This is a genomic window from Desulfonema magnum, from assembly GCF_017377395.1.
Lineage (GTDB): Bacteria > Desulfobacterota > Desulfobacteria > Desulfobacterales > 4be13 > Desulfonema_C > Desulfonema_C magnum.
The window spans coordinates 2,076,176-2,537,548 of sequence record NZ_CP061800.1; the positions used below are offsets into that span (position 1 = coordinate 2,076,176).

Annotated in this window: 368 protein-coding genes, 3 tRNA genes and 5 pseudogenes (1 of these 376 running past the window's edge); 180 read left to right on the forward strand and 196 right to left on the reverse strand. The window is 45.1% G+C overall.

The genetic code is table 11. The features are described 5' to 3' along the window. Window positions 1-639, forward strand: the 3' portion of a protein-coding gene (locus tag dnm_RS08360; RefSeq protein WP_207682215.1) for a hypothetical protein. The gene continues 249 nt to the left of window position 1, outside the view; 639 of the gene's 888 nt are visible here — the last part of the coding sequence; its start codon lies off the left edge, out of view; it ends in the stop codon at window positions 637-639. Between the two features lie 9 nt (window positions 640-648). Here the strand turns inward: dnm_RS08360 and dnm_RS08365 are convergent, their stop codons facing one another. Beyond that, window positions 649-1,203 (reverse strand): NUDIX hydrolase, encoded by a 555-nt coding sequence (locus dnm_RS08365; RefSeq protein WP_207682216.1) that lies wholly within the window; start codon window positions 1,201-1,203, stop codon window positions 649-651. 178 nt (window positions 1,204-1,381) lie between these two features. Continuing rightward, on the reverse strand, window positions 1,382-3,208 hold the full coding sequence (locus tag dnm_RS08370) for a methyl-accepting chemotaxis protein (protein ID WP_207682217.1): 1,827 nt from the start codon (window positions 3,206-3,208) through the stop codon (window positions 1,382-1,384). Between the two features lie 1,297 nt (window positions 3,209-4,505). On the opposite strand from dnm_RS08370, the gene dnm_RS08375 reads away from it, so the two are divergent. Next, on the forward strand, window positions 4,506-5,888 hold the full coding sequence (locus dnm_RS08375) for a SpoIIE family protein phosphatase (RefSeq protein ID WP_207682218.1): 1,383 nt from the start codon (window positions 4,506-4,508) through the stop codon (window positions 5,886-5,888). Between the two features lie 78 nt (window positions 5,889-5,966). Next, the gene (locus dnm_RS08380; RefSeq protein WP_207682219.1) at window positions 5,967-7,331 is read left to right on the forward strand and encodes a SpoIIE family protein phosphatase; all 1,365 of its coding nucleotides are present in this window, start codon (window positions 5,967-5,969) and stop codon (window positions 7,329-7,331) included. Window positions 7,332-7,416: 85 nt separating this feature from the next. On the opposite strand, the gene dnm_RS08385 is transcribed toward dnm_RS08380, so the two are convergent. From dnm_RS08385 to dnm_RS08460, 16 genes are all read right to left on the reverse strand, one after another. Continuing rightward, window positions 7,417-9,555 carry a UvrD-helicase domain-containing protein gene (locus dnm_RS08385; RefSeq protein ID WP_207682220.1) on the reverse strand — a complete coding sequence of 713 codons (2,139 nt, stop codon included), beginning with the start codon at window positions 9,553-9,555 and terminating at the stop codon, window positions 7,417-7,419. Window positions 9,556-10,362: 807 nt separating this feature from the next. Further along, window positions 10,363-12,297 (reverse strand): hypothetical protein, encoded by a 1,935-nt coding sequence (locus tag dnm_RS08390; RefSeq protein WP_207682221.1) that lies wholly within the window; start codon window positions 12,295-12,297, stop codon window positions 10,363-10,365. 225 nt (window positions 12,298-12,522) lie between these two features. Continuing rightward, window positions 12,523-14,925 carry a DUF8727 domain-containing protein gene (locus dnm_RS08395; RefSeq protein WP_207682222.1) on the reverse strand — a complete coding sequence of 801 codons (2,403 nt, stop codon included), beginning with the start codon at window positions 14,923-14,925 and terminating at the stop codon, window positions 12,523-12,525. 136 nt (window positions 14,926-15,061) lie between these two features. Further along, a complete protein-coding gene (locus tag dnm_RS08400) occupies window positions 15,062-15,754 on the reverse strand; it encodes a response regulator (protein WP_207682223.1) in 693 nt (230 codons plus the stop codon). 1,796 nt (window positions 15,755-17,550) lie between these two features. After that, window positions 17,551-17,877, reverse strand: coding sequence for a hypothetical protein (locus dnm_RS08405; protein WP_207682224.1), 327 nt, complete (start codon window positions 17,875-17,877; stop codon window positions 17,551-17,553). Window positions 17,878-18,018: 141 nt separating this feature from the next. Further along, entirely contained in the window at window positions 18,019-19,347 is a 1,329-nt protein-coding gene (locus tag dnm_RS08410; protein ID WP_207682225.1) for a sigma-54 interaction domain-containing protein, read from the reverse strand. A gap of 88 nt (window positions 19,348-19,435) precedes the next feature. Beyond that, window positions 19,436-20,671, reverse strand: coding sequence for a type II secretion system F family protein (locus dnm_RS08415; RefSeq protein WP_207682226.1), 1,236 nt, complete (start codon window positions 20,669-20,671; stop codon window positions 19,436-19,438). Between the two features lie 397 nt (window positions 20,672-21,068). Next, window positions 21,069-22,811 (reverse strand): GspE/PulE family protein, encoded by a 1,743-nt coding sequence (locus dnm_RS08420; protein ID WP_246556257.1) that lies wholly within the window; start codon window positions 22,809-22,811, stop codon window positions 21,069-21,071. A gap of 144 nt (window positions 22,812-22,955) precedes the next feature. Then, window positions 22,956-24,614: an AAA family ATPase gene (locus tag dnm_RS08425; RefSeq protein WP_207682227.1), complete on the reverse strand. Its 1,659-nt coding sequence runs from the start codon at window positions 24,612-24,614 to the stop codon at window positions 22,956-22,958. Between the two features lie 32 nt (window positions 24,615-24,646). Then, entirely contained in the window at window positions 24,647-29,368 is a 4,722-nt protein-coding gene (locus dnm_RS08430) for an Ig-like domain-containing protein (protein ID WP_207682228.1), read from the reverse strand. A gap of 398 nt (window positions 29,369-29,766) precedes the next feature. Further along, complete coding sequence (locus dnm_RS08435; protein WP_207682229.1) at window positions 29,767-30,192, reverse strand: DNA methyltransferase; 426 nt, start codon at window positions 30,190-30,192, stop codon at window positions 29,767-29,769. Window positions 30,193-30,232: 40 nt separating this feature from the next. Beyond that, window positions 30,233-32,032, reverse strand: a complete 1,800-nt coding sequence (locus tag dnm_RS08440; RefSeq protein WP_207682230.1) for a methyl-accepting chemotaxis protein — start codon at window positions 32,030-32,032, stop codon at window positions 30,233-30,235. 51 nt (window positions 32,033-32,083) lie between these two features. After that, window positions 32,084-33,085: an ABC transporter substrate-binding protein gene (locus dnm_RS08445; protein ID WP_207682231.1), complete on the reverse strand. Its 1,002-nt coding sequence runs from the start codon at window positions 33,083-33,085 to the stop codon at window positions 32,084-32,086. Between the two features lie 66 nt (window positions 33,086-33,151). Then, complete coding sequence (locus dnm_RS08450; protein WP_207682232.1) at window positions 33,152-34,156, reverse strand: ABC transporter substrate-binding protein; 1,005 nt, start codon at window positions 34,154-34,156, stop codon at window positions 33,152-33,154. A 376-nt stretch (window positions 34,157-34,532) separates the two neighbouring features. Beyond that, window positions 34,533-35,687 carry a metallophosphoesterase gene (locus tag dnm_RS08455; protein WP_207682233.1) on the reverse strand — a complete coding sequence of 385 codons (1,155 nt, stop codon included), beginning with the start codon at window positions 35,685-35,687 and terminating at the stop codon, window positions 34,533-34,535. Window positions 35,688-36,096: 409 nt separating this feature from the next. Then, window positions 36,097-37,224, reverse strand: coding sequence for a glycosyltransferase family protein (locus tag dnm_RS08460; protein ID WP_207682234.1), 1,128 nt, complete (start codon window positions 37,222-37,224; stop codon window positions 36,097-36,099). A gap of 1,546 nt (window positions 37,225-38,770) precedes the next feature. On the opposite strand from dnm_RS08460, the gene dnm_RS08465 reads away from it, so the two are divergent. The 5 genes from dnm_RS08465 (at window position 38,771) to dnm_RS08485 (ending at window position 41,797) form a co-directional block, all read left to right on the forward strand. Beyond that, window positions 38,771-39,190: a roadblock/LC7 domain-containing protein gene (locus dnm_RS08465; RefSeq protein ID WP_246556260.1), complete on the forward strand. Its 420-nt coding sequence runs from the start codon at window positions 38,771-38,773 to the stop codon at window positions 39,188-39,190. 83 nt (window positions 39,191-39,273) lie between these two features. Beyond that, window positions 39,274-39,879 (forward strand): GTP-binding protein, encoded by a 606-nt coding sequence (locus tag dnm_RS08470; RefSeq protein WP_207682236.1) that lies wholly within the window; start codon window positions 39,274-39,276, stop codon window positions 39,877-39,879. Window positions 39,880-39,891: 12 nt separating this feature from the next. Further along, on the forward strand, window positions 39,892-40,311 hold the full coding sequence (locus dnm_RS08475) for a roadblock/LC7 domain-containing protein (protein ID WP_207682237.1): 420 nt from the start codon (window positions 39,892-39,894) through the stop codon (window positions 40,309-40,311). Between the two features lie 79 nt (window positions 40,312-40,390). Beyond that, window positions 40,391-41,209, forward strand: a complete 819-nt coding sequence (locus dnm_RS08480; protein WP_207682238.1) for a hypothetical protein — start codon at window positions 40,391-40,393, stop codon at window positions 41,207-41,209. Window positions 41,210-41,320: 111 nt separating this feature from the next. Then, window positions 41,321-41,797, forward strand: coding sequence for an FHA domain-containing protein (locus tag dnm_RS08485; RefSeq protein ID WP_207682239.1), 477 nt, complete (start codon window positions 41,321-41,323; stop codon window positions 41,795-41,797). Between the two features lie 187 nt (window positions 41,798-41,984). Here the strand turns inward: dnm_RS08485 and dnm_RS08490 are convergent, their stop codons facing one another. Together dnm_RS08490 and fusA are read right to left on the reverse strand one after the other, a co-directional pair. Continuing rightward, on the reverse strand, window positions 41,985-42,797 hold the full coding sequence (locus dnm_RS08490; RefSeq protein ID WP_246556262.1) for a P-loop NTPase family protein: 813 nt from the start codon (window positions 42,795-42,797) through the stop codon (window positions 41,985-41,987). A gap of 35 nt (window positions 42,798-42,832) precedes the next feature. Beyond that, the gene (gene fusA / locus dnm_RS08495) at window positions 42,833-44,917 is read right to left on the reverse strand and encodes an elongation factor G (protein WP_207682240.1); all 2,085 of its coding nucleotides are present in this window, start codon (window positions 44,915-44,917) and stop codon (window positions 42,833-42,835) included. 1,055 nt (window positions 44,918-45,972) lie between these two features. On the opposite strand from fusA, the gene dnm_RS08500 reads away from it, so the two are divergent. The 6 genes from dnm_RS08500 (at window position 45,973) to cpaB (ending at window position 49,566) form a co-directional block, all read left to right on the forward strand. Continuing rightward, window positions 45,973-46,275, forward strand: coding sequence for a hypothetical protein (locus dnm_RS08500; protein ID WP_207682241.1), 303 nt, complete (start codon window positions 45,973-45,975; stop codon window positions 46,273-46,275). 576 nt (window positions 46,276-46,851) lie between these two features. Continuing rightward, window positions 46,852-47,055 carry a Flp family type IVb pilin gene (locus dnm_RS08505; protein WP_207682242.1) on the forward strand — a complete coding sequence of 68 codons (204 nt, stop codon included), beginning with the start codon at window positions 46,852-46,854 and terminating at the stop codon, window positions 47,053-47,055. 6 nt (window positions 47,056-47,061) lie between these two features. Beyond that, the gene (locus dnm_RS08510; protein WP_207682243.1) at window positions 47,062-47,568 is read left to right on the forward strand and encodes an A24 family peptidase; all 507 of its coding nucleotides are present in this window, start codon (window positions 47,062-47,064) and stop codon (window positions 47,566-47,568) included. Next, on the forward strand, window positions 47,568-47,993 hold the full coding sequence (locus dnm_RS08515; protein WP_207682244.1) for a TadE/TadG family type IV pilus assembly protein: 426 nt from the start codon (window positions 47,568-47,570) through the stop codon (window positions 47,991-47,993). Before dnm_RS08510 ends, dnm_RS08515 begins: the two co-directional genes overlap by 1 nt. 309 nt (window positions 47,994-48,302) lie before the next feature. Further along, on the forward strand, window positions 48,303-48,620 hold the full coding sequence (locus tag dnm_RS08520) for an RcpC/CpaB family pilus assembly protein (protein ID WP_207682245.1): 318 nt from the start codon (window positions 48,303-48,305) through the stop codon (window positions 48,618-48,620). A gap of 151 nt (window positions 48,621-48,771) precedes the next feature. Next, window positions 48,772-49,566, forward strand: coding sequence for an RcpC/CpaB family pilus assembly protein (cpaB, locus tag dnm_RS08525; RefSeq protein ID WP_207682246.1), 795 nt, complete (start codon window positions 48,772-48,774; stop codon window positions 49,564-49,566). Window positions 49,567-49,635: 69 nt separating this feature from the next. Here the strand turns inward: cpaB and dnm_RS08530 are convergent, their stop codons facing one another. Continuing rightward, window positions 49,636-50,385 carry an IS1 family transposase gene (locus dnm_RS08530; RefSeq protein ID WP_207679241.1) on the reverse strand — a complete coding sequence of 250 codons (750 nt, stop codon included), beginning with the start codon at window positions 50,383-50,385 and terminating at the stop codon, window positions 49,636-49,638. Between the two features lie 133 nt (window positions 50,386-50,518). On the opposite strand from dnm_RS08530, the gene dnm_RS08535 reads away from it, so the two are divergent. The 3 genes from dnm_RS08535 to dnm_RS08545 are packed head-to-tail and all read left to right on the forward strand — an operon-like array spanning window position 50,519 to window position 53,635. Continuing rightward, on the forward strand, window positions 50,519-51,556 hold the full coding sequence (locus dnm_RS08535) for an RcpC/CpaB family pilus assembly protein (RefSeq protein ID WP_207682247.1): 1,038 nt from the start codon (window positions 50,519-50,521) through the stop codon (window positions 51,554-51,556). Next, a complete protein-coding gene (locus dnm_RS08540) occupies window positions 51,553-53,052 on the forward strand; it encodes a type II and III secretion system protein family protein (protein ID WP_207682248.1) in 1,500 nt (499 codons plus the stop codon). The genes dnm_RS08535 and dnm_RS08540 overlap by 4 nt, the downstream gene beginning before the upstream one ends. Beyond that, the gene (locus dnm_RS08545; protein ID WP_207682249.1) at window positions 53,042-53,635 is read left to right on the forward strand and encodes a hypothetical protein; all 594 of its coding nucleotides are present in this window, start codon (window positions 53,042-53,044) and stop codon (window positions 53,633-53,635) included. Before dnm_RS08540 ends, dnm_RS08545 begins: the two co-directional genes overlap by 11 nt. Before the next feature lie 125 nt (window positions 53,636-53,760). Here dnm_RS08545 and dnm_RS08550 read toward each other — a convergent pair whose 3' ends face one another. Both dnm_RS08550 and dnm_RS08555 read right to left on the reverse strand, forming a co-directional pair. Beyond that, window positions 53,761-54,135: a hypothetical protein gene (locus dnm_RS08550; protein ID WP_207682250.1), complete on the reverse strand. Its 375-nt coding sequence runs from the start codon at window positions 54,133-54,135 to the stop codon at window positions 53,761-53,763. 120 nt (window positions 54,136-54,255) lie between these two features. Continuing rightward, the gene (locus dnm_RS08555; protein WP_207682251.1) at window positions 54,256-54,873 is read right to left on the reverse strand and encodes a hypothetical protein; all 618 of its coding nucleotides are present in this window, start codon (window positions 54,871-54,873) and stop codon (window positions 54,256-54,258) included. Window positions 54,874-55,382: 509 nt separating this feature from the next. On the opposite strand from dnm_RS08555, the gene dnm_RS08560 reads away from it, so the two are divergent. After that, window positions 55,383-55,583 (forward strand): hypothetical protein, encoded by a 201-nt coding sequence (locus tag dnm_RS08560; protein ID WP_207682252.1) that lies wholly within the window; start codon window positions 55,383-55,385, stop codon window positions 55,581-55,583. Between the two features lie 154 nt (window positions 55,584-55,737). Here dnm_RS08560 and dnm_RS08565 read toward each other — a convergent pair whose 3' ends face one another. Beyond that, window positions 55,738-56,586 (reverse strand): hypothetical protein, encoded by an 849-nt coding sequence (locus dnm_RS08565; protein ID WP_207682253.1) that lies wholly within the window; start codon window positions 56,584-56,586, stop codon window positions 55,738-55,740. Between the two features lie 473 nt (window positions 56,587-57,059). After that, window positions 57,060-57,194, reverse strand: a complete 135-nt coding sequence (locus dnm_RS31215; protein ID WP_276571865.1) for a hypothetical protein — start codon at window positions 57,192-57,194, stop codon at window positions 57,060-57,062. A 269-nt stretch (window positions 57,195-57,463) separates the two neighbouring features. Here dnm_RS31215 and dnm_RS08570 point away from each other — a divergent pair, with 269 nt between their 5' ends. The 10 genes and pseudogenes from dnm_RS08570 to dnm_RS08610 all read left to right on the forward strand — a co-directional run bounded on the left by dnm_RS08570 (window position 57,464) and on the right by dnm_RS08610 (window position 62,724). Beyond that, a complete protein-coding gene (locus tag dnm_RS08570) occupies window positions 57,464-58,939 on the forward strand; it encodes an IS4 family transposase (protein WP_207679109.1) in 1,476 nt (491 codons plus the stop codon). 172 nt (window positions 58,940-59,111) lie between these two features. Further along, window positions 59,112-59,303 (forward strand): hypothetical protein, encoded by a 192-nt coding sequence (locus dnm_RS08575; protein WP_207682254.1) that lies wholly within the window; start codon window positions 59,112-59,114, stop codon window positions 59,301-59,303. Then, window positions 59,239-59,649: an OmpA family protein gene (locus dnm_RS08580; protein WP_207682255.1), complete on the forward strand. Its 411-nt coding sequence runs from the start codon at window positions 59,239-59,241 to the stop codon at window positions 59,647-59,649. The genes dnm_RS08575 and dnm_RS08580 overlap by 65 nt, the downstream gene beginning before the upstream one ends. A 194-nt stretch (window positions 59,650-59,843) precedes the next feature. Further along, on the forward strand, window positions 59,844-60,134 hold the full coding sequence (locus dnm_RS08585) for a helix-turn-helix domain-containing protein (RefSeq protein WP_207682256.1): 291 nt from the start codon (window positions 59,844-59,846) through the stop codon (window positions 60,132-60,134). After that, window positions 60,134-60,553 (forward strand): type II toxin-antitoxin system VapC family toxin, encoded by a 420-nt coding sequence (locus dnm_RS08590; RefSeq protein ID WP_207682257.1) that lies wholly within the window; start codon window positions 60,134-60,136, stop codon window positions 60,551-60,553. Before dnm_RS08585 ends, dnm_RS08590 begins: the two co-directional genes overlap by 1 nt. A 453-nt stretch (window positions 60,554-61,006) precedes the next feature. Further along, window positions 61,007-61,156: pseudogene (locus tag dnm_RS31580) on the forward strand (formylglycine-generating enzyme family protein); the annotation flags it as partial. Between the two features lie 40 nt (window positions 61,157-61,196). Further along, window positions 61,197-61,334 (forward strand): hypothetical protein, encoded by a 138-nt coding sequence (locus tag dnm_RS30825; protein WP_246556264.1) that lies wholly within the window; start codon window positions 61,197-61,199, stop codon window positions 61,332-61,334. A 328-nt stretch (window positions 61,335-61,662) separates the two neighbouring features. After that, complete coding sequence (locus dnm_RS08600; RefSeq protein WP_207682259.1) at window positions 61,663-61,863, forward strand: type II toxin-antitoxin system VapB family antitoxin; 201 nt, start codon at window positions 61,663-61,665, stop codon at window positions 61,861-61,863. Then, window positions 61,860-62,279, forward strand: coding sequence for a type II toxin-antitoxin system VapC family toxin (gene vapC, locus dnm_RS08605; protein WP_207682260.1), 420 nt, complete (start codon window positions 61,860-61,862; stop codon window positions 62,277-62,279). Before dnm_RS08600 ends, vapC begins: the two co-directional genes overlap by 4 nt. A 103-nt stretch (window positions 62,280-62,382) precedes the next feature. After that, window positions 62,383-62,724 carry a YheU family protein gene (locus dnm_RS08610; RefSeq protein WP_353740333.1) on the forward strand — a complete coding sequence of 114 codons (342 nt, stop codon included), beginning with the start codon at window positions 62,383-62,385 and terminating at the stop codon, window positions 62,722-62,724. Window positions 62,725-62,763: 39 nt separating this feature from the next. Here dnm_RS08610 and dnm_RS08615 read toward each other — a convergent pair whose 3' ends face one another. Together dnm_RS08615 and dnm_RS08620 are read right to left on the reverse strand one after the other, a co-directional pair. Beyond that, window positions 62,764-63,573 (reverse strand): TP0624 family protein, encoded by an 810-nt coding sequence (locus dnm_RS08615; protein ID WP_207682261.1) that lies wholly within the window; start codon window positions 63,571-63,573, stop codon window positions 62,764-62,766. A 33-nt stretch (window positions 63,574-63,606) separates the two neighbouring features. After that, a complete protein-coding gene (locus tag dnm_RS08620) occupies window positions 63,607-65,538 on the reverse strand; it encodes a DUF294 nucleotidyltransferase-like domain-containing protein (RefSeq protein ID WP_207682262.1) in 1,932 nt (643 codons plus the stop codon). A gap of 1,876 nt (window positions 65,539-67,414) precedes the next feature. Here dnm_RS08620 and dnm_RS08625 point away from each other — a divergent pair. From dnm_RS08625 to dnm_RS08685, 13 genes are all read left to right on the forward strand, one after another. Beyond that, a complete protein-coding gene (locus dnm_RS08625) occupies window positions 67,415-68,341 on the forward strand; it encodes a M23 family metallopeptidase (protein WP_207682263.1) in 927 nt (308 codons plus the stop codon). 1,318 nt (window positions 68,342-69,659) lie between these two features. After that, window positions 69,660-72,275 (forward strand): preprotein translocase subunit SecA, encoded by a 2,616-nt coding sequence (gene secA, locus dnm_RS08630; protein WP_276571866.1) that lies wholly within the window; start codon window positions 69,660-69,662, stop codon window positions 72,273-72,275. A gap of 288 nt (window positions 72,276-72,563) precedes the next feature. Next, window positions 72,564-72,872 (forward strand): ATP-dependent Clp protease adapter ClpS, encoded by a 309-nt coding sequence (clpS, locus tag dnm_RS08635; RefSeq protein ID WP_207682264.1) that lies wholly within the window; start codon window positions 72,564-72,566, stop codon window positions 72,870-72,872. Between the two features lie 3 nt (window positions 72,873-72,875). Beyond that, the gene (gene clpA / locus dnm_RS08640; protein WP_207682265.1) at window positions 72,876-75,125 is read left to right on the forward strand and encodes an ATP-dependent Clp protease ATP-binding subunit ClpA; all 2,250 of its coding nucleotides are present in this window, start codon (window positions 72,876-72,878) and stop codon (window positions 75,123-75,125) included. Window positions 75,126-75,473: 348 nt separating this feature from the next. After that, complete coding sequence (locus dnm_RS08645; RefSeq protein WP_207682266.1) at window positions 75,474-75,791, forward strand: hypothetical protein; 318 nt, start codon at window positions 75,474-75,476, stop codon at window positions 75,789-75,791. A 525-nt stretch (window positions 75,792-76,316) separates the two neighbouring features. Further along, complete coding sequence (locus tag dnm_RS08650) at window positions 76,317-76,541, forward strand: addiction module protein (protein ID WP_207682267.1); 225 nt, start codon at window positions 76,317-76,319, stop codon at window positions 76,539-76,541. Then, a complete protein-coding gene (locus tag dnm_RS08655) occupies window positions 76,538-76,831 on the forward strand; it encodes a type II toxin-antitoxin system RelE/ParE family toxin (protein WP_207682268.1) in 294 nt (97 codons plus the stop codon). The genes dnm_RS08650 and dnm_RS08655 overlap by 4 nt, the downstream gene beginning before the upstream one ends. After that, window positions 76,828-77,055 carry a hypothetical protein gene (locus tag dnm_RS08660; protein WP_207682269.1) on the forward strand — a complete coding sequence of 76 codons (228 nt, stop codon included), beginning with the start codon at window positions 76,828-76,830 and terminating at the stop codon, window positions 77,053-77,055. The genes dnm_RS08655 and dnm_RS08660 overlap by 4 nt, the downstream gene beginning before the upstream one ends. A 32-nt stretch (window positions 77,056-77,087) precedes the next feature. Beyond that, window positions 77,088-77,561 (forward strand): 6,7-dimethyl-8-ribityllumazine synthase, encoded by a 474-nt coding sequence (ribH, locus tag dnm_RS08665; protein ID WP_207682270.1) that lies wholly within the window; start codon window positions 77,088-77,090, stop codon window positions 77,559-77,561. Window positions 77,562-77,566: 5 nt separating this feature from the next. Continuing rightward, a complete protein-coding gene (gene nusB / locus dnm_RS08670) occupies window positions 77,567-78,097 on the forward strand; it encodes a transcription antitermination factor NusB (protein WP_207682271.1) in 531 nt (176 codons plus the stop codon). A 55-nt stretch (window positions 78,098-78,152) separates the two neighbouring features. Beyond that, entirely contained in the window at window positions 78,153-79,529 is a 1,377-nt protein-coding gene (locus dnm_RS08675; protein ID WP_207682272.1) for a TrpB-like pyridoxal phosphate-dependent enzyme, read from the forward strand. Between the two features lie 76 nt (window positions 79,530-79,605). Further along, window positions 79,606-79,875 carry a hypothetical protein gene (locus dnm_RS08680; protein ID WP_207682273.1) on the forward strand — a complete coding sequence of 90 codons (270 nt, stop codon included), beginning with the start codon at window positions 79,606-79,608 and terminating at the stop codon, window positions 79,873-79,875. A 194-nt stretch (window positions 79,876-80,069) separates the two neighbouring features. Beyond that, a complete protein-coding gene (locus dnm_RS08685) occupies window positions 80,070-80,690 on the forward strand; it encodes an MBL fold metallo-hydrolase (protein ID WP_207682274.1) in 621 nt (206 codons plus the stop codon). Window positions 80,691-81,042: 352 nt separating this feature from the next. On the opposite strand, the gene dnm_RS08690 is transcribed toward dnm_RS08685, so the two are convergent. The 18 genes from dnm_RS08690 to dnm_RS08770 all read right to left on the reverse strand — a co-directional run bounded on the left by dnm_RS08690 (window position 81,043) and on the right by dnm_RS08770 (window position 107,295). Continuing rightward, window positions 81,043-82,806 (reverse strand): B12-binding domain-containing radical SAM protein, encoded by a 1,764-nt coding sequence (locus dnm_RS08690; RefSeq protein ID WP_207682275.1) that lies wholly within the window; start codon window positions 82,804-82,806, stop codon window positions 81,043-81,045. A gap of 472 nt (window positions 82,807-83,278) precedes the next feature. After that, window positions 83,279-86,296, reverse strand: coding sequence for a methyl-accepting chemotaxis protein (locus dnm_RS08695; RefSeq protein WP_207682276.1), 3,018 nt, complete (start codon window positions 86,294-86,296; stop codon window positions 83,279-83,281). Window positions 86,297-86,428: 132 nt separating this feature from the next. Beyond that, a complete protein-coding gene (locus tag dnm_RS08700; RefSeq protein ID WP_207682277.1) occupies window positions 86,429-86,794 on the reverse strand; it encodes a response regulator in 366 nt (121 codons plus the stop codon). Then, window positions 86,787-86,918 carry a hypothetical protein gene (locus dnm_RS31220; RefSeq protein ID WP_276571867.1) on the reverse strand — a complete coding sequence of 44 codons (132 nt, stop codon included), beginning with the start codon at window positions 86,916-86,918 and terminating at the stop codon, window positions 86,787-86,789. The genes dnm_RS08700 and dnm_RS31220 overlap by 8 nt, the downstream gene beginning before the upstream one ends. After that, a complete protein-coding gene (locus tag dnm_RS08705) occupies window positions 86,915-88,219 on the reverse strand; it encodes a M16 family metallopeptidase (RefSeq protein ID WP_207682278.1) in 1,305 nt (434 codons plus the stop codon). Before dnm_RS08705 ends, dnm_RS31220 begins: the two co-directional genes overlap by 4 nt. Before the next feature lie 158 nt (window positions 88,220-88,377). Then, entirely contained in the window at window positions 88,378-89,028 is a 651-nt protein-coding gene (locus dnm_RS08710) for a chemotaxis protein CheW (protein ID WP_276571868.1), read from the reverse strand. Beyond that, window positions 89,015-89,767 (reverse strand): chemotaxis protein CheW, encoded by a 753-nt coding sequence (locus dnm_RS08715; protein WP_207682280.1) that lies wholly within the window; start codon window positions 89,765-89,767, stop codon window positions 89,015-89,017. The genes dnm_RS08710 and dnm_RS08715 overlap by 14 nt, the downstream gene beginning before the upstream one ends. 37 nt (window positions 89,768-89,804) lie before the next feature. Then, a complete protein-coding gene (locus dnm_RS30830; RefSeq protein WP_246556265.1) occupies window positions 89,805-90,257 on the reverse strand; it encodes an SEC-C metal-binding domain-containing protein in 453 nt (150 codons plus the stop codon). A gap of 285 nt (window positions 90,258-90,542) precedes the next feature. Further along, window positions 90,543-93,770 carry a hybrid sensor histidine kinase/response regulator gene (locus dnm_RS08725; RefSeq protein ID WP_207682281.1) on the reverse strand — a complete coding sequence of 1,076 codons (3,228 nt, stop codon included), beginning with the start codon at window positions 93,768-93,770 and terminating at the stop codon, window positions 90,543-90,545. 752 nt (window positions 93,771-94,522) lie between these two features. After that, window positions 94,523-95,116 carry a chemotaxis protein CheW gene (locus dnm_RS08730; RefSeq protein WP_207682282.1) on the reverse strand — a complete coding sequence of 198 codons (594 nt, stop codon included), beginning with the start codon at window positions 95,114-95,116 and terminating at the stop codon, window positions 94,523-94,525. An 86-nt stretch (window positions 95,117-95,202) separates the two neighbouring features. Beyond that, a complete protein-coding gene (locus tag dnm_RS08735; protein WP_207682283.1) occupies window positions 95,203-95,568 on the reverse strand; it encodes a response regulator in 366 nt (121 codons plus the stop codon). Next, window positions 95,555-96,007 (reverse strand): hypothetical protein, encoded by a 453-nt coding sequence (locus dnm_RS08740; RefSeq protein WP_207682284.1) that lies wholly within the window; start codon window positions 96,005-96,007, stop codon window positions 95,555-95,557. The genes dnm_RS08735 and dnm_RS08740 overlap by 14 nt, the downstream gene beginning before the upstream one ends. Window positions 96,008-96,180: 173 nt before the next feature. Continuing rightward, window positions 96,181-97,884, reverse strand: coding sequence for a response regulator (locus dnm_RS08745; protein WP_207682285.1), 1,704 nt, complete (start codon window positions 97,882-97,884; stop codon window positions 96,181-96,183). A 954-nt stretch (window positions 97,885-98,838) separates the two neighbouring features. Further along, window positions 98,839-98,994, reverse strand: coding sequence for a hypothetical protein (locus tag dnm_RS08750; RefSeq protein WP_207682286.1), 156 nt, complete (start codon window positions 98,992-98,994; stop codon window positions 98,839-98,841). A 1,924-nt stretch (window positions 98,995-100,918) separates the two neighbouring features. Beyond that, the gene (locus dnm_RS08755; protein ID WP_207682287.1) at window positions 100,919-102,058 is read right to left on the reverse strand and encodes a hypothetical protein; all 1,140 of its coding nucleotides are present in this window, start codon (window positions 102,056-102,058) and stop codon (window positions 100,919-100,921) included. 454 nt (window positions 102,059-102,512) lie between these two features. Further along, the gene (locus dnm_RS08760) at window positions 102,513-103,769 is read right to left on the reverse strand and encodes an IS110 family RNA-guided transposase (protein ID WP_207677974.1); all 1,257 of its coding nucleotides are present in this window, start codon (window positions 103,767-103,769) and stop codon (window positions 102,513-102,515) included. A 506-nt stretch (window positions 103,770-104,275) separates the two neighbouring features. Continuing rightward, entirely contained in the window at window positions 104,276-105,532 is a 1,257-nt protein-coding gene (locus dnm_RS08765; protein WP_207677974.1) for an IS110 family RNA-guided transposase, read from the reverse strand. A gap of 506 nt (window positions 105,533-106,038) precedes the next feature. Next, window positions 106,039-107,295 (reverse strand): IS110 family RNA-guided transposase, encoded by a 1,257-nt coding sequence (locus dnm_RS08770; RefSeq protein WP_207677974.1) that lies wholly within the window; start codon window positions 107,293-107,295, stop codon window positions 106,039-106,041. A gap of 293 nt (window positions 107,296-107,588) precedes the next feature. Between dnm_RS08770 and dnm_RS08775 the strand changes: the two genes are divergently transcribed. Continuing rightward, complete coding sequence (locus tag dnm_RS08775) at window positions 107,589-107,810, forward strand: hypothetical protein (RefSeq protein WP_207682288.1); 222 nt, start codon at window positions 107,589-107,591, stop codon at window positions 107,808-107,810. Window positions 107,811-108,054: 244 nt separating this feature from the next. Here dnm_RS08775 and hflX read toward each other — a convergent pair whose 3' ends face one another. Continuing rightward, entirely contained in the window at window positions 108,055-109,692 is a 1,638-nt protein-coding gene (gene hflX, locus dnm_RS08780; RefSeq protein WP_207682289.1) for a GTPase HflX, read from the reverse strand. A gap of 105 nt (window positions 109,693-109,797) precedes the next feature. Between hflX and dnm_RS08785 the strand changes: the two genes are divergently transcribed. Continuing rightward, a complete protein-coding gene (locus dnm_RS08785) occupies window positions 109,798-109,968 on the forward strand; it encodes a hypothetical protein (RefSeq protein WP_207682290.1) in 171 nt (56 codons plus the stop codon). A 34-nt stretch (window positions 109,969-110,002) separates the two neighbouring features. On the opposite strand, the gene dnm_RS08790 is transcribed toward dnm_RS08785, so the two are convergent. From dnm_RS08790 to dnm_RS08835, 10 genes are all read right to left on the reverse strand, one after another. Then, window positions 110,003-110,452, reverse strand: a complete 450-nt coding sequence (locus dnm_RS08790) for a DUF29 domain-containing protein (protein WP_207682291.1) — start codon at window positions 110,450-110,452, stop codon at window positions 110,003-110,005. A gap of 191 nt (window positions 110,453-110,643) precedes the next feature. Next, window positions 110,644-111,378, reverse strand: a complete 735-nt coding sequence (locus tag dnm_RS08795; RefSeq protein ID WP_207682292.1) for an ATP-binding protein — start codon at window positions 111,376-111,378, stop codon at window positions 110,644-110,646. 67 nt (window positions 111,379-111,445) lie between these two features. Beyond that, window positions 111,446-114,298 carry a replicative DNA helicase gene (gene dnaB, locus dnm_RS08800; RefSeq protein ID WP_207682293.1) on the reverse strand — a complete coding sequence of 951 codons (2,853 nt, stop codon included), beginning with the start codon at window positions 114,296-114,298 and terminating at the stop codon, window positions 111,446-111,448. A gap of 312 nt (window positions 114,299-114,610) precedes the next feature. Next, window positions 114,611-115,054: a 50S ribosomal protein L9 gene (rplI, locus tag dnm_RS08805; protein ID WP_207682294.1), complete on the reverse strand. Its 444-nt coding sequence runs from the start codon at window positions 115,052-115,054 to the stop codon at window positions 114,611-114,613. 28 nt (window positions 115,055-115,082) lie between these two features. After that, on the reverse strand, window positions 115,083-116,036 hold the full coding sequence (locus dnm_RS08810; RefSeq protein WP_207682295.1) for a DUF2232 domain-containing protein: 954 nt from the start codon (window positions 116,034-116,036) through the stop codon (window positions 115,083-115,085). A gap of 171 nt (window positions 116,037-116,207) precedes the next feature. Then, window positions 116,208-116,477: a 30S ribosomal protein S18 gene (rpsR, locus tag dnm_RS08815; RefSeq protein WP_207682296.1), complete on the reverse strand. Its 270-nt coding sequence runs from the start codon at window positions 116,475-116,477 to the stop codon at window positions 116,208-116,210. 46 nt (window positions 116,478-116,523) lie between these two features. Further along, window positions 116,524-116,997, reverse strand: a complete 474-nt coding sequence (rpsF, locus tag dnm_RS08820; RefSeq protein ID WP_207682297.1) for a 30S ribosomal protein S6 — start codon at window positions 116,995-116,997, stop codon at window positions 116,524-116,526. Window positions 116,998-117,590: 593 nt separating this feature from the next. Next, a complete protein-coding gene (locus tag dnm_RS08825) occupies window positions 117,591-118,289 on the reverse strand; it encodes a NikL family nickel/cobalt ECF transporter subunit (RefSeq protein WP_207682298.1) in 699 nt (232 codons plus the stop codon). Further along, the gene (cbiM, locus tag dnm_RS08830; RefSeq protein WP_207682299.1) at window positions 118,282-118,947 is read right to left on the reverse strand and encodes a cobalt transporter CbiM; all 666 of its coding nucleotides are present in this window, start codon (window positions 118,945-118,947) and stop codon (window positions 118,282-118,284) included. The genes dnm_RS08825 and cbiM overlap by 8 nt, the downstream gene beginning before the upstream one ends. 460 nt (window positions 118,948-119,407) lie before the next feature. Beyond that, complete coding sequence (locus dnm_RS08835) at window positions 119,408-120,163, reverse strand: DUF4198 domain-containing protein (RefSeq protein WP_435051589.1); 756 nt, start codon at window positions 120,161-120,163, stop codon at window positions 119,408-119,410. Between the two features lie 362 nt (window positions 120,164-120,525). Here dnm_RS08835 and dnm_RS08840 point away from each other — a divergent pair, with 362 nt between their 5' ends. The 5 genes from dnm_RS08840 (at window position 120,526) to dnm_RS08860 (ending at window position 125,777) form a co-directional block, all read left to right on the forward strand. Next, window positions 120,526-121,254, forward strand: a complete 729-nt coding sequence (locus dnm_RS08840) for an RDD family protein (protein WP_207682301.1) — start codon at window positions 120,526-120,528, stop codon at window positions 121,252-121,254. Window positions 121,255-121,570: 316 nt separating this feature from the next. Then, window positions 121,571-122,134 (forward strand): hypothetical protein, encoded by a 564-nt coding sequence (locus dnm_RS08845; protein WP_207682302.1) that lies wholly within the window; start codon window positions 121,571-121,573, stop codon window positions 122,132-122,134. A 4-nt stretch (window positions 122,135-122,138) separates the two neighbouring features. Beyond that, window positions 122,139-123,101 (forward strand): hypothetical protein, encoded by a 963-nt coding sequence (locus dnm_RS08850; protein WP_207682303.1) that lies wholly within the window; start codon window positions 122,139-122,141, stop codon window positions 123,099-123,101. Continuing rightward, the gene (locus tag dnm_RS08855) at window positions 123,098-123,424 is read left to right on the forward strand and encodes a hypothetical protein (RefSeq protein WP_207682304.1); all 327 of its coding nucleotides are present in this window, start codon (window positions 123,098-123,100) and stop codon (window positions 123,422-123,424) included. Before dnm_RS08850 ends, dnm_RS08855 begins: the two co-directional genes overlap by 4 nt. 805 nt (window positions 123,425-124,229) lie before the next feature. Beyond that, on the forward strand, window positions 124,230-125,777 hold the full coding sequence (locus tag dnm_RS08860) for a benzoate-CoA ligase family protein (protein WP_207682305.1): 1,548 nt from the start codon (window positions 124,230-124,232) through the stop codon (window positions 125,775-125,777). Between the two features lie 126 nt (window positions 125,778-125,903). Here dnm_RS08860 and pilQ read toward each other — a convergent pair whose 3' ends face one another. The 5 genes from pilQ to dnm_RS08885 form a co-directional block, all read right to left on the reverse strand. Beyond that, window positions 125,904-127,613 (reverse strand): type IV pilus secretin PilQ, encoded by a 1,710-nt coding sequence (gene pilQ, locus dnm_RS08865; protein WP_207682306.1) that lies wholly within the window; start codon window positions 127,611-127,613, stop codon window positions 125,904-125,906. A 3-nt stretch (window positions 127,614-127,616) separates the two neighbouring features. Continuing rightward, on the reverse strand, window positions 127,617-128,114 hold the full coding sequence (locus dnm_RS08870; protein ID WP_207682307.1) for a hypothetical protein: 498 nt from the start codon (window positions 128,112-128,114) through the stop codon (window positions 127,617-127,619). Window positions 128,115-128,252: 138 nt separating this feature from the next. Next, a complete protein-coding gene (locus tag dnm_RS08875; protein WP_207682308.1) occupies window positions 128,253-128,690 on the reverse strand; it encodes a hypothetical protein in 438 nt (145 codons plus the stop codon). A 323-nt stretch (window positions 128,691-129,013) separates the two neighbouring features. Continuing rightward, window positions 129,014-130,987: a type IV pilus biogenesis protein PilM gene (locus dnm_RS08880; RefSeq protein WP_207682309.1), complete on the reverse strand. Its 1,974-nt coding sequence runs from the start codon at window positions 130,985-130,987 to the stop codon at window positions 129,014-129,016. Between the two features lie 50 nt (window positions 130,988-131,037). Next, entirely contained in the window at window positions 131,038-134,358 is a 3,321-nt protein-coding gene (locus dnm_RS08885) for a hybrid sensor histidine kinase/response regulator (RefSeq protein WP_207682310.1), read from the reverse strand. A 1,452-nt stretch (window positions 134,359-135,810) separates the two neighbouring features. On the opposite strand from dnm_RS08885, the gene dnm_RS08890 reads away from it, so the two are divergent. Continuing rightward, window positions 135,811-137,085, forward strand: a complete 1,275-nt coding sequence (locus tag dnm_RS08890) for an AAA family ATPase (RefSeq protein ID WP_207682311.1) — start codon at window positions 135,811-135,813, stop codon at window positions 137,083-137,085. A 364-nt stretch (window positions 137,086-137,449) separates the two neighbouring features. On the opposite strand, the gene dnm_RS08895 is transcribed toward dnm_RS08890, so the two are convergent. The 8 genes and pseudogenes from dnm_RS08895 to dnm_RS30835 form a co-directional block, all read right to left on the reverse strand. Beyond that, complete coding sequence (locus dnm_RS08895; protein WP_207682312.1) at window positions 137,450-138,796, reverse strand: hypothetical protein; 1,347 nt, start codon at window positions 138,794-138,796, stop codon at window positions 137,450-137,452. A gap of 119 nt (window positions 138,797-138,915) precedes the next feature. After that, window positions 138,916-139,287, reverse strand: a complete 372-nt coding sequence (locus dnm_RS08900; RefSeq protein ID WP_207682313.1) for a hypothetical protein — start codon at window positions 139,285-139,287, stop codon at window positions 138,916-138,918. Window positions 139,288-139,796: 509 nt separating this feature from the next. Further along, window positions 139,797-141,104 carry a (Fe-S)-binding protein gene (locus dnm_RS08905; protein WP_207682314.1) on the reverse strand — a complete coding sequence of 436 codons (1,308 nt, stop codon included), beginning with the start codon at window positions 141,102-141,104 and terminating at the stop codon, window positions 139,797-139,799. A 37-nt stretch (window positions 141,105-141,141) separates the two neighbouring features. Then, a complete protein-coding gene (locus tag dnm_RS08910) occupies window positions 141,142-141,630 on the reverse strand; it encodes a hypothetical protein (RefSeq protein ID WP_207682315.1) in 489 nt (162 codons plus the stop codon). 1,159 nt (window positions 141,631-142,789) lie between these two features. Continuing rightward, window positions 142,790-143,833: an electron transfer flavoprotein subunit alpha/FixB family protein gene (locus dnm_RS08915; RefSeq protein WP_207682316.1), complete on the reverse strand. Its 1,044-nt coding sequence runs from the start codon at window positions 143,831-143,833 to the stop codon at window positions 142,790-142,792. Between the two features lie 748 nt (window positions 143,834-144,581). Further along, a complete protein-coding gene (locus tag dnm_RS08920) occupies window positions 144,582-145,418 on the reverse strand; it encodes an electron transfer flavoprotein subunit beta/FixA family protein (protein ID WP_207682317.1) in 837 nt (278 codons plus the stop codon). Window positions 145,419-145,778: 360 nt separating this feature from the next. Further along, window positions 145,779-147,116 carry an NAD(P)/FAD-dependent oxidoreductase gene (locus tag dnm_RS08925; RefSeq protein WP_207682318.1) on the reverse strand — a complete coding sequence of 446 codons (1,338 nt, stop codon included), beginning with the start codon at window positions 147,114-147,116 and terminating at the stop codon, window positions 145,779-145,781. Window positions 147,117-147,338: 222 nt separating this feature from the next. Continuing rightward, a pseudogene (locus dnm_RS30835) lies at window positions 147,339-148,109 on the reverse strand (TonB-dependent receptor plug domain-containing protein). A gap of 145 nt (window positions 148,110-148,254) precedes the next feature. Between dnm_RS30835 and dnm_RS08940 the strand changes: the two are divergent. Continuing rightward, window positions 148,255-150,060: a carboxypeptidase-like regulatory domain-containing protein gene (locus tag dnm_RS08940; RefSeq protein WP_207682321.1), complete on the forward strand. Its 1,806-nt coding sequence runs from the start codon at window positions 148,255-148,257 to the stop codon at window positions 150,058-150,060. On the opposite strand, the gene dnm_RS08945 is transcribed toward dnm_RS08940, so the two are convergent. Further along, a complete protein-coding gene (locus dnm_RS08945) occupies window positions 150,061-151,536 on the reverse strand; it encodes an IS4 family transposase (RefSeq protein WP_207679109.1) in 1,476 nt (491 codons plus the stop codon). 509 nt (window positions 151,537-152,045) lie between these two features. On the opposite strand from dnm_RS08945, the gene dnm_RS08950 reads away from it, so the two are divergent. Next, window positions 152,046-153,554, forward strand: a complete 1,509-nt coding sequence (locus tag dnm_RS08950; protein ID WP_207678190.1) for an ISKra4 family transposase — start codon at window positions 152,046-152,048, stop codon at window positions 153,552-153,554. 12 nt (window positions 153,555-153,566) lie between these two features. Here the strand turns inward: dnm_RS08950 and dnm_RS08955 are convergent, their stop codons facing one another. The 7 genes from dnm_RS08955 to dnm_RS08985 form a co-directional block, all read right to left on the reverse strand. Continuing rightward, window positions 153,567-154,379: a DUF4384 domain-containing protein gene (locus dnm_RS08955; protein WP_207682322.1), complete on the reverse strand. Its 813-nt coding sequence runs from the start codon at window positions 154,377-154,379 to the stop codon at window positions 153,567-153,569. A 384-nt stretch (window positions 154,380-154,763) separates the two neighbouring features. Beyond that, on the reverse strand, window positions 154,764-155,033 hold the full coding sequence (locus dnm_RS08960; protein ID WP_207682323.1) for a hypothetical protein: 270 nt from the start codon (window positions 155,031-155,033) through the stop codon (window positions 154,764-154,766). A 263-nt stretch (window positions 155,034-155,296) separates the two neighbouring features. Further along, entirely contained in the window at window positions 155,297-157,252 is a 1,956-nt protein-coding gene (locus tag dnm_RS08965; protein WP_207682324.1) for an acetoacetate--CoA ligase, read from the reverse strand. A gap of 163 nt (window positions 157,253-157,415) precedes the next feature. Then, window positions 157,416-157,988: an alpha/beta fold hydrolase gene (locus dnm_RS08970; RefSeq protein WP_207683633.1), complete on the reverse strand. Its 573-nt coding sequence runs from the start codon at window positions 157,986-157,988 to the stop codon at window positions 157,416-157,418. Next, complete coding sequence (locus tag dnm_RS31225) at window positions 157,985-158,209, reverse strand: alpha/beta fold hydrolase (RefSeq protein ID WP_207682325.1); 225 nt, start codon at window positions 158,207-158,209, stop codon at window positions 157,985-157,987. Before dnm_RS31225 ends, dnm_RS08970 begins: the two co-directional genes overlap by 4 nt. Window positions 158,210-158,421: 212 nt before the next feature. After that, window positions 158,422-159,447, reverse strand: coding sequence for a potassium channel family protein (locus dnm_RS08980; RefSeq protein ID WP_207682326.1), 1,026 nt, complete (start codon window positions 159,445-159,447; stop codon window positions 158,422-158,424). A gap of 47 nt (window positions 159,448-159,494) precedes the next feature. Further along, a complete protein-coding gene (locus dnm_RS08985; RefSeq protein ID WP_207682327.1) occupies window positions 159,495-161,120 on the reverse strand; it encodes a methyl-accepting chemotaxis protein in 1,626 nt (541 codons plus the stop codon). Between the two features lie 450 nt (window positions 161,121-161,570). Here dnm_RS08985 and dnm_RS08990 point away from each other — a divergent pair, with 450 nt between their 5' ends. Then, on the forward strand, window positions 161,571-162,545 hold the full coding sequence (locus tag dnm_RS08990) for a KpsF/GutQ family sugar-phosphate isomerase (protein ID WP_207682328.1): 975 nt from the start codon (window positions 161,571-161,573) through the stop codon (window positions 162,543-162,545). 21 nt (window positions 162,546-162,566) lie between these two features. Here the strand turns inward: dnm_RS08990 and dnm_RS08995 are convergent, their stop codons facing one another. Beyond that, window positions 162,567-163,307 carry a thioesterase II family protein gene (locus dnm_RS08995; protein WP_207682329.1) on the reverse strand — a complete coding sequence of 247 codons (741 nt, stop codon included), beginning with the start codon at window positions 163,305-163,307 and terminating at the stop codon, window positions 162,567-162,569. A 352-nt stretch (window positions 163,308-163,659) separates the two neighbouring features. On the opposite strand from dnm_RS08995, the gene dnm_RS09000 reads away from it, so the two are divergent. The 18 genes and pseudogenes from dnm_RS09000 (at window position 163,660) to dnm_RS09085 (ending at window position 187,163) form a co-directional block, all read left to right on the forward strand. Beyond that, window positions 163,660-164,229 (forward strand): hypothetical protein, encoded by a 570-nt coding sequence (locus tag dnm_RS09000; protein WP_207682330.1) that lies wholly within the window; start codon window positions 163,660-163,662, stop codon window positions 164,227-164,229. Between the two features lie 713 nt (window positions 164,230-164,942). Further along, window positions 164,943-165,476, forward strand: coding sequence for a bifunctional adenosylcobinamide kinase/adenosylcobinamide-phosphate guanylyltransferase (gene cobU, locus dnm_RS09005; RefSeq protein WP_207682331.1), 534 nt, complete (start codon window positions 164,943-164,945; stop codon window positions 165,474-165,476). 221 nt (window positions 165,477-165,697) lie between these two features. Then, on the forward strand, window positions 165,698-166,087 hold the full coding sequence (locus tag dnm_RS09010; RefSeq protein WP_207682332.1) for a response regulator: 390 nt from the start codon (window positions 165,698-165,700) through the stop codon (window positions 166,085-166,087). Beyond that, on the forward strand, window positions 166,084-166,731 hold the full coding sequence (locus dnm_RS09015; protein ID WP_207682333.1) for a hypothetical protein: 648 nt from the start codon (window positions 166,084-166,086) through the stop codon (window positions 166,729-166,731). Before dnm_RS09010 ends, dnm_RS09015 begins: the two co-directional genes overlap by 4 nt. Window positions 166,732-166,751: 20 nt before the next feature. Continuing rightward, the gene (locus tag dnm_RS09020) at window positions 166,752-167,633 is read left to right on the forward strand and encodes a GGDEF domain-containing protein (protein WP_207682334.1); all 882 of its coding nucleotides are present in this window, start codon (window positions 166,752-166,754) and stop codon (window positions 167,631-167,633) included. A gap of 137 nt (window positions 167,634-167,770) precedes the next feature. After that, the gene (locus dnm_RS09025; protein WP_246556266.1) at window positions 167,771-168,556 is read left to right on the forward strand and encodes an adenosylcobinamide-GDP ribazoletransferase; all 786 of its coding nucleotides are present in this window, start codon (window positions 167,771-167,773) and stop codon (window positions 168,554-168,556) included. Continuing rightward, window positions 168,553-169,638 carry a pyridoxal phosphate-dependent aminotransferase gene (locus dnm_RS09030; protein ID WP_207682335.1) on the forward strand — a complete coding sequence of 362 codons (1,086 nt, stop codon included), beginning with the start codon at window positions 168,553-168,555 and terminating at the stop codon, window positions 169,636-169,638. Before dnm_RS09025 ends, dnm_RS09030 begins: the two co-directional genes overlap by 4 nt. A 133-nt stretch (window positions 169,639-169,771) precedes the next feature. Beyond that, a pseudogene (locus tag dnm_RS31835) lies at window positions 169,772-169,879 on the forward strand (hypothetical protein); the annotation flags it as partial. Between the two features lie 119 nt (window positions 169,880-169,998). Next, window positions 169,999-171,801, forward strand: a complete 1,803-nt coding sequence (locus tag dnm_RS09040; protein WP_246556268.1) for a KamA family radical SAM protein — start codon at window positions 169,999-170,001, stop codon at window positions 171,799-171,801. A 414-nt stretch (window positions 171,802-172,215) separates the two neighbouring features. Next, the gene (locus dnm_RS09045; RefSeq protein WP_207682336.1) at window positions 172,216-173,481 is read left to right on the forward strand and encodes a metallophosphoesterase family protein; all 1,266 of its coding nucleotides are present in this window, start codon (window positions 172,216-172,218) and stop codon (window positions 173,479-173,481) included. Beyond that, a complete protein-coding gene (locus dnm_RS09050; RefSeq protein WP_207682337.1) occupies window positions 173,478-176,966 on the forward strand; it encodes a YhaN family protein in 3,489 nt (1,162 codons plus the stop codon). The genes dnm_RS09045 and dnm_RS09050 overlap by 4 nt, the downstream gene beginning before the upstream one ends. A gap of 1,216 nt (window positions 176,967-178,182) precedes the next feature. Further along, complete coding sequence (locus dnm_RS09055; RefSeq protein WP_207682338.1) at window positions 178,183-180,747, forward strand: methyl-accepting chemotaxis protein; 2,565 nt, start codon at window positions 178,183-178,185, stop codon at window positions 180,745-180,747. Window positions 180,748-180,863: 116 nt separating this feature from the next. Next, on the forward strand, window positions 180,864-182,717 hold the full coding sequence (locus tag dnm_RS09060) for an ABC transporter ATP-binding protein (RefSeq protein WP_207682339.1): 1,854 nt from the start codon (window positions 180,864-180,866) through the stop codon (window positions 182,715-182,717). Window positions 182,718-182,839: 122 nt separating this feature from the next. After that, entirely contained in the window at window positions 182,840-184,876 is a 2,037-nt protein-coding gene (locus dnm_RS09065; RefSeq protein WP_207682340.1) for an ABC transporter ATP-binding protein, read from the forward strand. An 84-nt stretch (window positions 184,877-184,960) separates the two neighbouring features. After that, complete coding sequence (locus dnm_RS09070; protein ID WP_207682341.1) at window positions 184,961-185,848, forward strand: Rpn family recombination-promoting nuclease/putative transposase; 888 nt, start codon at window positions 184,961-184,963, stop codon at window positions 185,846-185,848. Further along, window positions 185,829-186,131: a hypothetical protein gene (locus tag dnm_RS09075; protein ID WP_207682342.1), complete on the forward strand. Its 303-nt coding sequence runs from the start codon at window positions 185,829-185,831 to the stop codon at window positions 186,129-186,131. The genes dnm_RS09070 and dnm_RS09075 overlap by 20 nt, the downstream gene beginning before the upstream one ends. After that, complete coding sequence (locus dnm_RS09080; RefSeq protein WP_207682343.1) at window positions 186,112-186,303, forward strand: hypothetical protein; 192 nt, start codon at window positions 186,112-186,114, stop codon at window positions 186,301-186,303. The genes dnm_RS09075 and dnm_RS09080 overlap by 20 nt, the downstream gene beginning before the upstream one ends. Then, window positions 186,300-187,163: an Rpn family recombination-promoting nuclease/putative transposase gene (locus dnm_RS09085; RefSeq protein ID WP_207682344.1), complete on the forward strand. Its 864-nt coding sequence runs from the start codon at window positions 186,300-186,302 to the stop codon at window positions 187,161-187,163. The genes dnm_RS09080 and dnm_RS09085 overlap by 4 nt, the downstream gene beginning before the upstream one ends. 57 nt (window positions 187,164-187,220) lie before the next feature. On the opposite strand, the gene dnm_RS09090 is transcribed toward dnm_RS09085, so the two are convergent. Next, window positions 187,221-187,463 (reverse strand): hypothetical protein, encoded by a 243-nt coding sequence (locus dnm_RS09090; protein WP_207682345.1) that lies wholly within the window; start codon window positions 187,461-187,463, stop codon window positions 187,221-187,223. Window positions 187,464-188,458: 995 nt separating this feature from the next. Continuing rightward, window positions 188,459-190,780, reverse strand: coding sequence for an Lcl domain-containing protein (locus dnm_RS09095; protein WP_207682346.1), 2,322 nt, complete (start codon window positions 190,778-190,780; stop codon window positions 188,459-188,461). Between the two features lie 588 nt (window positions 190,781-191,368). Between dnm_RS09095 and dnm_RS09100 the strand changes: the two genes are divergently transcribed. After that, window positions 191,369-192,961, forward strand: coding sequence for an AAA-like domain-containing protein (locus tag dnm_RS09100; protein ID WP_207682347.1), 1,593 nt, complete (start codon window positions 191,369-191,371; stop codon window positions 192,959-192,961). Window positions 192,962-192,970: 9 nt separating this feature from the next. Here the strand turns inward: dnm_RS09100 and dnm_RS09105 are convergent, their stop codons facing one another. Beyond that, window positions 192,971-195,130, reverse strand: coding sequence for an Ig-like domain-containing protein (locus dnm_RS09105; RefSeq protein ID WP_246556349.1), 2,160 nt, complete (start codon window positions 195,128-195,130; stop codon window positions 192,971-192,973). A 31-nt stretch (window positions 195,131-195,161) separates the two neighbouring features. Between dnm_RS09105 and dnm_RS09110 the strand changes: the two genes are divergently transcribed. The 4 genes from dnm_RS09110 to dnm_RS09125 all read left to right on the forward strand — a co-directional run bounded on the left by dnm_RS09110 (window position 195,162) and on the right by dnm_RS09125 (window position 199,587). Then, window positions 195,162-196,961, forward strand: a complete 1,800-nt coding sequence (locus tag dnm_RS09110; protein ID WP_207682349.1) for a hypothetical protein — start codon at window positions 195,162-195,164, stop codon at window positions 196,959-196,961. A gap of 405 nt (window positions 196,962-197,366) precedes the next feature. Beyond that, the gene (locus dnm_RS09115; RefSeq protein ID WP_207682350.1) at window positions 197,367-198,407 is read left to right on the forward strand and encodes an LVIVD repeat-containing protein; all 1,041 of its coding nucleotides are present in this window, start codon (window positions 197,367-197,369) and stop codon (window positions 198,405-198,407) included. Continuing rightward, window positions 198,404-199,159 (forward strand): cohesin domain-containing protein, encoded by a 756-nt coding sequence (locus dnm_RS09120; RefSeq protein WP_207682351.1) that lies wholly within the window; start codon window positions 198,404-198,406, stop codon window positions 199,157-199,159. The genes dnm_RS09115 and dnm_RS09120 overlap by 4 nt, the downstream gene beginning before the upstream one ends. A gap of 17 nt (window positions 199,160-199,176) precedes the next feature. After that, window positions 199,177-199,587 (forward strand): cohesin domain-containing protein, encoded by a 411-nt coding sequence (locus dnm_RS09125; protein WP_207682352.1) that lies wholly within the window; start codon window positions 199,177-199,179, stop codon window positions 199,585-199,587. A gap of 467 nt (window positions 199,588-200,054) precedes the next feature. Here the strand turns inward: dnm_RS09125 and dnm_RS09130 are convergent. Next, a protein-coding gene (locus dnm_RS09130) for an IS630 family transposase (protein ID WP_207680784.1) occupies window positions 200,055-201,160 on the reverse strand; the annotation gives its coding sequence in 2 pieces (ribosomal slippage) (window positions 200,055-200,740 and window positions 200,740-201,160; 1,107 coding nt in all). A gap of 40 nt (window positions 201,161-201,200) precedes the next feature. Here dnm_RS09130 and dnm_RS09135 point away from each other — a divergent pair. Further along, entirely contained in the window at window positions 201,201-201,380 is a 180-nt protein-coding gene (locus dnm_RS09135) for a hypothetical protein (protein WP_207682353.1), read from the forward strand. Between the two features lie 125 nt (window positions 201,381-201,505). On the opposite strand, the gene dnm_RS09140 is transcribed toward dnm_RS09135, so the two are convergent. The 3 genes from dnm_RS09140 to dnm_RS09150 form a co-directional block, all read right to left on the reverse strand. After that, window positions 201,506-202,426, reverse strand: a complete 921-nt coding sequence (locus dnm_RS09140) for an ABC transporter substrate-binding protein (protein ID WP_246556269.1) — start codon at window positions 202,424-202,426, stop codon at window positions 201,506-201,508. Window positions 202,427-202,497: 71 nt separating this feature from the next. Next, window positions 202,498-203,235 (reverse strand): ABC transporter permease, encoded by a 738-nt coding sequence (locus tag dnm_RS09145; RefSeq protein ID WP_207682354.1) that lies wholly within the window; start codon window positions 203,233-203,235, stop codon window positions 202,498-202,500. Beyond that, window positions 203,232-203,777: a CBS domain-containing protein gene (locus dnm_RS09150; RefSeq protein ID WP_207682355.1), complete on the reverse strand. Its 546-nt coding sequence runs from the start codon at window positions 203,775-203,777 to the stop codon at window positions 203,232-203,234. The genes dnm_RS09145 and dnm_RS09150 overlap by 4 nt, the downstream gene beginning before the upstream one ends. A gap of 740 nt (window positions 203,778-204,517) precedes the next feature. On the opposite strand from dnm_RS09150, the gene hemB reads away from it, so the two are divergent. Next, a complete protein-coding gene (gene hemB, locus dnm_RS09155; protein WP_207682356.1) occupies window positions 204,518-205,501 on the forward strand; it encodes a porphobilinogen synthase in 984 nt (327 codons plus the stop codon). Window positions 205,502-205,691: 190 nt separating this feature from the next. Here the strand turns inward: hemB and dnm_RS09160 are convergent, their stop codons facing one another. The 3 genes from dnm_RS09160 to dnm_RS09170 form a co-directional block, all read right to left on the reverse strand. After that, a complete protein-coding gene (locus dnm_RS09160; RefSeq protein ID WP_207682357.1) occupies window positions 205,692-206,546 on the reverse strand; it encodes a glycine betaine ABC transporter substrate-binding protein in 855 nt (284 codons plus the stop codon). A 123-nt stretch (window positions 206,547-206,669) separates the two neighbouring features. Next, the gene (locus dnm_RS09165; RefSeq protein ID WP_207682358.1) at window positions 206,670-207,503 is read right to left on the reverse strand and encodes an ABC transporter permease; all 834 of its coding nucleotides are present in this window, start codon (window positions 207,501-207,503) and stop codon (window positions 206,670-206,672) included. After that, entirely contained in the window at window positions 207,503-208,690 is a 1,188-nt protein-coding gene (locus dnm_RS09170) for a quaternary amine ABC transporter ATP-binding protein (protein WP_207682359.1), read from the reverse strand. The genes dnm_RS09165 and dnm_RS09170 overlap by 1 nt, the downstream gene beginning before the upstream one ends. Window positions 208,691-209,947: 1,257 nt before the next feature. Here dnm_RS09170 and dnm_RS09175 point away from each other — a divergent pair. After that, on the forward strand, window positions 209,948-211,531 hold the full coding sequence (locus tag dnm_RS09175) for a tetratricopeptide repeat protein (RefSeq protein ID WP_207682360.1): 1,584 nt from the start codon (window positions 209,948-209,950) through the stop codon (window positions 211,529-211,531). Window positions 211,532-211,625: 94 nt separating this feature from the next. Here the strand turns inward: dnm_RS09175 and dnm_RS09180 are convergent, their stop codons facing one another. Beyond that, on the reverse strand, window positions 211,626-213,548 hold the full coding sequence (locus dnm_RS09180) for a zf-HC2 domain-containing protein (RefSeq protein ID WP_207682361.1): 1,923 nt from the start codon (window positions 213,546-213,548) through the stop codon (window positions 211,626-211,628). Window positions 213,549-214,755: 1,207 nt separating this feature from the next. Here dnm_RS09180 and dnm_RS09185 point away from each other — a divergent pair. From dnm_RS09185 to dnm_RS09230, 10 genes and pseudogenes are all read left to right on the forward strand, one after another. Beyond that, the gene (locus dnm_RS09185) at window positions 214,756-215,913 is read left to right on the forward strand and encodes a pyridoxal phosphate-dependent aminotransferase (RefSeq protein ID WP_207682362.1); all 1,158 of its coding nucleotides are present in this window, start codon (window positions 214,756-214,758) and stop codon (window positions 215,911-215,913) included. A 419-nt stretch (window positions 215,914-216,332) separates the two neighbouring features. Beyond that, window positions 216,333-216,929: a ribosome biogenesis GTP-binding protein YihA/YsxC gene (gene yihA, locus dnm_RS09190; RefSeq protein ID WP_207682363.1), complete on the forward strand. Its 597-nt coding sequence runs from the start codon at window positions 216,333-216,335 to the stop codon at window positions 216,927-216,929. A 111-nt stretch (window positions 216,930-217,040) separates the two neighbouring features. After that, complete coding sequence (locus dnm_RS09195) at window positions 217,041-218,096, forward strand: NAD(P)/FAD-dependent oxidoreductase (protein ID WP_207682364.1); 1,056 nt, start codon at window positions 217,041-217,043, stop codon at window positions 218,094-218,096. A gap of 227 nt (window positions 218,097-218,323) precedes the next feature. Beyond that, a complete protein-coding gene (locus dnm_RS09200) occupies window positions 218,324-218,884 on the forward strand; it encodes a Uma2 family endonuclease (protein WP_207682365.1) in 561 nt (186 codons plus the stop codon). Window positions 218,885-219,022: 138 nt separating this feature from the next. After that, entirely contained in the window at window positions 219,023-219,283 is a 261-nt protein-coding gene (locus tag dnm_RS30845) for a PBPRA1643 family SWIM/SEC-C metal-binding motif protein (RefSeq protein WP_246556271.1), read from the forward strand. Between the two features lie 165 nt (window positions 219,284-219,448). After that, the gene (locus dnm_RS09210) at window positions 219,449-220,666 is read left to right on the forward strand and encodes a trimethylamine methyltransferase family protein (protein WP_246556272.1); all 1,218 of its coding nucleotides are present in this window, start codon (window positions 219,449-219,451) and stop codon (window positions 220,664-220,666) included. Window positions 220,667-220,999: 333 nt separating this feature from the next. Then, a pseudogene (locus tag dnm_RS09215) lies at window positions 221,000-221,614 on the forward strand (IS1 family transposase); the annotation flags it as partial. A gap of 250 nt (window positions 221,615-221,864) precedes the next feature. Continuing rightward, complete coding sequence (locus dnm_RS09220; RefSeq protein ID WP_207679484.1) at window positions 221,865-223,193, forward strand: hypothetical protein; 1,329 nt, start codon at window positions 221,865-221,867, stop codon at window positions 223,191-223,193. Then, a pseudogene (locus dnm_RS09225) lies at window positions 223,193-223,348 on the forward strand (IS1 family transposase); the annotation flags it as partial. The gene dnm_RS09220 and the pseudogene dnm_RS09225, both read left to right, overlap by 1 nt. Window positions 223,349-223,722: 374 nt before the next feature. Continuing rightward, window positions 223,723-223,968: an ABC transporter permease family protein gene (locus tag dnm_RS09230; protein ID WP_207682367.1), complete on the forward strand. Its 246-nt coding sequence runs from the start codon at window positions 223,723-223,725 to the stop codon at window positions 223,966-223,968. 104 nt (window positions 223,969-224,072) lie between these two features. On the opposite strand, the gene dnm_RS09235 is transcribed toward dnm_RS09230, so the two are convergent. From dnm_RS09235 to dnm_RS09355, 25 genes are all read right to left on the reverse strand, one after another. Beyond that, entirely contained in the window at window positions 224,073-224,819 is a 747-nt protein-coding gene (locus tag dnm_RS09235; RefSeq protein WP_207682368.1) for an HD-GYP domain-containing protein, read from the reverse strand. 18 nt (window positions 224,820-224,837) lie between these two features. Continuing rightward, window positions 224,838-225,161 carry a hypothetical protein gene (locus tag dnm_RS09240; RefSeq protein ID WP_207682369.1) on the reverse strand — a complete coding sequence of 108 codons (324 nt, stop codon included), beginning with the start codon at window positions 225,159-225,161 and terminating at the stop codon, window positions 224,838-224,840. A 108-nt stretch (window positions 225,162-225,269) separates the two neighbouring features. Then, window positions 225,270-225,626: a hypothetical protein gene (locus dnm_RS09245; protein ID WP_207682370.1), complete on the reverse strand. Its 357-nt coding sequence runs from the start codon at window positions 225,624-225,626 to the stop codon at window positions 225,270-225,272. A 72-nt stretch (window positions 225,627-225,698) separates the two neighbouring features. Further along, window positions 225,699-226,877, reverse strand: a complete 1,179-nt coding sequence (locus dnm_RS09250; RefSeq protein ID WP_207682371.1) for a DUF2325 domain-containing protein — start codon at window positions 226,875-226,877, stop codon at window positions 225,699-225,701. Window positions 226,878-227,034: 157 nt separating this feature from the next. Further along, window positions 227,035-227,424, reverse strand: coding sequence for a hypothetical protein (locus dnm_RS09255; RefSeq protein ID WP_207682372.1), 390 nt, complete (start codon window positions 227,422-227,424; stop codon window positions 227,035-227,037). Window positions 227,425-227,426: 2 nt separating this feature from the next. After that, on the reverse strand, window positions 227,427-228,437 hold the full coding sequence (locus dnm_RS09260) for a GGDEF domain-containing protein (RefSeq protein WP_207682373.1): 1,011 nt from the start codon (window positions 228,435-228,437) through the stop codon (window positions 227,427-227,429). Window positions 228,438-228,782: 345 nt separating this feature from the next. After that, window positions 228,783-229,514, reverse strand: coding sequence for a ferrous iron transport protein A (locus dnm_RS09265; RefSeq protein WP_207682374.1), 732 nt, complete (start codon window positions 229,512-229,514; stop codon window positions 228,783-228,785). Then, on the reverse strand, window positions 229,499-231,628 hold the full coding sequence (locus tag dnm_RS09270) for a heavy metal translocating P-type ATPase (RefSeq protein WP_207682375.1): 2,130 nt from the start codon (window positions 231,626-231,628) through the stop codon (window positions 229,499-229,501). Before dnm_RS09270 ends, dnm_RS09265 begins: the two co-directional genes overlap by 16 nt. Before the next feature lie 9 nt (window positions 231,629-231,637). Then, window positions 231,638-231,847: a hypothetical protein gene (locus dnm_RS09275; protein ID WP_207682376.1), complete on the reverse strand. Its 210-nt coding sequence runs from the start codon at window positions 231,845-231,847 to the stop codon at window positions 231,638-231,640. A gap of 171 nt (window positions 231,848-232,018) precedes the next feature. Then, the gene (locus dnm_RS09280) at window positions 232,019-232,267 is read right to left on the reverse strand and encodes a hypothetical protein (protein WP_207682377.1); all 249 of its coding nucleotides are present in this window, start codon (window positions 232,265-232,267) and stop codon (window positions 232,019-232,021) included. A 49-nt stretch (window positions 232,268-232,316) separates the two neighbouring features. Beyond that, entirely contained in the window at window positions 232,317-233,954 is a 1,638-nt protein-coding gene (locus dnm_RS09285) for a hypothetical protein (protein WP_207678195.1), read from the reverse strand. Between the two features lie 152 nt (window positions 233,955-234,106). After that, on the reverse strand, window positions 234,107-234,328 hold the full coding sequence (locus dnm_RS09290) for a hypothetical protein (protein WP_207682378.1): 222 nt from the start codon (window positions 234,326-234,328) through the stop codon (window positions 234,107-234,109). Between the two features lie 22 nt (window positions 234,329-234,350). Continuing rightward, window positions 234,351-234,701 (reverse strand): magnetosome protein MamC family protein, encoded by a 351-nt coding sequence (locus dnm_RS09295; protein WP_207682379.1) that lies wholly within the window; start codon window positions 234,699-234,701, stop codon window positions 234,351-234,353. Between the two features lie 149 nt (window positions 234,702-234,850). Next, a complete protein-coding gene (locus dnm_RS09300) occupies window positions 234,851-236,389 on the reverse strand; it encodes a hypothetical protein (RefSeq protein ID WP_207682380.1) in 1,539 nt (512 codons plus the stop codon). Between the two features lie 74 nt (window positions 236,390-236,463). Next, on the reverse strand, window positions 236,464-236,706 hold the full coding sequence (locus tag dnm_RS09305; RefSeq protein WP_207682381.1) for a FeoA family protein: 243 nt from the start codon (window positions 236,704-236,706) through the stop codon (window positions 236,464-236,466). Further along, window positions 236,699-238,537 (reverse strand): methyl-accepting chemotaxis protein, encoded by a 1,839-nt coding sequence (locus tag dnm_RS09310; protein WP_207682382.1) that lies wholly within the window; start codon window positions 238,535-238,537, stop codon window positions 236,699-236,701. The genes dnm_RS09305 and dnm_RS09310 overlap by 8 nt, the downstream gene beginning before the upstream one ends. Continuing rightward, window positions 238,537-239,430: a substrate-binding domain-containing protein gene (locus dnm_RS09315; RefSeq protein ID WP_276571869.1), complete on the reverse strand. Its 894-nt coding sequence runs from the start codon at window positions 239,428-239,430 to the stop codon at window positions 238,537-238,539. Before dnm_RS09315 ends, dnm_RS09310 begins: the two co-directional genes overlap by 1 nt. 18 nt (window positions 239,431-239,448) lie before the next feature. Next, window positions 239,449-241,692, reverse strand: a complete 2,244-nt coding sequence (locus tag dnm_RS09320) for a heavy metal translocating P-type ATPase (RefSeq protein ID WP_207682384.1) — start codon at window positions 241,690-241,692, stop codon at window positions 239,449-239,451. Between the two features lie 241 nt (window positions 241,693-241,933). Next, window positions 241,934-242,539, reverse strand: coding sequence for a class I SAM-dependent methyltransferase (locus dnm_RS09325; protein WP_207682385.1), 606 nt, complete (start codon window positions 242,537-242,539; stop codon window positions 241,934-241,936). A 183-nt stretch (window positions 242,540-242,722) separates the two neighbouring features. Next, window positions 242,723-243,748, reverse strand: a complete 1,026-nt coding sequence (locus dnm_RS09330; protein ID WP_207682386.1) for a methyltransferase — start codon at window positions 243,746-243,748, stop codon at window positions 242,723-242,725. A 96-nt stretch (window positions 243,749-243,844) separates the two neighbouring features. Beyond that, window positions 243,845-245,878: a sirohydrochlorin chelatase gene (locus tag dnm_RS09335; RefSeq protein WP_207682387.1), complete on the reverse strand. Its 2,034-nt coding sequence runs from the start codon at window positions 245,876-245,878 to the stop codon at window positions 243,845-243,847. Window positions 245,879-246,021: 143 nt separating this feature from the next. After that, window positions 246,022-246,369 (reverse strand): hypothetical protein, encoded by a 348-nt coding sequence (locus tag dnm_RS09340; protein ID WP_207682388.1) that lies wholly within the window; start codon window positions 246,367-246,369, stop codon window positions 246,022-246,024. Continuing rightward, a complete protein-coding gene (locus dnm_RS09345) occupies window positions 246,366-246,542 on the reverse strand; it encodes a FeoB-associated Cys-rich membrane protein (RefSeq protein ID WP_207682389.1) in 177 nt (58 codons plus the stop codon). The genes dnm_RS09340 and dnm_RS09345 overlap by 4 nt, the downstream gene beginning before the upstream one ends. A gap of 40 nt (window positions 246,543-246,582) precedes the next feature. Continuing rightward, window positions 246,583-248,793, reverse strand: coding sequence for a ferrous iron transport protein B (gene feoB / locus dnm_RS09350; RefSeq protein WP_207682390.1), 2,211 nt, complete (start codon window positions 248,791-248,793; stop codon window positions 246,583-246,585). A 2-nt stretch (window positions 248,794-248,795) separates the two neighbouring features. After that, window positions 248,796-249,029: a FeoA family protein gene (locus dnm_RS09355; RefSeq protein ID WP_207682391.1), complete on the reverse strand. Its 234-nt coding sequence runs from the start codon at window positions 249,027-249,029 to the stop codon at window positions 248,796-248,798. Between the two features lie 1,124 nt (window positions 249,030-250,153). Between dnm_RS09355 and dnm_RS09360 the strand changes: the two genes are divergently transcribed. The 19 genes from dnm_RS09360 (at window position 250,154) to dnm_RS09450 (ending at window position 263,352) form a co-directional block, all read left to right on the forward strand. Continuing rightward, window positions 250,154-250,297, forward strand: a complete 144-nt coding sequence (locus dnm_RS09360) for a hypothetical protein (protein WP_207682392.1) — start codon at window positions 250,154-250,156, stop codon at window positions 250,295-250,297. 830 nt (window positions 250,298-251,127) lie between these two features. Further along, window positions 251,128-251,367 (forward strand): DUF4160 domain-containing protein, encoded by a 240-nt coding sequence (locus dnm_RS09365; protein WP_207682393.1) that lies wholly within the window; start codon window positions 251,128-251,130, stop codon window positions 251,365-251,367. Between the two features lie 6 nt (window positions 251,368-251,373). After that, window positions 251,374-251,661 carry a DUF2442 domain-containing protein gene (locus tag dnm_RS09370; protein WP_207682394.1) on the forward strand — a complete coding sequence of 96 codons (288 nt, stop codon included), beginning with the start codon at window positions 251,374-251,376 and terminating at the stop codon, window positions 251,659-251,661. A gap of 483 nt (window positions 251,662-252,144) precedes the next feature. After that, window positions 252,145-252,414, forward strand: coding sequence for a type II toxin-antitoxin system HicB family antitoxin (locus dnm_RS09375; RefSeq protein ID WP_207682395.1), 270 nt, complete (start codon window positions 252,145-252,147; stop codon window positions 252,412-252,414). Next, on the forward strand, window positions 252,414-252,644 hold the full coding sequence (locus dnm_RS09380) for a type II toxin-antitoxin system HicA family toxin (protein WP_207682396.1): 231 nt from the start codon (window positions 252,414-252,416) through the stop codon (window positions 252,642-252,644). The genes dnm_RS09375 and dnm_RS09380 overlap by 1 nt, the downstream gene beginning before the upstream one ends. Before the next feature lie 157 nt (window positions 252,645-252,801). After that, window positions 252,802-257,583, forward strand: coding sequence for a C25 family cysteine peptidase (locus dnm_RS09385; RefSeq protein ID WP_207682397.1), 4,782 nt, complete (start codon window positions 252,802-252,804; stop codon window positions 257,581-257,583). A gap of 430 nt (window positions 257,584-258,013) precedes the next feature. Next, window positions 258,014-258,250, forward strand: coding sequence for a DUF4160 domain-containing protein (locus tag dnm_RS09390; RefSeq protein ID WP_207682398.1), 237 nt, complete (start codon window positions 258,014-258,016; stop codon window positions 258,248-258,250). Beyond that, on the forward strand, window positions 258,231-258,530 hold the full coding sequence (locus dnm_RS09395; protein WP_207682399.1) for a DUF2442 domain-containing protein: 300 nt from the start codon (window positions 258,231-258,233) through the stop codon (window positions 258,528-258,530). Before dnm_RS09390 ends, dnm_RS09395 begins: the two co-directional genes overlap by 20 nt. A gap of 155 nt (window positions 258,531-258,685) precedes the next feature. Further along, on the forward strand, window positions 258,686-259,066 hold the full coding sequence (locus dnm_RS09400; protein WP_276571870.1) for an HYD1 signature containing ADP-ribosyltransferase family protein: 381 nt from the start codon (window positions 258,686-258,688) through the stop codon (window positions 259,064-259,066). An 18-nt stretch (window positions 259,067-259,084) separates the two neighbouring features. Then, window positions 259,085-259,336, forward strand: a complete 252-nt coding sequence (locus tag dnm_RS09405) for a BTB/POZ domain-containing protein (RefSeq protein WP_207682401.1) — start codon at window positions 259,085-259,087, stop codon at window positions 259,334-259,336. Between the two features lie 12 nt (window positions 259,337-259,348). After that, window positions 259,349-259,777 carry a hypothetical protein gene (locus dnm_RS09410; RefSeq protein ID WP_207682402.1) on the forward strand — a complete coding sequence of 143 codons (429 nt, stop codon included), beginning with the start codon at window positions 259,349-259,351 and terminating at the stop codon, window positions 259,775-259,777. Continuing rightward, a complete protein-coding gene (locus tag dnm_RS09415) occupies window positions 259,774-260,199 on the forward strand; it encodes an HNH endonuclease (protein ID WP_207682403.1) in 426 nt (141 codons plus the stop codon). Before dnm_RS09410 ends, dnm_RS09415 begins: the two co-directional genes overlap by 4 nt. Continuing rightward, entirely contained in the window at window positions 260,192-260,428 is a 237-nt protein-coding gene (locus dnm_RS09420; RefSeq protein WP_207682404.1) for a hypothetical protein, read from the forward strand. The genes dnm_RS09415 and dnm_RS09420 overlap by 8 nt, the downstream gene beginning before the upstream one ends. Window positions 260,429-260,480: 52 nt before the next feature. Further along, complete coding sequence (locus dnm_RS09425) at window positions 260,481-260,765, forward strand: BrnT family toxin (RefSeq protein WP_207682405.1); 285 nt, start codon at window positions 260,481-260,483, stop codon at window positions 260,763-260,765. A 506-nt stretch (window positions 260,766-261,271) separates the two neighbouring features. Next, window positions 261,272-261,475, forward strand: coding sequence for a type II toxin-antitoxin system HicB family antitoxin (locus dnm_RS09430; RefSeq protein ID WP_207682406.1), 204 nt, complete (start codon window positions 261,272-261,274; stop codon window positions 261,473-261,475). A gap of 61 nt (window positions 261,476-261,536) precedes the next feature. After that, window positions 261,537-261,764 carry a hypothetical protein gene (locus dnm_RS09435; protein ID WP_207682407.1) on the forward strand — a complete coding sequence of 76 codons (228 nt, stop codon included), beginning with the start codon at window positions 261,537-261,539 and terminating at the stop codon, window positions 261,762-261,764. Between the two features lie 109 nt (window positions 261,765-261,873). Beyond that, a complete protein-coding gene (gene relB, locus dnm_RS09440; protein ID WP_246556277.1) occupies window positions 261,874-262,278 on the forward strand; it encodes a type II toxin-antitoxin system RelB family anti-toxin in 405 nt (134 codons plus the stop codon). Between the two features lie 283 nt (window positions 262,279-262,561). Continuing rightward, a complete protein-coding gene (locus dnm_RS09445; protein WP_207682408.1) occupies window positions 262,562-263,170 on the forward strand; it encodes a hypothetical protein in 609 nt (202 codons plus the stop codon). Next, window positions 263,167-263,352 (forward strand): hypothetical protein, encoded by a 186-nt coding sequence (locus dnm_RS09450; protein ID WP_207682409.1) that lies wholly within the window; start codon window positions 263,167-263,169, stop codon window positions 263,350-263,352. Before dnm_RS09445 ends, dnm_RS09450 begins: the two co-directional genes overlap by 4 nt. Window positions 263,353-263,550: 198 nt before the next feature. Here the strand turns inward: dnm_RS09450 and dnm_RS09455 are convergent, their stop codons facing one another. The 4 genes from dnm_RS09455 to era all read right to left on the reverse strand — a co-directional run bounded on the left by dnm_RS09455 (window position 263,551) and on the right by era (window position 270,573). Further along, window positions 263,551-266,988 (reverse strand): UvrD-helicase domain-containing protein, encoded by a 3,438-nt coding sequence (locus tag dnm_RS09455; protein WP_207682410.1) that lies wholly within the window; start codon window positions 266,986-266,988, stop codon window positions 263,551-263,553. 407 nt (window positions 266,989-267,395) lie between these two features. Beyond that, window positions 267,396-267,743, reverse strand: coding sequence for a hypothetical protein (locus dnm_RS09460; RefSeq protein WP_207682411.1), 348 nt, complete (start codon window positions 267,741-267,743; stop codon window positions 267,396-267,398). A 519-nt stretch (window positions 267,744-268,262) separates the two neighbouring features. Beyond that, window positions 268,263-268,931, reverse strand: coding sequence for a very short patch repair endonuclease (locus tag dnm_RS09465; protein ID WP_207682412.1), 669 nt, complete (start codon window positions 268,929-268,931; stop codon window positions 268,263-268,265). Window positions 268,932-269,670: 739 nt separating this feature from the next. After that, entirely contained in the window at window positions 269,671-270,573 is a 903-nt protein-coding gene (era, locus tag dnm_RS09470; RefSeq protein ID WP_207682413.1) for a GTPase Era, read from the reverse strand. 998 nt (window positions 270,574-271,571) lie between these two features. On the opposite strand from era, the gene dnm_RS09475 reads away from it, so the two are divergent. Further along, the gene (locus dnm_RS09475; RefSeq protein ID WP_207682414.1) at window positions 271,572-272,849 is read left to right on the forward strand and encodes a multiheme c-type cytochrome; all 1,278 of its coding nucleotides are present in this window, start codon (window positions 271,572-271,574) and stop codon (window positions 272,847-272,849) included. Between the two features lie 361 nt (window positions 272,850-273,210). Here the strand turns inward: dnm_RS09475 and dnm_RS09480 are convergent, their stop codons facing one another. Beyond that, complete coding sequence (locus tag dnm_RS09480) at window positions 273,211-273,552, reverse strand: hypothetical protein (RefSeq protein WP_207682415.1); 342 nt, start codon at window positions 273,550-273,552, stop codon at window positions 273,211-273,213. Between the two features lie 87 nt (window positions 273,553-273,639). Between dnm_RS09480 and tpiA the strand changes: the two genes are divergently transcribed. From tpiA to dnm_RS09505, 5 genes are all read left to right on the forward strand, one after another. Next, complete coding sequence (tpiA, locus tag dnm_RS09485; RefSeq protein WP_207682416.1) at window positions 273,640-274,395, forward strand: triose-phosphate isomerase; 756 nt, start codon at window positions 273,640-273,642, stop codon at window positions 274,393-274,395. Between the two features lie 16 nt (window positions 274,396-274,411). Then, complete coding sequence (gene secG, locus dnm_RS09490) at window positions 274,412-274,777, forward strand: preprotein translocase subunit SecG (RefSeq protein WP_207682417.1); 366 nt, start codon at window positions 274,412-274,414, stop codon at window positions 274,775-274,777. A 21-nt stretch (window positions 274,778-274,798) separates the two neighbouring features. Continuing rightward, window positions 274,799-274,885: transfer RNA gene (locus dnm_RS09495), tRNA-Leu, on the forward strand. Between the two features lie 494 nt (window positions 274,886-275,379). After that, window positions 275,380-275,901 carry a hypothetical protein gene (locus tag dnm_RS09500; protein WP_207682418.1) on the forward strand — a complete coding sequence of 174 codons (522 nt, stop codon included), beginning with the start codon at window positions 275,380-275,382 and terminating at the stop codon, window positions 275,899-275,901. Between the two features lie 204 nt (window positions 275,902-276,105). Continuing rightward, window positions 276,106-276,348 (forward strand): hypothetical protein, encoded by a 243-nt coding sequence (locus dnm_RS09505; RefSeq protein ID WP_207682419.1) that lies wholly within the window; start codon window positions 276,106-276,108, stop codon window positions 276,346-276,348. A 160-nt stretch (window positions 276,349-276,508) separates the two neighbouring features. On the opposite strand, the gene dnm_RS09510 is transcribed toward dnm_RS09505, so the two are convergent. After that, window positions 276,509-276,796, reverse strand: a complete 288-nt coding sequence (locus dnm_RS09510; RefSeq protein WP_207682420.1) for a chemotaxis protein CheW — start codon at window positions 276,794-276,796, stop codon at window positions 276,509-276,511. 510 nt (window positions 276,797-277,306) lie between these two features. Here dnm_RS09510 and dnm_RS09515 point away from each other — a divergent pair. After that, a complete protein-coding gene (locus dnm_RS09515; RefSeq protein WP_207682421.1) occupies window positions 277,307-278,926 on the forward strand; it encodes an OmpA family protein in 1,620 nt (539 codons plus the stop codon). A 121-nt stretch (window positions 278,927-279,047) separates the two neighbouring features. On the opposite strand, the gene dnm_RS09520 is transcribed toward dnm_RS09515, so the two are convergent. From dnm_RS09520 to dnm_RS09530, 4 genes are read right to left on the reverse strand one after another with little or no spacing between them, the layout of a single operon-like run. After that, window positions 279,048-281,099: an SUMF1/EgtB/PvdO family nonheme iron enzyme gene (locus dnm_RS09520; protein ID WP_207682422.1), complete on the reverse strand. Its 2,052-nt coding sequence runs from the start codon at window positions 281,097-281,099 to the stop codon at window positions 279,048-279,050. Beyond that, window positions 281,072-282,757, reverse strand: a complete 1,686-nt coding sequence (gene maoP, locus dnm_RS09525; RefSeq protein ID WP_207682423.1) for a DUF413 domain-containing protein — start codon at window positions 282,755-282,757, stop codon at window positions 281,072-281,074. The genes dnm_RS09520 and maoP overlap by 28 nt, the downstream gene beginning before the upstream one ends. A 1-nt stretch (window position 282,758) precedes the next feature. Continuing rightward, entirely contained in the window at window positions 282,759-282,884 is a 126-nt protein-coding gene (locus dnm_RS31230) for a hypothetical protein (protein ID WP_276571871.1), read from the reverse strand. Continuing rightward, window positions 282,881-283,057: a hypothetical protein gene (locus dnm_RS09530; RefSeq protein ID WP_207682424.1), complete on the reverse strand. Its 177-nt coding sequence runs from the start codon at window positions 283,055-283,057 to the stop codon at window positions 282,881-282,883. The genes dnm_RS31230 and dnm_RS09530 overlap by 4 nt, the downstream gene beginning before the upstream one ends. 956 nt (window positions 283,058-284,013) lie before the next feature. Here dnm_RS09530 and dnm_RS09535 point away from each other — a divergent pair. The 9 genes from dnm_RS09535 (at window position 284,014) to dnm_RS09575 (ending at window position 291,133) form a co-directional block, all read left to right on the forward strand. Continuing rightward, window positions 284,014-284,841, forward strand: a complete 828-nt coding sequence (locus dnm_RS09535; RefSeq protein ID WP_207682425.1) for a DUF3276 family protein — start codon at window positions 284,014-284,016, stop codon at window positions 284,839-284,841. A gap of 174 nt (window positions 284,842-285,015) precedes the next feature. After that, entirely contained in the window at window positions 285,016-286,479 is a 1,464-nt protein-coding gene (locus dnm_RS09540) for a catalase (RefSeq protein ID WP_207682426.1), read from the forward strand. Between the two features lie 112 nt (window positions 286,480-286,591). Beyond that, complete coding sequence (locus dnm_RS09545) at window positions 286,592-287,371, forward strand: hypothetical protein (RefSeq protein WP_207682427.1); 780 nt, start codon at window positions 286,592-286,594, stop codon at window positions 287,369-287,371. A 47-nt stretch (window positions 287,372-287,418) separates the two neighbouring features. Continuing rightward, window positions 287,419-288,045 (forward strand): class I SAM-dependent methyltransferase, encoded by a 627-nt coding sequence (locus dnm_RS09550; protein WP_207682428.1) that lies wholly within the window; start codon window positions 287,419-287,421, stop codon window positions 288,043-288,045. A gap of 21 nt (window positions 288,046-288,066) precedes the next feature. Next, window positions 288,067-288,726 carry a Uma2 family endonuclease gene (locus dnm_RS09555; protein WP_207682429.1) on the forward strand — a complete coding sequence of 220 codons (660 nt, stop codon included), beginning with the start codon at window positions 288,067-288,069 and terminating at the stop codon, window positions 288,724-288,726. A 37-nt stretch (window positions 288,727-288,763) separates the two neighbouring features. Further along, window positions 288,764-288,979 (forward strand): type II toxin-antitoxin system HicB family antitoxin, encoded by a 216-nt coding sequence (locus dnm_RS09560; RefSeq protein ID WP_207682430.1) that lies wholly within the window; start codon window positions 288,764-288,766, stop codon window positions 288,977-288,979. Next, on the forward strand, window positions 288,976-289,170 hold the full coding sequence (locus tag dnm_RS31590) for a type II toxin-antitoxin system HicA family toxin (protein ID WP_207682431.1): 195 nt from the start codon (window positions 288,976-288,978) through the stop codon (window positions 289,168-289,170). The genes dnm_RS09560 and dnm_RS31590 overlap by 4 nt, the downstream gene beginning before the upstream one ends. Before the next feature lie 167 nt (window positions 289,171-289,337). Continuing rightward, on the forward strand, window positions 289,338-290,597 hold the full coding sequence (aroA, locus tag dnm_RS09570; RefSeq protein ID WP_207682432.1) for a 3-phosphoshikimate 1-carboxyvinyltransferase: 1,260 nt from the start codon (window positions 289,338-289,340) through the stop codon (window positions 290,595-290,597). Window positions 290,598-290,611: 14 nt separating this feature from the next. Beyond that, the gene (locus dnm_RS09575) at window positions 290,612-291,133 is read left to right on the forward strand and encodes a shikimate kinase (protein ID WP_207682433.1); all 522 of its coding nucleotides are present in this window, start codon (window positions 290,612-290,614) and stop codon (window positions 291,131-291,133) included. Between the two features lie 25 nt (window positions 291,134-291,158). Here the strand turns inward: dnm_RS09575 and dnm_RS09580 are convergent, their stop codons facing one another. Next, a complete protein-coding gene (locus dnm_RS09580) occupies window positions 291,159-291,359 on the reverse strand; it encodes a hypothetical protein (protein WP_207682434.1) in 201 nt (66 codons plus the stop codon). 980 nt (window positions 291,360-292,339) lie between these two features. On the opposite strand from dnm_RS09580, the gene dnm_RS09585 reads away from it, so the two are divergent. Further along, window positions 292,340-292,795 carry a Uma2 family endonuclease gene (locus tag dnm_RS09585; RefSeq protein WP_246556278.1) on the forward strand — a complete coding sequence of 152 codons (456 nt, stop codon included), beginning with the start codon at window positions 292,340-292,342 and terminating at the stop codon, window positions 292,793-292,795. On the opposite strand, the gene dnm_RS09590 is transcribed toward dnm_RS09585, so the two are convergent. Continuing rightward, window positions 292,716-292,982 carry a hypothetical protein gene (locus tag dnm_RS09590; protein WP_207682436.1) on the reverse strand — a complete coding sequence of 89 codons (267 nt, stop codon included), beginning with the start codon at window positions 292,980-292,982 and terminating at the stop codon, window positions 292,716-292,718. The genes dnm_RS09585 and dnm_RS09590 overlap by 80 nt on opposite strands. A 24-nt stretch (window positions 292,983-293,006) precedes the next feature. Between dnm_RS09590 and aroC the strand changes: the two genes are divergently transcribed. The 7 genes from aroC to dnm_RS09625 all read left to right on the forward strand — a co-directional run bounded on the left by aroC (window position 293,007) and on the right by dnm_RS09625 (window position 299,933). Further along, the gene (aroC, locus tag dnm_RS09595; protein WP_207682437.1) at window positions 293,007-294,077 is read left to right on the forward strand and encodes a chorismate synthase; all 1,071 of its coding nucleotides are present in this window, start codon (window positions 293,007-293,009) and stop codon (window positions 294,075-294,077) included. 13 nt (window positions 294,078-294,090) lie between these two features. After that, on the forward strand, window positions 294,091-295,224 hold the full coding sequence (locus tag dnm_RS09600; protein ID WP_207682438.1) for a pyridoxal phosphate-dependent aminotransferase: 1,134 nt from the start codon (window positions 294,091-294,093) through the stop codon (window positions 295,222-295,224). Continuing rightward, on the forward strand, window positions 295,221-295,967 hold the full coding sequence (locus dnm_RS09605) for a prephenate dehydrogenase/arogenate dehydrogenase family protein (RefSeq protein ID WP_207682439.1): 747 nt from the start codon (window positions 295,221-295,223) through the stop codon (window positions 295,965-295,967). The genes dnm_RS09600 and dnm_RS09605 overlap by 4 nt, the downstream gene beginning before the upstream one ends. Next, the gene (pheA, locus tag dnm_RS09610; RefSeq protein WP_207682440.1) at window positions 295,964-296,791 is read left to right on the forward strand and encodes a prephenate dehydratase; all 828 of its coding nucleotides are present in this window, start codon (window positions 295,964-295,966) and stop codon (window positions 296,789-296,791) included. The genes dnm_RS09605 and pheA overlap by 4 nt, the downstream gene beginning before the upstream one ends. Before the next feature lie 34 nt (window positions 296,792-296,825). Further along, a complete protein-coding gene (locus tag dnm_RS09615) occupies window positions 296,826-299,315 on the forward strand; it encodes a BsuBI/PstI family type II restriction endonuclease (protein WP_207682441.1) in 2,490 nt (829 codons plus the stop codon). 151 nt (window positions 299,316-299,466) lie between these two features. After that, window positions 299,467-299,706: a hypothetical protein gene (locus dnm_RS09620; protein WP_207682442.1), complete on the forward strand. Its 240-nt coding sequence runs from the start codon at window positions 299,467-299,469 to the stop codon at window positions 299,704-299,706. A gap of 8 nt (window positions 299,707-299,714) precedes the next feature. Beyond that, window positions 299,715-299,933: a hypothetical protein gene (locus dnm_RS09625; RefSeq protein ID WP_207682443.1), complete on the forward strand. Its 219-nt coding sequence runs from the start codon at window positions 299,715-299,717 to the stop codon at window positions 299,931-299,933. 138 nt (window positions 299,934-300,071) lie between these two features. Here dnm_RS09625 and mutY read toward each other — a convergent pair whose 3' ends face one another. Together mutY and dnm_RS09635 are read right to left on the reverse strand one after the other, a co-directional pair. Further along, on the reverse strand, window positions 300,072-301,187 hold the full coding sequence (mutY, locus tag dnm_RS09630) for an A/G-specific adenine glycosylase (RefSeq protein ID WP_207682444.1): 1,116 nt from the start codon (window positions 301,185-301,187) through the stop codon (window positions 300,072-300,074). Between the two features lie 150 nt (window positions 301,188-301,337). Next, window positions 301,338-301,520: a hypothetical protein gene (locus dnm_RS09635; protein ID WP_207682445.1), complete on the reverse strand. Its 183-nt coding sequence runs from the start codon at window positions 301,518-301,520 to the stop codon at window positions 301,338-301,340. A gap of 321 nt (window positions 301,521-301,841) precedes the next feature. Between dnm_RS09635 and dnm_RS09640 the strand changes: the two genes are divergently transcribed. The 3 genes from dnm_RS09640 (at window position 301,842) to dnm_RS09650 (ending at window position 305,132) form a co-directional block, all read left to right on the forward strand. After that, the gene (locus dnm_RS09640) at window positions 301,842-302,336 is read left to right on the forward strand and encodes an FmdB family zinc ribbon protein (protein WP_207682446.1); all 495 of its coding nucleotides are present in this window, start codon (window positions 301,842-301,844) and stop codon (window positions 302,334-302,336) included. Window positions 302,337-302,741: 405 nt separating this feature from the next. Next, window positions 302,742-303,263, forward strand: coding sequence for an O-acetyl-ADP-ribose deacetylase (locus dnm_RS09645; RefSeq protein ID WP_207682447.1), 522 nt, complete (start codon window positions 302,742-302,744; stop codon window positions 303,261-303,263). A 1,416-nt stretch (window positions 303,264-304,679) separates the two neighbouring features. Next, window positions 304,680-305,132, forward strand: coding sequence for a MarR family winged helix-turn-helix transcriptional regulator (locus tag dnm_RS09650; protein ID WP_207682448.1), 453 nt, complete (start codon window positions 304,680-304,682; stop codon window positions 305,130-305,132). A gap of 338 nt (window positions 305,133-305,470) precedes the next feature. On the opposite strand, the gene dnm_RS09655 is transcribed toward dnm_RS09650, so the two are convergent. The 14 genes from dnm_RS09655 to dnm_RS09720 all read right to left on the reverse strand — a co-directional run bounded on the left by dnm_RS09655 (window position 305,471) and on the right by dnm_RS09720 (window position 322,802). Continuing rightward, window positions 305,471-305,986 (reverse strand): universal stress protein, encoded by a 516-nt coding sequence (locus dnm_RS09655; RefSeq protein WP_207682449.1) that lies wholly within the window; start codon window positions 305,984-305,986, stop codon window positions 305,471-305,473. Window positions 305,987-306,360: 374 nt separating this feature from the next. Beyond that, entirely contained in the window at window positions 306,361-307,119 is a 759-nt protein-coding gene (locus tag dnm_RS09660; RefSeq protein WP_207682450.1) for a DUF262 domain-containing protein, read from the reverse strand. A gap of 224 nt (window positions 307,120-307,343) precedes the next feature. Next, entirely contained in the window at window positions 307,344-308,636 is a 1,293-nt protein-coding gene (locus dnm_RS09665; RefSeq protein WP_207682451.1) for a TRAP transporter large permease, read from the reverse strand. A gap of 6 nt (window positions 308,637-308,642) precedes the next feature. Continuing rightward, window positions 308,643-309,125: a TRAP transporter small permease gene (locus tag dnm_RS09670; RefSeq protein WP_207682452.1), complete on the reverse strand. Its 483-nt coding sequence runs from the start codon at window positions 309,123-309,125 to the stop codon at window positions 308,643-308,645. Between the two features lie 155 nt (window positions 309,126-309,280). Continuing rightward, window positions 309,281-310,276, reverse strand: coding sequence for a TRAP transporter substrate-binding protein (locus dnm_RS09675; protein WP_207682453.1), 996 nt, complete (start codon window positions 310,274-310,276; stop codon window positions 309,281-309,283). Window positions 310,277-310,375: 99 nt separating this feature from the next. Further along, window positions 310,376-311,935, reverse strand: coding sequence for a long-chain-fatty-acid--CoA ligase (locus dnm_RS09680; RefSeq protein WP_207682454.1), 1,560 nt, complete (start codon window positions 311,933-311,935; stop codon window positions 310,376-310,378). A 509-nt stretch (window positions 311,936-312,444) separates the two neighbouring features. Next, a complete protein-coding gene (locus dnm_RS09685; protein ID WP_207682455.1) occupies window positions 312,445-312,612 on the reverse strand; it encodes a hypothetical protein in 168 nt (55 codons plus the stop codon). A 115-nt stretch (window positions 312,613-312,727) separates the two neighbouring features. Next, window positions 312,728-314,998 (reverse strand): xanthine dehydrogenase family protein molybdopterin-binding subunit, encoded by a 2,271-nt coding sequence (locus dnm_RS09690; RefSeq protein WP_207682456.1) that lies wholly within the window; start codon window positions 314,996-314,998, stop codon window positions 312,728-312,730. A 24-nt stretch (window positions 314,999-315,022) separates the two neighbouring features. Then, a complete protein-coding gene (locus dnm_RS09695; protein WP_207682457.1) occupies window positions 315,023-315,892 on the reverse strand; it encodes an FAD binding domain-containing protein in 870 nt (289 codons plus the stop codon). Further along, the gene (locus dnm_RS09700; RefSeq protein WP_207682458.1) at window positions 315,889-316,383 is read right to left on the reverse strand and encodes a (2Fe-2S)-binding protein; all 495 of its coding nucleotides are present in this window, start codon (window positions 316,381-316,383) and stop codon (window positions 315,889-315,891) included. The genes dnm_RS09695 and dnm_RS09700 overlap by 4 nt, the downstream gene beginning before the upstream one ends. Window positions 316,384-317,121: 738 nt before the next feature. Then, window positions 317,122-318,267 (reverse strand): acyl-CoA dehydrogenase family protein, encoded by a 1,146-nt coding sequence (locus dnm_RS09705; RefSeq protein ID WP_207682459.1) that lies wholly within the window; start codon window positions 318,265-318,267, stop codon window positions 317,122-317,124. A 106-nt stretch (window positions 318,268-318,373) separates the two neighbouring features. Beyond that, window positions 318,374-319,993, reverse strand: coding sequence for an FAD-binding oxidoreductase (locus dnm_RS09710; RefSeq protein ID WP_207682460.1), 1,620 nt, complete (start codon window positions 319,991-319,993; stop codon window positions 318,374-318,376). 18 nt (window positions 319,994-320,011) lie between these two features. Then, window positions 320,012-321,334 carry a (Fe-S)-binding protein gene (locus dnm_RS09715; RefSeq protein WP_207682461.1) on the reverse strand — a complete coding sequence of 441 codons (1,323 nt, stop codon included), beginning with the start codon at window positions 321,332-321,334 and terminating at the stop codon, window positions 320,012-320,014. Between the two features lie 13 nt (window positions 321,335-321,347). After that, window positions 321,348-322,802, reverse strand: a complete 1,455-nt coding sequence (locus tag dnm_RS09720; RefSeq protein ID WP_207682462.1) for an FAD-binding oxidoreductase — start codon at window positions 322,800-322,802, stop codon at window positions 321,348-321,350. Window positions 322,803-323,653: 851 nt separating this feature from the next. Here dnm_RS09720 and hsdR point away from each other — a divergent pair. The 9 genes from hsdR to dnm_RS09760 all read left to right on the forward strand — a co-directional run bounded on the left by hsdR (window position 323,654) and on the right by dnm_RS09760 (window position 331,453). Then, on the forward strand, window positions 323,654-326,032 hold the full coding sequence (hsdR, locus tag dnm_RS09725) for an EcoAI/FtnUII family type I restriction enzme subunit R (RefSeq protein WP_207682463.1): 2,379 nt from the start codon (window positions 323,654-323,656) through the stop codon (window positions 326,030-326,032). 7 nt (window positions 326,033-326,039) lie between these two features. After that, entirely contained in the window at window positions 326,040-327,740 is a 1,701-nt protein-coding gene (locus dnm_RS09730) for a class I SAM-dependent DNA methyltransferase (RefSeq protein ID WP_207682464.1), read from the forward strand. 11 nt (window positions 327,741-327,751) lie between these two features. Beyond that, window positions 327,752-329,341: a restriction endonuclease subunit S gene (locus tag dnm_RS09735; RefSeq protein WP_207682465.1), complete on the forward strand. Its 1,590-nt coding sequence runs from the start codon at window positions 327,752-327,754 to the stop codon at window positions 329,339-329,341. Between the two features lie 234 nt (window positions 329,342-329,575). Further along, window positions 329,576-329,710 (forward strand): hypothetical protein, encoded by a 135-nt coding sequence (locus tag dnm_RS31235; RefSeq protein ID WP_276571872.1) that lies wholly within the window; start codon window positions 329,576-329,578, stop codon window positions 329,708-329,710. Beyond that, window positions 329,664-330,005, forward strand: a complete 342-nt coding sequence (locus tag dnm_RS09740; protein ID WP_207682466.1) for a toxin-antitoxin system TumE family protein — start codon at window positions 329,664-329,666, stop codon at window positions 330,003-330,005. Before dnm_RS31235 ends, dnm_RS09740 begins: the two co-directional genes overlap by 47 nt. A gap of 288 nt (window positions 330,006-330,293) precedes the next feature. Next, a complete protein-coding gene (locus dnm_RS09745) occupies window positions 330,294-330,548 on the forward strand; it encodes a type II toxin-antitoxin system HicA family toxin (RefSeq protein ID WP_207682467.1) in 255 nt (84 codons plus the stop codon). Beyond that, window positions 330,545-330,760, forward strand: a complete 216-nt coding sequence (locus tag dnm_RS09750; protein ID WP_246556279.1) for a type II toxin-antitoxin system HicB family antitoxin — start codon at window positions 330,545-330,547, stop codon at window positions 330,758-330,760. The genes dnm_RS09745 and dnm_RS09750 overlap by 4 nt, the downstream gene beginning before the upstream one ends. Window positions 330,761-330,803: 43 nt before the next feature. Beyond that, on the forward strand, window positions 330,804-331,163 hold the full coding sequence (locus tag dnm_RS09755; protein ID WP_207682468.1) for an AAA family ATPase: 360 nt from the start codon (window positions 330,804-330,806) through the stop codon (window positions 331,161-331,163). Window positions 331,164-331,312: 149 nt separating this feature from the next. After that, a complete protein-coding gene (locus tag dnm_RS09760; RefSeq protein ID WP_207682469.1) occupies window positions 331,313-331,453 on the forward strand; it encodes a hypothetical protein in 141 nt (46 codons plus the stop codon). A 243-nt stretch (window positions 331,454-331,696) separates the two neighbouring features. Here the strand turns inward: dnm_RS09760 and dnm_RS09765 are convergent, their stop codons facing one another. The 3 genes from dnm_RS09765 to dnm_RS09775 form a co-directional block, all read right to left on the reverse strand. After that, window positions 331,697-333,271 (reverse strand): DUF3369 domain-containing protein, encoded by a 1,575-nt coding sequence (locus tag dnm_RS09765; protein WP_207682470.1) that lies wholly within the window; start codon window positions 333,269-333,271, stop codon window positions 331,697-331,699. Next, complete coding sequence (locus dnm_RS09770; RefSeq protein WP_207682471.1) at window positions 333,252-335,396, reverse strand: ATP-binding protein; 2,145 nt, start codon at window positions 335,394-335,396, stop codon at window positions 333,252-333,254. Before dnm_RS09770 ends, dnm_RS09765 begins: the two co-directional genes overlap by 20 nt. Before the next feature lie 529 nt (window positions 335,397-335,925). Then, complete coding sequence (locus tag dnm_RS09775) at window positions 335,926-338,157, reverse strand: hypothetical protein (protein WP_207682472.1); 2,232 nt, start codon at window positions 338,155-338,157, stop codon at window positions 335,926-335,928. A gap of 248 nt (window positions 338,158-338,405) precedes the next feature. On the opposite strand from dnm_RS09775, the gene dnm_RS09780 reads away from it, so the two are divergent. The 4 genes from dnm_RS09780 (at window position 338,406) to dnm_RS09795 (ending at window position 340,876) form a co-directional block, all read left to right on the forward strand. Then, the gene (locus dnm_RS09780; RefSeq protein WP_207682473.1) at window positions 338,406-338,807 is read left to right on the forward strand and encodes a GatB/YqeY domain-containing protein; all 402 of its coding nucleotides are present in this window, start codon (window positions 338,406-338,408) and stop codon (window positions 338,805-338,807) included. Between the two features lie 402 nt (window positions 338,808-339,209). Beyond that, window positions 339,210-339,725, forward strand: a complete 516-nt coding sequence (locus dnm_RS09785; RefSeq protein WP_207682474.1) for a metallophosphoesterase — start codon at window positions 339,210-339,212, stop codon at window positions 339,723-339,725. A gap of 73 nt (window positions 339,726-339,798) precedes the next feature. Further along, the gene (locus dnm_RS09790; RefSeq protein WP_207682475.1) at window positions 339,799-340,473 is read left to right on the forward strand and encodes a PDZ domain-containing protein; all 675 of its coding nucleotides are present in this window, start codon (window positions 339,799-339,801) and stop codon (window positions 340,471-340,473) included. Between the two features lie 46 nt (window positions 340,474-340,519). Continuing rightward, entirely contained in the window at window positions 340,520-340,876 is a 357-nt protein-coding gene (locus dnm_RS09795) for a hypothetical protein (protein ID WP_207682476.1), read from the forward strand. A 473-nt stretch (window positions 340,877-341,349) separates the two neighbouring features. Here the strand turns inward: dnm_RS09795 and dnm_RS09800 are convergent. The 3 genes from dnm_RS09800 to dnm_RS09810 form a co-directional block, all read right to left on the reverse strand. Next, window positions 341,350-341,425: transfer RNA gene (locus dnm_RS09800), tRNA-Glu, on the reverse strand. A 544-nt stretch (window positions 341,426-341,969) separates the two neighbouring features. Beyond that, on the reverse strand, window positions 341,970-343,253 hold the full coding sequence (locus dnm_RS09805; RefSeq protein WP_207682477.1) for an NYN domain-containing protein: 1,284 nt from the start codon (window positions 343,251-343,253) through the stop codon (window positions 341,970-341,972). A gap of 328 nt (window positions 343,254-343,581) precedes the next feature. Then, on the reverse strand, window positions 343,582-343,935 hold the full coding sequence (locus tag dnm_RS09810; RefSeq protein ID WP_207682478.1) for a DRTGG domain-containing protein: 354 nt from the start codon (window positions 343,933-343,935) through the stop codon (window positions 343,582-343,584). A 463-nt stretch (window positions 343,936-344,398) separates the two neighbouring features. Here dnm_RS09810 and mobA point away from each other — a divergent pair, with 463 nt between their 5' ends. From mobA to dnm_RS09835, 5 genes are all read left to right on the forward strand, one after another. Then, a complete protein-coding gene (gene mobA, locus dnm_RS09815) occupies window positions 344,399-345,031 on the forward strand; it encodes a molybdenum cofactor guanylyltransferase (RefSeq protein ID WP_207682479.1) in 633 nt (210 codons plus the stop codon). A gap of 25 nt (window positions 345,032-345,056) precedes the next feature. Then, the gene (locus tag dnm_RS09820; RefSeq protein WP_207682480.1) at window positions 345,057-345,416 is read left to right on the forward strand and encodes a molybdenum cofactor biosynthesis protein MoaE; all 360 of its coding nucleotides are present in this window, start codon (window positions 345,057-345,059) and stop codon (window positions 345,414-345,416) included. Window positions 345,417-345,868: 452 nt separating this feature from the next. Then, on the forward strand, window positions 345,869-346,099 hold the full coding sequence (locus dnm_RS09825) for a YgiT-type zinc finger protein (protein WP_207682481.1): 231 nt from the start codon (window positions 345,869-345,871) through the stop codon (window positions 346,097-346,099). 53 nt (window positions 346,100-346,152) lie between these two features. Then, entirely contained in the window at window positions 346,153-346,779 is a 627-nt protein-coding gene (locus dnm_RS09830) for a DUF1007 family protein (RefSeq protein ID WP_207682482.1), read from the forward strand. Beyond that, window positions 346,772-347,671, forward strand: a complete 900-nt coding sequence (locus tag dnm_RS09835; protein ID WP_207682483.1) for a nickel/cobalt transporter — start codon at window positions 346,772-346,774, stop codon at window positions 347,669-347,671. The genes dnm_RS09830 and dnm_RS09835 overlap by 8 nt, the downstream gene beginning before the upstream one ends. Before the next feature lie 541 nt (window positions 347,672-348,212). Here dnm_RS09835 and dnm_RS09840 read toward each other — a convergent pair. From dnm_RS09840 to dnm_RS09855, 4 genes are all read right to left on the reverse strand, one after another. Then, window positions 348,213-349,043, reverse strand: a complete 831-nt coding sequence (locus dnm_RS09840) for a substrate-binding periplasmic protein (RefSeq protein ID WP_207682484.1) — start codon at window positions 349,041-349,043, stop codon at window positions 348,213-348,215. Between the two features lie 176 nt (window positions 349,044-349,219). Then, the gene (locus dnm_RS09845) at window positions 349,220-351,019 is read right to left on the reverse strand and encodes an ATP-binding cassette domain-containing protein (RefSeq protein WP_207682485.1); all 1,800 of its coding nucleotides are present in this window, start codon (window positions 351,017-351,019) and stop codon (window positions 349,220-349,222) included. 14 nt (window positions 351,020-351,033) lie between these two features. Continuing rightward, window positions 351,034-351,459, reverse strand: coding sequence for an alternative ribosome rescue aminoacyl-tRNA hydrolase ArfB (arfB, locus tag dnm_RS09850; RefSeq protein WP_207682486.1), 426 nt, complete (start codon window positions 351,457-351,459; stop codon window positions 351,034-351,036). Between the two features lie 4 nt (window positions 351,460-351,463). After that, complete coding sequence (locus tag dnm_RS09855) at window positions 351,464-353,557, reverse strand: MATE family efflux transporter (RefSeq protein ID WP_246556280.1); 2,094 nt, start codon at window positions 353,555-353,557, stop codon at window positions 351,464-351,466. Here dnm_RS09855 and dnm_RS09860 point away from each other — a divergent pair. After that, window positions 353,540-355,312 (forward strand): AAA family ATPase, encoded by a 1,773-nt coding sequence (locus tag dnm_RS09860; protein ID WP_207682487.1) that lies wholly within the window; start codon window positions 353,540-353,542, stop codon window positions 355,310-355,312. The genes dnm_RS09855 and dnm_RS09860 overlap by 18 nt on opposite strands. A gap of 52 nt (window positions 355,313-355,364) precedes the next feature. Here the strand turns inward: dnm_RS09860 and purN are convergent, their stop codons facing one another. The 3 genes from purN to dnm_RS09875 all read right to left on the reverse strand — a co-directional run bounded on the left by purN (window position 355,365) and on the right by dnm_RS09875 (window position 362,097). Then, window positions 355,365-356,171: a phosphoribosylglycinamide formyltransferase gene (gene purN / locus dnm_RS09865; RefSeq protein ID WP_207682488.1), complete on the reverse strand. Its 807-nt coding sequence runs from the start codon at window positions 356,169-356,171 to the stop codon at window positions 355,365-355,367. 30 nt (window positions 356,172-356,201) lie between these two features. Continuing rightward, window positions 356,202-361,532 (reverse strand): PKD domain-containing protein, encoded by a 5,331-nt coding sequence (locus dnm_RS09870; RefSeq protein WP_207682489.1) that lies wholly within the window; start codon window positions 361,530-361,532, stop codon window positions 356,202-356,204. Between the two features lie 205 nt (window positions 361,533-361,737). Beyond that, complete coding sequence (locus tag dnm_RS09875; protein ID WP_207682490.1) at window positions 361,738-362,097, reverse strand: sulfite exporter TauE/SafE family protein; 360 nt, start codon at window positions 362,095-362,097, stop codon at window positions 361,738-361,740. Between the two features lie 265 nt (window positions 362,098-362,362). Here dnm_RS09875 and dnm_RS09880 point away from each other — a divergent pair, with 265 nt between their 5' ends. Then, window positions 362,363-362,788: an archease gene (locus tag dnm_RS09880; protein ID WP_207682491.1), complete on the forward strand. Its 426-nt coding sequence runs from the start codon at window positions 362,363-362,365 to the stop codon at window positions 362,786-362,788. A gap of 403 nt (window positions 362,789-363,191) precedes the next feature. Beyond that, window positions 363,192-367,916 carry a protein kinase domain-containing protein gene (locus tag dnm_RS09885; protein ID WP_207682492.1) on the forward strand — a complete coding sequence of 1,575 codons (4,725 nt, stop codon included), beginning with the start codon at window positions 363,192-363,194 and terminating at the stop codon, window positions 367,914-367,916. Between the two features lie 209 nt (window positions 367,917-368,125). Here the strand turns inward: dnm_RS09885 and dnm_RS09890 are convergent, their stop codons facing one another. The 6 genes from dnm_RS09890 to dnm_RS09915 form a co-directional block, all read right to left on the reverse strand. Then, a complete protein-coding gene (locus tag dnm_RS09890; protein ID WP_207682493.1) occupies window positions 368,126-370,480 on the reverse strand; it encodes a DUF3141 domain-containing protein in 2,355 nt (784 codons plus the stop codon). 656 nt (window positions 370,481-371,136) lie between these two features. Next, a complete protein-coding gene (locus dnm_RS09895) occupies window positions 371,137-372,861 on the reverse strand; it encodes a thiamine pyrophosphate-binding protein (RefSeq protein WP_207682494.1) in 1,725 nt (574 codons plus the stop codon). A gap of 125 nt (window positions 372,862-372,986) precedes the next feature. Further along, complete coding sequence (locus dnm_RS09900) at window positions 372,987-374,534, reverse strand: ISKra4 family transposase (RefSeq protein ID WP_207679586.1); 1,548 nt, start codon at window positions 374,532-374,534, stop codon at window positions 372,987-372,989. A 240-nt stretch (window positions 374,535-374,774) separates the two neighbouring features. Then, complete coding sequence (locus dnm_RS09905) at window positions 374,775-375,473, reverse strand: SDR family NAD(P)-dependent oxidoreductase (protein WP_207682495.1); 699 nt, start codon at window positions 375,471-375,473, stop codon at window positions 374,775-374,777. Between the two features lie 36 nt (window positions 375,474-375,509). Then, window positions 375,510-376,523 carry a 3-oxoacyl-ACP synthase III family protein gene (locus dnm_RS09910; protein WP_207682496.1) on the reverse strand — a complete coding sequence of 338 codons (1,014 nt, stop codon included), beginning with the start codon at window positions 376,521-376,523 and terminating at the stop codon, window positions 375,510-375,512. A gap of 44 nt (window positions 376,524-376,567) precedes the next feature. Then, entirely contained in the window at window positions 376,568-378,610 is a 2,043-nt protein-coding gene (locus dnm_RS09915; RefSeq protein ID WP_207682497.1) for a TonB-dependent receptor plug domain-containing protein, read from the reverse strand. 701 nt (window positions 378,611-379,311) lie between these two features. Between dnm_RS09915 and dnm_RS09920 the strand changes: the two genes are divergently transcribed. Next, window positions 379,312-380,397 carry a transposase gene (locus dnm_RS09920; RefSeq protein ID WP_207682498.1) on the forward strand — a complete coding sequence of 362 codons (1,086 nt, stop codon included), beginning with the start codon at window positions 379,312-379,314 and terminating at the stop codon, window positions 380,395-380,397. A gap of 286 nt (window positions 380,398-380,683) precedes the next feature. Further along, window positions 380,684-380,905: a hypothetical protein gene (locus tag dnm_RS09925; RefSeq protein ID WP_207682499.1), complete on the forward strand. Its 222-nt coding sequence runs from the start codon at window positions 380,684-380,686 to the stop codon at window positions 380,903-380,905. Window positions 380,906-380,915: 10 nt separating this feature from the next. On the opposite strand, the gene dnm_RS09930 is transcribed toward dnm_RS09925, so the two are convergent. From dnm_RS09930 to dnm_RS09940, 3 genes are all read right to left on the reverse strand, one after another. Next, a complete protein-coding gene (locus tag dnm_RS09930) occupies window positions 380,916-384,527 on the reverse strand; it encodes a SpoIIE family protein phosphatase (protein WP_207682500.1) in 3,612 nt (1,203 codons plus the stop codon). A 171-nt stretch (window positions 384,528-384,698) separates the two neighbouring features. Then, complete coding sequence (locus dnm_RS09935; RefSeq protein WP_207682501.1) at window positions 384,699-385,121, reverse strand: TonB-dependent receptor; 423 nt, start codon at window positions 385,119-385,121, stop codon at window positions 384,699-384,701. A gap of 256 nt (window positions 385,122-385,377) precedes the next feature. Continuing rightward, the gene (locus dnm_RS09940) at window positions 385,378-385,722 is read right to left on the reverse strand and encodes a beta-ketoacyl-[acyl-carrier-protein] synthase family protein (protein WP_207682502.1); all 345 of its coding nucleotides are present in this window, start codon (window positions 385,720-385,722) and stop codon (window positions 385,378-385,380) included. A gap of 1,203 nt (window positions 385,723-386,925) precedes the next feature. Here dnm_RS09940 and dnm_RS09945 point away from each other — a divergent pair. Next, a complete protein-coding gene (locus dnm_RS09945) occupies window positions 386,926-387,696 on the forward strand; it encodes a transporter substrate-binding domain-containing protein (RefSeq protein WP_207682503.1) in 771 nt (256 codons plus the stop codon). A gap of 72 nt (window positions 387,697-387,768) precedes the next feature. After that, on the forward strand, window positions 387,769-389,280 hold the full coding sequence (locus dnm_RS09950; RefSeq protein ID WP_207682504.1) for a methyl-accepting chemotaxis protein: 1,512 nt from the start codon (window positions 387,769-387,771) through the stop codon (window positions 389,278-389,280). A 173-nt stretch (window positions 389,281-389,453) separates the two neighbouring features. On the opposite strand, the gene dnm_RS09955 is transcribed toward dnm_RS09950, so the two are convergent. From dnm_RS09955 to dnm_RS09985, 7 genes are all read right to left on the reverse strand, one after another. Then, window positions 389,454-390,479 carry an ABC transporter substrate-binding protein gene (locus dnm_RS09955; protein WP_207682505.1) on the reverse strand — a complete coding sequence of 342 codons (1,026 nt, stop codon included), beginning with the start codon at window positions 390,477-390,479 and terminating at the stop codon, window positions 389,454-389,456. A gap of 308 nt (window positions 390,480-390,787) precedes the next feature. Continuing rightward, window positions 390,788-391,723, reverse strand: coding sequence for an ABC transporter substrate-binding protein (locus tag dnm_RS09960; RefSeq protein WP_207682506.1), 936 nt, complete (start codon window positions 391,721-391,723; stop codon window positions 390,788-390,790). Between the two features lie 26 nt (window positions 391,724-391,749). Further along, the gene (locus tag dnm_RS09965) at window positions 391,750-392,508 is read right to left on the reverse strand and encodes a PhnD/SsuA/transferrin family substrate-binding protein (protein ID WP_207682507.1); all 759 of its coding nucleotides are present in this window, start codon (window positions 392,506-392,508) and stop codon (window positions 391,750-391,752) included. Further along, complete coding sequence (locus dnm_RS09970) at window positions 392,505-393,614, reverse strand: chemotaxis protein CheW (protein ID WP_207682508.1); 1,110 nt, start codon at window positions 393,612-393,614, stop codon at window positions 392,505-392,507. The genes dnm_RS09965 and dnm_RS09970 overlap by 4 nt, the downstream gene beginning before the upstream one ends. Before the next feature lie 109 nt (window positions 393,615-393,723). Then, a complete protein-coding gene (locus dnm_RS09975; protein ID WP_207682509.1) occupies window positions 393,724-395,028 on the reverse strand; it encodes a two-component system sensor histidine kinase NtrB in 1,305 nt (434 codons plus the stop codon). Between the two features lie 201 nt (window positions 395,029-395,229). Further along, window positions 395,230-395,580 (reverse strand): slr1659 superfamily regulator, encoded by a 351-nt coding sequence (locus dnm_RS09980; RefSeq protein ID WP_207682510.1) that lies wholly within the window; start codon window positions 395,578-395,580, stop codon window positions 395,230-395,232. Between the two features lie 139 nt (window positions 395,581-395,719). Continuing rightward, window positions 395,720-396,310, reverse strand: a complete 591-nt coding sequence (locus dnm_RS09985; RefSeq protein WP_207682511.1) for a slr1658 superfamily regulator — start codon at window positions 396,308-396,310, stop codon at window positions 395,720-395,722. Window positions 396,311-396,559: 249 nt separating this feature from the next. On the opposite strand from dnm_RS09985, the gene dnm_RS09990 reads away from it, so the two are divergent. Beyond that, the gene (locus dnm_RS09990; RefSeq protein WP_207679109.1) at window positions 396,560-398,035 is read left to right on the forward strand and encodes an IS4 family transposase; all 1,476 of its coding nucleotides are present in this window, start codon (window positions 396,560-396,562) and stop codon (window positions 398,033-398,035) included. A gap of 102 nt (window positions 398,036-398,137) precedes the next feature. On the opposite strand, the gene dnm_RS09995 is transcribed toward dnm_RS09990, so the two are convergent. The 6 genes from dnm_RS09995 to dnm_RS10020 all read right to left on the reverse strand — a co-directional run bounded on the left by dnm_RS09995 (window position 398,138) and on the right by dnm_RS10020 (window position 404,464). Then, entirely contained in the window at window positions 398,138-399,721 is a 1,584-nt protein-coding gene (locus dnm_RS09995; protein ID WP_207682512.1) for a PP2C family protein-serine/threonine phosphatase, read from the reverse strand. 1,025 nt (window positions 399,722-400,746) lie between these two features. Then, window positions 400,747-401,316: an endonuclease dU gene (locus dnm_RS10000; protein WP_207682513.1), complete on the reverse strand. Its 570-nt coding sequence runs from the start codon at window positions 401,314-401,316 to the stop codon at window positions 400,747-400,749. Window positions 401,317-401,656: 340 nt separating this feature from the next. Further along, window positions 401,657-402,202, reverse strand: coding sequence for a 2-oxoacid:acceptor oxidoreductase family protein (locus tag dnm_RS10005; RefSeq protein WP_207682514.1), 546 nt, complete (start codon window positions 402,200-402,202; stop codon window positions 401,657-401,659). A 2-nt stretch (window positions 402,203-402,204) separates the two neighbouring features. Next, complete coding sequence (locus dnm_RS10010) at window positions 402,205-403,008, reverse strand: 2-oxoacid:ferredoxin oxidoreductase subunit beta (protein WP_207682515.1); 804 nt, start codon at window positions 403,006-403,008, stop codon at window positions 402,205-402,207. A gap of 3 nt (window positions 403,009-403,011) precedes the next feature. After that, window positions 403,012-404,160, reverse strand: coding sequence for a 2-oxoacid:acceptor oxidoreductase subunit alpha (locus dnm_RS10015; RefSeq protein ID WP_207682516.1), 1,149 nt, complete (start codon window positions 404,158-404,160; stop codon window positions 403,012-403,014). Window positions 404,161-404,215: 55 nt separating this feature from the next. Beyond that, window positions 404,216-404,464, reverse strand: coding sequence for a 4Fe-4S dicluster domain-containing protein (locus tag dnm_RS10020; protein WP_207682517.1), 249 nt, complete (start codon window positions 404,462-404,464; stop codon window positions 404,216-404,218). Between the two features lie 575 nt (window positions 404,465-405,039). Between dnm_RS10020 and dnm_RS10025 the strand changes: the two genes are divergently transcribed. After that, a complete protein-coding gene (locus dnm_RS10025) occupies window positions 405,040-405,870 on the forward strand; it encodes a CheR family methyltransferase (protein WP_207682518.1) in 831 nt (276 codons plus the stop codon). A 35-nt stretch (window positions 405,871-405,905) separates the two neighbouring features. Here the strand turns inward: dnm_RS10025 and dnm_RS10030 are convergent, their stop codons facing one another. Continuing rightward, the gene (locus dnm_RS10030) at window positions 405,906-406,139 is read right to left on the reverse strand and encodes a hypothetical protein (protein WP_207682519.1); all 234 of its coding nucleotides are present in this window, start codon (window positions 406,137-406,139) and stop codon (window positions 405,906-405,908) included. 385 nt (window positions 406,140-406,524) lie between these two features. Here dnm_RS10030 and dnm_RS10035 point away from each other — a divergent pair, with 385 nt between their 5' ends. The 7 genes from dnm_RS10035 to dnm_RS10065 all read left to right on the forward strand — a co-directional run bounded on the left by dnm_RS10035 (window position 406,525) and on the right by dnm_RS10065 (window position 420,943). Continuing rightward, entirely contained in the window at window positions 406,525-410,343 is a 3,819-nt protein-coding gene (locus tag dnm_RS10035; protein WP_207682520.1) for a response regulator, read from the forward strand. A 1-nt stretch (window position 410,344) separates the two neighbouring features. Further along, window positions 410,345-411,670, forward strand: coding sequence for an HDOD domain-containing protein (locus tag dnm_RS10040; protein WP_207682521.1), 1,326 nt, complete (start codon window positions 410,345-410,347; stop codon window positions 411,668-411,670). 259 nt (window positions 411,671-411,929) lie between these two features. Beyond that, window positions 411,930-413,918 carry an ATP-binding response regulator gene (locus tag dnm_RS10045; RefSeq protein WP_207682522.1) on the forward strand — a complete coding sequence of 663 codons (1,989 nt, stop codon included), beginning with the start codon at window positions 411,930-411,932 and terminating at the stop codon, window positions 413,916-413,918. 409 nt (window positions 413,919-414,327) lie between these two features. Continuing rightward, window positions 414,328-416,247, forward strand: a complete 1,920-nt coding sequence (locus dnm_RS10050) for an ATP-binding protein (RefSeq protein ID WP_207682523.1) — start codon at window positions 414,328-414,330, stop codon at window positions 416,245-416,247. Next, the gene (locus dnm_RS10055; RefSeq protein WP_207682524.1) at window positions 416,228-417,919 is read left to right on the forward strand and encodes a response regulator; all 1,692 of its coding nucleotides are present in this window, start codon (window positions 416,228-416,230) and stop codon (window positions 417,917-417,919) included. Before dnm_RS10050 ends, dnm_RS10055 begins: the two co-directional genes overlap by 20 nt. 3 nt (window positions 417,920-417,922) lie before the next feature. After that, entirely contained in the window at window positions 417,923-420,412 is a 2,490-nt protein-coding gene (locus dnm_RS10060; protein ID WP_207682525.1) for a response regulator, read from the forward strand. A 132-nt stretch (window positions 420,413-420,544) separates the two neighbouring features. Next, window positions 420,545-420,943: a response regulator gene (locus tag dnm_RS10065; RefSeq protein ID WP_207682526.1), complete on the forward strand. Its 399-nt coding sequence runs from the start codon at window positions 420,545-420,547 to the stop codon at window positions 420,941-420,943. 323 nt (window positions 420,944-421,266) lie between these two features. Here the strand turns inward: dnm_RS10065 and dnm_RS10070 are convergent, their stop codons facing one another. Further along, window positions 421,267-421,512, reverse strand: coding sequence for a P-loop NTPase family protein (locus dnm_RS10070; protein ID WP_207682527.1), 246 nt, complete (start codon window positions 421,510-421,512; stop codon window positions 421,267-421,269). Window positions 421,513-421,962: 450 nt separating this feature from the next. Between dnm_RS10070 and rsgA the strand changes: the two genes are divergently transcribed. Beyond that, window positions 421,963-423,030 carry a ribosome small subunit-dependent GTPase A gene (gene rsgA / locus dnm_RS10075; RefSeq protein WP_207682528.1) on the forward strand — a complete coding sequence of 356 codons (1,068 nt, stop codon included), beginning with the start codon at window positions 421,963-421,965 and terminating at the stop codon, window positions 423,028-423,030. Window positions 423,031-423,042: 12 nt separating this feature from the next. On the opposite strand, the gene dnm_RS10080 is transcribed toward rsgA, so the two are convergent. The 4 genes from dnm_RS10080 to dnm_RS10095 all read right to left on the reverse strand — a co-directional run bounded on the left by dnm_RS10080 (window position 423,043) and on the right by dnm_RS10095 (window position 425,956). Beyond that, window positions 423,043-423,118, reverse strand: a tRNA-Arg gene (locus tag dnm_RS10080). A 91-nt stretch (window positions 423,119-423,209) separates the two neighbouring features. Beyond that, window positions 423,210-424,502, reverse strand: coding sequence for a bifunctional folylpolyglutamate synthase/dihydrofolate synthase (locus tag dnm_RS10085; protein WP_246556281.1), 1,293 nt, complete (start codon window positions 424,500-424,502; stop codon window positions 423,210-423,212). 154 nt (window positions 424,503-424,656) lie between these two features. Next, window positions 424,657-424,866: a 30S ribosomal protein S21 gene (rpsU, locus tag dnm_RS10090; protein WP_207682529.1), complete on the reverse strand. Its 210-nt coding sequence runs from the start codon at window positions 424,864-424,866 to the stop codon at window positions 424,657-424,659. Window positions 424,867-425,293: 427 nt separating this feature from the next. After that, on the reverse strand, window positions 425,294-425,956 hold the full coding sequence (locus dnm_RS10095) for an adenylate kinase (protein WP_207682530.1): 663 nt from the start codon (window positions 425,954-425,956) through the stop codon (window positions 425,294-425,296). Window positions 425,957-426,424: 468 nt separating this feature from the next. Here dnm_RS10095 and dnm_RS10100 point away from each other — a divergent pair, with 468 nt between their 5' ends. Then, the gene (locus dnm_RS10100) at window positions 426,425-430,705 is read left to right on the forward strand and encodes a methyl-accepting chemotaxis protein (RefSeq protein ID WP_207682531.1); all 4,281 of its coding nucleotides are present in this window, start codon (window positions 426,425-426,427) and stop codon (window positions 430,703-430,705) included. A 2,907-nt stretch (window positions 430,706-433,612) separates the two neighbouring features. Here dnm_RS10100 and dnm_RS10105 read toward each other — a convergent pair. The 13 genes from dnm_RS10105 to dnm_RS10165 all read right to left on the reverse strand — a co-directional run bounded on the left by dnm_RS10105 (window position 433,613) and on the right by dnm_RS10165 (window position 453,832). Next, window positions 433,613-434,812: a DUF1986 domain-containing protein gene (locus dnm_RS10105; protein ID WP_207682532.1), complete on the reverse strand. Its 1,200-nt coding sequence runs from the start codon at window positions 434,810-434,812 to the stop codon at window positions 433,613-433,615. A gap of 1,036 nt (window positions 434,813-435,848) precedes the next feature. Beyond that, entirely contained in the window at window positions 435,849-436,361 is a 513-nt protein-coding gene (locus tag dnm_RS10110; protein ID WP_207682533.1) for a chemotaxis protein CheW, read from the reverse strand. Window positions 436,362-437,866: 1,505 nt separating this feature from the next. Next, window positions 437,867-441,166 (reverse strand): hybrid sensor histidine kinase/response regulator, encoded by a 3,300-nt coding sequence (locus dnm_RS10115; RefSeq protein WP_207682534.1) that lies wholly within the window; start codon window positions 441,164-441,166, stop codon window positions 437,867-437,869. Between the two features lie 43 nt (window positions 441,167-441,209). Then, complete coding sequence (locus tag dnm_RS10120; protein ID WP_207682535.1) at window positions 441,210-441,392, reverse strand: hypothetical protein; 183 nt, start codon at window positions 441,390-441,392, stop codon at window positions 441,210-441,212. 444 nt (window positions 441,393-441,836) lie between these two features. Then, window positions 441,837-442,769: an ABC transporter substrate-binding protein gene (locus dnm_RS10125; RefSeq protein ID WP_207682536.1), complete on the reverse strand. Its 933-nt coding sequence runs from the start codon at window positions 442,767-442,769 to the stop codon at window positions 441,837-441,839. Window positions 442,770-442,816: 47 nt separating this feature from the next. Next, window positions 442,817-443,380: a hypothetical protein gene (locus dnm_RS10130; RefSeq protein WP_207682537.1), complete on the reverse strand. Its 564-nt coding sequence runs from the start codon at window positions 443,378-443,380 to the stop codon at window positions 442,817-442,819. Between the two features lie 83 nt (window positions 443,381-443,463). Continuing rightward, entirely contained in the window at window positions 443,464-445,011 is a 1,548-nt protein-coding gene (locus dnm_RS10135) for an ISKra4 family transposase (RefSeq protein WP_207679586.1), read from the reverse strand. 107 nt (window positions 445,012-445,118) lie between these two features. Next, a complete protein-coding gene (locus dnm_RS10140; protein ID WP_207682538.1) occupies window positions 445,119-445,412 on the reverse strand; it encodes a hypothetical protein in 294 nt (97 codons plus the stop codon). A 281-nt stretch (window positions 445,413-445,693) separates the two neighbouring features. Beyond that, window positions 445,694-447,898: a TonB-dependent receptor plug domain-containing protein gene (locus dnm_RS10145; RefSeq protein WP_207682539.1), complete on the reverse strand. Its 2,205-nt coding sequence runs from the start codon at window positions 447,896-447,898 to the stop codon at window positions 445,694-445,696. A 113-nt stretch (window positions 447,899-448,011) separates the two neighbouring features. Further along, window positions 448,012-448,926 (reverse strand): ABC transporter substrate-binding protein, encoded by a 915-nt coding sequence (locus dnm_RS10150; RefSeq protein WP_207682540.1) that lies wholly within the window; start codon window positions 448,924-448,926, stop codon window positions 448,012-448,014. A 70-nt stretch (window positions 448,927-448,996) separates the two neighbouring features. Beyond that, on the reverse strand, window positions 448,997-451,066 hold the full coding sequence (locus tag dnm_RS10155) for a TonB-dependent receptor plug domain-containing protein (RefSeq protein ID WP_207682541.1): 2,070 nt from the start codon (window positions 451,064-451,066) through the stop codon (window positions 448,997-448,999). A gap of 339 nt (window positions 451,067-451,405) precedes the next feature. Further along, on the reverse strand, window positions 451,406-452,581 hold the full coding sequence (locus tag dnm_RS10160; protein WP_207682542.1) for an ABC transporter substrate-binding protein: 1,176 nt from the start codon (window positions 452,579-452,581) through the stop codon (window positions 451,406-451,408). 501 nt (window positions 452,582-453,082) lie between these two features. Then, window positions 453,083-453,832, reverse strand: coding sequence for an outer membrane lipoprotein-sorting protein (locus tag dnm_RS10165; protein ID WP_207682543.1), 750 nt, complete (start codon window positions 453,830-453,832; stop codon window positions 453,083-453,085). Between the two features lie 1,649 nt (window positions 453,833-455,481). On the opposite strand from dnm_RS10165, the gene dnm_RS10170 reads away from it, so the two are divergent. From dnm_RS10170 to dnm_RS10215, 10 genes are all read left to right on the forward strand, one after another. Beyond that, window positions 455,482-455,661, forward strand: a complete 180-nt coding sequence (locus dnm_RS10170) for a hypothetical protein (protein WP_207682544.1) — start codon at window positions 455,482-455,484, stop codon at window positions 455,659-455,661. Continuing rightward, window positions 455,651-456,595, forward strand: a complete 945-nt coding sequence (locus tag dnm_RS10175; RefSeq protein WP_207682545.1) for a hypothetical protein — start codon at window positions 455,651-455,653, stop codon at window positions 456,593-456,595. Before dnm_RS10170 ends, dnm_RS10175 begins: the two co-directional genes overlap by 11 nt. A gap of 852 nt (window positions 456,596-457,447) precedes the next feature. Beyond that, window positions 457,448-457,822: a HEPN domain-containing protein gene (locus dnm_RS10180; protein WP_207682546.1), complete on the forward strand. Its 375-nt coding sequence runs from the start codon at window positions 457,448-457,450 to the stop codon at window positions 457,820-457,822. Beyond that, window positions 457,819-458,079: a hypothetical protein gene (locus tag dnm_RS10185; protein ID WP_207682547.1), complete on the forward strand. Its 261-nt coding sequence runs from the start codon at window positions 457,819-457,821 to the stop codon at window positions 458,077-458,079. Before dnm_RS10180 ends, dnm_RS10185 begins: the two co-directional genes overlap by 4 nt. A 732-nt stretch (window positions 458,080-458,811) precedes the next feature. After that, window positions 458,812-459,024 carry an AbrB/MazE/SpoVT family DNA-binding domain-containing protein gene (locus dnm_RS10190; RefSeq protein WP_207682548.1) on the forward strand — a complete coding sequence of 71 codons (213 nt, stop codon included), beginning with the start codon at window positions 458,812-458,814 and terminating at the stop codon, window positions 459,022-459,024. Continuing rightward, the gene (locus dnm_RS10195; RefSeq protein WP_207682549.1) at window positions 459,021-459,434 is read left to right on the forward strand and encodes a type II toxin-antitoxin system VapC family toxin; all 414 of its coding nucleotides are present in this window, start codon (window positions 459,021-459,023) and stop codon (window positions 459,432-459,434) included. The genes dnm_RS10190 and dnm_RS10195 overlap by 4 nt, the downstream gene beginning before the upstream one ends. A gap of 186 nt (window positions 459,435-459,620) precedes the next feature. Next, window positions 459,621-459,914, forward strand: coding sequence for an addiction module antidote protein (locus dnm_RS10200; RefSeq protein WP_207682550.1), 294 nt, complete (start codon window positions 459,621-459,623; stop codon window positions 459,912-459,914). Between the two features lie 363 nt (window positions 459,915-460,277). Next, a complete protein-coding gene (locus dnm_RS10205; protein WP_207682551.1) occupies window positions 460,278-460,454 on the forward strand; it encodes a hypothetical protein in 177 nt (58 codons plus the stop codon). A gap of 152 nt (window positions 460,455-460,606) precedes the next feature. After that, complete coding sequence (locus tag dnm_RS10210; protein WP_207682552.1) at window positions 460,607-460,876, forward strand: hypothetical protein; 270 nt, start codon at window positions 460,607-460,609, stop codon at window positions 460,874-460,876. Further along, the gene (locus dnm_RS10215) at window positions 460,845-461,222 is read left to right on the forward strand and encodes a helix-turn-helix domain-containing protein (RefSeq protein WP_207682553.1); all 378 of its coding nucleotides are present in this window, start codon (window positions 460,845-460,847) and stop codon (window positions 461,220-461,222) included. The genes dnm_RS10210 and dnm_RS10215 overlap by 32 nt, the downstream gene beginning before the upstream one ends. Window positions 461,223-461,373 lie beyond the last annotated feature (151 nt).

Here is a 461,373-nt window from a genome sequence, read left to right on the forward strand (position 1 = left end):
AAAAAACCGTCCGGTGAAATATTTCACTGTGTGCTTATGCAAAAATACAATTTTTGCACTCCGGATATAAAAAAACCGTCCGGTGAAATATTTCACTGTGTGCTTATGCAAAAATACAATTTTTGCACTCCGGATATAAAAAAACCGTCCGGTGAAATATTTCACTGTGTGCTTATGCAAAAATACAATTTTTGCACTCCGGATATAAAAAAACCGTCCGGTGAAATATTTCACTGTGTGCTTATGCAAAAATACAATTTTTGCACTCCGGATATAAAAAAACCGTCCGGTGAAATATTTCACTGTGTGCTTATGCAAAAATACAATTTTTGCACTCCGGATATAAAAAAACCGTCCGGTGAAATATTTCACTGTGTGCTTATGCAAAAATACAATTTTTGCACTCCGGATATAAAAAAACCGTCCGGTGAAATATTTCACTGTGTGCTTATGCAAAAATACAATTTTTGCACTCCGGATATAAAAAAACCGTCCGGTGAAATATTTCACTGTGTGCTTATGCAAAAATACAATTTTTGCACTCCGGATATAAAAAAACCGTCCGGTGAAATATTTCACTGTGTGCTTATGCAAAAATACAATTTTTGCACTCCGGATATAAAAAAAACCGTCCGGTGAAATATTTCACTATGAAAATTTTCCCTGATATTCCATATAAAACCGATAAAATGCGGCCAGGACCAGGGCGTGAGTAATTTCTCTGTCCCGGATGAGACGGGGAATATCAGCAAGGGGCCGCAACACCACTTCAATATCTTCTTTTTCATCCTGATGCTGCCGGCCTGCAAGCACAACATCCTTTGCGACAAAGCTGTAACACTCATTGTTCTGTATGGCAGGATTGGGATAAACACTTCCGAGACATATTACCTCTGATGCCTGATATCCCGTTTCTTCAGAAAGTTCCCGGATTGCCGCCGCTTCAGGAGTCTCATTTTTGTCAACAAGCCCCCCTGGAATTTCCAGCGTGATGTCTCTTGTCCCATGGCGGTACTGCCGAACCAGGACAACTTCGTTTTGTGAGGTGATGGGAATAATATTCACCCATGAGGATGATTCTAAAATGAAAAAATTGTGTTCTTTTCCTGTACGGGGCGAAATAGCGGTGTCTGTTCTGAGGTTGAAAACTTTATAAGATTTATCTGTTTTGGCGGAAGTCACTTTCCACGGTTTCAGGGACATTCTGTGTTTCTCCTTTTAATATGTCACAATTTAAATTTTTACAATTTCAGAAAGTTCGACAGGAATGTAGGGTGGGTGGAGCGAAGCACAACCCACCGCACAAGGTGGGTTGCGCTTCGCTCCACCCACCCTACGTTTTTGTATCGGGTATATTATTTATGTCAAGTTTCTTAATATGTCATAATTTAAACTTTTTTACAATTTCCGAAAGTTCGACAGCCATCTGCGAAAGTTTTTTTGACGAGAGATCAGTCTTGGACGTATCCTCGGCAGTGCTTTTTGAGGCCATGCTGATATCCTGAATATTCCTTGAAATATCCTGCACTCCGCCTGCCGCATCAGATGAAGACTTGGCCACATTTCGCGTGCCTCTTGCCAGTTCATCAACATTTTGTGCCACATTTTTCGCCATCTCTGATGTCTCATTCGTTGATTTGGCAATCTCTCCCACTAAAATTGCAGATTCATTTGCATTCTTCGCAACATTTTTTACGATCACTGCATTATTTGACACAGATTTTGAGATTTCATTTGCCGTGACAGTCTGTTCCTCGACCGATGATGCGATCATTTCATTGATCGCTGTAATCTCATTTATTATTTTGCCGATGTCTTCCATGGCTTTTACAGCTTCATCAGTACGCTTTTGGATATGCTCTATCTGATCTGAAATCTCATCTGTGGCGTTTGCGGATTGTCGGGCCAGCTCCTTGACTTCGCTCGCAACCACGCCAAAACCTTTGCCCGCGTCTCCTGCGCCGGCTGCTTCAATGGTGGCATTTAAGGCCAGCATGTTTGTCTGATCTGCAATATCTTTAATGATTCGAATAATCTTTCCAATCTGCTTTGATGCTGCCACCAGCGCGCTCATTTTTACATGAACCTCACGGGTACGCTGATTCGCGTTCTGGGATATGCGGCTCGCCTGGGCTGTATTCTTTGCAATCTCGTTCAACGATGCTGTCATTTCTTCCAATGATGTTGCAAATTGGTTTATTTCAAGGGACATATCTTCACCTGATTCCGCCACCTGCTTTACATTGTCAGCGGTTTTCCGGGCCAGACCCGATACCTGAGTGAATGCCGACGACATTTCCTCTGTCATTGAGGCAATGTTTGAGACTGAAACGCTTGACTGTTCGGCTGTCGAGGCCATAGAATCAACATTTGCGGACACCTCTCTTGACGCGGATGCCACGGTTTCCGCCTTTGCGTTCATTTCTTTGACAGAAAAGGCCATTTGTGTGGAAAGCAATGCCAGTTCTTCAGATGACATTGACAGCTTATTCGTATTCTGAGCAATCTGTGAAATAATTATCCGGAGTTTTTCAATAAAGAGGTTAAAACAGTCAGCCAGGACTCCGATCTCATCTTTTGTTTTTATCTCAAGCCGCCGGGTCAGATCGCCTTCTCCTTCAGCAATATCTTTTAACCCTCTGATAACTTCGGATACAGGCTTTACAAGGTAAAATTTCAGGACAACGGAAAGAATTGCCACGAGGCAAAAACTCATCACACTAATTTTGATGAGAATATCAATGGTCAGATTTTTAAGGAGTTCTTCTATAAACCGGGTGGTAAAATAAATATCAACCACACCAAGAAGTTCTCCCTCATACATAATATCTTCGTTTTTAACAATAAAATCACCGGAAATTTTCCCGTCACATTCAATGATTTTCCAGTTTTTATCTCTCTTCCTGGCAAATAAAACTGTCTGTTTCTCAGCGTCCCTGATAACAACGGCATACAGGCTTTTTTCCATGGCCTCCAGTTCAATGAGTTTTGGAATGATTTTTTTATCCATAAACCAGAGGGGCCTTTGCAGACTGCTTGCCAGACGTTTTGAAATGGGAACCGTCATCTCGTCAAAATATGATTTCAATCGCCTGCTTTCATTGATGTAATCATAAACACTGAAACTGGTGGCAACGCATATTGAGGCTAAGATCACGATCAGAGAAATTGTGCCCATTTTTCGTTTAACGATTGTCTGATATTTCATAATTTCTCCCCTTTTATCTTACCTGTTTTTTTGTTTTCCAAAAATGGCATATTGGGAAACTATGAATCTTTATACCTGCACATTGTTTTATGAAAATAGAAAAAATAAGAAGAAGTTAATATGATAGGAGATTTAGCTAAGGGGTTTTCCAAAAAATAAAAATACCTGAAACTCGATAATCAACTTTTTTGTCCGAATCAGGTCAGAAAACTTGGTCATGGAGTGAATCAGATAAGTACCTGAGCAAAAGTTTTTTATATTTGTCCGGGAAGAACCCGGCTTTTTTCCCGGAATGACCCGCCGTCCGTGAAGGAAAAACCCGAGTTTCTCCGCAGTTCGCAGAAAAAAAGATACTGATTATAACGGATTCAGGGGAGGCTCCGATTTCGGGAGGCTGCGCGCGACCTTCCGTTTTCGCAGAAAGCCGGACGGACATTCCCGGAAAACGTCGGTTTCCGGGAAAACAAATATCCTGAATTTCCGGTTCCCGGAACCCCGTGACGGACAGATTTTCCATTCTGACATATAGTCATTTCAGGATGTTGTGCCCTTTCCTAAATCCGTTATAATCAGAAAAGATATATAAAAAACTTTTGCACAGGTACTTATGTTATATTCTGAATTCCCTGAATACGTTTGCATCATTTTTCGTTACGATCTGATACCATGCTGACAAAAGCAGTGTTCAATATAAATCAGCAGTTACAATAAATTAAATTTATAATAAATACATTGCGATCCGAAGCCTGTCAAGAGATTTATGAACAGAGCGGTGGTAAATACTGCTTGAATTAAGATAAAAAAATATGATACTTATCCGATGCATTGGGGAATTTCCCCTTTTCTGAATGTTCTTGATGCAAAGAAGGGACGTTATTCTGTCTTGTCACGGACTCCTGCTTTGATATGAAAATGCATCCGGATTCCCATGTTTGAACATGACATTCGGGATTTTCATGTTTCATTATGGCTGACAGGGTCACAGCTGTTCCCGAACAGGGCATTTCAGGGCTTCGGCCGGGAGCCTGTGGGTCAATGCTGCTGGCTCAGGCAGTTCCGAAAGGATCCGGAGTGCAAAAATTTTATTTTTGCGCCTGCGAAAAAGCATTTTTCGCATTCCGGAGAAATTAGTTCTGACCGGGTAGAATTTTCCTACCCGTGAATACTCTCTTTACCCCATTGACGGGTCTTTGTGACTTATGAAATAAATTATCAGGATATATAAAATAGGATATAAATATAACTTATTGAAATTATTTTATAGTTTGGTGCGTTTGGTGACAGGAGCTGCTTAAATATGGAAAAAAAAATCATAATAAATCATCATGAGGTAAATTCAGGTGACTCGGAGCTGCCTTCCGCCAATTCCGAAATCAGGGTTTTGCTTGTTGATGACCAGGCGTTTATCGGAAAAATCATCGGCCGGATGCTGGAACCTGAGAATGATATTATTTTTCATTATTTCCAGAGCGCTCGTGAGGCACTCAAGATGACAGATAGTATTTCCCCTACGGTTATCCTTCAGGACCTGGTTATGATTGAAATTGACGGATTACACATGGTGTCTTATTTTCGTGCCAAAAGAAAAACGCGCCATACGCCTCTGATTGTCCTGTCCGGTCATGAAGACCCTAAGATCAAAGCAGAAGCCTTTGCGCTCGGCGCAAATGACTACATTGTCAAACCGCCGGACAAAATTGAACTCATCGCCCGTATTCGCTATCATTCTCAGGCTTATATAAACAGACTGCAAAGAGATGAGGCCCACCGAAGGGTAAAAGAACAAAGTATCAAACTCAGAAATACGAATGAACAGCTCCGGGAGCAAATCGCGGAACGTAAACGAGTTGAAGAGGCTCTGCGTGAAAGCAAGAAAAAAGCTGAAACAGAACGGGAAGCTGCCGAATCCGCCAACAAAAAAGTGATGGACAGTATTCGTTACGCCCAGATGATACAGAGTTCCCTGTTGCCGAACCCCGATAATATCAGAAATTTTCTTACTGACAGCTTTTTCATCTGGATGCCCAGAGATATTGTGGGCGGTGATTTTATATTTACGGATTATTTTGAAGACGGTTTTATTATTGCGGTCGTTGACTGCACCGGGCACGGTGTTCCCGGGGCATTTATGACCATGATCGCCTCTTTTGGCCTGAGAAAGATCATAAGAGATGAGGGCTGGCGTGATCCGGCTCAGATTCTGAAGCGTCTGAATTTCTTTGTTCAGACAACACTTCAGCAGGATACGGATTATGCCCTTTCCGATGACGGCCTGGATGCCGCTATTTGTTTCGTAAAATCTGATGAAGCCATGATGACCTTTGCGGGGGCAAAACTGCCGGTGATTTATGTGTGTGAGAAGCAATTAACGCTTGTAAAAGGTGACGGACAGAGCGTCGGTTATAAAAAATCTGATTTAAGATTCAATTTCACCAATCACAGAATAGACATCAGGAGAGGCATGTGCTTTTATATGTTCAGTGACGGATATGTGGATCAGCTCGGGGAAAAAACTGACCGTCGGTTCGGAACCAGGCGATTCAAAAATCTTCTACAGGAAAACGCGCACTTACCTTTTGAGATGCAGCGGAAAATACTTCTTCAGGCATTTAAAGAATATAAAGGCAGAAATGAAATACAGGATGATGTGACGGTGCTGGGGTTCGGGTTCGGGAGTTAATCAGTTTTTGTTTTGTTCCCGCCACAGGGTTTCTGAACGAAGCCAGGGGACGCAGACTTGAAAAATAAGGAAATTGGAATGAATGGTCATAACTCAGATCTGCCTGAATCGGATTTATCTTCCGCCAGTTCCGGTATCAGGGTCTTACTTGTTGATGATCAGGCGTTTATCGGAAAAATGCTTGGTCGTATGCTGGAATCCGAAGAAGATATTGAGCTTCATCATTTCCAAAGTGCGAGAGAAGCCCTGAAAATGGCGGATGAAATTTCTCCGACAGTTATCCTCCAGGATTTGGTCATGCCTGAAATTGACGGCCTGAACATGGTGCATTATTTTCGCGTAAAAAAGCATACACAACACACCCCCCTGATTGTTCTGTCGGCCCAGGAAAACCCTCAGGTGAAAGCAGAAGCTTTTGCCCTCGGCGCAAATGACTATATGGTCAAACCCCCGGACAAAATTGAACTCATCGCACGCATCCGCTATCATTCTCAGGCATATATGAACAGGCTGCAAAGAGATGATGCCCACAGACGACTGGAGGAACAGACGATCAAACTCACCCAGACCAATGAGCAGCTCCTTGAGCAAATTGCCGAACGTAGGCGGATCGAATCAGCTTTGCGTGAAAGCAAGAAAAAAGTCGAAAAAGAGCGGGAAGCCGCGGAATCCGCCAACAAAAAAGTGATGGACAGCATCCGGTATGCCAAAATGATACAAAGTTCTCTGCTGCCGAATCCGGATAATATTAAAACCTTTCTCTCTGAGAGTTTTTTTATCTGGATGCCCAGAGATATTGTGGGCGGCGATTTTATATTTACTGATATCTTTGAACAAGGATTTATCATTGCGGTGCTTGATTGCACAGGTCACGGGGTTCCGGGCGCGTTTATGACCATGATTGCTTCTTTCGGACTGAAAAAAATCATCAGCGGAGAAGGCTGGCATGATCCGGCTCAGATTCTGAAACGTCTGAGTTTCCTGGTCAAAACCACACTTCAGCAGGATACAGACTACGCGCTTTCCGATGACGGTCTGGATGCCGCGGTCTGCTTTGTGGAACCCGATGAATCCCGGCTGACTTTTGCCGGTGCGAAACTGCCTCTGATCTGTAATTATGACGGAGAAGTGAAAGTCATCAAAGGCGACAGAAAAAGCATTGGCTATAAAAAATCCAGTTTGAAATTCAACTTTACAAATCACACGATCAGTATTAATAAAGGCATGTCTTTTTATATGTTCAGCGACGGATTTGTGGATCAGCTGGGCGGGCAGAGAGAACGCCGGTTCGGCACCCGGCGACTTGCCAACCTGATACGGAAAAACACACATTTACCGTTTGACACGCAGCGGGACATACTTATTCAGGCTTTCAACACATGGCAGGAATACGGTGAAAATGAAAGACAGGATGATGTCACCGTGGTAGGCTTCGGATTTTAACATTTAACAGAATGTCCTGCTTCGGATATTCGAGAAACACAAAGGCCAAGATAATCACAGCACGATCTGATATTAATAGAAATTCTCAATTCTCAATTCCATAAGCCATAGGCCGATGCCCGATGATCCACAGCCGGTCAGTGGCCCGGGTGATCACCACATGGAGAAGCATTCGGCTTTCCCGATTATCCCGATATTGTGCGGCTTCGGGATTGATCACAAGAATTCCTGAGAATTCCAATCCTTTGACCTGATGGGCATTTGTGACGATGATCCCCGGTTGAAATGAAAAATTGTCTCTTTCATGACGGCGCAGATGTTTCAGCCCGAGATGTTTCAAATCCTCAGCGATCTGATTTGCATCTGATTTGTAACGGCATACAACCCCGATTAATGCATTGGGACGGGCTTTAAGATAGTCTCTCAGTATCTTATTCGCGTGTTGCACGGTGTCTTCATAATTTCGGGTGCGAAGAATTTCCACGGGATCGCCGTCACGGAGAACCGTCATGGAGGGCTTCTCTTTCAGTATATGCCAAGCCAGTTCCATAATCTGACGGGTGGCGCGAAATCCCACTTTCAGGGTATCCGCACACACGTTTCTGTTTCCTGTCCGTTCCTGAAGCTCCCGGATAAAACCGGTAAACCCTTTGGCGTTCTCAAAAGAGACATCTCCTTTGATTTTTTGCGCCATATCCCCGCAGATTGTCACCGATTGTTCCTTGTCCGCGGCATAAAGAAGCGTGGCCAGTTCCACCTCGCTCAGGTCCTGAGCTTCATCTGCCATAATGTGAGCATAATTGGGACGGGCAGCCTGCACACCTTTCCGCTGCATGAGCCAGAGCAGAATCCCGGTATCAGCAAAGTCAATTTGTTTTTTATCACGAAGCCGGGTCTGCCATGTCACAAGCTGTTTAACAATGCCACTGGTTTTCCAGGATTTCGATTCTGCCACGATTTCATCCAAAAGCGCGGAATCAGTCAGGGCCGCATAAAGGTCTGCTTCGTGTTCCTCAAACCGGTGTATCAATCTCATTCTGAGCCGGTCCCGGGACTCCGGCTGAACACCTTCATAAAAAACAGGATGACTCTTCAGCATTTGAAAAAATTGCTCAAACTGATTCGCAGACCTCAGCAGCGTTTTAATCTTTTTAATATTCGGGTCCTTGTTTTTTCTCAGTTGCTCTATGAACCAGCCGCGGGATTTCCATAACAGATTTTTCAGATAACGATCCACCAGGGTAAGGGCGACAGCATGTTTTTTGAACCGTGTCACTCCGGGAGGCGGCGTTTGGGAACTATAGGTGACGCGGGTATTTGAAGCGCGAAACAATATTGATGCCCAACGGTGATAGGTTTCAATAAGCACGCCTTTTCCCACCCCCATTTCAGGGAGTGTCCTGGAAATATATCGCTGTAAAGAACGGTTGAACATCACCACCAAAATGCGATCCGGTCTGAACCGTGCAGGATTCTGATAAGCAAGATAAGCCACACGGTGCAGTCCCACCGTGGTTTTGCCGCTCCCTGCCCCGCCCTGGAGCAAAATCGTATTTGCTTCAGGCTGTGTAATGGTTCGGAACTGTTCGCGGCTGATCAGCGCGGCAATTTCCGGAAGCCGATGATCCGCAGATGCCTCTTTGTGAGATACGGATATCCCTGAGTTTTCTGCCTTTTCCCATATGCCGTTCGGGCCGCGTACCAGCAGGCAGCCATTTTCCGCAATTTTTCGGAGTTCCCCGTTGGTGGTATCGAGCTTTCGTTTACATTGTATTATCCCCGAACGTTCCCGATTCTGAATGCTCTCCTCATATTCCTCGCCAGTATCATATTCATAGTAAAGCCGGGAAATCGGGGCCTCCCGCCAGTCAATCACCAAGACCTGGCTGTTGCTGTCGAAAAAGGAACAGGACCCCATGCAATAACTGAGCCCCCCCAGATCATCGTCCTCCAATTCCATAATGGCAAAATAGGGGCAGCGAAGGACTCCGGATTCCTGATAGTGACGCATTCCGCGACGCTCACGGGCAGAGGCAATTCGTTCATTAATCTCCTGCTTTTCCTTCCAATCATTTGTCTCAAGCTTCTGCTGTTTGAGTTTTGATATTTCGAAGTCTATATTCTGCCGATCTTCCTGCTCCTCTGCCAGTGTCCTTTTCATCTTTCCGAGAATATCCTGTATTCGGCATTCTTCCTGCGTGATGATTTCTCTGAATTGTTCCATGATCAAAATTTTCCTTAAATATTATGGATTGTTATCTTTAATATCCTTATCTCCTGAGCTTGTGGAAATCAGAACACTTTTTCATCTGATCCGGTGTCAATCTGAGCGGAGGAAAATTACAATTCAGGAGAATTTTATCCAATCTCATACAACATTTTAAGCTTCTGATCCATAGAAAAAATGGTTGGGCGGGAAACTTTTTCTTAGGCCTGAATTTTTTCTGATTATAAGTACCTAACCATAAGTTTTCGATATTTGCCCGGGGAAGAAACCTGGGTGTGTCCCACCCTTTACACAAGGACAGGTTTTATGTGTGAAAGGCGGGACCCATCCGGTTTTTTTGCCACGAAGGCACGAAGACACAAAGTCTCACGAAGTCTCTTTGCGGTTCCTCTGTGTCTTTGTGGCTGATTTTTTCGGATAAAAGGCGGGACCCACCCGTTTTTTCTGCCGCGAAGACACGAAGTCTGACGAACTCTCTTTGTGGTTCCTTTGTGTCTTTGTGTCTTTGTGGCTAATTTTTTCGGATAAAAGGCGGGACACGCCCGTTTTTTCTGCAGCGAAGACACGAAGTCTGACGAAGTCTCTTTGTGGTTCCTTTGTGTCTTTGTGTCTTTGTGGCTAATTTTTTCGGATAAAAGGGGGGAGACAGGTGTCTCTCCCCCGAGGAGACGCTGAAACGAAAAATCTCCGCCCGGAAAAAAAACGGAACAAGACATCCGCAAAAAGAGCGTGAGAACAAGTGTGACAAGCGCGGGGGCTGGTGTGACAAGTGCGGAAGCGAGTCAGATGAGTCCGGAAAATCCGTTACGTCTGCAACTCCTGCTCTGCCAGTGCCACAATCCGCCCGATTAATCTTGAAATATCCCAAGTTGACGCGGGATCAACCTCTGCCGCGCCCAGGGCGGGAATGACAGCATTATTTCCGAACAAATCATAAGCATTTGTATAAAAGGACCGAACCGCTTCGCTTTCCGGTCCCTTGTCCGTGTCTTTGGGATGAAGGAGATACAGAGAAATCACAGGCGAAAAACCGCCCTGCCTTCTGCTGATGCCATGGACATAGCGCATGACCAGAAGCGGAAGTTTTTCAAAAAAGACAATATCAGCCGGAGAATACTTTGCATCAAAAATTGCCAGGATACTGTTCTTCCCGCTCGGATCCGGCCGGTCCTGATTCATTGAAATTTCAAAAATATAATCCGGCACCCGTTTGGAGTTGAACCGGGTTCTTTTCCCTTTTTTCCTGTAGGTGTCCCATATCCAGCCTTCCACATTCAGATAAGGCTCTTCCCGGGCAGCTTTATACCTCGGCGACCATATTTCTTTTTCATAATACAATATCAGGCTCATGCCGCTTTTTTGGAATTCATATTTATGTTTCGGCATACTGTCCTGATACACCATCTCCTGCGTTTTTGCATCAGGAATATCTTTTCGCTGAAATCCCAGTTTTTCAAGGCCGTCAATCAGCTTATACAGGCAGAAATACTCATAAAGCTCATCTATGGAGCGAACCCCCACCAGGGCTTCCTCATCAGACCAGTCAGCCGTGCCCATCTGATACCACCTGATGATCTTTTCAAATAAAATGCGATAATGAATATTTGCCTTTACCCACGGGGTCAGGGACGGCATTCCCACGAGAAGCCTTCTCACCGGAATTTTTTCATCAAGCACCCGCATCAGGTAATTGCATTTTTTCATGAGCTGATCACATTTTGCCTTGCGTCCTTTGAACAGCGCACCCACGGAACTTTTTATCTCATTGGAAAAGCTGACATATCTGTTGTTGGACCCGTTCCGATAGGAAGGGGTTTCAAAAGGTTCTCCGCTTCTTACCGGCCCGGATGATGTCTGAGATTCCAGGCGGTCACATTCTTTTCGGATTTCCAGCAAAAGGGTTTTTATACTGTTTAAATAGCTGTGCAGAACCTGATTCTCATACACATTGCTGTCCTCAACCAGCTCGTTGACCTCCAGACGGTTCACAGTATATGGGCGATTATCAATGATCGCGACCGCCTCGTTAAAATCCGGAACAGGGATGAGAATATCCAAATGTGAAAGCAGCCATTCCGAAGTGTTTGCCTCGAAATAATGATCCGGCCTCGGCATATGCACCACCCGTTTCGGGACAAGGCGGGTGCAATGTTTTCCAAGGAGGATGGGAAGCTGTTTTTCAAACAGGCTCAGTCCCTCTTCCACTTCCTTTAAAAAACTTGTTACCCTTTTCCTCCCCTTAGTCTGCTCCGCTGCCACCTGGGTCACGCTGAAACTTGCACCGGCCAGATCATCCACGCGGGATGAGAGATATTTAATCATTTCTCTAAGGCGGTCCGCAGTGATTTTTTTGGCTTTGACCTCAAACGGTGCCAGTTCAATCCACTGTTGTTCCCCCCCCTGTTTGCGCATCTCAATATCTAACTGACAGGACCCGAAGCAATTCAGAAAAAACGCCTGATAGCGATTTGTTCCTCTGGATTCAGGATGCCATATATAAATAATTTTGTTATCCAGTGTTCTGGAATATGAAGGCGGCTTAGGCAGGTCCGAAATCCAGAGAATCGGGTTTTGCATGTGACCTGGCGCGATAAGCTTAAAGGAAATTTCCTCATCCTCAAGAATCCACGGAAATGTGTTCTCTGTCATTCTGTCAAGCAGGGGGATTTCAATACGCTCCCCCTGCCTTCCGCCGGATAGCACGTTAATATAAAATCTGAAATCTTGTTGATCATCCATAATTTTTCTGAGGTTCGGGCCGGGGTTTCTGAACTGAGCCGTCTGAAAATGCCATTTTTTGTCATTATTTTTTATCCGATTTTCTCCGCTCCTTTTCCCGCTCCCTTTGACAGGCTCAGGGAGTGGGAACAGCGTGCCCTGAACCTGTCGAAGGGCAATCAAAGCGGACAAATAAAAATAGGTGATTCAGACGGCCTGACTCTGAACAAACCCGAGGCGTTGTGATTAACTAAAGAATGAATACGAATTATGCGTTTGTTTGCCGGCCTCGATAATACGATGTAAAAGCTTGCTTGAACGGTAAAGCGAGTTGTTCGTGGTAATTTCCTGAAGCTTTTCAAGTCGTTTGCTGAATCCCGTGCCATATCCCTCTATCAGCGGGAGGATATACTGGGCCACGGCAAAATCAATGGCCTGTTCATCCACAAGAATATCTCTGGCAACTGCGCAATATCGTCTTATTGAATAATATTTCCGAGGGCTGATCACGACCACAGGCGCGCCTTCGAAATCCGCTGTCTCTGTTTGTAATATTTCAATGATTTCTTTAATGATATCCCCCTCTTTACTGGCAAAATCCTCTTCCTCGGACCCTCCGAAAAAATCCTTCATCCTTTCAAATGATAATGCTGAATCCGGCTTCATCCGGTCGCTGTTAATGGGATTGGAATATTCATAGCTCGGTTCAAGTTTGATCACCGGAACCCGGTCAATGAGGCGGGGAGATAATCGTTCTGTGGTATTGTCATTATTAACAGTTCCGATAAAGCGGATGCAGGGTGAGATATGAAGAAATCTTTGGTTATTGGAACATCCTGTGTCAAGGTTCCTGTCTCCTTCCGGATCACACATGCCGAGAAAATCCGCCCAGTAATGCTCAATGGGAGACAGGTTGGCCTCATCCAACAATACCCATCGTGGAAAATCAGGCAGTTTGCTCTCTGCCTGGGTGACATAGAGAAAATCGTACAGACCGGTTCTTGCTTTCTGATACTGACCGCGCAGCGGATTGAAATATCCCAGGATATCCCGCTGGGAGGTCCATCCCCGGGATACGGGAATTTTCAGCAGATTGTCATTGTTTCCCAATGCCTCTCCGAGATAATGGACGATAGATGTCTTTCCGATCCCGGGAGGACCCGCCAGAATCGTAAGAAAACTTTGCTGAATACATATCATCAGGTTTGCGATTTCATCAAAGGAATAATTGCGGCCGCATTGTTCTGCAAGGTAATCATGAATTTTATCTAAAAACTCTTTTCTGGTTCCGTTAAAGGCTTTATGTCTTATATATGAGGCTATGGGTTTTGTCACTTCCGGTTCCCGGATATAATTCCCGTTAAGCAGATCCAGATAGGTCTTAATTTCAGTGAGCCGTTCTTCGATATCCTCTGATTTCAGTTTTTTTATTTCCGTTTCGATCTTTTTCTTGTTCAGCTTTAGGAATGTGATCTGTTCATCCAGTTCTTCAATTTGAATGAGCTGACCGATTCTCTCCTCTATGGCACGAAGCTCTTCGGTCCGTTCCTGTTCATAGCGTGTTTTCTCTTCCTTTTTTTTCTTGCTCAGTTCGTCAATTTCCCTGTAGAGCTGATCCTTCTTGGCATTAAGAAAATAAAGTTCTCTTTTAATTTTGGCTGCTTCTTTTTCTGCTTTGTCCTCAATATGTTTCAGATGATCCTTAAAGAATTTGTCTTTATTATCTTCAAGATACTGTTCAACGATTCTTTTTCCCTCGGTTTCATTGGTTAAAAAATTATTAATCAGAGCAGCCTGCTGGGTCCCGGCCTCGAAAATTTCCGGAATTAATTTTATGAGCCTGTCCCGGCGTTCCGTATCCATGCCGGTCAGATTTTTCAGACTCTTAATCGCCTCAAGCCATTCCGTGGCTGTTTTTCGGTTCAGCCTGGCACTGCTTGATCTGAGAAAATATTTGTTCCCCCATGTAATTAATCTGTCATCGGCAATATAATCACACTGATCATACTCAACGGTCTTTAAAAAATTGGTGTTAAAAAGATAAGTCACGGGGGGCAAAGAAATATAATTCTTAAAATCATCAAATTTTATGATAATTTTATTGGCATTTTCCGCTTTAACCTTAAATACATGATCCGGTTTCAGCCCCAATAAGGGGGACTGGGCAGCGCTCAGTCGGATCCCCTCGTCATCCTTTGCCCATTCAAACGGTCCGAAAAGATATGTGCCGTCATTAATAAAAACAGATCGGTTCGGCAGCGGGCCGATAAAATTCACATAAGGCTTTTCCACCGAGGGAAGTTCCTCTTCAATAATCGGACACATTTCAAACCGTTTTAATGCCTCCGCGTCCGACCCTCTCATCCAATATTTTTCAAGATAATCATTTTCTATATATGCCTCATTCTCATCTGCGCTGTATCTGTTGACCCGAAAAAACTCATAATCCGCAAATCGTCTGTCTATGGCTTCATATTCGCTTGATACCCATATGCGTCCGTTATTGGGAAAATCATAGCGGTCTGCTGACATATAATTGCTGTTTTCCAGTTCATATGCGATGGGAATCACAAACCCCCCGCTGGATGAAATTGGCCGATCTTTTAACGCCAATAATGGCTTAAAATCATTATTTTTTATTCTGTCCATGTGTCATTCCCTTTTTTTATATAAAAAATTATAACATCCGGAGTCTGAAACTCATTTTTCGGAAATTACAACCTCCGAAGTCTGAAACTCATAACCCCCGCGCCTGACATCTTACTCAGAACTGATTCATCAGTCATCACTCTCCTTCCGCAGCCTTGTTAATATCAATAATTTTAGTACTTTGTATATACTCACGCGTTTCATACCTGGTAATCCGCATAAGTTTTTTTGTAATTTTTCCCATCTTATCTATCTGAGTTTTAATAATCTTAATATATTCATACCTGGGATCCTCTTCTGACAAGTCATCTATTAACAACTGAGAAAAGCCTAAAATGGATTGCATGGGCTGGTTCAGTTCATGACAGACTGCCCCTGCCATTTCAAGCACACCTTCAAGTTTCTCTTCCTCCAAAAGTTTTTTGGTCAGTTCCTGCTGTGTCAGCGCGGATTTGATTCTTGCCAGCAATTCAATTTTATTCACCGGCTTACGCACATAGTCCGTGCCGCCGGATTCAAAAGCTTCTTTTAGTGTGTCATCATCTGTATTAGCCGTGATGAAAATTATCGGAATATCCTTTGTGTAAGGATGTTGTCTCAAAATTTTGCAAACCTCGTATCCGTCCATTTCAGGCATCATGATATCCAGCAGGATCAGGTCAGGAACCCCGTACAATTCTGTCCTTGATGTTGCAATCTCAAGTGCCTCGGGACCATTGGTGGCAACGCTGATTTCATAATCATCTGTTAATATTTCCACCAGCACTCTGATATTTGCGGGCGCGTCATCAACAATAAGTATATTTTTTTTTGCCAGGTTATCGTTCATTTTTTATGCTCTCCGATAAAATGCCCGGTTATCCTGTACTTCAGACCAGGTATTTTCTGTGCTGTTTGAAATCAACTTTGTTTATCAGGCTACTGATTATTCTGTTTTACTTCAGATTCAAACATAGACTGCCTGAATGCCTTTCGCGACCGCCGGAGACATACCTTTTTGTCCACGGGTTGCGTTGCATAATAATTTTGTAAGCCTAGATAAGTACCTAACCATAAGTTTTCGATATTTGCCCGGAAAAGAAACCCGGCTTTTTTCCCGGAATGACCCGCGGCCTGTGACGGAAAAAGCCGGGTTTCTCCCCTGTTCGCGGAAAAAAAGATGTATAAAAAACTTTTGCTCAGGCACTCACTTTGAAACAAGAGGCTTCTGAGGGAATTGAATCATGCGTTTGTTTGCACATTCCTATATTTATCATTATAGCAACTTCTCAAAGCAGCTTCAACTGATTCTTTTTCATTATTACTCAGTAGGTCGAAAAATTTTCGGGCTGTCGCGGGACAGACACGGCGAACGGGGGAGAAACCCCATATGCATCAGGCTAAGATTACAACCTACTGTTTTTATTAACTCTGATTTTGCCGGACGGGGTTTGCAACCCCGTCCGGAATATTTTCCGGATCGCCGCCCGCAAACGTTTCGGACGGGGTTGCAAACCCCGTCCGGCAGCCGTCCCGCATTCTTAGCCTGATGCATATGGGGAGAAACCCGGCTTTTTGCGGCGGGGAGAGTCTTCTGACCCGGGAAAAAGCCGGGTTTATCTGCCATATCGCACACAGTCCGGAAACTTTTCGATCTACTATTACTCAGTGATCAACTTTTTTGAGTTGCTTTCGAAAACGGCCTGTCACTCCTGCAAAAGCAGAAATCCGCTGCCTGTGGCGTCAAACTTCCCTTTTTCAAAAAATTCAAAATATAACCTTATCAATAGTTCGGACAATTTTCGCAAATCAGCGGTGTGTAAAGCTGTAACATGTTGAAATTAAAGGATTTGAATTTTCAGCCTCGAAATTTACAAATTCTGTAAAAACAATAGGTTATAAAAACTGTCCGAACTATTGACCTTATGAAAATCCGGATTAAAAAAGACAATAAATTCAGTCAACAAAAAAAATTTGAACATCAAATGAAACATTTTAAACAAAATTGCCGATCAAAATAAGCCTGACTGTGTTGAAAAAGCAGGTCTGCCGGCTTTATAATCTGTAAAATTGATTCCTTTAGGTATCAGAATATTATAATCTGTCATACAACAGACCTGATCAGAAATAAAAATCCGCGGCCGAAACCCGAAAAACAGAGTGCCAAACTTACAGTTTGGCCCGGCATGTCCTGGCCGGCGGGTATCCGCAATACTGTTGACTTAAATATAAGCGGGTATTCCGATATTTTCTTCGGAGTGCGAAAAATGCTTTTTCGCAGGCGCAAAAATATAATTTTTGCACTCCGGATCCGTTCGGAATTGCCTAAGTCAAAAGCATTGGCGGGTATCCGGGAGAATACAGCAGCTCGAAAATTTTCAGGAAAAGCCCCCTGAAAGGGCTGTTTGTCAAAACCCGGGCCAAAGATCCGGATACGTTGTTTTCTAAAAATAGCGTACAATATTATAAACAAGATACAGATTCAATAGAAAAAATATCTATGTTAATCGAAGTGTGGGAAATTATTTATCTGATGACTGGCAGCAAATCGAAAACCTTTCAGAGAAAGCCCTGAAACTCGATAATCAAGTTTTTCTCTGTCATTCATGCTTTCGCAGGAATGACAAACTTTTTGTTTGAATCAGGTCAAAAATTTGTCGGGAGAAGTTTGCAAGCCCGTCTGAGATGTCCGCGGGTCCCTGACCATAACTGTTTCAGACGGGTGGTAAATCCTACAAAGTCCTGCCCGGCTATCTCAGACTGATGCATATGGGACTGAAGCTTCGGCAATATTCGCAATACTGTTGACTCAGGCGTAAGCAGGTTTTCCGGTATTCTCTCCGGAGTGCGAAAAATGCTTTTTCGCAGGCGCAAAAATAAAATTTTCGCAGGCGCAAAAATAAAATTTTCGCAGGCGCAAAAATAAAATTTTTGCACTCCGGATCCGTTCGGAATTGCCTGGTTCAGCAGCATTGGGCAATATTCGGGGCGGGGATGTTTGTTGTTGCGGAAAAAGGAAAGCATATTGAATAAAATCATAAAAAAAAGCAGTTAGCCGTTCCCGGGTATTAAAATTGCAAATAACTGCCAAGCCGCGGGAGTTAAAAAACAGCATCAGGATTTTTTAAAACTTTTTGGGTCAATATTATATTTCCCTATTCTGTGGGCCAGTTTCCTCGGGCTGATCCCCAGGAGCTTGGCCGCATTGACCTGAAATCCGCCTCCTTTGCGCAAGGCTTCAATGATCAGATTTTTTTCAATTTCTTCCAGTTTTTCATCTATGGACAATAATTCCTTCAAGGGGGCAATCGTCTGATTTGTTAAGCTTTTCTTAACATTTTCAGGCAGATGTTCCGCCTGAATGGCATCTTCCTCACACATGACCGTGGCCCGTTCCACAGCATTTTGGAGTTCCCGAACATTTCCCGGCCATGCATGCGCCATGAGTAATTGAGAGGCCACCGGTGAAACTTTGGCAGGCTCAGGCACATTTTTTTGAAGAAAATGATCTGTCAGCACCAAAATATCTTCCTTTCTTTCTCTTAACGAAGGGAGTCGGACAGGAAAGACATTAAGCCGGTGATAAAGGTCCTCCCTGAATGTTCCTTCCTCTACCATTTGTGTAATATCCTTGTTTGTTGCGGCGATGAATCGTATGTCAACTTTGATAGAATGCAGTCCGCCCACGCGCTCAAATTCCCCTTCCTGAAGCACACGAAGGAGTTTTGCCTGGGTTTTCAGGGGCATATCACCGATTTCATCCAAAAAGAAAGTCCCTTTGTTTGCCAATTCAAACTTTCCTGGTTTTTTGGCAATCGCGCCGGTAAACGCGCCTTTTTCATGACCAAAAAGTTCGCTTTCCCAAAGCTCATCCGGTACAGCCGTACAATTGAGGGCGATAAACGGCTTGTCTTTACGAAGACTGTTTTCATAAATACCTGTGGCAATCAGCTCTTTTCCGGTTCCGCTTTCTCCGAGAATCAGCACCGTCGTGTCAGTGGGAGCAACTTTCATGACCTGGCTTAACACCCCCCGCATGGCCTTACTGTCAGCAATAATATCCGGAAAATATTTCCGAACCTCCACCATCGTAAGCACATCTGTAACCTGTTCAAAAACCTGGGTGAACTCCTTAATCTTGTCTGTTGATTTTTTTTTCTTATTTTCTTCCGGTTTCCTATCGGAAAGAACTCTGAGCTGTTTTGTCTCTTCTATAAATTTTTCCACAGGTCTTAAAATAATCCAGAGAATAAGCAAAGTACACGCGTAGGTAATACCGCCAATAATAATCGCAAGCCAGAAAGCAGGTGTGCCCGGATCCAAATGATGCTCCATACAATATTCAGTCAGACGAAAGGACATAACAGACGCCAGGATAGCAAAACCGCCAAAAATCACCGGAATAATAATATAAAGACTTATATGATAATGTTTCTGCGTCATATTGGAAACTTGAAACTTGAAACTTGAAACTTGAAACTTGAAATTCGGACTTTATCCAGTTTCCAGTTTCCAGTTTCAAGTTTCAAAATTATTTCACCATTCTTGTCATATCCCACATGGGTAAAAATATTGCCAGCGCAAAAAAGCCCACGACTGCGGCCATACCAACCGTCATAAAAGGAGCGATGAGTTCGGAAATTCTTTTCATGGCATACTCCACTTCTGTATCGTAATGCTCTGTAATTTCATTCAGCATTTCATCAAGGTTTCCGGACTCTTCTCCGATGGCAACCATATTGACAACCATGGGGGTAAAATATTTGGCAGACTTGAGAGGAGCGGAAATGGTACTCCCTGTTTCAATTTTTTCTCTTATTCGATTAAATTCACGGGAGACTGCCGCATTGCCGATGGTTCCGGACAGGATCGTCATGGAATCAAGAATTGGCACGCCGCTGGACTGAAGTATGGCAAAAATACTGGCAAACCGCGACATGGTCGCCTTTATAAAAAGAAGGCCAAGCACGGGGGTTTTCATCAGAGAAAAATCCCTCGCGTATTTCCCCGGTTCTGTCCTGATAAAAGAGATCAGCATTGCCCCCCCTGCGACCACGCCAATAAGAATGAAATACCAGTAGCCAGATAAAAACTCGTACATAAGAATACATATCTGAGTGGGCAGAGGAAGGGCTATGCCTGCTCTGACAAATATATTAACATATGTGGGAATAACAAAGGTCAGCATCACAAAAAAAGCAATCCCCAGAAAAATACTTACAATGACAGGGTATTGAAGAGCAGCCTTGATATCTGATTTTATCTTGTGTTCATGTTCCATGATATAGGTCAGGCGATCCAGAACCTTGGGAAGTTCGCCGCTGGCTTCCCCGGCCTGAACCACGCTGCAATACAAAGGAGAAAATATTTTCGGGTGCTTTCTGAATGCGCCGTTAAGACTTAATCCGTCCTGAATATCCCGGGACATAAAACCGACAACCTTTTTCAGTTTCCGATTCTCTGTCTGATTCTCCATTACTTGTAATAGATTTAGCATGGGAACCCCTGCCCGGATCATGGTTCTGAACTGTTTGGTAAAAAGAATCAGTTCCCATGCCTTAATTTGAACCAATTTCTCTCCTATGGTCCATTGGCCGGTTTCAGATGATTTTGCCCCGGACTTGTCCTCTTTTATCTTTTTTACTTTGGAGGGTATATGGCCGCGGGCAGCTAATACATTGCTCGCCATTTCGGCTGATTCAGCTTCCAGCAACCCGGATATTTTATTTCCGGTTTCATCTATGGCCTGGTATGAGAATTTTGGCATATTTCCTCCTCTTATTTGAAATTCTTTTTCCCGGGGCTTTACCCCGGGCGATATAAGTACCTAACCATAAATTTTTGGTAGTCCTGCACAAGTAGTGATGAATGGGATTCAGTGTCCCGATAATCGGGGGAGTGAACGGGATTCATCACTACCTTTGCAGGACTACCAAATTTTTAATATCTGCCCGGGGAAGAAACCCGGCTTTTTTTCCGGAATGATGCGTCTCGGGTAAAGGAAAAAGCCGGGTTTCTCCGCCGCTCGCGGAAAAAAATGTATAAAAAACTTTTGATCGGGTACTTAACTACGCGCTTTCAGAGCTTTCTCCAAATGTTTTCGATCTGGTGATAATCTTCTCTCTGTGCCATTCAGATGACTTTCATGGCCCACGGATAACTGTTCACGTCATAATTGCCGATGCAGCCTCATCCATTGTTGTTATTCCTTTTAATATTTTTTCAGTGACATTTTCCTTTAATGATTTGAATTTTCCGGCTGCTTTGGCAGCCCGTGTGATTTCATGTGCGGGCCTGTTTTCTATGATCATATTCTGAATCATTTCATCAATAACCAGAACCTCGAACACGCCTATTCTGCCCTTATAGCCCGTATTCATGCAATTGAAACACCCTTTTGCCTGCATGAAATCAGAGCCTCCTCTGCCCTCCGAATCAGTATCCCGGAATAACCTGGAAACATTTTCCAGTCCCCAATATTTTAAAGAAGCAGAAGGCGGATCATAAGGCTGTTTGCAATACGGACAAACCTTTCTGACCAGACGCTGGGCAATTGACAGCAACAATACAGAAGAAATAAGAAACGGCTCTATGCCCATGTCAACAAAGCGGGTGATGGTTCCTGCCGCATCATTGGTATGAATGGTGCTGAGAACCCTGTGACCGGTAAGGGCTGACTGAACAGCAATGGTGGCTGTCTCAGGGTCCCGGATTTCTCCAACCATAATAACATCCGGGTCCTGGCGCAATATTGACCGTATTCCGCTGGCAAAGGTCATGCCCGCCTTCCGATTTAACTGGGTCTGCCGTATCTTTTCAATTCGGTATTCCACAGGATCCTCCAGCGTAATAATATTGATATCCGGCTGATTGATCTTCTTGAGAACTGAATACAACGTGGTTGTTTTGCCGCTTCCTGTGGGACCGGTACTCAGAATCATGCCATAGGGCTTGGTTATCGTGGATTCGATTTTGTCTCTGTCTTCCTCGGCCATGCCAAGCTGCTCAAGCGCATAAATTCCCGTGCTTGTATCAAGGATACGCAGCACCAGATTCTCCCCGTAGATGGTGGGAATGATGGATGCCCTGACATTGATCTCTTTGTTATTCATCCGGGCTGTGAATCTTCCGTCCTGGGGGATTCTGGATACAGAAATATCCATATTCGCGAGAATCTTAAACCTGGAAACAATAGGCAAAATCATACTCTTGGGAGGTGCCGGCACATCACGAAGCTTGCCATCCACACGGAACCGGACCTGGACAGAATCCTTCTCAGGGCTGATATGCACATCACTGGCCCCCTCATTTACAGCCTGAGAAAGAATGGCATTTACGAGACGAACAGTTCCCGACTCCTCAGCCATTCCCTGGAGGGATTTTACTTCCACATCTTCAGTCGCCAGCAATTTTTCCATATCCTCATCACCGCTATTGTAGTGCATTGCTTCCATATCTCCCAAGACCCCGCCGATCCCGGATTCAGCACCGTAAATATTCGTGATCAGAAAATTCAGCTGCTGTTCAGTGCAAATTACGGCTTCAACTTCAATATCGGTATATGCTTCAATGGCATCCAGCGCATTGATATTCATGGGATCCGTCATAGCCATAATAAGGAGACTGCCGTTTTTTTTCAGCGGGGCAGCCTGATAATTCTGAGCCATATCAATGGGAAGAATTTCAGAAAGATTCACATTAATGGGATATTTATCCGGACGGTATTTTTTCACCCCTAACTGCTCTGAGATGATGTTCAGCATCTGAGGATCGCTGACAAGGCCTTCCTGGACAAGAAACTCTCCCAATTTCATATTTGTCTTTTTCTGATTTATCAGTGCTTTTTCAAGGTCTTCATTATTCAGGAGACCGATATCCACCAACATTTCTCCCAATCTTTTCTTCAATGTTTTCCTCCGCTTTGAGAGTGGGAATACCCAGATTTCCTGGCATGTAGGGTGGGTGGAGCGAAGCGCAACCCACCGTTTGTCAGATGCCGGTGGGTTGCGCTTCGCTCCACTCACCCTACATTTTCTATATTTTTGGGTATTTTATTTTTTGGAAAATCCCTTAAAAGGATCAGCAAAAAACACAGTCTCCTTCTCAAAAGATAAGACATTTTTTCCGTCAGGAAATACCGACACGCTCAACCGGTTCAGCCTGTTGCGGGCTGATATTTTATCAGAAAAATATTCTGTAAGGATCAATGAAAATTTCAACCCGTTGTGTTTATGCCAATAAGGGATTAAACGGACGGAAGGAATATCCCTCGAATTTCGATTATCAGAAAGATATGCCCTGAGCAATTGAAATGCCGTTTCAAGATTATCTGCCTCTGCTATTTCCACCCAATATCCTTTAAAAGAATTTCGGAGTTCAGGCTTTGAATCCTGAATTTTAACAGGTATTGCCGGGAAAGAGATGACATCGCCAATTGCAAGACGATTCGGATTCTTTATATGAAGGTTTGCCCGTATCACAGCTTTCTGATACTCAGGGATCAACGTGCTGTAAACCATTCTGATTAACTTCCCCAACGTCTCTCCCTTTTTTACAATGATTTTCCCCAATAGTAAAGGCATTTCAGATGGTAACTTTCCATTTTCCAGTTTTGGCCTCCGAGTTTTCAGTTCCGAGTTTCCAGTTTCCAGTTTCCAGTTTCCAGTTTCCAGTTCTGAGTTTCCAGCTTCAGGTTCCGAGTTTTCAGTTTCCAGTTCCGAGTTTTCAGTTTTCAGTTCCGAGTTTTCAGTTTTCAGTTTCCAGTCTCCAGTTTCAATAACAGCCGCCACGATCAGCCCGAAAAGCAGACAGAAAACGACACGACTAAAACCAAATTTGAAAAACCCGGCTTTTCGGTGCGAGTCTGGCAATCCCCTTTTCACACATGAACAAACCATGGGCCAGTCAGCCACGGATCGGTTCTGAATAATCATCGTCAGGACGATTCGATGGCACAGGTTGATTATTTTCCGAGGATATCCCCGGGTTGCCCGGTATATTGCCCAAAAAGCCGAATAAGTAAAAAGCCCGGGCAGTTGCACAGCACCGCCTGACTGCTGAACCCGGAACTGAATCATCTGTCTTGTATCTTTGAAGTTCAGAGGCCCCAAAAAATGATAAAGATCAATTCGGTCTGCAAAATTGGCTTTTTCCCTGAGTATCTCCCTAAATTCTTTCTGTGCAAAAATGACGATCTGTAACAGCTTGTATTCATTGGTCTCATAATTAAGGAATTCACGAAGGATTTCAATACAGAACTCGGGAAGTTTCTGCCCCTCGTCAATGATCATGATGATGGTTTTCTTTTCATCCACCCCCTTACGAAAAAGATACTGTTTTATGATCTCTTTTAAGTGCCAGTCATCAGGAATGTCGCCTGAAAGAGACGAATTAAAATGTTCGGACTCATTTTTTTCAAACATTCCGGTGACTGTGATAAGAAATTCCGAGGAATCGCTGAAATAAGGATCAAGGATGAGATGAGTTTCAACATCTTCATCATTGGCAAACTTGCGGATAAGCTGGCGGCAAAGTGTTGTTTTTCCGGTTCCCACCTCACCAATAATCACATTTAAACCTCTGCGCAGACGGAGCGATATTTCCAGTTTTTGGAGACATGACAGATGCTGCTGGGAATGAAAAAAAAATTCCGGATCAGGTGAGTTGGAAAAAGGTTCCTTATCCAGATTAAGGATTTTAAAATAATCCATCCCTTCCTCACAATAAATCGAGTTTCAAATTCTCAATTCTCAATTATAATAATTTTTTTTGGATCGCTGCTGACAGATTCAGCGGTTGCTGTAACGTCAACCTCGCCCGAGAAATCTCTTGCTGTGAAAATGGCTTTTGCCTTACCTTTATCTGAAGTTGTCGCCGTACTGGTAATAAACGCCAGAGCAGGATTATCCAATGTGAAGCTGATCTCAACACCGGACAGGGGATGCCCGCTCGCGTCATATGCGGTCGCATAAATCTTCGCTGTCTCTCCCGGATAAACCGAATCCCGGGCCGCGGTCACATTTATCATGGCGACCGCAGGCCGCGCGGGTGCCTCCGTGATCTCAATATCGGCAGAGCCGGAAACATCTCCCGAAACAGCGATGACCTCTGCGAGTCCGGGCTGATCAGATGCCTCAAACACGGCCGTTGCCACTCCAGCGTATGTTGTCACCGAGGCCGGAGACATTTTTCCATACACGCCGTTTTCAGTCTCAAATGTCACTGCTGTACCGTCAGGAACCGGATGTCCGGCCGCGTTCACCACCTCGGCCGTGACCGAGGAAGTGCCGAGAACAGGAATGCTTGCGGGGGACGCCTTTACACGAATTTCATCCGGGGCGGACTCATCAAGAATAACCACCCGCACCGGAGGATCACCGCTCACGAATTCCGAATTCGCGGTAATTTCCACCTCCCCCGGATGCTCTCTTGCGGTCAGAACGGCAGTCGCCACACCGCGGGCCGATGTCGTCGCCGTCCCGGTAATAAACGCCAATGCGGGATCATTCACTGCGAACGTAATCTCAACACCGGAGAGGGGATGCCCGCTCGTATCATACGCAGCCGCATAAATCTCGGCTGTCTCTCCCGGATAAACCGAATCCCGGGCCGCGGTCACATTTATCATGGCGGCCGCAGGGGGTGCGGGTGCCTCCGTGATCTCGATATCGGCAGAGCCGGAAACATCTCCCGCACCCGCGATGACCTTTGCGAATCCGGGCTGATCAGATGCCTCAAACACGGCCGTTGCCGCTCCCGCGTATGTTGTCACCGAGGCCGGAGACATTTTTCCGTAAACGCCGCTGTCCGTCCCAAACGTCACTTCTGTGCCGTCGGGAACCGGATTTCCGGCCGCGTTCAGCACCTCGGCCGTCACCAAGGAAGCGGCGAGAACAGGAATGCTTCCGGGGGATGCCTTTACACGAATTTCATCCGGGGCGGACGCATCAAGAATAACCACCCGCGCCGGAGGATCACTGCTCACGGATTCCGATGCCGCGGTAATTTCCACCTCCCCCGGATAATCTCTTGCGGTCAGAATGACGGTCGCCACACCGTCCGCCGATGTTGTTGCCGTCCGGGTAACAGACGCTAATGCGGGATCATTCAGCGTGAACATGATCCCGACACCGGAGAGGGGATGCCCGCTCGCATCATACGCGGCCGCATAAATTTCGGCTGTCTCTCCCGGATAAACCGAATCCGGGCTCACGGTCACATTTATCATGGCGGCCGCAGGCTGTGCAGGCATCTCCGTGATCTCGATATCGGCAGAGCCGGAAACATCTCCCGCACCCGCGATGATCTTTGCGAATCCGGGCTGATCAGACGCCTCAAACACGGCCGTTGCCAGTCCCGCGTATGTTGTCACCGAGGCCGGAGACATTTTTCCATACACTTTGTTGTCAGTCCCAAACGTCACTTCTGTGCCGTCAGGAACCGGATTTCCGGCCGCGTTCAGCACCTCGGCCGTGACCGAGGAAGTGGCGAGAACAGAAATGCTTCCGGGGGATGCCTTTACACGAATTTCATCCGGGGCGGACTCATCAAGAATAACCACCCGCGCCGGAGGATCACCGCTCACGGATTCCGATGTCGCGGTAATTTTCACCTCCCCCGGATAATCTCTTGCGGTCAGAATGGCAGTCGCCACACCGTCCGCCGATGTTGTTGCCGTCCGGGTAACAGACGCTAATGCGGGATCATCCAGTGCGAACGTGATCCCGACACCGGAGAGGGGATGCCCGCTCGCATCATACGCGGCCGCATAAATTTCGGTTGTCTCCCCCGGATAAACTGAATCCCTGGCCACGGTCACATTTATCATGGCGGCCACAGGCTGTGCAGGCATCTCCGTGATCTCGATATCTGCCGAGCCGGAAATGTCTCCCGAACCAGCGATGATCTTTACGAATCCGGGCTGATCAGACGCCTCAAACATGGCCGTTGCCAGTCCCGCGTATGTTGTCACCGAGGCCGGAGAAATTTTTCCGTAAACGCCGCTGTCAGTCTCAAATGTCACTTTTGTGCCGTCAGGGACACGATTTCCTGCCGGGTTCAGCACCTCGGCCGTCACCGCGGACATGCCGAGAACAGGAATGCTTCCGGGGGATGCCTTTACACGAATTTCATCCGGGGCGGACGCATCAAGAATAACCACCCGCGCCGGAGGATCACTGCTCACGGATTCCGATGTCGCGGTAATTTCCACCTCCCCCGGGTAATCTCTTGCAGTCAGGAGGACGGTTGCCACACCGCGGGCCGATGTTGTCGCCGTCCCGATCATAAACGCCAATGCAGGATCATTCAATGTAAAGATAACCTCAGCGTCAGATATGGGGTTTCCGCTTTCATCATATACACCGGCATAAATCTCTGTCGTGTCCCCGGGAAGGAGCAAATCCGAAACAGCCCTCACATCCACGGCCGCGGGAATAATTGTATCATTCTCCGGTTTCCGATTCCAGCCAATCTGAATTGAACTTTCAGATGACCTTGTGAGGTTGTCGCTTACCTTCCAACTGACCTGCACCGTAATCGTGGCCTTTTCATCCGGGGTAGCGTCACCAGGTTTGTCATCATGAATCGTAAACACATACTCAGTCAGTGCGAGATGGTCAGCCAGATTTGTGCTGATGCCACTGTCCTCATATTGTTTGGATATTTCGCCGGACAATATGCCGGCATCGGTTTTGATCGTGACCTCGGAGCCACGGGTCAACTGATTCAGATTTGGATCGCAGACAACTACCCTGATTTCCCGGGAATCGCCATCTTCTATGGCCAGGTTCTCAGCACCTTTTTCAAAATAGATGACCGGAGTACCTGTGAGCAAAATCTGAAAATTTTCAAATATGTACTTGTTTGCGTCCCACTCGCCATTTTTTGCATCCCAGAATCCGTCGCCTCCCGAATCAAACCATAGCTCCTCAGGATGGCCAGTTCCCTGCCTGTCATACCCGTCATCGTCATTATAATCACAAAACGGATCCTCATGCGTGTCCGTAAAAATTTCCCCGGGATCACAGACACCGTTGCCATTGCTGTCATCAAAATGCTCCTCGCCCTTTGTGTAAACAAGAACAGAACACAGGCCGTCTCTCGGATTGGCGTCTTTTGGATCATATCCGTAAATCGTTTGTAAATAGTCCTGTAATTCAAGTTCCCAGGGAAACGGCATCACATCCTCGGCACTCCCTCCCTGGGTGCGGACGCTTACCCGGGCCAGACCGTTTTCATCTGAGACCCCTTCGCTGCTGTTCACCGCGAGACCCCGCTCCGAGGCAAAAAAGACCGAAGTTCCTTTTAAAACATTATAGTTGCCAAAACGATCCGCCAGACAGACCGAGATTTCTGCTGTTATATTATTGTATTCAAGTCCTGCAAGATTCAGCTGGGAAGAGGCCACACTGAGACGTTTTGCAGAAGGAACACCTCCGCCAATGGAAATCATCGGGGATTGCGTTGTCATCAGCATACCTGAAACATCTGTCGCGGCAGTGAGAATCACAGGACCTGCCACATAGCCGCTGTGAAGCGTGACCTCGGCAATGCCCTCCTCATCTGTGAAAACCTCGGCTTCATCAGCAGGCCCGTCAGCCCCGGCCCTGATATATTCATCTCCGTTCGGACCGGTCATGGTGATCCGCACATTCACATTATTCAGCGGATTATTTTTACCGTCTTTTACAATGAATCTGACAACACATGTCTCATTTTCCCCGCGGCCCCGGACTGCTATCATCTGAGGTTCGGCTGAAAGGAATTCTATGACTGCCGCAGGAGGCGGTTCAATGACAATATCCGTTGCTTTGGAAATCGTTCCCGAACTCACACTGATGGTCACTGTCCCGGACTGGTCAGCCGCTTCAAAAATAGCAGTGACCATACCGTTATGTGTCATCATTGAAGCACGCGAAATGCTTCCGAGGAGATTGTCCTGGACCTCAAAAACAACTTCTGTGCCGTCGGGGACCGGATATCCGTCAGCGTCTGATATCTGGGCTGTGACTGCGGAAGTTTCATGAATAATGACACGCGAAGGATTTGCTTTTAAATCAATTTGATTTGGCGCAAATTCATCAAGAATGATGATTTTATCGGAAAGATCGTGGCTCACGGTTCCCGCTGTGGCTATCACTCCGATTTCACCCGGGTAATTTCTTGCTGTCAGAATGGCCTCGGCCATGCCATTATCCGATGTTGTCACGGTATCAGTAATAGATGCCAATGTCGGATCATCAAGCGTCAGGGTGACCTGAACACCTGACAGGGATCTCCCGCTTGTATCATACACAACAACCCTGACAGGTGTTGTCTCTCCCGGATAAATTGAAAATGAGTCTGCTGTCACATCTATGGCCCCGGGCGTCGTGATCCGGCTTTCCTCAGCAGGCCCCCCGCAGGAAAGGAAAAAGAGACAAACACAGATCATCACCGCACTGACAGAAAAATTGCTTCTCATTTTTAAACTCCGGCATCCTTTTGTTCTCAAGCCCTGATATCCTCTTATTTCCAATTCTCCGGCATCCTCTCGCCGGATCCCTTTGTTCTCAGTCTCAGACTCAGCAGATCGAAAAGTCTTGGGGCTGTGCGGGACCGCTGAGAAATTCCGCACACGGTTAGGGAATTCGAAATAAATAATATACCCGATACAAAAAAATTTCTACATTTCCGGGTATTTTATTTTTGGGGAAATCCCTTAATCAAAAAATTATCCGGAGTGCCAAACTTGCAGTTTGGCACTCCGGAGGGATAAATTGTTATGACATGACGCACCCAGAAAGCACAAAGCGTATCTGTCTGAGACTTGAAACGAACGTACTCGGTTTTATACAACAAACGGATTTTTTTACCCGCGGTTTATTCCAATTTATGGAAATAATTGTCGAGCTTCTCCAAATCTATGGGTCTGAGTGTCTCCCGCACAATCCAGAAAGACACAGGATTGAGATCACAGCCGATAACCTTTGCTCCAAGGCGATTGGCTTCCGCCAGCGTTGTGCCGCCGCCCATGAAAGGATCGAGGATTATTATAATATCTTCCAGGTTATGGCTTTTGAAATAGTGGCTGTACGGAGACAAAGACCCGCCGTTTGTGATAAAAAGCATGTCTGCCGAGTTTGTCGCCAAAAGGATAACTGAGCGAAACAAAGCCCCGGGACGACGCGCCCACCATTTATGCAGAGAGTAAACCGGACGATAATAGTGGCGTTTGCCTGTTTCATCCTGAGCCAATTTGCTAATGGTTTCTTCGGTGTATGAATCTGTGAATTTTTTATTATGCATAAGTCTGAAAGAACTTTATGAAGCACACCAAGGGAATATGTCAAGAGAAAATAAAAGCATTTTTGCCCGCAAGGGCTGACAGTTCCCGGACAAATCCGTTCATATAACCGGCATGGGCATTCATTTCCTCGGAAGTGCCAGCCATCTCTTCAGCATTCGCGGCGCTCACCTGCACGGCCTTATCCATTTCAGACATGGATATGCTGATATGGGTGATCCCCCGGGCCTGTTCATTTGAACCTGCGGCAACATCAGCGATCAGTTGGCCGATTTCATGGAAATTTTTTTTCACTCTGGCAAAGGTCTCATTGACCACTGAGACCATATTTGAGCTGTCAGCCACCTTGCTGATTGTGGTTTCGATAATGACGGAAGTATTTTTCGCAGCGTCTGTCGTTCGCATGGCAAGATTTCGAACCTCATCCGCGACCACTGCAAATCCTGCCCCGGCCTCCCCTGCCCGGGTCGCCTCCACAGCCGCATTCAGTGCCAGAAGATTGGTCTGAGAAGCAATTTCATCAATCACCTTTATAATCTTCCGTATCTCTTCACTGGCCCGGAATATTTCTTCCATGGAAAGCGTCAGTTGTTTCACAGAATGATCGGCCGCGCTGACATCCTCTGCGGAATTTTTGATAATGTCATTTGCATGATCAGCATGTTCCGCGTTTTGTCGGGTCGTTGCGTCCATTTCTTCCATGGTTGCGGATGTTTCTTCCAAAGAAGCGGCCTGCTCAGAAGCATTTTGGGCAAGCTGCTGACTCGAGGATAATATCTCCCCGGAACCGACAGACACCCTTTGAGACATATTTTCAAGTCCTTTGATGAGACGCTGTAAGGATTGGGTAACGGATCTGCTCAGAAAGGAAGAAAAAATAATGATGAACATTGCCATGAGAAGACTTATGAAAATTCCTTTTGTTATTCCCAAAGAGATTTTTTCTGTAAAAATTCTCACCCCTTCCTCAGTGGCTTGTGCGAATTCTTTGTCAATTTCTCCCATCAGGGTCATCAGATGTTCTTTTTCGTGAGCGGTCTGGTTCAGCCTTGTCTGAAATTCTTCGAGAGCCTCATGAAACTTTATTATTGTCTTCCTGTATGTGCCGGCATCCCCGATGAGTTGTTTGCCATAGGTGGCAATATCCGAATCATAGCCTGTCAGGGTTCGAAATCCCAACTGAAGCTCCTTTAATAATACAAGCAGAGGATGGCTTTCTTCCTTTATTGATAACTGGTGACAATCCATACCCCGTTCGGTAAACTGAATATCCAGCCGGAGGAGCATTTCGTGATATCCGGCGATTGCAAAAGGAAGTCGCTCCAGGACAGAAATATCCTGTCCTTCCATCATGTAATCTACAATTTTCTCGGAAATTGTTTTCTCCATCGAGGTTAAGCTGCTGTCAATTTTCTGATTGATGGCTTTTATTTCCTTCCGGGTATGGTTTACGGCCGCACATTGGTCGAGAAGTCTTTGCATTTTATCTGTAAATTGGTTCAGGGATTCTTTTAGCCGAGCATCTGTTCCCCTTGCTGAAAGCTCGGCTGCCCTGGTGACAAGATATTGGCCTTCAGTTTTCAAAAGTTCCTCTTTTCCGTAGAAAGCAGCGATCAGAAAATTGGTGTCCGCGATCAGCTCCCCGAGTTCTCTTCCTGTCTGTGCATTTCCAATGATTTGATTCAGTTTGACGGTAAATACTCCGGTCATGTCCTTTTTTATATAACGGAATGAAATAAAAACAGTGAGTGCGACGGAGATAAAGGTAATACAAATCATAAAATTTACTAAAAAGAGTTTGGCAGGAATGCTTTTATAAGAGAGCGCGGCCAGTCTTTTCATATTTTCTCCTTAAAGAGACCGGATGCTGTTGAAAAATCCGGCCTCTGAATTCTATTCTTCTGTTTTTATCAATTCGACCTGCTGTAATGCCATCGGAGCTGGCCTGATTCCGAGTGCTTTCATGGTTGTCACATTGATGACAGCTTTTCCCTTGTGATTTTGGATAATCGGAAGCTGGGACAGCCGTGTGCCTTCCATCGCCTTCAATAGCATTTCGCCGGCCAGAATACCTTGTTCCTGGGTGACCTTGATAATAGCACACAACACACCAAGCTTTACAGGCTTCATATTTGCACAGAGTGTTGGTTTGTTATAAAGCTTCAATAATTTCGGTATAATCACTTCTGGCGTGAGCGGCGTGCCGTTTTCATCAGGAAGACCGCCCATGTTATCTATGAACAGAGCATCATATCGGGTTTTAAAATCTTTTGCGACGGAGATAGCTTCCTGAAGTGTTCCGGGGAGTTCAAACTCGGATTTTTCAACAGGATAACTATCTGATTTACTATTAAAATATTTCAAAAAAGCTCTTGATGTGGGATTATCTTTCATCATAAATCCGATACTTTTCACCGAGGGTACAAGCTGCTTCAGAAATGAGAGGGATTCAATGAGATGGGAACGTTCTAAGACACCTGTGACATTTGACGCGGGATATCCATATTTTTCAGGGGCTTCATTGACACCGCAAAAAATAATCGGTGTGCTGACCTTGTTTTTCAAGTACGGAACAACGAACATAGACTGGGCATTATCATCCGATGCGATCACTCCGCGGGGTCGCATTTTTTGATACAGTTTGTAAGCCTCCAGGGCTTTTTCTTCCCCTTTTTCAAAATGATTTTTTGTGTCCATGTAAAAATATGTGATGTCACATTTGTCCCTGAGAGCCCTATCTATTCCTTCTTTAATATCTTTGCTCCAATAAAAATCTTCATGATAGCTCATCACCACCAGCACCTTGAACAAGGCGGCCTGACTCACTGCGGGAAACAATCCGAAAACACAAGAAATGACTAACAGAGCAAGATCATACAATTTTCCTCTCAGCATAACAACCCCCTTTTTTAAATTTCAGACTTCCGAAGTCTTTAAGACTTCGGAAGGTTTTGCTGTTTATTACTTTTCTGTTGTTACCAATTCTGCGATATGCAATACCCCGGGTCTGGGTCTGATTCCCAATGCATTCATAACCGTCACGTTAATTATTGGTTTTCCTTTATGATTTCGGGTGATCGGAATTTCAGAGACAGGTGTTCCCTGCATTGCTTTCAGTAAAAGCTTTGCCGCAGTTTCGCCCTGTTCCTGACCGGTTTGGATAAGTGCGCACAACAGCCCGTGTTTTAAGTAACTTAAAGTCGTCGTGAAGGTGGGTTTTCCAAAAGCTTTTGCCACAATTGGCATAATCTCTTTATCTGTCAGAGGTCTGCCATTCTCATCGGTGATTCCCTCCATTGTTTCCATAAACAAAGCATCACACTGCGTTTTCATTACTTTTGTCATTGCCAGAGCTTCTTTTAAGGTCTTCGGTAAGTTGAAGGCAGCAGATTTTGCAGTATAATGATCTTTTTCTTTCCTAATTTGTTCCATATCCGCCCTCCCCGTAGAACTGTCTTTTGTGATATATCCGATAGTTTTGACGGAGGGAACAAGTTGCTGACCAAATGCAATTGTTTCAGCAATGTGATACCGTTCCAATACCCCTGACACATTTGAAGCCGGATATCCGTATCTTTCAGGTTCTGAATTAACCCCGCAGAATATCACAGGTGTCCTGACCTTATCCTTCAGATACGGAAGCACAAACATGGACTGGGCATTGTCGTCCGCGGCAATCACCCCGTCAGGCTGAAACGCCTGATAAAGCATATAAGCCTTTTTTGCTTTCTCAGGCCCGTCTGCCAAATTCGTTTTCGTATCCATGTAAAAATATTTTATTTCACAGTCGCTTTCCAGCACAGAATCTGTTCCTGCCTTAATATCTCCGGTCCATGCAAATGTTTCCTCATAGCTCATCACCACCAGGACCTTGAATTTGTCAGCAGCCTGACCCGGCCGGGCAAATAAACTGCAAATACAAAAGATAAGCAGCACCATAAAACCATACAATTTTTCTTTCAGCATAACAATCTCCTTTTTTTAATTTCAGACTTCCGAAGTTTTAAAAATTGCGGAACCCTCTGTTTATTATTACTTTTCCGTTTTCACAAATTCGGCGATGGCAGTGTTTCAGTTCCAGATATAAACCCTTTAATACCCTGAATTCGTTGGCAAAACTATGAACGTATCCCGAATTTTCAGTCATTTCCGATCTGCTGAAACAAAAGCACAGACTTTGCTACATTCATTTGTTGAAAAAATAAAGATCAAATTTGATATCACTATGAAATAATTAGTAAAAAATTTAATTATCAGGTGGCGGAATTGAATTTTCAAAAAAGATGCTTTATAAAAAAAGCCAGTCTTTTTTATAAGCACTGGCCTGACAAAACCATGACGCTCAGTTCTGTGAATCAGATGCAAAGTCGGAAAGGGGAGGAAGTTTATGTTTTAATTCAATAACAGTAATCTCAGGCGGGGATAATATTCGTATCTGAGGTCCCCAGGTTCCTGTGCCCCGATTGGTGTAAAGCCCGGAGCCTTTCCCGATATTGTAATATCCTTCCAGGAAAGGAAAGGGTACAGATACGATGAAACCAAAGGGGAAAATCTGTCCGCCGTGAGTATGGCCTGAAAGCTGCAAATCAAAAAGTCCGACAGTTTCTTCCGAAACCAGCGGACGATGCTTGAGAAAAAGTGTGAACAAGCCGTTTTGTACGGATGAAAGCAGCCTTTTTTCCTGTTTTTTTCTGGGGATACGAGAATCATCAACTCCCACGATATTGATAAGAGACGGGATGGTCTTTGCTTCCCCCCGCAATACTGTAAAACCGGATTTTTCTGTAAATTCAACAGAATAATCAACCCCTGTGTAATACTCATGATTTCCTGTCACCGCATATTTTCCATATCTCGGACGAATTTGCCTGAACAAATCCGTGAGTTCAGGCAGATGACTGATTTTGCCATCAACAAGGTCCCCCGTGCATACCAGAATATCCGGTTTCAGGGATTGCACTTTATCGCTGATGACTTTGACGCGTTTGCCACGTACCAGCAACCCTAAGTGAACATCTGAAATTTGGACAATTCTGAGGTGGTCAGTTCCGGCTGGCAATTTATCTGTCATAATATACAATCGTTCAATTCTTATATCCCGGGCCTCAATTGAGCCATATATGCACAGAGCGGTTACAACTCCGAGCAGGATAAGCGGTGGAATTTTTCCGGAAAGCAAAGGAAACTTTAACGAGGTAAAACGATTGATTCCCCATGAAATACCATCAAAAATTTCCATGACAAGGGTTCCGACAAAAGCAAGAAAAATAAATCCCATCCAATAAAACCCGACAAACGCCATCATTCGGGCCGGAAGGTCATGTCCCACTTCCTCAACAAGACGACAGTTGATCGGCATCAGAATCATCAGAAACAAAAATAAAAACGACAGCCATTGCACAAGCCGTCCGTCAGGCAAAAGAACTTTGATTCTGAAAAAAAACAACATGTGCATCAGACTGTAAATTGAAAGAAAAACAATAAGAAATTTTATCATGGCAAATTCAAAGCGTCAGGTGTTAAGTGTCAGGTGTCAGGAAGAATCACAAAACTTTCGTGGTTTGTTGTGACCGGCAGGTCATGCCCGTTTATATAAAAAAGATGTTAGGCGATTTTCAGAAATAAATATAAACCAGTTTCAGACCATGCCACATGCCCGTGGCCTGAAGCATATGGGTTTGTAATCTCGTCCGACAATTTAAAAGTTAATAAAAAATAATTTGTTACAATCTTAGCCTGATACTATGGGCTTCACCCCGGGCTGTAATAAATCGCTCTTTCAGGGCTTTTTCTGAAAATTTTCGATCCGTTGGCCGGTCGGAGAGGTGCCGAATTGTATCCTCTTTTCTTTCAGGGCTTTTTCTGAAAATTTTCGATCCGTTGAATGTTGCTGAATATGATAAATATCAGAGCAATTCATAAATAAAGTGCGCTGCCTGTTCTGCTCCGTCAGGGCAGTCTCTTTGTACCCGCGGCAGGGAAAAAAGGTCTTCCACCCGGGACAGCCAACGGCCATCCTGAAATTCCGCTCCCTCAATCCGAAAACCGGTCATTTCTTTTTTAATAAATTCAACTAAAATTTCCGATTCAGGAAAGGAAGGGCGTGAAATATAACCAAATGGAATTCCTGCATAAAAGACTTCTGCAAGGGTGCTGTAGCCAACCTTACCTATGAGCGCGTCACAGGCATTGATCAGATCCGGATGAAAAAAATCCGAATTATAGGGCAAAAAAACCAAATTGTCATGAATCTCAACAGACTGAGCGCCCCCCGGAATCACAAAATGTATGGTGCGCTTATCTGTCAGTTTCTTCCATTTCCCCACAGAAGACCGGAAATCAGGGGGAGATGAAGCTGAAACGCCTCCCATAGTGACCATCACCATTTTATGATTATCCGGAATTCCCAGTTTTTTACGAATCCGGGGTCTCGGGGTTCTGATTTTTCGACTGACTGGCAAAGTTGTCAAATTGGCCTCGTGACGGCAGCATACCGGTTCAGCCTGAATATGGTAATCGGATGCATTAAAAAGACTATGCAGATATTTAATATGCTTATCTGCCTGTACATTGTACGCTGTATATCCCTTATAAATCCAATCCCAGGTGAAATTTTCAATCAGTAACGAAGGAATACCGGCCAGCCGGGCCACTGCAATGCCCATTGGCGCGATATCACAAATAATGAGCTTACAGTTCAGCCTGCTGATGCCCCGGGCCAGATCAGCAATTTGGGAATCATCAAACGGCAGAAACGCATTCAGGGACTGCACAGTACGGTCAAAATCTTCGCACATCGGGTTTTCTTGAACAAGTCCGATATCTGTTAATAAAGAATGGTAGGCAAAGGGCCCGGAAACTGAATTTCGAAAAAACCACCGCGGCACCCGGGTAAAAATTTCAAATCGGACAGACGCGTCAATTTTTTGTATGGCAGCCATCACAGCGGCCGCCCGGGCCGCATGACCAAACCCATGGGGTGAAATAAAGCAGGCAACCCCGTTTCTGACTGACTTTTGAGGAGATAGTGACATTTTTCAGCAAAAATAATGAAAAGTGTGTGACAAAGCAATGCCGTTCGGCACGATTTTTGCATATAATTTATAACTGACTGAATTCATACATTCGGAAAACTGAATTTCCGAAATGTCTGCCGGGCGATTTTTGGAAACAGTTTTTCCAACATACGGAAATGCCGGTCATTCCGGTCCGGCTCCGCAAAAATCATGCCGAACGATATTGGTGACAAAGACAAAATATTATCAGAGCCGGTCCCCTGTTTTTGTCCTGAAGCAAAAACCTTCTGTTGTTTCACCAAGGGACAGTCTGTCTCAGAATTTTTTTAGATATAACCTGTTATTAATATATCTGATTTTACTTCCATACTGATAAGCGGGAAACTTCAGAGTTTCAAAATTCAAAAAAATTAAAAAGGAAAAAAATTCTTATGTAGCATTGAAAAGCTTGCAAAGCAAGCCCCTGACCTGCTATAAATTTCAGAAAATGTTTTTAAAAGTGGAAATCAGCCGAAAAACCAGGAAAAATTCCGGCGATGACGTTCGCTCCGAACCAGTTCACAGAGAACTGACGGCTCCTGATTTTTTTGTTCAGCCTTTGTATTGTTTACAAATTTCAGAAAAAGCGACACATTATTTTTTATAAACAGGCCCTTGCCATAAAATTTTTCAAAAATTCAGTTCCCGGGGTCCCCGATATTTCCGGAATAAACAGTTTTTATGGATAATTCAGGTTAAATGTCGTATATTACGAAGCTGGTGACGGATACCTGATGGGTAACTATTGACATGCCTTTTCACGATTGGTATTAATGAAATTGATGTAACGATAACTTTTCTGATTTTATAAAAATATTTTGACACATTATTTGGATTTCGATAAAGAAAGCGTATGTTTTCACTGCAAATGAATGTATAGTGATGGATGAAGGGTATCTGCCTGAACGTTTTTTCGATTTTCTTCCTTTTGACATAGGAAAAATAATGAAATATAATATTCCGTAGTTCGGACAGTTTTTACAAATCAGGGGGATGTAAGGCTGTGACAGATTGAAAGAATAGGATTCTAAGCACTATTTCTGAAATATGTGCATCCTTTGAAAACAATAGGTTACAGATGTCCGAACCATTGAATACTGAAACACGGTCGAAAATAATCGCGGGACAGGTCAAGTACAATGCCGCCAGAAAACTCATATTCCGGGGGGCCGGACGGTGTGATGTGTTGCAGGTTCCATGTTTGTGCGAAAAAAAAATATCCTTTCCCTAAAAAATCTTCAGGAAAACTTGGCTGTTTATCAAAAAATATTTTTAAGGAATCTTCTTTACAAAACAAAAAGGATGTCAGAAAGGAAGGGGGCAGCTTCGCTCTTTGGAAACACTGGGAAAAAACTTGGCAGTCCGTTTAAGCCGCTGTTCCCGGTGACCAGCGTTCTGAACTGAGAAAACGCGTCCCGACCTTGAAAATAATTGATATCCGCAACCATGGCTTCCTTAGAAAATAAACTAAACAGGATTTCTCTTGTTCTCATCCGGGAACATGAGAAAAGAGGAGGATAAACAATTGGCTTACGAGGACAATATCTCTTTTACGGATTACAGTCTGGGTCAGGAAGAATTGGAAAGGATAGAGAATGTTCTGGAAGAAGACCTGATCAGAAGCGGTGTCCACAGTGTTTTGCTTATAGATATGGCCGGCAATATCATTGCCCAGCGTGATAACGGGGATTGTGACCATGATCTGTATTCACTGGCAGCGCTTGCTTCTGCAAATTTTGCAGCAGTGGATACCATGGCCAAGATCGTGGGTGAGGAAGAATTTTCATTGCTTTTTCATAAGGGAGAAAATGAAAACATACATTTTAGCAAAGTAAATGTCGAGTTCTTACTCATAACCATATTCGGAAAAGAAGTGTCGCTGGGGTTGCTGCGCCTGAAAGTCGCGGAAGCGGTTCAGAAAATAAATGATATGTGGAACCGGTAACAAGTGCGTTGTTTCGGTTTTTTCTTTTATATTCAGTATGTTGTTGCCATCAACTAACATATTGTAGTGAGGAGGGATCTGTTTTGGCATTTGTCAATATGAAGAACAAAGAGGTTCAGGCTAAAATCGTTTATTACGGTCCTGGCAGGGGGGGGAAAACAACCAACTTGGAATATATTTACAGTAAATTCAGAGAACGGATCAAGTCGGACATGGTCAGTATAAAAACTCACGGGGACCGGACACTTTTTTTCGATTTTCTTCCCTTTGACATTGGAAAGATAATGGGATACGATGTGAAAATACAGTTGTACACGGTTCCGGGGCAGGTAAAATATGATGCCACCAGACGCCTTGTGCTGAAGGGAGTTGACGGCATGGTATTTGTCGCTGACTCTCAGATTGAACAAAGGAAGAAAAATATTCTCTCTCTCAAAAATCTTCAGGAAAATCTGGCGAGCTATAAAAAAAGCATTTTCAAAGTGCCGCTGGTTTTGCAATATAACAAAAGGGACCTTGAAAAAGGCGGGGTTTCCCTTTTGCCTATGGAAACACTTGAAAAAGACCTCAACAGCCAACTGAAAGTTCCGTCTTTTCCTGCCAGTGCCGTAACCGGGGAGAATGTCGTTCCGACTATGAAGAAAATCATATCCTTAACGATGACTTCCTTGCAAAATGTAATGAAATAGGAGGATAAACAATTGGGTTCCAATTACGATGATAATGTCTCTTTTACAGATTACACTTTGGGGCAGGAGCAGCTGGAAAGGATAGAACATATTTTGACAGAAGACCTGATCAAAAGTGGTGTCCACAGTGCCTTGCTTATTGATATGGCAGGCAATATTATTGCAAAATGTGACAATGGAAATTGCGAGCATGACTTATATTCGTTAGCCGCCCTTGCATCGGCAAATTTTGCAGCAGTGGATACCATGGCCAAGATCGTGGGTGAGGAAGAATTTTCATTACTCTTTCATAAAGGGGAAAGTGAGAGCATACATTTCAGCAAGGTAAATATCGAGTTTTTACTCATTACCATCTTTGGCAAGGAAGTATCCCTGGGTCTCCTGCGGCTGAAGGTCGCAGAGGCCGTTGAAAAAATAAATAATGTGTGGTAAGTGACAACACCTGGTTTGGCTCGGCATCACGTCAGGTCAAACAGGTTTTTCAGATGCACAGAAACAGGAGGATAAACAATTGGGCTCCAATAAAGATGGCACCATTACTGCTGAGGTAGATGGCCGCCTTGATGACCTCTTCGGTGATGAGGACGGGCAGGATGAAAAATTTGTGGATAAAAGCACTGAGACAGAGCAGCGCGCTGGTGATCTTGTTGGGGAAATTGCACAGGGCAGTGATTCGGAAAGCGAAGATATTATTCATGCTGAAGACCCGTTGATCAAGGACCTGAAGTCTGTTATCCTGTCACTTGAATGGGAAATAAGCGATCAGGTGATGCAGAAGCTGGGAGAAGAAATTGAGAATTTAAAAGAAGCATGTAAGGCAGATAAGATTGTGCTTGCATTCCTTCAGCTGCTTGACTCTCTCGGCAAATATGTTCAGAAAAAACAGGCAGAAGCTCATCCTGATTCCATCAGCCTGCTGAATTCTGTTTATGAGAACCTGGAAACAGTGATGGTCTCCCCGGGACTGAGCGAGGCATCTAAGAAAAAGATGCTTGTCACCGAGGTCAACAAATATAAAAAATTAAAAGAACATATCATCTCTGACAAAGCTGCTTCCAGGAAAACAGAACAAGAAAAAATGAGGAGAAAAAGAGCGGCACATGAGCCTGATGGATCAGATGAAAGCCCTGTCGCCTCAGCAGGTGAAATCTCCTCCTTTCCGTCCGCAGAACCGGATGCAGTGAATGTCGAAAGCGATGATTCGATTGCCCCGTCAGGCATGACCTCTGATCAGGATATTGCTTACCTCCTGAGAGAGATACACAACACAATCAGATCTGAGTTCAGAGCGTTGAGAGAAGAGTTGAGATTATGGAGAGAGAGCCGTTAAACAGAGCTGGTTTTTGCCATAATGTGAAAATATTGAACAATGTGTTCCCAAACAGCGGCGTTTGGGAACAAGGGAAAAAAGAGGAAAAATTCTGATACGGAGATTCAACGGATGCTTGTCTTTTGTGAGGAGTGCGGGGCAAGAAATGAGGTAGATACAGGGAAAACCGGAGGGAAGCCCCCCCGATGCGATCAGTGCGATACACCACTCAAATTTTCTCTTTCCCATGTTTCACCTGTCCAGAAACCTGATGACTCACCCATTTTACATCTGCTGGAGTTACGATTTCATGATCATATCATTGAAATCAGCCAGGCGCGCCCCACTGTTACCATGGGACGCCAGCGTCATAATGATTTGGTGGTTCAGGACAACCGTGTTTCCCGGTCCCATGCTCGGTTCGAGTATCGCGGGGGACAGTTTGTGCTGATTGACCAGAGTACAAACGGCACCTATGTCTTTGTCAAAGGGAAAAAGGGCATGAACCTCAAACAGGATGAATTGCCAGTGGAGGGCAGCGGAGTCATCGGGCTCGGACGGAAAGTCACACCTGATTCGCCACAGGCAATTCATTTTACCGTCATTTAACTAAATGAGAACTGAATCGGACGCGTGTCCCCCTTATCCTTAAATTAACTGTTGTTGTGAAAATGGACATGAAAACAGGGCTGATTTTTTGACAGTTTTTAGAACCAATGTCCATTTTTTCAAAAAATGTGTCAGTATCTCAGTACGATCAAAAACATATTGATTTTTTCCATTTCTAACTTATTTCTCAATCTTTTGACTTATCTTTTATCAGCATTGTCGAAGGATCCAGGAACAAAGCAGGATCATCAGAAGAGGAGTGGCGGCCTTTTAATGCTTTCAGATAGATATCCTTCCCCTCGGGGCTGAGTTGAATTGCCACTTCAAACAGATCTGCGATATTTAAAAGAGGGGCCGGCATTCCGTCAGGCCCCGGGGCTTCATGACGATGTGTGCGCACGGTGAACCAGATGCGCAGGGAATATCTTTCTGCCAGGGATTTAAGATCCGTGAGAGACGCTCTTACGGTTTCATCAAACGGAAGCCCGTCAATCAGGATTATCTGAGGCATGAAGATATTCTGTTCTGTCAGTTCAGCGAGCCTTTCTTCAAGTTTCGGCACACTGAAACTGTCAACATTGAATGTCATGACAAGCCGGTACGGAAGGATGGCTTCCCATATCTGATCTATCTGCTGAACATGATACTGAGTTGCGATGTTCCGAAAAACTTCTTCATACCACAGACACACTTTTTTTACCGGGTCCTCAAGGCTGATATGGAGGACATTTTTGCTTTGCAGCAGGCTGTCCAGAGCCAATTGTACAAGAATTGCTGTTTTACCTAAACCGGCACGTGCAAGAACCGCACCGAATCCTCCTGCGGGGAGGATATCTTCGGTTTCATGCCCCATGAGCCTCATGGGATTTCGGAAGATAAGGTCCTGTTTCAGCATGTTAAAACTCCTTTCTTTAAGATAAATGATCTGATTGCTGGTTGCTTGCTGACGTTTGCCGGATACGGGTTCATAATTATTCTCAAGTCTTCTGATTATGCCCAATATTTTCCTCCAACTCGCGTTTAACTCGTCAACTTTTATGCAACATTCTTTTTTTCTTCTGCGGCTTTTTTGATCAGTTCCTCTGCAATTGCTTTGGGAACCTGTTTGTATGTGGCAAACTCCATGGTAAACTGAGCCTTGCCCTGAGTTAATGATCTTAACACTGTGGAATAACCGAACATTTCCGCAAGAGGAACCTGGGCTTCAATCACAGACATAGGGCCTTCGTCCTGAGAGCCTACAATCATTCCCCGTCGCTGATTCAGAGAGCCCATGGCACCGCCTTGGAATTCTGTGGGGGTTTCAACCACGACTTTCATGATGGGTTCATGGATGACAGGTCTGGCTTTCCCGTATCCTTCTAAAAACGCCCCCCGGGCCGCGGCCTGAAACGCCATCTCAGAAGAGTCAACCGCATGGGATGCCCCGTCATTGATCACAATTTTGATGCCGGTGACAGGGAATTCCATTTTCGGGCCTTTTGCCAGGCAGTTTCTGAAACCCTTTTCACAGGCAGGGATAAACTGAGTGGGAATGGCACCGCCGGTAATCTTGCTTTCAAATACAAACTCCTCTTCGCTAATGGGTTCGATGTAACCGGCCACCCGGCCATACTGTCCTGAACCGCCGGTCTGTTTTTTATGGGTGTAATTGAATTCCGCAGTTCGGGTGATGGTTTCTCTGTAAGCCACCCGGGGAGCGCCGGTCGTCACCTCAGCATCGTATTCGCGGCGCATCCGCTCAATATAGACTTCAAGGTGGAGTTCCCCCATTCCTGAAATAATGGTATCCCCTGTCTCTTCACTGACAAAAGTCTTAAATGTCGGGTCTTCTTTGGAAAACCGGTTCAGGGCCTTGGACATGTTGATTTCAGCTTTATGGTCTTTGGGCGTAATGGCAAGGGAAATCACCGGTTCCGGCACATACATGGATGTCATGGTGAGATTGATTCCCGGAGAGACAAAAGTATCCCCGGAAGCGCAGTCAATGCCGAAAAGCGCGCCGATATATCCCGCGGCTATGTTGTCAATATCTTCCATCTGATTGGCATGCATACGGACCACTCTGCCAATTTTGACTTTTTTTCCTGTGCGGACATTGATCACCGTATCCCCTTTGGCAAGATTTCCCTGATATGCCCGTATATAAGTGAGCTGTCCATATTGCCCATCTTCCAGTTTGAAGGCAAGGGCAACCATCGGGTTTCCCGTATCCCCGGAAAGGATAACTTCAGATTCATCGTTATCAAGGTCCAGTGCGCGGTTCTCCACGTCCGCGGGACATGGCAGCAACGTGGTAACCGCATCAAGAAGCGGCTGAATCCCTTTGTTTTTATAGGCGGACCCCATAAAAACCGGTGTCATTTCACGGGTCAGCGTGCCTTTGCGTATGGCAGAAAGCAGCAGGTCTTCGGTGACCGCATCTTCAAGCGCGGCTTCCATAAGTTCGTCTGAGAACATGGAGGCAGCGTCAATCAGCTCTTCCCGTTTTTCCGTGGCTTCTGAGAGGAGATTTTCCGGTATGTCCTCAAACCGTATGTTTTCCCCGTTATCCCCGTCAAAATAAACAGCCTTCATGGTGATAAGGTCAACAACGCCTTTTAAATCAGCTTCGAGGCCGATGGGGATTTGCATGGCTACGGCATTGTGCCCCAGTTTTTCTCTGAGCTGGCTGATCACCCGGAAGGGGTTTGCACCGCTTCTGTCACATTTGTTGACAAAGGCCATGCAGGGGACTTTGTATCGCTTCATCTGCTGATCAACTGTAATGGACTGGGACTGAACACCGCCCACGGAGCAGAGGACAAGTACCGCGCCGTCAAGTACTCTTAAAGACCGCTCCACTTCTATTGTGAAGTCAACATGCCCCGGGGTGTCAATGATGTTGATCTCATGTCCCTGCCATTCGCAGAAAGTGGCGGCCGACGCAATGGTAATGCCGCGCTCTTTTTCAAGCTCCATGGAATCCATGGTCGCGCCCACCCCGTCTTTTCCCTTCACGTCGTGAATAGCATGGATGCGCTTGGTGTAATAAAGAATTCTTTCGGTCAGCGTGGTTTTGCCCGAATCAATATGCGCGCTGATGCCGATATTGCGGACTTTTCCAATGTCGTTTTTCATAATATATTTTCCTTTATTATATAGGAAGTTATAAAGTTGAAGATTAAGAACCGAGATTGCAATTTCCTAATCCCTAACTTTTAATTCTTTTGAAATATCAGTTTCTGTTTCATATAAACGGCCATGATCTGCCGGTCACAACGAACGATGAAAGTTTTGCAGTTTTTCCTAACACTTAACACCTAACACCTAACACCTGACACTTAACACTTTCATATAAACGGGCATGACCTGCCGGTCACAACGAATGATGAAAGTCTTGAAAATTTCCTAACACTTAACACCTAACACCTGACACTTTCATATAAAAATAAAAAAAATCCCTCATTTGGAAAATGCCAGTACCAAATGGGGATCTTTTGACAACAGGTCATATTTATTGAAATCCGACCTATGTATTGGGGAAAAATAGTTTTGTCAAGAACTTTTTTCATCAGAATCACATTTTTTTTCAGACAGCCCGGATTTCGAATAGCTGAAAAAAATTTGTATCACTCGATCATCAGGTTTTTCTCTGTCATCCAGGTTTTTTTTGTTATTCGAACCGGTTCAGAAAAATTGATTATCAAGTAAGTAACTGAGCAAAAATTTTTTTAGTTTATTATCTTCGGCAAATCGCCTGAAAAATGTCCTGCAAAACAGGACTATTCCTGTTTTGCAGGACAAAAATCTCATCCCATAAGATTTCTCCCTCACCCAGCAAAATAAATCCCAGGCCCTCAGATACGTTTTAAGCAAGCTTTATACTTTAAAATTTAAGGTCATAAAAAACATTATTAAAATTTAAATGCCAGTTGGAACGATTCTTGCTTATGCTTTAACCAACAAAAGAAACAGAAGCATTCAGCAGATCAAAAAAGTTCATAAGTACCTGAGCAAAAGTTTTTTATACAGCTTTTTTTCTGTGAGCGGCGAAGAAACCCGGGGTTTTCCTCTGTCGGAGAGGCATCATGCCGGAAAAAAGCCGGTTTTCCTCCCCGGACAGATATTAAAAACTTATGGTTAGGTACTTAGTTCCGCGTTCAGGCGGTGTGACACAGTCCGGAAAATATTTTTTGGCGGATATTTTTTTGCAAAAAACCGCTTCGCTCTATTTTTGCACTCCGGAAAATATTTTTTTGCAAAAAACCGCTTCGCTCTGTTTTTGCACTCCGGAAAATATTTTTTGGCGGATATTTTTTTGCAAAAAACCGCTTCGCTCTATTTTTGAACTCCGGAAAATATTTTTTGGCGGATATTTTTTTGCAAAAAACCGCTTCGCTCTATTTTTGCACTCCGGAAAATATTTTTTGCACTCCGGAAAATATTTTTTGCACTCCGGAAAATATTTTCCATATGCTGATATTATTAAAATCTGAGTGTCAGTTGGAACGATTCTTGCTTGTACTCTGACCGGAAAAACTCAGATGATAATTTTGGGCATAAAAACCAGAATCAGCAGATCCGAAAATTTCAGGGCCGTGAGCGGGCAAAAAAGGATAGCGTAGAAACCCGGGATTTTCCCGCGGGGAAAGGTGCCATATGCATCAGGCTAAGATCATAACTCATTGTTTTTATTAACTCGTGATCTGCCGGACGGGGTTTGCAACCCCGTCCGAAATATTTTCCGACCCCCGAAAACAAACGTTTCGGACGGGGTTGCAAACCCCGTCCGGCAGTCTTAGCCTGATGCATATGGGGAAAGGTGCCCCGTCCGGGAAACCCCAATACTGTTGACTTAAAAAGTTCCGGGCGGATCCGGAGTGCAAAAATTTTATTTTTGCAATTGCGAAAAAGCATTTTTCGCACTCCGGAAAGAAAACCGGAAAACCTGTTCAGCCTTAAGTCAACAGTATTGCCGGGAACCCCCGGGTTTCTCTGTCGTCCTGCATGCGGACCGGAACCTTTCCGATCTGCTGAGAATATTCTTCCACTCCGTCAGATAGGAAATTAAAATGAAAAAAATTATAAAAAAGCTTTGGCAGGATGAATCAGGCGTCACCGCCGTGGAATACGGCTTAATTGCCGGGGTGATGTCGGCATTGCTCGTAACTGTCTTAGGGCTGTTCGGAGATAATCTGAAAGAGCTGTTTGAGGCAATCGCAGATAAAATCAGTGAAACGACTGCACAGGTTTCAGGGAGCGCCCCTCAGGAATAGTAACAAATGGAATTTTTTCCTGCTTCTGCCTGTTTTGTCATACTCGCAATCGCGCTTTATACCGATATTAAACAGCGGAAGATACCGAATCTTCTCACACTGACAGCAGCGGTGAGCGGGATATTATTTCATTTCATCAATGGATCAGGCCAGGGGATTTCTTATGGTGCGGAAGGCTTGCTCCTGGGAACAGCCCTGCTTTTTATTCCTTTTTTAATGGGAGGAATGGGAGGCGGTGATGTAAAGCTTCTCGCAGCTTTGGGAAGCTGGCTGGGGCCTTCCGGGGTGCTGGATGTATTTTTTTATGGTGCTTTCACCGGAGCTGTTATCGCGCTTTTTATGATCATCAGAGCAGGCGGGCTGTCCCGCTTAAAAATAATTTGCATTGATATCCTGAACCTTATGTTCATTTCTCAGAAGCGCAGGCCGCCTTCCGAATCCGAAGGGTTTCCCTATACCACTGCCCTGGCAGCAGGTTTCCTGTTCTCTTTCATCAGAGGAAATTTTTTCTGATGGCTTTTCATCTTAAACCCGAGGATGAACAAGGGACATCTGCGCTTGAATTTGCGCTTGTCGCGCCCGTTCTTTTGCTGATCTTATTCGGCATTATTGAGTACGGATGGTATGTTACGCATTGGATTGTTCTCAACAATGCAGTTTCCGCGGGCGTCAGAGCCGGGATAAAAGCCAATGAATGGGAAGATGAGGACCCGGAGACCCTTGCCTTGTCTGCTGTTAAAGAGGCATGCTGGATAGTGCAGCTGAATGACCGAGATATTGATATTGAGATCATACCTTATGAAAAAGACAGCCCCAGGCGTCTGAAAGTCACAGTGGCTTCGCTTAAATACAAACCTGTCACCGGTTATCTCTCTGTGGTTTCCAATGCCATTATCCCTCAGCATTTGGCAGCAAAGGCGGTCATGGCGTTTCCTTAAATGTTCTCCTTTTATCTTTTCTGTGACCAGAGGAATGTCGGATAAGAAAAGAATAAAAAATCAAATTGTTATCTGACATCCCTGTTGTTTTGTTCCTGACAGATTTATTTGCATGAGAACAGCATTGATTTTAACGAATTTTGTGGTTTTATTTTATTTCAGTCAACAAAAGATTTCCTCTCGATACAGGGATTTGGTTTGAAAAGGATTTCCGTCAGAAGCGCTGGTTTCGGAGATAAAAGCTGTACGGCTGACAATCCTTAGCAAACTCAGTCCCTTTATATTTTTCATGCGGGTATAAAGGATTTTATGCGTAAATTTCGAGGAGTTATAGCACTGTTATTATCAGTATGTCTGGGGCTTTTGGCAGCTTATTCCATATCCGTATATCTGAATCCCGAACACAAGGAAGAGATTAAACAAGAAAAAAAATCGCCTGAAAAAAAGCCTCCGCCTCCGCCGTCGTCATCCCTTTCCGCTGAAATTCCTGAGGGAATGAGAGTGGTATCCATAAAGGTAAACGAAGTCTCAGGCGTATCAGACAAACTTGAAAAAGGAGACAGGGTGGATGTCATTGCGGTAAGCAATCTGACTGATGGAGGGAGCGGAACATATGCATCAGGCTAAGATTACAACCTACTGTTTTAATTAACTCTGATTTTGCCGGACGGGGTTTGCAACCCCGTCCGGAATATTTTCCGGATCGCCGCCCGCAAACGTTTCGGACGGGGTTGCAAACCCCGTCCGGCAGCCGTCCCTCATTCTTAGCCTGATGCATATGGGGAGCGGAAGGGTATCCAGAGTTATCCTGCAAAACATAGAACTTTTGGATATGAGCCTCATTGGAAAAGGGGGAAAAGGGGGTGGGAAGACAAAAGCCAAGAAATGGACGGTCTCTCTGCTGATAAGCCCGCAAGAGGCTCCTATGCTGTCTGTGTATGCTCAGACATCAGAACTCATGCTTTCTGCCAGAAATCCCGATGATAACGAACAGATTCAGGTGGAACCCATTGTTTTCAGTGCGGATACGGGTGAGGCGGGACTGAGGAAGCTCCCGGGAGATATCACCCGGAAGATTCCGCTGAATATGCGTGCGGTGTCTCTTCCTGTAGGGGCCGGAGCCGGAATATGCAAACTTTTTCGTCCCGGGGACAGGGTGGATGTTCTCGTCAAGTGCAACAAGGCGCTGTTGGCCATGGAGAGCCTTGATATGGGGGCAGAAGGAAAATCCCAAGGCCCCATGGTTCGGGAAACCACCAAAATAATTCTCCAGGATGTGGAAATCCTGGCCACGGAAAATACAGTCATGCCGGGACCGGATGTGGACAGACCCGTAAAAATGGTAACACTTCTTCTGACACCTGAAGATGCTGAAAAAGTGGTTCTTCTGAATGTAGCCAATGGTCGGATGGCCATAGCAAGTGTCACGCTGATTGCCAGAAACAGGGATGACAGAAGCAGATTTAAAACCGAGGGTCAGTTGTTAAGTGAAATTCTCAGCGGAAGAAAAGAATATCATAAGGTTCGTATTTTCAGAGGACGAAAAAGTTACCTGAGAAAATTTGCCAAATAATTAAATGTCCATGTCCAGGTTTCAAAATTTGGTAGTGTTCTAAATTTGGAGCTAGTCATTTTTTATTACTCATATTACTAGTCCGAATTCATATACATTGATGAACAGTCCGATGACGATATCATGCATCTTCTCCAATTTGGAGAAACAGATTGTTTTTCTCGCAAGACGTTTTATTCTCGTCCTCAGAGTCAGATGTTTCCTTTCTATTTTCTGAGTGTTTCTTTTACCTATCTCATGATTCGCAGGATTGAGATTTCGTTCATAAGCACCCCAATTGTCAGTATAAAACTTTACAATTCCGAAAGGTTCGAGGAGCCTTTTCAGTTCGAGGAAGACTTTGTCCTCATGCGTTCCGAAGGTATATGCGAGAACTTTTCCGGTTTTGTGATCAACGGCGTGCCAGAGCCACCTCTGATTCTCCTTTTTGCCCACGAAACTCCACATCTCATCCGCCTCAGCCTCCTCAACTTTCAATATGTCAACCTCAATATTTTCAGTATGTTCCAAAGTTTTAAGGAGTTCGGAATTCACCGAGTCGAGAAGAGTTTCCTTTTTTTTTAATTCGCTTATCACGGTGTCCGTGCTGATTTCCAGCACGCGGGCGATGTCCCGGATACCGCTGCCGCTGAGACTCATTTCAATAATTTTGTGCTTAATATCTGATTTTCTTCCGTTATATGTATAGTCGAGAAGAAAAGATTTTGCCTCGCAATTCTCATTCTGACACAGGTAACGCTGCTTTCCGTCATCTGTTTTTCCTCTTTTTTTCACTTTCTCACCTCCGCAAAGCGGACAGCGGACAGGAATCAGTGCCATCGAAATATTCCTCCGAAAATAGTTTTTTACTCCTGAATGACTACACTATAATAACACAGATTTCAGAAAAGTCCAGTTTTAGAACACCACCCAAAATTTCATCATATGGGGGGGATTTGTTTTTCTCGGACTGATGGTGTCTGATGTGGTTCCTGTCTGTTCAGATATCTCTGCCCCCGAAAGTATGACAACGGCAATACCGGACGCCCCGGGTGACAAAGCATTATTACCAGTTTCTCAGTTCCATCGCACATGTTCCATTCCCGAGGGAATGAGGGCGGTGAACATAAGGGTTTATGAAATTTCAGGAATATCCCGGAAACTCAGAAAAGGAGATTTGACAGACGTCATTGCTGTAAATTTTTTATCTGAAGGTGAGGGGAAAGTATCCAGAACGCTTTTACAGAAAGTTGAAATTTGGGACCGTGGAGATACAGAGGAAGAGGAAGATGAGGAAGAAGGTTTGTCAGAGGTCATTTCCCTGCTGGTGACTCCGGAACAGGCTGCTGTCATCGCCGCATGTTCGAAAACATCCCGGTTCAAAATCTTCGTAAGAAATCCCAAAGACATCAGGGAGACCAAGACAGCCCCGGCTGTGTTTACGCCTGAGTATGGTGCGGGCCTGTTCCGAAACCCTGAGGACGATATCTGTCAGAAGATTCCCATGAATATGCGTGCGGTCAGCGTTCCTGTGACCGATAAAGATGGAATTTGTTCGGTCCTCCGACGCGGAGACCGGGTGGATATTCTTTTCAATGTTGAGTCCTGTGTATTTAAAATGGCTTCCGGTGCCATAGATGATTACGAAACTGATGCGAAAGTTACTTTGGCAGGGAAACGGCACGGGGTCAAAACCGTTTTCCAAGACCTTGAGATTTTGGTTTCAGACAGAAATATCCTCCCGGGGCCTGATGCGGACATGCCTGTAAACTGGGTAACGGTTCTGGTAACCCCGAAAGAAGCTGAAGCACTGGGAGGAATTGTTCAGGGAGTGAGAGGTGCCGTGGTCAGCGGTATCATTATCAGCAGAAACAAAAATGACAGGACCCGGAAAACAGACGGTTTCAAACAGTTAATTCCCGATAAGTCCATGATAAAGAAAAGACAAAATATCCATAAGACGCTTATCTTAAATGGTGTCAAAAAAGTCAAAGTGGAAAAATTTTATTGAAAGATGAACGAATGCTTAATCGCTGTCAGTTGTTTATTGTTTTTATATTTCTAACCATCTGTGTTCCTAATGTTTTACATGCCTCTGTATGTGATGATTTTGCAGAGCCCAGCTGCACAATAGAAATCGAACCTCGCAAATCTTTTGTGAAAAAGACCGAGGAACGTGTGACCAGCATTTCCATCGGAGATGCCGCGCTTGCTGATGTGGAAATGATCACCCCCACGCAGATTCTTATTGTTGCAAAAAAAGAGATGGGGACCACCAACCTCATTATCTGGTACGGAGATGACCGGGCAGAAGTGTGTGAGGTCAATGTCCGCGTTGTCAGGAACCTTGTCAAAGAGATTCAGAAACAGCTTGAAGAGATCGTTCCCCGGGCAAGGGTCAAAGTGCGGAAAGGGAAGGCAGGAATTATTCTGGACGGCGAAGTTGAAAGCCAGGAGATGCTGGACCGGGTGCTGAAACTTAGCGGCACTTTTGGTGTGCCGTCACTGAATCTGATTACGCTGAGAGGTTCCCAACAGGTTCAGCTTGAAGTCCAGATCGCGGAAGTCTCCCGTTCCGCTGAAAAGCAGATGGGGCTGGGAGCCCTTGTCAACGGCCTTAAACTTAATGATCACTGGAACATCGGTATCATGCCCAACGGAACAGTCGCGGGACAGTCCTGGGGATTTTCAGAAGACTGGGAAACCGGGACAGCCCGGGAAACTGTTAATACTACAGTTGGGAAAATAACGGACAAAGCCCTCGAATCCGCCATCCAAATGAGTTCACCTTATGCATCCGCGTTTCAGCTGGCCCTTCATGCGGTTGAGGATAATACGCTTGGCATACTGAGTATATTAAAAGGACAGGGACTTGCCCGGATTCTCGCCAGTCCCACCCTTGTCACCATGAGCGGCCAGGAAGCCAGTTTTCTTGTGGGCGGAGAGTTTCCCATTCCCCTCTGGGGAGAGGGTCTGAGCATCCATTTTAAAAAATTCGGTGTGATGCTCAGATTCACGCCCACAGTGGTGGGAAAAGAAACCATTACCCTCCAGGTCAATCCTGAAGTGAGCAGTCCGGATTACTCACTCTCTATTTTTTCCGGAGGCGCTGCGGTTCCCGGGCTTAAAACCCGGCGGGGATCAACAACCCTGCAACTCAGAGACGGACAGACCTTTGTCATGGCCGGACTTCTCAAAGAAGAGGAACGCACGGTAATTAACAAAATTCCTTTTCTGGGGGATATTCCCATATTGGGAAGCCTGTTCACCAGCAAAGAGTTTCAGAAAGATGAAAGCGAGCTGGTTATCACGGTAACTCCCCGGCTTGTCAGGGCATTGAATCCCAATGAGGTGCCGGCACTTCCCGGCGAGCAAACGAGCGGAGAAATCAGTGACGTGGATTTTTTTCTTCTCAACCGGCTGGAAAAGGAAAAACAGCTTGCAAAAAATAATAATTTGGAAAATATTTCTCCGGCATTTGTCGGAGGCATGGGATTTGCCAGATAAGCACCTGTTTAAACTCGTAGCTCTCGTTCCCACGCTTCGCGTGGGAATGCAGTGCGGACGCTTCGCGTCACGAATCCGAATACCGTGCAGGACGCGAAGCGTCCGAAAGGCATTCCCACGCAAAGCATGGGAACGAGGAAAAGACATTCCCACGCAAAGCATGGGAACGAGGAATCTCGTAGCTCTCGTTCCCACGCAAAGCATGGGAACGAGGAAATACCGTGCAGGACGCGAAGCGTCTGCACTGCATTCCCACGCAAAGCATGGGAACGAGGAAATACCGTGCAGGACGCGAAGCGTCTGCACTGCATTCCCACGCAAAGCATGGGAACGAGGAAATACCGTGCAGACGCTTCGCGTCACGAATCCGAATACCATACAGGACGCGAAGCGTCCGAAAGGCATTCCCACGCAAAGCATGGGAACGAGGAAAAGACATTCCCACGCAAAGCATGGGAACGAGGAAATCCGAATACCGTGCAGGACGCGAAGCGTCCGAAAGGCATTCCCACGCAAAGCGTGGGTGTTAAAAACCTCGCAGGTCTCACAGTCTCAGCTCCGTGCTGAAGTAAATATTCGGTAAACCCCTGCCGCTCCCGCGAGATTGCCAAATCCCGCGGGACGGCGCTTCGGATTTATCAATCCGAACCGAGCCTGGGTGAACTCGACGGGTTTTTCCGAATACCTATGTGCTGAACGAGATAAGCTTTAGAAATTCAGCCAACTGGAGTCATTTGTTTCTTCCTTAAAAATTTCCGTGATCTCATCAGGTCCGCCGCTTCCCCAGCCAAAGTCCTGATCAACAAAAAGGCGGTTTCCAGTAGCGGTCGGATAATTTCCTCCGTCCGAAAGACTGCCGTCTCCGTCAAAGGCCATTGCTTTCTGCCACTGCCATCCGGAGTAATTCGTATCTGTGGATGCGATGTCCGTGGTGCTTGATGAATTAATCCGAACGATTTTTCCACAACCCTGAGAATCAAAGAATCCGTTAAAAGAGCCATAAACATTGCCATCAGCATCCGCTTCGAAATCATTGGGCCCGAGATCAGTACCACTCCAGTCCGGCGGATCAATAGTCGCCAAAACATCGCTGTTGTCGAATACATAGATGTTGTAGGTGCTGCCAGACAGACCGGTAACGAGGTCTCCGTCACCATTAAAAGCAAATCCGTTGGAGTATCCGCCAATTTCCGCGACCTTTTTCTAGGAACTGCCGTTTCTGATGAAAATCGCATGGGGATCACTCCAGGCATCGCTTGCTTTTCCGGCGAAGAATGGCGTCCATACATTCGCGGATGTCTCCAGCCATTCCACTTCCCATGCGGCCGGCTGATCATATTTATAGGTCACGTTGCTGAGAATGTTGTTCGGACTGTCTCCGCCATTTTTAGAAAAGTCGGCATCTACGGTATACCATGCCCCGTCACCTGAGTTGTCCGTATAAGAACACCATATCTCATTTTCGTCCGGATGCACTTTGACAGCCTGAGAATAAAGCGTGGAAGTACTTTCTTTTACCTGAATTGCTTCCACTTCGTTTCCTTCATAGTCAAAAATTCTGACATATATATGATACTTGCTGTCTGAGTATCCGTCCTCGCATTTGATAAAGCACGGAGTGTCATTCGTACCCACATAAGCCGTATCCAGTCCTCCGGAGTACTTCTTGCCAGTTACGCTGTCCATGAGGTAATCCTCGGCATCATAACCTGTTACCGTGTTGAGACGATCCGAGTTATCCGTACCCCACGCAGGCGTTACCAGAAAACAAAAACATGCAATGATCGCAACACAATGAAATCTGTTTTTCCAATTTTTCATAATACCAACTCTCCTTTTTAATGTTGCCCAATTTTTTGGGAATCTTGATGTTTAAAATTTACTGATCTTTGCCAGCCGGCTCCTTTTATGCCAAAAAGCAAAAAAATCATTGTGAAGTTTCCAAAGCCTCGAACTTCGGGTGTAATCAGAAGTGCCATGCGAAGCTCGTTTACAAAGATAACTACCTGAAATTAAATGCTTTAATTATCTGATATTTAAAAATCTGACATTTTTAATTACACCCTCTGAATTTGCCCGTCATAATTTACTCGGACACCTATGATGCGTTAATATTTTATACCTGCCCCATATATCCCCCCCCTTTCTTTAACTCAAGAATCAAGTATTTTGATCTGATCCGGCCAGGCAGTCTGTCATTCCCGCTTTCGCAGGAATGAGGAAAAAAACTTGATTATCGAGTTTAAATGACCCTCAAAAAATTTCCGACACGGATATTTTTATTTCAGCCATTTCATCATTCTGTTGTCTGAACTTGGAATTTACCGCGAATGGATCCTGTCAATGCCTTAATCCTTGAACCAGGGTCCAGACAGACATACACAGATGCAATATCAATGCCAAAAATAGGGGGAGAGGCATTTTTAAGGAGGAGTATAAAAAAAATATATAAATTAAAAAGGTTATCTGAAAATAAAAATAGAAATAAACTCCTGACCTGTCTTTTTCAAATCAGAAAAATTCCCAGTTGATAGGAAATTATCTTTTTTGATAAGACATGTTAAAATTTATCAATACATTTTATTATATAATACAGTTTATTAGACTTTTCCTATGACGCTGGACAAATTTTTATCTCATCGGACTGACTGTTTCTCAAAAAAATCGGATTTTCGGGGCAGGCAGTTATCCCTGGGAAAGTTTTCTTAAAATATAGACAGCTTCCTCGATTCCGATCTTCCCGTCAGAATTTACATCAGCGTCAGGATTCACCTCCGCACCCGAGGCATCTCCTGTGATCACTTTTAATGCCAGTATGAGGTCTTTCAGATCAATGATGACCTGGCTGTCGCGGGCATCAACATCGCCGATGATGAAATTTGTGTCGGCAGACACCTCGGAGATATTTCCGACCACGTCTCTGAATCGGACATATACGGTTTTATTACCTGCCCCTTTGCCCAGCATCCATTCTTTGGAATTTGTCATAGCTTCCCATTCGCCATCTGCTCCGCCGTAATTATTACTGATATATATCTCGGACGCGCCCTCTGCTTCCAGAGACAGGGTGACAAGCCGCTTTGAAATGCTTTCCGGCATTAAAACGCTTATCCCGGAAGGCGGAACCACATCAATGCGGTAAGGACCGGCACTTGCTGTCAGACCGATTTCCCCCTCCTCATCCACGGCAGCAATATGAAAATAATAGGCCACATCATCCGGCTCTGATTCAGCGTAATCATCACTGATGCCAATTTCTATTTTGACAGGAACAATACCGAGCGTATTCAGATCATCAAATGTATATTCCGCTTCTGTGTTAAACAGGGCATAGTAGCTGATATCAGCAGGGCTTCCCAAAGGCGGATCCCAAAGTGTCTTTATTTCGGAAATGCCGGAAGGTTGGTCAATATCATGTGTTACGGACGCCAGATTCCGGACAGTTCCGAGCTGCTGACCTGTTGCGGAGTTGGTATAACAAACGAAGAGTAATATAAAAAAAATAATATTTAATCTGTGTTTTCTGTGTTTCATTTTTCATCCTGAAAAAGAAACCGGGCCTTTCAGACCCGGTTTCCTGATTCTCATCAGATGGAAATCTCCCTTTGACTTCGGCGTGAGTTCACTCGGGGGATGCCGGGGGATTTTTTCAGTTGCTCCCCTGCGCCCTCTCGCAATACTGTTGACTTAAGGCTGAACAGGTTTTCCAGTACTCTTTCCGGAGTGCGAAAAATGCTTTTTCGCAATTGCAAAAATAAAATTTTTGCACTGAGGCTGAACAGGTTTTCCAGTACTCTTTCCGGAGTGCGAAAAATGCTTTTTCGCAATTGCAAAAATAAAATTTTTGCACTGAGGCTGAACAGGTTTTCCAGTACTCTTTCCGGAGTGCGAAAAATGCTTTTTCGCAATTGCAAAAATAAAATTTTTGCACTCCGGATCCGTCCGGAACTTCTTAGGTCAGCTGCATTGGTGGGTCCCTCAGGGGGATTTCCATCTGTTGATCCGATTTATTCATCCCATTCTTTGTCAAACAAGAATATTACAGGTGTGCCTGCCTCAATGCCTTGTGCATCCTTACGCTGACTCACGCCGATGCCTTTTTGCCCGCGGGCCCATAGCTGAGGCATATCTTTGCCAATCACTTTGAACTTCAGCTGATAGCGCTCATTCGGACTCAGACTGGTAATTTTGAACGCTCCGCTGTTATCCCATAGGTGTAAAGTTAAGGAACTGCTGAATTGTAAAAATATCCTTTTATAACATATGGTTGTTGTTTAAATAAAATGCAAGAAATGCCGTGTCGCAAATTACTTTTTCATTGCATCTCTCAGCACATGCTGATATTCCGGACTGTGTGAAAAAAACAAAATATCCGACAATCTCATAAGATCATATTTGGGAGGACTGTGCAATGATAAATAAACAGATTAAAATTGATGTCAGAACAGTTAAAAAGTTTTTCAAAAAAGGAAAGATCAGAAAAATAGCTGAAAAAACCGGTTTCATAAAGAGAAAACGGAAATTGGACGCATTCGAATTTTTCATATCGCTGACTTTCGGTTCGCTGACAACGACCACAATAACTCTGGGTGCCATAGCGGAAAATCTGTCCGAATGTATTTCAAGGGCGGGAATAAATGACCGTTTTAATCAGTATGCCATTGATTTTCTGACAGAAGTTTTTTCATTTTTTTTCAGAACGGCGACTGAAAACGGACATAATATCAATATTGACGTATTAAATCAGTTCGGCAGAGTGAATATTATTGACAGTTCGTCATGGGAGCTGCCCCCGGGCCTGAAATCCGCATTTCCGGGATATAACATTGCGGGTTGCAAAGTTCAGTTAATGTATGATTACAAAACCGGAGTGATTCAGCTGTTTGATATAAAAAAACAAACGTGTAACGATCAGAGTTATTCGAAGACACTGGGCGATCAGATCAGCGCGGATGATCTGCTTATTTTCGATCTGGGATATTCAATTGCGGACATGCTGAAAATAACTGATGACAAAGAAGCCTTTTTCATATCCCGTTTTAATTATTCCGGAATCGGTCTGTATATAAAGAAAGGGGAAGAATATGAGAGAATCGGAATCTCGGAGATATTGAAAAAGCTGAACGGCAATGAGACAATATTTGAATTCGAATGTTATACGGGAAACAAAGAGAAAAAGATAAAGATACGCTTTTTCGCAGTCAGAGTTCCGGAAGAAGTTGCAAACAAAAAACGGAGAAAAATGTGTCAGAATGCCAAAAAGAAAGGAAGAACCCCCAAGAAAGAATCACTGCGACTGTGTGAGTGGAACTTTATGATGACAAATATTCCTGCTGAGAAAACGGAGGATGTGAGAACCATCCTTGCATTTTATCCGATCAGATGGTCTGTGGAATTATTTTTCAAACAGTTTAAATCGGTATTGAACATTCATAAAACAGAAGTAAGAAACAATGAGGACAGGCTCAGGTGCGAAGTATTGGGAAAAGCGATAGTTGTGATGTTCATATCCTACTGTTATTCGAATGCCAGATCAGAGGCATGGCGGATACTCGGCGAAGAGGTAAGTATTGACAAGACAGTGAAATATTTCAGAAGAAACATAGCCGGTCTGACAGTGCTGCTTTCGGATTCTGCTGACAAAGCGGCAAAACATGTCAGGAAAATGATAGCAAAAATAACTGACACATGCCGGAAAGAGAGGCAGAAAAGCAGAAAAAACTCCCTTGATGTACTTATCGACGGAGCAGTTCTTGAAAACTATAAATATGTAAAGGTAAACCTCTCGGAACTCGGGCAGCCGGGTAAAGGCATGCCTCTGTCTTTCCGTCTTTTCAATCTGATAAATGTGAATTTATTTTTTGAAATCATACCGTTAGCAGGTTAGTTAAGTATCCTTAACTTTACACCTATGGGGATCAATCCCCCGTCTGATAGCCAAAGCAGCCTGAAGGCAGCTATAAACAGCCTGCTTCAGCAGGCTTGAGCTTTCAGCCCTGACATTTATGTCGGGGCGGTTGCTTCAAGTTTCAAATTACAAATTACAAGGGAGATAAATTATGAAAACATTGCTGTGTTATGTATTGTTTTTTATGGTAATTTTCGGTATGTCTGTGGAAAAGGCCGAAGCCGAGGAGCCGCTTCAGTTTCCCACCACCCGGAAGGATATTTCGGATGCGCTCAGTCGTGATCTGGGCAGTCCCAAGGAGCTTCAGTCCTGCCAAAAGTATCCCCTCGGAGATTGCCGATGACAAACCCAGGGTCGGCGCGCTGATTCAGTTCGACTTTGATTCTGATGCCGTCAGATCCGAATCATACCCGCTGCTGAGAGAATTCGGCGCGGCATTTCAGGAGGATTTGCCGGATGCCGTGTTTGTCGTTGAGGGACATGCGGACAGCAAAGGCACGGATGAATACAACATGGATCTGTCCCGGAGACGGGCCAGGGCCGTGAAGGCGTTCCTGACATCCGTGTTCCAGATTGAGGAAAGCCGTCTGAATGTCAGAGCGTATGGTGAGAGCCGTCCCATCGCATCCAACGACACGGAACACGGCAGAGCGCTGAACCGCAGGGTGGAGTTTGTCCGGGAGAAATAGATCATCCGGAGTGCCAAACTTACAGTTTGGCAAACGCACCGGAGTTTTGAGACATGAGATATGTTGCAAAAACTGTAGATTCGGCACTCCGGGGCGACAGCGTGGTAACGAGATAAACGAGATACTCACGGTTGCTGATGCGTTGCGAACTTCGGTTCTCACAATTAAACCTTAAAACTGAAAGGGTGAAAGATATGAGCCATATTCTGATAAAAAATGTTTTCACTTTAAAAGAGGTGGCCGAATATCTGCGTGTTCCCGAGGAAAAAATCGAAAGACAGGTGCTTCGGGGCAGAATTCCGGGCCGCAGAATCGAAGATGAATGGCGTTTTCTGAAGACTGCCATAGATGACTGGCTGCGAAGCCACGATGCAAGAATGATATTGCTGAATCAGGCGGGTGTGTTCTCAGATGACGAAACATTGGATGAGCTTCGTATGGCAATATATTCGAAGCGGGGGAGGCCGGAAGCGGAACTTTTCTGATGCACATCCTTGACACAGACACCCTTACACATTTACATGCGGGTCATCCGAATGTAATTGCAAATCTTAAAAAGCTCGATGATCCCGATGTGAGAATCACGGTGATTACCAAAATAGAACTGCTGCGCGGCCGTTTCGAATTTTTGCTGAAGGCATCTGATCGGAACCAGTTGGTAAGAGCTCAGAAATTACTTAACCGAACCGAGGAACTTCTTTCTCAGATTCCGGTGCTGATGATGGATGAAAAATCCGCAACACGATTTGAGGAACTGAAAAAGTTGAAAAAATTACATAAAATCGGCCGTGCTGATATTCTGATTGCCAGTATGACCCTCGCTCATCAGGCTGTGCTTGTAACCCGTAATGTTCGGCATTTTAAACATGTGCCTAATTTGGCACTTAAAAACTGGGTTGACTGAATTAATTTTTGTCTGCCCTGCAATTTCATTTCACTCATCTCGTTCCCATGCTTCGCGTCACTGCCATTAAGTTAAGCTTCCGGAGTGCGAAAATTATTTTTCGCATTCTTGCCGGAAACTCTTTTTGCCACCCCGGATGAGTCTTAACTTAATGGCAGTGACGCTTCGCGTGGGAATGCAGCCCGGACGCTTCGCGTCCCGTGACAAATTGGGGAACGAGACAACACGGAGATGAAGATGATTGATGGAGATAATAATGTCTTAGGCTGATACGAGACGTGAAGCGTCTCTGTTGCATTTCCGATTGCATGGTACGGAGGTAACAGTTGTGTTGACTATTCGGGTGGCTATGATGGGTGTTCCGGCTGGAGCGAAAGACAGTATCCCTGTGCGAATACATGCGGTATTCATACGGTTTCCCGGAAAGCACTGAATAATTGGGGTTTGTATGATATGATTGGCAATGTTTGGGAATGGTGTCAGGACTGGTACGGGGATTATCCGTCAGGTTCCGTCACCGACCCCCGGGGACCGTCCACAGGCTCGTACCGTGTCCTTCGGGGCGGCTGTTGGGACTACTGCGCCGGGTACTGCCGGTCGGCGCTTCGGAGCCGCTACTCGCCGGACCGCCGGAGCCTCATCCTTGGCTTCCGCCTTGCCCTCTCCCCAGCTCGCCAGGTTGGCGGATGCCGACCTGCCGACCCATGGACAGAATCCTGTCCCTTCTCCGGAAGGGCAAAAAGCAGACACCGTGACGGTGCTGGTAGTCCGGATCGGATGATCGGACCAAGGTTTCGGCACGGTTTTAAAAATCGCATAATGAAACGGGCTGATTATAACGGATTTAGGGGAGGCCAGTCAAGCCCCGTGGGGGTGGCATATTTGTAGCGAATATGCCGCCCCCACGGGGCCTGACCGGGTCCTGCAAACCTTGCCACAAATATGCCCCGCCCTTACAGGGCTTGGTCGGCCCTCCCCTAAATCCGTTATAATCAGTAAATATTTTGCTTGTAGTGAGTACATTATTCATGATAATTTTTTAAATATTTGTAACACACCGGAAAAATAAAGAATCAGAATTTTTATCATATGAAAGAGGAGGAAAAATTATGCTTACAGACATTCAAATCAATAATGAATTGCTTGAACAAGCCAAGTGCCTGGGAGGAGATCATACAGAATGCGAACTCATAAACAAGGCACTTGAGGAATATATCCGAAAACGAGAACGTATTAAAATATTAAAGTATTTCGGTAAATTTGATTTTGATCCGGAATATGATTATAAAGAGGAAAGAAGAAGACGATGATTTTGGTTGACACTTCAGTTTGGTCACTGGCATTCCGCAGACCAAAACATAATATGGGAATACCTTACGAAGTAAATACATTGCATAAGCTGATTGAAAATGATGACCTCCTCGCTCTGCCGGGTATTGTTCTTCAGGAATTACTTTCCGGCCTGCGTGAAGAGGCACAGTTTAATCGGCTGCGGAGGCTGCTGAAACCTTTTCCGGTCATTCTTGCGACACAGGATGATCACATCACTGCGGCCCGAATAGCCAATCTCTGTCGAAGCTCAGGCGTGGCAACATCTCCTACGGATTGCCTGATTGCTGCCATTGCAATCACTCGGAATGCGGAACTTTTTACCGCTGACAGGGATTTTGTTTACATGGCGGAACATTGTTCTTTAAGGCTCTTTTCAGAGGTTCATGCGGACTGAACTCATTATGATAATTTAATTTTCCTGAGTTCTGCGGTCTCCTGCTGATAATCCTTTCTCGTTCCCCGGCTCTGTTCAGACACGGTGTTACAGAAGACGAAATTTGGGAAGTGTTTCTCAATATACGATTATTGGTATCAATTCAAAGTATTACAGATTCCATATCCAGAACACGGATACTAACCAAACATCGGTGGGTAAAAAGAAAATGAGCAATCTTGTCATCATTCCTTATGATCAGCTAACTCCCGAGGCCCTGCAGGGACTCATTGAAGAATTTGTCACGCGGGAAGGAACAGAATATGGGGACAGGACATTTTCCCTGGAAGAAAAAGTCGCGCAGGTCAGAAGCCAGTTGAAAAGCGGGAAAGCGCTTATTACTTATGATGAGCGTAACCAGACCTGCAATATTGTATCTGAAAAGCAGATGAAAATAAGTACCTAACCTGTCCTGCGCGACTGACAATTGTCAAGTGAAAGCGGACTAATCCGCCACAATCATCACACGGCATTTTTTCAGCAAAGACCCGGCCGCTTTCAATCTGGCCGCATCCGAGTTGCTGATAATAATATCAGCGCGTGCGGGGCCTTCGGTTTTCAACCCTCTGACCGTGAGAGGCTTGCCTGTAACTCGATGATTTTTCGAAGCATTCTGGACACTTTTGGCATAACCGGCCATTCCCTGTTTTACAGCGCACTCCCGCGGGACAACGGATGTGCCATAGATTTCCTGACCGTTTTCATCCAGTATTTTCGGTGCCATGGCCGGCCTGATCCCAAGTCCTTTGGCATCAATAATCAGCCCTGTATAAACAGATTTTTCAGAAAGGGGAAAAGTGGCGTTGATAACAGGACCGTTGGAGACCGGGAGAACAAGCTCCGCCAACTTGCCGCGGAGGTTCATTTCCATCGTGACTTCCGCTGTCCCATCGGACAGATATTCCTGACGGATGATATGCGCGGCTTTGACAAGACCTGACACCTGAGACATCATTCTATCACCTAGCTCTCTGACCGCCTTACGGGAATCAATCCTGACCCCCCGGGTGACTTCAAGAAGGTGACGCAGGGCATCCGCTTTTGCAGCTCTTAAAGCCAGCGCCCGCGCCTGGGGTCTGCCAAAGAACCTTTGTGGCGGTGTACCGACCCCCGAGGCCGTAACAGTCCCTCTGGTCCAGTTGATACTGCCGTTTGCCTTGGTTTCCACAATATCGGATGAGTCATCACAATACCCGGAAATGGAAAACACCACCAAAAGCGGAATCGCCAAAAATAAAATTGAACTGTTTTTCATAATACCCCCTCCTTTCAAATTTCTCATGACACCTTAAAACCGTGTCAGATGGGTAACGCTGAACGTTTTATTTACAAGCTTTTGCAGGTGAGCCACACCTGACAGGGCATCTTTTAAAATCATTTTCTCCTTTTTTTTCAGACTGTAAGGATCAATGTAATTTTCCGGTTCTTCCCCCTGTTTTTGCTTTTTCATGTTTTCACATATCCTGAACATCATCAGGGTTTCAAAACTGGCACCAAAAAATTCAGCGTCTTCTGCTGAAATCACGCCTTGTTCTTCGAGTTGCTTCAGCCTGCCAAAAGTGGAGGGTTCGCTGATTTTATTTTTCAAAGCAAATATCCGTATGCTGTTTACAATATGCGCGGAACCGGATTTCTTGAGATCAATCTGATTTTTATGAGGGCCGCTTTTTTCCGTCACAAATGTCCCCAAAAAACTGATAGGGAGCTTGTACTGGGAATCATCCTTTGTTATCATATGCCGGGCGGTCAGACATGCCTCAGATGCCCTGAAAATTTCATCCCATAATTTCTCCGCCAGGGACATATTTCCCCAGATTGGTCTGTAATCTAAAAGAATTGTAAGCATTCTGATGTGTTCAGGATCATAGGACCGGCTCCGGTTCTGAATGGCCGATATCCACGCACTCAGGGACCTCCGCCATTTCGGATTTGTCGCCATGACATCTCCTTTGCATTTGACAAATCCGCATTTGCTGAAACCTTCAATGATGAGTTCCGAAAGTTTGGCAAAATACTTGTCAACCGCTTCCGTATTTTCTTCTTCAGGATCATTATAAACAATGGCATTGTCCTGGTCTGTTCTCAAAGTCTGCTCATAGCGTGCCCCGCTTCCCATGTTTATCCAGCAGTATTCAACAGGCGGAGGTCCCCAGCCTGTCAGCTTCATCTTTTCTTCTGACAGATAAATGACTCTGCGTGACAATCGCTCATGGAGTTCGGACATCACCTCAAATATCTCATGAACAGCCGTTTTTTCCGCTATCAGCGTATCCAAAATATTATCCGCCTCACGACTCAGGGAGGAAAGTCCTTTCAGGTCTGTCTGGGATTCGATATCCTGACTTAACAGGAGATTTCCGGTGCTGCGGCTTCGGATAAGGTCAATCATGGTGATGATGCCCACAAGGCTTTCTCTTTCTGTTACAATAAGATGTCTTGCGTTTCTTCTTATCATTGCGACAAGGGCCTGTCCTAAAAAAAATTCAGGACCGATTTTGACCAGATTGCTGTTCATAACCTTTTCCACGGTGCATTGAGAAACAGAATACATCTGGTTGGCGATAAGCTGTCTGACGAGATTTTTTTCTGTAAGGAGGCCCCGGGGTTTTTCCTCATTATCCAGCACAACCACGGCGCTGATATTTTTTTCATCCATGATTTTTGCAACATCCGTAACCGTGTCGCTTGTGCGACAGGTGATCACACGAGACGACATGATTTCGCTGACCCGCTTTTTGAAAAGAGGAGACTCAGCACAGGCATAAGTCTCATAGGTCTGTTCCGCCAATATCTCCTTATAAAGCATACGCATACGCTCGGCGAGCAGTGCGTTGAAGAAGCCGGAAAATTCCGGATAGGTATGGATCAGATGTTCCAAATCTTTTCTTTTAATCAGGCAGCAGGTCAGCTGCTCTTTCACCCTTGCAGAGCCAGGGTATCTCTGCCGGGATATCACAACCGTCTCACCGAAAAAATCATATGCGCGGCGAAGCGCGACAACGGTTTCAATACCCCTGTCGTTTGTCACCGTTATTTCAACAAGGCCCGATACAATGATAAATAAGCAGTCCAAACTGGGGCTGCCCTGTTTAAATATATATGTATTGGGATGATATTCTCTGACTTCAGTTTTGCGAGAAAGCCGCTCTAAAACATTTGTGTCTAGCATTTCAAAGGGATCGGCTTTCATGAGAATTTTCAGTATTTCTTTTCTGTCCATCACCATCTCCGGAATTGAGGAACGTTTTTCAGTGGTTGAAGACCTCCTAAGTTTTGAAAACTTTGGAAACCCGGTGTTGATTAACCCCCTGATTTTCTGTATCACTTTCTCTGTATTTTTATCAAGCGAAATCTCAGTGCTGAAGCATGAGTTTTTATTCAGCAGGCATTTTGGAGCAAAAATTGATAAAATTTGCCCCTGACAATAAATTCATATATTGAAATGATCTTCAGAGGTCATTAATGATGATTATATCGCGGAAAATTACTCTGTATGCACGCACTTCTCCCTCAGCTGTTAATATTTCATATGTTTCCGATGTGAGACTAAGCCAGCCGGAGCTGAAAATTTCTGCTGAACCGTTTTATAACCATATTAAGTACCTGATCAAAAGTTTTTTATACATATTTTTTTCTGTGAACGGCGGAGAAACCCGGCTTTTTCCTTTACGGGCGGCGGCTCATTCCGGAAAAAAAGCCGGGTTTCTTTCCCGTGCGAATATCGAAGACTTATGGTTAGGTACTTATGTTCTGACCGGGGGCCGGCTATTGTTTCCCGAATAAACTGAAGCGACTTTACCCATCATAATCATTGCGGTCAGGCATTACGGGTTTGAGAATGCAATTGATACTGGACTGATGAATGAACAACAACTTGCTGAACAATGGATAATTGCCTATGTTGAGTCTTTGGCACAAAAAAGAAGAGGTATGACACCTATAGATGAACCATGTTATGATTGGGTTGGAATATTATGTGAAAACCTTAACAAACTATGAAATCAAGCAGACTGCTTCATAATTCATTAAGCAAAAAACGTACCATAAGAAGCCTGTCTCTGACAATTGTATTCAAAAGCAGGATATGGCTACCTCTGAATACTCTCTTTGCCCCATTGACTTTTCCCTTTGTTTGCTATAATAAAAATTTTATTTAAAAATTTATCCATCTGATTCCGGGGGGTGTAATTAAAAGTGTTAGGTTTCAAAATTATTGGATAGCCACCGTATGTAATTTCAGATAGTTATATCTCTGAATGGGCTTCACCTGGGGTGATGAAAATGTCACAAACCGGGCTGACAATTGCGATCTCATTTTTATTCCGCAAATTTTTTATGACTTAAAAATCAGGCAGTTAAAAAATGAGGGGAATAAAAACGGGATCAGCTTTTTCAGAGCCTTGGAAACATTTTCATCACCCCAGGCTTCACCTAACACTTTTAATTACACCCCTTAAAAAAATAAAGTGTTATCTGATTCATATCCTCCAAATTGGAAAGGCCTGCAAAGTGAGTGGTGCATCCGGTTCAGTTCCCCGGATATCAGGACACTGAGTCTTATTCATCACTGCCTGTGCAGGACTGGCAAAAATATATCTGAATGCAAAAAAAATTTTGATCGGGTAACTTAACAAGCATATGATCTTGACAGCCCCATAAAATTTATGATAGAAATCTGTTTGTCGAATATCTCTATCTGAATATAACTTGCTGGAATTAATGCTTTTTTTATGTAAAAGTCCTGTCGTTTGCAAAACAGCAGCAGATCGGAAATTCCCCTCTCAGGGAAAATCCGGATCAGATGTCTCAGACTTTTCGATCTGTTGAATATAATTATGGAACATACTGGAAAATCCTTTTCAAAGGGGGGCAGAGGGAATTTTCATCTACTGACAATAGAAAAGGCGATTGGCCCGAAGGGGCAACCTATTTCAAGAATTGACGTTTGAATAAAAAACGCCGAGTTCACAGAATGTTTCAGGGCTGCATTCGGGCTGAGAGCAGAATGTCTGTTCAAACATCATTTTAAAAACATAGTGTGACTGATTGAAATCGTCTGAATTGTCAAAACCGATAAAAAAATAAAACTATTTGTTATGAGCGGAAAAATCACCTTTTTTATATTCGGTAAGAGCGGAGCTCCGGTAAAACAGTTAAGCGTTTCCAGAGCTTTTTTGTTTTTTCTGGGTTTCTTTGCAGTTTCCTTTACGGCTGCCGCGGGTTTTGGTGTTTATGATTATTATCATCTTAAAATGGCTTCATTTGACGCGCAGGATATTGAAAGCAACATTAAAAGCCATTTGGACGAAATCGTGCATCAGCGGAAACAGATTCAGACTTTTGCCGATGAAATTAACTCATTAAAGTCAGAACTGGTGGCACTGAACAATTTTGAAAACCAGATACGAATTATCGCGGGAATTGATAATTCAGATAAACAAAAAGGGCTTCTGGGAATTGGCGGCTCAATACCCGAAGACCTAAATCCTAAAATTGATCTCAAGGAAAAACACAACAGCCTTATGCGTGAGATGCATGACCAGGTAAAACAGCTTCATCTGGTTTCGAGTGTTCAGGAACAAGGATTTGAAACCCTTATGAAACACCTTGTTGATCAGGGCAATCTGCTGGCCCATACGCCCGCAATCCGTCCCACAAAGGGAATCGTAACCTCCCGATTCGGGAGCCGAAGATCCCCGTTTACCGGCAGGAGCGAATTCCATGAAGGATTGGACATCGCAAACCGGCATGGCACGTCTGTTGTTGCCTCGGCAGACGGTGTGGTGACATATGCGGCTCCAAAAGGTTTCTGGGGGAATATGATATTAATCAATCACGGTCATGGAATGGTTACGCGATACGCGCATCTCAGCAAAATATTGAAAAAATCCGGTGACAGAATAAAACGAGGAGATATTATAGGTAAAATTGGCACCACAGGACGAAGCACAGGGCCCCACCTCCACTATGAAGTCCACCTTAACGGAATACCGGTTAATCCTGAAAAATACATATTAAACTGATACCCGACAAAATAAATTTTGACAGGTAAGGACCTCCGAGGGTTCGGAAACCGCGGAGGTCTGATGTCCTGCTGACCTCTCAGAATTAATTTGATCGGGTATTAAATTGTTAAGTGGTTAAGGGATGATAACTCAATACATTTCCATTTCTGACCCCGCAGGACTGACAAATTCGCCGAGTGCGGGTTTGTCCGAACCGGGCCTGTGATTTGTTATTTGCGATTTGCCCTGACTTTCATTGTTTGTTGAGACCGGCGCGGACCATGATTATTTATATAAAAGTGTCAGGTGTTAAGTGTTAAGTGTTAGGAAAAAACTGTAAAACTTTCATCGTTCGTTGTGAGCGGACCGCTCATGGCCGTTTATATGAAAGTGACTAAAGTTAATAAAGTGACTGAAGTTAAAAGTTCTTTCATGTTTCGTTGTGAGCGGACCGCTCATGCCCGTTTATATGAAAGTGTCTGAAGTTAATAAAGTTAATAAAGTGACTGAAGTTAAAAGTTCTTTCATGTTTCGTTGTGAGCGGACCGGTCATGGCCGTTTATATGAAAGTGCCTGAAGTGACTAAAGTTAATAAAGTTAATAAAGTTAATAAAGTTAAAAGTTCTTTCATGTTTCGTTGTGAGCGGACCGCTCATGCCCGTTTATATGAAAGTCCGGAGTGCAAAAATTAAGCGAAGCGGTTTTTTGCAGAAACTTTCATGCCTCGTTGTGACCGGCAGGTCATGACCGTTTATATGAAAGTCCGGAGTGCAAAAATTAAGCGAAGCGGTTTTTTGCAGAAACTTTCATGCCTCGTTGTGACCGGCAGGTCATGACCGTTTATATGAAAAAGGTGTTAAGTGTTAGGTGTTAGGTGTTAGGAAAAATTACAAATTTTTCATGCCTCGTTGTGACCGGCAGGTCATGCCCGTTTATATGAAAGTCCGGAGTGCAAAAATTAAGCGAAGCGGTTTTTTGCAGAGACCTTCATGCCTCGTTGTGACCGGCAGGTCATGCCCGTTTATATGAAAGTGTCTGAAGTGAGCTAAAGTAACCAAAGTGCCTGAAGTTAAAAGTTTTTTCCTGTTTCGTTGTGAGCGGACCGCTCATGGCCGTTTATACGAAAGTGAGAAATTCTGAATTCACTTTCATATTGTATTATAAGCAAACCCTTCATAACCTTTTAAGTAATTGTTTAACGCTATATTTTTGTTCCAAAGATTCAAATACGCTGACACTCACACACCCGAACATCCAGACACCCGAACATTCTGTAACACCCAATCCTTCACTCTTCAATCTTCAATCCTCAATCCAAAAAAAGGAAGATTCTATAATGATGTTAAATTTTTTGACAAAAGTTTTCGGAAGTAAAAACGACCGGGAATTAAAAAAGCTACAGCCCCTTGTTGAAAGAATTAATGACCTGGAACCTGAAATACAGGCCATGAGCGATGATGAGCTGAAAAATCAGACCGTTTTATTCAAGGAACGTTTTGAAAAAGGCGAATCTCTTGATGATATGCTTCCGGAAGCCTTTGCAACAGTAAGGGAAGCCTCTGTCCGCACCCTGGGAATGCGGCATTTTGATGTCCAGCTCATCGGCGGGATGGTGCTTCATCAGGGAAAAATTTCAGAAATGAAGACCGGTGAGGGAAAAACCCTGGTCTCCACACTTCCTGCCTATCTGAATGCGATCACGGGCCGAGGAGTTCATATTATCACCGTAAATGACTACCTGGCAAAACGTGACACAAACTGGATGGGACAGATATACAATTTTCTCGGTCTTTCTGTGGGAACCATCGTCCATGGTCTGGATGATTATGAGCGTCTGGAGGAGTACAGCGCGGATATCACTTATGGTACAAATAATGAGTTCGGATTTGACTATTTAAGAGACAATATGAAATTTGACAGGGATTCCCTGGTTCAGCGCGAACTCAATTATGCCATTGTGGATGAGGTGGACAGCATACTCATTGATGAGGCAAGAACCCCGCTCATCATATCCGGCCCTGCTGAAAAATCCACTGATCTCTATTACCAGGTCAACAAACTCATTCCGCGTCTTGTCAAAGAAACAGACTATACCATAGATGAAAAGGCCCGGACTGTGGTGCTGACGGAAGAAGGGGTTGCCCACGCTGAAACCCGGCTCAAGGTTGACAATCTGTATGAACCGAAATATATTGAACTTTTACACCATATTAATCAGGCCCTGAAGGCCCACACGCTTTTCAAACGGGATGTTGACTATATTGTCAAAAACGGGGAAGTGATCATCGTGGATGAATTCACAGGGCGCCTGATGCCCGGGCGCCGATATAGTGAAGGTTTGCACCAGGCCCTTGAAGCAAAAGAGAATGTTAAAATAGAAAATGAAAACCAGACCCTTGCAACCATCACTTTTCAGAACTATTTTAGAATGTATGACAAACTTGCCGGTATGACAGGTACGGCAGACACGGAAGCTGCCGAATTCAAAAAAATCTATGATCTGGACGTTATCATTATTCCCACAAACAAGCCCATGAGCCGGACAGATTTCCCGGATGTGATCTATAAGACCAGAAGGGAAAAATTTGACGCTGCCATAGATGAAATTCAGGAATTGCATAAAAAGGGACAGCCGGTTCTGGTGGGTACAATTTCCATTGATGTTTCAGAGAGTCTGAGTAAAAAACTGTCCAAAAAAGGGATAAAACATTCTGTACTGAATGCAAAACATCACGAAAAAGAAGCAGAAATCATTTCCATGGCAGGCCGGAAAGGGGCGGTCACGATTTCAACCAACATGGCCGGCCGCGGGACAGATATTTTGCTGGGCGGCAACTGGGAGGCCGAAGTTGCCAGACTTGAGGATCCGGCTCCGGAGGAGATTGAGCAAATCAGGACACGCTGGGAAAAAGAACATGATGAGGTTGTGGCGGCCGGGGGGCTGCATATCATGGGCACCGAACGTCATGAATCCCGGCGAATTGACAATCAGCTCAGGGGACGTGCCGGAAGGCAGGGGGATCCCGGATCATCCCGTTTTTATCTCGCATTGGAAGATGATCTTCTCCGGATATTCGGGGGAGACCGCATTACCGGAATGATGGACATGATCGGAATGGAAGAAGGGGAACCCATTGAGCATAACTGGATAAGCAAAGCCATTGAAAATGCACAGGGAAAAGTTGAAGGACGCAATTTTGATATTCGGAAGCAATTGCTTGAATATGACGACGTGATGAATCAGCAGCGGGAAGTCATCTACGAGCAGCGCCGTGAAGCCCTGAGAGGTGAGGATTTAAAAAGTTCCATTGAAGATATGATCGCTGACAAAGCCGAAGAAATAGCCGAATTTTTTGCAGATGAAACCATCCTTCCTGAAGAATGGGATTGGAAGACGCTGAATGACGCGGTGTTTAAACAATTTAATTTCCGCTTGGAGATTGACAACGACACGCTGGATGGATTAAATAAAGATGGACTGGCTCAGTTTATTTCCGATACTGCCAATGAAAAATATGATGAAAAAGAAGCTGAGGCAGAGGCAGTTAATTTCAGAGAACTGGAACGAATTGTGATGCTGCAGACGGTTGACAGTCTGTGGAAAGACCATCTTCTGAGCATGGATCACCTGAAAGAAGGGATCGGACTGCGGGGGTATGCACAGCAGCAGCCGCTGATTGTTTATAAAAAAGAAGGCTTTGACATGTTTCAGAATATGATTTCCAGGATAAAGGAAGAGACCTTGGAAACGCTCTTCAGGATTCAAATAGAGACACCCGGAAAAGAAGAGATGTTTTCGTTTAGGCGGCCAAAGCAGGAACTTGTATTTTCAGCAGGGGAAGATATCGGAGACAGAAAAAAAGAACCGGTGAAACGGACAGAGAAAATTGGAAGAAATGACCCCTGTCCATGTGGCAGCGGAAAAAAATACAAAAAATGCTGCGGAAAATAGAGATACCGGGGGAACTCGGGGATTTTTCATGTAATGGCTCACGAGGTATGATGAAAAGATTTGCGACATCTGAATTTCCTAAGCTTCCAACTCGTCTGTGTTCTTTAAGTATAAAAAAAACTTGATTTATAGGAAGATCGTTAGTCGCAGGTTATTGCAACATGCTGAAATCATTTTTGCCGGAAACACACATAGAAAATATTCGAAATTAATGATTTCAATTGGTTATCAGAATGTTTTTCGATGTTTTGGGGGCGCTTGCGGCTGTCGGATAAGGGGATAAAAAAAATGGGTTCGTACACTCCCGAAGAAAAAGTATTTTCCGATGTCCTGGAGGACATCCAAGAACCTTCCATGTACAAAGTGCTGATCCACAATGACGACTACACCACCATGGAATTTGTCGTGGAGATTTTAATGTTTGTTTTCAACAAACCCTCTGACGAAGCAACACGGATTATGCTGAACGTTCATGAGCAAGGGGTCGGATTATGCGGTGTTTATACTTATGACGTGGCTGAAACCAAGGTGGAGACCGTTCACAGTCTTGCCCGGGAACACGGTTTTCCATTGAAATGTAGCATGGAGGAAGAATAGACAATGATTAGTAAAGAACTAAGCGTAACTCTCGGATTTGCGGTCCGGGAGGCTAAAAAAAGGCGCCACGACCATGTTTGCATCGAACACATATTGTTTGCCATTCTGCATGACAACGAGGGAATCGGAATTATCGAGGGTTGCGGGGGAAATGTCGGAAACCTGAAAAATGCCCTGGATAATTTTTTCAATGAACGGATGGAAAGTGTTCCTGATGGTCAGGAATATGTATTCCAACAGACAACGGGTTTTCAAAGGGTGATTCAGCGAGCTGTGAATCATGCGCGTTCTGCTGAAAAACAGGAAGTGAATGTGGGTGACATCCTGGCTTCCATTTTTGAGGAACAGGAGTGCTACGCATCTTATTTTCTGGGCCTGGAAGGTGTCACACGGCTTGATATTTTAAATTATGTTTCCCACGGTGTTTCATCTGATGGAAACATTTACAGGGAAGAACCTGATGGAACTGAAAAAACCACCCGTCAGGAACAGAAAAAGAAAAAGGTGGATCCGCTCAGGGCTTTTACCATTGACCTGATTGAACGAGCTGCCCGGGGAAAGCTTGACCCGCTGATCGGCCGCGAGCATGAACTGGAACGCACAGTTCAGGTGCTTTGCCGAAGGCGCAAAAACAATCCTGTGTTTGTGGGAGATCCCGGGGTGGGTAAGACCGCTATGGCAGAAGGTTTGGCAATGAAAGTGCAGAGCGGAAATGTTCCTGACCTGCTCAGAGGGGTTCGGATATTTTCCCTTGATCTGGGCGCGTTGCTGGCCGGTACGAAATTCCGGGGCGATTTTGAGCAGCGTCTGAAAGCAGTGATACAGGCTCTGAAAAAGATCAAGGATTCGATTTTGTTCATTGACGAAATTCATACCATTGTAGGAGCCGGGGCCACCAGCAGCGGTTCCATGGACGCGTCCAATATCATGAAACCTTCGCTTTCAACGGGCGAGCTTCGCTGTGTCGGCTCAACCACTTATGAGGAGTTTCAGAACCATTTTGAAAAAGACCGGGCCTTGTCCCGCCGGTTTGAAAAAATCGAAATTCCGGAACCCTCGGTTTCAGAAACCATTAAAATCTTAAAAGGACTGAAATCCTGTTATGAGGAACATCATGGCATTGTCTATACAGAACCTGCTCTGAAAGCGGCTGCGGAGCTGTCTGCCAAATATATTAATGACCGGTATCTTCCGGATAAAGCCATTGATGTGATTGATGAAACCGGGGCGTTTGTCCGGCTGACCGGAAATTCCCGACGAAAGAAGATTCATCCGTCTGATATTGAAAAAATTGTCGCCAAGATCGCTAAAATCCCCACGGTAAGCGTATCTGTTTCTGATAAAACAAAACTGGAAACCCTGGGAGACCGTCTCAGACAATTTGTTTTTGGTCAGGACAGTGCCATAAAATCGCTTGTCACAGCAATTAAGCGTTCCCGTGCAGGGCTTGGGACCCCGGGACGGCCCGTAGGCTCTTTTCTGTTCACCGGTCCCACCGGTGTGGGAAAGACCGAGGTGGCCCGGCAGATTTCCATGAATCTCGGGGTTGAGTTTTTGCGCTTTGATATGAGCGAATACATGGAAAAGCATTCTGTGGCCCGGCTGATCGGCGCGCCTCCCGGATATATCGGGTTTGACCAGGCCGGACTTCTGACAGACGGTATCCGAAAACATCCGCACTGTGTGCTGCTTCTTGATGAAATAGAAAAAGCCCATATGGATCTGTTTAATATCCTGCTTCAGGTGCTGGATTATGCAACCCTGACAGATAACAATGGGAAAAAGGCTGATTTCAGAAACGTCATTATCATTATGACCTCAAATGCCGGGGCAAGGGAGATGAGTTCCCAGTCCATCGGCTTCGGCATGTCCGGCGGATACGATGCCGAAGGCAAGGGAAAAAAGGCGATTGAATCCTTCTTCAGCCCGGAATTCAGGAATCGTCTGGACGGGATTGTCACTTTTAATGCGCTGACTGTGGAGATCATGGAGAGAATCGTGGATAAGTTCATTAAGGAACTGAATATTCAGCTTGCTGCGAAAAATGTATCTCTGACTATTTCTCCGGAATTACGGACATGGCTGGCGAAAAAAGGATATGAGCCGTGTTACGGCGCAAGGCCCCTTAACCGGTTAATACAGACGGAAATCAAAGACGCACTGGCCGATGAGATTCTCTTTGGAAAACTTGAAAAAGGCGGCAACGTTTTTGTTGATGTTAAGGATGACAAACTGACATTTGCTTATAACTAATAAATGCTCATGAAAAAGCCGGGTTTTTCGCCCCTGGTCATGAAAATGTTTTCAGATAAAAAACCCGGCTTTTCAAAATGTATTTTCACGGTAAAAAATTCGAGCTTGTCAGTTATTCTGTCCTCTCCCTCTCGTTCCCACGCTCTGCGTGGGAACGCATTTTTCAGACGTTTAGCGTCGCTATCTGCATACATCAATATTTAGCAGATTCGTATGATACATAACCAATCTTTTATCTGCATTTCGGGACGCTTTTCCCAAACCTGCCCCAGATGCTGAAAATTTTCAACATGATCCAAGTTATATTCTTCTTTAAATTCAATAAGTTTCTGTCAGAAAGGAAGATAAATGCCAGTTCAACATTCACTTTCAATATTTAATTCATTTAAAGAGGCAACCGACTTTGCAAAACGTAATCCCGGCATTACGATTGTTCGTAACACGTCAGGATATGGCCGGAAAGCAGTTGGACATCGAAAAAATACAAGTCAGCCAAATCAGACTGCGACGAATCGGGGTTATTTTGCTTCTCGCATGGCATATGCTTCATATGATGATTATGATGATTCTTTGGAAGAAATGAATTTAGTATTACATGATTTGTTATCTGACGCAGATGATTATTTCCAATCGAATGATGACGGATGGTTTTACCGTGATGATTAATGAATGAAACAGAGCTATTATAAGTGCAATATGACTGTAAATAACAGCAAAAGAAGTGGTTGTTTCCACCGAAGGCTGGCCAGATCACGTTTTCAAAGATGACTGCAAACTCATGTCCCTTGACGAACTGGAAGAAAGTTATTAATCAAAACAAAAGGCTTGATCAGCAAAACCGAAAATTAGAGCAGTTACAAAATAGAGTTGTTTCTAAATAAATAATGCCACAAAGACACAAAGGCGCGAAGGCTCATGAAGGGTCTTTGTGTCCCTTTGCGCCTTTGTGTCTTTGTGGCATTATGAGCCGCACGTCGCGTCATATGACAGCGGGCTGAGAGGCTTACTTATTTGGGAACAACTCTAATGAAAACGGGATGTTGAAAAAGCAGATTACGAATCTGCAAAGCGATGAATAACTAAGATAACTGAGGCATGATTCTCAGTCTTAAATCGGGTATCATATCATGCCTCCCTCTCTTGTTGAGGCCGAGGAAATCGTAATAAAAAATAAACAACAAGGATGATATCATGGATGCTGAGAAACTTATGTCTGCGGCAGAATCATTGCCGCTGGAATTAAAAACAGAACTCATAGAGAGACTTCTTGACAGCTTGAATCCGTCCCACAGGGAAATTGACGAACTATGGGCCGAGGAGGCTGAAAGAAGAGTTAAAGAACTGAGAACTGGCAAAGTGAAAGCGATTCCGGGGGAGGAAGTATTCAGAGAAATTCAGGAGATATTATCCAAATGAAATACGCTTTTCACCCTTCTGCCAAAATGGAACTGAATGAAGCAATACACTATTATGAGTCCTGCCGAATCGGGCTGGGAGCGGAATTTGCAAAAGAGATTCGTTCAACTGTCCGGCGGATTAATGAATTTCCTGAAGCATGGTCTCCGCTGACAGAAAATACAAGAAGATGTCTGACCAGACGATTTCCATACGGAGTGATATACCAGATTACAAATGATCAAATTCTGATTATTGCAGTGACACAACTGAACAGAAAACCGGATTATTGGAAAAGCAGAATACAGTGAAGGCGATATTGCGAATATCCCAATTTTTGGGAATGAGACTTCGCAGTGCCGTGGCCGGGCTGAGTTTTGCCGAGGAATCAGACAGATACGCCTACAGACGGAGAATGTATGTGCTGACACTGGTGGGAGACTCTCTTGTCAGAGCCAGAACCCGGCTTTTTTATGAGCGTTTCTTATATAAAATCCTTGTAGCGAAAATACAAAAAAATAAACATCTGCTTTAGGAGGATAACAAAAGCACAACTTGGAGAAAAAAATGCCAAAAATACTTGAAGGTAAGCTTGTTGCCGAGGGCAAGAAGTTCGGGCTTATTGCAAGCCGTTTTAATGATTTTATCACAGACAGGCTTGTGGGCGGAGCCATGGATGCGCTGGTGCGATCCGGTGCCAAAGACACGGATATTGAAATCGTCAAAGTCCCGGGTGCGTTTGAAATACCGCTGCTTGCAAAAAAGATGGCGAAAAAAGGCAAATATGATGCCATCATATGCCTTGGCGCTGTGATTCGCGGTTCAACATCCCATTATGATTATGTGTGTGCCGAAGCATCCAAAGGGATTGCCATGGTCAGCATTGAATCTGAAATTCCGGTCATTTTCGGAATTCTGACAACGGACACTATTGAACAGGCTATTGAGCGGGCCGGGACAAAGGCCGGAAACAAAGGATGGAGCGCGGCCATATCTGCCGTGGAAATGGCAAATTTAATTGAGGTTGTTGACCAGGGCTGATGATCATGGGAAGTTCCCGAACCAAATCACGAGAGCTTGCGCTGCAAGCACTCTTTTATATGGATATGCGTCAGAATTTCTCAACAGAGGCTTTGGAACGCTATTGTGAAAATTTTGCGCTGACTGAGACAGGCAATATAACAGAAGCATTGGAAGCATTGGAACTCTGTTCTGAAAAATTTACTTTGTCAGAAAAAATGCTTCCATTTTTTCTTGAATTGGTAAAAGGCATAATACCTGTCAATTCTGAAATTGACTCGGTCATTGAACGCTTTTCAAGTAACTGGAAAGTCAGCCGCATGTCCTGTGTTGACAGAAATGTTTTGCGGATATCAGTATATGAAATGCTTTTTCGCAAAGATATTCCGCCAAAAGTATCCATAAACGAGGCCATTAACATAGGGAAAAATTTCGGCACAGAAGAATCCGGCGCTTTTATAAACGGAATTCTTGACAGCATCCGTATTGCGCTGGAAAAAAATGAAATAGGCCATCTTCCCTTGAAAAGGCCCGGATTGAAACAAACAAACAGATAACACCGTCAGACACGGATAAAAATAAACGTAATAAATAAATTTTTAGGAGAATACGATGGAAGTCAGAAAGGTCTTTTTAACAGAAGATGAAATGCCCCGCCAATGGTATAATATTCTTGCGGATATCAAGATGAATCCGCCGCTGGGACCGGATGGGAAACCCATTAACCCTGAAGACCTCGCGCCGGTTTTTCCGATGAATCTGATTGAGCAGGAAATGAGTACCGAAAGATGGACTGATATTCCCGAAGATGTGCTGAATGTTTTAAGCATATGGCGTCCGTCCCCTTTGGTGAGAGCAATTTCTTTTGAAAAGGCACTTGACACGCCCGCGAAAATTTATTTCAAAAATGAAAGCGTCAGTCCTCCTGGAAGCCACAAGGCCAACACTGCCGTGCCTCAGGCCTATTACAACAAGGTTTTCGGTATCAAGCGGCTGACCACGGAAACCGGCGCGGGACAGTGGGGAAGCGCCCTGTCTTTTGCCTGCGGCCAGTTCGGAATAGAATGCAAGGTGTTTATGGTGAGGGTCAGTTTTGACCAGAAGCCCTATCGTAAATCCATGATGGAGGCCTGGGGCGGGAACTGTGTCGCAAGTCCCAGCACAGAAACCCAGACCGGTCGTGATGTTCTGAAAGAGTCCCCGGATACTCCCGGAAGTCTTGGCATTGCCATCAGTGAGGCCATTGAGCAGGCTGTCGGCGATGAAAGCGGCCAGACCCGCTACGCGCTGGGAAGTGTTTTAAATCATGTGATGCTACATCAGACCATCATCGGCCTTGAGGCCAAAAAGCAGATGGATAAAATCGGGGAATATCCTGATATTATCATCGGATGTGCCGGAGGGGGAAGCAATTTTGCAGGGCTGGCCTATCCTTATGTTTATGATAAGATAAATGGGAAAGATATTGCAATCTATCCTGTTGAACCGACCGCGTGCCCCACACTGACAAGAGCGCCGTTTGCTTATGATCACGGGGATTCTGCAAAATACACCCCGCTTCTCCCCATGCACAGCCTCGGACATACTTTTGTTCCCGCGCCGATCCATGCCGGAGGACTTCGATATCACGGGATGGCTCCTACGGTAAGCCAGTTGGCCGCGGAGGGGATCATTGAGCCTAAATCTGTTAATCAGTTGGCAGCATATGAGGCTGGTGTCCTTCTGGCCAGAACAGAGGGGATCATTCCTGCTCCGGAAACAAACCACGCATTGGCCTATGTTGTTGAAGAGGCAAGAAAAGCAAAGGAGGAGGGAAAGGAAAAAGTGATTCTTTTCACTTTTAGCGGACACGGCCTTATTGATCTTGCCGCATATGACAAATATTTCGCAGGTAAGCTTAATGACTATGTTTTAAGCGAGGAAGAAGAACATAAGTTTGAAACATGCTTTGAAAATAATCCAAAACCGGAACTTTTGAAAAGCTGTTGAGAGAATTGAGAATTGAGAATTGAGAACTGAGAATTCTGATGCAATGTTTTTCAATTGTCAATTGAAGGCAGATGAAATGGAAGAGAGCAAAGATCATCTTGAACAACGCTGTCCCCGCCTGGGCGGACCTGTGTCATTTCAATATTGCATGAGTTGCGGCGATGACGGGCTGCCGTGTTTTAAAATTTTTGACTGCTGGTGGGAATATTTTGATGTTGTTGCGTATTTAAAGAAGAAATTGTCCGATGATGCGTTCAGCAGGCTTGTAAATTCAAAGCCAAAACCAAAGGTGGCAAGTCTTATTGAACTGATTCAACAGGTAAAAAGATCGAAGATTAAAGATTAAACAGTGAAGATTGTGCGTTATGATTGGTAAAAAAAACTCTCGTTCCCAGGCTCTGCCTGGGAACGCATACCCCGAGGCTCTGCCTCGTGTATCATCGTCCGGCTGATGTGTTTTATGTAATGCCGCACGAGGCAGAGCCTCGGAGTAGTTGTGTATTCTGATCATCTGTTGCCAGTCTTTTGAAGGAGAATATTTTGATTATTAAAGTCTTAGAAGTCGGGCCGATTATGGCAAACTGTTATATCCTGGGTTGTGAAGAAACCAAAGAATGCGCGGTGATTGATCCGGGAGATGAAACCGACAGAATCCTGCTGGCCCTTGCGGAATCAGCGTTAAAGGTAAAGTATATTTTAAACACCCATGGTCATTTTGACCATGTGGGCGGCAACAAAAAGATGAAGGATGCGACCGGTGCCGATATCCTGATACATCCGCTTGACGCGCCCATGCTGAACAGCTTGTCAGCTTCTGCCGCGAACTGGGGATTTTCAGCAGATGATTCACCCGCGCCTGACCGGACCATAGAGGACGGTGATACTATTTCCTTTGGAAATATCACGTTAAAAGTGCTTCATACGCCGGGACATACTCCGGGCGGCGTTTCTTTTTATACCAACGGAAACATTTTTGCGGGAGATACGCTTTTCCAAGGTTCAATCGGACGCACAGATTTTCCGGGCGGAGATTATGAGACGCTGATATCCGGTGTAAGGAACAAACTTTTTGTTTTGGAAGATGATGTGAATGTTTTTCCCGGACACGGACCCGCCACCACCATTGGCAGGGAAAAGCGTTTTAATCCTTTCTTTCGTTAAACTGCGCACCGGCGTTGCTTCTGTCCGCTCGATGATCAAGTTTTCTGACCTGGTTCGGACAAAAAGCATGTCATTCCTGCGAAAGCAGGAATCCACCGACAACCGGAGAACAGCCAGGCCCCTGTTCTGTCATTCCTGCTTTCGCAGGAATGACAAAAAAACTTGATCATTGAGTTTCAGGATGCAATGGATTTCAGGCTAAAATGTGAGGAAGTGTCAGATCACTGAAGACACCGGAGATATTCGTTCCGGCAATAAATTGCCGGGCTTTTTTTAGGGTATCCCTCCGGGACTGAAATTAATCCCCAAGTTATCAAATGCTCTCTGCTGAATGTAATCCCGGACACTTGAATCATGATTTTGAAAGAACAGGCGAAGGCTCGCAGGAAACCCATTCAATTTCAGGAAGTTGCGATCTGATAACCTCGGACAGAGGCATATTCTTCTCCAGAGCAATGGCCGCGGCATTTTTCTCATAAAAACATTCAGGCTCATACGTCCAACCCTTTGCAAGCCGCCGATCTTCTTTCTTTAAAAGAATATAAATATATCTTCCGATCAGGGGAGCGATGAGCCTTGTTTTCCAGCCAAAAGCCCTGTAAATATCCCGGAGAAGAGAATCCAGCTTCTTTATAATGGCCTCATTTCCCTGATACCATTTTCGCATTGCCCAGGCAGCCCCCGCATAAGTTGTCCGAAGGGACCTGACTTCCCATTCAAACCGGTCCCGGATACACTTGTCAGGATGGTCCTTATACCTTTCCCAGCCTTTCAGCATGGTTCTGAACAACCGGGCAAGACTGGGACCGTTGACCTCGAAATCCCGGGTAAAGGCATTGATAAGAAATTGCTCTTCCTGGCCGTCATGAATATGCTTATGCCGAAAATTGAAGCGATACTGGCCGTGAGTGTCTGCCGGGGGAAATTCTGATTCAGGAAAAAGTGTCCCATCTTTTTTATGCTGCTCATACAACGGCGTGCCCGAATTCGGCGTGTATATCATAAACTGATGAAAATCCGTGTTGTGGCTGACGGCATACTCGATGACCCTGTCTATGTTTTCAGGCGTATGATTTTCCATGCCGATGATGGAGGAACCCAGCACCCGGATCCCATGAGACTGAAAAAACTTCACCAGGGAATGGGTGTCAACCCCCCGGAGTTTCTTATACTGACTCTCCTCACCTTCCATTCCCATCCATACCCAGGAGATTCCCATTCTTACAAGCTGCTCAATGTCATAAGACTGCAAGACCCGGGCAGAACTGAAAATCATCAGAGACCAGCTTTTGTTATTCTCCTCCATGAGTTCGAGCAGCCGGAGCGCTCTTTTCCGGTGAAGAAGAAAATTTTCGTCCATGGTAAAAAAAGACCGGACGTTAAGCTTTTTTTCCAACTGACACATCACATTAAAAAGCGCGTCACCGGTTTCATAAAAATTGATAAATTTGCCCTTCCCCCCGAACAAGGCCGAAGTGGAACAAAAATTACAGCCCACGGGACAGCCCACAGAAGGAAGCAGAATGGCCGCAGTGTTTCCGTTCCCGGGTTTGTCCGGAAGAGAATAGCCCATAATTCTGCCGCCAAACGCGGATTCCGCCAAAGGATGTCTTATGGGCGCATCCGCATCCTGTCCGAGAAACTTTCTGAACCATCTCACGCCTTCGCCTCTGACAATATGATCCGCGTCAATGATTTCATGAATATTGTCTTTATTGGTAACATGTCCGCCCACAAGAATCGTTGCATTTGGCTGATGTTTTCGGATAAGCTCACACATTTTTTTCACTTTGCCCACATTGGGAATGATTGAGCTGATCCCCACAATATCGTAAGAATTTTGCTCAAGCTCCGCGATAAAACGGTCAAGTGATGGAAAATCCAAAACCGTGCAGGGTGCGTCAATATTGGACTGAAGCATCAGCAGCCCAAAGGAACGATGAAACATGCGAAGAGAAAAAGGTCCCTGAACACGCGTGACCTGGTTATGATAAAGCTCCATGGGATTGATTTCCCGGCTTCCGTATTCATCGTTCTGAGCATAAGGCCCGAAAACGCCGGACAGTAAAACTTTGGCCCGGGTTCCGAGGGGATGAACCGATTGTGTTGTATTCATAGTACTTCTCCTATCTTTTTTTAGTGGTTTAGAATACGATGAATACAATTCTAATAGACACGGTTCGGGAAAGGCAAGCTTGTTCTTTGCTTTTACAAAAGTTTTACAAAGGGGGGGAGGGGGGCATATGCATCAGGCTAAGAATGCGGGACGGCTGCCGGACGGGGTTTGCAACCCCGTCCGAAACGTTTGCGGGCGGCGATCCGGAAAATATTCCGGACGGGGTTGCAAACCCCGTCCGGCAAAATCAGAGTTAATAAAAACAGTAGGTTGTAATCTTAGCCTGATGCATATGGGGGAGGGGCGAGAGGCGAGAGGCGAGAGGCGAGAGGAATTTTCCTGTTACTCGATGTTCAAGTTTTTTGTCATTCCAGCGAAAGCAGGAATCCGCAGCACGCGGAAACTTGATGTTCGTTGTTACTGTGAGATTTGGAAGAAACGAAGTTTTTTTTTAAAACTTCGTTTCTGTCCGCTATTTCAAGTCTTCCTCTTCTTCTTCCAGTTTAAAAACAGATACCGACTCATTCAACTTGTCGGACATTTCCGCAAGGCTTTTCATGGAGCTGGCTGTCTGCTGGCTTGCGGCTGAGGTCTGAGAACTGACTTTGCCCACGTCTTCCATTATGCCGGCAATGTTTTCCGAAGCTGCGGCCTGCTGTTTTGAAGCCATGGAAATAGACCGGATCAGGTCTCCGAGACGGGTTGTAACTGTCTCAATCTCCTGAAGCTTTTCATAAGCGCCGTCAGCCAGTTTGGAACCTTCGACAACTCGCTGGATACTCTCTTCCATACTGGTTCCGGCTTCGCTGATTTCACCTTGGATATTCTTTATCAGGGTGTCAATTTGTTTGGTCGCATTGGTGGAACGCTCGGCCAGTCGCTGCACCTCCTCTGCCACCACAGCGAAACCCCGCCCGGCATCGCCTGCCATGGCGGCCTGAATGGAAGCGTTCAGGGCAAGGATGGAGGTACGGTCCGCAATATCATTGATCAGCTGAACAATGTTTCCGATTTCCTGGGAACTCTCTCCCAGACGCTTGATTGCCCTGGCTGTCTCCTGCACATGATCCCGAATGGATTCCATGGCTCCGTTGGTATCCCGAACCGCCCTGGCTCCGTCCTTGGCATGTGCTGTCGAGTCTTCCGACACCACCGCACACTGACCCGCATTTTCAGCAACCTGCTGGATGGAAAGTGCCATTTCATTAATGGCCTCAATGGCTCCGGCCATCCGCGCCGCCTGCATCTCGCTTGTTTCAGCAAGATTTTCAGTTGAATCACTGACATATTTGGAAGTGGCGCTGACCTGAAGGGTGACATCTTTAACATTCCGAACCACATGACCGATCTGTTCTGCCATATCATTGAATGAATCGGCAATGGCACCGGTAAAATCCTCAGTCACCTCGGCCCGTTTGGTCAGATCCCCGTGAGCCAGTTCACTGATCTCCGTCAGAAGTTTCATAACCGAGGCCTGCATGGCATCACGTTCCTCGCTTGTCTGCACAAGCGAAACAAGATTATCAAGCATGGCGTTAAGAGAAAAAGCCATGGTTCCCAGCTCGTCCTGGGTGACAACAGGGGTACGAGCTTTAAAATTACCAATGCCGATTTCTCCGAAAAGTGCCATAATATGGTTCACCTGGGTGGTGAGACCCTCTGAAAGAATGAATGCGCCTGTTATTACTGTGACGGCAGCGCCCGCGAACAGGAAGATGCTGATCCACAGCATCCAAGTTACCGGTCTGTTCACTTCTGAATAGTCAAACTGGGCAATTACCGCCCATTTAATTCCTTTGGGGTTTACTTTGGAAGGCGGCGAAACTAGGATGGATGACCAGGCACTTAACACCTCCGTCCCCCGGTAGTCATAAATGATATCAATCCCTTTTTTTCCGTTCAGCGCATTTTTTGAGGCATCTGTGTCAACTTTCTGAGCGGGATTCATGACAGAATCCTTCAGAAAAGAAGAATTGCTGCGAAACATTTTGTCTGCCCCGACGAGATAGGTCTCGCCAGTTTCTCCCAGTCCTGTGCGATCCAGCATCACTTTGTTGATTTGCTCAATTGACAATTGCGCGGCCAGAATAACTTGCGCCTCACCATCGTCGCCGATCACGGGTATGGCAAGAAACGCCGCGGGTTCGTCCTTCCGGGGAGCATATTTTTTAAAGTCAGCCATTCCGAATGTTTTCTTTTCCAACACATCCGCCACCAGTCGGCCCAGATTGGAATCCTTATAGGGACCGGTCAGTATATTGCTTCGAAAATCCGGTCCTTTTTCAACACTGTAAAAAAGATAGCCATCCGGGTTGATCATATAAAGATCATGATAACCGTATCTTTCCTTATATTTTCTGAGAAAGTCCTTATCTTTGCCCTCTTCTTTGGGGACAAAGGCTTCGGTCACATCTGTCTCCGCCATCATGGCCCATGTGACCCCCCGGATGTTCACAGGCATCCAGGAAGACAACGCGTATTCCCCCCGGTAGTCAATGACAACCCCCTGACCGGATATGCCTGTCAGCGCCTCGGATACTTCCTTTGTGTCCACCACAAACGCCGGATTCATGACCGTACTCTCTTTTTCATAAAGGGAGTCAGAACGGAAGAGCCTGTCCTCACCGACCAGATATGTTTCGCCGGTTTCCCCCATGCCAGTACGTTCCTGCATGATAGCATTGATCTGATCAATGGAAACCTGAACCATGACCACACCCGTTATCTGATCTTTTTCTTTTATGGGTGCGGAAATAAAAGCAGCAGGCACCCCGCCTGTAGGTGTATGTTCTCCGAAATCCTGAAACGTAAGTCCTTTCAGTCCGTTTTGGAAAGCCTCTCCTGCGGGACCGTCCTTCAGCTCACCGGTTTTCAAATTCTGTCCCATATCCGATTCCTGAGCCACGGTATAAAGAATATCGCCCTGGGGAGAGACTAAAAACGTATCATAATACCCATAATTTTCAGTGAAATTGACAAGAAAAGCCCCATAAATCCGCTCCACATTCCGCCATTCTGATCCGCCAACGGATCCCGCGGCTTTTTTAAAGGCCGCCATAGTTTCAGCCATGAGAGGCATTCGGGAGAGAATATCCACATTTTTCAGACGCTCGCTAAAATAGTTCTCAATCAGCCCTTTTTTAAGCTGCTGTATGGATACAAGTTGTTTAAAAGCTTTGGAACGTAGGGTTTTTACTGATTCCATCAGGGCCTTCATGTCTTTATGGTGATCAGCAAAATGTTTTCTGATTGCATTGGCCTTGTTGCTTTCAAGAGTTTGCAAATTCTCGAAAGCCTTTTCCATCAGCGCTTTTTTTGAGTTATAATAAGCGAATCCTGCAAGGATAACAAGGGGAATAAGCCCCAGTATTATGAACCAGAACAATAACTTCTTACGAATGCTTTCTTTGATATTCCTGAATGCTCCCAGACTCGTCAGGTGTTTGAAAAATGCCTGTGTCCGGGTAAGAAAAATTTTTTTGCTTTCCATAAAAAAACTCCTTTTTTTAGTCTTCAGGAATCCGCTTTCAGTTTTCAGTCGGAACAGAAGTCCCGAGGCCGAAAACTGAAAGTCAAAAGCCAAAAGCTGATTCCTGAAGACTGATAAGTGACAGCAGATGTATCACAAAAATTTCGCGACATTGGCCAGCAGTTCGTTATTATCAAACGGTTTGGTCATATATTCATCCGCTCCCTGCTTCAGGCCCCAAAAGCGGTCGCTGTCCTGAGTTTTACTGGTCAGCATGATAATTTTGATATCCTGGGTGTCAGGAGAGGTTTTCAACTGCCGACACACCTGGAATCCGTTCTTTTTAGGCAGGATAATATCCAGAACCATGAGACGAGGATGTTCGGAAACGGCCTTTTCCAATGCTTCTTCCCCGTCAATGGCAGTGACAACTTTATACCCCTTGGTTTTCAGCAAGTCCTTAATCAGGCGCAAATTGGTAGGACTGTCCTCTACTATCAGAATTTTATCATCAGCCATCTTTTTCCTCCTCTGTAACTTGAAACTTGAAATTTGAAACTTGAAATTTGGACGGCAGCTTTTCATGTTTGCATATGTAACTGTTCCGAGTTTCGAGTTTCGAGTTTCGAATTTCAAATTTCAAATTTCGAATTTCAACAAATCTTTAATTGATGAAATGCTGTAATGGTCAGGGTTTCCCTCAGGCCCGACTACGGCAACAGCCCCCCGGGTGAGTGCATCTGTAAGCCCGTCATTAGCCAGATGCTGAAACGTCTGAATATCCACTGCGTCAATCTTCGTCAGAATTTCCTCAGCCGGGATGTGCCGCCCAAAATAGAATTCCTGGGTGGCCAGACGACTCATTCGGGTGTTGGTGTTTTCCGAGGCGATCATAAACTGTCCCCTGAGGTTCATTTTGGCTTTCCACAATTCTTCTTCGTCCGCGGGCTCCTCGCCGGAGATTAATTTCCACAGCTCAACCAAAGTCAGTCCCAGAACCTGCATGAGATATTCCGGTGTCGTGCTTCCTTCGATCATCAGAATTCCGTCATCACGATAGGCATGATACTCGGAGCTGATATTATAAACCAGCCCGCGTTCCTCACGCATACGGCGAAAAAGCCGGGAACTGATTCCGCTGCCCAGGATGTTATTCAGAACATACAGTCCATATCGCCCCGGATAAGTGTAAGGATGCGTACGGATTCCCACGGAAAAATAAGTCTGGGAAACTGGTATATGTTCCATGACTACCCCGTCCTGAAAGGCCAGTTTTTTATGCTGTCTGTCCGATGTCTCATCCTCTTTCACGGGGGGTAACATACGCCAGAAAGCATCCCGTACCTGGGCCACAAAATCCTCGTGCCGAACCTGACCCGCGGCAGCGATAATCAGACGGTCGGACAGATAATGTTCATGCACAAAATAAATCACATCTTCCCGTGTCAGGGTTCTGACGCTGTCCGGATGACCCGCCACCGACCGTCCGAGATGATGGCCGGACCATACAAAAGCCTTGAGAAGATCATGTACCCGCTCATCAGGTATGTCCCGTGCGGCGTCTGTCTCGCATAAGATAGCTCTTTTCTCCCGCTCCAGCGCCTCAGGCGGGAAGATCGAGTTGAGCAGAATATCACCCAGAAGGTCAAGGGCATAAGTACAATAATCATCCAGCACAGTGGCCGTATAGCAGGTGTAATCGCGGGTGGTAAAAGCACCTGTCTGTCCTCCTGCCGAATCTATCAGACGGGCAATTTGCATCGCGTTCCGGCTGCTGGTTCCCTGGAACATGGCATGTTCCGCCAAATGAGCGAGACCAGCTTGTTGTGGTGTTTCATCCCGGGGGCCAGCGTCTATCATGACCCCCACAGACACGGAGCGCACCGATTCCATTGTTTCTGTGATGATCCGTATGCCGTTCTCCAAAATTGTTTTTCTATACATAAAGATTTCCTAATTTTAAACTGGAGAAATTAAGTACCTAACCATAAGTTTTCAATATTTGCCCGGGAAGAAATCCGGGTTTTTTATCTGAAAATATTTTTATGACCGGGGGCGAAAAAACCGGCTTTTTCATGAGCGTTTATTTTGAGTCTGAAGCATTAGTGACCTTTGAAAATTTTTTCCATATGGGCTACGGTCAGATATCCTTCTTCCCATTCATAAACACCTCTTACCAGTTCCTTTTTAGGTATCCATTCGACAGAAGCCAAAGGGAGGGGGGTACATGAAATGGGAAGAGAAAGCATGCGGATGCCAGGCGCGACTCTGAGCATGATTCGCGCCCCGCCCTCATATTCCTCTGCGGGAAAGAAAGCATCCCTTTCTTCTTGCGTGAACGAAAAATTTTTTTTCCCCCCTGCTGTGGGAAGAATATCTCCGTGTGCCGAGGAAACTTTCTCATTTTTCTCATCATCCGTAAGGGAAAAAGAAGGGAGTATTCGAATGATTATCAGACGGGTGGAAAGCAGTCTGAAACCGCTTCCTGAAGTTGTGCTTTCCATTCCCATACATTCTTCCAGGGATATTACAGGCACAACTTGATCCCGCCATATGGTAATCCCTTCTATATAAGGCGATGAAAAGGGAACCGGATGCACGGAGGTGTTTTTTATGATATCTTCCACCTGGCGCACACTGAATAAGAAAAAGACTTGTCCGCAAGAAAGTTGCGACGGGGTCAGTGCAGGGAAAATGATGACTTTTTGTTCGAATTTTGAGTTATGAGTTCCAAAGGAATTATTTGTTTGCATTTTTCAGACTCTTTTCTGCCATCCTTTTTCTCAGGATTTCTCCCACCTTTCCTATTTCACAAGTAATGCTTTCCTCAAGAATCCGAGCGGATATACGCATGATCATATCTGAAATCGTCTCCTCATCGATCATCTGGGTCAGAAAGCTTTCCAGTTTTTCAGAATCAATATGTTGTTTAAAAAGGAGCTGAAGATCATTCTCTGCCAGTGGCGAAGGGGATTTGATATCAGCATCAGGACGGGTCTCCAATGAATCAGCTTCCATAAATTCACATTCCTCCTGAATGGAAGGCGGACGAAGCTCCGGACAAAGCGTTTCTGCATCCGGTGTTCTGTCTTCCATATTCAATGATTCAATTCCTTTCGGATTTAAAAGGAGAATGAGATGATTATTTTGTTTCAGGACACGTGGGAAACAATTCAGTGAAGGCCCCTTGAAAATAGGCGAAAGCCATTTTATCTGCTCATTACTGACCGAAACCACGCCATCCACATGATCCACTTTCAGCCCTAGGGAATATTCCTCATTGCCCACAATCATTATTTTTTTACTTCCCGGATGATGCGAAGATGAATCTTGTCCCAGCATAAGAGAAAGATCATATATCGGAATGTTTTCCCCTGCCCCTTGTTCCAGGAAACGCTTTGCTCTGTGTATGCTTTTGACAAGCGGTAAATCCAAACCAAATTGTCTGTTTCCTACCTGAAAAAGCAATAATTCCTTTTGTTCGTTTGTCATTTGTCATTTGAAATTTGAAATTTGAAATTTCAAGTTTTTATTTTCCGCAGCAATGCTTGTATTTTTTACCGCTTCCGCAAGGACAGGGTTCATTTCTGCCAACTTTCCGTGTGTTTATAACAGTAAGCTTCTTTCTGTCTGATATGTTAATTTTATTTAATCTTTCATCATATTCATCATCTTCTTCCTCATATTCCTCATCCTCATCCTCCTCCTCCTCATCATCATCATATTCATCGTCTTCATAATAATAGTGAGGAAATCTTCTTGGGTTGATTAGCAACTTAGCCATTGGTTCACCAACCAATAGGACGGAAATAATAAAAGCAAAAACAAACGTGGAACCCATGGAAAGCAGGGACGCTTGAAATAATGTCAATGGAACGATCAGAGAAAGGACATACCCACCTCCGATAAACAGTGCCGCGGAAATAATAATCACAAGGACTATCAGCACAGGAACAGCTAATATTTTGAGTAAAGTTGCCATAGGTTTCAGTTTCCTTTCAGACGATATAAGAAATTATAACATTTCTTGATTCTAAAAAATTTACAGTGATCAGTTTCCAGTTTCAAGCCTGATTATAACGGATTTTAGAGCCCCTTCGACAGGCTCAGGGGGCTATGATCCGACAGGCTCAGGGGGCTATGATCGTCCGTTGAGCTGTCCAAACGGGCATTCCTGGACTATGATCGTCCGTTGAGCTTGTCCAAACGGGCATTCCACTCTCTTCGGGGCGGGACCCGGCCTCCCCAAAATCCGTTATAGTCAGTTTCAAGCCTCCCGGCCTGTCAGTTTTAGGACAAGCTCAATAAATTCATTATCATTATAAGGTTTGATAACAAACCCTTTTACCCCCAGCGAGATGGCTTTATCCCGATGCTTTGCTGCTGTCCTTGATGTCAGCATAACAACCGGGATGTTCTCATAAGCAGGCTGAACCCTGATGACGCTGAGAAATTCATAGCCATTCATACGCGGCATCTCAATATCAAGCACAATCATATCCGGCCGGCTGTTTCTCAGCTTTTCCAGCGCGTCAATACCGTCTTTGGCAGTCACCACTTTCCATCCCTGATCTTTCATCAACCTGGAAACTACCTGTCTGATACTGACAGAATCATCCACCACCATGATCTCCGGTGGTTTTTCTGTCATAAGATTCTCCATCGAAGTCATGGTTTCGGCGGATATTTCCGTCATTTGCGTTTGCAGAATTTCTTCCACATTCAGTATGGGAACCACGCTCCCGTCCCCCAGAATGGTCACTCCGGACACGCCTTTTACATAACGAAGATGTGAGCCTGTACTTTTAATAACAATCTCCCGCTGACCTATCAGCGTGCCAATCACGATGACTCCCCGCCTGCCCCCGGACTCGGCTACCAGTACAAGCGGATGATCTGATCTCGTTGAAATGCCGAGCCCCCCCTCCGGTGTGTCATTATAAAACGATTTTTCCGCATCCTCTTTTACCATATTCAGAACACGGGTCAGGTAATAAAGCGGTAAAATTTCGTCACCGATCTTCACCACTTTTTCTATTTCGTGTGTGATGTTACGCGGGTCAATGCGAAGGATTTCCTTTATCTCATTCAGTGCCACGGCAAAGGTCTGTCCTCCGGCTGTGAATAATAATGCCTTGACCACTGCCAGTGTCAGGGGAATGCGAATCGTAAACTGTGTACCCTTGTCTTTCCACGAAGCGACTCTTATAACGCCTTTAAGTTCATTAATATTTTCTTTGACAACGTCCATTCCTATGCCGCGGCCTGATATTTCGCTGATTTTTTCACGAGTGGAGAATCCGGGTTGAAAGATGAGATTTGCCAGCTCATCTTCGGACATTTCATTTACGTTGTCTGACAGACCGGCTTTACGGGCAGCCATCCTGAGAGACTCATAATTCAGCCCTCCGCCGTCATCTGCAACGCGTATGACGACCTGGTTTCCCTCACGAAGGGCTGACAGTTTCACAGTTCCGAACAGAGGTTTTCCTAAATTCCGGCGAATTTCCGGAGATTCAATGCCATGATCCGAGGCATTCCTGACTATATGCATCAGAGGGTCTGTGATTTTTTCCCATATGACTCTGTCCAACTCAATATCCGCCCCTTCTATGATCAGCCTGATTTTTTTTCCCAGTTTGCCGGCAACTTCATGGACGGTCCGGCGCAGTTTGTTGGCGATGGTCTGCATGGGGGTCATGCGAACCCGCATCATTTTATTCTGGAGTTCACTGAGAATGACCCGATTCCGACTGAGATGACCGTCAAACTCGCTGTAAATATTCGCCAAGTTTGTGTTAATCGCCCCGACATCAATAACGGATTCATTGAGCGTGCGAATAATGAGGCTGAGTTCGGAATAGCGATCCAGTTCAAGGGTATCAAAGTCTCGGAACGCGGAATCCCGAAGTTCGGACCTCGGTGTCCGAAGGTGTTCCAGGGCCTTCACCTCATAACCGACTTCCATCTCTCTGGCGATATCTCTCAGCCGGTTACGGGATAATTCGAGTTCATTTATGGCATTCATGAAGCTGTCCATTTTTTGCTCAAATGCGCTTGAGACAATAATCAGCTCACCTGCGAGATTCACCAGATCATCCACTCGCTCCGTTACCACCCTCAGCGTTTTGGTTTGGTACGAAGGCATATCCGGCCCGATGTCATGTTCTGACACATCATCGAACAATTCATAACAGACAGGTGAGGGCTCGCCGCTTTCATCCCGGGCCACACCGGTCTCTTTCTCAGCCATCACTGTCAGATCATCTGTTTCTCCGACATCGGTATCAGGGGAATATAAACCGCTGTTCCCCATGATTTCCTGGTATTGCTCTTTTAACAACCGGGCTTTTGAAGCATGTGCATTCTGGGGCTGTGCAATAATACGCCCCAGCAGGTCCGCGGACTCTCCCAGCACAGACACAATTTCCGGGGTGATTTGTTCTGCTCTCTCATAAAGCCAGTCCAAAAGGTCCTCCGCATTGTGAGCAAACGCGGAAATATTCGGGATTCCGATCACGGCCGAGGCCCCTTTCAGCGTGTGTACAGAACGCCTGAGCTGACATATGGCCTCTTTCTGAGACGGCGATATGGTGACTGGCTCGATGATCTGAGATTCAAGGAGATTCAGAGACCGCTCCATATATTGAAAATGTTCCTCAGCTTCTTCATAAAAGCTGTCCAGCAGTTCAGGCAGGGGGTCATCCGGGGAGTGCCAGGTGACTTCCGAGCCAGTTTTTTCTTCTAAATTTTCAATACCTGCATCAGCCTCCGGAGCGGATTCCAAAAGGGCGATTAAAGCTTCTTCGTCCTCATACGGATCCGCCGGAAGATTCTCCTCCTCACCGAGGCCCACCTCAAATTCCTCACCGTACCACAATCTGGCTTCTTCATCTTCCCATGTCCCGGACCTGAATTCTTTTTCCAAATCCCATATGTCGTTGTCTTCCGGTTCTTCCTGTTCTCTGTCATCAGCCTGAGAAGGACTAAAAGATACCTCTGATACTTCTGTCCGGGCGTCCTCCTCGGGTTCGGTGCCTCCGCCCTCGCGCTCCGGAACAATTTCCAGAAGCTTCCTCAACGCATCTGCATCGCCGTCCGAGGGGAGCATTCGTATGCGTCTGAAAGCCAGGACAGTATCCCTGAGCATATTCTGCGCATCCACTCCTTTTTCGAGGAAATCATCACAATATGTCTGGAAATAATCAACCGTTCGAAACATTATCCGAAAGATTTCATCCGTGAAAGCAAGTTGCTCCGCGATAATATCGTCAAGCGCATCTTCCATCTGGCAGGCAATATGGCTTAATCCGTATATTCCCACCATTGCGGATGCTCCTTTTATCGTGTGAACCAGCCTGTAGGTCTCCTCAAGCACTTCACTCTGATCAGGTCTTTCCTCGAGGGTTTCTAATCCCTGTATCAGGGAAGGAATATAAGTTTTTACTTCTTCAATATATCCTTGCACAATCTCATCACAGGATGACCTGGGCATGAAAAACTCCTTTTTCAGATGTCGGTTGTCGGCTGTCAGCCGGCAGTCCTCAGTCTTGTGCGGTACAATAAGACACAATCTTCCCCGGACAAATATTATTTTAAATTGTAAGTACCCGATCAAAAATCTTTTATCAGTAGATCGAAAAATTTCCGGATTGTATGCGGGACAGCAAAGAAACCCGGCTTTTTTTTTCAGGACGGAACGCTCTCCCGCCGGAAAAAGCCGGGTTTCTCCCCATACGCATCAAGTTAAGGAGGTAACATACTGATTTTGTCAGATCAGACTGAATGGCAGCCGAAATGCAAAACCTTGATTTTCGGGAGTTCCGGAATCATAAAAATCCTTAGCCTGATGCATATGGGGTTTCTCCCCCGTCCGCCCTGTGACAGCCTGAAAACTTTTCGATCTACTGTTTATACATCTTTTTTTCTGTGAACGGCGGAGAAACCCGGCTTTCTCCCTCACGGGAGGCGGATCATTCCGGGGAAAAAAGCCGGGTTTCTTTCCCGGGCAAATATCGAAAACTTATGGTTAGGTACTTATCAGTCAGTAACAGTTAATCTCTCATAACTGATACGTGACAACTCATAACAAAGGGTTTTTTTCAAAAATAAAATACCCGAAATGCAGAGCGGCCGAGGCAAAGCCCTGCCGGATATTCTGTCCGCCTATCCGCGTAAGGCAGGCATTGCCGCACCTGCCCCGGAACCTGAATTCGGGTATTTTATTATGTGAAGTTCCCTAATTTCTTATTCTGTTCTGAAAGCAGTCATGCGGTCGGAAGACAAAAACTTATCTATGTCAAAAATATTTAACAAAATATCTTCGTTTTTTTCCGTCAGCACAATAACGTCTGAAATATAAGAAGAAATTTCTCCTTTTTCATAAGGGCTGTTCCGGGCGTTATCCATATCTTTCTGATTCACGGAAAAAATTCCCATAATTCTATCCACAATGATCCCTGCTTTCATGTTCTGATTATGTACAATGATGACTCTTTTGGATGTTTCGGACTGATGTTGAGATAATCTGAAAAAGGCTTTGAGATCAACAACTGAAATGATCTCTCCTCGTATATTGCTGACACCCAGAACCCAGTCCGGCAAATTGGGCAACGGTGAAATATCCGGTTGGTGACCAATGATTTCCAAAGCTCCGGAAAGCGGAAAAGCCAGCATAATGTCGTTTAAAAAAAATCTGAGGTACTGTTTGGCGTAAACGGGCACGGAGCTGCCAGACGCAGGTTCAGATTTCTCAGCAGCCTGGTCTGTCTTCATGTCAATTTCAGCAATCAGATCCTCCAGAGGGATAGCGGTCCGGTCTTGGATATCTTTTTTAACCATGTATAAAGATTTATCTCCTGGCATTTGGTGTTATTGGCTTCTGAGAAATGTTTGGCAGATACAGAACAATCCGGACAGTGTGCTTGTCATAACAGTTTGGCAACAGCACTCAGCAGTTCCTCGTTTTTAAAGGGTTTGGTGATATACGCGTCCGCGCCCTGTTTTTTTCCCCAGAATTCATCGCTTTCCTGATTTTTACTGGTACATAAGATCACCTTGATATTTTTCAGTTCAGGCGATGTTTTGATCTTTCTGCAAACCTTGAATCCGTTGAGCTTTGGCATGACCACATCCAAAACAGCCAATGCAGGTTTCTCAAATTCCACTTTTTGGAAAGCCTCTTCGCCATCTGCTGCTGTCACCACTTCATATCCCTGATTTATGAGGGGCGCACTGACCAGTTTCAAATGGGTGGGGCTGTCGTCGGCCACCAAGATTTTATTTTTTCCCATATGTCCTCCTCTTTGAAATTTGAAATTTGAAACTTGAAACTTGAAACTCGAAACTTGAAACTCGAAACTCGAAACTTGAAACTTGAAACTTGAAACTTGAAACTTGAAACTTGAAATTTGGATGTCCGGCGGATTTTCTTAGGGAAGTCCAATAAATACTGATTATAACGGATGTAGGGGAGGCCGACCAAACCCCGCAGGGGCGGCATATTTGTAGCAGCAGGTTTGCAGGTCCCCGCCAAACCCCGCAGGGGCGGCATATTTGTAGCAGCAGGTTTGCAGGTCCCCGCCAAACCCCGCAGGGGACGGTATATTTGTAGCATGCAAACATGCCGCCCCCGCGGGGCTTTCCCGGCCCGGCATGATAAACGGATGCTGCAAACATGCCGCCCCCACGGGGCTTTCCCGGCCCGGCATGATAAACGGATGCTACAAACATGCCGCCCCTACGGGGCTTTCCCGGCCTTCCCTAAATCCGTTATAATCAGAATAAATAATATTCCCGTGTTGGGAATATGGGGAAAATACAGCCGTATTTCAGGTATGTTATTTTTTGCAAATCCTTATGTGAATATATGACTCTTCCAAGTTTCAAGTTTCAAGTTTCGAGTTTCAAATATATTTTTCAATAGCCTCGACCAGTTTTTCCGGTTTAAAAGGTTTGGTCAGATAAGCGGTGGCACCGGCCCGTTTGCCTTTCCATTTACTGATCATGCCGTCTTTGCTTGTCAGCATAATCACGGGAATATTCTTAAACAATTCATTGTCTTTTATAATGGAAAGAATTTTGTATCCGTCCATTTTGGGCAAAATGATATCCAGCAATATCAGATTCGGGCTTTCCTCATTCAGCCGGCTTAAAGCTTCAAGGCCGTCCCTTGCTTCTATGATATCATATCCTTTCTGACCCAGTGTTATGGATATGACTTTCCTGGTGGTAGGGCTGTCCTCCACCACAAGAATTTTTTTCTTTTTAGTGTCTGTGTCAGAAGCAGAGGTTGCCTTTTTCCGGACAGGTTTCTCTTTTTCAAAAGTATCACTTGAAGATTGCAGGGCCATGTGGTTCAGCAGTCTGCGGAGCTGATCTGAAAAAATTTTCTTTTCCGGCGCCAGTTTGACGGTTTTATGAAACAGATTAAGTGTTTCTTCCCAGTGCCGAAGATTGAGGTGGGCAATGCTCAGATAGTAATAGGCATTGATATTTTTTTCTCTCCCAATAACTCTTGTATATCTTTCAACCGCCTTTTCCAGAATATCCTGATTTGCCTCACCTAAACATGTAAAGAACTGATTGTGTATTAGTAAATGCGCTTTGCAATAGTGGCATCGGAGGGATTTCATTTCTATCAGGGACCAGCAGAAGGGACAGCGTCGTACATGACGCGCTTTTATTTTTTTCTTGGAAAGATCGAATTTTTTTAAGTCTTCAAGAATTTCAGGGTGCTGAGGAGCAAACTTTGCGGCTCTTTTAAGAAATGCGTCTGCGGATTTCACAGAAAGCACGATACGGGAACACCATAGCCACCCCCTGAAGCTGCAAGGGTCTTTTTTTAAAAAATTCGCCATCATGGCCTGGGCCTCTTTAAAATGATGGCCTTCGGCCAGTCGGATGGCCTCTTCTAATTCATCATCATGGGGACGGGCAGATTCGTTTTTTTCGTCCTTTATTTTGGAAGCTTCAAGCAATATGGGCATGAGCGGTGTGTCAATGGTTCTTTCTTTCCTGCACATGCCCAATATCTCTATATGAGCGTCATTCCAGCAAAGCATTTCCACAGCAGCTTTTTCACTTTTTAAGTCATCAGTTTCCGCGTCAATCAGAACACCGTCGTCAAGATAAAGATAACCGACCCTGCTTTCCGATTTTATTCTGAGCGTAATACTCTTTTGTTCGACTTCAACGGCCTGGAGAAAATTAGCCAGAGTGAAACCATGAATAAATCCTTTGGAACTGGCAGCAAAGGTATCAGATATTTTTTTTCTTAACAAATTGATTTCAAATGGCTTTTCTATGAAATGCAAAATACCTTTCTGTTTGAGACGCTTTTCCAGTCCGGGGGTGTTGAATCCTGTCATCACGAGAATCGGAATATTCCGATGATCCCTGGTCATGTGAGACAGCAGCTCATACCCGTCCATTACAGGCATTTTAATGTCTGTTATAACAAAATCAATATTGGAACTATTAAGGATATCCAAAGCTTCCTGGCCGTTTGACGCAGTTATGACGTTGAATCCTTCCCCATAGGATATGAGGGCCTCTGTGGCGAGGCGAAGAATCATCTTATCATCATCTACTACCAATATCGTCTTCAAATTAGGATTCCCACTCGTATTCCGAATTTGCCTATGAATATGACAGCTTATTGATATACATACGAAAAATATCTGAAAAAGAAAAAAGCTGTTTCCTACAAAAGCTATATTGGCACAGCTTCAGAATATGCTTAATGTTGATGTTACAAATAATTAAGCCGTATCATACCAGGCCTGCTGAATCGGAATCGGCTATTTTCCAATTTGCTACTACTTTATCAAACAAGTTATTATGAGATTTTTCAGAAGATATCCGAGAGGTTTTCAAAACCCCGCTGATCTGCTATATCTGTTTTAATTGATTTAATAGTATATTATATAAATTTTGCATTAAAGAGTCAAGAGAATACAATGGTTATTACTCGATGATCAAGTTTTTTTTGTCATTCCTGCTTTCTGAAGGACAAACAGGTCTGCCGGATCGGATCAAAAAATTTGATTATCGAGTAATACGGACCCGAATATTTTGTGAAAACCACTTTGATTCAGGAACGAGAATGTATGAACTGGTACATTCTGATATAAATTTTAAAATCAGACAGATAAGGCAGGCTGTTTTTTTAGGTTCACCCTCATTTCTTAATCATTGGTATTTGGGAACATGTGCCCGTGATAATAACCCGGATGAAGTACCTAATCATAAGCTTTTCGATATTTGCCCGGGGAAGAAATCCCGTTTTTTTCACAGAATCAGTTTTTCCCGACGGCGGAGAAAAGCCGATTTTTTCCCTGCTCACGAAAAAAAATATATAAAAAATTTTTGCTCAGGTCTTTAAACTCGATGATCAGGTTTTTTTGCCCCGATTCGAAGGGAATGACAGAAAAAATTTGAACATCGGGTTAAATGAACAGATGAATTTCATAGATGAAAAAAGTGAAGGGATAGTGCGGCCGTTTATTCACCGGAATATCCCCTCTTCTCCGATTTTACAATAAGAACACATTAAAGTTTTTCTATTTTTTCATGAATTGATCAATGCCTTCTTCTTTCCAAACTTTCAGGGTTTTCTGATCTTTTGGTTTTATTTTAACCCCTATGGCATTGACCGGAACGTTAAATTTTTTCTGAATCTCTATCCAGTTCTTTTTTACAGCAACGTCTAAAGCCATGTTAAAATCCTCCTTTTTATAACACTTATTTTTTATATACTATTTTATATTGCAATTTGCATATCTTCATAGTGATATTTTTTATCATTCTGAAATTAAAAGGTTTTAAGGAAAATCTCAATGGAACCGGACATATATGTGCGGATAAATTTCGCCCCCGCAAGTACCGGAGATATAAATTAAGCTTTTGAAACAGATAATAAACGCTCATGAAAAAGCCGGGTTTTTCGCCCCTGGTCATGAAAATATTCTGATTATAACGGATTTAGGGGAGGGCCGATCAAGCCCTGTAAGGGCGGCATATTTGTAGCAGCAGGTTTGCAAGCCCCGGCCAAGCCCCGTAGGGGCGGCATATTCGCAGCATGATGAATGCTACAAATATGCCGCCCCCACGGGGCTTGGCCGGCCCGGCATGATGAATGCTACAAATATGCTGTCCCCACGGGGCTTGGCCGGCCTCCCCTAAATCCATTATAATCAGAAAATATTTTCAGACAAAAAACCCGGGTTTTCAAAATGTATTTTCACGGTAAAAAAATGAAAAAGATAAAAATCCGAAATCGCCCGGTTTTGGATTTTAAACACCATGTTTTTTCATTCTTCTAAAAAAAGACCTTCGGGAAAACTCCGATAAGGAAGCGGCCCCTGTTCTGGTCCGACGGGTCTTTTCTGATGCCATGATAATGAGTTTTATTCTAATATGTTGAAGTGTTATCTGAAAATTTAGCGATCTTTTTTTATATCAGAAATTTCCTGTTTTGAAAAGACAGAATTTTTATCCAAACGAGAATCATTGGGTAAGGTATCAGGTGAAATATTCATAACATCAAGGAATGTTATGATACTTGATCATCGGGTTATCAGACAAAATTCCCCATGTCATAAAGTGTCCGGCTAACGGGGGGCAGTGATATCAGGAAAGGGTTTTGAGGTTTTGGCAGGCTTGTCATATTATTGCTGCAATAAGAACCGGGAAGGGGATGCCTCGCCCGGTACACAGAACTGAGTCACAGGTCAGCACTGGGGTGATGAAAATGTCACAAACCGGGCTGACAATTGCGATCCCATTTTTATTCCGCAAATTTTTTATGAGTTAAAAATCAGGAAGTTAAAAAATGCGGGGAACAAAAACGGGATCAGCTTTTTCAGAGCCTTGTAAACATTTTCATCACCCCAGGTCAGCACCCTGTCGGATCTCCGGCGAGATGTCTCCGCACCTGGCGTATTCCCAGGGAATGACTCGGCAGCACCCTGATTTTTTATTGGTATCTGAGGAGACAGAGAGAACATAAGTACCTAACCATAAGTTTTCAATATTTGCCCGGGAAGAAACCCGGCTTTTTTTCCGGAATGATGCCTCTCCGACAAAGGAAAAAGCCGGGTTTCTCCGCCGCTCACAGAAAAAAAAGATGTATAAAAAATTTTTGCTCAGGTACTTATTTGCTGATTATAACGGAGTTAGGGGAGGCCGGTAAAGCCCCATATGCATCAGGCTAAGACTGCCGGACGGGGTTTGCAACCCCGTCCGAAACGTTTGTTTTCGGGGGTCGGAAAATATTTCGGACGGGGTTGCAAACCCCGTCCGGCAGATCACGGGTTAATAAAAACAATGAGTTACGATCTTAGCCTGATGCATATGCGGTAAAGCCCCGCGGGGGCGGCATATCTGTAGCAAATCATGCCGGGCAGGCAAAGCCCCGTAGGGGCGGCATATTTGTAGCAAATCATGCTGTGAATATGCCCCCCCTTTACGAGGCTTGCTCGGCCCTCCCCTAAATCCGTTATAATCAACATATTTTTTTTACCGTGAAAATACATTTTGAAAAGCCGGGTTTTTTATCTGAAAACATTTTCATAACCGAGGGCGAAAAACCCGGCTTTTTTATGAGCGTTTATTTGTTTGTCGCGGCTGATAACGGATTTTCTAAAAATTCAGTTCAATGTGTGCAAAAGCGGAAGGATGTGCCTGTCCCACCGCGCTTTCTTCCTTTCCAATGGGAATCTGGGCGGAAAATTTCACACGAATATCGTCTTCCGGGTTCCAGACAAACCACGGATTCATTATGACGGATGAGTCATTCGCATTGATAATATTGTAGAGTTCAATGGATGTCACATCCGCGATGGGATATTTGGCACCGACAAGCACATTGTCCCTTCCGATTGTATCCCGCTCATCGGAAAGATATCCCAGTCTGTCATTTAACGTATATTTATCTGGCGAAGTTTTTCCCTCGCCTTCCTGATAATACTCTAAAATCAGATATAATTCATTTTCAAAGGTGTAGTCAACACCGACAAGAAATTTAGAATGATCTTTTGCCAGGGTCTCATTAACGGACGGCTCTGTTTCATCATCAAGCGTGAGCCACGCGTGCCCTCCTTCCGCATGAATGCCTACGCCTGCAATTTTGCTCTTTAACCCCGCGGAAAGAAACCGCCATCTGACCGGTATTGTGGCATCTTCATCCGATACGGCCCCTGTCATCAGTCTTTCATAGTCGGTTCGTTTTTGTTTTATTTCGCTATAATGGATTGCCATATCCAATATATTTATATGGGTTTTCATCCTGACCTGATATTTGCTGTCCTTATGTTTGAGATTTCCGCTTTCCTCGTTGCTGATTCCGGAGTAAGCAGTTGTAATTTCATGTTCTCCTCCGAAAGAATAGGACATATACGCGCTCTCAAAGCCATCAAGCCTGAATGCTGGTTCATGAGCCTTTGTGGGATTTAAAATATCATTGTAATTCCAAAGATAAAAATCACCATCACAGACTTTGGGCCAGCTAAAATGAAACATGGTATCCCCGGGGAAAAAAGAATCACAGATATCCCCCATCCAAATATCATTCCCATATGAATAATCTTCCGGATATGGCTGAGTCCCTGTATCCGAAAACGCATCATCTGATTTAATATGTTCAGATTTCAGAAATGACGTATCCGGAACGTTCCTGTTCATATCAAAGCCGATTTGTTCCGCGGCTGTATAAAACGGCAGACAGACAGCGATACCAGACATCATCATAAAAGCCGATATTATTATTTTCAAGCGTTTCATTTTATTTTCCATCACATCTGACTGGTATAAAAATGAGAAGAGAGAAATGCTGATTTCACTTTTATATGAAACTCTAATTAATAAGAAATAAATTTAGTTCGTTATCTGAATAAAATAATTGCCGAATACGGATATTCAGAGTAAAAAAACACTTGTCCCGTAGTCTCCGAACGACTTTTTAAAATATTTCCGCACTTCTTAAAAAATGAGGCCGGTCCTGAAAAAAAAGTTTTATATTCGTAGTCTCTTAAAAGAGCTGACATTTTGTTGTGCAGGTGACCGGCCGGTCATGTTTATATCGGGCTCGCGGCGCCATTTTTTCACCGACCTTAAAATGTGAAGTGCTTCAGTTTTATTTACATCAGGCTGTTATTATCCTTTCCTGTTAAAAAACGGATTCGGTATATTCTTCATATTCTTTACAGTTTTCAATTTATTTTAAGGTTATTCTCTGTTAAGCGGAAGCAACCAGGTCATATCCTAACTGTGCGGCCTGTTTTTTTAGTCTGTTTATCTTTTTTTCCTGATTTTTGCCGGAAAGATATCCTTTACCCAGATCCTCAAAAGATTCTCCGTATTTTATTATATGATAAATTCCCTTTGCTATGCTGTGAGCAACTGCGACAACAGCTTTTTTGGCTCCGCGCCGATATTTTATACGATAATATTTGTCCTTATAATATGAGTCCCTCTTCTTAATGGCAGACCATGCAATTTCAACCATGACTGTTTTAAAGGGATGATTTCGGACCGGGGACCTGCCGCTTTTACGCTTGCCGGCACTTTCATTATTTCCGGGACAAAGTCCTGCCCAGGAACAGAAAGCAGCCTCATTTCCGAATTCTTCCAGTGTGAATCCTATATGACTGAGCACTGACTGACCGGCCACTGTGTTAATCCCGTATACTTCGTCCAGACGATCCAAAACTTCCTGATGAGGCCTCATAAGCCTGGCAAGACGGGCAGTTACGGATTTAATATTCCGCTCCGTTGCCTCAATTGTATCCATAAGCAGTTTTAACTGAAAACGATGGTGATCTTCAAAAAAACCCTGAATACTGCGATGAAGTTCCGCACTTTTGGAACCGAGACTTCCTTTCGCACATTTTTCAATATTTTCAAGGCTTAAATCCGCATCTTCGTCACAAAGGAGACTGATCAGGTTACGTCCTGTCACTCCGAACAGATCGGTCACCACAGAACTGATTTTGATATTGGCGGTCTCGAACAGTTTATGAACACGCCTCTTGTAATCTCCGAGAGTCTGTGTGTAATTTTTCCGAAGCGTTGTCAGGTCACGCCATTGTCTCACTTCCTTTGCCGGAATAAAACTGCCTTTCACAAGCCCGTGGCGAAGGAGATTGGCAAGCCATCTGCTGTCCTCGGTATCCGTCTTTCTGCCGGGAACATTTTTTATATGGCGCGCATTTACCAGGACAACATCCAGATGTCCTTCAAGGATATTGTGAACCGGACGCCAATACACACTTGTACTTTCCATTGCAACTGTCGGACAATTATTGTCGGTCAGCCAGTCCCTTAAAAGGAAAAGGCTGTCTGTAAAAGTCGGGAATTCCCTCACTTCATATTGCGGCGAGCCAAGGGGATTCAGAGTAATAAGACATGCTGAAATAATATTCTTGTGAACGTCCAGTCCGCAACAAACGGGATGCATTACTGAAATAATCGGGGTGTCTGATTTTTTAGTCATAACCGTCCTTCCTGTTATAATTGTTGATAAATATTTATTCTGAGAGTAGTTATGACATTTTGAACCAAAAATCAAAAGTTTCATCCTTTGTTGTGTCCGCAGGACATGGGAGTTTATATGAAACTCTAATTAATAAGAAATAAATTTAGTTCGTTATCTGAATAAAATAATTGCCGAATACGGATATTCAGAGTAAAAAAACACTTGTCCCGTAGTCTCCGAACGACTTTTTAAAATATTTCCGCACTTCTTAAAAAATGAGGCCGGTCCTGAAAAAAAAGTTTTATATTCGTAGTCTCTTAAAAGAGCTGACATTTTGTTGTGCAGGTGACCGGCCGGTCATGTTTATATCGGGCTCGCGGCGCCATTTTTTCACCGACCTTAAAATGTGAAGTGCTTCAGTTTTATTTACATCAGGCTGTTATTATCCTTTCCTGTTAAAAAACGGATTCGGTATATTCTTCATATTCTTTACAGTTTTCAATTTATTTTAAGGTTATTCTCTGTTAAGCGGAAGCAACCAGGTCATATCCTAACTGTGCGGCCTGTTTTTTTAGTCTGTTTATCTTTTTTTCCTGATTTTTGCCGGAAAGATATCCTTTACCCAGATCCTCAAAAGATTCTCCGTATTTTATTATATGATAAATTCCCTTTGCTATGCTGTGAGCAACTGCGACAACAGCTTTTTTGGCTCCGCGCCGATATTTTATACGATAATATTTGTCCTTATAATATGAGTCCCTCTTCTTAATGGCAGACCATGCAATTTCAACCATGACTGTTTTAAAGGGATGATTTCGGACCGGGGACCTGCCGCTTTTACGCTTGCCGGCACTTTCATTATTTCCGGGACAAAGTCCTGCCCAGGAACAGAAAGCAGCCTCATTTCCGAATTCTTCCAGTGTGAATCCTATATGACTGAGCACTGACTGACCGGCCACTGTGTTAATCCCGTATACTTCGTCCAGACGATCCAAAACTTCCTGATGAGGCCTCATAAGCCTGGCAAGACGGGCAGTTACGGATTTAATATTCCGCTCCGTTGCCTCAATTGTATCCATAAGCAGTTTTAACTGAAAACGATGGTGATCTTCAAAAAAACCCTGAATACTGCGATGAAGTTCCGCACTTTTGGAACCGAGACTTCCTTTCGCACATTTTTCAATATTTTCAAGGCTTAAATCCGCATCTTCGTCACAAAGGAGACTGATCAGGTTACGTCCTGTCACTCCGAACAGATCGGTCACCACAGAACTGATTTTGATATTGGCGGTCTCGAACAGTTTATGAACACGCCTCTTGTAATCTCCGAGAGTCTGTGTGTAATTTTTCCGAAGCGTTGTCAGGTCACGCCATTGTCTCACTTCCTTTGCCGGAATAAAACTGCCTTTCACAAGCCCGTGGCGAAGGAGATTGGCAAGCCATCTGCTGTCCTCGGTATCCGTCTTTCTGCCGGGAACATTTTTTATATGGCGCGCATTTACCAGGACAACATCCAGATGTCCTTCAAGGATATTGTGAACCGGACGCCAATACACACTTGTACTTTCCATTGCAACTGTCGGACAATTATTGTCGGTCAGCCAGTCCCTTAAAAGGAAAAGGCTGTCTGTAAAAGTCGGGAATTCCCTCACTTCATATTGCGGCGAGCCAAGGGGATTCAGAGTAATAAGACATGCTGAAATAATATTCTTGTGAACGTCCAGTCCGCAACAAACGGGATGCATTACTGAAATAATCGGGGTGTCTGATTTTTTAGTCATAACCGTCCTTCCTGTTATAATTGTTGATAAATATTTATTCTGAGAGTAGTTATGACATTTTGAACCAAAAATCAAAAGTTTCATCCTTTGTTGTGTCCGCAGGACATGGGAGTTTATATGAAACTCTAATTAATAAGAAATAAATTTAGTTCGTTATCTGAATAAAATAATTGCCGAATACGGATATTCAGAGTAAAAAAACACTTGTCCCGTAGTCTCCGAACGACTTTTTAAAATATTTCCGCACTTCTTAAAAAATGAGGCCGGTCCTGAAAAAAAAGTTTTATATTCGTAGTCTCTTAAAAGAGCTGACATTTTGTTGTGCAGGTGACCGGCCGGTCATGTTTATATCGGGCTCGCGGCGCCATTTTTTCACCGACCTTAAAATGTGAAGTGCTTCAGTTTTATTTACATCAGGCTGTTATTATCCTTTCCTGTTAAAAAACGGATTCGGTATATTCTTCATATTCTTTACAGTTTTCAATTTATTTTAAGGTTATTCTCTGTTAAGCGGAAGCAACCAGGTCATATCCTAACTGTGCGGCCTGTTTTTTTAGTCTGTTTATCTTTTTTTCCTGATTTTTGCCGGAAAGATATCCTTTACCCAGATCCTCAAAAGATTCTCCGTATTTTATTATATGATAAATTCCCTTTGCTATGCTGTGAGCAACTGCGACAACAGCTTTTTTGGCTCCGCGCCGATATTTTATACGATAATATTTGTCCTTATAATATGAGTCCCTCTTCTTAATGGCAGACCATGCAATTTCAACCATGACTGTTTTAAAGGGATGATTTCGGACCGGGGACCTGCCGCTTTTACGCTTGCCGGCACTTTCATTATTTCCGGGACAAAGTCCTGCCCAGGAACAGAAAGCAGCCTCATTTCCGAATTCTTCCAGTGTGAATCCTATATGACTGAGCACTGACTGACCGGCCACTGTGTTAATCCCGTATACTTCGTCCAGACGATCCAAAACTTCCTGATGAGGCCTCATAAGCCTGGCAAGACGGGCAGTTACGGATTTAATATTCCGCTCCGTTGCCTCAATTGTATCCATAAGCAGTTTTAACTGAAAACGATGGTGATCTTCAAAAAAACCCTGAATACTGCGATGAAGTTCCGCACTTTTGGAACCGAGACTTCCTTTCGCACATTTTTCAATATTTTCAAGGCTTAAATCCGCATCTTCGTCACAAAGGAGACTGATCAGGTTACGTCCTGTCACTCCGAACAGATCGGTCACCACAGAACTGATTTTGATATTGGCGGTCTCGAACAGTTTATGAACACGCCTCTTGTAATCTCCGAGAGTCTGTGTGTAATTTTTCCGAAGCGTTGTCAGGTCACGCCATTGTCTCACTTCCTTTGCCGGAATAAAACTGCCTTTCACAAGCCCGTGGCGAAGGAGATTGGCAAGCCATCTGCTGTCCTCGGTATCCGTCTTTCTGCCGGGAACATTTTTTATATGGCGCGCATTTACCAGGACAACATCCAGATGTCCTTCAAGGATATTGTGAACCGGACGCCAATACACACTTGTACTTTCCATTGCAACTGTCGGACAATTATTGTCGGTCAGCCAGTCCCTTAAAAGGAAAAGGCTGTCTGTAAAAGTCGGGAATTCCCTCACTTCATATTGCGGCGAGCCAAGGGGATTCAGAGTAATAAGACATGCTGAAATAATATTCTTGTGAACGTCCAGTCCGCAACAAACGGGATGCATTACTGAAATAATCGGGGTGTCTGATTTTTTAGTCATAACCGTCCTTCCTGTTATAATTGTTGATAAATATTTATTCTGAGAGTAGTTATGACATTTTGAACCAAAAATCAAAAGTTTCATCCTTTGTTGTGTCCGCAGGACATGGGAGTTTATATGAAAAAGGTGTTAGGTGTTAAGTGTCAGGTGTTAGGTGTCAGGTGTTAGGTGTCAGGTGTTAAGTGTCAGGTGTTAGGTGTTAGGTGTTAGGTGTTAGGAAAAATTATAAATTTTTCGTGCTTTGTTGTGTCCGCAGGTCATGGGAGTTTATATGTTATTGTGAGTGCCAAGTTATGAGCGTTATAAAATTTTATACGCTCATCCGCTGTCTGCTTTTTTCAGGATATATTGTTCAGGAATTTGAGATCAGCTATGCTGAGTCAGAGGCAGATATCAATGAATTCTCTCTTCCTTACCGAAGGAGAAAATCCGATCTGACAAAAAGTATGGGAGCCATGAAAAGGAAGAGCGGAGAAGCAGAACAATATTGCATTTGTTCATATAACGCTTTTTAAAGATACAACATATTATATGGGAATGCAACCTGTATTTTTAAAATGAAAGAATGAAGATTAAGAAATGAAGTCTGAATTCATGTGTTTGGGAAGGCAGGAGGATAAAACTGAACAGTCAGCCGGCGGTTTTCAGCGTATGTCCGGGGAATGCCGGTCCCTGAGCTTGTCGAAGGGGGGAGCCGGCAGAAAAAAATAACCGTGGAAGCACCTGGCTGGCCGGTACCGATCACTGACAACTGACGGCTCATCTCTGATCAGGACGCTGAATCATTCCTTCCATTTTTTCAATAAGGGGAATCAGTGTTGATCTGTCCTTGGCTGAAATGGCAATTCCGTCAAGGCTTCTGATGAGCGGAGCAATGGCTTCTTTTTCAACCAAATCCTGTTTGTTGAGAACACATATGCCAGGTATGTCATTCAGATCCAGATCAGTCAGTATGCGTTCCACGGATCTGATCTGGGCCTCAAAACGGGGATTGCTGATGTCAACCACATGAAGCAGAAGGTCCGCACTTTCGAGTTCTTCCAAAGTGGCACGAAACGCAACCATCAGGTCCTTGGGCAGATCTTTGATGAATCCCACTGTATCTGTGATAATGACCTCTGTATCTCTTGGAAATCGGAGACGCCTGCTTGAAGGATCCAGCGTGGCAAACAGCCGGCTTTCAGCCAGCACGCTGCTTTTTGTAAGGGTGTTTAACAGCGTGGATTTTCCAGCATTGGTATATCCGATAATGGAAATCACCGGAAGCCCTTTTTTATCCCGCCGGGTTTTCTGCTGTTTTCGCTGTTTTCTGACAAGAGACAGGGCTTTTGTCAGGCGTGTGATCCGGTCCCGCACCCGTCTCCGGTTTATTTCCAGCTTTGTCTCACCGGGTCCCCGGCCCCCGATACCGCCGGTGAGACGGGACATGGCCGTGTTCTTGGTAATCAGACGCGGCAGCAGATATTTGAGCTGGGCAAGTTCAACCTGAAGCTTTCCTTCCCTGGTTTGCGCACGCTGGGCAAAAATATCTAAAATGAGCTGGGTCCTGTCAATGATCTTCATATCGGTCTGATCTGTGATGGAACGCATCTGGGAGGGATTCAGTTCCTGATCAAAGACAATAACCGTGGCCCCTTTCCGAAGCGCCAGAATCGCCAGTTCCTGAAGCTTCCCGCGACCGATCAGAAATCTGGAATCAACAGCTTTGCGTTGTTGCAGCACGGTTTCAACTACTGTAATGCCGCCGGATAAAACAAGCTCTTCAAGCTCTGCCAATGATTCCATGGCGATCCGCCGGGGCGCGGTGGTGACGCTGACAAGGAGCGCGCGCTCTTTGCCAGTATCCGCGTCATATAAAGCTCTGAGCTGGGCAAGTTCGTCTTCAATGGCCTGGATAAGCTCAAGACATCCGATATCCAACTGATTCGGAGACAGGGGCGGAAGGATTTCATAGGGCGTGTTTTGGGAACCTCCGGGCAGAATATGCCCCATATGAATCTGATGTGGAAGCCCCTCTCCGGTTATTGTGACGGCCGCCATGATGTCGAGCCTCAGAAAGGCAAGGTCAGTGAGGTCATCGCCGGTAAGGGGTTCATTGTTCAAATGGGTGTGAAGACATCTCAGCCCTTTGAGACGTCCCGGGGTGGTGGCCCGGTACTGGCTGATATCCGGAATGACAATCCGCTGATGATCCCCTGCAATGACATAGGCGATCTTGCCCATGCGGTCTATGAGAAGGCCGATTTGGCGGCGAATTTCATGAGAGAGCCGGGTCACGTCCCGGGCAAGTTCATAAGAAATAAGAAATTCCGGAGAAACACGGCGGCGATACAGATTTTCAAGCCTGCGGATATGGTTTGCCTTGAGTCCGCTGGTATTTCCAAAAACACGTTTCATAAAAATAATAACTCAGTTCTCGTTCCCAGGCTCTGCCTGGGAACGCATACCCGAGGCTCTGCCTCGTGTATCAACATCCGGCCGATGATTCAGGTGAATGATGCCATGCGAGGCTCTGCCTCGTATATCAACATCCGGCCGATGATTCAGGTGAATGATGCCATGCGAGGCTCTGCCTCGTGTATCAACGTCCGGCCGATGATTCAGGTGAATACGATGCTATGCGAGGCGGAGCCTCGGGGTATGCGTTCCCAGGCGGAGCCTGGGAACGAGTAATTTATTAAATTTTGGGAATGCTTTTGCCGTAAGTTCAGTCAGGATAAAAATTCTTATCCAGACCTTGTTCCAAAGAATACGGACAGATTTCGGGAAAATCAGCTTCGGGAATACCAGTTTCATTGGCAGCATATTCCACAGCGTCCGCATAAGCCCTTGTCAGTTTCTCATCAATCCCGTGTTTCAGGCTCGGACTGGTTTCCAGCAGTCCCCTTATCTGCTGCCTCTGTTCAATGATAGTTCCTTTCCAGCTTTTTGAACGGTACCTGGGTTCAAACTGCCATTTCAGCAAATGAGCGAACAATATCTTCAGCCGGCTGACCAGTTCCCGGTGCTGGCTTTTTCCCATGGTCTCCAATTCCTCCGCAATATTTTCCACATCAATTTCAGATAATTTCCCCTCTCTTAAAAGCCCCGCATTACGGTCAAGCCATGCACAGAAATCATGTTCATATATGTTTTGAGAAATTTCTGATGGGTTCATACGCATTCTCCTAATCCGTAATATACTGAAAATAAATGATAAGCGATAAACAGATCGTATGCTCCCGCACATTTTTGCCGGGCAGGATTTGCAACCCCGTCCGGGATGTTTTCCGGATCACCGCCGATAAAAATTTCGGACGGGGTTGCAAACCCCGTCCGGCAACATCGTCCGGCAAACTGATTGTATCTTCAGATGTTCTTTTCAGTTCGGTAATCCTTTCCAGTAAATTTTATTTCGGTTGCACAGCCTTTTATACGGCTTATAATCGCCTTGCCTAAGTCCTTTATACTCTCATCTTTTATCCAAAGTTTTTTCAGTTCGTTTATTGTGTGATTCGCTGTGAGTATTGTGGGGATGTTAAAACGATAACGGTAATCAATCAGTTCATATAGCTGGCCCATAGCCCCGGGAGATGCAAGCTTTTTGTCCAAGTCGTCAATCATGAGTATCCTGACTTCTCTTACGATTTTCCATTCATTTTCAATGAAGTTATTCTCATAAGATTGTTGCATTTTTGAGCAATATTCCGCCCATTGAATTGCAGCAGGTTCCCACAGGTGATCCACAGCGATCTGCCGGGTCAGGGCATATGCCATATGTGTTTTTCCCAGGCCGTTATCTCCGCATAAATAGAGCCAGTTTTTTTTATCCAGCTTAATATTTTCTCTGTATTTATCCAGTTGTTCCTCAATACCTATGTCTTTCCATGTTTTGAGTGTCATTGTTGCGTTAATGCCGGAACTGAATCCTCTTGCTTTGAGGGCGAATATTATATCCTGTTCTTTTGATATTCGTTTTTCTGATTTTTTCCGTTCCAAAATGCAACTGCATGTAACAGCGAATCTCCGTTCTTTCCCTCTGAATTTTTTATAAATGTATTGAATTGGTTTTCCACATCGTTCGCAGATTTTATTTGATTGCATATGGTTTCTCTTTACTGAAACAGGTTCTGTAAGGCTACTGAAAATTCCCCTGTCCTTCATATGCATATCATCCATCATACTCCGGAGCCGGGTTTTCAAACCGTGTATATTTATTGATGAAGGTCAGCGGCACCGTCCCCACAGGTCCGTTTCGCTGCTTGCTGATGATGAGTTCTGCTGTGCCTCTGTTGGGATTATTTTCATCTTTGTTATATATCTCATCTCTGTAGATAAAAGCAACCACATCCGCATCCTGCTCCAAGGACCCTGATTCCCTCAGATCTGAGAGCTGAGGTCGTTTGTCACCTCGTTCTTCGAGCTTTCTGTTTAGCTGGGAAAGGGCTATCACCGGCACTTCAAGCTCTTTGGCCAGCGACTTTAAGGATTTTGACATTTCTGCGATTTCAAGGTCCCTGCGCTCGGCCGAAGCACTGCTTTTCATAAGCTGCAAGTAGTCAATGATGATCAGCCCCAGCCCCTTGTCCATCTTGAGCCTGCGTGACTTGGCTCTGATTTCCATGCTTGAAACATTGGGAGAATCATCTATGTAAATGGGCAGATCGGTCAGAACTGTGGCAGCATCTGTGATATTTTCCCAGTCTTCCCTGCTGAAAAAACCGCTTCTTATGCGGGATGAATCCACCCTTGCATCGGAACAGAGCATGCGCATGGTCAGTTGCTCTTTTGACATCTCAAGTGAAAATACCGCCACCGCGACATTTGCCTTATCTGCCGCGTTCCTGGCAATATTCAGGGCAAGCGCGGTATTATGAACGCAGATATCGTTAGCCACAAAGTTGTGTGTGTCAGGAATCGTCAGATCATAGACCTGCTTTTCTCCCATTGACACGATGGAGACAATTTCATCCCAGTACACCTCACTCCGGGCCAATGCCTGCAAATCTTCATCCTTCAGCGCGTTTGCCAAAGCGGCAAGACGTTTTCTGGGCAGCGATCTTTTCCCGACATGAATGTTGGAATAGCCTGCAATTCCTGCGCGTTTGGCAAGTTGCGCCCAGGATTCACTGCCTTTGAGCTGTGTCAGTTGCTCCCAAATTTCTGCCGGAATCAGATCCGTGTTGGTTCTGTAAGGCTTTGAGGCAATAGCGGCCCTTACTTTTTCAAGGGCATCCTCTTTGCCAAATATCCCAATATCCCTGATGAAAACACGGATTGAATCAGCATCTGTGATGTCCAACTGCCAAGCAAAACGACGCTCACCTGCATACGCCATACTGCGTTTCTTTATTTTGGCAATAATTCCGAAACGCAGGAGCAAATGCTGTATCTGACGAATCAGTTTTTCGCTTACACTGCAATATCCCATCTGCGCCTGCCCGCTGCTCAGGACACTGGCCCAGCCATCTGTGGCAAACACGCGGTTCAGGAACAGGGCAAGCAACTCGCGGGGGAGCCTGAATATCGGCGAGGGGACAAATTTATCGTGCGAATTTTTCCCCTGAAGGCCCAGTTTTTCCAGCCATAAAACCAGCATGTTTTTACTGTTCTTGGCAACCGCGGAATAGCCATCAGGCATCAGTTGGGACAGATCAGTTTCCAAAAAGCTGCTGATAGTGTCCAGCAAGGCAAACGAGGGCGCATATTTGGCGTTCACCCAGCCGCTCACAGCAGATGGGGACGCACCGATGCCTTTTGCAAACTGTTTTTGGGATAAGCCTTTTCCTGCGATTTGTTCTCGCAGGAGATGTGAGAATAACATTCTGTTTTCTGTGAATTCAGGGGCAGAAGACACGCTGACATCAGGGGATCGGTTTGCACTTCTGCTCACGCGCGCCGTAATCCCGCCGAACGCTTCCGCAGCCTTGACAAAATCCGCCAGCATGCGAGGATGCTGGTTCGTGAATCTCGGACTGGCATTGGTCAGATTGCCGTCACCGATCAGATAGGCCAGCAGTTTAATTTCACATTCACGCATGGCTTCGGTGCCAAAAATATCCAGTTTTCTGGGTACAGCGATTTTATCCCCGGGTTTCAGTTCGGAAAGGGGCTTCCATCCCTGAATCGTCAGAAACGGATGGGGCAGGGTGGTTTCCACAAAACGCCCCAGGCGGGTGGTGACACGAAAAACCATTTTTTTATTGTCATCAACAAAGTCAGAGGGCTGTGTGGGACTGAATTTCCAGTTTTTGTTTAATGTCAGAAGCTCCGCGTGCTGACGCCGGCAGATGTCCGCTATGGTGGTGACACTGCCATCGGCCAAAAGGATTTCTGTGGAGGCTTCGCAGCATTTGCCCATGGACGGCCTTGCCGCAAGGATAATCAGGTCCGCAGGCTGGAGCCCCGCGGTCATCTCATCGAGTTTGCTGAAGCCCGTGGGAACCCCGGTCACCAGGGCTTTTCTTTCCTGACGTTCCTCAAGCGTGTCAATGGTGCCGTCAATGAGTTTGCCAATGGAATAAAACGCGGGATTAATTTTGTTTTCCGAGATTTCAAAAATGGAACGCTCTGCAAAGTCAATGATGTCGTCAATATTTCCCTGATCTTCAAAGCACCGCCCGGTAATGGCATTTGACTTTTCGATCAGCCGTCTTAAACACGCTTTGTCGTGGACGATTCTCGCATGGTGAGCCGCGTTTACAGAAATTGGGACACTGTCTATCAGCCATGCAAGATAGCTTTCTCCGCCGATTTTTTCCAGGTCGTCTTTTTCTCTCAGAACACCTAACACAGTGATAATGTCCACAGGACTGTCTTTTCTGAAAAGCTCCGCCATGGCTTCAAAAATTTTTTTATGCACAGAACTGTAAAAATCATCCGGGGAGAGGATTTCAATGATATCAAGCAGCATACTGCTGTCGCGCAGAACTGTGCTGAGTATGGACTGTTCAGCTTCTATGTGTTGCGGCGGCAGATGATGAAGGGAAGGGTCCTTAACGATTTGAAACTGGCTATGGGCCATCTGATCTGATTGAATATATTAAGGTTAGGAAAAAAAGGCACTGGTTCCGTTCAATGGGATTTTTCAGGGAAATTTATCGGATTTGTTTGAAAAAACAGTAGCTTGGCCAACTTTTGATCTGTTCATATAACCATCTGTTTTTACGAGCTTTCCCATTGAACGGAACCAGTGCCGAAAAAAACACTCAGAAACTAATGCCTTGTCAAGATTGAAATTATGAGTTGGTCTTTATATACGTCAGCTCCTAAAAACAAACTTGACAACGCACTAAGCTTTTTTCCAAAAAAAATTAGTTTCTGAGTCTCTTGGAAGTTATTCCGGTACGATTTCAACCGTAATTTCGGTTTCAACATCTTTGTAAATACGAATGGGGATTTTGAAAGTGCCGATGGTTTTGATAGGCTCAGTAAGTAAAACCATCTGCTTTTCAATCTTAATATCCTGAGTTTCAAGGGTATCAAGAATATCACGCAAAGACACGGAACCATAAAGACGGTCCTCCTGGCTGACCTTGGCAACGATCTTGCATGTAACCCCCTCAAGCCTTTTAGCCATTTCCTCAGCAAGTCCCTTTTCTTTGGCAATCTGGAGTTCAATTTTGAACTTTTCCTGTTCCAGTATTTTGCGATTTGCAGGCGTTGCTTTCAGGGCTTTGCTCTGGGGTAAAAGATAATTACGGGCATAACCATCCGCAACTGTCACCTCACTGCCGATAATGCCCAGTGAGTCTATTGTTTCTTTTAAAATTACTTTCATTTAAAAAACCTCCGCTAAGGAACAGCCTTTATTCCTTTTTTTGCGTTTCCAATTTTCTGAAGTCTGTCCACATATCAAAAAAACCAAGTCCGACAACAAGAAGCATCATTACCATCGGTTGCAGAATGACAAGGCTGTATAAAAAAAATCTGAGAACACGGGGGAACCGTTTTTTTTCAAAATAAAACGATACAATGGCCACCCCCTGAAAAAAATATATCACCATCAGAATAAGAAGGCCGCTCAGACCGAATATTTTAAAAAACGGGTCTGAAAACAAAAGCGTCAGTCCGCATCCGATAACGCCCCATACAAGAAATTCAGGCGCTTTCCATAAATTAAGAGAACCGAAATCAGGGTAAAAAAGATTCCTGCTTTTAAGCACGGGCCTGGCGACCAGCAGACTTATCCACGCCTCAAAAAGGGTTGACGCAATGATATAGGCGGGAATGAATCTTATGATAAAAAAATGAATGTCTTCCCGAATTCTTGAAATGGTATGGATGTTTTCTTCCGGTGCTTCCATGGTCCGAAGCAGTTCAATCATCAAATCAATGACTTTTGCTATATATTCCGATACCAGGGTGGCAATGTTTGTTCCGGATATATTATTATAAAGCAGCAGGCCGACACATCCTGCCAGCAGCACTGTGGCACACGCATACCCTACTGTTTTTTCAATCGAAATATCCAACTCAATCAGCTCACCCAGAACAAACCCCAACAATAGCAGCTTAACATAGAATAATATACCGAGAGATATCCCCCCGAACATCACAAGCATCACAATGGCTGACGCGACAGGGACGATGCTTCCGGTTTTTCTGCCGAGTTTTGAACGATAAAAAAGAATCGGCAAGGGGATGAACAGGGATAAAAAACTGAAGATCGGCATATAGGCTGATATTGCAAATATAAGGCTTGTGGTGGCAATACCAGTTAGGATATCCTTTGATACTTCCCCTTGAATTGTCTGCGGCACTTATCCTCTTCTCCCAAGTGTCAGGTGTTAAAGGACAGGTTTAAATAATTTTTTTCTTTAAGGTCAGAGACCTGCGAGGTTTGAAAAACCTCGCAGGTCTCTGGTCAGGGTTAAGCTATTCAAACCTCAGTTCTGATTATCAGGAAACACATCTGACACCTGATGACAAATCTATGATTCCATCGTACCCACATAGGGCAGAAGCGCAATTGTGCGGGCGCGCTTGATGGCCTGTGTCAGTGCGCGCTGATGTTTTGAACAGGTTCCGGATATACGTCTCGGAATGATCTTACCGCGCTCTGTTATAAAATACCTGAGTGTTTTTACATCTTTGTAATTAATTACCAGACTGCTGTCCGCACAAAAGCGGCAAACTTTACGTCGCTGGAATATTCTTTTCTTCTTAACATTGGATACCCGTCTTTGGGGGCGGAAAGCCATTTTACAACTCCTCTTTCTTATTTTTCTGGGTTTCTGTTATTTTTTCTTATGCTTTGGCTTCCGGTTCGGGCGCGTCAGCAGCTTCCGGTTCGGGCGTATCAGCAGCTTCCGGTTCGGGCGCATCAGCAGCTTCCGGTTCGGGCGTATCAGCGGCTTCCGGAGAAGCGTCCGACGGTGTTTCCTCGCTGGTTTCCGGTTCGGCCATTTCTTTCTTTAAACTTTCAACATCTACAGCGTCTTCAAGCAAAACTGTCATGTATTTCAAAGACCGGTCATCAATCCGGCAAATTCGTTCTATTTCAAGCACAAGGTCTCCGGTTCCGCAATAATCCAGACGAACATAATGACCCCGGGTCTTTTTCTTAATTTCATAAGCGAGCTTCTGGGTTCCCCATTCATCAAACATCACCAGAAACCCTTTCTGCTCAGAAATGAGTTCTTTTATTTTTTTAAAAAAGGGATCCCGATCTTCATTTGAAAGATCAGGATCGGTAATGAAAATCGTCTCATATCTTCTCATACAACAAATAACCTCCTTACGGATATAAAGCCCCGATGAAAAATCAGAGCAAGGACAGGGTAAAAGTATAGAATCATCAATGACTTACCCTCTCATGAAAGTACGGATTTATCCGCTTACCGAAACGAATAAATCCGCACTTGAAATAAAGCGATAAAAATCTGTGCATAAAAATAAACATGAATCAGCTCACCTGTATATACAGACAGACGGATTCACTAAAATTCTTTTTAATAGCATTACAGAAAGGGGGATGTCAAGATGATTTTAACAACAGGGAATCTGATTTGTTTTGCCAGACGGGGTTTTTCGCCCCGGACGGGGTTTCAGTTTTGCCTTTTTGCCGGACGGGGGTTGCAATCCATATGCATCAGGCTAAGACTGCCGGACGGGGTTTGCAACCCCGTCCGAAACGTTTGTTTTCGGGGGTCGGAAAATATTTCGGACGGGGTTGCAAACCCCGTCCGGCAGATCACGGATTAATAAAAACAATGAGTTACGATCTTAGCCTGATGCATATGGGGTTGCAATCCCGTCCGAAATATTTTCGGATCATCGTCAATAAATGTTCCGGCAATGAAAAATGCAATAAATCAGGGAGATTTTTTCCGACGACAATTAAAATAAGCGGCAACCCCCGCCAGACCGAAAATATAGCCGATACCTCCGAAAATATCCGTGACAGAGGGTTTCTGATCCTGTCGGAGTTCATTCAGCATTTTAATGACAGGTTTCAGTTTGTTATCAAGCGATTTTTCCATTGCCAATTGGATATCAGCCATCAGAACAGGGACTGGTGCTGATATGGCCTGAATCGCTTTTTCCGGCTCGTTTGCAACCGGTTTCGGAGAAGCAAAGGTTTCAGTTTCTTCGGCCTCTCCGATCTCTTCAAGGGGAATTATCCATTCTCCCCGGTGGCCCATTCCGGCCATGACAACAATCTTTAATGCCCTATTATCCGGAATCTTAAAGGAAAATTCTCCCTGATTATTTGTCTTTCCCTTAATAAATTGCCGGGTTTCCGAAGGATCAGAAACAATGACCTCCCCTCCTCTGACCTTTTTTCCGCCGCTGAATTTGCTCTCAACATATACCATGTCTCCTTCCACCCATGCAAAAACGGTTACTTTGTGGGCACTGGCAGAGACAGTAAAAAGAAGCAAAACTGCCATAAAAAAAATAAATAAATACATTTTTTTTATGGTGAAAAATTTTTGAAGCTCCTCTCTGATCCGGAGTGCGGGGAAAACTTTCAGAAGCTTTGAATTTCGGATATCATATTGGTTACTCATTTGCATTTGCGACTCCGGTAGGTTCGAATATTTTTTTTTCTCTGATTCGCGTTTCACTGAAATGCCGGGGCAACATATCCGGTTGAACTTTCTGTAAAAAACCTACGCAAAAAGCCGTAACAACTCCTTCAATAATCATCACAGGGATATGCGCGGCCAGTATCAGCCCGCAGACTTTCAGAAAATTTTCTTCTGTGAACATCAGGGCAAATGCAACGATCAGCCCGCTAATAAGCACGGAAAAAGCACCGCATGCAAATGCCGCTGAAAAGGCAATAACAGGTTTCTTTTTGAGCAGAGGCGCAAAAAACATATAACAAATCACAGCCGGTATGGCCATGATCACTGTGTTTACGCCGAGGGTGGTAATACCGCCAAACTGGAAAAACACGGCCTGAAGCATCAGGGCAATCAGAATGGCGGGAAACGCGGCCCATCCCAGCAAAAGCCCCACAATTCCGTTAAGAATAAGGTGGACACTGGAAGGGCCGATGGGAACGTGAATCAGCGAGGCCACGAAAAAAGAGGCTGAAAGGATACCGGTCTTGGCAATGCCGTCATAATCCAGCTTTTTCAGACCAACTGCCGTGCCTGCTGCGGCAATCGCCGCGCCTGAAAACAAAACAGGGGCAGATAAAATACCTTCGGAAATGTGCATCAGAAAACTCTCCTTAAAATTAAATGTGTTGGATGTTGGGTTTTGGCTGTTAGGTGTTAGGGTGTTAGGTGTTAGGATGTTAGGGTGTTAGGTGTTAGGTGTTAGGTGTTAAGGTGTTAGGAAAAATGCTCAAATTTAACGCTTAGTGATTAACAACTTAGGAATTTCCTAAAAAAATAATCTACCCGAAATGTAGGGTGGGTGGAGCGAAGCGAAACCCACCGTCTGCGCTTTCTGAGTTGCCCTTCGGCCCTTCGACAGGCTCAGGGGTCTGAAATTTCGTTCCCGTTCCCTGAGGCTGTCGAAGGAAACGGGAACGGGTAAAAAATAATAGCAAAAAGTGATATTTTTAGACAGCTTACCTAACACCTAACACCTAACACCTAACACCCTAACACCTAACACCTAACACCCTAACACCCTAACACCTAACACCTAACACCCCTAACACCTAACGATCTTATTTCATTTTCCAGTCCTGAAATTCCACCCAGATGACTGCACCAATTTCCACATCTTTATCCTCACCATCGTGTTTTATTTTATTATCTGATGTGTTCAGCGCTGCAAATCCCCACCATCCGGCTTTGGGTGAGGCATAGGTAAAGATGCCGTTTTGATCTGCCTTGATGGTCTGAGTGACCATATAATCTGTGGGAGCTTCTGATTTTCCGTCTGCGTTATAATATTCCACCTCTACTTCGGCATATGGAACAGGTTTGCCGTCAAGTTTGACAATTCCCTGGAAAATGTTTCCGGCATAAAGTCCGAAAGGTTTTGAAAGCGGTACGATTTCGGTTTTAAGGCCGATTTCAGCGTCCCATCCTTCATCATCTCCGAAAGCAGTGACCACAGTCTTTGTATAATGAACGATAAAACAGTCTTCCGCAGGTTCCCAGTAAGGTTTGGGTTCCATATAAAACATATATATTCCAGGGCGTTTTATCTTGTAATCTGCTTCCCATGCAGTATGATCCATGATCTTGGCATTTTTGAGCGTGCCCAGCAGGTCTTCCTTTTTGCCGTTAGCCATGACACCGAAAGCAGCGGGTTTTTCCAATTCCATTCCGATCAGTTCAAAAGGATGGGAAAAAGAAAGCTTCATATTTACAGTTTTGTTCTCTCCCTGCATGACCATGGAGTCAGAAGGAATCACCATGCCATAATGGGCAAATCCCGGAGCAACAGTCAGCAGAGCAAATACAATCAGGGTCATTGAAAAAATAGTTTTTTTCATAAAAATAAAATAACCTCCGTTTTACAAAAAAAACACGAACTCACCCTATCTTCATGATATGGATTACCTTTGTGGTCTGAGTTGTTGTGTTCAGGTGAAAAAGTTGTGTTCAGATGAAAAAAATGTTGTATTATGCAGGCTTCTGCTTGCGGATTGTGCGAGTTTATGTATATGAAAAGGGAATGGGTGTCAATGGTTAATTAAAAATTGAAAATTGGGAATTGAGAATGTTCCAAAATGCTCGCTTGGGATTGACAACTCCCGGGCATTCCAACGGATTTTCCAATCATACAGGAGCGATAATTATCAATTATCAATTTTTTGTAAAGCCGGAGGGAATTATGAAGTGGTATTATGCTGATAACGGAGAGCAAGTCGGCCCGGTGAGTGAGGAAGATTTTCAAAGGCTGACGAGGGAGAATAAAATCAGTTCCAAGACACTGGTATGGCATTCCGGTATGGCTGACTGGCAGGAATATGGCAAAGTCAGGGTGTCTGATGCTGAAACAGAGCTAAAAGCAAAAATAACGGGAAATTCCGGGGAATCGTTTTGTTCCGAATGCGCCAGGGCATTTCCCCGGGATGATATGATCCGTTACGGAGATTCCTGGGTGTGCTCGTCCTGCAAGCCCGCGTTTTTTCAAAAGTTGAAAGAGGGAATGAATGTCGGAAACGACATGAGATATGCAGGATTCTGGATCCGCTTTGGTGCCAAAATTATTGACGGAATCATTTTAGGTGTCCTTAACAGCTTTCTTTCCGACCTTGCACAGATTGCCGAATCGCCTTTTCTGCCGATCCATTTGTTTTTGCTTCAAATTATCATTGCCACTGCCTACACAACATGGCTTCTGGGCAAATTTGGTGCCACAATAGGAAAAATGGCCTGTAAGATAAAGGTGGTCACTGATGACGGTGGAAAAATAAGTTATGCCAGAGCGTTTGGGCGGTATTTTGCAGAGATTCTGAGCAGCATAATGTTACTGATTGGCTATATTATGGCCGCGTTTGATGAACAGAAACGAACCTTGCATGATCGGATATGTAACACCCGGGTGATCAGAAAATGAGATAAAATACAGATTCAGCAGATCGAAAAGTTTCCTGACTGTGTGCGGAACAGCAGAGAAACCCGGCTTTTTTCCCGGACAGGGGACCTCCCCTGCTGAAAAAAACCGGGTTTTTCCCCCGTCCGTCATGTCTGCTCTGTGACAGGCCGAAAACTTTTCGATCTGGCTGAGATTCAATCTCGTTCCCACGCAAAGCGCAAGAACGAGAAAAACGGGACGTAAGGCATGGAAACGAGGAACAGGGAATTTTCGATCTGCTGAGATTATCTGATATCCGGCATTCCGTGTCAGGATCATCAGGAAAGGAAGGGCTGTTTTGCTTAAATGCACCAAATGTATGGCCCCCCTTAAAGGGGAACTCTTTAACACTCCCGAAATGAGCCGATGTCCCTCCTGTGGCGTTCTGATAAAAGCCGATGTCTTTCCTGCTTTGTTCAGAGAGCTGCCCACGGGAAACTCCGGAGAAACCCTTCTGATGGATGATGAGGCAGCGTGTTTTTATCATCCCGGGAAAAAGGCGGTGGTTCCGTGTTCTGTCTGCGGCAGATTTTTGTGCGCTTTATGTGATATTGATTTCAATGGCAGGCATATATGTCCTTCCTGCCTTGAAACTGGCAAAAAAAAACGGAAGATCAGAAACCTTGAAAACCATCGGATGCTTTATGATAATATGGCGTTATATCTGGCTGTTATTCCCATGATGTTTATCTTCCCTACGATTCTTACTGCCCCGGCCGTGCTTTTTATAACTCTCCGTTATTGGAAAGCCCCTGCAAGTCTTATTCCGCGAACCAAAATTCGCTTTATAACAGCCTTTTTTCTTGCCGGATGCCAACTGCTCGGATGGGCCGTATTTTTTTATTCTTTGGCAACGCGTTAGCATAATGAAAAAACAAACAAAAGAATACAGACGCTTACCAGGTAAAAAAAGAGGCTTTTTCGGATATAATGTCCTTTACCTGGGGTCGGATCACCTGCTCTCTGTTTATTCAACAAGCTTCTCAGAAGATTATAAGCGGTTTTATTACAAGGATATTCAGGCCATTATTATCCGAAAAACCGCTATCGGAAAAATTTCAAATATAGTAGCATGCCTGAGTCTCGCAGGTTTTATCTTGCTTCTCTTTACCGAACCCCCTTTTTTTGATAAGATAATAGGAATAACAGGCGGTTTGTTCTTTTTATGCCTGCTGATCAACTGGCTGAAAGGGCCTACTTGTATATGTCACCTCCGGACAGCCGTGCAAATGGAAAAATTGCCGTCACTGCATCGGGTGAAAACAGCCCGGAAAGTCATAACGCTTTTAAGACCAAAAATTGAAGAAGTTCAGGGAATATTACCCCCCGAAGCATTAACGGAGAACATTCCGAAGCGTTTTCCGGATTCCCTGGCGGACAGGCCGGATAACTCGTTTTCAAGGCATGAACATGGAAAAGTGCATTATATTTTATTCTGCCTGCTGTTGGTCGTCGGGGTGGCAGATCTGACAGATTTGTTCTATAATCATCCGGCCATCAGTCTTTTGGTAAGCATCATAACCATGGCAATCTGTGTATGCGTCATTATTGCGTTGGTCAAACAGCATGGCAGTGATATGAAAAAAGCGGTTCAGGTCATGACATGGATAACCCTGGGCTATGCCTGTGCTGCTTTAATTTTCAGCTATGTTTTTTCCTTTGTCACCGCAATAAAACACCCGGGAATAATACATAATCACTGGGCAATACTCAAAATGATCTCTGCATTGTCGCCATTGGACAGTCCGTGGCTGACAGGTTACTATATCTTTTCCATATGCTGTGAGTTTATACTCGGCATTTCCGGACTTGTTCTGTTAAAAAAATGAAACTGACCCATCAGCGATGTGCCAATCATAGTTTCCGTGAGGCTGCGGCCCGATGTCCTGAATGCGGCCGTTATTTTTGCAGGGAATGCGTCACCGAACATGAAGACCGGGTCCTTTGCACCAATTGTCTGGAGAGACTGAAAACCCCGGAGCCTGCCCGGTCTTTTCGATTAAAAAAAATCTTCAGATTTATCCAGTTTTCACTCAGCCTGCTGGTGCTGTGGCTGTGTTTTTATTATCTGGGGCAAAGCCTGATTTCTCTGCCTGCCAAATTCCATGAAGGAACATTGTGGCAGATGTCGGCCAGAACCCTGCATGAATGATCACCCCTTCCTGGAAAATTCTGAGCCTCTTCTGACCAGATGAAAGAATCTTTCCCCCGCTGAAAAATTTTTTCTACTTTCTTCCCATCTCTGTTTTTGATCCGTAAAAAAACGCTAATATCCTGTCATAACTAAAATAATAAGTATTTTGATCCTAACACTTAACACTGGCACTTAAGGTTTGGCATTTTATTTTTCCCCATGGATTCTCCAAATTTCATTCATTTATTTTTAGCCGCTTAATTTTATATGGGTTTTTATGCACTTCTTTTTTTTAAAAAATAAATGAATAAAATCAATATATCAGCTTTAAATGTAACAAAGAAATCCTTGTCTTTTCAGCAGACCTTGTGAGAGATGGCACAAGGTTTGCATAAAAAACTAAGCAGTTCCAATTGGCAACAATGGAAACTCATGAGTTCAAGGCACTCGTAAAAAATGCATTACTCCGAAAAGACCCGCTGCCCCCTCAGGGAAAAATATTAGTAAATCATTTCTTCTTCTGAGGGACTTGAGGGAGGTGGGGAGAATGTGTCTTTAGCGGAGTCCTTTAATGAGGGGCATGAAGATCAGGGAACCTGATTTTCAAACTGAGGATCAGAAATACAATGTCATCCACAATCAGGGGGTGCGTGAAAATATTTTTCAAAATTTTATAAAAAAATATGTTGCAGATTAAAAACTCATAAATTCTCTACACTGTTCAGCTTAACTGACACAGGAAAAAAAATCGGTTTCTGTCAGAGATATTTTCTGAGAAGCCATACTGATTTTTATATACCAATGACAAAAAAGGAGATAACAAATGCAATTTGAATTGAAACTTCCGGAAATTTTTAACGCTGCTGATTATTTTGTGGACAGAAATATTCGGGAAGGCAGAGGTGAGAAAATCGCTGTTCTGTGCGAGGACCGTTCTCTGACATATTCGGAGATTCAAGAAAGGGTGAACCAATTCGGAAACGGACTTCGCTCTCTCGGCATAAGAATGGAAGATCGTGTTGCCCTGCTTCTGCCAGATACGGAAATTTATCCTCAGGCATTTTTCGGAGCAATCAAAATGGGGGCAGTTCCCATCTGCCTCAACACACTGATGCGGCCAAAAGATTATAAATATTTTCTGAATGACAGCAGAGCCCGTGTTCTGGTTGTTGATAATTCGCTTCTGAATTGCATTGATCCTGTTCGGGAGGACTTTAAATATGTAGAAAATATCATTGTCGTAAATGGTAAAGGCGCTGAAAATGATCTGGCCTTTTCCGAGATGATATCACAACAGCCTCCTGACCTTGAGCCTGCTCCCACCAGCCCTGACGATGCATGCTTCTGGCTTTACAGTTCTGGTTCCACCGGACAGCCCAAAGGAACGGTTCATCTGCATCATGACATGGTTTATGCTTCTGAGACTTATGGCAAGCAGGTTCTCAATATCCGGGAAAATGATATCTGTTTTTCAGCGGCAAAGCTTTTCTTTGCATATGGCCTGGGAAACGGGCTTTACTTTCCCTTCAGTGTGGGAGCCACAAGTGCCTATCTTCCCGGACGGCCGACTCCGGAGGCAGTTTTTGACATGATTCAGCAGTATCAGCCCACGATTTACTTCGGTGTCCCCACATTGTACGGATATCTCCTGGAACAAGAGGGGGAAATGAACGGTCTTCGCCTTTGTATCTCCGCAGGCGAGGCACTGACGCCTGAAATTTTCAAACGTTGGAAGGAACGTTTTGGTCTGGATATTATGGACGGTATCGGCTCAACTGAAATGGCTCACATTTATATTTCCAACAGAGCGGGAAAGGCGCGGCGCGGAAGCACCGGACAGATTGTTCCCGGATATGAGGCAAGAATTGTGGATGAGAATTTTCATGATGTTCCGGATGGAGACGTGGGAACCTTGCTGGTCAAAGGAGACAGCGCGGCCGCTTATTACTGGAACAAACATGACAAGACAAAAGAGACCATGATGGGCGCGTGGCTCAACACAGGAGACAAGTTTTATCGGGATGAGGAGGGCTTTTTTTATTATGTGGGGCGCACAAATGATATGCTGAAGGTCGGCGGAATATGGGTCTCTCCCATAGAAGTCGAGGCGTGTCTGATGGAGCATCCCGCTGTATTGGAATGCGGTGTGGTCGGGACCCCGGATGCGGAAAATCTGATTAAGCCAAAAGCGTTTGTCGTACTGAGGGAATCTTACAAGCCATCTCCCGAGCTTGAAAAAGAGATGAAAGCATATGTAAAAAAAGCACTGGCTCACTACAAATATCCGAGATGGATAGAGTTTGTTGATGAACTGCCAAAGACCGCCACAGGGAAGATCAAACGTTTTGAGCTGAAAAACGGAAACGCATAGATCGCTGTAATGGAAAATGTTCCTGAACCGCTCCCGGAGGATTGACAAATCCTCCGGAGATGCCCGGGATTTGTCAGTCCCGGGCGAGCATTTCGGGGCACTTTCCATTTACTGAATATATTTGTCTCATTCTGTTTCGTGTGTCAGGTGTCGCTCCCTGAGAATATGCGGTGTAATGAAGATTAAAACTTCTTCCATATTGTTCTGGCTTCCCTTTCCCTTGAAAAGATTGCCCAATAAGGGAATATCCTTTAAAACAGGGACTCCGGATTCACTATCGCTTGAAGTTTCCTTGCTAAGACCTCCGATTACCGTGGTCTGTCCGTCAAAGAGTATCACATTGGTTTCTGCGTTTTTGGTGATAATCGTAGGATTTCCCTGCACAGGTTTGCTAAAATCAAGCTCATCTTTATGGGTGCGGATACTCATTTTCAGAGTTTGCTCATCAATCACATGAGGCGTCACCTCCAGGCTGAGTACCGCTTTTTTAAATACAATATCGACCTCGCCATCTTCAACGGTCTGAAAAGGGACATCCTTACCGCTTTCAATGGTGGCGAGCTGATTGTCAAGAGTGGTGACAGAGGGGCTTGAGAGGATATTCAGTCTGCCTTGTTTCTGAAGCGCTGACAATTGTGCGGAAAGAAGGTATCTTCCCACCTTCTGAGCAACATAACCAATATTCAGCCCCACCCCCTCTTCAAGCGTACTTGGAAAATTGACAACGCTCCCGGACCCGGGACTGATCTCAGTGTCAGATCCTTCCACCTGCTGATTTGCATCAGGGGTAATCCAGTAGTTACTGTTTCCGTCGCTATGATGATATAAGCCGCCCCACTGTATGCCAAGCTCCATAGCAGTATCTTTGCTTGTTTCCACAATATGGGCCTCAATCAGGACCTGGAGAATGGGCCTGTCCAATGTCTCAATCAGAGCCGTCATTGTTTCAATATCACTTCGTGTGGCCTGGATAATCAGGGAACGGGTATGTTCATTCACAGCGACAGCCCCGCGCTTTTTTCCATCCTTATCTGCTGTAAGAAATTGCCTGAGATTTTCCTTCAGTTTATCAGCGTCCGCGAATTTGATACGAATAACCCTGGTGAGAAGCGGTTCGACCTGTTCAAACGCCCTTTTGCCGGATTCTTTTTTTTTATCAATCTCCAACAGTTTCAATTCTTTATCCATATCTTCCAATGCAATGATACGGATGATGTTTCCCTCCCGCGCGTAAGTAAGGCCATATGTGCGAAGAATACTGTAAAAGACCTCATTCCACGGTGACTCGCTAATATTGATATCAGCCTTGCCTGTGACATTTTCGCTGATGATAATATTCTGACCGGCAATTCTGGCCAGTGTGCGGAGCAGCACTGCAACATCAATCTTATTCATTTTCATGGATATTTTTTCAGTGGGAAACAGTTTTTCAGGCTCGGAAAACGATTCAAAACCGTTTTCTGAGTCTTTCTCCGAAACCACCTGCTCCGGCACCCGCATCTCCTTCAAATCTTCAGACGCGGGTCTGTCCGCTCTTTTTGGGGACGGCGCATCAGTTTTATCTTTTTCCAGTTTTTCAAAGGCAGAGGATTGCTTTAAATCGCTCTCTTCTCCTTGACCCGTAAAAGCAGGATTATGCCTTTCTGTGGCAGGAGAATATCCCTTTGACTTTTCAGCCATGGTTTTCCACGCGTCAAAAAGAATATTTTCTTCAGTGTGTTTTTCAACAGCGCATCCGAAAAGCAGCGTAACAGATAAAAAACAAAAAACAAACAGATAATATATTGTTTTCAAATGATAATTTTCAATCATATCCGATTCTTTCAGAATTTTCAATTTTCAATTCTCTTCTATCGGGATGATGATCTTCTCCTTACTTCCCTTTATTCCAATCTCTGTCTCAAGCGGAGAAATATTTCTTACAATACATTCTCCATGGCCTGCCAATGCTTCACCCACCTCATATTCCATACCATTAATGATGGCAAGAATCTTATTTCCCATTATCAGATATCCGGAATAAGTGAGGCTTAGTTCCCGGGCTAATTTTTCAGCCTTGACTACGGGCGGCTCGGATTCCACCGATAATCCGGACGCCAGGAAAGGGTCCTCTTTCCATTGACCTGCCGCCTGTTCCAAAATATAATTATCAAAATTTGAAAAATCCTTGTTCGCCAATTTTCCAGCCACCTCAAGCACAAACTTGTTCAGTTCCTCTGATTTCGTCTCCGAGTTCCCGACAGGGACCGGGGGGGAAGTCCGGGGAAAAAAGCTGTAAGCGCCATATACAACAGCCAATAACGCACATATAACAATTATTTTTTCTCGCGTAGACATATCAGTTGGGAGCTGTCAGCCATCAGTTGTCAGTATTTGGTTATCTGTTTCCAGTTATCATTAGTTATTTTAACTGGTTATTAAACTCATAATTGTCCGAAGATAACTTTTCACTGATAGCTGGTAACTGACAACTCATCATTGAATTTCCAGCCATATTTTAAGACTGATTTTATGAGTATCCCCTTCACTTTCCTGGTCTGCCTGGACCTGAATCTGTTCGATATGTGCCATATATGGTATTTTAAGTGTCTGAATCAAAAAATTGTATAAATTTAAAAATTTTCCTCTCATGGTAATTCTTATTATCAAATATTTTGAATTATCAGATAATAAATTTTCATCCGGTTGAATCGCCTCGATCCTGAAGTGATTCTTTTGAGCAATTTTTTGAAAAACAGATGAAATTTTATCTGTGTCATTTATTGTCGGTTTTATTTCAGCAACAGATCCGTCAGAGCTTGAAGGAGGAAGAAAAGGCCAGTCTTTTATCTGCTCTTTTAACCGCCTGTCTTTTTTCAACAGATCATTAAAAACAGGGAGGAGTATTTTATGTTCTTCAATTTTAGTTTCCATCCTCCTGATTTCAGAATCTATACTACTCAGCGTCGTTTGGCAGGGCCAGATCACCAGGAAGATAAAAGCGGAAATTCCTCCTCCGAATATCAGGAAGCATATGAGGTTTCGCGTCTGCAATATTCAAACCATATTTTAAAAGGTTTTTTCCCATCTGCTGACACTCGGTCATCAAGTTTTTTCTGTCATTCCGTTCGAAGACTCGACTGAACTCGCCAAAGTCTGAACTCACGCCCAAGTCTGCGAAAGCAGGAATGACAGCCCTTTGTCGAAATCAGCTCAGAAAACTTGACCATCGGGTGACAATGATTAAGGCTCGTTTTTCAAAGCTTCAGATGAGCAGTAAATTGGAGAACTTCCTGACTTTCAATGAATCCGACAGACCTGTTTTTGATCACGGGCTGATCAAATATCGGAGATTTTTTCAGCCCTGCCAGATAATTCGCCAATGAGCTTTCAAAAGTCCCGGCATCTCCCATTATGACACCGTTCAGGATCACGACCGGCTTCTCCTTAGCTGTTCTTTCCGCGCCCTCTTTGCCGGGTTCCGCAATTCTGCCAATATCTGCGGTAAAGTTGAGCAAACGGATATTGGAAGGGGTCAGCTTTGATAGTTCACTGATGATTGCCATCATCATGTATTTTTTGCTGTATGCTTTTAACGTCTGTCTTGTCCGCTTTATCTGAATTGCTTTTTTCAATATCAGATTTTTATCCATAAACGGACGGTATGTTTCCATCTGCAATTTAAGCCGGGTTAATCTGCTGGTTTTACTTACAGCAAGCATGTCCTGCCAGTAATATGTTCCGATACAGAGGAGCATTATAAAGAACAGGCAGGCATATATCGCGTGATTTATTCGCCGAATCTTTGCGAATTTTTCTTTTTCTTTATATGTAAAAATGAAATTAGGGGTAAATGAATTGCGAGAAAGGGCCATACCTGTTGCCGGAGCAAAAGCGGACCTTTCCGATGGCGATTCAGGGAGAGTTTTCTCTGCTGTTACCCGGATGAGATCAGGCACGCTGCTTTCCTGGACAGCGAAGGGGTCAGCAGGTTCTCCGGGGATATCCAGATAATCACAAATATAGTCAACACAACGCTGACGCATACTTATCTGGCCAGATATATAAATCTTCCCCACATCCTGATTATTAAAATTTGATCTGTAATAATTAATGGTTATTTCAGCCTGCCTGGCCACTCTTTTCAAAGGGGCCTTTATCATTTCAAATATATCTTCTTCCGGGATATCCGTCCATGTCCCTGTGAGGGGATTTGAAAACTTGGGGAGTGTGCTCATATCAGAAGACACATGAATAAATCTGAAAAATATTTCCCGGGTCTGTTCTGTTTCAATACGTGCCTTTGGCAGAGACCTGGCGTCCAGGGGGGTTTTAATATGCTGGGTCATGCTGCTGTCCTCTGTATCTGATAACATGGCAGAGGATTGAGAATGACCTTTGTTCATTTTTTGTTTAATGGCTTCAACCATGCTGTTCATACCCGCCTTAAAGCTGCGTGACAGCACAAGATTTCCATCTGAAAGAAAAATGTCGATGCGGGAGCGATTCATTCCGATATGAAGGATGCACACATTTTTATTATCTGTTTTAATCCACCGCACTTTAAAAAGATTCTGAAGGAAAAAAGGATGAACAGATATGCCTGTGAGCGGGAACCCGCTTTTAAGAAAAAGAGATTTTAATTCTTCAACATGCTGTCTGGGAACGGTATAGGCAATCACCTGTATTTTTTCAATTCCGTTTTCAACAGTGTTTCCCAGAACTTCAAAGTCAAATATTTTTTCTTTTTCGTCAAAGGCATTTTGTTTCTTATATGTCCAATAAACCGCGTTGGCAATTTCTTTTTTGGATACTTTGGGTATTTTTATATGGCGAATCTGAAAACCGGACGTGGAAACAGAACTCCAAATATCAGGATTTTTTTTGGGGGAATCACAAAAACGTTTTATCACTGCTTTTAAGTGATTCGGATCTGATTTAAACGGTATGGTCAGATAATCCAGCAATTCCTGTTTCTGGTCCGAAGCATGCCTGATTTTTATCAGTCTCAGTTCATCCGGACGAATTCCCACACCTATGGTAACTTGCTTTCTGCCAAAGGAAAGTACTTTCCTGAGACTGTCCCGGAAACCGGAGACCGGAGACCGGGAATCTGAAACCGGATTCTCCATGGCAGGTTTCTGAGTTTCGAGTCCCGAGTTTTCACCACTATGGCCGCGAATAAGATCAAGAAGCCTTTCAGTGGAAGATATTTCATCATGCTTATGCAAATTAACACTCCGCTCCGCTTTGAATTGAATTGAAAATTGAAAATTGGCTTTCAGTATTCAATTTTCATGATATACGCTTCCAAACGATAAAATGCTTTTTCAAGCTTTTCAATCGCCTCGGAGACACCTTCCGGGCTGCCTGATTTTCCGATTTTTTCCAGTTCAAGCGCAACGCCTGAAAGATTGTCAGCAGCCAGATTTGCGGAACCGCCTTTAATGGAGTGCGCCTCTCTCCCGAGCGTCTCATAATCTCCGTCGGCGATGGCCTGGCGCATGATTTCAATCTGAGACCTGACATTCTCCAAAAACTCCTCTGAGACCTCTTTCAAAAACGCTTTGTCATCCTCGAATTCCTCCAAAGCTCTTTCAAAATCCATGGGCGGCTCATCAGATTCTGAATCCGAAACATCATCTTCGGAAGAACTGGCTGTATTCTCTTTTATTTCAAAAGGGAGCGAAACTTCCTCGGCTTCCGAATAAGAAACATCCTCTTTGGAAGAACTGGCTGTATTCTCTTTTATTTCAGAAGGGAGCGAAACTTCCTCGGCTTCTGAATTGGGAACGCCAGCTTCCGAATCAGGTCCCCGGGACCCCATAGAAATTTCATCTGGCTGCGAACCTGATTTTGGTGAAGTCCATTTTGCCACCATCGCCAGAAGTTCTTTTCGTCTCAGGGGCTTGGTGATATAATCATCCATTCCCCCCTCGAGGCATTTCTCTTTATATCCTTTTATGGCGTGCGCGGTCATTGCCACAATGGGAACATGGGGTGCGGACTGCGGGTTGGCACGTTCAAGTTCTGCCTCCCGAATGGCCCGGGTTGCCTCAAAACCGTCCATTCCGGGCATCTGTATGTCCATCAGGATAAGGTCGTAATGCTGGCCATGATAGGCCTCCACTGCCTGGGAACCGTTCTCCGCCAGTTCAACCTGATATCCCGCGCCGTGCAGATGCCTTATGGCGACCTGCTGATTGGTCGGATAATCTTCAGCCAAAAGAATTCGGATCTCCTTTCTGTAGTCCTCGGTTACAGTCTTTTCCGTAACCAGTTCCGGGGCATCTCCTACCTCCTTTGTCACAGGAGTCCCCAGAACCGACTCAATAATCTCATAAAGTTCTCTTCGTCTGATGGGCTTTGTTAAATATCCTTCGATTCCCATATCTTCACAACGCCTGTCATCTCTGATGCCCACGACAGACGTGAGAAGAATGATCGGCAGTTTTTCCAACGCTTTTATAGCCTTTATCTTACGGGCCAGATCAAAACCGTCCATCTCAGGCATCTGGAAATCTGTCAATATCAGGCTGAAGGGCGTTTCTGACAGGATCGAATCCTTGAGAAGCGCCAAAGCCTCGCTGCCATCGGATGCTTCCGCTGGTTTGCAGCCCCATGACCTGAGATGTTCCAGCAGAACAAACCGGTTGGTCCGGTTGTCATCTACCACCAGCACTTTCAGATTACTCAGTTCAACCCCCTTCGTTTCCCGGACAGCTAATTTTTGCTGTGTCTGTTTGGCAAAAACAACAGTGAACCAGAATGTGCTTCCTTTATCCATCTCACTCTCAACACCGATTTTTCCCCCCATGAGTTCCGCGAGTTGTTTGGATATGGTGGTTCCCAGACCGGTTCCTCCGTAAGACCTCGTGGTTGAGCCGTCCACCTGGGTGAAACTGTCAAAAATTTTTTCCTGCTTGTCTTTCGGAATTCCTATACCCGTGTCCTTGACTGAAAAACGGAGTCTGAGTTTGTCTCCTAAATCTTCGATCAGCTCTCCTTTGACATAAACTTCCCCCTTATGCGTAAATTTCACGGAATTACCTGCAAGATTGATCAGTATCTGTCTCAGCCTGCCCGGATCACCGATAAGTTCATACGGAACATCCGGAGACAAAAATGTGATAAATTCAAGACCTTTTTCCTCTGCCCTGAGTGCGATGCTGTTCGCCATATCCTCAATCACAGTTCTCAGATCAAAAGGGATATCTTCAAGTATGAGCTTTCCGGCCTCTATTTTGGAGAAATCAAGAATATCATCAATAAGAAAACGCAGGGAATCTGCCTCGGTACAGATCGTGGTGATGATATCCTTCTGGTTGCTGTCAAGGCCCGTCTCCAGGGCCACTTCTGACATACCGATGATGCCGTGTATAGGTGTTCTTATTTCATGGCTCATGTTGGCCAGAAATTCACTTTTGGCCCGGTTGACCGCTTCGGCCTCTTTTCTGGCCTTGACCAGCTGCGCATAGACTTCTTCCAATATGTCCATCATATGGTTGAAATCAATACCCATATATTCAACTTCATCAAGATATTTACTTGCCATTTTTTCAGGCGGAATCTCCAAGCGGATACTTAAATCCCCCTCTCCCTTTGCCACCATACGCAGAGCAGCGATCAGGCGGTTGATTCTGTCAAAGACTCTCTTCAGCAAAAAGAAAATGGTAAGAGAAATGACCACGGACACAAAAAAGGGCAGCAGGTTGCTCACAAGCAGTTCGATCCGCTGTTTCAGAAATGGCTTTCTGTCAATGGCCACCATGAGTTCGCCAATGGTCCGGCCTTTATAATCTGTTATATTTTTTACAATGGTAAAATAGGATTTTTCCCCGTGGGAAAGGATTCCGTCCGTGGGATATGGTATGTCAGATTCTGTAAAACTGGTCAGTACCGGGTTATATTCCCTGTCATAGAAAATGATATTTGCTTCAGAAAGTCCTGCCATCTGAGCTGCCAGTTTTTTGTTTCCGTTGATAAGTTTTACCAGCACCATAAGGCCGAAAAGATCGCCGGTGTCATGCCGCAGATGAATAACAGATTTAAAGCCCAGAACAAGGCCGGTATCAGGCATGATTTCAAATCCGGGGAATTGCTGATACCGTAAAATGGCCGCGGGTATATTTTCTATGCCAACCCTTTCCCGGGTATCCCTGATCAGAGGAGTGTAAAAAGAAGGGTCCCCCACATCTGTTCTTGTCCGATTTGTTGTCAGCAGGGTGCCGTTTTTATCAAAAAAAAAGATCAGGTCAACCGCCTGCATATGGCCTTCGGCAATGGTGCAGATATTATCTGTTATGGAACTGAAGCTATTCGGATCTGAAAAGTCAGCAAAAGCCTGCCCCTGTTTTCTGATATCTCCTGAAATGCTCTTTAGTTTTTCCAGTACATAGTTCAAGGTGGAATCGGCAGCCTTGATTCGGGTATTTAACTCATTGGAAACACGCTGATCAGCGATTTTATTTTCCTCAAGCGTTGAATGGACAGCATTGCCGACGATGGCGAGAATAAGCAATGTAAACCACAGGATGATCCTGCGAATGATTGTTTTTCTTCTGGGGGTATTTTCTGATTGTGCAGGCTTATTTGGTTTCAAAGGGATCACTCCTTTCATATTTTCGCTTCTCGTTCCCACGCTCTGTGTGGGAATGCATTCCAGGACGCTCCGGGTCCCGTTACCGAACCTGAAATATTCAGACCAGAAACACTCCGAATTTTTTAAAAAAGATGTTTATACTCGATGTTCAAGTTTTTTTCTGTTGACTGAATTTATTGGTAATTTTGAAGCTGGAATCTTATATAGCAATCAATAAATTCAATAGGTTATGTTTTTAAAATTTTAAAACAGAATATTTGCATCAAATTTTTAAGTCCTTGAAAACCACTGTTTTTATATAGTCAAGCATAAAAAACTTGAATATCGAGTTATAATAACAGGACAGAGGGAATCTCCGCATTTTCGATTCCTTCTAAAATAACTTAACACTCGATAATCAAGCTTTTTTTGTCATTCCTGCGAAAGCAGGAATCCATTGTTCCCGGGTTCGCTGTATGGGCAAAAAACGGATTCCTGCCTTCGTAGAAATGACAGGGTTTCTGACCGGGTCGGATCAAAAAACTTGATTATCAAGTAACGGCCATGGTCTGTTTTAAACAATTAAACATTTAATCACTTAAAAGCAATTTAAATTTCAGGATCAGGGGCTAAATAATTTCGGATTTGATCTTTATTTGGGCCATATATCTGAACCATAATTTATAAGATTTATAAAATCAGGAGGTTGACAGATTTAGCTTGCTCTAAATCCGGGTTCGGACAATAATTTGATGAAATAGCTGAAACAAAAATCAATGCCCGAAACGAATTTTCATATTCGTTTCCCAAAGTTATAATAATTTCATATTTCTGATTATAACAGATTTTGGGGAGGCTGGTCCGCACCCTGAGCCTGGGGTGATGAAAATGTTTCCAAGACTCTGAAAAAGCTGATCCCATTTTTGTTCCCCGCATTTTTTAACTGGCTGATTTTTAAGTCATAAAAAAAATACGGAATAAAAATGGGATCGCAATTGTCAGCCCGGTTTGTGACATTTTCATCACCCCACCCTGAGCCTGTCGAAGGGGGTCTTCCCAAAATCCGTTATAATCAGTCATAGTTACTTTGCAAGCGAAGTGATTCTTTGCACTCCGGAAAAATTTTCGATCTGGTCATACTATCATCGTGATTTGTATATCATAATTAAAGGTATTTTGCTATGGGAAAAAATATGAAAAAATAATAAAGGCTCATGAAAAAACCGGGTTTTTCGCCCCCGGCCATGAAAGTATTTTCAGATAAAAAACCCGGCTTTTCACAATGTATTTTCACAGTAAAGAGCATCCTTTATTTGTCAGTTTGCACTCTGTTGTAAAACAATTTTGCAAATTGCTTCACAGGCCGGAAAAAATGTGAACTACTTTTCAGTGATTTGTGATTAGATCATCTGCTCCGACTTTCATGCGTTGTTGTGGTCGCAGGGGGATGATCATTTATATGGAGATATTGTTATGAAAATAAAAATTCCCGAGCTTTCCCTGGTTTTTCTGATAGGAACTTCCGGTTCCGGGAAATCAACATTTGCCCGGAAACACTTTAAGCCCACTGAAATTTTGTCATCTGATTTTTTTCGGGCCATGGTTTCCGATGATGAAAATGATCAGACAGTCACCCGGGAAGCCTTTGAAATTTTGCATTCCATTGCCGCGAAGCGTCTTGCAAAAGCCAGGCTGACGGTTGCAGATGCTACCAATGTTCAGCATGAGGCCCGCAGATCCCTTCTCGCACTTGCACATAAATATCACTTCCTGCCTGTGGCACTTGTGCTGAATCTGCCATTGAACATTTCTCTGGAACGGCACAGAAATCGTTCGGACCGGCATTTTGACGAAGCGATCATCCGGCAGCAATGGGAAAATTTGCAAAATTCTGTTCCCAGGCTGAAGACAGAGGGGTTTCGCAGAATTTATGTTATGGAAACGCCCGGGGAGATAAACAATGCACTGATCAGGCGGGAGCCTCTGCGGAGCAATAAAAAAAACGAACACGGGCCGTTTGATATTATTGGCGATATCCACGGATGCTTTGATGAACTGATGATTCTGATAAAAAAGCTGGGATATGAGATCAGGGAGAACCGTTCCTCAGGCAAAGAGGAATTCACCGTCACGCATCCCCGGGGAAGAAAGGTGATTTTCCTCGGGGACTTGGTTGACAGGGGCCCGAGAATTGTGCCGGTTCTGCATCTGGCGATGCTTATGACAAAAACAGGATCAGCCTTTTGCGTCCCTGGTAACCATGAGGACAGACTCATGCGAAAATTTTCAGGAAAGCATGTCATCGTCAGTCACGGGCTGGAACAGACTTTGGAACAAATGAAACAGGAACCGCCTGTGTTTCAGGAAAAGGTTCGGCGGTTCGTCAGGGGTCTTTCTGCTCATTATGTGTTTGACGATGGAAAATTAGTCGTGGCTCATGCGGGGATGAAAGCAGAGATGCAGGGGCGGGCTTCCGGCAGTGTCAGACATTTTGCATTTTTCGGGGAGACTTCCGGTGAGACAGATGTGTTCGGCCCGCGTGTTCATCACAACTGGGCGGCCAGGTACCGCGGGAAGGCCATGGTGGTTTATGGTCATACGCCGGTTCCGGAACCTGAATGGCTGAATAATACGATCAATATTGACACGGGATGCGTGTTTGGCGGAAAACTCACAGCACTCCGGTATCCTGAAAAAGAGATTGTGTCTGTTCCTGCAAAGCAGACGTATCAGGCACCTGAGGGTTGATATCAGATATTAGGGCCGGGCCATACTAACTAATTGTAAAATCATTAAATTTATTAAAATTACAGGCGTTTTCAGGGGCTATGCCGCATTTTTCACCATCAAAAGAGGCGTTATACAGATTTTAAGAAACAGATTATCCGGAGTGCGAAAACAGAGCAAAGCGGTTTTTCGCACACAACACGCCTTGATAACGACAAACATTTTTTTAAAAGCTATACTTAAAAAGCTGAAAAGCCTCCCGGAACCTTTCTGGTTTAAGGCTTGGTGACCGGTCCGACGCTGAACGTCTGTAACTCCTTTTTTGATGGTAAAAAGTACGATATAGCCCCTGAACATACCTATAATTTTAATGATTCTGCTGATTTTACAATTGGTTGGCGCTGCCCGACCCCCTTGACCCAACGCTTCCCCTGCTCCTGAAATGATGATCAAGTCTTATCAGACAGAGATTCACAGATTTGAAATCAGAAATAAGCTTTTTATAAGATGCTGAATACAAAGTTTTTTTCAGACGATCACATTCAATTTTATCTGATATGTTTTTCTCTATCTTTCTGAGAATTTCCCTGGATTTTTCGAGATGACAAACCCCATCTGAAAATTTATTCCGGGCATCTCTGATCTGACGGACATATTGTTCAGACACCGGCTCTGATAAAACCGTCTGTTCAGCTTCGGGATGCTTTTCAAAAAAGCTTATGGATTGCTCAATGGTCTTTAACCGGTCGCAGATATCCGTGAAAATCACAAAAATCGGAATACCGGTTGTAATGCCATGTTTCCAGCGACGTTCATAATCAGGGCGGATGGTTTTTTCATAAGGAGCGACTTCTTTTTTAAATGATTCGATCTGTGATTTTAACACAGATAAAGCAGTATTTCCGGAAGCCCGGGAATCAGATTGAATCGCTGTTTCAGAAGGTGTGAAATTTGTTTTACAGAGCTGATCTGAATCATGTCTGCTGCCTGACAAATAGTAAATCCAATCTGTAAAAAGCTGTTCTTCTCCGAGTTCAGGATGGGGACCCGAAAGAATCACCCTGCCCTTGCCATACTGACCCGCAATCATACCGGGTCGGCCCGACATTTTTTCATGAGATTTTCCCTGATACAAGATACCGTCAAATGTAAAACAGTTATCCATCTGTTTATATGTCGCAAGAACCGTGACATCAGGCCCGGTACGGGTGAACACCTGTCCCCAGTAATAAAACGGGCGTATCATATCAGGAGCATTTTTCATGGCAGGATGACATTCGGAATTCTGACCCTCCACTTTCATTTCAGGATAACCGTTTATCTGAACACCAAAAGGATATCCCTGCTCTGCTTTCATCAGGTCCGCGTCAAGAAGTCCGAGTTTGCAGCCAAATACATTTCCGCCGCAGGTTCCCAGATATCCCACACCTTTCTCCCGAATCAGCTGTTTCAGATGTTTCCTGCCTGTCAGAGAGATATGCCGCTTATACATGCCGCCCGAGGGAAAACATATCACATCCACATTATTCAGGGATTCGGCATCTTTTTCCGTGAAAAAACAGATGGGAATATTACGGCTTTCCAGCGGGTATGCATGCCACAAATATCCGGCCGTAACCCCCTTGCCGCAGTAAATACCGACAACCGGTGCGGCTGTCAGGGCAGACGATAAAACCATTAGCTGAACCATGACACACACCATTACAATTTCTATGTTTTTTAAAAGCCGCATGTTCAATGCTTTCCTCCTGTTTTGAAATTTCGCAGAAAATAGGAATTTTCCAAAAAATAATCTGCCCGAAATGTAGAAATGTAGGGTGGGTGGAGCGAAGCGGAACCCACCATCAGCGATTATTTTATCAGTGTCAGTTTATGTTTGGAACTCCGCCATTTTTTCAACTCATTGATTTGCTCAAGCAGGTCTCCGCATGTTGCTCTGAAATACCTGGCTCTTCCGAACTTATTCGGATGAAGATTTTCATAATAATACTCATAAAAGAGCGTTCCCTTCCCCATTTTTTTAAGTACGGCTGCCAATGAACACGCCATGGAAAAATACTCACTCACATCAACTAAATGCGTGAGAATATAATTGAGCTGATTTTTGATTTGATGATATTCTCCAGGATATTCACGAATGGCTTTTTCGGACATTATCAGACTTTTTAGCCGCCTTCGTCTCAGTTCGTCTAGGGTTAATCCCGATATATGTAACGGATGCATTTTTTTCTCCCCCCTGGATAAACATTAAGTTCAATAGAAATGAGGGCGTATCCTTTTCCCCGATTATGGAAAACAAAAGCTCCGGCTTTAAGAATAAAAATAAAATCAGAATGTTTTAATCAGACATTATCGGAAATAAGTAGCCAAACTTCCGGAGTACCAAACTTGCAGTTTGGCAATGTTTTTGGAATGTCCTGTTGAGACCTGCCCTGACAAGCGGCCTTGCCAAACTGCAAGTTTGGCACTCTTCTTGTTTCTGATCTTGCCAAACTGCAAGTTTGGCACTCCTTGTTTCTGGTTTCGGACACCGATTCTCAGTAGATCGAAAAGTTTCCGGGATGTGTGCGGGACAGCACAGAAACCCGGCTTTTTTCCCGGACAGGGCACCTCCCCCTCCGGAAAAAGCCGGGTTTCTCCCCGTCGGTCCTGTCTGCCCTGTGACGACCCGACAACTTTTCGATTTACCGATTCTTACTTCCGATAAAGTCTTTTGAATAACAACAAATATTCTATGCTTCTTGTGGAAGATTGACTTCCAATAAGTCCGGTCCCAAATAAGCCCGCTCATTTTCCCCAAGGATTCCGAGGGAAAGGGCAATCAATGTCCACAGATGAATGACATAATATTTTCCCTCAAAATGTTCTCCCAAATCATGGATCTGAGCATGACAGTTATGACAAGGTGTTACCACATAATCCGCGTTCGTAGCTTTAATCTGGTCAAATTTGAGTCTGCCGTATTGGTGCCGGGCATCAGTATATCCGGATTGAAGAAATCCGCCTCCCCCTCCGCAACAATAATTATTAGAACGATTGGGAAATATTTCCATAAAATTTTCTTCACCAATACATGCTTTTACCACAAAACGCAGATCTTCCGCAAGGGGGTCGCCAAAGCTTTTTCTCACTTGTTGGCAGGGATCCTGAACTGTAAACTTGATTTTTAAATCCTTGTTCCAATCCGAGTTGAGCTTTAATTTTCCTTCACGAACCCATTTGGCATAATACTGCACCATAGGGGCAATTTCCAGATCTGTTTCAATGCCGTGGCGTTTTTGTCCCATCCAGACAGAATAGGTGGAATGACCGCATTCTGTATTTAAATAAACCTTGCATCCTAAATCCATTGCAGATTGCAGCGTGGTTTGCGTCACCTTTTTCCAATTTTCATCATCTGCAAGAAACATGCAATAATTCTCACCGCCCCATCCGGTACAGCTATAGGTCCAGTCCGCGCCGACAAGATGAAGAATCTTCCACAAAGGAACCATTTCATCAGGCTCTGTTACCGGCTCACGGGAATTTTGGCTGAGAAAAAAATGGGCCCCTTTTTTATCTATCGGAGCTTTGAGGTTTTCCCATCCCGGCTGAGTGGTTTGTACTTCTTCAAGAACATCTTCCACCACAAAGCGAAAATCTTCTTCTGGTGTTCCCATTGCGCTGCAACTCTGATTTCTCAGTGCCATATCACATGAACCAAGAATGCCCCTGGGTCTTTTTTCTCTTGGCCAAAGTTGTCTGGCTTTATAGACTAAGCCGGGTATGTTAATATTCATGGGACAGACATATACACAACGTTCACACAGACTGCACATCCAGACCCAGGGATGTTCGGCAATCTCATCATCCAGACCCAGGGTGGCCATTCGTAAAAATTTTCTCGGGTCCATATTTTCCAGACCCGATGCAGGACATCCTGAGGCGCACGCGCCACAGGTCAGGCAAAGGCTCAGATGCCCCTGCTCCGGTAATATTTCCTTCACACTATCCATAAACGTACTTTTTCTTTCTTTACTAATTTTGATTTTTTCGGTCATAAATTTTCCTCCTGAAAGATTCAGCTTATAAAATAAATTATTCTCCGCATAGGCCGCTAAAGATGGCTCGAAGATGTTTTTCTTCGACAGGTTTAAAAAAATCTGCCTCTGTCTCATCAGGTTCTCTTTCAGAGTGTTGCCTTAGATGAAAATTCGCTCTGTTTTTTTTGATTAAAAAGGTCCGGGTCCGAGTTTTTGTAATTTCAGGCTGACAGCCTCGGTTGTTCTCTATCCAGCGATGACATTCGTCATGGGTTCCGATATACAGTAAAAACAAATGATCATTTTCTTTTACGGTAATGAGGCGATAGCCGTTGCCCAAATCATATTTTATGCAATTTTTCAGTCTGAACTCCCCGTTTTTGGTTAATATTCCAATGCGAAAACAAGGGACTCCCTGCATGAGTTTATCAATAATTTTATCGGCTTTTTTTGCCGCAATCGCACCTTTTTTTCCAGATTTGCGAAGCACATTTAATTGTTTGTCGAATTTCGGATATCGATGAACAAAGTGAATCAAATTCATTCCCCCCTTTTTTTGAAATCTTCTTAAACCAAATCTCTGCTGAAATGATCTCTTCTGAATACATATCAGATGGAGCTATCCGAGAGTGCTTGTAAGTATATCATGCTGACAGCCTGCCAGTCATAGCGACTTCAAGGTGTTATCGGTATTTTTTTGATTAAATTTTTAGAAATATCAGGTCTGACTTGGTCCGTCTGAATCACTTACTTTTATCTGCCCGCTTTTTGTGCCCCCTCCGACAGGCAAAAAACAGCAAAAAGTGATATTTTCAGACGGACCAGGTCTGACTCATATCTGATACCGCATGGATCAACTGGGTAATATGCCTAAAAAATAAGGCATTTTCAGAAAGAGAAAGATGAAGAGAAAGATGACGCGCTTTTTCAGCCTGCCCCAGTGCTACCAAACCCGGGTAGAATATTGAAAGCCCACTCATGTGAAACCAAAGCTGAAAAATGCAAACATGAAGATACACCTGATCGGAAATTTAATAAGAATAATCTTGAATATATCAACGCTTCAGGTTTGTCAATTTGATAATATCTATATTTATGATAACTATCATAGAAAATAGCTATTCATATTGCTGAGAGATTTTTTATTCTTACATGGGAAATTGTAAATAAAGCTGATATTAAAGCACTTCGGAAAATATGAGATAATAATATGAGGATAAACTTACTGTTTTTACTGAAAATTTTTAGGAAGGAGTTTTATGCGAAAGCTGATTTTAAAAATGTGACACAGAAGTATTGTGATACCGAATCCACGGTCAATGTTTTGAAGAGACACGCCTAGGTCATGGTATTCAGGGTTGTTAGGAAATATGTTATACGGACAGTATGGGAAAAACACGTCCGAGAACCTCGGGCATATCATTCAGCAGAAAGAATAAAACCCTTGGAAAAGATGTGAAAACTATCAGATGATCGGGAATTTTTCAGGATAATAAGGTTTGTAAAAACGGAGCGGACATGGATTTTTGGTGCTTATCGGGACTGCGGTCGGAGACAGTTTGATAAAAATCTTTTCGATATACTGATATTCAGCAGATCGAAAAAATTTGTAGTTCCGCGTTCAGAGGGTCTGTCTTATGAGTACAGGTATTTGTTTTTACAAAGATCGCCTGAACGCGGAACTACGAACATGACCTGAAATTTCAGTCTGTTTTAAGCTGCTGATATTGGCTGATTTGTTTGGTTTTATGTTTTTCCATTTCTCGCCCAGCATTGCCCCCGGAATGCTTACGGGCTTTTAAGACCTCTGTCAGACAGGGAATGATTTCAAACAAATCTCCTTTGATGCCGTAATCTGCTTTTGAGAAAATAGGGGCATGGGAATCTTTATTGATCGCCACCACGGTTTTGGAGCCTGCAATACCCGCAATATGCTGACTCGAACCGGAGATTCCGCAGGCAATATACAAATCAGGAGACACAGTAATTCCTGTCTGACCGATCTGGTCACTGACAGGACGCCAGCCCGCATCTATGGCTGACCGAGATGCTCCCACCGCACCGTTCAGGGTTTCTGCAAGCTGCTCCAGAACGGAAAAATCAGATCCGCCGACTCCCCTGCCGCCTGAAACCACGGCCCTTGCCTGACTCAGCGGAATTTTTTCAGTATTATTTTCTTGTCTGACAATTCTGAATTTTGTTTCAGGCACGGATATGTTCAGCTTCACAATTCGCCCTGCCCGTTTGGATTTGACAATGCTGAGAGATGAGGTTTGCATGGCGGCAATGACCGGTTTTCCATATAATTCGATTTTAGCTGAAATTTTACTGCCATACATGAATTTGGAGATTTCAAATCCCTTATCTGTCTTGCGAACAGCCATACATTCGGTTGCAACGGCTGCCCGGACCCGGGCCGCGAGTGTCGCTGAAAGTTCTTTACCTGCAAAACTGCTGTTCAGTAAGACAAGCAGGGGATTTTCCTGTGTAATAATGGCTGAAAGGGTATGGGTATAAACATCTGACACATACTGGTTCAGCTTCTCATCTTCCACAAGAATAATTTTGTCAGCACCATATTCTGCCAGTTCATTCAATGCTTTGGGTGTTATGCTTCCTAAAACGGCCACAGACAGACTGCATTTTATCTGTTCCGACAGCATATGTCCTGTGCTGAGAAGTTGGTATGTTGCGGTACTGAATTTATTGTTATCATGTTCCGCGATGACAAGCAGATTTTCTGACATTAGATTTTCTCCGCAAATTCTCTTAGAGCGTGTTTGAAAAGTAAAGAATATGAGTAATCATAAGTGGCTGTTGTTTGCCACGAAGCCACAAAGGCGCGAAGGTTCACGACGTTTATTTGTGTCACTTTGTGGCTGATTTTTTTGCCACGAAGACACAAAAGCACGAAGGTTCACGAAGTCTCTTTGTGTCACTTTGTGGCTGATTTTTTTGCCACGAAGACACAAAGGCACAAAGGTTCACGAAGTCTCTTTGTGTCACTTTGTTGCTGATTTTTTTGCCACGAAGACACAAAGGTGCGAAGGTTCACGAAGTTTCTTTGTGTCTCTTTGTGGCTGATTTTTTTGCCACGAAGACACAAAGGCACAAAGGTTCACGAAGTTTCTTTGTGTCACTTTGTGTCTTCGTGCCTTTGTGGCTGATTTTTTTTTGCCACAAAGGCACGAAGGTTCACGAAGTTTCTTTGTGTCACTTTGTGTCTTCGTGCCTTTGTGGCTGATTTTTTTTGCCACGAAGACACGAAGAAGCGAAGGTTCACGAAGTTTCTTTGTGTCACTTTGTGTCTTTGAGCCTTTGTGGCTGATAGGCTCTTAGGAAAATTTTTGTTCGTAGGTTCTGTCTGGGAACACATTCTCAGAGGCTTTTGCTTTGTGTGTCATTGTCCGACCGACGGATCATGTGAAGATGTCACGCAAGGCAGGCCCCCGGGAATGCGTTCCCGGACAGAACCTGGGAACAGGGGCTTTATTCTCAGATGACACCGGCTTCCTGCTGTAAAAGTTCCGCAAGCCGACGGGCTTTTTCCTCGGGGGAACTGCCGTCTGCCATTTTTAACGATCTTTTATTATCGCGCGGATTAAATGCCACAATTTTTGATAATGAGCAGGCAGACATGTCTTTATCCATACCGATGTCCGAGAGGCTGAGGATTGTGATTGTTTTGTTTTCCGCACGCTTTATACCCGGGACAGTTGTGTAGCGCGGGGAGTTCAGTCCGCTGGCAGCGGTGATCACCACCGGCAGCGGTGCTTCCACAATCATTCTTCCGTTTTCGGTTCTTTTATGACAACGGATAATATCTCCCCGGATTTCCTGTTTTACAACCATTGACAGGCAGGGAACAGAAAGCATTTCAGCAAGTGCCGGTCCCGCAAGAAAGCTGTTTCCGTCAACGGATCTGCTTCCGGCAAGGATAATGCTGAAAGGCATTTTTTTCAAAAACAGTGAAAAGACCTGAGCCACAAACACACTGTCGCGATAATCTCCGCTGAGATCATCAAGAATCAGCACCCCCTTATCTGCTCCCATTGCCAATGCTTGTCGGACAGTATCAACTGCAAATTCTTTCCCAAAAGACACGACAGTCACATTCCCGCCATGGGCCTCTCTGATTCGCAATGCCTCTTCCACAGCGATTTCATCATGGGGGTTTATAATCCATGTGCCGGTGTCTTCCGAACAGTTCCCAAAATTGGCTTCAATACGATTTGCCGCTGTTTCCGTTGCCAGAACCTGTTTGACTAATACAATAATCTCCAATATCTCACCTCCCTGAAAACCGTCTTTTAACGGGCATATCCACGACATCGGGGAAACCCCCGCTGAGGGGGCAGGGGAGCTTTTTCAGGTAGTGTTCTAAAAATGGAGCTAAACTTTATAACTCTCTGAATCAATTCTGTAAATATTGGGACAAGTCCAGTTTTAGAACACCACCCTTTTTCAGAAGTCCCATCACTGATCACTCAGAAAAAGTCTTCCCCCGCGCCCTCCTCAGGTCAATGGTGTTGACTTAAGAAGTTCCGGGCGGATCCGGAGTGCAAAAATTTTATTTTTGCAATTGCGAAAAAGCATTTTTCGCACTCCGGAGAAATTCACCTGCGCTTAAGCAACAGTATTGCCCCCTCAGGGAGAATTTTTGTTATCCCCGCTTTGCAACATGCTCTTTTTTTAACTCCAGGGAAACGGACTATGTGAAACCGGATGAAGTTCTCCGGTTTTGTACCGATCAAATCTGAACGGTTCCAAAAGGGATTGTTTTTTGCCCAGAACCTCTTTTGCCACAAGCTTGCCCACACCGATCATTTTATAACCATGATTTGAATCCGCAATCAGATAGCAGTTATCCAAAAAAGTATCAAAAACAGGGAAATTGTCAGGTGTGAAAGCCCCGAGCCCGCCGGAGGGTTCTTTTTTAAAATATCTGAACTGATCCTCATAGCGTTTCTGACAATGTGCCAGCGCCGAGGTCCACATATGGGCAAACTCAGGTCCCACAACATAATAAGGAGAATCAATGCCATACGGATCAACTGCCACATTTTCTTCATCAACAATATAAGGCGCGGCACCGCCCTGAATACCGACAAAATGAAAATCCGGTTTGTAATAAAGCCCCCACATTTTATCTGTGATCAGCGAACCATCCTCACTGGAAAACAGGGGCGCGTCCGTATCCACATGTATCACCGGCGGTTTGTTGCCATTGTTATCCATACCAAAGGACGGGTCCACCCCGAGGGTTCCTTCCTGAAGACAGTAATATGTCCACATTTTGACATCTTTATGAATCTTCCCCTCTCTGTCCTTGACATCAATTTTTTCCGGCAGATCCAACATATCCCAGAAAGATTTGGCCCAGGGACCGGGGCAGACAATCACATATTTACATTCAATATTCCCTTTATTGGTCTCCACAGCGGTGACAGCATTGTTCCCGGTTTTCAATCCGGTCACTTCCACGCCGCTGAAAATTCGGACGCCTTCTTTTTCCGCCTTTTCTGCCAACCGATACAGTGATTTGGTGTTATTGGCAAAACCGCCTTTTTTCTCATGTAGGACAGAAGTGATATTTTTTGCCTGCCAGTCATGAAATATGTTCTCCTTCATATACTTCATACATTCTTTTTCACCTTCGATGAAAACAGATGTATAGCCAATATCGTGCTGCCTTTTATAAATGGCATGCGCATCCGCATGCATTGGCTCGGGCGATATCTGCATATACCCCACGGGCCAAAATCCGTACTTCTCCGCATCTTCTTCCCAAATGGCCACACTGTGCGCCATTAATTCCTGCATGGCAGGCTGAAAATAGTTGTTACGAATAACGCCGCAGGCAATGCCCGAAGCACCGGCACCAATACCGGACTTGTCAACAACGATGATATCCTTTCCTGATGAAGATGACGTGGTGTTTTTCAGTTCCAGGGCCAAATGCCAGGCTGTGCTTAATCCGTGAATTCCCGTGCCAATAATTACATAATCACAATGTGTCGGAAATGACATATAAAAAAATTTCCTTTCTCTTTAAGTTCAAATATGGTTGCCGCGGGCATGGAAAGAAATAATAAACAGCCTGTTCAGCCGTATTTATTAAAAAACTTGCATATAAATATGAAGTGCCTTCCGTGCCTGCAACAACGGCAATAGTCCAAAAACCTGCGGAATTTTCAAAACCCCGCAGGTCTGAGTCTCAGATGCTTCACAAATTAAAATCCCATTCTGCTCCTATAATGGCATAAAGGCCCGGCTGCTCATATCCTGAGCCTTCTTCGGTTTTATCATCAAATAGGTTTTCGATTCTGCTGTAAAGACTGAGACCTTCCCGGATGCTGAATCTCCCTGCCAGATCCGAATATATTCTTCCATTTCAATATCCCCTTTCCAGCGCAATCCGGGGCCGGAATAATAGGGATGAATATTAAAGGAAAATCTGTCATGGGTATAGGAAATATCCAGATTGGCTTTGTTGCGGGCAATCTGAGGGGTTCGGAATTGTTCACTGTTTTTTTTGCTCCGGGATTCGCAATAGGTATAAGTTCCGCTTAAAATGAGGGTGTCTGTGATATGCCAGCCAAATGCAAACTCCGCTCCCTCAGTTTCTGCTTCATCCCGGTTTGTATAAGCTCCGGTTCCTTCCACTCCGGGCTGGCGGGGATATTCCCAGTCATAGACAATCACATTGTCCAGTTCAGAATATCAGTATGCTATATCAAAATCGAGTCTCTTGTCAAGCAGTTCCTGACGGATGCCGCGTTTCGCTGTCCGGCCTTCTTCCGGGTCCACATCAGGATTTCCGTATTTGGGATCAGACAAATTAAAAAATGTCGGCGTTCCGAAGCTGGTTTCGTAGTTGACAAAAAAGGCGTGCCTCCGGCTTGAAACGTATAAGTCGTGCCTGCCTTGCCAGTGGTTTCCTGCCCGTAAGCATCTTATCGGCAGCCCCCTGGAAAATACAAAGGCATCGTTAAACAGCAGATAGTCAGGGCGCATTCCCATTTTCCCGGTATATTATGCAACCGACTGATTTAACTGATCTGCCCTTAAAACGATTATAAAACTGAATCGTTATAAATCAGATAGTTACAGGGCTGACCGGGAAAATGGGAATGCGCCCGATAGTCATTGATATAACCCTTATGAAATGAAAAAAATAAATTATTCATTTTTCAGCGTTCTTTATCCCAATTATCTTATTTTTGATTATGAGGAAAAAAATACCTACAGCATCCGTGTCCGCACCACAGACCGGGACGGCGGTATTTATGAAAAGCAGCTGACCATCAGCATCAATAATCTCACGGAAGCGCCGGTCTTATCAGATGAGATCGGGACACCGATGCTTACGGAAATCGAAAAAGATTCCGAACCAAGCCAGGGGGACATTGTCGCAGATATCCTTAAAAACGGCGATGTCACATCAGCCCAGGGAAAAGCTTTGGAAGGCATTGGCATAACAGGCGCGGATAATACCAACGGAACATGGGAATATTCTGTTGATAACGGCGACACATGGGCCTGTGTTGCTGATACCGGGGGCCGTTATGTTGATATGTCCGCGGAATCCCTCTTACTCAGCAGTTCGGATCGGATCAGATTTGTACCTGATACCGGTTATGCAGGTACGGCCTCATTTGAGTTCCGGCCATGGAACATGAGCAGCGGCACCGCAGGTGAGACAGCAGACACCCGAAGCAATGGCGGCGTCACACCCTTTGGCACCGAGACTGTCAGAGCGCTTCTCAGGATACTTCAGGAGGAGGAACCCGGGGAAACTTATATCTGCGGACGGGTAACCGCGGAAGATACCGGAAAAGGGCTGGCACATTACCGGGCCGAAGTATGGTCGGGAGACATGATGGCAGGCGAGGCTGTGACAGATATGAGCGGATATTACAGTGTAACCATTCCGTCTGCTTCGGATTATGTGGTTTCAGTCTGGCCGGTTTCCGAACCAGGTGAGTATTATCATCAGTTCTACAACGGAAAAAACAGACAAAGTGAGGCCACGCGTGTCTCCGTCGGGGAAAGCGGTCTGAACAGCATTGATTTTGTATTGAAAAAAGCCTCCGGATGCGGAATCCGGGGAAGGGTGCATGACGGCCGGCACGGCATTGCCGGCATTCAGGTGAATGTGTTTTCCGAAAGCATTATGTCCGGCATGAGTACTTTCACCGATGAAGACGGCTTTTATGCATTCACAGATCTCAGATTCGCGGCAGATTACAGAGTCTCTGTCTGGTCTGATGAGTTCGGAACCGATGTTTACTACGCACTTCCCGAAGGTCAGCGGGCCGGATACGACATTCCTGCTTACAGTGTGTTGCTTATGAATCAGGCAACCCTTGTCCTTCCCGCGGCAAATCAGAGACAATACATTGATATTATATTGAATTTCTCAAAAAACACTTATGATTTTTTCTCCCCGGCCGAGGACGGACCGGAAGAAGACCCGGGCAGGGAACCCAGTGCTGTCACGGGCTATGTTGTTGATAGCGACGGGATACCGTTCAGAGATGTTCTCGTAAGCATCCATTCGGAATGTGCGAATACTGAGGATGCTGTAAAAACAGATGAAAACGGTTACTATGTCTTTGAAGGATTAGATACCTGCGGAGAGATAAATGACTATGTGATCACGGTGTATGCGGAAGACTGCCCGCCCCAGTGCAAAGGTCAGAAGCGCGCGGGCGACCAAGTAAATTTTATCTTTGAAAAAGACAAAAGCGACATCGTCAGCACCATGGGAGATTACACGTTAGGAATGATTCCGGAGGATGGCACTGTCACCGTGAGAACAGATGAGATCATCGGCAGAGTGACAGATTACAGGTTGGAACCGATTCCGGAAGGTGTCGTTGTTATCGTGAAAGTATTTAAAGAAAACAGCGGATTTCTGAAAAGAGTGAGGGCGGATAACAGCCATAGGTGTAAAGTTAAGGATACTTAACTAACCTGCTAACGGTATGATTTCAAAAAATAAATTCACATTTATCAGATTGAAAAGACGGAAAGACAGAGGCATGCCTTTACCCGGCTGCCCGAGTTCCGAGAGGTTTACCTTTACATATTTATAGTTTTCAAGAACTGCTCCGTCGATAAGTACATCAAGGGAGTTTTTTCTGCTTTTCTGCCTCTCTTTCCGGCATGTGTCAGTTATTTTTGCTATCATTTTCCTGACATGTTTTGCCGCTTTGTCAGCAGAATCCGAAAGCAGCACTGTCAGACCGGCTATGTTTCTTCTGAAATATTTCACTGTCTTGTCAATACTTACCTCTTCGCCGAGTATCCGCCATGCCTCTGATCTGGCATTCGAATAACAGTAGGATATGAACATCACAACTATCGCTTTTCCCAATACTTCGCACCTGAGCCTGTCCTCATTGTTTCTTACTTCTGTTTTATGAATGTTCAATACCGATTTAAACTGTTTGAAAAATAATTCCACAGACCATCTGATCGGATAAAATGCAAGGATGGTTCTCACATCCTCCGTTTTCTCAGCAGGAATATTTGTCATCATAAAGTTCCACTCACACAGTCGCAGTGATTCTTTCTTGGGGGTTCTTCCTTTCTTTTTGGCATTCTGACACATTTTTCTCCGTTTTTTGTTTGCAACTTCTTCCGGAACTCTGACTGCGAAAAAGCGTATCTTTATCTTTTTCTCTTTGTTTCCCGTATAACATTCGAATTCAAATATTGTCTCATTGCCGTTCAGCTTTTTCAATATCTCCGAGATTCCGATTCTCTCATATTCTTCCCCTTTCTTTATATACAGACCGATTCCGGAATAATTAAAACGGGATATGAAAAAGGCTTCTTTGTCATCAGTTATTTTCAGCATGTCCGCAATTGAATATCCCAGATCGAAAATAAGCAGATCATCCGCGCTGATCTGATCGCCCAGTGTCTTCGAATAACTCTGATCGTTACACGTTTGTTTTTTTATATCAAACAGCTGAATCACTCCGGTTTTGTAATCATACATTAACTGAACTTTGCAACCCGCAATGTTATATCCCGGAAATGCGGATTTCAGGCCCGGGGGCAGCTCCCATGACGAACTGTCAATAATATTCACTCTGCCGAACTGATTTAATACGTCAATATTGATATTATGTCCGTTTTCAGTCGCCGTTCTGAAAAAAAATGAAAAAACTTCTGTCAGAAAATCAATGGCATACTGATTAAAACGGTCATTTATTCCCGCCCTTGAAATACATTCGGACAGATTTTCCGCTATGGCACCCAGAGTTATTGTGGTCGTTGTCAGCGAACCGAAAGTCAGCGATATGAAAAATTCGAATGCGTCCAATTTCCGTTTTCTCTTTATGAAACCGGTTTTTTCAGCTATTTTTCTGATCTTTCCTTTTTTGAAAAACTTTTTAACTGTTCTGACATCAATTTTAATCTGTTTATTTATCATTGCACAGTCCTCCCAAATATGATCTTATGAGATTGTCGGATATTTTGTTTTTTTCACACAGTCCGGAATATCAGCATGTGCTGAGAGATGCAATGAAAAAGTAATTTGCGACACGGCATTTCTTGCATTTTATTTAAACAACAACCATATGTTATAAAAGGATATTTTTACAATTCAGCAGTTCCTTAACTTTACACCTATGGATTGATCCCCCGGCATGCCCCCCCGGCATGAATCCCCGGAATTTCATTTGTGTACAAAGGTGACAACATTCACACAATCCCCGCCCATTGAATTCAGATAGTTCAATATCGGAGAAGCCTCGCCGCTCTCAGAGTCCTCGCTTTCCAGTTTCGGATCCGGATTTTTCAAAGCCACATAAAGAATTTGGGTGTGGCTACTTTGGGACGACGAAGTATATGAATAATACTAATATATTGTCTTGACTTGCAGGCATATCATTGCTATGTTCCGTTGAGATAACTTTTTATGTATCTCATGGAATCGCTATGTTCAGGTCATATGTCAGAGAAGCATTTGTAAGTGCGGAAGAAAAATTTCTTCAGTTGACTGAACTGCTTGGCAGCAGTGAGGCAGGTAAAATGATGCTGAGTGAGGTTGAATCGACAATAAACGGTGAAGGTCGGGAACTGTTGCGACTTTTGCTGCAAGGTCATGTGGATGACCGGGGAATCTGTGACATCGGAAAATCCGTCGTCGGTTCGGACGGAGTTGTGAGAAGCCACAAAAGAATCAGAGAACGTGAGATAAAAACATTGTTCGGGGCAGTCAGAATAAGACGGATGGGATATTCTGTCCGTGGTGCGGACAGTCTGTTTCCGAAGGACGGTTTTCTGAACCTGCCGAAAATCTCCTATTCTTTCTGCTTGCAGAAGCTTATTACGGAAGAGGCGGTCAGAGGCTCTTTTGAGGAGGGCATGAAAAGTATCAGAAGGATGACAGGTATCACGATACCGAAACGTCAGGCTGAGAAAATTGTGTTGTCCGTGTCAGGTGATTTTCACAACTTTTATGAACAGAAAGAATATGATATGCGAAATATGCATGACTGTCCTTTGCTGATTCTGACCATGGACGGCAAAGGCATAGCTATGAGAAAGGAGTCGCTGAGGAAGGAGACAGAGAAAAGGGCGAAAGCGAATCGGCATGATATGAAACGAAGATTGTCTCCGGGAGAGAAAAAGAATTCCAAAAGAATGGCCGCTGTGGCCTCGGTTTACCTGACAGATCGGTTCGTGAGGTCCCCGGGAGATATTATCGGAGAATTGTCCGGGAAAACAGCCGGGACAGGGAAAAAACGTCCGAAGCCTTTTGAAAAAAGGGTATGGGCAAGTGCGGAACATTCCTTCGGAACAGTGGTCAGCGAGATGTTTGACGAGGCGGTGAGCAAAGACCCTTACAGAGAGAAGGAATGGGTCGCATTGGTTGACGGGGACAGGAAACAGATCATATATCTGTCCCGTGAGGCGGAAAAGCATGGGGTCGGAATAACGATAATCTGTGATTTTATCCATATGTTGGAATACTTGTGGGAGGCAGGCGGCACGTTTTTCACTGAGTATGAAAAACGTGAGGAATGGGTCAGAGAACGACTGGCAGGAGTGCTTCGGGGAAAGCCGGGTCTGACCGCTGGCGGAATGAGACGGTCGGCAACAAACAGAGGTCTGAATCAGAGTGAGAGGAAGGCTGTTGACAAATGCGCCCGTTATATTACAACTCTGGCATCCCATATGAGATATGACGAATACCTGAGGAAAGGCTATCCCATAGCCACGGGAGTCATAGAAGGCGCATGCCGATATCTTGTGAAGGACAGAATGGGCATCACAGGTGCCAGATGGGGTCTGAAAGGTGCCGAGGCCGTTTTGAAACTGCGTTCTCTGAAAGTCAGCGGAGAATTTGAGGATTATTGGAAATTTTATGAGAGACAGGAATTTAGCAGAAATCATTATGAAAAATATGCAGAACCTGAATTTTTAATGCATATTGTCACCTGATATTCCGTCGTCCTAAAGTAGCCACACCCAAAGAATTTTGCCAGTTCCGGTATGGTCGTCCAGACGGAAAGATTTGCTGTTTGAGGGAATAAAATAAGTTCTCCCGCGTTTCACCGCATTGAAATTGTTCACCTCGACCCCTCCGAACACCTTCATGGGAAAGAGCCGTTGCATCTGGCCGGTGTCGTCCGTGTTGAAAACATAAACATGCGCATCTTGCGGAGTTTTCAGGACGAGCTTGTACAAATCTCCCGAATACATCATGCCGCCCTGTCCGAGATTCTTAAAAATTCCGCCAGTTCTGCTTCTGGAAAGAATTTTCAGTTCCGTAGGAATCGTCTGATTGGAAACAGCCTGTCCCGAAGCTGATTCTCCCAAAACCTCCTGCTTTCCGGCAAATTTCACCTCAGTGACATTTCCTTTGGAAACATCTATCACGACCGTGCCGTCTTTGGCAAGAATAAGTGTCTGACCGTTTGTGAACACGGAAATCTCTTTCCCGTCCGTGATTTTGTAAATCCTGTCGCCCCATTTGTTCGGATTTCGGATGATCAGCAGCATGTCTTTCTTTTCCACGACCACATCTCTGATGCGGACAGGTCTTTCCTTTTCGGTGAGATCTGCCGAAGCCTCAAGACCGAAACAGCCCAGGGGAGTTGCAACAGATGAACTTCCCGAAAGTTCCACGCCGTCGCTTCCCACATGGAGGGTCAGCGGCAGAAACGGAAGCTTCCAGAACACGCCCACACCTTTGTCTCCCGCGGGTGCATGGCATGGATAAAAAACAAAAAAAATCGTCAGTACGACAAGCATAACATATCTCATTTACCCCTACCTCCCATTTCGTCACAACATCTATCTTATTTATTTACCTCATTACCTCGTTACCTCGTTACCACGCTTCGAGTGGGAATGCAGCCCGGACGCTTCGCGTCCAGTATAAACAGCCAGAACACAATTTGCAACAAAATAACCTGTCAGACACAAGCTCTCATAACCTGCTCATTGGAAAAACACATAAAGCTTCCCATCTTTCGGCCAAAACCTTGGCTCGCCACCAGCAAGATCAGGAAGTTGTCATTCTTTTTTTTCTCCTCGATCATTTTTCAGAGAGGTTTCAAGGTCATACGCCTGTATTCCATTCTGGCTGATGAAAATTGCCGGGAGGATCGGAAGGCACTGAATTCCATTCCAAAGGATCAGAGGTGTTCAGATGTCCGGTGTCCAACTCTGATGAAAATTGCCGGGAGGGTCGGGATGTGCCGGAACCCGTTCCAACGGGTCCGGAGGATTCGGATCTTCAGGATGGTTCATGTCCCATTCCGAATGAAACAGATCAGAATGAGGAGCGTCTGGCATGGAATGATTCTGAAAACCGGGATCATGATGCTGAAAATGCTCATGCGCATTCAGATCAGAATTGTGAGAATGGTTTCCAAACTCATCGTGAGAACTGTCGTCATCAAAAACAGGGTTCATGGCAATACCTCCTTTTGATAATAGACATTATTTGCCGGACGGAGTTTGCAACCCCGTCCGGAATGTTTTCGGATCACCGCTGATGAATGTTTCGGACGGGGTTGCAAACCCCGTCCGGCAGCCTCAGCCTGATGCGTATGGGTTGCAAACCCCATCCGACAAAAGAACAAAAAATTGGACGCGGGAAGAAACCCGGCTTTTTTATCCGGACGGGGCATCTTCACCTCTCGGAAAAACCCGGGTTTCTTTTTAAGGCAGATATGCTAATCTTCCTGAAGTTCTTTTATACTGGCATAATAATCCAGTATTTCCGGGTTCTTCAACGCGTCTTTGTTCAGCACGGGTTTTCCTTCAATCACCTTCTTAACCGCGAGCTCAACTTTTTTCATATTCAGGGTATAAAGAATATCCGGAACATCCAGGATTTTTGCGGGAACATGCCTGGGAGAGGCATTCACCCGGATGGTCTGTCTGATCTTGTTCATGAGTTCCTCTGTCAAGGCTTTTCCCTGCGCCATTTTGACAAACAGGATGACACGGACATCATTTTTCCAGGACTGACCCACAACAAGGCTGTCCTCGATCTCTTCCAATTGTTCCACTTGGCGGTAAATCTCGGCTGTTCCGATTCTCACGCCCCCGGGATTCAATGTCGCGTCCGAGCGTCCGTAAATGGTCACGCCGCCGTGATCATTCACCTCAATATAATCCCCGTGCCGCCAGATATTGGGATACACGTCAAAATATGCGGAATGATATTTTTTTCCCTCCGGATCATCCCAGAAATAGATCGGCATGGACGGAAAAGGCGCGCTGCACACCAGTTCGCCCTGCTGACCAGTGACAGGTTTTCCATTGTCGTCAAATGCCTCGACTTTCATGGCAAGTCCCCGGCACTGCAATTCGCCCGCGTAAACCGGCCCGATGGGGTTTCCCAGGGCAAAACAGCCGTTCAGATCGGTTCCGCCGGAAATGGAAGCCAACTGGAGGTCTTTTTTAATTTCCTCATAAACAAATTCAAACCCCTCAATGGAAAGGGGCGAACCCGTGGAAAGCAACGCCCTCAGAGGCGTAAGATCATATTCCTTGCCTGGTTTTACGCCCGCGTTCTGAAGGGCGGCCAGATAACCCGCGCTTGTCCCGAAAACCGTGATTTTCTCATCCTGCGCCATTTTCCACAGCGCGCCCGGCTCGGGATGAAACGGATTGCCGTCAAACAGAACCAGCGTGGCACCGACACCTAAGGAGCTGGTCAGCCAGTTCCACATCATCCAGCCGCAGGTGGTAAAATAAAAGATGGTATCCTCACGTTTCAAATCCGTGTGAAGGATGAGTTCCTTGAGCTGGTGAATGAGAATGCCGCCCGCACTTTGAACCATGCACTTGGGGAGTCCTGTTGTACCGGACGAATACATGATATACAGCGGATGATCAAAAGGCAGTTGCTCAAACTCAATCTCCAGGCCCGATTCGGAAGATTTGAAATCTTCGTAATGAACCGCGTGCGGGACGCTGCTGATATCCGCGTTTTGTTCAGTGTAAGGCACGACAACCACTTTTTCAACAGATGATATCTCTTTCAGGATATTCGAGATGCGTTCAAGGCAGTCGAGATTTTTTCCTTTAAAAGAATATCCGTTTGCCGTAAACAGAACTTTGGGCTTGATCTGTCCGAACCGATCCAGCACGCCTTTTACGCCGAAATCAGGAGAACATGAAGACCATGTCGCACCAATGCTTGTCGCGGCCAGCATCGCGATGATCGTCTCCGGCATGTTCGGCATAAACCCGACGATTCGGTCTCCTGCTTTCACGCCCATGTCTCTCAGAGATTTGGCGACCTTTGCCACCTCGTCGTAAAGTTCTGCGTATGTTATTTTCCTGGAAACCTGTTCCTCGCCCTTGAAAATCAGGGCGGTCTGATCATCTCTGTATCGGAGCAGATTTTCGGCAAAATTGAGCCGGGCACCTGAAAACCATTTTGCGCCGGGCATTTTGGTCACATCGTCAATCACCTCATCATAGGATTTTGAGGCTTTCACTTCAGCAAAATCCCACAGGGAGGCCCAGAAATCCGGGATATTTTCAACGGACCATTGATAAAAAGCACTGTACTCGGTAAAATTTTTACCGTATTTTTCATTGATGATGTTCATGAAACGATACATATTCGTGCGGTTGATTCGTTCTTCAGAAGGCTGCCATAATAGTTTTCCCATATTTCTCTCCCTTATTTAAAAATTGAGATTTTAAGACTGAACATCTTTATTACCATATTAAAAGTGTTAGGTGTTAGGTGTTAGGTGTTAGGAAAAATCCTGAAACTTTCATGCGTTGTTGTGAATCCCGCTTATGGCCGTTATCAGCATATTGCCCGGCAATTCACTGCTGAAGGTTTCTGAACAAAAACGATTTTATCTTTTCAGTGAATTCTTCGGGCTTCTCCAGTCCCATCATGTGGCCGCCCTCTTCGATAACTGACATTTCTGCTTCTGGTATGTGAGTGTAAAGATATTCGCTGTATTTCACAGGCGTAAGAGTGTCTGCCGCGCCGGAAATAATCAGTGTCGGAAAACGAATTTGGCCGATGTTTTCCATGATGTCAAACTGGTCACAGGCGAGATAATCGCCGTGGAACACTTCCGGCCTGTTTTTCAAAAAGTCTTCGATAGCGGCCTGAATCAGTGATGGCGAAGCAGACGGGCCAAAAGCATAATCACAGATAATGTTAATCGCGGATTTAAAACTTGTGTCTGAGACTGAGGGGAGGGGATCACATGAGAGTCCGTCAAGAATCGCAGGGGCAACACGCAGACGCGCGCCTGTTCCCACCAGAATAATGCGGGTAAGCCATTCCGGGGAACGGAGGGCCAGGCATTGGACAATTGCCCCGCCCAGGGAATGGCCCGCCAATGTGACATTACTCAGATTCAGGGCGGAAACAAATGCGTTTATAACATCCGCATAATCATCAACACGTTTACAGCCATCCCCCCGGACTGACCGTGCCCGGGAAGATCAATCGCGTAAACATTGGCCCGGGGGAGATTTCTCAATTTTTCAGGCCAATGCCTGTGGGTGCCGCCTGATCCGTGAATGAGCAGTAAATTATCATCACTTTTGGAATCACTGAAAGAGTAAAAAATATTCTCATTACTGATGTCTGCAAAAGGCATCAAACCTCCTTGTCCTCCCAAGTTTAAAAAAAATTCCGGAGTGCCAAACTTACAGTTTGGCAATTTTTTCAAGGCATGGAGACAGCGATATTTGCCAAACTGTAAGTTTGGCACTCCGGATAAAGACATGATGTTTAACATATCTGATTTGTTTGTGCAAGAAAAATGCCTGAACCTAAAATACAAGCTCCCGAATCGCAAATCCCAAATCCCTACAAGCATTCAGGCATAAGTTTTTCAGGAGACTGTTTGACAATTTCATTCATTCTTTTCAAATCTTCTTTTTTGCCGAGAGCGACAATAACATCTCCCCCTTCAAGCTTTTCCGAGGGCATGGGATTGAAGATCATATCGCCGGAGAGTTTTTTGATGGCCACGATAATCACCCCGAAATCCCTTCTCAGATTACTCTCGATGAGATTTTTTCCGATGAGATCGGAACCCGGACCCAGCTTGGCCTCTTCCATCATAAGCCCCAACTGGCTGTCTATGGTTGCAACATCTATAAAGTCAACCACCGTGGGTCTTTTCAATACCTGGGCCATTCTCCTCCCGCCGATGAGATAGGGAGCAACAACCCTGGACGCGCCTGCTCTGATCAGCTGACTCTCATGTTTGCCGTCAGATGTTCGGGAGAGGATGAAAATATCCTCTCGGAGTTTTTTCGCTGTAAGGATAATGAATACATTATTCGCATCAGATCGGACGGCCGTGACAAGGCCTCTGGCTTTCATTATGCCTGCTTTTTTCAATGCTTCTTCGGATGTGGCATCCATCTGAATACAAAGAAACCCTTTGCTCTCAATTTCTCCGACAGCTTCCGGCTCTTGTTCAATAACAACAAAATCAATCTTATCAGCATATAACTCATTACAAATGATCCTGCCAATCCGTCCGAATCCGCATATAATGAAATGATTTTTCAGTTTTGATATCTGTTTTTCCACTCTCATTCTCCAAAAACTTTGCTTTAATTCTCCTTCAATAAATGTCTTTACAATGACACCGATTGAATAGGCTCCGATGGAGATGCTTGTGCTGATAATGATGATGGTAACGGCTCTGCCGCCAATGGAGAGCGGTTTGATTTCAGAAAAGCCCACGGTGCTTATGGTGATGATGGTCATATAAAACGCATCAAAGATACACATGTCTTCAATAAAATAATAACTGATGGTGCCAAAGGCGACGATGCCGCTCAGTATCGCAAAGGAAATGTTTAATTTTCTAAAATCCATTTATTATTAATATTCCAGGAATATTCATGAGAAATCATTTAATCATTTTAAAAATCCTCGAAATCATCTTCATCCAGGGGAATAATTTGTCCGGGTCTTACTTCTTCGAAATGATGAGGCAATGACATATTCTCTTTTTTCTTCTCAATAAGTTTGGAAGAATGCTTTTGGTTCGCGGCCATGTCCCCGTATGCGTAAGGTTTATTTTTAATATTTCTCTTTATTCTGGTTCTGCCGGTAATTGCCAATAAATCATTTACAATTCCGTCGGTCTGCTCGGCATGGGCGCTCAGTTCCTCAGCATTGGCCGCATTTTTCTGAACCACTTCGTCCATCTCTGTCATTGCCTTGCTCACCTGTCTGATTCCATGATTTTGTTCCTCACAGGATACCGTAATCTCCGAAAGCAAATCCCCTACCTTTAGCGCACTTTCCGCAACTTTTTTAAACATTTTGTTTGCTTTTAAAATAAGCTCCGAGCCTTGTTTTACTTTTTGAAGGTTATTTTCAATCATGGCCGATGTGTGCCTGGCCGCTTCCGCAGATCGCATAGCCAGGCTTTTTACTTCATCAGCAACCACCGCGAAACCAACACCGGCTTCACCGGCTCTGGCAGCTTCAACTGCGGCGTTCAAAGCTAACAGTCTTGTTTGAAAAGCAATTTCGTCAATGGTTTTTATAACTTTGAATATCTCCCCCCCTGTTCCGGAAATTTCTCCCATGGAAATGGTCAGTTCATTCATTGATTGCTTTGCAGATGCGACGATCTGTATTGTTTCCTTCATAAGATCATTCGCATGATTGGCATTGTCCGCATTTTTTTGGGTCATGGAAGACATCTCCTCAAGAGAAGACGTTGATTCCTCTACGGAAGCTGCCTGATCAGAAGCTCCTCTTGCCAAAGACTGGCTAGCGGCGGCAATCTGACTGCCGCTGAAGCCGTCAACTATATCTTTTAACTTTTCAGATGTTTCATTTAGCTCATATTCACTAAATTTATTTAACCCTTTGAATACGTTTTTAATAGGTCCTGTGATCGAGCGAATTAAATATAATCCGAAAAACACTGCCAGCGCAACGCCTATCATACTGATGCCGATCATTCGGTTTCTTGCTGATATATAGTTTTTATCGGCCATCTGTTTATCCCGCTCCATGTGTTTTTCATTATTATGTACAATGGTGCGCATAATTATCTGAGCCTCATCAAGAAGTTTTCGTCCTTTGCCGAAAGCCAGTTTAAATGCCCGGAGCCTGCTGATAGAATCAAAGTTGCTCAATGAACACACTTCGTTACTGATTTTCATAAATTTATCTGATTTTTCGCTAAATTTATCAATAAGCTGCTTTGCTTCATCATCGGATAACTTATATAACTGTTTCTTTTTTTCTTGCATTTTTTTTTGGATTTCTTTATATAATTCAAAATATTTATCTATATCATTCTGCTCCCGGGACAAAAGTATATTTTTTTCAGTTCTGCTTATTTCCAGCAAATTATGATTGATTCTTGTTGCCAATTTGACTTTACATAATGAATTATCCACAATGTAGTTAAGTCTGTCATTCATCTGTTTTAAGCTGCTGATGCCCAGATAAGAGATAGCGACTGTTCCGATAAATATTAGAAACAGCATAAGGGTTAATTTCATGTTTAAGCTCAGTTTTTTCATAAAATATTTTTCCTTTTTTCACGGATTAAAGGGGATGCGGGATATTTTTTAAATTACTATTTATCAGAAATCTTTTTGCTGTCAAGCGAAACAGACCGAAGCAGATGTTCTGCTGATACTCGATGATCAAGTTTTTTGACCCGGTTCGAACAAAAAAACTTGAACATCGGGTGATAAGTGCCAGATCAGAAGTTTTTTCTATTACTTTTTTCTGCGAGCGTCTGAGAAACCCGGGTTTTTCCTTTATCGGAGACGCATCATTCCGGAAAAAAAAAAAATCCGGATTTCTTCCCCGGGCAGATATTAAAAATTTATGGTCAGGTACTTATCTGACATTTTTAAGCTTGACTTTTGTGATGATATTGCATAGCCAGAGGTCTGTCAGTTGCGGAATGGCCGTATGATATTATAATTGCTTATAAAAACAGACTAATGTGTTACTCAGACATAATGATAATAAAACAAGCTATTGAAGTCCTTGACATAGAAGCCAAAGGTATCCTGGAATTAAAAGAACGTATTGACAAGAATTTTGTCAAAATGGCGGAGATTATCTGCAATTCAACCGGCCGTTTGATTGTGGCCGGTATCGGCAAATCAGGAATTGTGGGTCGGAAAATCGTTGCCACATTAAACAGCACCGGCACACGGTCAATATTTTTACATCCGGTTGAAGCCATGCACGGAGACCTTGGCATAGTAGGGCAGGATGATGTCTTTCTTGCCCTTTCCAACAGCGGTGAAACTGATGAACTGAATATCCTTTTGCCAAGTATTCGCAGTGTGGGATGTAAAATCATAGCCTTTACAGGACGGGCTAATTCCACCCTGGCAACACACAGTGATATTGTGATTGATGTGGGGGTGAAAAAGGAAGCCTGTCCCCTGGGGCTTGCCCCCACCGCAAGCACCACCGCAATGCTCGCCATGGGTGACGCGCTTGCAGTGGTTCTTATTAATAAAAAACATTTCAAAAAAAGTGATTTCAAAAAAATCCATCCGGGAGGCGCACTGGGTCAGCGCCTTTCCGGGAGTGTGAAAGACATCATGCTGACGGGTGAGGAACTGCCTCTTGTTTTTGAAGGCACCACCATGGAAGAGGCGGTCAGAGAAATAGATCGTCCCGGGCTGGGAGTCACTTTTATATTAAAATCAGATAAAACCCTTTGCGGCATTATCACAGACGGTGATATCCGGCGGCTTATTGCAAGGAAAGAGCCGATTTTTGAGATGGCAGTGGAAGATGTCATGACGCAGAATCCGAAAACCGTTCACCCGGACTCCCCGGCTTATGATGCCCTGAATATTATGGAAGAATATGAAATTACAGTACTTCCTGTGACTAACCTTACAGGAAAAGTTCAGGGCGTTTTGCATCTGCATGACATATTGGGCAAAGGGGCGTTTAAATTTAATGGCACATAAGAAATTGAGAATTGAGAATTATCAATTCCTAATCCCCATCTCCAGCGTCTGAGAAATAATTCTGCCGATTTCAGGCAAGTGTTCAAAAATAAAAAAATGGCCCCCGGGAAATTGTTTTACAGATACGTCCCGGGTGGTCGTTTCTCTCCATTTCAAGGCTTCATCATAGGTTACTTTTTCGTTCAGCCCGATTAAAGCCGTGATCGGTATGTCCAAGGGGTCGGTCTTTTCGTACTTATATGTTTCAACAGCCTGAAAATCGGCTCTGAGGATGGGTTCAAAAAAATCCATCAGTTCTTTTTCCTGGAGAACCAGTTCAGGAATCCCTCCGTATTCTGCCACCTTATCAATAAATTCCGCCTTGGGAAGTAAATGAAAATTTCTGTCTTGTTTTTTAACGGAAGGCGCGGCCCGACCTGAAAGAAATAAATGAAATGGCAGGGTTGGAATGTTTTTTTCCACAATCTTTTTAGATAACAAATAGCTTATTGTCGCGCCCAGACTGTGACCATAAATGGCATAGGGTTCGTTCAGATCGTCTCTGATCTGATAAAATATATCGTCAGCCATTTTATGAATATCCGTAAGCAGCGGTTCTCGCATCCTTTTTCCGTGGCCCGGAAAATCAATGAAGCGAACCGTGATGAAGTCAGAAATATATTGTTCAAACTCCCTGTAGGCATAGGAACTGCCGCCTGCGAAAGGAAGGCAAAAGAGTTTTACTTTATGGTCTGCCAAATCAAAGTTTTCAGCCATTATCATTGAAAATCACCTCTTAGCATAACAAGTTAGACATATTCACTAAATCGAAAATCTTCTCCGGAGTGCAAAAATTAAGCGAAGCGATTTTTTGCATAACAACTTAAACATATTCACTAAATCTAAAATTTTTTTCCGGAGTGAAAAAAACCGCTTCGCTTAATTTTTGCACTCCGGAATTGTTTGCAAAAAACCGCTTCGCTTAATTTTTGCACTCCGGAATTGTTTGCAAAAAACCGCTTCGCTTAATTTTTGCACTCCGGAATTGTTTGCAAAAAACCGCTTCGCTTAATTTTTGCACTCCGGAATTGTTTGCAAAAAACCGCTTCGCTTAATTTTTGCACTCCGGAATTGTTTGCAAAAAACCGCTTCGCTTAATTTTTGCACTCCGGAATTGTTTGCAAAAAATCGCTTCGCTTTATTTTTGCACTCCGGATTTGTTTGCAAAAAACCGCTTCGCTTAATTTTTGCACTCCGGAATTGTTTGCAAAAAACCGCTTCGCTTTATTTTTGCACTCCGGAATTGTTTGCAAAAAATCGCTTCGCTTTATTTTTGCACTCCGGATTTGTTTGCAAAAAACCGCTTCGCTTTATTTTTGCACTCCGGATTTGTTTGCAAAAAACCGCTTCGCTTAATTTTTGCACTCCGGAATTGTTTGCAAAAAACCGCTTCGCTTTATTTTTGCACTCCGGAATTGTTTGCAAAAAACCGCTTCGCTTAATTTTTGCACTCCGGATTTGTTTGCAAAAAACCGCTTCGCTTAATTTTTGCACTCCGGAATTGTTTGCAAAAAACCGCTTCGCTTTATTTTTGCACTCCGGAATTGTTTGCAAAAAACCGCTTCGCTTTATTTTTGCACTCCGGAATTATGAAAATTTTCTATCTGCTGATATTGAATTAAAAATAAAATACTATTTTCCATAAGCTTCTCATCTGATCACCAAAATGTTAAATGACAAAAATCGCTTGGTCAACTTTTTTTTAAAAAAAAGGAGGGGGAGAAAACTGAGCAGGGGTTATTTTGATATGTGCTTCGGTATCCGAATCAGCTCCTCGTGGCCGGTGCTTTCGTCGCCGTTCGCGTCTGACCCGGCACAGATTTTGCCAGTTCCAGTTCCGATAAGCACCTATATAAACCGCACAGCGTCATTTATGTCAACAACGCCGTTCGCGTCGCTCGGAGGCCCTTCCGAGAATCCGGAAAACCGACCGGATCATAGCCCCGGCACTGCCCTCGGCATATTTGGTGTTTCCGGGAAGGGGAAGTGCGAACCTCCCCCGGGTTTCTTCCCCGTCCGCTGTGTCCGCCTTGTGACAGCCGGCAAAGTGTGGTGGGTTCCGCTTCGCTCCACCCACCCTACGTTTCTATAACACCTAACTTCCTGTTTTTATAGGTTCCTATATAATAAAAAAATACATCCTTGAAAATTCGGAGGCTCTATAGTATCTTATGATTTAAAAATTATCATGTCAGAACCTAATTTTATATCTGGGAGTTCATTTTTAGCCTTTTTGACCTTAGGCAATATCGGCAAAAGCTGCTTTGAATTTGAATAAATATCTTTGACACTCAGAACAATAACAGCCCCAAAGAACAGAACTCCCTATTTACAAATTTAATTTTCCGGAGCAACCTTTTGAAAAAAATCACATTTGTTATCGGCGGATGCCGGAGTGGCAAGAGCCGTCATGCCCTTGAACTGGCAGAAAACATTTCCCAGGACAAAAGAATTTTTATTGCAACATGCGTGCCTTATGATGATGAAATGAGGCAAAGGGTTTCAAATCATCAGAAAGAAAGAGGGGCAGACTGGTCCGTGGCCGAAGTTCCCATCCTTTTACCGGAAGCCATCATTGAAACCAGCCAAAAAAATAAAGTGATCCTTGTTGACTGCCTCACGCTGTGGATTACCAATCTTCTTTTGGAACCCGAGGCATCAGAAAAAATTGACCAATACATTGAAAACCTGACACAATCTCTTGAAAAAGCACAATGTCCTGTTATTCTGGTATCAAATGAAGTCGGAGCGGGCATTGTCCCTGAGAACAAACTGGCAAGAGCATTCAGGGATATTACGGGACAGGTCAACCAGACCGTGGCAGCATGTTCTGACAGCGTTATATGGATGGTGGCCGGGATTCCTGTGACAGTCAAACCTTTTCATTTTTAAAGCTTTATCATTTTGTTTGTTCATGGTAAACTTACATGTCAGACGCTGAGTTATGAACTAGGACAGATTAAGCCCAGTGATGCCCGTCTGTAACTTAACATCATAATATCTCAGAATATTATAATATGCTGCTTCGCTCTGTGTTCAGTCAGGGATAGATGTGGAATCAATGTTATATCATGATGAATGAAGCTCATTTTTATTCGATAAGGTAAAGGACTATGATTAAAAAAATATTGATTGTGGATGACTCTCCCATTGCCCGGAAAATGCTGAAAATGTGTATTCCAAAAGACAAAGAATATGAAATTTATGAAGCTGTTGACGGCCTGGAGAGTATAAATAAATACCAGGAGATTCTTCCTGATGTGACATTCATGGATCTCACAATGCCGGAGTTTGACGGCTATCAGGCCATTGCCGAAATCAGAAAAATTTCAGATGATGCCATCATTGTTGTCACCACTGCGGATGTTCAGCGAAAGTCTATCAGCAGGGTTATAGAACTGGGGGCGTTCCTTGTTCTGAAAAAACCTTTGAAACAGAAAAACGTTCAGGAAACATTGATAAAAGTCGAAAACGCCCTGGAAAATCGCTCCGGAGGAAAATGATGAATACTGACTCTTCCCACATATTTTCCGATGAAGAGAAAGATATTTTACAGGAAATAATGAATATCGCGTTTGGAAACGCAACGGCTGACCTCGGGGAAGTCATTGATATATATGTCGAACTCAGTGCCCCCAGCATTCAGATCTTAGGTATCGGGGATATACCGGATTATCTGACAGACAGGATGAAACTTCACCCTGAAACCAGCATTGTTGCGCAAAATTTCTGGGGAGATTTTAAAGGCTACGGAATACTGGTATTGCCGAACAGAACGGGAAGAAGTCTGATAGCGATTCTTGATGACGGGGAGCCAAATGACTTTGAAATGAAACCGATTGCGGGACAGGAAAGAGAAGTGCTGATGGAAGTGGGGAATATCCTGATCGGGGCCTGTGTCGGAAAAGTTTGCGAACTGCTGAACACATTTGTCACCTACACACCTCCCCAGGTCATCCATGAAAACAGTAATGAATACAGCTCGTTTGTTGACTCATTTGACCCGTCTCAGACAGCGATTCTTATGGAAACGGTATTCAGATTCAAGGCAATTGATATCAACGGATTATTATTGGTGATTACCAGTCAGGAAGCTATTGAATGGCTGCGAAAAGCCCTGTATGAGTTTATGGAACCTTACGAATGATTTTTGATCAGATATTCGATATGATTAATATCGGAATTATCATCATTGATAAAGAATTAAAGGTTTACAAATGGAACCGGTGGATGGAAATTCACAGCAAAATCCCCGCGGAAAAAATTACAGGTTTTCCGCTTTTTTCCTTCTTCCCGGACCTGAATAATCCCCGATTTCTACGGAATTTTAAGTCAGTGCTGACCTTTGGAAATTTTGCGTTTTTTTCGCAGAAATTACATCAGTACCTTTTCCCTTTTCAAGCCGCGAATTCGCTGGGATCAAATTTTAAATACATGCGTCAGAGCTGCACCATGGGCCCGTTGCGTGATGATAACAATGTTATCAGATATGCTTATATCATGGTGCAGGATGTCACTGATATTGCAGCGTATGAACAAAAACTTCTTGAAATGAGTATCAGGGACGGTCTTACCGGGGTGTATAACAGGAGGTATTTTGAAACCCGCCTTGAAGAAGAATTTGAAAGGCATAAAAGATATACCAGGCCGTTCAGCATTATTATGCAGGATATAGATCATTTTAAAAAAGTGAATGATACCTACGGTCATCCCTGCGGAGATTATATTTTAAAAGCATTTGCATCCATGATCGTTTCAAGTATCAGGAAAGTTGATATTTTTGCCCGTTACGGCGGGGAAGAATTCTGCTGTCTCCTTCCTGAAACCCGGCTTGATTCTGCCATGAAACTGGCGGAATTTCTCAGGAAAAAAATTGAGAGAAATATATTCATCTTCAATAACACAGAGATCAGAATTACAATCAGCCAGGGCATTGCCGAATTAAAAACAGAAATGGGGGCGGCAGAAGCTCTTTTAAGGGAAGCGGACCATGCCCTTTATGAAGCAAAAGAGAGCGGCCGTAACAAAGTTGTGAAAATGAAAGACTGATAACAGTCCTTTAACACTCGATAATCAAGTTTTTTTCTGTCATTCCGTTCGACTGAACTCACGCCGAAGCCTGCGAAAGCAGGAATGATAGGCTTTTTTTTCGAATCGGGTCAGAAAACCTGGTCATCGGATTAACAGTGATTAACAAATCACGAATCACAAATCACAAATTACGAATCACGAATTACAAATTACAAATGAAAAGACTCATATCAGCAATACAATTTCTGACCATTCTCCCCATAGGAAAGCCAGGGACATTTGATAAAAACATGATCGTATTTTTTCCTGTTATCGGCCTTATTCTGGGTATGATGCTTATGATCTTTGATCTGGCAGTGTCCCGATTATGGACAGCGCCGGTCGCGGCTGTACTTGACGTGATTTTCCTTGTCATTTTAACCGGGGCCCTTCATCTGGACGGCCTGGGAGATACGGCTGACGGTCTCTACGGAAACAGGCCAAAGGAAAAAGCCCTTGTTATCATGAAAGACAGCCGCATCGGTGCCATGGGACTTGTGGCTGTTGTCTGCGGGTTAGCTGTCAAATGGGGCGGCGTGATGAGCCTGGATGCTCACCGGTCTCTGCTGCTTTTTATTATACCGGCATATGCAAGAGGAGGAATGCTGTTCGGTTTCCGATTTCTTGAATACGGAAGACCTGACGGCGGAACCGGACATGCGTTTTTCGGAGAGACTTTAAAATTTTCCGCTTTCCGGGCATTGCTTATCCCTGTGTTTGTTTCGTTTTTCGCAGGAAGAAGAGGATTATGGCTGAATGTTGTTTTTTTCATTACAACCGTTTTAATCCTTTGGTTCTATAAAAAACGAATGGGATGTATCACTGGCGATATGCTCGGAGCAATGTGTGAAATCACTGAATCCATGCTGTTTTTAATGGTTTCAATCGGAGGCAGATTATGATAAACGGACACGGTGGCAATATTTATGAAACAGCCCAAAGACTGGGCTGTGAACCTTCTGATATTATTGACATGAGCAGCAATGTCAATCCCCTGGGACCTCCGCCCGGGCTGACGGACTTTCTTAAAGAAAAGATGAACGTAATAACAGCCCTGCCCCAGGCCGGTGCGGAAAAAGCAATATCCGCGTTTGCCAGGCGGTACAATGTCAGCCCGAATCTTGTTCTTTCGGGGAACGGAACGACCCAGCTTATCCATACTGTCCCCCAGGCCCTTGGAACCAGAAAGGCATGCATCCTCGCTCCCACATATTCGGATTACGGGGATGCCTGCGCCATGCACCATGTTCCTTGTGAATATCTGATTGCAGAAGCATCTTCGGATTTTAAGCATGATATGGGCCAGATTCAGAAGAAAACTGAGGGGGCTGACACGGTTTTTATCTGCAATCCCAACAACCCGACCGGCGTTCTCATTCCGGCTGATGAACTCAGATGGCTTTGCAGCACATATCCGAATAAGTATTTTATCATAGATGAATCTTATCTGCCCTTTGTCCATGAGGCTGATCATTACACCATGTTAAACTGCGGACTTCCCAATGTTGTTGTTTTAAATTCCATGTCAAAAATTTTCAGGGTTCCCGGATTAAGAATCGGATTTCTGGTCTCATCTGAAAAAATCATTAAAAAATTTATGCGGTATGCGCTTCCGTGGAGTGTCAACAGTCTGGCTCAGGCAGCAGTGATTTACATGATGGAGAAGCAGGCTGAAACAGATATGTTTGTTCAGAAGACAAGAATATTTCTTGAAACCCAAAGAAAACAAATTGGCAAAGCCTTTGAAAACGCCTCGGAAATAAAATTTTTTCCGAGCGTCACCTCTTTCATGCTTGCCAGATTGTCTGAAAATTTTATGGCGGATGAGATTTGCGCCCAATTATCGCAGGAAAGAATACTCATTAGAAATTGCGAAAATTTCAAAGGGCTTTCAAATCGCTTTATTCGAATTTCATTAAAAACACAGGAAATAAACAGCCGGCTTACAGAAAAGCTGGCAACAGCCCTTGTGTCTGTTCCATGAGACATGCGGATTGTCTGAGAATTTTCATAAGGCGTCAGGGAGCGTTTATGCCAACCATTTCTATCTTCTTCTGAATCATCATTAAGATGTTTTCAAAGAACATCCGCCGCCTCACTTTCATGCGGATCATCAGGAACAAACGGAAAATTTTGATTTTAAAGGAAATATGATCAAAGGTGAGCCGTCTGAAGACGTCACTTTTTGCCATTTTTTTGCCCGATGCCGTTCCCTCTCTCCCTGAACCTGCCGAAGGGGAGGGCAATCGGAGGTGGTACAGAAAGCGGACAAATAAAAACAGGGGATTGAGACGGCCCAGATCAAAGGTAATATTAACGATTTTGAACAGCTTTTAAAGGAGGTATGATGGAAAAAGAAAGAATTCGAAAAAGAATTGTCAGCATACTTGACAATGCGCCGGAATTAAAAGAGATTATGCTTTCGTCTGATTCCACAGATGTTAAAAGCAAAAAAATCAAATATTTTCTGTCAGATCTGCTTTTCGCAATATTTGAAGACGATCCTAAGATTCCGTCGCTTGAATGGATACTGACCCGCAATACCATCAAAATGTTCAGAAATATTTTAACGACGAGAAGCGAAAGGCTTGCGGGTTACAATTTTCTTGTGTACATAAATGATCTGTTGCATAAGGATGACCTTAAAGGTATTGAGAAACCCTCTCCTGGTTTTTTCGCCGAATTTGAACATCTTATAAGGGGTCTTGCCGGAAAAACAGGCGTTTATTCTGAAAAACCCCCTGCATTTCTGAAGTACGAAGGCGCCAAGGCATCAAAGCTGCGGTCTTCGGATTTGTCAAAAATGGCCAGAAGATCAGAAAAATTCATGACCCGCTACGCCTGCGGGCTGGATAAGCACGTGATGCGAAAGCGCAGCCTAAACAGAGCAAGGATATTAAAATACTTTGGTGCCACAGAGCTTGATTGGGGAAACTGGAAATGGCAGACTCGCCACATCATAAGAAATGCAGATACCCTGAACAATCTTATCCAGCTGACAGATGAGGAATATCAGGCCGTGAAACTTGCCCGGGAATATAAAATTCCCTTCGGCATCACGCCGTATTATGTCTCCCTGATGGACAAAGAACCGGGCGGCAAAAAGGATTATGCGGTGCGGGCCCAGGTGATTCCTCCCCTTCATTATGTGAAAAAAATGAAAGAAAACAGGGAAAGCGGAAATCGTTCAATGGACTTCATGCTTGAACATGACACTTCTCCCATTGAAGGGATTACCCGGCGGTATCCCAACATCGTCATCCTCAAACCCATTCTGACATGCCCTCAGATATGTGTCTATTGCCAGAGAAACTGGGAGATTGAGGATGTTTATTCAAAACATGCCGCCATATCAAAGGAAAAACTTGACGCGGCCATACAATGGATCGCAAACACGCCGGAGATCAGTGAGGTACTCGTCACCGGAGGCGACCCGCTGCTGCTTTCCAATGAAAGAATCGAAAATCTGCTTTCCAGGCTTTCACGCATCAGCCATGTGGAAAGAATCAGAATCGGCACACGAACACCGGTCACGCTTCCGCAGCGAATGACAGATTCACTGGTGCGGGGAATCAATCGCTTTCATCATCCCGGGAAAAGGGAAATTATCATCATTACGCATTATGAACACCCCTATGAAATCACGCCCCAGTCCATGGAAGCGGTGCAGAAATTTCGGAAATACGGCATTGAGGTCTATAATCAGCTGGTTTATACTTTTTACAATTCCAGGAAATTCGAAGCCTGTCTTCTTCGCCACAAGCTGCGGCTGATCGGTGTCACACCTTATTACACCTTTAACACCAAGGGCAAAGAAGAGACCGACAACTACCGCGTCCCCATCGCCAGATTAATCCAGGAACAGCATGAGGAAGCCCGTCTCATGCCCGGAACCGTGCGCACAGATGAGATTGTTTTCAATGTGCCGCGTCTTGGGAAAAACTACCTTCGCGCGTCGCAGCACCATGATGTTATCTCCATACTCCCTGACGGACGAAGGGTTTACGAGTTTCATCCCTGGGAGAAAAAATTCGTTCTCATGGATACTTATGTTTACACGGATGTCTCAATTTACGATTATCTCCAAAAATTAAAAGCTGCCGGAGAGAAAATTTCAGACTATAAAACTATCTGGTATTATTATTAAAAAATTGATAATTGATAATTGATAATTGATAATTGATAATCACCAGATCGAAAAGTTTCCGGACTGTGCGCGGTGCGGCAAAGAAACCCGGCTTTTTCCAGGACGGGGCGATCTCCCCATATGCATCAGGCTAAGACTGCCGGACGGGGTTTGCAACCCCGTCCGAAACGTTTGTTTTCGGGGGTCGGAAAATATTTCGGACGGGGTTGCAAACCCCGTCCGGCAGATCACGGGTTAATAAAAACAATGAGTTACGATCTTAGCCTGATGCATATGGGCGATCTCCCCGGCCGGAAAAAGCCGGGTTTCTCCCCTGTCCGCCGTGTCTGCCCTGTGATAGTCCGAAAACTTTTCGATCTACTGAGAATTGAGAATTGAGAATTCTCAATTCTCAATTAAAAAAAGGGAGCTGGTATGTTTAAATTTCTTCATGCTGCGGATATTCATTTGGACAGTCCTTTGCTGAAGCTTGAGCGCTATGAGGGGGCGCCGGTGGAAGCATTGCGCCAGGCCACACGGAGAGCGTTTGAAAATCTCGTGGGACTCGCCATTGCCGAGGAAGTTGACTTTGTCCTGATTTCCGGTGATCTCTATGATGGCGATTGGAAGGACTACAACACGGGGCTTTATTTTGTCTCGCAAATGTCAAAACTGCGGGAAGCGGATATTCCGGTTTATATTATCACCGGGAATCACGATGCTGCCAGCAGGATGACGAAAACGCTCCGACTTCCTGAGAATATTTATATGTTTCCCACGGATAAGCCGGATACGGTGCATCTTGAATCACTTGACGTGGCGATCCATGGCCAGGGCTTTCCCACCCGGGCCGTGAAAAAGGACTTGTCCGCCGCTTATCCGCCAACCCGTTCAGGCTGCTTCAATATCGGGATGCTGCACACTTGTGTGACCGGGCGGGAAGGACACGAACCGTATGCCCCTTCCACCATCGAGGGGCTGCGCGCCAAAGGCTATGATTATTGGGCATTGGGTCATGTTCATCAGCGGGAGGTGCTTTGGGAGGATCCCTTTATTGTATTTCCGGGAAATATCCAGGGAAGGCATATCCGGGAAACCGGCCCCCGGGGATGTATGATCGTCAATGTTGCCGGCGGAGAGCGTGCCAATGTTCTTTTTCATCCCCTTGATGTGATTCGCTGGACAAAGGTGGACATTGACGCGTCGCAGGTTGCCGATGCCTATGACGCTGTGAACAGTGTTTATGAGAGACTTTCGGATGTTCTGGAACAAAATGACGGGTTGCCCCTGGTTGCCCGGATCGAGGTATCGGGGCGGTCTGATGCGCATGGGGCACTTGCTGCGGCTCCGGAACGATGGACAAATGAGATTCGTTCCGCGGCTGTTGATCTGGGCGGAGATCATATCTGGGTTGAAAAAGTCCGGCTCCGCACCCAGTTTCCATTGGAAAACGAACCGGATGACATATCCGGGGGACCGATTGGAGAAATTCTTCGTTTTTTGGATGAAACCCGGGCCGACCCGGAGCAATTGCAATTGCTCGGCCAACCCTTGAACCGTCTGTGGAAAAAGCTGCCAAGAGAACTGAAAGAAGCTTCTGACGCAGTTTCTCCGGAAGATACGGAGTGGCTGAGTGAAATGCTTGATCAGGTTCGGCCCATGCTGCTCCGCCGCCTCATGTCAAAAGGAGATGACCAATGAAAATTCTTGAACTCGGTTTCCTTGCGTTTGGCCCGTTTACTGAAAAGCAGCTTGATTTCAGCAGCGGTCATGAAGGGCTTCATATTGTCTATGGTTCCAATGAGGCCGGAAAAACCTCTGCCCTGCGCGGACTTGGGCAAATGCTGTACGGTATTCCTCATATATGTTCGGATAATTTTATCCATCCGCATTCCAAAATACGCATCCGAGGTCTGGTCCGCCGAGATGACGGAACCCTGCTGGAGTTTATCCGTCGGAAAGGCAGGCTCAATACATTACGGGCAGCAGATGATGCCACGGTAATCGAGGAATCTCATTTGCGGAGTTTTTTAAGCGGTGTGGACGAGGGCTTCTTCAAAACCATGTTCGGCATTGATCATGCGAGTCTGGTTCAGGGCGGAGAGGAAATTATCCGGGGCGGCGGTGATATTGGTCAGATACTCTTTGCCGGGGGATCAGGAATATCTGATTTACGAAAAATTCAGAATGAACTCCGGGCCGAAGCTGAAAATTTATTCAAACCTTCGGCACAGAAACCTAAAATTAACAAAGCCATTTCAGATTTCAAGGAAAATCGGAAAGCCATTCGGGAAGCGGAATTATCGGTCCAGGAATGGGATCAGCATGACAAGGCATTGCGTCATGCCCTTGAAGAAAAAAAATCCGTTGACGCGGAACTCGAAAAAAAACTGAGCGACGCGCGTCGTCTGGAAAGGATCAGAGATGCCCTGCCGGTCATGGCCCGGCGAAAAGAGCTGCTGAACGACCTTGAAGTGTGCGCGGATGCGGTCATGCTGGATGACGATTTCAGCAAAAAGCGGCGCAAGGCATTCACCACGCTTGAGATTGTAAAAAATGAAGAAAAACAGGCGATTCACAACCTGGAAGACATTCGTCAGCTAATCGGAAATCTGGAGGTTCCGGATACGCTCATTGAAAAAGCGGATTTTATCGAAGATATGTATCAGAATCTCGGAAGCATCCGAAAGGCTGCAAAAGACCGCTTACGCCTTGTGGGAGAAAAAATCACCCGGGAATCGGACGCAAAAGATATCCTCCGCGGACTCCGGGGGGATATGACACTGGATCACGCGGATCAGATCCGTCTGGAAAAAGCAGAAAGTTTCAGAATACAGGAATTAGGCAGTGTTTATGAGAGGCTTAAAACCCGGGAGGAAAACACCCGGGAGGAAATTGCCAGGCTTTCCCTGATAAAGGAGCAAATAAAAGCCAAACTCTCCAAAATGGCCGCGCCTTTTGATACGGACGAACTCCGGAGTGTGATGGAAAAGGCCCGGCAGCACGGAGATTTGGAAGCCCATTATCAGAATCAGCGTCTTGAAATCCGAAAAGCCGAGGCGGACGCAAATGCCGGGTTGAAAAAGCTGAGGCTTTGGACAGGGACCCTTGAATCCCTTGAAAATCTGCCAGTTCCTTCGCCTGAAACCATTGAGAGATATGAACAGGGTCTGAGGGAGGCGGAAGATGCGGTCAAAAAGCAGCAGGCAGATATGGATGAACTTGAACATGCGCTCTTGGAAAACAAAGGTCGAATTGAGCAACTCCGTCTTGAACAGGAGGTTCCCACCGAGGCGGATTTGTATCAGGCCAGAGAAAAACGCGAACAAAGCTGGCAATTCATCCGTAAGGCAGATTTTCCGCTCCCAAATGATGTGGCGGAAACCTATGAATCAGAGGTTCAGCAGGCTGACACCATCGCAGACCGGCTCCGGCGTGAGGCAGACAAAGTTGTAAAAAAGGCCGGGCTTCTTGCGGAACGGGAAACCCTGAAAAATAAATTCATGCGCTCAAAAAAACAGGCAGAAAAAGCCGGGGAGGCGTTCAATGGATTAAAGAAAGAATGGCTGGACATATGGGAACCGCTTGGTATTTCTCCGAAATCACCGAGAGAAATGCGGGCATGGGTGCAAAAGCAGATGAATCTTGCCACTCAGGTGTCAGCCATTCGGGAACAACATATCAAAGCGGAGAATCTGAAAACGCAAATTGACACTTTTCGCAGGGAATTAATCAACTGCCTTGAAAAGCTTGATGAATTCACAGCAGGTGAGGAAGAGACACTGACCCATCTTCTTGAAAAAAGCAGACAGATCGCTGAACGCATGGATAAACTGCGGGCCTCGAGAGATAAATTTTCCAGCGAATTGGAACAGCGGGATGTTGAGCTGAGAGAACGCCAGACACGGGCTGAAAATATAAATGAGGAATTATCCCGTTGGCGATCTCAATGGGCCGGTGCTGTTGAAACGCTGGGACTGGATGCGGACGCCACCCCGGGCCAGGCAAATGCTGTGACAGATGATCTCAAGACCCTTTTTGTGAAACTCAAAGAGGCAAATCATTATCGTCTGCGGATTGAGGGGATTGACAGAGATGCCGCGGAGTTTGATGAAAAAGTGATGCAGTTTGCCGAACATGACGCGCCGGATTTATTAAAGCTTCCCACGGACCAAATTGTTACGGAACTGAATGCCCGGCTCACCCGCGCCAGGGCGGCAAAAACCCAGTGGCAAAATCTGGAAAAGCAGCGTCAGAAAGAGGAAAAACAGCTTCGGACAGCTAAAAATAAAATCGCCAAAATTCATGGCGAACTCACTGCGATGTGTGAGGAAGCCGGATGTGAGAGTTATGAGTCACTTCCTGCTGCTGAAGAACATTCCGCCCGCCGGAAGGAGATTCAGGTCAGACTTGAAGAAATGGAGAATGAACTTCGCAAACTGAGCGCGGGTGCGACCCTTGATCAGTTCATACAGGACGCACGGTCTGTTGATCCTGACAGTATTGATCCTCATACAGATCAGCTCCGGGAGGAGGCAGATATACTGGGCCAGAAAAAGTCCGAGATTGATCAGACCATCGGAAAAGAACAAAATGAGATCAGCAGAATGAACGGCAGCGCCCGGGCAGCGGAGCTGGCAGAGGAATCTCAGAGTATTCTGGCGGCTCTTGAAACTGATGTTGAGCAGTACGTCCGGTTCCGGCTTGCTTCAACTGTTCTGAATCAGGCCATTGAGCGATATCGTGAGAAGAGTCAGGGCCCGATTCTGACCCGTTCAAATGAGCTGTTCACTCATATGACCCTTGGCTCATTTGAGGGGCTTCGTCTTGATTTTAATGAAAAAGGAGACGCGGCCCTTGTGGGGGTCCGGCCCGGGGGCAGGGAGATTGTCAGTGTTGATGGCATGAGTGACGGAACCGCGGATCAGCTCTATCTTGCGGTTCGTATTGCCAGTCTTGAGGCGTATCTGGAAAAAAACGAGGCCATGCCGTTCATTGTTGATGACATCCTGATCAAATTTGATGATGAGCGGGCCATTGCCACCCTGGAGGTGCTTGCCCGATTGTCTGAGAAAACGCAGATTATCTTTTTTACCCATCATCGGCATTTGCTTGAACTGGCTGAGAAATGTGCGGATGACGGGGTTTTGTTTACACATAGCCTTTCAAATGGCGGTTCTCTGTAACTCGGGGCAATTTTTTGCCGGATGCTTTGCAGAATGCTGCCGGACGGCGTTTGCAACCTCGTCCGAACTGATTTATAAGTACCCGATCAAAAGTTTTTTATATATCTTTTTCTGATTATAACGGATTTTGGGGAGGCTCCGGCCGTGAATATGACAGCGGATAAAAAGGATGAAACGGATATGACTTTTCAGATCGGCTTCCCGCGGCGCCGGATTACGGGCTGCCTGCCGGGATAAGGGATAGGGCTTTCCGGATCGGAAACACCCTTCGGGGAACCGCTGTCATACCGGCCGGTACTATCCGTTTCATCCCCTGAATCCGTTGTCATATTGCCGGCCTCCCCTAAATCCGTTATAATCAGATCTTTTTTTCTGTGAACCGCGGAGAAACCCGGGTTTTTCCTTCACGGGAGGCGGATCATTCCGGGAAAAAACCCGGGTTTCTTTCTCTGGCAACTATCGAAAACTTATGGCTATGTACTTAATTTTGCCGGACAGGGTTTGTAACCCCGTCCGGCAAAATATCCTGTCAATCTGTAAGTTTGGCATTCCGAATAATCTTTTTGCTAAAAGCGGTATTATGAGTTTATATTGTCAGTTTAAGAGATATCTCATCCCTTTCCTTTTATCAGATCGAATTTCCTCCGTAACCTTTTTGAAAAGATTATCATCCGGCCGGGCAGGAGTATTGATTTTTGCTTAAAAACGTCCATTTTTTGAAAAATACCCGTGTCGCATTACCATATTTTTATAAATCTGAATGTCTTATAATTCTTGAATTTAAAGGTGTTAAACTTAAAATTTGAAAATGCCATATAAAATATATTGAAAGCAATCTGAAACTTCGTTAAAAGAAAAATTCAACACATATTCAGTAAATCGAAAAGTTTCCGGATTGTGTGCAGGACAGCAAAGAAACCCGGCTTTTTTTTCAGGACGGGATGCTCTCCCCCGGAAAAAGCCGGGTTTCTCCCATATGCATCAGGCTAAGATCGTAACTCATTGTTTTTATTAACCCGTGATCTGCCGGACGGGGTTTGCAACCCCGTCCGAAATATTTTCCGACCCCCGAAAACAAACGTTTCGGACGGGGTTGCAAACCCCGTCCGGCAGTCTTAGCCTGATGCATATGGGGTTTCTCCCCGTCCGCCCTGTGACAGCCTGAAAACTTTTCGATCTACTGATATTATCTGTATTCATAATTAAGGAGAATATTATGTTTAAAAACATGAAACTGGGATTCAAACTCACCATAGGATTCGGATTTGTGCTTGTTTTCACCGGAATTGTCGCGCTTGTGGGCATGCGTGGTTTTGACGATATCCGGGACAGAGTGAGCAAAGCCAAAGCTGTGGATGATATTGTCAAAGAACTTTTTGAAGCCATGGATAATGAGAAGGATTTTATCATAACAGGAGAGTTTTTTTATTCTGAAAATGTTCGTATGCAAATAAATAATATTTATGAACAGCTTAAAACAACAAACAAACTATTTCATCAAAAGATTAACAAAGATCAGATGGATCAGGTTGCATCGGAAGTTAAACTATATGAAAAAACATTTATTGAATATGTGAATCTGGCAAAAGAAAAAGACATTGCTATGAAGCACATGCAAGATAAAGCAAAGGAAGCGTTGGGCAAGTCCGAGGCCATTTGCCTGAATCTGCAAACCGAATTGGACAAGCTCGTAACAGATCACGCTGAAGTGATAAAAGACAAAAATCTCAAGCTTGATGATACCAACAAACTTGTTAATTACAGGCTGGAAGCAAAAGCTTACCGAAAGCTCATCACACACGGTGAAAAACAGTATTTAAAAGAATGGAACGCTGTGAACCAAAGAATTTCATTACTCACAGATGATATGAAGTCACGGTTCAAACAAGAGAAAAATATCCGTCAGGCCGACAGGTTGCTTGAAAATCACAGGAAATATCAGGAAGCAGTACTGAGATATCTCGATACCGAAAGTGATGCTGACAAAAAAAGGGTGAGTCAAACTGCCGAGTCTGCCACAAAAGAGATGAACGCAATCCTGACGAATCAGAAAGCCCAGCTTGCAGAGGCCCAGGCTGATTTTGAAGCGAAACTGAATAAAAAGTTTATAAAGGTGAATGATGCAAATCGGGTTGTACAATTCTTTCTTGTTTCCAGAAGGGATGAAAAAGAGTTCATTATTTCAAATGATATGACATACGCAGAAGCGGTAAAAGCTAATTTTGCCAAAACCCTTGATCTGGCACAAAACATTACATCTGAATTTAAATCTGATTTGAATATTAAGCAGGGTAACGCTCTGATCAGCGCACTTAAAGCGTATAAGGAGACTTTTGACAGTTTTGTTTCGCTCACTCGCAAACAATGGGAAGCCAATAAGAAAATGGCTGAAAACGCAGCTAAGACTCAGAAGGTCTGTAGGGAGGCATATCAGGATCAGGAAAGCAAAATGTCCAATGAGATTGCATTCTCCAAACAGCTAATTCTGGGCGGTCTGATTGCAGCCCTGCTTCTCGGTATCATAGCTTCTTTCCTCATCACTCGGAACATCACCGGGGCAATTGACTTGCTGCTTTTACATCTGAAAGAAGTCGCCAAAGGAGATTTGTCGAGAGACATCCCCGCAACTCTCCTTATCCTCAGGGAAGAAATGGGACAGATGGCAATCGCACTTCAGGATCTTGTGAACGCTCAGAGAAAGAAAGCACGCCTGGCTGAAGCTATTGCTGACGGAGATATTACCTTGGATGTGGAAGTTACCTTTCACAATGATTTGCTGGGCAAGGCTCTTGAAAAAATGACTTTCAGCCTGAGAAATCTTCTCTCCCAGGTGAATGAGGCTGCAACTCGTGTGGATTCAGGCGCAACCCAGGTGTCAGATTCCAGTCAGTCGCTTTCTCAGGGGACAGTTCAGCAGGCATCATCACTTGAAGAGGCCACCAGTTCCATGGTTGAAATCGAGTCCCAGACCCGGATGAACGCTGAAAACGCTTCTCAGGCGAACCAGCTTGCCGAGAAGTCATTGAAAGAAGCAAACCATGGCACAAAGGAAATGGCGAATATGGTGGCGGCAATGAATGAGATCAACGACTCCAGCCGAGCCATTGCCAAAATCATCAAAGTCAGCGATGAAATTGCCTTCCAAACTAACCTGCTGGCCCTGAACGCCGCAGTTGAAGCTGCACGGGCCGGACGTCATGGTAAAGGATTCGCCGTGGTTGCAGGGGAGGTTCGTAACCTCGCCAGCAGCAGTGCCAGAGCCGCGGGTGAGACATCCGAACTTATTGAAATTGCATTAAAAAAAGTTGAAAAAGGGAATGAGATCGCTGAAAAAACGGCCGATGCTCTGAACAAAATTGCCGTATCCGCCAGAAAAGTAGCTGTTCTGGTAAATGAAATTGCCGCGTTTTCCGAGGAACAGAGCCAGGGAATCGCCCAGGTGAATCAGGGCCTCGGACAAATCGAACAGATCACGCACCAAAATGCTGCAAATGCTGAAGAAACGGCTTCTGCTGCCCAGGAACTTGACCGACAGGCTTCAGATCTCCGGGAGATTCTCGGACAGTTTAAATTAAGCAAGGACCTTACAGGCCAGCAGATGTCTGCTCGGACATCCGATGCTCATCCGCTCTCCAAAATCTTAGCCAACGGACAGAATCCTGAAATAACGCGTCCCGAAAAATTGGAAAACATTCAGTCTTCGGAACTGAAACACAACGAAGACATAATTGATCCGAAGCACATCATTCCTTTTGACGAACATGAATTTGATGAGTTCTAGGGAAATAGCTGTGATTAGTGATTAGTGATTTGTTTTTTGTCTTTAGTTAGCTGTCACTTGACAAATTGCGGCGAATCACAAATCACAAATTACAAACCACAAATCACAAACCACAAATGAAATCTTTTAATTTATTAAAGCCTTATCTTGCGCAAAACCGTTTTTATCTTCTCACGGGTTTTGTCTGTCTGATCGCAGTTGATCTGTTCCAACTTTTTTTCCCCCGTGTTATCAAATGGGCTGTTGATGATCTTACTGCGTATAAGGCAGACTTGGCGGGTCTTTCCCTGTATGCCTTGTATCTGGTAGGTCTTGCCATTATGATTGGCCTGTTCCGATACGGATGGCTTCGTTGTTTTCTCGGAACAGCGAGGCAGGTGGAAGAGGAATTGCGTAACAGACTTTTTACGCATATTCAGACGCTTTCTGCTTCTTATTTTGATAAGACAAAGACCGGTGATCTCATGGCTCATGCCACCAATGATATGCAAAATATACGCATGTCCGTGGGGATTGGTATGGTGACAATTATAGACACTGCTTTTCTGGGAACTGCCGGTATTGGTTTCATGGCCTATATTAATGTCAGGCTGACCATGTTCGCGCTCATTCCCATGCCGTTTGTCATGCTGTGTTCGTGGTTTTTCAGAAAAAAAATGCACCGAATGTACGGAGAAGTTCAGGGCACATTTTCGGAACTGACCGAGGCCGTAAGAGAACGTTTTGCAGGCATCCGCATCATAAAGGCATATAACAGAGAAAAGGATTCGCTCGCCACAGTGGAGGAAATATCCGGGGAGTATGTGAACAAGAATCTGAAGCTCGCGAGAATCACCGGGTCTTTTTCTCCGCTGGTGACTTTTCTTTCAAACCTGAGCCTTGGCATTATCCTCTGGGTCGGAGGTCACCAAACCATTATGACAACCATAACACCGGGAGATTTTGTCGCATTCGGAAGTTATCTCGGATTGCTCACCTGGCCCATGATGGCAATCGGAACCATAACCAACATTGTTCAGCGAGGCAAGGCATCTCTCGACAGAATTAACGCCATTCTGGAAACCCGCCCCCAAGTTAATGACACCCCGGATGCAAAACCCATTCGGAGATTCAAAAATAATATTGTTTTTGAAAACGTCTCGTTTGGTTATGAAATTCGAGACTCGAGACTTGAAATTCGAGACTTGAAACTTGAAACTCGAGACTCGGAACTTGAGACTCGGAACTCGAAACTCGAGAGTAAAACTCAAGTTTCAAGTTTCAAGTTTCAAGTTTCAAGTTTCAAACTCCAATTGGAGCAGGGACAGACGCTGGGAATTATAGGGCCTCCGGGGGCTGGCAAAACAACGCTTTTAAATCTGTTGCCTCGGTTTTATGATGTGTCTCAGGGACGCATTCTGACAGATGGGACGGATATTCGCAAATTGAAACTCCGAGATGTAAGATCGCTGATTTCATTTATGCCCCAGGAGCCGTTTTTGTTTGCTTCCACTATTCGTGAGAATATCATTTTTGGTAATCCCGAGGCAAAAGAAGCGGATCTGATCAGAGCGGTGAAAGCGGCTGCCCTGCATGATACCATAAAATCTTTTCCAAATGGTTTTGAAACAGTTGTGGGAGAGAAAGGCGTGATTCTTTCCGGAGGACAGAAGCAGCGTATCGCGCTTGCCCGTGCTTTCATACGGCCATCTCCCATCCTGATTCTGGATGATCCCATCAGTCAGGTGGATATGGAAACCGCGAGCGATATTCTCAGTGTCATCCGTTCCATGACCGGTTTTCGGACAATTATCATTGTATCCCATCGGATTTCAGCGGTTCGGTTTGCGGATCATATCATCACATTAAAAAATGGCTGTATTGCGGAATCCGGAACACATGAACAACTGATGCAGGAGGAAAGCTACTACGCGAGAACATTTCACCTGCAACAAATAGAAGAGGAACTCGGTCTGTCTGTTCACGAATAAGAAAGAGGAGTGCGAAAATAAAATTTTCGCAATTTTTCGGCAGTAAAAGGGGTAATGCGAAAATTTCATTTTCGCACTCCTCGTTCTGAATGGCCGGGTATTTATCATACAAGAGGATTTAAATGCGTCACGATTTTGGATATTTTGAGGAAGAGAAGTTAGGTAAGGCATATGATATCAGGTTGTTAAAACGGATATATCCGTTTCTCAGACCTTATGCGCTTTTTCTTATCTGTTCTGTGGCACTGATTATCATCATCGGCCTGATTGATCTTTCCGTTCCCTACATTAGCAAAGTTGCAATAGATCGCTATATTGTGCCGAAACTGGAAACTGGAAACTGGAAACTGGAAACTGGAAACGCAACAATAAGATATTTAAGTATTAATAGTACCGATTCTGAAACCAAAGCTATTATCCGTAAATATTCAAACCTCTTCAGAACAGAGGAGAATTACGCACTGATTGCCTCTGACGACTTGTCAAAACTTGAGAAAGAGGACTTGGCGGTATTACGCAGACAAGATATTTCCGGAGTCACTCTTGCCGCTGCCATTTTTATTGTTGCCATATCTGTCAGTTTTGTTCTCAATTTTTTTCAGGTTATCATCGTGGAATATACAGGCCAGAAGGCCATGTATGATCTGCGGATGCGTCTTTTTTCGCATATCCAGAGCTTGGCAATTTCATTTTTTACCCGTAATTCCGTGGGACGGCTTGTGACGCGGGTCACCAATGATGTCCAAAATATGCAGGAAGTGTTTTCTTCCATGATTGTGCTGATTTTCAAGGACATCCTTCTGATTGTCGGCGTGATGATCATCCTCATCAGTATCAGTTGGAAACTGGCGATTGTTTCCTTTGCGGTGATCCCTTTTATCTTGTTCGCGTCCCTTTATTTCGCAGGACAGGCCAGAGAGGTGTTCCGGGTGCTGAAGGTAAAGGTTGCTGAGATAAACACACGTTTTTCAGAGACTATCGGCGGAATAAAGATTATTCAGCTCTTCAGGCAGGAAGAGAAAAATTACCGTGATTTTGAAGAACTGAACCATGGACACTATCTTGCAGGGCTGGATCAGGTTAAGATTTTTGCACGTTTTCTGAGATTCATGGGGTTCTTAGATGTGTTTGTCATTGCAGTGGTGGTTTTTTACGGAGGAACCAGCGTCCTGAGAGAGACTATCAGCCTGGGGGATCTGGTTGCTTTTCTTGCTTATATAAAGATGTTTTTCGGCCCTATTAAGGACATTGGCCAAAAATACAATGTCATGCAAAATGCCATGGCGTCGGCAGAAAGGATTTTTCTGATTCTGGACAGTGAGGAAAAACTGCCCGAGCTTGTGCCTTGTGTTCCTCATTCCCATGATCAGCCTCATCATGAAAAGGCTTCAGTTTTTAATCCTCTGCCTTCAAAAATAAGCAAGATTGAAATGGACGCTGTCTCATTTGCTTATCTGCCTGATGAAACCGTGCTGAATGAGATTTCGTTTAAAATACACGCGGGTGAGACCATCGCTGTTGTGGGTCCCACAGGCTCGGGCAAGACCACGCTGATTAATCTGATCATTCGGTTTTATGATCCCACATCCGGCCAGGTGCTTATCAATGGGAGAGATATAAGAGAATCAGAGATTTCCGCTTTAAGAGCAAACATGGCTCTGGTGACTCAGGATCCTTTTCTGTTTTCAGGGAGTATCAGAGATAACATCTTTCAAGGGAATTCTTTTCACTCCCGGGCCGGAGACTGGAAACAAGAAGAGACAGAGCGTATTTTAACCGCGTCAAATTGCAAATCTTTTATTGACAAATTACCAAAAGGGCTTGATACTGAACTTTCTGAAGGCGGTGCCTCAATTTCGAGCGGCGAACGCCAGCTCATTTCCATTGCAAGGGCCTTTGCCCGCAACCCTGATGTGATTATCCTTGACGAAGCAACCTCCTACATTGATTCGGAAACAGAAGCGAAAATCCAGGAAGCGCTTTTGAATCTCATGCAGAACAGAACATCCCTGATAGTTGCTCACCGCCTGTCAACCACCCGGAATGCAGATAAAATTATTGTGCTGAACAAGGGAGAGATCATTGAATCCGGAACCCACGAGGAACTGATGAAAAACAAGGGGTTTTATTTCAAACTGAATCTGTTGCAGCAGCAATAAATCAGGGGAGTATTCGGAAACCGCCGAAGTTTCAAAATCTGTAAAAAAGTCCCGAATCCATCTGTCATCAGGAGACTTAATCTTATGAAATTTTTACTGACCCCGAGGCTTGACTTTGTATTCAAAAAGCTTTTTACCCAGGATACGGAAATTCTGACGGATCTTGTCAACTGTGTGCTGGACCTGCCCGGTGACCGGCGGATTCTCTCCGTGGAAGTGAGGAATCCCGCCATTCTGCCGGAAGAGCTGACGAAAAAATTCATTATTCTGGATATCCGGGCGACCGACGATCAGAACAGGCACTATGATATCGAGATGCAGGTGCGGAGATACGCGTCCTATTCCAAACGGATTCTGTACTATCTGAGCAGGATGTATTCGGAACAGCTTGAATCCGGCGAGGATTACGAAACGTTGAGACCGGTCATCGGTATTCACTTTCTTGACTACACGGAATTTCCGAAGTATGAGAAAACATTTCATTTCCGCTTTGAGCTGAGAGACCGGAATCACCCTGCCCTCCGCCTGACAGAAGATATGTGCCTGCATCTTTTCGAGCTTCCCAAACTGAGGCGGATGACAGAGACGTGCGGGAACAAAAATCTGCTGGAATGGCTTCATTTTTTCAACCATGCCCATGAGGAGGGGGACAAAAAAATGAGAGAACATTACACCAACCCCAAGGTTCGGAAGGCGTTCGACGTGCTGGAAAAACTGAGTGCGGATGACATCACCCGCCAGCACGCGGAAATGAGGGAAAAAGCCCTGAAAGACGAGGTTTCCATGCTGGCCGCCGCTGAAAGGAAAGGTATGGAAAAAGGTGTAAAAGAAGGAATGGAGAAAAAAGGAAGAGAGACTGCCCGGAGCCTTATTGTCATGGGAAAACTGAGTCCGGATGAAATCGCACAGGTGACAGGACTGAGCCTGAATGAAGTGAGAGAACTGCGGGAAAATGAGGGAACATCACACTGATCCGAAAGTCCGAAAGACGTTCCGCATACCAGAAAAGCTGAATGCGGATGACATCACCCGCCAGCACGCGGAAATGAGGGAAAAAGCCCTGAAAGACGAGGTTTCCATGCTGGCCGCCGCTGAAAGGAAAGGTATGGAAAAAGGAATGGAGAAAAAAGGAAGAGAGACTGCCCGGAGCCTTGTTGCCATGGGAAAACTGAGCCTGGATGAAATCGCACAGGTGACAGGACTGAGCCTGAATGAAGTGAGAGAACTGCGGGAAAATGAGGGAACATCACACTGATCCGAAAGGCCGAAAGACGTTCCGCATACCAGAAAAGCCGAATGCGGATGACATCATCCGCCAGCACGCGGAAATGAGGGAGAAAGCCCTGAAAGACGAGGTTTCCATGCTGGCCGCCGCTGAAAGGAAAGGTATGGAGATACGTTCGTCATCAGGAGACATCATCTTATGAAATTTTTACTGACCCCGAGGCTTGACTTTGTATTCAAAAAGCTTTTTACCCAGGATACGGAAATTCTGACGGATCTTGTCAACTGTGTGCTGGACCTGCCCGGTGACCGGCAAATTCTCTCCGTGGAAGTGAGGAATCCCGCCATTCTGCCGGAAGAGCTGACGAAAAAATTCATTATTCTGGATATCCGGGCGACCGACGATCAGAACAGGCACTATGATATCGAGATGCAGGTGCGGAGATACGCGTCCTATTCCAAACGGATTCTGTACTATCTGAGCAGGATGTATTCGGAACAGCTTGAATCCGGCGAGGATTACGAAACGTTGAGACCGGTCATCGGTATTCACTTTCTTGACTACACGGAATTTCCGGAGTATGAGAAAACATTTCATTTCCGCTTTGAGCTGAGAGACCGGAATCATCCTGCCCTCCGCCTGACAGAAGATATGTGCCTGCATCTTTTCGAGCTTCCCAAACTGAGGCGGATGACAGAGACGTGCGGGAACAAAAATCTGCTGGAATGGCTTCATTTTTTCAACCATGCCCATGAGGAGGGGGACAAAAAAATGAGAGAACATTACACCAACCCCAAGGTTTGGAAGGCGTTCGACGTGCTGGAAAAACTGAGTGCGGATGACATCACCCGCCAGCACGCGGAAATGAGGGAAAAAGCCCTGAAAGACGAGGTTTCCATGCTGGCCGCCGCTGAAAGGAAAGGAATGGAGAAAAAAGGAAGAGAGACTGCCCGGAGCCTCATTGTCATGGGAAAGCTGAGTCCGGATGAAATCGCACAGGTGACAGGATTAAGCCTGAATGAAGTGAGAGAACTGCGGGAAAATGAGGGAACATCACACTGATCCGAAAGGCCGAAGGGCTTCCGTGTTGGAAAAACTGAGCGAGGACAACATAAGCCGTCAGCAGTCAAATGGCGGCGGGTTGTTCACAAAGGAACCGTCAGGCAAGGCGGATACCCTTGTCTGCGTGAATCCGCAGGTAAATATGACATCAGCGGGACAAACCGGCGTTCCTGAAATATCCCTGACAGTGCCGGTGATATGACAGACTTTTTCTGTTTCAGTGAAATTGGCGGTTATTTTATACCGGCCATGGCCCATGACTGATGAGGCCGATGTTCCGAAAACCAAGATGATGATCATAAAAAGATACTGATTATAACGGATTTAGGGGAGGGTCGACCAGACCCCGTAAGAGCGGCATATTTGCAGCGGCAGGTTTGCAGGCATCCCGACAAGCCCCGTAAGGGCGGCATATTTGCAGCGGCAGGTTCGCACGCCCCCGCGGGGCTTTGCCGGCCTGACATGATGAATGCTACAAATATGCCGCCCCCACGGGGCTTTGTCGGCCTCCCCTAAATCCGTTATAATCAGAAAAGATATATGATTTTTCTCATTATATTGATCCGTTATATAAGCAATTTCCATTGTCCCGAAATCAGAGTTCTGAAATCAGGCCGGGACCGGGAGATGAATATAAGTGCCTGTCCATAAATCCTGATTATAACGGATTTAGGGGAGGCTTCCCGGCGGCACTGTCATTCCGATTTCAACCCGGAACCCGCCGTTTATGCGGCAAAGGATTCAATGGTTCGGACAGTTTTTGCAGACAAATTTCACTGAGACAGAACTTATCCTTATGATATCATTTTTATTTTACAGGCCTGCCGTATTTATTCGCATGTCAGCTTCCGGGCTGACATGAAATAAAATGCGGCTCCGATCTGAAAAATTTCCTGCAAATTTTGTCATTTTTTTCAAAAGGAAAAACTTACAAAATTTGTAAGTTTTTGTATAACTGTCTTAAATTAACAGCAATAAAAACTTACAAAAAATGTAACTTTTCCGATTCCGGAAACAGGGCGGTTTTTACGGAATCCGCCGTTAAAAACTGTCCGAACCATTGCACGGGCACAGGCTTTTTAAAATTTTCCCCGGAATGACATGCGGGGAAAACGGCATCTTCCGGCATAATAATTTCAGGATGTTGTGCCCTCCCCTAAATCCGTTATAATCAGCATAAATCTTCGGACATGAGACCTCCGAGGTTTTTAAAACCTCGGAGGTCTCTGACAGATCAAAATTTTGGTCAGGTACTTAGCATAACCGGAGTCCCCAGGTGTTAAGCCCTGAACCCCTCACAACCCTGCTGACGTTCTGAGGATATAAACGATCTCCTCCAGACCGATTTTTCCGTCTTCGTTGATATCACCGCCGCACAGAGTCGTGTCCTCCGCCCCCATGCCCGCGATGACTCTCAGCCCCAGGATCGCATCTCCGATATCTGTGCTGCCATTGCCGTTATAGTCAACCAGGGGCGTCACTGTGACTGTTGTGGGAGATGACAAGGATATCAACCCGTCATCGTTTTTAGCGTAGAATATGATACTGTATTTTCCGTTGCAGGTGAAATCATTATAAACACCGGTAAAGACACTGTCTTTATCATCATCCGTAAGATCAAAGATCGGCAGGGTGATTTCCGGGGCTTTAAGGTCTTCTACCACAGCAGGCGGAGTGTAATCAGGCGGCCTGACCACAGCCCATACTTCAGCCTCTGTTGAAAGACCGGAAATTGTCACACTGAATTCCTGTGACGTATTAAAGTTTATCTCTCTGTTTTCAGGCTGCTCTGAAATAGTCGGAAAAGGCCCTGCTATCACAAAAAAAGAGCCTAATCGTTTTTCTGAGAGTGAATAGTCAGATTCCTCAGCCAAAACAGGATTCATGCGGCTGTAAGGGGGGCCGTTTTTTGTCAAGTTTTCTTTGGCGTCATGGAAACTATCAGCAAAAGTCTTACCGCCGTGAAGTTGGTTCATGAGGAAATGGGTAAAGGCGATACGTCCTTCGTGTCCCTGGTAAGCATCTTTTTCATCTGTGCAAGTGATGACCATGCGGTTCGGCCCGGACTTTGGCAAGCCATCTGTCAGCTCATCTACTAAGCTGCCGGATTTGCAGGCCTCTGTTATCACAACCACATCTCTGTTTGTGGCATTCTGAAAAGCCGTAAGCGCTTCATTCAGATCGCTTGCGTTGATGATCTCTCCTGGATAAACTTCAAGTGTGTTTATTCCGCCGTGACTGATTACCACGAGATAAAGAGGTCCTGGATTGCCTTGGTTCACAGCCCATGTTTTGATAGATTCGATGAGTTCATTCACAGTCGGTGTGTCATCGTTGACAATCAGGTCAGCAGTGCCGTCACCGTCAATGTCATGAAATGGCTCCGGATTGAAATAGTAAATGTCTTCTTTTCTGAACTCGCGGTCAAGAAATTCTGAATAAACCATGTCTGAGAGATACTGAGCAGAGTCATACATGGGGTCATGGGTATCTTTGCCGCCGCCGGCAACCAGAATCAGGTTGCCGGTCTCCGACACCCAGCCGCCCCGGACGGCCCGGACACGGAACGCATCTGATTTAATATAAGTGTTATCATTGCCGAGATCACAGGCCATCCCCCAGGCAGAATCCGGCTTATTGAGATATGTCGTGGCAGACCAATATACAGCGTTCTTTGTTATATCCGGGAAATATTCGGCATTGACAGCAGGGTCACTCTTGCTCAGGTCTGCTAGTGAGGCCAGTTCCTTGATTGTGGGAAGGCGCCACTCTTCAGAACCTCCAAGAGAAAGGTTTTCACAATAGGCCAGGGCATCTTTCCAAGTCATGGGTGATTCAGGCCCCTGTTTCTGCCATATCAGTTTAGTTTCGTTGTCTTTAACTGTTTCGTCATTATTCTCCAGAGGGTTTGGGTCCTCCCCTTCTCCTCCCCGGACGGCCCGGACATGGTATTCGGAAGACTTGCCCCGGCCGCTCTCCAGCCCGTACTCAAAATGGAGACACCAGGATTTGGCCGCGTCATTTGCGAGAGTGACGGAAGACCAGTACCCGGATGAGGCAGTCCCGGGGAAATAACCGGTATCTGTTGCCGGCATGTATTTCCCGTAATCCGCAATGGATCGGAGTTCCTCTCTGTCCGGCAGACGCCAGTCAGAATATCCCCCGAATTTTGCGGAATTCAGGGTATTGATAAAGTTCTCTGTATTTCCGGTCACACCGGGATCGCCGGAATTTCCGCCGTTTGTTTCAGAATTGCTGTTATACCAGGTGTATTCATTGTCCGCATCATGAGGATTGCCATAATCGGCTTTTTCGTCTTTTGCCTGCTTGACTTCCCAAATCAGCCCGGTCACATTGTCCCGCACCATGCTCCATTCCTCTGTGTCAGGTGCCAGGTCTTTTCCCTGGGCATCTAACTTGGTGTAAGAAGGCGGATTAATGAGATAGCTGGCATCCTGACCATAGAAATCTTTCCCGGACTGAGGGCGGGAGTTCATTTTCTGAGTGTCGTTGTACCACTCAGACTGTCCGGTGTCCGGAACAACGCCAGCTATGGCTGACATGGACAGTGACAGCATCAGAATTATGAAAAATAGTGTTTTTGTTGTTAGTTTCATTTTTTCTCCTTTTTGTTTCATTAAAATTTCCTGTAACAGACATTATCGGAAATAAGGGGTCAGCATCCGGAGTGCCAAACTTACAGTTTGGCGATGTCTCAGCTTGGCAATGTCTTATCCGGAGAGCTGTTCTTATTTCACAAATTAAATAATTTTTTAGCACATGGCGTATTGAAATGCAAATTATAAAAAAAGCAGGATTTCCCAAAAAACGATTTCTCTGCTGGACGGATATCTTATGGTATGATATGTTACATTTTTTTTACATCAGTACCTGAGCAAAAGTTTTTCATGCATCTTTTTTTCTGTGAGTGCCAGAGAAACCCGGGTTTTTCCTCCGCGGACGGCGGGTCATACCGTAAAAAAAGCCGGGTTTCTTCCCCGGACAAATATCGAAAACTTATGGTTAGGTACTTAATGTCATCATATCCGATTTGGCAGACCGCCAGACGCTCGTAAAAATGGAGAGCAGCGGATTTTTTGCGCTTCAGGACAGCAACAAAAAAAGCGTTCTCCTCCGTTTTTGAAGTTCTGCTGAGACGTTGACCAGTCGGAATACGCGGCTTTGTGCCGGAAAGGAGTGCATGTATGCGTCAATTTTCTTCTTACGGTCCTGTTGACACTGATCTGCATTATTATGCCCCCAGAAAGGACCTGACGGACAAGGCTTATATGCAGTTAAGAGGCAAAAATCCGAACAAGGGCGGTCATTACATCACGGTCTGGGCCCCTCGCCAGGCTGGCAAGACCTGGGTGATGCAGCAGGTTCTGAAAAAAATTAAGAAAAAAGGGGAGTTTGAGGTTGGCATCATCAGCATGCAGTCCGCAAAAACCCAAACCTCGGACCAGGGCGTTCTCAGGGTTTTTGTGAGAAAACTGGAAAAATGGTTTGACAGGAAACTGCCTGACACGGATTCATGGGAAAATCTGTCAGAACTGTTTGTGGGAGAACATTTTGAAAAACCTCTGATACTTATCATTGACGAATTTGACGCACTCCGGGAGAATTTTATAAACAAATTCGCAAATGAGTTCAGGGATATGTATATCAGCAGGCAGAACCAGGCGGACAGACCATCAGATAAGAAAAGCTGTCTCTTGCACGGACTCGCCCTTGTCGGCGTCAGAAGCGTTCTGGGCATTGAGAATGTTACAGGATCATCTTTTAATGTCCAGCGCACTATGCACATTCCCAACCTGACCTCCGGAGAGACAGAGGGGATCTTCACATGGTATGAGAGGGAAAGCGGACAGAAAATTGACGATAAAGTGATTGAGCAGATATTTTGTGAGACCCGGGGACAGCCGGGGCTGACCTGCTGGTTCGGGGAACTGCTCACGGAAAAATATAATAAGTATCTCTCGGACCCGATTTCAATGAGAAATTTTGAGATTGTCAGGGCTGCCGCGATCAAAGCGCTTCCCAACAACAATATTCTGAACATTATCAGCAAAGCAGACAGGGAACCATACAAGTCAGCGGTTCTGAATATGTTCAGAACCGCGAGGCGAACAGAATTCTCTTATGATGACAAAATACAGAATTCTCTTTATCTGAACGGCGTGATTGATTATGAGATTGAGAATGAGACCGACTATTTTGTCAGATTTGCCTGTCCCCTTGTCCAGAAAAGACTTTTCAACTATTTTGCGCGTGAGATGTTCGGATATGTGGGAAAAATTCATGAACCCTTTGAAGATCTGAGCGATACGCTTACCGAAAAAGGTCTCAATATCGGAAATCTCATGCGGCGTTTTCAGAACTACTTGAAAAAGAACCGGGAATGGCTGCTGAGAGACGCTCCGAGACGAAAGGACCTGAGGATATTTGAAGCGGTCTATCATTTCAGTCTGTACCGCTATCTCTGTGATTTCCTGGGAACGAGAGATGCCCGCGTCTGGCCTGAATTTCCAACGGGCAACGGGAAAATTGATATCATTATTGAATATGCGGGCCTGATTTACGCGCTGGAACTTAAATCTTATACAGACGAAAGGCAATATTACGAGGCACTGGATCAGGCTGCGCAGTACGGGAGGCAGCTCGGACTTTCGGAGGTTTCGCTGATTCTTTTCGTGGAATATGTTGATGATGCCAATCGTGAGAAATACGAAAACGCTTACACTGATAAAGATACCGGTGTCAGGGTGACACCGGTATTTGTTGAGACAGGGAGCTGACTTCAAGTTTCATTTCGAACCGGCGAGTTTTTTGAGAATACAGACAACCTCCTCCAGACCGATCTTTCCATCCCTGTTGATTTCTCCGTTGCATATGCTGATGTTATTTATACTGATTCCTGCCAGAGACCTCATAACCATAATCGCATCCCCTATGTCAGTGAGGCCGTTATTGTTATAGTCAATCACTGGCGGCACTGTGATGGTCGTGGGGGATGATACTGCGACCAGTCCGTCCGCGTTTCGTGCGTAAAATATAATTCTGTATTTTCCTTTACAGATAAAGTTCTCGTACTTGCCGGTAAAGACACCATCCAAAAAACCGTCTTTATCCTCATCCGTAAGCTCAACAGTCGGCAGAGTCACTTCCGGGGCTTTGAGATCCTCAACCAGCGCGGGGGGAGCGTAATTTGGCGGTTCTAACACGGCCCATACATTGGTCCGGCCCGAAATATCGGAAATGGTCGCGCTGAATTTCATGGTGGTCCCTGCATCAATTATACGATCCTCGGTTTTCTCGATAATTTCAGGGTACAGAGACGCAATCTGGAAACTACTGACCAGGTAGGTATCCTTGAGGATGATTCCATCCGGCTCCAATTTCGGATTCATCCGGCTGTACGGAGTACCGCAGTCTTTCAGTTGTTCCTTTGCCACATTGAAACTCTTACCAAAGGTTTCTCCGCTGTAAAGTCTGTCCATGAAGAACTGTGTAAAAGACATACGCCCCCTCAGTCCCAGATAAGCATCGTTCTCACCAGTACAGGTGATGATCATGCGGCCGGAGCCTTTATCCCCCGGACTTACGGCCAGATCATCTGTAAAACTCCCGGATTTGCACGCTTCAATCAGGACGACGACATCTCTGTCTGTATTCTTCTGAAATATTGAGAGCGAGTCGTTCAAAGGACCCGCAGTCATAAGCTGACCCGGATAAACCTCAAAAGTGTCAATTCCCCCATGATTGATCAGCACCAGATAGAGAGGGCCTGTGCTGGACTGCTCTGCTGCCCAGGTTTCGATGACCTGGTAAAGTTCATCCGCTGTGGGCGTGTCATCACTGACAATCGGGTCATCATAGCCATCATTATCAATGTCGTGGGATGGCTCAGGATTAAAGTAGCAGATATCTTTTTCTTCAAATCCCCTGCGGATAAATCTCAAATAGACTGTATCCGCAAGATACTGAGTGGATTCTTTCAAAGTATTGCTCTCATCAAGTCCGCCACCTGCCACAAGGATCAGATTGCCGTATGTCTGAACTGCGGGTTTCTCTTCTGTCCCGATTTTCAGACTGATCTCAGCGACCTGCCCTTCCGCGCTTGCATAAATAATCACATGGCCGTCAGATATGCCAGTAACGATGCCATTCTCATCCACACCAGCAATATGTTCATCAGATGATGACCACTCCGCGGCACTGACAGCCTCCTGGCTGGCATCGGAGTAAGTTCCCAGGGCATTCAGTTGCAGGGTTTCATCAATATTCACCTGATCCGAGTGAGCTGACACGCGGATATTGACAAGAACTCTCAGCGCGGTAAGGAGCGTTGTTTCAGTGGAGAGATGATAGAATGACGCGGGATCAATATCTTGTCCTGGTTCAATTTTAATATAATAATTCCCGGGTCCCAGGGTTCTTTCCAGGCCCACAGGTTCACCATCTGCTGATGTTTTTGAATATACCGGCGTTCCTTCTCCGTTGGTGATACTGACCTCATAATCGGCAGTTTCACTGTCCGAAGTGAAAGAGATGAGAACAGACATCTCCTCGGGCACAGAAAAGCCATAATAATCCACGTCTGAGTCAGAGTAAATTCTGCCCTGCCTAGGGTGAGAACTGTCCAGCGCGTTTGCAAAAACCAGGGTGTTATTGGATTCGATCTCCACCCGGGTGTTGTCAGATTCGTTTATCGTGATGGTATAAAAGGGCTGATATCCGCGATCTCCGGAATATTCTGTTTTAAGATAATAACACCCCGGGGTCAGCCCCACTTCAATGAATGCAGATAATGCATTTTTGGGACAAACCGTAGCGTCTATGGGATGCTGATCATCTTCCCGGTAAAGTGTGAGATGGTATTCAGTATCATTGCTCCGGGTCGTGAAATCAGCTTTTATGTAACAGGGAGTATTAAGAGAAAATAATATACTTCGCAATGCTTTCATCAAAGGCGAGGCCACAGATGGAAATGGAGATATGATCGGGTATGATATTGAGAATCCTTCCGGAATGATTGAAATCAACGGAGATGAAATCATATATGGGGATGAGACGGTCGCTTATAAGGTTGACATTGTTGATTTTAAAGCCGGAGATGATATGGCTGTCAGCGATACAGCGTCCCTGATTCTTCCCGGTCCTCCGAAGCCAGGACAATATAGCCTGAAGGTTTCCAATGGTAATGAGGAAGATATATTGAAGGGTGCTGTCACTTTCGGAGAGACCCCTCCGGAAAGACGAAAAGCCATTATTATCGCTGGCGGCGGAGACCCGAGTGATGATCTTTGGAACGCCACCGTGACTTGTGCGAATGAAGCCTATTTGGCTCTACTTTCCCAAGGCTATGTTGCTGACACCATATATTATCTCAATTCGGTGTCTGAGACCGACGCTGACGGTGACGGCAAGAAAGATGTTGATGCGGAAGCCACACTGGAAAATCTGGAGTATGCTATAAACACCTGGATCCGGCATCCTGAAAATCCTGAAAACACCACAGATGAACTTGTCATCTATATGGTCGGCAACGGTGGGATTGACGACAGCGGCGACAGCGGCTATTTTGAGATGAACACTGTGACAACAACGGATGAGAATAAGGGAAGGCTATATGCTACGAAGCTTGCCCAGTGGCTCAATGATTTGCAGCCTGATGCCGGAAGCAAAGAGCCAGACCCAGAGCCTTCTGTCACTCCGAAAAAAATTGTGGTGGTCTATGATGCGGACAGATCAGAAAGCTTTCTTTCCTCTGAAACGCTGTCAGTGCCCAAAAATGGAGAGCGTTATTTCATCACCAGCTCATCGGAAAATGAGCGCGCCTGGTTTCTCGAAAACGGAACATTTTCATTTTCATACCATTTCTGGGACTTTGTTGAGAGCAATGGATATCTGTGTAAAGCCTTCATACATGCCAGAGATATGATGGAAACAGATCAGATAGCGCAGATTGATACCAATACAGATGGAGAGGCAGATGAGATATACGAGAGAGGAATAGGGGAAAACAATACTATCATAACCATTAACGGAAACGAGATGGAGGAAAATATCCCCATCGGCAGAGGGCGTGTGGTTACATGTGTTGCTCCTGAAATAGAGGTTTGTGAAGACGACGGATTTCTGAAGATCACCGGACATGATTTGAAGCAACTTGAAGATGAAGGGATATCCCAGGAAACCATCAGTCAGTTGGGTAGTTTGAAAAATCGGGCATACAAAAATTCAGAGCAGTTCAAAAGTGATCTGAAAGAGACTGTCGGGGAACTGACAGATGAACTCAGTTCAATGATTCTGGAGCTTGCGAAAAAAGCTGAACCAATGATCCAAGTTGGTGATACCATGGCCTTCTGCACCAAAATTGTCAGTGATGCAAGTGATGTCGGAAAAATCGTGGCGAGGATTACCCTGCCTGAAAGTTCGCAGGTCACGTTCCGTCCTGCGGAAGAACTTGAAAGTGATGAGGATAATGTTATTTACACAGGAAAATATGAAAAATTCATCAGACCAGGGAAATACACCATCTCGTTTCAGGCAGCTCACATAAAAGATGAGTGTCCTCCGTCAGAGGTCAAAACCATCACTGTCAACTGCCTTCTCAAAGGGGATATCAGCAGGAATGACAGGATTGATCTGGCTGATGCGGTGCTGGCCCTGAGAATGACAGCAGCGACAGATCCCATTGAGATAGAGAACCCGTCAGAGATTGACGTAAACGGAGACGGAGAGATCGGGTTGGCGGAACTGATTTATATTCTCAAAGAGCTGACGCAAATGTAATCATAAGTTTTTCAATATTCTGATTATAACGGATTTTGGAGAGACCTGAAATATGACAGCGGATTGGAGGATCAAACGGATATTCTGTCAGTCCGTCTCATCCTCCGATCCGTTGTCATATTGCCTGAGACCGCAAAAAAAGCGATCAGAATCAGTCATACTGACCGGCCTCCCCTGAATCCGTTACAATCAGAAACTTGATTATCGAGTATCAGTAGATCGAAAACTTTTCGGGATAAAAGGAGTGCAAAAATGAAGCGAACGCGGAATTTTTGCAAAAATTCCGCGTTCGCTTCATTTTTGCACTCCTCGTAATTGATTTGGAAACAGTAGGTTATAAATTATTTTCGATCTACTGAGTATATAAAAACTTTTGCTCATGAGTTACAAAAAGGAGGCAATATCATGCAGTCCCCAAAAAATACTTATGTCATCACCCCGGTTATACTGAACATATTGATATGTTATCTCTTGCTTGCCCCCCTGGCCGTGTCTGCGGAACTGAAACTGGAATCAGTCTATCCCAACGCGGGTGTTCTGGACCAGAATATGACAGTGACACTCACCGGCACCGGGTTTGATGAAAACACAAGGGTTTCCATGCTGCCGGATGTGGGAAACAGGAAAGCCATTATCGGTACTGCGGATACCTCGGGAGGTGCCCGGGGCATTGCCATAGCAGACAGCACAGCATACATCGCAGATGGAAAGAACGGATTGCAGATATTTGACATCAGGAATCCGGAAACCCCTTCTCTCATAGAATCCGCGGACACCCCTGGAGAGGCGATTGATATTGCAGTGAGCAATGGCATGGCATATATTGCTGACGGAACTCACGGATTGCAGGTGATTGACCTGTCCGGCCCCTCGCTGATCAGTTCCCTGGATACCCCCGGATATGCCCAGGGCATCACCATAGCAGACACCACAGCATACATCGCAGACGGTGAAAAAGGCGTGCAGATCATAGATATCAGTGATCCGAAAAAACCTTCCCTGATCCGTTCTGTGGACACTCCCGGAGAAGCTTATGAAGTCGCTGTCAGAAATCAGACCGCTTATGTGGCGGATTATTATGGCGGCATCCAGGCCATCAACCTCGATGATGGCTCGGTCAGAACTGTGAATTCCCGGATAGATAAAGCTTGCGGCATTACCATCAGCGGAGATATCGCTTATGTGACTGATCATTTTAACGGATTGTATATCATAGATATGAATGATCCCTCCTCAATCCTCGGTTCTGTTGATACAAATGCCAATACCTATGCAGTATCTGTCGCTGATCAGAGTGTTTTTGTGGCGGACTATATGGGGGTAAAAGTGATTGACGTCAGCAATCCGTCCCATCCTGAAATCAGATGGATGGTGAAAACCCCGGGACCTGCCCTTGACATCCGGGTCATCGGAAAGAACGCATACACTGCCAACGGGATTCCATGATCAATGTCCTTGATCTGGGGATTTTTGCAGATCACTGGGGTGAAAGCTCATCACGCTCCTCCCGAAGTTCAGATTCGGACACTCCGGCAGGCTGCGCCCTGGATATGAATTATGCAACCAGCTATTATGACGACGAAATTTCGTCAAAAGATATTGATTCGACGGTCATTGCCGAAAAAGGTGCGGAAATAGTGGCAGCCGTGGTGGCCCAGAATGTCACTAATCTGGACACATATCAGCTACTGATCACTTTTGATCCGGACCGGATGATGTTTATTGAAGCTTATGAAGATTCGCCGGACGGGGAAGTGCAAAATTTTTTGAAAAAAAACAGCGGGGAGACCCTTGGATTTCAGGCTGTTGAACAAATTCCCGGAACAATCAATATTGCCAATGCATTGGCAGGAAGGGACACAGGTAAAGCACCTGACGGTTCCGGCATCATTGCCTTCCTGAAATTTAAAATTCTTGACAACGCTTCTAATAACTGGTTGAAGTTTCACAGTGTGAATTACCTGAATTCAGATGGTGTGGACAGGACGCCTGACAGCCTTATGGATGCGGTGGTAAATCCCATGTCATGTGATGATGATCTCGTCGGAACGGTAAGTCTGAAGGATGCGATCCTGATCTTGCAGACTTTGACGGGCCTGGAACAAGGCACTGGCATTTCTGATATCAATGGCGATGGTATCATTGGAATTGCTGATGTGGTTTCTATTTTAAGGGCTGTGGTCTGTGAGAACATGTAAACAGCCATGAGCGAAATATGAAACTCGGAGCAAATCACGAATCACAAATCACAAATTACAAATTACAAATTACAAATTACAAAATCATAAAGGAAAATATCATGCTGTGGAACAGATTGATTTCAATCATTTTCTGTGTACTTGTTTTTGGAGCAACAACTTCTCCTGTCTGGGCAGGCCAGAACGCGTCTGCGGGGTGTGCATTGGATATGAATATTGAAACCCGTGATTATGATGCGGGAATCAGTTCCAAAGATATTGAATCTGCGATCATGGCTGAACCTGGCGATGAAATACGGGTTGCGGTGGTTGTCCAGAATGTCAGCAATCTGACCTCCTATCAGGCTGTGGTGAATTTTGATCCTGCCCGCCTGAGCTTTATTGAAGGATATGATGATGATCCGTCCGTGGGAATAAATAATTTCTGATTATAACGGATTCGGGGGAGGCCCGCGAATATGACATCGGATTTAAGGATTTACCGGATATTCCGGGCCGGGACATCCGTCTCATCCTCCTGTCCGCTGTCATATTGCCCGATACCGCGGAAAAAACCCCGGGCCTCCCCAAAATCCGTTATAATCAGTATATTTTTAATTTGGGGAATTCTTTTTTGAGGATCGAGGATAAACAAGAATAAAAAGACCATTACCTGAATTGGCTTTATATCATCGGCTTTATTTCCGGTCATTTGAAGCTCCGCCCCGGTCATCAGTTCGAGCCTCAAATACAGAAACAGATAAGAAGCTGACCAAGTGCTTATGCGGATGTTAGGGAACTCGAAATAAATAATATACCCGATACAAAAAACGTAGGGTGGGTGGAGCGAAGCGCAACCCACCGCACAAGGTGGGTTGCGCTTCGCTCCACCCACCCTACTGCCTGACCGCATTAATTATGATGGGTAAAGTCGCTTCAGTTTGACTCGGGCATCTGTGTTCGTGAAACGCCATATGACTTTCGCGGATTTCTCATTCCGCTTTTTTTCCCAGGCGGAGATTTCTCTTTTCAGGGTTTCCGTATCGCCGATGCGCCTGTCAATACATTGGCCTGACAATACTGAAATTTCTATCTCCGCCATATTCAGCCAGCTGGCATGCTTCGGGGTATAATGAAATTCCAGCCGGCGGAGAATTCTCCGGGCTTCTCCGGGTTCGAACCGCTCATAAAGGGAGGAGGGAGTATGAGTATTGAGGTTGTCCATAACTATTCGGATTTTTACCGCATCCGGATAAAGTTCGTCTGTTATGAGTTTCATCATATCGGCGAAATCCATCTTTGTCCGCCGCTGTGTGACTATGACACGCCGCTGTCCGGCTGCCGGTTCGAGAATTATAAAAAGGTTCGCCGTCCCGTTCCGCTCGTACTCGTAATCATAGCGCAGAGGTTTTCCTGCCTCACGGGGCAGAGGAATTCTTGTTTCTCCGATCAGCTGACAAAGCTTCTCGTCAAAACATACGCAGGGGTATGCCGCATCATAAGGTTCCTCATAAAGATCGAGAACATCTTCCATACGGCAGACATATTCCGGTCCCACCTCCGGAATGCACCACTGCTTCTTCTGCCAGGGTTTTATGTCGTTTTTTTTAATGTTCGGAGAACTGTGTCGTCCGAAATCGATCCGACGACGCCGAGTTCGACGATCCGGTCCGCCAGAAGCTGCATCGTCCATTTGCTTCGCCCTTCCGGCGGATCGGAACACGCCTCGGCAATCAGAATCGCCTCCTGCCTGCCGTTAAGCAGGGGCTTTTTCCCCGGCCTCCGACGTTCGTTCAGGGCATTTTCAGAGCCGCCTTCCACGAAACGTCTCCGCGTGCGTTCCGCCGTCGAGACTCCGACATGGATATTCTCCGCTATTTCCCTGTCCGTCTTTCCCTCGTCGGCCAGAAGCAATATCTGCGCCCTTTTAAGTTTTCGGGCTCCGGTTTTGCCTTTGTTCGTCAGTTCGGACAGTTCTCCTCTTTCCTCATCGCTCAGATTTATTATATATTTTTTACCCATGGTTTCCTCCTTTTTTGAATTTTTAAAAGGAGATTATCATATGAAAAGCCACCTGTCAAATTCATTGCGGTCAGGCACTACATTTCCTTCCGAGTTTCGAGTTTCAAGTTTCAAGTTTCAAGTTTCAAGTTTCAAATTTTCTTCGGATACAAGAAAAATCCTGATTATAACGGAGTTAGGGGAGACCTGTGTCGGATATGACAGCGGATGGCAGGGATGAAACGGATATTATCCGTTTCATCCCTGCCATCCGCTGTCATATGCTGACGGACGGACATCCGTCCCATCCTTTTATTCGACACCATTTCCCGCCCTCCCCGAAATCCGTTATAATCAAAAAAATCTCTAAATCAGTCCTGCGCGCTTCAGCCAGTCTGTTGCCACATCTTTGACGTTTTTATGCTCAATATCAACCTGATAATTGAGGTCGCTCATGGCTTCTGTATTCAGCTTTTCACCCAGTTTCTTAAAAATGTCCTCCAGTTCAGGATATTTTTCAGCAATCTCCCTTTTCAGCACCGGAGCAGGATTGTAAACCGGGAAGTATTGCCTGTCATCTTCCAGTGCGACCAGATCAAATCCTTTGATGCGTCCGTCCGTTGCAAACCCCAGTCCCACATCTATCTGACCCTCTTTAAGGGCCTTATACAGAAGACCGGATTCCATTTTGACAATTTTGTTTTTGGGAAATTTGAATCCATATGCTCTTTGGAGATGCCGATAACCGTCCGGCCTTGCATAGAACTCCGCATTCACCCCAAACGCAATTTTATCCGGATTCGAATTCACATATTTTGCAAGATCAGAAAGGCTTTTGATCCCCAATTTTTCTGAAGCGGTACGCTGCATCATCAGGCAATAAGTGTTATTAAACGCCATGAAAGGAAGCCATGCCAGCCCGTTCTTTTCCAAGTCTTCCTGTTTTACGATCTCATAGCATTTCTGCGGATCTGTGATGGGTTTTTTGTGCTTTAAAATTGTCATCAGAGCCGTGCCAGTATATTCCATATACACATCTATCTGACGGTTTTCCAATGCTTTTCTTGCAACGGACGTTCCGCCCAGCCCGGTTTTGTCCGTACATTCAAAACCATTTTTCTCCAAAAGCACAATCATAATTTTGCCAAGAATCCGCTGCTCCGTAAACTCTTTGGACCCTATCACCAGTTTTTTAGATTCTGCAAAGCTTGCAGCAGGCGAAAGAATCATGATCGCCGCAACCGCCAAAAATACACATCCCACAATTGTTTTTGTTAATCGCTTCATCTTCCAAAACCTCCTTTGTTTGTTTGAAACTTGAAACTTGAAACTCGAAACTTGGATAAGCCGACTCGGGTTCAATCATACGTTAATCCCGGACTGACTATCCATTTTTCAATGTATCCGAAGACCCAGTTTATAAAAACGGCAAGTCCTGCTGTGGGCACTGCTCCTGCAAGCATGTAAGCCGGATCTACCATGGCGATTCCCGTAAAAATAAGGTCTCCGAAACCGCCGCCACCCACAAGAAAAGCCAGTGCGGCTGTTCCCACATTAATGACCATGGAAGTTCGGATCCCCGTGATAATAATGTACATGGCATTGGGAATCTCCACTTTAAAAAGGAGCTGAAGCGGTGTCATCCCCATGCCTCTCCCCGCTTCAAGCATCACCGGATCCACATTGGCAAGTCCCGCGACACTGTTCCGAATAATTGGAAGAAGCCCATAGATCACAAGGGCCAAGATGGCAGGGGTTTTGCCGATTCCCACATATGTCATGGCGATGGCAATCACCGCCAGAGAAGGAATGGTCTGGCAGATTCCGATAAGATTCAGTATCAGATCCCGATACCGCCGCATAAACCCTCTTGTCAAAAAAATTCCCAGGGGAACACCGATACTGATGGCAATGATGCTGGAAATCCCGACCAGATAACAATGCTCCAGAAAAAGCGACCATATTTCATCAGGATTCTCCTTGGCAAAGCTAAAAAATCCCAGGCTTTCACCAAAAGCGCCTGCTGCAAAAGCAAACAAAAAGCCAATCGTCGTCCAGATACGGCCTGATGTGCTGTTTTCTTTGTTCTCGCTCATAGGATACTCCCTTTGGCGGTAATTTTGCCCCAGTGTCCTCCTTGTTCATTATAGGTTTCACCGACAACAGAAACAAGGGTTTTGCTGTTTAATACGCCAACAAGCTTTCCTTTGTCATCCACCGCGACAACGATTCCCAAGTCATAGCTCAACATTTTGCTCAACGCGTCTTTAAGATTCTGATCCGGCTTCACCGTAAGCGTCATGGGATGGACGATATCCCGGATATTGCCGCGGTGGCCCCTAAGCAGATCAACATTCACATACCCCCCGAATTTATCGTCATGATCTGCCACCAAAAGAAAATTCAGATCATTTTCAAGCATGTGTTCCAATATTTTTTCGCTCGGGTCTTCATCATGACAATGAACCGGGTTGGTCAGCATGGCATCTCTGACTTTAAGAAGATCCAGGCGTTTGAGCGCACGGTCAGCCCCGACAAAATCTTTTACAAACTGATTTTTGGGTTGGGTCAGAAGTGTTTCCGGGGTGCTGAACTGGATCAGGCGTCCCTCGTCCAGAAGCGCAATTTTATCCCCCATCTTAATGGCCTCATGGATATCATGAGTAACAAAAACGGGTAGTGTTCTAAAACTGGACTTGAACCGATATTTCCTAAATTGATTCAAATGGTTAAGATTTTTAGCTCCAGTTTTGGAACACTACCAAAAAACCTTGAACTGCCTGTGTCCGCGGGGCAGACCAATGCTGAGATGAATCGTCATGAGAGGCAGAGCCTCTGAATAGCCGTTACGAGGCAGGAGCCTCGTAACGAGAAAAGCCTGATCTGTCCGTAGCTATGGGGCAGACCAATGCTGAGATGAATCGCCATAAGAGGCAGAGCCTCTGAATACCCGTTACGAGGCAGGAGCCTCGTAACGAGAAAAAAATTGTTTTACAGCCGGAAGCCACTCCTTTGGAATTTATCGGTCGCATAGTGGGTGTTATGCAGAAATACCGTCAGTGATGCGGTTCAGAGCCTGCCTGTCAACAACGTCCGTTAAAATGAGTATTTTTTTGCTTGACCAATGAAAAAAAATCTGTCATATTTTCTTCAAAAATAATCAAATCCTCTCTGTTCCTTTCGGACAACACCTCATAAATTCTCTCCATTTTCCATGACTTTCACATTCCTGCCTGATTTAACAATCCGAATGATTCTGGCCTTGTCAATTTTATTTTTGAATTTTAAAATAAAGGTTTTTCCTTTTCTTATCTGATTTCCCTGTACTTGTTATTTAAAAAATCCAGACCATGACAAAAAATAAGGAGCGATAAAAAAATGCTATTTCCAGATTACAGACCCAGACGTTTGCGACAAAACAAAGACTTTCGCCGTATGATACGCGAAACCGTACTTTCCGCAGATGATCTGATCCTTCCGCTGTTTGCCATTAACGGCAAAAATGTTAAAAATGCGATTCCGTCCATGCCCGGACATTACCAGTTGTCCCTGGACAATCTCGTTAAAACAGCAAAAGACGCGTATAATCTCAATATTCCGGCCGTGATGCTGTTCGGAATTCCTGATAAAAAAGATTCTCTTGGCACCGAAGCATATGCAAAAAACGGGATTGTCCAAAGAGCAGCCAGAGAGCTGAAAAACAAAATTCCTGATCTTGTGGTGATCACGGATGTCTGCTTATGCCAATACACAGACCACGGTCATTGCGGCGTTGTGGAAGGCAATATCATAGAGAATGACGCCAGTCTTGATCTGCTTGCGCGGACAGCACTTTCCCATGCAAAAGCGGGCGCGGATATGGTGGCGCCTTCTGATATGATGGACGGCCGTGTGACTGAAATTCGGAATGTTCTGGATGAAAACAGTCTGAGTCATGTCCCCATTATGTCGTATGCGGCCAAATACTGTTCTGCGTATTACGGGCCGTTCCGTGAGGCAGCCCACTCCGCTCCCCAGTTCGGAGACCGCAGAACGTATCAGATGGACCCGGCAAATGCGCTGGAAGCCATTCGGGAGGTGAGCATGGATGTGGAAGAAGGGGCAGATATTATAATGGTAAAACCCGCGCTCCCGTATCTTGATGTTATCTGCCGCGTCCGCCAGGAGATTGATCTGCCGGTTGCCGCTTACAATGTCAGCGGTGAATATGCCATGATAAAGGCTGCTGAAAAAATGGGATGGATAGACGGTAAAAAGGTGATGATGGAAACCCTTACCGGAATTAAACGGGCCGGTGCGGATATGATTCTGACGTATTTTGCGCTTGAGGCTGCAAAAGACTTGCTGAAGAAAGGTGAATAGCTAAGTTATTCTTTTCAGATTCCTCCGAATTTAGTGATAAATTTTTCCAAGTGAAAATCAGTTTGTCATTATCTGCTGATTTTTCTTCATATGCAAATTCAACATGCTATGAAGACAGACAGAATCCGCTGCCATGAATATCAGCAAAGCGTAAGATGTATCACTAGATTCGGAGGCATGCGGGGCGCGGCTATTTCAGCCAGGCATCCACTTTATCAGCATTCTCTCTGATCCACTTTTTGGCATTTTCGTAAGGGTCAGCACCTTTCTCGGTATTCCAGTCCTGAACCTGTCCGATTTCAGACAATGTCCAGTTAAAATTATCCAGGAACTTATACACTTCAGGCATCTCCTTATCCAGCCCTTTACGCACGATAGTGGCAATGTGTTCTGTCCCGCCATAAAGATTCTTGGGGTCTTTCAGATATTTGAGTTCCCATCTGGCAAATTTCCAATGCGGTGTCCATCCGGTGACCACCACCCACTGTTTGCTTTTAATTCGGTTTCCCAACTCAGCACACATGGTTGCACCGGAGCCTTCCATCAGCTTGAATTTATCCAGTTTATACGCTTTCAATGCTTTTTCTGTTGTACTCATGATCCCGGCACCGGGATCAATCCCGATGATTTTGCCATCGAATTTATCTGCATGCTCATTCAGCTGATCAATGGAGTCAATGGTCACATACTTAGGCACAACCAGTCCTACGCCCGCGCCTTTGAGGTTCGGCCCCAGATTAACGACCTTATCCTTGACCTTTTCCAGATAGTGACCGTGTGTTATCGGTAACCAGGCACAAGTCATGCCATCCACATCTCCGGTGCCAATGGCCTGCCACATGGCAGCCGCACTTACGGGAGTGATTTCCACATCATACCCCAGTTTTTCCTGCAACACGGCTTTGGTCACATTGGCGGTAGCCGTGGCACAAGACCATTCCACATACACCAGTTCAATTTTCTTTTTTTCCGCGGCAAAAGCGTTCGAAACGATTCCTGTAATCAGAAAACACCCTGCCAATACAATGATAAATAATTTTCTCATGTTGAATACCTCCTTTTTTTTGTGATTTGTGATTTGTGATTTGTGATTTGTCATTTGCTATTTGTCATTTGCAACTGACACCGGCACAATAACCCATCCCGAATCACCAATCACAAATTCCCATTATTCTTGTTTGCCCCCGACCCTTTGCATGATTCGGTCAAGGATGATAGCTACAATGACGATGCCAATGCCTGCTTCAAATCCTCTGCCAGGCTGCAACCGCTGAATTGCTTTCCAGACTTCGCCGCCAAGCCCTTTGGCCCCGATCATCGCGGCGATAACCACCATGGACAGCGCGAGCATGATGGTCTGGTTGATACCGGCCATAATGGTGGGCGTGGCAATGGGCAGTTGCAGTTTGAACAATTTTTGCCATTTTGTGCTGCCAAACGCATCGGCCGCCTCTACCAGTTCCTCTGGGACCTGTTTGATTCCCAGGCAGGTCAGGCGAATCGCCGGCGGTGTGGAAAACACGACCGTTGAAAAGATCGCTGCCACTGGTCCCAGTCCGAAAAAAGGGATGGCCGGAATAAGATAGACAAAAGCCGGCATGGTCTGCATGAAGTCCAGAATGGGCATAACGATTTTATAAAAAATATCGTTAAGCGCGGCCATGATTCCCAGAGGAACGCCTATGACGATAGCAAACATTGTTGAAATGAGGACCAGAGCAATGGTGTTTACCGTAGGCTCCCAAAGCCCCATATTCCAAATGAGGACCAGCCCGATAAGCGTGAAAGCAGCGATTCCCTCCTTTTTGCTGAAGAACCAGGCAAGACCTGCAAAGAAAAGGATGAGGAGCCAGGGCGGAAAAAACATCATAATATTTATCAGAATGGTGATGCCGCTTTCTGTCACATTGGAAAATGCCTTTGTGATAAATGAAAAATTATCCACTAAGAGATCAATTAAGGCTTCTATGGATTGTCCGATTGGTATTTTATATCCTTCCATTAGCTTACCCCTCTTTCCGCGAGTCCTGCCAGAAGAGACCCCTTGATGATGATCCCTACAAGTTTATTTTTTTCGTTCACCACGGCCAGGGGATAATTGTTATCTGCCAGAAGGGGAAACAGTTCGTTTGCCGGCGTGTCTGGTGCGACGCTGTCAAAATTTTCCGTCATAACATGCTCCAGGGTCTTATCTCCTCTTTTAAGAGCTTCTGCTGCATCCGCAGCCGTCACCATTCCTGCCAACTGACGGTCTTTGCGAACAAAGATGGAAGATATGCCGGCTGTTTTCATTTTTCGCAACGCGGATTTGGGCCCGTCAGTTTTGTAATAGGCCATTTCCGCGGGTTTCACCATTACCGATTCGGCTGTCAGCACTTTACTCATATCAACATCTTCAACAAACCTGACCACATAATCATTAGCCGGGCTGGTCAGTATCTCCTCAGCGGTTCCCTCCTGGACGATCACGCCATCTTTCATAAGGATGATTCTGTCACCCAGTCTGAGGGCCTCATCCAGATCATGGCTGATAAAAACGATGGTTTTTTGCATCTCTTCCTGCAACATTAAAAGTTCATCCTGCATATCCCTTCGAATAAGCGGGTCCAGTGCGCTGAACGCTTCATCCATGAGCATAATATCCGCATCAAGGGCCAGGGCCCGGGCCAGGCCCACACGCTGCTGCATTCCTCCGCTCAGTTGGGACGGATAGGAGGCTTCCCATCCTTTGAGGCCCACCTGCTCGATGGCCTGCATTCCCCGTTCCTTCCGTTCCTGAGGTTCTGTTTGTTGTATTTCAAGTCCGTATTCCACATTTTGTAAGACCGTTCTGTGGGGGAAAAGCGCAAAATTTTGGAACACCATTCCAAAATGTTTCTGCCTGAACACTCGTAATTCTTCCTCTGACAGTGCGGTCACATCTTCATTATCTACAAAAACTTTTCCGCTTGTTGGCTCAATCAGCCGGTTGATGCAGCGAACAAGCGTTGATTTGCCGCTCCCGGAAAGCCCCATAATCACCACAATCTCGCCCTCATCCACATAAAATGAAGCATTTGCCACTCCGACCCCGTGTTTTGTATTCTGCATGATTTCATCTTTGGTCTTTCCTTGTTCCAAAAGTCTGAGCGCTTTTTCCGGATGGGGACCAAAAATTTTGTATAAATTTTCAATACTAATTTTGTGCACACTTACCTCTTTGTTTTAATTATACTATTTCAATTTTAGTTTTTCCGGGCATGATTTTTGCATACAGCAGATATCAGACCGAACATACTCGTTTTTGTCCGAGAAAATACGCCTGAACTGTCTGAAATCTGTCTTCTATTTCTGGTGAAATTCTTATGCCTGAAAAAACTGAAATTCAGATCAGTATAAAAATAGTATGCTGGCGCACTGAGTTCCAAAATTCAGATATTCAGGAGAGACACGCCGCCGATATGGCAGTTGCTTCTCGGAATCAGTACCAGAAATATTCCTTCTCTAATTTAATTTCGATTCAATATATTTGTGATATCAGATATCAGAAAGGCTTTTTGATATAAAATATAATAATTTTAAAATATTAAAATCTAAATTGCAGAAATTATCCATTTTATTGTCATATGAGTGGCAATCAGCAGATCAAAATTTTATATCAATGGATAATTATTTATAATTATTTATAATTATATCTTATCAAATCTCATTTGAAGGGAAAAATTTCAATATTCTTAACTTTTTAATAATAGTTTCAACTCAATACTTTGTCAAGTGATATTCTGATACTCGATTATCAAGTTTTTTTGTCATTCCTGCTTTCGCAAGAATGACAGGGGGTTGGATCATTTCTGAAAACTTGATCATCGAGTATGACTGCGGATCAAAAAGCAGTGGATTCCTGCTTTCGCAGGAATGACAGGCATTTTGTGCGGACAGCATTGTCTGGCAGTGATCCGGTTCAGATTGAATATTATTCAGAATCACAAAAACGAAATTACAGCACACAGATATTTTTTTGATAACAGCTTTGACTTATCAGAAGAAAAGGTTTAAATTTATTATGAGGTGATTTAAATTTTACAACTTGGTTATATTCAGCAGATCGAAAGAATTCGCAGTACCTGACCGCAATAAATCTGACGGGTGACAGACCTCCGAGATTTTTAAAACCTGGGAGGTCTTCGGCAGCCCGAACCGTCATAATCAATGCAGGAGTAGGTTACACATATAGATTTTAAGAAATGTCCGTTAGTCCGGAGTGCCAAACTTGCAGTTTGGCAATCTTTCCTAAGCCCGAAAGCCGGACGCTTCTGCCAAACTGCAAGTTTGGCACTCCGGACAATTTTTTTCTTAACGCCTATAGTTTATTTATGAAACTGATTCAGAACAAGGTTTGTTTATATCTGACGCAAATGATGAGCATACGCAGCGCACATTAATCTGTGTGCTTCTGGCAGGATAGAAATGATAATAAAAATTGTATGTCCGAAATGTGAGACGATCCACCATATAGACAGCGCCCAAATTCCTGATAACGGAACCTATGGGCGATGCAGTAAGTGTCAAAACTCGTTTCTTATAAAGAAAGAAGTTCAAAAACCAGAACAGGTTACTGCTTCTGATAAAAAAAAACAAACAGGAGCAAAACAAACATCAGTAAAATCAGAAAAAGAAGGCAAAACCCAAAACGCATCTCAGCAGCATATTCTGAGAAAAGTGGAACGCGGGCAGGTTGCCGCAGCCATTTTCGACTTTTTTGTCATTGCCTTCCTGTTTCAGACCTTTGGTGCTTTCATCTGTGCTGCCGGGGGAACTCTGTTAGCAAAGGTGAAACTTCCCATAGGGCAAATTTTATCGTTTTTTTTGGTTTTTTTGTACCATCAGTTTTATGCAAAAGAAATCCTCTTCTGTTCAGCAGGGGAAAGAATGGCCGGATGCAGAATCATTGGAAACAGGAAAGAATGGACAAGCCCTTTTTCATGTTCCCGATGGCTTCTGTTTATCATCTTGTTTATGCTTCTGCTTTACCCCCTCAATGCTTTTGAGGCCATGGAACAGACAGGAGACTGGAAACTGATCCCCGTAATAGGAAGAACCGTCTTCGCGGGGATATTTATCGTTTCTGTCTGGCGAATTGCTCTCGGATATTTCAAATGGTCCGTTGCTGTTTGTTTACTTCTCAGCCTTCATATAGGCGCTGATATACTGACATATATGCCTGCCAGCGGGGAACTTGCTTTCATCACTATTGAGAACAACTTGTTTTCAATGAGTTTTCTGATCCTTGTGCTTCTGTTTTATGATAAAAACAAACTCCCGGATGAAGAGGACGCGGACGCGCTAATTACAGATGCTCAAAGAATGACACTGAAAAAGATTGCCACGGCTCTGGTTTTGCTTGTATTTATGATGTGCCTGTTGTTTAATGGGTGGAATATCTACTGGTATCATCAGGGCAACGCCCGGATGGACAGAGGCGATTCAGAGAGCGCTGTTGAGGCTTATACCAGAGCCTTAAAGCTGAAACCCCACGACACAGATGCCTATATAAAGCGGGGGAAGGCATGGAGCAAAAAAGGCAATTTTGACCAGGCGGTTGCGGATTTCACCACGGCCCTGGAATTAAAGCCGCATAATGCCTCTGTTTATGTGAAGCGGGGCAAGGCATGGTACGGAAAAGGTGATTTTGGCCGGGCCATTGCTGATTTCACCACGGCCCTGGAATTAAAGCCGCACAAAGCCGCTGTTTATGTGAACCGGGGCAGGGCATGGGACGGCAAAGGCCGCTCTGAACGGGCGATTGCTGATTTCACCAGAGCCTTGGATATAAATCCGTATGATGCTGACACTTATATGTATCGGGGAATTGTCTGGGACAAAAAAGGTGATTTTGATCAGGCGGTCAGTGATTTCAATAATGCCCTGTCAATAAATCCGTATGACCCTGATATTTACTACAACAGAGGGCTTACCTGGGAAAACAAAGGTGACTCGGAACGGGCTGAGGAAGATTTTAACAAATCAGAGCTGCTGCGTCAGACACGATAGCATTGCCATGTTCTTACAGGAGAACTGTCCCGCAAATGCCCTGTTTCGGGGTTCGCTCATATTTCAGGGAATTCTGCTTAAAACCGGCTCATACTTATCCCTGAAAAGAAGACCTTGCAATCTCGAGGGTAAATTCCCCCGGATTATCAGACCGGTCAAAAAGAATAATCATAAAAGAAAATACGTTTCCGGATTCAGGATCTGTGGTCGAATGATTATACCCGGAATGATTCAAAAGACGCTTTTTTATGGTATCTGAATCCAGTTCGGAAAGTTCCCCTTCAGAAAGAATATTACCAGAGTGAACCGGTGTTTGTGCAATAACCTCCCCTTTTACATATATTTTTCCTATCATATTTATAAAATCAGGGGTTCCGGAATCTTCATTTTTTATCTGGCCTGTTATCACAAAAAGCCTTCCGGCTTTGGAATTTTCCACAAATCTGCCCGTCACACTCTCTTTTATTACTGTTATTTTTTGAAGATTCGAAATTTCGGGCTTTAGCCGGTCTCCGCCAACATAAAAAATTTTCACAACCGCATCTCTGGCCGTACTGAGAAAGGAATGAATGCCCATGGTGCGGAGTCCGTAACCGATAATTCCGCCGAAAATAATCAGCCCCCCCAACAAGGTAAGAACCAGCATCCTGTTTTTTTTCCTGACAGGTTCAGCGCGTGTCTCAGCAAAATCAATAGGTTGAATATCTGGTGCCAAAAGCGATTCTTTATCATATTCATCTTCTGATTTTTCAAATCCGCCTGCCGGGATTCCCATGTCAAATATCTGAGTCATGTTTCCTGGTTCTTCGTCATGTTCTTCCTCTGGTTTTTCAAATTCGCCTGCCGGGATTCCCATGTCAAATATCTGAGTCATGTTTCCTGGTTCTTCGTCATATTCTTCCTCTGATTTTTCAAATTTGCCTGCCGGGATTCCCATGTCAAATATCTGAGTCATGTTTCCTGTTTCTTCGTCATATTCTTCCTCTGACATATCATGAGCTTTTTTCTTCTCCTCAGTCCCCGCATTTTCAAATACGCCTTTCATATCGGTTTCAGGGTCTTTTCCAAAAATATTATCTAACAGTTCAGTTACTTCGCTCTCAAAATTTTCAGAATCATATGTTGAAACGCCTTCTTTTTTTTCACCTTCACTTATCATTTCAGGTTCGGTGTCTTCTCCAAACAAAGCATCAAGTCGTTCATATGTTTCGGATTCAATAAGCGCGTCATAGCTTCTCAGATGAACATCAGCATCAGAATCTTCTCTGTTTTCCAAAAAGTTTTCTTCAATATCAGAATCCAAATTAAATTCAAAATTCTCTTCGTCAAGTTTTTCATCCGGGCTTAAATCCAAACCAAGGTCTTCCCCGTTTCCCAAAAAGTCTTCTTCAATATCAGACAGATCAGGTTCGTCATCCGGATTCAGACCAGGATCAAAAAATTCAGCGTCATTGTCTTTTCTGGTCTGAGGCACTAAATCCAAATCAGGCTCAAGATATTTTTGTGATTCAAAATCAAAGCCGTCTTCCTCCTTCTCATCATCATTATCACTGATATCAAATTCCGAATCCGCTTTGAGTATTTTATCCAAACTTGAAAAATCAGATGCTTCTGATTCATCAAATTCAGTTACAGAATCAGAGACTTCCGGAATTTCATCATCTTCAATATCTATATTTATATTCAAATCAGAAAGCAATGTTTTCAGCTTTTTTTCAGCTTCCTCCTCAGGCTGCGGTTCCTCTATCGGCTCAAGAATTTCATCAACAAGAGATGAAATTTCAATATGTTCATAAATTTTATCAGCAGAATCTTTCCATGTTTCAGCAGGTTCAGCGGAATCTGCTTCTTTTGACGCTTTTAGTGAGGAAAATTCTTTCCTGCACGCGTCGCATTTCAAAAGATGTTCCTCAAGACGTTTGGTTTTTCGGACATCTGTGACACCCTCAATATATTCGGACAGAAGCATTTTTACCTCGTTACATTCCATCTTTATACCATTTTCTTTGTTTTTCATTGTGTAGGAAATTATAAAATCAGGTAATAACTGCAAGAATGTCAGATAATAAAAGAAGATAAACAGTCATGAAAAATCGGATTTTTTCACCCCCGGGCGTGAAAATGTCATAAAAATAAAAAATCCGATTTTTTCAGAATGTATTTTCATGATAAAAAAACAATTTGTTATCGGAAATTCCTGTAGTTTTGTTAATAATATCAGCACCCGGCCGCAATGATTCCGACGGGTGACATGAGACCTCCGAAGTTTTGAAAACTCGGGAAGTCTTCCGCAGACTGACCTGTCATAATCAATGCGGTCAAATATAGCAGATGGAAAACCCCCTCTGACTTGGGCGTGAGATCACTCGGACGAGGGGGCAGGGGATGCGTTCTCGGTGATTTCCCTCTGCCCTCCCGGGAGATTTTTCCATTTACTGAGAATATACACGATTCAGGTTAAAGGACCGATACTTATTTTTGGGAAAATCCCTCATGGCATCCTGAATCTGCATGACTGAAAGCCAAAAATTGACGGCTGACAGATCAATTTGGATTAACTGTTGGAAATTGCAAATTTTTTTATTTTTAATTTTCAATTTTTTCCCCAAGCACTTATAATCAAACACCTTTGGGAAAATTCTGATAAATTGTTTCACAAGACCGGGAAACAGTCAATGGGGTGAATGCTGTATTCTATGGGGAAGAATTTCCTCCTTATCAGGAGATCAGAAATTTTTCACTCCGGATTTATGAAAATTTGTGATCTGCTGAGTATCAGGAAATCAAAAAATTTTGTAACCGCCTTGAAAGAGTGTGTTTATACATTCCGGGGCAGTGATCCGGATCCGTTGAGAAACGAACGCAAGAAAATTTCTTGACCTCTGGCTTGAAATTATGACAAAGTAATATTACTTAATGAATTTTTTTATTTTCTAGGAAATTATAAAATCAGAACAAAATTCCAAAGAAATCTGATAAAAAAGGAGATAAAATTCAATTTTTTATCTGGTTTCTCCGTAGTTTTGTCCTTCTGCAGAAAATAATAAAATCCGGTTCCGAACCACAGATTAACGCACATTTCACTGATTCCGCAGATTAAAAAAATCTGTGTTGGTCCCTTCATTCGTGTTTATCTGCGATTCACACATTTTTACTTTATTATTTACGCAAAGTTATGCAAAAGGTCTTCATAAAAAGAATAAAAAATTAAACAAGGTAATAAAATGATTTCAAGCCGAGTAAAAGACATTACCTCTTTCATTGTCATGGATGTCCTTGAAAAAGCCCATGAAATGGAACGCAACGGAGTCAGCATCATTCATCTGGAGGTGGGAGAACCTGATTTTGATATTCCCCTGTGTGTGAGAGAAGCCACATGCAAGGCGCTTGAAGACGGTCATACCCATTATACCCACAGTCTGGGCATGATTGAACTGAGGGAAGCCATCTGCGAATATTATCTTAAGACGTACAATGTAATGACAGAACCGGAGCAGATCGTGATCGGTTCAGGAACCTCGCCGGTCATGTTCAGTTTGTTTTCAGTACTTCTGGAAAAAGGGGACCAGGTCATTATTTCAGATCCCCATTACGCGTGCTATCCCAATTTTATAAAATTCATGGACGCGGAACCGGTGACAGTGCCTGTCTATGAAGAAGACGGATTTCAGTACAGACCCGAAGCAATTAAAGAAAAAATTACAGAAAAAACAAAAGGTGTGTTCATTAATTCCCCGTCAAACCCTACTGGAAACCTTCTCTCGGAAAACCGGATGCGGGCCATTGCTGATCTTACAGAACCGGGCAGGTCTTATGTTATTTCAGATGAAATTTATCACGGCCTGGTGTATGAGGGAAAAGAACATTCCATTCTGGAATTTACAGATAATGCCTTTGTACTCAACGGATTTTCAAAGCTTTACGCCATGACAGGACTCCGCCTGGGCTATCTCATTGCGCCCAGGGCGTTTATCCGGCCTATTCAGAAAATTCAGCAGAATTTTTTCATTTCTCCCAATTCAACAGTCCAGATCGCGGGGATTGCCGCGCTGAACAAAGCAGGGGAAGATGTCACGCGTATGAAGCAGACCTATGATAAGCGGCGACAATACATGATCCGCCGCCTCAAAGAAATGGGCTTTGGAATTACCGTGGAACCCACAGGAGCGTTTTATGTTTTTGTAAACGCCAAACATATTTCCAATGATTCTTATAAGCTTTCTTTTGATATTCTGGAAAAAGCCCGCGTGGGCGTGACGCCTGGCATTGATTTCGGGAAAAACGGTGAGGGATATCTTCGCTTTTCTTACGCAAACTCCCTGGAAAACATTGCAGAAGGAATGAATCGCTTAGAGCAGTATCTGAAAAATATTCAGGCATAAATACAGACTTATAAGAAAACATCTGTCGTTCAGGAGTGCCAAACTTACAGTTCGGCAATTTACAGCTGTAGGGTGGGTGGAGCGAAGCGGAACCCACCGGAAATTCTAAATGGTGGGTTCCGCTTCGCTCCACCCACCCTACAAAAATTGGAACCGCACAGGTCGCAATCGTTCCTGCACCCGGAAACCCGAAAACAAGGGGGGCTGCCAAACTGTAAGTTTGGCACTCCGGACAATTTGTCTCATGGTTCGCGTAGGAATGCAGTACGGATGCTTCACGTCCGGCTGTGACGGATTTCCGGACGCGAAGCATGTCCGAGCCATTCCGACACGAAGAATGGGAACAAGAATACGAGAATATTTTCATAATTTTTCCTGACACCTGACACTTAACACCTGACACTTAACACCTGACACCTATGATTATAAAATCCGCTGAATTTATTAAAAGCGCTGTTGAAGCGTCCCAATATCCTCCCGGAGATTTTCCGGAAATCGCTTTTTCCGGTCGCTCCAATGTGGGCAAGTCTTCGCTGATCAACACACTTGTAAACCGAAAACGCCTGGTCAAGACAAGTTCCACGCCAGGGCGAACCCAACTTATTAATTTTTTTCTGATAAATGAAATGATTTCCTTTGTCGATCTTCCGGGATACGGATACGCAAAGGTTCCCATGTCTGTTAAAAAAAAATGGGGTACTATGATTGAAACCTATCTTTCAACAAGAAGCGCGTTAAAAGGAGTGGTCCTGATCATGGACATACGCCGTACTCCCGGTTATGAGGAAATGAATTTCATTGACTGGCTTAATCAGTTTAATATCTCAAATATTCTGGTATTAACAAAGACAGATAAGCTCTCTAAGACAAAACAGATAAAACAGCATCTTTCCATAGCAAAGACACTTTCCGTAGATAAAAATGACCTGATTTTGTTTTCCGCGAAAACACGACGGGGAAAAGATGTTGTATGGGATACGATTGAAGGTCTTTTCACTTCTCCGGCGATTCCCTGATGAATTCACATGTGCTAATCTCATCGGCAGGGTGGGGTTCTGCCCCGCCAGTTTAAATCAGTCCGTTTTCCAATATCTTTAAAATTAAACAACCCTGAAACAGAGGTAACTATGCTGGAACATAAAGTTATTGTTATTGGCTCCGGTCCTGGCGGATCAGCGTGTGCAAAGGTTTTAAAAGAAGAGGCAATTGACGTTCTTGTGGTTGAAAAAGCCAAACTTCCCCGACATAAAACATGCTCAGGTGTTCTTTTCGGACAGACTCAGGTACTGCTGAAAAAATATTTTGGCACGCTTCCTCCGAAAGAAGTCTGCTGCAAACCTGAAGTCATAAAGGCATCTGATATTTTGGAATGGCACAAGGACGGAAGCTTTTCCGGCTATGTATGGGAGTTGGCCAAAGATGGAGAGGAGTTTCCCCGGGCCTATCAAAATATTTGGAGAAACAAATTTGATCACTGGCTTTTAAAAGAATCAGGGGCCGATTACAGGGATAATTGCCGATTCCGAGGCTATACGTCAGAGAATAACAAGATGAAAGTCGAAGTTTCCCTGCCTGACGGCGGAACAGAAGAACTGCTATGTTCCTATTTGGTCGGAGCAGATGGTTCCAATTCACGGGTAAGAACCCTGCTCGCGCCTGAGGGAGATGAACAAAGCAAAGAATGCGTTGCTTATTATGGTTATCATCGCTTTGAAGATCCGGGAGATTTAAAGGATGGTCACTGGTATGTGTTTATGGAACCGGATTTGGGAGATATCATCGCGTGTGTTCATCACAAAGATGATATGTTGGCGATGAGTGTCGGCGGTTTCAAGGGATGTGATCTTAAAAGATATATTAAAAATTTTGAACAGTTTTTGGCGGAAAAGTTTAACATTGTTTTTAAAGATAAGCAAAGAGAAGAGGGCTGCGTGTTGAAAATCGCTCCGCCTTATTTCGGAAGGGACAACGTGTTGCTTGTCGGAGATGCCGCGGGGCTGATGTATCTCAACGGTGAAGGGATCAGCGCGGCCATAGATTCAGGATACCGGGCAGGCAGGGCCATTGCCGGAGGAATTAAGAATGGGAGCGATCCCGTGGCTTCATATACAGAAAACGTGGCGGACATTGTGACGCATATGCAGTTGTGTATGGAAAACCTGCATTTTGTAGTACCCAAATAAATATTGCAGGAGGCATGTCCGCGACAGGCGCATTTAAGAGTTTGGAGGACTGAACTGTCGGGGAGTGCTAAAATGAAAATTCAGCACCGCCTTATACCCGCGGACCTTTGGAAAAATGGTGCTGAAATTTCATTTCAGCACTCCTCCCCCGACTTCCTCCCCCGATTTATGAATCCGCCCATCCGCGACATGCCTCCCTTTAGCTTATCATATTATAAGGTGCTTTTATGCCATCTCAGCCTGAGAATCTGTTATCTTCTGAGGAATATCTTGCCATTGAACGCAAAGCTGAATTTAAAAGTGAATATTTTGCAGGTGAAATGTTTGCTATGGCAGGAGCGAGCAGACAGCATAACCTCATTGTGGCAAATATTATCAGAGTGCTTGGCAACCAGTTGCTGGAGCGTCCCTGTAATGTATATCCCAGTGACATGCGGGTGAAAATAAATAAAATCGGCAAATATACATATCCTGATATTGCAGCAACATGCGGCCAGGAAATATTCGAAGACAGTGACACCTTACTTAATCCGCTGATGATTATTGAAGTATTATCAGACACCACAGAAGCCTATGACCGGGGTAAAAAGTTTGAACACTATCAATATATCAAATCTCTTTCCGAGTACATTCTGATAACGCAAACGCCGTACCGGGTTGAACAATATGTAAAGCAACGTGACGGGATGTGGACCTATTTTGAGTTTCGAGATGCGCATGATATCGTGCAAATTGAAAGTATTGAATGCGAGTTTTCTCTTAAAGAAGTGTATGCTAAAATTGTATGAGTGATTGAAACTGCCAGATGTCAGGAAAAATGCTGAAATGTTCATATTCCCCTTAAACCGCCAGGACATAGCTGTTAGCGAGAATGTGACGGCGGATAAAATTGACGAGTGATATTAAATTCAAAATACGGAGGAAAAATGGCAAAGCTGGGCACCAAAAAAAAGCCTGCCATCGTGCGGGTTCAGACAGAGGAAAGAGGAGCGGAAATCGCGTCCATATGTGAGAAACACGGATGGCATTACATCATCGGATTTGAGCCTGACAAACCCGAGGATACTTCGGATATTGACCGGCTTCTGAACCCTGTCACTCCCAAAAAGATTGAGAACAAAATCGGCCGTAATGATCCGTGTCCGTGCGGAAGCGGTAAGAAATATAAAAAATGCTGCGGAATCTGAATACTGAGTCAGACAGATGAAGGCGTGCGAAAATTACATTTTTTCATAATTCCTCGCACGTTTTCAGTGTCAGAAAGCAGCTATACATATCTTATTAACATATTGAAAAAGATGACATTGAGTAATGTAAAAAACATAAATCAAGGCAATAAAGAAGGAAAAGCTGTGAAGAACAAAGAACAAATAGAAAGATCAAAACATTTGCTGGGTGAAGATACCGTGAATATGCTGTTCCAGGTCCATGAGGATGCAATTTGGGTGCTGGAGGATTTGGGCGTCGGATGCAAGAATCCGGAAATACTGAAGCTTTTTGAGCGTTTTGAAGATGAAGGAGAAGCGATTGTTTTTGATGACCGGATATATATTACTTCCGATTTAGTTGAACGCTGCCTCAGGACCGTTCCGGGAACAGGGGATTTCTTCGTTCCCCGGAACAGCTTTTTCATCGGCGACGGGGCCTCATATATTTATGACGACATGGCAGGAAAAGGCGGGCTTTCCCCTTCTGCCGGACACGCAATTCGGATTGCCAAACTTGCCCAGATGAATCAGGCCGTGGCAGGTATGGGAAAGGGGGTAAGACTCCGGGATGACCTTTTGCAAATGAGTTTAATGGCCGAGCATTGCAGTAAGCCGCTCTGCCTGACAATAAATTCGGATGCCACCCTTGAAAAGGCAAAAGGAATCTATGCAAAAAAAAAAAACATCATGGCTGTGTTTCCCCTTACCCATTCTTCTTTGGAGGTTAATGAGGAACTTTCAGACTACTTTGTGAAAGTTGTAAAAGCCGGACTGCCGGTTTTTATCTCGGCAATGCCCCTGGCCGGGGTCACTGCCCCCTATTGTTATAATGGCGTACTCGCCATGGCCCACGCGGAAGTTCTTTTTGGGATTTGCACAGCCCAGTTAATTCGCCCGGGCATCACCTGTATTCATGCAGGAAATCCGACTATTTCCGATCCCCGAACCGAATTCAGACCTGATTATGGTCTGGTCAGCCATGATATAGCAAACATACTCATGGCGCATCTGAATCTCATGCTTGATATCCCCTCGTGTCAGAGTGCGGGAACCACATATGAGGAACATCCCACGGAACAGGCCATTGCAGATGTCCGGACAGGTCTGGCCCTGTGCCTGAAATACGGCGTCCATATGATTCGCCATTCCTTTGGCTGCCTCCGCGATTTTAATGATTTCTCTTTTGCCAAACTGGAAGCGGCCATGCGCATTTCAGGGGAAGTGAATCCGGACCAGGCTCCTGAAATTGAAATGCCGGTTTATGACCAAAGAGGAATGGAATCTGTCAGGAGAACCGGCCTCAGAGCGTACAACGATGACTCGCTCACCAAGGCGAACTTGGGAAAAATATTTGTCAATTAAAGCAGTTGTGATCTGACAAAAATTTCCCTGTTCCAAGGCTTCCGAAGTCTCTGAAACTTCGGAAGTCTGTTTTATAAGTACCCGATCAAAAGTTTTTTATACATCTTTTTTTCTGTGAACCGCGGAGAAACCCGGGTTTTTCCTTCACCGGAGGCGGATCATTCCGGGAAAAAAGCCGGGTTTCTTTCCCGGGCAGATATCGAAAACTTATGGTTAGGTACTTATCATACCGAAAAAATACGGGTGGTGTTCTAAAACTGGACTTTTCTGAAATCTGTGTTATTATAGTGTAGTCATTCAGGAGTAAAAAACTATTTTCGGAGGAATATTTCGATGGCACTGATTCCTGTCCGCTGTCCGCTTTGCGGAGGTGAGAAAGTGAAAAAAAGAGGAAAAACAGATGACGGAAAGCAGCGTTACCTGTGTCAGAATGAGAATTGCGAGGCAAAATTTTTTCTTCTCGACTATACATATAACGGAAGAAAATCAGATATTAAGCACAAAATTATTGAAATGAGTCTCAGCGGCAGCGGTATCCGGGACATCGCCCGCGTGCTGGAAATCAGCACGGACACCGTGATAAGCGAATTAAAAAAAAAGGAAACTCTTCTCGACTCGGTGAATTCCGAACTCCTTAAAACTTTGGAACATACTGAAAATATTGAGGTTGACATATTGAAAGTTGAGGAGGCTGAGGCGGATGAGATGTGGAGTTTCGTGGGCAAAAAGGAGAATCAGAGGTGGCTCTGGCACGCCGTTGATCACAAAACCGGAAAAGTTCTCGCATATACCTTCGGAACGCATGAGGACAAAGTCTTCCTCGAACTGAAAAGGCTCCTCGAACCTTTCGGAATTGTAAAGTTTTATACTGACAATTGGGGTGCTTATGAACGAAATCTCAATCCTGCGAATCATGAGATAGGTAAAAGAAACACTCAGAAAATAGAATTGACCTTTCCAGTATTGAAATTAACATGCTGTTTATATTGAGTTTACATAAATTAATCTCATGAAAATGCGTTTGAAACCAGCTTATATTTTAAGAATGCGAATCTGTAGTCAGACACTCGGATTTAAAATTTTTCTTGGCATACGACGGACTTCGTGATATACTGTACAAATATACGGTTCGGAAATATATGTCCGAGCCTCTGACCGCCCTGATTCCGGGTGCCGATATTATAAGGAGGTTCTTATTATGACAACGAAAACCGCTGAGGAACATTTTACCGAAGAAATGCTTCGTGCCGCCGAGGAGTTCGGAAAAATACTCCGCCCGTATTTCCGCCGGATGCCTGATGAGGATATGGAAACCCTTCTTCTCATCAGCATGGCGGTATTTCTCGGAGCGGACAATGTTTACCAGGTTATGCAGGTGCTCGGACTCCCGAAAACCGCCACCTATGACCGTGTTAAAAACGTCAGTGTTTACTGCTGGCGTAAGTTCCTGCAGAATCACCTTTACAGCATCGCTGTTCCTCTCCTGCGGGAGAGGCTCACCATGAGCGATGCCACAAAAAGCCGGGACGGACTGATTATGGCAGTCGATGACTCCGTGATTGCCCGTATTGCCACGGAACTCGGCTATGTATGGAAATGGTGGAGCGGCCAGCTTAAACGCGTGGCGAACGGGCAGAACGTGATCGCTCTGATTCTGGTAATCGGCGACATTATTCTCCCTCTCGACGTGCGGATAGTCTCCAAACAGGGCAGGGGGCTTAAAACCAAGCCTGAGATATATGAGGAGATGCTGAAAGCCGCCGAAGCAAAATTCGAAGCCGCGGGCATTGACATCAGCCGCCTCGGAACTACAGGTGATGCGGCATATTTTTCTCAGGATATCGCGGCATTCTGCCGCGGTGAATGTTCGGAAGAAGCCTCGTCCGAATCGGATGCGTCAGCTACAGACACCGGCCTTGCGAACGAAGATGCCGAATCGTCCGATCCCGCACTCTTACTGACTCTTACCGGAATTTTCCGCGGCAAGGACAACTACGTCTTTGAAATTGACGGAGAAATCCGGAAGGCCGGCCAGTGGCGGAAAAATTTCAAAGATCGTCTTACTCCCGGATGGGGAACAGACGGACAGCCGGTGTATCGAACCGAAGCAGTAAGCGAAACCTTCGGCGAGGTTATTCTCGTCTTCTATATTCCGAAGGGGAAACGGGCGGTCAGCTACCTTATTATAGCAGGACGACCTCTGCGTAGCAGCGAGGCACTGCATGCCTTCGCCTTCCATCATCGCATCGAAGAATTCCGGAAGCTCCTCAAAGACACTCTCGAACTGGGAGCAATGCATCTCCGAGATCGGAAGGGGGCTCATGCCTGCGTCGGCGTCAAAGTCATCGCATACCTCGTCGTCAATATGATGAAGCAGAATCTGAGGAAGCTCCGACGCTTCCGAAATGTGACCATTAACAAGTTAGTCAGACTCTGCCCGAAGTTCGTTGACGTCCGAAAAATTTTCAAAGAGCATTTTCAGAGTATTATTCCCAATAATCACACGTTGGATAAGGCTTTAGCGTGATTTCAGAAAGGTCAATAGAAAGGAAACATCTGACTCTGAGGACGAGAATAAAACGTCTTGCGAGAAAAACAATCTGTTTCTCCAAATTGGAGAAGATGCATGATATCGTCATCGGACTGTTCATCAATGTATATGAATTCGGACTAGTAATATGAGTAATAAAAAATGACTAGCTCCAAATTTAGAACACTACCAAAATACGATCCGACACCTGACCCTCAGAAAAATTCGATTACCCCTCTCTCAGACTGTTCAGCGAAAAGAACAGACGCGGCAAGTTTGACATATCAATTTAATTCGTGTAGAAAGGATTTGAAATTCGGAAATCTTTCTGTCACCGAGCGAAATTAAAAGAATTTTATCAAATAATATTCTGCTGTTATTTTTTGTATAAACGCATTATAATTCTTATCAGATCAAAAAAATCAGCAGAAAAAACCAAAGGGTTAAAAATTTTTCCATCAAAAATAAAATCCGTTCAGTTTCAAACTTGCTAAACATTTTAAGTTTTTGAATTGGGGAGACAATCATGGACACCTATCGGTTTTTGATTCAAAACTGGCCTGAAACCCTTGAATTGGCATGGCAGCACACCTATATTGTCGCGATTGCTGTTTTTATCGCCATTCTTACCGGCATTCCCATTGGGATCTGGATCACATTCAACCGGAAAGCTGCGGATATTGTGCTTTATATTGCAGGAATCATTATGACCATCCCTTCTATCGCGCTTTTTGGCATCATGATTCCGGTAGTGTTCCAAAACTGGAGCTAAAAATCTTAACCATTTGAATCAATTTAGGAAATATCGGTTCAAGTCCAGTTTTAGAACACTACCGGTTTTTTCTCGTTACGAGGCTCCTGCCTCGTAACGGGTATTCAGAGGCTCTGCCTCTTATGGCGATTCATCTCAGCATTGGTCTGCCCCACAGATACAGACAGATCAAGGTTTTTTCCATTACAAACCATTTTTGAGAGCATCAGATCCTCATGTCCGAAAAAGGCAAAGTGAGCATCATTAGGAGACGGGTCAGAAGACTTGTAAAGAAAAAATTGCGGAGCCACCCGGTTGAAGCTGTTCACAATCAGAGGGCAGAACTGTGTCTCTTTATGACGGTTGATTTCTCTGACCGCATCATCGGAGGGCATCCCTTTTCTGTATGGCCGGTCCGAGGTCATCGCGTCAAATGCGTCCGCGACAGCGATAATTCTCGATTCCAGCGGAATTTTATCCCCCATAAGTCCCCGGGGATACCCTTTTCCATCAAACCGCTCATGATGATGCAGGACAATCTCCGAAATTTCCCGCAGCATAGGAATTCTGCTTAAAATATTGTATCCGATCCGGGAATGAGACTGTATTTCTTTCATTTCCGCGTTTGTCAGTTTTCCCGGTTTGTTGAGTACCGCGTCCGAAACCCCGATTTTACCGATGTCATGAAGATGGGCCGCGATATGGACCCGCTGATGCATATCCGCATCCAGTCCCATATCCTCGGAAATGCGTTCGGAATATTCGGCTACCCTGAAGGAATGTTCCAGCGTATAGGGGTCTCTCGCATCCAGTGTGGTGATAACAACGTCAATCAGTTCGTGAAGGCTGACCGTCAGAGGTAACAATAGCATCTCCTTTCTTGTCGTTTTTTAGCGGGCAGAGGAAAGAAGAATCTTATTCTTCTCCCCTTTGCATAGGTGTTTGTTTTCAGCAATGACCTTTCTCATCGCCCCTCTTCTCAGATATTTCCCGAAACGCTGAGAGAGTATCTCCAAACGTCTGAAGCAATTCGGACACAGATAAACAAAACTTCTGCTTTTCGAGCACAGACAAACAAAGGCATTGACTTCATAAAGCTCCGCATAAGGGATTCTCTTCCCGCATTGTTTGCATGAAACGGTCTGACACTTGATATTATCCTCATAAAAAGCCTGATCCGGCTCCGTTGTTATAAAAGCCTGGTACATCATCATTTTTCTCCTTTTCCTGTTTTCATCCCTCCGGAGTGCAAAAAACCGCTTCGCTTAATTTTTGCACTCCGGAAAAGAGTTTCTTTCGGTTAAAACAAAATATAACATGCCTCACATAATACTGCAACGGCTCATGGATCTGCCTCTGTCAGAATAACGTCGCTTCATGTCTTCATTGGAAAACGACTTTTTGCGAAAGCCTCTTATCTCCGGCCCTTTTTCATTTTCAAAAGTGATCTTATCCGCGGGTATGATATTGGTGTTGATCAGGCTTTCAAAGACCGCACTGCCAAACGGAAAAACCTCTCCGATCTTCTCCGCATTGACAATCACCTCCCTGGTTCCCTTGTTTTTGAGCATGATCGTGTTCGCCAGTTCCCACGCGGAACTGCCGTCAAAATCACCGCTGAGTTCAATGTGAAGACTTCCGTTGACATGATGGGATTTTATTTTGAAATTTGCGCTCATATCCGGCTCCTTTGGATTTAGGTGTTTAGCTGTTTAAATATTGACACAGGCCAACAACGAAAAATGAAACATTCAGTTCTTCACACTCTCCGCGACATCGAACAATGCGCCTGAGATGGCGCTCAGGCTTGAACTCGGAAGCATTCTGACTGTTTTGTTATGCTTTCTGCAAAGCTTTTTCACCTTCAGCGCTGCCCCGTGACTGTTACAATCCACCGGACAGATAATCAGGTCCGAGCGTCTGACTCTGACCTCCAGATTTTCCTTTCCGTTTCTCATGTAGCCGTCATGATAATCAAACTCACCGCCGGCAGATTCGATAAGATGCCTGTACAGATGTTTTATCCGGGTGATGCCGCCCACAATAAGAATCCGTTTGGCGCAAATTCGGAATCTGGGACATTCCTCATTGCACCCGTCTTCACAACGGATAAAACCGGAGAGTTGGGAGATCAGCCCGCTCATTTCATTCGCCAGGCCATGGTTTGCTGTTTTCATATCAGATATCTGAGTTCGAAGTCTTTGGTTCTCCAGTTCCAGCCGCATGGTCCGATCCGATACTGCTTTATCCGCCTCTCTGACCTTTTCCCTCAGCGCGATATTCTCCGCTTCCAAATCTCGGACCCGCTTTTCTTTTAAAACCCGGTCCTGTGAGAAAGAATTCCGCTTCTCTGTAAAACATCGCATGTCATGTAACGCGTCTTTCAGGTTTGAATTTTCTTTTTTGGCTTTTTTATGACTTTCTTTTTCCCGATTCAGAAGCCTTGCCAATTTCTCATTGGCTTTCTGTTGCAAAGTGAGGTCACGCCGTGCCTGCATAACTTCTGCCAGATGGGCATGAGACAGCATATGAATCTCACCGAATATCTCCTTGAGATGTTCCTCTGACAGATTTTTTCTGATCGCGGCCACATAGAAGGGGCCATCCAAATCGCCTTGCCTGAAAGCATTACGCCATTCTTCCATGAACTGGTCCGCATCCAGATCAAAAAGACTTGAAACGCTGTTCTGATATTTATGCCTGAGATACCTTTCGACTTTCAGAGACACCCGGTTCTCTTTGTTCATATGCTCCATAATAATTCTGTGAAGCTCATAGGATGTCAGCCTTTTGGTCTGATAACCGAGTTTTTTGATCAGCTTTCTGTGTTCCGCAATACTGAGACACGCGCCAATGACAGGGCATTTGAAATGGGGATGAATCTCCCATATAAAATTTGGCCGTACTTCTTCGTTTTTAAAGGATTTCATTGGACAACCCTCCGTGTTCGGTGTCAGATGTTATGAAGAAGAAAGGTGAACATTCTGAACATCTGATATGTAACACCCAACACTCAATTTTGTTCAAACGTATAAATTTTGGTGAGCCTAAAATTATTGACAAAAAAATATACTTCTGTCAGATGCTTCAATAATGACAGAGATGTCTCAGTTCTTCAAAAGGTTCTTCGTCAAGAAACCTCAGTCCCCTTCTTTTTATATCGTTTTGGATCATATCCTCGGTAAAAAGGGTGATGACGACATTCATAACACACAGCGCATAATACTCAGACTGAAACAGGCTGATTTTATACAACTGCCTGACTTTTTCCTTTCCCTTAAATTTCTCGGAACGCAAATCCACATTTTTTCCCATGCCCCTGACTTTGTTCAGGGCGCTGGCGATGACTCTCCGTATCTGCTTCGAAGTTCTTCTTTTTCTCCTCGTAGCCGGATCATTGACTCTCAGTTTATAGGTGTTCACTGTATGTGCTCCGATACGCCAGTTGCTTTGGACTCTTTTTCCAACCTTTGCCATTTTCACCTCCGGTTTGCAAGCTTAAATTCCTTCTCAGACGCTGGTTTTCCAAGTTCCTCCAATTTTGTTTCCAAACATTGGTTTGGCAACGTAATAACTTGTTTTGTCTGAGCATCATTTACAATGATTTTTTTTCTGCCAGTATTTTTGGACTGATAGACAGCATCGTCAGCGGCTTTGATGAGCGTTCGGATATCCTTCTCAATATTGCCATGCCCGCAGATGAATTCAGCAACGCCGATACTGAGCGTTGAATCTCCGAGCGCGCCTTTTTTATATCTGCACCATATGCGGGCTGCGATCTCAAGGACTTTTTCCAAACAGGTTTCCGACACAATGACGCCGAATTCATCTCCGCCATAGCGAAAAGGAAAATCCGTTCCTTTTCGGGTGGAATCCATAAGAATCCTTCCCAGCCTGATCAGCAATTCGTCACCAGCCTGATGACCAAATTTATCATTGATTTGCTTAAATTCATCCACATCAATGAGGATCAGGAAAAAAGCATGGCCGGACTCTCTCGCATTTTCGGCAAGTTCCTTTATTTTTGCATCAAAACACCGCCTGTTATATAAATGCGTTAACGAATCTTTTAGCGACAAATCTTTGAATTCCGCTCCTGTTTTTTCACTTGCAAGTAGCTGAGAGCGTAAGAAATTCGAACGGTTTGAAATGACTCTGAGCATCCAGTTCATATTTCGCTTGAGTTGTATCATTTCCGATTCTTCTTCTTCCTCATTCGGGAGATCGAAAAAAAAATCATATTTTCCCATCCTGATGCGTTGACAAAACCCGTTCATCTCCCTGATTTCCCTGAGTACGATAACATATGCCAGGGCATTCGCCAGCGGAATCACCAGACCCACGGAAACCGACAATCCTAAAGAAGTATAACAGATCAGTTTTGAAATCTGCCCTGTTTCAAGCAAATAAAGCGTAAATATTTCTGGTATAATAAGGATAAAAAACAGCATAATGGCGATTTTATGTTTCACGCATAAACGAGAGAGCATATCTGAGCTTATCAACCTCCCTTTGAGCATATTCGCCGAGGAGTGCTGAAATGAAATTTTAGCACCACCTCACGCTCTCAGTCCTTTGAGAAATGTGCGAAAATTTCATTTCAGCACTTCTCTTTCAATTCATGAATACGCTCCTTATTACTCGATGTTCAAGTTCTTTTCTGTCATTCCGTTCGACTGAGTTCACGCCGAAGCCTGCGAAAGCAGGACCCCACAGTTCCCGGAACGCTTGCATCTGCCCAAAACGGATTCCTGCTTTCCTATAAATAACACGTTTTTTGTTCGAATCGGATCCAAAAACTTAATCATCGAGTTATTATCTCCGGGTGTTCAGGATTATCCGGGTGTTTGTTCTGACACCCGAACAAAAACTTTCCGGCCTTCCTGTTCCTGCAAGAAGAGCCGAAGTCCGTCCGAACTGGAGATAATGAGAGGATTCTGCCGGGTCATAAAAAGAGACTTGGCCTGCTCCACCCCCTCCAGCATCAGCGTCTTACCGGGAGTGATCCCCTGAAGGGTAAGGCTTTTCTTAATTCTCTGTCCTCCCAGGATATCTGTGACTTCAAATTTCTCTTTGACACCGGCAGACGCAAATTGCAAATATTTTTCCCCCATGCGTCCCCATATTTTGGCAGCCATGCCTTCGTTCAGGCGAATCCGCTTTTCCTCTTCCACGAGGGTGATATATTCCATGGGCGGAATTTTTCGGACAAAGGTAATTTCATCATTTTCTCTGACGCCGAGAGTCTTCAGAGTTTTTTCCAGAGAGCCGCCGCAGGTGACACCTTCTATATGACCACTCTCCCCTGGTTTCAGTTCAACCAGGGGAAGCTTACGTCCGTCATCCAGATGCGCCACGATTCGGGAGGCCATGCCGCCGCCCAGAATAAATTCTCCCCCGGGACCGCGAACTCTGACAGGCTGAATCAATACCTCTTCGTCCAGACGCGTCAAGCTGCTTCCCTCAAAAAGTCCCATCCGTCTGAGACGCATCTCCATACTGAGGTCTTCCACTTTCACAAGAATCAAAGTTCTGCCCAAAGGCGCATCAATTAAGGATGTGTACATGCTTGTTCTCCTTCTTCAAAACATTGCGGAGGCTTTTTTCCGGCCATGGCCGCGTATCCGAGTATGCCCACAGTGTTCATATTATGCAGGAGCGCGGCCGCTGCCGGCGGAAGTACACCGCACATTGCCAGCAGCAGAAAGATCGAATTGAATCCCACGGCCGATGTAAAACAGTTTTGGATAATTTCAAGGCTGTTGTCTGCTATTTCTTTGGCAGCCACCAGCGTGTTCAGGTCTTCTTTTAAAAGAACAACCTGGGCTGATTCCCTGGCCAGATCCGCTCCTCCGGGCATGCATATCCCCACATCTGCTGTGACAAGCGCGGGCGCGTCGTTTACGCCGTCCCCTGCAAAAGCCAGAACATGACCTGCCTCCCTGAGTTCCCGAACAATCTCAGCCTTGTCTTCCGGTTTGAGCTCCCAATGCACCTTATCCACCGCATCCAGACGGGCTGCCAAAGCCCGGGCCGTGTCCCTGTGGTCCCCGGTGAGAATCACAATTTTCTGAATACCATGATGTTTTAACTGGCGAAGCACTTCAGGGGCTTCGGGTCTTAATTCGTCCTGTAACGCGATCACGCCTTCCAGAACATCTCCCCTGGCAACATAAAGCAGACTTTTCCCCTGCCCCCGAATCTCCCGGGCCAGGCTGTCGGCCGCGGAACAGTCAATCCCTTCATCCTCCGCGATGAAATGATGGCTTCCCACAAGTACCCGCTCGCCCTCGACGTAAGCTGAGACGCCATGGGCGACAATAAAGTCAACCTGACTGAGCGACAGCATTTCCAGATTCCGTTCTCTGGCGGCTTTTACCACTGCTTTGGCAACAGGATGGGCATAATGTTCCTCGGCTGCCGCAGCCAGTGCGAGCAGTTCATCCTCGCTCATATTTTCCAGAGGGAAGATATCCGTGACGATCAGAATCCCCCGGGTCAGGGTTCCTGTTTTGTCAAACACAAGCGTATCCACACGGGACAGGGCATCCAGTGCATGAGAACCTTTGATAAGGACACCGCAATGCGCTGCACTGAACATGGACATCTTAACGGCCACAGGCGTTGACAGCTTGACCGCACATGAATAATCCACCGTAAGCACGGACGCGGCCCGACGGATATCCCGGGTCAGGAGCCACGAGGCCAGTCCCAGACCAAAGGTTACCGGAACCAGTTTATCTGCCAGAATGTCGCTCTGTTTCTGGGTTTTTGATTTAAATCTCAGCGAATTCTCCAAAAATCGGCTGATTCTGGCGGTGGTGGTTTCCTGCCCCACCTGTCTGGCGCTGATTTTAATCCGTCCCTCTGATACAAGGGAACCGGACAGCACCTCATCTCCGGGCTGAACATGAATCGGAACGGATTCGCCAGTAATGGAACTCTGATTGACCAGTGCCTCCCCGCCGCTCACTTCGCCGTCCACCGGTATCATTTCACCTGAGCCGCAGATTACCAGATCGCCGATTGTGATCTCATCTGCACTCACTTTGACTTCCTGGCCGTCTCGCTCCACCCAGACTTCCTCTGACTGGGGACGAAGCAGACTTCTCAGCAGCGCGTTGGTTTTTTCCTCGGAAAGCTGTTCCAGATATCCTCCGAGTGCCAGAAGAAAAACAATGATATTCGCGGTAAAGTAGTCTTTTCGCAAAAGGGAAAATCCGACTGCCGCAGCGTCCAGCGTTTCAACTCGGATGCCCTCGGTCAGCGATGTGGTGATCCCCTGGGTGAGCGTAGGCAAAGCAAGCCCCCAGCTTAAAGGCGGTCTGAACGGTCTGGGAAGTGCGGGTGTTAAAAACGCTAAAATTCCGTTAATTGCCACGCTCAGAGAATCTGTGACAGGTTCTCTGTGAATATCGGCCTGAAATGTTTCATGAGGAATATTTTCAAGGCAGGCCAGAATCAGCTCTCTGTTCTGCATATTGCCGTCATATCGCACAGCAATACAGGCTGCTTTAAGATTAAACCGCACTGCCTCCACCCCGGGAACATTCAGAAGCACGGCTTCCAGATAAACCGGATCAAACGCGGGATCATGCAGAACAGAGATACGAATCCTCAGACGATACGGCAGTTCATGAAGAATACGAATTCTGTTCTCTCTTTGTTTACAAACAGTCATCTGGTTTCTCTATCTTCTTTTAGGTTGATAAAGACTGTAATGCCAGTAGGAAAAACCCACCAGCGCCAGACCTGAAACAATATGCAGCGTCCGGTTCTCCTGGCCTCTGAACCCCGTATAGACAAGCGTACCCATGGATAATGCCATGCCAACTTTTGCAATGGAGCGTTTGTCTTCAGTCGGTGTTTTCTTCTTCTCCACCTCCGTGATTTTTTTCATATTTCCTCCTGTGAAACTTGAAACTTGAAACTTGAAATTTGAAACTTGAAACTTGGGATTTAAAACTTGGGATCCGGGAGTCCTGCGAATTTTCATGGATGCCTATGTAACTGTTCCAAGTTTCAAGTTTCAAGTTTCCAGTTTCCAGTTTCCAGTTTCCAGTTTCCAATATTACTCTTTCTGACTCATCTCGGACTTGATATCCTTGATCTGTTCTTTTACTTCTTCGACACCACCCTGGACCACGGACATGAGATTGACCGTGCCGCGCACAATAGCCCGCTGAATAGTGGAGTTGGTGAGCAGGAAAGTAAGCCCCGCGCCTACAAAAAAGCCTTTGAGATAGCAGGGGTCGGAAAAGTTAAAGTATGCTGAAAACACGCTCTGCTGATTATCATAAGGTGGGGCGTCTAAATTCACTCCGATTTCTTGACTGCTTTTTGGACCATCCCTCTGACCTAAAAAAACTTTATCCGCATGCCGCCTCTGAAATCTTAATTTCCGGGAGCGATTCAGCTCGATTTTCCAACTCGGTCAGGGGGCCGGTTATTTTTTTACAATTACTTGAAATATTTATATTTATAATTTTTTTTGCTCGTTTTTCGGACTCCGGAATAAACTCAGAATTTTCTGCTGTTTTATCCGAGAGTATTTCAAGACTGCCAGGGTTTGCCAGGATTTTACGACGTTGTTTGGTTAAAGAAAATAAAGACTCTGAAAATTCTTGTTGCTCTCTGAGACTGATATTCATGACTCTTCGGGCATCTTCTCTGGTCAGTTCACCACACATGGCGGGCATGCGCAGAGCTATGCGATTGGCGTCTTTTATCTCTCCGGTTCCATGTTGCTTTGAAACTGCGAACAGAGACTCTATATTATCAGAAGTTATTGGCATTCCTATATTTTCTAATTTAAGCTCCTTGGCAATTATGATATGTTTGTCTAACCAATTAGTAAAACCTGTACGCACAGATGATCGCGGAGGAATGGCTTCAAGCAGCTTTTTACTTTCTTCATAAGTTTCCAGGTTAAGCCCCTTAGTTTTAAGTATTTTCTGGCATTCTGAAAGAGTACCTGAGTCGCGAAGAAAACATTCTATAAAATTTCTGCACCTCGGAATCTGATCAATGCCTGCTCGCAGCTTTGAAAGGACGGATCCCTTTGGGGCACGACCTCTCGGAGAATGTCTGAGCAACTGAGCCGCCCAATTCACCAGGCGGCGGAGGTTCATAAATCTTGATTTTGTTGAAACCTTCGGAGGTGCAAGACAGGCAAGAACAGTCTGTTTGAATTTTTTTGAAACTTTACCGACCGCAGAGATAAAGATATCAAACATCGGATGATTCTGATATTCATGTTTTAAAAGATTAGCGACAGTGTGTGATATATCGTCAATGCTGACACTGGGAAGGCCTTGTTCCGCCAAAAGCCTGGTAGCTTTGGCAAGGTCTGTTCCTCCGTCTTTGAGATATGCTACCGGCATTCCCCCGATACCGATAACTTTTTTCAAAAAATCAGCTATGGCCTCACCAGTCCAGGATACTGCTACTGAAACAGCAACGCAGTTTACATCTTTAAGAGTAGGAGCGGTTTCATTCAAATCATGATGGTTAGCATTCAATGACAGCAAAGTAAGAATTTTACCTTTTCCTAAGGCAATACTGATATCTATTATATAAACAAAGCCGTTGGAAAACGGATTGCTGTTAATTTCAGCCCCGCGCAGCGGGACGGCATTTCGGAGTCTTGCTACGGATAATCGGGTGACCCAGTTAATAATTGTCTGAACACATGGGACTTTTGTTATTCCCAAGTAATCAGCAAGAACTCTGAGAACTCTCGGTACCGCTCGGAAACTTATATGAGCAACTATAAAAAGCTTCAAACAAATATAGATAAGTTCTTCTTTGTTGTGAACAGGCTGAGTATTTTTCTGACGTTCTTTTTCCAGTTGTTTTCTGGCTTCATCGGCATCTTTCTTGTATTTATCACGCTCTTTTTTAATACGGCGCTTTTCTTTTTCATGATAACGTGCATTCTTGCCACGTTCAATCGCTTTTTTCTTCCAGTTATCTCTGCTTTTTATCAATTTGGACTTTGAACTCATAATAATCCTCGTAATTTTATTAATATTGACATAATAGTATGGTAAATATGTTAAAATAACAATCAAACTATATATTATCAAGATGAATCTATAATTGATTACATGAAGAGGTCCAAATTGTAGTTAAAAAAATTAAGCCAAAAAGGCTGTTTTTAGACGCCCCAATCATAAGGTACTGCCATGGCGTTTTGAGAGGGCGGATAGCCATATTCGTAACCTTCGCTGTATTGGTAATAATTCTGGTCGTGCTGAGGATAATAAGCATATTGGCCTGCTGTATTGTATGCCTGAGCCTGTGGATCGCCGGAAGTGCAGCTATAATATGACTGAGGCTGAGTCGTCGCCTGATGATATGGGGGAAATGGTTTACTCATTTTTCTCTCCTTTCCAAGAAAATTATTTTTTATCAGATTCAGTTATCGCATCCCAGAAATATTTTGTGCCGGTTGCCACAACTACCAGTCCCAGCAGAGAAAGCAGTCCTCTGTTTGTTCCGAAACTGCCGACCACCGCGGTGGCTGTAGCGGTCGCCACGCCCGCACCGGCTGCTTCCTTGATGACATTGCCCATGGCCTCCTGGCGGTTTATCTCTCCTGATTTGACCTGGCGGATATTTCGGGCTGCCGCGCCGGTTCCGCCCACAATAGCGCCAACACCGCCCATGGTGAGGGCCGCGTGCGGGACATAACTGGTGGTTGCTACCCGTGTGTTTGCCACAGCGGTTGCGGGATATGCATGGTAAGACATAGATTTATCTCCTTATAGATAATTTCAATATTAAAAAAACGGGTAAAGCATATGCCCTGACATTAATATCAGGGCTGATAGCAGAAGCCTGCTAAAGCAGGCTGTTTCATATTTTGCTTTCATATTCGGAGGAAGATTGATGCCGGGCATCAGTCTTCTTGTATTTTTCCTTCGGTACTCGGGACATCTTTATCTTTTCGGAATGTGCCCACAATGCTGCCCATGGTTCCGAAAATAGCATTTTTCACGGCGCTGTTGGTCAGCAGCAGGGTAGCAGCAACGCCGATAGCCGCGCCTTTCCAGAACTGGGTATCACAGGTTTCCAGAAAATTCATTACCCGATAAATATCAGGTGTTCCGTTGGCAAAATCGTTGACAAGTCCCATCAGCTGGCCATATTGATTCTGGTCATGCTTGAAATGTCGGGGACCGCCGCCGCAACTTTGAGACGTTTGGCCCGATGCGAAATCATATTGTCCGGGAAAATTCGATCCGCTTCCATTTCCCGGCACAGGGCCTGTATGAACGCCCGGCATCGGACCGCCATAAGCGGGCTGGGAAGAAGCCGACTGGCTTTCACCGCAACTGCAAGAACCTCCCGAACTCGGTCCCGGTCCCTGGGACGGCCCGGGGAAAGCCTGTCCCGGAGGAAAGGCGGGGCCTGTATGAACGCCCGGCATCGGACCCTGCGGACCCGGGGGCATCTGTCCCGGAGGAAAGACGGGGCCTGTATGAACGCCTGGCATCGGCCCTTGGGGTCCCGGAGGCATCTGTCCCGGAGGATAGACAGTACCTGTATGAACGCCTGGCATCGGCCCTTGGGGTCCCGGAGGCATCTGTCCCGGAGGATAGACAGTACCTGTATAAACGCCTGGCATCGGTCCTTGGGGTCCCGGAGGCATCTGTCCCGGAGGATAGACAGTACCTGTATGAACGCCTGGCATCGGTCCTTGGTGACCCGGAGGCATCTGTCCCGGAGGATAGACAGGGCCTGTATGAACGCCTGGCATCGGTCCTTGGGGCCCCGGAGGCATCTGTCCCGGATGATAGACAGGGCCTGTATGAACGCCTGGCATCGGTCCTTGGGGGGCCGGAGGCATCTGTCCCGGAGGAACCTGGCTGGTATTCGCTCCCGGCATCGGAGCATGGACAGCAGGCTGAGGAGAAACTGGCCGATATCCTTCGGCCGGACCCGAACCAGAAACAATATCAGCATGAGGTCCCTGGGAAGCGAATGAGGCCCTGCCATTTGAAGGTATCTGAGGATTATCAGTCTCACATCCGTCCGACCCGCAGGAACAACCAGAAACCTCTCCGCCTTCTTCGCACGGAGAATGGGCAGTTTCACAACCTGTTGTTACTTGTCCGCTAGCTTCGCAGGCACAACCTTGTTCTCCCCCCATGATCTGGAGAAAAGCGGCTGCTTCCTGGGGTGATATTCCCTGCCCCTCAATATAAGCCATCGCGTCCTGAGGCGATATTCCTTGTGCATGTATAAAGGCCATAAGATCAGGAGGAATCTGCATCTCTCCGCCACCATTTCCTTCCTTGCCCGTCTGTTTCTGAGCTTCATATGAAAAAGCCTGTTCGCTCTGAACAGGGCCTTTCTGAGCATTCTCCTGAGTTTCCGGGCAGTCCCGGGGCCCGGTCAGTGTGTTATCAGTTGCGCTTGCCGCATCTGGTCCCATTATTACATTCTCCTTTCTTTACTCTGATGCGAGGATTTTTTCAATCCCTACAAAATATCATCTTTTTAAATTTATCAGCGAACATTAATCTTGCAAGCCATCCCCCGACCTAACACCATCCGAACCCCATTCACTACGATGATGAGGGGATCACTTTTTATGACCTTCAGTTTTGCACCGGGTATCAGCCCCATTCCCGCAAGGCGGGATCGGAGTTTATGCCCGCCATCTATGGCAAAAACACGTACCTGTTTTCCAGCACTGACACCTGTTAACGATGTCATGGCTCTCCCTGATCGCCCATGCTGATTACTCATAACTCAGGTTCCTCAGTCTGATTCTTTTTCGTCGGTCATCTATATGAAGTTTATACGAAAAATATGGAAAAGCCGTAAGAGCATCTTCGTCATTTCTCGCAAAACCGTTCAGTTTGAACATACTTACCTTTTCTACCAGTTCCTCAGCCATCCGGGCATTGCGATAATTGACCTGTTCTATCTGAGCCATGGCCTGACATATCTGGTCAACCCCGAGGGCCTGTTCACCGGAAGAATTGGTAATTTCGCACACCAGATGATTGATCTGCTCGCTGCTTTCGGTCATCTGATCCAGTGCTTCGTTCATTTTTTGAACAAGGCCCGACGCGCTGTTCAGACTTTCCATCATGTTATTCATGAGATACATCGTATTTCTGGAAGCCTTGGCAGAACTTGACGCAAGTTTTCTCACTTCCTCAGCAACCACGGAAAATCCTGCTCCGCCTTCACCGGCTCTGGCAGCTTCAATGGAAGCATTCAGGGCCAGCAGATTGGTCTGAAATGCAATCTGATCAATGTTTTTTATGACTTTTTGGATTTCCCGACCGGATATGCTGATGGATTCCATGGAATCTGTCAACTGTGTTACGGGTTTGTCAAAGCAGAGAAATGTCCTCGCCTCCTCAATAATACGATCAGATGCCTGAATCAGTACGTTGGCCCGGTTTGCGTTTTCCATGTTCTGTTTCATCGTCACATCAATCTGATTCAGGGAAGCCGAAGTCTCTTCGATGTTTGCTGACTGCTCTGACACCCCGTCAGCTAAGACACGGGAGGTTCTGAGTATCCCTTTGATCATGGAACGCAAATTTGAAATCATACGATTCTGAATGGCCGCGAGTTCGCCGATCTCATCTTCCCGGGTCACATTCAGCGTCTGTGTCAGATCGCCGTTTGCAATGCGGTTGGAAAAATCCGACAACTGTTTCAGAGAATCAGATATTCTTTTGGAAAAAATCATTGCCGTGACACATGCCAGTATTCCGAAAATACCGCCTAACATAAAGGAAATCGTAACGATCTGTCTGTGAAGTTTTTGCACGTCTTTCTTGTCAACAAAACAGAAAAGAAAAAGATTTCGGCGTTCCGTATCTGTTTTGAAAGGTCTCACGGAAAGCACCCCGCGCTGATCTCCGATAACATAGTCATCAGAATTGTATTTCAGCTGATCCATCAGAGAAAAATTCAGATTCGTCAGAACGATTTTGTCCTCACAAGAGGACGCTCTGAGCCTGAAGCTGGTGTCCTTTCTTTCGATAATCGCAATGATCGAATGATAAGCAGCAATATGTTTAAGAAGCCGGGTATCAATATTTTTCTTTAAAACCAGTGTGCCAATAAATCTGCCGCCTCTCAGAACCTTGCCGTAAAAAACCATTTTCAACGGCTCTGTTTCAGTGCTGATTCGGGTGATGATCTGTTCTTCAGTTTCCCACGCACCATCAAAAGATAATATTTCCTCGGACGCGTTTTTCTCCGTACTTGCGGTCATGCGATGCTCGGAATTGTAAAAAGCGATTCCGTCAGATGCCACAATCTGTTCCTGCAAAACGAGTTTATCCCGGAGCGGAGCCGAATCTTTGGTAAATTTGGCGATTCTGATCAGTTCGGACAAGTTAGGATCGGAAATGATAAAATGCGTGAATTTCCGATACTGGTCCATGATCTGAGCGATATCCGATTCAATTTTACCAATGTCCCTGGCAATCCTCTCATTCTTCGTAACGAGCAGAACATCCTCCAGTTTTACATACAGGGCCGTCAGCATGGAAAAAATAATGACGCCGGACAGCAGAAGGATAAAAATAATCAGTTTGGGTCCTATCTTCATCAGAATCCGTGCCTCAGCCAGTCCATATTTAATCCGTTTTCAATCAGTTTTCTGCCCCGAGGGCCGCTCATAAACGAAAGATACGTCTGAACCGCCCGGGATGCATCTCTCCGGCTGACTAGGGAGATGCGGGCAAGAAAAGGATACTCGCCATTTTTTTCCGAATTTCTTGTGGGAAGCAGACCGTTAATCCTTAGCGGCTTGCAGTTGACATCGAAAAAGAAGCGGGGTGCCATGGTGATGGCCATGTCCAGCGCCGCGATCTTTTCAAACTGATTGTCCGTGATTTCAACATCCATCACTGCTTTTTTCAGGCGGGCATGATTTTTCTCAATCCCTGCGGCCGCGATGGTCTGATCAATGAGATAATCGTAATTCGCGCCGCATTTCTGCCTGTAAATGAGAATATCTTTGTCCTCACCGCCCACTGCTTTCCAGTTCTGAATCTGTCCAGCGAATATCTCCGCCACCTGCCTTGTGGTGAGGTCGTTCACCGGATTTTTCCGATGAACTGTCACAGCATATGCGAGGTTGTCCAGCTTGGTTTCCACAAGCCCTGCGGCTTTTTCCCCATGGGTGAGGGGTCTGTAAAGCGTTCCGATGTCCGCCGCACCCGAAAGAACCGACTCAGCGCCCTGATTCACGCCGGAGCAGTCGTCATTCATAACAAAAGCGTAATTTATCTCTTCACGGTAAGGATTGGGAAGATTTTTCTGATTCTCGGCTGTGGCGACCACACCGGCAAAGAGACACCGGGCAGTGACATTCAGTTTCAAGACCGGCGGATTGTCAGCAAAAATCACAGGAATATTTCCTGTCTGAAAAAGTCCCATCGCGCCAGCTGCTGCTGTTAATTTCAAAAATTGTCGTCTGGTACAGAATTGGCAATTCATCTTTTTCCTCTCAATGGCCTATGCAATTTTTTTCAGGGGAGTTAAATCAATAACCTCTGTATCTGCTGATTGTTTCTGAACAGGACAGGTCTCATCATTTGTCAGAAGCTGAGGTTCATAAAACAGCAACCGGCTTGAATTGGCGAGAATTCCCACGGTGTGGGTGATATGAATCAGCCCGGCCATTACCGGAGACAGGATACCCAGCGCGCCTAGAACCACGCCCACGATATTTGATCCGGTGGCGATCCAGAAATTCTGATGGACAACTTTCATGGTGGTGTGGCTTAACACCCGGACATAAATGATTCCTTTAAGATCGTCTTTTACCAGTGCGATATCCGCGGCTTCGATAGCGACCTCGGATCCGCCCGCGCCCATGGCCACGCCAATATCAGCCTCGGCCAGTGCCAGAGCATCGTTAATTCCGTCACCGACCATAAGGACTTTGTTTTTGTTTCCTTGGAGTTCGTTCACGATATCCGATTTATCTTCGGGCATCACCGAGTAATAACATTCGGCCATGTCCAGCTGGCGGGTCAGATCAAGGGCACTGCATCTCTCATCCCCTGTAATCATAACGACTTTTTCAATTCCGTCATCTCGGAGATGTTTCACCACCTTTTGAATATCGGGCCGGTTCTGGTTGGCAAATCCCATGACTCCCATAAGCGTTCTGTTTCTGCCTATAAATATGGTGGTGAGTCCCTGCATATTGAATTTCCGAAGGACCCGCGCGGCCGCGTCCGTATTCACGGAACTGTCGCTCATGAGTTTGCTGCTTCCGATCAATATCTCATCTCCCCATATTTCGGCCCGGACACCTTTGCCAAGTGTATAATCGCACACATCGTGGGGGATAGCCTTTATGCCTCGCTTCTCCGCTTCAATCTTGATGGCCAGCGCGACCGGATGGGAATTGTGCTTTTCCGCGGAATACGCCATCTGCAACAGCGCGTTATCTTCCATGTCTGAAAAATTCGCCAGTTTCACAAGTTCGGGTTCGTTGGTGGTCAGGGTTCCGGTTTTGTCAAAACAGACAATGTCCGCCCTGCCGGCCTCTTCGAGATAGCGACCGCCTTTGATCAGAATATGCCGTTTGGCCGCAGCGCTCAGGGCCGCGCTCACGGCTGTGGACGCGGACAGGATCGTGGCGCAGGGACAGGCCATTACCAGCATGACGGTAAATGCCCGCCACAAGCTCTGGGTGATCACCAGGGTCGTGAAGGTCGCGACAAAACCGACTTTGATCAGTTTTGCTGCCAACTCCTCGGCAACGCCTTCGATGGGGGCCTTGTTCTCCAGAGAATCCTCGACCATTTGTAAAATACGGGACAGATAGGTTTTGTCTCCGACTTTCCGGGCATGAACGTAAATCACCCCCTGGCGGACAAATGTACCGGCAAAGACGTCGTCTCCGCTTTTGCGGAGAATAAATTCCGAGCGACCATTAATGGGAGATTCATCTAATAATGCTTCTCCGTCAGTGACGATGCCGTCCACGGATATTTTTTCCCCGGTATGGACCACCACAATGTCCCCCGGTCTGACCTCATCCGCGGGAATCTCGACTTCGACGCCTTTCACGAGAATATAGGTGCTTTTCTCTGTAATCTGAAGAATATCCCGGATGGCCCGCCGGGAACGCTCGGTAATCCAGGCTTGGAGAAGTTCCGCGCCGCTGGTGATCCACAGGATTTCCAAAGCAGCGGTTGCCTCTCCCACAGCCACGGCCGCCACGATGCTTCCCCCGAGAAAACTTTCCAGGGTGAAACGTCTTTCTCTGAGGCTCTCAAGACCTTTCCGCATAAGCGGCAAAGCGGCAATGGTCGTAATGATTCCTAAGGGGCTGAATAAACTCTGGGCAAGCGGACGTTTCAGAATCACCTCTCTCACAAATACGACGCCTGTTAACACAGTCATGCCCACGAAACGCAGGAGTGCGGATTTCACAGATACTCCGCTGGTTTCAACCGGTCCGTCGGTGTTTTTTCGCGGGGCAATGCGATTTCCCCTTTGGTCCAAAGCTGTTCTGACTGTCTCCGTGATCACAGCCTTTGTAATCACATCGTGATGATAACGGATGATGAGGCTCGAAGCTGCGGGATTGCTTCTCACCCATGAAATCCCTTTCGTTTCTCTCAGACGCTCGGATAATTGTCTGACTGCGGTTTTTCTAAAGCAAACTGGACGGAGTTTGAAGCGTATCCGCCCCGGAATGGAATGTCTGATTTCAACGGCCTCTTGTTTTTTTATGATCATTTTCTTTGTCCAAGTTTTAAGTGTTAGGTGTTAGGTGTTAGGTGTTAAAAAAAACGACCTGTTATTTTTCCTTTTTCCTCATACCCGACCGCATTGATTATGACGGGTCGGACTGCCTAAAACTTCGGAGGTCTGTCACCCGTCAGATTTATTGTGATCATGTACTATAGGGATTTTGTATAAGAAGAGGACTAAATCCTCTTCTTCTATGAAATTCTTGTAGCGAAGAGCAGATATTTTTTTATAGTCCGGCCATGTAATCCCACCAGAAGGGACCTTTGGAATATTCTCCGCTTCTGATCTCGGACTTGCCGACGACCGTCATGGCTTCTTCCAATGTGAAGGCTGTCTTCAGCTTTCTGACAAAAAGCCCCAGCCAGATTCGTCTCAGATCAGTAATCATAATTTTCCCCCCGGGGGTTGCCAGTCGCTCGATCTCATTGAACATTGCCACGGGGTCATCAACAATATGCGCCATAAAGGTATTGACCACCACGTCAAAGGCATCTGTCTCAAAATCAAGCTCTTTCACATCACCTTTCACCAGAGTGATCTGATCCGCACAACCCGCCTGCTCAGTGAGCGACTGAGCCAGGTTCAGGAGCGGCTCTCCGAGGTCGGTTCCGATGATTTCCGCATCCGGAAATGTCTTTGCAAGCTGGATCGCCACTGCACCGAAACCGCATCCGGCATCCAGTATTTTGCCGCTTTTGAATCCTGAATCTTTCAGAATTCGGGCAAACCGCTTTCCAACTCGCTCAATATTCTTTGCATTACGTTTATAATAACTTTCTGCCCACTCCTGATCACTGAAGACCCGCGGGTGAAACAAATCCGCTTGTTCCATCTTTTCCTCCATACCCTAATGCAGTGATTTGCTAAAGATACTTTTATGTCCGCCATCATCGGCCAATCTCGGGCCATGGCGGAATATCAGTCTGACCTGATACAATATGGAGGACATATAAAAGAAGGTCAACAAAAAATGTATGGAAATAAGCTGAAAATACGATTTCGGATCAGCTTTTTGTCACCCTTTCCGGGCGATATCCATATCCATATCCCCCACAGGCGTTTTCAGCGTGCGGGAACGGACAGACCTGAACCCTGCGCGAATCATGGCATCTGCGATCTCGCCCTGCTCAAAACCGAAGTCCGTTCCGGTTTTCATTCCCGATCCGATATGACCCAGCATTGTATCGGGTCTGGTTCGCTCATGCGTCATGCCATCGGCAAAACTGATGAAAACACCGCCCGGGCGGATCGCGTCGTAAATTTTTTTGATCATCGCATCAATGTCATGTCTGACAAAATTAAGTGTCGCGCTTGCCCAGATCAGGTCATAATTCTGTCCGATGGAATCTTTCATGTAATCCCCGGCCATGGTCTCCATCCGATCTTCCAGCTCGTATTCTCTGATATATTTCTCAGCAACTTTGACCACCGCGGGCTGATCAAAAATAATGCCTTTCATCGAGGGATGCTCGCTTACAATAGCGATCCCGAAAATACCGGGACCGCCTCCCAAATCCAGCATTTTTTTGAAGGAAGGAAACTCCGGGAGCTGCCTGATGATTTTTGTTATGATCTGGCTTACGCCGCCCACAGCCCATCCCACGCCTGCCTCGGCCGCGACTGCCCAGAAGGATTCATCTGCCATATCTGCTGCTTCGGGAGAAATCGGAGACGGTCCCTGCCGGATCAGATCGTTAAGATTATCAAGAAAATCAATACTGCCTCGCTGGGTTGCTAAAAACAGAGGCTCCAGATATGCCAGCGCACATTCTCTCAAAAAAATCTGCGTCGCGGGGAGATTTCGGTAAAGACCGTTTTTTTTCTCCACCAAGTCAATCATCGCCAGGCTGTCCAGAAAACGCCTGGTGTTCTCCGCATGGGATCCGATTGCCTGAGCCACCCTGTCAGCAGATATGAATTCAGATAATTCATTAAAAATTTTCAGCTCAAGACCGGTCATCATCAGCTTGGTGCGAATTGGTGCGAGAAGTATCTGATAGAGCTTGCTAAAATCTTCATTTACTTCCGGTAGTCGCTTCATTTTTTATTTTCCTTATGTGAACGCATTTTTCTATTTTGCCGCGGGTAAAATTTTCTTTTGCCGGGCAGGCTTGCAAATCCCGTCCGGCAAATTTTGTTAATCAACTGGCGGAATGACTTCTTTCACCCTGTTCTCAATCAGCGTGGCTATGGCAGGATCAGGAAGCAAGGCTTTGTCCGCATAGCTATATTCCAGACCTTCCAATGCCTGAGGAATCTTTGTCTGAATAAAATATCCCCTGCTCAGCATAACAGGAACGACCAGGACATTTCCTTCTTCCTGAGCTGCTGATACCACATCCGCGACAGCAGGTTCGCCCATTGCCACAAAACCGTAGCGGGCATCTTTCAGTCCGAGTTTGTTTTTAACCTGTGAGGCCAGGGATGAGAAATTCTGATTCCATTTCTCCAGACATTCGGGAGAATCTCCGCCATGTCCGACCAGCACGGCAATCTCCTGTTCAGGCTGCTGAATGATATCCCCGAGGTGTCCGGCCAAAATGTCAGCCACGGCAGAATTGTCATCCAACGCAGGGGTGAGAATAATTTCCGTGTCCGTGTCTATGGGAATCAGTTCTTCTTCCTCATGTTCATCTTCATGTCCCGAATCTGCATCTTCCTCGGGCAAAGCATCTCTCAGACCGAGGACATATCTGATTTCTTCAATATGGTTGGAATAACTGCAAATAAAAAGAGGAACAGCAATGATTTTATTCACATTCTGCTGTTCAAGCGATTTCGCGGCTGTCCCGATATCCTGATCATGAAACTCCAGAAATCCCAGCGCTGTGGGATAAGGCAGTTCCACATCATCAACTGCTTCAGCTACAGCCTGATTCCATTCGGTTTCGTCAGACCCGTGTGCGATGACCATCACGCCAATGTTTTCGGAACTGTCAAGAGACGGCAGCATCATTGCAAATTCATCTGCCTCACCCAGCATATCATCTGCGATTGCCAAAGCTGGTGATCCGTCTGCAAAGGCCGTGGGCCACCACATGGGATCCGCATAATTGATCAGATTTTCAAAACTGCTGCTGCCATATCGAAGATGCCAGTGAGACAAATCGCCGTCATGAGAGTGGACTTTCGTGGCAATGAGATGTGCATATTCGGCGGCTCCTTCCGACACGGATTCAAATCTGTGCCACTCCACCTGATGTTCTCCCCACGGAACCGTGACTTTGCCCACAGGTTTGTATTCGCATGATACGTTGTGTGTGGCTCCGGATATGGCATCGGTTTTATAATAGGTGACGGTTTCCTTGTTTATCTCCATTGAGCCAAATTCTGACCGATACATCGAAGCCATGAAATCCTTTACGTCATCAGGTGTGTAACCTGTCGCAAGGTCGGCCACCGCGTCATACGCGGGTTCCATGGCAGGATCGTTTAAATACGAAGCGCCGCTGACCCATTTTCCCTTCCATCCGGCAAATACCGCCAGACTTTCCTCCAATTCCTCCGCAGACAGGGCAATCTCCTCAACTCTGAAGGCATGTTCGAGCGGTATTGGTTTCAGGTAATTGTCCATAGCGTCTGTTTTCACGGGCCTGAACGCGGAAATATCCGCATCGCCGCCTGTTTTGGCGGCTGTCCGTAACGTGAAAAAGTCCGGAGGAAAAAGTTTTGCCTGTGCAGATACCTTCCATGCGGTGTCTCCGTCCCGGGGGACAAAGTAGAAAACAGCATCCTCAGCAGTGAGATAATTATGTTCCGTGGCGTTCAGTTTTATCTTTACATCATAGTCTGCCCATCCCAAATTATCAACGAACAGCTCCTCTGCCCCGTCTGTGTTCCATTTGGTGACAATTCGGATATCTGCTTTGGAAATCCCCTCAGGATATAGGGCCGTAAAGCCTTCTGTTGCCATAAGTGCCTGAGCCGACCGAAACGCCAGCCTTTGGCAGAAACACTGCTTTGTACCGCCTTCGGGAAGCAGCTCTGTAAAATTTGTCTGACCTTCCCCATAAGTATAAGTGTTGACGACGCCATCAGCATCCACGATGGAAAGAGTGTTTGTATTTATCGTGAGAAGCCCTTTGTCATCATCATCCGAATCCCCATTACAGGCCACAAAAGCAATAAGACACAGAAGCAGTATTGCTGTAAAGCTTATTTTTTTAAACATTCTGTCTGATCCTTTCAACTGTGTTGAATTGTCTCGAAAAAAACCAGGTTTTTCCAGAAAACCTGGTTTCTCTGTTCTGATATTATTTTTTGCTTGAACTAAATATTTTAGGCTAACCAAACTTAAAAAACAAAAAAAACACGTTATTTTATAAAAAATCCTGTGATGTACGGAGCCGCTTTGACACCCAGGATAACAAAAACTGCGATCACCAGCGTTTCTATGCTGGCCCGGGTACTCACAGACTTCATAAAAAGGGCAGAGAGAAGATCGGTCATCACGCAAAAAGCAAGCGCTCCCCATACACCGAGTTTTCCAAACACCATCACCATCACCAAGATCATGGGAATCGCTATGACAGAGCCGTATAAGGCAGTATATATCAAAGGGAGTTGCGCATTTTTTGCAATAATATGAACCATACCTGCCATTCTCGGACAGATAATGAAGAATGACAATCCCATGGCCGCAACAAACATTTCTCTTGTCATTTGTATCTCCCTTGTCCTGAGAACTGATCGCATGATTCGCCAGCATCGCATGAGGAACAGCCAAAGGCGCAATTTTCACATTTTCCCGAACCCTCGGACAGCTTCCGAATATATCTCACCACATATGCGACAGCCCAGGCCACAATAAGAAAAACCAGTATTTTTTCCAACATTTTTTGCCTCCGATATCTGAATAGCGTGAGAAATGATGTCTCAGATCAGCGAGCCGATTTGAAAGACCAGTACGGACAGTCCGAACGCCAGTGCAGTATTAAAAATCATTGAGAACGCGCCCCATTTCCATGATCCGGCTTCTTTGGCAATACACACCACAGCGACAAAACAGGGTGCGTAAAAAACCGTAAAAATCATAAGGCTTATTGCCACCAAAGGATTCCAGTTTGGCGAAGCTGCGAGCCTTTGGGCCAGGGATGTGTATTCCTCCGGATCAACTTCTCCCAGAGAATAAGCAGTCCCCAGGGTGGACACCACCACTTCTTTGGCGGCAAATCCGCCCACCAGGGCAATATTGGTGCGCCAGTCAAATCCTGCCAGTTTTGTCACGCTTTCCAAAGCTGTTCCGATGCGGCCCGCGGCAGAGTATCTTAATGCGGTTTCTGATTCCTGTGCGTCAATTTCTGAGAGCTGCTGAGTCAATGCCAGAGCATCCAGTGAGAGCTGAGTATCCTGGTCCGCGAATTCAAGTTCCTGAACCACAGAACCCGAAACCGCCGCTTTGACTGCTTCCCGCTTTCCTTCAAACTTCTCCGTTTCTGACTCAGGCAGCCCGGGAAAGGTCATCATGGCCCACAACAGCACAGATATTCCCAGTATGATGGTTCCTGCTTTTTTAATGTACTGCCAGGTCAGCTCCCATGTATGAATCATCAGCCCCTTGAAGGTGGGCAGACGATATGGCGGAAGTTCCATGACAAAGGGCGTGGCTTCGCCTTTTATAATCGTGAGTCTCAGGATTTTTGCCACAATGAGCGCACCGCCCCAGGCAATGAGCGTCAGAATAAACATCATCATGGCTTCATTTTCACTGAAGAATGCGGCGATCAGCAGCGCGAACACCGGCAGTTTCGCACCGCAGTTCATAAACGGAGCCGTCAGCAATGTCGCGAGCCGTTCGCGAGGCGATCTCAGGGTCCGCGTAGCCATGACACCGGGAACTGCGCATCCTCCGGCAATACCGCCGGACACGATATAAGCCATGACCGAGCTGCCGTGAAGCCCGAACATTTTAAATACTCTGTCCAGCATGAATGCGACCCTGGCCAGATAGCCCGAGTCCTCCAGCAGGGCAATACCGAAAAACATGAACATAATCAGCGGTGCAAACCCCATCACACCGCCCACGCCGTCTATGATTCCCGAAACAATGAGGGACTGGAGAAGACCGTCCGGCAGATTCGCGGAGACTGTGTCTGCCAGCCATCCGAAAAAGTTCTCTGTCCAGCCCACCGGGGTTTCGCTGTAAGTAAATGTAAAATGATAAAGCCCCATCAGAATCAGCAGCATGATAATGGGTCCCATAAACCGGTTGGTAAGTACCCTGTCTATTTTATCAGAGACATAAAGTCTGTTTTTATCATATTTCTGGTGAAACACGTCGTCCTGCCTGAGCAGAGAGCTGATATAGCCGTAACGATAATCTGCGATCATGGCTTCAGGATAGGTATCCAGAGTGCGTTGCAGATGATGGGATATCTTTTCCACCTTTTTCTCAAGCCTGGCAGCCAGGGAAGGATTGGCTTCCTGTCCTTTTTTTAAAATCTGTTCGTCATTTTCCAGATACTTTATTGCAATCCAGCGGGACGGATAACACTCCGTCATAAAACGATTTTTCTCAATATCATCCTGCATCTGACGAATGACTCCGTCCAAATCTTGTCCGTAGGATATCTCCAGCGGTTCCTGTTTCTGCTTTGTCTTTGCAACCTCAGCAGCGCTGTCCATGAGTTCCTGCCTGCCCTGGCCGGTTCTGGCGATAACGGGAAGAACCGGAACGGCCAGCAGGTCAGAGAGTTTTTTCGTATCAATCTCTATTCCCCGATTTTTTGCCACATCCATCATATTCAGTGCGACACAGGAGGGGACCCCCAGTTCAAGCAGTTGGACTGTCAGATAAAGATTTCGCTCCAGATTGGACGCGTCCACGATATCAATGGTCACTTCCGGTTTTTCACTGACCAGGAAATCTCTGGCAACCACCTCCTCCTCAGAGTAGGCTGTGAGCGAATAGGTTCCGGGAAGGTCAACAATGTGCATTTTATACCCATTATAGGCATAAATGCCTTCCTTTTTATCCACAGTAACTCCCGGATAATTTCCCACATGCTGGCGAGATCCGGTCAGTCCGTTGAACAGCGTAGTTTTCCCGGAATTCGGGTTTCCCCCTAATGCGACAGTTGCTTCCATGCTTATGACACCTCCACTTCGATATGGTTTGCTTCGTTGTTTCTCAGCGTGAGTGTGAATCCTCTGACCCTCAGTGCCACAGGATCATACAGGGGCGCCCGTCCCTGAACCATAATTTCCGTTCCGGGAACAAGGCCCATGTCCCGGATACGTCTGCCCAGCTCGCCCCCCACTTTTACAGCAGATATGGTTCCCGACTGATTATCCTGCATATGTCGCATAGTTAACCGATTCATTTGTAAACCTCCTTGTTAATGATTTGTTCTCAATCTCAAAAAGACGGCTGATCATAGAGCTAAAGAGCATAGGTGTCAACAAAAAAAGTTCGTCTTGCCAAAAAAATGTTTGTCGTACAAAATTTTTTTTATGATTTCAAACTTTTTCTTGTCCCCATGATTCGGATGGGAATCCAGTGGGGACAGTTCGTATCCCGGTGTGCAAAGAAATGGCATGATTTGTCTCGTTTGTCTCGTTCCCATGGTTTGCGTGGGAATGCAGTACGGACACTTTGCGTCCTGGTGTGCAGGGAAGCCATAAGTACCTGTGCAAAAGTTTTTTATATATCTTTTTTTCTGCGAACAGCGGAGAAACCCGGCTTTTTCCTTCAGGGTCCCATAGGGAACACAGACTGAAAACAGCCCGGCAATCATCGTGAGGGCGAATGAATGCTGTCCGCGGGCAAGTATCCGAACCCTGATGAAAGGATTTGCCTGATTTCGGTTCGGTCCGCGTCACCGCTTCCGTAATGATTCAGAGGTTCGGAGCGGGACAGAAATCCTGGGAATCCTTTCATTGACAAAGTTTCCATTTGTGGGATAATTGAAAACAGCCTGGCGATTCATTGCCGGATTGAAATAAAAACGCTTTAAATTTTAACGGAGGCTTCTGTGTCAGACTTCAGATCATCGGATGCTGATCATGTTCTGTTCGGTCTGGGGCTGTGTGCCTGCCTGCTTTTCCTGCGGATTTTGCCGGGACAAGAAACTGCTGTTATCAGCGACCGAATTGTGACACTATAAATCAGGGAGGTTTTTATGCAACTGAATATTAAGTATCTGATCAGAAGTTCTTGTGTATTTTTTATAAATAAATCAGGGAGTGCGAAAATGAAGGCCCTGGCCGGAATTTTCGCATACTGCCGAAAGCGAAAATTCCGGCCAGGGCCTTCATTTCCGCACTCCTCCGGTCCGCATTCTTCCGGGCGGAAGTTCTTATAAATAAATATGGAAAAACTTATGGTCAGGTACTTACTATCGAGGTTTGGAAAAAAAAGAAATGGTTTATTGCCAAATGTCCCGAGCTGGATTTTATTTCCCAGGGAAAGACACGGGATGAGGCAGGGAAGAATCTTTTGGAGGTCATGGAAATACAATTCGAGGAAATGGCGGAGCTGGGGACTTTGGAAGATTGTCTGGCCGAATGCGGATATGAAAAAAGGACGGACATATTTGTTCCTCTGTATAAAAAAATCGTTTCGGAACAATACTCATTGCGGATTGCATGATGCCGAAAATTTCACCCACGGATTGGAAGACACAGACTTGGGCGTGAGCTGAATTCATTGATCTGATTAAATAATTTTTCCTGATTATAACGGATTTAGGGGAGGCTTCCCGGCGGCACTGTCATTCCGATTTCAACCCGGAACCCGCCGTTTATGCGGCAAAGGATTCAATGGTTCGGACAGTTTTTGCAGACAAATTTCACTGAGACAGAACTTATCCTTATGATATCATTTTTATTTTACAGGCCTGCCGTATTTATTCGCATGTCAGCTTCCGGGCTGACATGAAATAAAATGCGGCTCCGATCTGAAAAATTTCCTGCAAATTTTGTCATTTTTTTCAAAAGGAAAAACTTACAAAATTTGTAAGTTTTTGTATAACTGTCTTAAATTAACAGCAATAAAAACTTACAAAAAATGTAACTTTTCCGATTCCGGAAACAGGGCGGTTTTTACGGAATCCGCCGTTAAAAACTGTCCGAACCATTGCACGGGCACAGGCTTTTTAAAATTTTCCCCGGAATGACATGCGGGGAAAACGGCATCTTCCGGCATAATAATTTCAGGATGTTGTGCCCTCCCCTAAATCCGTTATAATCAGAATTTTTCTAAATCAGGAAACTGGCTTCTCGTCTTGCTGACAGTTTTTTAAGCCGATATACGCCGTCGCTAACGGCAGGTATGAAATGCGGTTCAGCAGGCCGGGCTGAGGAACGAAGCCCGATGCCGACGACCTGCTCTCATACCGACCTGACTATGAAAGTATCGGGTTTCCTTCCTCAGTCTGAACTGTATAACTTTTTTAAATAATATAAGGAGAATATATGATAATGCCGGTAATTAGCCGATCAATGTATTGGAATGATCATCTGCCGCCGCATTTTCACGCAAAATATGGCGAATATGAAATAACAGTGGGCATTACAAGCGGAGTGATCGAGGGAAAATTTCCAAAGCGGGCTTTGAAACTTGTGCCTGAATGGTATGATATGCATAAGGACGAACTGATGGAAAACTGGGAACTCTGCCGACAGCAGGAACCTGTAAAACCCATACAGCCCCTGGAGTAAAATATTATGATACTGCACGTTAAAAAGGCAAAATATTTCAGTGATTATAAGATAGAACTGTTTTTTAATGACGGACGCGGAGGTGTCGCGGACCTGAGCAATATTTTGCACGGAGTTTTCGAACCTCTCAGAGACAAGTCCCTGTTTTCACAGTTTAGGGTGGATGAGGAACTGGATACCGTCACATGGGCCAACGGTGCGGATATCGCACCTGAATATCTTTATTTTTTGGCTTTTAAAGATGAGCCTGATCTTCAGGAGCAGTTTAAAAAATGGGGATATGTCAAGGGCTGACCCGTCGCTCCGGCGGCTGCGGGTGAAGATTTTTAATTCCGTCATCTCAGGATCACAGGGAATCTGATCTGCTTCGACATGTGCCGCTGGTAAAGGCAGGTGTGAGAGTCGGAGAAGGGTCGGATTTTGTTCCTCAGCCTATTCTTGTGACTGGTAATTCACATTGTTTTTGTCCCGTCAGGGACGATATGAAAATAGCCCGGCAATTCATTGCCGGGTGAAGAAAACGCCAAGTTGTCAAGTCCCGTAGGGACGGCTGATAATAGGCCGGTAATTTATTACCGGCTAATCTATTACTGGTGAGAGATTGTTTTCCGACATGAAACATATTGCAAAAATGACGGAAATGACATATCAGTCTGGCTGTTCCCTTTTTAATTCGGTTAAAAACATCTGTCCACTTCTTTTCGTGCGGATTTTGCCGGGACAGAAACTGCCGTTGTCAGCGGCTGAATTGTGACACCATAAACCAGGGAGGTTTTTATGCAACTGAACATTACCATTGAGGTTTGGAAAAAAAAGAAATGGTTTGTCGCCAAATGTCCCGAACTGGATTTTATTTCCCAGGGAAAGACCCGGGATGAGGCAAGGAACAATCTTTTGGAGGTCATGGAAATACAATTCGAGGAAATGGCGGATATGGGGACTTTGGAAGACTATCTGGCCGAATGCGGATATGAAAGAAGGACGGACATGTTTGTCCCTCTGTATAAAAAAATCGTTTCGGAACAATACTCACTACGGATTGCATGATGCCAAAAATTTCACCCACAGACTGGAAGACGCAGATCCGGATATTTCAATTGCACGGATGTCAGTATAAGCGTAAGAAAGGATCGCATCACATACTCACCTGCCCGAATGCCATGCGGGCGGTTGTCATTCCGGAGTATGATGAGATTGATGCCGAGATCATCAGAAGCAATATGCGTACTGCGGGAATGAGCCGTGAAAGGTACTTTGAACTTCTTAGCCAGATTTAAGAGGATAAGTTGTCATGTCAGGCTCTTCTGAGCATGGACATTTGAAAACAACTTGGGAAATTCATTAACCACTTAAAATTGTAAAGGAGATTTTTGTGTCAGATGTCAGATTATTAAATCAACTCGTCCCTATGGGACTAAAAAACAGGAGTTAACTATGATTAAGGAAAGAACGAAATTTTCGGATTTGTTTGCAGTGTTGTTTGCAGCATTGTTTCTTGTAATTGTGTCAGCCGGATACACTTCCACAGCTTTGGCTGATCAGATCACCATTGACCTTCCCGATGTGGAGGTGAATGTCACCAAAGATGCCGACGGCTATGCCAGATTTTCTTTTTCTGATGACCGGATTCAGTTTATCAGCAAAACCGGAGAGCCTGCGATTCCGTATCTGATTGTCAAGGCGCTGCTTCCCCCGGGAGCGGATTTGTCAACGGCGGATGTGCAGATTGAAAGATCGGCTGTGAGTTCCGATGCGGTTCAGAGCGGCGAAACCTGGGAAGTGAAACCCACGCCGCCTCCTGCCACATGGGACGGGGAAAAGGTGATTGTTCTGGATGAGGAGCCGGATGATAATCCTTATGCGACAAGCATCCGATTTCCTTATGACATTGTGGGCACTGTCAGCAGCGGCACGATATGGGACAAAGGCATAGGCGAATGGCAGATTGTTGATATCCCGGTTGCCCTGTTTCATTACAATCCGGTAACAAAAGGGCTTTTTACCTTGGACAGCACTCATGCGGTCATCACTTTTGATCACAAACCTTACAAGCGTTCAGCGGCAAAACCTGTTGTCTCATCTCCCAGCCGGATTGAAGATCGTCTGAGGCAGATGGCTGTCAATTTTGACCAAATCGCTCCTGAATACCGAACCCTGAGCAGGGCGAGAAGTGCTGACAGGGACAAAACCGGCTATGTCATTATAACCACCCGTGCCATTGTAAACGATTCTGGTCAGCTTGATAATTTTGTGAGCCACAAGGAAACACGGGGATTTAATGTTCATGTCATGACCGAAGAAATGTGGGGCGGCGGCACTGGAGACACTGCGGCTGAAAATATCCGGGAATGGCTGAAAGATAATTATGTGAAGCTGAATATTGAATATGTGCTGCTCATCGGATATCCGAATCCGAGCACGGGGGATGTGCCGATGAAGATGCTTTGGCCCCGGAATAATGCAACAGGTAAGTATTCCGAATATAAGGAATCTCCTTCGGATTATTATTATGCCGATCTTACCGGAAACTGGGATTTGGACGGCGATGGTAAATATGGCGAAGGTGATAATGATTTCGGAGCAGGCGGTGTAGACAGAAACTATGAAGTTGTGGTGGGACGGATACCGTATTATGGAAACATGAATGATTTGGACAATATTCTGGCAAAGATTATCTCCTATCAGAATGAAACCAATCAGGATTGGCGGAAAAATGTTCTGCTTCCCATGAAACCGAGTGATGATAAAACTCCGGGCTATCATCTGGGCGAAGAGATTAAAAACAGTCTGATTGTTCCAATAGGATGGAATTACCATCGAGTTTATGAGGAGAACTATGGCCTTTCTCCTGCTCCTGAAACCGTTCCATGTAACGTGAACAACGTCACAAAAGCGTGGATTGCTGCACAGTTCGGGGCTGTTTTCTGGTTCACACATGGGGGGTACACTTTGGCATCTGATGTGATGGATATCTCCCGTGTCGCCGCTTTGGATGACAGCCATCCCGCCTTTACTTTTCAATGCTCATGCGAAAATTCACACCCAGAAGCGGACAATAATCTTTCTTATTCTCTGCTCAGAAACGGTGCAATTGCCACTGTCGGAGCTACTCGTGTTTCGTGGTATCATAGCGGACAAACTTATTTTTCTGGAACTACTACTAATTCAGGTATGACATATGAATACGCCGGAAGACTGATTAGCGATGAAATGAAAAGCTGTGGCTATGCCTTACACAATATGAAGCAAACGCTTATCCCTAACAGCACGACAAGCTGGATGAATTTTACAGTCTTCTGCCTTTATGGCGATCCTGAGGTCAGCCTGATTGACGCTGAAAATTCACCAATTCTTTCTGTTACACCAGCATCTCGAACAGTTTCTAAACGTAGCGGCACAACAACATTTAACGTTTCCAATAGCGGAAAAGGCACTATGGATTGGACAGCAGTATCCAATGTTTCATGGCTGACAATCAGGGGGAGTGCTGGAACAGATGATGGAACGCTTACCGTAGATTATGATCCTACGGAAACTGGCAGAACTGGAACCATTACGATAACAGCGAACGGGGCAAAAAATAGTCCCCAGATTGTGGAAATCAAACAAGAACAGCTTGATTGGCAGTTGTATGATGATTTTGACGAAGAAGTGCTTCAGGAAAATAAATGGACTAAATATGAAAGATTCCAGGATGATATAACGGACTGCTATGAGTTTGACAATGGCAGGCTGAAATTGATCATAAATAGTGAAGATTCGGCTGTTTGGCCTGATCCTCGCTATGATGAAAATGTAGAAAATTATACAAATGTTGGTATAAACAAGGTATTATATTTTAAAGATTTTCAATTACCCATAGGAATAAAGACGGATTTTAACATAGATGAATCAAGCATACTCGATGATGATGCAAATTCCCAGGCAATAGGAATTTGGTTTAATGGTGACAGCGGTGACAATTATATGGCCAGAATTGGCATTGATCAGTATGAGGGGTCTAGCTTTATTGTTTTTCATTGTTGCAAAAATTTAACATATACCCCGGCTGCAATACTCGAGGAAATCCCGACAGAAAGTTTTTTGGGTAAAAATATTACACTGTCAATTGAATTGGCAAATCATGGAACAAGCGGACTGATTGCAAACGCTTCTTATACAATTGACGGCCAGACACATAATTTTGAAGCATTTGATTTCATGAACCATGAAGAGATAAAAGATACGTTTCAAAATACTATCGGTGATAAAAATATTACTGTTCATCTTTCCAACGGGATGTGGTGCGCTAAAAATAAGCTTTCAGTTATCCCTGCTGAAGAAGATGAATTTGTTCAGGCTGTCAGGTCTTTATTCCAAGAAAAAGAGCTGATTTTGTATGTGGATAATGTCTATATCAAGGACAAGTCTATTCTCTCAGTTGTCCCTGATTTTGAAAATGTTTCGGCAATGGCTGGTTCAACAACATTTACCGTTAAAAATATTGGTACAGGTTTGATGAACTGGACAGCCATAGAAGATGTTTCATGGCTTTCTATCACTCCAACCTCTGAAACAAACGGTGATACCCTTACTGTCAACTATGATGCAAATTCTGGTGACGCAAGAACTGGAAAAATTATCGTTACTACAGGCGATGCAGAAAATAGCCCCAAAACCATCGAAATCAGACAATCCCGTAAAGAAGAGGGAACACATTTTACCCCTGTCTGGACAGGTAATCCTTACAATCGAATGAGTTTATGGGTGATCGGCGCCAAGATTAACGGCGTTCCTCTGTCTCAAGGAGATGAGATTGCAGTATTTGACGGAACCAAATGTGTAGGCTCGGGTATTGTCAGCAATGAAATCTCGAAAGAAGAGTTCCTGATCATTAAAACATCCCAAAATGACGGCTCTGACAACGGATTTACAGAGGGACATCCTATAAGTTTCCGATTTTGGGATACAAGTACAGGCACAGAAAAAACCGGGATAACCGCTCATTTCAAAGATATCACTGACGGAGACCCCATTGATATTGATCCGCCAAACTTTAAGGGCAACAAAGATTACGGAGTCAGCCTTGAAATCGGCGGTGGACAGCAAAGCATCGCCCTGAGCAAAGGCTGGAACATCATGTCATCTTATGTTGTCCCGGAAAGCACAGACATGCTGACCCTGGTTCAGCCGCTCATCAGTTCGGGATGCCTGGAAAAAATCATCAGCCAAAGCGGCGGAACCGTCATTCAGGTATTCGGACACTGGAAAAACACCATCGGAGACTATGATCCCGATGAAGGCTATAAGATAAAGCTCATCTGCGATACGGATTTTTCCCTCACAGGATTTTCCATGATGGCGAACAGCAACATGTATGCCGCATCACAAGGCATCTCGCTCTCCGAAGGCTGGAATATAGTTAGCTATCCCTTTGTTTCTCCGCAGGATGCCATGACAGTCGTTCAACCCCTCGTTGATTCCGATATGCTGGTGAAAGTGATTGACGAGGGCGGGAATAGTATTCTCAAAGTTTTCGGGAACTGGACAAACAACATCGGTAATTTTGAACCGGGCGAAGGCTACGAAATAAAAGTCACGGAGGAGACTTACCTGAGTATCAGCGAGCCTGCTTCATCCAGCCTTAGAGATGAAACCCCCGAACGCATCTTGCTCCGAAACGAAACCTCCCATTTCACACCGGTATGGACGGGAAATTCCTACAACAGGATGAATTTTTGGGTTGTGGGTGCAGAAGGGCTTGAATCCGGTGATGAAATCGCTGTATTTGACGGAGATAACTGTGTCGGTGTCAGCGTTATTGAGGGACAGATTTCCCAAAACAACCTTCTGACCATCATTACTTCGCAAGATGACGGTTCCGGCAACGGATTCACCGAAGACAATGAAATCCGTTTCCGATTCTGGGATGCGGGCGAAGGAACAGAAACCGAAGCGGAAGCTCCGGAGTTTCTGGACATTACCACAGGAAATCCCATTGACACGCCGACATTCAAGGGAAATGAGGATTACGGCATCACATGGGGTGCGGTAAAAAGCTACGGCGATATTGACACCAGCGGAGCCGTTGATCTGAAGGATGCGATTCTGGCTCTGGAAATTCTGGCAGGAACAAACACAAACGCCTCTGTCAACCTTGAGGAAGACGTGAACGATGATGAAAAGATAGGACTGGAAGAAGTTGTCTATATTTTGCGGATTGTTGCAAACAAGTAACAAATAACCATATCTCATCTGTGCGGAACCAGGGCTGCCCCGAAAAGCAAAGTTCCGTGGCTCCCTGTTCCGCACTTTATGCCACGACGGACAAAACTAAGACGGAGGAATTATCTTTTCATCTCGTTTCCATGCTTTGCGTGGAAATGCAACCGGGACGCTTCGCGTCCCGTAATTAATCCGAACCATGATTCAGATTGTCCGAACCCTGATTCACCTGATGAAAGGATTTACAGGATTTTCGCCCTGTCGGATTCACGGAAATCTTTTCGCTTGTCAGCAAGGCTGAAATCAGAAAGATCCCCGAATCCTTTAATCAGGGTTCGGACAATCAAACCATAAAAACGCAGATTAACGAACATCTCACGAATTTTGGGAATTGGCATTTATTTATGAAAACAAGCATGTTAAAAGTAAGAATTGGTAAAAAATGCCGACAGTTCTAAAGATTGGCCCGTTTCGGTTCCATTTTTATTCCGATGAGGGGAACGAACCGCCGCATATCCATGTGGCAACCCCCGACGGCGAATGCAAATTCTGGCTGGAACCTGTCAGGATCGCCAGAAACAAGGGAATTGCGCCTCATAATCTTCGGCGAATTGAAAAATTGGTCTTTCAAAATCTTAATCTTTTAAGGGAGAAATACAATGAGTTCCATAATCTCTGAAAAAGTAGTCAGTGCCGAGCCTGCGGCAATCAGAGCATGGTCGGAGGGCCGGACGATTTTTATCGAACTGACGGACGGACGTGTCATCGGTTTTCCAGCGGACCGCTTTCGCATTCTGAAAGAGGCGACAGACGAACAACTGAAGGAAGTCGCCCTGCGCCTGGACGGCTATGCGTTGCGATGGGAGTCTTTGGATGAGGATATCACAGTTCCCGGAATTGTTGCCGGAAATTTTCAGTTGCCTTACGATGCTGATGACATGGCGTTGAAGCGGGCATAGGCTTCGGACATCTGATATCCGGATTTTTTCGTTCCCATGAGAGTACCCGGCAATAAATTGCCGGGCTATTTTCTGCCGTCCCTCCGGAACTGAAAAAAACATATCAAATGAGAAAAGAACCTGATATTTCAATATGATTACGAGGCAGACACAATATGAACCCCGTAAAAATTATATCCGATCACATCTCCAACTTTTTGATTCTGCTTCACAATCCTGCGTTTCCGAAGACCGTGAGAGTTCGTCATTTTACAAACAGGAAGGGAATGGAATGTATAAAGGAAGCGGGGATTATAAGGGCCGGGGACCAGAACCGGGTTTTCACAGTCAGAGCCAGGGGAAAACCCGGAAGTCCGAGAGATGTGGAAAGACAGCTTGGTATAAGACGGGGAAGGGGGAATTATTATGTTGAATTTGACGCGTCGGCGGATGAGTTTGAAATTGTAAAAAACCTTCTTACCGGTTCCACAGAAACCGTTTTCAAGGGAGACGTTGTTCTGCGGGAAAGAAATCCTGAATTCAGAAGCAACAGATGACAAAAAAGGAAAATCAGAATGAGGATAAAAATCGAAACAGAGGAAATAGTCCGGGTTTACAGATTGCTTGAGGCTTTGAATGATTTTTTTCATCAGCCCCTGAATTTCGAGGACAAAGACACCGTCATGCGCTTTGCACAGAAAAATTATCCTGAAATCAGGGAATTGTATTATGACACGATATGGGAATGGCTGCCGGAGGATATTCGGGAGAAGATCAGAGATTCCGAAAATGAGGCCGACATATCTGAAAACCCGGCCCTTATATAAGGATAACCAGTCATGCCGCAGATAACACTCGCAATACCGGACAATCTTTACAACCATGTTCACCGACTGGCACAGACGGCCCGCGAACCTGTGGAAAAAATCCTGCTGACCGCACTTCACACGTCCCTGCCTTCTCTGGACGGTCTGCCAGATCAGATGATCAGGGAACTGACCGATTTGGAAAACAGGGATGCCGGCGAACTCAGGAAGGTGCTTTCGGAAACAGTGCCGCCGGATCAGCAGGAAATGCTCGAATCACTGCTGCATCGGAATCAGCTCGGCATCCTGAGCCCGGCTGAAAACAGACAACGGGCATCACTTCAGCGGGCAGCGGACATGGTGATGCTTCGCAAGGCCCGTGCCGCGGTTCTGCTGCGTTTCCGAGGTGAGCGTCTTCCCACACTGGCGGAACTGCGCCGGCGGACAATCGGAGAACAATGAAACCTTATCTGTCACCCCTGCTCAGGGAACAGATTGCCCGGCAGGGAAAATATCGTTGCGCCTGTTGCCTGGGGACAGAGGAACTGGCCGGCATGCCGATGACCGTTGATCATATTGTTCCTTCCGCGGCCGGAGGCCCTGACACAGAGGATAATTTATGCCTTGCGTGCCGCCGTTGCAACGAATTCAGGGGAACTCAGACTCATGCCTGTGATCCTGAATCCGATGAGACTGTGAGACTGTTCAACCCCCGTCAGCAGAAATGGAACGAACATTTTCAATGGTCTGAGGACGGCACGGAGATCGTCGGAAAGACAGCCTGCGGACGTGCGACCATAACTGCTCTCAGAATGAACAATCCTGAAATTATGGTTGCCAGAAGATTGTGGGTCAGCGTGGGCTGGTGGCCTCCTGATGACTGAAAAATACAGAATCGGCATTAACGGAGAAACGGATTTCACGGAGTTGGAGGTTGGAATAGCCCGACAATTCATTGCCAGCTGCGCCACGCAGGGGGAAACATCTGAGGAACTGCCTGAAAATTTCTGTGAGACTGTCGGGGGCTGTCTGTCCGTGGATGTCTCCGGAGGTTATCCGCTCTTTCAGAGAGATTACACAAAGAAAGGGTTTGAAAACTGTCGTGGAATTTGAATGGGACGAAGCCAGGAACAGGATTTCGGTTTAATCAAATATAGGAAAAAGTATGGATATCGGTTTCGTATGGGATGAGACAAAATATAAAGCTGTGATAAAAAAGCACAATGTCCGATTCTATGAGGTGGTTTCTGCTTTTGATGATCCGGAAGGATATGAGGTGTCGGATCCGGCCGGACATGAAGACCGTTGGCTGTGGGTTGGACAGACTCATCAGTATCGGGTGCTGACTGTTATCTGTACAGAGGAGGAACTGCCTCTGTATCGCATTGTCACAGCTTCTGACGCAGAAGGGAGGTGGCCGGATGAATACCGCAGAAGACAGGGAGTTTGATTATCAGGATTATATGAGAAAAAATCCTCCGGACATTTCGGAAATCCGAAGCGGGACAGATGCCCGGTAAGAGCGTCGTGAGACTGCGGGGAGAAAAGACACGGTTCACGTCAGCCGGGAGATACTTGAACAGTTCCGTCAGATTGCTCCGGGGGAATACGAGAGACTCATCAGTCAGATTTTGCAAAAATGGCTGGCTGACAGACAAAACGGATCAGTAAATAAGCCAAAATACAAAGCGCCTGAAACCATCATATCCGGATACGGCATACAGAATGCGGGGACTGCCGGCACAGTCGTATCCTGAGCAAGCTTCGGGCATTGCAAAGTTTCTGATCTCTGATTCGCCTGACCAAACATTCATGATCGGCACGATCAGTTGTCCGAACCCTGATTCACCTGATTAAAACATCTTGATTTTAAAGCAGATGTTCGGGTAAAATCATATGAATCCTTGTTATCAGATTTTGTCCGGAAACGGAAACATGCAAGGGAAAGGAAACACAATGAAACTAAAAGTCATCATTCATGAGGCGGAGGAGGGAGGATTCTGGGCGGAAGTTCCCGCCATTCCGGGCTGCGCCACGCAGGGGGAAACATTTGAGGAACTGCTTGAAAATCTTTATGAGGCTGTTGAGGGCTGTCTGTCCGTGGATGTCTCATCATTGGGAACAGACGAAAAAGACCGTATTATGGAGATTGCCGTATGAAATCCGTAACCGAATCTTTTAATCAGGGTTCGGACAGACAATAAAGCAGGGAGGCATCATAATGGAAACTCAGTTTGACAACATTGAAAGACAGGCCCTTCTTCTCCCGCCGGAAGCCAGGGAGATGCTTGCGGCACGGCTTCTGCACAGCCTTGACAATGAGCCTCTGAAAGTAAGGCAAAAGAAATCCGGTTCTGACTTCTGGGAGGAACTGACAGCATTACGTCAGATTATGAAAAAGGAGGGGATTGAAATTACTGATGCTGATTTTAAAGGTCTTCGCTTATGAACTGGAGCGGCAGGGGCTGAAAGATCGTATTGTTTCCATGCTGTGTGCAGGACAAAAAAAATGAACGGCAAAGAAATCTGGCTTTTTCCCCATCATCAGTCAGAATGAAATGCAGGTTATTGCTGATCCTGAAAACAGAATTGCTGAGATGAACGAGGAGAATAATCACTGGGGCGCACATACTGATCCTCAGATTATTACCCAAAACGGCAGACCCGCATTTGCCGTGATTCCCTGGGACGAATACCAGGAACTGATCCGTAATCAGGTTGAGCCGGATGAGGCTGATGTCTGGTTCCCGAACGAGGTGGTGAAGGCCAATGTCAGAGGAGAGAGTCTTATCAGAGCCTGGCGGGAATATTTCAAACTGACTCGGGCAGAACTGGCTGCCAAGGCGGGGATGACACAGTCGGATCTGGCAAGGCTGGAAAACGGTGATGCCAATCCGAACAAAGCTGAGTTGACAAAACTGGCCGAAGCCATAGGAATTGATATCGAACAACTCACAGATTGACAACTGATTAATTTTTCAAGGAGATACTTTGACGATTACCCCGTCCCGGCAATTCATTGCCGGTGGACGTTGAATCAATAAAGTAAATCCTGGGGAATACTCAGATTCGGAACACGAATACTTTGTCAGCTTTGATTTTATGAGTCGGACAGCTAAGAATTCCGATAAATTTCCATCTCTGCCCGGATTTCAAGTCACAATGTCAAACCTGACAAAGCACTGGCCAATATTTCAACCTGGCTCACATAATGTTAAGCAGACAAACTTATGCAGAGAAATTAAAATGATATCTCCCAAGCTGACAAACATTTTGGAAATCATTTCGGAAAACCTGACGCGGAGGAATATTCCCTTTGCTGTGATCGGTGCAATGGCCCTGGCTGCTTACGGCCTTCCAAGATATACGGCCGATGCGGATTTTCTCACCGAGAGCCGTTATCAGCCTAAGCTCCTTCTCTTAATGGAGAAACTGGGCTACACCTGCCGTCAGAAAACTGACACCTTTGCCCAGTTTGATTCGGAAATGGGCGTACTCGGATATGCTGATTTCATGTTTATCAGCAGTGAAAGCGGAAAGGATATGCTGAGGCGGCGTGTGGTTATCAGAGATGCGATGGCCAGGGCCTCTTATCCGGTCATTCAGCCCTCAGATTACATTATTCTGAAACTGATGGCCGTTGCAAATAATCCTGACCGGAGTCTCAAAGACGAGGCGGATATCCTGGAACTTCTGAAATTATACAGCAAAAATCTGATCTCAGAAATATTTGAGCCTTTAAACACGGAAAGAATCCGGGATTTTGCAGACAGATTCCGTCAAACAGAGCGTATTGAAAGATGCTTGAACACGGCCTTCAGAAAATCCCATAACACCGGTTGTCATACCTTATGAATAAATCAGACAAGACAGAAGAAAAACAGCGCATCATCACCGAGATGATTGACGCTTCCATAGCGCTGGCTCGGAAAATCGGGAAGCACTCCCTGACTGAAGGATGTAACTGCATTGCCTGCGTGACCCGGAGAAAACGCCTTTTAAAAGGTGAGGAGCCGGAATGGAAATACAGGCTTTAGGTCCGCCCATTCTGAAGTTTCAAATTTTATAAGTACATGGGCAAAAAACCGAGGTGCGGGGAAGAAACCCGGGGTTTTTTCCCGGGGATGATGCTCTCTCCTTCGCAGGAAAAAGCCGGGTTTCTCGGTAGCCCGTCTTTTCCGCACCTGCCGGGTTCATTGCCCACACCGCAAGTTTTTGTCCTGAACACAGATGACTCAGTTAAACAAATCCAACTGAACCTGGCGCTCCTTTTTCCTCTTTTTTGCCTGAATTTTTTCAAGGGTTATCAGTCGCTGTTCAATATCTGCCACAAACGGAGAAATCTCTCTCTGCACTGTTTTTCCATATACTGTGCGCTTTTTCACATGAGTGAGAAACAATCTGTCTTTGGCCCGGGTCATTGCCACATAAAAAAGCCTCCGCTCCTCATCAATGTCAATCTCCTCATCTTCTGAGCGTTTAAAAGGAAGATAATCCTTTTCGCATCCTGTAATGAAAACCACCGGAAACTCAAGCCCTTTGGCCGCGTGCATGGTCATCAGCGTGACTTTTTCCGCATTGAAATCGTAGGTATCCGTGTCATTGGTCTGAAGGACAATCATCTCAAAAAAGTCAGAAGTTCTCACGCCGAAAGCCTTTGCCGTACGAACAAGATCGTCAAATGCTTCTCCGGTTTTGACATTCTCTTTTATCATTGAAGAAATGCCGGTATTTTCAAAAAGAAACATCAGCTTTTCCTCAACCGACTTTTCCGCCATGTTTTTCTTAAATTCGGAAATCCTGTCAACAAAGGTGCAGAATTTACGCTGTCTGTTTGTGTCCATTTCCGGCAAAGGAAACCGCTTCACATTCGCCAATGCCTGGTCCAGAGTAAACGTATTCTGATAAAACCACGCCTTGAATATGTCGAATGTTTTTTTGCCAATACCCGAACCGGGCAAACTGACGATTTTTTGAAAATCACGGAGAATTCCCGCGTCTTCCGTAACCTTCAGAAAAGAAATCAGTTCGGCGATCCCCTTGCGATTGTACGCGTGTTCTCTGTTTGCAATCTGATGGGGAATACCCGCGTCTTTAAAAATATCTGAAATCACCTGACTCTGAGCATTGGTTCTGTATAGCACGGCAAAATCTGAAAATCCCCGGTCCGTTCTGATTCCGGTCTCCTCTGTCTTGCCAAAATCAATGGAATGAAATCCCATGCCGCCGATCATGTTCTCAATGGTTTTTCCCACCGCGACCGCTTCGGCCTTTTCTGTGGCAGCCTCGAGCACGGATAACGTCTGAATGCCTTTGATATTTGAATAGACACGGGTTCCGGACGGATTGATACTATGAGCTTTTATGATCTGATGCGACGCTTCAAGTATGGTTTCCGCGGACCGGTAGTTCCGGGTCAGGCGGATGACTTTGGTGTCCTGGTAGTCATTGACGAAGCGTTGAAAATACCGGACATCTGATCCCCGAAATCCGTAAATGGACTGGTCAGGATCACCAATCACACAAAGTTCTGTATCGCTCGGAGATAAGGCTTTTATGATGCGGTACTGTCCCTGATTCAGGTCCTGGTATTCGTCCGCAAAAATATATCGGAAACGGTTCTGATATGCTTCCCGAATTTTCTCATCTGATTCCAGAAGCTTTACCACATTCAGAATCAGATCATCATAATCATATCGGATTTCCTGTTCCAACAATGCCTGATACGTCTGATAAACCGTTTGCAAAAAGGCTGAATTTATCTCATGCTCCGGAAGGGCGACAAGAGAAAGATCATCCTGCGGTTCCAATATGTGCTGCTTGGCGGAGCTGATCATCTCTGACAGGGCATCCGGCTTTAATTCAACTGAAATTCCCCGTTCTTTAACCTGTCTTATGGCCTCCGAGACAAAGGCTTTTCGCTCGTCTTCGTCAATAATTGAATATTCGGTGTTGCCCTGTTCTTTTAATATCTGAAAGCATAAGGCATGAAACGTGGCAGCCAGCGGCAGCGGCTGGGAATCATCCAGCAGAGATTTCAGCCGGTCTTTCATTTCCTGAGCCGCCTTATTGGTGAATGTCACTGCAAGAATATTTTCAGCGGAAACATTTCTCTGTTTTATAAGATAGGCGATTCGGTGGGTAAGCGTCCGTGTCTTACCAGCCCCGGGACCGGCAATAATCAGTAACGGACTCCCCTCATGCTGAACAGCCTGGCGTTGTTCCTCATTCAGATCGCCCAATATATCAGGAGGCTTTTTTTCAAACACCGGCGTTTTTTCACACACCGCGGGCTGTTCATGCGTCAGATGATCCTTAACAGGCTTTTTTTTTACTTTGGGCTTTGCCGCTTTTTTTTTCTTTTTTACAGCCTTTGAAGCTCCTGTCACAAAAAGCGACTGCTGCCCCAAAAGTTTCTCTTTTTCCCGGGGGTCGAAAACTGTTATCTTTCCATATTCTCCGTCATATCCGGGGGAAATATGCACGTCTCCGGCCCGCATCCGTTTTATGGCTTCGCCCAGCAGGGGAATTCCCACTTTGTCAATATCATCTGCAGGGCAGGTTTGCAAGATATTCAACTCAGGTCCGAGGGTTTCAATGGCTGTCTGATAATGTGTGCCCACCTTTTTTGTTTTGGGACCCACGCTGAAAATCTCCGATAAGATTTCCGCCAGAGGAATAATATGATAAAAAGGAATGGCTTTTGGCGGCCTGATGCCCTCGGGCCTGTCCGCAAGTTCCTCAACCCGGTATAAAACCCCCACAGTCAGAGGCTTTCCGCACACCGGGCATATCCCCTTTTTTGCTATGGTTTCATCAGGCCGGAGACAGACATTGCATTTCCGATGGCCGTCAAAATGATATTTACCTTCTTCGGGATACATGTCAATGGTTCCGAGGCACTGGGCAGGATCGCCTGTTTTTAAGGCGGACCTTATCGCAGAATAAGAGCGTTCTGTATCAAATATATTGGCGTTCCGCCCCAGATTGGCCGGAGAATGTGCATCAGAATTGGACACGAGCGTCAGAGCGTCAAGCCCTGAAACTCGCCAGTTCATGGGCGCATCAGACGAAAGACCGGTCTCAGCGGCAAAAATCTCCGACACAAGTTCTTCAAAGCATTCCTCAAGCGAATCAAACCCTGATTTTGATCCCAGCACGGAGAACCACGGTGTCCATATATGTGCAGGGATGAGAAACGAGTCTTCTGAGCAGTCGAGAAGGATTTTGAAAAGTTCTTTTGCATCAAGCCCCAGGATGGGCCTTCCGTCTGATTTGATATTTCCGATAGCATCTAATTTTGAATTGAACCGCAACGCGGTCTCAATATTCGGCGCAAATATCAAATGATGATTTTTCCGGGTCTTATCGTTCTTTTTGTAAATATTGCTGATTTCGCATTGCAGAATAAACCGAACCTCCCCCCGGCACGACTGCGGAACCTGGGCATCGCATGTTTCAGCAATGTCGTGCCTGAGTTTGAAAAGACCGGTTTCAGCCGGAATGAGTTTTTCCTGTATCTCGCCAATCCACTCGGGATGCGTGAAATCTCCGGTTCCCACGAGAGTTATGCCCTTTAACTGGGCTGAAATGTATAAATTCTCAAGATCAAGATTTTTCGCGGTGGCTCTTGAAAATTTGGAATGAACATGCAAATCTGCTATGAATTTCATAAGTTATTTTATTATAGGTTAAATGGTTGATTAAATATTATAAGTACCTGAGCAGAAGTTTTTCATACATATTTTTTTCCGTGAACCGCGGAGAAACCCGGGTTTTTCCTTCACAGGCGGCGGCTCATTCCGGAAAAAAAGCCGGGTTTCTTTCCCGTGTGAATATCGAAAAGTTATGCGCGGAGAAACCCGGGTTTTTCCTTCACAGGCGGCGGCTCATTCCGGAAAAAAAGCCGGGTTTCTTTCCCGTGCGAATATCGAAAACTTATGGTTAGGTACTTACGAGTCACTAACGGGCGTATTGACGGGCGTGTTTACAACCTGATGGAGCAATTTTTCTGCTCTGCTTCCGCCAGATGGGCAAATCCGGAGGGTTCGGATTTGCCCATCCGAACTGAACGCAGAGGTCACAGACCATATTTTCTGACAACAGAGGCAGGCATTTCCAGAATTTCAGCGATTTCCTCGTCCGAATACCCGGCCTTTCTCAGACCCAGAACTGCTCCCTTTTCGTTCAACGCGGTTTTAGCCTTTATCTTTTCCGTTTTAGCCTTTATCTTTTCCGTTTCGGCCTTTATTTTTTCCGTTTCGGCCCTTATTTCTGCCTCAGCCTTTTTTCTCAGACGTATCTCAGTCATGAGTTTTTCTGTCTTTTCCCTGACCGCCCGCTCGGCTGACCGCTGATCTCTGAGCCATTCCTGATGCAGACGTTCCTGCTCTCTCAGCCTCTCGGCCTCTGTAAATTCTCCCAACATTTCATGAATCTCCCTTATAAGTACCTGAGCAAAAGTTTTTTATATACTTTTTTTCCGCGAGCGGCGGAGAAACCCGGCTTTTTCCTTTGTCGGAGAGGCATCATTCCGGAAAAAAAGCCGGGTTTCTTCCCCTGGCGGATATTAAAAACTTATGGTTAGGTACTTACTTTTTTTCCGCGAGCGGCGGAGAAACCCGGCTTTTTCCTTTATCCGAGACGCATCATTCCGAAAAAAAAAGCCGGGTTTCTTTCCCGTGTGAATATCGAAAAGCTGCTACAAATATGCCGCCCTTACAGGGCTTGGCAGGGGGCCCGCAAATCTGCTGCTACAAATATGCCGCCCTTACAGGGCTTGATCGCCCCTCTCCTAAATCCGTTATAATCAGAATTTTTTTATCCAATCCGGCCGGACAGCCTGTCATTCCTGCTTTCGCAGGAATGACAGACTTTCCGAATCAATCGGATCAAAAAACTTGAACATCGAGTAATAGCAACTGAAAATTTTCAAGATAATGTCTGATTAAATATTATCCGAACCAGGATCAGGAACACTGACAGTCCAAGTTTTCCGGCATTTCCTGCAAACTAATTCCGCATACTCCGGTCTTCGCTGTGAATTCGGCCGGAGCGAACCTGGCCCGCTGACTGAGAGAACACACACATCGGTACTTCCGCAGTCGCATGTCCACCAGGGGAATGAGGCAGTATTTGTATCCTGCGGTGATCCGTAGCCAGTGACGGCCTCCGAGACATTTGCAGGAACAGATATCGCATCTGTACGATATATCGCAGCCTCAGCGCCAAGAAGATTTTGTATCCGTCGAACAACCTCTTCCGTATCTTTCAGCTCATGTTCCCAGATACGGAGAACTTCCCAGTTATCTGAAATCAGCGCATCATCCGCGGCCATGTCTCTCAGGACATTTTTGCGAAGTTTGGTTTTCCAGAATTCCTGGCGGGTATTCGGGGCTGAGTAATGCATCGGACATCCGTGCCAGAAGCATCCGTCAACAAACACTGCAAGACGTGCCTTCACAAAAAGAATATCAGGACTCCCGGGCAGATCACTCCGAAGGCGATAGCGGCAGCCTGCGGCCCATAATGCCTGGCGCAGTCTGATCTCAGGTTTTGTGTCCCGGCTTCGGATACGGGCCATGTTTTCAGAGCGGGTTAATCGTCGTTTGGTCATGTTTTACCGTGAAAATACATTTTGAAAACCCGGGTTTTTTATCTGAAAATATTTTCATAACTGAGGGCGAAAAACCCGGGTTTTTCATGAGCGTTTATATCACTAATTGGTGGTCAGAATTAGGAAACTTTCCCAATACCGCCGGAAAATTCAGACCGTGGATATTCGGTCACGGTCTTACCCGTATCCATCTGGCATTTTGCAGCACAAGTCTTAGTATTAAATACAAAATAGCCACTTCCCGCACTCCGTGAGGAACCAAAAAAATTCGCATGATCAGTCAGTGAAGTCAATAAGTTTCTTAGGAGGAATTCTGACTCGCTTATCTTATACGCGGCCAGTATTTTGTGAATTTATTTTTTCTTCTTCAGGCTGTAAAATGCAAAATTTGTTCCGGAAACAAAGCAATAAGGAAATAACCTTATCAATTTTACTGACCATTCGTTTAATAAAAACAGACTTTTGTTAATTTTATATTACGCAAAAACGGACAGTTGTAATTATACCTATGTGATTTCGGAGTATTATCAATGATCTGTCCGAGTGACAAAGGAGCCTTTGCTGATTTTTCACCCGGTTTTTTGGGTGTGTCCCACCTTTTACACATCCGAAAAAATCAGCCACAAAGACACAAAGACACAAAGGAACCACAAAGAGACTTCGTGAGACTTTGTGCCTTCGTGGAAAAAACGGATGCGTCCCGCCTTTCACACATCCGAAAAAATCAGCCACAAAGTTATCAGTAACCAAATTTCCTCAGCGCCTTGGTGTCCTTGCTCCAGTTTTTCTGGACCCGGACAAAAAGTTTCAGAAACACTTTGGTTCCCACCATCCGCTCAATTTCTTTTCGTGCTTCCTCACCGATCTGTTTCAGCTTGCTCCCGCCTTTTCCGATGAGGATGCCTTTTTGCGAGTCCCGTTCCAAATGGATCGTGGCATGAATTTTTACAAGCTTCTTATCTTCGGAAAAAGAATCCACCGTCACTGCTGTTGAATAAGGGATTTCCTGGCCCGTAAAGCGAAACACCTTTTCCCGTATCATTTCCGCGGCAATAAACCGCTCCGGCATATCTGTGAGGGATTCTTCCGGGAAATAGGGCGGTCCGTCAGGCATCACTTTTTCCATCTCAAGGAGAAGTTCTTCAACCTGTTCCCCGTGCTTTGCAGAAATCGGAACCACCGCCTCAAATTCATACGCGTTTGTCCATTTATCTATGAGTGTCAGAATCTCAGGCTTTTTGATGAGGTCTGTTTTGTTAAGCGCAAGAATCACCGGTTTTTTTTGTGCTTTGAGTTTTTTTACCACAATGGCTTCCGAGACCGGATCAGGTGACGTCACATCGGCCATCAGCAAAATCAGGTCTGCTCCGCTGATGGACGAAAAAGCAACATCCACAATTCTGACATTCAGCTCATTTTTTGCACGATGAATTCCCGGAGTATCAAGAAAGACAAGCTGGGCAGCGGGTCTGTGAACAACCCCGAGGATACGGTCCCGGGTGGTCTGCGGTTTTTTGGAAGTAATGGAAATTTTTTCACCCAGCATCCGGTTTAACAGCGTGGATTTTCCCACGTTGGGCGCACCGGCAATGGCTACAAAACCGGATTTGAATCCGGGAAATCTGTTATTTATATTTTGCATAATTCAACTAAAAAAGAAACATCTTTTGACTGAAACATCCTGTCAGTCATGGTTACGGGTTAGCAAAAATTTTTTAACTTTTCGGCATCCTTCACAAAAGCTGAAAACGAGTTTACACTTTTTTCGGATTGTCAAACAATCTCAGTAGATCGAAAAGTTTTCAGGCTGTCACAGGACAGACGGGGGAGAAACCCGGCTTTTTCCGGCGGGAGAGCGTCCCGTCCTGAAAAAAAAGCCGGGTTTCTTTGCTGTCCCGCACACAATCCGGAAACTTTTCGATCTACTGAATCTTGCAAATTGTTTGACAGCAGCGTGTCAACTGTCAAATGAAAGATGCCAAATTTTCAGTAACTATTCGGCAAAATGCTTCGTTGCCCGGTTCGGATTGACAAATCCGAACTGCTGTAAGCAGAAACAGGATTCACTGAATATTTGCAATTATTAAACCTGAATTATTCATAAACCCGTCTTTGTCGCGTAAATAAAGGCATGGTGAAAAACTGAGTTTTTTAACGATTTTTTCGTATGTCCTTATTTATCAGACAGATATATTGATTTATCAAAAATTAATGAATAATCCGGGTTAAAAGGTTTTCCCAACAAACTGTTTTTATTAAAAAACAACATTGAGAAAAAGTCAATAAAAAACAAGATATTCCATCGGATTTAAGCGCAAGCTGAAAACAGAATCTCTTTAAATCCGAGATTTACTGTCCCCGCCTTTTTTCGCTGCAAGGATTTTGTAGAAGAAGAGGATGATAAGAAAGAGATTCTGAAAAAAATCCGATTTTTTTTATGACATTTTCATGCCCCGGGGGTGAAAAAATCCGATCTTTCATGACCGTTTCTTATACAAAATCCCTGTGGCGAAAAAGGATGAATCAGGCTTTGTTCTTGACAAAAGACGGAAATATTTGTTTATAGAAGATATTTATAAATAGCTGGGTTTTGTCCTTATGATTTGACCTGAAAATTTTTTTAAAAAAAAGAGGAAAAAGATGCTGAAAGCAAAAAGTGCAAGCCTATGTGTTACGGGGTTGGTTCTGTGGATGATTATGGGAGCTGGCACAGGGTTCGCGGCCCCATCCGAGTGTGAGACATGCCACGCGAAGATAAGCCCTTTGATGGTAAAAGACTTCAATCGGGGAGAAATGGCCGCCGAGCTGACCTGTATCAGTTGTCATGGTGAAGAACACAAAACCGAAAAAGACGTGGAAAAGGCAAAACTTCCCACAATCGCAACCTGCCAGGAATGCCATGAGGAACAGGCAGAACAATATCTTTCCGGCAAACATGCCCTGGGTCTTGTTGCCCTGGAAGCCATGCCTTTCACTCACATGCAGCCCAAAGCCTTTGTGGAAGGCCAAAAAGGATGCGGGGGATGTCATACACTGGGGCTGACCGATGAAAAAAAACGTCAGAGCGAAGGCCGCAAATATTATCGTTACGGCATGGACTGCCAGAACTGCCATACCCGTCACTCATTTTCCAAAGCCGAAGCGGCCGAACCCGAAGCCTGTATGACCTGTCATATGGGATTCGATCATGCACAGTGGGAAATGTGGTCCGGGTCAAAGCACGGCGTGACATATCTTATGAACCGTTCCGTTGATCCCAAAAATCGTGATCGTGCTCCCACATGCCAGACCTGTCATATGCCTGACGGAGATCACAGGGTTTTTTCCGCGTGGGGATTTTTAGCGGTACGTCTTCCTGAAGCAGATGAGGAATGGATGGGATATCGGGCTACGATCCTTAAAGGATTAGGCGTGCTTGATCCGGCCGGAAATCCCACCCCGCGGCTGGATGTGGTAAAAGCAGGAAAGGTGGCACGGCTGGACAAAGCGGAATTTGATGCTGAACGAAAACGTTTCACTGATATCTGCCAGAAATGCCATTCTCCGAATTTTGTAAAAGAGAACATGAAAAATGCGGACCAGATGATAAAGGAATCAGACAAACTGTTTGCCGAAGCCATTGAGATTGTAGCCGGACTTTATAAGGATAATATCATTAAAAAACGGGCAGATTATCCCGCATATCCCGACCTGCTGACGTTCTATGACGTATCCACCAAGGTGGAACAAGTGCTTTATCTGATGTTTATGGATCATCGGATGAAGGCTTTTCAGGGCAGTTTCCATATAAATCCGGATTATTCCACATGGTACGGATACGCCAACCTCAAAAAAGACCTGGTTGAAATAAAAGACCTGGCGCAAAAGATGAGAAGTGAGGCAAAGACCGAGACTGAGATGAAAAAGACAAAAAAATAGACAGAAGCACACAAGATTTTCCTGAATCTAAGTATCTGAAAGTGAAAGGACATTGGCCTGATGAAACGAAAAAAACATTGGGTCTGGCTCTTTCAGGAGATATCTGTTATTCGATAATCAAATAAAAGCAATCTGGGTGTGTTCCACCTTATTACGCATCCGAAAAAATCAGCCACAAAGACACAAAGACACGAAGGAATCACAAAGAGACTTCGTGAGACTTTCAATAGATCGAAAAGTCTCCGGATTGTGTGCGGGACAGCAAAGAAAACCGGCTTTTTTTCAGGACGGGACGCTCTCCCGCCGGAAAAAGCCGGGTTTCTCCCCCGTCCGCCCTGTGACAGCCTGAAAACTTTTCGATCTACTGACTTTGTGCCTTCGTGGCTTCGTGGCAAAAAAAATGGCCGGTTCCGCTTTTCACACATCCGAAAAGATCAGCCACAAAGCCACAAAGAGACTTCGTGAAACTTTGTGTCTTCGTGTCTTCGTGGCAAAAAAAATGGCCGGTTCCGCCACAAAGCCCCAAAGAGATTTCGTGAAACGTTGTGCCTTCGTGGCTTTGTGGCAAAAAAATGGCAGGTTCCGCTTTGCACACATCCGAAAAAATCAGCCACAAAGCCACAAAGGAATCACAGAGAGACTTCCTGAGACTTTGTGTCTTCGTGCCTTTGTGGTAAAAAAACGGGTGAGTCCCGCCTTTCACACATAAAACCTGTCCTTGTGTAAAAGGCGGGACACACCCGGCAATCTGCCAGATGGTAACTGTCAATTAAAAAAGAAAGGGGTATATATGGATAATCGTAAGCCGTTCATTGCAGGAAACTGGAAAATGTTCAAAACCGGTTCTGAAGCGATTAAGACCGCGGAGGAACTGGTAAAGCTTGTGGCAGATGTGACCGATACCGAGGTGATGATTGCCCCGCCGTTCACAGCGCTTTCGGCTGTATCGGATGTTGTAAAGGAAACAAATGTTTCCCTGGGAGCACAGAATTTTTTCTGGGAAAACGAGGGCGCATATACCGGTGAAATATCATCAGCCATGCTGCTGTCTGCCGGATGTAAATATGTTATCATTGGTCATTCTGAACGGCGCCAGTTTTTCGGTGAAACCGATGAAACAGTCAATAAAAAAATTAAAACTGCTATCTCTTCTAAATTATTACCTATTTTTTGTATCGGGGAGTCTGAAAAAGAAAGAATTTCGAAAGATACGTTTTCTATACTTGACAAACAGGTATCAAAAGGTTTAAAAGGACTTTTTTCGGATGAGCTGCAACATCTGGTGATTGCATATGAGCCGGTGTGGGCGATTGGAACAGGCAAAACAGCAACCCGGGAGCAGGCTCAGGAAGTTCATTTGTTCTTACGTTCTTTAATTGAAAAAAAATTTGGAAATTTGCTTGCAAAATCTCTCAGGATATTATATGGAGGGAGTGTCAAGCCGGATAACATTGCAGAACTGATGGCAATGCCTGATGTTGACGGCGCGCTGGTAGGCGGAGCGAGCCTGAATGCCGAAACGTTCGGCAAAATTGTCCATTTTTAAATAAGTAAAGAATTTTATGTCAATATTAGTCGTTGTTATACATGTTATTGTTTGTGTCGCGCTGATTATGATCGTGTTGTTGCAAACTGGAAAAGGGGCAGATATGGGTGCTGCTTTCGGAGGGGGAAGCGGTCAGACCCTTTTCGGAAGTACGGGTGCTTCAACTTTCCTAAGCAAAGCAACAACAGTGGTGGCTATTATGTTCATGGTAACTTCCCTGGGATTGGCTTATCTTTCCAGTCACAGAACCGGGAATTCTATCATGACAGATATAAAAGCTCCGATAGAGCAGCCGGTCACATCTGATAAAAGTGATCAGCCCGAGGCAACGCCTTCACAGCCGGCTGAACCGGTTCAGACCGAAGGAGAACCTCAGGGTTAACTTACATTAAATTCATATTGTGCCGAAGTGGTGGAACTTGGTAGACACGCTATCTTGAGGGGGTAGTGGGCGACGCCCGTGCCGGTTCGATTCCGGCCTTCGGCACCACATAATAAAAAATAAAAGGCGTAACTCTTCGGAGTTACGCCTTTTTTATTACTGCAAAAGTCCCATCAGGACGGCATATTTGCAACATAAGAGAGCGACGACAAACTCATGGCCCCGTCCCTGCGGGACCGGGAAACACGGGTGAATGTGATTTGCGACAAACAGCTTTTTCATAAGCGTTTCTTATCATCCTCTTCTTATACAAAATCCCTGTAGGGAAATGTAAGCGGGCTTTGCTTCATCTTTTTCCGGTCTTTTTTCCGATCCTTTTATTTTCACAGCCTGCTAAGAAAAACGGTTACAATTTTTGTAGGGTGGGTGGAGCGAAGCGCAACCCACCGTTTACTGAATTTCGGTGGGTTCCGCTTCGCTCCACCCACCCTACAGCTACTTTTTTCCGATCCTTTTATTTTCACAGCCTGCTAAGAAAAAATTTGACGGTCACTCAAATTACGCGATGTTGTCATTATTAAAGCGATGTTAAGGAGGTTCTGATGAGAAAAAAAGCAGAAAAAGAAATTCGAAAAGCAGTTTCAACGCTTGACAGCACAGACTGTCACAGAATAGACAGGGTAAGGGCCAGAACATCGCTGACCCGAAAAGTTTTTGATAAAACAATCCTGGATATGGCCAGAGTCGGCACGATTGAGCTGATCAGCAAAAACATCACAGAAGCAGATGACATTGAAATCGGAAACTTCATCAGGCAGGGAGATACCGTCCATGTCAGCTTTTGTTTTACAGATGGTACTGAAAAGGGAGCCAAACATCCGAAAGAACAGTCAGCAATAAGCAACAGACCGAAGATAACGGCGTTGAAATCAGAAAAAAAAGGAGCCGAATATCCAAAAGAGCAATCAAAAGAACAGAAATCTGAAACAGTGAATGTCACCTTACGGAAAATTGACCGTCCGACCTGGGAAGTGTTTCAATATTTATGTGAAGTCCGGGATGGAAAGAAACCTGAACAGAAACTGTTGGAAATGATAAAGGAGTTTAACCGACAGAAAATATAAAGAGCAAACAAAAAATATTCTGAAGAGCAGGGAAGGGTTTATTATCTTCAAAAAATCGCTTCTGCCAATACAGATGATCCGGACATCAATATTCGGGACTTTGGCAATTTATGTTCTGATTTGCCTTGTCGTCGGTGATGAAATAAAATCCAATAATGATTTCTGATGAAAAGAAATTTTAGCTTTAACAAGGGAAGGTGAAACATGAATGAAAAACAACCAGTATATATCAGAGAGTTATCATCCGAAGAAGAAGAACTCCTTGAAATCGGGAAAAAAATCCAGGACGCGGGGCAGGACCCGGTAAAAATACTGAACTATTATTTGGAAGCCCGGGGAACAGCGAAGAAAGCTGCGGATATCGGAAAGCAGGCGCAGAGCTTTTTGATGAAAAAATGGGAAGCTTTTGACAAAGCTTTTAAAGAGCATGATGACAAACCCAAATAAAAACAAAAATTCGTTAATCCGTGTGACCGGAAAAATTAGCCGCGGAAAAATAAAATTTTTTCCAGATATCCCTCATATCAAGCAGAAGTTTTAAACTGTTGCCGACTGTTGCCATTCCGAAAATAAAACGCATGTCCGTCTTTCCGTCAATTTTCGGTGTCTATTCAATGTCTTTTCCTTTAATGCCAAGAATTTCTTTGAAAGAATCCGTAGGAATCCCAAACGGTTGTTTTTCACTGTTGTCTTTAATTTTTAAAACAATAATGCATTTCTGATCTGTATAATCTGCGGCATCCAAACTTAATCTGAGCCTGATATCCGCAATGAGCATCACTTTGTCCCTGAAATTTGCCACTCGTTTGATAAAATCAGGCGCATGTTTGAAAAACTCAGGCCGATGCCTCCGAATATTTTTGCAAAAAAGGTGCTGGATATGGTTGCCAGACACAAACCAATCATTATTATCCCTTCATGGTGGCGGCTGTTCTGGCGGATTCACCGCCTGTTTCCCTCGTTTGGAATATCTCCTGGTCAGAAATTCTTTTCTTGACTGGTAAAAAAAGCTTGATGCGGCGCAAAAGAGTTAATATTAAATACGAAGAAACTTATGGGTATCTGAATCCCGGAACAAAAGGACAACTGAAAACTGTCCCGGCAGTTTATTGCCGGATTCAGATCAGCCTGTTGTGTTCCAAAGAAGGGGGATGTATTTACAAAGTGGCGCAGTGCAGCTTTGAGCGGAAAGTCCGATTCTACGAAAAAATACAGAAAACAGGCCGATAAAATGACAGTCATCTCCCCCGATGACAGATGATCAGGCAAAAATTGTGGCAAAAGACATGAGGGTTGTGATTTACAGTTATGCAGAGGATGTGGAGATGCTTTGAACCGGGGAGGCTGAACTTGAAAACCGCACCCTGAATCAAGGTCAACAATAATTTTTTATAATGAGGTTAATATGATAAGACAGATTATATTGTTCCTGATGGTAATTTTTTGTTTCTTTTTTGCTTCTTGTGTGAAAAAATGTCCAATATGTCCGATTCTCAGTCAGGAAATTGAAAAGGAACGTGAGGTTGCCGGAAAAGAACTGGCAGAATTTGAATCAGGTGTACGGTATCTGGCAAAAGACGTGCTTTATCAACTCTTCCGGGTTCCCTGTGATCCCGATAAAAGAGAAATAATTACACTAAAAGAATTCACCAATTTTGATTCTGAAAACAAGCGTGACACCAGAAAAATCATTGAATCTCTGATGGCAGAGGAATTCACAAAGGGAAACAGATTTACTGTTGCGCTAAGTGACAGCAGTATCCGGCCGGACTACATCCTGAGATGTGCGTTATCTTTTGAGGAATTTCAGGGAATGAGAAGACCCCGGCTGAATGTCTCAGTAACAGATACGGATCAGCTAATCATTGCTCAGGCAAATGTGCGGTTTTTATCCTTTGACTGCCCCGTTTCCGAGCTATCTGAAAAAACTCGCAAAGACCTGATGGAATTCAGACCGGGAATCCGCTATCTGGCAAGACAGATGCTCTGTCAGTTGCTTGAGGACTCCTTCAGCATGAGAAAAAAACTCATCCGGTTCGGAGAATTCAATAATCTTAATCCCAGCTACAGACTTAAAGCCGAAAACAATATTATGACATTCATAATTGAGGAACTCGGAGACAAGTTTCTTTTTGCATCAAAAGAAAGCGAAGAGCAGCCGGACTATATTGTGGAAGGGACCTTGTTTTTTGATCAGGAAACCGGTCATTCAGTCCCCCACTTACAAATCCGGGCCTTAGATACCGAAAGCAAGATCATCAGGGCAAAAGTCAGTGCGAGATTTCTGTCTTTTCCCAGTGATCAGAGCGCACTTGATAAACAACTGGCATTTGCGCACGAAGCTGACAAGGATGAGATAAGACGTTCGGAACTGAACCGGGGAGATGAAGTCCCTGACGAGTCTTTTCCTGATTTGGCGATAGAAAAATTTATTGACAAGGCAAACAATTTATTTCTGGAAGGAGAATATCAGAAAGCAATCTCTCTTTATGAACAGATATTAAGCGCGGTGGAATATGGCGGACAAAAATTTGAGAAATTATGCAACCTGTTATACACAGCATATTATCAGGAAAAAGAACTGGACAAATCCGGAAAATATCTCAGGGACCTGATTTCAGAAAAAGTGAAATCCGGCACAAAGATTCCCTTCAAGCCCCGGTTTAAACAAAATTCAGATGACTTCATCGAAACAGAAAGAGAAGAATATGAATTTATTCTGAAAACAATCGGCAAATATTTTAAAAACAATCCGGATATCTGTTTTGCTGTTTATGGTCACACCAGCATAACGGGCAGTGACAGAAGCAACTGTTTCTTATCAAAACTACGTGCAAAAAAAGTAGCTGACCTCCTGAATATCTCTCCGGAGCGATACAAAGTAATCGGCAGAGCCTCTGCAAACTGCAACATTTGCACAGGTGAAAACGAAGCAGACCGGAGGGTGGAATTCAAAATTCTGAAACCCGGGTATGAACCAGAGGAGGTCCTGCCCTGTATGAAATACTTAAAGCGGCAAAGATAAAATCAAGGAAGAATTCAGCAGCGGCTGGAAATATCCTGATAATTTGTTACCGGGCAGCTCCTGCTGAGTCAGCATATTCTGTCGGATATGCCTTTCTTTTTTTTCACTAAATTCCTAATTTTCAATCCAGATCTCTTACCACACGAAAACCAATGAATCTTTCCTTTGTCTCCGGGGGATAGAGCAGCCTGAGTTTTTTCACCTGCTCCCGTTCCTGAATGATCAGTATGCTCCGGGCACCGGTATTCCATGCCCCTCCTTTTAAAACACTGCCCTGATCAGGGTCTTTTACCCATTCCCATACGTTGCCCAGCATGTCGTACAATTTAAAATTATTAGGCTTGAAATTGCCCACGGGAGCCGTGCGGACATAATGATCATTGCAACTGATTTTCAACGCCACAGCATCAGCCTTCAGCGCGGTTTCATCGGCCACATTGGCATATTGGCACGCGTTATCAGGATTATCTCCCCAATAGTAAAGCGTTCTTCTGCCTCCGAGTGCGGCATATTCCCATTCCCGTGTAGTTGGCAGGCGATAGCGTCGGCCGGTTTCCCTGCTCAACCATTTTACATAGTTCCAGGCATCATGCCAGGACACATAAATTACTGGCATATTCCTGCCCAGCCATTTTTCATCAATAGGCAGTTCGGCTATTCTTTCAAGGAGAATCTGAGACCATTTTTTTCTGCTTTGTCTTTCGCAAAAGTCGTCATACGCGCCAAAAGTGATTTCATATTTGCTGATCCAGAATTTTCCCAAGTTGACCATGAGCGGCGAAAAAGGTTTGTCATATTTTTCATTCAGCGGCGGCGGAATTCTTTCTAATTTTCTTTTGAATCTTAACAATGCCATATGTCTGGGAAAAACCTTAAGACCTCTTTTCAAAAGTATTTCCGCCTCCCGTATTTTATCATCATCCATAGCCTGTTTTGCGAAAAATAAATATCGATCCGCGATATCCCTTATCCCGTGTTTTGCTGTCTGATTATCCGGGTCACTCCTCAGCACCTTCCGATATATCTCAAAAGCGTTTTTCCCGGGAGGCTTGGTCAGATAATTTTCATCTATATATTTCTGAGCTATCTCGAGCAGGGGAATAATTTCCGAGGGACCGAATTCTTTTGCCCCGATGTGGGTGAGGACCTGCTGGGCATCCTCGCTGCCCGGATATTTTTCTATCACGGCCTCAGCATAAACCCGGGCCTCATCATATTTTTTCTGTTTCACAGATGTTTTTGCTTTTTCAATTAACGCACCGATGATCAGCTGTTCAAGGCGATCCAAGGCCGCGTCCGCATCTGCTTCGGATTCAAGATGTTTTGCTGCTTCCTGGGCTTTTTTCTGATAATTCGTGGCTTGTTCCGGCGAGGCTTCTGAAAGGGCTTTGTTGGCAAGATCAGCATAGAGAAACACAGTATCTTTTAATATCTGCCGGGCACTCTGATTTTCCGGATCCGTATGTAGAATCGTCAATGCGTGGGATACCGCGTCATCATATTTTTTTCCCTCCAGTGCCTCAATTGCCTTTTCAATCAGCGTTTCTGTTTCTGATTTTTTCTCAAGTTCAAATGTAACTTCGGACAACTGGGTCGAATGAACCTGTATGAATTGGGATTGGATATGACCGTCAGCCCCCGCGCTGACATCTGCCTCACCGACCGGAATATCTTCACACAGCAGCGGCTGACTTCTGTTGGCTATTCCTTTGTATTCATTATTGACATAGACCTCCGCATCCTGGACATCCACAATGACCCGGATACTTCCGGTTTTCGGAGTCTGAGTAAAGGTGAACGTCACCGTGTCCGTGTCTGTCCTGTTATCACTGTCTGTAACACTGACAGCAATGGCCGCGTGTGCAGGGGGAACACCGTCCGCGGTGTCCGGAGGAATATAATAAACAATCTGACTTGTTGTGTCATCTCCTCTGAACTTGCCGCCTGACGGCGATGGCGGATCAATTTTCCATTGAAACTTGAAATGTTCCTTATTGGTCTGTGTCTGAGCTTCCATTCTTATTTGTTTTGAGGTCGGGATTTGTATCTCTCGTGTATCAGTGTCTGTCTCAAGCCTTACCTGTGGCTGGGCATACCCCCCTGTAAAAAGCAATAATATGCTGAACACACTAATGATAAATATTTTCAAAACCCGCTGATATGTCCCGTACATTTTGAATCATTCCTCCCTGAACCATATATGTCTTTACTGTGAGCAATCTGTAGCTCTGATTTTTCTGAACTGGTTTTATCAGACGCGGTTTTATAGTCAAGCATAAAAAAATCATGCCAGCGGACCCCCTTCAAATCTGCGGGCCATAAGATTGTTTCCCGCACACCTGACTGAGCGGACTGAATCTCAGGATAGCCATATTGAACTGGCTTCTGAGCAGCCTGAATTTTTTTGTATTTAAGATATGCCCTTTCATGAGAACTGCTCGGATGCCGCTGACCTTGACAGACCCATTGAAAATGTTTTTGTGCCTCTGTCCTCGGGATGCGACTGCCTTTGTCAAGAGACCGATAAAATTTATAATGTTTTCCAATAAGTTCTTTTTCTTTGCTTGTGAGTTGGTAATGAAGATGCCGCACGATGCTCCCCGTGTGAAACCGGCCGGTATTCTCCTGGTATGTTGTTTTTTTCCGGCCAAGGACAATGGGACTTTTCACCTTCCCGATGTGCTTACAGGTTTTACAGTATCTTCCGTTAATCCTTTGAATCGTCCGACAGCAATAAGGCCCGGGGCTGTCCAGCGCGTGACGGATTTTTGCCTCTGTCTCTTCAGGTGTATATTCCGGGTAAGGCTCGGAGAGCTTGTGAGAAAGCTGTCTGCCATCTTTGCATCTGGCCGCGATGGTGAGTAAAATATACCAGTCCGGCTCGGAAAGTGTTTTTGCGTCATCCCGGCAATGCGCGATAAAGGCGCATTCCTCTGCTACCCGCTGAAAATCAGACAGCGGATAGGCTGATTTCGGTGAATAGCCAGTATATTCTGCCAGTTGGGAATTTTCATCTCCAGTCAGCGTCTGACTCAGATTCCATTCGCTTATCAGATCATCTAAGACAGACACGGTATTTTTTTGAATTCCTGCCAGTATATCCCATTGATTTTTATAAGGCGTTATGAATCCCGAATCCGGATTTAAGAACAGCGTATGACCGTTTTTTGCCGCTTTTCCCTGGAAAGGCAGCGCAATGAGATTGCCAAAGCCTTTTCCTGAGAGCTTGTCCTGATTGGGAAACAGACGGTCAAAACTTGAAAGTTCCATGTTATCTTTTATGACTTCCGCTTCCTGAAGCAGCGCAAAAATCACAACCCGGGCTTTCCGGGCAGGCACAGGGCCTTCAAAAAAGATAAATGCGTGATACCCGGTTCCTGATTTTGATCTTAAAATATAACAGGGGATTTCCTGGAGCTGGCAGACTTCGTAAAACGCCCTGATGTCATGAAGGGGGGACAGATTTTTTTTATGATTATCAAAGTCAGCAGCGATAAAATAACAGGTATTATCTGAAAATAAAGGATAAACACCCAATATATGCTTTCCCATGAAATGATCATAAATAAGCGAGTCTGAAAGCGGCATATAGGCTTTATTTTCGCAGGCAGCGCAGGTGACTTTCATGCCTCGTTTCTGACATCTGAGGTATTGCCATTCATTTCTGCATATCGGTGAATAACCGCTCCTCCCGGTTTTGGCGGATATCCAGTGTCTGGGAACAACATCCTCACGTCCTTTGAAAATTTCCCGGAACAGTTTAATTTTATCAAATTTTGTCATCACTCTGACCATTTCCGAGGGGCGGTGAAGCATAGCTTTACCTGCCATTTTATTCAGTTATCCCTGTAGTCCACCACATCATCTCGTTCCCATGCTTTGCGTGGGAATGCAGAAAAGACGCTTCATCTCGTTCCCATGCTTTGCGTGGGAATGCAGAGGGGACGCTTCGCGTCATTTCGTTCCCATACACATCATCTCGTTCATCTCATTCCCATGCTTTAATCTCGTTCCCATGCTTTGCGTGGGAATGCAGAGGGGACGCTTCGCGTCATTTCTCGTTCCCATACACATCATCTCGTTAATCTCGTTCCCATGCTTTCCATGGGAACGAGGAGCCGAGGAACACAAGAAGCATCTGCTGACCCTATGTGTTATTACGACCCTGATGAAGAATTTTTCAAAGAACAAAATAAAAAACAGGTTCTCAACGCATGTTCTGCGTTAAAAAATATTGAAAATATTAATAGGTTATAAAATCAACCAGCATCAGACAATATGCCTGAATAACAGACCTTCCGGAACAGGCAGACGCGGAACCTTCGCACCGAGATTGAGGTCTTGTTCGAAATCATTGCCTGATAATCAGGAAAACAAAATACGGATCAAAGCAAAAAAATTCTGATCACCTGTCATCAGTGCCCGAGCAAATAAATTCTGAGGAGTGAAATTTGGAAAAACCGAACGCATGAAAATTATGCAGTACACCACTTTGAAAGTTCCTCCCCCCTGATAGCTTTGGCAACAGAGTTGTTCCTAAATAAATAATGCCACAAAGACACGAAGGCGCGAGGGCCTCACGAAGGGTTTTTGTGTGCCTTTGTGCTTTTGTGTCTCTGTGGCATTATGAGCTGCACGTCCGCGTCATATTTTACATCTCAGCAACCCGTCAGAACGTATTTGGTCAGGCACTGAATTCTAAACGTCAATGGCAGCGTCTGTGCTTTGGCCGAGGTTGGCGGAATTTTTTCTAATACGGTTTTTTCTTACCTTGAAACAGAATGCGGACTGTTTCAGTGGCTCTATCCGGAATTATCATACCTCGGTATGAACATGTGGAAAATGACAAAAGAGTACTACGACCATGCGAATTTTCGCATCCATTGCAGGGAAATGTTAAAATGCCCGCTGATCCAGTTTACTAAGTCGGAATATCAGACTCATCAGGTCAGAAACTTTCGGATAACGCCTTGAAAGGGCGATTTATTAAGGTTCGGGATGACACTGAAAAAAGTTTGTTCTTGACAAATGTTCTTCTGTTTCATATCACAAAGCTGCTTGAATGTATATAAAAATGGAAATAGCTTATGACAGAAGCTCATGTTGTGATTATTCTGACAGAACTGATTCTTTTGATAAGTATTCTGTGGCTTTGTAAGAAAAATCTCCGTGAAAAAAATACGCAGATAAAAGAGACTCCGGAAAAAGATTACGCGGATTATCTTCAGTCAAAACATTGGGAAGGACTTAGAAAAAAGGCGCTTGAACGGGCAGATTACAAATGTGAGCTGTGTAAGGGTTCCTATGCAGCTGTTCATCATATCAGATATCCCAAAAAATATCAGGGGGATCACCTTGACAACCTTCTCGTGGTTTGTGAAAAATGTCATGCAAAGTTGCACGGCATTCGTGATGAAACAGCATTTCAAAATTCCGAATCTCAGCATACTGCCAAAAAAATTCCTTTAAAAGCCAGTGAAAAGCTGTTTTCAGAAGAAGTGGTAAAAGGCAGTGGCTGTGCTTATTTTTTTGATGTTGAATATTCCCCTGCCGGAGAAAAACAATTGGTGATCACTGAGGACAGACCCTCAAAACAAAATACATTCGGAGATTACCGTATTTCCGTGACTGAAGCAAATCTGAATACTTTTGCAAGACAGATCAGAACGACATTCGAGATGATGACAACACAAAACGAACTGTATTCGGAGAAACTGCTGACATCTGATCGTACTTATTTTTTTGATGTGAAAATAGCGGTTAACGGACGAAAATATGTGGCAATAGCAGAATCCAAACGAATAGCCCCGGGATCTTTTGAGCGAAGCAGCATAACTGTTTTTGAAAATGTTATGCATCCGTTTGCCAGCGGTTTGGAAAACGCATTTAAGTTCCTGAATATCAGTTCATTTTGAAAAACGCTTTGTATTTTATTTTTTAAATAACGGAGAATAACAGGGATTTTCCATACAGAAAATTGCTGATTATGGGAAATCACAGATCAAGTGCATATAAACAGCAGGGTTCCGAATCCGGATATGACTCCATATCTGTCAATCGGAACACTGTACTGAAAAAGGAGGTTTCAAATGGCAGAAAAGAAGAAACTGACCAACAACGCGGGTGCCCCTGTAGCTGATAACCAGAATGTCATGACTGCCGGACCTCGCGGTCCTATGCTGCTACAGGATGTCTGGTATCTGGAAAAACTTGCCCATTTTGACCGGGAGGTGATCCCTGAACGACGTATGCACGCCAAAGGCTCCGGAGCTTACGGAACCTTTACTGTCACCCATGACATCACCCGTTATACCAAGGCTAAAATATTTTCCCAAGTGGGAAAGAAAACTGAACTTTTCACCCGTTTTTCCACGGTGGCCGGTGAGCGCGGTGCCGCGGACGCCGAGCGTGACATCCGGGGCTTTGCAGTCAAATTCTATACAGAGGAAGGGAACTGGGATCTGGTGGGCAACAACACACCTGTATTTTTTCTGCGTGATCCGCTCAAATTCCCGGATCTGAACCACGCGGTCAAGCGGGATCCCCGCACCAATATGCGCAGCGCCCGCAACAACTGGGATTTCTGGACATCCTTGCCGGAGGCACTCCACCAAGTCACCATTGTTATGAGCGACCGGGGCATTCCCAGTTCCTACCGCCATATGCACGGCTTTGGCAGTCACACCTTCAGTCTCATCAGCGCAAAAAACGAAAGATACTGGGTCAAATTTCATCTTCGTACACAGCAGGGGATCCAAAACCTGACCGATGAAGAGGCTGAGGCAGTCATTGGCAAGTGCAGGGAAAGCCACCAGCGTGATCTGTACGAAAGCATTGAACAGGGCAAATTTCCGCGATGGACCATGTTTATCCAGGTGATGCCGGAGAAAGACGCGGCCACCTGTCCTTACAATCCCTTTGATCTCACCAAGGTCTGGTTCCATAAGGACTACCCCCTGATTGAAGTGGGGGTGCTTGAACTGAACCGTAACCCGGAAAACTATTTTGCCGAGGTCGAACAGTCAGCTTTCAATCCGGCCAGCATCGTGCCGGGCATCGGTTTCTCACCGGACAAAATGTTGCAGGGACGTCTGTTTTCCTATGCGGATGCCCAGCGTTACCGGCTCGGCGTGAATCACCACCTGATTCCGGTCAATGCTTCCCGGTGTCCGTTTCACAGTTACCACCGTGACGGTTCCATGAGGGTTGACGGCAATTATGGCAGCACCCTGGGGTATGAGCCTAACAGTTACGGCGAATGGCAGCAGCAGCCGGATTTTGCCGAACCGCCCCTCAGTCTGGAAGGTGCGGCTGATCACTGGGATCATCGTGAGGATAAAGATTACTATTCCCAGCCCGGCCTGCTTTTTCGCCTGATGAGCCCTGAGCAGCAGTCACTCCTCTTTGCCAATACGGCCCGGGCTATCGGCGACGCGCCAAAAGAGATTCAGATCCGCCATATTGGCAACTGTCTGAAAGCGGATCCGGCTTATGGCAAAGGTGTAGCCGATGCACTTGGCATCCCGCTTAACGAAATCCCCAAAGAGACATAAAACCGTCATCAAACCGAACAGGGCGGGCAGGCATTGCCCACCCTGATTTACACATCCGAAAAAATCAGCCACAAAGACACAAAGTCACCACAAAGAGACTTTGTGAGACTTCGTGCCTTCGTGGCAAAAAAACGGATGTGTCCCCCCTTTTACACATCCGAAAAAATCAGCCACAAAGACACAAAGACACAAAGTCACCACAAAGAGACTTTGTGAGACTTCGTGCCTTCGTGCCTTCGTGGCAAAAAACGGATGTGTCCCCCCTTTTACACATCCGAAAAAATCAGCCACAAAGACACAAAGACACAAAGTCACCACAAAGAGACTTTGTGAGACTTCGTGCCTTCGTGCCTTCGTGGCAAAAAAACGGATGTGTCCCCCCTTTTACACATCCGAAAAAATCAGCCACAAAGACACAAAGACACCACAAAGAGACTTCGTGAGACTTTGCGCCTTCGTGCCTTCGTGGCAAAAAACGGATGTGTCCCCCCTTTTCCTAGTTCCGCCTTTAAGCGGTGTGACTCCGCCTAAAGGCAGAACTACAAACTTTATTCTTGAAAATCCAGTTAAGAAGTTCTTCAAAAACGTTATCCTCTCATCTCCCGGTGTTTATAATATTATTCAGCGCGGCCGCAACCGTTCAGAATGGGAAGCAGTCATGGTTTATATTTCTTATACAACACTGAGATATCCTGCCTGCATCTTTCAGCAACACTCCAATGTTGTTCTTCTCACGCATCAGCCTGAAAAACGCTTTGCAATTTTATTCATTTTATGCGATAAAAAAATATATGGAAACAAGGGAATACCTCTTTGGGTACTTAGGGAACATGAAATAAATAATATACCCGATACAAAAAATGGGTATTTTATTTTTGGGGAAATCCCTTAGTAATCCTGAGTGTTATGGCATAGAAATAAAAAACAAGGAGCATGGATATGAGTTTTTCAACATTTTTCTCAAAACAGGCCAGAAAACCGTCCGGAATATTCGGGCGATTTGTCGCATCCCGAATTTTCGACAAAAAAAATGTTGAAATGAATGATTTTATAAAGGAACTGATGACCATACAACAACATGATCATATTCTGGAAATTGGTTTTGGCACAGGAAATCTGATGAATGAGATAGCTGAACTCGCAAATCAGGGAATTGTTCAAGGGATTGATTTTTCAGATACAATGGTATCTGTGGCGCAAAAGAGAAACAGGAAACATATTGCCAGCGGCAGAGTCATCATCCGCCAGGGGGATTTTGATGAAATACCATATGATCATAACAAGTTTGACAAAATATGCAGCACAAATACAATATACTTCTGGCAGGACCCGGAAAAAACACTTCAAAAGATATTGAATCTTTTAAAGACCGGAGGGAAGCTGATGCTGGGTTTCCATAATAAGACACATCTGGAAAAAATGTCACTTAACTGGGATGTGTTTCGTGCTTATTCTCAGGATGATGTAAAGACGCTTTTAATAAATGCAGGTTTTACAGGCGGGGTTGATATCATGTCAAGAAAAGGAAAAGAAGCGGTTTCTTATTGTGCTGTGGCTGCGAAGTAAAATATGTAATGGGAGATTATCATGGAAATCATATTAAAACCAATTATCAGTTCTCCAAAGCTGGTCCTGTATCTTCGGGAATTGGAAAGCATTGTCGAGGCGGAAGACAAAAAGCGGCGATATTTTTATGAAGAAATTTCCGAAGACCAGAAAGCTGAGTTTATTAACGGAGAACTTGTGATGCATTCGCCCGCGAAACTGAGACATACCGTTGTTTGTAAATTTCTCTCGGAACTTCTCGACACTTATGTTCGAATACATGGCTTCGGCCATGTTGGCAGTGAAAAACTGCTTGTTTCATTGACCCGTAACGACTACGAACCTGATATTTGCTTTTTCTCCAAAGAAAAGTCGGCTGAATTTTTCCCGGATCAGATGAAATTCCCCGCACCCGATTTTATAGCGGAAATCCTTTCCCCGAGTACAGAGGAAAAAGACCGGGTTATAAAATTCACAGATTATGCAGCACACGGTGTGAGCGAATACTGGATCATTGACCCTGACAAGGAAATCGTGGAACAGTATGCTCTCAGAGGGGATGCTTACGAACTTTTGCTAAAAGTAAAACACGGAATTCTCCAAAGTCATGCAATCTCGGGCTTTGAAATTCCTGTCCGTGCGATCTTTGACGAAAAAGAAAACTTGGATATGCTGAGAAAGATTCTTTCAGAAAAGGAATAAAATTTACGGCAAAAAATTTTTAAATAAGGAGAATACTATGAAACGCCATTTCACAGCAGTTATCATTAAGAGCGGTGACTGGTTTGCCGGTACGGTAAAAGAATTATCCGGAGTTCATACTCAGGGTAAGACAATTGATGAAGTCAGGGAAAATCTGAAAGAGGCAATAACAATGGTAATTGAATCTAATATCAGGCATTTCACCGAAGCTTCAAAGGAATATATTGAAGAAGATATTGTGGTTAATTTGTGAAACGAAAAGATTTAATACGATATTTGTTATCAAAAGGTTGTGTCAGGGAACGAGAGGGAAGAAAGCATACATTGTTTTATAATCCGGAAACAAAGAGTTCTGGCACCGTTCCAAGACATAGGGAGATTAATAATTTTACAGTTCATGGCATATGCAAGGAACTTGGCATTCCGGTTGTAAGAATTCGATAACCTGTTAACCAATAAATAAAATAAGTACCTGATCATAAATTTTCGGATATAAGACCTTCGAGCTTTCTATTTTTAAAATTGTTTTTTCCGCACTTGAGAAATAGGCGTAATAAAAATAAAACCAACCATTCCTCGTGATTCAGCAACAGTTAGGAGTAATTCATTTTATGCTTGAAATAAAACCCCGAAACATAGCAAACGCCCAAATTACCGTGCCCGGGTCAAAGAGCTACACCCACAGAATTCTCATTGCCTCGGGCCTGTCTGACGGTCTGTGTACCATCGAAAACGCCCTGAAAAGCGAAGACACGCTTCTGACGCTGGGCGCATTAAAACATCTCGGTGTAAAAACAGATGTGAACGATAACAACATCACCATACACGGCACAAAAGGCATTCTCAGCCCTTGTGATACGCCGGTCTATCTCGGAAACTCCGGGACATCCGTGCGATTACTCACCGCGGTGGCTGCCCTCGGTAAAGGCACATACACCCTCACCGGCACAGAGCGCATGGCCGAGCGACCCATTCAGGACCTTTTGGACGCACTGCGTCAGATGGGCGTGTCAGCCTGTTCCGTGAATAATAACGGATGTCCTCCGCTCGAAATCACCGGAGGAGAAATAAAGGGCGGAAAGGTCGGATTAAAATGCAAAATCAGCAGTCAGTATCTTTCCGCGCTTCTCCTGATTGCGCCCTATACCCGGGAAGGGCTTGAAATCACTGTTACCGAAGGGCCTGTGTCCAAACCTTACATAGATATGACCGTGGATGTGATGAAGCAGCTTAATGTTGAATTGGCGCGGGACGGATACAATTTTTTTAACATACCCGGAAAACAGGTTTACAAAGCAGGGTCATATCTGGTAGAATCAGATTGTTCCAATGCCGGGTATTTCTGGGCAGCGGCCGCTGTGACCGGGGGAACAGTCAAAGTCAGAGGCATCAGCCGGGACTCACGTCAGGGAGATGTGCGTCTGACAGAGGTTTTTGAAACCATGGGCTGCAAAGTGGTTCAGGAAAAAGACGGACTTGTTGTTTCCGGCGGAAAACTTTCCGCAACAGAGGTGGACATGGCGGATATGCCGGATATGGTTCCCACGCTTGCCGTGGTCGCTGCTTTTGCAGAAGGAACCACAGTCATCAAAAACGTGGCGCATCTCAAGGCAAAAGAGAGTGACCGCCTGACTTCCGTGGCAACAGAACTTTCAAAAATGGGCATCCAGGCCACCTGCACAGACACCGGCCTGATCATCAGAGGCGGCAATCCGCACGGAGCCGAGATTGACACCTACAATGACCATCGCATCGCCATGTGTTTCGCTGTGGCAGGTCTCAGCGTTCCTGGTGTTTTTATTCGGGATGAGAAATGCGTTGAAAAATCCTTTCCAAATTTCTGGGAAGTATTTGAAGAATTAAAAAATTAATTGAGAATTGAGAATTGAATATTTTTTTGATTGGTTACAGATGTACGGGCAAAAGTTCTGTGGGAAAATCTCTTGCGGACAGGCTTGATCTGTCCTTTGCTGATTCAGATTCGGAAGTGGTAAGGGAACAGGGCATAAGTATTTCCGAAATGGTATCAAAACACGGGTGGGATTTTTTCCGTGAAAAAGAACGCGAAGCCATAAAGCGATTAAGTGCGGCAGATAAGCATGTGATTGCCACGGGAGGCGGCGTTGTTCTCAATCCTGAAAATGTAAAAGATATGAAAGAGAACGGCATTGTTGTGTGGTTAAAGGCGACTCCGGAGACAATTAAACAAAGAATTTTGCAGGATGAAAACACAGCCGATTTACGCCCCTCGCTGACATCAAAGGGATTTGTGGAAGAAATTCAGGAAATTCTGTCTGAACGAACCCCGCTTTATGAAAATACCATGGATTTTTACATTGACACAGACCATGTTGGTTTGAATGAGATATGCAGCTTTATTATCAGTAAATTACAACAAAAATCGTGATTCTGAGCAAACCTGACAGCACTTATTAGTCCGGAGTGCCAAACTTACAGTTTGGCAAAGACACTCCGAATAATCTGAAAAGTCCCGTAGGGGCGGCATATTTGTAGCATAAGAGAATTTGCCTCCTTTCCGAGTCCCGTAGGGACGGCATATCCGGCTTGGAAACACGGAGGGATGTCATTGCTACAAAGATGCCGTCCTCACGGGACTTGGGAACACGGGGCATATCATTCCTACAAATATGCCGTCCCCACGGGACTCACAAACACGGGGGGATCTCATTTGCTACAAATATGCCGTCCCTACGGGACTCACAAACACGGGGGGATCTCATTTGCTACAAATATGCCGTCCCTACGGGACTCGCAAACACGGGGGAATCTCATTTGCTACAAATATGCCGTCCCCACGGGACTCGCAAACACGGGGGAATCTCATTTGCTACAAATATGCCGTCCCTACGGGACTCGCAAACACGGGGGGATCTCATTTGCTACAAATATGCCGTCCCTACGGGACTCGCAAACACGGGGGAATCTCATTTGCTACAAATATGCCGTCCCTACGGGACTCGCAAACACGGGGGAATCTCATTTGCTACAAATATGCCGTCCCCACGGGACTCGCAAACACGGGGGAATCTCATTTGCTACAAATATGCCGTCCCTACGGGACTCGCAAACACGGGGGGATCTCATTTGCTACAAATATGCCGTCCCTACGGGACTCGCAAACACGGGGGAATCTCATTTGCTACAAATATGCCGTCCCTACGGGACTCGCAAACACGGGGGAATCTCATTTGCTACAAATATGCCGTCCCTACGGGACTCGCAAACACGGGGGGAATGTCATTGCTATAAATATGCCGTCCCTACGGGACTCGCAAACACGGGGGAATCTCATTTGCTACAAATATGCCGTCCTCACGGGACTCGCAAACACGGGGGAATGTCATTTGCTACAAATATGCCGTCCCCACGGGACTTTTCAAACGCCCTCTAAGGGGAAAAAACCGGGTTTGTTCCCGCTTCGCAGCCTTTTTGTCCTGTGTGCAGAATTTTTATAGAAAAGATGAAACCTATGGCAGCAAATACACTGTATAACCCAGAATCATCTGAAGCCCCGCCTCTGTTCAGCGGCGAAGAGCTGTTTGATATGGGCGACATTGGACGAACTGAGCTGGTTGGAGGAGAATTAATTCGTATGTCCCCTACAGGATATCCCCACGGTATTGCAGAAGCTAAAATCGCTCACACACTCAGTTTGTTTGTTGACCAGCATAAACTTGGTCATGTATTAGTTGGCGAAGTGGGGATTTATATCCGTCGTAATCCGGACACAATTCGAGGCGCTGATGTGATTTATATCTCGGCAGAACGTCTCTCGCAGGCGAAATCAAAAAGTTATCTTGATGTCGCGCCGGAGTTAGTAGTGGAAGTTCTCTCTCCCGGGGACAGATGGAGCGATGTCACTGACAAAATAGACGAATATTTCTCTATCGGCGTTCAGGTCGTATGGATTGCTGACCCCAGACAGAGGCAAATATTTGAGTATCGCTCTCCGACCCAGGTGAAACGTTTCAAGGCTGATGAAACATTATCAGGAGGAGACATCTTGCCCGGATTTGAGATTTCAGTAGCAACATTGTTTGAAACTTGAAACTTGAAACTTGAAACTTGAAACTTGAAACTTGAAACTCGAAACTTGAAACTCGAAACTTGAAACTCGAAACTTGAGACTCGAAACTTGAAACTCGAAACTTGAGACTCGAAACTTGAAACTCGAAACTTGAAACTCGAAACTTGAGACTCGAAACTTGAAACTTGAAACTTGAAACTCGGCTCAAGTTTTAATTTTCAGAGGAGAAATAATGCCAGGAAGTACCTTTGGAACACTATTTAAAATAACAACTTGGGGGGAATCTCATGGAAAAGGCGTCGGTGTTGTTGTTGACGGATGTCCGCCCGGTATTCCCCTTGATGAAGCCACAATTCAGGCCATGATGGATCGCAGAAAACCAGGCAGTTCGTCCGCAAGCACGAGCCGGAAAGAGCCGGACAAAGCCATCATCATGTCGGGCGTTTTCGAGGGAGTGACAACCGGAACCCCCATCATGATCATGATGCACAACAAGGATGCGAAATCCGACGCGTACAAGCCATATGCGGACCTTTTTCGTCCCGGGCACGGCGACATCACATATGAAGCCAAATACGGCATACGGGACTGGCGGGGCGGAGGACGCTCTTCCGCACGGGAAACCGCCGGAAGAGTGGCAGCAGGGGCCGTGGCAAAGGCCTTTTTGGACAGGAAAAATATCAGTGTTTCCGCATACACCACGGCTCTCGGAGGAATCAAAGCAGAGAAACGGGATTTGAATGTGATAAATGAAAACCCGTTTTATTGCCCGGATACGGACGCTGCGGAAGAAATGCAACAGCGGGTACTGGCGGTAAAAAACGAAGGGGATTCCCTGGGAGGAATCGTGGAGATTTTAGCCGCAGGTGTGCCAGCGGGATTGGGAGACCCCGTATTTGACAAGCTGGATGCGGAACTGGCAAAGTCGCTGATGAGTATCGGAGCGGTCAAAGGCGTTGAAATCGGGGCCGGTTTTGAAGCCGCGTCAAAAAAGGGGTCTGAAAATAATGATCCCATCACACCGGAAGGGTTTGCCACGAACAATTCAGGCGGTATTCTCGCGGGCATATCCAACGGAGACAATCTCCTCATGCGTGTGGCCGTAAAGCCGATTCCCTCCATTGCCATTGAACAGAATACCACTGACCGCCAGGGAAATCCCAGGACCATTTCCACAAAAGGGCGCCACGATATTTCCGCGATACCGAGAATTAATGTTGTCTGCGAGGCCATGGTCTGCCTTGTCCTTGCAGATCATTTGTTAAGGCAGAAAGCCATTTTATCCGTAAACAATGACCAATAAACAGTAAACACCAATGAAATTATCAGACAGAATCCAAAGTGTTGAAGAATCAGGAACCGTCAAATTCAGTTCGCTTCTCCAAAAGCTGCGCAAACAAGGCAAAGAGATTATCAGCTTTGCCATAGGCGAGCCTGAGTACGAAACCCCGGGGATCGTCATCGAATCCACGAAAAACGCGCTTGACAGGCATAAAACCAGATACGGTCCGGCCGAGGGCATGCCTGAACTGAGGCAGGAACTGGCAAAAACGTATGAGGGATATGATGCGGATAACATTATCGTATCCAACGGATCAAAACATTCCCTTTACCTCATATTCCAGGTCATTTGTGACCCGTGTGATGAAGTGATTATTCCGAGGCCCTGCTGGACCAGTTTTCCTCAGCAGGTGAGGCTTGCCGGAGGCAAACCGGTCTTTGCGGATACCAACAAAAGCCATCAGTTGGATTGTGAGGAAATTGAAAAGGCCATCACGCCAAAAACAAAAGCCATTCTTATCAATACACCGAACAATCCCACAGGGGCGGTTTATCCGAAAACGGACTTGGAGAAAATCGCCCGAATTTCATCCGAACATGATTTATATATTATTTCAGATGAAGCATATGATTTTTTTATTTATGACGGACTAAAAAACGAAAGTATTTTTGAGTTCAGGGAGATTCGTGACAGGGTTATCATTACAAAAAGTTTTTCCAAAAGCTATAACATGACAGGCTTCAGGGTCGGATATGTCGCTGCTCATAAAAACATTGTAAAGGCCATGTCCAAATGTCAGGGACATTGCACGGGGAATGTTTGCACATTTGCGCAGTATGGCGCGCTGGCTGCGCTTTCTCTTGACGGAGATGTTATTTCGCAGTGGCAAGCCGAACTGGAGAAGAAAAGAGATATTGCCTACGGATATGCGTCAAAATTATTCCATTGCATCAGACCTCAGGGAGCATTTTATCTCTTTCCTGATATATCGAACTATCTGAAAAACGGAGAAACCTCAGAAGACTTTGCCGCTGATCTGCTTGAAAAAACAGGGGTCGCTGTTGTTCCGGGAGAGGCATTCGGAATGGCCGGCCATGTCAGAATATGTTATGCGGTTCCTGAAAATATGCTGAGGAAAGGTTTTGAAAAGATTGCAGAGGCATTATGACCGGAAATATTAAAAAAATTGGCATCATCGGTTTCGGACGGTTCGGAAAGCTTATGACAGGATATCTTGCCCAGGATTTTGAAGTGTTTGTTTACAACAGAAGTGATAAAACATCCGAAATCCGTAAAATCGGGGCTTATCCCACATCGCTCGCGGAAGTCTGCGAACAGGATATGGTTATCCTCACGGTTCCGATCTCCATGATGAATGCGGTTCTCAAAGAGATTTCGCCACTGCTCAGGAAAGATGCGGTGGTCACGGATGTGTGTTCGGTAAAGGAATATCCTGTCAGATGGATGGAAGAACTTCTGCCTGAGACGGTCTCGATTCTGGCGACGCATCCCATGTTCGGTCCGGACAGTGCGGCAGATTCTCTTAGAAAAAGAAAAATTGTTTTATGCAGGAAAAGAATCGAAGACGCTCTGTACAATAAAATAAAATCCTATTTGTCTGCCAAAGGTCTCATTGTGATTGAAACAACACCCGAGGAGCATGACAGGCAGATCGCTGTCAGCCTTGCCCTGACGCATTTTATCGGAAGAACCCTGTCCGAATACGGGGCATCCGAACTTGATATTGACACAGAAGGCTATAAGCGGCTGCTGCATATACTGGGCGTTGTTGAACATGATACCTGGCAGTTGTTCGTGGATATGCACAAGTATAATCCCTATGCCAAAGGGGAGCGTATTGCCTTGACGGAGGCCATGAAAATTATTAATGAGAAATTGGAGGAAAAATGAAAATCGCTTTTCAGGGCATAAAAGGCGCGTACAGCGAGCTGGCCCTTTATGAACATTTTGGCAGAAATGCGGAATCCGTCGGCTTTGACAGTTTTGATGAGATGTTTGAAGCCGTGGCTGACGCGAGTGTTGATTTTGCTGTTGTACCTGTTGAGAATACCATTGCAGGAACCGTGGTTGAAAATTATGATCTGCTGCTTTCCCATGATATTTTTATTGTGGCGGAGATTTTTATGAAAATCCGCCACACGCTTCTTGCGAAAAAAGGCGTTGTTCTCAATGATATTAAGGAAGCCTATTCGCATCCGCACGCGCTTCGGCAGTGCAAAGAATTTCTCAGGACACACAACATAGAACCCATGCCTGTTTATGATACGGCAGGAGCGGCCGAGCGTGTTTCCCAATGGGACAGGAAGGATTGCGCGGCCATAGCGTCCGAGCTGTGTGCTGAAATTTACGGAATGGATATCCTGAGCAAAGATATTCAGACCAATAAAAGCAATACCACCCGTTTTTTTGTGATTATTAAAAAAGAGAATCTCACGGATGAAATTGTTCATGAAAAAACCACCATTGCGTTTAAGATTCAGCATTATCCCGGGGCGCTTGTGGATTGTCTCAAAACCTTCCAGGAAAATCGTCTGAATCTCACAAAACTCGAGTCAAGGCCCATTCCTGAAAACCCGTGGGAATATGTGTTTTATACTGATTTTGACGGCGGCATGGATTCCGAAGTTGTCAGACATACATTGGAGGAGCTGGAACAGCGTTCGCTCTTTATAAAAATTTTGGGGAGTTATCCCAAAGGAACGGATTGTTGGTAATATGTTCCATGTCTCAAATATCAATGAGGGCAGCTTGTCGGACAGAGTGGATTTTTACCGTCTGGACGCGAGCCGAAAGCTGAATCCCAAAATCCGGTCTGAAAAAGGTCAGTTTATGACGCCTGCCTTTGTCGCGCGTTTCATGGCGTCGCTTTTTAAAGAATCGGAAAACTCGGTGAGATTATTGGATCCCGGAGCTGGCATCGGAACGCTCACATCCGCATTTGTTGAAAAAATTTGTTCAGATGCCACGCATCCGGAAACTATAAATATTGTCGCGTATGAGTCAGACACCTTGCTGACTGAGTATCTGAACTTAACATTGACAACCTGCCGTCAGGAATGCGAAAGCGCAGACATAAAATTTTCAGACGAAATTTTACAGAAAGACTTTGTCAAAGCAGGCGTTGAGATAATGAATGACACACTGCCCTTTATGAATCAGGATCATCAGCGTTTCTCCCACGCAATTATCAATCCGCCCTATAAAAAGATACGAAGCAATTCCGAGCATCGCCGAAGACTCAGATCGGTCGGCATAGAAGCAGGTAATCTTTACACCGCGTTTCTTTCTTTAACAATTCATTTGCTGGAACCAGAGGGGGAGCTTGTTGCCATTGTCCCGCGCAGCTTTTGCAACGGCCCTTATTTCAAACCGTTCCGTAAATTGTTTGTGGAGAAAATGGCGATAACTCGCCTTCATGTATTTGAGGCTCGAAATGAAACATTTAAAGATGACGAAGTATTACAGGAGAATGTAATTTTTCATGCTGTAAAGGGAATGAGACCCGCTTCTGTTCTTATTTCCACCAGCAGCGGATCAGATTTTGATACAATGACTGTTCGGCGGGTAAATTATGAGAAGATCATCAGACCGGATGATTCGGATTTGGTCATTCATGTTGTCACAAGTGAAATGGATCAGAACGTTCTGGATCGTATGTCGCTGTTTAAAAACAAATTAGAAGATATTGATGTTGAAGTGTCAACAGGGCCGGTGGTTGACTTCAGGCTTAAAAAATACCTTCGGAATAATCCTCAGTCCGACACCGTCCCCCTGATCTACCCGATGCATATTTTTAATCATTTTATCATCTGGCCCAAAAAAGGAGGACGAAAACCCAATGCCATTTTAAATGAAGGTGATGCCCAAAAATGGCTCCTTCCCAATGGCTATTATACAGTGGTACGCCGTCTGTCTTCCAAAGAAGAACCGCGTCGAATTGTCGCGGCAGTTTATGATCTGAAAAAGGTAAGCGGTAAGGCTGTGGGTTTCGAGAATCATCTGAATATCTTTCATTCCAAGCGAAAAGGGTTGTCACCCGAGCTTGCAAAAGGTCTCGCTGTTTTCCTTAATTCAACGCTTGTGGATGAGTATTTTCGTCAGTTCAGCGGACATACCCAGGTAAATGCCAGTGATTTAAAGATGATAAAATATCCGCCCAGAGAAGTTTTGAAACGGCTGGGAAGTACTGTCGGTAAAATATTTCCGTCCCAGGATATTATTGACGAACTAATTAACACGGAAATTCAGAAGTTGACAAAAATGACCTCATCCGATCCGGTTAAAGCGAAAAAGAAGATTAAGGAAGCGATAACTATTCTTAAAGCATTAGGTTTTCCAAAACCTCAGCAAAATGAACGTTCTGCTCTGACTTTGCTGGCAATGTTAAATATCAGACCGGAGTGTTCCTGGGACGAAGCTTTGGTTCCGCTGATGGGAATTACGCCGATAATGTATTTTTGCCGGGATGAATACGGAAAAGAATATGCTCCGAATACCCGCGAAACCATTCGCAGACAAACCATTCACCAGTTTGTGGATGCAGGGTTGGCAATACCGAATCCTGACCAGCCGGACAGACCCATAAACAGTCCGAAATGGTGTTATCAGATTTCGCCTGAAGCGTATGCGTTAATCAGAACATATGGAACGCCTGAATGGAAAAATAAACTTTCTGTTTATCTCGATAAAAAGGGGAGTCTGTCAAAACGATACGCACGAGAACGCAAGATGCAGATGATCCCTGTAAAAATAGGTGAAAATCAGGAAATTCAACTTTCTCCGGGGAAGCACAGCAAACTCATCAAAGCGATTCTTTACGAATTTGCGCCGCGTTACGCTCCGGATAGCAACGTCGTATATATCGGCGATACCGCAGACAAATGGGGCTATTTTGATCAGGAATTACTTAAAACTCTCGGGGTGGAAGTTGATGCTCATGGAAAAATGCCTGACGTGGTTTTGTATTATGAGGAGAAAAACTGGATTTTGCTGATTGAAGCGGTGACCAGTCACGGACCTGTGGACAGTAAACGACATGATGAGCTGACAACGCTTTTTAAGGACTGCAAATCTGGCATCATTTATGTGACGGCTTTTCCCTCACGTTCGGAGATGGCGAAATATTTAGGTGATATTTCATGGGAAACCGAGGTGTGGATAGCAGATGCTCCCACTCATCTCATCCATTTTGACGGCGAGCGTTTTCTCGGGCCGTATAATTTGGAAAAGGGCAAATAATATCTGCGAGGTTTCGGAAACCTCACAGGTCTGATGCCGGATTCATACCTGAAAATTTATGTCCGGGTATTTATAAAAATTCTCGTTCCCAGGCTCCGCCTCACCGGGGAGCGAGTGAACAATTAACACCTGACGATTAACACTTAAAACTATGGGTGATGACTTTAAGTTACTCAGTGAGCCGTCGGCAACTCAAATTATTGCGGCGAATTTATCTGTTCGGATACATGCCAAACTGAAATCTCAGTATGGCGGACGCCGTTGGAGAGAACTCAAAGGTATTTCCTATGTTCGGTTTCCAAACGGAGAAATCCGAAAAGCAGAAGTTCATTGGTATGAAGCTCACGGAGTCGGACGCCGAAAAATGAAAGTGAAACGTATCTTGGAATGAGGGATAACATGAAATTTGCAATTTGCATACAAAGTAGCGGATATGATGATCTGGAAAGCTGGAAAATTTACCGTACTCTTCCGGATGAGAAAGCAGATCAGGTGGATTGTATTCGTGTGATTGACGAATCAGGCGAAGATTATCTTTATCCCGCGGCCAGATTTCTGATTGTGGAATTTTCTGAAGAGATACAGGAAAAATTATTAGGTTCAATTGAAGCAGCCTGATAAACACCTCCGTATCTCCGAGAAATCAGGTTATTTTGAATTCTGGAGGAGTGCCAAACTTACAGTTTGGCAAAAAGCCCCGGTTTGGGGGCAGAGAATTGCCAAACTGTAAGTTTGGCACTCCGGAGACAGGCCGAGTCAGTTTTTTAATAACGGGATAAATTTAAGATTGGCTTTGGGAAACGGATACTGCTCTGTTTCTTCTGTTGCTATCCATCGGAAATCCTCGGGGCCGTTTAATTTCACACGGCCTGAAACATAAGCACATCGAAACACATCCATGACAATCTTAAAATGGGTGTAGGCATGTCTCACACAGGTAAGATGCGATTCCACTTCAACCACAAGATTTGTCTCTTCCTTAATTTCTCTGATACAGGCCTGTTTCGCGTCCTCATTTTTTCTGACTTTTCCTCCTGGAAATTCCCATAATCCGCCCAGCAGTCCTTCAGGTTTTCGCCGGGTAATCAGCACCTGACCTTCTTTGTAAACAACCCCGGCTGCAATATGATATTCCGGCACAGGCTTGCCCGGGGTGCGCCTGGGATATTCATCTGTTTTTCGGGCCTGATGCGCCAGGCAGAAAGAGGGGAGCGGACATATATCGCACATCGGATGTTTTGGCTTGCAGATCATGGCTCCCAGTTCCATTATTGCCTGATTAAAGGTTCCGGGCATGTCTGAAGCAAGCAGCTTATCCGCGGTGCTTTTGAATAGTTTATGCGAAGCGGATTTATTCACAGGGGCATCAATTTGAAATAAACGGGCAAGCACCCGCTTGACATTACCATCTGCCGCGGCACAGGGATGCCCAAAGGCAATGCTCTGAACCGCAGACGCGATGTAGTCCCCCACGCCTGGTAATTTTTGAAATTCTCCCGGATCATCCGGAATTTTGCTGTTGTATTCTTTTACAACCACATTTGCCGCCCGGTGGAAATTTCGCGCACGTGCGTAATATCCCAGACCTTCCCACAGTTTGAGTACAGCCTGCAAGTCAGCCTGTGCCAGAGATGTTATGTCTGGAAAATGGCGAAGAAATTTTTCATAATAAGGCAAAACCGTTTTCACCTGAGTCTGCTGAAGCATGACCTCTGACACCCACACATGATAAGGATCATGTGTTTCACGCCAGGGCAGCTGGCGCTGATTTTTCATGTACCAGTGAACGAGATGTTCCTGAATATGTGGAATATTTTTTATCTTCAATGACGGATTCCAAGCTCCTTTCTTGCTGTGTTTGTCAAATATCATACCATTCTTCAGAGCATTCAGCCTTATTTATTCCTTGTTTCCACGCTTCGGCTTGGAAACGATCCGGCTATGGATGCCGTGTCTTTACGGCAAGCAGAAGCTGCCCCGAGAATCTGTTCCCAAACCGGAATCTGGGAACGAGAAAAAAATTCAGGTCTGCGATCCCGGATCCTCACGTTCAAGCCTGATATGCTCACCAATTTCTTTAAGGACAAAATATCGCTTTAAAGCACTGGCGATTTCTTCCTGTGAAGGTTTTTTGCTGGTGGTTTCTTTTATGAAATTCTCTATTATCTCCAATGCCTGTTTTATACATTCTTCAACTTCCGCCATGCTATTCCCCCTTTTGTATTTTGGTTATGATTTTAGTTTGAAGCAAATAAAATTTCAAGAAAAAATTTCAACTTTGAATGGTCAGCAGATCAAAGAATTCCCTTCTGAAGGGGAATTTCTGATTTGGACTTCTTAAACTTTTTCATCTGCTGATGGTTGACAAAAATCTGTTCACATTTTATGATTTTCGACAAATGGCCATGATCCCGCGGCCACAACAACACATGGAACATTGCAATATTTTTCCTGACACTTAACACTTAACACCTAACACTTAACACCTAACACCTAACACTTTCCCATAAAAAACAAGGAGTCACCATGCCAATATACGAATTTTACTGCGAGAACTGCAATACGATCTTTAATTTTTTTTCCAAAACAGCAGATACGACAAAAACCCCTGACTGTCCGAAATGTAAGACAACGCCCCTGGTAAGGCAGATGTCTTTGTTTTCAGTTACAGGAAAAGCAAAGGAAGACAGTGACACGGAGGAACTCCCTTTTGATGAGGGGAAAATGGAACAGGCCATGCAGATGCTGAACAGAGAGGCGGATAAAATAAACGAAGATGATCCCAGACAGGCTGCCGACCTTATGCGAAAGCTTTCTGATATGACGGGGCTGAAACTGGGCCAGGGCATGGATGAAGCCCTGAGACGGATGGAGAAGGGAGAAGATCCGGAACAGATAGAGGCTGAAATGGGTGATATTCTGGAACAGGAAGAACCGTTTTTATTATCGGAAAAAAGGGGAAAAAATACAACGTCAAAACACGCCGCGCCGTTCAGGGACGAAACTCTTTATGATCTTTAAAACTCAGGAGTTCAAAGTCTGAATTGTCAGCGTCAGCAGATCGAAAAGTTTTCGGACTGTGCGCGGTGCGGCAAAGAAACCCGGCTTTTTTTCCGGGACGGGGCGCTCTCCCCCGCGGAAAAAAGCCGGGTTTCTCCCCTGTCTCGCCGTGTCCGCCCCGTGACAGCCCGATCTGCCGGACGGGGTTTGCAACCCCGTCCGAAATATTTTCCGACCCCCGAAAACAAACGTTTCGGACGGGGTTGCAAACCCCGTCCGGCAGTCTTAGCCTGATGCATATGGGGTTTCTCCCCTGTCTCGCCGTGTCCGCCCCGTGACAGCCCGAAAACTTTTCGATCTGCTGAACGTATCTGATTCTGACAACTCAGGTGATGAACTTCGTCAAACAGAAAAAGGAGAGAGAAGATGAACAAGAAATTATGTGATCGTATGGAAGTTATGCAGGGAGATATAACAAAGCTTGACGTTGACGCCATCGTGAATGCGGCGAACAATTCGCTTCTGGGAGGGGGCGGTGTGGACGGGGCAATTCACAGGGCCGCAGGACCGGAGCTTCTCGCGGAATGCCGCACCATCGGAGGATGTCCTACCGGCGAGGCGAGAATAACCAAAGGCTATCGCCTGCCTGCCCAGTATATCATTCACACCGTGGGACCGGTCTGTAGCGGAAAGCCCCGGGACAGCAAGCTGCTGACTTTGTGTTATCAAAACAGCCTTCAGCTTGCTGTTGAAAACAATGTTTCCACCATTGCATTTCCGGCTGTCAGTTGCGGTGTTTACGGCTATCCCATAAAAGACGCGTGCAAAATTGCCGTGGATACCGCCGCCGCGTTTCTCAAAGAGAACCTGTCTGTGAAAAAAGTCATATTTATCCAATTCTCATCTGAAAACTATGATGTTTACATGGATTATCTTAACTCACTGTAAATCACCATATCTCCCTGTCACTGCCCCGTCTCCCCGTCTCCCCGCTGCAAAATCATTAGCCACAAAGACACGAAGACACAAAACTGACACAAATAAACTTCGTGAACCTTCGTGCCTTTGTGTCTTCGTGGCAAAAAAACTGAACTGTCATAAGAGACAATCATCATAATTCCCTGTCACTGCCCCGTCTCCCCGCTGCAAAATAATCCGCCACAAAGACACGAAGACACAAAGCTGACACAAATAAACTTCGTGAACCTTCGTGCCTTTGTGCCTTCGTGGCAAAAAATAAGAGACAATGATCATATCTCCCTGTCACTGCTCCTTCTGCCCGTCTCCCCGCTGCAAAATCATTAGCCACAAAGACACGAAGACACAAAGCTGACACAAATAAACTTCGTGAACCTTCGTGCCTTTGTGTCTTCGTGGCAAAAAATAAGAGACAATGATCATATCTCCCTGTCACTGCTCCTTCTGCCCGTCTCCCCGCTGCAAAATCATTAGCCACAAAGACACGAAGACACAAAGCTGACACAAATAAACTTCGTGAACCTTCGTGCCTTTGTGTCTTCGTGGCAAAAAATAAGAGACAATGATCATATCTCCCTGTCACTGCTCCTTCTGCCCGTCTCCCCGCTGCAAAATCATTAGCCACAAAGACACGAAGACACAAAGCTGACACAAATAAACTTCGTGAACCTTCGTGCCTTTGTGTCTTCGTGGCAAAAAATAAGAGACAATCATCATATCTCCCTGTCACTGCCCCGTCTCCCCGCTGCAAAATCATTAGCCACAAAGACACGAAGACACAAAGCTGACACAAATAAACTTCGTGAACCTTCGTGCCTTTGTGTCTTCGTGGCAAAAAATAAGAGACAATGATCATATCTCCCTGTCACTGCTCCTTCTGCCCGTCTCCCCGCTGCAAAATCATTAGCCACAAAGACACGAAGACACAAAGCTGACACAAATAAACTTCGTGAACCTTCGTGCCTTTGTGTCTTCGTGGCAAAAAAAATGAACTGTCCCTTTCCGGCTTTCCGGGCCGCATTCGGAATTGCTTTTCGGACACGCTCTGACAAAAAATTATCAGTAAATTCAGCCAGAAGAAAAAAAATGATCATTGAGTATAGGTTGTTAATTCGCTAAAACCATTTTTTTGAGTTTTAAAATAGTGAAAAAATTTTTGGCCGGGTACTTATGAATTCATCGAAATTGACTTATTGTGAAAATCAGGTTGCTCTGACCGGGTAACTGTGATATAAATGTGATAAATTTTTAGAAAGCCGGCATTGAAATAATTTTTTAGTGATGTTCCGTCTGCGTTGATAACGCTTGGTTTTTTTGAATTTTTTACAGAAGGAGGTGGGCGGATTTTTTTTCAACGTCATAAAATGAAGAGAAAGTTGAACGACCATGTCTGACAGCACTTACAGCAGCGATATGAGTATTGATGAGCGGGTAATGATGGCAATTGTGAGGGTGGCTGAACGCTTTAAAAAGGAAGCTTCTGCTATTTTAAAAAATTATGAGCTTACGTTTCCTCAATATAACGTGCTCAGGGTTTTAGATGCGTCAAAAGACGGCCAGAATACCATGAAGAATATCAACAGGATCATGTTGGTTTCAAGCGCGAACATGACAGGTATAACCAAACGATTGGAAAAAATCGGGTTTATAAATAGAAAGAATGTTCCGGAGGATGACCGCTTAAAATCTTTGGAACTCACAGAAAAAGGAAGACTTGTGCTGAGGCGTATTTCTGATAAAAAAGAGGATATTGTAAAAAAATACCTGGCAAAATATTCCAATGAGCAAAAATCTGAACTACTTGTAATGTTACGAGAAATCCTTTACCTGGAAAATTGAGGTTCAACGCCATAATAAACATCTCACCTGTTCGGACGCCTTTATGCCAAAGTTTCGTATGCTTAGGATACAGAAACCCCGCCTTGCCCGTGTTTTAACTATCTGAACAAAAATCAACAGATCGAAAATATAAGTACCTGAGCAAAAGTGCTTATACTTCTTTTTCAGTGAGTGGTAAAGAAACCCGGTTTTTTCTTAGGAGGCAAGTGAATTATTCGGGGAAAAATCCGAATTTCTTCCCACACTAAAATTTTTTTACATACAAGTTAAAAAATTTATGATTAAATATTAAAAAACCATGCTTTTTGTGTCTCTCTGTGACAAGAAGCGTGGTTTATCTAAGAAACATCCGGCGGCGGAGCAAGAAGCACAGGAACTCTGGTTTTATTCAGGACCACTTTTGCGACTCTTCCGATACCTCTCTTGCCAAGCAAGCCCTTATGTGATCCCATGACAATAAGATCGCAGTTATTCTCAGTAGCGACATTCAGTATCTCTTCCGTGACATTCCCCTTGCTCACGATGATGTTATGTGTGTTGAATTCACCTCCGTCCGTATCTGTGAAGCTGGGAAAATTCGCCAAAGCATCGCGAATGATATCATACTGCTTGCGTTTGCCGATGATAATATCTTTTGCTGTCATCAGATGTGCTTCCTGCATTTGCTGCCATTTCTCCTCGCCGAACAGATTCCTAAGTAGCTGATCTATATCAGTTCTGGATTCTTCCATCACATGAAGCATAATAATGCCTGCCCCATGGGCCATTGCCAGGGCCGCCGCATAGCAGAATGCATGGCGGGAGTTCTCGCTGAGGTCAGTCGTAAAAAGAATCTTTTTAATAACGGGAACCATAATAATAACACTCCTTTATTTTTTATATGAAGGTGTTAGGTGTCAGGTGTCAGGTGTTAGGAAAAACTGCAAAATTTTTCGACCTGTGCGGTTAAACATAACTATTTGAAATTTAAAAAATGTAGGGTGGGCGGAGCAAAGCGGAACCCACCGAAATTCAGTAAACGGTAGGTTCCGCTTTGCTCCGCCCACTTATTTTTTTATAGCGGCGGTATCAGGGGCATGAGCGTCATTCAGAAGCATTCGGAGTTCCGGTAATTCCTGACACTCCATGATCAAGTTTTTTGACCTGATTCAAACAAAACTAACTGTCATTCCTGCGAAAGCAGGAATCCACTTTTTGCCAGTGCCATATGCGGTGTCTGTCCTTTGTTTCAGAAATCTTCCTCAACCAGGTAGTCATAATTTTGGAAAGTTCTTGCGATCATGACATCCATTGAACTCAGCGCTTTTCCTTCCTGGTTTATACACTCGAAAATTTCCCGAACCGCAGGTATGTCAAATCCCCTGATATGGATGAAGGATAAATTGTAATTTGAAAAAACATGTGCCAGCTGTCTGACATTTTTTTCGATCATTGGGCAACATTGTGATTCATGGGCAACACGGTCCAAAATTTGGCTTTCGTGGTTAAGCATGTCACTGAGTCGTATAAGAAATACCGGATTGACGTTTCGCTTTCGCCGATTGAACTCATTGGCGAAAAAGAATGTTTTGTTCGTTGCATCAAAATACAAGGTGAAGTCAAAATCTTTTCTCGCCCCGAGTTTTCCTTCCTGTTCCCAAAGCGGCATCATCAAGGCCGTAGATCGCTGCTGTCCGTCCAGAATATAGACCCTCTTGTTCGATTTTCCGGAGGCTACTTTGTTATTTCCCAAAATAAATCCGCCGACTTTGCGGTGAATATTCAGACAAATGTCTGTTTCCCAACAGAGGATGCTGCCAATAGGATAGAACCGATAGATGCTCTCCCAGAGCTTGATAATACTATCCTTGTCCCACACAAATTCTCGTTGAAAAGACGGAATAAGGATTCTGTTCTCGGAAAGCATCGTTGTAAATTCAACAATTTTTTTTTCCTGAGCGCTGATATGGCGATTCATCATTTTAAAAAACCACGCGTTTCCTTTCATTCTACTACTTTATCAAGTTTGATTTTAGGAGTTGAACAGGCTTTGCTAAAATTTCATTTTAGCACTCCGGAGAATACCAACTCTGAACAGGCTTTGCTAAAATTTCATTTTAGCACTCCGGAGAATACCAACTCTGAACAGGCTTTGCTAAAATTTCATTTTAGCACTCCGGAGAATACCAACTCTGTATTTCAATCTTGACAACGCACTATTTTCCTGTGTCCTTACATGGTGCCGAGAAGCAAATCAGGCACCACCGTGGAAAGCCACGGCACAAAAGCGATGATAAACAACGCCGCGATGTAAATCATCAAAGGACTGTAAATGGCTCTGCTTACCTTGACAAAATCCAGACGGGTGATGGCCTGAACCGTGTAGAGAAGCAGACCCAGGGGCGGTGTGATATATCCGATACCAAGCCCCACGCAGAAAAGAAGACAGTAGTGAATGGGGTCTATGCCCATATGATTGGCAATGGGCATCATAATGGGTACCAAAATCATAATTGCCCCGATCTGATCCATGAAGGTTCCGACGATGAGCAGCACCACACATGTGAAAACAAGATACATCGAGGCATTGGGGATGTATTTCATGGATATTTCAAGCATTTGTTGGGGAATCTGCTGGAGAATGATGTATTCGGAGATGACCCCTGCCCCGGAAACAGTGATGACCAAAGCACCGCTCACAACACCCGAGGAAATCAGAAGCTCCTTTAAATCTTTCAATTTTACTGCCCGATAAATGAGCATCTCGACAATGAGGATCATAACACAGGAAACCACCGATGCCTCGGTGATGGTAAACGCACCTGAATAAATACCGCCGAAAAGCACCGCTATGATGAGAATTGCAAAAGTCGCTTCCTTACCAGCTATGATAAGTCCTTTAAAATCAAAATCTTCAAGGGCTTCTTTGCCCAGCCCCTTGCGGCGGGATTCCCACCAGGCATAAAGAGAAAGCATGAGCATGATAATCATTGCCGGCAAATATCCGGCAGCAAAAAGCCGTACAACAGATTCGCCAGCGGTGAGAGCGCAGACGATCATAATGATGCTGGGAGGAACAATGATGCCCAGAATAGAGGCAGCGGTGATCAGCCCTGCGGAGAAATCCTTGGGATATCGGTACTTGTCCATATAAGGAAACATGACACCGCCGATGGTGACCACAGTAGAAATGGCTGAACCGCTGATGGCACCGAACACACCTGCGGAAACAACGGCTGTGATGCCCAGTCCCCCTGGCAGCCAGGAAGCAAACTTCCATGCGAACTGCACCAGACGGGTGGCGGACTGCCCTCGTACCATGACCGCCCCCATAAGAATGAAAAAAGGAATGCAGAGCAAAGAGAAGTTGTCAATCTTTTTCAGCATGGTCTGGGCCACGAAGGTAAAATCCATACTGGTAAAAATCCATAAACCCAGTACTCCTGTGAGGTAGAGGCAGATATAGATAGGAATACGCAGCAGCAGCAAGGCAAACAGGATGAAGAGGATGATAATTGATTCCATTGCTTATTAATGCCCTTTCTGACGATGTTCGCGGATCACTTGATAAAGACATTCCACCGAGCGGATACCCATGATGACTCCGAAAAAGGGAAACATGGCAGCGATAACGCTCATAGGAATAAGAAGGATCGGCGTGACGGTTTCCATATCCCTCTCGATCAGCACGAAATTCCAACCCGAGTAGATGAAACTGATGCACACCCCGAATCGGATCAAATGCAGCAGAATATCCAACTGAAATTGCCAGTGGGGTAAAAAACCATAAATGGCATCCACTTTGAGTTCCATGTTGCTCTTGACAGAAGCACTGGCCCCCAGAAAAGTCATGAGCATAAACAAATAGGTGGACAGTTCATCCGGCCAGGTCAGAGGACGATGAAAAACATAGCGGGTGGTGATGCTGATGGTAAGTGAGATCAGGCTGACAGAGAAACAGATCAGAATGCCCCAGTTTTCCATATGATCCAAAATTGCAGAGACACGCTTCATAGCAAACTCCTTTATTGGAATTGAGAATTGAAGATTGAAAATTTACAAGCTGAAATTTATTCTCAGTTCTCAATAAAAGTCAGAGGTTGAAATTTATTCTCAATTCTCAATTTTCAATTCTTAATTTTCAATTTTCAATTCTCAATTTTCAATTTTCAATTCTCAATTTTGCCAGTGAAAGCTTTGATCTTATCCAGCCAGTCTTTACCAATCTCAGGCTCAAACTTGTCCCATACGGCTGCCTGGCTCGCCTTGAATTTACCTATCTCCTCCGGTGAGAGTTCAGTCACCGTAAGTCCTTTTGCTTTTAAGGCAGCATCAGCCTCCTGAGTCAGTTTCATACTGGCCTGCCGGGCTTTGGCGAGGTTTTTGGATATAATGTCAGACAAAGCATTCCGGATTCCCGGTTCCAAACCATTCCACCACTTGTCATTTACGATGAAAAAGAACAGACCCAGCATATGACGGGTGTGGGTGAAATTTTTGCAGACATCGGCCAAACGCATTCGAGTCACGTTCACGGTCTGGTCCGTGCCATCCACCACTCCCTGCTTGAGAGCAGGAAAAACATCTCCCCATGCCATGGGCAGCGGATTCATTCCCAGCGCCTTCCAAAAAGCCAGGGGATAACGGGCCTGAGTGGTACGCATTTTCATACCTTTCAATTTTTCCAACGTGTTAAACGGTTTGGTCGTCACGATGCCGTAAACGCCGAAATAGGCCATGTCAAGTACAAGGAGCTTCTTATCCTGAAGACAGGTGAAGAGTTCTTTACGGAGTTCCTGATTTTTCAGAAAACCCTCCCACTTGGCGTATGAATCCATGCAGTAAGCCAGCGTGCCGATGCCGAACTTGGGATTCAGTTCAGGCGCATAGTTGCCAGTCAGATAGCCGCCCTGAAGCGCACCCATTCGTACCTTTTTAACGATTTCAATCACGTTCCCCATTTGTCCGGAGTGGAAATATTTGGCATTGACCTTTCCTGCAAGTTTTTCATTTACTTCATCCTCAATCCATTTCCCGGACTCAGGTCCGGGTTCAACGAGGCTGATGAAGTGGGCAAACCTGAAATTCACAGGACCTGCCTGAACACTGAGCGCCCCCAGACAAAAAATCATCGCCAATGCAAAAGTCAACCTTGGTTTCTTCATTTCATCTCCTTTTGGGTTGCGGCGAGGCTAAGATTAATGACAAAGCCTGCGCCGGTTGTTGGGTGATTTGATTATTTGATTATATGATCACACTATTCATCAGACTTTACGATCCTGCTCTCTCCAGTAGTCATCCCGCAAGACCCGTTTCAGTATCTTACCTGCAGGACTTTTGGGCAGGGCCTCACGAAAGTCCACTGAACTGGGCTTCTTATAGCTGGCCAGGTTCTCTTTACAGAAAGCGATCAGCTCTTTGTCAGTGGCGGTCATCCCCTCTTTCAACACTACTATGGCCTTGACAGATTCTCCCCAGTGATTATCGGGAATGCCGATAACAGTTGCTTCCAGCACCGACGGATGCATGTAAAGGACCTCCTCCACCTCGCGAGGATATATATTTTTACCGCCGCTGATAATCATATCGTTTTTACGATCCACGATATAAATAAAGCCGTCCTCGTCCTGTTTGGCATAATCGCCGGTATGCAGCCAGCCGCCTCTCAGCAGCTTATTTGTTTCCTCGGGCAGATGCCAATACCCGGTGGTAACACACTCACCGCGAACCGTGAGTTCGCCAACTTCCCCGCGGGGAATCTCCTGGTCATTTTCATCCACCATGCGCGCTTCGAAATGCAGGGCGCTACGTCCGCAGGAAGCGAGCCGCTGCACCCCGATTTCAGTATCAACGATATGCTCTTCCGGAGGCAGCACCGTGGTCATCGGACCGGTTTCAGTCTGACCGAAAAACTGCATGAATCCGGTATTTTTAAAGCGTATGAGAGATTCTTTGAGCAAATTTACGGGCATGGGTGCGGCCGCGTAAAGGATCAGACGTAAGTCGCTCAGGTCGTACTTTTCAAAAGACTTTTCCTGAAGCAGTGTGTTGATCATGGTGGGGACAAACTGACACACGGTGATGCGATGGCGGGAAAGCAGTTCCAGTGCTTCGGCGGCTCTGAAACCGCCCTCCCGGCGGAGAACAATGGTATTGCCCCGCAGGATGTGACAGAAACGGTCTTCAAAGGTCACATGGTAAAAAGGAAACAGAAGCATGACCCGGTCATCCGGACGCAGACTCAGTTCGATTGCAGCCGCATGAGCGTTAAGGTAGTTATGACGATGGGTACGCATGACACCTTTGGGTTTTCCGGTGGTGCCGGAGGTCAGGAAGATGCTCATAAGATCATCATCTTTTACTTGCACATCCGGTTCATCCTCACTTTGTCCTTCAAACAGCAATTCGTAATTCTTATGCTGCGGCGAACTGACATCACCGATACAGATGCCCGTCTCCAATGAAGGAATCTCCCCCATTACTTTGTCCACAGTGTCGGCGAACTCAGCCTGGAAAAAGATGAACCGAGGCTCAATATATGTGAAGTCTCGATGTAATTCCTGCTCTCGCAGAAGATTGTTGAAGGGAACCATTACTCCCCCGATCTTAATGAGAGCAAGGTAAATTTCATAATACTCTATGCAGTTATGGGTAAGAACAGCCACCCTGTCCCCCTTTTGGAAAGACAAATCCAGCATTGCATGTGCCAGACGGTTGACCCGGCAGTTCAGCTGATCATAAGTGAGGGTTTTTTCCTCCATGATCAGGGCTGTCTTATCCGGCATACGGTGGGCGGTCATTCTCAACATATCTTTCATGGCCATGAATCATCTATCTCCTGATGTTGTTAAAAAGATTAAAGCATATTTTTCATTCCCGGATATCCGAGTCACTGTTGTTAAGTTCAGCCCTTTGAAAAGCACGCAATTGTAAATACTCTATATGTAATATCCTCCCAGCCCCTTTCAAATGGGGCTTTTTTTGCTTAACCTGATAGCAGTGAATTCAAATTAAAGAATGATTAATATTCATAAAAAAAAACATTTTTCCTGAAAAATTCAGTACTGTTCGGTATGATTTTGACATATAGCAGAGCAATAACCGTCTGAATTTAAATATTCAAAAGCCTCATATTCTGAAATATTCTCAGATGGCTTTCAGAAACAGTTTTTCCCAAATACGGATACGATGGTTATTCATGTCTGGTTACGCAAAAATCATGCCGAACGGTATTGGAAAAAAAACGCTTTTCCAGATTTTGTTTCAATTTCTAATGGGGAAATAAAAAGAAATTCCGATTGAGTTTCTTCTAACAACTAACCTATTTTAATTATTACTGATTATAAGGTAATGTCCAACTTATAAAATGCCACGAAGGCACAAAGGCACGAAGCCCCACGAAGATTTCTTTGTATGTCTTTGTGGCTAATTCCTCTAAAATGCCACGAAGACACAAAGGCACAAAGTCCCACGAAGATTTCTTTGTGTGTCTTTGTGGCATATTCTTAAATCCATTTATAAAATGCCACGAAGGCACAAAGGCACGACGTTTCACGAAGGTTTCTTTGTGTGCCTTTGTGGCTTCGTGTCTTTGTGGCTAAATCCTTCTTGCTTTGTTAATCTTTTTTTCCAGCGAGAATCTTCTCAGGCGTGATGGGAAGGTCTTTGCATCGGTATCCTGTCGCATGATGCACCGCATCCGCTATGGCAGGTGCCGTGGGGATTGCAAGCCCTTCACCAGCTTCCTTGGCTCCCATGGGCCCCTCCGGCTCGTAAGTCTCTATATGAGCCACCTCGCTTGGCGGCACATCCATGGCATTGGGCATTTTATAATCAAGGAAATTGGTATTCAGGGTTTTCCCGTCTTCCATCACAAACTGTTCTGAAAGCGCATAGCCCAGCCCCATCTGGATAGAGCCTTCAAGCTGTCCTTCCACGGCCATCTGATTGATCACCGTGCCGCAGTCATGCGCGGTCCAGAATTTCTTCACGCGGACAACTCCGGTATCCTTATCCACCTCCACCTCGGAAATCTGAGCACCGAAGCTGAACGCGGGTGTCACCAACCCTTTGTCTCTGGGAGTGTAATAACCGCGTTCCACAAGCGGTTCCCCGCGATTGGCTTTTTGTGCCATGGCCACAGCCTCTCCGAAAGGAATTCCCCGGTCCGGTCTGCTCTTTGGAAACACCATGCCATCTTTGCAGCCCAGTTCATGAATCACATTCAAATTCTGCCGTGCTGAAACCGCACCAAAAAGTTGGGCTTTGATTTTCTTTGCCGCGTCAAGCACAGCATTTCCGTTCATCATCGTCAGCCTGCTTCCCCATGCGCCCAGGTCCGCCTGCGGGGTTGTGGACGTATCCGCGGAAGTGATCCGGATATCTTCCATTTTAAGTCCGAGTTCTTCAGCGAGAATCTGTTTCAGGACAGTATCACAGCCCTGACCGATGTCCGCGGCCATGGTCAGCAGATGGGCAGTTCCGTCATCAAATACCCTTACTTCCGCGGCAGAAAAGGGAAACTGCGTATTAAACCAATTGAACACGCCGCCGGAGATAAAACTGTAACATCCGATGCCAATGCCCTGACCCGGTTTGGGTGAGTAACGCTTCTCTTTCCAGCCGCTCATTTCAGCCGCCTTCTGAAGCGCCTCGATAAAGCCGCAACTGGAGATGGTTGCCACATCCGGAATTTCATCTCCTGTGACCTGAGCATTTTTAATCCTCAGTTCTATGGGATCAATGCCCAGTTCTTCAGCAGCGATATTCATCTGGCTTTCTGTGGCAAAGAGCGACTGAGGTGCACCAAATCCCCGCATGGCACTGGCGGGCGGTTTGTTGGTGTAAACATGCTGACCCCAGAAGCGGTAATTCGGATAACGGTAAAGCATGGCTCCGAAAGTGCCGCACAAAAAGGTGGCGGTGGGACCCATGGCATTGTATCCGCCACCATCCAGATAGATTCTGAGATCTTTTCCGGTCAGGGTCCCATCCTTTTTAAAGCCTACCTTGGAATAGAGCTTCATAGCATGCCTTCGCCTGCCGGCGAGAAATTCCTCCTCACGGGTCATGGTGAATTTTACGGGTCTGCCTGTTTTCTTTGCGATAAAGGCAGCGCAAAATTCCCATGTCCGCAATTCCATTTTCCCGCCAAAGCCGCCGCCGACAAAAGGTTTGATCACCCGGACGTCATTTTCCCGCATGCCCATTGTCGAAGCCAGAAGACACTGAACAATATAAGGGACCTGAGTGGAGGTCCACAAGGTGATTCTTCCATCCAGATCGCACTGCGCCACTGCGGCACAAGGCTCAAGATAAGCCGGACTCACCGCGTGAACATTAAAAACATCCTCCCGGACATAATCTGATTCTGCAAAAGCCTTCTCGATATCTCCGTAATGAATCTTCCGGTTTACGCTGATATTGCCGGGACAGTAATCATGGAGAACCGGTGCTCCCTCTTTGATTGCCGAATCTATATCAAAAATACCGGGAAGTTCTTCGTAATCCACTTTGATCAGTTCAAGTGCTTCTTCCGCAGTATCCGCGTCCACCGCCGCAACCGCCGCGACTTCGTCCCCGATGAAACGCACCTTGTCAATCGCCAGCGGATACTCATCCTGCGTATCAGGAAACAAACGCCAGTTGCCGTATTTGATTTTCGGCGTGTCCTCTCCGGTAATGACGCATTTAACACCCGGAAGCGAAGCTGCCCGGCTGGTGTCTATGTTCAGGATGCGTGCATGGGGAAAAGGACTCCTTAATATCTTGCCATGAAGCATTCCCGGCAGCTTGATGTCATCTGTGTAAGTTGCCGTTCCTGTGGCTTTGGCCTTCCCGTCATTTCTCGGGACACTTTTTCCAACAATGCTGAAATCTTTTTTCATAGATTATCCTCCTCACCTCAACGATTATTCTGATGCCCTTTTGCGAGCTTGCGAAAGGACGCGTCGGGTCAGGACAGCTACCATTTTTTCCCGATAATCCGCACTTGCTCTGACATCCGTAATTGGCGTGGCTTCCGCTGATGCCTGAACTCCCGCCTGATCAATGAGATCATCGGTCAGTTCTTTCCCGCGAACAATTGTCTCTGCTTTGGGAACGCGTATGGGCGTGGGGCCGCAGGCACCGACAAATATCCGGGTATCCTCACAGACCTTTTCCTTCAATGTGACCATTGTGGCAACGCCCACGGCCGAGCAGTCAAGCTGACCTCTGGCAGAAAGGCTGATATAAGCGGTTCCCGAGTGGGGTGTCAGCCTGGGTACATGAACAGCCGTGACAATTTCAGCAGGTTCCAAAGCCGTCATGCCCGGACCTTTGAAGAACTGGTCCAATGGCACGGTGCGCTTTCCCGATGGTCCCTGAATATGAACCTCGGCTCCCATGGCAAGAAGAGTGGGGGCATTGTCTGCCGCGGGTGAGGCATTGCAGAGGTTTCCGATCACGGTTCCCATATTTCTGACCTGCACATTGGCGGTTCCCCGTGCGGCCTGGGCAACAGTGGGGTAGTACTTGAGAATGTCAGGATGTATTGCCACATCTGCCAAAAGGGCTGTCGCGCCGATGGTCAGCCCCTTGGTTTCATCAAATGCTATTGTATTGAGTCCGCTGATGCTTTTGAGTGAAATAATTGTCTTGAGCTTCAACCCTGCATGGCGCATTTTGATCAGCAGATCCGTCCCGCCGGCCATCACATGAGCATCCGGTTTGGATTGTAATAATGAAATGGCATCCGCGACAGTGGTGGGCGCGTAATAGTCAAAATGTGAGAGTCTCATGATGTTTTCCTTTCCGAAGCCTCTTTCATCTTTTGCCCGGCAGCCCCGACTGCTTCAATAATTTTCTTATATCCTGTACACCGGCAAAGATTTCCGGCCAAAGCCTCCCTGATCTCGTTATATGTAGGTGAGGGATTGTTATTCAGCAGATTCAAAGCGGTTAGCTCCATGCCCGGGGTGCAGAATCCGCACTGGATCGCACCCTTTTTAACAAATGATTCCTGAATGGGATGCAGTTCCTCGCCTGAAGGTGCCATTCCTTCGACGGTCATAATCTCTTTGCCTACCATTTCCACTGCTAAACTTAAACAGGAACTCACAGCCCGGCCGTCAACCATTACCGTACATGCACCGCAGTCTCCGGATCCGCACCCAAGTTTGACGCCTGTTAAGTTTATTTCTTCCCGAAGTACCTCATTCAGTGTCTGCCACGGATTAACCGCGACTGTATAAGATTCTCCGTTGACGTTCAGTTCGATAATTTGTTTCATATTTCGTTCCATGCTCCGTCAGATAAATCAGAGGGCAGGGAATCCGGTTTTTCCCTTTTCCCATGATGTTGCAAAATTCACCAGGGTCCCTCAGATGGTTTCAGGATATCAGCGGATCAAAAATTTGCACCAATCATCCATCCATCCGGAGTGCAAAAATTAAGCGTAGCGGTTTTTTGCACTGTATGTTTAAACAATTCTGGTGGAATGCAAAAAATCGCTTCGCTTAATTTTTGCACTCCGGAAGCTAAGAATGCAAAAAATCGCTTCGCTTAATTTTTGCACTCCGGAAGCTAAGGATGCAAAAAATCGCTTCGCTTAATTTTTGCACTCCGGAAATTGGGTGAAATGCAAAAAATCGCTTCGCTTAATTTTTGCACTCCGGAAGCTAAGAATGCAAAAAATCGCTTCGCTTAATTTTTGCACTCCGGAAGCTAAGGATGCAAAAAATCGCTTCGCTTAATTTTTGCACTCCGGAAGCTAAGAATGCAAAAAATCGCTTCGCTTAATTTTTGCACTCCGGAAGCTAAGAATGCAAAAAATCGCTTCGCTTAATTTTTGCACTCCGGAAATTGGGTGAAATGCAAAAAATCGCTTCGCTTAATTTTTGCACTCCGGAAGCTAAGGATGCAAAAAATCGCTTCGCTTAATTTTTGCACTCCGGAAGCTAAGGATGCAAAAAATCGCTTCGCTTAATTTTTGCACTCCGGAAAAGCTTTTGATCTGCTGAATCTGTCTTTAAAATCGGCCCAGGATTTTTCTCGCGATAATGACCTTTTCAACTTCTTTGCTGCCTTCGAAAATCTCCAGAACCTTCGCATTTCTCCAGTAGTGGGCAACGCCGTACTCTTCCAGAATTCCGTATCCGCCGTGGAGCTGGATTGCCTCATCAGCCACCTGAACCGCGACCTCAGCACAGTACCACTTTGCCATGGAACTGAGCCCGGGATCCGGCGTTCCGGAATCCAGCATTGATGCGGCGCGATAACAAACTGATCTTGCAACTTCGGTTTTGGTTGCCATTTCAGCAATTTTTCCCTGCACCAATTGGAGATTAGCCAGAGGTTTTCCAAATTGTGAGCGGTTGCGGACGTGACTTACAGCTTTGTCAAGCGCACCCTGTGCGGTCCCGACTGACAAAGCCGCAACCTGAACACGGGAGCGGTTAAAAAACTCCATAATATTGTAAAACCCCTGGCCTGCTTTACCCAAAAGATTTTCCTTTGGCACTCTGACATTTTTTAAAACCACGTCTCCGGTATTTGAGGCTCTTAAAGAGAGTTTGCCATGATAGGGAGTTGCCGAGTATCCGGCCCGATCGGTCTCCACAATGATTGTGCTGAATCGCTTATGCTTCTTGGGATTGTCAGGATCGGTCACGCATAGGACCACTATAAAATCCGCGAGGTTCGCATTCGTGATAAAGACCTTGCTTCCGTTTATCACATATTCGTCATTATCAAGAACAGCCGTTGTTGAAACAGCCGAGACATCGCTGCCAGCATCCGGCTCTGTGATCGCCATGCCCATTCTCATCTCACCGTTACAGATGGCAGGCAGATATTTCATTTTTTGTTCTTCGGAGCCAATCAACTGAATGAGCTGAGTTCCGAAAAAAGTGGATTCGATGGCATGGGCAATTCCCAGATCCACCCGGGCAAATTCCTCAACAATCACACACTGATCAAGGTAGCCCATTCCCAGTCCGTCATATTTTTCTTCTACGAACACCCCCAGAAACCCCAGTTCAGCGGCCTTCTGCCACAGCCGCTCATCAAAGGTCTCTTTTTTGTCCAACTCCAATGCGATATCTCTGAACTCGCCCTCTGCAAATTCCCTTGCCGCCTTTCGAGTTTCCACCTGTTCCCGGGTCAATGAATACATAAAACAATCCCTCATAAGGTACAAAGTTAAAAGTTAAAAGTTGAAAGCTAAAAGTTGAAAGCTAAAAGTCGAACTTTCAACTTTCAACTTTCAATTTTTTAACTTTCTAACTTTTATAGCCTCTTTTTTCCAAATCTTCCGGAGATTCCCAATCTTTCATGTTTTCCATCCACGGTGCCCGGTCCACAAAGATGTCATGAGACAGCGGCACTGGCGGATGAGACATCCATTTGGGATCGAACTCGTCTTTTACTTTCAGCAGATATTCATGATAGTTGGGTCCGTATTTGGGGCCAGTCAGATAAAGCGGCTGATGCGGTCCCAGCAGTGACGTATAGAAACGATTCTCAATGTTCATCTTGGATGTGTCAACATAGAACTGATCCACTGCATTGGTGTCATCGTCCAAATCCCAGTAAACCAGGAATTCAGAGTATCCCTGATGCCCCATTTCAAAGCTCTGGAACCATCCCGGATCACCATAATCAGGCATGAGCGGCGGTGTGTATTTCTTCTTCAGATCCGCATAAACCGGGCCGTGTTCGGGAGCCTGGGACATGGTTTCAATGACGTAATCCACGGACACATATCCGCCGCACATCAGCCACATGCCTGCGGAGTCGGCATTTTTGATCCAGGATTCATCCGAAGGTTTGGTACGGCGGGCAACGCCGCCCACTTCTTCCATAATATCCATCAGGACGCGCTCGTCATATTCCATCTGTTCCTCGGACGTGAAGCCGATGAGGAGGACACGCACAATATGAAAATTGGCAACGGTTTCCTCATTTTCCTTGCCCCAGATGTCCCAGAAATCCTCTTTGCATGTGGACTTGGCAATGGCTCGCCAGAAAAGGGGCACCTTGGTGACCGCGCCGCCAATCTCAGCATGACCGATTTCCTTCATTGCCTTGACCTGAGCCTCTTTGGAAGGAACAACAAAATTGATCCATTTGACTCTTTTCTCCGGCAGTGCCAGAGCCGTGTTCGGGGTGATACCCGTCGGCTCCAGACGTTCCGGCTGGAACGGCAGGGTTTTGATTGCCATGCGGGTTACAATTCCCAGACATCCGCGCAATCCTGTATAACCTCTCAGCAGTCCTCTCAGGTCAGGTCCGGGGCTTTCTCCCCAGAATGCATCATCGCCGCCCTGTGCCAGGGAACCCATTCTGAGTATTTCGCCGTCCGGCATGACCACCTCAGTTCCGAGAATACGACGATGCGGAAGGCCGATCCGGTGACTCAGCGGAGACCATCCGTCACCAATGAGGTTTGCAATGGCCGAAGCCTGCGCGCCGCCGCCGCCGATGACCACATAAGCCCCGTGACTCATACATTCTTCCTGAATCGGGGAATAGACCATCCCGGGACCCACTTCGACATAAAAATGCTTCTCATCCAAAATGAAATCATTCATCCGTTTGAGGTCAATGAGCAGCGCATCTTCCACATGGGGATGGGAGCGGGGTCCGTAAAATCCGGTGCTGTAAGGCACATAAGGAATATTGTGGCGGTAGCAGAGCTTCACAATTTTTTGAACTTCTTCGGTGCATGAGGGCATGATCACGCATCCGGGAATCTTTGTCATGACCCGTTCGTATCCCAGACCGTTTTCGTATCCACCAGGGCCGCTTCTGTAGCCTTCGCAGATCACCGGATCATCAGAGATATACTCAGGACCGACAATGTCCGACAACACGTTATAGTTTTCTTTGGATATTGCCATGATTTACCTCCTTCACGCCTAGCTTTCTATGGATGCACAGATGGCTTCTGCAATATCCATCACCTGTACATCATCGCCATGGGCCTTGATTGCCTGTGCGAAATTATTTTTACAATGAGGACAAGCGGTTACCAATGTCTCAACGCCAACATGTTTGATCTCTTCCAACCGGTGTTCGGCAGAGAATGTTGCCAGATCAGGAAAGGCTTCCCTGGTTCCCCGTCCCGCGCCGCAACAGAATGCGTTTTCCTTCATTCTGGGCAGTTCCACATAATTCACGCCCGGAACCGCTTTCAGAATATCCCGGGGCGGCTCATAGACACCGTTTGTTCCGCGTCTTCTCTCAAGTCTGGGTTCCACACATCCCATCCACTGCCGTTTTCCTTCATAAGGTGTCCAGGGTTCGCTCAGGCGGCTCAGACTACAGGCATCATGATAGGTCATCCGTGTATTCATGGCTTTGTTCATGTTCAACGCGCCGTCTTTGATCAGCTGATCCGCATATTCGGTCAGATGAAGCACCTTGAATCCCAGTTCGTCAGTGGAAATGTTCAGCAGCTTGGGATAATCCACCTTCCACATGCGGTAGCCTTCGGCACACGCGGTCACGAGGACTTTGGCACCGGTTTTTCTCATTTCGTCAACATTTCGCTGTGCCAGTGCTTTTGCCTCATCTATCATGCCCACAGAAAAAACCGTGTTGCCGCAGCACCATTCATCCGGCATCAGCATAAAGTCAACATTGGCGGCTTTGAAAATTTTTGCAACAGACTGTGCGATTTCCTTGTTTGTATAGGATGCCGCGCATCCGACAAAATAAAGCACTTCTGCTTTGTCAGCAGGCTTGACATCCGCAATCCAGTCTTTCCGCTTGTCATGCGGTGCGGCATAAGTATTGTGATTTTTGGCGATATTCTCAGCGGTCTTCTTGTGGGCCGGCATCGGACCCACACCGTCCTGCACGGCTTTTACTCTGAGGGATTCCAGGGACAGCTCGATTTCCAGGTCCAGATTTCGCTTACATCCCACATCGCATGCGCCGCACAACGTACACGCATATATGATTTCAAGGGCTTTCTCGTTCCAATCCAGCACGCCCTCGCCAAACGCATGGCCGATCCGCATTTTTCCATAAGCGCCGTAGCTGTCAAACTGATATTTTTCAGCACTGGGGCACCGTGTCATGAATTTCGCACCCGGCATATAGGTATGATCCACCCAGGTACAGCCTTTGCATTTGATGCAGCGGCTCATATCGTAAACGAAATTCTGAATGTCTGTAATATCCAGGCTGAATTCCGCTTTTGGCTTGTAATATCTTACATCTGATTCATTTGCCATTGTCTTCCCCTCCTTAAAAGCACAGGTTCCCTGGATTCATAATGTTATTCGGGTCAAATGTCTTCTTCAGCCGTTTGAGATGGCTGGCGTAGGACGTCGCCCTTTCATAAACAATGGGGGCCAGATCGCCATAAGGTCTTGTAAACACCGCGCCTTCGTTGATAAGCGCGACAGCAGCTTCCTTATAAAGCGCGCGAATGGCAGCCTTTTCTTCCGCATTGTCAGGATCATAGAAAAAGGTGAACTCAGGTTTGCATGCCCGGTTATGCTCAATGGGCTGAATATATAAGCCGATATCACGAATGGGGTAATCATGACGGCTGGCAATATCCTCGACCATGGCAACGAGACGTTTCGCGTGAAGCGGTCGTGTATGGAAAGAAAGCATCTGACACGCGCCCTTGACCTGGTTTCTCCAGTGGGGCTTGTCCGCAGGCCACGGCTCCCGAAGGATCTGCAATATTTTGCCGCCCAGTCCCGGAAATCCCGGAAGACTCTCTGTCAGTTTCATGTCTGAAAACTCATTTTTGATGACCTGAGCCAGAAAATTCTCCTCATAAGCGATCTTTTCTTCAGGTCGTCTCTTGAGTCCGCTGACCACCAGAATAAGTGTCCACGGCGGCAGGGAGGCTTTCAGTTTTTCAAAATTACCAGAGTCTTTGGCGATAATGGCAGCCAGATCAACATTGTTTAACAGCAGTACTTCCTGACCAATCCGGCGGGGCAGAATGCGGTACAGAAAATCTGTGGCATAGTCCAGATCCGTGATCGGTGCGAAAAGAACTTTGTCTATCTGAGGAATGGATTCTATTTTCAGGTTTGTCCATGTGACCACGCCCATGGTTCCCTGGGCGCACTGAAAAAAACGATAGAAATCAAGTCCGGGACCTGAGGGGTTGCCGCCTTTGGAGTGGGATTTGGGATATCCGTTCACACTTGCGGAACCCATTCTGAATATTTCGCCTGTGGGCCAGACAACTTCCATTGCCGCAAGGGGTTCACCATAATCATAAACCTGGTTGGTCGGTTCTTCGCGTTCCATAAAATCGGTAAGCGCGGAACGCTGGGCAGGCGGTGTCAGGGGCATGATGACTCTGTAGCCTTCTTTTTTCAGCTCCTGCGTGAGTTTCTCCCATGTGACACCGGTTTCAAATCTTACACGGCGGTTGTCAGGATCAATCTCCAGGATATTGTTCATTTTTTCCAGGTCCATGATAACGCCGCCTTCTTTGGGAATGGTAGCGCCATAAAAATGGACTTTGGAACTGCATGGGACCACCGGAATGCAGTTTTCATTGCAGAACTTGATGACTTGGGAAATTTGCTCTGAATCCCCGGGTTTGACGATATAATTCGGCGCACCGGCCGGCGTGTAGCTGTAATCGGTGGCATAAGCCTGCAATGTTGCAGGATCATCAAAGAAGGCGTCAGTTCCGACCACTTGGGACAATTTTTCTTTTACGTCCACGGTTGACCTCCATTTTGTATAAATTGCCTTGGAATAAGACTTCGTAAACTCTCAAAAAAAGATATTGACGATAAAATAAAAAGTTCCATCTGCGAAGTGTGTAACTCTTTCCGGAGAGACACGGACTGAGGTGCACACTGTTTTCAACTCGCTGATTAAGCTTTTATTTTCTCACGGGATTTAACCGTAAGGGGTAAAGAAACCCGGCTTCTTCAACAGGGAAGAATGAATGCCTTATTTTGAAAAAAACCCGAGCATCTTTCCCGTGTCACAGTTTTATTCTGCTGTACACAGCCCTATTATAAATAGATGGACTTTTTGATGGCTGGTTGTCCCATATATTGGATATCAGCTATATACCATTTATAAGAGACGACCTTTTTTACAAAATCATAATAGTTAATGCGTTAATAGTTAATGTATTAACGATTAATATATTAACTAAATGGGCTTGTCAAGAATATTTTTTGATTTTTTGACTTTTTTATTTCTGCTGTGAGAGGTTCGGTTTTGCCACTCCGAACCGAGCCGTTTTATACCGCACAAAATCGCTCGCGGTGGATTGGCAAATCCTCCGCATGCCCTAAAAGGTTCCGATTTGGCAATGCGAACCGAGCGGTTTATGCCTCTCCAAATCGCTCGCGGCGGATTGGCAAATCCTCCGCATGCCCTAAAAGGTTCCGATTTGGCAATGCGAACCGAGCGGTTTTGTTTTGCTCAGGGATGGTTGCATATCCATTATTGACAAATCTGTTTTCCCAGCGTATTCTCAATGTTACTGGGAGCGCACGTTCATCAAACAGGAACATGAGGGATATGTTTTTGAAATCAGCTATGCAACGGAAATAATCATGCAATCAAAAAAAGATTTGTCAGAAGCAGATATAAAAGCAAAATACATCACACCTGCAATAATAAATGCCGGGTGGAATGAACATTCTCAGATCAGGCGGGAGGTTTCTCTGACAGAGGGCAAGGTTTATGTCCGTGGAAAAATGTTTGCCCGGGGAAAGCAGAAACGGGCCGATTATGTGCTTTACTACAAACCCAATATCCCCATTGCCATCATCGAAGCAAAGGACAACACGCATTCGGTCCGCTCCGGCATACAGCAGGCTTTGGGTTACAGGGAACTGCTTGAGGATGTGCCATGTGTTTACAGTTCCAACGGAGACGCATTTTTTGAACATGATTTTACCGGTGCCCGCGGCAGGATTGAAAGGGAAATTCCATTAGATGAATTTCCATCTCCTGAACAACTGTGGGAACGCTATAAAATGCTGAACCGCATTGACGAGGAACAGACGCATGTCGCGGGGCAGGATTATTTTTATGACCGTTCGGGAAAGGAACCCCGGTATTACCAGCAGGTTGCCATCAACAGAATTGTGGAATCCGTGGCAAAGGGTGAAAAAAGAATATTGCTGGTGCTGGCAACCGGAACAGGGAAAACTTATGTCGCGTTTCAGACAATTTACCGGCTTTGGAAAAGCAAAATGAAAAAGCGGATTTTGTTCCTCGCGGACCGAAATGCCCTGATCAAACAGACAAAGACAGGCGATTTCAAACATTTTGGCGAAGCATTGCATGTGATCCGAAAAAAGAAAATTCATAAGTCTTATGAAATTTATCTGGCCCTGTATCAGGGCCTGACCGGTTATGACGAGAACAAAGACGCTTTTCGGAAATTTTCAAAAAATTTCTTTGATCTGATTGTGATTGACGAATGTCACAGGGGCAGCGCGGCTGCTGACAGCGCATGGCGTGAGATTTTGGATTATTTCAGTTCTGCAACCCATATCGGGCTGACTGCGACGCCAAAAGAGACCCGTGATATTTCAAATATTGATTATTTCGGGGATCCGATTTATACTTATTCATTAAGGCAGGGGATTGATGACGGTTTTTTGGCACCGTATCAGGTGCTGCGTATCGGACTGAATGTGGATTTGGAAGGCTGGCGCCCCGAGGCCGGAAAATGCGATGTGGACGGGAATCTGGTCGAGGATCGGGAATATAATGTCCGGGACTATGACAGAAACCTTGTGATTGAGGAACGCACTCAGCGGGTTGCTCAGAAAATATCTGAATATCTGAAAAAATCTGACCGGTTTGCAAAGACCATTGTGTTTTGTGTGGATATTGACCATGCAGAACGTATGGCTGAGGCGCTGAGAAATGAGAATCAGGATTTGGTCGCGAAGAATTCAAAATATGTCATGCAGATCACCGGAGACAATGAGGAGGGCAAACGGGAACTGGACAGCTTTCAGAACAGGGAATCAACATATCCGGTGCTTGTCACAACTTCCAAATTGCTGACCACGGGGGTTGATGTTCCCACGTGCAAACTCATTGTTTTGGATGCCAATATTAATTCCATGACGGAATTTAAACAGATTATCGGGCGCGGAACCCGCTTATCCCCTGATTTTGGGAAATTTTATTTCACCATTGCTGATTTCAGGGAAAATGCGAGAAACTTCGCTGATGATGATTTTGACGGGCCTCCGATTCAGGATCAGGAATTCGGGCAGGATGATGAGATGGATGTGCCTGCCCCTGATAATACAGACCAGGCTGATGATGACGATGTGGAAGAACCCGGGACTGAGTATTTCGATCCTGATAATGAACAGGGCGGCGGGGATATTGCCGAGGGTGTCAGACGAAAAATAACAGTAAATGGTGTTGAGGTCACGGTGCTGAATCAGCGGGTGCAATATTACGGGCCTGATGGCAGGCTGACCACCCAGTCGTTGGAGGATTATACGAAAACGAACATTCAGAACAATTATGCTTCGCTGGATCATTTCCTGATCAGATGGCAGGATGCGGATAAAAAACAGGCAATCATAGAAGAACTGGAAGCCCGGGGGGTTCTGCTGCCCGAACTTCAGGAACTGGTGGGAAAAGACCTTGATCCTTTTGATCTGATTTGTCATCTCGCGTTTGATATGCGGCCGCTTTCAAGAAAAGAGAGGGCCGAGAATGTGAAGAAGCGAAACTATTTTGCCAAATATGGTGAGAACGCCCGGAACGTGTTGGAAAATCTGTTGGAGAAATATGCGGATGAGGGCATTGAAAATATTGAGAGTTTGCAGGTGCTAAAACTTGATCCGTTAAACGCTTTTGGCACGCCCAGGGAGATTTTTGCTTTTTTCGGAGATAAGAAAAAATATATGGATGCGGTAAAGGATTTGGAACAGGAAATTTATAAGGCAGCGTGATTAAAAAATGAATATTTCATCAGTGATTAAAAATATCCGCAATATTATGCGGCAGGACAGAGGCGTGAATGGCGATGCCCAGCGTTTGGAGCAGATGGGCTGGATGCTGTTTTTGAAAATATTTGATGCCAAGGATGAAGATTTTGAGGATATGGATGAAACCGGGGAATATGTTTCTCCCATACCGAAGAAGTTTCAGTGGCGAAACTGGGCAGCCGATGATGAGGGCATCACGGGCGATGATCTGACGGATTTTATTGATCGTGAATTGTTCCCTGGTTTAAGTGAGCTGTCTGTTACCAAAGACAAAAGAGCGGGGCTGGTTCGGGATGTGTTTGGCGGAAACAACAATTATATGAAAAACGGTCATCTTTTTCGGGATGTGGTCAATGAGATGAACAAGATTGATTTTCATGCTGCAAAAGATCGCCAAGTGTTCGGGCAGGTGTATGAAAGCATTCTGAAGGAATTGCAATCCGCGGGGAGTTCAGGCGAGTTTTATACGCCCCGGGCAATTACGGAGTTTTTAACTGAAATGGTGAATCCCCGGCTGGGCGAGAAAGTGCTGGATCCGGCCTGCGGAACTGGCGGGTTTCTGACGGCCGCGATTGAACATATCCGTAAAAGCGGTGTGGATAATCTGAAACAAAGACAAAAGCTGCAAAATTCAGTGCATGGAATGGAACTCAAACCTTTGCCTCATATGCTTGCGGTGACCAATCTGATTCTCCATGATATTGAAGTGCCGGATATTGTTTATGAAGATGCGTTGCTGTGGAATCAGTCCCTCACGCATAAACAAAGGGTGGATGCGATTCTTGCCAATCCCCCGTTTGGCGGCAATGTGGATGATGAGACAGCTTCAACATTTCCTTTGTCATTTCGCACAAAAGAATCCGCGGACTTGTTTTTGGTGATGATGGTGAATTATCTGAAGCAGGGCGGACGGGCCGCCATTGTTCTGCCAGATGGCTCGCTGACCGGCGACGGTGTCAAAGCCCGTGTGCGTGAGATGTTGCTGAGACATTGTGACTTGCATACGATTATCCGTCTGCCCAATTCTGTGTTCAAGCCTTATGCCACGGTCGCGACAAATCTGCTGTTTTTTGAACGGAAAACCGGCCCGGGTCAGGAGCCTGACGAGTTTTCCACCAAAGCGATATGGTTTTATGAGCATTCTTTGCCGGAGGGCATGAAATCCTACTCAAAAACCAAACCGATAAAATTGTCGGAGTTTGACGGGGAACGGGAGTGGTGGAATAATCGGGAGGAGAACGGGAAAGCGTGGAAGGTCAGTATTGAGGCGATTATCGCCAGAGCCTGTGAAAATGCTGCCCCGCATTTTGAGAAAGAAACGGAACTGAAAAAAGATGCTCGTAAGATTAAGGGTAAAATCACCAGGCAAAAGGCTGATCTGAAAAAGCTTGATAAGAAGAAGGATGCGGCAAAGTTAAAACGTGGGCAGGCAAATGTCGGGAAATTGGAAAAGCAGTTGCAGGAGACCGAGGCAAAGGCTCGCACTGAAAAACAGACTGGCGACAGCATTTATTATGCTGCGTTTGATTTGGATTTTAAAAACCCCAATGGCGTGGAAGAAGATTTGGGAGATCCTGTAAAAATGCTTAAAAAATTAAACCGCATTGATATTGAAATGGGCGAACTGCAAGAAACAATTTTAAATGAACTGAGCCAGGCATTGAGCAACTAATGAATATTTTATTGAATAATTTTAAACAACTGACCACCACGCCCCAGAATGCGGAGCAGCTTAAAAAATTGGTGTTGCAATTGGCGGTGCAGGGCAAACTCACAGAGGAATGGCGCAAACAGCATCCTGATGTTGAGCCTGCAAGCGCATTGCTGGAACGCATCCGGACTGAAAAAGAGCGGTTGATAAAAGAGAAGAAAATTAAACGACAGAAGTCTTTGCCGGAAATTACGGAGGAGGAAAAGCCGTTTGAATTGCCGAAGGAGTGGGAGTGGTGTCGGTTGGGGAAATATGCCCTTAATCGAGATGGTGAACGAATCCCACTTTCTAAAAAAGACAGAGAATTAAGACAGGGTGAATATGATTATTATGGCGCATCTGGTGTAATTGATAAGATTGACGATTTTCTTTATGAAGGTGAATTTTTATTAATTGGTGAAGATGGAGCAAACTTGGTTGCACGTTCTACACCAATAGCATTTATTGCAAAAGGTAAATTCTGGGTAAACAATCATGCTCATATCCTTGAATGTATCAAAGAAACTTCAATTGCTTACTTGACAAGCTTTTTTAATGCAATTGATTTGAAACCTTTTATTACTGGTGGTTTTCAACCAAAGTTAAGTCAGGGAAACTTGAATAAAATTCCTATTGCAATTCCAAATTTTCTTGAACAAAAAGCCATCGTAGAAAAAGTAGAAAGCCTGTTTGCCAAAATAGACCGTTTGCACGAACTGGCGCAGAAAAAAGCCGAAACACGGCAAAAAGCCGCCAGTGCCGTGTTTGGTGGTATTAACAATGCAACAAACGAAGAAGATTTGCAGGCAACATGGCAATTGCTGAAAAAGAACTTTTCACAAGTCAGCCAAACCAGAGAGGGCGTAAAACAACTCCGCCAAAGCATTTTGCAACTGGCAGTGCAGGGCAGACTCACTGTCAACTGGCGCAAACAAAATCCTGATGTTGAGCCTGCAAGTGAATTGCTGGGACGCATCCGGGCCGAAAAAGAGCGGTTGATAAAAGAGAAGAAGATTAAACGCCAGAAGCCTTTGCCGGAAATTACGGAGGAGGAGAAGCTGTTTGATTTGCCTGTGGGGTGGGAATGGTGTCGGATAGGCAAACTATGTGATATGATTTATGGTTCAAGTCTGACAAAATCTCAATGTATTCCAAATGGTAAGTATCCGGTCTATGGTTCAAACGGAATTGTAGGCCACTATAATGAATATCTTACTGAAAAAAGAGCCATTATTGTTGGCAGAAAAGGTTCTTCAGGTGCATTAAATATTTCAGAATATCCAAGTTGGACAACAGATGTGGCGTATTACATTGAAGAATCTGATAATATTGATTTTACATTTTTCTATTATTTGCTAAAATCATTGAATCTTGAAAAAATGGGTAAAGGAATAAAACCTGGTCTGAACAGAAATGAATTTTATGAAGTGATTGCCGTTCTTCCCCCGCTCCCCGAACAACAAGCCATCGTAAAAAAAGTAAACCAGCTCATGTCATGGTGCGACGAACTGGAGAAGAAAATAGAAGAACGGGAAACCTTGCATGAAAAAATCATGCACGCGGTGGTGAAGCAGGCGATTTAGGCGCATAAAACTTATGCTCATTTCGCAAGATAACTCTGAAGCGCATCACATAAAAGAAGAAAGGAGTTAAAAATACTTACGATAACCATGAAAGCTGACAGACCCCGGGAGGCTGCGGGAATTTTAGAAGAGGCTCTTGAAAGGGAGACTCTGCGGCTGAGACACGGCCTGAATCTTGCATGAAACCGACTGAAAAAATTTGAAAAGAAATACAATGTCTCTTCGGAAACTTTTATGAACGAATGGGCTGCCGAAGATTTGGAAGGCGAGGATATGGAATATGTGGAATGGGCAGGAGAGTACCAGTTTTATGTAAAATTAAATGAACGGCTGCGTGTTCTGGAAGGCATCGAAAATATCAGTTCATAACTATCTCGCATTATTCCGAAGAGGAATAGAAAAGCTTGAAGATTACGGGTATGCGGAATCGTTGGAAATCAGAGAACAAATACGCCCGGATAAGCATTTGGATATAAAAGTGAAAGCGGTTCTTGTTGACAGATCGGTTCTGCACATTAAGGAATACATTGACACCAGATACAAGATAAACCGGCTGAGTTATGCGTATCATTATCAGAATGCGGACGGCGGGCTGATCTTCCGATACGATAACGCCATGCACTGGGATTCAGGGAACATAAGCACACGAAAGATGGTGAGGTAACCCATGCCCCTTTACCGGATTTATCTGATATCATTGATGAAATCATCGGATATTTGTAGGCTGGGGAGAATTTTTCGTTTTCATTCCTGTATAGAAATACAGCCGGGATGCTTTGCATCATAAGTACCCGATCAAAAGTTTTTTATACATCTTTTTTTTCTGTGAACAGCGGAGAAACCCGGCTTTTTCCGTCACGGGCGGCGGATCGTTCCTGTAAAAAAAGCCGGGTTTCTTCCTCGGACAAATATCGAAAACTTATGGTTAGGTAGTTAAATTGGAAATAACATAATGGGGAAATACGAAAAACTGATCTTTCAGATACTTCGGGGCACAAGTGATGCCAATATTTCATTTTCAGATTTGGTCAGCCTTCTGCAACACTTAGGATTTGAGTTGCGTATATCGGGCAGTCACCACATTTTTCGAAAGAAAGGCGTTGAGGAAAAGCCAAATTTGCAGAAAGACGGAAATAAGGCAAAACCATATCAGGTTAAACAGATCCGAAATATTATTTTGAAATACAGATTGGGAGTTGAAGAATGATAAACAAATATGAAATTATCATTTATTGGAGCGATGAGGACCGGTCATTTGTGGCAGAAGTTCCCGAGCTTCCCGGTTGCATGGCACACGGGGACACATATGATTCCGCATTGGCTAATATCAAAGATGCAATGAATCTGTGGATTGACACTGCCAAAGAATTTGATGATCCGATTCCGGTCCCCAAAGGTCGTCGTCTGGCTTTTGCATAGACGCTTCACCGAACAAATTAGGTGAAGAGGACAGAGGAATGTTATGATAAGTGAATATCAGATAACCAATTTCAAATCATTTGCCGGCCCTGCGACCATTCCGGTGAGGCCGGTCACGTTAATATTCGGCCCGAATTCATCAGGGAAGAGTTCGCTCCTGCAATCTGTTCTGATGCTCAAGCAGACCTTGGACGAAGCAGGAGAAGAAACACCGCTTCTGCCCAAAGGGAGCCTTGTTGACCTTGGAAATTTCAGAGAATTTGTCTATCGTCATGATGTTGCAAAAAACTTCTCTTTTAAAGTGAACATTCCACTCAGAAACAGCAATGAGAAAGACGAGATTCTGGGCAGCCTCGTCAGTTTTAACACCATATCACCTTTTCCCAGCAGGCCAATGATCTGACAGTCACAGAAATCAGCCTGTTTATCGGTGATAATTCTGATCCGGTTTTCACTTATGAACTCGGGCAACCGGATAAGGAGGCTGACAAAGGAGGAACCTTTTGTTTTCTCAGGAGCTATCATCACGTCGCCAAACTGAAAAACTTTAATGTGCGCCATGAATATTGGCAGAAATACCAAAGTCTTTTTGACAACACACCCATTGATGAGGATCATTTTAAATTAGACAATTATCTGACAGAATATGTGTATGATACTTTAAAAGAAGAATTCATTTCTCCGAACATCTGATTCTGCGCCTGCTCCGGCGTGTTCGTGAGACTACGGACGGAGAGCTTCCCGAAGGCATTCCTCCGATAGGGCCGGAAGACTGTCCGGTATGCTCACTGCTGAGAAAAATTACTGTCAGAGACACTCTCTCTGATTACCGGAAACTGTTTGCTCCCCCCTTTCTGACCAAAGACCCCAATGGTTTTTATAATCCAGAAGCTTGACAGACCAGAAACGGAGCGACATCCTGCATCCCATCCTTTTCTATCTGTCATCTGGATATGCATCATTAATGGCAAGAAATTCGTCTAAGTTCTCCAGAAATAAATCCACAAGGTGCGCGTCAAAATGTTTTCCCCGCTCTTCCTTAAAAAGCGCCAAAATACGATCAAGTTCCCAGGCTTTTTTATAAATCCGGTCATGAAACAGCGCGTCAAACACGTCTATAATTTCCACAATTCGGACAAACACATGGATATCATCTTTTTTCAGTCCCTGGGGATACCCGTTCCCATCGCACCGTTCATGATGCTGAAGGGCAATGAACGCCGCAGTTTTCATGATTCTTCTGTTTGAATTTTTGAGAATATTGTACCCGATAAGCGTATGGGTCTTTATCAGTTCAAATTCCTCTGATGTCAGACGGCCGGGCTTCAGCAAAACTGAATCCGGAATGCCGATCTTTCCGACATCGTGCATTGGCGCGGCCAGCCGCAGAATCTCCGCTTCCTCTTCATCAATGCCAGCTTTCAAGGCAAGGACGCGGGACATTTCCGCGACACGCAGGACATGATTGGCTGTTTCTTTTGAGCGGTTCTCAACCACCTCCCCCAATGTGGTGATAACCTCCTTCTGCGTATCAACGATCTCCTGATTAAGATAAATATTGTCAAGGGCGATGATGACATTGTGTGCGAATATCTGAATCAGGCGTTTGTCCAATTCATCCAGGTTATGAGGACTTTCCAGATAAATCAGGTTGTCCGAACCGATACTGCTCGAAAAATATCCTGTGTAGGCATTGTCAGAAAAAACACTTTGCTTTTGTTCAATGGCACATGTCAAATCCCGGGCAACTGCTTTCGGAACCGCTTTCAAAACAGGAGTACGAACATGCTCGCTGAATGATCCGATGGCCGAAATGATAATAAATTCTCCTTTTTCCTGAGTGGCGACAAAAGCTGATATCCGGGAGCGAAGCAAATCGTCATCAGGGTGCAGAATGGACGTCAGCCAAGTCAGCACACCGGCCGTGAACATTCGGAAGGACTGAGGTTTGAAGATATTCGCAGATGCCTCAATGATTTCCTCAAGCCCCTGCCGGTTCTTTTCAATGGTCTTCAAATCCCTGTATGAACGAATTGCGGTGGTGACACTGCTGAAAAGCTTTTTCGCGGTCAGTTCTGTTTTCTGTTTATAATCATTAATATCATATTCCGTGATCACTTTTCTTTCCGGGGCCTGACCCGGATGTCCTGTGCGAAGAATGATGCGAACAAAAGAATTTTTCAATTCCTTCCGAATGTATTCAACCACATCAAGGCCGGAATGTTCGGTTTCCATGACCACATCAAGCAGGATCACGGATGTGTCTGAATTCTCACGGATCAGTTTTTTTGCTTCTTCACCGGAATACGCACTCAGATAAGTCAGTTCCCTGTCTTCAAATGTAAAATCTTCAAGCGCCAGCCGGGTAATATCATGAATCTCCTCCTCGTCATCTACGATCATGAGCTTCCATGTTTCGCCATCTGTCACGGTAACTTTATCCGGAGTCTCCTCTGCAAAAAGAATATCATCATCATCAAAGAATGTCTCATTATTTTTTTGCGACATCATTCTCCTCCTCCAACTGGATTCTTATAAAAAAATCAGTCCCTTTTCCAGGAATACTTGAGCATTCGATTTGCCCGTTCAAGGTTTGTGTCACCAGGTTATACACGATGTGCATTCCCAGACCGGTTCCGCCCCTGGCCCGTTTGGTGGTGAAAAACGGATCAAATATTTTTCTGATATGTTCCTCATCCATGCCTTTTCCGTTGTCACTGTATCGGAAGTGAAGCATATCCTCTTGTTTTGACACGCTGATCTGAATATTTCCCTGTTCGATATCTTCAAAACCGTGAACCAGAGAATTCACCACCATGTTGGTGATAATTTGCATAAACACCCCCGGATAACTGTAAAGGAAAAGATCATCCGGACAGGCGACAGAGATGGTGTGTCCTGTCCGCTTATATCCCGGCCAGAGGCTTAACAGCACCTCATCTATATATTTTTTGAATCTGAACCGTCTTTTTTCCTCGACAGACTGATCCACCGCCACCTGTTTGAAGCTCTGGATCAGTTCAGAGGCTCTCTCCAGATTTGACAATATGGAGGTCGAGGACTGTCTGGCCATTTTAATGTATTTTTCCAAGTCTGAACGTTTGAGCTGACCTGATGAATAAGCCCGGGCCATCTCACTGGTTTTTTCCTCCAACAGAGAAGCCGCAGTCACACCGATGCCGACAGGGGTATTAATTTCATGGGCCACTCCTGCGACAAGATTACCCAGGGCAGCCATTTTGCCGGACTGAATCAGCTGATTCTGGGTTCTGTGCAGCTCTTCCAGCGATTCCCGTAATGCGAGATTGGCTTTTTGCAGTTCTCCGGTTCTTTCCTCCACCAGTCTGTCCAGATTATCAATCTGATTTTTGAGATTGAGCCGCATTTTATTGAAATTTTTCGCCAAAAGGACAATCTCAACAGACGCGTTTTTTTCAACCACAGGTTCGACTTCAAGGTCTCCGGAAGCGATTTTTATGGCCGCGTGAGAGAGCCGGGTTATGGGGTCGCTGAATTTACGGGATACAAAAATGACAACAGCAACAGCACTCAGCAGTGCGAACAAGGTGATGAAGATGGTCTGCTGTTCAATATTGCCGATACGCTTCTTAATTTCCAGGGAAGTTTTTCTTGCCTCAACTGCCCTTTCGTGAACCGCCCCTGCAAGGGATCTGACAACTAACGAGCTTTGGGAAATTTTTTCCCGCCATATGAGAACATGGAGATTCAGTATCCCTCCCAGCATTTTATGTGATACAATATGATAGTCCGCCAGCCGGGGATGAAAATCATCAAATATTGTTCCGATCATCGCGGGATCCGTATGAGCGAGAATAACTTTCTCTGAGTCGGTAAGAATAATCTGCCCATGAAAATCAGAGTCCGGAGTGATAATAAAACCGGTCAGTTGTCTGACTGTCATGACCAGTCTGAGATAACCCGAAGTGATTCTGTCACGCGGCGTGTTTTTCAGGGATTTGTGTCCGAGCGGACAGGTCAGAGACACGACCGATTCGGGCTGAAAATGATCAGAAACGGTTTCAAAGCAGATCATTGTATGAATAAACGGTTCTTTGTCATTCACCCGGGCCTGAAACCATTCAGCGCCGGATTTATCTTTCATTGTTTCGGAAAGGGGAGAGATGTCAGAATCCGGAGGAGGGATTTTCGGGACGGGTTCCGTAACCGCACACAGCAACTCCTGTCCTGCGGTGTCCAATATACTGATTTCCAAAAGGTTGTAATTCCTGATGACATTTGCAAACAAGGATTTCAACTGGACTGATATTTGTTTCCTCTCTTCTGTATCCGCCCTTATATAAGATTTTACCAAATCTGCGCCGGCAAGGGTTGTGGCAATTTTTTTCAAATTGGATACCTGAAGTTCAATATTCTGTCTGATATGGCGGCTGAAAAATCTGAAATCCAACAATGTCTTACTTTCAATAACTGAGCTGATCTTGTCCTCTGCAAGACTTACGGAGGATTGTAACTGTTCGATGCTTGCGGAGAGTTTTTCAGACTCTCTGAACATGGACCGGGAATTGTAAATTGCCAGATAGCCCGTGACAGCTATGGGAATGACAATCAGAGGGATAAAAAACATCAGAAGTTTTGAGCGGATATTCATTTGCATGGAAATCTTTTTTGCTCGCACAGGTAAAATTCAGCAGATTGAAAAGTTTCCGGACTGTGTGCGGGACTGCAAAGAAACCCGGCTTTTTTCCCGGACGGGGACCCTCCCCGTCCGGAAAAAGCCGGGTTTCTCCCACGTCCGTCGTGCCCGCTCTGTGACAGCCCGAAAATTTTTTGATCTGCTGAAATTAGCAATTTTTTTTGAAAAGCTCTGATTTTTTATATTTGTCAAAAGGTTAGAAAGCTTAATTCTTTCAAAAGAAGAAAAAAATCCTTACGATAAATATATATTATTATCCCAAATTGACAACTGATACAAGAAAAAAATCAGATGCTCCCCGGGATCAGAATCCTGAGTAATACATCTGCATGTCACAAAATTTGCTAATGTCACCGGTGAATTATAAGGGGCCAGGGGTCAGGGGCCAGGGGTCAGGGGCCAGGGGCCAGGGGTCAGGGGTCAGGGGCCAGGGGCCAGGGGTCAGGGGTCAGGGGCCAGGGGCCAGGGGTCAGGGGTCAATGCTGTTGACTTAATTAAGACTGAACAGGTTTTCCGGTGTTCTCTCCGGAGTGCGAAAAATGCTTTTTCGCAGGCGCAAAAATAAAATTTTTGCACTCCGGATCCGCCCGGAACTTTCTCCGGAGTGCGAAAAATGCTTTTTCGCAATTGCAAAAATAAAATTTTTGCACTCCGGATCCGCCCGGAATTTTCTCCGGAGTGCGAAAAATGCTTTTTCGCAGGCGCAAAAATAAAATTTTTGCACTCCGGATCCGCCCGGAACTTTCTCCGGAGTGCGAAAAATGCTTTTTCGCAATTGCAAAAATAAAATTTTTGCACTCCGGATCCGCCCGGAACTTTCTCCGGAGTGCGAAAAATGCTTTTTCGCAATTGCAAAAATAAAATTTTTGCACTCCGGATCCGCCCGGAACTTTCTCCGGAGTGCGAAAAATGCTTTTTCGCAATTGCAAAAATAAAATTTTTGCACTCCGGATCCGCCCGGAACTTTCTCCGGAGTGCGAAAAATGCTTTTTCGCAGGCGCAAAAATAAAATTTTTGCACTCCGGATCCGCCCGGAACTTTCTCCGGAGTGCGAAAAATGCTTTTTCGCAGGCGCAAAAATAAAATTTTTGCACTCCGGATCCGCCCGGAACTTTCTCCGGAGTGCGAAAAATGCTTTTTCGCAATTGCAAAAATAAAATTTTTGCACTCCGGATCCGCCCGGAACTTTCTCCGGAGTGCGAAAAATGCTTTTTCGCAATTGCAAAAATAAAATTTTTGCACTCCGGATCCGCCCGGAACTTTCTCCGGAGTGCGAAAAATGCTTTTTCGCAATTGCAAAAATAAAATTTTTGCACTCCGGATCCGCCCGGAACTTTCTCCGGAGTGCGAAAAATGCTTTTTCGCAATTGCAAAAATAAAATTTTTGCACTCCGGATCCGCCCGGAACTTTCTCCGGAGTGCGAAAAATGCTTTTTCGCAATTGCAAAAATAAAATTTTTGCACTCCGGATCCGCCCGGAACTTTCTCCGGAGTGCGAAAAATGCTTTTTCGCAATTGCAAAAATAAAATTTTTGCACTCCGGATCCGCCCGGAACTTTCTCCGGAGTGCGAAAAATGCTTTTTCGCAGGCGCAAAAATAAAATTTTTGCACTCCGGATCCGCCCGGAACTTTCTCCGGAGTGCGAAAAATGCTTTTTCGCAATTGCAAAAATAAAATTTTTGCACTCCGGATCCGCCCGGAACTTTCTCCGGAGTGCGAAAAATGCTTTTTCGCAATTGCAAAAATAAAATTTTTGCACTCCGGATCCGCCCGGAACTTTCTCCGGAGTGCGAAAAATGCTTTTTCGCAATTGCAAAAATAAAATTTTTGCACTCCGGATCCGCCCGGAACTTTCTCCGGAGTGCGAAAAATGCTTTTTCGCAATTGCAAAAATAAAATTTTTGCACTCCGGATCCGCCCGGAACTTTCTCCGGAGTGCGAAAAATGCTTTTTCGCAATTGCAAAAATAAAATTTTTGCACTCCGGATCCGCCCGGAACTTTCTCCGGAGTGCGAAAAATGCTTTTTCGCAATTGCAAAAATAAAATTTTTGCACTCCGGATCCGCCCGGAACTTTCTCCGGAGTGCGAAAAATGCTTTTTCGCAATTGCAAAAATAAAATTTTTGCACTCCGGATCCGCCCGGAACTTTCTCCGGAGTGCGAAAAATGCTTTTTCGCAATTGCAAAAATAAAATTTTTGCACTCCGGATCCGCCCGGAACTTTCTCCGGAGTGCGAAAAATGCTTTTTCGCAGGCGCAAAAATAAAATTTTTGCACTCCGGATCCGCCCGGAATTTTTTCCGGAGTGCGAAAAATGCTTTTTCGCAGGCGCAAAAATAAAATTTTTGCACTCCGGATCCGCCCGGAACTTTCTCCGGAGTGCGAAAAATGCTTTTTCGCAATTGCAAAAATAAAATTTTTGCACTCCGGATCCGCCCGGAACTTTCTCCGGAGTGCGAAAAATGCTTTTTCGCAGGCGCAAAAATAAAATTTTTGCACTCCGGATCCGCCCGGAATTTTTTCCGGAGTGCGAAAAATGCTTTTTCGCAGGCGCAAAAATAAAATTTTTGCACTCCGGATCCGCCCGGAACTTTCTCCGGAGTGCGAAAAATGCTTTTTCGCAATTGCAAAAATAAAATTTTTGCACTCCGGATCCGCCCGGAACTTTCTCCGGAGTGCGAAAAATGCTTTTTCGCAATTGCAAAAATAAAATTTTTGCACTCCGGATCCGCCCGGAACTTTCTCCGGAGTGCGAAAAATGCTTTTTCGCAATTGCAAAAATAAAATTTTTGCACTCCGGATCCGCCCGGAACTTTCTAAGATATGATTGTGCAAAGTGTTTCTTGACATTATGAGTGACAGGTATTATGTATCATTTTATTATTAATATGATACCAGTATTTTTGTATATTCAGTAATTTTGAAACGCTTCTGCGGGACTGAAACTGTCCTTAAAAGAAAGGAATAAAATGACACTTCAGGAACAAATTAAAAAGGATTTGACAGCTGCAATTAAAGAAAAAGATGAAGAAAAGAAAGCAACAATTCGCGTGATCATGGGAGAATTCGGAAGATCAGATAAAAAAGAAATTCCAGATGATGACGTTGTGAAGATTTTGAAAAAATTAGTTAAATCCGAAAAAGAAGTGCTGGAAAGAAAAGGGGATGCTGCCGGAGATTCCCAATTCATCAGAATTATAGAGAATTATTTGCCTAAGATGGCCGGGGAAGAAGAAATTGCAGACTGGATTAAAGAAAATGTTGATTTCTCAAAATTTAAAAATAAGATGCAGGCCATGGGGTTAATTATGAAGCATTTCGGTTCCGCGGCAGATGGTAATACTGTCAAAAGTGTCTTACAAAAATTTTAACTGCCAGCTACTGAAAATATCCTGTCCATGAATGCACAGAGCCAGATTTGCAAAATCTTCAAAATTTTCCCCTGCCCGTTTACAGGCGGGCAAAAAATATGAAAGATAAAAGTACGATCTGACCGCATTGAAATTGAATATGAGGGGTGAGAGAAATTCGAAAAACCCGAAATCATATGAACAACCCAGCAGAATCATCGCAGTCAGGTACGATGGCGAAACCAGATAAGAAATGCTCATAAAAAACCCGGGATTCTCACCCCCGGTCATAAAAATATGTGGTGAAAACAGACAAAAAAACCCGGCTTTTCCGAATGTATTTTCATGGTAAAGGTTTTTTTTCCTTTTCTTATCTGACTTCCCTGTACTTGTTGCCAGATTTTATCATATCCTAATACAATAATGAAAAATTCCGAACCTGAAAAACTTGTGGCGGTTATGAGTGACAGCCACGATAACATATGGAACATGCGTAAGGCTCTGGCTGTTATAAAAAAACGAAACGCAGCGATCATCATTCATTGCGGAGATTTTGTGGCACCTTTTATGTTAAAAGAACTGGAACAGGCTCAGATTCCCGTTCACGGTGTCTTTGGAAACAATGACGGAGAGCGGCATTTGTTAACTCAGTTTTCTCTTACAACCTTTTCCCATATCACCTTGCATGGGAGAATGGCCGGAGAGGTCGAACTGGACGGATTCAAAATCGGTTTTGCACATGAACCTGTCATCGCGGATGGCCTGCTTTATCGTAAGAAATACGATATGGTCTGCTTTGGTCATTCTCACACATACACGGAGGAGAGGATCGGGCAGACGCTTTTATTGAATCCGGGTGAAATCATGGGCAAAGACGGGAGACCTGGTTTTGCCCTGGTAAATATCGTAACCGGAAAATGTGAACACATACTCATCTGAACGGTCATAACCTGCCTGTTTGCAATGAAACATGAAACTCAGGGCAAATCACAAATGACTTTTATACAAATCTATGAGACTCATATTTAACGCTATCATATGGTTTTTAATTATTATTTTTCCGGAATCAGCATTATTTGCGGCTGATGCTTTTTTAATTGTCGAGCTTCAGGAGGGGAAAGCCCTGTTAGAAGCCCGGGAGATGCCTCTGGGTGAGGTGTTGGAAGAAATTCGTCAGAAATACCGGGTGAAAATACAAGGGCTGGAACACAGAGAGGATGCGTTAATCACCTTTTCTGCCGAAGGAGAGGCTCCGGAAGATGTGCTAAAGCGTTTGTTCACATATCTGGGGGAGGCAAATTACGCGTTTGAATTCTCTGATGTAAGATTAAACCGGGTCTCTGTGCTTCCGAAATCAAACGCTAAAGTTTCTTCATTTCCCACCAAAACCAATGAGAAAAAACCTCGGAGAAAATTCGCTAATGTTGTTCAGATAAAAAAGATAAATAAAAACTCCCAGGCCGAAGAATTGGGATTGCAGAAAAATGATCTTGTGATTGAGTATGATGGTGTGAAGATCACGAGCGCGCAGCAGCTTTCAAAAGAGGTCAAAAAGCGGTCTGAAGATCAGGTGGTTGAGATGACAATATTACGTGATCATGAGCCTGTGCGGTTTACTTTGAACGGAGGTCTTATTGGCATACATATTGTAACGGCAAAAATTCCGGAAGAAGCGTCTGAGTATTAGTATTTATAGTTATAGTTATATTTAAACATTTACAGAACGAGGCGATATGACTAAAAAAATATTGGAATGTTCACTTTCGTTTTTTCTGATAGCCTGTGGAATCAGTATGTTATTTGTTGTTTTTAATGCAAAACAGGCTTTTAATTCCTATTTGACAGCAATCGAAGAGCAAAAACAGGTTCAAACTAAGGTATTGCAATCAGCAGAAGCTGTAAAAGAAGTTTGTTTTGAACTGGGGATTCTGGCAGGTGCCAGGAGTTTGGAAGAGCAGAGATTAATTGAGCCGACTGATGCTAATGAGATAGTTAGCGAGTCAATTGATAATATAAACAAGCATTCAGAAAGATTGGCAAAAATTGTACGTCAAGTGAATAATAAAATACTGAGTAATCGGATAAGATAAGAGAGGGGGGGCTGAATCTGGATATACATCAATATTTACTTTATTGATTCAGATGGTTATAAATTTATATCCAGTTTTAGAACACTACCTTTTTTAAGGGGTGAATTTTTACGATATAAATTTTCAGAAATTAAATTTCGCCGCATAATTTCTCTGACCAATTAAAAAAATAACTGGAATTTAATTTTACTGAATCTCGATGATCAAGTTTTTTTGTCATTCTGTTCGACTGAACTCACGCCGAAGCCTGCGAAAGCAGGAGTCCACAGCTTCCGGAACCACGGCATCGGCCAAAAATGGATTCCTGCTTTCGCAGGAATGACAAGGGGTTTGTTCGAATCGGGTCAGAAAACCCGACCATCGAGTGAAAATTTTATTTCCTGAACATCTGTAAAAGGAATAAGTCAGGGGAAAAACCTGCCGTGTCAAAAACAAAAAAGGCTTATCAGAAGATAAGCCCTTAAAATCATTGTTGGTGATCCCACCGGGAATCGAACCCGGGCTTCCGGCGTGAGAGGCCGGCGTCCTAGACCGCTAGACGATGGGACCATAAACTTCCTGATCACGAAAAGTTATGAATTCAATACATAAGAAATATTGCTTTGTCAACAAAATATTTGACGCTGTAAATTTTTTTCTGGTTATGATGGATTTGAAAGGGGGCTTTGTTTTTTATCGGTTATGTCCAACACCTTGTTATATAAAGCATTAGATCGAAAACGCCGGCAATATAATCTTGGCTGATACTGGCAAATGTGTTGCATTTTCGTGTCAATTATAAAAAAAACTTCAGATCTGCTGAAAATAAGCTGTCCGACAATCAGCAGATGGAAAATTCACACGCTTCCCGTTCCGGACGACAGCCGGAACCAGGACGCGAAGCGTCCGCTCTGCATTCCCACGCAAAGCATGGGAACGAGATTGCTTTCTGCATTCCCAGGCAAAGCATCACTGCCATTAAGTTAAGACTCATCCGGGGTGGCAAAAAAAGTTTCCTGCAGGGATGCGAAAAATAATTTTCGCACTCCGGAAGCTTAACTTGATGGTAGTGACGCGAAGCATGGGAACGATATCTGCTTTTTTTCCCTGAATGCTAACTGCCCGATGAAATCAGAAAAATGTCATTGAACACATCCTCATCAATTTCCCCTAAAAGATTTATCAGTTTATTACGCATTTCTTCCTTTAACTTTTCGATCATTTTATCCGGATCATTAAGCTTTAAGGTAAATTTTTGTTCTGAAATCGGGGCTTCTTCAGGATTTCGTTCAAAGCAATTTGCCGAGACAAATGAAAACAAGGCGTGTTTAATGGATTTCTGCTCATAATTTAACAAATTATTATCAAGCATATCAAGAACATATCCTATGCTCTTATCCTGTGTTCTGTTCTGTGTCAGACGTTCTGCCACATGAACAAGGATGCTTTCCGAAGGAAGTCTGAATATGGGATGATCAATCAGCAACAACTGTCTGTATTTCTCTGTCGTATGGATATTCCCTTCTTCAATGGGTTCCAGTTTTGTAAAACCTGAAATCTCAGTAGCGCTACATGATATTCGGTACTCACTTGGTGCTTTGTAAACGACACAGAGCTTTGTGCCATTGCATATAAATCGCAGGAGATTTACATACTTGACAAAGCCTAATTTCAGATAATTAAATTCCGGCATACGATATACCAGGGCCTGTTTGACGATGGAAATATTCAGGCCTGTATTTCTGAGCAAATACTGACATTCCTTATCATTATAAAACCAGTTCAGAATTTTCTTAGATTCCGAGACCATCTGCTCCTTATTTTCAACCTTGACCGGACTTAACATTTTTGACATTTTGATGAGAATCGGATCCTTAAAATCACTTCCCCTGGAAATCTTTTCTTCCTCATCCATATCATCAGGATCATTAATCCATACAAAATCATCGCAAACCGCTTCAAGAATCCGATTGGCTGATTTTTTATATGCACATCCCACCACAATTTTGCCATATTCATGAAGCTTTTTGGCAAGAGATGCAAATCCCCCGTCACCGGACACGACCACGAACACCTCTATCGCCAGTTTGGTATGCGCCAGATCAATCGCGTCAATTGCCAACTGAATATCCGCTGCATTTTTCTGAACCCCTCTTGAAAAGCCGAATATTTGTATCGGATCTATACCTAATTCTACAATGTCTCCCTTCATCACATTTAATCTCGGATCGCTCCAATTCGCATAAGCTCTCTGAATGGCTACATTTCCAACCTTTTCGACCTTTTCTATGCTTTCATATATCTCTTTCAGTGAAATTCTGTCTATAAAACTTTGGCTGAAATTGTATCCTTTAAGCAAATTTTCTATGTCATACAACACGGCTGTATTGAATCTCATTGGTAAACTCCTTGATTAAGGCATCTGACATGGAAAGTTGTTTGTTCTTAATTAGTTGGCCGGGACAGGCGAAGGAGAATTTCCTCACCGACAAAAAAAAGCAAAAGAATCAGGAAATAGGAATTGAAAAATTTATAACTGGTTAACCTGAATCCTCAATTTCAGTAAAAGCAATGAATTGGGATTCACAGGCTTTTTCTTCAGGTCGTCTGCATTTTCAACAGCAAGGCTCCCCATACAGGCTAATCTGCGAATCTGTTTTGCTTCATCATCGGAGACAGCATACTTTCCCCTTTTAGCCGCACTGCCCCCCGGCGAAGCTTTTTTTCTATCTGGTTCCGTCCAGACCCGTCATTCCATGAGCATGCAGTCTGCCACAGGAAACGAACATGGAATACGCTGTTGATAAAAGAGAAATATCTTCATCCCTGGCCATCTCAATCACTTCCGGAGGGGGAATTTTATTCCGTACAAAAACCACAGCACCCACCCCGGACACTGCTGCTGTCCTGATCGCCTGTACAGTGGTCAGTCCTGTCAGAAACACACAATCATCCGCAAGCTTTGCCAAAATGTCACTCATTAAGTCGCTGGCACCGGCTGTAAAGAATTCCCTGTCCATCTGGTCTTTGCCTGTCAGAACGGATGCGTCAAGAATATCAACGATTTCAAATAGTTTCATTAAAAATACCATTTTTCTTTATATGGCTTAAAAACTGTTTCCGCCTTTGGTTTGTTTTGCTCGTCTTGAATTGACAAATTCAAGGTGTTTGTCCGGGTTTGCTAATCCGGCAGGGGCAGGTTAGCTGAAATGATGATCATGACCAAATTTTCTAAAGAATATTATAGAGGCGTTTATGTGTCAATGGAAAACACTGTCAGAACATGAATTGAACCTCCCTGAAGCGATTGCAGCTTTTAAACCAATGGTTCGGATATTTTTTATAACCTTTTTGTTTTTATAAAAATTCCTGATTTTAAAATCCCCCGGATACTCAGAATTATTCAGATAAATTCTTTGAAATTACCTTGATTTCAGATGATATTTTTTGTATCAGATAATTTTAAATTAATCAGAATATCGAAATTCGAAACAAGAGCGATAACGCGGCGGATTTCGAATTTCATTTAAAAAAGGGGTAGTAATGAAATTTCCATGTAGCGGCGTGATATTGGCCGGAGGATTAAACACACGTTTTTCAGGAATAAACAAAGCGTTTGTCCGTGTCGGGGGAATGCGCATTTTTGACCGTATATACAGCGTATTTAATGACCTGTTCGAAGAAACGATTCTTGTCACCAATGACCCGCTTCAGTATCTTGACTGGGATATTACGATCACAACAGATATTTTTCCTATCCGAAGCTCTCTGACAGGGATACATGCCGGGCTTCTTTGCGCAACAAATCCTTATGTGTTTTTTATTGCCTGTGACACACCTTTCCTGAAAAAAGAAATGGTTGAAACCCTCATTGATGAAATTGAACCGCGCTTTGATGTGGTCATACCGGAAACTTCGGCAGGATATCAGGCGCTTTGCGCGGTGTATTCAAAAAATTGCATTAACCCGGTGGAACAGCATCTTGTTCAGAAAAAGCTGAAGATTCAGGGCTTCTTCAAAAAAGTCCGCGTAAAAAAAGTTCCTGAAAACATTTTGCGGGAACATGATCCTGAACTGATATCTTTTTTTAATGTTAATACACCTGATGAACTGGCAAAAGCCGAAAAAATTATTGAACAGACCTGTGAAATTTCCAAAATTTCGCAGGCATCCTGATTCGTTACCCCGAAAGGAGATCATAATGAACCTTGCACACCTTATCGAAACTGTTAAAAAACATCCGGATTACGAAAAAGTGGGAATGATTTTGTGCCATAACGGCATTGTCCGGGGCACATCACGGGACGGCAGAAAAGTATCCGGTCTGAAAATTGCCGTGGATCATGAAAAACTGCAACAGATAATACAGGAGCATAAAAAAAGGCCCGGAATCGTTGAAATACTTGTGGAAATCGCCGGAGACAGAGAACTGTCTCTCGGAGATGATGTCATGTTTCTGGTGGTCGCGGGTGACATCCGGGACAATGTAATTCCGGCCATGCATGACACAATCAACGCCATTAAGACAACCGTGACGAAAAAGACAGAGTTTTTTGTGTGAATATTTTTTCAAAGAATCGGCCTATCGAAAAGTTTCCGGGCTGTGCGCGGGACTGCGGAGAAACCCGGCTTTTTTCCCCGGACCAAGTGTCCTCCCGCCGGAAAAAGCCGGGTTTTTTCCCCGGGTAAATATCGAAAAACTATGGTTACTCGATGATCAAGTTTTTTTCTGTCATTCCTGCTTTCGCAGGAATGACAGGCTGTTTGTCCGAATCGGGTCAAAAAAACTTGATCATCGAGTGGTTAGGTATTTATGGGACAACGATTTTAAAAAAAAAGATAAAATAATAGAGTTGTTCCCAAATAAGTAAGCTTCCCGGCTCACTGTCATTATGACGCGACGCGCGGCTCATGACACCACGAAGACACGAAGGCGCAAAGAGACACGAAGACCCTTCGTGAGCCTTCGCGCCTTCGTGTCTTTGTGGCATTATTTATTTAGGAACAACTCTAATGAACTGTGCAGCCTGTAATAATGAAATGATAAGGAAAAAAGGAAGCATTGACCTCAGAATCGGCGAAAAGCTGTATTTTGTGAGAAATGTCATGTATGAAGAATGTTCGGTATGCGGAGAAAAAATTCTTTCACCGGAAGTCAGTCAGCAACTGTTTGAAAAAATCAGAAACAAACAATTTGTTGAAGAGACTTTCAAATTTCCGGTATTGGATTGTGCATATGCTTAAAAAAAACAATGCGCCTCTTGATATGTTGCAGAACTTCTGTTAATAAAGATCACATGATGAAAATACAAAAACTCCGATTCAGACTGTTGGTGATCTTTTTTTTGGTTGTCGTGCCAGTAATCTTGCCTCGGACAGCACTTTCTCATCCCCATGTTTTCGTTGTCACCAGACTGGTGTCTGTGTTTGATGACGAAGGACTGGCAGGAATTCGCGTGAAATGGGGATTTGACGAAATGTTCAGCAGCATGATCGCGGGAGATTACGATCAGAACCACAATGGCAAACTGGAAAAACCGGAAATCGCTCTTATTAAGAAAGAAGCTTTTTCTTATCTGGCTGACCATGATTATTTCTGTTTCATCAGGATTGACGAAAAACCGTTCAAGGTCAAATATGTTCGTGAATTCTCGGCCTTTCTGAATGAAGGGAAACTATCTTATGAATTTTTCATTCCCTGTCATGTCAAATCCGGCAAAGCTTTCAGGAAAATCGCCATGTCGCTGTACGATCCCACTTATTACACCGCTGTGTTCTTTGCTGAAAATCAGCCAGTGAGCATTGAAAGCGGGTCAGGTTTTGAAATAAGCAGCACCATTGCCAAGAACCAGGAAACCTCCTATTACTACGATATGCTTCATCCCTGGGAATTAATATTAAACTTCCGATTAAAAAATGAGTAAAATAATTCTGCTTACGTTAATACTGTTATCATTGCCGAACGGGGCAGCTCCGGTAAACGCACAGAACCCTTTCACCTCCAAAGGCAAGTCTCCGCAAGTTTCCCCGGCTCCGAGTCTGCCCAATCCTTTTCTTGCCCGAATAGTGTTCTGGCAGCACCAACTGAATCAGGAAATGAGCAGTCTGGCAAGGGAGGCTAAAAAAACCGGAAATCTCAGACCGCTGTTGTTTCTGATAATCATTGCCTTTGCCTATGGCGTACTGCACGCAACCGGGCCGGGGCATGGAAAAGCCGTGGCCATGTCATACATGGCCTCGGGTAACCGAAAATTAGGCAGCGGTCTGCTGTTCGGTAATCTTGTTGCCTTTTTTCATGGACTGTCTGCCATATGCCTGGTGCTGATTCTGCATTTTATTATCCAAAAAGGAGTCACAGGTTCTTTTGAAAGCATAAGCCATAAGACACAGATTATCAGCTACAGCCTTATCGCACTTCTGGGAGCAGGGCTGCTGATCAGAAGTCTGATGTCGTGGTACCGGAGAAACAACGACCAGGACCAGGACAGTTGTTCTGAAGAAAGCCGGAAAGGGCCGGTGGTAATGGCGCTGATTCTGGGAATGGTTCCCTGTCCGGGGGTGGTTCTGGTGATGCTCTTTTCCCTTTCACTGAATATGCCCGGTCTGGGGGTGCTGCTTGCACTTTCTCTGACACTGGGCATGGCAGTGACCATTTCAGCGGTGGTTGTTGCGGCACTTGCCAGTAAGAATTTTGTCTTAGGATCATTAGAACGCAGACAAAGACTGACTCACACCATAGAACTCATCACAGAAACGACAACAGCACTGCTGGTGACTTCGCTGGGGCTGATTTTTCTTGCAGCAACCCTTGCTTAATTTTCAATTTCCTTTTAAGTACTTTTTATTCGAAAAAATCAGCCACAAAGACTCAAAGACACAAAGTAACCACAAAGACACTTCGTGATACTTCGTGCCTTCGTGGCAAAAAAAATGGCAGGTTCCGCTTTTTATACAAAAAAATCAGCCATAAAGACTCAAAGACACAAAGTAACCACAAAGACACTTCGTGATACTTCGTGCCTTCGTGGCAAAAAAAATGGCCGGTTCCGCTTTTTATCCAAAAAAATCAGCCATAAAGACTCAAAGACACAAAGTAACCACAAAGACACTTCGTGATACTTCGTGCCTTCGTGGCAAAAAAAATGGCCGGTTCCGCTTTTTATCCAAAAAAATCAGCCACTAAGCCACTTCATGCCTTCGTGCCTTCGTGGCAAAAAAATGGCCGGTTCCGCTTTTTACACATAAAACCTGTCCTTGTGTAAAAGGTGGGACATACCCTAAAAAATTTATGGTCTGGTATTTAATAAAGCCAGTACCTGAGTATAACGATTTTACAAATCGTTCCCGCAGACAGCTTTTATTTCCAATCCTTCAGCCCGTACTTGGCCATAATGGTGTCTATTTCGCCTTTAGCCCTCAGTTCTTTTATGCCCCTGGTAAACATATCCGCATACTTTTCGCCATTCTTATCCTTATAAAAAACCGGATAAGAATTGGCTGTCCCCTCATCAACAGGTACTTTGTCAATGGGAATGATTTTACCCATCAGCGTGTTTCCGGCCTTTTTTTCTTTATGGAGAAAATGTCTTGCCATAAATTCGTTTTCAACATAAAGATCAGTGTGTTTCTTCAGCAACATTTTCATATTTCGGCGCACCAGATTTTCCCCATACATTGCGCTCACACGGACTCCGGGCGGCGGATCGTTCACATACCGGGTCACTTCGAGACTGCAATAACTCCAGCCTTTGATCCCTCCCAGACTTATCTCCTTCAGTGATTCAATCCCTTCATATTTCCAAACACCTGCCAGTCGAGAATCCTTCAGCCCATAAAATTTATGGGTATATCGGCAGATTTCTGTTTCAGGAAATACAGCGATGTCCTTATTGATCGGATGAAGCTTTGTCGCAGCCAGCAAACCGTCAAACTGCCCTTTTTTATTAAATATCTTCAATGTCCGCGTCCAGGGCTGTATTTCAAAACTGACAGCATACCCATGTTTTTCAAATATGGCTCTGAAGATATCAAGAACAAATCCTTCGTGTCCATCTTCCTTATCAGATATACAGACATAAGGACAGAACTCTGTTGTGACCATATTAAGTTTCTGAGCACAGACATTGCCAGCTATAAGCAGCGTAAGCAATATAAAGAAAATAAAAAAACATCTTTTTCGAGTAAACATGAATTCTCCTTGAAAGTATAATACATGAGCAAGTAAGCGCAGGCGGTGGGTTCCGCTTCGCTGCACCCACCCTACATTTTTTGTATCAGGTATATTATTTATTTCGAATTCCTTTAGTTTTCAATTTTCAATTTTCAATTTTCAATTTTCAATTTTCAATTTTCAATTCTCAATTCTCAATTCTCCATCCCCTCCAAATGTTCCCATCGCTCATAGGCTTGTTCCAATTCTTTTTCCAATGTTTCCAATTTTTCCTTCGCATTTGCGACATTTTCTCCGTTTTGCTGGTAAAAGCCCGGATCAGCCATGATTTCATATAATTCCTGCTGTTCCGCTTCCATCTTCTCGATATGCAGGGGGAGATGCTCAAGCTCACGCTGTTCCTTAAACCCTAATTTATGAGGACGCCCGGGCGGTACTTTTGGCTTTTCCTGTTTAGGCGCAGCTTTTTTAATCTTCATGGGACTGTCCGGCTTGTGCTGGCGGAGCCAGTCATCATAGCCGCCCACATATTCGCTCACCTGCCCCTGCCCTTCAAACACCAGGGTGCTGGTCACGACATTGTTCAGAAACTCCCGGTCATGACTGACCAGAAGCAGCGTGCCTGAATAATCCAGCAACAGTTCTTCCAACAGTTCCAGGGTTTCCGCGTCCAGGTCATTGGTCGGCTCATCCAGAACCAGGACATTGGAGGGCTTGGTGAACAGCTTTGCCAGCAGCAGACGGTTCCGCTCGCCTCCGGAGAGTATCCGCACAGGACTGCGCGCCCGGTCCGGTGTGAACAGGAAATCTTTCAAATAACCAATAATATGCCGGGGATTTCCGTTGATGATGACTTTGTCATTTCCATCCCCCACATTTTCCTCCACTGTTTTGTCCTCATTCAGTTGGGAACGAAGCTGATCAAAATAGGCCACTTCCAAGCGGGTTCCGTGGCGGACATTCCCCTGCTGCGGAGAGAGATTGTCTAAAAGAATTTGGAGCAGCGTGGTTTTTCCCGAACCGTTCGGTCCGATAAAGCCCACTTTGTCTCCTCGCATAACAGTTGTTGAAAAATCGCGGATAATGGGCTGTTCCTCGTAATCATAACTCACATGCTTTGCCTCAATCACCAGTTTTCCGCTGCGTTCAGCTTCCTGGGCCTGCATACGGACATTGCCTGTGCGCTCAGTTCTCGCCCGGCGGATTTCACGCATTTTTTCCAATGCCCTGACTCGCCCCTCATTACGGGTTCGCCTCGCTTTCAGGCCGTTTCGACGCCATATTTCTTCTTTTGCCAGTTTTTTGTCAAACGCGGCCCGCTGATTTTCCTCGGTCTCTGTATCAGCCTGTTTTCGTTTCAGATATGTATCATAATCACAGGGCCAGCTTGTAAGGTTTCCCCGATCTAATTCAATGATACGGGTTGCCAGTTTTTTCAGGAGCATCCGGTCATGGGTGACAAAGAGCAGGGTTTTCACATGGCGTAACAAGAAATCCTCCATCCATATGATGGCGTCAATATCCAAATGGTTGGTGGGTTCGTCCAACAGCAATATCTCCGGGTCACAGGCCAATGCTCTGGCAAGCAGTACCCGGCGTTTAAGACCGGCTGAAAGCACTTCGAATTCAGCATCAGCATTTAATTTCATGCGCGACAACACCTGTTCCGCCTGTCGGTGTATCTCCCATTCTTCAGTATCCGGGATGTTATTCAGATTTTCCAATCCGCCGGCCACCACATCAAAAATCGTCGCCCCCGGTTGTGACGGAACCTCCTGGGCAAGATGTCCGATACGCAGACGCTGATGACGAATAATCTCACCCTGATCAGGAAGAACATCTTCACTGATGAGCTTCATCAGGGTGGATTTTCCGGCCCCGTTCCGGCCAAGAAGACACACCCGCTCACCGTGTTCAATTTGCAAATTTACTTTATCAAGCAATAAGGGGCCGCCAAAGGCCACACTCACATCTTTCATGCTTAACAGCGCCATAGATAATCTCTCTCCTACTCCTCAGAACGCGAAACACGTTGTCTCGTGCGTTTAATTTTGCTTCGATGGTGTTTGAATTCCAACCGGCGTTTCTTTGATGCATACGTCGGCTTTGTCTTGCGACGAACAGCCGGCTTTTTTGCGGCTTTGCGAATCAGTTCCGCGAGCCGGTCTGTGGCGTCCTGACGATTACGTTCCTGTTTGCGGAACCGCCTGGCATCTATGATCAGTATGCCGTCTTCAGTCATCCGCCTGCCTGCGAGACGAATCAGACGCTCCCGGATATCTTCGGGCAGGGAAGGGGAGTTTCGCACGTCAAAGCGGAGCTGCACGGCTGTTGCCACTTTGTTGACATTTTGCCCTCCGGGTCCCGAGGCGCGGATGAATTCCTCCTGAATTTCATTATCATTGATGGATATGTTTTGTGTAATTTTTATCATGGGTTCAGTTTAGTTCCCGGGATCCGGCTTCGGGTTCGCAAATTAAGGTTTCAACACGCCCCCCGGAACGCTCCGGCCGGAACTCGCATCCTGTGACTTTTTTCAAAAGCCGGCGGGTGTAAAAAAAAGTTATTACGGCCGCGCTCCAAGTGACTAAGAAGATGCCCCACCAGATGCCTGTTAATCCGAAATCAAGCACTTGTGTCAGAAAATAAAACACTGCAATGGGGGCGATAATCTGACGATACAGGCCAATATACACGGCAAACATGGGTTTTTTAATGCCCTGGAGAGCTGCCACGTTGATAAAGAGAACCACATAGGCGTAAAGCACCAGCGCGTCAATTCTCAGATAGGTTGCGCCGATTCGGATAACTGTATCATCATTGGTGAACAGGCTCATGAACTGCGTGGCAAAGACAAAGACAATAACGCTTCCGGTGACCATAAGCACAGCCCCGTATTTTAACGATGTGTTCAGGGTTTCGAATATGCGCTCATATAATTTCGCGCCGTTGTTCTGTGCTACAAGGGTCAGGGCAGAGATATTCAGCCCCAGCGTGGGCAGCAGAACGATTTGTTCCACACGCATCCCAATGCCATACGCGGCCACAGCCTCTTTTCCGAATTTGCTGATAAAAAAGGTAATCACAAAAACGCCAAGCGCAATGGTCATAATATTGAGACTGGCAGGAAATCCCTGACGGGCAATCTCTTTAAAGGGGGATAATTTGGGAAAAATATCCCTTAACTGTATATCTGAAATCAGGCCGGTCTGATACACCTTGATACCCAGATAAACGCAGCCTGTCAGCTGAATCAGCACGGTAGCCAGGGCAATACCCGCAATGCCCATGGGCGGGATGCCCAATCCCCCGAAAATGAACCAGGGGTCAAGAATGATATTCAGCACAAACCCGGCAAATAAGAAATTTCTATAGGATGTGGTGTCTCCTGCGGCTTTCAGGATGGCATTGAGCATATAAACCTGAATAAAAAAGAGTGCGCCTTTAAAAAGGATATCCATATAGATCAGGGAGATGTTTAAATATTCATCGGTCGCCCCGAGAATGGTGAACAAAAATGGCGAGATATAAAGACCGATAACGGTCAGCAGCACGGACATGAATACCCCGAAGGTAATGCCCTGAATTGCGAAGCGTCTGGCTTCTTCTCTGTTTTCTGCTCCCAGGGCTGTGCCGATCAGCGCGGTCGTGCCGGTTGATACTCCGCTTCCGATGGAAATAATAATAAAAAACACTGGCAGGGAAAGCGACATGGCCGCAAGTGTCTGGGTTGAAATTAATCCGCCAAAATAGGTGTCCACCACGTTATACATGGTGTTGAAAAAAAGACCGAAACTCGCAGGAATGGTGAGCTGGCGGATGAGTTTGGGAATGGGCTGAGTGGTTAGTTCGTTGTTGTTTTCCATAGTTTTTATTCCTTTTGATTGAAATTTAATCACTTTCTGAAGCCCTGCAAGCCTTAATTTTATCTTTCTCGTTTCTCGTTCCCACGCTTTGCGTGGAAACGAGAAAATGGCTGCCCCCTCTCCCGGATATTCTCCGGCCGGGACACGGGACGTGAAACGTCCCTCCTGCATTCCCACGCAAAGCGTGGGAACGAGAAAATGGCTGCCCCCTCTCCCGGATATTCTCCGGCCGGGACACGGGACGTGAAACGTCCCTCCTGCATTCCCACGCAAAGCGTGGGAACGAGAAAAGAACAATAACTGCCCGCTCTCCCGGATATTCTCCGGCCGGGACACGGGACGTGAAACGTCCCTCCTGCATTCCCACGCAAAGCGTGGGAACGAGAAAATGGCTGCCCGCTCTCCCGGATATTCTCCGGCCGGGACACGGGACGTGAAACGTCCCTCCTGCATTCCCACGCAAAGCATGGGAACGAGAAAAGAACAATAACTGCCTGCTCTCCCGGATATTCTCCGGCCGCAATACGGGACATCCTCGGATACCGAATACCTGAAAGCTGATGGCCGATGCCTCAGTTTAAATGATAACCTATAATTATCAATAAATTGGCTTCCATTTTTGTCTTGACTTGAAAGAGAATCGCGTATATGTCTGAACGCTGGCAACGATCTCTGTCAAAGAAAGGGTGGGACATGAAAAAACGAATATTATATGCAAATGCGAACTATGAGGAAATGGTGAGCAAAAATGGTTATTTTGTTGATAAAACCGAATATATAGATAAACTGGAATACATTGAAAATCCGGTCTTTCTTCGTCCCAGGCGGTTCGGCAAATCATTGTGGTGCCGAATTTTGGAATGTTATTACAATATAGGCCAGAAAGATGATTTTGAAAAACTTTTCGGGCAGACCCGGATCGGCAAAAATCCCACTCCCCTTCGTAATTCCTTTTTTGTGCTGCATCTTGATTTTTCTGTTATTGATCCGACAGGTTCGATAGCAGATATTGAAAAGAGCTTCAATCTTACCTGCAATACACATCTTCAAAGCCTCGTAAGGTCTTACTTCAAGTGGTTCCAGGGTAATGTTTCCGTTGATCCTGAAATTCAGGCACCAGCCAATTTGAGAAGCATTCTGAACACAATTTCTGATTTCAATCTGCCCAGGCTGTATATCATAATTGACGAATATGACAACTTTGCAAATCAGCTGATTGTTTCCCGCAAACACGATCTTTACCGGAAACTGACAGGAGACGACAGTTTTCTGAAGACCTTCTTTAAAACCCTGAAAGAAGGGCGCAAAACCGGTCTGATTTCCAATCTTTATATCACCGGGGTTCTGCCAGTCACCATTGATGATCTGGCATCCGGATTCAATGTTGCCACTTTCATCACCCTTGAACCGGAATTCGAATCCATGTTAGGCTTCACCCAGTCCGAGACGGACCGTCTGATGGACCAGATATGTCAGGATTACGGGATTGACCCTTCTGTTCGGAAAGAGGCGGATGATCTCATCCGGAATCATTATAATGGATACCATTTTGTGAATCCCGAAGGCGAAGCTGTTTACAATTCCACGATTCTTATGTATTTTCTGCATTATTTCACCCGTTACAAAGCAATTCCCAGACATCTGACCGATATGAACCTGAAAACAGACATATCCTGGGTCAGACTTCTGACCGGGGCAGATTCTCGGTATGCCGAGGAATTTGTGGATCAGCTCACAATTCACAATGCTGTCCGTTATGATGACAGGCTCCTGACACAAAAGTTCGACATGAGCCAGTTCTTTGAACGGGGCTATTTTCCGGTTTCATTTTTTTATCTGGGCATGCTGACCCGGAAGGATGATTTTTATCTGAAACTTCCGAATATGAACATGCGGCAGATATTTGCCGAGTATTTCAACGAATTACACCGTATAGATGTTTCGACAAAATACGCGGACATGATGCAGAATTTTGTGAACAGGCCTGACCTGCCCCGGCTGTTTGCGGATTACTGGGACTTATATATTTCCCAATTGCCCGAGGCTGTCTTTCAGAAGGTGAATGAAAATTTTTACCGGACCACTTTTTTCGAGCTATGCAGCCGATACCTTTCCAAATGGTTCATATGGAATCTGGAGCGTTCCTACCCCCGGGGAAAAACCGATCTGGAGTTTGTGGGGAAATATCATGAAAAATTCGCAGGAAAACGCATTGTCATCGAGTTCAAATATTATTCAAACGCGGAATTCAAAAAACGCCGGACTTCTGTTGAGAAGTTTGCCCTGCGGAAAAAAGATACACATCAGCTTGCGGGATATGTCCAAGGACTGAAAGAGGAGTATCCTGAGGCCGATATTTCGCAATATGTGATTTACTGTTTCGGTAATAAGGGCTTCCGGGTGTTTGAAATCGAATCATAATTTTTCCGAGTGTGTTCCGGTTTTATGAGTATGCGGGCGTTCCCTGAACACATTATCCTGCAATCCGGGGATCAATTTTCACCACAGTCCTCCGCATTTTTTTACCGTTTTCCAATATATGTGTCATCTCCACGACTTTCAAACGATCTTCCGCGAACATCTGAATGCATTCCGAGTAAAGTTCCCACTCCAGACTCAGCCCCTTTTTTTTAATGGTCTCAAGCGTGTCATGTTCCTGAATCTGAAATGTTTTCTGACCGATAATCGGCCCGGAGTCTTCACCGTAGTCAACAAAATGTACGGTACACCCGCCAATCTTGCATCCGTATCGGAACGTATCTCCGTATCCGTCAACACCGGGAAACGCGGGAAGCAGAGAAGGATGAATATTCATTATACGCAAGTTCCCGGGCACGGTATTGATTCTGTCTATAAAATAAGGTGTCAGGGTTCTCATAAAACCGGCCAGCACCAGAAGGTCAAAGGGATAAGCTTTCATATACTCAAGCAGTTTTGCCTCTGCAATCGCTCTGGTGATCATAAAGACTTTCATCTTTTCAGCGTCGAAATCCTCGGAAAAAAGAGATTGCTTTGAAATCAGATCGTTCATATCAAAATCGTCTGGCGGAATAATCTTTTCCGGAGCTTTTTTTATGCCTTCTATAATTGATTTATAATCTGCTGTAAATGTGGGGATTCCGTGTCTATGCCCTCTTTCAAGGCCAGAGGCGTTGGGATTATCTGATCCGATAAATACCACCTCTCCGTCTGTGTTTCCCGATTCACACGAATCAATAATTGCCTGGAGATTGGTCCCGCTCCCTGATATAAGTGTTCCGATACGAATCTTTTTGCTCATAAAAAAAACTCCTTCGCTTCTTTTGACTTCTCACTTTTGAAAAACGATTATTATCAAAATATAAACAACCTCTCGCAACCCTATTTTTTTATCCTCGTTCACATCGCCATCCATATTCACGACAGGTTTCAGTCCTATGAGAACCTTTATCGCCAAAATAGCGTCTTTAAGATCAATTTTGTAATCGCTGTTTATGTCACCGCGAACCCATTCATCTGCGCCGATATCCGGATTTGAATCCCGCGTGTTGCCGTCTGCGTCATCATCACAAAGATTATTACTCACTGGCACTCCCATGTCAATGGCGTCGGTTGCGCTCTTGGTCAGATGGATATCACCTTCTGCCGCGTCAACAAACAGCGAGAGCGGCGCGTCTGCCAGATTTCCTTCCAAATCCGCTTTTGCATCGTCTCTGGCTTGCAAATTATGGCTCACCAGATTGTTGGTAATATCCGCGTGTGTGTTCGAAAATCGCCATTCAAGGGATGCCAGCTTCGGCTCATCCGTGGAAACCAGGGTATTGTGCAGCACTCTGGTGCCACATGCCTGTTCAAGAGAGATATTGGATTCAAACCCTGTCTGAGAGGTACGCAATGCTTCCCGATTCTGAAAGATGAAGTTGTTACGGATAATCCCCTCGTAATGTCCCACATCAGTCACCCCCGCGCACGGATTATCATCATAAGTGCGCCAGTCGCCGCTCTGGTCCTGACCAAACTTCACCCCCCGGGCATTATCAGTTAACTTGTTACGTTCAACAAGAGTGCCGCGGCTTCCGTATAAAAAGTGAATTGCCGCATTCGGTGCCGTGCCTTGTTCGCACCAGAACCCTTCAATAATATTGTCCTGAATCTTCCACCCGCTGGCCTGGAGCGCATACACCCCTCCGGTACCGCAGTCATCATTAAATTCAATCACTTTTTCACGTCCCTCATCGGTCAGTTCAATGTGGCTGTTGGAAATCACGCCGTTATCAGGAAAATGCGTTGCTGTGCTGTTCTGGTTGATTTTGATGGCCTGCTGTCCCGAATCAATGATATGGACGTTGTCAATGAGCGTATTCTCCACATCCGCGTCCTCAGCCGCCATCACATGAATTGGGTGGTATTTGGCCCGTTTCAATGTCAGATCGGAGATGGTCACATCAGAGCCAACGACCTGGATAATCTCGGTGGTCACATATCCGCCATCCAAAATGACCTTATCTCTGTCGCCGCTCTTCGAGCGTATTGTAATGCCGGTGCCGGCGATTCTCATATAATCGCCGTTCAGATGATAAGTGCCGTCCTCGAGCAGAAACGTGGTGTCAGATCCTTCCTTATTAACTATCGAATAAAGTTCACCGACCTGTGACGGGTTGATATTGATGACGTTTCCCGGATCACTCACGGTAATATAATCTGTCTTTATCTCTGTATCATTTCCGGCGCTGTTCGCTGCCTTTAAAGAGACGGTGTATGTGCCGGAAGAAGTGTAAGTATAACTCGGGTTCTGCCGGGTTGAATCAGCAGTTCCGTCATTATCAAAATCCCATGCCCAGCTTGTGGAAGCGTTTGCGGACTGATCTGTGAAGCTCACACTGAGCGGAGCATCGCCCGCGGTTTTGTTTGCAGTAAATTGGGCATCAGGCTTTGACACAGACGCACTGTTGCCGACCCTGATAAAACCGGTTTTCGTTTCCGTATCGCTGCCGCCGTTATTTGTCACTTTCAGAGAAACCGTGTATGTTCCGTCAGCAGAATAAGTATGATTCGGGTTCTGCTGGGTTGAATCAACAGTTTCATCATTATCAAAATCCCATGCCCAGCTTGTGGGGGCGTTTGCGGACTGATCCGTGAAGCTCACAGTGAGCGGAGCATCGCCCGCGGTCGGCGCTGCTGTAAAATGGGCTGATGGCCCTGGCACAGAAGCTTCCCGGAGTCCCAGTTCTATTTTATCACAGATCAGGATTTCTTTTTTTCCGTAGTTCACATTCACATTCACAACCGAATAGGTTCCAGCGAGAGACGTGTTAAAATCAAAAACACTCTGTGCGGTTCCCCCGCCCGGAATGGTGACGGCATTCATTTCATACCATGTGCCAGCAGGGGGATAGCCGGCTCCCTGGCGGTTGTCGTCGTCAAAACTGATTTCCGGTGTAAAAGCCACTGAATTCCCTGAATTGTTATACCATGTCACCACAACCTGCTCACCGGAGACAAAGTCCCTGGCTGTTCCTTTCACGCCCTGGAAATCGTAGGACACACTTCCGGCAACCACAATGGTGGTTCCCCCGGGGCCAATAGCCCGATAATCTGTGTATTTGTCCTTTATGACTGTGTTCCACCCGGAAAGCCCGAAGGTATTGTCCGACTCTGTTTTACCAAAATCAATTAATGTCACAAACTCACCAGGAGGTGTCGGCGGATGTTCCTGCCCGCTGACCAGCTCAATTTTATCACAGAGCAGAATTTCCTTTTTTCCATAGTTCACATTCACATTCACAACCGAATAGGTTCCCGCGAGAGACGTGTTAAAATCAAAAACACTTTGTGCGGTTCCCCCGCCCGGAATGGTGACGGTATTCATTTCATACCATGTGCCCACAGGGGGATAGTCAGTTCCCTGGCGGTTCTCGTCGTCAAAACTGATTTCCGGCGTAAAGGTCACTGAATTCTCTGAATCGTTATACCATGTCACCACAACCTGCTCACCGGAGACAAATTCCCTGGCTGTTCCTTTCACGCCCTGGAAATCATAGGACACACTTCCGGCAACCACAATGGTCGTTCCCCCGGGGCCAATATCCCGATAGTCTGTGTAGTTGTCCTTGATGACCGTGTTCCACCCGGAAAGCCCGAAGGTGTTTTCTGACTCGCTCTTACCGAAATCCACAAGCACGACGGAGCTTCCGGGTTCCTGATATTGACAGGCAACAGTTTCACTTGCCGGATGACTCACCCCGCCCTCACACTGGCCCGTTTTTGTCCAGGTCCGGGTCAGGGTGCTGTTGCTCTGGCACTGACCATCTGTATATTGCCAGTCTGATTCGGTACATTCAGGGACGATTACGCCGCCGACCGCCTCAATATCAAGATAATTGAGTATGGTGTATTTATCAAAAATTCCCATAGCCATTGTAAGCTTGCCGTCTGAGACAGTGACTTCTTTTGTGCGGACAATATAAGAATCTGACGCTGTTGTGGCTTCGTCATCAATAAAACTGATATTTTCAATCTCTATTTTATGATGAAGATATTCCCTATTATCCCATCCCACAGACACCGTGACATCATAAGTGCCGTTGGGCAGATCAAACTCAAAAATGGCCGGTCTTCCCCAGTCAGAATAAATAATGCTCTTTTGGAGTTCATTCGGTCCGTTCGGCAAATACTGACTCATCCAATTCGCGTCATTCGGGCTGTACCAGCCATATCCCCTGGTTTCATCATAATCATCCCATCCGATTTTCATATAGGTTTTGCCGTTCACGACCAGCGGATTTGCTGTTGGTTCTCCATCCGGATTCTGAAAATTAATATAGTAGTTTCCAGGAGTACCCTGATTTCCAGACTGCGGATGAATATCAGGAATGGAAGAAATTTCACCTCCGTTTTTAAGCCCGATAAAACGCCTCAGATTATACATAAATTCGCTGTCCCGGGTATAACTCGTAAGCCCGGAGACAATTTTATCCACATGTGCGTCAGCAGTGTTTGTCTGATCAACCACCGGCTGTCCGTTTTTCAGCACATGCAAATATTCATAATCCTCAAGACTGTCCCGCATGAGTTCAAACCGGATCGAAGGCACAAACCGGTGATGGTTTGATCCATAGGATATGTTGTTGTTGGACACAGAAGGAGGGTAAAGCATGAAAAGATCGCCATTATGGTTGGCCGTCATGGGGTCTGTCCAGGGATTTTTACTCCAACTGTTCAGCGAATAATAGGCAATGCCGCGTATTCTGTATTTCCAGAGAAACCATCCGGTCAGCTTGCTTTCAATTCCCGGATGATCAAGGGTGATGGGATTGAAATACGGCGGTCTTGTGCCGTGAAGAAAATAAATCCATGTTTCCTCTCCGTAATTTTTTTCCCGATCATGAGACACGTCCGGTTCATACTGATTTAAAACCGGGAGCCAGATATCAATTTTTGAGCCGGTATAAGTTGAATGGTTATAAATTTCCGGCTTGGGTTCCTCAGACACCATGAGCTTCAAATTGGGTGCTGCTTTTTTCAGTTCCTGCGAATACCATGCGACCGCGTCATAATCTGCCTGATCCTGGGGTTCGTTGGCAAAATAGAAATAGGCTTTGTCAAGATATCCGAGTCCGCTCAGATAATTTTGCAATGACGTAATATATTGAAACCATTTCTGATTATACGCGGAACTGGGATTGTTTCCTGTGTACCAGTCACCGGGTCCTCTGGTCTGACCGCAAAATGTCGAAGGTCTCTGGTCGGCCGAAGCATCGTTATTCTGAAAAGTGGCTGCCATAAAAGACGGAAATCCGACACCGTTGTTTAAATGATTTCCATCAAGATATTTTTCCGCAGGTCCCTCAAATTGCCATTCAGGTTCGTCATCTGTCAATGTTCCGTTACAGTCATATGCCACATAATTGGAAGCGCCGCTGGTTGTGACGCCGCCCGGCCACAGCGGCGATTTCGGTGTGAGCCGGTGATCAATGAAAAACTGTTTCATTTTATCCACATACATCCAGTAATCATCACCAGTGACGGAAACACCGTATTTTGTAAGCACAGCATTATGATCAAAATTCATCTGGGATTTGACATGAAGTTCATCCGGGATGGCAAAATTGAACACATGCAGTTTTACAGGGATGCTTATGCCGCTGATTTGAACATTTGCAGTATAATCTCCTTTGGAAGCGGTTTTCGGTACATATACATTAAACCAGAAGGCTGTGTTCTGACCCGAGGCAAGGGTTACGGAATCCCCTTTCTCCACGGGCCATAACGGATCAGGATAATCCCCAGTTTTACCGAGGCTGTCCGTGGCCTGAGAAATATTGACGTATTTCACCTGATATATCTCAGTTGTGATGCCGGAACCAAACTCCCCGATGTTTATGGTGACGCTTCCTGATGATTTGGGTTTTACAACCACCAGAAACGGTTCAGATTCATTTTTTGCAGCATATGCCTTTACTTCCGATCCAATATCTTCGGGAAGGGCATCATTTTTAAACACACGCTCGCTGGGCGGTGTTGTCCAGAATTCATAATTTGAAGTGGATTGTGTCAGTTTATGGGTATAATTTTCCTGATCCTGTGCCATCGCGAATAAAGGCAAAAGCAGCAATACAAAGAAATTTACCGATATGACTTTTATTTTTAATTGATTTTTCATAACATCCCCTTCTTAAACGACTTTTCTAAAATTAAAGATATAAGTTGACCGGACAAAGATTGTATGCTTATTTTACACGGATGGTACTGGAATCTGACAATATACAATATCTTTTTACCGTGAAAATACATTTTGAAAAGCCGGGTTTTTTATCTGAAAACATTTTCATAACCGGGGGCAAAAAAACCGGCTTTTTTATGAGCGTTTATTTTTTGAAAAACAGGTATATTGCGAGGCCCAGAAGGATTAAAGAAAAAATTTTCTTGAAATTGGCAGTTGAAACATGCTCAACAAGGCGTGCGCCGATCTGCGCGCCTAAAATGCCGCCAATACCAAGCAGAATACCTGCCTTGTAGTCAATATTGGAAAATTTGTTGTGCGCGAACAGAGCAGAAACAGAGATGACCAGAATGGCAAGAAAAGAGGTTCCCACAGATTTTTGTGCGGTGTATCCCATGAAAAGCAGCAGGGGAACTAACAGAAAACCACCGCCTAACCCTGAAAATGCAGCACCGATTCCTACAAAGACTCCGAACACAATCATAATAACCATATTTGGGTTCATATTTGCAAACTCCGATTGCTTAATTATTAAAATAAACAGTTATAAAAAAATTTCATCCCTGCTGATAAAAAAGTTTTCTGAAAAAACCACGTTCCGGAGACAGGGATTTCCACAGTAAGAATTCGTATCTTCTTAAACTTTAATATTCATCTGATTTTATCAGGAACATAATCATATTCAATATGAAGAGGATACTGAAAAAAATTAATTGTGTGTTAAACACTACAAAGGGCTTAAAGTCAATCTTTTTTCAGGTGAGCTTATTATGGATAAGGATATAAAATACAATCTGATTGATCACACGGCTGATTTCGGAATGCATGTTTTTGGCTCTGATATGAAGGAGTTGTTTGGAAACGCGGCCCGTGCAATGTTTGATGTTATTACGGACATAAACAAGTTACAGGAGATGAATGAATATAAGATTCATGTATCAGGGGATGACTGGCCTGACCTTATGGTCAACTGGCTGAGGGAGATGTTATTCCTTTGGACAGGCAGGGAACTGCTGGTAAAAAAAATCTCTATCCTTTCTCTTTGTGAATATGAACTGACTGCGAGTGTAATGTGTGATCTTTATGATCCTGATACTCATTTTATAAAAAATGAGATAAAGGCAGTCACATATCATCAGATTGAGGTTTATCGCGCGGCGACAGGGTGGGAATCAAAAATAATTTTTGATGTTTAAAATTATAACTTTCCCCTTGGTTGGGTCAGTTGAACATAATTATTAAAAATCAGTCAGATACAGCTATGCCACAGCATGATAAGTTACGTCTCCGATATTTACAGCATAAAAAAAGTTTGATTATAAATATATTTGGTGATAAAGTTCAAAAAGAGTGTAATAATTCAGTATATCTGGCAGATGAGATCGGGGGGCAGGTGAATGCGCATTCAAGCTTCTGCTGATACAGTTCAAAGGATTAACTGCTTGCATTTTGGGCTATGTCCGAAAAATTCGAGTCTTCTCCCCTTTTCTTTAACGTCCCGGCTCCTTTCTTCAAATCCTCTTTACAAAAAAAGAGGCATTAAAGCATGCTAAGGTTGTTCTTGAACAAGCGATAAATATTAGTTAAGGGAAAATAATAATGAGCAAACTGTCTGGAAAAGATACTGGTGAAAAAAAGATTCACAAAGGTACAATTGGCACATCAAAAGAAAAATTCAGTATGAAACCGGAACCGAATATATACGGAGAAGAAGACGTCATATCAGAGGAAGAACTTGAACATCTCGGAATAAAAACTGAACCCGATGTGACCATGAAACCGGAAGCTCATCCGCATGAAAATATCATAACAGAGGAAGAACTTGAACACCTCGGATTGGATCCCGAACCCGATGTGGTCACGGAGCCGGAGCCGGAGTCTGAGTTGGATGAGAAAATCATATCTGAGGAGGACTTTGCAAATCTCGCATTGGATCCCGAACCCGACGTGATCTCAGAACCAAAAGCAGACTCTGATGAGAAAATCATATCTGAGGAGGACTTTGCAAATCTCGCATTGGATCCCGAACCCGACGTGATCTCAGAACCAAAAGCAGACTTTGATGAGAAAATCATATCTGAGGAGGACTTTGCAAATCTCACATTGGATCCCGAACCCGACGTGATCTCAGAACCCGAAGCAGACTCGGATGGAAAAATCATATCTGATGAGGAGTTTGCAAATCTCACATTGGATCCCGAACCCGACGTGATCTCAGAACCCGAAGCAGACTCGGATGGAAAAATCATATCTGATGAGGAGTTTGCAAGTCTCGCATTGGATCCCGAACCCGACGTGATCTCAGAACCCGAAGCAGACTCGGATGGAAAAATCATATCTGATGAGGAGTTTGCAAGTCTCGCATTGGATCCCGAACCCGACGTGATCTCAGAACCCGAAGCAGACTCGGATGGAAAAATCATATCTGATGAGGAGTTTGCAAGTCTCGCATTGGATCCCGAACCCGACGTGATCTCAGAACCCGAAGCAGACTCGGATGGAAAAATCATATCTGATGAGGAGTTTGCAAGTCTCGCATTGAATCCCGAACCCGACGTGATCTCAGAACCCGAAGCAGACGAGGATGGAAAAATCATATCTGATGAGGAGTTTGCAAGTCTCGCATTGGATCCCGAACCCGACGTGATCTCAGAACCAAAAGCAGACTCTGATGAGAAAATCATATCTGAGGAGGAGTTTACAAATCTAATATTAGAACCCGAACCCGATGTGACCTCAGAACCCGAAGCAGACGAGGATGAGAAAATCATATCTGAGGAGGAGTTTACAAATCTAATATTAGAGCCCGAATCCGACGTGATCTCAGAACCCGAAGCAGACTCGGATGGAAAAATCATATCTGATGAGGAGTTTGCAAGTCTCGCATTGGATCCCGAACCCGACGTGATCTCAGAACCCGAAGCAGACTCGGATGGAAAAATCATATCTGATGAGGAGTTTGCAAGTCTCGCATTGTATCCCGATCCCGACGTGATCTCAGAACCAAAAGCAGACTCTGATGAGGAGTTTACAAATCTAATATTAGAACCCGAACCCGATGATATTTCAGAACCCGAAGCGGACTCGGATGAGAAAATCATATCTGATGAGGAATTTGCAAAGCTGATATTCGAATCCGATCCTGACGTGACCTCAGAACCCGAAGCAGATTCGGAATCTGAGCCTGATTCGGAAGCTGGGTTGGATGAAAATATCATATCAATGGAAGAGCTTAAACAGCTCGGCATAAAAACTGAATCTCACGTGATCAAAGAACCGGAAGCAAAAGCCCCTCTCCATGAAAATATCATATCAGTGGAAGAACTTGAACAGCTCGGCATAAAAACTGAATCTCACATGATCAAAGAACCGGAAGCAAAAGCCTCTCCTCATGAAAATATCATATCAGTGGAAGAACTTGAACAGCTCGGCATAAAAACTGAATCTCACGTGATCAAAGAACCGGAAGCAAAAGCCTCTCCCCATGAAAATATCATATCAGTGGAAGAACTTGAACAGCTCGGCATAAAAACTGAATCTCATGTGACCTCTGACCCAGAACCCAAACTTGAATCTCATGGAGAAAATCGCGGCATATCAGAGGAGGATTTTGGACTACTCGGAATAAAAATTGAATCCGATGCTGTCACAGAAACAGAATCGGAAAATCTCCTGCATAAAAATATCACATCAGAGGAAGAATTTGAACAGATCGGATCAAAAGCTGAACCTGATGTTATCACAGAATCAGACCCGGGTCAGCATATCTATCAGGAAACAGTTGCCATCTCAAGAGAAGAACTCAGGGAACTCGGATTAAAAACAGAAGAGACTCTGAGTGCGGAAGACGATTTGACTACAGAACCGGACCCGGAGCAGAAAGCCTATCAGGAGACCGTCGCCATCTCAAAGGAGGAGCTTCGGGAACTCGGATTAAAGAAGGAAGCGAATCTGAAAGCGGAAGACGATTTGATTACAGAACCGGAACCCGAGCAGAAAGCCTGCCAGGAAGCGGAAGATGATTTGACTACAGAACCGGACCCGGAGCAGAAAGTCTATCAGGAAACCGTCGCCATCTCAAGGGAGGAGCTTCGGGAACTCGGATTAAAAAAGGAAGCGAATCTGAATGCGGAAGATGACTTGATTACAGAACCGGAGCCGGAGCAGAAAGTCTATCAGGAGACCGTCGCCATATCAAGGGAGGAGCTTCGGGAACTCGGATTAAAAAAGGAAGCGAATCTGAAAGCGGAAGATGACTTGATCACAGAGCCGGACCCGCAGCAGAAAGCCTATCAGGAAACAGTTGCCATCTCAAGGGAGGAGCTTCGGGAACTCGGATTAAAGGGAGAGCCGGAGCCTCAAGTCTGCGAAGATGATGCAGATATGGCGAAAGAAGAACCTGAAGAAAAATCAGAGCATGAACCTGAAGCCCGTGAAGACATCGAAGATGCTGAACACGCTGATATAAGAGAGGAATCCATACTTGAAGAAGCTTATGAGGAGGATTCAGATACGCATAAAGCTGCTTCGGAACTCATTGCTGAGGCCCATGAAGAGGAGGCAGATATACATGAAGACAAATCTGATGCAGGGCCGGAACCCGTTTCTGAGACCCATGAGAATGGTGCAGATACTCACAAAGACGAATCTGATGGGAAATCAGAATCTCAGCCTGAGATATTTAATGGAAACCTCACCATATCAAGAGGAGAACTCGGAATAAAGTCGGCAGGTGATTCCGAAGACTACAGCGCTTCGGAACTTGAAGATGAATTTTATCAGAAATCAGTGGCAAAAGATCACCGACATAATAAGTATAAATTTCAGAAAAAACTTGTTTCCGGGGGAATGGGGTCCATACTCAGGGTTTTAGATCAGGATTTGCATCGTACTTCCGCGATGAAAGTCATCTTACCCCGATTCAAAAGTAAGGAAGACACCCTCACGGATTTTATAACAGAGGCGAAAATTACCGGTCTGCTTGAGCATCCCAATATCATTCCTGTCCATGAACTGGGCCTGCTCAGGGATACGGGCCTTTTTTTCACAATGAAGCTGGCCCAGGGAGAAGCCTTAATTGATATTTTAGCTGAAATTCAGCAGGGAAATCCGAAATATGTTGAAAAATACAATACTTATTATCTTCTGAATATTTTCCGAAAAGTTTGCGACGCGGTCTCTTTTGCCCATTCCATGGACATCATTCACCGGGATATCAAGCCTCATAATATCATGGTGGGTGATTATGGAGAAGTGCTTCTCATGGATTGGGGAATCGCACAATTTGTGGGGGATTCGGAACAGGAAGAAGACACGATTCTCAGAGAAATTCGAAGGGATATTGACAAATTTTCAGAAGGAAAAGATGATATTATCAAAGGTTCTCCCACATATATGTCGCCGGAACAAATCAGCGGAGACCCTCGTCTTGTGGATAAAAAAAGCGATATTTTCCTTCTCGGTGCCACACTCTATCATATTTTCACTTTTCAAGCCCCTTATTCTGGCAAAGATATTTATGAAATCCTCCGTAAAGCTGAAACCGGCGACCTTGTTCCGCCCCAGATTCGAAACCCGGCCAGACAGATTCCCGAAGAAGTCTGCCGAATTATAATGAAGGCAATGGCACATAAAAGAGAGGATCGTTATCAGACGGTTGAGGATCTGACAAAAGATATAGATGATCTGATTTCGGGAAAATGGTCACGTCAGGAAAAGAAAGTCTTCAACGCAGGTGATATGCTCATGCGTGAAGGTGAGGCCGGAGATGAGGCTTACCTTATTTTAAGCGGCAAGGTTCAGGTGATTAAAGAAACAGGAGGGCATAAAATTGTGCTGGCAACACTGAAAGAAGGGGATATTATCGGGGAAATGTCTCTGATTTCAAGGGAAAAAGTGACTCGGTCCGCAAGCGTGGAGGCCCTGGAAGAGACCGAAGCCGCAGTACTGACAAAGCATGTCATTTCTCAGAATCTCAAAAAACTTCCGCCTTACATGGAAAAAATTGTCTCAACTTTAACCGACCGTCTTCGGGATGCCAACACAAAAATTCATCCGCACGCGTCAAGTGATTGTACTTATATTATCCTCAAACATCTTCGCATGATTTTCAGGGACAGGTCAGGAAAGAAAATAAAGAGATTAAAAATTCCGCTTGAGGAGCTTATTGAAGAAATTTCGTCTGACTTGGGAATTTCCAAGGAAAAAGTGGAAACTGTTATTTCTAAAGCAACAGATGTGAGTCTTCTTGGTAACAAAAAAGATAAGGTTTATGTGCCTGATATTAATGAACTGACCCATTTTACCAATCAGCAGAAAACATAACAGACACAGGAATTTCGTGATTTCCCAGGAATCGTCTGAACTCGGAACCCCAGCATTTTTCTGCCACGTCAGAGATATTCAATTATCAGCCAAGTACCTGAACAAAATTTTTTGCTATCAGAGACCTCCGAGGTTTCCGAAACCTCGGAGGTCTTTTTTTAGAGGATTTATATAAAAAAAGATGGTTAATATCTTAAATGTAAAGCCGCTTATGCTGCAATAATTGCTCCGCCTTTTGAAAGAAACGCCAGCATTTCTTTTGCTGTGGAAAGTCCCTCTTCAGGAAAAACCGATCTGCAAATTCGCAACACCTCTTCACGATCCTCGGGCGCGGGCAGCAAATCAGACAATGTCCTGACAGCCCAGTATTTATCTGTTTGCAGAATCCTGGCCTGTTTGCGAGCAATTCGTCTGAATGCCGGAGCTGTAATCCGCCTCAGACGCGAATGTTTCCGAGCTATTTCTTCAAACATTTGAAATTCATCACGATTCAGTCCGCCTTCGGCAGTGCTGATGCTCAGAATGACCCGAACCAGACCCTCTACAAATCCCCCTTCGGTCATTGCCCGCATCCACCGTGCCCGATCTGCCTTCTTGAATTCACGTCTGGCCCTCCGACTTTCAATTCTCTCCTTTATGCACATAGTTCCGTTTTTCCTCATTTCAGGAAAGAAATAATGCAAGGGAGAAAAGCGATCATAGAACATCTTGAACAGGGCTTCGTAACGTTGCGCCCGGCAGGTATTCAACAAGTCCAGTGTTTCTGAGATATGATAGGAGAATGCCTTCTCAATTTCCAGAAACGGATTATCAGGTGCCACAGGGCATCGGTAAGCCTGTACTATGGGAGCCAGTATCTCCAGACAGGAAAGGAAAGGGTTTATATCCGAAAATCCGAGACGTGTCACTCTCAGGGGATGAAGCAGCCTCAATCCGTCGGCAACTATGGGAGGGACCGCCATTTTCACAAAGGGGCTGACATATGTTTCATAAAGAGAGTAGTTTCTGTCCGAAACAGCCGCGGCCAGGGGAAAATTTTCCTCTTCTGTGAGCATCTCATCATTCAGTTCAAGAATATTTTCCAGTCTTCGTTCTTCAAAGCGAACCAGATATTCAGGAGGCGATTCCGGGGATGCCTGTTCTTTTTCAAAAACCATTTCATAAAGTCCCGGGGGAAGATATTCGATCATGTCATAGCTTCCGATGATTTCCTTGTGTTCCTTCTTGGCAACTTTGCCTGACACAAAAATTCCCAGATGACCGATACGCTTGTGAAGCACATACACGATAACCTGCTGCCGCCGTTTGATTTCTCCTGTGCTTTCCCATACATTGACAATCCAATTTAACGCCTGCTGGGTCGGCGTGATGTTATCTCCGTCTGAGCAAAACACCACCACCGGATCCTTTATGGCTCTCAGATCCAGAAGTTCGTCCTCATGCAGTCGAACCCCTCTTTTTTCCAGCTTGTTTCCGATAAAGAGATTATTGATAATGAAGACGATTTCTTCTTTGCTCAGGTGAAAGAAACCGTTCCACCATCGTTCAAACTGGAGATATCGTTCTCTTTCGGTATCAGCCATGGCATAAACATTGTACTGCTTTTTCCAAAAGGTATTGGACCAGTTCATCAGCTCAAAATTCAGCACCAGATTGGCACCGTCAAAAATGCCGGCACCGAGATCGCTCAGAAAGGCGTTGATCCAGGTGCCGCCCAGAATACCACCCAGATATCGCAGGGTATCCTTGCCTTCAATCCCGGCCCAGTAAGAGAGCGGAGATCCGTTCAGGACAATAGGTCCGGTGGTGCCCGGACGGTTCGCGCTTAACATGACCAATGCCCATCCGGCCTGACAGTTGCCGGTCACACTGGGTTTGGGGGACTTGGGATGTCGTCTGCCCACTTCCTCGATAAATTGGACCAGACTTTGTTCCATCGCCGCAATGGTCTGTCCCGGAACCGGAAATGTGCTGAAAAGGACAAAATAAACCGGATGCCCGGCTTTCAGAGCCATACCGATTTCCGAATCCCGTTTGCTGCCGCCAATGCCGGGGCCATGCCCGGCTCTGGGATCCACAATGATCACAGGCCGTTTGCCAGGGATAATCTTCGTATCCTCCGGCGGTATGATCCGGGCCAACTGATAGTTGGACGGAGGGACCAGTTCTTTTCCGTTCATAATAATTTCATAGTCAAAGATCAGGACCGGCGGCTGGTCATCTGCGGCATGATCCATGTAAACATTTCCGCGCTCACGCATAATATCCATAAAAAGAATGGATCGCTGTACCGCATCTGTCCAGTAGCTCAACGCGTCCATAAGACCAAACCACGGATCGGAAGCCTGTTCCTGATCGGTTTGATCCTGTTCACAAAGGATTCCGGAAAGACCTGCCCAGGGATTGAACACCCGGGGCAAGGCATTTTTACTGTTTTCATTCCAAATTGAAGGATAACAGAATCCTGCACGATCCGTCTGATCCTGATCATTTCTTTGGCCCTCATTCCAAATTGCAGAAAAATTTGTATAAGGATTGAACGCGTTAAAATTGAAGTATTGCATTATTAAACTTTCCTTTCCAATATAATTTGAGACACTCCGAGGTAAAATGGATTATGCCGCCACGCCGATGAGCGATAAAAAGGGATTCGGATGATCTGAATGAGAATACACCAAATCCTTTTGTCAGATTAAAAGTCTGATCTGTCCGAATTACCCGAAAATTGAAAGAATTCAAGCAGCTCTCTATTCAAAGATTATTCGGGAAATATTAGAAGTCTGTTAAAAATGTGTTCATCAGTCCGGATATCTGTAATTTTGGGATCTGATTTTGAAAGCATGGCTGTGTCATCCGTGTTCCTGTCCGGTTTTTCCGACATTTTTGTTGAATCTGATGCTTATATCTGGTAAAAAAGCATAGATTGAAAACCGGTCATCATCCGGAGTGCCAAACTTACAGTTTGGCAGAAACAAGTACCTGAGCAAAAGTTTTATTCTGAAAGCGTTCTGGGCTGAAGAAAAAAACAGACATGGCGCAAAAAATCATCAAAGCCGCCCCGGATACTGAGCTTTGCCCAGGGACGATTTGAAAAATCGTCCTACATACTTCGGCCCAAATCAGTCCCGGTTAGTTAAATGCAATCTGTGTAGGTTATTTGTTTAAAGCGAGGGATATGATGAATTGTTGATGAATTGAAATGATGAGGCATTGAAACGAATCAGTTTGGGAGCAGGTCTTCAAAGTTTTGCGCCACTGACCGGACACGGCTGCCCAGAGGCGGAGGAATCTCCTCGTCAATCCATACGTCTATGATCGCGGGACGGGATTCTGAAATTACTTCCTGTACCAGTTCCCGCGTGAGTTCTCCGGTCTTTTTCACACTCACGCCTTTGGCACCAAATCCTTCCGCTATTTTCGCAAAGTCAGGCCGTGCGAAGCGTGTGGGAATGCCTTCGGGAATGGGCGGATTCAGCATCTTTCTGCCGTGATGGATCATGCCGTACATGCCGTTGTTGAAAATGAGCCATATCACCGGAATGTTGTGGCTCACCGCGGTGGAAACTTCCATGCCGTGCATCATAAATCCGCCGTCCCCGCAGAGCGCGACCACGGGACGGTCTTTGAGTCCCAGCTTTGCCCCGGCGCACGCTGCCGTGGCATATCCCATGCCGCCGAATCCCATGGAAACGTAAAAGGAATAGGGTTTGTCCATCACCAGATGCTGGATGGCCCAAGCCATGACCGCACCGATTTCCACAAAATAAACCGTGTCTTTGGGAAAGCTTTTCTGGATGTCCGCAATCAGGGTTTCCGGATGATACCGGTCGTTTTTGGATTCCTGCCGGATTTGGGCTGCCGCGTGTTTGCCTTTGATCTGCGAGAGTTCGGAATGGTTTGCAATGTCTCTGAGAAAGGTTTCGTCCCGTTTTGCCCCGAGTTCCCGCCGCACCGCAAAAACGATTTCCTTCATCACGGTTTTCGCATCGCCCACCAGGCCCAGGGTCGTGGGATAGTTTTTGCCGATTTTTTCCACGTCCGCGTCTATATGGATGAGATCGTTGAACGGAATTTCTTCCCATCCTTCGGTGGTCATTTCGTTAAAACTGGTGCCCACTGCCACCAGCACGTCTATGTCCCCTTTGAAGATGTATTCCCTGGCGGCCGGGGAACCGGCAAATCCGAGGACACCCAGAGATAGCGGATGGGATTCGGGGAAAATGCCTTTTGCCTTGGGCGAGGTGGCAACAGGAATGTTGAGGAGCTGCGCCAGATCCATGAGTTTGTGCGCGCCCTGGGAAAGAACGACACCCCAGCCCGCGATGATGACGGGCTTTTTGGCATGGGCAAGCAGGAACGCGGCTCTTTCCACTTTTTTCCGGTCAAAGAGCCTTTCGTCGGTCAGGGGGGAACTGGGCATGATTTGGGGGATTTCCTTTTTCATCACGTTTACGGGCAGGCTGAGGTGAACGGGACCTCCGGGCACGGAGCGCGCCAGCCGCACTGCTTTTTCAATCATGTGCTGCACCCGGTATTTGCTCATTACCAGTCCGCTGTATTTGGTGATGGGTCTGAAGATGTTCACCATGTCAACCCCTTCGTCGCTGGATTCCTGAAATGCCTGGCGTCCGAAGGATTTCATGGCAACTTGTCCCGTGAGCGCGCAGACCGGGATGCGATCCACATAAGAGGTGGCAAGTCCGGTAACGAGATTGGTCGCGCCGGGGCCTGCGGTGGAGAAACAGGCTCCGAGTTTGCCGGTAACTCTGGCATAGCCGTCCGCCATGTACGCGGCACCGGCTTCGTGCCGGGTGACGATGGGGGTGATGTTTTTGTTTTTGTCAAGGGCTTTGCTCAGTTCTTCAATCGCCCCGCCGGGAATGCCGAAGATATATTCCACGCCGGCTTTTTCCAGGGTGTGAAGGATAAATTCGGCAGACTTCACGCCGGATCTGGGTTTCTGAGGGGGGACAGATGAATCTGCGGGAGCTTCCTGAGCTTCGCCGTTCCCGTTTCCAAGTTCATTGTTTTTTTCTTCAGGGGTGCTGATTTCATTTGGGTGCGGCTCTTTTAGGTCGACTTCCCTTCCACAAATTCCTTTGATGACAATTCGTCCAGAATGGCCGGGTCGGAATACTTTGAATAATGGTTTCTGTCAAATTCCTGAAGCTCATAAAATTTCCAATAATCATCAAAATCACCGCTTGATCTCAGTGATCGAAGCTTCAGCACCGCCTCCGCACCTTCCAGACTCCACCGGGCTCCGGTGATATCCATCCTGTCCCTGATCAGATGCCGGCAGGCGCCTTCGATCACACCTGTGGCAATCGGCAATCCCTCTCCGAGATACTCATTGTAACGCAGATACGGCGAATTTTTGAGAAGATAGTCGGCGCACACATCGACAGGTTTTCTCGAACTCCGTCTTATCTTCAGAAGGGTGGCGGACCTTCTCATCCCCCCGGCAACAAGACTGGCTCTGCCCCGCAATATTCCCAGAAGACGTTCTGAGACCCATTTTTCGGATGTCCTGCTTGCCTCATCATGAAAAACCCTCGCAGCTTTCCACAAATACTCGATGACGTGAATGATGTCCAGTATCACCACGGCGCTCACCGAAAATTTTTCGATCTGCCTGTTGACACTTTTCAACTGATGAGGATCCCCATCAACCAGACACACCCACTTTTTGCTGTTTGACGGGTCTCTTCTCAGAGCCTCCTCGAAAATCTCACGAATGACATCCTCCCGACTTTTCTCCAGACTTGCCCACACCCTCTTTGCCACGGGGCGGGGCCTTCCTTTTTTTTCCGATTCCGATTCCGGTGCGAATTCTCCTGCCACAGATTCGGGGGAGCGTACAAATCTCTCCATATGATAAACTGACGCGACAGTTGCCATGCGCTTACGATTTTTCTTTTCTCCCTTGGAGATTCTCTTATTCAGCTTTCTTCGGGCATTTTCAGCCTTTTTCCTTGTCTCCTCCCTCAGATCCTCCTTCCTGACAACTATTCCCTTGCCATCCGTTGTCAGAATCAGCAAAGGCAGTTTTTCCGCCTCCCCGGGCAGGAGGCTGCAAGTCTGCTCATAATACTCGTCAAAACACCGCACCGCCTTCCGGGACAGGTGTTCCGCCTGTCTTTTATGCATTCTCACTCCGGTCTGCCGTCTGATCGAATCTGTCGCTTCCGAAAAAGAACTTTTCGAGACTTCCAGGGCAAGTGCCTTTCTGATTCCGTAAGAATGGATGCCTTCGGGAAGATTCAGGACAGCATCCAGGGGAAACAGACTGCTCTTCCCGGGACGCGAATAACCTGTGCGTTTTATTCTCACCTTCCCGAACACTGTCATCACTGTCCTTTCCCGCAATATCTTATGAGTTCGTTCAATGCCATCGGAACCGGTCACGGATTTCCATACGTCATCTCCGCAAGCCCGGATTCTCAGATGATCTTCCATGAGTCTTCGCATCAGTTCGCGGCCTTCGCCGGACAAAAGATTTTCCAAATCACTGTGAGTCATAGAATGACTTTCAGGCAACTCCAGATGGCCGATGAGTTCCAGATATTTCTCTGTCGAGGCGGCGAAGGCAACTTCTGTTGTTGACAAGGACGACAATTATGATTTTCTTTCCTGTTTGCCATTTATCAGCATTTCCCTCATATGACTGTCCACTTTTCATACATAGCAAATAATACATAAAAAATCAAGGATAAAAATTTGTATCATTTATATATGATTGAATTTTCCACTCGACCTAAAAGAGCCGCACCCATTTCATTTTCAATGTTCATTTTCATGTCTCCTTTATATAAAAAAGTATTCAGACTTCCGAATATTCGGAAGTTTTTGCCAAAATCAGACTGCGGTTTCACCGCCGTCCACGACCCAGTTCGCTCCTGTAACATAAGGATTTTCCGCAATAGTAAGAATTACAGAAGCAATATCTTCAGGCGCGCCGATTCTTTTCAGAGGATTTGCCGACGCAATTTCTTCAACGGGAACTCCCAATCCCCGTAGCAGAGGCGTGTCAACTGATCCCGGCGAAACCGTATTAACTCGGATATCGGGAGCAAGTTCGACTGCCAGATTTCTGACTGCCGCTCTGATCCCTCCCTTTGCCGCAGCATAGAGATACCCGCCAGCAAACCCTTTTTTAGTGGCAATGGAAGAAACAAAGACAATATTTCCCTTTCTTTTGCGTAGTCCGGAAACAAGCGATTTGACCAGAAGGAGAGGACCGCGAAGATGCACATTCAGGAAATGAGCAAACAATTCTTCTGTAAAATCATCTATGCCTACAAATTGGGCAATCCCGGCGTTATTTACAAGAACATCCAATCCGCTTTCCAAGAAGTGGGAGGCAAGGAATTTGATACTTTCTATGTCTGTCATGTCAGCGATGATTGTCTTGACCCCAAGTTCTTCTCCTGCCTCTTGAGTCTTTTGCGGATTACGACCCGAAATAAGGACCTCATATTCTTTTTTCTTTAGCAATTTAGCTGTCGCATAGCCAATACCAGAATTGCCACCTGTAACCAATGCAATTTTTTTCATTAATATTCAAATCCTCCTTACCATTCATCCTCTTTGTTATTTGCCCCATCTCAGAACAGCCCCGCCATAATGAAAGCCTGCTCCGGGACCAAACATAACAACAAGGTCTCCCTCTTTTATCTTTCCCGAAACAACAGCTTCGTGAAGACATGATCCCATGGAAGCCGGCCCCATGTTACCATATTTTTCAATGGTGTCATGCGTTTTTTCAACAGGGATTCTCAGCGATTTATGCCATGCTTCGGTAAGAATCTTACTGGGTTGGTGCGTGATAAGGAAATCAATATCTTTTTCGGTATATCCGGCTTTTGCAAGAGCTTTCTTGGCAGCTTCCGGTGGCCTTACAGGACCTGATTTTGTTATTTCTTTCAGCCCCTGTTCTCCATGATCAAAGAAATAGTACAATTTTTCATTCGATGACTCCAGATAGCTGGCTCTATAATTTCGCATAAGTGAGCGAGGAAGTCGGAGATCAATACCTACTCCTCCAAAATAACGCCCCTCAGTTTCCAAGTGAACACTCAAAATGCCCTTCCCTTCACTAACTGGTTGAACAATAACAGCAACAGCACCGTCTCCCAGAAGCATACAACTCTTATCTGTATAATCAGCAGTCTTTGTCTGCATCGTCGCTACAACACATGCCACTGTATCGTACCGTCCCATTGCTATCAGTGACCATGCAATTTCCAGCTGGGAAATCAATGAGATACATGCTGTATCCACATTTATGGCGACAGCATTTGATGCTCCGCTTTTATACTGAAGGAGAGCGGCATTTCCAGGTGAAGCCTGATCATGAATATTGGGACCATCAAGTATAAGGTCTATGTCTTTAACACCGATTCCCGCATTTTCCACGGCTGCCAGCAGTGCCTTTGCCTCCATATCTGAAGACTTCTCTCCTTTTGCACAGATTCTCCGTTCCATTACACCCGCCTCGTCAAATATTTTGTTAAGTGACAAGAGGTTAAACTGTTTAAACCACTCATTACTTCTTATTTCTTCAGGCACATAAAGCCCTGTTCCCACAATTCCGGCTGATCTCATCTTGTTATCTCCTTTCTTGATTTTACAATTATTTGAAAAACAAACTAAAATCGGTACGTCACACTGAACAAAGCCGACAGCCCTTCTCTCGGATAATCATAAGGAATAAGTTTCTGCACTCCTGATAAATCCGGATCTTCATATTCCGCATCAAACAGATTGTGAAACGCGAGCTGAAGTTCAAGGTTTCTGAAGAAATTCTTTGCAGTCAATGCCAGATCAACAGTGGTATAAGCGTCCGAATCCTCTCTGGTATCCCCTTCGGGTCTGGGTCTTTCTCCTGTCCAAATCACATCCGTGTGTATTTCCAGATAGTTGCTGATACCGTAATTCGCACTAAAATTGATCCGGTGTGTCGGCACAAATGGCAGTTCTTTGTCAGTATCCTTATCTTTGGGATCCTGCCAGGTATAAGCCACTTTCCAGTAATCGGTCTGGTTATACCTGCCGTTCAGAACCACTTCGATGCCGCTGACTTCGGCTCCGCCGAGATTTGTGTATTTCGCGGGTGTGACAAATGTATCCACTGCAATCAGGTCATCTATGTCATTATGAAAATAATTCAGATTCATCATATACGAATCTCCGAACCTGTATCCGAGGCTGGCTTCATAAGTTTTTATTTTTTCAGGTTCGAGATTAGGATTGCCCACTGCGCTGGGATTGCTGTCATTATAAAGCTCAATAAAATTCGGTGCCCGGAAAGCCTGCCCGTAAAGCAGTTTCAGATCCGCATGTTCCAGAAAATTCCAGACAAGACCTGCCCTGGGGTTTGTGGTGCTTCCGAAATCATCGTAATTGTCATACCGTACACCCGCTGTAATACTTAGATTGTTACGGATCGCCCATTCATCCTGAACATAAACCGCCCAAACTTTCCGTGTTACGTCTTTGTTGAAATTCGCCCATGATGAAACATCCTGTAAAGAAGCGATCGGTTCGAATGTCCACGGATCGAAATTTAATCTCTGGCCCACATCATACTGTTTTATGTGTTCGTAATTAAATCCTACAATCAGATGGTTGCCTTTGAACAGATCGTAATCAAACTGGAATTCCCCTCCAAGCGTTCTGTTTTTCAGCCCGGGAGTTCCGACCCCCCCGTCGGGATAACCTGGAAATCCTTCAGGAAAAACTTCGAGTTTTGTTTCCTGTTTAAAATAATCGAAATAGGTTCGCAAAGACGCTGAAAATTTGTCTGTAAAAGCTCTTGAATACTCCAATTCTGCCCATGAATCTTTGGTTTTATAGGTATTATCATCAGTAAGAGCATTGGCAAAGCCGATATAACTGCCTTTATCCTGCTGTAAAAAATGTCCCTTGAATATCAGGTTTCCATAGGAAACTTTCAGTAAAGCTTCTGTCTTTTTAAGATACAGATCCGCATTTCCGGGTGTCATTGAAAACGGCGTGCCTGCAATGGTATCGGCTTTTATGATTACATCATCTCCGTCCGTATCTGAATAGTCAACACTTCCAAATACTTTTATATCTTTATCTTTGAATGATTTGCCGCCAATGAGGTTAATCTTTTTTGTATCGAAATTCCCTCCAGCAACTGTTACATCCGCGCCGTTCACATCATCGCCATCTTTTGTGATAACATTGATAACTCCCACAAACGCATTCGCACCGTAAAGAGCGGAACCGGGTCCTCTGATAATTTCAACCTGTTTCACTTTTTCGACGGAAAGATTGTCGAAGATATGAACCAGCGCACTTCCGTAATATGAATTATTTACCCGGTGACCATCAATCATCACCAGAATTTTTTCAGAATCTCTTGTTCTGATTCCTCTGACTTCAAACATCTGCCAACCGGTTTCATTTATCGAAACCCCGAATCCCGGCACGGTTTTCAGCACATCCGTCAGATTCCTCGCGCCCATGCTCCTGATTTCATCCCCCGTAATCACCGTCGCAATAGCCGGTGCCTGCCGCAGGGTTTTTTTGGTCTTTGTAGCCGTGGTCATCATCCGCTCCTCCAGGGCATAAAAGGCCAGCTCATCCTCAAATTTCGGGGTATTGTCGGCGGCACTCCCGCTCCCCGGGACCAGGCTCACCGTCATCATTATTACAAGCATCATCGTGCCTCCGCTTCGTAGCAAACCAGCTATCATCTTTCCCTCCTTGTATTAAATTTTCATGTCTCTGTGACACAGGCTTGTTAGAATATAATGAGAAAGCTGTCAGATTTTTGTTAAGAAAGAGAGGAACCCCGGATACTGGGGAAAGGAGTGCAAAAATGAAGCAAAGGCGGAATTTTTGCAAAGAGCGTCATCCCCGGTTTCCTTGGGCAGTTCCGAGGAACGGAGGAAAGGAGTGCGAAACTGAGGCAAAGGCGGAATTTTTGCAAAGAGCGTCATCCCCGGTTTCCTTGGGCAGTTCCGGGGAACGGAGGAAAGGAGTGCGAAACTGAGGCGAAGGCGGAATTTTTGCAAAGCGCCTCGGACGAAAAATCGGATTTCTTTTATAATTGGCCTGGTCAGACTCGCCCCATAAGCATCAAGCTAAAATGTGGAACAATTTTCCAAATTGTTCAAAAGCGGCACAATTTGAAAAATTGTGCTACGGCCGGGCACCCGGCCTGAGTTAATAAAATCAGAAACTAACCCTTTTGGCCTGATGCATATGAGACTCGCCCCCGTCTCCCTGCTGATTTTTTCTTGATTCCGACGCTGTTGTCTGTTAAAATAAATAAAAATTGAGCCACGGTGAAAACAAGGACCGAGAAAAATAAATGAAAACATTGCTTGATCCCAGACCTGACCTAATTTAGGAGCTGTGCATGGCCGGACACCACTCGCCGGAAGAAAAATCCGGCATATTGAGACAGTATTTTATCGGGAAAAGACCGATGGCGGACATTTGCGAAGAATACGGAATTCAGCCCGATGTTTTCAGACGCTGGGAAGAAAGCGTCTATGAGAACACAGATCTGATATTCAGAAAATCTTCCCATGACGGCATGGAATATTATCAGAATTACGACCTTGTCATCAACTGGCTTTCGGAAGCATTTCGCGGCCGGACCCTTGAAGTTCTGGGAATAAAAACTGGGAAAATCCGAAGGGTCTGTTCTTACAAGCCTGCGGAAATTTCTGTCAGCGCCGGCATACTGGATGTCGTATTTGAAGATTCCGCCGGAAAAGGGTATCATGTTGAAGAACAGCGAAATCTGACCGAAGATGACCTTTACAGGTTCGCGTCTCAGCATTTTTCGGCGGCAAAAGAATGGAGGGACAATATCACAGATATTATTCTGGCTTCGGGCAGACCCTACGCCGGCAGAAAGGAAATTCGCACCCTGACCGGAAAATATGCCCCTTTGATCATTGATCTGACAGAGCGGGACGGTCCCGCCCGTTTTGAAGAAATCCGGGAAGCCGTCAGCAGAGGAGACACATCGCTTTTAACGGAACTTGTATTTTTGCCTTTATACGGCGGGGAGAGGAAACCCCGGTTTGTCAGAAACGTGCTGCGATTCGGAATTGATCTGTGCAAAAAGGGCAAAATGCCGATTCTGCTTGTCGCGGCCGCACTGGTCATGGCGAACAAACAGATTGACAGATCAGTTTTTAACGAATTATGGGAGGAAATAAAAATGCTGGATGTTTTGAAATTTGCCCATGAAAGGGGAAAGGAAGAGGGAAAGCTGGAAAACGCCCGTGAAATGGTTTTAAGATTTCTTGAAGAATCCGTGGGCATTGTTCCGGCGTATATTTCTGATGAAATTATGTCCATCTCCCGCCCGGACATTCTGGTGAGGTTGGTGAAGCAGGCGACAACATGCAAGGAAATTGAGGAATTTGAAAAAATGCTGAAACTTGCGAACAGGAAACCCCGACCGGGTGTGGGGGGCAATGGGGTCTGACACACGGCGGATCTGACGGAGGTCCGTATGAGCTGGTTTCCGCCGCACTTTTTACAAAAAGCCATAAAGAAAACTTCGTGAACCTTTGTGTCTTCGTGGCAAAAAAAATAGCCACAAAGGCACGAAGACACAAAGGAACACAAAGAAAAAACAAAAAAACTTCGTGAGCCTTCGTGTCTTCGTGTCTTCGTGGCAAAAAAAATTATAGCCACAAAGGCACGAAGACACAAAGGAACACAAAGAAAAAACAAGAAAACTTCGTGAGCCTTCGTGTCTTCGTGTCTTCGTGGCAAAAAAAATTATAGCCACAAAGGCACGAAGACACAAAGGAACACAAAGAAAACTTCGTATTCTCGTTCTTGTTCCCACGCTTCTCGTTCTCGTTCCCACGCTCTGCGTGTCCGTTATTTTCCGCACCGCTCTTTTTTGCCCTGAAAAAGCCTTTATAGCCATGGTTTTACGCCCTTTTTCAAATCATATTCCTTTTAATATCGGTGGATTAGGTTGATAGCCCCCCGTTACACCCGTTTCATCACAAACAGGGTCACGTCATCCGTCTTCTCATAGGGTTTCAGGGCATTCATGATGTCCCTGTGAATCTCGGAGACAGATTTGTTGCCCGAACGCTTCACAACGGCCTCCAGACGCTCCTCCCCGAAAAAGGCTCCGTCCCCCGGCTCCCTGGCCTCGGTGATGCCGTCCGTGTAAAGCACCATGCAGTCGCCCGAGGCCATGTTCAGGCTGCTCACGGACAGCATTTCCGAAATGTCGGGTTCCATGCCGATCCACATCCCGTCCGTTCTCACCTTCTCAAGCGTGTCCGACTGTTTCCGCCAGATCAGGATGTCCTCGTGTAGCCCGGAAAAGAAAAAATCACCATTTTTCCCTGTTGCCAGAACCACAATGGTCATGTGCTTGGCTTCGTTCATCTTCTGAATGTTCAGGTAAATGGTCTTGTTGATGGCGGCCAGCAGCCGGGAAGGCTCCACATCCGGATTTTCAAGCAGCACCGTATGAATCGCGGTCTCAACCATCATCATCACCAGCCCCGAGGTCAGCCCGTGTCCCGACACATCGCCGACCACAATCCATTTGTAGCCTTCAACGGAGATGACATCGTAATAATCGCCGCCGACCTCCTCGGCAGGATCGCAGCTTGCGGCAATGTCATAGCCGGAGAGTTCCGGCTTTTCCGGCAGCAGAAGGGTCTGGATTTGCCGGGCAATCTCCATTTCCTTTAGCAGCAGGGCTTTTTCCTGTCTGACGGTCTGCTCGCGTTTGAGATATCGGATACGCTGTTGGTAAAACGCGCCCGCCAGCAGAATGATGCCCGCCCCGATCATTCCCATAAACCACCACGATCGGTAAAACGGGGGATGAATCGTGATATCCATGGTATAATGGGTATTGCTTTCGCTGTCTTTGATCCGAAAGGTGTAACTGCCTTCGGAGACATTTTTATATGGAATATACCGGCTGTTTCTGATGCATCTCCATCCGTTGTCATATCCTTCGAGCATATAACAGTAGTTTTTCTTTTCGAGAATCGAGTACTCCAGGGGGGCGGCCTCGAACAACAGGTTGTTTTCGTTGAATCTGAGATCTGCCGAGGTTCCTCGGCGGATGTCTTCAAGACTGAAGACCTGCGTGCCTTCGGCAATGTGCGGTTTCACAGACACATTCAGGGTGGCAGGTTTGTCGGTCCACACGCCGTCGTTGTTGGATCCTCTGATTTTCAGCACATACATGCCTTCCTGCAAACCGGAGTAGCGGCCGAATCGCCGGGTTCCCGCGTGGTACCATTCGTTGTCAAAGCCTTCCAGTTTGTATTGGTACTGATTCTTCTCCGGGATGGAGAAGTTGAGCGCGGCGTATTCAAACTCGAAAAAATTTTCTTTCCAGTCCAGGGTGATGCTGCCCAGCCGGTTGGGCACTTTCTGTTCCCCCCAATCTTTTACCTCTCCCCCCTGGGTCAGCCGGGTCAGTACCACCGGCGGGGGGGTGGTGTTGGTTACCAGCTTATCCGGATGGAAACGACTGAGTCCGTTGCCGCCGCCGAACCACAAACACCCGTCATCTGTCCTGAGCGCGGCCAGAGGGGCAAACATGTCGGCCTGCAAGCCGTCTGTCTCACGATATTGTCGCTCCACTTCTCCGGTTTCCGGATGAAAACAGCATAACCCTTCATTGGTACCTAACCAGAGGCGGCCCTGGTCATCCTCTAAAATGGCGTTCACATTCAGCGGCACGCCCTGCTCCGTGACATAGTGGGTAAAACGCTCTGTCTTTTTATCAAATTGATTCAACCCGCCGCCTTCGGTGCCAACCCATAATCTGCCGGAACGGTCAATATGAATCATCCGGGTTGCGTCCGAGGAGATGGCGGTCGGGTCATTTGCATCAGGCAGGTAATGGGTAAATCTTTCGGTGCGCGTGTCAAATCGGATGAGTCCGTTGGTCGTAAGATAACCGGAGGACATCCAGATGAGCCCCGAGTCATCGGGGTCCGCGAGGACTTCATAATAATAAGGTTTCAGGGCTGGACCTTTCTCAGGCGCTTTGGGATCAGGGGGGTAATAGGTGAATCTTTCACTCTTTTTGTCAAACCGGGCAAATCCCCCCACCCGTGTCCCCAGCCAGAGAATATTGGGATTCTGTGTATCTTCTACCATTTTGGTAAAACTGTCTGCCGGAGGCTGCGGGAGATAGCGATTGATGACCTGATCCGTGTCTTTATCAAATTGTACCAGGGGGCCGTTGTGAAAGGATATCCACATCATTCCCGCGGAATCTTGAAAGATGCCCAGAATTCCGCCTTCCGGAAGGGCCGTGGGATCATCAGGATGATGTTTCAAACGGGCAAAGCGGTCCCTGGACGGATTGTATGTCGTCATGCCTTTTGCCGTGCCAATCCAGACCAGCCCCTCACGATCCTGGTATAAGGCCGTGATGCTGTTGTTGATCAGACTGGCTGAATTTTCGGTTTGGGAACGGTACAGTGCAAAATTCTGAGCGTAGGGATCAATTTTGTCAATATGACCGGATGCCATGATTACCCAGAAGATTCCGGCCCGGTCTTCATAAATCTGATTCACCATATCGCTGGCGATGCTCATGGGGTCTTCCGGGGCATGGAGATACTGGCGAAATGTTTCCTGCTTTTTGTCAAAGAGGATCAACCCGCTCGGCCGGGACCATCCGCCCAGCCAGAGCCGCCCATAACCATCATCATAACAGATTGAGAGAACATCGGTCTGAATGCTGTCGGGATCATCGGGATTATGGCGGAAATGGGTAAATTTTCCGGTGCGGGTGTTGAATTTATCCAGCCCTTTGCCTTTACCAATCACCAGCCACAGAATGTCCGGATTCTCCTTATCCTGAAGCACATGTTTGATTACATTCCCGGCAACGGTGTTCTCATCCTCTGGATCATTGACAAAATGGGTAAAAGTTTCACGATCTTTTTCAAATCTGTCCAGCCCGCCTCCGTATGTGGCGATCCACAGGACATTGGGATCGCGGCGGTCCTCGATAAACCGCCACACCTCGGTAAAATTCACCGTATCAGGGTCGTCCGGGTCAGGTTCGTAGCGGGTAAATGTTTTGCCGGCCGCGTCGAATTTGTTGAGCCCGTTGCCTGTTCCGATCCAGAAAATATTGTGATCGCGCCCGTCCTGAAGAACATCATATGTGCCATTATTACCCAGGCTGGCCGGGTCGTCCGGATTATGAAGATAAACAGTGAAGGTCTCACTGGATTTGTCAAAGTGATGAAAGCCGCCGCTGGTGGCAATCCAGAAAATATCCGGGTTTTCCCGGTCTATTCTGAGACGATTGACTGTGCCATTGGCCATCAGCCCGGGTCCCACACCGTATTTTTTCAGTTCGTAGCCATCATAGCGAAAGAGTCCTTCGCCCTGTCCCCCGAACCACATATAGCCGTCATTGTCCTGAACAGTTGCCGGTCGGGCTTTCATGCCCAGATTCAGGACATGATCAAAGCGCAGATTGTGGATATCAATCTCTGGTTTCTGCACTGAATCACCTGCTGTGACTGAAACCGACAGCAGGATAAGGGATAGAAAAATAAATAATTTTACAACAAAGGATAATTTTTTAAGAATCATTTTTTTGTTTCCTGATTTTATCTTGATATTGCAGAGTTATGTTGGCGATGTGCTCTCAGATCAAGTATGAACCGAACATTTATTTTAATATCAGATAATTGTCTTGGTCAGACCCCATGCCTCGGCCTCATGTCTCCATCATTCATTAATATATCCTCCAAATTATGTCTGTTAAAAATGACATCGTATTTCTCCGTAAAAACTTCGACCTTCCATCGGGTAATCATCCGGAATGGAAGATGAGCTTGGCTCTTTGGCATCTTTATCAAACAAATTGCAGGCTTTTAAAGCGATATCCCAATGTTTTGCAATGTTTTTACGCTGTACGGCAATATCCACAAGGGCATAGTCGTCAATATCAGGTCGAGTATCATCCTCGGAGCGTTTCCGGTCACCGATCCAGTGAAACTGAGTATCCAACGAAGACTTCTTCGTCTTTGTGGCCGTGACCATCATCCGCTCCTCCAGGGCATAAAAATCCAGTTCATCCTCGAATGTCGGCGTTTCGGCGGCTCCTGTTCCCGGCATCAGGGGCACCGTCATCATTATTATCGCCATTGTCACTGGCATCATCGTGCCTCTGTTTCGCAGCAAAGCGATTATCAGTTTTTTCCTTCTTTTCTTATATCATATTCACAGCGTCGGAGACTTCCGCCTCCCGGAAAAATTTCGGAGTTCCGCCCCCGGGCCGCTTCCGTGGGACAAGAAAATTGCTCCGGCAAAAGGGGCCGTCCGGACGCGGCACTGCGAGCTTTCCTGAGAAAATTGTCCGGCCGGCAGGAAATCCCGAATGCGGCAGTGCGAACTTTCCTGCATGACGGAACAATGTCAGAATGCAATGAGGAAAATGTTAGTTTTTTGTTAAAAAACCGGGGATGAGACAGGGGGCGGGTCCGGCTCCGGAGTTATACCGCACCAACGCTGAATTATTCGGAGCCATCAGGTCATTAATTGCCGATCCGACAAGAATGAGTTCGACATCATCAATTGTTATCCCGGCATGTTCAACCGCATCCGGCAATGCCTTCACTTCCATGTCAGAAGACTTTTCCTTGCCTGCTATTCTTCTTTCAAGGATTCCTGATTTGTCAAATATGTCATCATAAGGAAGCAAATCAAATTGCCTGAAAAAATCATTCGTTCTGATTTCTTCCGGCAGATATGCCCCTGTGCCTGTAATTCCTGCTGCTCTCATTTTTCCTCCCTTTCAAAGTGTAACAGACAGAACGTTTAACAAAATTCAAAATATCAACACATAATTCAACGATTCGTTTCAATTTTTTTCAAGTTGTTTTTTCGGATGTGTCCCATCTTTTACACAAAACAGGTGTCCGCCTTCGGTCGGAATAAGGCCGCCACAGGCTGAATATCAGCTCATTATATTGAAAATGCTGATAAAAATGCTTTATGTCCGATACCTGTGAAATCCGGACATCCGGCAGACAGATATGTGACATCCGCCTCTGTCTAAAAGGTGGGACACACCCCTCTTTTTTGCCTTGAAAAAGCTGTTTTTACTTATTTTTATGAAAAAGCTGTGCCCCTGAATCCGTTTTAACAAAAAATTAATATTTTCCTCATTACATTCTAACAATATATTATTATTCACACTATTAGACAAAAGATTCATATATTTTGGGTAGTCCTGCAAAGGTAGTGATGAATCCCGTTCAGTCCCCCGATTATCAGAACACTGAATCTCATTCATCACTGCTTGTGCAGGACTACCTTAAATTAAAGGGTTATTGTCAAATTTTGTTTATATCCGATTTAATAATTTCAGAAGATTATGAATTTATTCGTTATTGTGATTCTCATCAGATACTGATAGGGCGACATAATTCATTAACAAATGGAAAGGTTTTGTTCCTTTCAGCGTCTCACTGAGAGCATGTTTGAAAAGTAATTCCGGGCTGTTTTTTGCCACGAAGACACGAAGGCTCACGAAGTCACTTTGTGCCTTTGTGGCGCTGAGAGCATGTTTGAAATGTAATTTTCCGTGTGTTTCGTGTGTTTCGCAGTTAAAAAAAATTGCCAGGCTCGTTTTCGGGGACATTTGTTATTTTTCAAACACGCTCTGAGGGAGTCACGAATGGTTTTCTCGCCTTTTTTCGTGCTACACGCGTTCTCCTTCTGCACTTGTTTAGGATATCTCAGAAGTTAGATATCTTGTTGATAGGCGACTGCCCATCTCTGATCACGCGTCAGCCTTGGCCCTGAGAAAAGGCAGCATTCCGGATTATCAGGAAGGCTCTCCGCTATTCAGAATCAGAATATGCAGGGGCCTGCTGTCCGGCCCCGCGATATCATCAAACAGGTGAATCTGGACAGCAATCTGCATGTTGCATATCACCATTATCATATCCCCTGGATGAGGTGGAGTGAAAGGAGTGTTTTTATGAAAAAAGTAGCGTGGTTCATACTGATATTGGTGCTATCTGCAAGTGTTCATCCAATTATGGCCGCTCCCGGAAGGTCCGAAAAAAGAGCCTTTATCGTTGGTGTTGACAATACAGAATATTATCCCATGTATGGCTATAAGAACGGCGAATATACCGGATATGCCAGAGAATTGCTGGACACGTTTGGTGAAGATTCCGGCTATTCTTTTCAATACAAATCCCTTCCGATTCTGCGCTTGTATAAAGACTTTTTGGTCAGTCAAACCGTTGATTTCAAATATCCGGACAACATACTCTGGAAAGCGGAATTGAAGAAAGGAAAGAATATCCGTTACAGCAGCGCTGTGGTGGATTATATTGACGGGGTCATGGTACTTCCTGAAAACAAAGGAAAAGGCATAAATGAATTTAAACGACTCGGGACAGTTCTCGGTTTTACTCCGTGGGAGTATCTTGATCATATCAAATCCGGAAAAATAAAAGAAGACCATGCCCGAACCTATGAGATCATGATCAGGAAAACATTGCGCAAAAGAGTTGACGGGGCATACAGTTGCGTGTCTGTCCTCAATTATCAGCTTGAAAAATTGCATCAGCCCGGTGCGTTGGTGTTTGATCCGTGTTTGCCGCATACCAAAAGCAGTTATTTGTTTTCTTCTGTCAAGTATCCACAGATCATTGAGCGGTTTTCAGTCTGGCTGATGAAGAGAAAGGCATTTGTGGATCAGCTGAAATCAAAATACAAGCTGGAATCGAATCTGAACTAAAATGGGGCCACCGGCCCGTGTACGAGAATCATCTTGCAAATTTCTATCCTGTTTATCATTCAGGAGGACAATATGAAAGATTGGCATAGCCAACTCAGTCTTCAAAAAAAAATAAGCATGATCATTTTTTCTGTCACTACTACGGTACTTGTCTTGTCCGCGTGTTTTGATTACATGAGTACAAAGTCGGAACTGATCCACGAATTAAACTGTTTTTCAGAAATGACGGCAAACCGTGTTTCAAAAGGAGTTGCCATGGCGCTATGGGGAATTGACAGGGCCTTTGTTGAAGATATCCTGAACGCGGAAATGATGGACAAACGGATCTACGCGATCCTTGTCAGAGAAACTGATTCCCTGTTTCAGGGAAAAAAGCGGGATGACCAATGGCATCTTATCGAATCTGATGAGAATATCAGCAGCAATTTTATCACTGAACAGAAAAACATCATTTATGAAGGAAATCAAGTGGGAAGCGTGAAGGTCTTTATCACGCGGCGGTTTATGCAGCAAACGCTGAGGAAAAATCTCATCCACACAGCCACGGCATATGCGGTGCTGAATCTGACATTGTTCACCGCACTTTTTTTCGGGATGAGATACTTTCTGCTCCGACCTGTCAACCGCATTGTCTGCGGTCTTGACGAATGCGCCCGTCGCGTCGCGTCCGCTGCAAAACAACTTTCCGCAAGCGCGTATTCGCTCTCTGAAAGCGCAGAAAAACAAGCTGCCTCAGTTCAGGATTCATCCGTATCTTTGGAACAAATGGCTGCTCTGAGTCAGAAAGCCTCAGGTCTCGCGACAGGTGCGGAAACGCTAATGAATGAAAATATCGAAAAATCAGGACACTCGCTAAAGTCACTGCTCGATCTGACTCAGGTCATGTCTCAAATTGAGGCAAACAGCGGAGAGATGACACAGATTGTCAAATCCATTGACGGGATCGCCTTCCAGACCAGCCTGCTTGCCCTGAATGCGGCCATCGAAGCATCAAGAGCCGGCGAATCTGGAAAAGGGTTTTCAGTGGTGGCTGAGGAGGTAAGGTCCTTGGCAATGCACACCGCGAAAGAAGCAAAGCATACGCAGAACCTTCTGGAAAACACGGCGAGACGGGTGATTCATGCAACGGCCGCGATAAAGCACATTAATATGGATTTTGAACGGGCCATCGAATCTGCTACTGTGATAGGGAAAAAAACAGACGCCATCACAGCGACGAACCGGGAACTGGCGACGGGGATCACACGAGTCACCCGGGCGGAGAATGAGATTGACGGCATGACTCAGCAGGTGGCCGCGGGATCTCAGGAGTCCGCGGCCGCGGCTGAGGAACTCTCAGCTCAGGCTGTTCTCATGAAAACCTATGTGGAAGAACTGCTGGCGACCGTGAGCGGAGAAACAGACAGAGATGTCAAATCCTCCTCGCCAACTTTATCGGTCCGGCAGGGACAATTCCTCAACCCGTTTGGATTACGGAATGTGGATGACGCGCTTACGGAACCTGCAACTATTGAAGCGGGTGAGATGAATTACGTAACATCAAAAGCAAAATACGATAAAAATGGTATGAACACATTACAATGACATGCTACAAATATGCTGCCCTTACAGGGCTTGATCAGCCCTCGCCTAAATCCGTTATAATCAGTCTTTTCCATATTGCTCTTTTTTTGCCCTGAAAAAGCTGTCATGGCTCTGTTATCATACCCTTTTAATATATATTCAGGTATAGTTGTTGTGGTCAGAGCCCATGCTTCCTACTCCGGATAAACCTTATCCACACTTTCATAGATGTTTTTATCCAGTTTGATGCCAAACAGAGACCTGGCTGCGTGTCTGTTAATGACCGTATAAGTCCCCACGGGGGATCTGATAGTTATATCCGAAGGCGGAACCCTGTCCTCGACTATCAGCCGGGCTATCATGGCAAGCTGGGATCCGAGACTCCGGTAATTGACAGATGCGGAGAAAAACGCGCCGGCACTCAGAAATGCCTCGGAAAATGCCAGCAGCGGTTTACGCTTTTTTTTTGAAAACTCCACCAGATCAAAAAAGGCACGGGTTCTGGTGTTGTATATTCTTGTATCTCCCAGCATCCATAAGCCGTCATATCTGTTCTCATATTTGGAAAGTTCGGTGCTTATACGGTCCGGCCTGCTCACAGGTATTTTTATAAGCCGCATGCCCATGTTTTCCGCTGAAACAGATGCTTCTTCAACAATCCGACCCGATACATCCGGATGGAATGGCACCCCCAGGGAGCGAACCTGGCCGGCCAGCATCCTGAACTGGACAAAAAGACTGGCCGGAGGGATTTCCATGGATATGCCGGTCACGTTCTTTCCTGAAAGCGCAGGATAACCCTTGTGGTTGATCACCATGGCAAAAATAACTGGAATTTTTTTTTCCACCTGAAGTGTGGTTTCCGCGGCCAGGGCCCCTAAACAGATAATAACAGACGGTTTTTCCTTTTTTAAAAACTGTCTGATCTTTTCAGCATCAATTTTACCGTCCACATCCAAAATGCAGAGACGGGCGTCCGTAAATTCCGTGCCAAACTCCGCCACGGCATGTGGATTCACTTTGTTCAGAGCCAGTGGACATTCGCTGGTGTCTGTAAATTCCATGAAAAAGCCTGTCGCTGTCTCCTCGGTCTGGGACGTGGATTTGCTTTTTATCAGTGCGTAAGTATCCCGGGCCTCTCCCTCTGAAACAGATGACAGGACGATCAGGATAAACCATATCAGTAGCTGGACATAAATTTTCAGGCCTAAATCTGACATCAGACCTGTGAGGTTTCCGAAACCTCGAAGGTTTTCGGGTATTGAAGAAGCTTTGTCTGAGTACTTAACCCGCCGATATTTCATTTTCATTACATCATACCTCCCGAGTGATATAGAATTTTTGGTAGTGTTCCAAAACTGGACTTGTCTCAATATTTACAGAATTGATTCAGAGAGTTATAAAGTTTAGCTCCATTTTTAGAACACTACCGAATTTTTAATATATTCAGCAAATCTGCGAACAGACAAATCCGCTGAAAATGACTGATATTTATCAATGCCAGAGGAGCTTTCGGGTTATTTCCATATTACTCCGGATAAACCTTATCCACCCTCTCATATATGGTTTTATCCAGGTCTTTGCCAAACAGCGACTTGGAAGCCTCTCTGTTTATGACCGTATAAGTGCCCACAGGCGGCTTCACAGGTATGCTTGCAGGTGGAACCTTGTCCACGACGATCCGGCGGGATATCATGGCGAGCTGGGAACCCAGACTTCCGTAATTGACAGACACGGAGAAAAACGCCCCGGCTTTGAGAAACGCGTCGGAAAAAGCCAGCAAAGGTTTGCGATTTTTTGTTGAAAATTTAACTAGATTAGAAAGAGCATGGGTCCTGATGCTGTATAATTTAACGTCTCCCAGCATCCATAATCCGTCATATGCATTTTCGTGTCTGGAAAGTTCAGCCGTCATACGTTTTGGTTCTTTTACAGGGATGGCTGTGAGCCTGATCCCCATCTTCTTTGCCGCATCCGATGCCTCTCTGACGATTTCAGCGGAGACATCCGGATGAAACGGCACACCCAGGGAGCGCACCCGGGGAGCCAGCATCCTGAACTGAATGAAAAGGCTGGCCGGCGGAATCTCCATTGAGACACCGGTGACATTCTTTTGTTTGAATTCAGAATAACTCCTGTAGTTGATCACCATTGCGAAAATAACAGGAATCTTTTTTTCCAGTTGAATCGTTGTTTCCGCAGCCAATGCCCCCAGACAGATAATCACGGAAGGTTTTTCCCGCTTTAAAAAATCTTTGAGCTTTGCTGGTTCATATTTCCCGTTCATATCCAAAACAGCGAAACGGGCATCCGGAAAGCTTCGGACAAAGCCCTCCGTGATCTCATTTGTCTGTATCATGGATTTGCTCTTTATCATTCCGTAAGTATCCTCCGCGGCCGTCTCCGAAACAGATGACAGACAGATCAGGACAAGCCATAACACATGCAGATACTTAAACTTCATCTCATACCTCCCGCGTGACATAATGATTATTCTCTGTCAAAACCCGTGACACCGAAAAATTCCAAAACAACAAGTCCGGAGCCTTCATACGTCATATTTTCAAACGCGTCTGTAAATTTTTCAATACGTTCACAATGAGGAAACGCGACGATTTTCGGGTATTCAATCGGATTCAGCTCCTTCAGAATATGCATATCCTGAACTGCATTAAAATTGATAGTTTTCAGCGTCTCAAAACTTTTTATGGTGACGATGGCCGCGTCCACCTGTTCAAAACCCAGGGCCATGATGGCGTCAATGTCCTTTGACACCGAAACCACCCGAATATCTTCAATTGAAAGTCCTTCAGGCAGCTGACGCTGAATATAGGGAAGCGAGGAAGCTCCCAGAGACACGGTTGCCAGACTCTTGTTAAGCAGTTGAGCCGGTTTTGTCAAAGATTTTGGAGTGATCAGTATCTTGTTAAATACTTTTGACCCCTCATAATGTCCTGACAGTATCACTTTCCATTCATAGGTATTCCGCATCAGGGTGTGATAGTAGGACGGAACAATCGCCACATCAGCATCAAACCGGCGCACGGAGTCAGTGAAGTCCTTTGAACTTGCAAAAAGATAGACCTCGGCATCAATTCCCCGGGACTTCAGGGTATGTTCGAGGGTCGTTCTGACTTTTCCCAGACGAGTAACCTTTGCTTCGGGATTAAATATAAAAACCGTCTTCGCACCGGATGTGTGGCACAGAAACGCCATCAGAAACATGCTGATTATCAGTTTTATTTTCATGTTGCACCTGACAATTCCCTTTTTCGGAGATGAGTTGAAGTGTCATTGGTGATGGTGCCGGAGCAAACATCCCGCAACTCCCTTTCCTCCCACAGATGGTTTATGTCGAGAAGGATTTTTGCCTTATCTCCGATGGTTGCTATTCCGGAAATGAACCGCACATCATCGGCAAAATATGTCGGTGTCGGCAGGATATGCTTTTGCCTTATACCCAGTACCTGCACAACTGAATCTACAATCATTCCGACCCTTGTTTCATTTTGGTTTCCGGTGACGTTTATGATAACAATGCAGGTACGATCTGTAAAATCAGCGGCTTCCACCCTCAGTCTGCGCCTGAGATCCGCAACCGGAATCACCCTGCCTCTGAGGTTAATAACACCTTTGATAAAATCCGGAAACCAGGGAACAGGTGTCAGCGCCATGACCGGAACGACTTCTTTAACTTCTGTCAGAAGAATCGCATATTCCTCATTTGCCAGCGTAAATACAAGATATTTTAGCTCTTTTTCTCTTGCTTTTTCTAATTCTTCCGTAAGGCTGCGGATTTTTTCTTCTGATGCTTTTCGTTCTGTCAAATCATAGATCACCGTCATCACACAATTCTCATTTGCGAAATTTATGGCCCGGGTAAACAAAGCCCCCCATAAGTAATCGCCGTCTGTTCGTTTCAGACGCACTTCAAAATTGTTCAGCCGCTCATTTTCATCCAAAAGATTGAAAAAAACCTGTTCGTCAGCAGGGTTTTCGTATAAATCTGAAATATTGTATCTGGAAAACGTTGCATGAGAAATACCGAATACCCGGCACAGATGTTCGTTGGCATACATGAAGCTTCCGTCCCTTATACGGATAATGACAACCGGCACGGGTATGGTTTCGCTGATCACTCGAATCTGTTGTTCGATTTCTTTTATGGACGCATCCACTCTCTCCAGGAGTTCCGACCCCACGCCATCAGCGTGTTCGTTTGCCATTTCCATCATGGCTTCCATATCAGCTTTTTCCTGATTCATGGCCGCGTTTTCCTGTCTCAGTCTCTCATTTTCTATTGCCAATAACCATAGCGTTTTCAATACAATATCTTTTTTCAAAGCCTTCAGCATTTGTTTTATCACCGCCTTTTGTTATTGTTTTTGAGGCAAAGGCCAAGCGGTCAGGGACGATATTCCTCAGCCGCGGTTCATGGGCTTTGCGCGGGAAAAGCGTTTCAAATTATTTCTCATCTGAAATGAGAGGAAAATAACAGTAAAATGCGGTGCCTTTGCCTGATTCGCTTTCAACCGTAACTGTCCCGCCATTCCGCTGAACAATGCCATGAACAATGGACAGCCCCATACCTGATCCCTGTCCCGGAGCTTTAGTTGTAAAAAAAGGTTCAAATATCCGGTCCATAATTTCCTTATCTATTCCGGGGCCGTTGTCTCTGACGGTCAGTCTTGCATAAGCCCTTGTTTTCAAAGGGAAAATCATTTTCTCCTGTTCTGTTTCCGGGTTTATGCTGATATTTTCGAGGATGATATCAATGGCCCCTCCTTCTTCCTCCATGGCATGGACGGCATTGGCACAGAGGTTCATGAGAATCTGATGGATATGGGTCGGATCACCGATAATAATGGGCATTGCCGTTTTAATGGATAAACATACGTTAATTTTCGAAGGTATCAGAGACTGTATCATCTGGGCTGCTTCTGAAACAACCGAGCTGATACGGAAAGGTTTTTTCTCCTCTTTTGTCTGGCGGCAGAAGGTCAGAATCTGCGTAATGAGCGAAGTTCCCCGGGTTGTGGCGGCAACTGCGTCCTTCAGATATTTTCCAACCGGGCTGTCATCTGTCAGCTTGGATTGTGCGAGTTGGAGGTTTCCTAAGATGATTGTCAGAATCCCATTGAAATCATGAGCAATACCGCCAGCAAAGGTGCCCATGGCCTCCATTTTTTGTACCTGGCGAAGCTGTCTTTCTAAGATGAGTTTTTCTTTTTCGGCCTGTTTACGCTCTGTCAGATCAAATACCACTGTGAGCAGACAATCCTTGCCTCTGAAGCTTACCGACTGGGAAAACAGCGACGCCCAGAACAGGGTACCGTCTGACTTCCTGAGTTTTACTTCAAAATTTTCAATCCGTCCCTGATCGGAGAGGCATGTCAGAAATCTCCGGCTTTCGTCAGGGTCATCATAAATATCCGGCAAATTATTGAGAGAAAAACCCTCGTGGCTTAATTTGAAAACTTTTTCCGCATAACTATTTGAAAATAAAATTGAACCGTTGTCTTTCCGGCTGATTACAAAGGGCACGGGTATGGTTTTGGAAATCACATGGAAAAGGCGATCTCCGGCCCGGACTTTTTCCAGGAGACATGCTTCTATTTCGTCCGAATGTCCCGTAACTGCTTCCAATATCAGTTTCAGGTCGTTCAGTTCGCTCCTGAGTTCCTCAACCTCTGATACCAGTATTTTCAATTGATTATTTTTATTTGTATAAATTTTTTTATGTCTCAGACTGATAACTTTTTTTTCCATTTTTTTTATCTCAATCTTACGTTTTTTCGAGCCGTCTCTGAAATCAGAAAAAGTCAAAGAAACAGAATTGTTCGTAAAAATCCGATTTCTTTGCTGAGAAACTTTTTTACCGTGAAAATACATTTTGAAAAGCCGGGTTTTTTTCTGAAAATATTTTTATGACCGGGGGCGAAAAAACCCGGCTTTTTCATGAGCGTTTATTTATTCAAATTGCAGGGCTAATCCCGTGGGCATAAGTCGTTCAAGTCCGATCATGGATCTTTCCTGCCAGGCTTTACTATTTGAACATTTCATGGTCAGGCATATCCCCCCCTTTTTTCTAAGCTTGATAATAAATCCGCCCAGCGTGGTGATTCCGGAACTGTTGAGAAATTCCAGCTCTCTTACATCTACTGTTATCTTTGCTGAGTGATTTTGCTTGACCACTTGGTCAAATAAATTTGCAATGTCCTTATAACCATCTTTTCCTCGGAGATTCAGCATTCCTTCACAAAAAATTGTGCTGGTCTCCGGATTGTATCCCACATGATACTTTTCTCCTTTAATCTGCATTGTTATTCTCCTTTTTCTGAGGGTGTGAATTTTATGTATTTAGTTTCTTTTTTTTACGCACATCGTATTTTTGATCCGTCTGGGTTCCACGTCCGGAAACAAGGTACGCGACAAGGATATGGAAGAAATAAGCGACGCTTCAGGCCAGAACCTTGCGGACAATCGGCATTCGGGCCAAAGCGGTTACAGACTGAATTCCCGCTTCTATGCCCTCAAATTTCCACGCAACTGATACGTTATAATCATTGATCAACGTCAGATAGCCAACGCCGGATTCATTGCTATCTTCGGACGCGTTTTTTTCCATTTGTTCCACAAATAATTGCTGCGTATTTTCTGTCAAAAGCTTGCGGATGAATGACTGAAACTCTTCCAATTCAGCAGGATTTACGCTGTTTGTTACATAAAATCGCAACTCGCTTTGATGTAAATACAAGCAAATTTCAATCATATAGTTAGGACTGAAACTGAACTTGATGGCATTTCCGAGAAGTTCGCCGCAGATGTAATGAACTTCATCTTTTCCGATATCACTGGTCACTTCGGCCTCCTTATTAATCGGAAAAAATTTTCCCCAAAACGTCGAAAGAAATTCAGCGGACAAAGAACTGCTTTCCCAGAGTTCGTCAATATCAAGCGTCCCGGACTGAAATCTGAGACTGAGCCGGCCCACAACGTCTCCTTGATCCGGTTCGAGATATTTTCCAAATAATACAATGTGATTTGACATAGAGTCTCCTGTTTTCTATAACTGTTTTTTGATGGGGGCTGAAGGCGCATAGGTGTAAAGTTAAGGAACTGCTGAATTGTAAAAATATCCTTTTATAACATATGGTTGTTGTTTAAATAAAATGCAAGAAATGCCGTGTCGCAAATTACTTTTTCATTGCATCTCTCAGCACATGCTGATATTCCGGACTGTGTGAAAAAAACAAAATATCCGACAATCTCATAAGATCATATTTGGGAGGACTGTGCAATGATAAATAAACAGATTAAAATTGATGTCAGAACAGTTAAAAAGTTTTTCAAAAAAGGAAAGATCAGAAAAATAGCTGAAAAAACCGGTTTCATAAAGAGAAAACGGAAATTGGACGCATTCGAATTTTTCATATCGCTGACTTTCGGTTCGCTGACAACGACCACAATAACTCTGGGTGCCATAGCGGAAAATCTGTCCGAATGTATTTCAAGGGCGGGAATAAATGACCGTTTTAATCAGTATGCCATTGATTTTCTGACAGAAGTTTTTTCATTTTTTTTCAGAACGGCGACTGAAAACGGACATAATATCAATATTGACGTATTAAATCAGTTCGGCAGAGTGAATATTATTGACAGTTCGTCATGGGAGCTGCCCCCGGGCCTGAAATCCGCATTTCCGGGATATAACATTGCGGGTTGCAAAGTTCAGTTAATGTATGATTACAAAACCGGAGTGATTCAGCTGTTTGATATAAAAAAACAAACGTGTAACGATCAGAGTTATTCGAAGACACTGGGCGATCAGATCAGCGCGGATGATCTGCTTATTTTCGATCTGGGATATTCAATTGCGGACATGCTGAAAATAACTGATGACAAAGAAGCCTTTTTCATATCCCGTTTTAATTATTCCGGAATCGGTCTGTATATAAAGAAAGGGGAAGAATATGAGAGAATCGGAATCTCGGAGATATTGAAAAAGCTGAACGGCAATGAGACAATATTTGAATTCGAATGTTATACGGGAAACAAAGAGAAAAAGATAAAGATACGCTTTTTCGCAGTCAGAGTTCCGGAAGAAGTTGCAAACAAAAAACGGAGAAAAATGTGTCAGAATGCCAAAAAGAAAGGAAGAACCCCCAAGAAAGAATCACTGCGACTGTGTGAGTGGAACTTTATGATGACAAATATTCCTGCTGAGAAAACGGAGGATGTGAGAACCATCCTTGCATTTTATCCGATCAGATGGTCTGTGGAATTATTTTTCAAACAGTTTAAATCGGTATTGAACATTCATAAAACAGAAGTAAGAAACAATGAGGACAGGCTCAGGTGCGAAGTATTGGGAAAAGCGATAGTTGTGATGTTCATATCCTACTGTTATTCGAATGCCAGATCAGAGGCATGGCGGATACTCGGCGAAGAGGTAAGTATTGACAAGACAGTGAAATATTTCAGAAGAAACATAGCCGGTCTGACAGTGCTGCTTTCGGATTCTGCTGACAAAGCGGCAAAACATGTCAGGAAAATGATAGCAAAAATAACTGACACATGCCGGAAAGAGAGGCAGAAAAGCAGAAAAAACTCCCTTGATGTACTTATCGACGGAGCAGTTCTTGAAAACTATAAATATGTAAAGGTAAACCTCTCGGAACTCGGGCAGCCGGGTAAAGGCATGCCTCTGTCTTTCCGTCTTTTCAATCTGATAAATGTGAATTTATTTTTTGAAATCATACCGTTAGCAGGTTAGTTAAGTATCCTTAACTTTACACCTATGGCTGAAGGCGAGGGGTCATCTGGACAGTATTTGGGAATTATCTCTCCCCTCCTTCTACCTCTCGGCCCTCTCTCCTCACAACCGTTTCATCACAAACAGAGTCACATCATCCGGTTTTTCAAAGGAGGCCAGCGCGTCCATAATTTCTTTATGAATTTCCAGGGCAGATTTATCCCCGCATCTCTCCACGATTTCTTCCAGAGATTCCTGTCCGAAAAAGCCGCCTTCCGGTTTCATTGCCTCGATAATGCCGTCTGTATAAAGAACCATGGTGTCGCCGGTTTCCATGTCCAGGGAGTCGGTGGAGAGCATTTCTGATATGTCGGGTTCCATGCCGATCCACATGCCGTTGGTCTTTATTCTTTCAAGCTTTTCAGTACGACTGCGCCGGATCAGGATGTCCTCATGCAGACCTGAAAAGGTGAAGTGCCCGTTCTGGCTCACGGCAAGCACCACAATGGTCATGTGTTTTGCCTCGTCCATCTTCTGAATATTCAGATAAATGGTCTTGTTAATAGCAGCCAGCATATCAGACGGATCAATGCTGGGATGCCGAAGCAAAACCGTGTGAATTGCTGTCTGTACCATCATCATCACCAAACCGGAGGTCAGACCGTGGCCTGATACATCCCCGATCACGATCCATTTGTATCCGCCCACGGAAATCACATCATAGTAATCACCGCCGACTTCTTCGGAAGGACGGAGCGTTGCCGCAATGTCGTAGCCCAGCATATTCGGCTTCTTGGGAAGCAGTACGGTCTGAATCTTCTGCGCCACTTCCATCTCTTTTTTCAGACGTTCTTGTTCGCGCACATCCTCTGTAAGCGCTTTGATGGCCAATCTCATTTTTTCAACATCTGATACCAGCTGACCCAGTTCGTCATTCCTTTCCGAATACACGGATTTTTCCAGGTTTCCCGAGGCAATCACGCGAACATCCTCAGCGAGTCTGCCGATGGGTTTGGCCATGGTAGTGCCGCACCCCCAGGCTCCGACAATGCCGATGGTGATGATAAGCAAAATGAGAGCGATGGAGGACATCCAAAGATGTGAGACAGCCTGCTCCAAACGAGTGGTATGCAATTCTGTATAGATAAACCCCAAAAGTTCCCCGTGTTGGCCAGATACCTGATCTGTCTGATTGTCTCTGTCGTAAATCATCTGGATAATTTTCAATATATGTCTTGATTTATCTCTGAGGATGCTGCTTTCTTCTTTCTGTAACTGCTGGAGAATATAATCATCTTGGATTCTGGAAAATTGCTGATAATTTTTCTGGTCAGATGTGGCAATAACAAAGGTGTTGGCATATCCCACCAGCAAAATGTTTATGTCTTCGTCCGTTGCTGTCACCTCATTGATGAGGGCTTGCAGATTTGAGAAAGCGCTCTCTTGGATGCCTTTTTCGGAAACAACAGAAAAATTTCGAGTGATAAGCTTTGCTTTGTTTTCAAGCTCATCAAGCAGCGCTTCTTCGGACTGCTGAATAAAGACGATGGAAAGTGACAGCATCGCCACCACAAGGATAAGCGCAATGCCTGAAATGAACTTGTACCTGATGCTCAGGTCTGCGAATAATCTTTTAACAGAGATCATAATAATCAGCTTTGTTTCATCTCCTGTCTCCCGGAGGGCGTGTCTCCCTGTCCTTACCACTCCGGATAACCTTTTTCTTAAAGCCTATATGTGGGTCAGATTGGGGTTTGTTTCAGTATGATGGTTTAGGGTTACAGTGTTAAAATAAAGCTTGTCTCAAACAAATCAGATGGTTCTAAAAAATTCAGCTTGTCTGCCGGACATTATTTTAGCATGTTACAAATTATGAATAAAACAGAGTGAGTCTTTTCAGTATAAAACTTTGTTATTCCCTCAGAGGGTGTTTGAAAAGTCCCGTAGGGACGACATATTTGTAGCATAAGAGAGTCCGACCCCTCCCGAGTCCTGTAAGGACGGCTTCTTCGGTGTCGCAAACATGCCGTCCTTATGGGACTCGGAAACACGGGGCATATCAGCCTGCAAATATACCGTCCCTGTCGGGACTTTTCAAATATGCTCTTAGGCGCGTGTTCGCACAGGTCTTTGACAAGACTTTCGACTATTGCTGATTTACGCAAAACATTTTTTTAAAAAATTTATTATATTAATTAAATAGGTTAAATTAATTACAGCGAGTGATTAAAAATTGCCTCTCTGAACATAAAGACCATATAAAACATTTTATTGTTAAAATGTTATAAGCAAAATGTTAGTAATTTGTTAGTTTTTTATTAAATTCCGGGTAATCCTGCAAAGGTGGTTCAGTTCCCCGTATATCAGCACACTGAATTTCATTCATCACTACCTGTGCGGGACTACCAAATTCCGATAATCCGGTTCATCAAAGCGGATGTTGATGATTTTGGTGTTGGCGAGGGTGCTGTCATAGAGACTGACGGCCTTGATATGAAGCTGTATGTGCAGTATAAGGGATTTCCTGATTATAACGGATTTAGGGGAGTTTTTGTATCGGGTATGTTATTTATTTCGAGTTCCCTAAGTGCGCCGAGAAGTTGTCTGGATGGAATATCTGGTCTGTGGAACAAATTGCAAGATCGTAGGGCAAAATGTGGGCTGAAAAATAAAGCATGCTGAAAAAAATCCTGGAAACCTTTTGTCTGGATATGGAGTTGAAAATCTGCTTGTCAGGCCCTTCCCCGGCTCTCTCCCGAAGTGATCCCCCCGGCAATAAGATGGGCCGTCCGCAGAGGCTCGGGAATATGGCCGTGGATCGCAAATTTTTCAATGACCTGCTCGGCCTGATCTGTTGTCAGTCCTGCCCGCTGGACAAACACATTCAAGATCGGCTCCATAGGACCGGTTTTTTTTATGAGCTTCCATTTTCGAAGCCCTCCCGGAACTTTTGTGAGAAGGGCTTCTTTTATCGCCGGCATATTCGGTCTGCGGCGGGCAACAACCAAGACCGGCATCTGAAGCCAGCGATATAAGTAATGAATATCCACCACATTAAACCCTCCCAGGGCGATTCCCTGAAGCATAATAAGCCGGGCATGATTTGCAAATTTTGATTCCGCAACCAGCCGTGCGATATTTTTTGCGGCATTCGCGCCGTCCCGGCGAATATGTCCCATCAATACCCCGTCAAAGCGCAGCCCCGCATAAATCGTCCCTACAATCGTAACATTTCCCCTGTGAGAATGGGGAAACGGAGCATCATCAAAACCAATGACATTGGAAAAGGGGTGACGAGGCATTTTGTCTCTTTGGCACTTGGTCTGTAAATAAACGCTCATAAAAAAGCCGGGTTTTTTGCCCCCGGTTATGAAAATGTTTTCAGATAAAAAACCCGGCTTTTCAAAATGTATTTTCACGGTAAAAAAAAATTAAGTACCCGGACAACACTTTTGGTCCGAGAGCATCCGTACCTGAAAATATGTCCGGGTACTTAGGGATTTCCCCAAAAATAAAATAGCCGGTGCAGGGTGGGTGGAGCGAAGCGGAACCCACCGCACAAGGTGGGTTCCGCTTCGCTCCACCCACCCTACGTTTTTTGTATCGGATATGTTATTTATTTCGAGTTCCCTTAATGAATGACTATGAAATAAAACTCGATCCCAGTTCTGTTCCCAGATAAAGGGCTTTGCGATTCATCTCCAGAAAATCTGGCGGAATACGGGTTTCCAGCACCTTCATAATGGACTCGGGTCTGACAATCTCTGTGAGTCTGATGAGTACCCCCAACATGAGGATGTTTAAAACAACCGGATTGCCGATTCTGTCCATGACCGTCTGAAACATAGGTACCTCTCTCTGCCGGGCATCAACCTTGTCCCATGTCCTGACATAACGGGTATCAGTAAGAAGAAGCCCCCCGGGGCGTATAATGGAATAGAATTTGTTGTAGGCTTCCTGTGTCAGACAGACAAGCACATTGGGCTGGGTCACCTTGGGAAACCGTATTTCCGAATCAGCAATAATAACATCAGAACGGCTTGCGCCTCCCCTGGCCTCGGGTCCGTAAGCCTGAGACTGAACAGCAATCAGATCCTCGTGAAGGACAGCAGCTTCTGCAAGTATGACAGCAGCGGTAATAATACCCTGACCGCCTGAACCTGAAAACACCAATCTGCATCTTTCCATGTCTATTGTCCTTTCATCGCATTTTCAATCAGTTTATCATATTCGCTGCAATATTCAGGGACATCTTTCTGTACAAAAATTCCCCGTTCAATGAGGTCCGGATTCTCCTTTTTTGCCTCAGAACCAATGGGAGTGGTATTTTTTTTAAACATTTCCATCATATCTGCCGCACTGCCCATTTTATTCTTTCTTCCGAAATACGTGGGACATTGGGACAGAATTTCCACAACCGAAAACCCTTCATGCAGTATGGCTTCTTTTAATATATCCGCCATTTGCCGAACATGATATGTGGTGGTACGCGCGACAAAAGACGCGCCCGCGGCCATGGCCATTTCTGCGATATCAAAGTCATGGTCTATGTTGAGATAAGGGGCAGTTGTGGCTCTGGTTCCGTAGCCGGATAAGGGAGAATACTGGCCCCCTGTCATGCCATATATCCGATTATTCATGATAATGGCGGTCATGGCAATGTTCCGCCGGGCCGCGTGGATGAAATGATTTCCGCCAATGGCCAGGGCATCTCCGTCTCCCATGGGAACAATAACATTCAGTTCGGGCATACTCATTTTGACACCCGTGGCAAAGGCCAGGGCACGGCCGTGAAGCGTGTGCAGCGTATGAAAATCAACATAACCGGAAATCCGGGAAGAACATCCGATACCCGATACCATGACAATTTCATTTTTGCTCATTCCGAGCTGATCAATTGCCCTGAGAAGTGCGTTCAGTACGATCCCGTGACCGCATCCCGGACACCAGATATGGGGAAAGAATCTTTGCCTTATGTAATCTTTTACTGCCATGTCCTAAACTCCTTTTCCCTGAATCAGCCGAAGGATATTTTTTATGTCCGTGGGGTTGATGAAAAAACCGTCAATACGGTTTGCCAAAACCACACGGTCAGGATGGTCAACAGCTCGTTTCACTGCCCGGATGACCTGCCCCATGTTCATTTCCACAACAACAATATGTTTTGCATTGGCGCATTTTTTCCTGACAAGTTCATAAGGAAAAGGCCACAGGCTTTGAAGTTCCAGAAGCCCGATACGGTCGCCCCTGGATCTGCGGTTCTCCATCACATGAAGGGCAGAGCGGGCCGAAGAACCATAAGAAATCAGTATGCACTCGGCATCTTCGAGATAATATTCCTTAAACCGGGTGATGACCTCCACATTGTTCTTTATTTTATCCACCAGATGGCGAAGGAGTCCGTGGGTGACACCGGAGTTATTTGAGGGAAACCCCCACATGTCATGAAACAGTCCCGTGACATTGTAGCGATGCACACCCCCGAAATCAGACATGGGAAGTCGTCCGTCTTCTCTTGGCAGATAGGGATGGTAATCCACCCCTGCCTTGACCGAGGTCCGGAGTCTTTCCACCAGGGGAATTTCCTCAGGTTCCGGCACGACAAGCCGTTCCCGCATATGCCCTACCACTTCGTCAAAAAGAAGAATCACCGGTGTTCTGTATGTTTCCGCCATGTTAAAGGCATCCACGGTAATGGAAAAGATATCCTGGTGATTGGAAGCCGTGAGCGCGATAATGGCATGATCTCCGTGAACCCCCCATCTGGCCTGATATACATCTCCCTGACTCGGGCCGGTGGGCAGGCCCGTGGAAGGCCCTCCCCGCTGAACATTGACAATCACACAGGGAATTTCCGTCATAATTGCGTATCCCAGACCTTCCTGCATGAGGGAAAACCCTGGCCCGCTGGTGGCTGTCATGACTTTGTGACCTGTAAGCGACGCGCCGACAATGGCGCATATGGATGCGATTTCATCTTCCATCTGAAGAAACTTTCCCCCTGTTTGGGGGAGCCTTAATGACATATGCTCGGCAATTTCAGTGGAAGGCGTGATGGGATAACCGGCAAAAAAATCAAGTCCTGCATAAAGAGCGGCTTCCACGCATACTTCATTACCCTGAATAAATTTTACATTCTTGCTCATAATAAATCCTTCAGATCCTCAGAGTCCTGAAAACCTCCGATGTCTCTGACTATGCTCAGACTTCCGCTGCTTCCTCTGATTTTACCAGGGCGGAGGTCTCTGTTTCTGTCAGTACTTCTATTGCAAGATCCGGGCATCTGAGTTCGCAAAGTTTGCAACAAATACAATCTTCCGGCCGAACTGCGACCCCTTTATCTGTTTCGTCAAGTTCCAGAACATTCTTGGGACAAAAATGGACACAGATACCGCATCCTTTGCACCACTCCCTGTTGATGATGTGTTCTTTTAACTTTACTTTCCCCATTCAAAAAATCCTCTCAGTCAAAGATATTTCATTAACTGTCTGTGATGTTTCATTATTCCGGCCAATAAGTCCAATAGTTTTTCCGTCAGATCATACGCCATAGCCACTGTTTCCCCAAGTTCCTACTTCATGTTCGAAGAGATTGTCAAGCACTCTTTCGTTATCATGCTTATGTTTATGCGGGAAACAACTTTGTAGCAGCAGGTTGGCAAGCGCCGGCCAAGCCCCGCGGGGGCGGCATATTTGTAGCGAATATGCCGCCCCCGCGGGGCTTTTTGGCCCGGCATGATGAATGCTGTAAATATGCTGCCACCACAGGGCTTTGCTAGCCTCCCCTAAATCCGTTATAACCGGAAAAATGGGTATGAAAAACTTTTGCCTCAGGTACTTATCACCTTGCGTATGTCCCGATATAGTGATATAATTTATTTTAAAGTGATGAAATCAAACCCGGGGAGGGAGCAAATTTTTTATAATCGGGTCTGCCCTTGACAGATTCAGGAACAGTGCTAAAATGTGATTTCAATATTCCTCTCCCAATTGTGAATATGCCCTGCGTCCCAAAATATATACTTATGGAATATCCTCTAAATAAAATACTGGAAGAATTGCGTCGGGCCAGAGGCATAGACTTCAGTAACTATCGGACAGCGATTCTTACCAAGCGGCTTTCAGCAAGAATGACGCGGTTAAGCATCAAAGATCCTTTTAAATACTTGGAACGGCTCTGGGCTGATCCCTCAGAGTGCGATTGTCTTATTGACGCGATTGCGATAAAAGTCAGTTCCTTTTTTCGTGATCCCATTGTGTTTGAGACCATTGCTCAACGGGTGCTGCCTCGGATAATCGAAATTAACAGACATTCAAAAATGAGTCAGATACGCGTATGGAGCGCAGGCGCGGCCTCGGGGGAGGAAGCTTATTCAATAGCGATTCTGATTCATGAATTACTTGCAAATGAAGCTATTCAGTGGCATCCTTATATCTTTGCCACGGATATCAGCAGGGAATCGCTGAAAAAAGCTGAGGCAGGACGTTATCCGCGCGAGAGTTTAAAAAACACAAAAGTCGGTATCCTTGACAAATATTTCACTGTCAAAGATAATGTCTATGAAATACGACCGGTTATTCGGAAAATGGTCCGATTTTCTCACGACGATCTCACGTCAAAAGACCGTATTGCCCCTGCTGACAGCGTTTTTGGTGCGTTTGATCTCATACTTTGCCGGAATGTGATCATTTATTTTTCATCAGAACTTCAGAAGAGGGTATTACACAAGCTTTATAACGCGTTGGCCAGAGGCGGATTTCTGATACTTGGCAATTCCGAATCATTAGACCCTGAGACAGAACGCAGGCTGATTTTCACTGACAGCAGAAATTGTATTTTCCAAAAACCGGCATAGTCTTCATGCCAGACGATATCTTCCGGCCGGTGTTTTTAACGCCGTCCGGGATGTTTTTGAACAACCCCTGCAATGAAGACCACTGAAACATTGCAGATGATGCGGCTATAGGTTAAGCGCAGGCGGGTTTTCCGGTATTTTCTCCGGAGTGCGAAAAAAGCTTTTTCTCCGGAGTGCGAAAAATGCTTATTCTCCGGAGTGCGAAAAATGCTTTTTCTCCGGAGTGCGAAAAATGCTTTTTCGCAAGTGCAAAAATAAAATTTTTGCACTCCGGATCCGTTCGGAATAGACCAAGTTATCCGGAGTGCGAAAAATGCTTTTTCGCCGGAGAGCGAAAAAAGCTTTTTCTCCGGAGTGCGAAAAAAGCTTATTCTCCGGAGTGCGAAAAATGCTTATTCTCCGGAGTGCGAAAAAAGCTTATTCTCCGGAGTGCGAAAAATGCTTATTCTCCGGAGTGCGAAAAAAGCTTATTCTCCGGAGTGCGAAAAATGCTTTTTCGCAAGTGCAAAAATAAAATTTTTGCACTCCGGATCCGTTGAGAATTGCCTGAGTCAACAGCGTTGCGGCTATAGGGATGTTAAGGCAATCAGAGTTGTAAACCCCGTCCGGCAGCAAGGTTCGGCAATGAAACTTATCAAATTATGAGGAAGACCAATGAAACTGTTAAACAGGATAACGATTAAGAGCAGACTGTTATCTGCGTTTGCATTGCTGGTGATTCTTTTTGTCGCATTTGGCGTCTCTTTAATTTCAGAAATGAACAAACTGAGTGAGTTGACATCCATATTGTATAATCACCCTCTCCGAGTCTCCAACGCGGCACTGAGAGCCAGTATGGGAGTCATCAAAATGCACAGGAGCATGAAGGATGTCTCCCTTTCCAACTCAGATATGGAATTATATGAAGCCACAGACGCGGTTCGCTCAGAAGAGGATATCGTCTATGAACAGCTTGATATCATAAAAAAGCAGATATTAGGAGAGCAAGGAAAGCAACTGGAAAAAGAGACCCGGAAACTGTTCTCAGGTTGGAAACCCATCAGGGAGGAAGTGATCAGGCTGGTCCGTAAGGGGAATAAGGAAGCAGCTGCGCTGATCACCATGGAAAAAGGAGCGGACTATGTTTCCCTTTTGGAACGAAAGATGCTGCAACTCACGCTTTACGCCAGAAACAAAGCTGACGGATTTATGAAAAATGCAACAGGTGTTCAGGATGACAGTGTTAAATTTACAATTGTGATTATCAGCCTGGTTGCCTTATTGTCATGTGTCATCGCCTTTTTGCTGACAAGGAGCATTCTTTTCAGTGTCACGGCCCTCAGGGACACCATGTCTGAAATCACGAAAACCGGGGCATTCGCCAAAGCGGAGATCGTCGGAAAAAACGAAATCACAGAAATGGCATGGCATTTTAACAAACTCATTGAAAAGCTGGAAAACCAGTTCTGGCTCGGAGAGGGACTCAATGATCTGAATCAGGAATTGTCCGGCACGCCTTCTTATGATGAGCTTCTGACAAAGGGAATCAATTTTGTCTCAAGGTATGCGGATGCCTGCGCCGGAGCCATTTATACCTATGACAAAGAACAGGCTTTGTGTGAATTAAAAGCATCATTTGCCTTTGTTGAAAGAAAACAGCTTTCCAATAAATTTGAACTCGGCAAAGGCATTGTGGGTCAGGTCGCGGTTGAAAAAAAGCCTATCCTGCTGAAAAACATAACACGGGAAGATGCTGTGGGGAACAGCGGGACTGTAAGCGAGCCTCCGAAAAACATTTATACCCTTCCTTTGTTTTATGAGGAAGAATTATGCGGGGTCCTGGAAATCGCTTCTTTTGAAGAGATCGGAAAAGTAAAAAAAGAGTTTCTCAGCGCCGCGGCCCGAATCATTTCCATCTCCCTTTACACGGCTTCTCAGAATGAGCAAATCAAATCACTTTTAAAATCTGCCCAGACAGCGAACGAATCATTACAGATTAAAAGCGACGAACTGAACGAAAGCAACGAAAAACTGAGGGCCATGAATGATGAACTTCAGGCGCAGTCAGAGGAATTGCAGGCGCAGGCCGAAGAACTGAGATCACAGAAATTGGAGCTGGAAACCCAGCGTTCCCAGGTGGAGGAGGCGGACCGTCTCAAGTCGGAGTTCCTTTCCAATATGAGCCACGAACTGAGAACGCCGCTGAACAGTGTTCTGGCTCTGTCACAACTGATGATTGCACGGGGAACCGGGAAAGACCCGGACCAGGAAGCAGAATATCTGAGCGTTATTGAACGCAATGGCCGAAATCTGCTCTCTCTGATCAATGATATTCTGGATTTGTCCAAGATTGAGGCCGGCAGGATGGACCTTTATCAGACCGAGTTTGATTCCCGAAAAGCAGTTGAACGTGTCTTGGAAACTATTCAGCCCCTGGCCGATGAGAAAGGACTCGGAACACGCATCCGGGGCGGCAAGGGACTGATCATGTACTCTGATGAAGATAAAGTACATCAGATATTACTGAATCTTTTTTCCAATGCGGTGAAGTTCACTGAAAGCGGTGAAATTGAGGTTCAAATTCTGCGATCCCGGGATATCATATCTTTTAGCGTCAGGGATACCGGGATTGGCATTAAAAAGGAGGATATTGCACATATTTTCGATGAGTTCCGTCAGTTGGACGGGTCAAGCACGAGACAACACGAAGGCACGGGCCTGGGCCTGGCCATATGCCAAAAACTGGCGAATCTCCTGGGCGGAGAAATATCGGTCGAATCTGCCGAAGGCCAGGGAAGCACGTTTACGCTGACCCTTCCTCTGCATTTTCATGAACAAGGAGATGCTGACAGACAAATGCTTGAGAACCGCGTGCCGGCTATTGAAGAAAATCTTCAGTTGCCGCCCCTCGGGCCTGAATCTCAAAGCCGGACCGTTCTTGTGATTGATGATGATGAAGAGATATGTATGCTTCTTGAAAACTATCTCACCGAATCTGGTTATCATGTGGTCACGGCTCGAAACGGGAGAAAAGGCATAGAACTTGCGCGTAAACTCAGGCCCTTTGCCATCACACTTGATATTCTGATGCCGGAAATGGACGGATGGGAAGTTATCCGAAGGCTCAAAGATTCCCGGGAAACCGCAGATATTCCCGTGATTATTATCTCTGTAAGTGATGACCGGGCAACTGGCACAGCATTAGGTGCCTCGGGATATGTGGTAAAGCCCATAGACCGCCATATCCTCTTATCGGAGATTCAAAAGGTCGCTGTCAGCCGGAAAGTATATCGCATTCTTGTTGTGGATGATGATCCCATTGTCTGTAATTATCTGGAAGACCTTCTGGGAGGAAGAGGCTATCTGGTGGATATCGCTTCGGACGGAAAGCAGGGCATTGCTCAGGCGCTTGCGTCTCCCCCTGATATTATGATTCTGGATCTGATGATGCCGGAAACAGACGGATTCACGGTTCTGGACCGAATTCGTCAGGAACCGCTGACCCGGGATATTCCGGTGATCATTCTCACTGCCAAAGAACTCACACGGGAAGACCGCTATCGTCTGGAACACGCCATGGAGCGCATTATCACAAAGGGAAAAATGGACAGAGAAGAACTGCTCCGACAAATTGAGAAGGCATTAGGAAATCTGCCCTTCCCGGCATCGGGACCTGAGGAAAGACCGCCCCTTATTTTGGTGGTGGAAGATAATGAAGTGGCAATGCTGCAAATCCGCTCGGCTCTGGAAGAAAAGGGCTATGAAGTTCGCACGGCGTTTGGCGGAACCGAGGCTCTGGCATGTGTTGAAAAAGAAGTGCCGGATGCCGTGGTTCTTGATCTGATGATGCCCGAAGTTGACGGATTTCAGGTTTTGGAACAGATCCGCTCAACCTCTGAAACAGCCACACTGCCTGTGCTGATTCTCACTGCCAAAGAGCTGACGGCCGAGGATCGTTCCCGTTTAAAGCATAATAATATCCAGCAGCTCATTCAGAAAGGCGCGGTGAACCGGAACCAGCTTGTGGCATGCGTTACAAAGCTTCTTGAAACCCGGACAGGACCGGAGCCTCCCGATCCCGCGGCGGACATATTATCCGAGTCTGAGCTGTCTTTAACCTCACAAGACGCGGACAACATTATATTGATTGTGGAGGACAACCCCGACAACCTGCTGACCATCAGCGCCATACTGGATGAGGCCGGTTACAAATATATCACAGCAGGAGACGGAAAGGAAGCTGTGAAAGCGGCAAAGACATTTCATCCCGGACTGATTCTCATGGATGTGCAACTCCCCGTGTTAAGTGGTCTGGATGCAACTCGGCAAATCAAGGCGGATCCGTCCACGGATGAGATTCCTGTTATCGGAGTGACTGCCAGAGCCATGAGAGGTGATCGGGAAAAAGTATTGGCAGCAGGATGTGAGGACTATCTGTCCAAGCCCATCAGCCCTTTGTCATTAACAAATATTATCAAAAAATGGATGCGCTGACATGGCACTCCGATCCGAATTTGTCCCTGTTGGCGAGCTTCGGGTTTCAGCGGACAAGACACTGGAACTTATCACGATAACAGGGTCATGTGTGGCCGTGGTATTGTATGATGAGAAACATTATCTGGGCGGAATGCTCCATGTGGTGCTCCCGGGACGCAGAAACAGCTCGCGAAAAAGTGACCGGAACGCATATTTTGCTGACACCGGGGTTCCCATGCTTATCAAAGAAATGATCAGATACGGCGCACGGCCGGAACACCTGAAAGCCGAGGTCATTGGCGGCGGCGCACTTGTCACAGATGACAGTGGGCTTAATATCGGCAGAAGGAACGCTGAGGCGGTGACAGATTTATTGAAAAAAGCAGGTATTCCGATTCTCAGGACATCAGTTGGCGGTCAAGTCTCACGTCGTGTTACGCTTGATATTGCCACGGGACAGATAAAAGTGGAATCATCAGGAAGACATCCCGAATCAACACAAGACCTCCGAAGTTTTGAAAACCTCGGAGGTCTCATAAAAATACTTGGGAAAAAACTCGAAATGCTGAAGCCTAATCCGACATGGGCCAGGAATCTTATGAAAGCAGTTCACGAACCCGAAACAAACTGGAAAAATGTTCGGGGAATGATTTCCCGCTGTCTGATACTGAGCATGCATGTGTTCCGGCTCGCGAACTCATCTTATTACGGTTCTCCGGGTAAGATTTCATCTTGTGAACAGGCTTTGGCGGTTCTGGGTTCCAGACAGTTCCGACGAATCTGCATGCTGGCATCCCTTATTCGGCAATCTGAGCCATTTACTGACAATTTTCATATCTCAGAAGCCATGGTATCCCGGCACTGCCTGGCCGCCGCGGTGACGGCCCGATATCTGGCATCCGGGATGCCGCATCAGTTCAGAGAAGATGCTTTTTCAACAGGGATGTTACATGGTATCGGTGCCTTCAGTTTTATGCTCCTGAACGCTTCATGCCCGAATAAGTTCACTGAAAGCGACATAAAATGGGATAAATTAGGAGGACTTATTCTTTCAGAGTGGAATTTGCCTGAACATATTGTCACTGCGGTTTCTTCTTATAAAGCTCCGGCACCGGGCACCAGGGGCCGTCCGTGCCTGGCAGCGTTCACGCATTTAGGCTGCGGAATCAGCCGATTATTGGGAATAACAGCCTCTCCGAGAACCGGAGAATTTAATTTTTCTTCAGAGGCTATAAAAGAAATAATTTCAGATAATGATATTGCCAGTGTTCTTCCCGGTGTTTTAAAAGAACTCAGATTAAGAGGGCTTCTGGAATATTTTAACCTTGATGTGAAAAAGACATGACTCTGTCCCTTGCCGGGCAGGATTTTCTTTTACAGGACGTTGGCAAACGGAGTTTCTCGCCTTTGGCGCACGGGATTTTTTGTTGCACGGACGTTGTAATTTTTTGCAGCATTGCCGGACAGGGTTTGCAACCCCGTCCGGCAAAATGGAGTTCAGCAGGGCTGCAAACTCGGTCCGAGAATAAAACACCTGGAATGTCCGGTGGGGTTGGCTTCACTCACCCTCAAAAAATAAAGAGTACTTTGGAAAGGAAACTACAATGAATAAGTCTGTCTTACTGGCTGTTGATGACAAACGGGATAATCTCTTCGTTTTGAAGCAACTCATCATGGAATACTTCACTGAGTGCAGTGTCATCACTGCACAAAGTGCCGAAGAAGGACTGGCACTTGTGAAAAAAAGCCCGCCTGATATTGCAGTGATAGATGTTCAGATGCCCGGTATGGACGGCATTGAAATGTGCCAGCGTCTCAAGACAGACAGGACCACAGCCAAAATACCGGTGATTCTTCTGACTGCTCACGAGACAACGCCTGAATTAAAAGTAAATGGATTGGAGGCCGGCGCGGATGACTTCATCACCAAGCCCTTTCATAATGATGAACTCATCGCCAAAATAAAAGTCATGCTGCGCATCAGGAAAGCGGAAGACATTCTTCGAGAGGAGAGAGACAAACTCAGGGGGACTGTCAAAGAGAGAACTGAGCAATTGGAAGCGGCTGAAAATCGGTATGAAATTCTCTTTAACAACGCGTCTGACGCTATTTTTGTTCGTGAGTTTGACGGACAGATATTAGATGTCAACCGAATCGCCTGCGAGTATCTCGGTTACAGTCGTGAGGAATTGCTGCAAATGACAGTGAGGGATATCATCAGTCCGGAACAGCTACCTTTTGTGTCGGAGCGAACTGAAAAATTACGCAAACTCGGGCATCTGATCTTTGAGACAGCTTATAAATCCAGGGATGGCGAAATCATCCCCATTGAAGTCAGCGCCCGCGTCATCGAATATACCGGAAAAACAGTCATGCTGACCATTGCCCGTGACATTCGGGATCGGAAAAAGGCGGACCAGGAAAAGGCCAAGCTTCAGACCCAGCTCCGTCAGGCCCAGAAAATGGAGGCCATTGGTACTTTGGCCGGAGGGATTGCCCATGATTTTAATAATATTCTTTTCTCCATATTCGGATACACTGAGATGACCATAGATATAGTTCCTGAAAACAGTCCGGCTCAAAGAAATCTGATGCAGGTTCTGAAGGCCGCGGACCGGGCAAGGAATCTGGTTCAGCAAATTCTTGCCTTCAGTCGTGAAAGCAACCAGGAACTCAGGCCCCTGAGAATTCAGCCTGTCATAAAAGAATCGCTCAAACTGCTGAGAGCATCATTGCCATCAACCATTGAAATCAGACAGAACATTGATGAGAAATGCGGGTCTGTCATGGGAGATCCCACCCAGATACACCAAATTATGATGAATCTCTGTACAAATGCCTATCATGCCATGCTTGAAAGCGGAGGCGTGCTGCTGGTGAGCCTGGGAGAGACAGAACTCGGAGCGGATGAGACTATCTATTATTCCAATATTGAACCCGGATTATATTTGAAACTCAGTGTGAGCGACACAGGACATGGCATGATAAGCGAGACCGTGGAACGAATTTTTGATCCCTATTTTACAACCAAGGAAATGGAGAAAGGGACGGGTCTGGGGCTTTCTGTTGTCCATGGAATTGTCAAAAGCCATAAAGGGCATATTTCTGTTTACAGTGAACCTGGCATGGGAACAACCTTTCATATCTGTCTGCCTCTGGTTAAAAAAGAGCCGACCGAACAGAAACCAGTATCTGAAAAGCTTCTGTTAGGGAACGGAGAACGCATTTTACTGGTTGACGACGAACAACAGATTGTTCAAATGGAAAAACTGATGTTACAACGATTGGGCTACGAGGTCACGACGCTGACCAGTAGTTCAGAGGCCCTGAATCTTTTCCGAATGAAACCAGAGAATTTTGATCTTGTTATCACAGATATGACCATGCCCGGCATGACAGGAGTGGAACTGTCCAAAGCACTGATGGATATCCGAGCGGATATTCCGATAATCCTTTGTACCGGATTCAGCGAGATCATCACGGAGGAAAAAGCCAAGGCCATTGGTATTGATGAATATGTGATGAAGCCTATGCTCAAAAGCGAAATTGCCAGGGCCATACGACGGACCCTGGGGGATAAGGGGGGAACCTGATCAACAGACATATAAAAAATTCTGATTGTAACGGATTTTGGGGAGGCCCGGGGTTTTTTCCGCGGTATCGGGCGATATGACAGCGGACAGGAGGATGAAACGGATGTCCCTGCCCGGAATATCCGGTAAATCCTTAAATCCGATGTCATATTCGCGGGCCTCCCCCGAATCCGTTATAATCAGAAAAAATTTCCCAAAGCCGGAAAGATTGGAAAGACCTTTTGAAATTTATAGCCGGCAGTCCTGCACAAGCAGTGATGAATGAGATTCAGTGTCCCGATAATCAGGGGACTGAACGGGATTCATCACGACCTTTGCAGGACTGCCTTATCGCCAAAGAAAAGAACAGGGAGATTAAGACGGTGTTATTGAAACCGGAGAAAAAAAGAATAATAACCAACGAGGTGATATGTTATCGGAAATATTTTCCCATCCCCTGAGATATCGGGAGCATCCCCTGGCTTACCGTCTGCTTTTTTATATTCTGCTATTCAGTTCCTTTTTTACGATTCTGGACACTGCGTTTCAATTATATTTGGATTACCGGAATGATGTGGGCATTATTGAAGAAAGGTTGGAGGAGATCGGGGCCAGTCATGTTCCGGGCCTTTCAAACAGTTTGTGGCATTATGATGATCAGCTTACCGAAGCTCAGTTGAACGGGATATTGCGGTTGCCGGATATACAATATTTGGAAATACGGACGGAACAGGGCGAGCCGCTGACCACAATTGGGAAGGCGCATAAAAAAAACGATGTGATCTCTCATCAGTTTCCGCTAGTATATAAAAAGAAAAATATCCCCCGGATTGGCACGTTATATGTTGCCGCTACTTTAGAAGGGGTGTATCAGCGTCTGCATGGGAAAATATTGGTGATTTTGGGAACCCAGGCTGTTAAAACTTTTCTCGTATCCGCGTTTATCATTTTTATTTTTCAATATCTTATTGCGCGCCATCTGAAAACTGTTGCCCGATATTCCCAGCAGATTGATTTCAATCATTTGGATCATTCTCTGACCTTAAATCGTCCTCATTCCCACGGCTCTTATCCGGATGAACTTGACCAAGTCGTCAATGCAGTCAATAAAATGCGGGTAAATCTGATTCGGGATATTGCCGCACGTAAGCACGCCGAAAATGAACTCCGACAAGTAAAAAATTATCTCAATAATATCATCAATTCAATGCCTTCTGTTCTGGTGGGAACGGATCAGGAAAAATGTGTGATGTACTGGAACTTTGAAGCGGAAAAAATTACCGGCATATCTGCGAAGGAGGCCAGGGGACAGAGAATGGAAAACTTCTTCCCTCAGCTAAAAGAACATATAGAAAAAATAAACAGCGCCATGATATCAAAGACTCCCCAGAAAGCCGCCAAAGTGATGACCCGGCTGAACGGAGATACCCATTATTTTGATATCATGTTTTATCCCCTGATTGCCAACGGCGTGAAAGGTGTCATACTGAGGATGGATGATGTGACAGAACGGGTCCGCCTTGAAGAGATGCTTGTTCAGAGTGAAAAGATGATGTCTGTGGGAGGATTGGCCGCGGGAATGGCGCATGAAATCAACAACCCTCTGGGGGGGATTCTTCAGAGCGCCCAAAACATCTCACGGCGTATTTCTTCCGAACTTCCCAAAAATATGGAGGTTGCCCGGGAATGCGGGACTGATCTCAGGACAATTCAGGCTTACATGGAACAGAGGGGAATCATAAAATTCCTGGATGGTATCAGAACATCCGGCAAAAGAGCGGCAAATATCATTAATGATATGCTGCGATTCAGCCGGCCGGGTGAATCTCGTCTGATACAGGTCCGTCTGGCAGAACTTCTTGACAAAACTGTGTCGCTCGCGGCCCATGACTATGACCTGAAAAAAAAATACGATTTTCGGCACATCAGGATTGTCCGGGAATTCGAGCCTGATTTGCCGGAAATTTTCTGTGTGCCCACGGAGATTGAGCAGGTTATCCTTAATTTGCTCAGGAACGCGGCTCAGGCAATGACAGATAAAAAAGATAACACCACCCTACCATGTATCATCTTGCGTCTTTATCAGGACGGTGATATGATTTGTATTGAAGTGGAAGATAACGGCCCGGGAATGGATGAAAAAAACTGCAAACGCGCGTTTGAGCCTTTTTTCACCACAAAAACAGTGGGAATAGGTACTGGTCTGGGGCTTTCAGTTTCCTATTTTATCATTAACAATAACCATAAAGGCACGATGACCGCAGAATCGCTACAGGGCAAGGGGACAAAAATTATTATCCGTCTGCCCATTTACAGAGGAGAGAATCCCAATGGTAACGAATATCACTGAACCCGGCGTAACCGCCCTGATCATTGATGACGAGCCTCTTGTACGTGAAAGTATTGCCGCTTATCTGGAAGACAGCGGTTTTATTACGCTTGAAGCAGAGGATGGCCGCGCGGGGCTGGAAGTGTTCCGCCGGGAACGACCTGATATCATACTGGTAGATTTGCGTATGCCAAAGGTGGACGGTCTGGATGTTCTGGCTGCTATGAGTAAAGAATCCCCGGAGACGCCCGTAATTATGGTTTCCGGAACAGGTGTGCTGACAGACGCTATTGAGGCTTTGCGACTGGGAGCCTGGGATTATGTACTCAAGCCGATACAAGACATGGCCGTATTGGAACACGCTGTCTGTAAAGCCCTGGAACGAGCCAGGCTGCTGGTGGAGAACCGGAAATATCGTGAACATCTGGAGAGGGAAATCAGAAACAGGACCGCGGAACTTGAGGAGCGTAAGTGCGCTCTGGAGATAGCAAATGAAAAATTAAAAAAAGAGATGGCTGAACACAAGCAGACCGAAGCCCAGCTCCGCCAGTCTCAGAAGATGGAAGCCATCGGAACACTGGCAGGAGGAATCGCCCATGATTTCAATAATATCCTTTTTCCTATAATGGGTTATACTGAAATGGCCTTAAAAAATCTGCCTGAAGACAGCCCTGTCCGAAGCAATCTCAAAGGTGTTCTCAAGGCCGCACATCGTGCCAAAGATCTGGTCCGTCAGATTCTGGCGTTCGGCCGTCATAGTGATATGAAACAGAGACGTCTGAATATCCAATCCATCATTAAAGAGGCATTAAAGCTGCTCAGGGCCACTTTGCCGACAACCATTGAGATGCGTCAGCACATAGATAATGAGTGCGGCCCCGTGTTCGCCAGCCCTACACAGATCCATCAGGTAATAATGAACCTCTGTGCCAATGCGTATCATGCCATGCGTGAAAAAGGCGGTGTGCTGGAAGTGACGCTGAATGAGACCCATCTGCCATCTCGTGAAAACATCACATTGCTTCCGGGTATGGCCCCGGGTCTGTATCTGAAACTTTCTGTAAGCGATACAGGTCATGGTATGACAAGTGAAATCATGGAAAAAATTTTTGATCCGTATTTTACCACCAAAGACACCGGAGAGGGGACCGGACTGGGGCTTTCTGTGATACACGGAATCGTCAGAAATCATAACGGCCACATCACTGTTGAGAGTGAATGCGGCAAAGGATCAAGATTTCACATTTATCTGCCTGTGGCTACGGGCAAACCGGTCGCGTCAAGTCTCATATCCGACGAAGCCCGGGTTCCCACAGGCACTGAAAATATCCTTCTGGTTGATGATGAAGAACAGATCATTGATGTGGAAAAGCAGATACTCGAGGAATTAGGCTATCATGTTACAAGCCTGACCAGCAGTGCGGAGACGCTGGAGCTTTTTCGCAACCATCCGGAACGTTTTGATCTTGTGGTCACGGATATGACCATGCCGGATATGACCGGGGTGGAGCTGTCGGATGAACTTATGCGTATCCGTCCGGATATACCGATAATTCTTTGTAGCGGATTCAGTGAACGAATTACAGAGGAAAGCGTCAAAGCTATGGGGATTCGGGAGTATATGATGAAACCTCTGCTTAAAAGCGAAATTGCCAGGACAATTCGGCGGGCTCTGGACAGAGGAAAGAACTGAACCATGGAACAAATTCTAATCATTGATGATATGAAAGAAAACCTGGTATTGTATTCTGAGTTGTTGAAAAAATATATTCCCGATTACAGTGTTATCATTGCTCAGTCAGGTCGTGAGGGTATAGAAAAAGCAAAATCAGAACAACCAGTTACGATTCTGCTTGATATCAGCATGCCTGTCATGGACGGATTTGAGGTCTGTAAAAGACTGAAATCCGACAAAAAGACAAAGCATATCCCCATTATCATCCTTACCGGGATCAGAAGGGATACCCAGAGCCGTATCAAAGCATTGGATATCGGGGCGGACGCGTTTCTGACCAAACCCATCGGAGGAGCCGAGCTGGTGAGTCAGGTCAATGTCATGCTTCGGATCAAAAAGACAGAAGATCTCCTGCGCAGAGAAAAACAGCTGCTGGAGAATGCGGTAAAGGAGAGGACAAAGGACCTGGCCTGGGAAGCATCTGTAAACGAAGCCATCGCGGAACTGTCCGGTGCGCTTATCTCATCTCTGACAATTGAAAACATTTCGTTCCTCATACTTGACAAAGCCAAACGTCTTACAGGCAGCAACCATGGTTACACGGGCTACATTCATCCGTCAACAGGAGATCTGATCTGTCCTGCCGTAAGCGGAGATCCCCGGGATCTTTCCCAGAAACCTGGCAGAGATATTGTCTTTAAAACATTCGAGGGATTATGGGGATGGGTCCTGAACAATCGAAATCCCTTACTGATTAACACACCGCCATCCCTCCCGGATGCTTCGGTCACGCCCATGGGGCATATACCGATCCGGCGATTTTTATCTGCTCCCGCGCAGACGGATGAGAAACTGGTAGGGCAAATTGCCCTTGCCAACTCGGACCGGAATTATGATGATCATGACCTGAAGGTGGTCGAACGCCTCGCGGTGCTTTATGCTGTCGCGATTCAACGAAACTGGGCAGACGCGGAGCTTATCAAAGCCAGGGAGCAGGCCGAAGCTGCCAACAGAGCCAAGAGTGAATTTCTGGCAAATATGAGCCATGAGATTCGCACACCCATGAACGGTGTCATGGGGATGTTGGAACTGGCCCTGGATACGCAATTAAACGAAAAGCAGACAGAATATCTTACGCTGGCGAAATATTCCGCTGATTCCCTTTTGCACCTGCTGAATGAGGCCCTTGATCTGTCCAGGATTGAGGCCGGGAGACTGGAGATAAACCTTATTGACTTCAGCCTCTGTTCGGTGATTAAATCAGCCATTGCCCCTGTAAAATTGAAGGCAACGGAAAAGAACCTGGGGCTGAGGTATGATATTTCCGAGGATATTCCCGACCATCTTGTGGGAGATCCGGATCGTCTGCGTCAGATTATTGTAAATCTGGTAAGAAACGCCATCAAATTTACCGAAAAAGGAGAGATTTTCGTTCAGGTCACTCTGGTAAAAAAAAAGGGGGACAGTGTGCTTCTTAATTTTTCCGTAAAAGATAACGGAATCGGAATTCCGCCCAATAAGCTGGACAGCATCTTTGATTGCTTTTCCCAGGTGGATGGCTCTATTCGCAGGAAATACGGAGGGGTCGGACTTGGCCTGAGCATTTCTAAAAAACTGGTGGAACTCATGGAAGGCCGCATATGGGTGGAGAGCGAAGTTGACAGGGGAAGCACCTTTTGTTTTACTGTTCCTCTGAGTCTGCAATCGAAAGTTCCCTTTTTAATCTCAGACCGAGGAAGCGTTAATGGACACTATGAAATAAAGAATACCAAAAACACTGAATCAGATTTTCCGGAGCAGTTTAAAAATAATATCAGAATTCTTTTAGCTGAAGATGATCTGACCAGTCAGAAACTGGTTACAAACATCCTGAACAAAAACGGCTATAAGCTGTCTGTTGTTTCAAATGGAGAAGCAGCTTTGGAGGTGCTGGATCGCCTGCATTTTGATCTTATTCTCATGGATATCCGAATGCCGGTAATGGACGGTCTTGAAGCCACAAGAAGAATCAGAAAAAAGGAGTCAGAAACCGATAAACCGGACACCCGGACATCACACCCCGGGTCTGAGATATCAGGCATCCCGATTATTGCTCTGACTGCTCATGCTTTTAAAAATGAAAGAGAAGCGTGTCTGGCAGCAGGTATGAACGATCATATCTCAAAACCGATAAACAAAAAGGAACTTTTAGAAATTATCGAAAAATTTCTTCCCAGCAGAGAACGGGAAGCATCAGAACAACCAATCTTAAAAAAAGCGTTGAATTCCGAACTCAAAGAGCGGACAAGGCTTGAGATCGAATTACTGAGGAAGGCGATTTCATCCCAAGATGAAAATTTAACAGAGTACCATGCACATAAACTAAAAAGTATGGCTTCTGATATGTCTGCGTCCAAGATGGTGGACGAGGTCTTTCGACTTGAACTTGCCGTCCGAAAGGGGGACACTGCAAAATACGATTCATTACTCCAAAGGGTTGAAAAAGCGTTTGGACAATTAATTGAGAATTGAGAATTGAAAATTGAGAATTATCAATTCTCAGCAGTTGAAAAATTTGCACACATCCTCGTTCCCGAGCTTCGAACGGTCATTAATTTTCAATTTTCAATTTTTAATTTTTAATTATAAAAGGGAGTGCTGGCAATGAGAATATTGATAGCCGAAGATGATTTTATTGCACGTCGTCAGTTAAAGGAGATTCTTTCCCCATATGGAGACTGCGATATTGTTGTTGACGGAGATGAGGCGGTTCGGGCATTCAGATTGGCCCGGGAAGAGAATTATCCATATAATCTGATCTGTATGGACATTATGATGCCAAATGTTGACGGGCTGGAGGCTCTGAAGCAGATTCGTGAGATGGAAAAAAAGCTGGGCATCAGAGGATCAAAAGAGGTGGATGTGCTTATGGTTACAGCGCTTGATGATCCGAAAACCGTTGTAAAGGCATTTTACAAAGCAGGAGCCACAGCCTATATTGTCAAACCGATTCAAAAGGCAAAGCTTCTCGAAGAGATTGGAGCTTTAGGTCTGATAACATAGTTTGCTAAATTCGGGCTGATTTAAAGCCCCGGAGAGCTTCTGAGAACAGCCCCGGCAATTTTATTACCGGGGTGTAAGAATATTACCGCATTTTTTCAGTTCTGCGGGAACGGCTGAAAAACCGTGATTTCAGCCGTCCACACAGAACCGGACGGAACTGGGAGATTTGTCATCCCCTTTACATACCAAAAATAAGTACCCGGCCATAAGTTTTCCGACAGTTATAAAAAATGTTTAAAAATTTTTGGTCATATACTTATCTTTTACCATGAAAATATATTCTTATGACCCGGAATGATCACCTCGATCATGAACATTTCTTCTTAATGCTTTGCCAACTGATCACCCAGAGGTTCGTTGCATTTGGGACACCGGCCGGCATATCTGCTGACCTGTCCCCGCCAACCGCAGTTCTTACATCGGATAACCTGAATGTGTTCGCTGACTTTCTCTTTTTTAAAAAGCTTTCTCACGGCTGATATCAATATCAGAAGCGCAATGATAACTCCCGCGGCAATGAGTACGTCCTGCACAGAATAGTTACCAAAAACGATTGTGTCCATTTCCATATGTAATCCTCCTTTATTTGAATTATTAACGCATTTTTACGTTTTCCATATAACATTTGGCATCCTTCACAAAAGCTGAAAAATAAGTACCTGAGCAAAAGTTTTTTATACATCTTCTTTTCCGGGCAAATATCGAAAACTTATGGTTAGGTACTTAGTTTACACTTTTTCCGAGTTGTAAAGTGTAAACTGTCAAATGAAAGATGCCTAACATTTTAAAAATTATATAAAAAATAATTGTTTCATTCAATAAAAAATTTTGATACGTTTAATCAAAATTTTTTTAATACAATGAATAGAAACAAATTTCAACTTTCAAAAAGTCAGAGCCTGTTTGAAAACTGAGATGCTGAGTCTTATGTTACAAATATGCCGTCCTTACAGGACGTTTCAAACACACTCTTACGCCGGCCTTAAATTATTCCACGGTATTTTATGGGAAATATATCAATGAATATACAAGACTTAGGTTTTAGTAAATGGTTTCAGGATAAAACTGACCCTGAAAAATCAGCCGATTATCAACTCGCCAGGGTTATTGCTGTAAATAAGGACAGCTATCTCATTAAAAACGAAAAGAATGACGTGCCCGCGGAAATAACCGGGAAGCTCATGTTCAGTGTGGATTCTTCCCTGGATTATCCCACAGTGGGTGACTGGATATGGGCGCAGTATTTTGATGAGGATACATTTGCTGTCATTCATGACATTGTTCCGAGAAAATCGCTTTTAAAAAGAAAGACATCAGGTAAAAAAACAGCGTTTCAGCTGATTGCCGCCAACATAGACACGGCCCTGATTATGCAGTCACTTGATTTTAATTATAATCTCAGGCGGCTGGAACGATACCTGGTCATGACAAATCAGAGCAATATTCATCCGGTGGTGTTATTAAGCAAGAAAGACCTGCTGCCTCCTGATGAGATCGAAAAAAAAATAGCTGAGATTCATGCCATCATGCCGAATATTCAGGTGGTAGCTTTCAGCAATAAAGATAATTCAGGTCCGGACAGTGTAAAAGAATTGCTGACCCCCAGAAAAACCTTTTGCCTGCTCGGATCATCAGGGGTTGGGAAAACCACTTTGTTAAACAATCTCATGGATAAATCAGTATTTGAAACGCAGTCTGTCAGAGAAAAAGACGGAAAGGGAAAACACACCACAACACGCCGTGAGTTAATTCATTTGGAAAACGGTGCCATGATCATAGACACACCGGGAATGCGGGAACTGGGAAATTTTGGTGTTGAAACAGGTCTTTCCCACACATTTAATGAAATAGAAGCCCTGTCAGCGCAATGCGCCTATAATGACTGCTCTCATATTCAAGAAGAGGGATGCGCTGTGCTGGCCGCGCTGGAAAACGGAACAATTTCCAGGGAACGGTATCAGAATTATATAAAAATGAACAAAGAATCTGCCTATTATGAGATGTCGTATCTGGAAAAAAAGAAAAAAGACAAGCAATTTGGTAAAATGTGCAAAACTGTGATGAAGCATAAAAAAAACAAAAGATAATGATAAGGAGGATGGTACGCCCGGCTGGGTTCGAACCAGCGGCTTTCAGCTCCGGAGGCTGACGCTCTATCCACTGAGCTACGGGCGCATATTGAGGGTGACAGATATGTTGGTGCTGAATGCTCCGGGAAACACCAAACTCAAAATCTGGTGTACTTAAACATTAAACGACAAATAAGTCAAGTCTGAAAATCATAATTTTTTATGGCTGTCTTTGCTTCTCCCACCACATAAAGAGAGCCTGCAATACAGATAGCGTCATCAGGCCCGGCTGTGTCAATGGCATATTTCACAGCGTCTTCCACATTGGGGATAATTTTTATGTCCTCAGTAAATTCCTTTGCCACGGGCTGAAGCGTTTCCGGAGGCAACGCACGGCCAATGACAGGACGGGTCAGGATGACTTTCTGGCACGCGGGAAGCAGAGATTTCAGCATGGCCTCATATGGTTTGTCATCCAATATGCCCACAACAAGCGTTATGTTCCGATTTCCCAGCTCATCTGATAAAAAATTCCCCAAATTCTGCGCGGCAACCAAATTGTGCGCCCCGTCTAAAAGTACAAAAGGAGACGCTGACACAACCTCCAGCCTTCCTGGCCAGCGATTTTGCTCAAGCCCGTCTTTCATGCTCTGCAACGGAATATCTGCCTTGCCTTTGTTCAGTATCTCACAAGTGGCAAGAACAAGGGCCGCGTTATCCACCTGGTGATTTCCCCATAACCCGGTACGCATGGCGCGCCATGTATTTTCAAAACCAAAATAGGTGAATGTCCCGCTTTTGTCCCTTCTCACCCGAAAATCATCCCCAAAACGGTAAAGCGGTGCTGATTTTTTTTCAGCAATTTCCTCGAAAACCGAAATTACATTTTTTTGTCTGGCACCGGTTACAACAGGAACCCCGTGTTTTATAATCCCTCCCTTTTCCCCCGCGATCTGGGCAAGGCTATCTCCCAGATATGAGCGATGTTCAAGGGATATGTTGGTGATGACGGAAATAGCCGGCTTTACGACATTGGTTGCATCCATACGCCCGCCCATACCGGTCTCAATCACTGCCCAGTCAACATTTTGCCTGGCAAATTCATAAAACCCCATGGCCGTCGCATATTCAAAAAAAGTCGGCTCACGATCTCCGTATCCGGCATTTTTCACAGCTTCGTAAGCCGTGACAACATCCTCATCGGAAATCGGATGATTATTTACACATATTCTTTCGTTAAATTTTACAAGATGCGGTGATGTGTAAAGCCCGACCTTGTATCCGGCAGCATGCAGAATCGAAGCCAGAGCAGAGGCAACAGAGCCTTTTCCGTTTGTTCCTGCAATATGGATACTTTTAAAATGTTCCTGGGGATTTCCCAGACCCTCAAGCATCTTTCGGATGGTTTCAAGACCCAGAATAATCCCGAATCTTCTGAGACCGAACATGGCCTCGAGACAGTTGTTGTAAGAATTTTTTATTGCTGTCATGTCTTCATAAAAAAACCCGGCAGAATGAAAAATCTCCGCCGGGTAAAAAGGCTTTCATTCTTATAATCACCCGTTGGCCGAGCCAACACATGAAAAAACAACCTTGAAGCTTGTGCTGCTGTCTGCGCTGTAAATACAAACAGTTTCCCTTAAATTATCCCCGGGATCTGTATTTTCTTGAAGCAGCTATTCTCTGTCGTCTTAAAGCTTCACGCTGTTTACGACGTCTGTACTCGCTTGGTTTTTCGTAGCTTTTTTTCAGTTTGAGACGCTTGAAAAGCCCGTCATTTTGAATTTTTTTCTTTAAAATGCGCATTGCTTTTTCAAGGTCATTATCCAGAACTTTAACCTGAATCGCCTTCAACCTACCTCGCCCCTTTCTTTCCATCAGATGAAAAAAAATAATATATTTCAACATTCCAGATGGTTATTTTATCATCTTGTTTATAACCCAAAATATATATCTGAAAATAAAGTTATTGGCAAGAAAATTTTTTTATACTCAGAAAATTATAGGGTAAACATCCCATAAAGAAACCGAGTTTTTTTGAAAAAAACTCGGTTTCTGTCTGATCTGACGGACAATTATGACCATTATTTGTTCAATGGGATTTGTCCTGAACAATAAAGGTGATGGTCATGACCATCACCCGGCTTTGCTTACCGGAAAGCTGTGTACAGGACAAAAATTGCAGAGGGAAAGAAACCCGGGTTTTTTCCCAAAAACGGGCAGCCTTGCCATGTCGGAAAAAGCCGGGTTTCTTTTTTTGTCCTGTACACAGAGCGGAAAGTTAAAGTTTTGAAACCAGCTCCGCGGTAACATCTTTCACACTTGGTTTGCCGTCAAGTTCGATGTATTTGATGCCGGAAGCGCCTTTAAAATAGTAAGCAGATGCAAGGGTTCCTGTCTCCGTGTCATAATAAATAGCATGACGCTTGCCAATGGCTTCCTCATCCTGATCATCGGAGCGGGTTTTTAATTCTCCACCGCAAACCCGGCATTTGTCCCCGTCCGGTTTGATCACGTCAATAAAGATGTTGTTGGGATGGTTGTTATCATTCACGCAAAGTCTGCGTCCCATGATCCTGTTTTTTGCGATTTCACGATCAAGGATAATTTCTATGACAATATCAAGGGCCATATTGGCTGCTTTCAGGGCCTCATCCAATTTTATAGCCTGGTTCTTGTTTCTCGGAAACCCGTCAAGAAGCCATCCGTCTTTGCAGTCATCCTGTTTCAGACGGTCAAGTATCATGGGGATCGTAATCTCATCCGGTACCAGATCGCCTTTGTCAATATATTCCTTGGCTTTGGCACCCAGCTCGGTTCCCTTTGAAATATTATCACGAAAGATAGCGCCTGACTCAATGTGGGAAATTTTGTATTTATCCTTTAAAATAGCGCCCTGGGTTCCTTTGCCGCTGCCGTTTGGCCCAAAAAACAAAATGTTCATCTAATCTTTTCCTTTCCTTAAATTAGTATGTTGATAATTCTTGTTATCGGATATACTTAACTATTTCTTGAGAGTCAAGCATATTTCACAATGATTCTGCAAGAAAAAAAATGAAGATTCTGCTGCCTTTCCAAAGCTGTTATCTTTTCAGCCTGCCGGATGAGAGGCTTTTTTGTCACAGCATCCCGGGGCCGCGCATTTGAAAACCGAAGTCTGACTTCCGCCTGTTCAATTTAGATCAAAAAAATGTTGCTTTTCAAGATAGTTAATTATAAATCTGTTTTAAATTATCAGTAAACCGGACAGAGTCTGAGGAGATAAATCATTCCATATATTCTGCTGTGAAAAAACCGAATTTCAGGACATTTCTCTCAAAGAATCCGCATTTTTTATGGGACAGATTTCCATTGTTCATAAATATTTTTTCCCAATTTACAAACAGGTCGGCCGGCAAAGGAGAAGTTAGCAATGTTAAAAAAATTTAAGAATTTGAGTCTGGTGAAAAAGATTGTTTTTGGTTTTTCAGGAATACTGATGCTGCTATTTACAGTGGGGCTGATTGCTTATAACGCCCTGAACAAAGCATCAGACGGTTTTATAAATTATCGGGAAATGGCGCGTGACACCGCGCTGATTGGCAATCTTCAGGTAAATATGCTCATGACACGTTTTCAGGCAAAGAATTACATTCTTTCAGGAAGTGAAAACAGTCTCAAGGAATATGAAGCTTATTACAGTAATATGGAAAACGTACTGGAAAAAGCAAACAAAGAGATTCAGGCTCCTGAGCGTGTGGCGAAAATCAGCGCAGTGAATATCGCTTATACAACGTATCATTCAGCATTTCAAAAAATCATTCAATTAAAAAATGAACGCAACAAGAATGTCAATGAAATACTCAATGTCAGGGGGCCTCTGATGGAACGCACACTGACAGAAATTATGATTTCAGCCTCTGAAGATGGGGATGTGAATATATCATACCATACAGGTCTGGCCATAAAGCATTTGCTTCTGGGACGGCTTTATATGGCAAAGTTCCTTGATACAAACGACCCAAAAACCGCGGAAAGAGTTCATGCGGAATTTGCCAGGATGGAGGAACAACTGAGTATTCTGGATAAGGAAATAGAAAAATCAGAGTGGCGTAAGAAGTTAGACACCGTGGCCCGGGCAAAGGACGATTACACGCGGAGTTTCGGTGATCTGTCGAAAATAATTAATGATCGGAATAAGATTATCACAGAGACCCTGGACCGCATCGGACCGAACATTACCCAAACTATTGATGAGGTCAGGCTTTCTATCAAAGCTGTTCAGGACGAACTCGGTCCCGGACTCGTGGCATCCGACAACAAAAGTATCACCCTTATCAGTGTCATCGCTGTCATTGCCCTGTCCGCAGGCATCGTTCTTGCCATGCTGATTGTGATACCTGTCAAAAAAGGGATTGCCAGAGCCATGGAGGTCACAAAAGCGGTGGCTGAGGGCGATCTGGGCATTGATATTCAGATAAACACCAAGGATGAAATCGGCAACCTCCTGGGCAATATGAAAAACATGGTGGAAATATTAGGTCACAGGGCCGGAATTGTCGAACAGATTGCCAACGGTACCCTGGACGAAAAAATAAACATTCTTTCGGACAAGGATATCTTTGGTCAGTCTCTTATCCTGATGATACAGAGGCTTCATGAGATTATCGGTGAAATAAGGTCTGTGACGGATGGTGTTCAGGAAGGCAGACTGGATATCCGTGCGAATATAGAATCCTTTACCGGCGGCTGGCATGAACTTATCGCCGGTGTAAATAACCTGACAGATGCCTTTGTGGCCCCGATTAATCTGACAGCAAAGTATATTGAACGGATATCCAAAGGAGACATCCCGGAAAAAATCAGCGATGAATACAAAGGAGACTTCAACGATATTAAGAATAATCTGAACCAATGTATTGACGCTGTGAGCGAGCAGGCGACCGCTGCCCAGCGCATTGCTGACGGGGATCTGTCTGTGCAGATTAACATTCGCTCCGAGAACGATGTGCTGGCAAAAAGTATGCGTAATGTTAAGGATATCTTACTACTGCTACAGCAGGAACTGATCCGGCTGACCCGGACATCCAAACAGGGCGAGCTTTCTGTGCGCGGAAACCCGGCGCAGTTCCGGGGCGCATATGCAGATGTCGTAAGCGGTATTAATGAGATGCTTGACGCCATTCTTCTGCCCATTACCGAAGGCAACCGGGTTCTGGCGCATATTTCCGAAGGCAAGATTGACGAAGTGATCACCGAAACTTACAAGGGGGATCACGAAAAAATGAAGCAGGCTGTGAACAATGTCGCGGCTGTGCTCCAAGGTCTGCAACAAGAACTGGTCCGGCTGACCCAGGCATCCAAACAGGGCGAGCTTTCTGTGCGCGGAAATCCGGCGCAGTTCCGGGGCGCATATGCAGATGTCGTAAGCGGTATTAATGAGATGCTTGACGCCATTCTTCTGCCCATTACCGAAGGCAACCGGGTGCTTCGTCTGATCCGAGGCGGAAATCTGCGGGAAAAGGTGGAAATTGACTGCAAAGGCGATCATGAGGAGATGAAGAAAGCAGTGAACGGAGTCCATGAATGGCTGACGGAACTCATCGGATATGTCACGAAAATTGCCAACGGAGATATGACCGCTGCAATGGCAAAGGCTTCGGAAGATGACCAGATCCATGAATGGCTGATGCTGATGAAGGATAACATTCAGTCGCTCGTGACTGAGGCGGATATGCTTGCCAAAAATGCGGTGGAGGGCAGACTCACTATTCGTGCTGAAGCAGAAAAGCATCGGGGGGAATATGCAAAAATCATCGAAGGGGTGAACAGAATTATTGACTCCCTTATGGGTCATCTGGATGCCATGCCGGCCCCCTCATTTATTATTGATCGGGAATTTAACATTCTCTATATCAACAACGCGGGAGCAAAATTGGTGGGAGTTGCACAAGACATGCTCATCGGAAGCAAATGTTACAATCACTTCAGAACCTCTGACTGCCGGACCGAAAAATGCGCCACAGGCCGATGTATGGAACAAAACTGTGAAATCAGCTCTGAAACACAGTCCTACGCGGGGGATAGGTGCATTGATATTTCATACACAGGTGTTCCGATAAAAAATGCAGAGAACAAAATCATCGGGGGCCTTGAAATTATTATGGATCAGACAGCCATAAAACAGGCGGCCCGCCTTGCTCAGAAGCAAGCTGATTATCAGAAAACTGAGGTTGGAAAACTCATCGCCAATCTGAGCAAGCTGGCATCCGGAGATTTGAATATTGATATTGAGGAAGCTGCCACAGATGAGGACACCCGTGTCATCGGAGAAAATTTCAAAAAGATCGGACAGGCATTGAAAGAAACCGTGATAGCGGTCGGGAACCTGGTGAACGACACAAATATGCTGGCTCAGGCCGCGACCGAGGGAAAGCTCGACACAAGGGCGGACATATCCCGGCATAAGGGAGATTTTTCAAAAGTGGTGGAAGGTGTCAACAACACCCTTGATGCCCTGACCGCGCCCATGAAAGTTGCCGCGGACTATGTGGACAGAATCAGCAGCGGTGATATTCCGAATAAGATCACTGAGGAATACAAGGGAGATTTCAATGAAATCAAGAAAAATCTGAATCTGCTTATTCATGTGACAAATGAAGTGACAGACATTGCCGGAGAAATTGCCAAAGGAAATCTGAGAGTAACGGTCGGAAAACGCTCGGAACAGGACGAACTCATGGCAGCGATGCAAAAGATGGTCCGGGACCTGACCGAAATCGCTATAAATGTCCAGAAAGCCGCCGGAGAGGTCGCCTCGGGCAGCCAGGAGATCAGCGCGGGCGCTCAGACGATTTCCCAGGGCGCGGCAGAACAGTCTTCGAGTGTTGAAGAAATATCCGGATCCATGGAGGAAATAAACAGCACCGTGTCACAGACAGCAGATAATACAAAAGAAACGGCTGTTATCGCTGAAAAATCCGCGGCTGACGCGTCTGAGGGAGGCAAAGCAGTTGCTGAGACTGTCCGGGCAATGAAGACCATTGCGGAGAAAATCAGCATCATTGAGGAAATTGCCCGCCAGACCGATCTGCTGGCCCTGAACGCGGCCATTGAGGCAGCCAGGGCAGGTGAACATGGGAGGGGATTCGCAGTGGTGGCAGCGGAAGTTCGCAAACTATCGGTGCGAAGCCAGACCGCTGCACAGGAGATCGGAGAACTCTCAGGTGTCAGTGTGGAGATTGCCGAAAAAGCAGGCAGGCTGATTGGTGATATTGTGCCGAGTATACGAAAGACTTCCGAACTCATAAGGGAAATCAACGCATCAAGCACGGAGCAGGCCACTGGAATTGAGCAGATCACCAAAGCCATCATACAGCTTGATCAGATCATCGGTCAAAATGCTTCCGCGACTGAAGAAATGGCCTCAATCAGTGAGGAACTCTCTGGGCAGGCTCATCGTCTGCGGGAAATGGCGGCATTCTTCAAAACAGAAGACCGGAAAACTCAGCATTTCTCCCGGAACCAGTCATCTCAGATTTCTCAGCCAGTTGCGAAGAGAGGCAGGGAGACATCTTCACATAAAGCAATGGCCCGGGACAGAATAACAGCGAATTCGGTTACTAATGGCTATGCTGATTACAAAAAGAAACGCGGGAAGAGTCTCGACTTAGATATTGATAAATCTGATGACAGTGAGTTCGAGGCGTATTGAGATTTGAAATTAAGATGCGAAACCGCTCGTTGTGTGATCTCCCTTCCCCTTCGACAAGCTCAGGGAGCGGGTAAATGGAAGCTACTCGTTGAGCCTGTCGAAACGCCTCCCCCCTTCGACCAATGCTGTTGAGTTAAGGCTGAACAGGTTCATCAGTGTTCTCTCCGAAGTGCGAAAAATGCTTTTTCGCATGCGCAAAAATAGAATTTTTGCACTCCGGACCCGTTCGGAACTGCCTTATCCGGAGTGCGAAAAATGCTTTTTCGCATGCGCAAAAATAGAATTTTTGCACTCCGGCCCCGTTCGGAACTGCCTTATCCGAAGTGCGAAAAATGCTTTTTCGCATGCGCAAAAATAGAATTTTTGCACTCCGGCCCCGTTCGGGACTGCCTTATCCGGAGTGCGAAAAATGCTTTTTCGCATGCGCAAAAATAGAATTTTTGCACTCCGGCCCCGTTCGGGACTGCCTTATCCGGAGTGCGAAAAATGCTTTTTCGCATGCGCAAAAATAGAATTTTTGCACTCCGGCCCCGTTCGGAACTGGCTTATCCGGAGTGCGAAAAATGCTTTTTCGCATGCGCAAAAATAGAATTTTTGCACTCCGGATCCGTTCGGAACTGCCTTATCCGGAGTGCGAAAAATGCTTTTTCGCATGCGCAAAAATAGAATTTTTGCACTCCGGACCCGTTCGGAACTGCCTTATCCGGAGTGCGGAAAATGCTTTTTCGCATGCGCAAAAATAGAATTTTTGCACTCCGGCCCCGTTCGGGACTGCCTTATCCGAAGTGCGAAAAATGCTTTTTCGCATGCGCAAAAATAGAATTTTTGCACTCCGGCCCCGTTCGGAACTGGCTTATCCGGAGTGCGAAAAATGCTTTTTCGCATGCGCAAAAATAGAATTTTTGCACTCCGGCCCCGTTCGGAACTGCCTTATCCGGAGTGCGAAAAATGCTTTTTCGCATGCGCAAAAATAGAATTTTTGCACTCCGGATCCGTTCGGAACTGCCTTATCCGGAGTGCGAAAAATGCTTTTTCGCATGCGCAAAAATAGAATTTTTGCACTCCGGATCCGTTCGGAACTGGCTTATCCGGAGTGCGGAAAATGCTTTTTCGCATGCGCAAAAATAGAATTTTTGCACTCCGGATCCGTTCGGAACTGCCTTATCCGGAGTGCGGAAAATGCTTTTTCGCATGCGCAAAAATAGAATTTTTGCACTCCGGATCCGTTCGGGACTGCCTTATCCGGAGTGCGGAAAATGCTTTTTCGCATGCGCAAAAATAGAATTTTTGCACTCCGGATCCGTTCGGAACTGCCTTATCCGGAGTGCGAAAAATGCTTTTTCGCATGCGCAAAAATAGAATTTTTGCACTCCGGATCCGTTCGGAACTGCCTTATCCGGAGTGCGAAAAATGCTTTTTCGCATGCGCAAAAATAGAATTTTTGCACTCCGGATCCGTTCGGAACTGCCTTATCCGGAGTGCGAAAAATGCTTTTTCGCAGGCGCAAAAATAGAATTTTTGCACTCCGGATCCGTTCGGAACTGCCTTATCCGGAGTGCGAAAAATGCTTTTTCGCATGCGCAAAAATAGAATTTTTGCACTCCGGCCCCGTTCGGAACTGCCTTATCCGGAGTGCGGAAAATGCTTTTTCGCATGCGCAAAAATAGAATTTTTGCACTCCGGCCCCGTTCGGAACTGCCTTATCCGGAGTGCGAAAAATGCTTTTTCGCATGCGCAAAAATAGAATTTTTGCACTCCGGATCCGTTCGGGACTGGCTTATCCGGAGTGCGGAAAATGCTTTTTCGCATGCGCAAAAATAGAATTTTTGCACTCCGGATCCGTTCGGAACTGCCTTATCCGGAGTGCGGAAAATGCTTTTTCGCATGCGCAAAAATAGAATTTTTGCACTCCGGCCCCGTTCGGAACTGGCTTATCCGGAGTGCGAAAAATGCTTTTTCGCATGCGCAAAAATAGAATTTTTGCACTCCGGATCCGTTCGGAACTGCCTTATCCGGAGTGCGGAAAATGCTTTTTCGCAGGCGCAAAAATAGAATTTTTGCACTCCGGATCCGTTCGGAACTGCCTTATCCGGAGTGCGAAAAATGCTTTTTCGCATGCGCAAAAATAGAATTTTTGCACTCCGGATCCGTTCGGAACTGCCTTATCCGGAGTGCGAAAAATGCTTTTTCGCATGCGCAAAAATAGAATTTTTGCACTCCGGATCCGTTCGGGACTGCCTTATCCGGAGTGCGGAAAATGCTTTTTCGCATGCGCAAAAATAGAATTTTTGCACTCCGGATCCGTTCGGAACTGCCTTATCCGGAGTGCGGAAAATGCTTTTTCGCATGCGCAAAAATAGAATTTTTGCACTCCGGCCCCGTTCGGAACTGCCTTATCCGGAGTGCGAAAAATGCTTTTTCGCATGCGCAAAAATAGAATTTTTGCACTCCGGATCCGTTCGGAACTGCCTTATCCGGAGTGCGAAAAATGCTTTTTCGCATGCGCAAAAATAGAATTTTTGCACTCCGGATCCGTTCGGAACTGCCTTATCCGGAGTGCGGAAAATGCTTTTTCGCATGCGCAAAAATAGAATTTTTGCACTCCGGCCCCGTTCGGAACTGCCTTATCCGGAGTGCGAAAAATGCTTTTTCGCATGCGCAAAAATAGAATTTTTGCACTCCGGATCCGTTCGGAACTGCCTTATCCGGAGTGCGGAAAATGCTTTTTCGCATGCGCAAAAATAGAATTTTTGCACTCCGGCCCCGTTCGGGACTGCCTTATCCGGAGTGCGAAAAATGCTTTTTCGCATGCGCAAAAATAGAATTTTTGCACTCCGGCCCCGTTCGGAACTGCCTTATCCGGAGTGCGAAAAATGCTTTTTCGCAGGCGCACCTCCGGGATTGAAATTATTCCAAAAGATTTGAAATAAAACAGCCTCCTCCGTCCCCGCCATCATCTGATGCCGCATCTTTTGCAGGATTAATTTTAACTGTCACTGATGCTGTGTTTGAATCAGCCTTCCCGTCACTTGCTTTATAAATGAAATTATCGCTGACAGCATTACCGCCGTCATGCGAATAAGTAAATGAGCCATCAGCGTTTAAGGTCAGACTTCCGTGAGAAACATCGTTAATCAGAAATGCTGTAAGCGTATCACTATCCGCATCTGTGTCGTTTCCGAGTATCCCGGGAGCATTTTCGCTGATTTCATCACCTTGGCTGACCGTGTAAATATCATCAAAAGCCTCTGGTGTGTCATTGGATTTGGGAACATAGGTATAAATAAAATCAAGAAACGCTGTTATTCGGGTATAAACCCCGTAAAAATCCGGTTGTGCGCAACCCTCGCCCCAACTCACGATTCCCGCCAGCTTCCAAGTATCTCCGTCCGGCACAACAAGAGGCCCCCCGCTGTCATTTCGGCAGGCGTCTGTTCCGCCCTCACTGCGACCCGCACACATCATATACTCAGTAATGGGATCATCATAATACAGCTTCTGATTGTAGCTTTTATTGCAGATGTCATTGGAAATAATGCAAACTGATGCCTGACGGAGCTTTTCAGGAAAGATATCATTACGCGCCGAAGTCGTTCCCCACCCGATAACAGCAGCTTCCTTTCCATCGAGAACCGCATTGCCCGCCACCGGCCGTATTGTCGGATAAGAGACAGTTTCTTCCAATTCCAAAAGGGCAATATCCGCATTCCAGTTATTTTTCTTGTCATAACACGGATGGGAAATGATTCTTTTCACTTTTATCCATTCTCCGATGTCATTTTTAAGATCATGGACGCCCAGCACCACTTCAATATCCTCAGGCTCCAAAGCGTCCCCATGGATATCCTCTGCACAATGCGCTGCCGTGACAACCCAGTTGGAATGGACAAGCGACCCCGCGCACATCAGACTATCATAAAGCGATCCCTTGTCAGGATAAACCAACGCGGTTATCCACGGCCAGGCTCCTTGTTCCGATTCATAACCACCGACGATCCTTGAAGATGCTTTTCGGGACGCGTCCTGTTTTACACTTTTATTCATATCCGCATAGCCCGATCCTGTGGCTAAAAACATCAAAAATACAATAAAATAAAGCTGTTTCATAAAAAGAAATCCTTGTCCCCTTTGTTCTTGCGATAAGCCGTTAAATGTTTTTTTTGATAAAATCAGAGAGGTTACATTCTGTGATATCCCAAAAAGCTGATCAAAATGCAGGCTCAGACTGAATTTATTGAAATTTTACCGTGAAAAATACATTTTGAAAACCCGGTTTTTTATCTGAAAATATTTTTATAACCGGGGGTAAAAAACCCGGGTTTTTCATGAGCGTTTATTTTAAGCTTCAAGTACCTAACCATAAGTTTTCGATATTTGCCCGGGAAAGAAACCCGGGGTTTTCCCCGGAATGATTTGATGCCGCGGAATGAAAAACCCCGGTTTCTCCGCGGTTCACGGAAAAAAAGATGATAACTCGATGGTCAAATTTTTTTCTGTCATTCCGTCTGGCTAAGACTTTGAAAGCAGGAATGTAGATATAGCCATTTGCTTCTGTTACAAATACGGCCTTATACTCAGCAGATCGGAAAAGTTTTCAGGCCCTCTCGGGGCGGACAGGCCGAACAGGGAAGAAACCCGGGATTTTCCGGCGGAGGGGGACACTTTGTCCGGGGAAAACCCCGGGTTTCTTTTGTCGTCAATAAGCTTCTCAGTCGTCCTGACAAATGCGATAATATCCTCAGTCTCACTGATTACGCTTTTTGAAAACAGTCTTTGTAACACATATTTCTGATTATAACGGATTTTGGGGATGCCTGGGAATATGACATCGGATAAGGGGATGAAACGGATATATCAGGCCGATCCCGGAATCCGTTGTCATGTCGGATAAGAGGATGAAACAGATATATCAGGCTGATCTTGGAATATCCGGTCAATCCCGGAATCCGTTGTCATATTGACCGGCCTCCCCAAAATCCGTTACAATCAGACATATTTATTATATACCAGGATAAAATTAAAGGTTTCAGCGCAGACAATCGCAGAGATGTGTAGCGGACACGTCTTTGTCATGTAAGACCTGAGGCAGCAGATCAAACAGTGATTATTATTATTATTATGTCTGTTTTTTCAGATAAAAAAATCATACTGTTTTCTCCAATAGTATTACTTCTTCAGATTTCAAAACCTTGTCAATATCAAGCAGAATCTTTACCCCTCCCTCCATTTTTGCCATGCCGAGGATGTAGTTCGTATCCACCTGTGTGCCGAAAGCCGGTGTATCTTCAATCTGTTCGGCTTTGATATTTAAAACTTCTGAAACAGTATCCACGACAATGCCGATCATAACTTTTCCTGTTTCCCCCGCAATTTCCACCACGATGATGCAAGTCCGGTCGGTGTAATCAATTGCATCCATGCCGAATCTCAGCCTGAGGTCCATTACCGGAATCACTTTGCCCCTCAGATTAATAACCCCTTTCACAAAGTCCGGAGTTTGCGGAACAGCCGTCACCGGCATCATTCCGATAATCTCTTTAATTTTTAATATACCAATGCCATATTCCTCATCTGCCAGGGTGAAGGTCAGATACTTCCCTCCCATTTCATCCATTGCTTTTATCGCCTGATCCATTTTTTCAGCCAACTTTGCCATTACCTTATTCCTCCTTTGTTATATTAGTATCGAAGATATCTTATTTGTTGACTTTTATCTGTAACACAACAATATCGTTCGGCATGATTTTTGCATAGCCGGACGGAAATGCCCGGCATTTCCGCATTTTGGAGAAATTGTTTCCGAAAAACGCCCGGCGGACATTTCGGGATTTCAGTTTTCCGGATATATGAATTCAGTTAGTTACAAATGTATGCAAAAATCGTGCCGAACGGTATTGGTAACACAACCAAATAAATGCTGACGGGCTACTGAAATGTAAGACATTTTTTTAAATTGTTTCTTAGGGCAATTTGAAAAATTGTCGGTAGTGTTCCAAAACTGGAGCTAAAATTTTTAACCATTTGAATCAATTTAGGAAATATCGGCTCATGTCCAGTTTTGGAACACCACCAAATTGTCCTGTATGCTTTTGGATTTTCCGAATTTCTTCCACCCCTCATATTTAATGCGGTGAGGCACTGGGCGATGTTCAAGTCTTTTTGTCATTCCGTTCGATGACTTGACAACACTCGCCGAAGTCTGAGTTCACGCCGAAGCCTGCGAAAGCATGAATGACAAGCTTTTTGTTCGAATCGGGTCAAAAAAATTTGGCCATCGAGTATATAGGAAGTCATAAAAAATATTTTAATAATTAAAATAAGTTCAGATAAAAAAGAAATTTTCACGGCAGAAGAATTGGAAATCCCTTTTTCTGATTGTAACGGATTTTGGGGAGGCCCGGGGTTTTTTCCGCGGTATCGGGCAATATGACAGCGGACAGGAGGATGAGACGGATGTCCCGGCCCGGAATATCCGGTAAATCCTTAAATCCGATGTCATATTCGCGGGCCTCCCCCGAATCCGTTATAATCAGCCTTTTTTTATTGGAGATTCTTATACTCAGTAGATCGAAAAGTTTCCGGACTGTGTGCGGTATGACAGAGAAACCCGGCTTTTTTTCCCGGACAGAAGACTCCCCCCGCCGGAAAAAGCCGGGTTTCTCCCCATATGCATCAGGCTAAGATTACAACCTACTGTTTTTATTAACTCTGATTTTGCCGGACGGGGTTTGCAACCCCGTCCGGAATATTTTCCGGATCGCCGCCCGCAAACGTTTCGGACGGGGTTGCAAACCCCGTCCGGCAGCCGTCCCGCATTCTTAGCCTGATGCATATGGGGTTTCTCCCCATATGCATCAGGCTAAGATCATAACTCATTGTTTTTATTAACTCGTGATCTGCCGGACGGGGTTTGCAACCCCGTCCGAAATATTTTCCGACCCCCGAAAACAAACGTTTCGGACGGGGTTGCAAACCCCGTCCGGCAGTCTTAGCCTGATGCATATGGGGTTTCTCCCCCGTTTGCCGTGTCTGTCCCGCGACAGCCCGAAAACTTTTCGATCTACTGATACTCGGTGATCAGGTTTTTTCGGCCTGTAGGATTTGCTGATAATTTTTACTGATGATAACGGATTTTAAACAGAGATTTTCCGGCCTGCCTGTTTATCTCTTTCTTAACTGTAACAAAACCCGCGTCATTTTTTCAATATCAGAAAGTGTTTTCAGTGCGCTTTTAAAGTTAAACCTGTTTATCTGATTTTCCAACTGTATTATTATTTCCTGTTCAATCCCCAAATCATCTAAATGCGCTTTCATTGAATTCAAATAGGACTCGGCTTTCGGATTGTTTTTCAGCAGCATCTGGGAAAGTTCAACGAGCAAAGGCAGAATTTCAACTTTTGAATTATCAGAAAATTGGGGTTTGCTGAACTCAGGCTCAAAAAATTCAGTTTTCCCATCTTCTGCTTCGGATTTTTTTACAGAATCCAAAATCTCTGTCAGAGTGTATTCGAAATCTTCCAATAACCCATTCAACGCTTTTGTTGTTTTTCTTTGTTTTATTCCTGATTCAAGTTGTATGGCTGCCATATACAGCGCCTGGGCTGAAAGATTCCCGGCCACGCCTTTTATAGCATGGGTTAATTCCTGGGCAAGCCTGATATCTCCCTTTTTCAGGGCTGCTCTGATGTTATCCGGTGTATTTTTATAATCTCTTGAAAATTCACTTAAAAGTTTCTTGAAAAGTTTTTTGTTTCCCATAAACCGCTTCAAAGCGGACTCTGTATCAATTCCGGAAAGTTTGGCCGTGGCCGGAAGTTGGGAAGCAGCCGAAGCCTGCTGTGTTTCGGGTTCTGGTTGCTGAATAAGCGGATTTCCGGCTTTCGGTTTTATCCATTTCGCCAGCACAGAATATAACTCTTCAGTGTTTATGGGTTTGGCCACATAGTCATCCATGCCGGATGCGATACATTTTTTCTGATCACCTTTCATAACATGGGCAGTCATGGCAATAATGGGAATTCTGCAAATTGAAAACTGGGAATGTTTTTGTTCAATGTTCAACCGGGGATATTTATGCGACAATGCGTTTTCCCAGTTCCGGATAATCCGTGTGGCTTCAAATCCGTCTATTTCCGGCATTTGCACATCCATCAGCACAGCATCATAGGGACATTCTTCCGGCATGCCCCTGCATATAAATTGAATCGCCTGCTTCCCATTGCCGGCAACCTCCGAACTTACTCCGGCGATGCGAAGCACCTCCGTTGCCACCTGTTGGTTGATGATATTATCCTCAACCAGAAGAACATTTGCCCCTCTGATTTTCTCTGTCACCGCATTTTGTTTTTTTGCAGTTTCTTCGTGTTCGGATTCCCTCGGAGATTCCTGTCCGAAAACTTCCATGATGATATCAAACAACAAGGAAGGCTTCACCGGTTTTACGAGAAAAGAATTTACTTTTGGGATCCCCCCGGCTTGGTCTGCTGAACCCTCCTCACCGAAATTGGTTGTTATGATAACCGGTATTCTGGTTAATTTCAAATCTTCTCTGATTTTTTTTGCGATTTCGGTTCCGTCCGAATCCGGCATCCTCTGATCAACAATAACCAGATCATATGAATTTGTATCTGTTTCTGCCAGTATTTCTAACACTTGTTGTCCGAAACTGGCGAGGGTCACATCAAACGTGAAAGATTTCAGAATGTTTTCCAAAACCTTCAGAGATGCCTCTTTTCCGTCCGCCACCAGTGCCTTCATTCCCTGAAGATCCGCAGGAAGCTTGTGTCTTTTTTCTTTGTGTCCCCTCTGCCGGGCCAGGCTTGCCGTAAAATAAAAAGTGCTTCCCAGATCCGGTTCACTTTCCGCCCATGCCTCGCCGTTCATCATTTCCGCCAGTTGCTTACAAATGGCCAGTCCGAGCCCCGTACCGCCGAATTTCCGGGTGATGGAACTGTCTGCCTGGGTAAAAGAGGTAAACAATCTCGGCAAAATTTCCCGTGATATGCCGATGCCTGTATCGCTGACAGCAGTCCTGAGCGTGGCCCGTTCGGCATTTTTCTCCACCAGACTTACGCTGACAATGATCTCTCCCTTGTCTGTAAATTTAATTGCATTGTTCACTAAATTAATGAGAATCTGCCCAAATCGCAATGGATCGCCGACCAGCGCACAAGGCACATCGTCGTCAATTAAAATAACCAGTTCGATTCCGCTTTCAGAAACTTTCTCGGAAAACATATCTGCCAAATTGTCTGTAACATCATGTAACTGAAAATCAACAGACTCCAAATGCAGTTTGCCTGCTTCAATTTTAGAAATATCCAGGATATCATTGATCAGCACAAGCAGCGAATGGGCGGAAGTTCGTACCGTGTTCAGATAATTACGCGTCTTGGGGGATATCTCATTTCTGAGTGCCAGGTTGGTCATGTTAATAATGGCGTTCATGGGGGTTCTGATCTCATGGCTCATATTGGCGAGAAAATCGCCCTTGGCCCGGTTGGCTGTTTCAGCGTCTTTCCTGGCCGTCTCAACTTCCATGAGGGCTTTGTTCAGTCTGATATTTTTATGCCCGAGTTCTCTTGTCCTTTCAGCAACTTTCTGTTCAAGTGTCTTACTGTATTCCTCCAGTTTTTCATAAGACCTCTTCAGGTCTTTGCTCATTTCAATAAATGCTGTCCCGAGTACGCCCACTTCATCTTTTGAACGGACCCGAATATTCGAAGATACGGAAAAGTCACCTTTTGAAAGCTTTCTGGCTGAATGTGTGAGAAGAATAAGAGGTTTTAAAACACTTGCGGACAGGATAAAAACAATAACAAAACAGACTGCCATAAATCCCAGTGAGGTCAGTGTGGATTTATACACTATTTTTTTTATTTCCTGCTGAATCTGTGATCTGGAGGTTTCAATTTCTTTGTCAAGGTGCTTCAGGCTGCAGATCAGTCTTAACACCCCCCAGGGTTTGGTGCTGATTTGAACTGGCTTTACAATTTCAATGACGGATTCATTTCCCTCTCTGAACTCTGTTATTACAATTCTTTTCCTGTCTATCGCCTGAATATCTCTTTCAGTCAGCTTATTCAGAGCCGGATCGGATATCAGTGTATGAATAAGCACAACACCGAACGTATCCATCAGGACGGCGTACTTGATTTCCTCGTTGTTTTCAACCCTGTCTCTGACTGATTTCATGGCACCGGAAAAATTAAAACTCGCGATGTCGTTTTCCACCTGTCGCACAAGATCAGCAATTAAGCTCTTTCCGCGTTCAATTAAATTTTCCTTTATCAGTGATATTCTTTTATTCAGTTCATCCTCCAACATCTCCTTTTGTGATGATATCTGAGTATATGTCAGAATTGCCACCAAACAGGCCATCAGAACCATCATAATAGCAATCAGCTTCCATTTAATACTGCGTTTGACAGAAATCTTATCTTCTGACGCATTATCTGACATTTATCAAACTTCCTAAGTGCTTAAAGGACTCGAAAAAAACGTACTATTCAGGCTGTGATACAGGCAGAATGCAAAAAAAACTGTTCCCTTTCTCTGTTTCGCTTTTATACGCCTCATCTGAAAATTTTCCGGGAACGATATCCGCGTCCATTTTCTTTCTGGTTGCAACATTAGTCAGAACAACAGGCTCTGTCCGAATCTGTTTCAGTTCTTTTTCAACGTTCATCTCAGCATCTTCCCTGCTGACACCAGAGCATGCTGAGAAATTGCATAATTCGCATTGATGAGAGTGATAAAGAAAAATGTTAAAATATGAATTCCCATCTTCCTGTTTTTCATGATTGCCTCTCTTTTTTTCACTATCTGAATTTTGTGTGGTCATATCAATTATGAAATTTGATCCGTCCTGTTCTTCCTGAGAACGGTCACGACCCGATGGCCACGAGGAAACATTATAAAGCAGAACAGGAAGATATGAAAAAGAAGTTAAAAATGTTTACTTGTTGTCAGGCAGAGTCTGGAAACTCCTGTCCGGGAACTCTTTCTCCTACAGGAAAGGCGGTGTGAAATCTGGTTTGGCTTATGTTCGGAACGTCCGGGCAGAGTCTCGCTGTACAGGTTCCCGGACAGGCCCTGGGAACCAGTGACCCTGCTTATCAGGTTTTTAATTTTATTCAATAACCTGGTTAACCGATCCCAGTGCATCTTCGCTGTATTGCAGACCATATTCCTTTACCTTCTTCAGATTCAGAATAATGTGTGATCCTGCGGGAAATTGTACTTTTTCGGCTGGTTTTCTGCCGGACAGTAACTCCTCGGCTATGCCCGCGGCCTGTCGGCCAATGGTGGGATTATCTGCTGAAACAACCAAAATTGCGCCGTATTTTGCAAAAACACCGTGATAGGAAAAAACAGGTGTTTTTTTTGTATCGCATTGTTTTAATATTTTAAAAAGATTTTTTTTATCAGACATGACCATCGGATCAGATATGAGCCAAAATGCCTGGATATCAGGCAGCAGCTTTTGCAGTTTGGTAACAGCGTCATTGCCATCGGAAACCGCATGACCGATAATTTCAACATTCATCTCTTTGGCCGCTTCCACGGTTTTCTTAAACCACTCTCCGGTGTACTGTCGGCTATACAGCACCCCGAGTTTCTGAATCTTCGGGAAGATATAGCGAAACAGCATGAGCTGCATTCCGGTATGAAGTTCATTGGACACGCCATAGGTTCTTTCGGTGACAGGCAAACGAAGCCAGTTGATAACCGAGGAAAAAATAACAGGCTTCTCATCCGCGTACTTGTTCGCAATAAGATACGCTTTGGTTCCGATACAATAAACAACGCAATAATCTTTATCATCCAATAACGCGTCAATCTCGGAAATGGTCCGTCTCCTATCCTCCAGCCGGATTTCCGTAACAGGGATCGGATAAGAAATGGCCTTATGGAATTCCTCCTGTACTTCTCTGTATTTTTCAACCGAAGCATCAGAATTGATCACCATAATTTTTCTTTTATCATCCGCAGATAGCAGGCCAGGCAAAAGAAGAAACAAAAACAGAAGGCACAATAGTTTTTTTGATATGATTTTAATCATTCTCTCCGTTATATTCATTGTTTCATTGTTATAGCTGTTCACTTTGATTATCCCTCCAATTTCGACTCATCTGACGGATCAAATTTTTGCCAGCCATCCAACCCGATCATTTTTATTTTATTCCTTCCATCCGGGTCCCCGGACATATTTTGAATAATCCGCAGAATACTTTCAGCGTCCTTTGTAAAACTTTCAGGCGTGGCTAATATTAAAAGCAAAGATTCTCTGCCTTCGGAAAGAATTGTCATTTTCCGATAAAGCACAGGGTTTACTTTTTTTAATTTTTCAAGAGAATTTCTTGTTGTCAAAGCACACTGTGACATCCCGAAACCTACGGACATCAGGGCATCAATATCTTTGGGCACAGTCAGTATTTTTGCCTTGTCTGCCGCGCCTTTTTCCCTGAACATCTCTCTGAGTACGCTTTTGGTATGCTGAATGCTGGTGGCGGACGCTATGCGCCCTGTTTTTGATGACTCCGGATTAACGGATTTGTCCTTGCCCACCAAAATTCTTTTCTGATGGGTTTTGCCGTTCCGCACGCCCACCAAAACCGGTCTGAGAGAATAGGTCTTGTATATATTTCTGTAATGCCAGCTGGATAGCAGCAAAAGACATTTTTTCTTGTCTCTGACATGCATTTCAAAAGCCTTTCTGTCACTGAAAGGCTGAAATTCATAAGGGTGCGGCTCTTTTAGGTCGACTTCCCTTCCACAAATTCCTTTGATGACAATTCGTCCAGAATGGCCGGGTCGGAATACTTTGAATAATGGTTTCTGTCAAATTCCTGAAGCTCATAAAATTTCCAATAATCATCAAAATCACCGCTTGATCTCAGTGATCGAAGCTTCAGCACCGCCTCCGCACCTTCCAGACTCCACCGGGCTCCGGTGATATCCATCCTGTCCCTGATCAGATGCCGGCAGGCGCCTTCGATCACACCTGTGGCAATCGGCAATCCCTCTCCGAGATACTCATTGTAACGCAGATACGGCGAATTTTTGAGAAGATAGTCGGCGCACACATCGACAGGTTTTCTCGAACTCCGTCTTATCTTCAGAAGGGTGGCGGACCTTCTCATCCCCCCGGCAACAAGACTGGCTCTGCCCCGCAATATTCCCAGAAGACGTTCTGAGACCCATTTTTCGGATGTCCTGCTTGCCTCATCATGAAAAACCCTCGCAGCTTTCCACAAATACTCGATGACGTGAATGATGTCCAGTATCACCACGGCGCTCACCGAAAATTTTTCGATCTGCCTGTTGACACTTTTCAACTGATGAGGATCCCCATCAACCAGACACACCCACTTTTTGCTGTTTGACGGGTCTCTTCTCAGAGCCTCCTCGAAAATCTCACGAATGACATCCTCCCGACTTTTCTCCAGACTTGCCCACACCCTCTTTGCCACGGGGCGGGGCCTTCCTTTTTTTTCCGATTCCGATTCCGGTGCGAATTCTCCTGCCACAGATTCGGGGGAGCGTACAAATCTCTCCATATGATAAACTGACGCGACAGTTGCCATGCGCTTACGATTTTTCTTTTCTCCCTTGGAGATTCTCTTATTCAGCTTTCTTCGGGCATTTTCAGCCTTTTTCCTTGTCTCCTCCCTCAGATCCTCCTTCCTGACAACTATTCCCTTGCCATCCGTTGTCAGAATCAGCAAAGGCAGTTTTTCCGCCTCCCCGGGCAGGAGGCTGCAAGTCTGCTCATAATACTCGTCAAAACACCGCACCGCCTTCCGGGACAGGTGTTCCGCCTGTCTTTTATGCATTCTCACTCCGGTCTGCCGTCTGATCGAATCTGTCGCTTCCGAAAAAGAACTTTTCGAGACTTCCAGGGCAAGTGCCTTTCTGATTCCGTAAGAATGGATGCCTTCGGGAAGATTCAGGACAGCATCCAGGGGAAACAGACTGCTCTTCCCGGGACGCGAATAACCTGTGCGTTTTATTCTCACCTTCCCGAACACTGTCATCACTGTCCTTTCCCGCAATATCTTATGAGTTCGTTCAATGCCATCGGAACCGGTCACGGATTTCCATACGTCATCTCCGCAAGCCCGGATTCTCAGATGATCTTCCATGAGTCTTCGCATCAGTTCGCGGCCTTCGCCGGACAAAAGATTTTCCAAATCACTGTGAGTCATAGAATGACTTTCAGGCAACTCCAGATGGCCGATGAGTTCCAGATATTTCTCTGTCGAGGCGGCGAAGGCAACTTCTGTTGTTGACAAGGACGACAATTATGATTTTCTTTCCTGTTTGCCATTTATCAGCATTTCCCTCATATGACTGTCCACTTTTCATACATAGCAAATAATACATAAAAAATCAAGGATAAAAATTTGTATCATTTATATATGATTGAATTTTCCACTCGACCTAAAAGAGCCGCACCCAATTCATAATTACCGAAACTGGAAAGATAGCTGTCGAATTCTATTTTCAGGGATTTGAAATTGTTAATATTGCTTTCGGAGCTGTAAAAATAAATAGTTGTCTTATTTGCTCCTGCGAATACCGCGGCCGTCACCCAGAATAGCAGGACACAGAAAAAAACAAGCGTCGGAACCCAGATACGCTTTACAGCTTTACGCCTTTGTATCTCATAAAATTTCATTCGTTGATGTAAATTGCTTGTCATGCTTACTATCCCTCAGCATATTGGCAGGTGATTACAATTCATGCCCTGCCGGATTGAGAAAATGCAAGGTCAGGCACCCTGGCGCATATATTTCGATACGCAGTGAGTCAGTTTTCTGAAATGTTGTAAACTTCGGAAGTGGCTGAATATCGAAAACTGTTTGTCCGGGTACTTAACACAAATGCCAAAGAGTAATTTTTCACTTCTCAGTTAAAACCTGTTTGTCAGAAATCTGATCACCAGGTTTCATAGAATTTGCTTTTACAGATTTATTCTGACCCTCAGTCAAAATCATAAGAAAGCTGCATCCACCACTCACGCCCGGGGCGGGGAAAATCATCAGCATAAGTATAGCCAATATTGCCATCCGCGTCTTTGTACGCGGGCGCGGGAAAAATAATTTCGCTGTCAGACAGATTTTTGCACCCGCCTCGTAATGTCAGGCCCTTTGTGAAGCAATTGAAGATGCTGGCGCTCAGATCCAGGCTGTAATATGCGGCCGGATCATCTCGTTCATCTTCAGAGGCCCGATGCCGTTTTCCCACATAGCGGTATTGCAAGTCAAAAGCATAATCTTGCTTAGGCCTATATAAAAGCTCTGCATTTCCTAGCCACTCGGTTGCCCCCATAAGAGATTTTCCCTGCCCATCCTCAGCGTCAGCAAAGGAGAGACTTCCGCTGAACCGGAGATCAACTCTCAGGTCATGCTCGAATTCCAGTTCAAACCCTTTTGTTTTAATGGTGCCATCCGCGTTTTGGTACTGTACCTCCTTGCCGCCTTCTCCGAGACTGTCCGCATATTTGGGATATTCAATATTGTCTTCCAGTTCAGAATAAAACAAGGTAATGCGCCCCACGGTTTTTGAACGCCTGTAAATATAGCCCAGTTCATAGCTTCTGATGTGTTCAGGATCCAAATCCGGATTGCCTCCGATGACAGAGTTTCCTCTGGCGTATAACTCGGTAAAAGAGGGCGGCCGAACTGACTCCGAATACTGGGCCTTTAATATATGATAATCTGTCAGCGCCCAGACAGCGGATACCCTCGGTGTTATGTTGTCTTCCACCTCATTTTTATTCTCATCTTCATCATAACGGCGATCATAGCGTACTCCCAGGGTCAGTGTGAAACGATCTGTCATGTCAAACATATCCTGAAGATAGACCCCGAAAATATCTCTTTTTCCACCCTCGGCAAACCAGTTTTCCTCCCCCCGCAAGCGGACCATTGTGCCTCTTTGCTCCTCTGTTGTATTGGTATCTACCCAGACATCCCGGATATCTGTGTCCGAATATTTCATCCCCAGAAGAAGTGTATGGCGATTCATCCCCTTCCAAATCAGTTCACCGCCGGCATAAATTTCTCTTTCCTCATAATAAGGCGTGATAATTGAACCCTGAGACGGCGTAATATCAATAACTGAACCATCAGGCATAGAAATTGCGATGGGGGGAACAGCCGTCAGATTGTCGAGGTAAAACTCATATCGCCGCCACCCCAGTTTGAAGTCCAGTTTGAAAGCATCGGAAAGGCTGAGGGTTTGTCCGGCTTCCAAAGCACGATGATCGTGGGTGGTTATAATCCGCTCCTCAGCCTGCGGGAGAATATGAAGCATACCGAAATAATCGCCTCTTCCGTTTAAGAGATACTGCCCCGAAAGCGAAAAGCCTTTATATTTCAGAGACAGATTGGCAAGCCTGTTTTCCTGTGCCTCATTTGTGGAGCCAGGTGCATTCGAAAATTCATCAAATTGCATCCCGGCAAACTCCTCGTAAAGCCGGTCTTCACCTGTTTCGATATCCGGGCTGTCAGATTTCCAGCCCGAAAGATGAAGACTGAGGCTGAAGGCCTCCTCCGGAATTGTATATGTTACTGCTCCGCCGCCGCCATAGCCATATGGGGGCCAATGATCCCAGACGCAACGTCCGTAAACCCGGGTGACATCTTTACGGGTCATAACATTTATCACGCCCGCGCAGGCGTACTCGCCATAGACAACCGATCCGGGGCCCCGGATAATTTCGATTCTGTCAACCTGCTCCACGGGGATTCCGTATATGACATAGCCCGCGGCGGTCAGACTGTCATTCAGGACAATGCCATCCAGCAGAAGTTTCAGATTGCCTGAGAAAAAGCTCCCCCCGAGCCCCCGGACAGAAACCCGCTGATCCCCCAGTGTGTCTAAATAAGTATGCAGCCCCGGTACCAGAGACAAGGCTTCATAAACCGTTCGTATGCCTCTGATCTCCAAGTCGTCACCACGGAGGACTGTCACCATCCCGGGAACCATATCCGCATCCATTTTTGTTTTGGTGGCAATCTCCGTCATCACAACGGCCTCTTCCTGAAGCCACAGAAGTTCCGCCTCAAATTCCGCGTCCAGTTCCGAATCAATTATCGGCTCATTGCCCTGTTGGGCAAAGATCTGAGTTGTATTGATGACAACAAAGCCAAACAAAATAAAAATTCTGATTATAGTTTTCATATCCTCCTTTTTTTACTATCAGCAGTTCAGACACTCTGAATTTTCTTCGATCTGCTGACTGTTTGATGTTTGCTCGACAGAGCCTGTGATTCATTTCAGCAGTTGTAAACGCCTCATTCAATAATATGGTTGACAGAATCCAGTGCATCTTCGTTATAGCTCAACTGATAGTCGCTTAGTTTTTTCATGTTAAGCGTAATTCTGGAGCCTGCGGGAAACTGTACCCTCTCCCCGGGGCTGTCCCCGGAGAGAAGTTCCATTGCAATACCCGCGGCCTGGCGGGCAATGGTGGGCGTATCCACGGAAACAATCAGAGTCGCACCGTATTTGGCAAACACGTCGTGGTAGGAAAAAACCGGAATCTTCCGGGCATCACATTTTTTTAATATAGTAAAAGGATTTTTTTTATTTCCCACAATTATCGGATCGGATATCATCCAGAACGCCTCGGTCCCGGGGAGGATTTTCTTTAAAGCAGAATCAACGTCTTTCTTGTCAGAAACTTTCCTGCCGATGATGTCAACCCCTATATTCCGACCCTCAGCCCTGGTTTTTTCGAACCATGCTTCAGTGTATTTGCTGTATAGCACCCCGATCTTTCGCATTTTCGGAAAAATATAGCGAAACAGCATGATCTCCATTTCCGAATGAAGTTCATTGGATACGCCATAAGTTTTCGGAGTCAGGGGCAGTCGCAACCAGTTGATGACAGAAGAAAAAACAATGTGCTTTTCACCGGCATATTCACTCGCTGCCAAATATGCCTTGGTCCCGATACAATAAATAAGCTCAGGCTGCGTATCCTGTATCAGTTCTCTGATGCCGGAAATGCTCCATTTCCTGTTACCCAGGTCAATTTCCAGTATGGAATCCGGGATTGTTTTCCTGAATTCTTTCTGTGCTGTTTTGTATTTCTGAACAGAGGCATTGGAACTGATAATCAGGATACCAGAGGTCTCTCCCCATAACGGACTCGGAAAAAGAAAAAACAGAAATACAAGAATCACTGACAGGAGATATCGCTGCATTTTGATTTTCCGACCTGAAATACTCACCCTATCCTCTGCCTGATGTAAAAAAATTGTCATATATTCACCATCACTCAAAATCGTAAGAGAATTGAAACCAGCTCTCTCTTCCGGTCTGAGGGTAATCTTCCAGATACCCGGGATAAGCAGAAGAATATCGGATTTCCTCGTCAAAAAGATTTCTCAAACCCGCACGAAACGTGAGACCCTGTTTAAAAAAGTCCCTGACAGCGGCGGTAAAGTCAATTTTGTCATAGCTGTCCAGATTGTCGCGGGGATCGTCCGTATCCCGGTTGCATTCATTCACATAACGATATTGAAGGGACAAGGACACATTATCCAAAGGCTCATAAACCAAACCAATATTGCTGATCCAGCTGGCAGCGCCTCTGATTTCAGCCCCTGTGCTGTCATCCCTGGTTTTTGCATAAGAGAAATTGACATCTGTTATCAGATTTCGGAAAATTTTCCAATTCAGTTCCAGTTCAGCACCTTTTGTCTGAGCCGAGTCGTTGTTTGAATATTGCCCGTCTTTCATGCCAATGAGATTCCGCAGTTCGGACCGAAACACGGTAAGTCTGCCAAGAAAATAAACACTCCTGAAGACGTACCCCAGTTCCCATGTTTTTACGGTCTCGGCTTCGATATCGGGATTTCCCGAACCTATGGGATTATTTTTAAAATACATTTCCATAAAAGAAGGCGGGCGGAAAGCCTCTGCATACTGAATTTTGAAAATATGGCACTGGGATGCCCGGAACACACCTGCCAGCCTCGGAGTAAGTCGTCCCTCTTTGGTATCATCATAATAATCATATCGCAATCCCCCTGTGAGCGTCAGCCGGTGGGTAAAATCAAACTGATCCTGAAGGAACAGGCTGAAAATATTCCGGCTTTTGTCTTCTTCAAGCCAGTTTTCTTCCCCGGTAAAACGCTGAACAAAAGGGAGGGGTTCGCCTGTCATCGGATGATAATTCGAATCTGACCAGATATCTGTTAGTTTAATATTCTCATATTCCAGCCCCAGAAGCAGGAGGTGGCGTTCCCATCCTTCCCACTGTAACTCTGATTCGCCGTACAGGGAGCGTTCTTCATAATGGGGTCCCGCGATCATGCCATTTTCATATCCGGCATATCCGGGAGGAAACAGATATTCTTCATCATGGTTCCAGAGATACTCTTTCCAGCCAAATTTCATGTTCAGTTTAAGAGACTGTGATATTTCAGGGTGCCATCCGAACTCAGCCATATGGCTGTCATCTGTACCGGGGGTTTCGTCATTAGGCGGAGGAAGGGCATCTGCTATCCCAAAGCCGGAACCATAACTGATGGTTGCCAATTGCGCCAGAAGAGACAGTTCCTTGTAGCTCAGTGTCATAATGGCCGTAGTCACTTTGCGCCTATCATTCACAGGCCCCGGGGCCCGGGAAATATCGGACATGCCTGTTTCATGAAGGATATCCGGCCCTGTTTTTCTGTCTGTCTGATCATTTCTCCAACACCCAATATTCAGACTCATATCAAAATGCTGTTCAGGTGCTGCATAAGAAAAAATCCCCCCTGCGGAGTATGTGTCAAATCTGCCATATCGTCCGAACAGGCGGTTTTCTTTCTGCCGGGTGATAATGTTCACCACCCCTGAATAAGCAAATTTCCCGTACAGTGCGGATCCCGGTCCCCGGATAACTTCTATCCGATCCAGCTGTTCTATAGGCATATAGAACGTAAACGCTATCATACCGGTCATTGATTCATTTACAGGCGCATTGTTCCATAAGACCTTAACTTTGCCGGACGCAAAATCCATGCCGATTCCCCGAACAATGAAGTCCGGAGAAATATTCAGACCTGGCACCAGAGACAGGGCTTCCAAGACATTCCTTATCCCCCGCTTTTCCAGTTCTGCGCCTCGTAACACTGTGACCATTCCTGGAACCATATCCGCATCCATTTTTGTTTTGGTGGCAATCTCCGTCATCACAACGGCTTCGGCCTGAAGCCATTTCAGTTCTGCCTCAAGGCCCGCATCAGAATTTTCTGAATCTGATGTGTCATCCTGGGAAATCCCCTGGCCCGCGCTGATGGTAAAAACAAAGGAGGATACCAGTATGCTGATTATAGTTTTCACAACTGAGTTCATATTAACTTCTTGTAATTTAGGCGATTTCCAAGAATCCGTAGATGGAAAATTTTTCCTGACCTCGGCGTGAGTTCGTTTTGACAAGCTCAACGAGCAGCGTTTTAGCCCGCTTCCTGAGCCTGTCAAAGGGGAATTTCCATCTACTGAGAATGGATATATCTGTTCCTATGGCTTGACCTAATTAAACAGATACAGAATATTTAGGGCTTCTGTTGACAAATCAATAAGTTTAACACAATTTTAAGGTATCTTATTAATCTGGTCAAGCCATAGTTCCGCGTTCAGGCGGTGTGACACCGCCTGAACGCGGAACTACGAATTAAAAAAACTGACAAGCGATCAGTCCTTGAGCTTTGTTTCATCAGATAAAAAATCACAAGGATATATATAATCCGTCTCAAAATCAAGCTTTGAGATATCCAGACCAATTTTTTCAGCAGTTTCAAAATTAAAATGCCACTTATAAGGCAGATTAACAAACATTGGCAGTTGACGCGGTTTTGCTCCGTTCATGATTTTTGCCGCCATAGTCGCGTGAAACTTACCCAGCTCCTTAAAATCCAAAAGAGAGATTGTCATCAGAAAGCCCTGGCTGACCCCTTCCGGGCCAGTTTGAGAAAATGTCGGGATGCGGTGAAAATTAGCAATCTTCACCAAATCCGGAACCGTTTTTTTGTTTACACCTAATAGCGCTGTAACATAAATGGCATCTGCCTTTTTGCCCAGTTCCCGGAAACATTTTTTCACGCGTTGTTCAACAGTTTCAAGATCAGTATTCGTTTCCTGAGTGTAGCAGGTGACAATCTCAAAACCAAGTCTTTTTGAAAGGCCTTCCACTTTATCAAGAGCTGTATAAATTCTGCCTTCAGGTGAATTTTCATATATCATACCCAATTTTTTAAATTTTATAATGTTATGGAAGATCCAGACCTGTCGCTCATAGCGAAACGGATCAACCCGGGCATGGACATGGTCATAGCCGGAATCTTCAACGCTCTTAACAATACCGGACGCTACAGGGTCAGAACATGACATCACCATTGTGCGAACTTTGTGTCCGGTGTTTGCCATATCCTGCCCTGCCCAGGTGCCCATGGCAAACATAAGATCAATATCTTTTTGTTTGTTCAGACGGTTAATAATATTGACAGCCATTTTTTTTCTGATGGTCTTATCCCATTTTGCGCTGTAGTGGGCATCTTTAACAAATTGCAAATATGTGCTTTTTGCTTCAGTAGCAAGCCAGTTCCAGAGATTCCTGGTCTGAACAGCTTCCTGTTGCGGAATTTCTGTCGTCTCAATCCAGCCCAGATCCATCAGCCCCCTTATTGTTGCAATAAGGACCTTCTGATAATCAATATATTCACCGCCTTCGTAACAGCCAACCCGCCATTTGACCCCGTTGTTCAGTTTCGGATCAGTACTCCAATTGGCGGCTGACGCTGGTAAAAGCAGAATAAAAAATAAAATTATCGCGCTGATGAGCGTTGTCATGTTAACCTTCAAATTGTTCATTATCACCTCTTTTTTAGCTAGCCATATTCGGCAGATCGAAAAATTTTTCCGGAGCGCAAAAACAGAGCGAAGCGGTTTTTTTGCCGTTGATCGAAAAACTTTTCCGGAGCGCAAAAACAGAGCGAAGCGGTTTTTTGCTGTTGATCGAAAAACTTTTCCGGAGCGCAAAAACAGAGCGAAACGGTTTTTTGCTGTTGATCGAAAAACTTTTCCGGAGCGCAAAAACAGAGCGAAACGGTTTTTTGCTGTTGATCGAAAAACTTTTCCGGAGTGCAAAAACAGAGCGAAACGGTTTTTTGCTGTTGATCGAAAAACTTTTCCGGAGCGCAAAAACAGAGCGAAGCGGTTTTTTGCTGTTGATCGAAAAACTTTTCCGGAGTGCAAAAACAGAGCGAAGCGGTTTTTTGCTGTTGATCGAAAAACTTTTCCGGAGCGCAAAAAAGTGCTTCGCTCTATTTTTGCACTCCTTTTTTTCTCTAAAACTTTTCCGGTTCCTGATATTTATCTTCTGAGAGTCTTCAGCGAAGATACGGTAAAGAGATTATCCGGCAAATCATCTTCAAAAGCAAGTGCTTTATAATCCAGCAAAGTATATTCATCTTTTACATCAGCTTTTTGCATTTTCCACATCTTAGGAAACAATTTGCCGCCCAGCATTTGGATATCCTGGCCTGTCATGGATTTAACCAATTTCAGGTCTTCATCATAAAATTGTTCTTCCAGGAAGATGTAGTCTTCCCGGATTTTGAGTTTCAGCATGCCCCACACCACCGGAGCATCAGGTTTTGGCATTGACCTGACTATCCAGACTTTTTTTCCCTCACGGGTCTCTGTCCCCTCAATGGTATGAGTGTAATCCTTAATCAGGCTGTCACTTTTTGCCAAGTCATTATTTGAAAAATCCGATCCCATCCAGGATTGGGACATCATCGAAGGCGGCAGCTTAATCACTCGGTTGACTTTGGGATTATACATCCACATTTCCCGGCCTTTTTTCAAGGTTCCGTTGCCGTAATCTTTGGGCGGGGCAATGATCGTGAAAATGCTGTCTGTCTGACCTTTGGTCCATCCTTTGATTGACATGGTACGCTCCCACTCGGGCCGGTGAATGGTCATCACCACTGTTGAAACAGAAGTCTTGCCCCGCAGATAGTTCAGACAGCCCTCCACCAGGGACTGAGGGGTTTTTTCTTCTGCCCTGGCGTACAGCGCCATAAAAAAAAATAAAGAAAAAAATAAAGCTGTTGTCATTTTTTTTATCATCATCAGTCCTTAATAAAAAAGTGTTAGGTGTTAAGTGTTAGGTGTTAGGAAAATCCTGAAATTTTCATGCTTCATCATAGGGAGGAATTTCTCCAAAAATAAAATACCCGGAAGTATGGAAACGTAGGGTGGGTGGAGCGAAGCGGAACCCACCGCACTTCTGAAATTATAGTCTATATTTTTATGATAAAGCCGTGCCTTCCCCGCCTGATCTGCTCCTGCCAAATTGACAAATCCGGGGGAAATGCTTTGAATTTGCCAGTCTCAAGCGGGCCGGGACCAGGATTCCCAACGGATTTTTAATCTGCTGATTTTTGTAAAAATGCCAAATTTTATGTCAAAAATCAATCATTTTATCTGCTGAAACTGAATTTTCCAAGTAAAAGGCTATTCACTTAGAACTTATCTGATTATAACGGATTTAGGGGAGGGCCGGTAAAGCCCCGTAGGGGCGGCATATTTGTAGTAAATTGTTGCAAATATGCCGCCCCCGCGGAGCTTGGCGGTGGCCTGCAATCCTGCTGCCACTACAAATATGCCGCACTTGCAGGGCTTGGTCTGTCATCCCCTAAACATTTTATAATCAGCAACTTATATTAAAATTTGTTGATTTTTATATTAGACTATCAAATTTTTTAACATGACTATTCCATATTGGCTTTTGAGAAAATTATCCGTTACATTGTATATTGCAACACCGGAGCAGGTTCTGATCGGCCTAAGACCCTTCCGTTCATATGTTTTGCTGATGGTCTTAACTGAAAAATATTTTTGACAATTTTTTCTTCAAGTGTACGCCAGCTCAGATCAGCGGCAAGCAGATGGCGATAATTCTCCTCACCTTCATATTTAAAAGCAATGACAAAACGCTCTTTAGCGTGTGCATCAACTTTTGCAAATTATAAAAATTTAAATCTGTAAATACGATATTTTCAATAAGTTAAAATACATAATGTAAATATTTTGTTTTCAATCCTTCAAAACAGAACTTATCGAATTTATTGATATGGGTCTAAAATCCCAACCTAAAAATTTCCGGGGAATTCAGTCAACAGAAAAAAACTCGATAGTCGAGTATCAATATTTCTTCCAAATGATGTATTAAACATGACCCGTCACCATCTTTTACTTATTGATATATTTCTGAATAACAGGAAAAGTCTCAGATTCCTGAATTTTTAGCTTGACATGCTCATTTGTTTTATGGTTATTTGTAGCAAAACTATTTTCTGTCATTCCTGCGAAAGCAGGAATCCACTGCCCCGGAACCGCAGAATCAGCAGAAAACAGATTCTCCTGCTTTCGCAGGAATGACATGCTGTCCGGCAGGATCGGAGCAAAAAACTTGATCACCGAGTAATAAAAAATTCTCTCTTTTACCCAAAAAAGGAGCAGCGAATAAAGTTATGAGATAAACAAAAGCGCGCTGAAAAATAACATATAGTTTTGCGTTAACGTAGTTGTCGTCCCGACTAAAAACCGCCAATTTTTAACCTACAGGACGATGCTGACGGAGACGCGCCCGTACGGGCGCGGCTCTTGTTTGTGTCCTGTGGGTGGGTGCTTGGCGGTACCTTAGTTGGGGCGTGAACACAGAGTCTGCGCCCTTTTTTTTGGGGCCGGAGAGAAATTCTCTGATGAATCAAAATGTCTCCGTCAGAAAACCTGCCTTTTATACTTCTCTTCTGAAAGATTTCTGCACATCGGGCAGAAATATCTTTTTCCCACAACTGCCTGATATTGTCAGATCCCCTTTTCTTTTGACCTCCATGCCCGGGGTTTCCGCATCCGGGGAGGAGGAACTCCGTGTGGGATAAAAAGAAAAAAATAGCAGCTTCGTGCCTTGCCATCCTTATAAGTGTGGCCTTTTATCTGCTTTCAAATGTGAATCTGGCAGGCATTGATTCGAGGTCCGACAGATATTTCAGGGATCTGCTGAAAAAAACAGCGCTTTCCTATGCGAGCGTGAGAGGCATCAATGCCGTGGTTTCCATGATCAAGGATTCGGATATGTCAATCTCCCCCACAGGCGTGGGGGTCAATATCGCGGTGGGGCAGATTCTTGATCCCATAGATGATATGACAGAAAGGCTGTCCTCTGTTCTGGTGGCTTCAATAGCATCTCTGGGTGTTCAGAAAGTCGCCATGGAAATAGGCAATTCTGTCTGTTTCAAAATCATATCCTTTGCATTTCCCCTGCTTCTTATTCCCCTGTGGCTGAACAGAAAATATTCCGCCAGCGTTTTTTCCCTGTCTGTGAAAACAGTAAGCCTCTGTCTGATTCTGAGATTTTTCCTTCCCTTGTCCGCAATTGCCGATGACCTGATTTACAAACATTTTTTTGAAAGTCAGATAGCAGAGGCCAAAGTGGGACTGGCGCTGATTCCCTCGGACTCCTCAGCCAGTCTCGGTGATGTCGGTGACATACAGAAAGAGAGCGGTATATGGGAAAAGGCAAAAGGCACGTACAACACTGTCAGAGTGAAAACCAGGGAGTTCAGGGAAGCTTTTTCCCGCATAAAAGACAATGCCGATGAAATAACAGACTCATTACTGAAACTGGTTACGGCTTATATTGCGTTGTTCATTTTTCAGGTCATTGTCATTCCCCCGGGAGTGCTGTGGATTCTGGTGAAACTGTCCGGCAAAGTGTTTGATACTGATTTTGAGGATAAAATTTTATCCCGTTTCAGACCGGAACATGACAAAACAGAAGTCGCTCCAAAGGCGGAGGGAGGGATTGCTTTATGAGACGAAATTCAATGAACCTCTTATTTTTAATTATTATTTTTTCTGGTTCCCAGGCTCCGCCTGGGAACCCATACACTGAGGCTCCGCCTCAAATCCTGCCATTTGCGTGAATGCCGATAATAAAAGGATTTTTCCCGGTTCCCTGCCTGTAAGAAACCATCCGTGACTCCGGAGTACAATATTCACACTCACAAATTCCAAATTCCCCTTGCAAACTTCCCCCTTGTGTTTTAATCTTTTCCGGTGTATATATCAGCAGATCGGAAAACTCCGGACTTCCGAATTCGTCAGAGGAGTCTGATCTGCCGAACATACAGGTTTTAAGAAAATTTGTCTGAAGCCCTTTGTCCCGAACATAATTCTCAGGACAAAGGGACAGGCAGGATTAAAAATTTTCTGATGTGAATATAATGAAATCATGGAAATCCCCTAATCCGGCAAATAATGGTTCGGACAATGAGGAGGAATGATTTCAGTCCCGGAGGGACGGGCCGAAAATAGCCCGGCCCTCTTATAAAATAAGATATTGCCGGGGTTCGGATACACACAATTTTTTCAGTCCCGCAGGGACGGTCCGAAGCCATGCAGTTTTTCGGTGGTCCCCACGGGACTCGGCTAATTTTGTCTGCTCCGTCCCCCGGCAATGAATTGCCGGGCTATTCTTATTCGTCCCTCCGGGACTGAACCTATGCCCCATCTGTGCGCCGCAGTTCCAAGTAATGAATCCGAATCTTCACGCAATTTTTTCATGAAACCGGATTTTTCCAAAAAATCCGGTTTCTTTTTGGGCTGTTTTGTGGTACAGATTATCCACGATATTTATTCTGGTTAACTTAGAAACGGATATGAAAAATGATCAACGAATTTTTTGAAAAAGCACAGGAAAACCTGAAAGCCGCTCAGATTTTATTTGAGCAGAAACTTTACAACGCCTCTGCAAACCGGGCATATTATGCGGCTTTCCAGATGGCAGTGGCGAGACTTGCCTCACAGGGCGTTAAAAACGAGAAAAACAGCCATAGTTGGATTCAGGCAAATTTTAACGGAGAGTTTATACAAAAACACAAGATTTATCCGGGACGCATGAGGTCTTATCTGCCCGATCTGCTGTCCGTGAGAAACCGGGCTGATTACAAATCCGAATCTCTCAGCCGGAAAGCAGCGTCAAGGCAGTTGCACAAAGCTGAGGAATTTATCAGAACCGTCAAAAAGGAGTTTGCACCATGATGAATTTTAAACAAAAACAACTGACAGAAGAATTTTTTCAGGTTCTTAAAATAAAATTTCCGGAAGTCGAACTGATTGATATCACCCCCAGCCCGGAAGATCCGGATGATCTGTGGCTCAATATCACGGCCCCGCCGGAGGAGGAACGTGAATTTGAACTGATGGACATGGCAAGCGAGAGAACCGCCGACATATTGCAGGAATACGGTTATTCCATTCTGGTGATGCCGACCCGGAACCAGGTATTTCATGCGTAATGAACAATTTGTATTGTTTGAGGCGGACTGATCGCAGGGTCTGAACCACGGATTTTCACGGATGACACGGATTTGAAATCATTCCTGACGTGGGAATCTGTCTGTTGATGAAACCGGATTTTTTCAAAAAAATCCGGTTTCTTTTTTGCCCGTCTTTTCAAATCCCGGAGGGACGAATGAGAATAGCCCGGCCCTCTTATAAAATCAGATATTGCCGGGGTTCGGATACACACAATTTTTTCAGTCCCGCAGGGACGGTCCGAAGCCATGCAGTTTTTCGGTGGTCCCCACGGGACTCGGCTAATTTTGTCTGCTCCGTCCCCCGGCAATGAATTGCCGGGCTATTCTTATTCGTCCCTCCGGGACTGAACCTATGCCCCATCTGTGCGCCGCAGTTCCAAGTAATGAATCCGAATCTTCACGCAATTTTTTCATGAAACCGGATTTTTCCAAAAATTTCGATTTCTTCTTTGGCTGTTTTGTGATATAAGTACCTGAGCAAAAGTTTTTTTATACATCTTTTTTTCCGCGAACGGGGGAGAAACCCGGCTTTTTTCGTCACAGGCCGCGGGTCATTCCGGGAAAAAAGCCGGGTTTCTTTTCCGGGCAAATATCGAAAACTTATGGTTAGGTACTTAAATTATCTGTAAAGGTCGGCATCGCCGCAGATTTTGAAATAAGGAAAGTTTACAGCCCACTACTTTATACCAGACAGTAAGGAGAAAGCGTATCATGCAAATTACAGCCGAAGGACAGGTGACAATACCTCGGCATATACGGGAACAGCTCGGAATCAGACCGGACAGCGAGGTCGAGTTTATGGAAGAAAACGGACGGTTTTATCTGATCAGAAAGGAAAGCAACAAATTCCGGCGTTTCCGGGGGGTTGCCACTGTAAAAATGTCAACAGATGAAATTATGGATATGACCAGGAGTGATAAATGAGCGGCATGTTAGTTGATTCAAATGTCATACTGGATATATTTGAAAACAACCCGAAATGGGCGGACTGGTCTGAGTCGGTGCTTCACCGCCACAGTATGATACATACGCTGTATATAAATCCTGTCATATATTCGGAAATTTCCGTAGGGTTCAAGCGTATCGAAGAACTGGAAGAGGCGATAGCCGGATGTGAGTTTCAGATACTGCAAATTCCCAGGGAAGCCCTTTTTCGTGCGGGAAAAGCATTTTTTGAGTACAGAAGGCGGGGAGGCAACAAAATATCTCCCCTGCCAGATTTCTATATCGGAGCACATGCGGTCGTTACCGGAATGTCGCTGATAACCAGAGACATCTCCCGCTTCAGATCATATTTTCCTTCTGTCAGACTGATTACGCCGGAGCAGACATAATCCCGGTCAGCGCCGGTGTGACGGATGTCATATTCGAGGATATCAGCGGAATACTGAAACTTTCACACAACGCGGACAGACACTTGTGATCCTGCTTGCCGGAGGAGACAAACACACCCAGTCCCGGGATATTGAAAAGGCCCTGCGTCTGGCGGGGGAAGTTTAAGAAAAAGTTAGGAGATTATCATGGGAAAGACTGAGACACTGCCCTGGGATGCGGCGGATCATCTGGAAACGGAGGAGGACATGGCGGCCTACCTTGAAGCGGCACTTGAGGATGGCGACCCCGCGCTGGTGACAGCCGCTTTGGGTGATATCGCCCGTGCAAAGGGGATAACGCAGATAGCCGGCGAATCCGGCATTGAACCTGACAACCTGTCCGAAGCCCTGTCGCCCGAAGGCAATCCGGACTTTGCAACAATTCTCAGGATAATAAGGGCATCAGGCATTCGTCTCCATGCAACCGTCACACATGCATAGCAATCGCAATTATCACCGGTGTCCGAATCCGGATATGTTCCGATATCTACTTTATTACTTTTCTGGTTCCCAGGCTCTGCCTGGGAACCCATACATTGAGGCTCCGCCTTGAATCCTGTTATCTGCAAGAACGTTTATAAAAAACGGATTTTCCCAGATCCCTGCCTGTAAGAAACCATCCGTGATTCCGGAGTGCAAAGTCCGCACTCACAACTTCCAAATTCCCCCCTTGCAGACTTCCCCCTTGTGTTTTAATCTTTTTCGGTGTATATATCAGCAGATCGGAAAAGTCCGGAGTTTGGAATTCGTCAGAGGGCTTTGATTTGCTGAATATATAAGAAGCCTTGAAAGGAGGCGACAGCCATGATAATCAGCACTCACAAAACGCAGAGCAGGAGAACGCCGCCGGAGAAACAAAGCCTCACTGAAAAGCATGAACCGAAAAAAGTCCGGTCTGCGGAGGATGAAATCGGAGAACTTTTTGAAATGCTGGATACGCCGGAATGGAACGAGGCATTTGAATATCTCGCTGCCCACTGATTCCAATGTGCCTGATGCTTAGCTTCAGTATGCGGAGGGGCAAGGAAGCCAAAATGCTCGCTGCCCACTGATTCCAATGTGCCTGATGCGTAACAGCACGTTTCAACATGCTTAAGCTTGATCGTTAGGAGAATCGCCCGGAGAAGGAAAATTTGATGAATTACAAAGTGGTGGTAAAAAAGAAAGCTGCCAAGAAATTATGGAAGCTTCCTTTGTGGGTTCAGAAGAAAGCGGCATTATTAGTCATGGACCTGAAAGAAAAAGGCCCCGAACAACCCAAATGGCAAAACTACAGCAGGCTGAGTGATACGGAATATCATTGTCATTTGGGAACTTCCTGGGCCGCCTGTTGGCAACATCAGAAAAACACATTAACGATAGAGGTGTATTATGTTGGCAGTCGTGAAAAAGCCCCGTACTGAGGAGACACTTTTCAGGGTCAAAGGCGATATTCCGCATAAAGTGATAGACTATCTTGAAAAAGAATTCGGGCCGGACTTTGAAATTTCAGATGCGGATGAGGAGTTTGTTGATATCTTTGAAACAGACTGGTACAGGGAAATCAGTGCGGCCACAACTCCCGGAGATGTTTTAAAAATTTACAGAGAAAACATGGGACTGACTCAGGCGGAACTGGGCAGGAAGCTTGGAGAATTCACATCTCGGGAAATATCTGATATGGAAGATAACAAATCCTGTATCAGCAAAGAGGTGGCCGGGAAGTTGGGCAGTTTTTTTGAAGTGCCGACCAGCCGGTTTCATCCGTAACCATAACATACATTGAGGCTCTGCCTCGAATCCTGTCATCTGCAAGGATATGGATAAGAAACGGATTTTGGCTGATTACCAGGCTTTTTGCCTCTCAGATTGTAGAACAGAATCTCCTAACCGAACGCTAAATTAAAAACTGATTTCCCGC

Excerpts from the sequence above, each read along its gene's own strand:
- dnm_RS08365 (WP_207682216.1), bottom strand. The coding sequence starts at position 1,203 with ATGTCCCTGAAACCGTGGAAAGTGACTTCCGCCAAAACAGATAAATCT.
- dnm_RS08370 (WP_207682217.1), bottom strand. The coding sequence starts at position 3,208 with ATGAAATATCAGACAATCGTTAAACGAAAAATGGGCACAATTTCTCTG.
- dnm_RS08375 (WP_207682218.1), top strand. The coding sequence starts at position 4,506 with ATGGAAAAAAAAATCATAATAAATCATCATGAGGTAAATTCAGGTGAC.
- dnm_RS08380 (WP_207682219.1), top strand. The coding sequence starts at position 5,967 with ATGAATGGTCATAACTCAGATCTGCCTGAATCGGATTTATCTTCCGCC.
- dnm_RS08385 (WP_207682220.1), bottom strand. The coding sequence starts at position 9,555 with ATGGAACAATTCAGAGAAATCATCACGCAGGAAGAATGCCGAATACAG.
- dnm_RS08390 (WP_207682221.1), bottom strand. The coding sequence starts at position 12,297 with ATGGATGATCAACAAGATTTCAGATTTTATATTAACGTGCTATCCGGC.
- dnm_RS08395 (WP_207682222.1), bottom strand. The coding sequence starts at position 14,925 with ATGGACAGAATAAAAAATAATGATTTTAAGCCATTATTGGCGTTAAAA.
- dnm_RS08400 (WP_207682223.1), bottom strand. The coding sequence starts at position 15,754 with ATGAACGATAACCTGGCAAAAAAAAATATACTTATTGTTGATGACGCG.
- dnm_RS08405 (WP_207682224.1), bottom strand. The coding sequence starts at position 17,877 with ATGCTGCTGAACCAGGCAATTCCGAACGGATCCGGAGTGCAAAAATTT.
- dnm_RS08410 (WP_207682225.1), bottom strand. The coding sequence starts at position 19,347 with ATGACGCAGAAACATTATCATATAAGTCTTTATATTATTATTCCGGTG.
- dnm_RS08415 (WP_207682226.1), bottom strand. The coding sequence starts at position 20,671 with ATGCCAAAATTCTCATACCAGGCCATAGATGAAACCGGAAATAAAATA.
- dnm_RS08425 (WP_207682227.1), bottom strand. The coding sequence starts at position 24,614 with ATGGATTATTTTAAAATCCTTAATCTGGATAAGGAACCTTTTTCCAAC.
- dnm_RS08430 (WP_207682228.1), bottom strand. The coding sequence starts at position 29,368 with ATGAGAAGCAATTTTTCTGTCAGTGCGGTGATGATCTGTGTTTGTCTC.
- dnm_RS08435 (WP_207682229.1), bottom strand. The coding sequence starts at position 30,192 with ATGCATAATAAAAAATTCACAGATTCATACACCGAAGAAACCATTAGC.
- dnm_RS08440 (WP_207682230.1), bottom strand. The coding sequence starts at position 32,032 with ATGAAAAGACTGGCCGCGCTCTCTTATAAAAGCATTCCTGCCAAACTC.
- dnm_RS08445 (WP_207682231.1), bottom strand. The coding sequence starts at position 33,085 with ATGCTGAGAGGAAAATTGTATGATCTTGCTCTGTTAGTCATTTCTTGT.
- dnm_RS08450 (WP_207682232.1), bottom strand. The coding sequence starts at position 34,156 with ATGCTGAAAGAAAAATTGTATGGTTTTATGGTGCTGCTTATCTTTTGT.
- dnm_RS08455 (WP_207682233.1), bottom strand. The coding sequence starts at position 35,687 with ATGATAAAATTTCTTATTGTTTTTCTTTCAATTTACAGTCTGATGCAC.
- dnm_RS08460 (WP_207682234.1), bottom strand. The coding sequence starts at position 37,224 with ATGTCACTATCTCCTCAAAAGTCAGTCAGAAACGGGGTTGCCTGCTTT.
- dnm_RS08485 (WP_207682239.1), top strand. The coding sequence starts at position 41,321 with ATGCTTGTCTTTTGTGAGGAGTGCGGGGCAAGAAATGAGGTAGATACA.
- fusA (WP_207682240.1), bottom strand. The coding sequence starts at position 44,917 with ATGAAAAACGACATTGGAAAAGTCCGCAATATCGGCATCAGCGCGCAT.
- dnm_RS08505 (WP_207682242.1), top strand. The coding sequence starts at position 46,852 with ATGAAAAAAATTATAAAAAAGCTTTGGCAGGATGAATCAGGCGTCACC.
- dnm_RS08510 (WP_207682243.1), top strand. The coding sequence starts at position 47,062 with ATGGAATTTTTTCCTGCTTCTGCCTGTTTTGTCATACTCGCAATCGCG.
- dnm_RS08515 (WP_207682244.1), top strand. The coding sequence starts at position 47,568 with ATGGCTTTTCATCTTAAACCCGAGGATGAACAAGGGACATCTGCGCTT.
- dnm_RS08520 (WP_207682245.1), top strand. The coding sequence starts at position 48,303 with ATGCGTAAATTTCGAGGAGTTATAGCACTGTTATTATCAGTATGTCTG.
- cpaB (WP_207682246.1), top strand. The coding sequence starts at position 48,772 with ATGGGGAGCGGAAGGGTATCCAGAGTTATCCTGCAAAACATAGAACTT.
- dnm_RS08530 (WP_207679241.1), bottom strand. The coding sequence starts at position 50,385 with ATGGCACTGATTCCTGTCCGCTGTCCGCTTTGCGGAGGTGAGAAAGTG.
- dnm_RS08535 (WP_207682247.1), top strand. The coding sequence starts at position 50,519 with ATGGTGTCTGATGTGGTTCCTGTCTGTTCAGATATCTCTGCCCCCGAA.
- dnm_RS08555 (WP_207682251.1), bottom strand. The coding sequence starts at position 54,873 with ATGAAAAATTGGAAAAACAGATTTCATTGTGTTGCGATCATTGCATGT.
- dnm_RS08560 (WP_207682252.1), top strand. The coding sequence starts at position 55,383 with ATGGATCCTGTCAATGCCTTAATCCTTGAACCAGGGTCCAGACAGACA.
- dnm_RS08565 (WP_207682253.1), bottom strand. The coding sequence starts at position 56,586 with ATGAAACACAGAAAACACAGATTAAATATTATTTTTTTTATATTACTC.
- dnm_RS08570 (WP_207679109.1), top strand. The coding sequence starts at position 57,464 with ATGATAAATAAACAGATTAAAATTGATGTCAGAACAGTTAAAAAGTTT.
- dnm_RS08575 (WP_207682254.1), top strand. The coding sequence starts at position 59,112 with ATGAAAACATTGCTGTGTTATGTATTGTTTTTTATGGTAATTTTCGGT.
- dnm_RS08585 (WP_207682256.1), top strand. The coding sequence starts at position 59,844 with ATGAGCCATATTCTGATAAAAAATGTTTTCACTTTAAAAGAGGTGGCC.
- dnm_RS08590 (WP_207682257.1), top strand. The coding sequence starts at position 60,134 with ATGCACATCCTTGACACAGACACCCTTACACATTTACATGCGGGTCAT.
- dnm_RS08600 (WP_207682259.1), top strand. The coding sequence starts at position 61,663 with ATGCTTACAGACATTCAAATCAATAATGAATTGCTTGAACAAGCCAAG.
- vapC (WP_207682260.1), top strand. The coding sequence starts at position 61,860 with ATGATTTTGGTTGACACTTCAGTTTGGTCACTGGCATTCCGCAGACCA.
- dnm_RS08615 (WP_207682261.1), bottom strand. The coding sequence starts at position 63,573 with ATGAAAAACAGTTCAATTTTATTTTTGGCGATTCCGCTTTTGGTGGTG.
- dnm_RS08620 (WP_207682262.1), bottom strand. The coding sequence starts at position 65,538 with ATGGACAGAAAAGAAATACTGAAAATTCTCATGAAAGCCGATCCCTTT.
- dnm_RS08625 (WP_207682263.1), top strand. The coding sequence starts at position 67,415 with ATGAGCGGAAAAATCACCTTTTTTATATTCGGTAAGAGCGGAGCTCCG.
- secA (WP_276571866.1), top strand. The coding sequence starts at position 69,660 with ATGATGTTAAATTTTTTGACAAAAGTTTTCGGAAGTAAAAACGACCGG.
- clpS (WP_207682264.1), top strand. The coding sequence starts at position 72,564 with ATGGGTTCGTACACTCCCGAAGAAAAAGTATTTTCCGATGTCCTGGAG.
- clpA (WP_207682265.1), top strand. The coding sequence starts at position 72,876 with ATGATTAGTAAAGAACTAAGCGTAACTCTCGGATTTGCGGTCCGGGAG.
- dnm_RS08645 (WP_207682266.1), top strand. The coding sequence starts at position 75,474 with ATGCCAGTTCAACATTCACTTTCAATATTTAATTCATTTAAAGAGGCA.
- dnm_RS08650 (WP_207682267.1), top strand. The coding sequence starts at position 76,317 with ATGGATGCTGAGAAACTTATGTCTGCGGCAGAATCATTGCCGCTGGAA.
- dnm_RS08655 (WP_207682268.1), top strand. The coding sequence starts at position 76,538 with ATGAAATACGCTTTTCACCCTTCTGCCAAAATGGAACTGAATGAAGCA.
- ribH (WP_207682270.1), top strand. The coding sequence starts at position 77,088 with ATGCCAAAAATACTTGAAGGTAAGCTTGTTGCCGAGGGCAAGAAGTTC.
- nusB (WP_207682271.1), top strand. The coding sequence starts at position 77,567 with ATGGGAAGTTCCCGAACCAAATCACGAGAGCTTGCGCTGCAAGCACTC.
- dnm_RS08675 (WP_207682272.1), top strand. The coding sequence starts at position 78,153 with ATGGAAGTCAGAAAGGTCTTTTTAACAGAAGATGAAATGCCCCGCCAA.
- dnm_RS08680 (WP_207682273.1), top strand. The coding sequence starts at position 79,606 with ATGGAAGAGAGCAAAGATCATCTTGAACAACGCTGTCCCCGCCTGGGC.
- dnm_RS08690 (WP_207682275.1), bottom strand. The coding sequence starts at position 82,806 with ATGAATACAACACAATCGGTTCATCCCCTCGGAACCCGGGCCAAAGTT.
- dnm_RS08695 (WP_207682276.1), bottom strand. The coding sequence starts at position 86,296 with ATGGAAAGCAAAAAAATTTTTCTTACCCGGACACAGGCATTTTTCAAA.
- dnm_RS08700 (WP_207682277.1), bottom strand. The coding sequence starts at position 86,794 with ATGGCTGATGATAAAATTCTGATAGTAGAGGACAGTCCTACCAATTTG.
- dnm_RS08705 (WP_207682278.1), bottom strand. The coding sequence starts at position 88,219 with ATGTATAGAAAAACAATTTTGGAGAACGGCATACGGATCATCACAGAA.
- dnm_RS08710 (WP_276571868.1), bottom strand. The coding sequence starts at position 89,028 with ATGCAAACAAATAATTCCTTTGGAACTCATAACTCAAAATTCGAACAA.
- dnm_RS08715 (WP_207682280.1), bottom strand. The coding sequence starts at position 89,767 with ATGACAAACGAACAAAAGGAATTATTGCTTTTTCAGGTAGGAAACAGA.
- dnm_RS30830 (WP_246556265.1), bottom strand. The coding sequence starts at position 90,257 with ATGGCAACTTTACTCAAAATATTAGCTGTTCCTGTGCTGATAGTCCTT.
- dnm_RS08725 (WP_207682281.1), bottom strand. The coding sequence starts at position 93,770 with ATGCCCAGGTCATCCTGTGATGAGATTGTGCAAGGATATATTGAAGAA.
- dnm_RS08730 (WP_207682282.1), bottom strand. The coding sequence starts at position 95,116 with ATGGTTAAAAAAGATATCCAAGACCGGACCGCTATCCCTCTGGAGGAT.
- dnm_RS08735 (WP_207682283.1), bottom strand. The coding sequence starts at position 95,568 with ATGGGAAAAAATAAAATCTTGGTGGCCGACGACAGCCCCACCCATTTG.
- dnm_RS08740 (WP_207682284.1), bottom strand. The coding sequence starts at position 96,007 with ATGTTTGTAGCATCCGTTTATCATGCCGGGCCGGGAAAGCCCCGTGGG.
- dnm_RS08750 (WP_207682286.1), bottom strand. The coding sequence starts at position 98,994 with ATGGCTTTAGACGTTGCTGTAAAAAAGAACTGGATAGAGATTCAGAAA.
- dnm_RS08755 (WP_207682287.1), bottom strand. The coding sequence starts at position 102,058 with ATGAAACGCTTGAAAATAATAATATCGGCTTTTATGATGATGTCTGGT.
- dnm_RS08760 (WP_207677974.1), bottom strand. The coding sequence starts at position 103,769 with ATGACTAAAAAATCAGACACCCCGATTATTTCAGTAATGCATCCCGTT.
- dnm_RS08765 (WP_207677974.1), bottom strand. The coding sequence starts at position 105,532 with ATGACTAAAAAATCAGACACCCCGATTATTTCAGTAATGCATCCCGTT.
- dnm_RS08770 (WP_207677974.1), bottom strand. The coding sequence starts at position 107,295 with ATGACTAAAAAATCAGACACCCCGATTATTTCAGTAATGCATCCCGTT.
- dnm_RS08775 (WP_207682288.1), top strand. The coding sequence starts at position 107,589 with ATGAGCGTTATAAAATTTTATACGCTCATCCGCTGTCTGCTTTTTTCA.
- hflX (WP_207682289.1), bottom strand. The coding sequence starts at position 109,692 with ATGAAACGTGTTTTTGGAAATACCAGCGGACTCAAGGCAAACCATATC.
- dnm_RS08785 (WP_207682290.1), top strand. The coding sequence starts at position 109,798 with ATGCGAGGCTCTGCCTCGTATATCAACATCCGGCCGATGATTCAGGTG.
- dnm_RS08790 (WP_207682291.1), bottom strand. The coding sequence starts at position 110,452 with ATGAACCCATCAGAAATTTCTCAAAACATATATGAACATGATTTCTGT.
- dnm_RS08795 (WP_207682292.1), bottom strand. The coding sequence starts at position 111,378 with ATGCAATCAAATAAAATCTGCGAACGATGTGGAAAACCAATTCAATAC.
- dnaB (WP_207682293.1), bottom strand. The coding sequence starts at position 114,298 with ATGGCCCATAGCCAGTTTCAAATCGTTAAGGACCCTTCCCTTCATCAT.
- rplI (WP_207682294.1), bottom strand. The coding sequence starts at position 115,054 with ATGAAAGTAATTTTAAAAGAAACAATAGACTCACTGGGCATTATCGGC.
- rpsR (WP_207682296.1), bottom strand. The coding sequence starts at position 116,477 with ATGGCTTTCCGCCCCCAAAGACGGGTATCCAATGTTAAGAAGAAAAGA.
- rpsF (WP_207682297.1), bottom strand. The coding sequence starts at position 116,997 with ATGAGAAGATATGAGACGATTTTCATTACCGATCCTGATCTTTCAAAT.
- dnm_RS08825 (WP_207682298.1), bottom strand. The coding sequence starts at position 118,289 with ATGAGTAACCAATATGATATCCGAAATTCAAAGCTTCTGAAAGTTTTC.
- cbiM (WP_207682299.1), bottom strand. The coding sequence starts at position 118,947 with ATGCACATTTCCGAAGGTATTTTATCTGCCCCTGTTTTGTTTTCAGGC.
- dnm_RS08835 (WP_435051589.1), bottom strand. The coding sequence starts at position 120,163 with ATGACCCTGATTGTATTTGCTCTGCTGACTGTTGCTCCGGGATTTGCC.
- dnm_RS08840 (WP_207682301.1), top strand. The coding sequence starts at position 120,526 with ATGAAGTGGTATTATGCTGATAACGGAGAGCAAGTCGGCCCGGTGAGT.
- dnm_RS08850 (WP_207682303.1), top strand. The coding sequence starts at position 122,139 with ATGAAAAAACAAACAAAAGAATACAGACGCTTACCAGGTAAAAAAAGA.
- dnm_RS08855 (WP_207682304.1), top strand. The coding sequence starts at position 123,098 with ATGAAACTGACCCATCAGCGATGTGCCAATCATAGTTTCCGTGAGGCT.
- dnm_RS08860 (WP_207682305.1), top strand. The coding sequence starts at position 124,230 with ATGCAATTTGAATTGAAACTTCCGGAAATTTTTAACGCTGCTGATTAT.
- dnm_RS08870 (WP_207682307.1), bottom strand. The coding sequence starts at position 128,114 with ATGTCTACGCGAGAAAAAATAATTGTTATATGTGCGTTATTGGCTGTT.
- dnm_RS08875 (WP_207682308.1), bottom strand. The coding sequence starts at position 128,690 with ATGGAAACTAAAATTGAAGAACATAAAATACTCCTCCCTGTTTTTAAT.
- dnm_RS08890 (WP_207682311.1), top strand. The coding sequence starts at position 135,811 with ATGAAAATAAAAATTCCCGAGCTTTCCCTGGTTTTTCTGATAGGAACT.
- dnm_RS08895 (WP_207682312.1), bottom strand. The coding sequence starts at position 138,796 with ATGCGGCTTTTAAAAAACATAGAAATTGTAATGGTGTGTGTCATGGTT.
- dnm_RS08900 (WP_207682313.1), bottom strand. The coding sequence starts at position 139,287 with ATGCATCCGTTACATATATCGGGATTAACCCTAGACGAACTGAGACGA.
- dnm_RS08905 (WP_207682314.1), bottom strand. The coding sequence starts at position 141,104 with ATGACCGAAAAAATCAAAATTAGTAAAGAAAGAAAAAGTACGTTTATG.
- dnm_RS08910 (WP_207682315.1), bottom strand. The coding sequence starts at position 141,630 with ATGAATTTGATTCACTTTGTTCATCGATATCCGAAATTCGACAAACAA.
- dnm_RS08915 (WP_207682316.1), bottom strand. The coding sequence starts at position 143,833 with ATGTCAGAAAATCTGCTTGTCATCGCGGAACATGATAACAATAAATTC.
- dnm_RS08920 (WP_207682317.1), bottom strand. The coding sequence starts at position 145,418 with ATGTCGTGGATATGCCCGTTAAAAGACGGTTTTCAGGGAGGTGAGATA.
- dnm_RS08925 (WP_207682318.1), bottom strand. The coding sequence starts at position 147,116 with ATGTCATTTCCGACACATTGTGATTATGTAATTATTGGCACGGGAATT.
- dnm_RS08940 (WP_207682321.1), top strand. The coding sequence starts at position 148,255 with ATGAAAAAAATAAATTATTCATTTTTCAGCGTTCTTTATCCCAATTAT.
- dnm_RS08945 (WP_207679109.1), bottom strand. The coding sequence starts at position 151,536 with ATGATAAATAAACAGATTAAAATTGATGTCAGAACAGTTAAAAAGTTT.
- dnm_RS08950 (WP_207678190.1), top strand. The coding sequence starts at position 152,046 with ATGTTCAGGTCATATGTCAGAGAAGCATTTGTAAGTGCGGAAGAAAAA.
- dnm_RS08955 (WP_207682322.1), bottom strand. The coding sequence starts at position 154,379 with ATGAGATATGTTATGCTTGTCGTACTGACGATTTTTTTTGTTTTTTAT.
- dnm_RS08960 (WP_207682323.1), bottom strand. The coding sequence starts at position 155,033 with ATGAACCCTGTTTTTGATGACGACAGTTCTCACGATGAGTTTGGAAAC.
- dnm_RS08965 (WP_207682324.1), bottom strand. The coding sequence starts at position 157,252 with ATGGGAAAACTATTATGGCAGCCTTCTGAAGAACGAATCAACCGCACG.
- dnm_RS31225 (WP_207682325.1), bottom strand. The coding sequence starts at position 158,209 with ATGCCTTTTGCAGACATCAGTAATGAGAATATTTTTTACTCTTTCAGT.
- dnm_RS08980 (WP_207682326.1), bottom strand. The coding sequence starts at position 159,447 with ATGGATTTTAGAAAATTAAACATTTCCTTTGCGATACTGAGCGGCATC.
- dnm_RS08985 (WP_207682327.1), bottom strand. The coding sequence starts at position 161,120 with ATGAAAAAACTGAGCTTAAACATGAAATTAACCCTTATGCTGTTTCTA.
- dnm_RS08990 (WP_207682328.1), top strand. The coding sequence starts at position 161,571 with ATGATAATAAAACAAGCTATTGAAGTCCTTGACATAGAAGCCAAAGGT.
- dnm_RS08995 (WP_207682329.1), bottom strand. The coding sequence starts at position 163,307 with ATGATAATGGCTGAAAACTTTGATTTGGCAGACCATAAAGTAAAACTC.
- dnm_RS09010 (WP_207682332.1), top strand. The coding sequence starts at position 165,698 with ATGATTAAAAAAATATTGATTGTGGATGACTCTCCCATTGCCCGGAAA.
- dnm_RS09015 (WP_207682333.1), top strand. The coding sequence starts at position 166,084 with ATGATGAATACTGACTCTTCCCACATATTTTCCGATGAAGAGAAAGAT.
- dnm_RS09020 (WP_207682334.1), top strand. The coding sequence starts at position 166,752 with ATGATTAATATCGGAATTATCATCATTGATAAAGAATTAAAGGTTTAC.
- dnm_RS09030 (WP_207682335.1), top strand. The coding sequence starts at position 168,553 with ATGATAAACGGACACGGTGGCAATATTTATGAAACAGCCCAAAGACTG.
- dnm_RS09040 (WP_246556268.1), top strand. The coding sequence starts at position 169,999 with ATGATGGAAAAAGAAAGAATTCGAAAAAGAATTGTCAGCATACTTGAC.
- dnm_RS09045 (WP_207682336.1), top strand. The coding sequence starts at position 172,216 with ATGTTTAAATTTCTTCATGCTGCGGATATTCATTTGGACAGTCCTTTG.
- dnm_RS09050 (WP_207682337.1), top strand. The coding sequence starts at position 173,478 with ATGAAAATTCTTGAACTCGGTTTCCTTGCGTTTGGCCCGTTTACTGAA.
- dnm_RS09055 (WP_207682338.1), top strand. The coding sequence starts at position 178,183 with ATGTTTAAAAACATGAAACTGGGATTCAAACTCACCATAGGATTCGGA.
- dnm_RS09060 (WP_207682339.1), top strand. The coding sequence starts at position 180,864 with ATGAAATCTTTTAATTTATTAAAGCCTTATCTTGCGCAAAACCGTTTT.
- dnm_RS09065 (WP_207682340.1), top strand. The coding sequence starts at position 182,840 with ATGCGTCACGATTTTGGATATTTTGAGGAAGAGAAGTTAGGTAAGGCA.
- dnm_RS09070 (WP_207682341.1), top strand. The coding sequence starts at position 184,961 with ATGAAATTTTTACTGACCCCGAGGCTTGACTTTGTATTCAAAAAGCTT.
- dnm_RS09075 (WP_207682342.1), top strand. The coding sequence starts at position 185,829 with ATGAGGGAACATCACACTGATCCGAAAGTCCGAAAGACGTTCCGCATA.
- dnm_RS09080 (WP_207682343.1), top strand. The coding sequence starts at position 186,112 with ATGAGGGAACATCACACTGATCCGAAAGGCCGAAAGACGTTCCGCATA.
- dnm_RS09085 (WP_207682344.1), top strand. The coding sequence starts at position 186,300 with ATGAAATTTTTACTGACCCCGAGGCTTGACTTTGTATTCAAAAAGCTT.
- dnm_RS09090 (WP_207682345.1), bottom strand. The coding sequence starts at position 187,463 with ATGATCATCATCTTGGTTTTCGGAACATCGGCCTCATCAGTCATGGGC.
- dnm_RS09095 (WP_207682346.1), bottom strand. The coding sequence starts at position 190,780 with ATGAAACTAACAACAAAAACACTATTTTTCATAATTCTGATGCTGTCA.
- dnm_RS09100 (WP_207682347.1), top strand. The coding sequence starts at position 191,369 with ATGCGTCAATTTTCTTCTTACGGTCCTGTTGACACTGATCTGCATTAT.
- dnm_RS09105 (WP_246556349.1), bottom strand. The coding sequence starts at position 195,130 with ATGAAAGCATTGCGAAGTATATTATTTTCTCTTAATACTCCCTGTTAC.
- dnm_RS09110 (WP_207682349.1), top strand. The coding sequence starts at position 195,162 with ATGATCGGGTATGATATTGAGAATCCTTCCGGAATGATTGAAATCAAC.
- dnm_RS09115 (WP_207682350.1), top strand. The coding sequence starts at position 197,367 with ATGCAGTCCCCAAAAAATACTTATGTCATCACCCCGGTTATACTGAAC.
- dnm_RS09120 (WP_207682351.1), top strand. The coding sequence starts at position 198,404 with ATGATCAATGTCCTTGATCTGGGGATTTTTGCAGATCACTGGGGTGAA.
- dnm_RS09125 (WP_207682352.1), top strand. The coding sequence starts at position 199,177 with ATGAAACTCGGAGCAAATCACGAATCACAAATCACAAATTACAAATTA.
- dnm_RS09135 (WP_207682353.1), top strand. The coding sequence starts at position 201,201 with ATGAAAAGCCACCTGTCAAATTCATTGCGGTCAGGCACTACATTTCCT.
- dnm_RS09140 (WP_246556269.1), bottom strand. The coding sequence starts at position 202,426 with ATGAAGCGATTAACAAAAACAATTGTGGGATGTGTATTTTTGGCGGTT.
- dnm_RS09145 (WP_207682354.1), bottom strand. The coding sequence starts at position 203,235 with ATGAGCGAGAACAAAGAAAACAGCACATCAGGCCGTATCTGGACGACG.
- dnm_RS09150 (WP_207682355.1), bottom strand. The coding sequence starts at position 203,777 with ATGGGGGATAAAATTGCGCTTCTGGACGAGGGACGCCTGATCCAGTTC.
- hemB (WP_207682356.1), top strand. The coding sequence starts at position 204,518 with ATGCTATTTCCAGATTACAGACCCAGACGTTTGCGACAAAACAAAGAC.
- dnm_RS09160 (WP_207682357.1), bottom strand. The coding sequence starts at position 206,546 with ATGAGAAAATTATTTATCATTGTATTGGCAGGGTGTTTTCTGATTACA.
- dnm_RS09165 (WP_207682358.1), bottom strand. The coding sequence starts at position 207,503 with ATGGAAGGATATAAAATACCAATCGGACAATCCATAGAAGCCTTAATT.
- dnm_RS09175 (WP_207682360.1), top strand. The coding sequence starts at position 209,948 with ATGATAATAAAAATTGTATGTCCGAAATGTGAGACGATCCACCATATA.
- dnm_RS09180 (WP_207682361.1), bottom strand. The coding sequence starts at position 213,548 with ATGAAAAACAAAGAAAATGGTATAAAGATGGAATGTAACGAGGTAAAA.
- dnm_RS09185 (WP_207682362.1), top strand. The coding sequence starts at position 214,756 with ATGATTTCAAGCCGAGTAAAAGACATTACCTCTTTCATTGTCATGGAT.
- yihA (WP_207682363.1), top strand. The coding sequence starts at position 216,333 with ATGATTATAAAATCCGCTGAATTTATTAAAAGCGCTGTTGAAGCGTCC.
- dnm_RS09195 (WP_207682364.1), top strand. The coding sequence starts at position 217,041 with ATGCTGGAACATAAAGTTATTGTTATTGGCTCCGGTCCTGGCGGATCA.
- dnm_RS09200 (WP_207682365.1), top strand. The coding sequence starts at position 218,324 with ATGCCATCTCAGCCTGAGAATCTGTTATCTTCTGAGGAATATCTTGCC.
- dnm_RS30845 (WP_246556271.1), top strand. The coding sequence starts at position 219,023 with ATGGCAAAGCTGGGCACCAAAAAAAAGCCTGCCATCGTGCGGGTTCAG.
- dnm_RS09220 (WP_207679484.1), top strand. The coding sequence starts at position 221,865 with ATGACAACGAAAACCGCTGAGGAACATTTTACCGAAGAAATGCTTCGT.
- dnm_RS09230 (WP_207682367.1), top strand. The coding sequence starts at position 223,723 with ATGGACACCTATCGGTTTTTGATTCAAAACTGGCCTGAAACCCTTGAA.
- dnm_RS09235 (WP_207682368.1), bottom strand. The coding sequence starts at position 224,819 with ATGCTATTGTTACCTCTGACGGTCAGCCTTCACGAACTGATTGACGTT.
- dnm_RS09240 (WP_207682369.1), bottom strand. The coding sequence starts at position 225,161 with ATGATGATGTACCAGGCTTTTATAACAACGGAGCCGGATCAGGCTTTT.
- dnm_RS09245 (WP_207682370.1), bottom strand. The coding sequence starts at position 225,626 with ATGAGCGCAAATTTCAAAATAAAATCCCATCATGTCAACGGAAGTCTT.
- dnm_RS09250 (WP_207682371.1), bottom strand. The coding sequence starts at position 226,877 with ATGAAATCCTTTAAAAACGAAGAAGTACGGCCAAATTTTATATGGGAG.
- dnm_RS09255 (WP_207682372.1), bottom strand. The coding sequence starts at position 227,424 with ATGGCAAAGGTTGGAAAAAGAGTCCAAAGCAACTGGCGTATCGGAGCA.
- dnm_RS09260 (WP_207682373.1), bottom strand. The coding sequence starts at position 228,437 with ATGCTCTCTCGTTTATGCGTGAAACATAAAATCGCCATTATGCTGTTT.
- dnm_RS09265 (WP_207682374.1), bottom strand. The coding sequence starts at position 229,514 with ATGTACACATCCTTAATTGATGCGCCTTTGGGCAGAACTTTGATTCTT.
- dnm_RS09270 (WP_207682375.1), bottom strand. The coding sequence starts at position 231,628 with ATGACTGTTTGTAAACAAAGAGAGAACAGAATTCGTATTCTTCATGAA.
- dnm_RS09275 (WP_207682376.1), bottom strand. The coding sequence starts at position 231,847 with ATGAAAAAAATCACGGAGGTGGAGAAGAAGAAAACACCGACTGAAGAC.
- dnm_RS09285 (WP_207678195.1), bottom strand. The coding sequence starts at position 233,954 with ATGAGTTCAAAGTCCAAATTGATAAAAAGCAGAGATAACTGGAAGAAA.
- dnm_RS09290 (WP_207682378.1), bottom strand. The coding sequence starts at position 234,328 with ATGAGTAAACCATTTCCCCCATATCATCAGGCGACGACTCAGCCTCAG.
- dnm_RS09295 (WP_207682379.1), bottom strand. The coding sequence starts at position 234,701 with ATGTCTTACCATGCATATCCCGCAACCGCTGTGGCAAACACACGGGTA.
- dnm_RS09300 (WP_207682380.1), bottom strand. The coding sequence starts at position 236,389 with ATGGGACCAGATGCGGCAAGCGCAACTGATAACACACTGACCGGGCCC.
- dnm_RS09305 (WP_207682381.1), bottom strand. The coding sequence starts at position 236,706 with ATGAGTAATCAGCATGGGCGATCAGGGAGAGCCATGACATCGTTAACA.
- dnm_RS09310 (WP_207682382.1), bottom strand. The coding sequence starts at position 238,537 with ATGAAGATAGGACCCAAACTGATTATTTTTATCCTTCTGCTGTCCGGC.
- dnm_RS09315 (WP_276571869.1), bottom strand. The coding sequence starts at position 239,430 with ATGAATTGCCAATTCTGTACCAGACGACAATTTTTGAAATTAACAGCA.
- dnm_RS09320 (WP_207682384.1), bottom strand. The coding sequence starts at position 241,692 with ATGATCATAAAAAAACAAGAGGCCGTTGAAATCAGACATTCCATTCCG.
- dnm_RS09325 (WP_207682385.1), bottom strand. The coding sequence starts at position 242,539 with ATGGAACAAGCGGATTTGTTTCACCCGCGGGTCTTCAGTGATCAGGAG.
- dnm_RS09330 (WP_207682386.1), bottom strand. The coding sequence starts at position 243,748 with ATGAAGCGACTACCGGAAGTAAATGAAGATTTTAGCAAGCTCTATCAG.
- dnm_RS09335 (WP_207682387.1), bottom strand. The coding sequence starts at position 245,878 with ATGTTTAAAAAAATAAGCTTTACAGCAATACTGCTTCTGTGTCTTATT.
- dnm_RS09340 (WP_207682388.1), bottom strand. The coding sequence starts at position 246,369 with ATGACAAGAGAAATGTTTGTTGCGGCCATGGGATTGTCATTCTTCATT.
- dnm_RS09345 (WP_207682389.1), bottom strand. The coding sequence starts at position 246,542 with ATGTTGGAAAAAATACTGGTTTTTCTTATTGTGGCCTGGGCTGTCGCA.
- feoB (WP_207682390.1), bottom strand. The coding sequence starts at position 248,793 with ATGGAAGCAACTGTCGCATTAGGGGGAAACCCGAATTCCGGGAAAACT.
- dnm_RS09355 (WP_207682391.1), bottom strand. The coding sequence starts at position 249,029 with ATGAATCGGTTAACTATGCGACATATGCAGGATAATCAGTCGGGAACC.
- dnm_RS09360 (WP_207682392.1), top strand. The coding sequence starts at position 250,154 with ATGGAAATACAATTCGAGGAAATGGCGGAGCTGGGGACTTTGGAAGAT.
- dnm_RS09365 (WP_207682393.1), top strand. The coding sequence starts at position 251,128 with ATGCCGGTAATTAGCCGATCAATGTATTGGAATGATCATCTGCCGCCG.
- dnm_RS09370 (WP_207682394.1), top strand. The coding sequence starts at position 251,374 with ATGATACTGCACGTTAAAAAGGCAAAATATTTCAGTGATTATAAGATA.
- dnm_RS09375 (WP_207682395.1), top strand. The coding sequence starts at position 252,145 with ATGCAACTGAACATTACCATTGAGGTTTGGAAAAAAAAGAAATGGTTT.
- dnm_RS09380 (WP_207682396.1), top strand. The coding sequence starts at position 252,414 with ATGCCAAAAATTTCACCCACAGACTGGAAGACGCAGATCCGGATATTT.
- dnm_RS09385 (WP_207682397.1), top strand. The coding sequence starts at position 252,802 with ATGATTAAGGAAAGAACGAAATTTTCGGATTTGTTTGCAGTGTTGTTT.
- dnm_RS09390 (WP_207682398.1), top strand. The coding sequence starts at position 258,014 with ATGCCGACAGTTCTAAAGATTGGCCCGTTTCGGTTCCATTTTTATTCC.
- dnm_RS09395 (WP_207682399.1), top strand. The coding sequence starts at position 258,231 with ATGAGTTCCATAATCTCTGAAAAAGTAGTCAGTGCCGAGCCTGCGGCA.
- dnm_RS09400 (WP_276571870.1), top strand. The coding sequence starts at position 258,686 with ATGAACCCCGTAAAAATTATATCCGATCACATCTCCAACTTTTTGATT.
- dnm_RS09405 (WP_207682401.1), top strand. The coding sequence starts at position 259,085 with ATGAGGATAAAAATCGAAACAGAGGAAATAGTCCGGGTTTACAGATTG.
- dnm_RS09410 (WP_207682402.1), top strand. The coding sequence starts at position 259,349 with ATGCCGCAGATAACACTCGCAATACCGGACAATCTTTACAACCATGTT.
- dnm_RS09415 (WP_207682403.1), top strand. The coding sequence starts at position 259,774 with ATGAAACCTTATCTGTCACCCCTGCTCAGGGAACAGATTGCCCGGCAG.
- dnm_RS09420 (WP_207682404.1), top strand. The coding sequence starts at position 260,192 with ATGACTGAAAAATACAGAATCGGCATTAACGGAGAAACGGATTTCACG.
- dnm_RS09425 (WP_207682405.1), top strand. The coding sequence starts at position 260,481 with ATGGATATCGGTTTCGTATGGGATGAGACAAAATATAAAGCTGTGATA.
- dnm_RS09430 (WP_207682406.1), top strand. The coding sequence starts at position 261,272 with ATGAAACTAAAAGTCATCATTCATGAGGCGGAGGAGGGAGGATTCTGG.
- dnm_RS09435 (WP_207682407.1), top strand. The coding sequence starts at position 261,537 with ATGGAAACTCAGTTTGACAACATTGAAAGACAGGCCCTTCTTCTCCCG.
- relB (WP_246556277.1), top strand. The coding sequence starts at position 261,874 with ATGCAGGTTATTGCTGATCCTGAAAACAGAATTGCTGAGATGAACGAG.
- dnm_RS09445 (WP_207682408.1), top strand. The coding sequence starts at position 262,562 with ATGATATCTCCCAAGCTGACAAACATTTTGGAAATCATTTCGGAAAAC.
- dnm_RS09450 (WP_207682409.1), top strand. The coding sequence starts at position 263,167 with ATGAATAAATCAGACAAGACAGAAGAAAAACAGCGCATCATCACCGAG.
- dnm_RS09455 (WP_207682410.1), bottom strand. The coding sequence starts at position 266,988 with ATGAAATTCATAGCAGATTTGCATGTTCATTCCAAATTTTCAAGAGCC.
- dnm_RS09460 (WP_207682411.1), bottom strand. The coding sequence starts at position 267,743 with ATGTTGGGAGAATTTACAGAGGCCGAGAGGCTGAGAGAGCAGGAACGT.
- dnm_RS09465 (WP_207682412.1), bottom strand. The coding sequence starts at position 268,931 with ATGACCAAACGACGATTAACCCGCTCTGAAAACATGGCCCGTATCCGA.
- era (WP_207682413.1), bottom strand. The coding sequence starts at position 270,573 with ATGCAAAATATAAATAACAGATTTCCCGGATTCAAATCCGGTTTTGTA.
- dnm_RS09475 (WP_207682414.1), top strand. The coding sequence starts at position 271,572 with ATGCTGAAAGCAAAAAGTGCAAGCCTATGTGTTACGGGGTTGGTTCTG.
- tpiA (WP_207682416.1), top strand. The coding sequence starts at position 273,640 with ATGGATAATCGTAAGCCGTTCATTGCAGGAAACTGGAAAATGTTCAAA.
- secG (WP_207682417.1), top strand. The coding sequence starts at position 274,412 with ATGTCAATATTAGTCGTTGTTATACATGTTATTGTTTGTGTCGCGCTG.
- dnm_RS09500 (WP_207682418.1), top strand. The coding sequence starts at position 275,380 with ATGAGAAAAAAAGCAGAAAAAGAAATTCGAAAAGCAGTTTCAACGCTT.
- dnm_RS09505 (WP_207682419.1), top strand. The coding sequence starts at position 276,106 with ATGAATGAAAAACAACCAGTATATATCAGAGAGTTATCATCCGAAGAA.
- dnm_RS09515 (WP_207682421.1), top strand. The coding sequence starts at position 277,307 with ATGATAAGACAGATTATATTGTTCCTGATGGTAATTTTTTGTTTCTTT.
- dnm_RS09520 (WP_207682422.1), bottom strand. The coding sequence starts at position 281,099 with ATGTACGGGACATATCAGCGGGTTTTGAAAATATTTATCATTAGTGTG.
- maoP (WP_207682423.1), bottom strand. The coding sequence starts at position 282,757 with ATGGCAGGTAAAGCTATGCTTCACCGCCCCTCGGAAATGGTCAGAGTG.
- dnm_RS31230 (WP_276571871.1), bottom strand. The coding sequence starts at position 282,884 with ATGACGCGAAGCGTCCCCTCTGCATTCCCACGCAAAGCATGGGAACGA.
- dnm_RS09535 (WP_207682425.1), top strand. The coding sequence starts at position 284,014 with ATGACAGAAGCTCATGTTGTGATTATTCTGACAGAACTGATTCTTTTG.
- dnm_RS09540 (WP_207682426.1), top strand. The coding sequence starts at position 285,016 with ATGGCAGAAAAGAAGAAACTGACCAACAACGCGGGTGCCCCTGTAGCT.
- dnm_RS09550 (WP_207682428.1), top strand. The coding sequence starts at position 287,419 with ATGAGTTTTTCAACATTTTTCTCAAAACAGGCCAGAAAACCGTCCGGA.
- dnm_RS09555 (WP_207682429.1), top strand. The coding sequence starts at position 288,067 with ATGGAAATCATATTAAAACCAATTATCAGTTCTCCAAAGCTGGTCCTG.
- dnm_RS09560 (WP_207682430.1), top strand. The coding sequence starts at position 288,764 with ATGAAACGCCATTTCACAGCAGTTATCATTAAGAGCGGTGACTGGTTT.
- aroA (WP_207682432.1), top strand. The coding sequence starts at position 289,338 with ATGCTTGAAATAAAACCCCGAAACATAGCAAACGCCCAAATTACCGTG.
- dnm_RS09580 (WP_207682434.1), bottom strand. The coding sequence starts at position 291,359 with ATGCCCCGTGTTCCCAAGTCCCGTGAGGACGGCATCTTTGTAGCAATG.
- dnm_RS09585 (WP_246556278.1), top strand. The coding sequence starts at position 292,340 with ATGTCCCCTACAGGATATCCCCACGGTATTGCAGAAGCTAAAATCGCT.
- aroC (WP_207682437.1), top strand. The coding sequence starts at position 293,007 with ATGCCAGGAAGTACCTTTGGAACACTATTTAAAATAACAACTTGGGGG.
- dnm_RS09600 (WP_207682438.1), top strand. The coding sequence starts at position 294,091 with ATGAAATTATCAGACAGAATCCAAAGTGTTGAAGAATCAGGAACCGTC.
- dnm_RS09605 (WP_207682439.1), top strand. The coding sequence starts at position 295,221 with ATGACCGGAAATATTAAAAAAATTGGCATCATCGGTTTCGGACGGTTC.
- pheA (WP_207682440.1), top strand. The coding sequence starts at position 295,964 with ATGAAAATCGCTTTTCAGGGCATAAAAGGCGCGTACAGCGAGCTGGCC.
- dnm_RS09620 (WP_207682442.1), top strand. The coding sequence starts at position 299,467 with ATGGGTGATGACTTTAAGTTACTCAGTGAGCCGTCGGCAACTCAAATT.
- dnm_RS09625 (WP_207682443.1), top strand. The coding sequence starts at position 299,715 with ATGAAATTTGCAATTTGCATACAAAGTAGCGGATATGATGATCTGGAA.
- mutY (WP_207682444.1), bottom strand. The coding sequence starts at position 301,187 with ATGATATTTGACAAACACAGCAAGAAAGGAGCTTGGAATCCGTCATTG.
- dnm_RS09635 (WP_207682445.1), bottom strand. The coding sequence starts at position 301,520 with ATGGCGGAAGTTGAAGAATGTATAAAACAGGCATTGGAGATAATAGAG.
- dnm_RS09640 (WP_207682446.1), top strand. The coding sequence starts at position 301,842 with ATGCCAATATACGAATTTTACTGCGAGAACTGCAATACGATCTTTAAT.
- dnm_RS09645 (WP_207682447.1), top strand. The coding sequence starts at position 302,742 with ATGAACAAGAAATTATGTGATCGTATGGAAGTTATGCAGGGAGATATA.
- dnm_RS09650 (WP_207682448.1), top strand. The coding sequence starts at position 304,680 with ATGTCTGACAGCACTTACAGCAGCGATATGAGTATTGATGAGCGGGTA.
- dnm_RS09655 (WP_207682449.1), bottom strand. The coding sequence starts at position 305,986 with ATGGTTCCCGTTATTAAAAAGATTCTTTTTACGACTGACCTCAGCGAG.
- dnm_RS09660 (WP_207682450.1), bottom strand. The coding sequence starts at position 307,119 with ATGAAAGGAAACGCGTGGTTTTTTAAAATGATGAATCGCCATATCAGC.
- dnm_RS09665 (WP_207682451.1), bottom strand. The coding sequence starts at position 308,636 with ATGGAATCAATTATCATCCTCTTCATCCTGTTTGCCTTGCTGCTGCTG.
- dnm_RS09670 (WP_207682452.1), bottom strand. The coding sequence starts at position 309,125 with ATGAAGCGTGTCTCTGCAATTTTGGATCATATGGAAAACTGGGGCATT.
- dnm_RS09675 (WP_207682453.1), bottom strand. The coding sequence starts at position 310,276 with ATGAAGAAACCAAGGTTGACTTTTGCATTGGCGATGATTTTTTGTCTG.
- dnm_RS09680 (WP_207682454.1), bottom strand. The coding sequence starts at position 311,935 with ATGGCCATGAAAGATATGTTGAGAATGACCGCCCACCGTATGCCGGAT.
- dnm_RS09685 (WP_207682455.1), bottom strand. The coding sequence starts at position 312,612 with ATGCCACAAAGACACACAAAGAAATCTTCGTGGGACTTTGTGCCTTTG.
- dnm_RS09690 (WP_207682456.1), bottom strand. The coding sequence starts at position 314,998 with ATGAAAAAAGATTTCAGCATTGTTGGAAAAAGTGTCCCGAGAAATGAC.
- dnm_RS09695 (WP_207682457.1), bottom strand. The coding sequence starts at position 315,892 with ATGAGACTCTCACATTTTGACTATTACGCGCCCACCACTGTCGCGGAT.
- dnm_RS09700 (WP_207682458.1), bottom strand. The coding sequence starts at position 316,383 with ATGAAACAAATTATCGAACTGAACGTCAACGGAGAATCTTATACAGTC.
- dnm_RS09705 (WP_207682459.1), bottom strand. The coding sequence starts at position 318,267 with ATGTATTCATTGACCCGGGAACAGGTGGAAACTCGAAAGGCGGCAAGG.
- dnm_RS09710 (WP_207682460.1), bottom strand. The coding sequence starts at position 319,993 with ATGGCAATATCCAAAGAAAACTATAACGTGTTGTCGGACATTGTCGGT.
- dnm_RS09715 (WP_207682461.1), bottom strand. The coding sequence starts at position 321,334 with ATGGCAAATGAATCAGATGTAAGATATTACAAGCCAAAAGCGGAATTC.
- hsdR (WP_207682463.1), top strand. The coding sequence starts at position 323,654 with ATGCAATCAAAAAAAGATTTGTCAGAAGCAGATATAAAAGCAAAATAC.
- dnm_RS09730 (WP_207682464.1), top strand. The coding sequence starts at position 326,040 with ATGAATATTTCATCAGTGATTAAAAATATCCGCAATATTATGCGGCAG.
- dnm_RS31235 (WP_276571872.1), top strand. The coding sequence starts at position 329,576 with ATGAACGAATGGGCTGCCGAAGATTTGGAAGGCGAGGATATGGAATAT.
- dnm_RS09740 (WP_207682466.1), top strand. The coding sequence starts at position 329,664 with ATGAACGGCTGCGTGTTCTGGAAGGCATCGAAAATATCAGTTCATAAC.
- dnm_RS09745 (WP_207682467.1), top strand. The coding sequence starts at position 330,294 with ATGGGGAAATACGAAAAACTGATCTTTCAGATACTTCGGGGCACAAGT.
- dnm_RS09750 (WP_246556279.1), top strand. The coding sequence starts at position 330,545 with ATGATAAACAAATATGAAATTATCATTTATTGGAGCGATGAGGACCGG.
- dnm_RS09755 (WP_207682468.1), top strand. The coding sequence starts at position 330,804 with ATGATAAGTGAATATCAGATAACCAATTTCAAATCATTTGCCGGCCCT.
- dnm_RS09765 (WP_207682470.1), bottom strand. The coding sequence starts at position 333,271 with ATGATGTCGCAAAAAAATAATGAGACATTCTTTGATGATGATGATATT.
- dnm_RS09770 (WP_207682471.1), bottom strand. The coding sequence starts at position 335,396 with ATGCAAATGAATATCCGCTCAAAACTTCTGATGTTTTTTATCCCTCTG.
- dnm_RS09780 (WP_207682473.1), top strand. The coding sequence starts at position 338,406 with ATGACACTTCAGGAACAAATTAAAAAGGATTTGACAGCTGCAATTAAA.
- dnm_RS09785 (WP_207682474.1), top strand. The coding sequence starts at position 339,210 with ATGAAAAATTCCGAACCTGAAAAACTTGTGGCGGTTATGAGTGACAGC.
- dnm_RS09790 (WP_207682475.1), top strand. The coding sequence starts at position 339,799 with ATGAGACTCATATTTAACGCTATCATATGGTTTTTAATTATTATTTTT.
- dnm_RS09795 (WP_207682476.1), top strand. The coding sequence starts at position 340,520 with ATGACTAAAAAAATATTGGAATGTTCACTTTCGTTTTTTCTGATAGCC.
- dnm_RS09805 (WP_207682477.1), bottom strand. The coding sequence starts at position 343,253 with ATGAGATTCAATACAGCCGTGTTGTATGACATAGAAAATTTGCTTAAA.
- dnm_RS09810 (WP_207682478.1), bottom strand. The coding sequence starts at position 343,935 with ATGAAACTATTTGAAATCGTTGATATTCTTGACGCATCCGTTCTGACA.
- mobA (WP_207682479.1), top strand. The coding sequence starts at position 344,399 with ATGAAATTTCCATGTAGCGGCGTGATATTGGCCGGAGGATTAAACACA.
- dnm_RS09820 (WP_207682480.1), top strand. The coding sequence starts at position 345,057 with ATGAACCTTGCACACCTTATCGAAACTGTTAAAAAACATCCGGATTAC.
- dnm_RS09825 (WP_207682481.1), top strand. The coding sequence starts at position 345,869 with ATGAACTGTGCAGCCTGTAATAATGAAATGATAAGGAAAAAAGGAAGC.
- dnm_RS09830 (WP_207682482.1), top strand. The coding sequence starts at position 346,153 with ATGATGAAAATACAAAAACTCCGATTCAGACTGTTGGTGATCTTTTTT.
- dnm_RS09835 (WP_207682483.1), top strand. The coding sequence starts at position 346,772 with ATGAGTAAAATAATTCTGCTTACGTTAATACTGTTATCATTGCCGAAC.
- dnm_RS09840 (WP_207682484.1), bottom strand. The coding sequence starts at position 349,043 with ATGTTTACTCGAAAAAGATGTTTTTTTATTTTCTTTATATTGCTTACG.
- dnm_RS09845 (WP_207682485.1), bottom strand. The coding sequence starts at position 351,019 with ATGGCGCTGTTAAGCATGAAAGATGTGAGTGTGGCCTTTGGCGGCCCC.
- arfB (WP_207682486.1), bottom strand. The coding sequence starts at position 351,459 with ATGATAAAAATTACACAAAACATATCCATCAATGATAATGAAATTCAG.
- dnm_RS09860 (WP_207682487.1), top strand. The coding sequence starts at position 353,540 with ATGTCTGAACGCTGGCAACGATCTCTGTCAAAGAAAGGGTGGGACATG.
- purN (WP_207682488.1), bottom strand. The coding sequence starts at position 356,171 with ATGAGCAAAAAGATTCGTATCGGAACACTTATATCAGGGAGCGGGACC.
- dnm_RS09870 (WP_207682489.1), bottom strand. The coding sequence starts at position 361,532 with ATGAAAAATCAATTAAAAATAAAAGTCATATCGGTAAATTTCTTTGTA.
- dnm_RS09875 (WP_207682490.1), bottom strand. The coding sequence starts at position 362,097 with ATGAACCCAAATATGGTTATTATGATTGTGTTCGGAGTCTTTGTAGGA.
- dnm_RS09880 (WP_207682491.1), top strand. The coding sequence starts at position 362,363 with ATGGATAAGGATATAAAATACAATCTGATTGATCACACGGCTGATTTC.
- dnm_RS09885 (WP_207682492.1), top strand. The coding sequence starts at position 363,192 with ATGAGCAAACTGTCTGGAAAAGATACTGGTGAAAAAAAGATTCACAAA.
- dnm_RS09890 (WP_207682493.1), bottom strand. The coding sequence starts at position 370,480 with ATGCAATACTTCAATTTTAACGCGTTCAATCCTTATACAAATTTTTCT.
- dnm_RS09905 (WP_207682495.1), bottom strand. The coding sequence starts at position 375,473 with ATGAAAAAAATTGCATTGGTTACAGGTGGCAATTCTGGTATTGGCTAT.
- dnm_RS09910 (WP_207682496.1), bottom strand. The coding sequence starts at position 376,523 with ATGAGATCAGCCGGAATTGTGGGAACAGGGCTTTATGTGCCTGAAGAA.
- dnm_RS09915 (WP_207682497.1), bottom strand. The coding sequence starts at position 378,610 with ATGATGCTTGTAATAATGATGACGGTGAGCCTGGTCCCGGGGAGCGGG.
- dnm_RS09920 (WP_207682498.1), top strand. The coding sequence starts at position 379,312 with ATGGCCGGACACCACTCGCCGGAAGAAAAATCCGGCATATTGAGACAG.
- dnm_RS09930 (WP_207682500.1), bottom strand. The coding sequence starts at position 384,527 with ATGATTCTTAAAAAATTATCCTTTGTTGTAAAATTATTTATTTTTCTA.
- dnm_RS09940 (WP_207682502.1), bottom strand. The coding sequence starts at position 385,722 with ATGAGAGCAGCAGGAATTACAGGCACAGGGGCATATCTGCCGGAAGAA.
- dnm_RS09945 (WP_207682503.1), top strand. The coding sequence starts at position 386,926 with ATGAAAAAAGTAGCGTGGTTCATACTGATATTGGTGCTATCTGCAAGT.
- dnm_RS09950 (WP_207682504.1), top strand. The coding sequence starts at position 387,769 with ATGAAAGATTGGCATAGCCAACTCAGTCTTCAAAAAAAAATAAGCATG.
- dnm_RS09955 (WP_207682505.1), bottom strand. The coding sequence starts at position 390,479 with ATGTCAGATTTAGGCCTGAAAATTTATGTCCAGCTACTGATATGGTTT.
- dnm_RS09960 (WP_207682506.1), bottom strand. The coding sequence starts at position 391,723 with ATGAAGTTTAAGTATCTGCATGTGTTATGGCTTGTCCTGATCTGTCTG.
- dnm_RS09965 (WP_207682507.1), bottom strand. The coding sequence starts at position 392,508 with ATGAAAATAAAACTGATAATCAGCATGTTTCTGATGGCGTTTCTGTGC.
- dnm_RS09970 (WP_207682508.1), bottom strand. The coding sequence starts at position 393,614 with ATGCTGAAGGCTTTGAAAAAAGATATTGTATTGAAAACGCTATGGTTA.
- dnm_RS09975 (WP_207682509.1), bottom strand. The coding sequence starts at position 395,028 with ATGGAAAAAAAAGTTATCAGTCTGAGACATAAAAAAATTTATACAAAT.
- dnm_RS09980 (WP_207682510.1), bottom strand. The coding sequence starts at position 395,580 with ATGCAGATTAAAGGAGAAAAGTATCATGTGGGATACAATCCGGAGACC.
- dnm_RS09985 (WP_207682511.1), bottom strand. The coding sequence starts at position 396,310 with ATGTCAAATCACATTGTATTATTTGGAAAATATCTCGAACCGGATCAA.
- dnm_RS09990 (WP_207679109.1), top strand. The coding sequence starts at position 396,560 with ATGATAAATAAACAGATTAAAATTGATGTCAGAACAGTTAAAAAGTTT.
- dnm_RS10000 (WP_207682513.1), bottom strand. The coding sequence starts at position 401,316 with ATGCCTCGTCACCCCTTTTCCAATGTCATTGGTTTTGATGATGCTCCG.
- dnm_RS10005 (WP_207682514.1), bottom strand. The coding sequence starts at position 402,202 with ATGGAAAGATGCAGATTGGTGTTTTCAGGTTCAGGCGGTCAGGGTATT.
- dnm_RS10010 (WP_207682515.1), bottom strand. The coding sequence starts at position 403,008 with ATGGCAGTAAAAGATTACATAAGGCAAAGATTCTTTCCCCATATCTGG.
- dnm_RS10015 (WP_207682516.1), bottom strand. The coding sequence starts at position 404,160 with ATGAGCAAGAATGTAAAATTTATTCAGGGTAATGAAGTATGCGTGGAA.
- dnm_RS10020 (WP_207682517.1), bottom strand. The coding sequence starts at position 404,464 with ATGGGGAAAGTAAAGTTAAAAGAACACATCATCAACAGGGAGTGGTGC.
- dnm_RS10025 (WP_207682518.1), top strand. The coding sequence starts at position 405,040 with ATGGAATATCCTCTAAATAAAATACTGGAAGAATTGCGTCGGGCCAGA.
- dnm_RS10035 (WP_207682520.1), top strand. The coding sequence starts at position 406,525 with ATGAAACTGTTAAACAGGATAACGATTAAGAGCAGACTGTTATCTGCG.
- dnm_RS10040 (WP_207682521.1), top strand. The coding sequence starts at position 410,345 with ATGGCACTCCGATCCGAATTTGTCCCTGTTGGCGAGCTTCGGGTTTCA.
- dnm_RS10045 (WP_207682522.1), top strand. The coding sequence starts at position 411,930 with ATGAATAAGTCTGTCTTACTGGCTGTTGATGACAAACGGGATAATCTC.
- dnm_RS10050 (WP_207682523.1), top strand. The coding sequence starts at position 414,328 with ATGTTATCGGAAATATTTTCCCATCCCCTGAGATATCGGGAGCATCCC.
- dnm_RS10055 (WP_207682524.1), top strand. The coding sequence starts at position 416,228 with ATGGTAACGAATATCACTGAACCCGGCGTAACCGCCCTGATCATTGAT.
- dnm_RS10060 (WP_207682525.1), top strand. The coding sequence starts at position 417,923 with ATGGAACAAATTCTAATCATTGATGATATGAAAGAAAACCTGGTATTG.
- dnm_RS10065 (WP_207682526.1), top strand. The coding sequence starts at position 420,545 with ATGAGAATATTGATAGCCGAAGATGATTTTATTGCACGTCGTCAGTTA.
- dnm_RS10070 (WP_207682527.1), bottom strand. The coding sequence starts at position 421,512 with ATGGAAATGGACACAATCGTTTTTGGTAACTATTCTGTGCAGGACGTA.
- rsgA (WP_207682528.1), top strand. The coding sequence starts at position 421,963 with ATGAATATACAAGACTTAGGTTTTAGTAAATGGTTTCAGGATAAAACT.
- dnm_RS10085 (WP_246556281.1), bottom strand. The coding sequence starts at position 424,502 with ATGACAGCAATAAAAAATTCTTACAACAACTGTCTCGAGGCCATGTTC.
- dnm_RS10095 (WP_207682530.1), bottom strand. The coding sequence starts at position 425,956 with ATGAACATTTTGTTTTTTGGGCCAAACGGCAGCGGCAAAGGAACCCAG.
- dnm_RS10100 (WP_207682531.1), top strand. The coding sequence starts at position 426,425 with ATGTTAAAAAAATTTAAGAATTTGAGTCTGGTGAAAAAGATTGTTTTT.
- dnm_RS10105 (WP_207682532.1), bottom strand. The coding sequence starts at position 434,812 with ATGAAACAGCTTTATTTTATTGTATTTTTGATGTTTTTAGCCACAGGA.
- dnm_RS10110 (WP_207682533.1), bottom strand. The coding sequence starts at position 436,361 with ATGGCAAAGTTGGCTGAAAAAATGGATCAGGCGATAAAAGCAATGGAT.
- dnm_RS10115 (WP_207682534.1), bottom strand. The coding sequence starts at position 441,166 with ATGTCAGATAATGCGTCAGAAGATAAGATTTCTGTCAAACGCAGTATT.
- dnm_RS10120 (WP_207682535.1), bottom strand. The coding sequence starts at position 441,392 with ATGAACGTTGAAAAAGAACTGAAACAGATTCGGACAGAGCCTGTTGTT.
- dnm_RS10125 (WP_207682536.1), bottom strand. The coding sequence starts at position 442,769 with ATGATTAAAATCATATCAAAAAAACTATTGTGCCTTCTGTTTTTGTTT.
- dnm_RS10140 (WP_207682538.1), bottom strand. The coding sequence starts at position 445,412 with ATGACAAGCAATTTACATCAACGAATGAAATTTTATGAGATACAAAGG.
- dnm_RS10145 (WP_207682539.1), bottom strand. The coding sequence starts at position 447,898 with ATGAAAACTATAATCAGAATTTTTATTTTGTTTGGCTTTGTTGTCATC.
- dnm_RS10150 (WP_207682540.1), bottom strand. The coding sequence starts at position 448,926 with ATGCAGCGATATCTCCTGTCAGTGATTCTTGTATTTCTGTTTTTTCTT.
- dnm_RS10155 (WP_207682541.1), bottom strand. The coding sequence starts at position 451,066 with ATGAACTCAGTTGTGAAAACTATAATCAGCATACTGGTATCCTCCTTT.
- dnm_RS10160 (WP_207682542.1), bottom strand. The coding sequence starts at position 452,581 with ATGAACAATTTGAAGGTTAACATGACAACGCTCATCAGCGCGATAATT.
- dnm_RS10165 (WP_207682543.1), bottom strand. The coding sequence starts at position 453,832 with ATGACAACAGCTTTATTTTTTTCTTTATTTTTTTTTATGGCGCTGTAC.
- dnm_RS10170 (WP_207682544.1), top strand. The coding sequence starts at position 455,482 with ATGAATCAAAATGTCTCCGTCAGAAAACCTGCCTTTTATACTTCTCTT.
- dnm_RS10180 (WP_207682546.1), top strand. The coding sequence starts at position 457,448 with ATGATCAACGAATTTTTTGAAAAAGCACAGGAAAACCTGAAAGCCGCT.
- dnm_RS10185 (WP_207682547.1), top strand. The coding sequence starts at position 457,819 with ATGATGAATTTTAAACAAAAACAACTGACAGAAGAATTTTTTCAGGTT.
- dnm_RS10190 (WP_207682548.1), top strand. The coding sequence starts at position 458,812 with ATGCAAATTACAGCCGAAGGACAGGTGACAATACCTCGGCATATACGG.
- dnm_RS10195 (WP_207682549.1), top strand. The coding sequence starts at position 459,021 with ATGAGCGGCATGTTAGTTGATTCAAATGTCATACTGGATATATTTGAA.
- dnm_RS10200 (WP_207682550.1), top strand. The coding sequence starts at position 459,621 with ATGGGAAAGACTGAGACACTGCCCTGGGATGCGGCGGATCATCTGGAA.
- dnm_RS10205 (WP_207682551.1), top strand. The coding sequence starts at position 460,278 with ATGATAATCAGCACTCACAAAACGCAGAGCAGGAGAACGCCGCCGGAG.
- dnm_RS10215 (WP_207682553.1), top strand. The coding sequence starts at position 460,845 with ATGTTGGCAGTCGTGAAAAAGCCCCGTACTGAGGAGACACTTTTCAGG.